Origin of the sequence: Saliniferula longa (assembly GCF_050789285.1) — a bacterium.
Taxonomy (GTDB): Bacteria; Pseudomonadota; Alphaproteobacteria; order Rhodobacterales; family Rhodobacteraceae; genus CAVPWP01.
Map to the genome: position 1 here is coordinate 110876 of NZ_JBOUVX010000002.1, position 443809 is coordinate 554684.

The 443809-nt window shown below is 66.3% G+C and carries 421 protein-coding genes and 4 tRNA genes (2 of these 425 cut by a window edge); 219 read left to right on the forward strand and 206 right to left on the reverse strand.

Annotated elements, in window-relative coordinates; genetic code table 11:
- Positions 1-858, forward strand: the 3' end of a protein-coding gene (locus tag ACRDNQ_RS07100; protein ID WP_431827956.1) for a calcium-binding protein. The gene continues 858 nt to the left of window position 1, outside the view; only the last 858 of its 1716 coding nucleotides appear in the window; its start codon lies beyond the left edge, outside the window; it ends in the stop codon at positions 856-858.
- A gap of 4 nt (positions 859-862) precedes the next feature.
- Here the strand turns inward: ACRDNQ_RS07100 and ACRDNQ_RS07105 are convergent, their stop codons facing one another.
- Positions 863-1948: a LacI family DNA-binding transcriptional regulator gene (locus tag ACRDNQ_RS07105; protein WP_431827957.1), complete on the reverse strand. Its 1086-nt coding sequence runs from the start codon at positions 1946-1948 to the stop codon at positions 863-865.
- A gap of 131 nt (positions 1949-2079) precedes the next feature.
- Between ACRDNQ_RS07105 and ACRDNQ_RS07110 the strand changes: the two genes are divergently transcribed.
- Positions 2080-2155 (forward strand) — tRNA-Arg (locus ACRDNQ_RS07110).
- 2 nt (positions 2156-2157) lie between these two features.
- On the opposite strand, the gene ACRDNQ_RS07115 is transcribed toward ACRDNQ_RS07110, so the two are convergent.
- Positions 2158-2766, reverse strand: a complete 609-nt coding sequence (locus ACRDNQ_RS07115) for a flavin reductase family protein (protein ID WP_431827958.1) — start codon at positions 2764-2766, stop codon at positions 2158-2160.
- Between the two features lie 74 nt (positions 2767-2840).
- On the opposite strand from ACRDNQ_RS07115, the gene ACRDNQ_RS07120 reads away from it, so the two are divergent.
- Positions 2841-3323 (forward strand): GNAT family N-acetyltransferase, encoded by a 483-nt coding sequence (locus ACRDNQ_RS07120; protein WP_431827959.1) that lies wholly within the window; start codon positions 2841-2843, stop codon positions 3321-3323.
- Between the two features lie 6 nt (positions 3324-3329).
- On the opposite strand, the gene ACRDNQ_RS07125 is transcribed toward ACRDNQ_RS07120, so the two are convergent.
- Together ACRDNQ_RS07125 and ACRDNQ_RS07130 are read right to left on the reverse strand one after the other, a co-directional pair.
- Positions 3330-4034, reverse strand: a complete 705-nt coding sequence (locus ACRDNQ_RS07125) for a winged helix-turn-helix domain-containing protein (protein ID WP_431827960.1) — start codon at positions 4032-4034, stop codon at positions 3330-3332.
- Positions 4006-4302 carry a hypothetical protein gene (locus tag ACRDNQ_RS07130; RefSeq protein WP_431827961.1) on the reverse strand — a complete coding sequence of 99 codons (297 nt, stop codon included), beginning with the start codon at positions 4300-4302 and terminating at the stop codon, positions 4006-4008. The genes ACRDNQ_RS07125 and ACRDNQ_RS07130 overlap by 29 nt, the downstream gene beginning before the upstream one ends.
- Before the next feature lie 170 nt (positions 4303-4472).
- Here ACRDNQ_RS07130 and ACRDNQ_RS07135 point away from each other — a divergent pair, with 170 nt between their 5' ends.
- The 5 genes from ACRDNQ_RS07135 to ACRDNQ_RS07155 all read left to right on the forward strand — a co-directional run bounded on the left by ACRDNQ_RS07135 (position 4473) and on the right by ACRDNQ_RS07155 (position 10675).
- Entirely contained in the window at positions 4473-4955 is a 483-nt protein-coding gene (locus ACRDNQ_RS07135) for a hypothetical protein (RefSeq protein WP_431827962.1), read from the forward strand.
- A 166-nt stretch (positions 4956-5121) separates the two neighbouring features.
- Positions 5122-5757, forward strand: a complete 636-nt coding sequence (locus ACRDNQ_RS07140; RefSeq protein WP_431827963.1) for a ribonuclease HII — start codon at positions 5122-5124, stop codon at positions 5755-5757.
- Between the two features lie 90 nt (positions 5758-5847).
- Positions 5848-6945, forward strand: a complete 1098-nt coding sequence (locus tag ACRDNQ_RS07145) for a site-specific DNA-methyltransferase (protein ID WP_431827964.1) — start codon at positions 5848-5850, stop codon at positions 6943-6945.
- A gap of 132 nt (positions 6946-7077) precedes the next feature.
- A complete protein-coding gene (gene rnr, locus ACRDNQ_RS07150) occupies positions 7078-9315 on the forward strand; it encodes a ribonuclease R (protein WP_431827965.1) in 2238 nt (745 codons plus the stop codon).
- 97 nt (positions 9316-9412) lie between these two features.
- The gene (locus ACRDNQ_RS07155; protein ID WP_431827966.1) at positions 9413-10675 is read left to right on the forward strand and encodes a lytic murein transglycosylase; all 1263 of its coding nucleotides are present in this window, start codon (positions 9413-9415) and stop codon (positions 10673-10675) included.
- A 171-nt stretch (positions 10676-10846) separates the two neighbouring features.
- On the opposite strand, the gene ACRDNQ_RS07160 is transcribed toward ACRDNQ_RS07155, so the two are convergent.
- On the reverse strand, positions 10847-13777 hold the full coding sequence (locus tag ACRDNQ_RS07160) for an error-prone DNA polymerase (protein WP_431827967.1): 2931 nt from the start codon (positions 13775-13777) through the stop codon (positions 10847-10849).
- A gap of 76 nt (positions 13778-13853) precedes the next feature.
- Between ACRDNQ_RS07160 and ACRDNQ_RS07165 the strand changes: the two genes are divergently transcribed.
- Positions 13854-15509, forward strand: coding sequence for a Y-family DNA polymerase (locus ACRDNQ_RS07165; RefSeq protein WP_431827968.1), 1656 nt, complete (start codon positions 13854-13856; stop codon positions 15507-15509).
- 249 nt (positions 15510-15758) lie between these two features.
- Positions 15759-16106, forward strand: coding sequence for a DUF2794 domain-containing protein (locus tag ACRDNQ_RS07170; protein WP_431827969.1), 348 nt, complete (start codon positions 15759-15761; stop codon positions 16104-16106).
- Positions 16107-16141: 35 nt separating this feature from the next.
- Here ACRDNQ_RS07170 and ACRDNQ_RS07175 read toward each other — a convergent pair whose 3' ends face one another.
- From ACRDNQ_RS07175 to ACRDNQ_RS07200, 6 genes are all read right to left on the reverse strand, one after another.
- The gene (locus ACRDNQ_RS07175; RefSeq protein WP_431827970.1) at positions 16142-16966 is read right to left on the reverse strand and encodes a C40 family peptidase; all 825 of its coding nucleotides are present in this window, start codon (positions 16964-16966) and stop codon (positions 16142-16144) included.
- On the reverse strand, positions 16963-18363 hold the full coding sequence (locus ACRDNQ_RS07180) for a leucyl aminopeptidase family protein (RefSeq protein ID WP_431827971.1): 1401 nt from the start codon (positions 18361-18363) through the stop codon (positions 16963-16965). The genes ACRDNQ_RS07175 and ACRDNQ_RS07180 overlap by 4 nt, the downstream gene beginning before the upstream one ends.
- A gap of 41 nt (positions 18364-18404) precedes the next feature.
- Positions 18405-18785 (reverse strand): hypothetical protein, encoded by a 381-nt coding sequence (locus tag ACRDNQ_RS07185; protein ID WP_431827972.1) that lies wholly within the window; start codon positions 18783-18785, stop codon positions 18405-18407.
- 202 nt (positions 18786-18987) lie between these two features.
- Positions 18988-19194, reverse strand: a complete 207-nt coding sequence (locus ACRDNQ_RS07190) for a hypothetical protein (RefSeq protein WP_431827973.1) — start codon at positions 19192-19194, stop codon at positions 18988-18990.
- 61 nt (positions 19195-19255) lie between these two features.
- Complete coding sequence (locus ACRDNQ_RS07195; protein ID WP_431827974.1) at positions 19256-19444, reverse strand: hypothetical protein; 189 nt, start codon at positions 19442-19444, stop codon at positions 19256-19258.
- 476 nt (positions 19445-19920) lie between these two features.
- Positions 19921-20943 (reverse strand): aspartate-semialdehyde dehydrogenase, encoded by a 1023-nt coding sequence (locus ACRDNQ_RS07200; protein WP_431827975.1) that lies wholly within the window; start codon positions 20941-20943, stop codon positions 19921-19923.
- Positions 20944-21136: 193 nt separating this feature from the next.
- Here ACRDNQ_RS07200 and ACRDNQ_RS07205 point away from each other — a divergent pair, with 193 nt between their 5' ends.
- Positions 21137-22393, forward strand: coding sequence for a Coenzyme F420 hydrogenase/dehydrogenase, beta subunit C-terminal domain (locus tag ACRDNQ_RS07205; RefSeq protein ID WP_431827976.1), 1257 nt, complete (start codon positions 21137-21139; stop codon positions 22391-22393).
- On the opposite strand, the gene ACRDNQ_RS07210 is transcribed toward ACRDNQ_RS07205, so the two are convergent.
- On the reverse strand, positions 22378-23400 hold the full coding sequence (locus ACRDNQ_RS07210; RefSeq protein ID WP_431827977.1) for an NAD-dependent epimerase/dehydratase family protein: 1023 nt from the start codon (positions 23398-23400) through the stop codon (positions 22378-22380). The two genes, ACRDNQ_RS07205 and ACRDNQ_RS07210, sit on opposite strands and share 16 nt — an antisense overlap.
- Before the next feature lie 276 nt (positions 23401-23676).
- Between ACRDNQ_RS07210 and ACRDNQ_RS07215 the strand changes: the two genes are divergently transcribed.
- Positions 23677-25089: a mannose-1-phosphate guanylyltransferase/mannose-6-phosphate isomerase gene (locus tag ACRDNQ_RS07215; RefSeq protein ID WP_431827978.1), complete on the forward strand. Its 1413-nt coding sequence runs from the start codon at positions 23677-23679 to the stop codon at positions 25087-25089.
- Positions 25090-25127: 38 nt separating this feature from the next.
- On the opposite strand, the gene ACRDNQ_RS07220 is transcribed toward ACRDNQ_RS07215, so the two are convergent.
- From ACRDNQ_RS07220 to ACRDNQ_RS07265, 10 genes are all read right to left on the reverse strand, one after another.
- Positions 25128-27617, reverse strand: a complete 2490-nt coding sequence (locus ACRDNQ_RS07220) for a hypothetical protein (RefSeq protein ID WP_431827979.1) — start codon at positions 27615-27617, stop codon at positions 25128-25130.
- On the reverse strand, positions 27618-29528 hold the full coding sequence (locus ACRDNQ_RS07225) for a hypothetical protein (RefSeq protein WP_431827980.1): 1911 nt from the start codon (positions 29526-29528) through the stop codon (positions 27618-27620).
- Positions 29529-29580: 52 nt separating this feature from the next.
- Positions 29581-29841 (reverse strand): spike base protein, RCAP_Rcc01079 family, encoded by a 261-nt coding sequence (locus tag ACRDNQ_RS07230; protein WP_431827981.1) that lies wholly within the window; start codon positions 29839-29841, stop codon positions 29581-29583.
- A gap of 207 nt (positions 29842-30048) precedes the next feature.
- Entirely contained in the window at positions 30049-30999 is a 951-nt protein-coding gene (locus tag ACRDNQ_RS07235; protein WP_431827982.1) for a glycosyltransferase family 2 protein, read from the reverse strand.
- Positions 30996-31991 (reverse strand): glycosyltransferase family 2 protein, encoded by a 996-nt coding sequence (locus ACRDNQ_RS07240; protein ID WP_431827983.1) that lies wholly within the window; start codon positions 31989-31991, stop codon positions 30996-30998. The genes ACRDNQ_RS07235 and ACRDNQ_RS07240 overlap by 4 nt, the downstream gene beginning before the upstream one ends.
- Positions 31988-33505, reverse strand: a complete 1518-nt coding sequence (locus ACRDNQ_RS07245) for a hypothetical protein (RefSeq protein ID WP_431827984.1) — start codon at positions 33503-33505, stop codon at positions 31988-31990. The genes ACRDNQ_RS07240 and ACRDNQ_RS07245 overlap by 4 nt, the downstream gene beginning before the upstream one ends.
- The gene (locus tag ACRDNQ_RS07250; protein ID WP_431827985.1) at positions 33502-34311 is read right to left on the reverse strand and encodes a WecB/TagA/CpsF family glycosyltransferase; all 810 of its coding nucleotides are present in this window, start codon (positions 34309-34311) and stop codon (positions 33502-33504) included. The genes ACRDNQ_RS07245 and ACRDNQ_RS07250 overlap by 4 nt, the downstream gene beginning before the upstream one ends.
- Positions 34312-34402: 91 nt before the next feature.
- A complete protein-coding gene (locus ACRDNQ_RS07255; protein WP_431827986.1) occupies positions 34403-35521 on the reverse strand; it encodes a glycosyltransferase in 1119 nt (372 codons plus the stop codon).
- Between the two features lie 15 nt (positions 35522-35536).
- Entirely contained in the window at positions 35537-37066 is a 1530-nt protein-coding gene (xrtD, locus tag ACRDNQ_RS07260; RefSeq protein WP_431827987.1) for a VPLPA-CTERM-specific exosortase XrtD, read from the reverse strand.
- A gap of 280 nt (positions 37067-37346) precedes the next feature.
- Positions 37347-38288: a sulfotransferase family protein gene (locus ACRDNQ_RS07265; protein ID WP_431827988.1), complete on the reverse strand. Its 942-nt coding sequence runs from the start codon at positions 38286-38288 to the stop codon at positions 37347-37349.
- Between the two features lie 153 nt (positions 38289-38441).
- Here ACRDNQ_RS07265 and ACRDNQ_RS07270 point away from each other — a divergent pair, with 153 nt between their 5' ends.
- Together ACRDNQ_RS07270 and ACRDNQ_RS07275 are read left to right on the forward strand one after the other, a co-directional pair.
- Positions 38442-38696, forward strand: coding sequence for a hypothetical protein (locus ACRDNQ_RS07270; protein ID WP_431827989.1), 255 nt, complete (start codon positions 38442-38444; stop codon positions 38694-38696).
- 116 nt (positions 38697-38812) lie between these two features.
- Positions 38813-40105 carry a glycosyltransferase family 4 protein gene (locus tag ACRDNQ_RS07275; RefSeq protein WP_431827990.1) on the forward strand — a complete coding sequence of 431 codons (1293 nt, stop codon included), beginning with the start codon at positions 38813-38815 and terminating at the stop codon, positions 40103-40105.
- On the opposite strand, the gene ACRDNQ_RS07280 is transcribed toward ACRDNQ_RS07275, so the two are convergent.
- The gene (locus tag ACRDNQ_RS07280; RefSeq protein ID WP_431827991.1) at positions 40020-40892 is read right to left on the reverse strand and encodes a polysaccharide pyruvyl transferase family protein; all 873 of its coding nucleotides are present in this window, start codon (positions 40890-40892) and stop codon (positions 40020-40022) included. The two genes, ACRDNQ_RS07275 and ACRDNQ_RS07280, sit on opposite strands and share 86 nt — an antisense overlap.
- A 340-nt stretch (positions 40893-41232) precedes the next feature.
- On the opposite strand from ACRDNQ_RS07280, the gene ACRDNQ_RS07285 reads away from it, so the two are divergent.
- The 3 genes from ACRDNQ_RS07285 (at position 41233) to ACRDNQ_RS07295 (ending at position 42764) form a co-directional block, all read left to right on the forward strand.
- The gene (locus ACRDNQ_RS07285; protein WP_431827992.1) at positions 41233-41580 is read left to right on the forward strand and encodes a hypothetical protein; all 348 of its coding nucleotides are present in this window, start codon (positions 41233-41235) and stop codon (positions 41578-41580) included.
- A 145-nt stretch (positions 41581-41725) separates the two neighbouring features.
- Positions 41726-42628 carry a hypothetical protein gene (locus tag ACRDNQ_RS07290; RefSeq protein ID WP_431829124.1) on the forward strand — a complete coding sequence of 301 codons (903 nt, stop codon included), beginning with the start codon at positions 41726-41728 and terminating at the stop codon, positions 42626-42628.
- A complete protein-coding gene (locus tag ACRDNQ_RS07295; RefSeq protein WP_431829085.1) occupies positions 42525-42764 on the forward strand; it encodes an antibiotic biosynthesis monooxygenase family protein in 240 nt (79 codons plus the stop codon). The genes ACRDNQ_RS07290 and ACRDNQ_RS07295 overlap by 104 nt, the downstream gene beginning before the upstream one ends.
- Positions 42765-43225: 461 nt before the next feature.
- Here the strand turns inward: ACRDNQ_RS07295 and gyrB are convergent, their stop codons facing one another.
- The 9 genes from gyrB to mutM form a co-directional block, all read right to left on the reverse strand.
- A complete protein-coding gene (gene gyrB, locus ACRDNQ_RS07300) occupies positions 43226-45643 on the reverse strand; it encodes a DNA topoisomerase (ATP-hydrolyzing) subunit B (protein WP_431827993.1) in 2418 nt (805 codons plus the stop codon).
- Between the two features lie 79 nt (positions 45644-45722).
- Positions 45723-46343, reverse strand: coding sequence for a LysE family translocator (locus ACRDNQ_RS07305; protein ID WP_431827994.1), 621 nt, complete (start codon positions 46341-46343; stop codon positions 45723-45725).
- A 39-nt stretch (positions 46344-46382) separates the two neighbouring features.
- A complete protein-coding gene (locus ACRDNQ_RS07310) occupies positions 46383-47132 on the reverse strand; it encodes an HpcH/HpaI aldolase family protein (RefSeq protein ID WP_431827995.1) in 750 nt (249 codons plus the stop codon).
- Between the two features lie 32 nt (positions 47133-47164).
- A complete protein-coding gene (gene recF / locus ACRDNQ_RS07315) occupies positions 47165-48271 on the reverse strand; it encodes a DNA replication/repair protein RecF (protein WP_431827996.1) in 1107 nt (368 codons plus the stop codon).
- Between the two features lie 37 nt (positions 48272-48308).
- Entirely contained in the window at positions 48309-49427 is a 1119-nt protein-coding gene (dnaN, locus tag ACRDNQ_RS07320) for a DNA polymerase III subunit beta (protein WP_431827997.1), read from the reverse strand.
- Positions 49428-49652: 225 nt separating this feature from the next.
- A complete protein-coding gene (dnaA, locus tag ACRDNQ_RS07325) occupies positions 49653-51035 on the reverse strand; it encodes a chromosomal replication initiator protein DnaA (RefSeq protein ID WP_431827998.1) in 1383 nt (460 codons plus the stop codon).
- A 657-nt stretch (positions 51036-51692) separates the two neighbouring features.
- Complete coding sequence (gene rpsT, locus ACRDNQ_RS07330; RefSeq protein ID WP_431827999.1) at positions 51693-51956, reverse strand: 30S ribosomal protein S20; 264 nt, start codon at positions 51954-51956, stop codon at positions 51693-51695.
- 164 nt (positions 51957-52120) lie between these two features.
- The gene (locus ACRDNQ_RS07335) at positions 52121-52897 is read right to left on the reverse strand and encodes an enoyl-CoA hydratase (RefSeq protein ID WP_431828000.1); all 777 of its coding nucleotides are present in this window, start codon (positions 52895-52897) and stop codon (positions 52121-52123) included.
- Positions 52898-52960: 63 nt separating this feature from the next.
- A complete protein-coding gene (mutM, locus tag ACRDNQ_RS07340) occupies positions 52961-53812 on the reverse strand; it encodes a bifunctional DNA-formamidopyrimidine glycosylase/DNA-(apurinic or apyrimidinic site) lyase (RefSeq protein WP_431828001.1) in 852 nt (283 codons plus the stop codon).
- An 86-nt stretch (positions 53813-53898) separates the two neighbouring features.
- On the opposite strand from mutM, the gene ubiE reads away from it, so the two are divergent.
- Both ubiE and ubiB read left to right on the forward strand, forming a co-directional pair.
- Entirely contained in the window at positions 53899-54642 is a 744-nt protein-coding gene (gene ubiE, locus ACRDNQ_RS07345) for a bifunctional demethylmenaquinone methyltransferase/2-methoxy-6-polyprenyl-1,4-benzoquinol methylase UbiE (RefSeq protein WP_431828002.1), read from the forward strand.
- A 1-nt stretch (position 54643) separates the two neighbouring features.
- On the forward strand, positions 54644-56173 hold the full coding sequence (gene ubiB, locus ACRDNQ_RS07350) for a 2-polyprenylphenol 6-hydroxylase (RefSeq protein WP_431828003.1): 1530 nt from the start codon (positions 54644-54646) through the stop codon (positions 56171-56173).
- Between the two features lie 4 nt (positions 56174-56177).
- Here ubiB and ACRDNQ_RS07355 read toward each other — a convergent pair whose 3' ends face one another.
- On the reverse strand, positions 56178-56846 hold the full coding sequence (locus ACRDNQ_RS07355) for a flagellar hook capping FlgD N-terminal domain-containing protein (protein ID WP_431828004.1): 669 nt from the start codon (positions 56844-56846) through the stop codon (positions 56178-56180).
- 8 nt (positions 56847-56854) lie between these two features.
- Positions 56855-57409 carry a flagellar hook-length control protein FliK gene (locus tag ACRDNQ_RS07360; protein ID WP_431828005.1) on the reverse strand — a complete coding sequence of 185 codons (555 nt, stop codon included), beginning with the start codon at positions 57407-57409 and terminating at the stop codon, positions 56855-56857.
- Positions 57410-58974: 1565 nt separating this feature from the next.
- Between ACRDNQ_RS07360 and ACRDNQ_RS07365 the strand changes: the two genes are divergently transcribed.
- From ACRDNQ_RS07365 to ACRDNQ_RS07390, 6 genes are all read left to right on the forward strand, one after another.
- Positions 58975-59292 (forward strand): rod-binding protein, encoded by a 318-nt coding sequence (locus tag ACRDNQ_RS07365; RefSeq protein ID WP_431828006.1) that lies wholly within the window; start codon positions 58975-58977, stop codon positions 59290-59292.
- On the forward strand, positions 59279-59623 hold the full coding sequence (locus ACRDNQ_RS07370; protein WP_431828007.1) for a flagellar biosynthesis protein FlgN: 345 nt from the start codon (positions 59279-59281) through the stop codon (positions 59621-59623). Before ACRDNQ_RS07365 ends, ACRDNQ_RS07370 begins: the two co-directional genes overlap by 14 nt.
- A gap of 202 nt (positions 59624-59825) precedes the next feature.
- Complete coding sequence (locus ACRDNQ_RS07375; protein WP_431828008.1) at positions 59826-61361, forward strand: flagellin N-terminal helical domain-containing protein; 1536 nt, start codon at positions 59826-59828, stop codon at positions 61359-61361.
- 96 nt (positions 61362-61457) lie between these two features.
- Positions 61458-61829: a flagellar biosynthesis regulator FlaF gene (gene flaF / locus ACRDNQ_RS07380; protein WP_431828009.1), complete on the forward strand. Its 372-nt coding sequence runs from the start codon at positions 61458-61460 to the stop codon at positions 61827-61829.
- Positions 61826-62230 (forward strand): flagellar biosynthesis repressor FlbT, encoded by a 405-nt coding sequence (gene flbT, locus ACRDNQ_RS07385; RefSeq protein WP_431828010.1) that lies wholly within the window; start codon positions 61826-61828, stop codon positions 62228-62230. Before flaF ends, flbT begins: the two co-directional genes overlap by 4 nt.
- Before the next feature lie 56 nt (positions 62231-62286).
- Entirely contained in the window at positions 62287-63120 is an 834-nt protein-coding gene (locus ACRDNQ_RS07390; RefSeq protein WP_431828011.1) for a DUF1217 domain-containing protein, read from the forward strand.
- A gap of 248 nt (positions 63121-63368) precedes the next feature.
- Here the strand turns inward: ACRDNQ_RS07390 and ACRDNQ_RS07395 are convergent, their stop codons facing one another.
- A complete protein-coding gene (locus ACRDNQ_RS07395; RefSeq protein ID WP_431828012.1) occupies positions 63369-64718 on the reverse strand; it encodes a FliI/YscN family ATPase in 1350 nt (449 codons plus the stop codon).
- A gap of 83 nt (positions 64719-64801) precedes the next feature.
- Here ACRDNQ_RS07395 and ACRDNQ_RS07400 point away from each other — a divergent pair, with 83 nt between their 5' ends.
- From ACRDNQ_RS07400 to ACRDNQ_RS07440, 9 genes are read left to right on the forward strand one after another with little or no spacing between them, the layout of a single operon-like run.
- Positions 64802-65191, forward strand: coding sequence for a FlgB family protein (locus tag ACRDNQ_RS07400; protein ID WP_431828013.1), 390 nt, complete (start codon positions 64802-64804; stop codon positions 65189-65191).
- A gap of 26 nt (positions 65192-65217) precedes the next feature.
- A complete protein-coding gene (flgC, locus tag ACRDNQ_RS07405; RefSeq protein WP_431828014.1) occupies positions 65218-65610 on the forward strand; it encodes a flagellar basal body rod protein FlgC in 393 nt (130 codons plus the stop codon).
- Between the two features lie 11 nt (positions 65611-65621).
- On the forward strand, positions 65622-65912 hold the full coding sequence (fliE, locus tag ACRDNQ_RS07410; RefSeq protein WP_431828015.1) for a flagellar hook-basal body complex protein FliE: 291 nt from the start codon (positions 65622-65624) through the stop codon (positions 65910-65912).
- Positions 65913-65915: 3 nt separating this feature from the next.
- Positions 65916-66182, forward strand: a complete 267-nt coding sequence (locus ACRDNQ_RS07415; protein WP_431828016.1) for a flagellar biosynthetic protein FliQ — start codon at positions 65916-65918, stop codon at positions 66180-66182.
- A gap of 3 nt (positions 66183-66185) precedes the next feature.
- Positions 66186-66908, forward strand: coding sequence for a flagellar hook-basal body complex protein (locus ACRDNQ_RS07420; RefSeq protein ID WP_431828017.1), 723 nt, complete (start codon positions 66186-66188; stop codon positions 66906-66908).
- A 12-nt stretch (positions 66909-66920) separates the two neighbouring features.
- Positions 66921-67706 carry a flagellar basal-body rod protein FlgG gene (gene flgG / locus ACRDNQ_RS07425; RefSeq protein WP_431828018.1) on the forward strand — a complete coding sequence of 262 codons (786 nt, stop codon included), beginning with the start codon at positions 66921-66923 and terminating at the stop codon, positions 67704-67706.
- Positions 67703-68149 carry a flagellar basal body P-ring formation chaperone FlgA gene (gene flgA, locus ACRDNQ_RS07430; protein ID WP_431828019.1) on the forward strand — a complete coding sequence of 149 codons (447 nt, stop codon included), beginning with the start codon at positions 67703-67705 and terminating at the stop codon, positions 68147-68149. The genes flgG and flgA overlap by 4 nt, the downstream gene beginning before the upstream one ends.
- Positions 68150-68157: 8 nt before the next feature.
- Positions 68158-68892, forward strand: coding sequence for a flagellar basal body L-ring protein FlgH (gene flgH / locus ACRDNQ_RS07435; RefSeq protein ID WP_431828020.1), 735 nt, complete (start codon positions 68158-68160; stop codon positions 68890-68892).
- Between the two features lie 7 nt (positions 68893-68899).
- Positions 68900-69424: a flagellar basal body-associated FliL family protein gene (locus ACRDNQ_RS07440; RefSeq protein ID WP_431828021.1), complete on the forward strand. Its 525-nt coding sequence runs from the start codon at positions 68900-68902 to the stop codon at positions 69422-69424.
- Between the two features lie 20 nt (positions 69425-69444).
- Here the strand turns inward: ACRDNQ_RS07440 and ACRDNQ_RS07445 are convergent, their stop codons facing one another.
- The 9 genes from ACRDNQ_RS07445 to ACRDNQ_RS07485 form a co-directional block, all read right to left on the reverse strand.
- Positions 69445-69816, reverse strand: coding sequence for a hypothetical protein (locus ACRDNQ_RS07445; protein ID WP_431828022.1), 372 nt, complete (start codon positions 69814-69816; stop codon positions 69445-69447).
- Positions 69813-70907 carry an EscU/YscU/HrcU family type III secretion system export apparatus switch protein gene (locus tag ACRDNQ_RS07450; protein ID WP_431828023.1) on the reverse strand — a complete coding sequence of 365 codons (1095 nt, stop codon included), beginning with the start codon at positions 70905-70907 and terminating at the stop codon, positions 69813-69815. Before ACRDNQ_RS07450 ends, ACRDNQ_RS07445 begins: the two co-directional genes overlap by 4 nt.
- Complete coding sequence (locus tag ACRDNQ_RS07455) at positions 70907-71683, reverse strand: flagellar biosynthetic protein FliR (protein ID WP_431828024.1); 777 nt, start codon at positions 71681-71683, stop codon at positions 70907-70909. Before ACRDNQ_RS07455 ends, ACRDNQ_RS07450 begins: the two co-directional genes overlap by 1 nt.
- Positions 71680-73776 (reverse strand): flagellar biosynthesis protein FlhA, encoded by a 2097-nt coding sequence (flhA, locus tag ACRDNQ_RS07460; RefSeq protein ID WP_431828025.1) that lies wholly within the window; start codon positions 73774-73776, stop codon positions 71680-71682. The genes ACRDNQ_RS07455 and flhA overlap by 4 nt, the downstream gene beginning before the upstream one ends.
- Before the next feature lie 185 nt (positions 73777-73961).
- On the reverse strand, positions 73962-76397 hold the full coding sequence (locus ACRDNQ_RS07465; RefSeq protein WP_431828026.1) for a hypothetical protein: 2436 nt from the start codon (positions 76395-76397) through the stop codon (positions 73962-73964).
- Positions 76394-77263, reverse strand: a complete 870-nt coding sequence (gene motA, locus ACRDNQ_RS07470) for a flagellar motor stator protein MotA (RefSeq protein WP_431828027.1) — start codon at positions 77261-77263, stop codon at positions 76394-76396. Before motA ends, ACRDNQ_RS07465 begins: the two co-directional genes overlap by 4 nt.
- A 70-nt stretch (positions 77264-77333) precedes the next feature.
- Positions 77334-77879 (reverse strand): MotE family protein, encoded by a 546-nt coding sequence (locus ACRDNQ_RS07475; RefSeq protein WP_431828028.1) that lies wholly within the window; start codon positions 77877-77879, stop codon positions 77334-77336.
- 89 nt (positions 77880-77968) lie between these two features.
- Positions 77969-78409: a hypothetical protein gene (locus tag ACRDNQ_RS07480; protein ID WP_431828029.1), complete on the reverse strand. Its 441-nt coding sequence runs from the start codon at positions 78407-78409 to the stop codon at positions 77969-77971.
- Between the two features lie 10 nt (positions 78410-78419).
- The gene (locus ACRDNQ_RS07485) at positions 78420-78896 is read right to left on the reverse strand and encodes a flagellar basal body-associated FliL family protein (protein ID WP_431828030.1); all 477 of its coding nucleotides are present in this window, start codon (positions 78894-78896) and stop codon (positions 78420-78422) included.
- Positions 78897-79025: 129 nt separating this feature from the next.
- Between ACRDNQ_RS07485 and fliF the strand changes: the two genes are divergently transcribed.
- From fliF to fliP, 4 genes are read left to right on the forward strand one after another with little or no spacing between them, the layout of a single operon-like run.
- Positions 79026-80654, forward strand: coding sequence for a flagellar basal-body MS-ring/collar protein FliF (gene fliF / locus ACRDNQ_RS07490; protein ID WP_431828031.1), 1629 nt, complete (start codon positions 79026-79028; stop codon positions 80652-80654).
- The gene (locus tag ACRDNQ_RS07495; protein ID WP_431828032.1) at positions 80654-81253 is read left to right on the forward strand and encodes a FliH/SctL family protein; all 600 of its coding nucleotides are present in this window, start codon (positions 80654-80656) and stop codon (positions 81251-81253) included. Before fliF ends, ACRDNQ_RS07495 begins: the two co-directional genes overlap by 1 nt.
- Positions 81246-81536, forward strand: a complete 291-nt coding sequence (locus ACRDNQ_RS07500) for a FliM/FliN family flagellar motor switch protein (RefSeq protein WP_431828033.1) — start codon at positions 81246-81248, stop codon at positions 81534-81536. The genes ACRDNQ_RS07495 and ACRDNQ_RS07500 overlap by 8 nt, the downstream gene beginning before the upstream one ends.
- 38 nt (positions 81537-81574) lie before the next feature.
- On the forward strand, positions 81575-82312 hold the full coding sequence (gene fliP, locus ACRDNQ_RS07505) for a flagellar type III secretion system pore protein FliP (RefSeq protein ID WP_431828034.1): 738 nt from the start codon (positions 81575-81577) through the stop codon (positions 82310-82312).
- A gap of 314 nt (positions 82313-82626) precedes the next feature.
- Here the strand turns inward: fliP and ACRDNQ_RS07510 are convergent, their stop codons facing one another.
- The 5 genes from ACRDNQ_RS07510 to ACRDNQ_RS07530 form a co-directional block, all read right to left on the reverse strand.
- Positions 82627-83730: a flagellar basal body P-ring protein FlgI gene (locus ACRDNQ_RS07510; RefSeq protein ID WP_431828035.1), complete on the reverse strand. Its 1104-nt coding sequence runs from the start codon at positions 83728-83730 to the stop codon at positions 82627-82629.
- Positions 83727-84734 carry a flagellin gene (locus tag ACRDNQ_RS07515; protein ID WP_431828036.1) on the reverse strand — a complete coding sequence of 336 codons (1008 nt, stop codon included), beginning with the start codon at positions 84732-84734 and terminating at the stop codon, positions 83727-83729. The genes ACRDNQ_RS07510 and ACRDNQ_RS07515 overlap by 4 nt, the downstream gene beginning before the upstream one ends.
- Positions 84735-84737: 3 nt before the next feature.
- The gene (gene flgK, locus ACRDNQ_RS07520) at positions 84738-86195 is read right to left on the reverse strand and encodes a flagellar hook-associated protein FlgK (RefSeq protein ID WP_431828037.1); all 1458 of its coding nucleotides are present in this window, start codon (positions 86193-86195) and stop codon (positions 84738-84740) included.
- 21 nt (positions 86196-86216) lie between these two features.
- The gene (locus ACRDNQ_RS07525) at positions 86217-87521 is read right to left on the reverse strand and encodes a flagellar hook protein FlgE (RefSeq protein ID WP_431828038.1); all 1305 of its coding nucleotides are present in this window, start codon (positions 87519-87521) and stop codon (positions 86217-86219) included.
- 97 nt (positions 87522-87618) lie between these two features.
- Positions 87619-88467 (reverse strand): flagellar motor protein MotB, encoded by an 849-nt coding sequence (locus ACRDNQ_RS07530; protein WP_431828039.1) that lies wholly within the window; start codon positions 88465-88467, stop codon positions 87619-87621.
- A 146-nt stretch (positions 88468-88613) separates the two neighbouring features.
- Here ACRDNQ_RS07530 and ACRDNQ_RS07535 point away from each other — a divergent pair, with 146 nt between their 5' ends.
- Entirely contained in the window at positions 88614-90857 is a 2244-nt protein-coding gene (locus tag ACRDNQ_RS07535) for a glycosyltransferase family 2 protein (RefSeq protein ID WP_431828040.1), read from the forward strand.
- Between the two features lie 10 nt (positions 90858-90867).
- Here ACRDNQ_RS07535 and ACRDNQ_RS07540 read toward each other — a convergent pair whose 3' ends face one another.
- Positions 90868-91479, reverse strand: coding sequence for a TetR/AcrR family transcriptional regulator (locus ACRDNQ_RS07540; RefSeq protein ID WP_431828041.1), 612 nt, complete (start codon positions 91477-91479; stop codon positions 90868-90870).
- 88 nt (positions 91480-91567) lie between these two features.
- Here ACRDNQ_RS07540 and ACRDNQ_RS07545 point away from each other — a divergent pair, with 88 nt between their 5' ends.
- From ACRDNQ_RS07545 to ACRDNQ_RS07570, 6 genes are all read left to right on the forward strand, one after another.
- A complete protein-coding gene (locus ACRDNQ_RS07545; protein WP_431828042.1) occupies positions 91568-92710 on the forward strand; it encodes an efflux RND transporter periplasmic adaptor subunit in 1143 nt (380 codons plus the stop codon).
- Between the two features lie 16 nt (positions 92711-92726).
- Positions 92727-95858: an efflux RND transporter permease subunit gene (locus tag ACRDNQ_RS07550; protein ID WP_431828043.1), complete on the forward strand. Its 3132-nt coding sequence runs from the start codon at positions 92727-92729 to the stop codon at positions 95856-95858.
- A gap of 112 nt (positions 95859-95970) precedes the next feature.
- Positions 95971-97299, forward strand: coding sequence for a UDP-glucose dehydrogenase family protein (locus ACRDNQ_RS07555; protein WP_431828044.1), 1329 nt, complete (start codon positions 95971-95973; stop codon positions 97297-97299).
- Positions 97300-97386: 87 nt separating this feature from the next.
- Positions 97387-97953, forward strand: coding sequence for a dTDP-4-dehydrorhamnose 3,5-epimerase (rfbC, locus tag ACRDNQ_RS07560; protein ID WP_431828045.1), 567 nt, complete (start codon positions 97387-97389; stop codon positions 97951-97953).
- Positions 97950-98990, forward strand: a complete 1041-nt coding sequence (rfbB, locus tag ACRDNQ_RS07565) for a dTDP-glucose 4,6-dehydratase (protein WP_431828046.1) — start codon at positions 97950-97952, stop codon at positions 98988-98990. Before rfbC ends, rfbB begins: the two co-directional genes overlap by 4 nt.
- Positions 98987-100354, forward strand: coding sequence for a phosphohexomutase domain-containing protein (locus tag ACRDNQ_RS07570; RefSeq protein WP_431828047.1), 1368 nt, complete (start codon positions 98987-98989; stop codon positions 100352-100354). The genes rfbB and ACRDNQ_RS07570 overlap by 4 nt, the downstream gene beginning before the upstream one ends.
- 64 nt (positions 100355-100418) lie before the next feature.
- Here ACRDNQ_RS07570 and ACRDNQ_RS07575 read toward each other — a convergent pair whose 3' ends face one another.
- The 3 genes from ACRDNQ_RS07575 to ACRDNQ_RS07585 form a co-directional block, all read right to left on the reverse strand.
- Complete coding sequence (locus tag ACRDNQ_RS07575; protein WP_431828048.1) at positions 100419-103448, reverse strand: right-handed parallel beta-helix repeat-containing protein; 3030 nt, start codon at positions 103446-103448, stop codon at positions 100419-100421.
- 614 nt (positions 103449-104062) lie between these two features.
- Complete coding sequence (gene galE, locus ACRDNQ_RS07580; RefSeq protein WP_431828049.1) at positions 104063-105046, reverse strand: UDP-glucose 4-epimerase GalE; 984 nt, start codon at positions 105044-105046, stop codon at positions 104063-104065.
- Between the two features lie 197 nt (positions 105047-105243).
- A complete protein-coding gene (locus ACRDNQ_RS07585; protein WP_431828050.1) occupies positions 105244-106452 on the reverse strand; it encodes a glycosyltransferase family 4 protein in 1209 nt (402 codons plus the stop codon).
- Between the two features lie 418 nt (positions 106453-106870).
- On the opposite strand from ACRDNQ_RS07585, the gene ACRDNQ_RS07590 reads away from it, so the two are divergent.
- A complete protein-coding gene (locus ACRDNQ_RS07590) occupies positions 106871-107716 on the forward strand; it encodes a sulfotransferase family 2 domain-containing protein (RefSeq protein ID WP_431828051.1) in 846 nt (281 codons plus the stop codon).
- A 3-nt stretch (positions 107717-107719) separates the two neighbouring features.
- A complete protein-coding gene (locus ACRDNQ_RS07595) occupies positions 107720-109081 on the forward strand; it encodes an oligosaccharide flippase family protein (protein ID WP_431828052.1) in 1362 nt (453 codons plus the stop codon).
- A 3-nt stretch (positions 109082-109084) separates the two neighbouring features.
- Here ACRDNQ_RS07595 and ACRDNQ_RS07600 read toward each other — a convergent pair whose 3' ends face one another.
- Positions 109085-110041 (reverse strand): glycosyltransferase family 2 protein, encoded by a 957-nt coding sequence (locus ACRDNQ_RS07600; RefSeq protein ID WP_431828053.1) that lies wholly within the window; start codon positions 110039-110041, stop codon positions 109085-109087.
- A gap of 466 nt (positions 110042-110507) precedes the next feature.
- Here ACRDNQ_RS07600 and ACRDNQ_RS07605 point away from each other — a divergent pair, with 466 nt between their 5' ends.
- The gene (locus tag ACRDNQ_RS07605) at positions 110508-111215 is read left to right on the forward strand and encodes a VPLPA-CTERM sorting domain-containing protein (protein WP_431828054.1); all 708 of its coding nucleotides are present in this window, start codon (positions 110508-110510) and stop codon (positions 111213-111215) included.
- A 399-nt stretch (positions 111216-111614) separates the two neighbouring features.
- On the opposite strand, the gene ACRDNQ_RS07610 is transcribed toward ACRDNQ_RS07605, so the two are convergent.
- Positions 111615-111701: transfer RNA gene (locus ACRDNQ_RS07610), tRNA-Leu, on the reverse strand.
- Between the two features lie 129 nt (positions 111702-111830).
- Here ACRDNQ_RS07610 and ACRDNQ_RS07615 point away from each other — a divergent pair.
- Positions 111831-112814, forward strand: a complete 984-nt coding sequence (locus ACRDNQ_RS07615) for a complex I NDUFA9 subunit family protein (RefSeq protein ID WP_431828055.1) — start codon at positions 111831-111833, stop codon at positions 112812-112814.
- On the opposite strand, the gene ACRDNQ_RS07620 is transcribed toward ACRDNQ_RS07615, so the two are convergent.
- Positions 112811-113614, reverse strand: a complete 804-nt coding sequence (locus ACRDNQ_RS07620; RefSeq protein WP_431828056.1) for an undecaprenyl-diphosphate phosphatase — start codon at positions 113612-113614, stop codon at positions 112811-112813. The genes ACRDNQ_RS07615 and ACRDNQ_RS07620 overlap by 4 nt on opposite strands.
- 220 nt (positions 113615-113834) lie before the next feature.
- On the opposite strand from ACRDNQ_RS07620, the gene ACRDNQ_RS07625 reads away from it, so the two are divergent.
- The 8 genes from ACRDNQ_RS07625 (at position 113835) to ACRDNQ_RS07660 (ending at position 124296) form a co-directional block, all read left to right on the forward strand.
- Positions 113835-115268, forward strand: a complete 1434-nt coding sequence (locus tag ACRDNQ_RS07625) for an NAD(P)-dependent oxidoreductase (RefSeq protein ID WP_431828057.1) — start codon at positions 113835-113837, stop codon at positions 115266-115268.
- Positions 115265-115714 carry a GFA family protein gene (locus tag ACRDNQ_RS07630; RefSeq protein WP_431828058.1) on the forward strand — a complete coding sequence of 150 codons (450 nt, stop codon included), beginning with the start codon at positions 115265-115267 and terminating at the stop codon, positions 115712-115714. Before ACRDNQ_RS07625 ends, ACRDNQ_RS07630 begins: the two co-directional genes overlap by 4 nt.
- Before the next feature lies 1 nt (position 115715).
- On the forward strand, positions 115716-120254 hold the full coding sequence (gltB, locus tag ACRDNQ_RS07635; protein ID WP_431828059.1) for a glutamate synthase large subunit: 4539 nt from the start codon (positions 115716-115718) through the stop codon (positions 120252-120254).
- Positions 120255-120353: 99 nt separating this feature from the next.
- Entirely contained in the window at positions 120354-121091 is a 738-nt protein-coding gene (gene mtgA, locus ACRDNQ_RS07640; RefSeq protein WP_431828060.1) for a monofunctional biosynthetic peptidoglycan transglycosylase, read from the forward strand.
- A gap of 52 nt (positions 121092-121143) precedes the next feature.
- Positions 121144-121809 (forward strand): FtsZ-binding protein FzlA, encoded by a 666-nt coding sequence (gene fzlA, locus ACRDNQ_RS07645; RefSeq protein ID WP_431828061.1) that lies wholly within the window; start codon positions 121144-121146, stop codon positions 121807-121809.
- Between the two features lie 75 nt (positions 121810-121884).
- On the forward strand, positions 121885-122922 hold the full coding sequence (gene queG / locus ACRDNQ_RS07650; RefSeq protein ID WP_431828062.1) for a tRNA epoxyqueuosine(34) reductase QueG: 1038 nt from the start codon (positions 121885-121887) through the stop codon (positions 122920-122922).
- Between the two features lie 46 nt (positions 122923-122968).
- Positions 122969-123157, forward strand: a complete 189-nt coding sequence (locus tag ACRDNQ_RS07655) for a hypothetical protein (protein WP_431828063.1) — start codon at positions 122969-122971, stop codon at positions 123155-123157.
- 227 nt (positions 123158-123384) lie between these two features.
- Positions 123385-124296 carry a DMT family transporter gene (locus ACRDNQ_RS07660; RefSeq protein WP_431828064.1) on the forward strand — a complete coding sequence of 304 codons (912 nt, stop codon included), beginning with the start codon at positions 123385-123387 and terminating at the stop codon, positions 124294-124296.
- A 15-nt stretch (positions 124297-124311) separates the two neighbouring features.
- Here ACRDNQ_RS07660 and ACRDNQ_RS07665 read toward each other — a convergent pair whose 3' ends face one another.
- Entirely contained in the window at positions 124312-125181 is an 870-nt protein-coding gene (locus ACRDNQ_RS07665; RefSeq protein ID WP_431828065.1) for a branched-chain amino acid aminotransferase, read from the reverse strand.
- A gap of 166 nt (positions 125182-125347) precedes the next feature.
- Between ACRDNQ_RS07665 and ACRDNQ_RS07670 the strand changes: the two genes are divergently transcribed.
- The 9 genes from ACRDNQ_RS07670 (at position 125348) to ACRDNQ_RS07710 (ending at position 132065) form a co-directional block, all read left to right on the forward strand.
- Positions 125348-125851 (forward strand): MarR family winged helix-turn-helix transcriptional regulator, encoded by a 504-nt coding sequence (locus ACRDNQ_RS07670; protein ID WP_431829086.1) that lies wholly within the window; start codon positions 125348-125350, stop codon positions 125849-125851.
- Positions 125848-126561: a response regulator gene (locus ACRDNQ_RS07675; protein WP_431828066.1), complete on the forward strand. Its 714-nt coding sequence runs from the start codon at positions 125848-125850 to the stop codon at positions 126559-126561. Before ACRDNQ_RS07670 ends, ACRDNQ_RS07675 begins: the two co-directional genes overlap by 4 nt.
- Before the next feature lie 109 nt (positions 126562-126670).
- Complete coding sequence (locus tag ACRDNQ_RS07680; protein WP_431828067.1) at positions 126671-128104, forward strand: aldehyde dehydrogenase family protein; 1434 nt, start codon at positions 126671-126673, stop codon at positions 128102-128104.
- A 98-nt stretch (positions 128105-128202) separates the two neighbouring features.
- Positions 128203-128814 carry a ribonuclease D gene (locus ACRDNQ_RS07685; protein WP_431828068.1) on the forward strand — a complete coding sequence of 204 codons (612 nt, stop codon included), beginning with the start codon at positions 128203-128205 and terminating at the stop codon, positions 128812-128814.
- A 71-nt stretch (positions 128815-128885) separates the two neighbouring features.
- A complete protein-coding gene (locus tag ACRDNQ_RS07690) occupies positions 128886-129494 on the forward strand; it encodes a hypothetical protein (RefSeq protein ID WP_431828069.1) in 609 nt (202 codons plus the stop codon).
- A 24-nt stretch (positions 129495-129518) separates the two neighbouring features.
- Entirely contained in the window at positions 129519-130013 is a 495-nt protein-coding gene (locus ACRDNQ_RS07695) for an LptA/OstA family protein (protein WP_431828070.1), read from the forward strand.
- A complete protein-coding gene (gene lptB, locus ACRDNQ_RS07700; RefSeq protein ID WP_431828071.1) occupies positions 130013-130771 on the forward strand; it encodes an LPS export ABC transporter ATP-binding protein in 759 nt (252 codons plus the stop codon). The genes ACRDNQ_RS07695 and lptB overlap by 1 nt, the downstream gene beginning before the upstream one ends.
- Before the next feature lie 213 nt (positions 130772-130984).
- On the forward strand, positions 130985-131557 hold the full coding sequence (hpf, locus tag ACRDNQ_RS07705) for a ribosome hibernation-promoting factor, HPF/YfiA family (protein WP_431828072.1): 573 nt from the start codon (positions 130985-130987) through the stop codon (positions 131555-131557).
- A gap of 43 nt (positions 131558-131600) precedes the next feature.
- Positions 131601-132065, forward strand: coding sequence for a PTS sugar transporter subunit IIA (locus ACRDNQ_RS07710; RefSeq protein WP_431828073.1), 465 nt, complete (start codon positions 131601-131603; stop codon positions 132063-132065).
- A gap of 2 nt (positions 132066-132067) precedes the next feature.
- Here the strand turns inward: ACRDNQ_RS07710 and ACRDNQ_RS07715 are convergent, their stop codons facing one another.
- From ACRDNQ_RS07715 to cysQ, 7 genes are read right to left on the reverse strand one after another with little or no spacing between them, the layout of a single operon-like run.
- Entirely contained in the window at positions 132068-133489 is a 1422-nt protein-coding gene (locus ACRDNQ_RS07715) for a nodulation protein NodH (RefSeq protein WP_431828074.1), read from the reverse strand.
- A gap of 1 nt (position 133490) precedes the next feature.
- Entirely contained in the window at positions 133491-135188 is a 1698-nt protein-coding gene (locus ACRDNQ_RS07720; RefSeq protein ID WP_431828075.1) for a DUF5927 domain-containing protein, read from the reverse strand.
- Positions 135185-136195: a glycosyltransferase family 2 protein gene (locus tag ACRDNQ_RS07725; RefSeq protein ID WP_431828076.1), complete on the reverse strand. Its 1011-nt coding sequence runs from the start codon at positions 136193-136195 to the stop codon at positions 135185-135187. Before ACRDNQ_RS07725 ends, ACRDNQ_RS07720 begins: the two co-directional genes overlap by 4 nt.
- A gap of 39 nt (positions 136196-136234) precedes the next feature.
- On the reverse strand, positions 136235-137479 hold the full coding sequence (locus tag ACRDNQ_RS07730; RefSeq protein WP_431828077.1) for a glycosyltransferase family 4 protein: 1245 nt from the start codon (positions 137477-137479) through the stop codon (positions 136235-136237).
- A gap of 46 nt (positions 137480-137525) precedes the next feature.
- A complete protein-coding gene (galU, locus tag ACRDNQ_RS07735) occupies positions 137526-138419 on the reverse strand; it encodes a UTP--glucose-1-phosphate uridylyltransferase GalU (RefSeq protein WP_431828078.1) in 894 nt (297 codons plus the stop codon).
- Positions 138420-138473: 54 nt separating this feature from the next.
- On the reverse strand, positions 138474-139772 hold the full coding sequence (locus tag ACRDNQ_RS07740; RefSeq protein ID WP_431828079.1) for a glycosyltransferase family 2 protein: 1299 nt from the start codon (positions 139770-139772) through the stop codon (positions 138474-138476).
- Positions 139769-140569, reverse strand: a complete 801-nt coding sequence (cysQ, locus tag ACRDNQ_RS07745; RefSeq protein WP_431828080.1) for a 3'(2'),5'-bisphosphate nucleotidase CysQ — start codon at positions 140567-140569, stop codon at positions 139769-139771. The genes ACRDNQ_RS07740 and cysQ overlap by 4 nt, the downstream gene beginning before the upstream one ends.
- A 125-nt stretch (positions 140570-140694) precedes the next feature.
- On the opposite strand from cysQ, the gene ACRDNQ_RS07750 reads away from it, so the two are divergent.
- Positions 140695-141516 carry an ABC transporter permease gene (locus tag ACRDNQ_RS07750; RefSeq protein WP_431828081.1) on the forward strand — a complete coding sequence of 274 codons (822 nt, stop codon included), beginning with the start codon at positions 140695-140697 and terminating at the stop codon, positions 141514-141516.
- Positions 141517-141544: 28 nt separating this feature from the next.
- Here the strand turns inward: ACRDNQ_RS07750 and ACRDNQ_RS07755 are convergent, their stop codons facing one another.
- The gene (locus ACRDNQ_RS07755) at positions 141545-142132 is read right to left on the reverse strand and encodes an alpha-ketoglutarate-dependent dioxygenase AlkB family protein (protein WP_431829087.1); all 588 of its coding nucleotides are present in this window, start codon (positions 142130-142132) and stop codon (positions 141545-141547) included.
- Between the two features lie 227 nt (positions 142133-142359).
- Here ACRDNQ_RS07755 and dnaK point away from each other — a divergent pair, with 227 nt between their 5' ends.
- The 3 genes from dnaK (at position 142360) to radC (ending at position 146316) form a co-directional block, all read left to right on the forward strand.
- A complete protein-coding gene (gene dnaK, locus ACRDNQ_RS07760) occupies positions 142360-144276 on the forward strand; it encodes a molecular chaperone DnaK (RefSeq protein ID WP_431828082.1) in 1917 nt (638 codons plus the stop codon).
- Positions 144277-144349: 73 nt separating this feature from the next.
- The gene (gene dnaJ / locus ACRDNQ_RS07765) at positions 144350-145501 is read left to right on the forward strand and encodes a molecular chaperone DnaJ (protein ID WP_431828083.1); all 1152 of its coding nucleotides are present in this window, start codon (positions 144350-144352) and stop codon (positions 145499-145501) included.
- A gap of 53 nt (positions 145502-145554) precedes the next feature.
- A complete protein-coding gene (gene radC / locus ACRDNQ_RS07770; protein ID WP_431828084.1) occupies positions 145555-146316 on the forward strand; it encodes a RadC family protein in 762 nt (253 codons plus the stop codon).
- Here radC and ACRDNQ_RS07775 read toward each other — a convergent pair.
- Positions 146307-147782, reverse strand: a complete 1476-nt coding sequence (locus ACRDNQ_RS07775; RefSeq protein ID WP_431828085.1) for an OmpA family protein — start codon at positions 147780-147782, stop codon at positions 146307-146309. The genes radC and ACRDNQ_RS07775 overlap by 10 nt on opposite strands.
- Before the next feature lie 7 nt (positions 147783-147789).
- A complete protein-coding gene (gene secA / locus ACRDNQ_RS07780) occupies positions 147790-150498 on the reverse strand; it encodes a preprotein translocase subunit SecA (protein ID WP_431828086.1) in 2709 nt (902 codons plus the stop codon).
- Between the two features lie 176 nt (positions 150499-150674).
- Here secA and ACRDNQ_RS07785 point away from each other — a divergent pair, with 176 nt between their 5' ends.
- The 6 genes from ACRDNQ_RS07785 (at position 150675) to ACRDNQ_RS07810 (ending at position 155949) form a co-directional block, all read left to right on the forward strand.
- On the forward strand, positions 150675-151541 hold the full coding sequence (locus ACRDNQ_RS07785; protein ID WP_431828087.1) for a peptidylprolyl isomerase: 867 nt from the start codon (positions 150675-150677) through the stop codon (positions 151539-151541).
- A gap of 8 nt (positions 151542-151549) precedes the next feature.
- Complete coding sequence (argJ, locus tag ACRDNQ_RS07790) at positions 151550-152779, forward strand: bifunctional glutamate N-acetyltransferase/amino-acid acetyltransferase ArgJ (RefSeq protein ID WP_431828088.1); 1230 nt, start codon at positions 151550-151552, stop codon at positions 152777-152779.
- Entirely contained in the window at positions 152776-153174 is a 399-nt protein-coding gene (gene mutT / locus ACRDNQ_RS07795) for an 8-oxo-dGTP diphosphatase MutT (protein WP_431828089.1), read from the forward strand. The genes argJ and mutT overlap by 4 nt, the downstream gene beginning before the upstream one ends.
- 216 nt (positions 153175-153390) lie before the next feature.
- Positions 153391-154443: a DUF475 domain-containing protein gene (locus ACRDNQ_RS07800; RefSeq protein WP_431828090.1), complete on the forward strand. Its 1053-nt coding sequence runs from the start codon at positions 153391-153393 to the stop codon at positions 154441-154443.
- Between the two features lie 22 nt (positions 154444-154465).
- Complete coding sequence (locus tag ACRDNQ_RS07805; RefSeq protein ID WP_431828091.1) at positions 154466-155365, forward strand: NAD-dependent epimerase/dehydratase family protein; 900 nt, start codon at positions 154466-154468, stop codon at positions 155363-155365.
- Between the two features lie 86 nt (positions 155366-155451).
- The gene (locus tag ACRDNQ_RS07810; RefSeq protein ID WP_431828092.1) at positions 155452-155949 is read left to right on the forward strand and encodes a hypothetical protein; all 498 of its coding nucleotides are present in this window, start codon (positions 155452-155454) and stop codon (positions 155947-155949) included.
- Positions 155950-156004: 55 nt separating this feature from the next.
- Here the strand turns inward: ACRDNQ_RS07810 and infB are convergent, their stop codons facing one another.
- From infB to pip, 7 genes are all read right to left on the reverse strand, one after another.
- Positions 156005-158512, reverse strand: a complete 2508-nt coding sequence (infB, locus tag ACRDNQ_RS07815; RefSeq protein ID WP_431828093.1) for a translation initiation factor IF-2 — start codon at positions 158510-158512, stop codon at positions 156005-156007.
- A complete protein-coding gene (locus ACRDNQ_RS07820) occupies positions 158509-159141 on the reverse strand; it encodes an RNA-binding protein (protein WP_431828094.1) in 633 nt (210 codons plus the stop codon). The genes infB and ACRDNQ_RS07820 overlap by 4 nt, the downstream gene beginning before the upstream one ends.
- Before the next feature lie 22 nt (positions 159142-159163).
- The gene (nusA, locus tag ACRDNQ_RS07825; RefSeq protein ID WP_431828095.1) at positions 159164-160771 is read right to left on the reverse strand and encodes a transcription termination factor NusA; all 1608 of its coding nucleotides are present in this window, start codon (positions 160769-160771) and stop codon (positions 159164-159166) included.
- Between the two features lie 3 nt (positions 160772-160774).
- A complete protein-coding gene (gene rimP / locus ACRDNQ_RS07830) occupies positions 160775-161359 on the reverse strand; it encodes a ribosome maturation factor RimP (protein WP_431828096.1) in 585 nt (194 codons plus the stop codon).
- Positions 161360-161566: 207 nt separating this feature from the next.
- Positions 161567-162199 (reverse strand): CAP domain-containing protein, encoded by a 633-nt coding sequence (locus ACRDNQ_RS07835; RefSeq protein WP_431828097.1) that lies wholly within the window; start codon positions 162197-162199, stop codon positions 161567-161569.
- Positions 162200-162318: 119 nt separating this feature from the next.
- Positions 162319-163797, reverse strand: coding sequence for an ABC transporter substrate-binding protein (locus ACRDNQ_RS07840; protein WP_431828098.1), 1479 nt, complete (start codon positions 163795-163797; stop codon positions 162319-162321).
- Between the two features lie 10 nt (positions 163798-163807).
- The gene (gene pip / locus ACRDNQ_RS07845) at positions 163808-164782 is read right to left on the reverse strand and encodes a prolyl aminopeptidase (protein ID WP_431828099.1); all 975 of its coding nucleotides are present in this window, start codon (positions 164780-164782) and stop codon (positions 163808-163810) included.
- A gap of 71 nt (positions 164783-164853) precedes the next feature.
- Between pip and ubiG the strand changes: the two genes are divergently transcribed.
- Complete coding sequence (gene ubiG, locus ACRDNQ_RS07850; RefSeq protein WP_431828100.1) at positions 164854-165594, forward strand: bifunctional 2-polyprenyl-6-hydroxyphenol methylase/3-demethylubiquinol 3-O-methyltransferase UbiG; 741 nt, start codon at positions 164854-164856, stop codon at positions 165592-165594.
- On the opposite strand, the gene ACRDNQ_RS07855 is transcribed toward ubiG, so the two are convergent.
- From ACRDNQ_RS07855 to ACRDNQ_RS07870, 4 genes are read right to left on the reverse strand one after another with little or no spacing between them, the layout of a single operon-like run.
- Entirely contained in the window at positions 165569-166033 is a 465-nt protein-coding gene (locus ACRDNQ_RS07855; RefSeq protein ID WP_431828101.1) for a MarR family winged helix-turn-helix transcriptional regulator, read from the reverse strand. The two genes, ubiG and ACRDNQ_RS07855, sit on opposite strands and share 26 nt — an antisense overlap.
- Positions 166030-166863: a carbon-nitrogen hydrolase family protein gene (locus ACRDNQ_RS07860; RefSeq protein WP_431828102.1), complete on the reverse strand. Its 834-nt coding sequence runs from the start codon at positions 166861-166863 to the stop codon at positions 166030-166032. Before ACRDNQ_RS07860 ends, ACRDNQ_RS07855 begins: the two co-directional genes overlap by 4 nt.
- A gap of 3 nt (positions 166864-166866) precedes the next feature.
- Positions 166867-167127 carry a glutaredoxin 3 gene (gene grxC, locus ACRDNQ_RS07865; protein ID WP_431829088.1) on the reverse strand — a complete coding sequence of 87 codons (261 nt, stop codon included), beginning with the start codon at positions 167125-167127 and terminating at the stop codon, positions 166867-166869.
- 34 nt (positions 167128-167161) lie between these two features.
- Positions 167162-167866: a double zinc ribbon domain-containing protein gene (locus ACRDNQ_RS07870; RefSeq protein ID WP_431828103.1), complete on the reverse strand. Its 705-nt coding sequence runs from the start codon at positions 167864-167866 to the stop codon at positions 167162-167164.
- Positions 167867-167924: 58 nt separating this feature from the next.
- On the opposite strand from ACRDNQ_RS07870, the gene ACRDNQ_RS07875 reads away from it, so the two are divergent.
- Together ACRDNQ_RS07875 and hemH are read left to right on the forward strand one after the other, a co-directional pair.
- On the forward strand, positions 167925-168782 hold the full coding sequence (locus ACRDNQ_RS07875) for a methyltransferase domain-containing protein (protein ID WP_431828104.1): 858 nt from the start codon (positions 167925-167927) through the stop codon (positions 168780-168782).
- Positions 168783-168844: 62 nt separating this feature from the next.
- Entirely contained in the window at positions 168845-169936 is a 1092-nt protein-coding gene (gene hemH / locus ACRDNQ_RS07880; RefSeq protein WP_431828105.1) for a ferrochelatase, read from the forward strand.
- A gap of 37 nt (positions 169937-169973) precedes the next feature.
- On the opposite strand, the gene ACRDNQ_RS07885 is transcribed toward hemH, so the two are convergent.
- Complete coding sequence (locus ACRDNQ_RS07885; RefSeq protein WP_431828106.1) at positions 169974-170567, reverse strand: L,D-transpeptidase; 594 nt, start codon at positions 170565-170567, stop codon at positions 169974-169976.
- A gap of 166 nt (positions 170568-170733) precedes the next feature.
- Here ACRDNQ_RS07885 and dalA point away from each other — a divergent pair, with 166 nt between their 5' ends.
- Complete coding sequence (gene dalA / locus ACRDNQ_RS07890) at positions 170734-171267, forward strand: divisome-associated lipoprotein DalA (RefSeq protein WP_431828107.1); 534 nt, start codon at positions 170734-170736, stop codon at positions 171265-171267.
- Positions 171268-171301: 34 nt separating this feature from the next.
- Here dalA and ACRDNQ_RS07895 read toward each other — a convergent pair whose 3' ends face one another.
- The 9 genes from ACRDNQ_RS07895 to hslO form a co-directional block, all read right to left on the reverse strand.
- Positions 171302-171796 (reverse strand): L,D-transpeptidase family protein, encoded by a 495-nt coding sequence (locus ACRDNQ_RS07895; RefSeq protein ID WP_431828108.1) that lies wholly within the window; start codon positions 171794-171796, stop codon positions 171302-171304.
- Between the two features lie 87 nt (positions 171797-171883).
- Positions 171884-172672, reverse strand: coding sequence for an ion transporter (locus ACRDNQ_RS07900; RefSeq protein WP_431828109.1), 789 nt, complete (start codon positions 172670-172672; stop codon positions 171884-171886).
- Positions 172673-172677: 5 nt separating this feature from the next.
- A complete protein-coding gene (locus ACRDNQ_RS07905; protein WP_431828110.1) occupies positions 172678-173928 on the reverse strand; it encodes a class I SAM-dependent RNA methyltransferase in 1251 nt (416 codons plus the stop codon).
- 3 nt (positions 173929-173931) lie between these two features.
- The gene (locus ACRDNQ_RS07910; RefSeq protein WP_431828111.1) at positions 173932-174354 is read right to left on the reverse strand and encodes a VOC family protein; all 423 of its coding nucleotides are present in this window, start codon (positions 174352-174354) and stop codon (positions 173932-173934) included.
- A gap of 63 nt (positions 174355-174417) precedes the next feature.
- Positions 174418-176244, reverse strand: coding sequence for an ABC transporter ATP-binding protein (locus ACRDNQ_RS07915; RefSeq protein ID WP_431828112.1), 1827 nt, complete (start codon positions 176242-176244; stop codon positions 174418-174420).
- Entirely contained in the window at positions 176241-178100 is a 1860-nt protein-coding gene (locus tag ACRDNQ_RS07920) for an ABC transporter ATP-binding protein (RefSeq protein WP_431828113.1), read from the reverse strand. The genes ACRDNQ_RS07915 and ACRDNQ_RS07920 overlap by 4 nt, the downstream gene beginning before the upstream one ends.
- A gap of 170 nt (positions 178101-178270) precedes the next feature.
- Complete coding sequence (locus ACRDNQ_RS07925; RefSeq protein WP_431828114.1) at positions 178271-179437, reverse strand: CCA tRNA nucleotidyltransferase; 1167 nt, start codon at positions 179435-179437, stop codon at positions 178271-178273.
- Positions 179434-180027 carry a CoA pyrophosphatase gene (locus ACRDNQ_RS07930; protein ID WP_431828115.1) on the reverse strand — a complete coding sequence of 198 codons (594 nt, stop codon included), beginning with the start codon at positions 180025-180027 and terminating at the stop codon, positions 179434-179436. The genes ACRDNQ_RS07925 and ACRDNQ_RS07930 overlap by 4 nt, the downstream gene beginning before the upstream one ends.
- Positions 180017-181015: an Hsp33 family molecular chaperone HslO gene (gene hslO, locus ACRDNQ_RS07935; RefSeq protein ID WP_431828116.1), complete on the reverse strand. Its 999-nt coding sequence runs from the start codon at positions 181013-181015 to the stop codon at positions 180017-180019. The genes ACRDNQ_RS07930 and hslO overlap by 11 nt, the downstream gene beginning before the upstream one ends.
- A gap of 97 nt (positions 181016-181112) precedes the next feature.
- Here hslO and ACRDNQ_RS07940 point away from each other — a divergent pair, with 97 nt between their 5' ends.
- On the forward strand, positions 181113-181559 hold the full coding sequence (locus ACRDNQ_RS07940; RefSeq protein ID WP_431828117.1) for an NUDIX domain-containing protein: 447 nt from the start codon (positions 181113-181115) through the stop codon (positions 181557-181559).
- Here the strand turns inward: ACRDNQ_RS07940 and ACRDNQ_RS07945 are convergent.
- Entirely contained in the window at positions 181533-182849 is a 1317-nt protein-coding gene (locus ACRDNQ_RS07945) for a PP2C family protein-serine/threonine phosphatase (RefSeq protein WP_431828118.1), read from the reverse strand. The genes ACRDNQ_RS07940 and ACRDNQ_RS07945 overlap by 27 nt on opposite strands.
- 160 nt (positions 182850-183009) lie before the next feature.
- On the opposite strand from ACRDNQ_RS07945, the gene ACRDNQ_RS07950 reads away from it, so the two are divergent.
- The gene (locus ACRDNQ_RS07950; RefSeq protein ID WP_431828119.1) at positions 183010-183333 is read left to right on the forward strand and encodes an Hpt domain-containing protein; all 324 of its coding nucleotides are present in this window, start codon (positions 183010-183012) and stop codon (positions 183331-183333) included.
- Between the two features lie 85 nt (positions 183334-183418).
- On the forward strand, positions 183419-184645 hold the full coding sequence (locus ACRDNQ_RS07955; RefSeq protein ID WP_431828120.1) for an argininosuccinate synthase: 1227 nt from the start codon (positions 183419-183421) through the stop codon (positions 184643-184645).
- On the opposite strand, the gene ACRDNQ_RS07960 is transcribed toward ACRDNQ_RS07955, so the two are convergent.
- Positions 184642-185364, reverse strand: a complete 723-nt coding sequence (locus ACRDNQ_RS07960; protein WP_431828121.1) for a sulfotransferase-like domain-containing protein — start codon at positions 185362-185364, stop codon at positions 184642-184644. The two genes, ACRDNQ_RS07955 and ACRDNQ_RS07960, sit on opposite strands and share 4 nt — an antisense overlap.
- An 82-nt stretch (positions 185365-185446) precedes the next feature.
- The gene (locus ACRDNQ_RS07965; RefSeq protein WP_431828122.1) at positions 185447-186367 is read right to left on the reverse strand and encodes a D-amino acid aminotransferase; all 921 of its coding nucleotides are present in this window, start codon (positions 186365-186367) and stop codon (positions 185447-185449) included.
- Positions 186368-186501: 134 nt separating this feature from the next.
- Here ACRDNQ_RS07965 and msrA point away from each other — a divergent pair, with 134 nt between their 5' ends.
- Positions 186502-187185 carry a peptide-methionine (S)-S-oxide reductase MsrA gene (gene msrA / locus ACRDNQ_RS07970; RefSeq protein WP_431828123.1) on the forward strand — a complete coding sequence of 228 codons (684 nt, stop codon included), beginning with the start codon at positions 186502-186504 and terminating at the stop codon, positions 187183-187185.
- Here msrA and ACRDNQ_RS07975 read toward each other — a convergent pair.
- Both ACRDNQ_RS07975 and ACRDNQ_RS07980 read right to left on the reverse strand, forming a co-directional pair.
- Entirely contained in the window at positions 187182-188063 is an 882-nt protein-coding gene (locus ACRDNQ_RS07975; protein WP_431828124.1) for a PfkB family carbohydrate kinase, read from the reverse strand. The two genes, msrA and ACRDNQ_RS07975, sit on opposite strands and share 4 nt — an antisense overlap.
- A complete protein-coding gene (locus tag ACRDNQ_RS07980) occupies positions 188060-190324 on the reverse strand; it encodes an NADP-dependent malic enzyme (protein WP_431828125.1) in 2265 nt (754 codons plus the stop codon). The genes ACRDNQ_RS07975 and ACRDNQ_RS07980 overlap by 4 nt, the downstream gene beginning before the upstream one ends.
- Before the next feature lie 170 nt (positions 190325-190494).
- Here ACRDNQ_RS07980 and mutS point away from each other — a divergent pair, with 170 nt between their 5' ends.
- Positions 190495-193152 (forward strand): DNA mismatch repair protein MutS, encoded by a 2658-nt coding sequence (gene mutS, locus ACRDNQ_RS07985; protein WP_431829089.1) that lies wholly within the window; start codon positions 190495-190497, stop codon positions 193150-193152.
- Here the strand turns inward: mutS and ACRDNQ_RS07990 are convergent.
- Together ACRDNQ_RS07990 and hrcA are read right to left on the reverse strand one after the other, a co-directional pair.
- On the reverse strand, positions 193130-193720 hold the full coding sequence (locus tag ACRDNQ_RS07990; protein ID WP_431828126.1) for a nucleotide exchange factor GrpE: 591 nt from the start codon (positions 193718-193720) through the stop codon (positions 193130-193132). The two genes, mutS and ACRDNQ_RS07990, sit on opposite strands and share 23 nt — an antisense overlap.
- 10 nt (positions 193721-193730) lie before the next feature.
- Positions 193731-194795, reverse strand: a complete 1065-nt coding sequence (hrcA, locus tag ACRDNQ_RS07995) for a heat-inducible transcriptional repressor HrcA (protein ID WP_431828127.1) — start codon at positions 194793-194795, stop codon at positions 193731-193733.
- Positions 194796-194914: 119 nt separating this feature from the next.
- Here hrcA and rph point away from each other — a divergent pair, with 119 nt between their 5' ends.
- From rph to hemW, 3 genes are read left to right on the forward strand one after another with little or no spacing between them, the layout of a single operon-like run.
- Complete coding sequence (gene rph, locus ACRDNQ_RS08000) at positions 194915-195625, forward strand: ribonuclease PH (protein WP_431828128.1); 711 nt, start codon at positions 194915-194917, stop codon at positions 195623-195625.
- The gene (gene rdgB, locus ACRDNQ_RS08005) at positions 195625-196230 is read left to right on the forward strand and encodes an RdgB/HAM1 family non-canonical purine NTP pyrophosphatase (protein ID WP_431828129.1); all 606 of its coding nucleotides are present in this window, start codon (positions 195625-195627) and stop codon (positions 196228-196230) included. The genes rph and rdgB overlap by 1 nt, the downstream gene beginning before the upstream one ends.
- Positions 196220-197371, forward strand: a complete 1152-nt coding sequence (hemW, locus tag ACRDNQ_RS08010; protein WP_431828130.1) for a radical SAM family heme chaperone HemW — start codon at positions 196220-196222, stop codon at positions 197369-197371. The genes rdgB and hemW overlap by 11 nt, the downstream gene beginning before the upstream one ends.
- Here the strand turns inward: hemW and ACRDNQ_RS08015 are convergent.
- The 7 genes from ACRDNQ_RS08015 to ACRDNQ_RS08045 form a co-directional block, all read right to left on the reverse strand.
- Positions 197368-198270, reverse strand: coding sequence for a ParB/RepB/Spo0J family partition protein (locus ACRDNQ_RS08015; RefSeq protein ID WP_431828131.1), 903 nt, complete (start codon positions 198268-198270; stop codon positions 197368-197370). The two genes, hemW and ACRDNQ_RS08015, sit on opposite strands and share 4 nt — an antisense overlap.
- A 9-nt stretch (positions 198271-198279) precedes the next feature.
- Positions 198280-199089 carry a ParA family protein gene (locus tag ACRDNQ_RS08020; protein WP_431828132.1) on the reverse strand — a complete coding sequence of 270 codons (810 nt, stop codon included), beginning with the start codon at positions 199087-199089 and terminating at the stop codon, positions 198280-198282.
- Complete coding sequence (gene rsmG, locus ACRDNQ_RS08025) at positions 199082-199708, reverse strand: 16S rRNA (guanine(527)-N(7))-methyltransferase RsmG (RefSeq protein WP_431828133.1); 627 nt, start codon at positions 199706-199708, stop codon at positions 199082-199084. Before rsmG ends, ACRDNQ_RS08020 begins: the two co-directional genes overlap by 8 nt.
- Entirely contained in the window at positions 199705-201570 is a 1866-nt protein-coding gene (mnmG, locus tag ACRDNQ_RS08030) for a tRNA uridine-5-carboxymethylaminomethyl(34) synthesis enzyme MnmG (RefSeq protein ID WP_431828134.1), read from the reverse strand. The genes rsmG and mnmG overlap by 4 nt, the downstream gene beginning before the upstream one ends.
- 11 nt (positions 201571-201581) lie before the next feature.
- The gene (gene mnmE / locus ACRDNQ_RS08035; protein WP_431828135.1) at positions 201582-202871 is read right to left on the reverse strand and encodes a tRNA uridine-5-carboxymethylaminomethyl(34) synthesis GTPase MnmE; all 1290 of its coding nucleotides are present in this window, start codon (positions 202869-202871) and stop codon (positions 201582-201584) included.
- Between the two features lie 29 nt (positions 202872-202900).
- The gene (gene rho / locus ACRDNQ_RS08040) at positions 202901-204172 is read right to left on the reverse strand and encodes a transcription termination factor Rho (RefSeq protein ID WP_431828136.1); all 1272 of its coding nucleotides are present in this window, start codon (positions 204170-204172) and stop codon (positions 202901-202903) included.
- A gap of 130 nt (positions 204173-204302) precedes the next feature.
- On the reverse strand, positions 204303-204755 hold the full coding sequence (locus tag ACRDNQ_RS08045) for a CopD family protein (protein WP_431828137.1): 453 nt from the start codon (positions 204753-204755) through the stop codon (positions 204303-204305).
- Between the two features lie 391 nt (positions 204756-205146).
- On the opposite strand from ACRDNQ_RS08045, the gene ACRDNQ_RS08050 reads away from it, so the two are divergent.
- From ACRDNQ_RS08050 to dnaQ, 4 genes are read left to right on the forward strand one after another with little or no spacing between them, the layout of a single operon-like run.
- Positions 205147-205746, forward strand: a complete 600-nt coding sequence (locus ACRDNQ_RS08050; protein WP_431828138.1) for a Maf family protein — start codon at positions 205147-205149, stop codon at positions 205744-205746.
- Positions 205743-206579: a shikimate dehydrogenase gene (locus ACRDNQ_RS08055; RefSeq protein ID WP_431828139.1), complete on the forward strand. Its 837-nt coding sequence runs from the start codon at positions 205743-205745 to the stop codon at positions 206577-206579. Before ACRDNQ_RS08050 ends, ACRDNQ_RS08055 begins: the two co-directional genes overlap by 4 nt.
- Complete coding sequence (gene coaE, locus ACRDNQ_RS08060) at positions 206576-207175, forward strand: dephospho-CoA kinase (protein WP_431828140.1); 600 nt, start codon at positions 206576-206578, stop codon at positions 207173-207175. The genes ACRDNQ_RS08055 and coaE overlap by 4 nt, the downstream gene beginning before the upstream one ends.
- On the forward strand, positions 207168-207854 hold the full coding sequence (gene dnaQ, locus ACRDNQ_RS08065) for a DNA polymerase III subunit epsilon (protein ID WP_431828141.1): 687 nt from the start codon (positions 207168-207170) through the stop codon (positions 207852-207854). The genes coaE and dnaQ overlap by 8 nt, the downstream gene beginning before the upstream one ends.
- Here dnaQ and secB read toward each other — a convergent pair.
- Together secB and ACRDNQ_RS08075 are read right to left on the reverse strand one after the other, a co-directional pair.
- Positions 207847-208350 (reverse strand): protein-export chaperone SecB, encoded by a 504-nt coding sequence (gene secB / locus ACRDNQ_RS08070; protein ID WP_431828142.1) that lies wholly within the window; start codon positions 208348-208350, stop codon positions 207847-207849. The genes dnaQ and secB overlap by 8 nt on opposite strands.
- Positions 208351-208410: 60 nt before the next feature.
- Complete coding sequence (locus ACRDNQ_RS08075) at positions 208411-208887, reverse strand: FxsA family protein (protein WP_431828143.1); 477 nt, start codon at positions 208885-208887, stop codon at positions 208411-208413.
- A 105-nt stretch (positions 208888-208992) separates the two neighbouring features.
- On the opposite strand from ACRDNQ_RS08075, the gene ACRDNQ_RS08080 reads away from it, so the two are divergent.
- The 3 genes from ACRDNQ_RS08080 to ACRDNQ_RS08090 are packed head-to-tail and all read left to right on the forward strand — an operon-like array spanning position 208993 to position 211299.
- Positions 208993-209661: a Tim44/TimA family putative adaptor protein gene (locus ACRDNQ_RS08080; protein ID WP_431828144.1), complete on the forward strand. Its 669-nt coding sequence runs from the start codon at positions 208993-208995 to the stop codon at positions 209659-209661.
- A 1-nt stretch (position 209662) separates the two neighbouring features.
- On the forward strand, positions 209663-210694 hold the full coding sequence (gene mltA, locus ACRDNQ_RS08085) for a murein transglycosylase A (RefSeq protein ID WP_431828145.1): 1032 nt from the start codon (positions 209663-209665) through the stop codon (positions 210692-210694).
- The gene (locus tag ACRDNQ_RS08090) at positions 210694-211299 is read left to right on the forward strand and encodes a Smr/MutS family protein (protein ID WP_431828146.1); all 606 of its coding nucleotides are present in this window, start codon (positions 210694-210696) and stop codon (positions 211297-211299) included. The genes mltA and ACRDNQ_RS08090 overlap by 1 nt, the downstream gene beginning before the upstream one ends.
- Here ACRDNQ_RS08090 and ACRDNQ_RS08095 read toward each other — a convergent pair.
- Genes ACRDNQ_RS08095 through hslV form a run of 3 tightly spaced genes read right to left on the reverse strand, consistent with a single transcriptional unit; the run spans position 211264 to position 214418 of the window.
- Positions 211264-212508, reverse strand: coding sequence for an MFS transporter (locus tag ACRDNQ_RS08095; RefSeq protein ID WP_431828147.1), 1245 nt, complete (start codon positions 212506-212508; stop codon positions 211264-211266). The two genes, ACRDNQ_RS08090 and ACRDNQ_RS08095, sit on opposite strands and share 36 nt — an antisense overlap.
- Before the next feature lie 48 nt (positions 212509-212556).
- On the reverse strand, positions 212557-213864 hold the full coding sequence (gene hslU / locus ACRDNQ_RS08100) for an ATP-dependent protease ATPase subunit HslU (protein WP_431828148.1): 1308 nt from the start codon (positions 213862-213864) through the stop codon (positions 212557-212559).
- Positions 213861-214418: an ATP-dependent protease subunit HslV gene (gene hslV, locus ACRDNQ_RS08105; RefSeq protein WP_431828149.1), complete on the reverse strand. Its 558-nt coding sequence runs from the start codon at positions 214416-214418 to the stop codon at positions 213861-213863. The genes hslU and hslV overlap by 4 nt, the downstream gene beginning before the upstream one ends.
- 100 nt (positions 214419-214518) lie before the next feature.
- Between hslV and ACRDNQ_RS08110 the strand changes: the two genes are divergently transcribed.
- Entirely contained in the window at positions 214519-215436 is a 918-nt protein-coding gene (locus tag ACRDNQ_RS08110) for a hypothetical protein (protein WP_431828150.1), read from the forward strand.
- A gap of 33 nt (positions 215437-215469) precedes the next feature.
- Here ACRDNQ_RS08110 and trxA (ACRDNQ_RS08115) read toward each other — a convergent pair whose 3' ends face one another.
- The 8 genes from trxA (ACRDNQ_RS08115) to regB all read right to left on the reverse strand — a co-directional run bounded on the left by trxA (ACRDNQ_RS08115) (position 215470) and on the right by regB (position 227442).
- A complete protein-coding gene (trxA, locus tag ACRDNQ_RS08115) occupies positions 215470-215790 on the reverse strand; it encodes a thioredoxin (protein ID WP_431828151.1) in 321 nt (106 codons plus the stop codon).
- Positions 215791-215863: 73 nt separating this feature from the next.
- Positions 215864-219217 carry a double-strand break repair helicase AddA gene (gene addA / locus ACRDNQ_RS08120; RefSeq protein WP_431828152.1) on the reverse strand — a complete coding sequence of 1118 codons (3354 nt, stop codon included), beginning with the start codon at positions 219215-219217 and terminating at the stop codon, positions 215864-215866.
- Entirely contained in the window at positions 219214-222162 is a 2949-nt protein-coding gene (addB, locus tag ACRDNQ_RS08125; protein WP_431828153.1) for a double-strand break repair protein AddB, read from the reverse strand. The genes addA and addB overlap by 4 nt, the downstream gene beginning before the upstream one ends.
- Positions 222155-222808: a nucleotidyltransferase family protein gene (locus ACRDNQ_RS08130; protein ID WP_431828154.1), complete on the reverse strand. Its 654-nt coding sequence runs from the start codon at positions 222806-222808 to the stop codon at positions 222155-222157. Before ACRDNQ_RS08130 ends, addB begins: the two co-directional genes overlap by 8 nt.
- A 26-nt stretch (positions 222809-222834) precedes the next feature.
- Entirely contained in the window at positions 222835-223833 is a 999-nt protein-coding gene (locus ACRDNQ_RS08135) for an aminoglycoside phosphotransferase family protein (RefSeq protein WP_431828155.1), read from the reverse strand.
- The gene (tsaE, locus tag ACRDNQ_RS08140; RefSeq protein WP_431828156.1) at positions 223826-224326 is read right to left on the reverse strand and encodes a tRNA (adenosine(37)-N6)-threonylcarbamoyltransferase complex ATPase subunit type 1 TsaE; all 501 of its coding nucleotides are present in this window, start codon (positions 224324-224326) and stop codon (positions 223826-223828) included. Before tsaE ends, ACRDNQ_RS08135 begins: the two co-directional genes overlap by 8 nt.
- Before the next feature lie 42 nt (positions 224327-224368).
- Positions 224369-225943 carry a PAS domain-containing protein gene (locus ACRDNQ_RS08145; protein ID WP_431828157.1) on the reverse strand — a complete coding sequence of 525 codons (1575 nt, stop codon included), beginning with the start codon at positions 225941-225943 and terminating at the stop codon, positions 224369-224371.
- Positions 225944-226041: 98 nt separating this feature from the next.
- Positions 226042-227442: a sensor histidine kinase RegB gene (regB, locus tag ACRDNQ_RS08150; RefSeq protein WP_431828158.1), complete on the reverse strand. Its 1401-nt coding sequence runs from the start codon at positions 227440-227442 to the stop codon at positions 226042-226044.
- Positions 227443-227540: 98 nt separating this feature from the next.
- On the opposite strand from regB, the gene ACRDNQ_RS08155 reads away from it, so the two are divergent.
- The 3 genes from ACRDNQ_RS08155 (at position 227541) to ACRDNQ_RS08165 (ending at position 229143) form a co-directional block, all read left to right on the forward strand.
- On the forward strand, positions 227541-228161 hold the full coding sequence (locus ACRDNQ_RS08155) for an SCO family protein (protein ID WP_431828159.1): 621 nt from the start codon (positions 227541-227543) through the stop codon (positions 228159-228161).
- A gap of 71 nt (positions 228162-228232) precedes the next feature.
- Complete coding sequence (locus ACRDNQ_RS08160; RefSeq protein ID WP_431828160.1) at positions 228233-228787, forward strand: ActR/PrrA/RegA family redox response regulator transcription factor; 555 nt, start codon at positions 228233-228235, stop codon at positions 228785-228787.
- A complete protein-coding gene (locus tag ACRDNQ_RS08165; protein ID WP_431828161.1) occupies positions 228784-229143 on the forward strand; it encodes a hypothetical protein in 360 nt (119 codons plus the stop codon). Before ACRDNQ_RS08160 ends, ACRDNQ_RS08165 begins: the two co-directional genes overlap by 4 nt.
- A 3-nt stretch (positions 229144-229146) precedes the next feature.
- Here ACRDNQ_RS08165 and ACRDNQ_RS08170 read toward each other — a convergent pair whose 3' ends face one another.
- Positions 229147-230010: a LysR family transcriptional regulator gene (locus tag ACRDNQ_RS08170; protein ID WP_431828162.1), complete on the reverse strand. Its 864-nt coding sequence runs from the start codon at positions 230008-230010 to the stop codon at positions 229147-229149.
- Positions 230011-230108: 98 nt separating this feature from the next.
- On the opposite strand from ACRDNQ_RS08170, the gene ACRDNQ_RS08175 reads away from it, so the two are divergent.
- The gene (locus tag ACRDNQ_RS08175; RefSeq protein WP_431828163.1) at positions 230109-230297 is read left to right on the forward strand and encodes a hypothetical protein; all 189 of its coding nucleotides are present in this window, start codon (positions 230109-230111) and stop codon (positions 230295-230297) included.
- 76 nt (positions 230298-230373) lie between these two features.
- Here ACRDNQ_RS08175 and ACRDNQ_RS08180 read toward each other — a convergent pair whose 3' ends face one another.
- The gene (locus tag ACRDNQ_RS08180; protein ID WP_431829090.1) at positions 230374-230937 is read right to left on the reverse strand and encodes an HD domain-containing protein; all 564 of its coding nucleotides are present in this window, start codon (positions 230935-230937) and stop codon (positions 230374-230376) included.
- A gap of 166 nt (positions 230938-231103) precedes the next feature.
- Here ACRDNQ_RS08180 and ahcY point away from each other — a divergent pair, with 166 nt between their 5' ends.
- The 3 genes from ahcY (at position 231104) to ACRDNQ_RS08195 (ending at position 233766) form a co-directional block, all read left to right on the forward strand.
- Positions 231104-232498 carry an adenosylhomocysteinase gene (gene ahcY / locus ACRDNQ_RS08185; protein ID WP_431828164.1) on the forward strand — a complete coding sequence of 465 codons (1395 nt, stop codon included), beginning with the start codon at positions 231104-231106 and terminating at the stop codon, positions 232496-232498.
- 64 nt (positions 232499-232562) lie between these two features.
- Positions 232563-233357 (forward strand): transporter, encoded by a 795-nt coding sequence (locus ACRDNQ_RS08190; RefSeq protein WP_431828165.1) that lies wholly within the window; start codon positions 232563-232565, stop codon positions 233355-233357.
- 67 nt (positions 233358-233424) lie between these two features.
- Entirely contained in the window at positions 233425-233766 is a 342-nt protein-coding gene (locus tag ACRDNQ_RS08195; protein WP_431829091.1) for a DUF2853 family protein, read from the forward strand.
- Between the two features lie 192 nt (positions 233767-233958).
- On the opposite strand, the gene ACRDNQ_RS08200 is transcribed toward ACRDNQ_RS08195, so the two are convergent.
- The 4 genes from ACRDNQ_RS08200 to tsaD are packed head-to-tail and all read right to left on the reverse strand — an operon-like array spanning position 233959 to position 236695.
- Positions 233959-234378, reverse strand: coding sequence for an EVE domain-containing protein (locus ACRDNQ_RS08200; RefSeq protein ID WP_431828166.1), 420 nt, complete (start codon positions 234376-234378; stop codon positions 233959-233961).
- Positions 234378-234650 (reverse strand): YciI family protein, encoded by a 273-nt coding sequence (locus tag ACRDNQ_RS08205; RefSeq protein WP_431828167.1) that lies wholly within the window; start codon positions 234648-234650, stop codon positions 234378-234380. The genes ACRDNQ_RS08200 and ACRDNQ_RS08205 overlap by 1 nt, the downstream gene beginning before the upstream one ends.
- Before the next feature lie 3 nt (positions 234651-234653).
- Positions 234654-235613, reverse strand: a complete 960-nt coding sequence (locus ACRDNQ_RS08210) for an NAD(P)H-dependent glycerol-3-phosphate dehydrogenase (RefSeq protein ID WP_431828168.1) — start codon at positions 235611-235613, stop codon at positions 234654-234656.
- On the reverse strand, positions 235610-236695 hold the full coding sequence (gene tsaD, locus ACRDNQ_RS08215) for a tRNA (adenosine(37)-N6)-threonylcarbamoyltransferase complex transferase subunit TsaD (RefSeq protein WP_431828169.1): 1086 nt from the start codon (positions 236693-236695) through the stop codon (positions 235610-235612). Before tsaD ends, ACRDNQ_RS08210 begins: the two co-directional genes overlap by 4 nt.
- A gap of 69 nt (positions 236696-236764) precedes the next feature.
- Here tsaD and ACRDNQ_RS08220 point away from each other — a divergent pair, with 69 nt between their 5' ends.
- The 4 genes from ACRDNQ_RS08220 to ACRDNQ_RS08235 all read left to right on the forward strand — a co-directional run bounded on the left by ACRDNQ_RS08220 (position 236765) and on the right by ACRDNQ_RS08235 (position 240648).
- A complete protein-coding gene (locus ACRDNQ_RS08220) occupies positions 236765-237487 on the forward strand; it encodes a uroporphyrinogen-III synthase (protein ID WP_431828170.1) in 723 nt (240 codons plus the stop codon).
- 604 nt (positions 237488-238091) lie between these two features.
- On the forward strand, positions 238092-239024 hold the full coding sequence (locus ACRDNQ_RS08225) for a COG4223 family protein (RefSeq protein ID WP_431828171.1): 933 nt from the start codon (positions 238092-238094) through the stop codon (positions 239022-239024).
- A gap of 12 nt (positions 239025-239036) precedes the next feature.
- Positions 239037-240530: a heme biosynthesis protein HemY gene (locus ACRDNQ_RS08230; RefSeq protein WP_431828172.1), complete on the forward strand. Its 1494-nt coding sequence runs from the start codon at positions 239037-239039 to the stop codon at positions 240528-240530.
- 42 nt (positions 240531-240572) lie between these two features.
- Positions 240573-240648: transfer RNA gene (locus ACRDNQ_RS08235), tRNA-Thr, on the forward strand.
- A gap of 291 nt (positions 240649-240939) precedes the next feature.
- On the opposite strand, the gene ACRDNQ_RS08240 is transcribed toward ACRDNQ_RS08235, so the two are convergent.
- Positions 240940-241095 (reverse strand): hypothetical protein, encoded by a 156-nt coding sequence (locus ACRDNQ_RS08240; RefSeq protein WP_431828173.1) that lies wholly within the window; start codon positions 241093-241095, stop codon positions 240940-240942.
- Between the two features lie 394 nt (positions 241096-241489).
- On the opposite strand from ACRDNQ_RS08240, the gene ACRDNQ_RS08245 reads away from it, so the two are divergent.
- Positions 241490-242407, forward strand: a complete 918-nt coding sequence (locus ACRDNQ_RS08245) for a hypothetical protein (RefSeq protein ID WP_431828174.1) — start codon at positions 241490-241492, stop codon at positions 242405-242407.
- A 223-nt stretch (positions 242408-242630) separates the two neighbouring features.
- Positions 242631-246398, forward strand: coding sequence for a beta strand repeat-containing protein (locus ACRDNQ_RS08250; protein ID WP_431828175.1), 3768 nt, complete (start codon positions 242631-242633; stop codon positions 246396-246398).
- Between the two features lie 133 nt (positions 246399-246531).
- Here ACRDNQ_RS08250 and idi read toward each other — a convergent pair whose 3' ends face one another.
- From idi to ACRDNQ_RS08280, 6 genes are all read right to left on the reverse strand, one after another.
- Positions 246532-247062 (reverse strand): isopentenyl-diphosphate Delta-isomerase, encoded by a 531-nt coding sequence (gene idi, locus ACRDNQ_RS08255; RefSeq protein ID WP_431828176.1) that lies wholly within the window; start codon positions 247060-247062, stop codon positions 246532-246534.
- Positions 247059-248267 (reverse strand): geranylgeranyl diphosphate reductase, encoded by a 1209-nt coding sequence (locus ACRDNQ_RS08260; protein ID WP_431828177.1) that lies wholly within the window; start codon positions 248265-248267, stop codon positions 247059-247061. The genes idi and ACRDNQ_RS08260 overlap by 4 nt, the downstream gene beginning before the upstream one ends.
- A gap of 2 nt (positions 248268-248269) precedes the next feature.
- Positions 248270-249553, reverse strand: a complete 1284-nt coding sequence (locus ACRDNQ_RS08265) for a BCD family MFS transporter (RefSeq protein ID WP_431828178.1) — start codon at positions 249551-249553, stop codon at positions 248270-248272.
- A complete protein-coding gene (chlG, locus tag ACRDNQ_RS08270) occupies positions 249550-250473 on the reverse strand; it encodes a chlorophyll synthase ChlG (RefSeq protein ID WP_431828179.1) in 924 nt (307 codons plus the stop codon). The genes ACRDNQ_RS08265 and chlG overlap by 4 nt, the downstream gene beginning before the upstream one ends.
- Before the next feature lie 171 nt (positions 250474-250644).
- Positions 250645-252057, reverse strand: a complete 1413-nt coding sequence (gene ppsR, locus ACRDNQ_RS08275; protein ID WP_431828180.1) for a transcriptional regulator PpsR — start codon at positions 252055-252057, stop codon at positions 250645-250647.
- Positions 252058-252095: 38 nt separating this feature from the next.
- Positions 252096-253076 carry a cobalamin B12-binding domain-containing protein gene (locus ACRDNQ_RS08280; protein ID WP_431828181.1) on the reverse strand — a complete coding sequence of 327 codons (981 nt, stop codon included), beginning with the start codon at positions 253074-253076 and terminating at the stop codon, positions 252096-252098.
- A 138-nt stretch (positions 253077-253214) separates the two neighbouring features.
- On the opposite strand from ACRDNQ_RS08280, the gene bchF reads away from it, so the two are divergent.
- The 15 genes from bchF (at position 253215) to ACRDNQ_RS08355 (ending at position 269341) form a co-directional block, all read left to right on the forward strand.
- Entirely contained in the window at positions 253215-253754 is a 540-nt protein-coding gene (gene bchF, locus ACRDNQ_RS08285) for a 2-vinyl bacteriochlorophyllide hydratase (protein ID WP_431828182.1), read from the forward strand.
- On the forward strand, positions 253751-255037 hold the full coding sequence (locus tag ACRDNQ_RS08290) for a ferredoxin:protochlorophyllide reductase (ATP-dependent) subunit N (RefSeq protein WP_431828183.1): 1287 nt from the start codon (positions 253751-253753) through the stop codon (positions 255035-255037). The genes bchF and ACRDNQ_RS08290 overlap by 4 nt, the downstream gene beginning before the upstream one ends.
- Positions 255034-256629 carry a ferredoxin:protochlorophyllide reductase (ATP-dependent) subunit B gene (gene bchB, locus ACRDNQ_RS08295; RefSeq protein WP_431828184.1) on the forward strand — a complete coding sequence of 532 codons (1596 nt, stop codon included), beginning with the start codon at positions 255034-255036 and terminating at the stop codon, positions 256627-256629. Before ACRDNQ_RS08290 ends, bchB begins: the two co-directional genes overlap by 4 nt.
- Positions 256619-260170 (forward strand): magnesium chelatase subunit H, encoded by a 3552-nt coding sequence (locus ACRDNQ_RS08300; protein WP_431828185.1) that lies wholly within the window; start codon positions 256619-256621, stop codon positions 260168-260170. The genes bchB and ACRDNQ_RS08300 overlap by 11 nt, the downstream gene beginning before the upstream one ends.
- Positions 260171-260405: 235 nt before the next feature.
- Positions 260406-261224: a ferredoxin:protochlorophyllide reductase (ATP-dependent) iron-sulfur ATP-binding protein gene (gene bchL, locus ACRDNQ_RS08305; RefSeq protein WP_431829092.1), complete on the forward strand. Its 819-nt coding sequence runs from the start codon at positions 260406-260408 to the stop codon at positions 261222-261224.
- Positions 261224-261898: a magnesium protoporphyrin IX methyltransferase gene (bchM, locus tag ACRDNQ_RS08310; RefSeq protein ID WP_431828186.1), complete on the forward strand. Its 675-nt coding sequence runs from the start codon at positions 261224-261226 to the stop codon at positions 261896-261898. The genes bchL and bchM overlap by 1 nt, the downstream gene beginning before the upstream one ends.
- On the forward strand, positions 261895-263334 hold the full coding sequence (locus ACRDNQ_RS08315; RefSeq protein ID WP_431828187.1) for a PucC family protein: 1440 nt from the start codon (positions 261895-261897) through the stop codon (positions 263332-263334). Before bchM ends, ACRDNQ_RS08315 begins: the two co-directional genes overlap by 4 nt.
- An 18-nt stretch (positions 263335-263352) precedes the next feature.
- On the forward strand, positions 263353-264108 hold the full coding sequence (puhA, locus tag ACRDNQ_RS08320) for a photosynthetic reaction center subunit H (RefSeq protein WP_431828188.1): 756 nt from the start codon (positions 263353-263355) through the stop codon (positions 264106-264108).
- Between the two features lie 65 nt (positions 264109-264173).
- Positions 264174-264806: a photosynthetic complex putative assembly protein PuhB gene (gene puhB, locus ACRDNQ_RS08325; protein ID WP_431828189.1), complete on the forward strand. Its 633-nt coding sequence runs from the start codon at positions 264174-264176 to the stop codon at positions 264804-264806.
- A gap of 18 nt (positions 264807-264824) precedes the next feature.
- On the forward strand, positions 264825-265304 hold the full coding sequence (gene puhC / locus ACRDNQ_RS08330) for a photosynthetic complex assembly protein PuhC (RefSeq protein WP_431828190.1): 480 nt from the start codon (positions 264825-264827) through the stop codon (positions 265302-265304).
- A gap of 20 nt (positions 265305-265324) precedes the next feature.
- Positions 265325-265621 carry a hypothetical protein gene (locus tag ACRDNQ_RS08335; protein ID WP_431828191.1) on the forward strand — a complete coding sequence of 99 codons (297 nt, stop codon included), beginning with the start codon at positions 265325-265327 and terminating at the stop codon, positions 265619-265621.
- Positions 265618-266745, forward strand: coding sequence for a magnesium-protoporphyrin IX monomethyl ester (oxidative) cyclase (gene acsF, locus ACRDNQ_RS08340; protein ID WP_431828192.1), 1128 nt, complete (start codon positions 265618-265620; stop codon positions 266743-266745). Before ACRDNQ_RS08335 ends, acsF begins: the two co-directional genes overlap by 4 nt.
- Before the next feature lie 66 nt (positions 266746-266811).
- Complete coding sequence (gene puhE / locus ACRDNQ_RS08345) at positions 266812-267627, forward strand: putative photosynthetic complex assembly protein PuhE (RefSeq protein WP_431828193.1); 816 nt, start codon at positions 266812-266814, stop codon at positions 267625-267627.
- On the forward strand, positions 267617-268831 hold the full coding sequence (hemA, locus tag ACRDNQ_RS08350) for a 5-aminolevulinate synthase (protein WP_431828194.1): 1215 nt from the start codon (positions 267617-267619) through the stop codon (positions 268829-268831). Before puhE ends, hemA begins: the two co-directional genes overlap by 11 nt.
- A gap of 75 nt (positions 268832-268906) precedes the next feature.
- Complete coding sequence (locus tag ACRDNQ_RS08355; protein WP_431828195.1) at positions 268907-269341, forward strand: c-type cytochrome; 435 nt, start codon at positions 268907-268909, stop codon at positions 269339-269341.
- Positions 269342-269417: 76 nt separating this feature from the next.
- Here ACRDNQ_RS08355 and bchO read toward each other — a convergent pair whose 3' ends face one another.
- From bchO to crtA, 4 genes are read right to left on the reverse strand one after another with little or no spacing between them, the layout of a single operon-like run.
- Entirely contained in the window at positions 269418-270308 is an 891-nt protein-coding gene (gene bchO, locus ACRDNQ_RS08360; RefSeq protein WP_431828196.1) for an alpha/beta fold hydrolase BchO, read from the reverse strand.
- Positions 270309-270312: 4 nt separating this feature from the next.
- The gene (locus ACRDNQ_RS08365; protein WP_431828197.1) at positions 270313-272010 is read right to left on the reverse strand and encodes a magnesium chelatase subunit D; all 1698 of its coding nucleotides are present in this window, start codon (positions 272008-272010) and stop codon (positions 270313-270315) included.
- Positions 272007-273032: a magnesium chelatase ATPase subunit I gene (gene bchI, locus ACRDNQ_RS08370; protein WP_431828198.1), complete on the reverse strand. Its 1026-nt coding sequence runs from the start codon at positions 273030-273032 to the stop codon at positions 272007-272009. Before bchI ends, ACRDNQ_RS08365 begins: the two co-directional genes overlap by 4 nt.
- Entirely contained in the window at positions 273029-273772 is a 744-nt protein-coding gene (gene crtA, locus ACRDNQ_RS08375; RefSeq protein WP_431828199.1) for a spheroidene monooxygenase, read from the reverse strand. The genes bchI and crtA overlap by 4 nt, the downstream gene beginning before the upstream one ends.
- Positions 273773-273902: 130 nt before the next feature.
- Here crtA and ACRDNQ_RS08380 point away from each other — a divergent pair, with 130 nt between their 5' ends.
- From ACRDNQ_RS08380 to tspO, 3 genes are read left to right on the forward strand one after another with little or no spacing between them, the layout of a single operon-like run.
- Positions 273903-275432 carry a phytoene desaturase gene (locus ACRDNQ_RS08380; RefSeq protein ID WP_431829093.1) on the forward strand — a complete coding sequence of 510 codons (1530 nt, stop codon included), beginning with the start codon at positions 273903-273905 and terminating at the stop codon, positions 275430-275432.
- Positions 275429-276457, forward strand: coding sequence for a 15-cis-phytoene synthase (gene crtB, locus ACRDNQ_RS08385; RefSeq protein WP_431828200.1), 1029 nt, complete (start codon positions 275429-275431; stop codon positions 276455-276457). The genes ACRDNQ_RS08380 and crtB overlap by 4 nt, the downstream gene beginning before the upstream one ends.
- A gap of 20 nt (positions 276458-276477) precedes the next feature.
- Positions 276478-276951 (forward strand): tryptophan-rich sensory protein TspO, encoded by a 474-nt coding sequence (gene tspO / locus ACRDNQ_RS08390; RefSeq protein WP_431828201.1) that lies wholly within the window; start codon positions 276478-276480, stop codon positions 276949-276951.
- Between the two features lie 42 nt (positions 276952-276993).
- On the opposite strand, the gene crtC is transcribed toward tspO, so the two are convergent.
- Both crtC and crtD read right to left on the reverse strand, forming a co-directional pair.
- Positions 276994-277866: a carotenoid 1,2-hydratase gene (gene crtC, locus ACRDNQ_RS08395; protein WP_431829094.1), complete on the reverse strand. Its 873-nt coding sequence runs from the start codon at positions 277864-277866 to the stop codon at positions 276994-276996.
- On the reverse strand, positions 277821-279389 hold the full coding sequence (crtD, locus tag ACRDNQ_RS08400) for a 1-hydroxycarotenoid 3,4-desaturase CrtD (protein WP_431828202.1): 1569 nt from the start codon (positions 279387-279389) through the stop codon (positions 277821-277823). Before crtD ends, crtC begins: the two co-directional genes overlap by 46 nt.
- A gap of 120 nt (positions 279390-279509) precedes the next feature.
- Here crtD and ACRDNQ_RS08405 point away from each other — a divergent pair, with 120 nt between their 5' ends.
- The 13 genes from ACRDNQ_RS08405 (at position 279510) to dxs (ACRDNQ_RS08465) (ending at position 291613) form a co-directional block, all read left to right on the forward strand.
- The gene (locus ACRDNQ_RS08405) at positions 279510-280412 is read left to right on the forward strand and encodes a polyprenyl synthetase family protein (protein ID WP_431828203.1); all 903 of its coding nucleotides are present in this window, start codon (positions 279510-279512) and stop codon (positions 280410-280412) included.
- Positions 280405-281550 (forward strand): methyltransferase, encoded by a 1146-nt coding sequence (locus ACRDNQ_RS08410; RefSeq protein WP_431828204.1) that lies wholly within the window; start codon positions 280405-280407, stop codon positions 281548-281550. Before ACRDNQ_RS08405 ends, ACRDNQ_RS08410 begins: the two co-directional genes overlap by 8 nt.
- A 120-nt stretch (positions 281551-281670) precedes the next feature.
- Entirely contained in the window at positions 281671-282612 is a 942-nt protein-coding gene (bchC, locus tag ACRDNQ_RS08415) for a chlorophyll synthesis pathway protein BchC (protein ID WP_431828205.1), read from the forward strand.
- Positions 282594-283610 (forward strand): chlorophyllide a reductase iron protein subunit X, encoded by a 1017-nt coding sequence (locus tag ACRDNQ_RS08420; protein ID WP_431828206.1) that lies wholly within the window; start codon positions 282594-282596, stop codon positions 283608-283610. The genes bchC and ACRDNQ_RS08420 overlap by 19 nt, the downstream gene beginning before the upstream one ends.
- On the forward strand, positions 283597-285174 hold the full coding sequence (bchY, locus tag ACRDNQ_RS08425) for a chlorophyllide a reductase subunit Y (protein WP_431828207.1): 1578 nt from the start codon (positions 283597-283599) through the stop codon (positions 285172-285174). Before ACRDNQ_RS08420 ends, bchY begins: the two co-directional genes overlap by 14 nt.
- The gene (bchZ, locus tag ACRDNQ_RS08430) at positions 285174-286643 is read left to right on the forward strand and encodes a chlorophyllide a reductase subunit Z (protein ID WP_431828208.1); all 1470 of its coding nucleotides are present in this window, start codon (positions 285174-285176) and stop codon (positions 286641-286643) included. Before bchY ends, bchZ begins: the two co-directional genes overlap by 1 nt.
- Positions 286640-286879, forward strand: coding sequence for a cytochrome PufQ (gene pufQ / locus ACRDNQ_RS08435; RefSeq protein ID WP_431828209.1), 240 nt, complete (start codon positions 286640-286642; stop codon positions 286877-286879). Before bchZ ends, pufQ begins: the two co-directional genes overlap by 4 nt.
- A 119-nt stretch (positions 286880-286998) precedes the next feature.
- Positions 286999-287148 carry a light-harvesting antenna LH1, beta subunit gene (gene pufB, locus ACRDNQ_RS08440; protein WP_431828210.1) on the forward strand — a complete coding sequence of 50 codons (150 nt, stop codon included), beginning with the start codon at positions 286999-287001 and terminating at the stop codon, positions 287146-287148.
- A gap of 13 nt (positions 287149-287161) precedes the next feature.
- Complete coding sequence (gene pufA / locus ACRDNQ_RS08445) at positions 287162-287335, forward strand: light-harvesting antenna LH1, alpha subunit (protein ID WP_431828211.1); 174 nt, start codon at positions 287162-287164, stop codon at positions 287333-287335.
- Between the two features lie 141 nt (positions 287336-287476).
- Positions 287477-288325 carry a photosynthetic reaction center subunit L gene (gene pufL, locus ACRDNQ_RS08450; protein ID WP_431828212.1) on the forward strand — a complete coding sequence of 283 codons (849 nt, stop codon included), beginning with the start codon at positions 287477-287479 and terminating at the stop codon, positions 288323-288325.
- Positions 288318-289301, forward strand: a complete 984-nt coding sequence (gene pufM / locus ACRDNQ_RS08455; protein ID WP_431828213.1) for a photosynthetic reaction center subunit M — start codon at positions 288318-288320, stop codon at positions 289299-289301. Before pufL ends, pufM begins: the two co-directional genes overlap by 8 nt.
- A 3-nt stretch (positions 289302-289304) precedes the next feature.
- Positions 289305-289523, forward strand: coding sequence for an RC-LH1 core complex protein PufX (gene pufX, locus ACRDNQ_RS08460; protein ID WP_431828214.1), 219 nt, complete (start codon positions 289305-289307; stop codon positions 289521-289523).
- Positions 289524-289699: 176 nt separating this feature from the next.
- Complete coding sequence (gene dxs, locus ACRDNQ_RS08465; RefSeq protein ID WP_431828215.1) at positions 289700-291613, forward strand: 1-deoxy-D-xylulose-5-phosphate synthase; 1914 nt, start codon at positions 289700-289702, stop codon at positions 291611-291613.
- Here dxs (ACRDNQ_RS08465) and ACRDNQ_RS08470 read toward each other — a convergent pair.
- Positions 291610-292986, reverse strand: a complete 1377-nt coding sequence (locus ACRDNQ_RS08470) for a sensor histidine kinase (protein ID WP_431828216.1) — start codon at positions 292984-292986, stop codon at positions 291610-291612. The genes dxs (ACRDNQ_RS08465) and ACRDNQ_RS08470 overlap by 4 nt on opposite strands.
- A complete protein-coding gene (locus ACRDNQ_RS08475) occupies positions 292983-293642 on the reverse strand; it encodes a response regulator (RefSeq protein WP_431828217.1) in 660 nt (219 codons plus the stop codon). The genes ACRDNQ_RS08470 and ACRDNQ_RS08475 overlap by 4 nt, the downstream gene beginning before the upstream one ends.
- A 111-nt stretch (positions 293643-293753) precedes the next feature.
- Between ACRDNQ_RS08475 and ACRDNQ_RS08480 the strand changes: the two genes are divergently transcribed.
- From ACRDNQ_RS08480 to ACRDNQ_RS08495, 4 genes are all read left to right on the forward strand, one after another.
- A complete protein-coding gene (locus tag ACRDNQ_RS08480; protein WP_431828218.1) occupies positions 293754-294026 on the forward strand; it encodes a lipid-A-disaccharide synthase N-terminal domain-containing protein in 273 nt (90 codons plus the stop codon).
- Positions 294026-295597 (forward strand): ArnT family glycosyltransferase, encoded by a 1572-nt coding sequence (locus ACRDNQ_RS08485; protein WP_431828219.1) that lies wholly within the window; start codon positions 294026-294028, stop codon positions 295595-295597. The genes ACRDNQ_RS08480 and ACRDNQ_RS08485 overlap by 1 nt, the downstream gene beginning before the upstream one ends.
- Positions 295594-296394 (forward strand): glycosyltransferase family 2 protein, encoded by an 801-nt coding sequence (locus tag ACRDNQ_RS08490; protein WP_431828220.1) that lies wholly within the window; start codon positions 295594-295596, stop codon positions 296392-296394. The genes ACRDNQ_RS08485 and ACRDNQ_RS08490 overlap by 4 nt, the downstream gene beginning before the upstream one ends.
- 92 nt (positions 296395-296486) lie before the next feature.
- Entirely contained in the window at positions 296487-296714 is a 228-nt protein-coding gene (locus tag ACRDNQ_RS08495; protein WP_431828221.1) for a hypothetical protein, read from the forward strand.
- Here the strand turns inward: ACRDNQ_RS08495 and ACRDNQ_RS08500 are convergent.
- Positions 296699-298156, reverse strand: coding sequence for a ferredoxin reductase family protein (locus ACRDNQ_RS08500; RefSeq protein ID WP_431828222.1), 1458 nt, complete (start codon positions 298154-298156; stop codon positions 296699-296701). The genes ACRDNQ_RS08495 and ACRDNQ_RS08500 overlap by 16 nt on opposite strands.
- A gap of 169 nt (positions 298157-298325) precedes the next feature.
- Here ACRDNQ_RS08500 and ACRDNQ_RS08505 point away from each other — a divergent pair, with 169 nt between their 5' ends.
- The 3 genes from ACRDNQ_RS08505 (at position 298326) to ACRDNQ_RS08515 (ending at position 300186) form a co-directional block, all read left to right on the forward strand.
- On the forward strand, positions 298326-299258 hold the full coding sequence (locus tag ACRDNQ_RS08505; protein ID WP_431828223.1) for a VOC family protein: 933 nt from the start codon (positions 298326-298328) through the stop codon (positions 299256-299258).
- 1 nt (position 299259) lies between these two features.
- Entirely contained in the window at positions 299260-299865 is a 606-nt protein-coding gene (locus ACRDNQ_RS08510; RefSeq protein WP_431828224.1) for an alpha/beta hydrolase, read from the forward strand.
- A 141-nt stretch (positions 299866-300006) separates the two neighbouring features.
- Complete coding sequence (locus ACRDNQ_RS08515; protein WP_431828225.1) at positions 300007-300186, forward strand: hypothetical protein; 180 nt, start codon at positions 300007-300009, stop codon at positions 300184-300186.
- On the opposite strand, the gene ACRDNQ_RS08520 is transcribed toward ACRDNQ_RS08515, so the two are convergent.
- The 3 genes from ACRDNQ_RS08520 to ACRDNQ_RS08530 all read right to left on the reverse strand — a co-directional run bounded on the left by ACRDNQ_RS08520 (position 300164) and on the right by ACRDNQ_RS08530 (position 302550).
- On the reverse strand, positions 300164-300811 hold the full coding sequence (locus ACRDNQ_RS08520; RefSeq protein ID WP_431828226.1) for a pseudouridine synthase: 648 nt from the start codon (positions 300809-300811) through the stop codon (positions 300164-300166). The two genes, ACRDNQ_RS08515 and ACRDNQ_RS08520, sit on opposite strands and share 23 nt — an antisense overlap.
- On the reverse strand, positions 300808-301266 hold the full coding sequence (locus ACRDNQ_RS08525) for a GAF domain-containing protein (RefSeq protein ID WP_431829095.1): 459 nt from the start codon (positions 301264-301266) through the stop codon (positions 300808-300810). The genes ACRDNQ_RS08520 and ACRDNQ_RS08525 overlap by 4 nt, the downstream gene beginning before the upstream one ends.
- Before the next feature lie 105 nt (positions 301267-301371).
- On the reverse strand, positions 301372-302550 hold the full coding sequence (locus ACRDNQ_RS08530; protein ID WP_431828227.1) for a thiolase family protein: 1179 nt from the start codon (positions 302548-302550) through the stop codon (positions 301372-301374).
- 92 nt (positions 302551-302642) lie between these two features.
- On the opposite strand from ACRDNQ_RS08530, the gene ACRDNQ_RS08535 reads away from it, so the two are divergent.
- The 3 genes from ACRDNQ_RS08535 to ACRDNQ_RS08545 all read left to right on the forward strand — a co-directional run bounded on the left by ACRDNQ_RS08535 (position 302643) and on the right by ACRDNQ_RS08545 (position 305276).
- Complete coding sequence (locus ACRDNQ_RS08535) at positions 302643-302993, forward strand: STAS domain-containing protein (protein WP_431828228.1); 351 nt, start codon at positions 302643-302645, stop codon at positions 302991-302993.
- A complete protein-coding gene (locus tag ACRDNQ_RS08540) occupies positions 302983-303435 on the forward strand; it encodes an ATP-binding protein (protein ID WP_431828229.1) in 453 nt (150 codons plus the stop codon). The genes ACRDNQ_RS08535 and ACRDNQ_RS08540 overlap by 11 nt, the downstream gene beginning before the upstream one ends.
- 260 nt (positions 303436-303695) lie before the next feature.
- Positions 303696-305276, forward strand: a complete 1581-nt coding sequence (locus ACRDNQ_RS08545; RefSeq protein ID WP_431828230.1) for a gamma-glutamyltransferase family protein — start codon at positions 303696-303698, stop codon at positions 305274-305276.
- A 9-nt stretch (positions 305277-305285) separates the two neighbouring features.
- Here the strand turns inward: ACRDNQ_RS08545 and hspQ are convergent, their stop codons facing one another.
- Positions 305286-305612 (reverse strand): heat shock protein HspQ, encoded by a 327-nt coding sequence (gene hspQ / locus ACRDNQ_RS08550; protein WP_431828231.1) that lies wholly within the window; start codon positions 305610-305612, stop codon positions 305286-305288.
- Between the two features lie 82 nt (positions 305613-305694).
- On the opposite strand from hspQ, the gene ACRDNQ_RS08555 reads away from it, so the two are divergent.
- Both ACRDNQ_RS08555 and ACRDNQ_RS08560 read left to right on the forward strand, forming a co-directional pair.
- On the forward strand, positions 305695-306579 hold the full coding sequence (locus ACRDNQ_RS08555; protein ID WP_431828232.1) for an AEC family transporter: 885 nt from the start codon (positions 305695-305697) through the stop codon (positions 306577-306579).
- A 79-nt stretch (positions 306580-306658) separates the two neighbouring features.
- A complete protein-coding gene (locus ACRDNQ_RS08560; protein ID WP_431828233.1) occupies positions 306659-307243 on the forward strand; it encodes a transglycosylase SLT domain-containing protein in 585 nt (194 codons plus the stop codon).
- A gap of 5 nt (positions 307244-307248) precedes the next feature.
- On the opposite strand, the gene ACRDNQ_RS08565 is transcribed toward ACRDNQ_RS08560, so the two are convergent.
- The 4 genes from ACRDNQ_RS08565 to ACRDNQ_RS08580 all read right to left on the reverse strand — a co-directional run bounded on the left by ACRDNQ_RS08565 (position 307249) and on the right by ACRDNQ_RS08580 (position 313393).
- Complete coding sequence (locus tag ACRDNQ_RS08565) at positions 307249-307860, reverse strand: LolA family protein (protein ID WP_431828234.1); 612 nt, start codon at positions 307858-307860, stop codon at positions 307249-307251.
- Positions 307861-307946: 86 nt separating this feature from the next.
- Entirely contained in the window at positions 307947-310751 is a 2805-nt protein-coding gene (locus tag ACRDNQ_RS08570) for a DNA translocase FtsK (protein ID WP_431828235.1), read from the reverse strand.
- A gap of 2 nt (positions 310752-310753) precedes the next feature.
- Positions 310754-311947, reverse strand: coding sequence for an aminotransferase class I/II-fold pyridoxal phosphate-dependent enzyme (locus tag ACRDNQ_RS08575; protein ID WP_431828236.1), 1194 nt, complete (start codon positions 311945-311947; stop codon positions 310754-310756).
- Positions 311948-312061: 114 nt separating this feature from the next.
- Positions 312062-313393, reverse strand: coding sequence for an amidase (locus tag ACRDNQ_RS08580; protein ID WP_431828237.1), 1332 nt, complete (start codon positions 313391-313393; stop codon positions 312062-312064).
- A gap of 81 nt (positions 313394-313474) precedes the next feature.
- Here ACRDNQ_RS08580 and ACRDNQ_RS08585 point away from each other — a divergent pair, with 81 nt between their 5' ends.
- From ACRDNQ_RS08585 to dxs (ACRDNQ_RS08605), 5 genes are all read left to right on the forward strand, one after another.
- Positions 313475-314701, forward strand: a complete 1227-nt coding sequence (locus tag ACRDNQ_RS08585) for an FAD-dependent monooxygenase (RefSeq protein WP_431828238.1) — start codon at positions 313475-313477, stop codon at positions 314699-314701.
- 89 nt (positions 314702-314790) lie between these two features.
- Entirely contained in the window at positions 314791-315726 is a 936-nt protein-coding gene (locus ACRDNQ_RS08590) for a histone deacetylase family protein (RefSeq protein WP_431828239.1), read from the forward strand.
- The gene (locus ACRDNQ_RS08595) at positions 315723-315965 is read left to right on the forward strand and encodes an exodeoxyribonuclease VII small subunit (protein ID WP_431828240.1); all 243 of its coding nucleotides are present in this window, start codon (positions 315723-315725) and stop codon (positions 315963-315965) included. Before ACRDNQ_RS08590 ends, ACRDNQ_RS08595 begins: the two co-directional genes overlap by 4 nt.
- A gap of 1 nt (position 315966) precedes the next feature.
- Positions 315967-316833 (forward strand): farnesyl diphosphate synthase, encoded by an 867-nt coding sequence (locus ACRDNQ_RS08600; protein ID WP_431828241.1) that lies wholly within the window; start codon positions 315967-315969, stop codon positions 316831-316833.
- Positions 316834-316865: 32 nt separating this feature from the next.
- A complete protein-coding gene (dxs, locus tag ACRDNQ_RS08605; protein ID WP_431828242.1) occupies positions 316866-318794 on the forward strand; it encodes a 1-deoxy-D-xylulose-5-phosphate synthase in 1929 nt (642 codons plus the stop codon).
- Here the strand turns inward: dxs (ACRDNQ_RS08605) and ACRDNQ_RS08610 are convergent.
- Positions 318791-319657, reverse strand: a complete 867-nt coding sequence (locus tag ACRDNQ_RS08610) for an SDR family oxidoreductase (RefSeq protein ID WP_431829096.1) — start codon at positions 319655-319657, stop codon at positions 318791-318793. The two genes, dxs (ACRDNQ_RS08605) and ACRDNQ_RS08610, sit on opposite strands and share 4 nt — an antisense overlap.
- Before the next feature lie 101 nt (positions 319658-319758).
- Between ACRDNQ_RS08610 and ade the strand changes: the two genes are divergently transcribed.
- The 5 genes from ade to ACRDNQ_RS08635 all read left to right on the forward strand — a co-directional run bounded on the left by ade (position 319759) and on the right by ACRDNQ_RS08635 (position 324872).
- Complete coding sequence (gene ade, locus ACRDNQ_RS08615; protein WP_431828243.1) at positions 319759-321558, forward strand: adenine deaminase; 1800 nt, start codon at positions 319759-319761, stop codon at positions 321556-321558.
- The gene (locus ACRDNQ_RS08620; RefSeq protein ID WP_431828244.1) at positions 321555-323039 is read left to right on the forward strand and encodes an AMP nucleosidase; all 1485 of its coding nucleotides are present in this window, start codon (positions 321555-321557) and stop codon (positions 323037-323039) included. The genes ade and ACRDNQ_RS08620 overlap by 4 nt, the downstream gene beginning before the upstream one ends.
- A 134-nt stretch (positions 323040-323173) precedes the next feature.
- Entirely contained in the window at positions 323174-323461 is a 288-nt protein-coding gene (locus ACRDNQ_RS08625; RefSeq protein WP_431828245.1) for an HU family DNA-binding protein, read from the forward strand.
- Between the two features lie 77 nt (positions 323462-323538).
- Positions 323539-324465, forward strand: coding sequence for a DMT family transporter (locus ACRDNQ_RS08630; RefSeq protein ID WP_431828246.1), 927 nt, complete (start codon positions 323539-323541; stop codon positions 324463-324465).
- Positions 324466-324635: 170 nt separating this feature from the next.
- A complete protein-coding gene (locus ACRDNQ_RS08635) occupies positions 324636-324872 on the forward strand; it encodes a hypothetical protein (protein ID WP_431828247.1) in 237 nt (78 codons plus the stop codon).
- Here the strand turns inward: ACRDNQ_RS08635 and ACRDNQ_RS08640 are convergent.
- From ACRDNQ_RS08640 to ACRDNQ_RS08650, 3 genes are read right to left on the reverse strand one after another with little or no spacing between them, the layout of a single operon-like run.
- Complete coding sequence (locus ACRDNQ_RS08640) at positions 324869-325618, reverse strand: metallophosphoesterase family protein (protein WP_431828248.1); 750 nt, start codon at positions 325616-325618, stop codon at positions 324869-324871. The genes ACRDNQ_RS08635 and ACRDNQ_RS08640 overlap by 4 nt on opposite strands.
- 27 nt (positions 325619-325645) lie before the next feature.
- Positions 325646-327241: a phosphoglycerate dehydrogenase gene (serA, locus tag ACRDNQ_RS08645; protein WP_431828249.1), complete on the reverse strand. Its 1596-nt coding sequence runs from the start codon at positions 327239-327241 to the stop codon at positions 325646-325648.
- A 42-nt stretch (positions 327242-327283) separates the two neighbouring features.
- Complete coding sequence (locus ACRDNQ_RS08650) at positions 327284-328438, reverse strand: phosphoserine transaminase (RefSeq protein WP_431828250.1); 1155 nt, start codon at positions 328436-328438, stop codon at positions 327284-327286.
- Between the two features lie 157 nt (positions 328439-328595).
- Here ACRDNQ_RS08650 and serB point away from each other — a divergent pair, with 157 nt between their 5' ends.
- Positions 328596-329474, forward strand: coding sequence for a phosphoserine phosphatase SerB (gene serB / locus ACRDNQ_RS08655; RefSeq protein ID WP_431828251.1), 879 nt, complete (start codon positions 328596-328598; stop codon positions 329472-329474).
- Here the strand turns inward: serB and ACRDNQ_RS08660 are convergent.
- Positions 329471-330484 carry an asparaginase gene (locus tag ACRDNQ_RS08660; RefSeq protein WP_431828252.1) on the reverse strand — a complete coding sequence of 338 codons (1014 nt, stop codon included), beginning with the start codon at positions 330482-330484 and terminating at the stop codon, positions 329471-329473. The two genes, serB and ACRDNQ_RS08660, sit on opposite strands and share 4 nt — an antisense overlap.
- A gap of 167 nt (positions 330485-330651) precedes the next feature.
- On the opposite strand from ACRDNQ_RS08660, the gene ACRDNQ_RS08665 reads away from it, so the two are divergent.
- Positions 330652-331179 carry an invasion associated locus B family protein gene (locus ACRDNQ_RS08665; protein ID WP_431828253.1) on the forward strand — a complete coding sequence of 176 codons (528 nt, stop codon included), beginning with the start codon at positions 330652-330654 and terminating at the stop codon, positions 331177-331179.
- Between the two features lie 91 nt (positions 331180-331270).
- The gene (gene rlmN, locus ACRDNQ_RS08670) at positions 331271-332464 is read left to right on the forward strand and encodes a dual-specificity RNA methyltransferase RlmN (RefSeq protein WP_431828254.1); all 1194 of its coding nucleotides are present in this window, start codon (positions 331271-331273) and stop codon (positions 332462-332464) included.
- Positions 332465-332500: 36 nt separating this feature from the next.
- On the opposite strand, the gene ACRDNQ_RS08675 is transcribed toward rlmN, so the two are convergent.
- Positions 332501-333343: a hypothetical protein gene (locus tag ACRDNQ_RS08675; RefSeq protein WP_431828255.1), complete on the reverse strand. Its 843-nt coding sequence runs from the start codon at positions 333341-333343 to the stop codon at positions 332501-332503.
- A gap of 212 nt (positions 333344-333555) precedes the next feature.
- Positions 333556-334398, reverse strand: coding sequence for an LOG family protein (locus ACRDNQ_RS08680; protein WP_431828256.1), 843 nt, complete (start codon positions 334396-334398; stop codon positions 333556-333558).
- Between the two features lie 95 nt (positions 334399-334493).
- Between ACRDNQ_RS08680 and dapD the strand changes: the two genes are divergently transcribed.
- The 4 genes from dapD to ACRDNQ_RS08700 all read left to right on the forward strand — a co-directional run bounded on the left by dapD (position 334494) and on the right by ACRDNQ_RS08700 (position 337401).
- Positions 334494-335333 (forward strand): 2,3,4,5-tetrahydropyridine-2,6-dicarboxylate N-succinyltransferase, encoded by an 840-nt coding sequence (gene dapD / locus ACRDNQ_RS08685; RefSeq protein ID WP_431828257.1) that lies wholly within the window; start codon positions 334494-334496, stop codon positions 335331-335333.
- 93 nt (positions 335334-335426) lie between these two features.
- A complete protein-coding gene (locus ACRDNQ_RS08690) occupies positions 335427-336383 on the forward strand; it encodes a hypothetical protein (RefSeq protein WP_431828258.1) in 957 nt (318 codons plus the stop codon).
- A gap of 41 nt (positions 336384-336424) precedes the next feature.
- Positions 336425-336748 carry a hypothetical protein gene (locus tag ACRDNQ_RS08695; RefSeq protein WP_431828259.1) on the forward strand — a complete coding sequence of 108 codons (324 nt, stop codon included), beginning with the start codon at positions 336425-336427 and terminating at the stop codon, positions 336746-336748.
- A complete protein-coding gene (locus ACRDNQ_RS08700; protein ID WP_431828260.1) occupies positions 336748-337401 on the forward strand; it encodes an HAD hydrolase-like protein in 654 nt (217 codons plus the stop codon). Before ACRDNQ_RS08695 ends, ACRDNQ_RS08700 begins: the two co-directional genes overlap by 1 nt.
- Here ACRDNQ_RS08700 and ACRDNQ_RS08705 read toward each other — a convergent pair.
- Positions 337387-338934, reverse strand: coding sequence for a Hint domain-containing protein (locus ACRDNQ_RS08705; protein ID WP_431828261.1), 1548 nt, complete (start codon positions 338932-338934; stop codon positions 337387-337389). The two genes, ACRDNQ_RS08700 and ACRDNQ_RS08705, sit on opposite strands and share 15 nt — an antisense overlap.
- Positions 338935-339117: 183 nt before the next feature.
- Here ACRDNQ_RS08705 and dapE point away from each other — a divergent pair, with 183 nt between their 5' ends.
- The gene (gene dapE / locus ACRDNQ_RS08710; protein ID WP_431828262.1) at positions 339118-340275 is read left to right on the forward strand and encodes a succinyl-diaminopimelate desuccinylase; all 1158 of its coding nucleotides are present in this window, start codon (positions 339118-339120) and stop codon (positions 340273-340275) included.
- Here the strand turns inward: dapE and ACRDNQ_RS08715 are convergent.
- Entirely contained in the window at positions 340272-341405 is a 1134-nt protein-coding gene (locus ACRDNQ_RS08715; protein WP_431828263.1) for an alkane 1-monooxygenase, read from the reverse strand. The two genes, dapE and ACRDNQ_RS08715, sit on opposite strands and share 4 nt — an antisense overlap.
- 56 nt (positions 341406-341461) lie before the next feature.
- Positions 341462-342520, reverse strand: a complete 1059-nt coding sequence (mutY, locus tag ACRDNQ_RS08720) for an A/G-specific adenine glycosylase (protein WP_431828264.1) — start codon at positions 342518-342520, stop codon at positions 341462-341464.
- Positions 342521-342640: 120 nt separating this feature from the next.
- Here mutY and ACRDNQ_RS08725 point away from each other — a divergent pair, with 120 nt between their 5' ends.
- From ACRDNQ_RS08725 to ACRDNQ_RS08735, 3 genes are read left to right on the forward strand one after another with little or no spacing between them, the layout of a single operon-like run.
- A complete protein-coding gene (locus tag ACRDNQ_RS08725) occupies positions 342641-343144 on the forward strand; it encodes a DUF721 domain-containing protein (protein WP_431828265.1) in 504 nt (167 codons plus the stop codon).
- Between the two features lie 4 nt (positions 343145-343148).
- Positions 343149-343811, forward strand: coding sequence for a DsbA family protein (locus tag ACRDNQ_RS08730; RefSeq protein WP_431828266.1), 663 nt, complete (start codon positions 343149-343151; stop codon positions 343809-343811).
- Positions 343808-344968 (forward strand): CaiB/BaiF CoA transferase family protein, encoded by a 1161-nt coding sequence (locus tag ACRDNQ_RS08735; protein WP_431829097.1) that lies wholly within the window; start codon positions 343808-343810, stop codon positions 344966-344968. The genes ACRDNQ_RS08730 and ACRDNQ_RS08735 overlap by 4 nt, the downstream gene beginning before the upstream one ends.
- Here ACRDNQ_RS08735 and lpxK read toward each other — a convergent pair.
- The 6 genes from lpxK to ACRDNQ_RS08765 all read right to left on the reverse strand — a co-directional run bounded on the left by lpxK (position 344937) and on the right by ACRDNQ_RS08765 (position 351188).
- Entirely contained in the window at positions 344937-345929 is a 993-nt protein-coding gene (gene lpxK / locus ACRDNQ_RS08740; RefSeq protein ID WP_431828267.1) for a tetraacyldisaccharide 4'-kinase, read from the reverse strand. The genes ACRDNQ_RS08735 and lpxK overlap by 32 nt on opposite strands.
- On the reverse strand, positions 345926-347194 hold the full coding sequence (locus ACRDNQ_RS08745) for a 3-deoxy-D-manno-octulosonic acid transferase (protein ID WP_431828268.1): 1269 nt from the start codon (positions 347192-347194) through the stop codon (positions 345926-345928). Before ACRDNQ_RS08745 ends, lpxK begins: the two co-directional genes overlap by 4 nt.
- A gap of 7 nt (positions 347195-347201) precedes the next feature.
- Positions 347202-347447: a DUF4170 domain-containing protein gene (locus ACRDNQ_RS08750; RefSeq protein ID WP_431828269.1), complete on the reverse strand. Its 246-nt coding sequence runs from the start codon at positions 347445-347447 to the stop codon at positions 347202-347204.
- A 53-nt stretch (positions 347448-347500) separates the two neighbouring features.
- On the reverse strand, positions 347501-348277 hold the full coding sequence (locus ACRDNQ_RS08755; protein WP_431828270.1) for a 3'(2'),5'-bisphosphate nucleotidase CysQ: 777 nt from the start codon (positions 348275-348277) through the stop codon (positions 347501-347503).
- Entirely contained in the window at positions 348264-349610 is a 1347-nt protein-coding gene (locus ACRDNQ_RS08760) for a TldD/PmbA family protein (RefSeq protein WP_431828271.1), read from the reverse strand. The genes ACRDNQ_RS08755 and ACRDNQ_RS08760 overlap by 14 nt, the downstream gene beginning before the upstream one ends.
- An 87-nt stretch (positions 349611-349697) precedes the next feature.
- Positions 349698-351188 (reverse strand): DUF2125 domain-containing protein, encoded by a 1491-nt coding sequence (locus ACRDNQ_RS08765; RefSeq protein ID WP_431828272.1) that lies wholly within the window; start codon positions 351186-351188, stop codon positions 349698-349700.
- A 122-nt stretch (positions 351189-351310) separates the two neighbouring features.
- Between ACRDNQ_RS08765 and ACRDNQ_RS08770 the strand changes: the two genes are divergently transcribed.
- The 14 genes from ACRDNQ_RS08770 (at position 351311) to ACRDNQ_RS08835 (ending at position 364168) form a co-directional block, all read left to right on the forward strand.
- Positions 351311-352063: an SDR family oxidoreductase gene (locus ACRDNQ_RS08770; protein WP_431828273.1), complete on the forward strand. Its 753-nt coding sequence runs from the start codon at positions 351311-351313 to the stop codon at positions 352061-352063.
- A complete protein-coding gene (locus ACRDNQ_RS08775; RefSeq protein WP_431828274.1) occupies positions 352060-352674 on the forward strand; it encodes an enoyl-CoA hydratase/isomerase family protein in 615 nt (204 codons plus the stop codon). The genes ACRDNQ_RS08770 and ACRDNQ_RS08775 overlap by 4 nt, the downstream gene beginning before the upstream one ends.
- Positions 352675-352821: 147 nt before the next feature.
- On the forward strand, positions 352822-353595 hold the full coding sequence (locus ACRDNQ_RS08780; RefSeq protein WP_431828275.1) for a hypothetical protein: 774 nt from the start codon (positions 352822-352824) through the stop codon (positions 353593-353595).
- Positions 353596-353879: 284 nt separating this feature from the next.
- Positions 353880-354098 carry a Flp family type IVb pilin gene (locus ACRDNQ_RS08785; RefSeq protein WP_431828276.1) on the forward strand — a complete coding sequence of 73 codons (219 nt, stop codon included), beginning with the start codon at positions 353880-353882 and terminating at the stop codon, positions 354096-354098.
- 84 nt (positions 354099-354182) lie between these two features.
- Entirely contained in the window at positions 354183-355001 is an 819-nt protein-coding gene (gene cpaB / locus ACRDNQ_RS08790) for a Flp pilus assembly protein CpaB (protein ID WP_431828277.1), read from the forward strand.
- 32 nt (positions 355002-355033) lie between these two features.
- Positions 355034-356605: a TadE/TadG family type IV pilus assembly protein gene (locus ACRDNQ_RS08795; RefSeq protein WP_431828278.1), complete on the forward strand. Its 1572-nt coding sequence runs from the start codon at positions 355034-355036 to the stop codon at positions 356603-356605.
- Between the two features lie 2 nt (positions 356606-356607).
- Positions 356608-357120: a TadE/TadG family type IV pilus assembly protein gene (locus ACRDNQ_RS08800; RefSeq protein ID WP_431828279.1), complete on the forward strand. Its 513-nt coding sequence runs from the start codon at positions 356608-356610 to the stop codon at positions 357118-357120.
- A complete protein-coding gene (locus ACRDNQ_RS08805) occupies positions 357117-357806 on the forward strand; it encodes a TadE/TadG family type IV pilus assembly protein (protein WP_431828280.1) in 690 nt (229 codons plus the stop codon). Before ACRDNQ_RS08800 ends, ACRDNQ_RS08805 begins: the two co-directional genes overlap by 4 nt.
- A gap of 44 nt (positions 357807-357850) precedes the next feature.
- A complete protein-coding gene (locus ACRDNQ_RS08810) occupies positions 357851-359059 on the forward strand; it encodes an AAA family ATPase (RefSeq protein ID WP_431828281.1) in 1209 nt (402 codons plus the stop codon).
- Between the two features lie 68 nt (positions 359060-359127).
- On the forward strand, positions 359128-360528 hold the full coding sequence (locus tag ACRDNQ_RS08815) for a CpaF family protein (protein WP_431828282.1): 1401 nt from the start codon (positions 359128-359130) through the stop codon (positions 360526-360528).
- On the forward strand, positions 360521-361534 hold the full coding sequence (locus ACRDNQ_RS08820; RefSeq protein WP_431828283.1) for a type II secretion system F family protein: 1014 nt from the start codon (positions 360521-360523) through the stop codon (positions 361532-361534). The genes ACRDNQ_RS08815 and ACRDNQ_RS08820 overlap by 8 nt, the downstream gene beginning before the upstream one ends.
- An 18-nt stretch (positions 361535-361552) precedes the next feature.
- On the forward strand, positions 361553-362536 hold the full coding sequence (locus ACRDNQ_RS08825; protein ID WP_431828284.1) for a type II secretion system F family protein: 984 nt from the start codon (positions 361553-361555) through the stop codon (positions 362534-362536).
- Positions 362537-362770: 234 nt separating this feature from the next.
- Complete coding sequence (locus tag ACRDNQ_RS08830; RefSeq protein ID WP_431828285.1) at positions 362771-363697, forward strand: helix-turn-helix transcriptional regulator; 927 nt, start codon at positions 362771-362773, stop codon at positions 363695-363697.
- Positions 363698-363706: 9 nt separating this feature from the next.
- A complete protein-coding gene (locus ACRDNQ_RS08835) occupies positions 363707-364168 on the forward strand; it encodes a prepilin peptidase (RefSeq protein WP_431828286.1) in 462 nt (153 codons plus the stop codon).
- A 458-nt stretch (positions 364169-364626) separates the two neighbouring features.
- On the opposite strand, the gene ACRDNQ_RS08840 is transcribed toward ACRDNQ_RS08835, so the two are convergent.
- The gene (locus ACRDNQ_RS08840) at positions 364627-364932 is read right to left on the reverse strand and encodes an HNH endonuclease (RefSeq protein ID WP_431828287.1); all 306 of its coding nucleotides are present in this window, start codon (positions 364930-364932) and stop codon (positions 364627-364629) included.
- Here ACRDNQ_RS08840 and ACRDNQ_RS08845 point away from each other — a divergent pair.
- Entirely contained in the window at positions 364931-366148 is a 1218-nt protein-coding gene (locus ACRDNQ_RS08845; RefSeq protein WP_431828288.1) for a TIGR03862 family flavoprotein, read from the forward strand. The genes ACRDNQ_RS08840 and ACRDNQ_RS08845 overlap by 2 nt on opposite strands.
- Here ACRDNQ_RS08845 and ACRDNQ_RS08850 read toward each other — a convergent pair.
- From ACRDNQ_RS08850 to ACRDNQ_RS08870, 5 genes are all read right to left on the reverse strand, one after another.
- Positions 366145-366744 carry a glutathione S-transferase family protein gene (locus tag ACRDNQ_RS08850; protein ID WP_431828289.1) on the reverse strand — a complete coding sequence of 200 codons (600 nt, stop codon included), beginning with the start codon at positions 366742-366744 and terminating at the stop codon, positions 366145-366147. The two genes, ACRDNQ_RS08845 and ACRDNQ_RS08850, sit on opposite strands and share 4 nt — an antisense overlap.
- Positions 366741-367760, reverse strand: a complete 1020-nt coding sequence (locus ACRDNQ_RS08855; protein WP_431828290.1) for a DNA polymerase III subunit delta — start codon at positions 367758-367760, stop codon at positions 366741-366743. The genes ACRDNQ_RS08850 and ACRDNQ_RS08855 overlap by 4 nt, the downstream gene beginning before the upstream one ends.
- Positions 367757-368248 (reverse strand): LPS assembly lipoprotein LptE, encoded by a 492-nt coding sequence (gene lptE / locus ACRDNQ_RS08860; RefSeq protein ID WP_431828291.1) that lies wholly within the window; start codon positions 368246-368248, stop codon positions 367757-367759. The genes ACRDNQ_RS08855 and lptE overlap by 4 nt, the downstream gene beginning before the upstream one ends.
- Positions 368235-370853 carry a leucine--tRNA ligase gene (gene leuS / locus ACRDNQ_RS08865; protein ID WP_431828292.1) on the reverse strand — a complete coding sequence of 873 codons (2619 nt, stop codon included), beginning with the start codon at positions 370851-370853 and terminating at the stop codon, positions 368235-368237. The genes lptE and leuS overlap by 14 nt, the downstream gene beginning before the upstream one ends.
- Before the next feature lie 105 nt (positions 370854-370958).
- Complete coding sequence (locus ACRDNQ_RS08870; protein WP_431828293.1) at positions 370959-371468, reverse strand: DUF3576 domain-containing protein; 510 nt, start codon at positions 371466-371468, stop codon at positions 370959-370961.
- A 306-nt stretch (positions 371469-371774) separates the two neighbouring features.
- On the opposite strand from ACRDNQ_RS08870, the gene ACRDNQ_RS08875 reads away from it, so the two are divergent.
- Both ACRDNQ_RS08875 and ACRDNQ_RS08880 read left to right on the forward strand, forming a co-directional pair.
- Positions 371775-372803 carry a porin gene (locus tag ACRDNQ_RS08875; RefSeq protein ID WP_431828294.1) on the forward strand — a complete coding sequence of 343 codons (1029 nt, stop codon included), beginning with the start codon at positions 371775-371777 and terminating at the stop codon, positions 372801-372803.
- Between the two features lie 95 nt (positions 372804-372898).
- Complete coding sequence (locus ACRDNQ_RS08880; RefSeq protein WP_431828295.1) at positions 372899-373552, forward strand: YggS family pyridoxal phosphate-dependent enzyme; 654 nt, start codon at positions 372899-372901, stop codon at positions 373550-373552.
- Here the strand turns inward: ACRDNQ_RS08880 and ACRDNQ_RS08885 are convergent.
- Both ACRDNQ_RS08885 and ribA read right to left on the reverse strand, forming a co-directional pair.
- Positions 373549-374061 carry a L,D-transpeptidase family protein gene (locus tag ACRDNQ_RS08885; protein ID WP_431828296.1) on the reverse strand — a complete coding sequence of 171 codons (513 nt, stop codon included), beginning with the start codon at positions 374059-374061 and terminating at the stop codon, positions 373549-373551. The genes ACRDNQ_RS08880 and ACRDNQ_RS08885 overlap by 4 nt on opposite strands.
- Positions 374058-375155 carry a GTP cyclohydrolase II gene (gene ribA, locus ACRDNQ_RS08890; protein ID WP_431828297.1) on the reverse strand — a complete coding sequence of 366 codons (1098 nt, stop codon included), beginning with the start codon at positions 375153-375155 and terminating at the stop codon, positions 374058-374060. Before ribA ends, ACRDNQ_RS08885 begins: the two co-directional genes overlap by 4 nt.
- 142 nt (positions 375156-375297) lie before the next feature.
- Between ribA and ACRDNQ_RS08895 the strand changes: the two genes are divergently transcribed.
- Together ACRDNQ_RS08895 and ACRDNQ_RS08900 are read left to right on the forward strand one after the other, a co-directional pair.
- Complete coding sequence (locus tag ACRDNQ_RS08895; protein WP_431828298.1) at positions 375298-375987, forward strand: response regulator transcription factor; 690 nt, start codon at positions 375298-375300, stop codon at positions 375985-375987.
- A 205-nt stretch (positions 375988-376192) separates the two neighbouring features.
- The gene (locus ACRDNQ_RS08900) at positions 376193-376981 is read left to right on the forward strand and encodes an exodeoxyribonuclease III (protein ID WP_431828299.1); all 789 of its coding nucleotides are present in this window, start codon (positions 376193-376195) and stop codon (positions 376979-376981) included.
- Between the two features lie 34 nt (positions 376982-377015).
- On the opposite strand, the gene ACRDNQ_RS08905 is transcribed toward ACRDNQ_RS08900, so the two are convergent.
- Positions 377016-377663 carry an SGNH/GDSL hydrolase family protein gene (locus ACRDNQ_RS08905; RefSeq protein WP_431828300.1) on the reverse strand — a complete coding sequence of 216 codons (648 nt, stop codon included), beginning with the start codon at positions 377661-377663 and terminating at the stop codon, positions 377016-377018.
- A gap of 124 nt (positions 377664-377787) precedes the next feature.
- Between ACRDNQ_RS08905 and trxA (ACRDNQ_RS08910) the strand changes: the two genes are divergently transcribed.
- From trxA (ACRDNQ_RS08910) to ACRDNQ_RS08925, 4 genes are all read left to right on the forward strand, one after another.
- Positions 377788-378672, forward strand: a complete 885-nt coding sequence (gene trxA, locus ACRDNQ_RS08910; RefSeq protein WP_431828301.1) for a thioredoxin — start codon at positions 377788-377790, stop codon at positions 378670-378672.
- Positions 378673-378698: 26 nt separating this feature from the next.
- A complete protein-coding gene (locus ACRDNQ_RS08915) occupies positions 378699-379343 on the forward strand; it encodes an LON peptidase substrate-binding domain-containing protein (protein WP_431828302.1) in 645 nt (214 codons plus the stop codon).
- A gap of 32 nt (positions 379344-379375) precedes the next feature.
- Positions 379376-379528, forward strand: coding sequence for a Trm112 family protein (locus ACRDNQ_RS08920; RefSeq protein ID WP_431829098.1), 153 nt, complete (start codon positions 379376-379378; stop codon positions 379526-379528).
- A gap of 158 nt (positions 379529-379686) precedes the next feature.
- Entirely contained in the window at positions 379687-381744 is a 2058-nt protein-coding gene (locus ACRDNQ_RS08925) for a PhoX family protein (RefSeq protein WP_431828303.1), read from the forward strand.
- A 102-nt stretch (positions 381745-381846) separates the two neighbouring features.
- Here ACRDNQ_RS08925 and pnp read toward each other — a convergent pair whose 3' ends face one another.
- From pnp to ACRDNQ_RS08940, 3 genes are all read right to left on the reverse strand, one after another.
- Positions 381847-383979, reverse strand: a complete 2133-nt coding sequence (gene pnp, locus ACRDNQ_RS08930; protein ID WP_431828304.1) for a polyribonucleotide nucleotidyltransferase — start codon at positions 383977-383979, stop codon at positions 381847-381849.
- 192 nt (positions 383980-384171) lie between these two features.
- Entirely contained in the window at positions 384172-384441 is a 270-nt protein-coding gene (gene rpsO / locus ACRDNQ_RS08935) for a 30S ribosomal protein S15 (RefSeq protein ID WP_431828305.1), read from the reverse strand.
- A 153-nt stretch (positions 384442-384594) separates the two neighbouring features.
- Positions 384595-384975 carry a DUF5665 domain-containing protein gene (locus ACRDNQ_RS08940; protein ID WP_431828306.1) on the reverse strand — a complete coding sequence of 127 codons (381 nt, stop codon included), beginning with the start codon at positions 384973-384975 and terminating at the stop codon, positions 384595-384597.
- 153 nt (positions 384976-385128) lie between these two features.
- Here ACRDNQ_RS08940 and ACRDNQ_RS08945 point away from each other — a divergent pair, with 153 nt between their 5' ends.
- Positions 385129-386163 (forward strand): hypothetical protein, encoded by a 1035-nt coding sequence (locus ACRDNQ_RS08945; RefSeq protein ID WP_431828307.1) that lies wholly within the window; start codon positions 385129-385131, stop codon positions 386161-386163.
- Positions 386164-386179: 16 nt separating this feature from the next.
- Here ACRDNQ_RS08945 and ACRDNQ_RS08950 read toward each other — a convergent pair whose 3' ends face one another.
- From ACRDNQ_RS08950 to rbfA, 4 genes are all read right to left on the reverse strand, one after another.
- Entirely contained in the window at positions 386180-386701 is a 522-nt protein-coding gene (locus tag ACRDNQ_RS08950) for a DUF1643 domain-containing protein (protein WP_431828308.1), read from the reverse strand.
- Positions 386698-387603, reverse strand: coding sequence for a tRNA pseudouridine(55) synthase TruB (gene truB, locus ACRDNQ_RS08955; RefSeq protein WP_431828309.1), 906 nt, complete (start codon positions 387601-387603; stop codon positions 386698-386700). Before truB ends, ACRDNQ_RS08950 begins: the two co-directional genes overlap by 4 nt.
- Before the next feature lie 80 nt (positions 387604-387683).
- Complete coding sequence (locus tag ACRDNQ_RS08960) at positions 387684-388430, reverse strand: phosphodiester glycosidase family protein (RefSeq protein ID WP_431829099.1); 747 nt, start codon at positions 388428-388430, stop codon at positions 387684-387686.
- On the reverse strand, positions 388420-388812 hold the full coding sequence (gene rbfA, locus ACRDNQ_RS08965) for a 30S ribosome-binding factor RbfA (RefSeq protein ID WP_431828310.1): 393 nt from the start codon (positions 388810-388812) through the stop codon (positions 388420-388422). Before rbfA ends, ACRDNQ_RS08960 begins: the two co-directional genes overlap by 11 nt.
- Positions 388813-388913: 101 nt before the next feature.
- Here rbfA and dapB point away from each other — a divergent pair, with 101 nt between their 5' ends.
- Positions 388914-389726, forward strand: coding sequence for a 4-hydroxy-tetrahydrodipicolinate reductase (gene dapB, locus ACRDNQ_RS08970; protein ID WP_431828311.1), 813 nt, complete (start codon positions 388914-388916; stop codon positions 389724-389726).
- Positions 389727-389774: 48 nt separating this feature from the next.
- On the forward strand, positions 389775-390137 hold the full coding sequence (locus ACRDNQ_RS08975; protein ID WP_431828312.1) for a dihydrodipicolinate reductase: 363 nt from the start codon (positions 389775-389777) through the stop codon (positions 390135-390137).
- 3 nt (positions 390138-390140) lie between these two features.
- Here the strand turns inward: ACRDNQ_RS08975 and ACRDNQ_RS08980 are convergent, their stop codons facing one another.
- Complete coding sequence (locus ACRDNQ_RS08980) at positions 390141-390332, reverse strand: DUF1674 domain-containing protein (protein WP_431828313.1); 192 nt, start codon at positions 390330-390332, stop codon at positions 390141-390143.
- 75 nt (positions 390333-390407) lie between these two features.
- On the opposite strand from ACRDNQ_RS08980, the gene ACRDNQ_RS08985 reads away from it, so the two are divergent.
- From ACRDNQ_RS08985 to ACRDNQ_RS09025, 9 genes are all read left to right on the forward strand, one after another.
- Positions 390408-391706 carry an RsmB/NOP family class I SAM-dependent RNA methyltransferase gene (locus tag ACRDNQ_RS08985; protein WP_431828314.1) on the forward strand — a complete coding sequence of 433 codons (1299 nt, stop codon included), beginning with the start codon at positions 390408-390410 and terminating at the stop codon, positions 391704-391706.
- 104 nt (positions 391707-391810) lie between these two features.
- Complete coding sequence (locus ACRDNQ_RS08990; protein WP_431828315.1) at positions 391811-393517, forward strand: heparinase II/III family protein; 1707 nt, start codon at positions 391811-391813, stop codon at positions 393515-393517.
- Positions 393518-393547: 30 nt separating this feature from the next.
- Positions 393548-395137 carry a bifunctional phosphoribosylaminoimidazolecarboxamide formyltransferase/IMP cyclohydrolase gene (gene purH, locus ACRDNQ_RS08995; protein WP_431828316.1) on the forward strand — a complete coding sequence of 530 codons (1590 nt, stop codon included), beginning with the start codon at positions 393548-393550 and terminating at the stop codon, positions 395135-395137.
- Positions 395138-395147: 10 nt separating this feature from the next.
- Entirely contained in the window at positions 395148-395645 is a 498-nt protein-coding gene (gene lspA, locus ACRDNQ_RS09000; protein WP_431829100.1) for a signal peptidase II, read from the forward strand.
- Between the two features lie 53 nt (positions 395646-395698).
- Positions 395699-396223: a DUF3035 domain-containing protein gene (locus ACRDNQ_RS09005; protein WP_431828317.1), complete on the forward strand. Its 525-nt coding sequence runs from the start codon at positions 395699-395701 to the stop codon at positions 396221-396223.
- Positions 396224-396306: 83 nt separating this feature from the next.
- Entirely contained in the window at positions 396307-397704 is a 1398-nt protein-coding gene (locus tag ACRDNQ_RS09010; protein WP_431828318.1) for a M16 family metallopeptidase, read from the forward strand.
- Entirely contained in the window at positions 397701-399011 is a 1311-nt protein-coding gene (locus ACRDNQ_RS09015; RefSeq protein ID WP_431828319.1) for a M16 family metallopeptidase, read from the forward strand. Before ACRDNQ_RS09010 ends, ACRDNQ_RS09015 begins: the two co-directional genes overlap by 4 nt.
- A gap of 38 nt (positions 399012-399049) precedes the next feature.
- Entirely contained in the window at positions 399050-400879 is a 1830-nt protein-coding gene (mutL, locus tag ACRDNQ_RS09020) for a DNA mismatch repair endonuclease MutL (protein WP_431828320.1), read from the forward strand.
- Positions 400876-402051 carry a DNA recombination protein RmuC gene (locus tag ACRDNQ_RS09025; RefSeq protein WP_431828321.1) on the forward strand — a complete coding sequence of 392 codons (1176 nt, stop codon included), beginning with the start codon at positions 400876-400878 and terminating at the stop codon, positions 402049-402051. Before mutL ends, ACRDNQ_RS09025 begins: the two co-directional genes overlap by 4 nt.
- Positions 402052-402097: 46 nt before the next feature.
- On the opposite strand, the gene ACRDNQ_RS09030 is transcribed toward ACRDNQ_RS09025, so the two are convergent.
- From ACRDNQ_RS09030 to ACRDNQ_RS09080, 11 genes are all read right to left on the reverse strand, one after another.
- Positions 402098-402964: a hypothetical protein gene (locus ACRDNQ_RS09030; RefSeq protein WP_431828322.1), complete on the reverse strand. Its 867-nt coding sequence runs from the start codon at positions 402962-402964 to the stop codon at positions 402098-402100.
- Between the two features lie 86 nt (positions 402965-403050).
- Entirely contained in the window at positions 403051-404259 is a 1209-nt protein-coding gene (locus ACRDNQ_RS09035) for a GIY-YIG nuclease family protein (RefSeq protein WP_431828323.1), read from the reverse strand.
- Positions 404259-406334, reverse strand: coding sequence for a DEAD/DEAH box helicase (locus ACRDNQ_RS09040; RefSeq protein ID WP_431828324.1), 2076 nt, complete (start codon positions 406332-406334; stop codon positions 404259-404261). The genes ACRDNQ_RS09035 and ACRDNQ_RS09040 overlap by 1 nt, the downstream gene beginning before the upstream one ends.
- Positions 406331-409006, reverse strand: a complete 2676-nt coding sequence (locus ACRDNQ_RS09045; protein WP_431828325.1) for a class I SAM-dependent DNA methyltransferase — start codon at positions 409004-409006, stop codon at positions 406331-406333. Before ACRDNQ_RS09045 ends, ACRDNQ_RS09040 begins: the two co-directional genes overlap by 4 nt.
- 128 nt (positions 409007-409134) lie before the next feature.
- Entirely contained in the window at positions 409135-409707 is a 573-nt protein-coding gene (locus ACRDNQ_RS09050) for a TIR domain-containing protein (protein WP_431828326.1), read from the reverse strand.
- A 1-nt stretch (position 409708) separates the two neighbouring features.
- Positions 409709-410338, reverse strand: a complete 630-nt coding sequence (locus ACRDNQ_RS09055; RefSeq protein WP_431828327.1) for a TIR domain-containing protein — start codon at positions 410336-410338, stop codon at positions 409709-409711.
- A gap of 3 nt (positions 410339-410341) precedes the next feature.
- A complete protein-coding gene (locus ACRDNQ_RS09060; protein ID WP_431828328.1) occupies positions 410342-410776 on the reverse strand; it encodes a hypothetical protein in 435 nt (144 codons plus the stop codon).
- Positions 410777-410780: 4 nt separating this feature from the next.
- On the reverse strand, positions 410781-410972 hold the full coding sequence (locus ACRDNQ_RS09065) for a YjzC family protein (RefSeq protein WP_431828329.1): 192 nt from the start codon (positions 410970-410972) through the stop codon (positions 410781-410783).
- Positions 410973-411084: 112 nt separating this feature from the next.
- The gene (locus ACRDNQ_RS09070) at positions 411085-412536 is read right to left on the reverse strand and encodes a transposase (protein ID WP_431828330.1); all 1452 of its coding nucleotides are present in this window, start codon (positions 412534-412536) and stop codon (positions 411085-411087) included.
- 495 nt (positions 412537-413031) lie between these two features.
- Entirely contained in the window at positions 413032-413679 is a 648-nt protein-coding gene (locus ACRDNQ_RS09075; protein WP_431828331.1) for a ChrR family anti-sigma-E factor, read from the reverse strand.
- A gap of 8 nt (positions 413680-413687) precedes the next feature.
- Positions 413688-414233 carry a sigma-70 family RNA polymerase sigma factor gene (locus tag ACRDNQ_RS09080; protein WP_431829101.1) on the reverse strand — a complete coding sequence of 182 codons (546 nt, stop codon included), beginning with the start codon at positions 414231-414233 and terminating at the stop codon, positions 413688-413690.
- A gap of 231 nt (positions 414234-414464) precedes the next feature.
- Between ACRDNQ_RS09080 and ACRDNQ_RS09085 the strand changes: the two genes are divergently transcribed.
- The 6 genes from ACRDNQ_RS09085 to ACRDNQ_RS09110 all read left to right on the forward strand — a co-directional run bounded on the left by ACRDNQ_RS09085 (position 414465) and on the right by ACRDNQ_RS09110 (position 419454).
- Positions 414465-415766, forward strand: coding sequence for an NAD(P)/FAD-dependent oxidoreductase (locus ACRDNQ_RS09085; protein ID WP_431828332.1), 1302 nt, complete (start codon positions 414465-414467; stop codon positions 415764-415766).
- A complete protein-coding gene (locus ACRDNQ_RS09090; RefSeq protein WP_431828333.1) occupies positions 415763-416527 on the forward strand; it encodes a DUF1365 domain-containing protein in 765 nt (254 codons plus the stop codon). The genes ACRDNQ_RS09085 and ACRDNQ_RS09090 overlap by 4 nt, the downstream gene beginning before the upstream one ends.
- Positions 416524-417777 carry an MFS transporter gene (locus tag ACRDNQ_RS09095; RefSeq protein ID WP_431828334.1) on the forward strand — a complete coding sequence of 418 codons (1254 nt, stop codon included), beginning with the start codon at positions 416524-416526 and terminating at the stop codon, positions 417775-417777. Before ACRDNQ_RS09090 ends, ACRDNQ_RS09095 begins: the two co-directional genes overlap by 4 nt.
- Positions 417774-418337 (forward strand): DUF3833 family protein, encoded by a 564-nt coding sequence (locus ACRDNQ_RS09100; RefSeq protein WP_431828335.1) that lies wholly within the window; start codon positions 417774-417776, stop codon positions 418335-418337. Before ACRDNQ_RS09095 ends, ACRDNQ_RS09100 begins: the two co-directional genes overlap by 4 nt.
- Positions 418334-419074 carry an SDR family NAD(P)-dependent oxidoreductase gene (locus ACRDNQ_RS09105; RefSeq protein ID WP_431828336.1) on the forward strand — a complete coding sequence of 247 codons (741 nt, stop codon included), beginning with the start codon at positions 418334-418336 and terminating at the stop codon, positions 419072-419074. The genes ACRDNQ_RS09100 and ACRDNQ_RS09105 overlap by 4 nt, the downstream gene beginning before the upstream one ends.
- 65 nt (positions 419075-419139) lie before the next feature.
- Positions 419140-419454: a DUF3775 domain-containing protein gene (locus ACRDNQ_RS09110; RefSeq protein WP_431828337.1), complete on the forward strand. Its 315-nt coding sequence runs from the start codon at positions 419140-419142 to the stop codon at positions 419452-419454.
- A gap of 10 nt (positions 419455-419464) precedes the next feature.
- Here the strand turns inward: ACRDNQ_RS09110 and ACRDNQ_RS09115 are convergent, their stop codons facing one another.
- Together ACRDNQ_RS09115 and ACRDNQ_RS09120 are read right to left on the reverse strand one after the other, a co-directional pair.
- Positions 419465-420595, reverse strand: a complete 1131-nt coding sequence (locus ACRDNQ_RS09115) for a saccharopine dehydrogenase family protein (protein ID WP_431828338.1) — start codon at positions 420593-420595, stop codon at positions 419465-419467.
- Positions 420596-420609: 14 nt separating this feature from the next.
- Positions 420610-421665: a saccharopine dehydrogenase gene (locus ACRDNQ_RS09120; RefSeq protein ID WP_431828339.1), complete on the reverse strand. Its 1056-nt coding sequence runs from the start codon at positions 421663-421665 to the stop codon at positions 420610-420612.
- 438 nt (positions 421666-422103) lie between these two features.
- On the opposite strand from ACRDNQ_RS09120, the gene ACRDNQ_RS09125 reads away from it, so the two are divergent.
- Positions 422104-422355, forward strand: coding sequence for a hypothetical protein (locus ACRDNQ_RS09125; RefSeq protein WP_431828340.1), 252 nt, complete (start codon positions 422104-422106; stop codon positions 422353-422355).
- Between the two features lie 225 nt (positions 422356-422580).
- On the opposite strand, the gene ACRDNQ_RS09130 is transcribed toward ACRDNQ_RS09125, so the two are convergent.
- The 12 genes from ACRDNQ_RS09130 to ACRDNQ_RS09185 all read right to left on the reverse strand — a co-directional run bounded on the left by ACRDNQ_RS09130 (position 422581) and on the right by ACRDNQ_RS09185 (position 436452).
- Complete coding sequence (locus tag ACRDNQ_RS09130; RefSeq protein ID WP_431828341.1) at positions 422581-422871, reverse strand: hypothetical protein; 291 nt, start codon at positions 422869-422871, stop codon at positions 422581-422583.
- A gap of 288 nt (positions 422872-423159) precedes the next feature.
- Complete coding sequence (locus tag ACRDNQ_RS09135) at positions 423160-423732, reverse strand: class I SAM-dependent methyltransferase (RefSeq protein WP_431828342.1); 573 nt, start codon at positions 423730-423732, stop codon at positions 423160-423162.
- 110 nt (positions 423733-423842) lie between these two features.
- The gene (rpoC, locus tag ACRDNQ_RS09140) at positions 423843-428090 is read right to left on the reverse strand and encodes a DNA-directed RNA polymerase subunit beta' (protein WP_431828343.1); all 4248 of its coding nucleotides are present in this window, start codon (positions 428088-428090) and stop codon (positions 423843-423845) included.
- A 46-nt stretch (positions 428091-428136) separates the two neighbouring features.
- A complete protein-coding gene (gene rpoB, locus ACRDNQ_RS09145) occupies positions 428137-432270 on the reverse strand; it encodes a DNA-directed RNA polymerase subunit beta (RefSeq protein WP_431828344.1) in 4134 nt (1377 codons plus the stop codon).
- Between the two features lie 254 nt (positions 432271-432524).
- Positions 432525-432908 (reverse strand): 50S ribosomal protein L7/L12, encoded by a 384-nt coding sequence (gene rplL / locus ACRDNQ_RS09150; protein WP_431828345.1) that lies wholly within the window; start codon positions 432906-432908, stop codon positions 432525-432527.
- 69 nt (positions 432909-432977) lie between these two features.
- Positions 432978-433496 (reverse strand): 50S ribosomal protein L10, encoded by a 519-nt coding sequence (gene rplJ / locus ACRDNQ_RS09155; RefSeq protein WP_431828346.1) that lies wholly within the window; start codon positions 433494-433496, stop codon positions 432978-432980.
- Positions 433497-433876: 380 nt separating this feature from the next.
- On the reverse strand, positions 433877-434578 hold the full coding sequence (rplA, locus tag ACRDNQ_RS09160) for a 50S ribosomal protein L1 (protein ID WP_431828347.1): 702 nt from the start codon (positions 434576-434578) through the stop codon (positions 433877-433879).
- Positions 434579-434582: 4 nt separating this feature from the next.
- On the reverse strand, positions 434583-435035 hold the full coding sequence (gene rplK, locus ACRDNQ_RS09165; RefSeq protein WP_431828348.1) for a 50S ribosomal protein L11: 453 nt from the start codon (positions 435033-435035) through the stop codon (positions 434583-434585).
- A 104-nt stretch (positions 435036-435139) separates the two neighbouring features.
- Positions 435140-435673: a transcription termination/antitermination protein NusG gene (gene nusG, locus ACRDNQ_RS09170; protein ID WP_431828349.1), complete on the reverse strand. Its 534-nt coding sequence runs from the start codon at positions 435671-435673 to the stop codon at positions 435140-435142.
- 174 nt (positions 435674-435847) lie between these two features.
- On the reverse strand, positions 435848-436045 hold the full coding sequence (gene secE / locus ACRDNQ_RS09175; RefSeq protein WP_431828350.1) for a preprotein translocase subunit SecE: 198 nt from the start codon (positions 436043-436045) through the stop codon (positions 435848-435850).
- Between the two features lie 127 nt (positions 436046-436172).
- The gene (gene ykgO / locus ACRDNQ_RS09180) at positions 436173-436298 is read right to left on the reverse strand and encodes a type B 50S ribosomal protein L36 (protein WP_431828351.1); all 126 of its coding nucleotides are present in this window, start codon (positions 436296-436298) and stop codon (positions 436173-436175) included.
- 79 nt (positions 436299-436377) lie between these two features.
- Positions 436378-436452, reverse strand: a tRNA-Val gene (locus ACRDNQ_RS09185).
- A gap of 162 nt (positions 436453-436614) precedes the next feature.
- Between ACRDNQ_RS09185 and ACRDNQ_RS09190 the strand changes: the two genes are divergently transcribed.
- Entirely contained in the window at positions 436615-437472 is an 858-nt protein-coding gene (locus ACRDNQ_RS09190) for an N-formylglutamate amidohydrolase (protein WP_431828352.1), read from the forward strand.
- Between the two features lie 4 nt (positions 437473-437476).
- On the opposite strand, the gene ACRDNQ_RS09195 is transcribed toward ACRDNQ_RS09190, so the two are convergent.
- The gene (locus tag ACRDNQ_RS09195; protein WP_431828353.1) at positions 437477-438730 is read right to left on the reverse strand and encodes a DNA polymerase IV; all 1254 of its coding nucleotides are present in this window, start codon (positions 438728-438730) and stop codon (positions 437477-437479) included.
- A gap of 179 nt (positions 438731-438909) precedes the next feature.
- Between ACRDNQ_RS09195 and ACRDNQ_RS09200 the strand changes: the two genes are divergently transcribed.
- Both ACRDNQ_RS09200 and ACRDNQ_RS09205 read left to right on the forward strand, forming a co-directional pair.
- Positions 438910-439797, forward strand: coding sequence for an SPFH domain-containing protein (locus ACRDNQ_RS09200; RefSeq protein ID WP_431828354.1), 888 nt, complete (start codon positions 438910-438912; stop codon positions 439795-439797).
- Positions 439797-440081: an NfeD family protein gene (locus ACRDNQ_RS09205; RefSeq protein WP_431828355.1), complete on the forward strand. Its 285-nt coding sequence runs from the start codon at positions 439797-439799 to the stop codon at positions 440079-440081. Before ACRDNQ_RS09200 ends, ACRDNQ_RS09205 begins: the two co-directional genes overlap by 1 nt.
- On the opposite strand, the gene ACRDNQ_RS09210 is transcribed toward ACRDNQ_RS09205, so the two are convergent.
- On the reverse strand, positions 440068-440943 hold the full coding sequence (locus tag ACRDNQ_RS09210) for a bile acid:sodium symporter family protein (protein WP_431828356.1): 876 nt from the start codon (positions 440941-440943) through the stop codon (positions 440068-440070). The two genes, ACRDNQ_RS09205 and ACRDNQ_RS09210, sit on opposite strands and share 14 nt — an antisense overlap.
- Positions 440940-441629 (reverse strand): orotidine-5'-phosphate decarboxylase, encoded by a 690-nt coding sequence (gene pyrF, locus ACRDNQ_RS09215; protein ID WP_431828357.1) that lies wholly within the window; start codon positions 441627-441629, stop codon positions 440940-440942. The genes ACRDNQ_RS09210 and pyrF overlap by 4 nt, the downstream gene beginning before the upstream one ends.
- Positions 441630-441837: 208 nt before the next feature.
- Between pyrF and clpB the strand changes: the two genes are divergently transcribed.
- Positions 441838-443809: the 5' portion of an ATP-dependent chaperone ClpB gene (gene clpB / locus ACRDNQ_RS09220; protein WP_431828358.1), read on the forward strand. Its footprint extends 644 nt past the window's final position; only the first 1972 of its 2616 coding nucleotides appear in the window; the start codon lies at positions 441838-441840; its stop codon lies off the right edge, out of view.

The following is a 443809-nucleotide window of genomic DNA, read 5'->3' on the forward strand; positions in this document are numbered from 1 at the left end:
GGCGGGGCCGATGATGGCATCAGCACCTTCCTTCTGTTGCCGGGCGGGACGCTCCAGCACCTTGGCGTCTTTGCCGATACAACCGCCACTTCGCTTCAGAACGTCACCGCGCTTTCGGCCTTCGTTCGCGAAAGCGAACTTGTAGTCCTGGCCTCCGGGGAAGGCGAAAGCGGCATCACCGAATTGCTGCTCGACCTGTCCGATGACGGGCCCATGCGCCTGGCCGGCCCATCGGGGGGCAGCCTTGGCGGAACCGCGCTTGACGATATCCTGGTCGGAGGCTTCGCCGCAGATACCCTCTCGGGCGGCGCGGGCGACGACCTTCTGTTCGACGGGGCCGGCGCGGACCTGCTTTCCGGGGGGACCGGCGCCGACGTCTTCGTGTTCGCCCTCGACGGCGCGACCGACCGGATCGCGGATTTCAACGCCGCGCAGGACCGGATCGACCTGTCGCGGATCCCGATGCTTTATGACCCGGGCGAGTTTTCGATCATCTCGACCGCGACGGGTGCCGAATTCCGGATCAGGGGCGAACTTCTAATCGCGCAGTCCTCAACCGGCACGCCGATCCTGGTCGAGGATGCGCGCGCGGCCCTCGTCGTCTCGGTGAACCGGCCGCAAATCCTTCCCGCCACCCCGCTGCCGACACCCGGCCCCGATACGCTGATCGGCGGCGACGCCGACGACATCCTGTCGGGCGGCCCGGGTGACGACCTGATCGAGGGTCGCGGCGGCAACGACATCTTGTTGGGCGACCAGCCGATGAGCCCCGAGATTCTCGCCCGGTACCGCGTCCTTTGGGAAAGTCACTGGCCCGACGATTTCGGGCCGAACGGCCCCGACCTGCAGGTGTTCTAGCCGATCATTCCTGCGGAATCGGCCAGACGTGCCGGCGCCCCAGGGTGTCGCCAATCTGGATCCTGGGCGTCAGTTCGATGGTCACGCCGGGTTCGGCCCCCTCGCCCGACACGCGGTCGGCGATGATTTGCGCCGCCGCGCGGCCGATCTCGACCCGACCGGCATCCATCGTGGCAAGCCGCCGGGGCAATCCATCCAGAAGTTCGACGCCATTGAACCCGGCCAGTCCGAGTTGTCCCGGCACATCGATCCCGTTGTCCAGGCAGTAAAGCAGCCCGCCCGCCCCGATCATGTCGTTCGAATAGTAAAGGAAGTCGAGGTCGGGGGTCCGCTTCAGGATCGCCTCGGTCATCTCGCGCCCCTTCAGAAGCGACGATCCACCGGAATAGAATTCCTTGTCGCGGATCTCGAGCCCGTGCTTGGCCAGAGCTTCGGTAAAGCCCTCGAACCGCTTTCGCGCACGATGGTCAAGCGGCATCTTGGTGCCGAGAAAGCCGATATTGCGATAGCCCGCCTTCCAGATCGCGTTGGCCATCTCGCGGCCTGCGCGCCGGTGGCTGATGCCCACCATGGAATCGATCGGTCGCCCGTCGGTGTCCATGATCTCGACCACCGGAATCCCGGCGGCCTCGAGCATCGTCTGGCTTGCTTCAGAGTGTTCGAGCCCCGCGATGATGATTCCCGAGGGCCGCCAGGACAGCATCTCGAACAGCACCTTCTCCTCGCGTTCGGGGTCGTAGTTCGTGACACCCACCACCGGCTGAAGGGGCGTTTCGTCCAGAACTTCCGAAATGCCCGTCAGGACCTCGGGAAAGACCATGTTCGACAGGCTGGGAATGATCACGGCGACAAGGTTCACCCGGTTCGACGCAAGCGCCCCCGCGATCTGGTTCGGGACGTAGCCCAGCGACTTCGCGGCCTCAAGCACCTTGACCCGCGTCGCGTCCGACACGTCGCCGCGATTGCGCAGGACCCGGCTTACCGTCATTTCGGACACGCCCGAAGCTTCGGACACATCGCGCAGCGTCAGCGGGCGCCTGGGCTTTTCATGAGCCTTCTTGGGGGCCTTCTCGGGAGCCTTCTGGGTCATCCGCGCATCCTTCGCAGCAGTCGACGCCATGCTATCGCTAACGGGCCGGAAGACAAGCGCCGCGTCAGGCCCGCGCGCGCGGACCTTTGCCCTTGATCCGCTGCGCCTTTCCCCCGAGAAAAGGGGCCGAGGGCCCCGTAGCTCAGAGGATAGAGCGATCGCCTCCTAAGCGATAGGTCACAGGTTCGAATCCTGTCGGGGCCGCCACTTCAGTCTTCGCCCGGGCGGGTCAGGCTGAACACCGCGGTCACGCGCGCATAGTCACGATATCCCAGCCGCGCCAAGGGCTGATAGCGCAGCACGTCGAAGTGCCCGTCGACCAGGCAGTCCTCCCGGATGTGCACGCCCACGACCTCGCCCAGGACCAGAAGGTTGTTCTTGCCCTCAAGGCGGACGATCTGCGTCATCCGGCATTCAAGGCTGGCGGGTGCGGCGGCCACGCGTGAGCAGGCGATGACCCGGCATTCGGCACGCTCGATCCCGGCTTTCTCGAACTCGTCGACCTCGCGCGGCCAGGGCCCCGAAGTGACGTTCATCACCTCGCGCATGGCGTACGGGACGATGTTGACGCAGAAGACGCCCGTCTCCCGCACGTTGGCCACGCTGTCCTTGGTGTCGCCCCGGTCCGCCTTGGCCGATCCCGAGGCGAACATGACCTGCGGCGGAACGTGGGCCACCGCATTGAAATAGGAATAGGGCGCAAGGTTTTCGCTTCCGTCGGCGCCTCGGGTCGAAACCCAGCCGATCGGCCGCGGCGACACGATGGCCTTGAAGGGATCGTGCGGCAGGCCGTGGCCGTCACCCGGTAGATAGAACATCGCGCCCCCGTTCCGTTTGTCCGTGACCTAGCCCCGTGCTAGGGGCGTTTCCAGAAAAAACCGTGAGGGGGCGGGTGAGCTACAGCTTGCGTCAGGAGACGCCGGACGACTGGTGGGAGGTCGAGGCGCTTTACGATCTCTGCTTCGCGCCGGGGCGCGAGGCGCTGTCGTCCTATCGCCTGCGCGATGGTGTCCCGCCTGTGGCCGCGCTGTGCCTGACCGCGCGCGACAACGGCACGCTCGCCGGGGCGATCCGCTATTGGCCGGTGCGCGTGGGCGGCGCGCCCGCGCTGCTGCTTGGGCCCGTTGCCGTTCACCCGACCCGGCAGGGCGAAGGCCTGGGCGCGCTGCTGATCGAGGAAAGCCTTGCCGCTGCGACCGGCTGGGACCGGGTCATGCTTGTCGGCGACGAGCCCTATTACGGGCGCTTCGGCTTTCACCGGCTCGATCAGGTCGAGATGCCGCCACCGACCAACCCCGCCCGCGTGCTTGGCCGGGCGCTGACGCCCGGCGCCTGGGACGGGGTGACCGGCAAGGTGACCAAGTGGGACGGCTGAGCGCCGTCAGGTCATCTCGATGACGGTCTTGTCGATCGCCAGCACATAGCCGCGCTTCGCCACCGTCTTGACCAGCAACTCGGCCACAAGCTGATTTCCAAGCGCATCGCGCAGACGCTTGATTCGGGTTGCGCCTGCCGCTTCGTCGCAATCCGAGGCGTCGCGGCCCGAAATCACCGCCTCGATCTCGGCCCCGGTCAGGATGTCGTCGTCCATCCGCGCTTCGGCCAGCACGGCCAGCGTTTCGATCGCAGCCCCGGTCAGCTGAAACGTCATGCCGTTCATCAGGATCGTATTCTCGGCCCGGTTGATGACAAGCGATGCGACCTCGATGCCGCGTCGTTCGATTTCACTCATGCGACGGTTCAAGGTCACGATCGTCACTACGAAGACAAGGCAGGCGACCAGAAGGCCGGTCGCGAAGAGAAGCAGAACGAAGAACACGGCACGATAGCCGGCAAGCACCTCGGAGAACGAAGTGCCCGACTGCGCGAGTATCTCAAGAAGCTTGATCTCGGCCCGCGAGGTCAGATCGTCGTTTTCCACGAAGATCCGTTCGACCCGCGCGTTGAACGCGTCGGCGTCGGGAAGCGTCAGGAACAGGAACAAGGCGGCAATCGCGAGAATCGCGACCACGGCGAGGATGCCGAAGGTCAGGACGCGCGTGCTTGCCGTGCGGCTTTCAGAAGCGGAGGTAGTACTCGCCGGCACTCTCTTTCCTTTGTTCCAGTCCTTCGGCCCCGAAGATGGAGACCACGTTCAGAAGCTGCCAGCCACCCGCGGCGATCCGGCGGCGGATTTCCTCGCTGGCGGCACCGGTGCCGCTGCAGGCGGCATCGGGCAACTCGATCACGCCGTACTGCAACTGGAGGGGATCGTCACGCTTCGCCTTGTAATCGGCGAAGCAGGCGGCCTGGGCCGCGCCCGTCCCGATGAGGGCAAGCGCAAGCGAGACGGCGAAGAGGGGGCGGTGTGTCATGCCCCGCAGGATGGCTGCGGCGCCCGCGATATTCAATAACTCCTGACGCGCGCCGGGCGTTATCGGATAACCGCGCGCCGATATTGTTTAGCCCGCCCCCTTCCGCACACCGTCATCTCATCGCCGCGGGCACCGTCCGCGACAATCCGATCCCGGAAGGAGCCCGCACCATGAAAGCCTTTCTCATCTCGATCCTCGCCGCCGGCCTGTTCGCCACGACACCGGCCGCCCCCGCACGCGCCGAGGCGCAAGATCTGGCCGGCGTCGTCGCGGGCGTTGTGGCCCTTGGTCTTATCGCCCGCGCCATCAACCAGCGCAACGAAGCCGCCAGGGCCGCCGCGCCCGAGGTCGCTCGGGACAATACGCTGACGAGGGACGCCTGGCGTCCCTGGACCACCGAGGCACGCAACGAGACGGGGCGGTCGCAGGCGCGGCTTCTTCCCGAGGCCTGCCTGGTCCGCGTGAACGGCGGCGGGCCGGACCAGTTCGCCTACGAGCGCCAGTGCCTGACGCGCACCTACGCGCACAGGAACGCGCTGCCCGCGCACTGCGAATGGAAGACCCGGACCGACCGCGGCTGGCGCAGCGTCTATGGCGAACGCTGCCTCGCCCGCGAGGGATACCGGGCCGAAGACAGGTGGGCGCGGCGCTAAGCGCGCAGACCATCGAGCAGCCGGCGCGGGCGCAACGCATCTCCACCGCGCCGGTGGGGCCGGGGGATCAACCCCCGGCCCGACAAGATCAGGGTGACGGGGCCCGGGGCTTATCCCCGGCCCGATTTGTCTTGCGATGCTCGGGGCCTTGGGTATCCATCCCCTGATGTCGCAGGTGCCTGACTTCCAGCTTGAAGCCGATCTCCTCGCCGGCGGTTGCCTGTCGGTCGCGGGCGTGGACGAGGTTGGACGGGGTCCACTGGCCGGCCCCGTAACGGCCGCCGCGGTTCGGCTGGATCCTGCCCGCATCCCGGGGGGCTTGCAGGACTCAAAGCGCCTGACCGCCGCGCGGCGCGAGGCCCTGTTCACGGCGCTTCTGGACTGCGCCGATGTCTCGGTCGCCCACGCCAGCATCGACGAGATCGACCGCCTCAATATCCTGCGCGCTGCGCATCTTGCCATGGAACGGGCGGTGGCCGGCCTGCCAGAGACCCCGGCTCACGTGCTGGTCGACGGCAATATGATCCCGCGCGGCCTGACCTGCGCCGCCACCGCGGTGGTGAAGGGAGACGCACGCTGCCTCTCGATCGCCGCGGCCTCGATCGTGGCCAAGGTGACGCGCGACCGGATCATGGTGGATTTGGCGCAACAGTTCCCCGGCTACGGCTGGGAACGCAACATGGGCTATCCCAGCGCCCACCACCGCGCCGCGCTGAAGACCCTGGGGGTAACCCCATATCATCGTCGCTCCTTCGCGCCGGTCCACAACATCTTGTATCAAGAGAAATCAATAAGTGACTGATTCAAAAAAGAATTTGACGCCGATTCGGGCATGACTCATCTTTGGTCCCAACAAGACGCGCCATATAAAGGCGCGGGGACAGAGGCAGAGATGACGTCGAAGACCGCACGGGGGGGCGACACGCTCCCGCTGAACCAGATTCTTGCCGGCGATTGCGTCGCGGCGATGAATGGCTTGCCCGAGGCATCGGTCGATCTGATCTTCGCCGACCCGCCCTACAACCTGCAACTGCGGGGCGAGCTTCATCGCCCCGACAACTCGCGCGTCGACGCCGTCGACGATGCCTGGGACCAGTTCGGGTCGTTCGAGGCCTATGACACGTTCACCCGCGCCTGGCTGACGGCCGCGCGGCGGGTGCTCAAGCCCGATGGGGCGATCTGGGTGATCGGGTCCTACCACAACATCTTCCGCGTCGGCGCGGCGCTTCAGGATGCGGGGTTCTGGGTGCTAAACGACGTGGTCTGGCGCAAGTCGAACCCGATGCCGAACTTCCGCGGCAAGCGCCTGACCAACGCGCACGAGACGATGATCTGGGCGTCCCGTTCGGAGGGTGCGAAGTACACGTTCAATTACGATGCGCTGAAGTCGCTCAACGACGGGGTGCAGATGCGCTCGGACTGGGTACTACCGATCTGCACCGGCCACGAGCGGCTGAAGGACGAAAACGGCGACAAGGCCCACCCGACGCAAAAGCCCGAGGCCCTGCTGCACCGCATCCTTGTGGCCAGCACAAACCCGGGCGATGTCGTGCTCGATCCCTTCTTCGGCACCGGGACCACGGGCGCGGTCGCCAAGATGCTGGGCCGCGATTTCATCGGCATCGAGCGCGAAGAGACCTATCGCAAGGTCGCCGAGGCCCGTATCGCAAGGGTCAGGAAGCTGGACCGCGACGCGCTGGTGGTCACGTCCTCGAAGCGCGCCGAGCCGCGGATCCCCTTCGGACAGCTTGTCGAACGCGGCCTTCTGCGGCCGGGCGAGGTTCTGGTCAGCCCGCGCGGCAAGACCGCGAAAGTGCGCGCCGACGGCACGCTGGTGTCCGCGGATTCCGCAGGCTCGATCCATCAGGTCGGCGCCGCTCTGGAAGGCGCGCCGTCGTGCAACGGCTGGACCTACTGGCACTTCACCAAGGAAGGCCAGCGCATCCCGATCGACGTGCTGCGCCAGCAGATCCGGTCCGAGATTTCCTGAACCAGTTACCGCCGGTGCCTGTGGCCTGACCACGGCACAACTTCGCCCCGCCGCCACCCGCGGCGGGGCTTTTTTCGCAGGCAGTGCGAAATCCGTCATGACCCCTCCCCGCGGGCGTGCTAGCCAAGATGCATGAGCCGGCTGCCCACCAAGGACGAAATTCTCGACTGGATCTCGGACCATCCGGGCCAGACCTCAAAGCGCGATATCGCAAAGGCTTTCGGCATCAAGGGGGCGGCGCGCATCGACCTCAAGCGCGTCCTGAAGGAGCTAGAAGCGGACGGGCATCTGGAGAAACGGCGCAAGACCTATCGCGACCCCGACCGCCTGCCGCCGGTCTCGGTTCTGCTGGTCACGCCCGACGCCGATGGCGACCTCTTCGCGCGCCCGCTGGAATGGCAGGGCGACGGGCCCGAGCCCCGCGTCCTGATCCTTCCACGCGCCGGCGACCCTGCCCTGGGCGAGGGCGACCGCATCCTTGCGCGTCTGGCCGAGGTCAAGGCCGAAAGCCACGCCTACGAGGCGCGGATGATCCGCCGCGTCGGGACGAACCCGCTGAAGGTGCTTGGCATCTTCCGAAAGACCGCCGAGGGCGGGCGCATCGTGCCCATCGACAAGGGCGCAGACCGCGAATGGATGGTCCCCGGCGGCGAAACCCATGGTGCGAAGGACGGCGAACTGGTCGAGGCCGAAAGCATCGGCCCGAAGAACCGTCTTGGCCTGCCGAAGGCCCGCGTCGTCACGCGTCTGGGCGACCCGTCCGCGCCCAAGGCGGTGTCGCTGATCGCGATCCACCAGCATGGCATTCCCGACGATTTCCCCGACGCCGCCATCGCCGAAGCCGACCGCCAGACACCCGCAGGCCTTTCCGGCCGGACCGACCTGCGCGAGATGCCGCTTGTAACCATCGACCCTTCGGACGCCCGCGACCACGACGATGCCTGCTGGGCCCAGCCTGACGACGACCCCAAGAACGCCGGCGGCCATGTGATCTGGGTCGCCATCGCCGACGTCGCCCACTACGTCCGCCCGCAGTCGGCCCTTGACCGCGAGGCGTGGAAGCGCGGCAACTCGACCTATTTCCCCGACCGCGTGGTGCCGATGCTGCCCGACCGGCTGTCAGGCGATCTCTGCTCGCTTCACGAAGGCGTGCCGCGCGCCTGCATCGCAGTGCGCATGCGGATCGACGCAGGCGGCACGCTGATCGACCACCGCTTCGAACGCGCCCTGATGCGATCGGTCGCCTCGCTCAACTATCAGGAAGTCCAGGCCGCCCGCGACGGCGCCCCGAACGACCGCTGCGCACCCTTGATGGACGACGTGATCGCGCCGCTTTACGCCGCATACGAGGCCCTGACACGGGCCCGGGCACTGCGACAGCCGCTTGACCTCGACCTGCCCGAGCGAAAGATCGAACTCGATGACGAGGGCCGCGTCACGTCGGTGGCCTTCCGCGAGCGGCTGGATGCGCACCGCCTGATCGAGGAATTCATGATCCTCGCCAACGTCGCGGCGGCCCGGACGCTCGAGAAGACGCGCCGCCCGCTCCTGTATCGGGTGCACGAGGAACCCGCGCCCGAAAAACTCGACGCCCTGCGCGAAGTGGCCCAGGCCTCGGGTCTGACGCTGGCCAAGGGGCAGGTGCTGAAGACGGCGCACCTCAACCGGCTTCTGGCGCAGGCCGAGGGCACCGATTTCGACGAACTCATCAACATCTCGACGCTGCGCGCCATGACGCAGGCCTATTACAGCCCGTTGAACCTGGGACATTTCGGCCTTGCGCTGCGGTCCTATGCGCACTTCACCTCGCCCATCCGTCGCTATTCCGACCTGATCGTTCACCGCGCGCTGATCACGGCGCACGGCTGGGGCGACGACGGGCTGTCGCCCGAGGACATCGAGCGGCTCGAGGACACCGCCACCCATATCTCCGAAACCGAGCGGCGGTCGATGCTGGCGGAACGCGACACGACCGATCGCTACCTTGCGGCGTTCCTGTCCGAACGCATAGGCACCGAAATGACGGGCCGCATCTCGGGCATCCAGCGCTTCGGCGCCTTCGTGAAACTGGACGAGACCGGGGCTGACGGCCTTGTCCCGATCCGTGCGCTGGGGCGCGAATTCTTCCATTTCGACCGCGACAGCCAGACGCTGATGGGGGCCGACACAGGCACCGTGATCGGCCTGGGTCAACGCGTGACAGTGCGCCTGGCCGAGGCCGTGCCGGTGACCGGCGGCCTTGTCCTCGATCTGGTCGAGCTTGAAGGGCGCGGCCTGCCCTCGGGCCAGGCCGCCCGCACCCGGCGCGGGCGTCCGGCGCGGAGACCCCTCGCGGCGGCGTCGCGCAAGGTCACGCGCCGCCGCCGCTAGCGCGCTTTCGCCGAGCGCCCGGTCTTGCGCTTTGCGGTGCGATGGAATCGGGCTATCCTGCCGACGAGCAGAACAAGAACACGTCAACAGGTGCCCCATGCGGAAATGGACCGGGATTCTGGCAGCGGCTTGCCTGTGCGCGGCCGAGGCCGCCATGGCTGTCGCACCCCAGACGTCGCCGCGGCCGACGCCCCGCGCGGGCGGGGAAGGAACAGCCGTGGAAACGCAGGCCGCGACATCGAACCTTGGCTTCCAGCGCTGGATCGACGGGTTTCACGCCCGCGCCGTGGCCCAGGGGATTGGCCCGGACGTGCTTGACGCGTCCCTGTCGGGCATCCGCTACAACGCAGACGTCATCCAGCGCGACCGAAACCAGTCCGAATTCACCAAGCAGATCTGGGAGTATCTCGACAGCGCGGTGTCGGACACCCGGGTGGCCAACGGCCGCACGGCACGCGACGCCAACGCCCCACTTCTGGCCGAGATCGAAGCCCGCTACGGCGTCGAGCGCGAGGTCGTGGTCGCGATCTGGGGGCTTGAAAGCGCGTATGGCACCTTCCGGGGCACCACCCCGATTATCGAGGCGCTGGCGACCCTGTCCTATGACGGGCGGCGCGGCGCGTTCTTCGAGGAACAGTTGATCGCGGCGTTGCGCATCGTGCAGGCGGGCGACGTGGCGCCCCGCGCCATGACCGGAAGCTGGGCCGGCGCCATGGGTCACACGCAGTTCATGCCCACCTCGTATCTGGCCTATGCGCAGGATTTCCATGGCGACGGCCGGCGCGACATCTGGTCGGACGACCCCTCGGACGCGCTTGCCTCGACCGCGGGCTATCTTCGGCACTTTGGCTGGACCACGGGGCAGCCCTGGGGCGTCGAGGTGGTTCTGCCGCCGAGCTTCGACTTCGCGCTTGCCGGCGAGCGGATCAAGAAGGCGCCTGCGGACTGGGCCGCGCTTGGCGTGCGCGACACCTCGGGTGCGGTGGTGCCGGATCATGGCCGGGCCTCGATCCTGCTGCCGGCAGGGGCGCGCGGCGCGGCCTTCATGATCTTCGACAATTTCCACGTGATCGAACGCTACAACACCGCCGACGCCTATGTGATCGCCGTGGGACACCTGAGCGACCGCATCGCCGGCGGCCCGCCGATCCGGGCCCGCTGGCCGCGCGAGGACCGCGCCCTGCGCCTTGCCGAGCGCAAGGACATGCAGGAGCGCCTGACCCGCGCGGGCTTCGACACCGAGGGGGTCGACGGGATCATCGGCCCCCGCACCATCGCCGCGATCCGCGAATTCCAGAAGTCGGTGGGCCTGACCCCCGACGGCTACGCCTCGTACGAGGTGCTCAAGCGGCTGCCCTAACGGGCCGCCGCGTGCCCGCGTCGCGGGCAGCCTCCGGCAGAGGTATTTGCGGCCAGAAGAAGATCCCTTCGGCGTCACACCCCGCCGGGACCGTTCACCGGCGGGGTGCTTCTCCTGGCGCGGTCATCGGCGCCTCCGCCTGTACCGCGCACACAGGAGAGCGGATTGTGGTTAAGAAACCCTTGCCGCTTCTTCTGGCGGAAAAATACCTCCGCCGGAGGCAAGAAGATTCTGCCCCGCGCCGCCGGGCGTGAGCTTCGGTCGCAGGAAGGCCATGGGATGCTTGCGAAGGGTCAGGCGCAGGGCCACGTAATCCTCGACCACTTCTTCACCTTCCGTCATCGCAGGCAGACAAGCGGCGGGTTCGACGATCCCCTCGCCGTCGAGATCGCCTCCGAAAAGGGGGAGCGGCTCTGCCCCGCCCAGCGCCTTCGCCTCCCACAAGGCGTCGCGGCGGGAAAGCCCCAGCGCGGCGAAGGCATCGGCCTCGGCCAGAACCCGGATCAGCCGCGGCTCGACGCCGGCCCGGCGCCAGACATCGGCCACGCCGCGATAGCCGTTGCCGCGCGCCGCGGCGATCCAGCCCGCCTCTTCCTCGCGCATCGCCCTGATCTGGCGGAAGCCCAGCCGCAGGGCCAGGCCGCCGCGATCATCGCGTTCCATCACGTTGTCCCAGTAGCTTGCGTTGATGTCGACGGGCCGCACCTCGACCCCGTGCTCGCGGGCATCGCGAACGATCTGTGCCGGGGCATAAAAGCCCATGGGCTGCGAGTTCAGAAGCGCGCAGGCGAAGATGCCGGGATGGTGCCGCTTGAGCCAGGCCGAGGCATAGACGAGAAGCGCGAAGGAGGCGGCGTGGCTTTCGGGGAAGCCGTAGCTTCCGAAGCCCTCGATCTGGGCAAAGCAGCGGGCGGCGAAGTCTTCGTCGTATCCGTTCCGCCGCATGCCGGCCATGAAGCGGTCGTGGAATTCGCTGACCGACCCGTGCTTCTTGAAGGTGGCAAGCGACCGGCGCAGGCGGTCGGCCTCTTCCGGGGTGAAGCCCGCGCCGACGATGGCGATCTGCATCGCCTGTTCCTGGAACAGCGGCACGCCCAGGGTCTTGCCCAGCACCTGCCCCAGCGCGTCCGAGGGGAAGCTCACCGCCTCTTCGCCGTTGCGGCGGCGGAGATAGGGGTGGACCATGTCGCCCTGGATCGGGCCGGGGCGGATGATCGCCACCTCGATCACGAGGTCGTAGAAGCTGCGCGGCCGCATGCGGGGCAGGAAGTTCATCTGCGCCCGGCTTTCGACCTGGAAGACCCCCAGGCTGTCGGCCTTGCAGAGCATGTCGTAGACGGCCGGGTCCTCGGGCGGCAGCGTCGCCAGCGTATAGTCGACCCGGTGGTGCCTGGCGATCAGGTCGAAGGCCTTGCGGATGCAGGTCAGCATGCCCAGCGCCAGCACGTCGACCTTGAGGATGCCGAGGCTGTCGATGTCGTCCTTGTCCCAGGGGATGACGGTGCGGTCCTCCATCGTGGCGTTCTCGATGGGGACAAGCTCGTCCAGGCGGCCTTCGGTCATGATGAACCCGCCGACATGCTGGGACAGGTGCCGGGGGAATCCCTGGACCTCGAAGATCAGCTCCATCGTCTGTTTCAGGCGACGGTCCTCGGGGTCGAGGCCGATCTCGCGCAGGCGGTGATCCTCGAGACCGGCGGTCGAGAAGAAGCCCCAGAGCTGCGACGAGATCGCGCTGATCGTGTCCTCGGTCAGGCCCATGGCGCGGCCCACCTCGCGCACCGCCCGCTTGCCGCGATAGTGGATGACGGTGGCGCAAAGCCCCGCGCGGTGGCGGCCATATCGTTTGTAGATGTGCTGGATCACCTCTTCGCGCCGCTCGTGCTCGAAGTCGACGTCGATGTCGGGGGGCTCGTTCCGGGCCTCGGAGACGAAGCGTTCGAAGACCATCGTGCCGATCTCGGGCGAGACCGAGGTGACGCCAAGGCAGTAGCAGGTGACCGAGTTCGCCGCCGAGCCGCGACCCTGACAGAGGATGCCGCGCGCGCGGGCGAACTGTACGACGTCATGGACGGTCAGGAAGTAGGGCTCGTACCCCAGCTTGCCGATCAGGGCGAGTTCGTGTTCGAGCAGCGCCAGCACCCGTTCGGGCGCGCCCGAGGGGTACCGCCATCTGAGACCTTCCAGGGACAGGCGGCGCAGGCGCTGGGCGGCGCTTTCGCCGGGGGCAACCTCGGAGGGGTATTCATAGCGCAACTCGTCGAGCGAGAAGGTACAGCGCGCGGCGACCTCACCCGCGCGGTCGACGGCGTCCTCGTGCCCGGCAAGAAGACGGCGCATCTCGGCCTCCGAGCGCAGGCGGCGTTCGGCGTTGGTCAGGGCCGCGCGACCAAGATCGTCGACCCGCACGCCCTGCCGGATCGCGGTCAGCACGTCGGTCAGGCGCCGGCGGGACCCGTGGTGCATCATCGGCGCGGCGCTGGCGACGGTGGCGACACCCAGGCCTTCGGCCAGCGCGCCCAGCCGGGCGAAGCGCGCGGGATCCTGCCCGTCGTAGCGGGGGGCCAGAAGAAGGTGGCAGGCGGGGCCGAACCGGCGGATCAGGCGGCGGGCGCTGTCGGCCCAGCGGTCGCGGTGGCCGGGGTGGATCAGAAGCTCGATCCCTTCGCCCCACTCGATCAGATCGTCGAGGCGCAGCGCGCAGGCCCCCTTTTCGGCCCGCAGCCGCCCGGTCGAGATCAGCCGGCAGAGTCGCCCCCAGGCAGCGCGGTCGCGCGGCAGGGCGGTGACGGTGAAACCGTCGGTCAGCACGATCCGGGCGGCGGGGACAAGGCGCGGGGCGACGTCCACCTCGGCGCTGGGGGGCTTCGGGATATGGGCGGGGCGCGGCGGGCCGATGAGCCCGGCCTCGGCGCGCAGGCGCACCTGCCGCGCGATCTCGCGCGCCTCGGTATGGGCGCGCACGATCCCGGCGACCGAGTTCTCGTCGGCGATGGCGATGGCGGGCAGGCCCAGAAGGGCAGCACGGCGCATGTATTCCTCGGGGTGCGAGCCCCCGGTGAGGAAGGTGAAGTTCGAGGTGATGTTGAGTTCGGCGAACATGCAGGGGGCGACTCGACTCGGCAGGGGTCGAAATCTACAATAGAACGAAACAAGAACAAAGCTGCCTGTTCCCCTCATGCCGAACCGTCGCATCCTTTCCCTGTGGTTCCCGCGCCTGGCGGCCGAGCGCCATCTGCGGATCGAACCCGCACTGGCGGGGGCGCCCTTCGCCGTGGTCGCGGACCAGCAGAACTTGCAGGTGCTGATATCGCTGTCGGCGGCGGCCTCGGCGGCCGGGCTTCAGTCGGGTCAGCCGCTTCGCGACGCGCAGGCGATGTGTCCGGACCTGATCACGCGGCGCTCCAACCCGCAGATGGAAGCGGCCTTCCTGACCGTGATCCGGCGCTGGGCGGGCAAGATCTCGCCCTGGGTGGCGGAAGAGCCGCCGGATGCTCTGGTCGTCGACCTGACAGGCTGCGCGCATCTGTTCGGCGGCGAACAGGCGCTGCTGGCCGAGATCGGCGCGGATTGCGCGGGGCTGGGGCTGACGATGCATGCCGGGGTCGCCGACACGGTGGGGGCGGCCTGGGCGCTGGCGCGGTACGCCGGTCAGCCCGTGCAGGCCACGCGCAGCGGCGACGCCATCGACCAGGAAGCCTGGGCGACCCGGTCGCGCGCTGCGCGGCGCCGGCAGTGGGATCGCGGTGGGCCGGCCTCTGAGGCCGTCACGCCCATCGGCCGGCAGACGGTCATCGCGCCGCCGGGACAGACGCGGCAGGTGCTGGCCGGGATGCCGGTGGCAGGACTGCGGATCGACGCCCAGACGGTGGCTGAGTTGTCCCGGCTTGGCCTCCGGCGGATCGGCGATCTGGCGGGGCAACCCCGGGCGGCGCTGGCGCGGCGCTTCGGCCGGGCGCTGGTGCAGCGCCTCGACCAGGCACTGGGGGTCGAGCCGGAACCCGTCTCGCCCGCGCGGCCCCCCGATCATTTCGCGGTCCGGCTGACCCTGCCCGATCCCATTGGGCGGGCCGAGGACATTGCCGCGGCCCTTGACCGTCTGCTGCCCGCGCTGGGCGAAAGGCTGGCGGCGAAGGGACGGGGCGCGCGGCGGATTCGGATGGACTGCTTTCGCAGCGACCACACGACGCAATCGGTCGAGGTCGGGCTGGCCCGCCCCTCGGCCCAGCCCGACCGCATCCGGCCGCTTCTGATGCTGAAGCTGGGCGAGATCGACGCGGGCTTCGGGATCGACTGCGTACGGGTCGAGGCGGTCCAGACCGAGCCGGTGCACGCGCGCCAGCACAAGGGGCATCTGGATGCCGCCGAAGCGGTGCGGGCACGGCTGTCGGCGAACACGGCGGTCGACGACCTGATCGGCAAGCTGGGGGCGCGGGTGGGACTCGAGGCGATCACCCGTCTGCATCCGGCGGAAAGCCATATCCCCGAGAAGACGTCGAAGGTGCTGGCCGCCGCCTGGTCGGAACCGGCCACCGACTGGCCCCCCCCCCCTGCGCGGCGGCCGCTTCTGCTGTGGCGGCCCGAGCTGGTGGCGGCCGACGACGCGCCCGAGGTCCCGCTGGAATTCCGCTGGCGGCGACAGGCATTCCGGACGGTCGCGGCGGCCGGACCCGAACGGATCGCACCGGAATGGTGGCTGGACGATCCGGACTGGCGGACGGGGGTGCGCGATTACTGGCGGGTCGTCACCGACGACGGGGCCGAGCTTTGGCTTTACTACGCCCATGGTGGCGCGCTGTCGTCGGGCTGGTTCTGTCAGGGACAGTTCGCCTGACAGCGGCGGCGCTGCCTGCCGGTCCTTCGAAGCGAGTTCCTGGGGGAAGGAGGGCGAAAGACCCCGATGCCGCAGGCTGGGTGGGGGCTGTTGATCCGCGGCACCGGGGGTTTAGCGTCTTTCGCTAGGTCCCAATCTCCCTTCCGAACCCGGCACAAAAAAGGAGGGGTCCGCGCAGGCCAAAGGTAATTTTGCGGCATTTCCGTGACCACGCTTGATTTCAAGACCGGGTGGGCACAACATCTTGTCATGACGATCCAGTCGCCCACACCCTTTCCCTCCACACGCGCGATCTCCGATCAGGTCGCCTTCGATCGGGCCGAACTTGGGGTGATCCTGGCCCTTTATGGCAGGATGGTCGCCTCGGGCGAGTGGCGCGACTACGGCATGTCCTTCCTGCGCGAGGCTGCCATCTTCTCGGTGTTCCGCCGAACAGCCGAGCACCCGATCTATCGCATCGAGAAACGTCCGAGGCTTCGCAACAGGCAAGGCATGTACGCGGTCATCGGCATGGACGGACAAGTCCTGAAACGCGGCCACGACCTGAAGACGGTGCTGCGCGTCCTCGATCGCAAGCTGATCCGCCCCGTGGACTGAGCCTGCCAGCCGGGCCCGCCGCCCAAACGCACCGACTATAGCCGCCGATGCGCCGTCACCGGGCCGCCGCCCTGTGCCGCGATCCGGGCAATCGCCGCCTCCAGGGGTTCGTAGGACACCGCCATGTGATGGGCATTGGCATGAATCAGGGTTTCGGCGTCCACGGCCATCGCGACATGGCCTTCCCAGAAAAGCAGGTCGCCGCGCCGCGCAGGAACGCCCGCGCCGACCGGCGCGCCCAGCGACATCTGCATGTCGCTGTCCCCCGGACAGGGACTCCCGCAGGCCAGATGCGCCACCTGCACCAGGCCCGAACAGTCGATCCCGAAGCTGCTGTTGCCGCCCCAGAGATAGGGGGTGCCGAACAGAAGCTGCGCGATGGTCACGGGATCGCGAAACGGACGGTCGATGGGCCGAAGATGCGGCTTCGGGATGAAGGCGCCGTCGGTCGTCTCGAAGAAGACGCGATCCTCATGCGCGATCCGAAACCTTGCGCCAAAGCTCAGGGCCGCCAGATCGCGCGCCTTGATGTCTGGCGCCGCATAAAGATGCGAGGCCCGCACCGCCACGACATGCGTCGCGGCCAGATCCGCCCCCAGGTCGGCATCGGCGACATATCCGACATAGCCGTCCTTCGCCGCCCGGCCGAAGGACCACCCGTCGCGGGACTCGAGCACCAGGAACCGGTCGCCCAGCAAGAGCTGCCGTTCGCGCGCGCCTTCGGGCGCACGACACAGATCGGTGAGGGGCGCCGTGACTGTGTGCCAGCTTCCGGACACGAACCGATCGGCCTCGACCCGCCCCTCCCACCCGGTTTCCGCGACACGGCCGTTCGAGGGCGTCAGACGACGGTCGCTCACCTCGCGCCGACCTCGGGAAGAATTCGGGGCAGCGCCCCCAGAATCGCACGCGCGCCCTGCCCGACGCCACCCTTCGGACGCCCGGGCGCACTGGTGGGCTGCCAGCCGTAGATGTCGAAATGGACATAGCGCGGGGCGGCGGTCACGAAGCGTCGCAGGAACAGGGCCGCGGTGATCGACCCCGCGAACCCGCCTTTCGGCGCATTGTCGAGGTCGGCGATTCCGGGCTCGATCATGGTCTCGTAGGGATCCCAGAAGGGCAGGCGCCAGACCGGATCGCGGGCCGCCTGACCGGCCTCGGACAGGGCGGCGGCGATCTGGTCGGAGTCGGTGAAGAAAGGTGCGATGTCGGGTCCGACGGCAACCCGCGCGGCGCCGGTCAGCGTCGCCATCGACACGACCAGATCGGGCGTCTCTTCGTCGGCAAAGGTCAGTGCGTCGGCCAGCACCAGCCGCCCCTCGGCGTCGGTGTTGTTGATCTCGACGGTCAGCCCCTTGCGCGAGCGCAGGATGTCGCCGGGCCGGAAGGACGCGCCCGAAACCGCGTTCTCGACCGCCGGGATCAGGACCCGCAGGCGAAGCGGCACCTTCAGCGACAGGATCAGGTCGGCCAGACCAAGAACGGTCGCCGCCCCCCCCATGTCCTTCTTCATCAGACCCATCGACTCGCCAGGCTTGAGGTTCAGCCCACCGGTGTCAAAGCACACGCCCTTGCCCACCAGCGTGACGCTTGGCCCCGAGTCACCCCAGCGCAGGTCGATCAGCCGCGGTGCGCGCGGACTTGCCGCGCCGACGGCGTGGATCAGCGGAAAGTCCAGGTCGATCAGGGCGTCGCCCACGGTCTGAACGAACGATCCGCCATGGCGCTGGGCAAGGGTCTGCGCCGCTTGCGCCAGATCCGCCGGGCCCATGTCGTTTGCCGGGGTGTTGATGAGGTCGCGCGTCAGGACTTCGGCAGCGGCAAGCGCCTCGATCCTCGCGGCGTCGATGCCCGCGGGCGCGACCAGCATCGCTTTCGGAATCGAAAGGTCACGGTAGCGAACGAAACGATAGCCTTCGAGCAGCCAGCCGAGACACTCGGCGGCAAGGTCGTCGGCCCCCAAGGCATGCTCAAGCGTCCAGGCCCCTTCCGGCAGCGCTGAACGCGCTTTCGCCAGCGCATAGCGATTCCGCACCCGGTCGCGCGCCGTCCCAAGGCCCACGGCGGCAGAGGCCGGCCGGCCGTCGCGGCCCGGAAACACAATCGACGCGCCATGACCGCCTGTGAACCCCTGTGTCTCGACCCAGGCGGCAGCCTCGGGCGACAGACCTGTTCGCCAGGCGGCAAGACCGTCCTTGTCCACCAGGGAAAGCGGCTTTGCGGGCGTTTCGGGCGGGGCGAAAGCGGTCTGGGTCATGTCCCCGAGCCTAGCCGATCGCACGGAGCCTGCAAGCGCAGTCAGAGCGAGATGCCGTGGGCGTCCCAGACCGTGACAAGCGATGTCTCGCCGACCCGGATCAGGCGCGCGACACAGGCCGCAAGCGCCGTGCTATCGTGCGAGGTCGAAAGCGAGGCAACGGCCCCGGCAGCGTCACGGACCGAGGCAAGCCCGGTCTGATCCGCGATGGCGACAAGGCTGCGCGCGCCCTTGCCCACGCGGTCGAGAGCGCCGGCATCATAGGCCGCCTCGATCCTTGAAAGTCGCACGGCGATCTCTTCCATGGCGCGCGAGATCACCCTATCGGCACCCGCATCGCCAAGATCCGCGACAAGCGCCTGAAGACGCGAATTGTCGAAGCGCACGACCTCGACGTGATAAAGGCGAGTGACCTTGATCATGTTTCGAACCCCAGAACCTCAATCCCGAGGCGAGGTCTAGAAAGAAGCATTCAAGAAAGGATTGAGGCGTCAGATCGAAATCGGAAAAGTCTTTCGAAAAAGCCCACGGATGAAGGGCGGCGTCGGAATTGAAGGGGCCGGAAATGGCAGGGCGCGACCCCGGGTAAAGGCCGCGCCCCACTGATCGCTGAAGGGATGGCGATCAGGCTGCCATTCGGGATTCCTGGGCGATGGCGAAGACATTGATGTCCGCCGACCGGCTCGATTTGAAAACCGTCACCGGAACTTCCCGGCGCTTCTGGGTGCGGTATTCGGCCAGGGAAAAGAGATTGTCGGCGCGCTTGGGAAGCGAGGCGAGGGCCTCGAGGCGGCGCTGGCGGGCAACTTCAAGCAGATTGCGTTCGGTCATTTCGGGTCTCCTGGTAGTCGTGTGGGGGGTGTCTGAAGTTCGGTCCGAAGGTGTCCGCGGGTCACGCGGCGCTCAGATCCTCGGGATTCGGGTGCAAGCGGGCGACGTAGTAGACGCCGGTCGCAAGGCGCAGACAGCGCGAGCGCTTGCGGAAGTCGTCAAGGCGAACGATCTCGGCCTGGCGGGATCCCTGCACGGAGGCGGCAGAGACGGCAGGGCGGGCGGGGAACGGCAGCACGTTGTTTTTCATCGGTTTTCCCTTCGGGTTATGGGGGCATACCCGCGGAGAACAGCCTCCGCGGACATATTGCCTTCAACGCCAATCGGGCAGATCGATCGTGCGGCGCTTCAGGCAACCCGGACTGGGCGAACTTGCGAAAGGACCACACCTGGCCAGAGAGGCGGAACGCGGGGTCGGCGACATGCCGAAGGCCCTTGCCCGGATGGCGGTCTGGAAATTCGGCTTGACCCGTTTTTTCCGCGCCGTCGTCTCTCTGGCGCCATAATTCAATTCATTGACCATGATTCTGGCTAAAACATTCACGAAATGTGTCTGAATTTTGAAATTTCATCAAAAAGTCCCCTTTGGGGCCCATTCATGTCGCCCGGGCTTCATGAAGTAGCCACAAATCACGAACAATCGCCGTCCGACTTCCGAACAAAAAGAAAAGGCGCGCTGCGAACGAATCGCGGCGCGCCTACGCTTTTCGGGAAAAGACCGGTCTGTCAGCCGCGCTTCAGAACCTCGCGGCCGTAAAGCTCGGCGATCTGCACGGCATTGAGCGCGGCGCCCTTGCGCAGATTGTCACTGACGCACCACAGGCTCAGCCCGTTCTCGACGGTCGAATCCTGCCGGATGCGACTGATGAAGGTGGCGTAATCGCCGACGCATTCGATCGGCGTGACATAGCCGCCGGGTTCACGCTTGTCGACGACCAGCACGCCAGGCGCTTCGCGCAGGATGTCGCGGGCCTCGTCCTCGTCCAGGAAGTCCTCGAACTCGATGTTGATCGCCTCGGAGTGTCCGACGAAGACCGGCACCCGCACGCAGGTCGCGGTGACCCTGACGGAGGGGTCGAGGATCTTCTTGGTCTCGGCGACCATCTTCCATTCCTCCTTGGTCGACCCGTCTTCCATGAAGACGTCGATCTGGGGAATGACGTTGAAGGCGATCTGCTTCTGGAACTTCTGCGGTGCCACTTCCTGACCGGGCACGTACATGCCCTTGGTCTGGTCCCACAGTTCGTCGATCCCGGCCTTGCCGGCGCCCGAGACCGACTGGTACGTCGATACTACGACCCGCTTGATGCGCGCGCGATCGTGCAGGGGCTTCAGCGCCACCACCATCTGCGCGGTCGAGCAGTTGGGGTTCGCGATGATCATCTTGTTGCGATACCCCGAAACCGCCTGCGGGTTCACTTCGGGCACGATCAGCGGGATGGCGGGGTCGTAGCGGTAAAGCGACGAGTTGTCGATCACAAGGCAACCCGCCCCGGCCGCGCGGGGCGCGTAGGTCTTGGTCGCCTCGGACCCGATCGCGAACAGCGCGATGTCCCAGCCTTCGAAATCGAAGTGCTCGATGTCGCGGGTCTTGAGTGTCTTGTCGCCATAGCTGACCTCGGTGCCCAGCGACCGGCGCGAGGCAAGCGCAGCGACCTCGTCCGCGGGAAACTGGCGTTCGGCCAGGATGTTCAGCATTTCGCGGCCCACATTGCCCGTGGCGCCTGCGACGACGACGCGATAGCCCATCAGGATCTCCTCTGAAAGTCGGGGTCTCTTACCAGTGACCCGTGCCGCGCGAAAGGGGGACGACACCTTGCCCAAAGTGGCGGGCCGCTTCGGTGGCGGCAGCACAGGAGGTGTCAACATGAATTGACAGCTTTCTGGACGAGGGCCGTCACTTCACCTAGACTTCCCTCAAACGCTGCGGACCCTGACCTCCATGCTCGATTCCCGACCGACCGACGACGGCCTTTGGGTTCCTCAACCGGGCGAGCCGGCGCCCCGGCGGCTTTGCACCGATTGCGGTCTGTCGCGCACCGACCGCGCGGGCGATTGCGGGCGGGCGTGCCAGTTCATCCGCCCGGATTATCCGGCGATGGAAGCGCAGGTGCATGGTCGCCCCCGTGATCCCGCCAAGGGCGACGAGCGGTTCTTCGGCCCCTATAGTGCGATGTACCGCGCGGCGCTGAAATCGCCCCGCGCCGGGGCGCAATGGACTGGCCTGACCACGCGCCTTGCCGAACGCCTGCTTGAAACCGGCGCCGTCGACGCGGTGCTGACGGTGATCCCCGATCCATCCGACCGATGGAAACCCGTGCCCGCGATCATCACCGATCCCGCAGCCATGGCCCAGGCGCGCGGCATGAGGATGGGCTATGCGCCGCTTCTGTCGCTTCTGGAACCCGCGCGGGCGGCCGGGCACCGGCGGATCGCCGTCGTCGGGATTCCCTGCCAAGTCTATGCCCTGCGCGCGATCGAGACACAGCTGGGGTTCGACGCGATCACCGTGATCGGAACGCCCTGTTCCGACAACACCACGACCGAGAACTTTCACCTGTTTCTGAGCCGTCTGACCGATCGCCCCGACGCGGTGACCTATCTGGAGTTTCGCGCCGACTACCATGTCGAGATGCGCTTCGACGACGGCACGCGGCGCGAGATCCCGTTCCTGCGCCTTCCGATTGCCGATCTTCCACCGGATTTCTTCCCGCTCACCTGCCGGACCTGCGTGGATTACACCAACAGTCTGGCCGACATTACCGTGGGCTACATGGCCGGCGAGGGCGAGCAATGGCTGATCGTGCGCAATGAACGCGGACGCGCGCTGCTGGACAGCCTTGGCGACGAGGTGCACCTGTCGGCCCCCGGTGACAAGGGCAAGCGCGCCGGGGCGGTGAAGGGCTTCATCGAGAATACCCGCCGGGCCGCCGGTGGTCTGCCGCTGCGCCGCATGCCAGATTTCCTGCGCGGACTTGTGGGTTGGCTTCAGCCCCGCACCGGGCCGCGCGGCCTGGAATTCGCGCGCACGCGGCTCGAGATGAAGGCGGCCGAAACCGTTCTGCACCTGCGACGATCGGAACCGCGCCGGATGCGGTGGATGATCCCGAAGCACGTCTGGGATCTGGTCGCGCCCTACGGGCTGGCCCCGGACGCGGGCGAGGCCCCGGCGCGCAAGGACCTTCAGCGGCCGAAATAGTCCCTGTACCAGTCGATGAACCGGGCGACGCCGTCGGAAATCGAGGTGGACGGTCGGAACCCCGTCAACTGCTCGAGTAGCCGCGTGTCGGCCCAGGTCGCCGGCACGTCTCCGGGCTGCATCGGCTGCATGTCCTTTGCAAGGCTGCGGCCGGTCGCGGCCTCGATCGCCTGGATGAACTCCATCAACCGAACGGGCGCCGCGTTGCCGATGTTGACGATCCTATAGGGCGCCACGGGCGACAGGCTGTCTGCGCTCGCGATTTCGCCGACCTGTTTCGGGCGCGAGGGAACTGCCTCGGCGAGTCGAACGATCGCCTCGACCAGATCGTCGATGAACGTGAAATCCCGCGCCATGTCGCCGTGATTGAACACCCGGATCGGACGCCCCTGGAAGGCCGCGTCGGCGAAAAGCATCGGCGCCATGTCGGGCCGCCCCCAAGGGCCGTAGACCGTGAAGAAGCGGAACATCGTCACAGGCAGGTCGTAAAGATGCGAATAGCTGTGGGCCATCGCCTCGGTCGCCTTCTTGGTGGCGGCATAGAAGGACATCTGCGTATCGGCCTTGTCCGTTTCGGCATAGGGCATCTGCGTGTTGGCGCCGTAGACCGACGAGGTCGAGGCCAGCAGAAGGTGACCTGGCGGATAGGCCCGCGCCGCTTCGAGCAGCCGGAAGGTGCCGACGATGTTCGCCTCGACATAGGTTTCAGGCGCGTCGATCGAATGGCGCACGCCGGCCTGTGCGGCCAGGTGCAGCACCACGTTGGGCCGATGGGACAAGAGGTGATGCAGCCGCCCCGGCTCTTCGATCCGGGCCTCGACGTGGGTGAAGCGGGGGTTTCCGGCGATCGTCGACAGCCGCGCGCGCTTCAAGGCAGGATCGTAGTAATCCGTCATCGCGTCGATGCCGGTCACCTTCCAGCCCTCGCTCAGAAGGCGCGAGGCGACGGCGTGGCCGATGAAGCCGGCAGAGCCGGTGACGAGGGCGGTTCGGGCGGACTGTATCATGCCAGGAAAGAGACGCCGAAAGGGCCAGACATTCAACGGGAAAGCCATGTGGTGGGCGCAAACCGGGCCGAAATCTGGTCATTGCAGGGAGCGGGTGCCATGAAGACATTGGCGCAGCGGTCGGTCATGCACTAACACTCGAACCGGATCACACTCCGGCCTTCGGCATCGGCTTCTTTCGTGACGACGGCAGGACGCAAATGCACGCTGAAGCGCTGGCGGCAACAAGGGAAATGACGTGGTGAAGACGGACCCAAACCCGACGAAGGCAGATGAATGATACATCCGGTCATACTGTGCGGCGGGTCGGGAACCCGACTCTGGCCAGCCTCGCGCAAGGCCTTTCCAAAGCAGTTTGCGCCGCTGATCGGCAAGGAAAGCCTGTACCAGGCGACGTTGCGCCGTTTCTCGGGACCGGACTATGCCTCTCCGCTGATCCTGACGGGCGACGACTTCCGCTTCATGGCGACCGAACAGGCACGCGCCATCGGTCTGGCGGATGCGCGGGTGATCGTCGAACCCGTCGGCCGGGATACCGGGCCGGCGATCCTGACGGCGGCACTTCTGCTGAGGGATGTCCCAGACGCGCTGATGCTGGTGGCCCCGTCCGATCATGTCATCGCGGACACCGGCGCGTTCCGCCGGGCAGTCACCAGGGGCGCCGGTGCCGCCGCCTCGGGCGCCCTCGTCACCTTCGGCGTGACGCCGGATCGGCCCGAGACCGGATATGGCTACCTCGAGTTGTCCGAGGCTCCCACCGGCGACGGTGCAATCCCGCTTGAAAGCTTCCGCGAGAAGCCCGACCTTGCAACCGCCGAGGCGATGCTGGCGGCCGGGAACTTCCTTTGGAACGCCGGCATCTTCCTGTTTCGTCCCACCGACGTGATCCGCGAGTTCGAGGCGCACGCGCCCGAGCTTCTTGGTCCCTGCGGCGATGCCATCGCGAAAGGGGCCGAGGACCTGGGGTTCTTTCGTCTCGATGCGGCGTCCTACGCCCGGTCGACGGCGATCTCGTTCGACTATGCCGTGATGGAGAAGGCCGCCAAGGTGGCTGCGGTGCCGCTCGACAGCGGCTGGTCCGACCTCGGCGCCTGGGATGCGCTTTGGAAGATCGCCCCCCCGGACGAAAGTGGCGTCGCCACAGAAGGCGCAGCGATCGCGATCGACTGCCGCGACAGCTATCTGCGATCAGAAGATCCCGCGATGCAACTGGTCGGTCTGGGCCTGGACGGGATCGTCGCGGTCGCCATGAATGACGCGGTTCTGGTGATTGCGAAGGATCGCGCACAAGACGTGAAAGCGGTGGTCGGCGCCCTACGTGCGGCCGGCGCCTCGCAGGCCGACGATTATCCCCGCTTCCATCGCCCCTGGGGCTGGTATGAGACGCTGTGCCTTGGCGGTCGGTTTCAGGTCAAGCGCATCATGGTCAAACCGGGAGGCGTGCTTTCACTGCAAAGCCACATGCATCGATCCGAGCATTGGGTGGTCGTCGAAGGAACCGCAGAGATAACGATTGGTGATGAGATCAGGCTCGTGACTGAAAACGAAAGCGTCTACATCCCCCTGGGCAAGAAACACAGAATGGCGAACCGTGGCCAGCTGCCGATGTACCTGATCGAAGTGCAGACCGGCGCCTACCTGGGCGAGGATGACATCGTCCGCTACGAGGACGTGTACAACCGGGGGTGAAGCTTCGGCGGCCGCGGGAATGGGCAGATCGCCCGACCTCACGGAACGGTAACCCTGAGACGGTTGCCCACCACCGCCACGCCCGAGGGCAGCGTCGCCCCGTTGTCGGTCAGGCTGTCCACGTCGATCAGGTCATACGTCCCCGCCGAAAGCCCCGTCGTGTCCACCGTGATCGTGCTGCCCGAGGCAAGGACCACCGTTGAAGTTACCGAAGTGGCCTTGGGCTGGCCCGTGACGCCCGCGCCCAGATCCTCAAGGCCATACTTGCCCGACCGGAACTCGCGCACCTGCGGCAGAACCCCGGAGACAGGGGCGAAGGCCAGCGTCCCGTTGACCGTCAGCGTGGCCGTGCCACTCTGCCCGTCGAAGCCCGCTTTCAGATCGCCCCCGGTCAGGGTCAGCGTGTCGCCTGTGGAAATCGTGAGACTTCCCCCGGAGTCGATCAGCAATTCCGACTTGCCCGAGAACGCGCCCCTGACATTGCTGACCGCCGCGCCGATGCCAAGCCGCCCGCCCGTGGCCGTCACGACCACATCCGCCGTGGACGCGCCCTTGATCCAGAATTGCGCCGCGCCAAGCAACTCGACCGAACCTTCCGAGGTTTCCTGCATGGACGTGCAGGAGATATACCCACCATAGAGACGGAACCCGCCGCCGTTCCCGAAGTCCAAGTCGGCAAAGCGCCAGGTCATAAAGCTGTAGGCGAGATTGCCGTTCAGGTCGCAGTCATCGCCGTCCACGGGATAATCGCCCCGCGTCCCGTTGATGAGCCAGCTATCCGGCGTGTCGGTGCGCCAGCCGTCCCCGTCCGGGTCGGGCGAGAACGTGGCCGAAACCCCCGCTGTGTGGCCGATGGTGCCCTTGCCTGTCAGACCTGCGACGTAGTTCCAGATCGGAATGGCCTGAAGGCAGCGGTCGGACAGCGTGCGGAGATAGTCGCAGGCATCGTCCGTGGTGTTCGTGCCAGCGGCGACGCCCTGCTTGGCGTCGGCCCACCGCCCAAGGGTCAGCGCGTTCTTGTTCGCCGCGCTTATCCCTGCTGCGTTCAGGTCGTTGCCGCCCCAATTGATGACCGTGCTTTCCAGCTTCCAGATATTCGGCATTTCGACGGTCGGATTGGCATATTTGGGGTCCAGCGTGACGCCACCCGCCCACGGCGTTTTCGTCCAGCGCGGATCGGCGAGGTTCGTCTCATGTGCGAGGTTGTTTGGGTCGATCAGATTCGCCGCGACCACGTTCTTGCAAGTCGCGAGACTTCCACCATTAGACGGTCCCGAAATGAAGTTCTTGCCGTCAATGCTTCCTGCCGCACCAGCTATACTGGTCACTTTTCGCGCACGGCCCATCACCGCAACTCGGTTGAAATACGAGATATTGCCATGATCCGGCTCTGGCTGACCGCCGTTGCCGATCAAATCGGCCATGTTGTTGTCGGCGCGGATCAGGAGGTTTGCGAACGTGCCGCATCTCCATTGGCCGGGGTCGAAACAGGCGCGCGTGTTGATGCACTCAAGGTTCGCCACATCTTGCAGGCCCGATGATCCATCATATTCGTCGTGGTTCAGATAACTTGGGGCGGGCCCGAACTCACCACTATTCCATGTTGTGCCGTCGGTATTGTAGGTGGGCGACCAAGAGTTGCGGTCATAAAAATTCCGCCACCGTAGCACATGATCCGTATCTGAGAGAAAGTGCGCCGAATGGCGATCCGCGCCCGCTTGATAGTCGGGAGAATTCCCTGTGGGCGGTGCCCAAATTACCCCATTGTCGGGGAATGTTTTCACACAGTCTATGAAGGAGCAGCCAAACAGGGTGAGGTGTTTGACCGGACCAATATCCGTAGAAAGGCCGTAGCCGGGAACCGTAAAGTTGCAATCCGCATATGTGATGAATTGCGCATCAGTGGTCCAAGTTTGCTGCGCGCAAAAATCAAGACCTTGCAAGACAACGTTTCGCGGATCAATTGCGCTGTTGCCAGTTCGCACTCCGGTTGCGGTCATTTGCGGTCGCGACCCTGAGTCGAAATCCCCAAGGAGAGTTGGGTGTAGCGGGCTTTCGGACTCGGCCATATTGCCGATCAAGCCAGTCGGAAACGACCCGCCGCGCTTGAACAGCGCCCACAATGACCGTACCGCCGTGTTGCTTCTGCTAAACCTGTTGCTGAACAGGGTCGCCCCGATATCGCTTGACCCAGCCACGGCCCAAGCCAGGGGCAGGTCTGACCGCTTGCCCCATCCTGCAGCGTTCGAAGCCCCGTTAAGCCAAGACGCCGTGATAGTCGCGGCCGAAACACCTTCCACCGCCGCTATCTCGGCCCGCGTGTAGCCGTCCACGCTATCGGCTGCGAAATACCAGACCTGCGTGGTTTCCCCGGGCTCGACGATCATCCGCGCGCCGTTCGTTGGGTCCACTTCAAGGGTGTAGAACTCGCCCTTGCCCCAGCCAAGGGGAATGTCTGGCGTGGCGGCACCCTGAAAGCCGGGGTGCGTCAGTGCCGTAGAAGTGGCGAGAAGCCGAAGTCTACCCATCTATGCTGCCTTCAATGCGACGATTGAAACGGCCCATTGAAACGAGCCGTCATTGTTGTCGTAATCTGCCGTGGCGGTGTGGGTCGTAGCTGTATCCGCGATGAAACCGGCGACCCCCGAACGGTGCGAGGCGTTAGCCTGCCGCACATCCGCCAGTTCGTTCCCCGCCATCGCCCCACCCCAGGTGATGCCGGTCGCCGTTCCACTGCGGCACAGCGTGACGGCGATTACCGCGTCGCCAACGGCACAGGCCGAACCCAGCGCCGCACCGAAGGGCGAGTTCACCTGCGTGCCGCCGGCTACCCCTTCGAGATGTCCGGTTGCCGTCGCCCCCGTAAGACGCAGGACATGAACCTGCCGGTCGAGCGACAGTCCCGCGCCGGTCACGCCGATCGTCAGGTCACTGGCCGCTGTCGTTGTAACCAGCCAAATGCCCGCAACGGCGGCGTCCGACACGCCGGTCCTGCCACCTTCGACCAGCGTGGCTGAGGCGCCGATGTTGGCCCCTGAAAGGACAAGCGTGGCCGGTCCAGTCGCCTGACTCGCAATGTCCGTGATCGCCACCACGAACGTGCCCGCATCCGGAAAGACGTTCGGCGTCGTTTGGGTCGCCACTCCGGAAAGGTCGATCGCCTGATTGTGGTTCGCAAGGTAGGCGAGTTCGAGGCCACCGGGTACGTTGTTCGTCACCGCGCGACCCGAGAACGCCGCAAGCGGGTTGCCGCGCTCATCGGTCAGGTTGGCACCAAAATAGCTGATCGTGTCTGCCTGATTGCCCGCGATCGTGGGCGCGATCGACAGCGTGACGGTGTTCGTGTCCACTGAAATGCCCGTGATTGAATGACCGGGCATGGTCCACTGGGAAAGGTCCGGGGCCCCGACGAGCATCTCGTCGAAAGCTAGGAGCACGGCATCGCCCGTTTCGTTCGTCTGAGCACTCAGGAGAGCTGGTGGAGAGAAGTCGATGTCGGTCAGCGGGACACGCCTGATGCCGGATGTTCCGCCGTTGGTGCGCTCGACCGCCACCAGGGCCAGCTCGGTAACACTGTCGTCGGTGACGTCGGAAAGATCGACTTCTCCGCCTTCGTACGAAAGTCTCGCCTTGAACTCCACGCCTTCACCGCCCGTTTGCTGGATCAACTGCGCCTCGGTGATGGCAAATCCCGCAGGACCGGTTGCGGCGAAAAGATCGACGACATCCGCCCCTGAGTAGCTGTAGCTCACGGGAATGATGTCCGGATTGCCGCCCGACCCTGCAACCTGGGCGCCAAGCGAAAGTGACGGGTTCACCGGCGATGCGCCTGAAACAGAGACGGGCTTGCCAGCCGACCAGGGCCCCGCACCAACGGCGTTGACCGCACGCAGCGCGACGACGCGTTCTCCTGCCGCAAGGCCGGAAGCAGAGAACCCCGTCGTCCCGCTCGAGGAAATCGCCTGGGCGCCGTCGATACTGTATTGAATGTCGATGACCGGCGATCCCCCGTCATCGGGCAATCCAAGAACAGTCACGCTGGCTTCGCCCGGCGCCCCGGTCGCAAGCAACCATGCCGACACCGCAAATACCTCGGGGACACCCGCGCCGACAATCACTGGAGAACCTGTCGTGCTGCCGGTGCCGGTCACATGGCTCCACGAGAACCGCGCCGTCAGCACCTCGCCGGCGGCAAGCACATAGGTCATGCCCTGCTGCGCGCCATCGACCAGAACCGAGACTTCGCCGCCCTCGAGCGGCGGAACCCCGCTTCCCTCGCCGTCCAGGGCATAGACGACCTCGCTCAACTGCTGACCCGCCGCGTAGGTGCCGACGATGGTGATGGAAGGCGTCGGCGCCACTGGGCCCGAAGGCGGTGCAAGGCCGCCTCCGTCCACGGTCAGGATCTGGCCGATGCTGTGGGAATGTCCATGTTTCATGAAATCTCCGGCTCAATCTGACGCGACGGGGTGAAGGAACGACGGACGGTGGTCAGTACATGGCCACGATGCCCGTCGCGGTCGTTCCCGTGGCCCAGACCCGCCTGCAGCGGATCGGGAAGGGCACACCGGCAACGACAGCGATCGTCGCGACGTCGCCTGCAACGGTGGTGACACGAACCGCGCCGCCACCGGAAACATTCAGGGCACGGCTTGCGAAGGGCATATCCTCGCTGTCACTCGGGGTGACGACCTTGAGATGGGCCGCAGGGCTTTCTAGGCCGGGGGTCGAGGAAGCGAATAGGTCAGGCATGCTGGCATCCCGTTTTTCGTTCAGGGGTTCGCTTCGCCAATCGAAGGCACAGGAAGGCGGCCATTCGGGACGACGCGGTTCCCAAGTCTCCGGGATAGACGTTAATCACCGGAAACCCGAGCGAACGCGCGGGAAATCAAGACGTTGGGGAAAACGTTACGCCTGGGTTACTCCAGCGCGCGGCATGCCGAAGCGCAGCGGTTCAGCCTATTTGTATTCAATGAGTTGCGCCGGCCGTCGTCGAATCTGGCGCCAGACCCAGGTCAGCACACCCTGGGTTTCGGCAAATTTCGCCAACATGAGGAACGCCGCGCTCGACCATCGCAAACCCCGGCCTCGAAGCCGGAGGATCTGCGCAGGCCAGAGAAGACCCAGCATCGCGGCCCAGGGCGTGATCAAGGCCCCGAGCGTCACGGTTGCCGGCAGCCCGAGCCCCCAGAAAAGGGTCCGTCGCAGCTTTTCGACGTTGTGTCGTTCGGGTCGGCCGCCATGCATCGCGACCCCCTCGGCATAGGTGAAGCCGGCCCGTCTGCACCGCTGCCACCACTGACTGAAGCGGGTCATGGCAGCGTCATGCCAGGACATTTCGGCCTCAAGCCGCCAGACACCCCAGCCGGCACCTCGCAATCGGACGCACAACTCGGGTTCTTCCCCGGCGATCATGTCCGGATTGAAGCCACCCACCTCGTTCAAGGCGTCCAGGCGCATCATCGCGATTCCGCCACAGGACTTGACTTCGCCCGGAGCGACGGCCCACTCCTCATCCGCGAGGCGGTTCCATATCGTCGCCTGTGGGTATCTTTCCCTAAGCCTTCCGGACACCACGGCTACCTTCGGGTGATCGCTCAGAAAGCCTTCCGCTGTCGCGATCCAACCGGGCCGCATCTCGCAGTCGCCATCGACGAACTGGACGAACCGAAGCCGGGTGTCTCCGTCAAGAACGGTCAGACCCGCATTCCTGGCCCGTGCCGCCGTAAACGGCAGCCTGGTGTCGAGCTCGACAACCTCGGCCCCCAGCTTGTGCGCCTCTGCCACGCTTTCATCGGTTGATCCTGAATCGACATAGACAAGTCGGGCGACCGTGCCGGCCAAAGACGTAAGGCAGGCAATCAGCCGTGCACCCTCGTTACGGCCGATGACGACCGCGGCGACGGTCACGCACCCCTCCGGTCAACCAGAAGCGGCCAGATCACCTTCCGGCAGTGGTCGGTGAGGAAATGCGAGGGGACGTTGGGCTCCTCCCCGCCCAGACGCCTGACGATCATGTTCACAAATCCCGCTGGAAGAACCAGCAGCGCAAGGACCAGGGCGCCGGCACGTCCCTTTGCGAGCGTGAAGTAGTGTCTCCAAGACCTGTACAGATAGTCGGGCTGGCGCGATCGACCCCGTTTTCCCCGGCCTGTAGCCACACCTTCGAAGTGGGTGACTACGGCTTCGGGCACGTAGAGCGTTTTCCAGCCACCGCGTGCCAGCCGCAGCATCAGTTCTACCTCTTCATAGTAAAGGAAGAACGTCGGGTCGAAGAAACCGACTTTCCTCAGCGCGTCGAAACGGAACATCACGGCCGCTCCACTGACCCAGTCGACCGGTCCGCCGGGATGATCCGGTGGCAGCGAAGGCCGCCGGCTCCCCAGCAGGCGGTCGAGAGGGCCGAAGTTGATCACGCGCACGATCTCGCCGACCATGGACGGGAACCGAAACGCACCCGATCTTGGCTGGCCAGTCTCATCCACCAGGGCCGCGCCGGCCGCGGCCGCGCCGGGCATGTCGTCCAGGGCGCAAGCAAGGATGGCAGCAGCGTCGTTCTCAAGTCGCGCATCGGGGTTCAACAGGAAGACCTTGCCAGGCGGCGTCTCGGCGCGCGCCAAGGCTTCCAGCACGACGTTGTTGCCACCTCCGAAGCCATGGTTCTCGGTCTCCAGGTAAAGCTGGACGCTGTCGCCCCAGCCACGTGCGCTGTGCGTCCGAACGAACACGGCGGCGTCGTCACCTGGCGACGCGTTGTCGACAAGGTGCACCGTCGCCCGGCGACCTCCGTGGTCCCGCGCACGCACGCTTTCCACAGCGGCAATCGCAAGATCGGCCGTTCGGTAGTTCACCACGATGACGGCGATTTCTTCGCTGGTCCTTGGCAACGGATGACCGGTCATGACACCGGGTCTTCGCGGCCATTCGGAAGCGTCTGCAGATTCCGCGCGTAATCATGCGTTGGGCGCCCATTCGATATGGGGCCGGACGCGGATTCCGGCCCGAACCTGCTGTAGCGGACCACCTGCATGTCGTCGGCGGTCCAACTGGCCTTGGCCTTTTCCACGATGCGTCCGTGCTCGACGCGTCCGATCAGGGCGCCCGCAATCATCCAGGTCAAGGGCGTCAAACCCGCGTTCGGAATAAGATCGATCAGATTGCCAGCAAGAACCACCGCCAAACCCGCTGTCGCGATAGTGATCTCGTATTGCCTCGATCGCCACCACAGCAGCAATGTACCCAGCGTCAGCAATCCGAACTCGCCGAGATAGCCCACCCAGCCGTTCGAACCGACCTTGATGACCCAGAGGCCATCCGTGAGCGAAAGGTTGCGCCCCGTCTCGTCGTCAAATATGCGGTTTCGCCCCCAGCTACCCCAGCCGAACAATGGTCGGTTTGACGCCTTCTCGAGCAGCTGATCCTCATTCACAAGGCGCGTTAGCAGCGAGGCCGCGCGTGAAGCGTCAATGGATTGGGCGAGTCCCATGACCCGATCGACGGGAACCAGATCGGCCCCACGCAACATGGGATATGTCAGAATGATTGCCGCAATTGCCGCCGCGACTGTAAGTTGCAATCGCGGTCCGAGAAAGAGGATGACTGGCGCAAGGATGATGGTGACGGCCAGTGACCCAAGCGACTTCGCCATGATGAGAACGAGGAGTACCCAGCATGCCGCCAGCAGATACTTGACCCGCGTCGTTCCCGCGCTGTCGCGAAAAAGAACGAGCGACGCCAGGATTGCACCTGACAGGAACAGGGCAAGCCAGAGCGCGTGATTGAGGAAGACGACAGGTCTGAACCCGTCTCCCCGCACATGCTGGACCCATGAGTGCTGAAAATACCCATAGACTTTCAGGTGAAGCTGCGGCGACATCCTGATCTCGTAGAGCGCAAGCAAAGAGTAGCCGACACCCGCGATGACAAGTGCGGCAAGCAAAATCCTGTGCACGTCCGGATGGCCGAGAAAGCGCCGCCCAAGCAGCAGCGGGACCAAGGCAAGGGCCGTGCCCAGAAGACCGGAAAGTGCGTCATAGGGCCTTAAACCCGGCAATGTCAGGGAGCCGACTTGAATGGCGTCGGCATTCGTCAAGACGGTGCCGACAACGCCGACAAAGATCCCCGCCAGGCAAAGATTGACCGGCCACAGGCGCGGCAGCCATCCCGGCAGGAACAGATCGGGCGTCCGATCCTGTTGTCTCCGCATCGCAATCGTCACCGCAACCATCGTAGCAAGGGCCGGCACTACGGCCTTGTTGAGCGCGGGCAGCATTGGCAGATCGAAGTTGGCCTTCTCTGGCAAAAGTAGGTAGCCGCCCAAGAGCGACCAGATGAGGGCTTCCGCCGGCCTGAGCTTGACGAACAGGAAGATGACGACAACGGGCCAGGTAAAGATCGCAAAAAGCGGCGGGATCATGCCTCGCCTCCCCGCTCGCCCGACTTGCGCGACAGCCGAAGCCGCATCGTCGCGATGGTGAGGCCGGGCAGAATGAGAAAACAGTCACGGTATCGCCGCCACAGACGGCCCGGGCTCTGCATCAGCCGCCAGAACCATTCTAGCGCAAGCTTGCGCACCCATAGGGGCGCGCGATTCTGCGCACCCGACAGAAAGTCGAGGCCGGCCCCGATCGACAGGGTGCCGATCTCGGGATGGGCTCGGGCGATACGACTTGCCAGGATTTCCTGCTTCGGTGCGCCAAGCGCCAGAAACACGACACGGGCGCCTGACCGGAAAAGGGTTTCGATCATCGCTTCGGCCTCTGTCCCCGCTGGGTCGAACCCCATAGGAGGAGAAAGCCGGGCGACGATCCTGAGGTCGGGGTAGCGGCGCGTCAAAGCCTTGGCCGCGGCGTCGAGCGACGCGTCGGTTGTCCCGAACAGACCAACCGGTACGCCAAGCCGCGAAGCCATTTCGACGACAGGCTCAACCAGTTCCGAACCCGGGGTGAGTTTCACGCGTTGTCCAGCCAGCCGCGCAAGCCAGACCACCGGGTTGCCGTCGGCCGTCACGTGGCTCATTCCGGCGTAGGACTCCGCAAAACCGGGCAATCGTCTGAACTTCACCAGATGGTCAAGATTGAGCGTTGCTACCGAGAACCCGCGCCCATCGAGTAGTCGCTGTTCGAGGTCCGCCAGAAGCACGGACGCCGACGGCGAGTTGAGGCGCACCGCGCAATCCTTCGACGGCGCACACCAGGACAGGGTGCGCCAATCGACTGTCATCTGCCCGGTGTCGTACACCGATCAGCCCCGACACCTGGAAAGGCGCGCGGCGCAAGGAGAGGAAAATGAGGACCCTGCCATTCCTGCGATCTCACCCGATATCTTCCAGAATGCGCTTTTGAAAATCCGGATACCAGAGGTCGATCTCTTCCGCGTCCCGGCTCCAGATCTCGCGCCAGTGCCGCATGGCCGTCAGAACACCCGCCACCTGGGGGAACTGCCACCTGCGGGATAGCCCGTCCTTCAGGAACTCGGACAGCAGCCGCCGCCACAGCATGACCCGATATCGGGACAGGAAATCATCCGGTCGTGACGCATTCCGTTTCAGGAAAACCGCCATGTTCATCAATTGGAAGGCGATCACCTTCTTGCGCTTGATCCGCCCGGAGGCCGCCTCGTAGTGGTGCAGTTTCGCGAGGTTCGCACGCAGGAGTGCCCCATGGCGCGCAATCCGATAGGAAACATCGAAATCCTCGAAGGCGGCGTAGTATCGAAGCGTGGTGTCAAATTGCTCGCGAAGCGCAATGTCTCGCCAGATGCTCATTCCCGAGCCTGGCATCAGCTTCGTTGCGGTCACATTCAGATGCGCGACAGAAGACGGCACACGCAGCTCGCGGGGCTCGTCGTAGTGAAGGAACAGGACGTCCGAGCCCTGAAACAGGATTTCGCGATTGATCCATCGGCCGACACGAGACCTGAGCACGACCTGCGCCAACCGGCCCTGCGTCCTTCGACCAGACTCCTTGCGGGCAAGGCCTGCATCGCGCGATGTGGTTTCGGCGACCGGATTGACCGCCACGTGCTGCGCGCTGACACCGGCGATTCCGCGTCCAGGATCCGCCTCGTAGACCGCCATCAGTTCCTCTGCACAGGTATCGTACAGGAAGGAATCGTCATCGATGAGGAACACGATGTCCGACGTAGCCCGTGAAATCGCAAGATTGCGCTGAGTTGCCGAGGACCGCACCGGACTCGTCACATAATCAAGCCGGATCTCGGGACGCCCCTCCAACAGGGCCTCGGCGCGCGCGCGGCCCTCTTCCCAGTTGTCGCTGGCGTCCACGATGACGATTTCCGTCGGCGGACGGGTCTGTTGCAGTACCAGCGACAGAGCGACCATCAGCACGTCGTGCCGATTGAGCGTCGCTATGCAGGTTGCCCAGGTCAGCCTGCCCGCGCTGCCCGACGAGATGTGGGATGTCTGCGTCACCTTTGCGAACTTCGATCAGCTTTCCGGGATGAAGCGGGGCAGCGGCGCCATGATCTCATGCAGAAGGCTCGTCAGCCTTGCTTCCGCGGTCGCGTCGCTTTCGCCCGGGCCGATCAGCGTGGTCAACCGGATCATCGCACCGTCTTTCCTTCCGGTCGTGATGCTGTCGACCATCAACCAGAATTTCGCTTCAATATCCCAGGCAATGCGGCGCTCGCGCTGCTGAAACCAGTAGTAGACCATCATCCGGGTCTGGCCCTTCTGAATGATCGCACGGTTCAGTTCGAAGGGCTTTCCGGAGCCAAAGGTCTCGGAAACGTCGCTACGCTCAAGCCAGGCGATCTCCCACCCGCCTCCCGGCAGGCACACCTCTGGCGAATGGACCCCCCCACGCGTCTGATCGGCGTACCAGGCCATGAACAGTTCCACCTCGGGACTTCCGTCACCGGTCGAGAAATAGACCGAGTGATAATCGTCCGCCTGCAGCGCCGCCTCGACCTCGGCCGACAGGGTCTGTGCCGGACGGGCCTGCGACCACTCGCCCATGGTCTTGGGAAAGATCGCGAAAGGCTCTCGCGAGACCGCCATCGCGCTCCGGTCGGGCACGGCCTGCCACGCAAGGGATGCGGACACCATCAGGACGGCCGCTGTGATTATCGCCGCCGAAGGATAGACGAAGCGGATGCGCATCGCCTGTGTCAGAAGGCCCTCGGTGTCGAGGTCTAGGGCATCGGCAAGCGACATCTTTTGCGGGTTCATCAGCAGCATCACGCGCGCCAGTCCGAAAAGAATCACGATGCAGGCTAGGAAGATCACCCAGCCCTCGAAGAAATGGCTGAAGCCATCGACCCATTCGATACCGTAGTTGTTCACGATGTAGCCGGCGATCGCGATACGGACCGAGTTCATGAGCACCGTTATCGGCGCGGCCGAGATCAGAAGCACCGCCTTGTGCCACATCGGCCCCTTGTAGAGGACGGCGAAGATGTAGCTGAAGCTCAGGATCGGAAAGAGATACCTCAGCCCCGAACAGGCTTCGGCGACATGCAGCTTGTAGACGCCCATGTCGATGATGTTGCCGTCCAGGAACACCGGCACCGACATCAGGCGAAGAAACCAGACCCCGAGTTCGGACGAGATGAACTGCAGCCACGTGGACATCTTGTAGTAAAGCGTGTCGGGCAGAGGCAGCATGTAGACCAGATGCAGAACGGGCGGCCAGAAATGCCACCCGGTCTTCGTGCCGAAACTGATCAGCAGGATCCCATAGACCCAGATGATCGTCGCATAGGCAACGATGTCCGAGATGTTCGCAAGCTTCCCTAGCGCGCCGACCGCGATTGCGCCCAGCATGACCGTCACGCCAAGCCAACGGTCGCGCTTTGGACCCGGCTCGACGGGCACGGTCTTGAGTTGGCGCAGGAACAGAAGGCCCGAAAGGATCGGAATCAAGGGCCCGTGGCTGTACTCAGGCAGTTGCCAGGCGCGAAGCAGCGCATCGAGGCCGTCGGCGAAAAAGACGCAAGCGCCCAGAACGGCGACCAAGAACCAGAATAGCCCCGCCGAAGAGACGGTGCCGAAAGACCACCCGGGAGCACGCGTTTCACCTGTTACCGACATCCACCTGATTCCCCAAGAGCGACTTAGGCCGTCGCAGTACAAGACAATAATGGCAAAACTATACCGGATTTCATGAACGGGGCGAGTCCCGCAGCCCCTGAGTTCGCGGTTTCGTGTTGCATGCAAGGACGTACCTAGGACCCAGGGCAGGGGCCATCGACAGACGCCAAGGCTTCGCACATCCAAGGACCGGCAATCAGGAAAGTCACTTCCGGTTCCGGATGATGATTTCATCTTGCTGAGCCCGAAGACGCTTCTCAAGCGAGTTCAGACCAAGCAGGCGCGCCATGTGATGGCCAAAGAACAGGGCGAATCCGAATCGGCGCATGTTGAAAAGCCACCGCTTCAGGCGATGCTCGGTCCACAAAACACCATGTTCGATCCGTCCCGGAGCCGGACGGGGATGTTCCGGGATGTAGCCGCGCGTCGCCATCAGCGGCCCGATCTCGACCTCGATCAGACCGACCTCACGCTGCGTTGACTTGCGCCTCCATTGCTGAGCCACCTTCGGATCAGGAGGATCGTAGGTCGAATTGAGGTGATATCCGAGCATCGATGCATCGAACGGCACGCCCAGGAAATCGCACACACGGGTGAGTTGTGTCTCGAGATCGGACATCAGATCCTCGAAACGGACGGTGATCACCCGTTCCTCCGGAACCGCAGCCCTATCCCAGGCCTCTTCGGTATCGCGCCAGCCCCTGCACGAAAAATAGCTGTTCCCCGCCCATCCCATAGCTACGGCAGAGCGCGCGACATCGCGCGGGTCGCGCAGAATGTGGATGAAACGGCTTTCCGGAAGAACCTTCGCGATCTTCGTGGCGTGCCGATGGACGTTCAGCGTGGCCACGTTCTTGCCGGACCTGACGAGCGCGGCAATCATCGCCGACAAGAGGTCGAGGCCGTCCGTTGAGTCGGGAAGGGCAAGTCCTGTCTGGCGGAAGGTCCTGTCCGCAACCAGCCGTTCCCGATCGTAGCTCCAACCACTAGGGTGGGTCGTATCGGGGTCAAGATAATCGAACAGGAAGTCCACCTCCCCGGGATTGTCGATGTCCGGGTGACTGTCCAGCATGAGGCGGAACAAGGTGGTTCCGGACCGCAGGGCACCGTAGACGAAGACGATGTCAGATCCTCCGGTTTCGCTCATGCCCGTCCCCTCGCATTGGCCGCGGCCATCCCATCTGTGCCAGGGTCTATCGAAGGACCTGTGGGCGGATGGCCGCTCAGGCCAAGAAGCCCCCAAAGCTGCCCGAACGGGAAGGCCGTGCCGGATGTCCGCACGCAAAAGCAAGATGGCATCATGAGGTTCAAGGGGCAGGCTTTCTTGCTGCGCGCGCTCGCGGTGTCGTTGACCAATGCATCACCCATCAAGGCCCGGTGGCGAGATGCCGCATTGAAGACCAACGCAGGTGCTGAACGCAACGCCGGCGGCGCGCCGGTCGGGTGCATCCGAACACAAAGGGCAAAAGGCGACTTCACGTTCTTCCATCGACTGACTCTTGCATCTTACCAAAGCGATCAAGCACTTATTGCCGAAACAGTGTTTCCTGCGTAGCACTGTGTGTCTTGTGCCCATCGGTTTCCCATGGTGCCCTGTCTCGCGTCGGATTTGTCGGTTCCCCGGTTCGCGATGTGGGTCCAGGCATTCCGCCCAAACCCGGATGAGAGAGAATGACCCCCCGAAAACCCTCCGTCCTCGTGATCGCGGAAGCGGCCAATCCGGAATGGGTCAGCGTGCCGCTGATCGGTTGGTCGCTCGGCACGGCGCTGCGCGAGGTGGCCGATGTCCATCTTGTGACCCAGATCCGCAATCGTGACGCCATTCTTCGCGCCGGGCTCGAGGAAGGCCGTGAGTTCACCGTGATCGATTCCGAGGCCGTCACCCGGCCGATGTGGCGTCTGGCGAACGCTCTTCGCATGGGGCAGGGCAAGGGCTGGACGATGATGACGGCCGCAAGCGCCCTTGCCTACCCTTACTTCGAGCACCTTGTGTGGAAGAGGTTCGGTCCGGACATCAGAGCCGGACGATTTGACATCGTTCACAGGGTCACGCCCCTCACGCCGACGACCGTGTCGTCCCTTTCGTGGAAATGCGCGGCTGCGGGTATCCCGTTCGTGGTCGGGCCGCTCAACGGCGGGGTTCCCTGGCCCCGGGACTTCGACGCCGAACGACGTCGCGAACGCGAGTGGCTGTCCTACGTGCGGGGCGCATACAAGTTGCTGCCGGGACGCTCCAGAATGCTCGAGGCCACGTCGGCGATCATCGTGGGTTCTCGCCATACCGAAAGCGAGATCCCGGCGCGCTATGCGGACAAGGTCTTCTATCTGCCCGAGAATGCGATCGATCCGGGGCGCTTCAATCGGCTGGCGGCACAGGATATCTCGGGGCCTCTCCGCGCGGTCTTCATCGGACGACTTGTCCCCTACAAGGGACCCGACATGCTTCTCGAAGCAGCGGCCGGGCTGATCCGAGACGGCAAGCTGATCCTTGACATCGTGGGCGACGGACCGATGCGAAGCGACCTCGAAGCGCTCGCCGGGCGCTTGTCGCTTGGGTCTGCCGTGACCTTCCACGGCATGGTGCCGCACGACAGGGTTCAGGACATCGCCGTAGGTTCCAACCTGCTGACCTTTCCTTCCATTCGCGAGTTCGGCGGTGGGGTGGTGCTCGAGGCGATGGCCCTTGGCGTCGTGCCGGTCGTGGTGGATTACGGAGGCCCTGGAGAGCTTGTCACCGACGAGACGGGCTACCGGATTCCGATCGGTGACAGGTCCGGCGTGATTGCCGGACTGCGAAGGACGCTCGAAGCAATCGTAGCCGATCCATCCGCGCTTCCCCGGATGGCGGGCGCCGCTCAGGATCGCGTCGCGACCTCGTTCACCTGGCCCGCGAAAGCTCGGCAAGTTGCAGGGATCTACGACGAAATCCTCGCGGCTGGGCGCGCCGAACCGCACCCCGACTGAGGGCGTGCACCTCATCCATGATCCTGTCCTGTGCCCGTTCCACGGCCCCTTCGGGCGAAAGATCGAAAATCAGATTGTCCAGAAGGCGCCAGTCAGACTTCATGAACCGCCGGCGCAGCGCGAACGGGGCCTGGCAGATCACGGGCAAGCGCGCGAAGCGGTCGGTGATGCCAAGGCTCTCGCTCCAGTCGCGCCACTTGAAGACATTTCCTTGTCCATCGCGATAGGACACCTCGAGGCGGACACCGGCCCAGGGAATGCGATAGGCATCGGCGATGATCGCGCCGTGCATCGCCTCGCAGACGACCGCCTCGCATCCGGTAAGTGCCTCGACGAAGGGCTCCACATCCAGCCGCGGCGAGATAATCCGGGCATTCAGGCGTCTGGCCGCCTCGGCAACCGTGTCGGGATGGGTCTTGAAATGCGGCACGAAGCCAATGCCTTTCCGGTCGCGGCTTGCAGGCAGCAAGCTGGGTAGAAGCACTGCCGGGTCCGAGATGAACTTCGCCCCGGTCAGTCGTGCGGTGCGCGGCCCGCGCACGAAACGAAAGTCCCATTCCGGCCCTGAAAGGTCCGGCAGTCTGATCCACGACCGTGCGCCGGAACCGAAAACGGTGATCCGCTTTGCCCGTGGCGGATAGCCGTCGACGAGGATCGTCCCGATCCCCATGAACGCGTGCTCGGGATCATCGTCGACGAAGCCGTCAAGAAGCTTCGGCCACAGCCAGGGGTTCAAGGCGTCGCCGACGTTTGGCTCAGATTTGTAATAGACCAGATTGAGTGACATGCGCCCGACCTCGTTTGTGTGCAGGTCGAGCGAGCCAGAAACTGGTTAAGGAAAAGAAAACATTTCCAGAGTCTTGCGAAAATCGATCGACTGCGATGGATCGCGTCAGTGCGGTGCGGGGCCGAAATCACCGGTCCGGACGCGCTCGATGCGGCGCAGGCGGGGGCTTGCCTCGATCGGCGCACCCGGTGGCGGCACCCCGGTCGGCGCAACCGAGCGCGGGCCGTCGGCGGACGTCCGGCGTAACTTTCATTTGTGATGATGGCCCGGGCGGTTTACGGCCTCCAGGTCGCAAGAATTTTCCGTCCGCCAAGAGCTGACATCGTCAAGGGAGCGAGCCATGGCGCAGATATTTCAGGCTGCAGCAATCGTCCCGGCCACGATCGGCACAGGTGCCGCGACGATGACGGTCATGAACCAGAACATCCCGGACTTCGCCGTTCCGGAAGGGGAATGGACCGCGACCCACCTCCTCGATGGAAGGTCATTTCACATCGTTGCCGTGGATTTGGACAGCGTCGAGGTCCTGCGGGATGAATTGATCTTCAGGGACGGAACGTTCCAATCTGTGAACTGTCCGGTCTACTGCGATTTCTGCTGGTCCGACTACGAGACGAAGGTTCGGGAAGACGTGATCCAATTCACGGCGCGAACGATCTGCCCAGACGCCCCCCGTACGGTCGTCTGACACGGCACCGTGACCGGTGACGACGTGCAGGTCGAAGGAACCTGGAGCACACGGCGCTGTTACTGGACCCACCAGATCAGGTTCACAGCGGAAGGAGCCCCCGCGCCGTCGGTCGACGTCAGCGCGTCGGGGTAAGGCCGCGTCCGTGAACCTGTCCCGATCGAGCGGGCGTGCCGTGATGCTGCGCTTGATGCTTCTCATCGCGGTCCTGCTGTTGGCAACCTGGGGCGCACATATGGTGCGAGAGGCGCTGCACCTTGAGATCAGGCCCGGCAACGAGCAGCAGGTTCATCACGCCATCATGCTCGGGACTGTCGCCAACATCGGGCTCTTGGCGCTGCCGTTCGTGCCGGGGGCCGAGATCGGACTGGCCATGCTGGCGGCGTTCGGCCCCGGCTTTGCGCCCCTCATCTATGTGGCAACGGTCGCGTCGATGACGCTGGCCTACACCGCGGGTCGCTTTCTGCCGGTCGGCGCATTGGAGCGTCTTCTGTCCCTGCTTCGGATGCGGCGTGCGGCCGACCTCGTTGCCCGCGCAGCACCCCTGTCTCGGGAAGATCGGCTGACGATGCTTCTCGATGGGCAACCCAAACGCGCGTTGACCCTCGGGCTGCGCTATCGCTACATCGCCCTCGCGCTGGCGGTGAACTCGCCCGGCAATTCCATCATCGGTGGGGGCGGCGGCATCATGATGATGGCGGGCCTGAACGGCATCTTCTCTCCGCTCGCCACGTTTCTGACCGTCGCGCTCACCGTCTCGCCTGTCCCGCTGGCCGTGATGTTCCTGAGACGCCGGATTTATTCCGCCCGGCAAAGGGCGGGGCGGCAATTGACCCTTGATCGTCCCACGAAAAACGCTGACGGTGAGTGCCTGATTAAAGGACCCAATGATGCTCCGACATATCGTACTGGTCACTTTCAAACCGGAAGCCTCGGCCGACCAGATCCGCGCGTGGCGCACCGCCGTGACCGACATGTGCGAGACGAGCGACGAAGTCCTTTCGTTTTCCCTTGGCGAGAATATCGGCAGCGGACCGAACCACCATGACGCGGCCCTTGTCGCCGACTTCGAGGATCTCGATACCTTTCGCCGATACGTCGGGGGCGAGAAACACAAGGCCTACGTGGAAAACCACGCGCGGCATGTGACCGCCAAACTGGCCGCGATCCAGCACGAGATGTGAAAGCCCCCGGGAAGAGCCAGCTTGCCAGAGTTGGGCTTCAGGCGGGAAGGCTCAGCCGACTGAAAAGTCTTCATTGCGGCGCTGATCTTCCCGCCGGGCTTTGCGGCTGCGTTCCAGCTTGCGGGGATCGCTTACCGCTCCCAATGAAATCAAGGCCCGGAAACCCTCGCAGTCGGCTCTCGATTTCCGCAAGCGCGCAGCCGCCGCGCTCAAGGCGGACATCGAGGATCGGCTTCCAGGCTTCCGGTTTTCGTCAGGGCGCGAACTCGTCCCGCCTTCGGACTTGGCGATCACTCTCGCGGATGGTGACGTCAACCGTCGCGAAGTGGCGGCTGATCGGGCTTCCGCCGATGGAGCGAAGGCGGAAGTGCTGTCCTGCCTTTAGAAACGTGGCCTGACGCGAAAACCGACCGGGAAGACTTTGACCGTCGCGAAACGCTTTGGGCGATCCTACAACACCCTCAGAAATCGAGGTTGGCCACGCTGAGTGCGTTCTGTTGAATGAACTCGCGCCGGGGCTCGACCACGTCGCCCATGAGCTTGGTGAAGATGTCGTCGGCTTCCGCCACATCGTCGACCCTGACCTGAAGAAGCGTTCGCGCCTCGGGGTCAAGCGTGGTCTCCCAAAGCTGGTCGGGGTTCATTTCGCCCAGCCCCTTGTAGCGCTGCAGGCTGAGGCCTTTCTCTCCCTCCTCGAGGATGGCGTCGAGAAGGCCAAGTGGCCCAAGGACGGCGGTCGAGCGATCCCGGCGGACAAGTTGCGCGGGCCGGGCATAGACTTCCTGCAATGCAGTGGTGAACTCGGCAAGCCGGCGGCCCTCGGCGGAACGGAAAAGCGGGCCGTCAAGCGTACGCACTTCCTCGACGCCGCGAACCGAGCGTGAAAGCCGGATCCCCTTGTCCTGCGTCGGTCGGCCTTGCCAGCCGCGCTCATACTCGACCGCGACTAGATCAAGCCGCGCCGCGACGGCATCCGCGACACCCTGGATATCGGCGTCGATGCGCCCGGGCAGGAAGGCGCTGGCAATCGCAGCCTGTTCAAGGATCGACTGGGGGTAATGCGTCGGGAAGGCCTGCAGCACCCGGCGGACCTGCCGGGCCTCTTCGACAACGCGGGCAAGGTCCTGGCCCAGGATTTCTTCCCCGTTGCCAAGGTGCAGGACCGCCCCCTCGACGCCCTGTTGGATCAGATAGTCGTCAAGCGCCGCCTGGTCCTTCAGATAGACCTCGGACTTGCCGCGGCTGACCTTGTAAAGCGGCGGCTGGGCGATGAAGAGATGGCCATGTTCGATGATCTCGGGCATCTGCCGGAAGAAGAAGGTCAGAAGCAGCGTGCGGATATGGGCACCATCGACGTCGGCGTCCGTCATGATGATGATCTTGTGATAGCGCAGCTTCGCGACGTCGAACTCGTCGCGCCCAATCCCCGTGCCCAGCGCGGTGATCAGCGTACCGATCTCCTGGCTTGACAGCATCCGGTCGAAGCGCGCGCGCTCGACGTTCAGGATCTTTCCACGCAGCGGCAACACCGCTTGGTCATGGCGCGACCGGCCCTGCTTGGCCGAGCCACCGGCGCTGTCGCCCTCGACCAGGAACAACTCGCGCAGCTCGGGGTTCTTCTCCTGGCAATCGGCCAGCTTGCCGGGAAGCGACGCCACGTCGAGCGCGGATTTCTTCCGCGTCATCTCGCGCGCTTTCCGTGCGGCCTCACGGGCCAGCGCGGCCTCGACGATCTTGCCCACGATCATCTTTGCGGGACCGGGGTTCTCTTCGAACCATTCGGTCAGCTTCTCGTTCATCAACCCTTCGACAGCCGGACGGACCTCGGACGAGACCAATTTGTCCTTGGTCTGCGAACTGAACTTGGGATCGGGAACCTTGACCGAAAGCACCCCGGTCAGCCCCTCGCGCGCATCGTCGCCCGAGAAGTTGATCTTCTCTTTCCGGGCAAGGCCCGATTGCCCCGCGTAGTGGTTCAGCGTCCGCGTAAGCGCGCCGCGGAAGCCGGCGACATGCGTGCCTCCGTCGCGCTGCGGGATGTTGTTGGTAAAGGGCAACATCATCTCGTTGTAGCCGTCGTTCCACCACATCGCGACCTCGACGGTGATCCCGTCGCGTTCGCCGGTGATGAAGATCGGCTCATCGATCAGCGGGTGCTTGTGCCGGTCGAGGTAGCGGACGAACTCGCGGACACCGCCGTCGTAATGCATCTCGACCGTCTGGGGTTCGGCGGCGCGCTCATCGGTCAGGACGATCTTCACGCCCGAATTCAGGAACGCCAGCTCGCGCAGACGGTTTTCCAGCGTCTTGAACGAATACTCGAGGTTCGAGAACGTGGTGAGCGACGCAAGAAACCGCACCTCGGTCCCGCGTCGGCCCCCGGCATCGCCCAACACCTTCAGATGTTCGACGGTGTCGCCCCGTTCGAAGCGGGCGAAATGCTCCTTGCCGTCGCGCCAGATGCGCAGCTCGAGCCAGTCCGACAACGCGTTCACGACCGATACGCCCACGCCGTGAAGCCCGCCGGACACCTTGTAGCTGTTCTGGTCGAACTTCCCGCCGGCGTGCAGCTGGGTCATGATGACCTCCGCCGCCGACACCCCTTCTTCCTGGTGCAAGTCGACCGGGATGCCGCGCCCGTTGTCGCGCACCGAGACGCTGTGATCGGCGTGAATTGTCACGCTGACCTCGTCGGCATAGCCGGCAAGCGCCTCGTCGATGCCGTTGTCGACGACCTCGTAGACCATGTGGTGCAGGCCCGAACCGTCGTCGGTGTCGCCGATGTACATGCCGGGCCGCTTGCGAACAGCCTCCAGGCCCTTGAGAACCTTGATGGAATCGGCGCCATAGGCGCTTGCGTCGCGGGCTGCATCCGCCATGCGGTGTGTCCTTCGTCCTGTCGCGGAACTTATAGTATTTGGCGCCGGGAATGTCACGCCCGCGCCACTACATTTGGTGTCAGGTCAAGGGGATGACAATCCCGACAAGGATCAACAGCACGCCTGACGTCACATTGATCCTGCGCAGCGCCGATGGAGACGTCAGAAGCGACCGCACCCGATGGACGAAACCCGCCAGCATGAGGTTGCCCAGCAGCGGGACGGTAAAGGAAACGGCCACGATGGCGGCGATGTCGGGACCCGTGACCCGCGTCAGATCGAAGAAGCCCGGCAGAACGCCCATGTAGAACAGGATCGCCTTCGGGTTGCCAAGGATCACGGCAAGCCCGGCCAGAAAACCGGCCCACATCCCTGGCCGTGTCAGACGGCTGTCCGAGGCGATCCTTCGGTCGGCATGGCGGATGAGAAGAACGCCCATCACAAGAAAGACCGCCGACGCCACCCACTTCAACACCGACATGAAGCCCGCGACGCTGGCAACAAGCCAGGACACACCCAGAATGGCGAGAAGCGGCCAGATCGTGTCACCGATCACGACGCCAAGCGCGAGGGGCCAGGCGGCTTGAAAGCCGCCCGACATCGCGCGCGCGGTCAGCGCCACCCAGACCGGCCCGGGCGTCAGGAACAGCACGAAGACGGCGCCAGCATAAAGCACAAGATCGGTCAGGGTGATCGTCATCGCGGCGGTTGAGCATGAAATGGGAAAAGGTGGAAGGGCCTAGCCGCACCAGCCCTGCGCATCTGCGGCGATCCCCCGAAGCCACAGGATGTCGAAGCCCGCGATCAGCCGGTTGCCCCGCCCGAAGGCGGCACGGGCCTGGGCCTCGGACAGGGCGACGGCACCCCTTGGAATGCCCGCGCGGTCCGCCGCCCGTTCGACTTTTTCGAGAGCGGCGATGAAATCCGGATGATCGAACTGTCCCTGAAGGCCCAGGCTGGTCGACAAGTCGAACTGCGCCGGGATGATGATGTCGATCCCCTCGACCGCGAGGATTGCGTCGATGTTATCGACGGCCTCGGCGGTTTCGATCAGAAGCATGCAGACCATCCGTCGCGCGGCTTCGGCAGGGTAGCCAAGCAAGGTCGTCCCAAAGCCAAGATGGGCGAGGAACGGCCCGAACCCGCGCGTGCCTTCCGGCGGATAGCGCAGGCTTGCCACCGCGCGGCGGGCGTCATCGGCGGTGCGCACCATCGGAAAGCAGATTCCTTCGGCACCCAGGTCGAGAACGCGCTTGACCGCGGTCTCGTCGATGGACGGCACCCGTACAAGGGGGGCGCAGGACGCTCCCAACACCGCGGCGATCATCGCATGCGCCTGCGCGTGGTCGATCGCGCCATGCTCCATGTCGATGATGACCGCATCCGCGCCACCGGCGGCCATGGCCTGCGTGACTGCCGGCGATGGGATCGTGCAGATATGCGCCGTCAGGCGCGCCTCGCCGGCGAGTTTCTGCTTGAACGTGGCCATCGCCTTGTCTCCCCTGTTTCCCGGACTTCAGCCTAGCAGGATCGGACGGCGGAAGTCGCATTCTCCTCGACGACCTCGAAGCGCTGCGCGCGATCGCGAAGGTCGTCGAAAAGCTCTGGTCCCGTGCCGGTCATCAGGGCCTGCGCGCCAAGCGCGCAGATCTCGTCGTAAAGCGCGGCGCGGCGTTCCGCGTCGAGATGGGCCGCGACCTCGTCCAGAAGGACGATTGGCGGCGCGCCGAAATCCTCGGCAAGGGCGCGGGCGTTCGACAGGATAAGCGAGATCAGCAACGCCTTCTGCTCGCCGGTCGAACACTGGGCAGCCGCGACCCCCTTCGCCGCAAAGACAGCCGCGAGGTCTGCACGATGCGGCCCGATCAAGGTGCGACCGGCGCGCATGTCGGCCGCCCGGTTGGCGGCCAGTGCCTCGGCCAGCGCCTCTCCGCCTTCCGGGGCGTCGGCGTCCTCCGGCGCCCGCATCACAAGTTCCGCTGCGGGGAAGGCGGTTTCAGCCGCCTCTTGCGCCGCGCGAAGCCGGTCGATCGCCGCCAGGCGCGCAAGGCGGATCGCCTCGCCCGCCACGCCCATCTGCGCCTCGAGCGCCGTATACCACGGCGCGTCGCGCACCATGTCCTTGAGCAGGCGGTTGCGTTCGCGCATCGCCTTTTCATAGTCGAGCACGGCCTCGGCATGCGAGGGCTCGAACGACAGCACGATCCGGTCGAGAAAGCGCCGACGCCCGTCCGCCCCTTCGATCCAAAGCCTGTCCATCGACGGCACAAGCCAGACGATCCGCGCGATCCGCCCCAGCGCGACCTGGGGCGCGGCCTTCCCGTCGATCCGCACCTGCCGCGCCCCGCCGGCCTCGGCGAAGGTCTCGACCTCGTGAACATGACCAAGCGAGGTCAGTTCGGCGCCGATCTTCCAGCCCAGCGCCCCGGGATGCCGGGCAAGTTCGTCGGTCGCAGCGCGGCGAAGACCCCGCCCGGGCGACAGAAGCGACACGGCCTCGAGGATGTTGGTCTTGCCCGCACCGTTTGGCCCGAAGACTGCGACGGGCCGCCCGTCAAGCTCGAGCCTGGTCTGCAGGTGCGAGCGGAAATGCGACAGCCGCAGGCGATCGAGGGTCAGTCCGGCCATGGTCCCTTTCCCGCGCCGGACCGCGCGCCTGGGCCGGTCAGACCCGCATCGGCATCACGACGTAGATGGCGGATTCGTCGTTTCCTTCGCGCATGAGCGTGGGATCGCCGGCCGAATTGAACAGGAACACGGCGTTCTCGCGGTCGACCTGACTTGCGATCTCGAGGAGGTACTTGGCGTTGAAGCCGATCTCCAGATGGTCGTCGCCATAGGCGACGGCCAGTTCCTCTTCGGCCGCGCCCGCATCGGGGGCGTTGACCGAAAGGACCAGCCGGTCCTCGTCAAGCGACAGCTTCACGGCGCGCGACCGCTCGGACGACACGGTCGCGACACGGTCCACCGCCTGCGCGAATTCGCTGGCGTCGACCTCGAGCCGCCGCGCGTTCCCAACCGGGATCACGCGCGAGTAATCGGGGAAGGTGCCATCGATCACCTTCGAGGTCAGCGTGATCCCCGGCGTCGCGAAGCGCACCTTGGTCTCGCTAACCGACACGGCGATGATTGCGTCATCGTCGTCGAGAAGCTTGCGCAGTTCCGTCACGGTCTTGCGCGGAACGATCACGCCGGGCATGCCCTCGGCCCCGGCGGGAAGATCGGCGTCGATGCGGGCAAGCCTGTGCCCGTCGGTCGCGACGCAGCGCAGGACCCGGTCGCCGCCCGCGTCGGCCACGTGCATGTAGACGCCGTTGAGGTAGTAGCGCGTTTCTTCGGTCGAGATGGCGAATTTCGACTTGTCGAACAGCCGACGCAGGACTGGCGCCGGGGTCGAGAAGTTCGAGGCATACTCGGCCGAGGCCATGACCGGGAAGTCCTCGCGCGGAAGCGTCGCGAGCGAGAAGTTCGATCGTCCCGCCTGCACGGTGAGCCGCCCCGAGGCCCCGTCATCGCTGAGCGAGACCAGCGCGCCATCGGGCAGTTTCCGGACGATTTCGTGCAAGGTCACCGCGGCGACGGTGGTGGCGCCGGCCCGTTCGACCTTGGCGGGGGCCATGTCGACCACCTCGATGTCGAGGTCGGTGGCGCGGAAGGACACCTGGTCGCCGTCAGCCTCGATGAGTACGTTGGCAAGGATCGGGATCGTGTTGCGCCGTTCCACCACGGACTGCGCCTGACCGACCGCCTTCAGAAGCGCGCCGCGTTCGATGCTGAACTTCATGTCCCTATTCCCTGAAAGATCCCGGGAGGCAGACCCTATCGGCCCGGCGCCGGGGTGCAAGTCTTTTCCGGACTGTCCGAAATTCGCGATTCGCGGTCAAGGCCCCGGACAGGGCGCCGGCGGGTGCGCCACGTGCCGGCCCTGCCGGGGCTCTGCCCCGGACCCCGAGGTATTTTTCGCCAGAAGAACCCAGGCGGGCGCCCCCATGACCTGACGGAGGCGGCCTCAGGCCTCGAGCGCGCGCCGGAGAAGTTCGAGATCCTCGGCGATCTGGCTGTCGGTGGTCTTGAGCTCTTCGATGCGGCGGACACCATGCATGACCGTGGTGTGGTCGCGCCCACCGAAGCGTCGGCCGATTTCCGGAAGGCTGCGCGAGGTCAACTGCTTGGACAGGTACATCGCGATCTGCCGGGGGCGCGCGAAGGTGCGCACCCGTTTCGGGCCGATCAGGTCGCTGAGCCGGATGTTGAAGTGGTCCGAGACCTTGCGCTGGATTTCCTCGACGGTGATCTTGCGATCCGACGCCCGAAGGATGTCCGCCAGGCAGTCCTGCGCAAGCTCGAGCGTGATCTCGCGGCCGACAAGTTCGCCGAACGCGAAGAGCCGCATGAGCGCGCCCTCGAGCACGCGTACGTTGGTCGAGATGCGGTGAGCCAGGAATTCGAGCACGCCGTCGGCGATCTCGAGCCCCCTGAACTGGTCCGAATACTGGTCGACTTTCTGCTGCAGGATGCCAAGCCGCAGTTCGTAGTTGGTCGGATGCAGGTCGGCCACGAGGCCCGACTGAAGACGGCTGACGATGCGGTCCTCGATGCCTGGAATCTCGGTCGGCGCGCGATCGGCCGAGATGATGATCTGCTTGTTCTGATCGACGAGGGCGTTGAAGGTGTGGAAGAACTCTTCCTGCGTGGCATCCTTGCCGGCGATGAACTGGACATCGTCGACCATGAGCACGTCGACCGAGCGGAAGAGCTGCTTGAAGCTCATCATGTCCTTGTCGCGAAGTGCCTGGACGAAGCGGTACATGAACTGCTCGGCCGATAGATAGACGACCTTGAGGTCGGGCGAGCGGCGCTGAAGCTCCCAGGCGATGGCGTGCATCAGGTGGGTCTTGCCGAGGCCGACGCCGCCGTAGAGGAAAAGCGGATTGAACGTCACCGTCCCGCCCTCGGCCACGCGCCGCGCGGCGGCATGCGCCAGTTCGTTCGGCTTTCCCACCACGAAGGTCTCGAAGGTGAACCGCGCGTCGAGGGGGGCGCCGGGCAGTTCGGCCTCGTCCCGGCTTGGACGGGCGGCCCGGGTTGCCGATCCCGACCGCCCGGGACGTTCGGCGGCGGGCGTGGTGGACGGCGCGGCGCGGGGTTTCTCGGACGGCACCGCGAACTCGAGGCGCGAGACGGCCGCGCCGGCCGAGCGGAGAAGTTCGAGAATCTGGTCGCCGAAATTGCGCGAAACCCAGTTGCCGATGAACTGGGTCGGGACGTGGAAGACCGCCACTCCGTCACGAAGCGCCGACAGTTCGAGCGGCTCTATCCAGTTGGTGTAGTTGTTCCTGCCGACCGTGCCCTGAAGTGACTCACGAATTGCGCCCCATGTTTCATTTGTCATTTTTCCACAGACCTGTCCGTCTCTTCTTTTTCTCGGACCGGCGAGATGCCAGCCCCAGGGCTGTCTTGGAAAGACAGACCCCGCGTCCCGCGCGACCGATCGATCGGGGCACAGGACACGGACAGGGCGGCCTCCACGTGGTGAAGACGCCGGTCGTGCCATCCGCGTTGTCCGCGCGTCCTGCGGAAACGTGACGACCGCCGTCCCAGGGCCGGACCCTCGGACGCTGGCGGTGCGCCACGCGCCGAAGCGCGGGCCAATGGACATGTTCGTCATGCGGCCAGACCCGGGCAGACTACCAGGTCAACCGAACGCCGTCAGGCCGATGCAGCTCGAATCCCCATTCGAACGCACACCGACGTGGACGATCGCGGCGTCAGCATTGCGCCGACATCGGAGATTTCAGCACTGCCGACACTTGGCACGCCGTCCGTCCGACCCCGCGCTCATCCCATGTCCCCCCAAGACGATGTGAATCGCAGCGCCAAGCTAGCAACGGGTTTCGCGCCGCTGCAACAGAACTTCACGCTTGACTCAACGATTGCCGAAGCGAATCCCGCGCCGTTGCAGAATGGCCCGGTTTCCGGTGGCACAAATGCAAAACGCGCCCCGAAAGAGGCGCGTCCGCGTTCGTTCGGCGATCGCCGCGAAAAGGCGTCAGCCGATGGCCTTCACGCGCGACGTCAGGCGCGAGACTTTCCGGGCAGCGGTGTTCTTGTGATAGACGCCTTTCGTGACGCCCCGCATCAGTTCGGGCTCGGCGGCACGAAGGGCGGCGGTGGCCGCGTCCTTGTCGCCAGAAGCGATCGCTTCTTCAACCTTGCGCAGGTAAGTGCGGATGCGCGAGCGGCGCGCCTTGTTCACGGCATAGCGCCGCTCGTTCTGGCGGGCGCGTTTCTTGGACTGAGGCGTGTTCGCCATGGTTCGGATCCCCTTCGGGCAGTTGACTCAATGATACGCGCCAAGTGCCCGGAACCGGGTTTCGGAACCGGTCTGATCCGGCCAAAGCGGGCCTCACGCGCATGTGTGGCGCGGCTTCTAGGGGAAATCGACGGGAAAGGAAAGCCCCCAGGAGCACAAGACGTCTAGCGGTCGCGAAACTGGGCTTCGCGTTTCTCGAGGAAGGCGGCCATGCCTTCGGTCTGGTCTTCCGTCGCGAACATCGCGTGAAACAGGCGCCGTTCGAACCGCAGCCCTTCCGACAGGGTAGTTTCGTAGGCCCGGTTCACCGCTTCCTTGACCGCCATGGTCGTCAGCGCCGACTTCTCGGAGATCTTCTGGGCCGCGGCCATGGCCTCTTCCATGAGCTTCTTCGCAGGCACGACGCGGCTGACAAGACCCGAGCGCTCGGCCTCCTGGGCGTCCATGAAGCGGCCTGTAAGGTGCATCTCCATCGATTTCGACTTGCCGACGAACTTCGTCAGCCGCTGGGTTCCCCCCAGCCCCGCTACGACACCCAGGTTGATTTCGGGCTGACCGAACTTCGCCGTGTCGGCGGCGATGATGAAGTCGCACATCATGGCCAGTTCGCAGCCGCCCCCCAGGGCATAGCCGGCGACGGCGGCGATGATCGGCTTGCGGATGCGGGCGAAGTCGTCACCGACGGTTCCGAACATGTCGGACATGAAGACCTCGGCAAAGGTCCTTTCCGCCATTTCATTGATATCGGCGCCGGCCGCGAAAGCCTTTTCCGACCCGGTGATGATGATGCAGCGGACCTTGTCGTTCCGCTCGGCCTCCTGCAGCGCATCGATGAGTTCCCCCAGAAGCTCGGCATTCAGCGCATTGAGTGCATCGGGTCGATTCAGCGTGATCAGCGCGACGTAGTCTTCGATCTCGACGTTGATCGTCCGGTAAGCCATGACAAACGGGTTCCCCTGTTCCGGTCGGCGCCAAGGCATAGCACCCGGGGGCGCGCGATCAAGCTATCTTTGGCAGGAGGGGCAGTAGAAGCTCGAGCGTCCGGACTGCACGATCCGGGCGATCGTGCCTGTGCACCCCGGCGTCGGGCAGGCGTGCCCCTCGCGGTCGTAGACCCGGAAGGCATGCTGGAAATAGCCAAGTTCGCCATTGGTCTGGCGATGGTCGCGCAGGGACGACCCGCCCGCCTCGATCGCTTCGGACAGAACGTCGCGGATGATCGGAACAAGGGCGCGCACCCGTGGCGCCGCGATGCGGCCGGCCTTCCGGCGTGGCGATATCCCGGCCCGGAACAGCGCCTCGGAGACGTAGATGTTGCCCAGGCCCGCGACGACCCGCTGGTCAAGAAGGGCGGCCTTGATGGGCGTGTTGCGGCCCCGCAGGCGCGCCACGAGGTAATCCTCGTGAAAGGCGTTGCCGAAGGGTTCCGGCCCAAGTCCTGCCAGAAGGGGATGGTCTTCGACCGTCTCGGTCGGCGCAAGGTCCATGGCGCCGAAGCGGCGGGCGTCGTTGAACGTGACGCGGGCGCCATTGACCATGTCGAGGACGACGTGGTCGTGCTTCTCGGGGGCCGGATGGTGATGGTGGAAGCGACCCTGCATCTGACCGGAAATCAGGATGCGTCCCGACATGCCAAGGTGAAGGATCAGCGTCTCGCCCGAGCCAAGATCGGCCAGGATGTACTTCGACCGGCGCCGCAGCCGGACGACGTGCTGGCCACTCAGCCGCTCGGCCATGCGGGGCGGAAAGGGCCAGCGCAGGTCGGGACGGCGCACCTGTGCGGATGCGATGTCCTGTCCTTCCATCACCGGCAACAGCCCGCGGCGGACCGTTTCGACCTCTGGCAGTTCGGGCACGTGCGGCGATCCCTTTCCCGTGGGCGGATTGTAACCCCCCGCGACCGGCCTATAAGAAGGATGAGGTTCAAGGACAGCAAGCCCAGATGAGCGAAAAGACCACGCATTTCGGCAACCGCACGGTGCCCGAGGACGAAAAAGCCGGCCTTGTGCATGGCGTCTTTTCAAGCGTGGCGTCGAAATACGACGTCATGAATGATGTGATGTCCGGGGGAATCCATCGCCTCTGGAAGGATGCGATGATGGACTGGCTTGCCCCGCGCGACGGGCAGCGGTTGCTGGATGTCGCCGGGGGCACCGGCGATATCGCCTTCCGCTTCCTCAAGCGTGCCCGGGGGGCAGAGGCGGTCGTGCTTGACCTGACCGAGGACATGCTCGAGGCCGGTCGGAGGCGGGCCGAAGCCGAACAGCTGTCAGAGCAGCTCGACTGGGTGGTGGGCGACGCGATGGCCCTGCCCTTCGAAGACGCGAGTTTCGACCGCTACACTATTTCCTTCGGCATCCGGAATGTGACGCGGATTGCCGACGCGCTGTCCGAGGCTTTCCGCGTGTTGAAACCGGGCGGCCGGATCATCGTGCTTGAGTTCAGCCAGTTGCCGAACAAGGGGATGCAGTGGGCTTATGACCGCTATTCGTTCAACGTCATCCCCGTGATGGGCCAGGTGATCGCAGGCGATCGCGACAGCTACCAGTATCTGGTCGAATCGATCCGCAAGTTTCCCGATCAGGAAAGTTTCGCAGAGATGATCCGCACGGCCGGGTTCGAGCAGGTGAAGTATCGCAACCTCTCGATGGGGATCGCTGCGCTGCACTCGGGGTGGAAGCTCTGACGTGAAGGGCCCCCACAACATCTGGCGGCTGGTCCGCACCGGTGCCACGCTCGAGCGGACCGGGGCGATGAAGATCGTCCTCGACGCCTTCCGCGCACCCCGCAGTCTTCGGATCGTGGCGCGGATTCTTGGCTGGCCGTTCAAGTGGCTGGGCTATCGTGGCGACCCGTCGCTGCCCCCGGCGACACGGGCGCTGACGGCCCTTGGGCCCGCCTACATCAAGTTCGGACAGGTCCTGTCGACCCGTCCCGACGTGGTGGGCGACGAGCTTGCGATGCAGCTGCGCGTGCTTCAGGACAAGCTTCCGCCGTTTCCCACGGAAAAGGCCAAGGCGATGATCGAGGCCGAGCTTGAAGTGCCGGTCGACCGCCTGTTCTCCGAGTTCAGCGAACCCGTGGCTGCGGCCTCCATTGCGCAGGTCCACAAGGCGCGGCTGGCCTCGGACGGAAAGCTCGTCGCGGTCAAGGTCCTGCGACCGAAGATCGAAAAGGCCTTCCGCAAGGACGTCGATGCCTTCTACCTCGCCGCCCGCATGATCGAGATCCTGGCCCCCGCGACGCGGCGCCTGCGGCCGACCGACGTGATCGCACATTTCGAGGGCGTCGTGATGGGCGAACTGGACCTTCGGCTCGAAACGTCTGCCGCGGCCGAGTTCGCGGCGCTGACGGCGCGGGATGACGGGTTCTCGGTCCCGCAGGTCGAATGGTTCCTTTGTTCGCGCCGGGTCATGACGCTGGACTGGGTCGAGGGGATCGCGCTAGGCGAGGTCGCCGAAATCGATGCGGCCGGGCATGATCGCGCCGTCTTGGGCGAGCGTGTGCTGACCCTCTTTCTCCGTCATGCGCTACGCGACGGCTATTTCCACGCGGACATGCATCAGGGAAACCTGAAGGTCGCGCCGAACGGCGATATCGTCGCACTCGACTTCGGAATCATGGGCCGGATCGACGAGTACACGCGCCGCGTCTATGCCGAGATCCTGTTCGGCTTCATCCGCAAGGATTATCGCCGCGTGGCCGAAGTGCATTTCGAAGCCGGCTACGTTCCCGCCGACCGCGATATCGACGAATTCGCGCGCGCGCTCCGGTCCGTGGGGGAACCGATCTTCGGGATGGACGCCACGCGCATCTCAATGGGACGGCTTCTCAACTATCTCTTCGAGGTGACCGAACGCTTCGGCATGGAAACGCGGACCGAGTTGATCCTGCTGCAACGGACGATGGTGGTCGTCGAAGGCGTCGCGCGCACGCTCAACCCGCACATTAACATCTGGAAAGTCGCCCATCCGATCGTCGAGGAATACATCCGCGAGAATGTCGGACCGCGCGCCTTCCTGCGCGACATGGCTCGGACCGTGCGGGTGCTGGCACGATTCGGGCCGAAGCTGCCCGAACTGACCGAAGCCCTGCTGGTGCGGCAGAACATGGCACCGCCCCCGCCCGAACCCGCCGCGCGCTGGCGGCCGGCCGCCTACATGGCAGCGGGAGCCGGGCTTGCGCTGGTGGCCATCGGTCTGATCGGGCGCCTCTAGACCGTCAGCTTCCTGCCAGGCGCAGCGACGTCACGCGGTCCGGCACGACCGTCGATCCGTCTTTCAGAACAAGCTCGGCTCGGCCGTCTTCACCGATCCGGGCCTCGCGCACCGTGCCGCGAATTTCGCCCGACCTTTCGCCTAGGAAAGTGTCGCCGGCCCGGCCTTCGACAGCAAAGGTGTAGAAGCCCGCAAGGAAGGGCTGCCCGGTTACCGAGAGGCCGTCCCACACAACGTCGCCCCCGTCCGGGTCGATCGGACGCCGGTCGACCGCGCGTCCGCTCTGGTCGCGCACCACAAGCTCGGCTTGATCTGCTGCGGGGATCCGGGGCGTGGCGACGGTGATCGGTGCGCCGTCGAAATACGCTGCCCCTCCCCCGCGGACGTCCTTTCCGACCCAGTCCGCGAACCGCGCAATGGCCGAACTGCCAAGACTCCGCGTCAGCCCCTCGAGAAGATCGTTGGTGCGCACCTGCTGCTCGACCCCCGAGAAGGTGGCAAGCTGGACGGCGAAGTCGCTCGACTCGATCGGATTGAGTGGGTCCTGATTCTGCATCTGGACGGTCAGCATCTTCAGGAATGTCTCGAAATCCGAGCTGAGCGCCGAGCGCGCGCCCTGCGCCTGCGTCGGGGATGTGGCAGCGGATGGCGTCGAAGTGGGGGCGATGTCCATGAAGTTTCCTAAAGCCTGAGATCAAGGGCGCCGGTCGCGGCACTCGGTGTCGGCCCCGGCGCGGCGGCGCGGGCAGAGGGCGCGACGCCACCGGCCTCGTCCGAGGGATCCGTGCGCGGGGCGGACCCGAAGCGCTGTTTCGCGCCACCCGCGTCGCCGCCGCCGAAGGTGAAGGAAAGGTTGGCGTATCCCTGCTGGCGAAGGTCGGCGGCCAGCATGTCGATGTGGCGGCGAAGAAGGTCCAGCGTCTCGGGGCGCTCGGCCATAATCTGAACGGTCATCTGGCCTTCGCCGCCATGAAGCGAAAGGCGGACCTTGCCCAGTTCTTCCGGGGATAGCGAGATCTCGACCGGGCCGTCTGCAAGTCGGCCCGCGATATCGGTAATCTGGTTGACCGCCGCGCGCGCAACCTCGGGGCGGGGCATTGGCGGATCGGCGAGGGGGCGACCATCACCTGCGCGCGGCTCGGGAGTGGGGATCTCGCGCAGCGATGCGGAACCGTCAGATCCCGGCATCTCGGCCGCCATCGGACGATCGCTCTGGATGTCGGTAGGGTCCGGCACGGTTGGCTGCGTCGCGCGCGGCTCCGGCGCTGCGGGGTCGGAACGTGCCGCGGGACCATCCGACGCGCCCCTGCGCGCGTTATCAACATCGCCGCTCTCTGCCACGTCGAGGGTCGACAAAGAGGGCGGGCCTTGCACGGCTTCCGTCGCAGGGTTCGGCGCGCTCACAGCCGCCGCGACCGCCGCATCTGCGCCCGCCGCGCCACCCGTTCCGCGAGGCGGCAGTGTCACGACAGGCTGCACCGCATCCGATGTCGGGGAATCGGGGCGCCCGGACCTTGCAGTATCCTCGGTCATCACGCGCCCGACAGCGGCAATCGACGGGCCTGTCCCGCCGGTCTGGCCCGCGGTCGGCACGCCGGTCTCGGCACCCCGCTCAAAGGGCGCAGTCGGACGGGCGATCCCGGCCGCGGTCCAGGCTTGATCCGGCGCTTCACTTTGCGGAGGGGGCCGCTCCGGAACTGCGGTGGCCTTGTCCCGCACCACCGGGAACGCCGTCGCCTTTGCCGTCAGTGGCACCGGCGGCAGCGGCTGCCGTGACCACACTGCGACATTCGGAACCTCTTGCGCCGACATTGGCCCGATCCAGGCTGACATCGCCGCACGAAGTTCGGAGGCGGGCGTCAGCCCCTTGGCGGGCAACAGGGTCTCGTCATCTGGACGCTCCGCACCCGAACCGGGCGATGGCGCCCCCGGGGCATCGGATCGTCCCGACGGCGCGGCGGACAGGCGCGACGCTGCCTCGCCCACACCGGCGGGCTGGAGAACGGTGCCTGCCGCGGCCCGCAAAGAATCCCACGACCCTGCATCACGCCCATCGCGCGCCGAAGGATCCGCCATTGTCGTTGCCCGACCAAGGAAATCCGCCCTGGCCCCATCATGCCGACCAGCACCATCGTCCGGCCTGGGGGCAGGTTCGGAGTTTCGAGTAGGCGTGTTCGACGTCGGCACATGGCCCTCCGGGTCAGGACCCGAAAGCGACGCCCGCACCTTGTCGCCCGATGGAAGGCCGGCCGGATCCTCGCCTCGCGCGCAGACTCCGCCGCCAAGGGCGGACACGCCGGATGATGAGGTCCTCGCGACAGCTGAGGCAACTGAAGGTAGGTCGGGACCTGCCGTGGTTTTTGGCCCCTCCGCGGCTAGCGCCGGGGCGACGGCCTGTTCCCCTGCCTGACCGAAATCCGTGGCCGGTACCTGGCCGGGGAGCGCACCCATTGCGGCACTGAAGGCTGCGGCCACAGCTTCGGCGGGAAGCCGAACCGGGGCGTCCGGCGCGGCGGCTTCGCCTGGGGTCGGCATCATCCACTGATCGAACCCCTCTGCGGCATCGCCCTGCGCCGAGTCCGCGCGCGAAGCAGCCTTCGCCATATCGGCACCAGGCATCGCAAGGCCAGAAGGACCACCGGCCTGACGGTCGCCGGGTGCGAGGATGGCGGTTGTCATCATGTCAGGCGGTCCTGTCCTTCTGAACGGGCGTCGGCCGTTTCTTGACCGATACTGGTTACGACATCTTTACCGCCAGGCGGGTATGCCCCCGGAAGTCCCTGCAATTCGAGGCAACGGTCATGGCGTCCACTCTCCTTTCCACGCTGTCTTCGCCGGCCCCACCGTCAGGCCGGTCCCACCCGCCGGCCCCTGTGCCACCGGACGACCAGCGCCTGCGTGCCCTCGCGCGCGAGCTTGAGGCGTCCTTTCTTGCCGTGATGCTCAAGTCGGCTGGCTTGGGCGAGCCGCGCGAGGCCTTTGGGGGCGGCGCCGGGGAAGATCAGTTCACCTCGATGCTGACCACGGAACACGCCCGCGCACTGGCCGAGCGTGGCGGCATCGGCCTTGCAGAAACGCTGTTCGAGGCCATGAAGGAGCAGCGCGATGGCAAGGCCTGATCCGATTGGCGCACTCGAAGACCTGCTCGAGCGGGAAAGACGGCTTATCCTGTCCGGGCGACTTGCCGATCTGGGGCGACATGCCGAGGCGAAAGCCCGGATCGTGGATGCTCTGTCACGCGAGGTGCGGGACCCGCGCCACCTCGACCGGCTGCGCGCGGCCGCCTCCCGGAACCAGGGCCTTCTCGATGCGGCTGCCGAGGGAATCCGCGAGGTACGGGATCGCCTGACCGACATGCGGCGGTCGGTGGGAAGCCTCGCGACCTATTCGAGCGACGGCGAACGGCATGTCGTCTCGACCACGCCCGGCCAGCTCGAACGGCGCGCCTGACGGGATCGTTCGAATTGCGGGAATCGACCGGGTCAAGGTTCAGCGAACGTTAGGAACTCCGACCCATGGTCTCGCTGCACCCGAAAGCGGAGTGGCGCGACGGCACAGGCCGGACCCGCACGCGTCAGAATGACGTCCTGCACGCCCCTAGGGGCACACCCAGCAACGCGGTGCAAAAGCACCGACAGACCAGGAGCCGAAAATGGCCAGCATTCTCACGAACACCAGCGCAATGGTCGCGCTGCAGAACCTTCGCTCGATCAACCAGAACCTTGTCGACACCCAAAGCCAGATCGCAACCGGCAAGAAAATCGCCACCGCAACAGACAACTCGGCAATCTGGGCCGTTTCGAAGGTCATCGAATCCGACGTAAGCGCGTTCAAGGCGATCTCGGACAGCCTCAACCTTGGCGATTCCACCATCGCCGTCGCCCGGTCGGCGGCTGAAACGATCACCGACCTTCTGACCGAACTCAAGGGCAACATCGTCGCCGCCCAGGAAGAGAATGTCGACCGGTCCAAGATCCAGTCCGACATCGACGCGAAGGTCCAGCAGATCCAGTCGATCGTCGACGCCGCGTCGTTCAACGGCCTCAGCCTGGTCGAGGGGACGGCGGACGTGAACATCCTGTCGTCGCTGGTGCGCGACAGTACAGGGACGGTGACGTCGTCGGACATCACCATCGCGCGGCGGGATCTGACGATGGATGCCGGATCGATCGGCGCGTCGTCGACCGACAACCTTGCCAATTCCGTCATCCAGAACGGTGCAACGGCTGTCGAATCCGCCGGCGTCACCATGGAGGTCACTCTTGGGGACGGAATCGTCGCCAGCGACAGCTTCACCATAGCCGTCGACGGGTTCGAAATCGACTACACCGCATCGGGCGCGGACGAAACGGTGATGGCCGAAGAGCTTGCCGGCTTCATCAATGCGCTTGGCCTCGAAGGGATCGAAGCCTCGAACACGGCCGGTGTGCTTGAGATCACGTCGACCCGATCGTTCGAGGGTTTCAACGTCACCATTTCCAACCTCAGCCTCACCGGCGGGTCCGTTGCGATCACCGACGACGGTTCGGGCGGACTGGCGACTGGGAACACCGCGACCGACTCGACAGGCTCGCAGCGCGCCGAAGAGGTCCGGTTCAGCGATACGGCCATCGTCAGTGAGGGCGACGGCTACGGCGTCACTGTTGGCACGAACACCTACAATTACATCGCCGGGCCAAACGAGGACTTCGGCGATATCGCGCGCGGCCTGAAGGCGGCGATCGACGGCGGCGGAGTTGCCGGCGTCTCGACCCGCGTCATCGAAAATGACGATGGCAGCTTCAGCCTGATGATCGACAACGACGGCTCGGGGCAGGCGTCGCTGAACCTGGCGCGAACCGCAACCGAGAATGGCGTGGCGTCCGGTGGCCTTTTCGGGCTGAAAAGCATCGACGTGACGACGAACGAAGGCGCTTCGGCCGCGCTCGAGAACATCGACACCTTCCTGAACACCGCGATCGACGCCGCGGCATCCTTCGGGTCCGACCAGGCGCGAATCGATCTGCAGTCGGGCTTCATCGACAAGCTCACCGACTCGCTTCGCGCGGGCATCGGATCGCTGGTGGATGCCGATCTCGAAGAGGCGTCCGCGCGCCTGCAGGCGCTTCAGGTGCAGCAGCAGCTTGGCATCCAGTCGCTCTCGATCGCGAACCAGGCGCCGCAGTCGATCCTCGCGCTCTTCCGGTAAGGGACTTGCCGGGGCGCCCGCCGGCGCCCCGGATCACCCCGCGTACCGGTCCGGCCGCAGCCCCCTCGACCATCGAGTCCAGGAAGGACATCTCACGTGAACGCTCTTCAGATGGCACGCTCCGCCTATGCCACATCCGCCCCGACACGACCGCCCCGCACCGTCGAATACGACGCCTTCGCCCGCATCACCGAGCGGCTGAGCCGGGCCGCGACCAGCGGGACACACTTCCCCGCGCTTGCGGTCGCACTGACCGACAATCTTCGCCTCTGGACGCTTCTTGCGGCCGATGTGGCGAACAGAGAGAACAGCCTTCCCGACAGCCTTCGGGCCCGAATCTTCTATCTCGCCGACTTCACCCGGACCCATACGCGCAAGGTCCTGAGAAACGCGGCCACCCCCGAGGCCCTCGTCGAGATCAACCTGGCCGTGATGCGCGGCCTTCGCGCGGGAGACGACGCCAGATGACCGGCCTTGTCCTGAAGCTCGCGCCCAAGGAACGGGTTCTGATCAACGGCGCGGTGATCGAGAACGGCGACCGCCGCAGTCGTCTGGCGATCGTCACGCCCAACGCCCATATCCTGCGTCTTCGGGATGCGATCCATCCCGAGGAGGTGACGACGCCGGTGCGGCGCGTCTGCTACATTGCCCAGCTTGTCCTGTCGGGTGACGCCGAGCCAGTCGAAGCGCGACCCCAGCTTCTGCGCGGGATCGAGCAGTTGAGTCAGGTGTTGACCGACTTCGACAGCAGAGACCATCTTGCCGCGGCCACCCAGGCGGTGATGGACGGGCAGCACTATCTGGCGCTGAAGGCGTTGCGAAGCCTCCTGCCGCGCGAAGAGCGTCTGCTGTCCGCCTGTGCGTCCTGACGGCCGACGTTTTGCCTGCGGGCGGACAGTGACGGCATCCTGACGGGAGTGGCGGAATGAGCTTTCAACCAGTGGTGCCTTTCGGCGGACTTGCCGGCTGGGCCTTTCTACAGCGCACCCAGGACACCCAACAGGCCGCCTTCGATCGCAGTCCCGCGCGGCAGCGCGATACCGACCGGTTCATCGAGCGGATTGGCAGCGTCACCAGCGCCGCGGAACTGGTTTCGGACCGAAGACTGCTTGCGGTCACGCTTGGGGCCTTCGGGCTTGACGACGACATCGACAACCGCTTCTTCATCCGAAAGGTTCTCGAGGATGGCCCAACGGCGCCCGATGCCCTGGCCAACCGTTTGGCGGACAAGCGCTATGCCGCTTTGGCAGACGCCTTTCGCTTTGATCTTGCGCCGCCGAACACCGTTCTGAGCGACTTCGGCCCGCGCATCGTGGCGGCCTATCGCGACCGGCAGTTCGAGATCGCGGTCGGCGCGCAATCGTCGGACATGCGTCTTGCCCTTGGGCTCGAGCGCGAGTTGTCGAACCTCACCGGGCGGTCGCTGTCGGAGGATGGCCTGTGGTTCACGGTCATGGCCACGCCGCCACTTCGAAAGGTGTTCGAGGCCGCGCTCAATCTTCCGGCGACGCTTGGCACGCTGGACATCGACCGACAGCTTGGCGTCTTCAAGGACCGCACCCGCGCCTTCTTCGGAGAGGAAAGCTTGCGCCAGTTCTCGGATCCCGACAAGCAGGCCACGCTTCTTCGGCGCTTCCTGCTTGCCTCCGAGTCGACCGCCGCGCCCACGGCCGCCGCTCCGGGCGCGACTGCGCTTGCACTTCTGCAGGCGACCCAGCCCCTTGCGATCGGTTCCCGGTTTGCGGGCCTGCTCGCCTGACAGGGACGGCAGAGTGGCAATGCGACCTGACGCGTGCCAACCGTGGATTCGGTCAATCCACCCGCGCATTTCCGAGGCGGGTGGGCCGGCTGCATCTATATAGGCATCTGGGAGCGGCAATCATGCAGATCGATTGGCGGCGATCCCTGAATTGAAAAGGGGCCGGCCAGGCGAGGGTGACGGCCGCGGGCAGCCACATTTTCAACGGGCGCAAAGCGACCGCGGGCACTCGGTCCGGTCCCCGTTGTCTATGGCGCCGCCGCAACTCCGGGCGCTTCGGAATTGCCATTACAGGCCTCGCGCAGCATCTTGAAGCTGGCTGCAATGCCGTCATGTGCCCTTTCGCCCACGAAAGCGTCGAGTCTGGGAAAGGCGTCGATGGCGTCGTCGATCACTCGGTCTGTCCCTGTCTCGTAAAGTCCGGCCTGTATCATCAGTTCGGCCCGCGCATATGCGCCAAGCTGGCCGCGCGCCCGCGTGATCAGGGCGTTCTCTTCCGGGGTGGCGGCCTTCGGCAGCGCGCGGGAAACCGACTTCAGGACATCGATGGGCGGAAACCGCCCGCGCTCGGCAATCGCACGGTCGAGCACGACATGCCCTTCAAGCACGCCGCGAAGCATGTCCGCCACCGGTTCGTCCATGTCCGCCCCCGCCACGAGGACCGAGAGAACCGCGGTGATATCGCCCATCCCGGGCGCCCCGGGCCCGGCCCGTTCGCAAAGCCCTGCAATTGCCTGTGCGACCGATGGCGGATAGCCCCGCAAGGCCCCGCTCTCTCCGGCGGCAAAGGCCACTTCGCGATGCGCTTCGGCAAATCGCGTGACCGAGTCGACCAGAAGCAGAACATGCGCACCCGCATCTCTGAAATGCTCGGCGATGGTCATTGCCGCGGGCAGGCAGCGTCGGCGGATGACCGGCGAGCGGTCAGAGGTCGCGGCGACGACGACGCTGCGCGCCATACCAGCGGGGCCAAGCACGTTATGGACGAAGTCGCGCACCTCGCGCCCACGTTCGCCGACAAGCGCGATGACGACGACGTCCGCCGCGACATCTTGCGCAAGCATGGCAAGCAAGCTTGACTTGCCGACACCCGATCCGGCGAAAAGTCCCACCCGCTGTCCACGGACAAGCGGCAGCATCGTGTTGAAGACCGCAAGACCCGTCTCAAGCCGCGTGCCGAACCCGCGCCGTTTCGACGGCGAGGGTGGGCCGGCCTGCAGCCAGCGCGGCGCATCGCCGGGCAGAAGCGCCGGCCCCTCGAGCGCCAGACCCGTCGGATCGATCATCCGGCCGATCCAGCTGTCGTCGGGCGAAAGCCTGCAAGGGCCCAGAAGCACCACGCGGTCCCCGTTCGCCAGCCCCTGCGGATCGCCATCGCCAAGCACGGTAAGATGATCGCCGGAAAAGCCGACGACTTCGCCCCCAAGGCACCGTCCGCCGCGAAGCCGAACTTCGACCAGATCGCCCAGGCGCGCGGATCCTGCCAGCCCGTCGACCTCGAATGTGCCGCGAGCGGCGGCAACGACTCGCCCGACGGGCCGAACCGGGGCGCAGTCGGCAATGCGGGCGCTGACATTGTGAAGTCCCGCAGCTTTCATCGGTCGTCCCCCGTTGTCTCGCAAACGGTTTCTAAAGGAATCATCGTTAAGCCGGGGTTTAACGGATCGTGGGAGAAACCCCGGTGTTTGAACGGCTTGAGATCTTGAGGATGGCGGGGGGGCTTGCGGCCCATTCTGCAGCCCGACAGTCGCTTGTCGCGCAGAATGTCGCCAATGCCGACACGCCCGGCTATCGCGCCCGGGACCTTGAAAGCTTTTCCGAGATCTACAGCACCGGATCGGGGGGCAGTCTGCGGCGCACCCGCGAGGGCCACCTCGATGTCGCTGACAGGCGCGGACCAGAAGGGCGAGAAATCGCTTCCGGCGGCCAGTCGTCACCCAATGGAAACTCGGTCTCGCTCGAGGACGAGATGATCCGCGCCGTCGAGGTCAAGCGCGGGCACGACGTGGCGCTTGCCGTCTATCGCAGCACGCTCGACCTGCTGCGCGCGCCGCTTGGGCGCGGTCGCTGACCGGGTTCGGGATCGGAGAGGGCAGAATGCCGGAATTGAGCGAGACTTTGGGACTTTCGGCAAGCGGCATGCGGGCGCAGTCCGACCGCTTGCGTCTACTGTCAGAAAACATCGCCAATGCCGATACGCCCGGCTATCGCCGGAAGTTGGCGAGCTTCGAGGAAGCCGTGGCCGGCGGTCGTGGAACAGGGCAGGTTCAGGCGGGGCCCGTCACCCTGGACCGGCGAGAGTTGCCCCGGGTCTTCGATCCGTCGCACCCGATGGCCGATGAAACCGGTCATTATCTGGGCTCGAATGTCGACATCGTGGTCGAAATCGCGGACGCGCGCGAAGCGCAGCGCAGCTATGAGGCGAACCTCAGAATGTTCGATCAGGCCCGCCAGATGACGCGCGGCCTGCTTGAACTGCTCCGCCGGTAGGAGGACCCAGAATGGACATCAGATCGACGCTTGCCGCACAAGGCTATGCGGCAACCCGCCCGGCCACCGCGCCGAAGCCGGAGCCAGGCGGGACCGTCGCGACCTTCGCAGACGCCGCGCGGAGTTTCGCCGCGACGGTCGCTGAAGGCGAAGCCACGGCGAAGGCCGCGCTGACAGGCGGGGCGGATTCCCTGGCACTGGTGCAGGCGCTGGCCGAAACGCAGCTGGCAGTGGATACCGCCGTCACGGTGCGCGACAGGGTGGTCGAGGCCTACCAGGAAATCCTGCGGATGCCGGTCTGATCGATGGACGAGATGGTCTTCTTCGACACGCTCCGCCAGGGACTTTGGGTCTCGGTCGTCATGTCGACCCCTATCCTCGTGGCGGCGCTGGTGGTTGGCCTGGTGATCGGCCTGTTCCAGGCCCTCACCTCCATCCAGGAAATGACGCTGACGTTTGTGCCGAAGCTTGCGGCGATGGTGGTCGTCTTCTGGGCGTCGATGTCCTTCATGACGACGACACTGACCGCCTTCTTCACCGGCGAACTCATCCCCTTGATGGCAAGGCTCTAGGTCATGGAAAACGCGCTTTACACCGCCTTGACCCGGCAATCGGGCCTTCTGCGCGAGATGGATCAGGTCGCCAACAACATTGCCAACATGTCCACCACCGGCTTCCGGCGCGAAGGGCTGATCTTCTCGGAATTCGTGCAGGGAACCGGGCCGGGCGAACCGTCGCTGTCGATGGCGGCCGCGCGGGTCCGCGACACGGACCTGCTTCAGGGCGCCCTGCGCCAGACCGCCTCTCCGTTCGACATGGCGATCGAAGGGCCCGGCTTTTTCCTGATCGAGACACCGGCCGGCGAACGGCTCACGCGCGCGGGCAACTTCTCGCCGTCGGCCGCGGGGGAACTGGTCACACCCGACGGCCATCGCCTTCTTGCCGAGGGCAGCGCGCCGGTCTTCGTCCCGCCCGACGCCTCGGTAATCGCCCTTGGCGCCGATGGCACCCTTTCCGCGGACGGGGCGCCGATTGCGCGGATCGGTCTTTGGGAGCCGGTCGATCCGATCGATCTCGGCCGTCAGGACGGGGTGCTTTTCGCGGCCGCCTCGGGGATCGCACAGGTCGAGGAAGGGCGCATCCTGCAAGGATTCCTCGAGGGATCGAACGTCAATCCGATCGCGGAAGTTGCCAGAATGATCGAGGTGCAGCGCAGCTATGAAATGGCGCAAAGCTTCCTCGACACGGAGGACGAGCGCATTCGCAACGTCCTGCGCACCATACCCGGACAGCAGTAAAGGAGGACCGCGATGCGCGCCCTTTCCATCGCCGCCACGGGCATGAGTGCCCAGCAGATGCGGGTCGAGGTGATCTCGAACAATCTCGCGAACATGAATACCACCGGCTACAACGCGCGCCGGGCGGAATTCGCAGACCTGCATTACCAGCAGGTCACCCGGGCGGGGGCGGTCAACGCCTCGGACGGCACGACCTTGCCGACCGGGGTTCAGGTGGGTCTCGGGGTGCGTCCGGCCTCGGTCTCGGTCACGTTGCAGCAAGGCTCGGTCGCCGCGACCGGCGGCGACCTCGACCTTGCGATCGAGGGTCAGGGATTCATCGAGGTCACGCTTCCCTCGGGGATCTCGGCCTTTACCCGGGACGGGGCGCTCAAGCGGTCCGCCGACGGCCTTGTCGTTACCTCCGAAGGTTATCCGGTGGTGCCCGACATCACGATCCCGGAGGATGCGCGATCGATCTCGATCAATGCCGATGGCGAGGTCTATGCCTATTTCAACGACCAGGTCGAAGCCGAATTGCTGGGGCAGTTCACCCTTGCAGGCTTTTCGAATCCCAAGGGCCTCGAGGCCATCGGATCGAACCTGTTCCTGGAAACCGGCGCATCCGGCCCTGCGCTGGTTGCCGACCCCGGAACCGACGGGCTCGGGACCCTTCGGCAGGGCTATCTCGAGCAAAGCTCGGTCGATCCGGTGCGCGAGATCACCGAACTGATCGAGGCGCAGCGCGGGTACGAATTGAACGCCAAGGTCATCACGGCAGCGGACCAGATGCTGTCGGCGACGACACAGATTCGATGATCGACCGCGTGCTTCTTCCCATGCTGGCCCTACTTGCTGTCGCGCCGGCGGCGGCAGCCGAGACGGTGTTGGCCGCGCGCACCATCCGGGCGCAGGCGCTGATCGGACCCGAGGACATCACGATCGTCGATGCGGTCGTTCCCGGCATGCTTCAGGCCGGCGATCCGATCATCGGCATGGAAGCCCGCGTCGTCCTTTACGCCGGACGTCCGATCCGTCCGGCCGACATCGGCCCGCCCGCGATTGTCGATCGCAACGGAATCGTCGTGCTCGTCTACAGGCAGGGTGGCCTGTCCATCGAGACCGAAGGCCGGGCGCTGGGCCGCGGCGGCGTCGGCGATCGACTTCGGGTCATGAACCTTTCTTCCCGCACGACCGTCACGGGCGAAGTGCGCGAGGACGGCACCGTTCTTGTCGGCGGCGCCGTGGCCGAAAATCCGTAGGAGTTCACATGAAGTTCCGCAGCCTGTCCGCCCTTCTGATCGCATCGACACTCGCCTCGGGCTGCAGCCGGCTTGGCGACGTCGGACGCGCGCCGGGCCTGACGCCGGTCGACGATTCGCTCGAGGTTCGGGCAATGGCGACGCCGGGATTTCCCGTGGCCCTCGATAGCTCGCAACGCGCCGACCGCGCATCGCTCTGGAGCGGCACGCGAAGCTCGCTGCTCGGCGATCGCCGCGCCAACCTGCGCGGCGACATCCTGACGGTCGTGGTCGAGATCGACGACAGTGCGGAAATCTCGAACAGCACGTCCCGGTCGCGCGCGGGGTCCGAAGGGATGGGGATCGACGCGCTGTTCGGCATTCCCCAGCGCCTGAACGACCGCTTGCCCGAGGGCGCCTCGATGGGGGATGCGGTCCGGCTCGATTCCACGTCCCGGTCGCGCGGCGACGGGTCGGTCAGCCGCAACGAGCAGCTTGAACTGCGGGTCGCCGCGACGGTGGTCGACGTGCTGAACAACGGCGTGCTCAAGATACAGGGAAGCCAGGAAGTCCGGGTAAACTTCGAAATCCGCGAACTCATCGTGACCGGATTTGTCCGCCCCGAGGATATCTCGCGGCAGAACGAGATCACCTATGACAAGATCGCCTCGGCGCGGATCTCTTACGGCGGGCGCGGTCAGATCTCGGACGTCCAGCAGCCCCGCTACGGGCAGCAGATCGCCGACATCGTTCTGCCGTTCTGACACGCGGATGGGCCACGTTCTTGCCGTCGTGATCGTGCTGCTGGGGCTTGGGGCCGGGATCGGCGCCGGCATGCTGCTTGCCCCACCAAAGGAAGAAGCCCGCGCCTGCGATGCGGTGCCAGAAGAAGACTGCACGCCCGAAGATGGCGCAGTGCCATCCGGGCCGCCTCCCGAACCCGGCGCCCTGCCGTCGCCGGCGCCGGGCGAGGCCTTCGACTATGTCCGGCTCAACAACCAGTTCGTGATCCCCGTCATCAGCGGTGACAGCGTCGCAGCCCTTGTCGTGATTTCGTTGACGCTTGAAGTGACGAGCGGCACGAATGCAGCCGTGTTCGACCGCGAACCGCGTCTGCGCGACGCCTTCCTGCAGGTGCTGTTCGATTTCGCCTATGCCGGGGGCTTCGACGGGCCCTTCACCCAAAGCAGCAACCTTGCCGCCCTTCGCCGCGGCCTGCGCGAGGCCGGGCAGACCGTCGTCGGCCCGGATGTTCGCGACGTCCTGATCGTCGACATCGTCCGCCAGGAAGTCTGAACCAGGGGCGACCGTCGGACTCAGCCCGGATGCCCCATGGGGGTCCTCCGCCTGCCTTGCGCCCCGATCAGTCTGTCGAGCGCGACCTTGCGGCCAAAGGCGCGGCGCACGGACGCGAGGCGCATCTCGCGCGCGGCCCGAAAGGACGCAAGTTCGCGTTGATGGGCTGCGATGCGTGCGTCGCACCAGGCGATCCAAGGCGGAAGCCGCGCGGCCGCCGCGGGATCGATGCCCTGGCCCAGCGCTTCCTGACGTACGCGTTCGCGGCGCAGACGGGCGATCTCGGCAATGATGCGACCCTCTTCCATGGTGATTTTCCGAAGCTCCAGAAGCTCTCCATCGAGCGCTGCCTGGGCGATCTGACCCAGCTCGCGGGGGACCGGCGGCCTCATCTCCGCCCGCCCCCGGCGCGGCGGCGCATGGCCTCGGCGAAACGGATCGCGGCCGCGACCGGACGATAGTGCTCGGGCAGGACTTCTTCTCCAAGACCGATGGTCGCGTGAAGGGCGCGGGCCGTCGGCGGGTCGCGGTGGATCGGCACGGCGGCCTGCGCCGCGGCCTCGCGGATGCGCCTTGCCACATCGTCGACCCCTTTCGCCACGCAGATCGGCGCGCGGCCGCTGCCGCGGTCCCAGCGCAAGGCGACGGCGTAGTGTTCGGGGTTCACGATCACCACATCCGCCGTGGGCACCTCGCCCAGCATCCGGTTCGTCGCGATATCGTAACCACGCTGGCGCCGCGCCTGCTTGAGGTAGGGGTCGCCCTCGGATTCCTTCAGTTCGTCGGTCAATTCCTTGCGCGACATGCGGTGGCGGCGGGCATGGTCGGCCACCTGCCAGACGTAGTCGACGCCCCCAAGAACAAGCGAGATCGCGACCACGATGCCCAGAAACGCCACCGACAGCTTTAACAGGCCGACCACGATCGCGGCCGGTTCGGACGTCGCCGTGGCAAGAATCGCCGGCAGACGGCTCCATAGGAAAAGCCCCAGAACGACGCTGTAGATCGCCAGTTTGACGAAGCTCTTGGCGAATTCGAACAGCCCACTGCGCCCGAACTTCTGCTTTGCCGTGTCGATCAGGGAAATCCGCGAAAGCTTCGGCATGACCTTCGTGGGGGCGACGACGAAGGCGCGCTGGGCAAGAATCGCCACCAGCGCAAGGCCCGCCGGCCCAAGAAACCAGACCATCGACGTTTTCAGGGTATGAGCAAGGACGCCACCGGCGAAGGCGGTACCTCCACCGACAAAGAGAGCCCGTGAAAGCGGGCCCGCCTGATCGAGCATCGTCGCCAGGAAGGCGGCCGCGGACGACAGCGCCTGCGGACCGGCCGCCAACGCGACGACGATGAAGCCACCATAGGCAGCCGTCGCCGTCAGATCCGCGGACGAGGGGACTTCGCCTTCGCGCCGGGCGTCGTCCAGCCGCTTCTGCGTGGCCTCGTACGGCTTGTCGTCGTCGGCCTCGGCGTTGTCCTGGGCCATCAGCCGCCACCTGACGGGTTCAGCACGAAAAGAAGCAGGCGCCGGTGCCATTCGGCAAGGATCAGGGGCGCACCGACCAGAAGAAGCCCCAACGCCCCAAGGGTGATTGCCGGAGCCCCGACAAAGGCCACCATGAGTTGCGGCATGGCACGGTTGATGACCCCAAGTGCAAGGTTGTAGATCAGCGAAGCGATCACGAAGGGCGCCGACAGAACAAAGGCGAGGGCGAAGGCCTGCGCCGTCCGTTCGACCCCCCAGGCGCCCAGCGCTTCGGGCGATGGAAGACGTCCGGCGGGAAAGAGGTCGTAGGACAGCACAAGGAACTCGGCCAGGCGCACGTGCAGTCCTGCCATCGTCGCCAACGCAAGGGCCGCGACGACGAGAAGGTGCGAAATCGCCGGTTGCGGCTCGACCGAGGCACCGGCGAACAACTGCGCAAGAGAGGTCGCCTGGGCCGCGATCGTGCCGGCCGTCTGAAGGGCCAGAATGAAAAGCCGCAGCGCGATGCCAAGGGCAAGGCCGGCCACGACTTCGGCCAGAAACACCTTGGGCGACAGGGCTGCGCCAGCCTCGATCGAGGTCACGTCGGGCGTCACCGCCGGCGCGACCACGGCCGTGAAGGCCAGGGTCAGGACAAGCCGGACGCGCGCCGGCACGATACGCTCGCCGAACGCCGGCAAGAGCGCCATGGCCGCACCGATGCGCAGGAACACGAGAAATCCGGCGACAAGCGCCGACTGCACGAGACCCAGCGCATCTGCCAGCGTGGCGATCATGCCGGAACGAGACCCAGAAGCGCCGGGCGCGGTTCGCCGCTCAGTTCCTCGTACGAGAGGACGGGATTTGTGATGCCCTTCGCAGCCAGCACGGTTCTCACGAAACGACGCCGCCTCAGGGTGGTGACGACCGCAGGAAAGGCGCCCGTCTCGCCAGCGGCAGACAGCCGTTCTGCGACGGACCCCGCGAGGCGGTTGAATTCCTCTGGCGGCAGGGCGACCTCGCTGCGGCCGGCCGGGCCTTCGACTTCGTAGGTGGCGAAGGTCGCCTCCCACTCGGGCGACAACTGGACAAGCGGCACCGTGCCATCCTCGCGCCGGAGTCCCGCGACGATCTGAAAGCTCAGGCGCTGGCGCACATGCTCGGCCACGGCTTCGGCGGGAAGACCGGGTGCGCGCACTTCGGCAATCGCCTCAAGGATCATGGGCAGGTTCCGGATCGAAATGCGTTCTTCCAACAGAAGCCGCAGGACGGCCAGAAGCAGGTCGACCGGCACCTTGTCGGGCACAAGTTCGTCGATAAGCCGGCGATTGGCCTCGGCGCGCCGCGCGTCCGACAGTGACGTGAGTTCATCCAGGAGGCGGCGCAAGGCCTTGAGCCCCATCAGGCGGGGAAAATTTCGCTTCACGACCTCGAGAAGGTGCGTCGCGAGAACCTCGACCGGGGTGACGACGGTGGTCCCCGACAAGGCCGCCGCTTCCGAGGCGCCACGGTCGATCCAGCGCGCAGCCGCGCCATAGACAGGCTCTTTCACATCCTCGCCGGGGATCTCGCGAAGCGATCCCGGGGCGGCCAGCGCAAGCATCCGCTGCGGCCTGAGGCGATCCCGCGCCTGCTCGACGCCCTGGATGCGGATGACGTAGGTGCCCGCGGGCAGACCGGGATCGTCGGTCAACCGCATTTCGGGCAGGATGACCCCGAAACTCGACGCCACGTGGCGGCGCATGTTGTCGATCCGGGCGTCCAGTCCCGTCGCGGGGTCAAGCACCATCGGAACCATGTCGGGCGCGAACTCGACGTGGATATCGTCCAGATCGAGAAGATCTCCGATCGACGGGGCGCGGGGCGCCGTCGACTCGATCGGCGGACCGGCCGTTTCCCTGGCGCGGGTTGCCGCGTCGCGCCGGGCCGCGACGACGGCCCAGGCGCCAAGCCCGACCGCGCCCGCGATGAACGGCAGGAAGGGCAGCCCCGGGACAAAGGCGAACAGGGCCATAAGGCCAGCCACCGCGGCAAGCGCCGAAGGATGGCGCCCGAGTTGCGAGACGATGGCAAGATCCGTCGATCCCGTCGCGCCCCCGCGCGCAAGCAGAAGTGCCGCGGCGATCGAGATGACCACAGCCGGGATCTGGGTGACAAGCCCGTCCCCGACGGTCAGGATCGCATAGGTTTCGAACGCGGTGCCCAGTGCCATGCCGTGCATGAGCACTCCGATCGCGAGGCCCACGACGAGATTGAGAAGCGTGATGAGCAGCCCCGCAATCGCATCGCCCTTCACGAATTTCGATGCGCCGTCGAGCGAGCCGAAGAAGGTCGTCTCGGCCTGGTCACGCTCGCGGCGGGCCTTGGCCTCGGCGTGATCGATGGCGCCCGCTGCCATGTCGCTGTCGATGGCGAGCTGCTTGCCAGGCATGCCGTCCAGGGCGAACCGCGCGCCGACCTCGGCCATGCGTGCCGCGCCCTTGGTGATGACGATGAAGTTGACGATCAGCAGGACGCAGAAGACGACAAGGCCAAGGACCACGCTGCCGCCCATCACGAACATCGCGAAGCCTTCGATCACGTCGCCGGCGGCCGACGTCCCGGTGTGGCCTTGGCCGATGATGAGCTTTGTGGACGAGACGTTAAGCGCAAGCCGCAGGACGAGAGAGGCCAGAAGCACCGTCGGGAAGGCCGAGAAATCAAGCGGTCGCTCGACGAACAGCGTGACCGTGAAGATCAGGATCGCAAGCGCGAACGAGGCCGCCAGTCCGATGTCGAGCATCCAGGCCGGAACCGGCAGGATCATCATGACGATCACGGCCATCAGGGCCATCGCCAGAAGGATCGTCGGCTTGAACAGCATGGCCGTCACCGGGGGCCACCAGACCATGCCTGACCAGAGACCGAGGCGCCGGATCGCGCCAAGGTCATGCCCATTCCCATGATCCCGAAAGTCGAAGCGTTCTGCATGGTGCCTTTTCGCGCCTCATCCTGGCGTGGCCGTTTCGGCTTAGCGGGCAAGACCTAAGAAAGGGTAATCGGGCAAGGGAGGGGCGGCGTCTCGGCAGGCGGCGCTTACCGCTGGGCTCGATCGAGAAGCGAGTCGATGCCTTGGCGAAGCCTCTGCGCCTCGAGAAGCAGGTCCTGTGGGGCGGATCGCACGGGGCCCACTGCCCCGTCACGTTCGCCAAGGGTGTCGGGCAAGGCCGCCCAGTCGCGCGCCCGCAGGGCTTCGGCCTCGCTCCGCTCGATGTCGCCGATCCGGGCAAAGGCGTCGGCCGCGGCGCGATGATCGCCCAGGGCGGACAGAGCCTCGGCCTCGAGAAGGGCTGCGCCCGGGGCATCCACACCCGCAACGAACTCAAGTGCTGTCGCCGGGTCCGCGGTCGTCAGGGAATGGCGCGCACGGGCCAACCTGACTTCCGGTGCGGCCTCGTCCGGCGTCGTCATGTGAAGCTCGGCCAGCGACGTGAAGCCAAGGTCGATAAGTCGCGCCCCGGCCGCCCGCCGCGCGGCCTCGTCAAGGTCGCCGGCCTGACCGAGATCGGCCAGCAACAGAGCAACGGCGATGAAGTCGATATCGCGCCCCCGCAGCGACGCTTGCAGAAGCACCGTGGACGATAGCTCCCGGATGTCGGCGGCGGGACCTTCGGCATCGACGATGGCCCTGCGCAACTCGGTCAGGCCGTCACGAAACCGACCGTTCGCGGCCAATCCCCGGATCTCGGCGGACCTGAGTTGCCACCCGATCGGCAGGTCGCGAAGCTCGAATGCGAAGGCGGCGGCATCGGCGATGGCGCGGTCTTCGACCGAGCCGCCGCTCGCCAACTCTTGTTCCAGCAGCGCAAGCGCGGCACGGGCCGCATCCATGGGATCCTCCGTCAACAAGGACTGCAGGGCGTCGCGTCCGCCGGCGGTGTCGTGATCGAGGGCCACCTCGGCAAGGCTCATGGCAGCGCCATGTTGCCCCGCGACGCGTGTGACCGCGCGAAGGACCGCGCCAGCCGCCTCGATCTCGCCGGCCGACTCGAGGGCCGCGGCCAGTTGGGGGGCAAGGTGCCGGCGCAGGTGCAGCGGAAGCCCTGCAAAGGTCGTGACGATCGCGCCGGTGGCCAGGATTTCGGGCGGGGTTTCGGGCGGGGTTTCGGGCGGGGTGTCAGGGGCGGCAAGAAACGACCACAGCGCCACCTGCGAGGCGCACCCCGCCTGTCCCGCAAGCGCGCCTCCCGGCGCGGGGGGGCGGCTGTCCATCAAGTCCGCCAGATCCCGCAGAATGGCGGCGTCAGGCACGTCGCCTGAGAAGGCGTCAAGCAGGTCGTGTGCCTCGGCACCAAAGGTCAGGAAGACGTAGTGACGGGCAAGCGCCCGCACGGCCCGGAGATCAGGCTGGTCGCCGGCATCAAGAATCCGGGCGCGGTATGACCCGATCTCTCGCCCGACATGGGCCTCGTCCCCCCAAAGCCCAACCGCGACTGCACTGTCGGGCAGGCAGGCCGGTTCGGCCTGGGGGATCAGGCGATCAAGACCGAGGGCCCCGAAGTCGCGATCGATGCCGGTGATGATGCGGATATTGCCGGTTCCCGTCCGGTCCCGGGGCGCGCGCGCTTCGTCCAGGGTTTCTTGCGCGGTGTCGTCCGGGGCTTCGCCAGGTCCTTCGCCCGCGACGGCCGTGGGTCCCGTGACCGAGGTCCCTGGCGTGGGACGTGCCGGGGCCGCGCCCGCCAGCATGTCGACTTCGACCAGACCCTGCGCGGAAGCGCGGCCAAGCTGGCGCGCGATCGCCTCAACCGCCAGCGCGTCGCGACCCCGCGTCTCCTGCCGCTGGGCGTCCTGCGCCGCTGGATGCGGCCCGCCTGAACCGATTTGCCGGTCCGCCGGACCTGGCTGGGGCGTGGCGGTCATCTCGTCGACACCGGTTTCAAGCCCTGACCCGGGGGACGCGGTCGTCGCCCCCGCGATATCAGGAAGCACCCCAGGGCCGAGGCGAAGCGCGAGGTCCAGTTCCGAAAGCCAGGCCAACGGCAGCACGGCGCCCGCCACGGCGGGTTCAGGGGTGATCTGCGCAAGAGGCGCCGGCACCCCGGCGGGCGGGCCAGACATGGCCGGGTCGGCCGCGATCGGGACCTCAAAGGGCGAATCGTCAGGAGGCGGACCATCACGGATGTCGATGACGAGGGCGCTCTGGCGATATTCGAAAGCGGTCGCGTGGCAGGCGCAGGCAAGATCGATCTCAAGCGGTGCGCCCGGTCCCTTCTGCCGCAGCGCACCGACCCGGTCGCGCCCGATCAGGCGAAAGACATCGCCCGTGTCGAGGGTCAGGTCTGCGTCGATGCCAAGCACATACCCTTGTCCGTTGCGGCCCATCCGCCAGGCCGGGCGCGCACCTGGAAACTCGATCACCAGGCGGGCATAGCCGGCGTGATCTCCGGACCTGACCGCAATGGTCTGAGCCGAGGCGGCGCTGACTCCGGAAAGCGCAAGGACGACAAGCAGCGGAAGCGCCCACCTCATGCCGCCTCCGACTTCACCGTCTTGAGCGCCTCTTCGAGGTCCGAAAAGCTGGGTCGAACATGGCTCGGGGCGTTCTGCCGGCCGACTTCGATGCAGATACCAACCGCGTGGTTGTGAAGATTGGCGACAAGGACCTCGCGGATGAGCTGATAGAAGTGGCCATCCTCTTCGGCGATGGCACGCAGCCGGTTCGCGAAGGGACCCACGATGCCATAGGCAAGAAAGACGCCAAGAAAGGTCCCGACAAGGGCGCCACCGATCAGTTTGCCAAGGATCTCGGGCGGCTGGTCGATCGATCCCATGGTCTTGATCACGCCAAGAACGGCGGCGACGATTCCCAGCGCCGGTAGGCCATCGGCCACGACCTGAAGGGCGTGGCTGGAATGAAGCGCATGGTGCTGGTTCGCCTCCATGCGCTTTTCAAGCACCTCTTCCACCTGGTGGGGATCGTTGTAATTCATCGAGGCCGACCGAAGCGTGTCGCAGATCAGGGCGATCGCCTCCTTGTCGGCCAGGATTCTTGGGTATCTGCCGAAGATCGACGACGCGTCAGGGGATTCGATATGTTCCTCGAGGGCGACCGGATTTTGCCGGGCAAGCCGGATCAGCTCGAACAGAAGGCAAAGCAGGTCACGGTAGTCCTGCGGCTTCCACATCGGCCCCTTGAAGACCTTGCCCAGGTCCTTGAGCGTATGCTTGATCGCGCCCTTGTCGTTCGCGATGAGGAACGCCCCGACCGCCGCACCGCCGATCATCATCAGTTCGAAGGGCAAGGCCTTCACGATGATCGTCATCTTGCCGCCTGCGGCAAGATACCCGCCGAAGACCATGCTGAAGACGACGACAATGCCGATGATCCCGAACATGTGCGGCCAACGTCCTTTCCATGGTTCAGGCCCTGTTCTTTCAGACGCGGGTTAAGAAAGATTTCCGGGCTCAGGGGGTTCTGGAAGGGGCGTCGGAGGCGGCTCCGTCGGGCGCCGAGCGAGGGACATCGGCATTGCGGCCAGCCAGGATGACGCTGATCGCGTAGGCACTGTCCGGCGTCAGACCCGAAAGGATGGCCGCCGCCGCATCCGGCCGCATGCGCCCAAGAAATCCGGCCGCGAAATCGGGCGCCATCTGCTGGAACAGCGGGGCCGCCTGCTGCGGCTTCATGTTCTCGTAGACGGTCGTCAGTTGCACTAGGTCGTTCTCGGCCGCGCTGTCGGCCAGTGCCATCGTCGCGCGAAGTGCCTCTTCGGCCGCCAGAAGTTCGGAAAGCGTCGCGCGCGCCCGCTCCTCGGCGAGTTGGGCAGCCGCAAGGCGCGTCGCGGCTACCCGCTCGCGCTCCGCGACATCGGCTTCACGTCCACGCAGATCGGCAAGAAGGGCGGCAAGCTCGTCCTCGATGGGCGCGCCACCGGGGGGTGGGGCGTCCTCGCGACGCGACACCGCGATCTCTTCAGCCAGTGCGATCGCGGGGCCCGAGACCACACGCACGGCCGCGGACCCAAGAAAGAGGCATGCAATGGCCAGGAGCGCCCCGCGCCCCGCCCTTCGGTTGCCGCGACCGGCGCGAGGGGGCGCCCTCATCTTGCCCCCTCCTTGATTCGGGCGCGCTGACTCAGGAAGAACGTCGACCGGCCGTCCGTCGTGGGGGCGGCGGCCTCGGCGGCGGTGCCGGGGCCGGGCTCGGGGGGCGTCGCTGGTCGCGCCCGGGGGGCGGACCCGGTCTGGGGTCCCTCGACCGGCAGGTCGTGCAGGGCCGCGACCAGAAGCTCCAGGCGCCGGGCGGCTTCTTCCGCGCGCGCGGTCAGTGCGTCGAGCGTCCCTGATGTCGTGGCGGCCGACGTCTGCGCCGCCCCCAGGGCCTTTGTCATGTCGTCGACCTGCACGGACAGAACAGCAATCGCGCCGCCGACGCCCCGTTCCAGATCGGTGAAGCGCCTCAGGCGGCGAGCAAGCACGAAGCAATAGACCCCGGCGCCGACCGCGCCGGCGATGAGCAGTATGTCGGCGATAGCGTCCATGACCGTCCTCTCAGCTGACGACGAATTCCATGATCAGAAGGTCCCGCACAGCCCCGTCACCGGTGACGATCTGCACCCGGCGCAGCATCTGTGCCCGCAGCCGGACAAGCGAGGACGGATCCTCGAGATCGCGCATCGCGACCGCGCGCAGATAGCCGTTCAGAACATCCACCACCCGGGGCATCAGACCCGCGACTTCTGCGGCCCGTGCGGGAACGACCTCGAGCTGGGCCTGAAAGCGGAGGTGACGGGCATCGCTCCCGCGCCCGATCGAGATGATCAGCGGATCCACGGGCACGAAGGCCACCTGAAGCGGTTCCACGGGCGCATCGTGCGTCGCGGAGGACGCGCCGAGAGGCAGAACCCCCGATGTCGCGGCGACATAGCCGCCCCCGGCCGCGATCGGAGCAAGGCCGAGACCGATCAAGACAGCCCGCCGCCCCGGGCGTTTCGCCGGTTTGTCAGTCGGGGTCGAACTGTCGCTCATGTCGCGCTCCGTGTTGCGGTCCACGGCGGTGATAGCCCGTTTGTGACTAACCGAATGTTAAGCGGCCCGCTGCTAGGAACGGCCCGGCGGCGGGACAGAACGTCTTGCCAGCGGACAAGGAGGCGTGGCTTGGACAGGGCCCTTTCGGTCTGGAACATGCTCGACATGCGGCGGCGCGTGATCGTCATCGGCGCGACGATCGCGATGTTCGCGGCGGTGCTGTTGCTTGGGCGGGCGGCTTCGTCGCCGAACATGGCGCTGCTCTATTCGGGACTCGAACCTACCGCCGCCGGCGAGGTCGTCGCCGCGCTCGAGGCGCAGGGCGTGGTCCACGAGGTCCGGGGCGCGGGGATCTTCGTCGACGCCTCGCAGCGCGACTCGCTTCGCCTGACCCTTGCGGGCGAGGGGCTGCCTGCGAACGGAACGGCCGGTTACGAGCTTCTCGATTCGCTTTCGGGATTCGGCACCACGTCGCAGATGTTCGACGCCGCCTACTGGCGCGCGAAGGAGGGCGAGCTTGCCCGCACCATCGTGGCCGCGCGGCACATCACCGCGGCGCGCGTACACATCGCCACCCCCGGCACACGACCGTTCGCGCGCGATGAACGGGTCACGGCCTCGGTCACGGTCACGACCGCCTCGGGGGCTTTGTCCGCCCCCCACGCGAAGGCCTTGCGATACCTCGTCGCTTCCGCCGTTCCGGGACTCGTTCCGGAAAATGTCTCGATCATCGACAGCGCGGGCGGCCTTGTGGCAAGCGGATCCGAGATTCCCGGCACGTCCGACGGTCTGCCCCTTGATCGTGCCGCGACCCTGCGGCGCAACGCCGAACGCCTGCTCGAAGCGCGCGTCGGCTATGGCAACGCCGTCGTCGAGGTCAGCGTCGAAACCGTGACCGAAAGCGAGGTCATATCGGAACGCCGCTTCGATCCAGACAGCCGGTTCGCCATCTCGACCGAGACCGAAGAACGGTCGGACTCGGCAACCGACACGGCCCAGGGCGCGGTGACGGTGGCCAGCAACCTGCCTGACGGCGATGCCGGTGGGAACGACCGGCAGTCGAACAGCACGTCGACCGAAACCCGCGAACGGGTGAATTTCGAGGTGTCCGAAACCCAGCGCGAGGTCAGTCGCGCCCCCGGCGACATCCGTCGGCTGACGGTCGCCGTCCTGGTCGACGGGGTGCGGGGGATCGACGACTCGGGCGGCGAGACCTGGGAACCGCGCTCGGAGGAGGAGCTTCAAAATCTGCGGGATCTGGTGGCGTCGGCCGTGGGATTCAGCACTGAGCGTGGCGATACGCTGACGATCAAATCGCTGGAGTTCGAACCGGTGGTCGAAGTGGGCTCGGTCGCGACCGGCGGCTTTCTGGATCGCGCCGCCGTCAATCCCATGACCCTGATCCAGACCGGGGTCCTGGCCGTGGTCGCCCTGGTTCTGGGCCTCTTCGTCCTGCGACCGATCCTTGCCGGCCGGCCGGCCGGGGCGCCCGCCGCCGACGCGCCGGGCGGGCGTCTGCCCCCCTTCCCGCTTCCGCCGATTTCGCCACCCGCGGCGCTTGACGGGGAAATCGACGACGGGTTCGACCTTCCCGGCAATCTGCCGGTCGTCGCCGGCTATGCAGGACCAGGGGACAGGCTGGCGGCCAAGGGGCCCGAGGATGCCGTGGCGCGCCTGCGCCGAATGATCGATGACCGTCAGGACGAGGCGGTCGAGCTGCTGCGCAGCTGGATGGACGACCCCGAGAGGCGTGCGTGATGGGCAGATTGCTGGCCCTCGAATCCTTCGCCCGCGCCCCGGCTGACGCCTTTCCCGAGGCGGTCTTTTCCGCGGCCGACATCGAGGCGGCGCGCCTTGACGGCTACGAGGCTGGATATCGCGCCGGTTGGGACGACGCGACCAGCGCCACCAGCCTCGAGCAGGATCGAATAGGCGAGGAATTCGCTCGCAACCTGCGCGACCTTGGCTTTACCTACCACGAGGCCCGCGCCCATGTGATCACGGGCGTCGACGAAGTTCTGCGAAGTTTCCTTCGCGTCTTCTTTCCCGCGTTCGTGGGTGAGGCCCTCGCCTCGCATGTGCAGGACGCGATCGCGGCCGAGATCGACCTTGCCGCCGGTCAGCCGATCCGCCTTCGGGTGTCCCCCGAGAACGCCGGGGCGCTTCGCCGGCTTCTGGTGTCGGTGTCGACCTTCCCCTGTGTGATCGAGGAAGAACCATCGCTCGCATCGGGACAGGTCTACTGCGCGCTGGGCGAGCGCAATTTCGAGGTCGATCTCCGCAGCGTCGTCGACGCGACACAGAAGGCCCTCGACGCTCTCAGCGACATCAATTCAAGGATGATTCACCATGGATGAAGCGGAGCCCCCGGCAACTGGCACGTCCGAAGGCACCATTCCCTTCAGCGAGGTGCCGATCGAGATCCGGATCTCGGTCGGGCACGCCCGCCCGAGGATCCGGGAACTGCTGGCGCTCACGCATGACTCCGTTCTGACGCTTGATCGCGGGGTGAACGATCCGGTCGAGCTTTACGTGGGCGACCTCCTCATCGCCCGGGGCGAGCTCGAGGAGATCGAAGGCGACGAGGACGGCGCCCTTGCCGTCCGGCTGATCGAAGTCATCGATCCGGGCGCGCGGTGAAGGCGGGCCGGATCAGGCGTTCGCACCGGCATCGCGTGATGCCGACGTTGCTGGTGCTTTCCGCCATCGTTCTGGCGGGCCTCTCTGCGTCGGCGCAAGCGCAGGAGGTGACGATCTCACTTGGTGGCGACGGCGGGCTCGCAGGTGGCCTGTCGGGGCGCGTGGTCCAGCTTCTTCTGCTTCTGACCGTGCTGAGCCTGGCGCCGGGCCTTGCCATCATGATCACGTGTTTTCCGTTCATCGTGACGGTCCTGGCCATCCTGCGCCAGGGCATCGGCCTTCAGCAGTCACCGCCGAACATGCTGATCGTCAGCCTGGCGCTTTTCCTGACCTACTACGTGATGGCGCCTGTGTTCGACGAGGCCTGGCGCATGGGTCTCGGGCCCCTGGTCGACGAACGTATCGGGGTCGAAGAGGCGTTTCGCCTGACACTCGCCCCGTTCCGCGGGTTCATGGCGGCGCGACTTGACCCCGAGACCTTCATGTCGCTTGCCCAGATCCGAGGAGACGAGGCAACCACCCCCGGCCCCGAGGCCGATCTGTCGTTGCTTGTGCCCGCCTTCATGCTGTCCGAGATCGAGCGCGCCTTTCAGATCGGTTTCCTGATCTTTCTGCCGTTCCTGATCATCGACCTCGTCGTCGCCGCGGTCCTGATGTCGATGGGGATGATGATGGTGCCGCCGGCAATCGTGTCGCTGCCCTTCAAACTGGCGTTCTTCGTCGTCGCGGATGGGTGGACACTGGTGGCCGGCGCGTTGGTCCGCAGTTACCTTTGATCTGTCGGCACCAAGGTAGCGCAGGCGTCGCAGAGCCCGCGCCGGGGGCAGGCACGGCGGCTTGTTCATGCCAGAAACCGTCCTTCGGCGGTCAGGCCGCGGGGCGCCGCAGAGCCCTTGGGGCGGCACCGTTGGAGGCCACCGCGCGGACAGACGCGGTTCGGTCGGCGAGTTCGCAGGTCCGCCGCACCAGGACGACACCCGCTGTCGGCATGCCGGGCGAAGACGGCTCCAGCCTTGCCCGCATCTTCGCGCGCGGATGCGTCAGTCAACCTTGCGGCCGTTAAACGCCTGCACAACGGCCTGCGGCGTGCTCAGCGCACGAGGAACTCGGCATGAAGCGCGCCAGCGGCCTTGATGGTGGTCAGGATGTCGATCATGTCCCGCGGGCTGACCCCCAGGGCGTTGAGCCCGGCGATGACTTCCGACAAGGACGTTCCCGACGGCACCTCGGCAAGCGCGATCCCCGGCTCTTCGTCGATGGTCGCCGTGCTGCGCGGAACGACGATGGTCTCGCCGGCCGAAAACGGGTTGGGCTGCACCACTAGGGGAGATTCCTCGACGGTCAGCGTGAGATTCCCCTGACTGACGGCGACTTGCGAAATGCGCACGTCGCGTCCCATGACAATGGTGCCCGACCGCTGGTCGACGACCACGCGGGCAGGAAGCTCGGGCTCGACAAGCAGGTTCTCGATTCGGGCCAGCGCCCGGGCCGGCGTCCCTGACCGGGTCGCGTCGATGCTGACGACGACGGTGCCCGAATCCGTCATCTCGGAGACAATACGCCCGAATTCACGATTGATCGCGGCCTCGATCCGCTGCGCCGTGGTGAAGTCTGCCGTGCGCAACGCAAGACGCACGGTCGACAGGTCGGACAACTCGAAGTCGATCTCGCGCTCGACGCGGGCACCGGACGGGATGACACCGGCCGTCGGAACACCGGTCGTCACGCGCGCCGCATCGCCTTCGGCGGTGGCGCCGCCTGCAACGACGGTCCCCTGCGCCACGGCGTAGATTTCCCCGTCGGCCGCGTTGAGCGGCGTCATGATCAGGGTACCGCCCAGCAGGCTTCCCGCGTCACCGATGGCCGAGACGGTCACGTCGACGCGGCTGCCCGCGCGCGAAAAGGGGGGCAAGGTCGCCGTGACCAGAACAGCGGCGACATTGCGCGGGCGAAAATCCTCGCCTGCGACGTTGACGCCAAGCCGTTCAAGGATGTTCGACATGATCTCTTCGGTGAAGGGCGAATTGCGCAGGCCGTCGCCGGTTCCGTTCAGCCCGACGACAAGGCCGTATCCGACAAGGTCGTTGCCACGCACGCCGTCGAACTCGACCAGATCCTTGATCCTTACCGGGTTGGCCTGCGCCATGCCGGAAATGACAAGGGAAAGGGCGATGACGGACAGCAGGCGGATCATCTCAGATACTCCGTGAGGGACAGCCGCGACAGGCGCGCGGTCAGCGTGTACAGCGCTTCGAGCTGCGCTTCGGCGGCCTTGAGGCGAGTGGCCGTCTCGAAAGGGTCGGCCGCGAGCATTTCGGTGCGCGCAAGCTCGAGCGCGGCCAGCCCGGACTGCGCCCGCGCCATGGCCTGATCGATCTGCTCTTCCCGGGTGCCGGTTCGGGCGCGCAGCTCGACGAGGCCGGTTTCCGCGTTCAGAAGCGCCTCGCCGGCCCGGGTCGCAAGGTCCGCCCGGTCCGCAGGCCGTCCGGCCAGGGCCCCGCGGTCAAGAACCGCGGCCATCGCAAAGGCGGCCAGGGTTCGCCGCAGGACAGGATCCGCCGCGGTGACGGGCTGGTCGACGGCATTGCCATCGGCAAGGGGCACGGCCGCGGCCGGCTGGGCCGAACCAAGATAGCCGGCGCTGTCAAAGTCGCCACCCGGATCGAACCAGGCCCGAACCACAGCCTCGACCCCGGCTGCCGTCGTCTCGGCCGCGACTGCCGGCATGAGCGCATCAAGCATCGCTTCGGCATCGGCCAGGGCAAGGCGATCGGTCGCGGCGCCCGCGAAGAGAGACCTGTCCGCGACCCGGGCGTTGAGCGCGGCGACCACCGCCGAAAAGCGGACCCGCGCGTCGGCCGCAGTGGCGTCGACCAGGGACGGCGCCTCACCCCCCAGCGTCAGAAGAAGGGGGCCCGCCAATTCGGTCATGTTGGTCTGGACGACTTCCAGTGCCGCCTGGGTGCCCTCGGCCGTCATGGCCGCCTCGCGCCCGGCAAGCGAATACGCGGACAGGCGCGCCATCGACGCCTCGATTGAGCCCAGCGCCCCGAAGTCGCCCGAGACGGCGGCCGTGGGATCGGCCGTCCGCCCCGTCGAAAGTTCGGCAGAGAGCCGCGCGAGGTCGCTGCGCAGGCGCAGATTGTCCTGCCGCTGCTGCAGGGCCTGGGCCAGATCGCCGATGGACAGATAGCTCATGGCCTAGATCCCAAGAAGCAGCTGGATGAGGTCGTCGACCGTCCGGATGACCTGGGCATTGGCGGCATAGGCCTGCTCGATCAGAAGCAGCTTCTGCATCTCCTGATCGGTGTCGACGCCGCCCGAAAGCTCGGTCAGGCGCAGGCTTTCAAGCTGCGCACGCCGGTAGGCCGACGTCGTGTCGGCGGCCCGCAGGTCGGATCCGATCAGCGAAGCAAGGTCCCCGGCAAGGCCGCTGGCGGTCCGCGCCGCCACAGTGAATGCGCCAGACGACGGGGTGCGGTCGGCCTGAAGCGCGGCCGACAGCGCCGAAAGGACGGCGTTACTGCCCGCCTCGCCCGGTGCGGCCGCGGCGATCCCGTCACGAATGCGCCAGAGCGCCCCACCCGAGGCCGGCAGGACCGCGGCGTTCACCGCAAGGCGCGCGGCCAGACCGACCTCGTTGGCAGGATCGAAAGCGGCCCCGGCATCGGTGAAAAGGCCGGCCGCGCCCGGGGCAAGCGTTGCATCGACGGCCGGGTCGGTGACCCGCTCGACCAGATCGCGGGCTACGGCATCGACGCGCGCCTGCGCAGTAACCGCCGCGTCGTCCCTGATGCGAAAGAGGGCATCCAGACGACCGCCGGCGAAGGGCGCGAAATTGCCCGAGGTCTGAATGAGCTGCCCGTTCACGGTCAGGCCGGACAGGGCGCCCGAGGTCTGCGTCATGTCGGCGACAATCGTCGCGGTGGGCGCGAACCCAAGCTTGGCAGGCCTTATGTCCAGAAGCGCGGCGCCGCCCTGGGTATAGATCGCGATGGTGCCGTTGTCGCGCGGCAGGACGCGCAGCGGCACGACGTCTGCCAGCCGGTCGACCAGTTGCTGACGCTGATCGAGAAGCGAGGACACATCGCGGCCCGCACCGCCGTTCCTGAGGATCAGCGCATTCACCTCGGCGATCCGGGCAAGGGTCGTGTTCGTGTCGGATATGGTGCGCGCGATCTCGGCGTCGGCATCCATCCGCAGGGCTTGGATACCGTCCGAAGTGCCGTTGAGACCACTCGCCAGATCGACCGCCGTTCGCGCGACCGCCTCGAGCCGCGCCTGAAGATCGGGGCGGCTCGACGCCTCGATCAGCGCGGCCTCGAAGGCGGCGAGGCGCGACGACAATGCGCCCTCGTCCCCCGGGATGCCGACAAGCGCCTGCAGGTCGGCGAAGAAGGCACTTTCGGTATCGGCCGAGGCCATGCCGGCATCCGCAAGCCTGCGGTCACGCAGGACGGTTTCGTCGATGATCCGCGTCACGCCGTCGACGGACACCCCGGATCCCGCGCCGCCGGTCAGTCTTGCCGACAGCGACAGCTCGCGCCGGCCGTACCCTTCGGTCATCGCGTTTGCCACGTTCGACGAGACAAGCTGTGTCGCGCGGGCCGATGCGGTCAGGCCCGACAGTGCGTTCGACAAAGAGCCCGAGATGCTCATGCCCTAGACCACCGCGTCCGATCAGCGCTTGATGTTGGTGGTTTCCTGCAACATCTCGTCGACGGTCTGGATCACCTTGGCGTTCGACGAATAGGCCCGTTGCGTCTGGATCAGCTGGGTCAGTTCGCCGGCGACGTCGGTGGCGGATTCCTCAAGCGCGAAGCCCACGATGTCGCCGGTCGGTCCGTCGGCCGCATCCCACAGGAAGAAGGTCCCGCTTTCGTTCGAGGTCCGGTAAATCTGGTTGTCCTCGGCGATCAGGCCGTTGGGGTTCGGCAGGTCGATCAGCGGGATCTGGTACACCACCCGCGTGATGCCGATGTCGAAGTTGGCCCGGACGAACCCGTTGGTGTCGACCTCGACCGAGACGAGGTTGCCCACCGGCGATCCGTCTTTCGAGATCGACGTGGGGGCAAAGCTGTCGGACAGCTGTGTCAGCCCGGACCCAGTGCCGACGGCGCCGATGTTGATCTCGATCGGTCCGCCCGCGACGTTCACCGTGAAAGCCCCCGACGCGGGATCGTAGGCCCCGCCGGATACCGTCGAGACCGAGGCGATCGTCCCCCCCGAGGCGCGCGTGTCGTCGAAGACGATGGTGTATTCGCCCACAACGGCGCCGCCCTGGGCGCTGTCGGTCAGGCTCATCGTCCAGGTGTTCGACGCCCCCGGACCCGCCGGCACCGTCGGCTCAAAGGTGATCCCGATCGCCTGAGATGTGCCAAGGTTGTCGAAGTATTCCACCGACAGGGGAAGGTCGTCCCCGGCGCTGCCGGGGGTGGTTTCGGTCGCCGGCAGGTTGACGCCAAGCGAGATGCGGGTAGTCGGTTCGCCGGCGAACTGGTTGACGTTCACGCGTATCGGCTCAAGGCCCGCGCTGGTGTCGCGCGGGAAGGTCGGAATGGTGCCGTCCGGATCGGCCGGCCAGCCCATGAGTACCACGCCCGAGCTTGTCTTGAGGTAGCCTTCGGCGTCGGTCCGGAACGACCCCGTCGTCGCCAGGAAAAACGGGAAATCCGAGGTGCGCCCGTCAAGCGCGCCTTCCGTCGTGACCGGCAGAAAGCCGCGGCCGCGCACCGCAAGGTCGGTCGGGTTGTTGGTCGTGGCCAGCGCCCCGGCCTGATCGATCAGGCGCTGTGTCGTCACACGGACGCCACCTGCCGAGTAGGTTCCCGATCCGCTTTCGATGACGAGAGACGAGAAATCCGCCTCGGCCCGCTTGTAGCCGTAGGTCGCCGAATTGGCGATGTTGTCGGCGATGGTGGCAAGGCGGCTTGCATTGGCGGCAAGCCCGGCAACCCCCGCGTTGAGCGAAGAGGAAATGGTCATGTGTGCGCCTTTCTGCTGCGTCGACCGTCTGTCGACAACAGCCATAGAGCGCTGGGCTTAACAGCGACCTAATCGGCAAGATCCGGCATGTTTCGGGTCAGATGCGGCTGCGAAGCAGAATGATCTCGATCCGGTTGTTGCGCTCGGACATCGGGTTCCTGGCAACGGGTTTGCGATCGGCGAACCCGGTGACCCGCTCGATTCGGTCCGGCGCGAGTCCGCGCGCGAGCATCATCTGGCGGACCCGGTCGGGGCGATCCTGCGATCGTTCCCACACCTGTCCGTTCCGCAGCACGATCGGCACGGCCGCGACGTGGCCCTCGACCGCGATGCCGTTCGGCAAAGGCGCGAAGACCTCGACCACGGCGCCGACGAGGATGTCCATGACCTCGGTCGGCTCGTCGGAGGGGGGCTCGAACAGCGATGCCTCGGGGGTGTCGAAGACCTCGACGATCAGGCCTTCGTCGGTGATGCGCGAAATCACGTGGCGGCGCAGAAGCTCGGTCACCATGCTTTCGCCGCCGCCGCCCATCAGCGCCGCCTCTACCGCGGCAAGGGTGGCGGCTTCTTCGCCTTCGGTCTGCGCCTCTTCCCCGGCGTCCACGCCGGTGTCGCCGCGCGCCTGCCGCGCCTCGGTCGGCTGAAGCTGCCCCGCGCCGGTGCCGTTGCGCGCCAGCGTCATCTCCGAGAACACGCTGTCCCCGCCGAAGGCCCCGTCGCCCCCGCCGGAGGCACGGATCATCGGGATCGTCGGGCTGAAGAAATCCGCGATCCCCTTTCGCTGGTTCTCGTTCGTCGCACCCAGAAGCCACATGAGCAGGAAGAACGCCATCATCGCGGTCACGAAATCCGCATAGGCCACCTTCCATGCTCCGCCATGGTGGCCACCACCGGCGACAATCTTCTTGCGCCGGATGATGACCGGCGCATTGGTTTGCGCAGGCATTGCATCCCCTCGATCTTTCTCACCCTCGCCCGGGCTATCACCGGCAGATGTAGCCGGGGTTAACGGGCGTTTCGGTCAGCGGCTTTGACATCCCCGAAAGCCTTGCCCAGTAATCCGGAAGGGATGGCGACAGCAAGGACCCGACCGTGACGCAGGACCGCACGCCAAGGCTGCTTGAACGGACGCTCCCGGGGCGGGAGATGGGCGCGGCGCGGCTGGTCTCGGCGCATCGCGACGGGGCCGCGCAGATCGTGCTGCACTTCGGGACGACGCCGCCCAGAACCGTGTTGCTCGATGGCGTCGATCAGTCTTCCCGGATCGAAAGCATCGCCGGGGGCTTTCGCCTGTGCGTCCCTGCGCAGGGGTCGGGTCCCTGCCGTGTCGCGGTCGACGGCGAGGCCGCAACACTGGTCCCCGCCGGAATAGAGACTGATCTTCTTTCAGGGCGCCGCGTTCTTCTGGGGGTGCGGCACGCGGAAAGCGCGAAGGTCGTTGCCGATTGGCTGCGATACCACCGGGTCACGCAGGGCGCGGAGGCGGCGCTGGTTCTCGACTGCGGCGACCCCGAAGGCCGCAGGGACTTCGCCGCGTCGGTGGCGGACGCACTTGAGGCAGATTCCGATCCTTCGACCGTTCTTCTGGTCACGGCCGATGCGCCGCTTGGGCGTGCAGACCTTCCACCAGCCTGGCACCCGTTCAACGCGCCCGCGGCCCCCGGACGGGCCCGGATGTCGCCCCCGCCGCCCGACCCGTTCCGGGCGCCGCTGGGCGAGACCGTGGTCTTCGAGGCACTGCGGCGGATCTTCCTTGATCGGGCGCTTGCGGTGCTGTGCCTCGACGTCTGCGACCTTGCGCTGCCGTCGCCGGAGGGCACTGCCTTCGATCGCGCCCTGGGCCTGGAAGATGGCTATCTGGGACTATCCGGTCGCGAGGTCTATCCCTGGCGCCTGCGGCAGGGAAGACACGCGGGGTTCGCCGACCACATCTGCACCCAGTTCGACGATAGCGCCCAGCGCCGCCGCTGGGCGGTGGCGCCGGAACGGGCGGCAGGCGCGGTCTGGCGGATGACCCGGCTGTCCGGCGTTCCCCTGCACGAGGGCGGGTCGGAGTTCGTGCGGTGCATCGCGCTGCGGCACCCGGGCATCCAGGTATCGGCCCTTGTCCCGAAATCGAGCCTTGTCGAAGATGCGCGGCTTCTGGTCTTGGCGCGCGACGCCTTCGGCGGCGACCCCGCCCGCGCGCCGAAGGCCGCGCCGCGCCGCCCCGGCGGCGGCCCGGGCCATGTGACGGTGGTAACCTGCATGAAGAACGAAGGGCCCTTCGTTCTTGAATGGCTGGCCTATCACCGGGCCATCGGGGTCGACCGCTTCCTGATCTATTCCAATGACTGCACCGATGGCACCGACCGTCTGCTGGACATCCTTGAGGCGCGCGGTCTGGTCGAGCATCGCGACAATCCCTATCGCACGACCGGCCAGCGGCCGCAGCACGCCGCGTTCCTGTCGGCCGAATCCGAGCCTCTCGTCACGTCAGCCGACTGGCTGGTGGCGATGGACGTGGACGAATTCATCAACATTCACGTGGGCGAGGGTCGGCTTGGCGACCTTTTCGCGGCGACGGGCGACGCCAACATGATCTCGATGACCTGGCGGCTTTTCGGCAACGCCGACATCGCGGGTTACGCCGACACGCCTGTGACGCGGCAGTTCATCCGATGCGCGCCCCTGAACGCGAACAAGCCGCACCAGTCCTGGGGCTTCAAGACGCTTTACCGCCACGAAGGCCTCTTTCGAAAGATCGGCGTGCACCGTCCAAAGGGCCTGATTCCGCAGCTGAAGGACCGGATCCGCTGGGTCAACGGATCGGGGGCGCCGATGCCCGAGGCCGCCTATCGCAACGCGTGGCGGTCCACGTCACGGACGGTGGGCTATGACCTTGTGACGCTCAATCACTATGCGGTCCGCTCGGCCGAAAGCTTTCTGGTCAAGCGCGATCGGGGGCGGGTCAATCACGTCGACCGCGACCAGGGGCTGCTCTACTGGTTCCGCATGAACAACAACGCCGAGACCGACCTGTCGATCCAGCGGGTGCTGCCGGCCATGGAGACCGAGCTTGCGCGCCTGAAGGCAGACCCCGAGATCGCGCGCGCGCATGACGCTTCGGTCGGACACCATCGCCAGCGGATCGCCGAATTGCTGGTCGACCCGGAAAACGCCGCCTTCTACGACGACCTCGTTGGCGACAGGATGCGTCGTCTGTCGCGCCTGCTGCCGCATTTCGGGGCTGGCGTCTTCTGGACGGGTCCGCAGTGCGTGCCGGAGGAGATCGCCAAGCGCGATCCGGCCGAGCCGTTCTTCTTCACTGCCCCGGCCGTCGGCAAGGGGCACTGATCCGGACGCCTCAGGCGGCGAGGACCCGCCGGGCGATATCGGCAAGAAGCGGCTCGACCTCGAGGTCGCCGCACATCTTTGCAATCTTGCCGTCGATGGTCAGGAACGACAGGCCATGCACGAAGCTCCACAGCGCGAAGGCGCGGCGCTCGACCGCGTCGCTTTCCTCGTCCTCACCCGTGCACCGGGCGACTTCGCGCTTCACAAGGCCAAAGACCTCTTCGCCCTTCTCCATCAGCGCGGGTTCGTCCGCGTGCTCGCCCGACAGGGCGAACATCAGACGGAACACCCCGGGCTCGGCCACCGCGAAGGTCACATAGACCCGGCCCAGGGCTGCGACCCGGTCCGGGCTGCCTTCGGGAATCCCCTCTAGCGCGGCAAACATCTGAAGGCGCTGCCGCTCCATGCCGTCAAGGGCGACGGCGTTCAGCATCTCGGTCTTGTCGCGAAAATGCTTGTAGGGCGCCGCGGTCGATACGCCGGCAAGCCGGCACGCGGCCGCGATCGACACATGGTCGGGGCCGTTCTCCTCGACAAGACGGCGCGTAGCCTCGACCAGAACGGCGCGCAGGTCGCCGTGGTGATAGCCGCGTTTGGAAAGCGTGGTTTCGGAAGTCGTCATCTTTCGTCTTGTCGCAGAGGAATTGGGGCTTGTCAAAGTAAGCACCTCTAACATATGTTAGCGCATCTAACTTTATAAGAGGCCGCCGATGTCTTCGCAGTCCGACGAACGCCGATTGGCCACGCGCCTGCTGGGTGGCACCGCGCGCAACGCCTTCACCCTTGCCGTGGTCGGCGTCTCGGTCGCCGTGACGGTGTTCGGTGCACAAGCCCTGTCCCAAAGGGCGGCCGCCGCTCCGACCCCGGTGGGCGCGCCGCCGATCCCGGTGGCGACCCGCGCCCTCGTCGTGGAAGACGGCTATACGGTCAGCAGAAGCTTCGTGGGCCAGGTCGAACCCGCCCGCAGCGTCGCCTTGTCCTTCGAGCTGCCGGGCAAGGTCGATGTCGTCGAGGTCGAGGAAGGGGAAACCGTGCGGCAGGGCGACGTCGTCGCGCGGCAGGACACCCGCCTGATCGAGGCGGACATCGCCCGCCTGACGGCAAGCCGAAGCGCCCTTCAGGCGCGGATGGAATTCGCGTCACGCACGCTCGATCGCAACAGCGAACTCAACACGCGCGGGTTCGCCAGCAGCGAACGTCTGGATTCCGCGATCGCCTCGCGCGACGAGCTTGCCGCCCGCATCGCCGAGGTCGACGCCGCCCTGCTTGAGGCTGAGATCCGTCGTGCAAAGGCGACGCTGACCGCCCCGATGGACGGGCGTGTGACGGTACGCCGGGTCGACGGTGGCGAATCCCTGTCCACCGGACAGCCGGTCCTGACCGTGGTCAGCACGGGCGCGCCGGTCGTTCGCGTGGGCCTGCCCCTTGACCTGATCGACCAGCTGGCGGCCGACGCAACGATCACGATCGGCGGGCGCGATCACGCCGCGCGGCTGCAAACGGTTCGTCCGGATATCGACCCGGTCACGCGAACGCGCACTGCGCTTTTCACCCTTGTCGATGCGGACGAGGCGGTCTTCGGACAGACGGCGCGCCTGATGCTGAGCCAGAGGGTCGAAGCGGCGGGAAGCTGGGTCCCGTTGCGCAGCCTGAAGGAAAACGCGGGCGGGATCTGGACCATCCTGACGCTTGGGGCGGACGGGCGGGTCCGTCTGGCGGCGGTGGAGGTCCTTCACGCCGACGGCGACCGCGTCTTCGTTCGCGGCAGTTTCCCCGAAGGGACGCTGGCCATCGACGAAGGCCCGCAGCGTGTCGCGCCCGGACAGGCCGTCAGGCCGATCGGCGATTCGTGACCGGAGGGATCGCGCCATGGAAACCCTGACCTTCCGCCAGCCCCGCCTTGTCGCGCTGATCATCCTTGTCCTCGTTTCGGCCGGGGTGTCGTCGTTCCTGTCGCTGGGCCGGCAGGAAGACCCGACGATCACCAACATCTTCGCCACCGTCACCACGCAGTTCCCCGGTGCCGACCCGGCCCGGGTCGAGGCCCTCGTGACCTCGGAAATCGAAGAGGAACTGCGCAAGATCGCCGAAGTCGACACGATTTCGTCCGTGTCGCGGACCGGGGTCTCGGTCGTATCGATCGAACTTCTCGAGACGCTGGACGAGACGACGATCCAGCAGGCCTGGGTGGAAGCCCGCGACGCGGTCGACGATGCGCGGCGGCGCTTCCCGCCGGGTGTGCTGGCGCCGGATTTCGACGCCGAAGGCATCGCGGCCTATTCCGCGGTGATCGCGGTTTCTGCCGAACACGATGGCGTCCCCGTCACGCTGCTTGCGCGTCATGCCGAACGGCTGGCCGACCGGCTGCGCAGCCTTGCCGACACCCGAGCGGTCGAAACTTTCGGCCTGCCCGAAGAGGAAATCCTCGTCGAGGTCGACGCCGATCTTGCGGCGGCGCTTGGGTTGACTGCGGGCGAGATCGCCGGTCGGATCGCCTCGGCCGACGGCAAGGTCCAGGCCGGCCGCCTGCAAGGCGACAGCGACCTGACCCTTGCCGTCAGCGGCGAGATCAAGACGCTGGAACGTCTGCGCGGCGTCGTCCTGCGCGAAAATGACGAGGGCACCGTGGTAACCCTCGCCGACGTCGCGACGATCACCCGCGGCGCGCGCGCGCCCGCCTCGGAACTGGCCATTGCCAACGGCCGGCCGGCTGTGCTGATCGCCACGCTTGCCCGCGACGGCGTGCAGATCGACCGCTGGATGGCGACGCTTCGCGCAGACCTTGCCGACGGCGCGGACGAAGTCCCCCTCGGCATGTCCGAAACGCTTCTGTTCGATCAAAGCGGCTACACGCTGGACCGCCTTGCCGACGTCGGCCTGAACATGGCGATCGGCGTCGCTCTGGTCGTGGCCGTGCTTTTGGTCACGTTGGGCTTGCGTGCCGCCATGATCGTGGCCATGGTCCTGCCGGTCGTGTCGCTCGCCACGCTTGGCACGATGAACATGATTGGCCTGCCCCTGCAACAGATGAGCGTGACGGGGCTGATCGTCGCACTGGGACTTCTGGTCGACGCAGCGATCGTGATGACCGACGAGGTGCGCCGCCGGCTGGGCGATGGCATGGCCCGACAGGAAGCCGTGGCTGACGCGGTGCGACGGCTTTCGGCACCGCTGATCGCCTCGACCGTGACGACGGCGTTGTCCTTCGCGCCGATGATCCTTCTGCCCGGCCCTGCGGGCGATTTCGTCGGCGCGATCGCCATCGCCGTAGTCCTGATGCTGTTCTGGTCGCTTGCCATCGCGCTGACCGTGACCCCGGCCCTTGCCGGCTGGCTTCTTCCGGCGGCAGGATCAGGTGGGCAGGGGATGCGCCTGCCCGCCATCGTGCGCGCGTTCGACGCGTCGCTGCGCTGGTCGCTTGCCCACCCCGTGAAGTCGATCGCACTGTCGCTGATCCTGCCGGTGATGGGCTTTCTGGCGCTGCCGACGCTGACGGCGCAGTTCTTTCCGGGGGTCGAGCGCAACCAGTTCTACATCGAGCTCGACATGCCGGCAGGAACCGCGATCGACGGCACGGCGGACGTCGCGGCCGGCATCGACGCCGACTTGCGCGCAAGGCCCGAGGTCGAAAGCATCTACTGGTCGGTGGGCCGATCCGGCCCCGCCTTCTACTACAACATCGTCGGCAACCGCAGCCGCGAACCCGGCTTCGCGCAGGCCATGGTGACGACCGCGTCCGACGAAGGCGCGGCGATGCTGGTGGCCGGACTGCAGGCCGAACTGGACGCCGCTTATCCCGAAGCGCAGATCATCGTGCGCGGCCTCGTGCAGGGGCCGCCGGTCGACGCCCCGGTCGAACTGCGCGTCGTCGGGCAGGACATCGAAACCCTGCGCGACCTTGGCGACGATCTGCGCGCGACGCTGTCGGGGGTAGAGACCGTGTCGCAGGTCCGCACGGGCGTCAACGGCGGCGCGCCGCAGTTCCGTTTCCAGATCGACGAGGTCGAAGCGCGGCTGCTTGGCTTCGACATCGCCGACATCGCGGCGCAACTCGATGCCGCCCTCGTGGGTGTGACGGGCGGCACGTTGGTCGAGGGGACCGAGCAACTTCCCGTCCGGGTTCGCCTGGGCGACGGGCTGCGCGGCGACATCCAGGCGATCGCGGATCTGCCGATCCTGCTTCCCGACGCGCCAGCGGTCTCGGCGGCCGGTGCATTCCCGGCGGTACCGCTGTCCCGGCTTGCCGCGGCTGCGGTCGAACCGGCCGAAAGCGTCATCACGCGGCGCAACGGCGAACGGGTCAACACCGTGCAGGCCTTTCTTGTCCCGGGCGTCCTGCCAGAAGAGGCTTTGTCCGACGCGCGCGCGATCCTTGACGCCAGGGGCTTCGAGCTGCCGCAGGGCTACCGCCTTGAAATCGGCGGGGATGCCGACGCGCGGTCAAGCACGGTCGGAAACCTCCTGGCGTCATTGGGGATCATCGTCACCCTGACCATCGCGACAGTCGTCCTCACCTTCAACAGCTTCCGACTGACCGCCGTCACCATGGCGGTGGCCGTCCTGTCGGCGGGTCTGTCCATCCTGTCGCTAGCCGTGATGCAGTATCCCTTCGGTATCGTCGCGATCATCGGGGTGATCGGGTCGATCGGCGTCTCGATCAACGCCGCGATCATCATCCTGACCGGCCTTCAGTCCGATCCGCAGGCCGCGGCGGGTGACCGGGCCGCCATGGTCAGGGTGGTCAGCGGGTCGTCGCGCCACATCGTGTCGACCACGGTCACGACCTTCGGCGGCTTCCTTCCGCTGATCCTTGGCGGAGGCGCCTTCTGGCCGCCCTTCGCCGTGGCCATCGCGGGCGGCGTCCTTCTTTCGACGGTCGTATCTTTCTACTTCACGCCGCCGGTCTTTGCGCTGGTTCATCGCCGTGTGCCGCCGCCGGCGGCCACCGAGGGCGAAGGGTCAGGTGACGCGGTGTCCGGGCTGCGTCTTGCGGCCGAATAGGCCGGGGGGCCGGACGCCGCGAGTGTCCATGGTCGCAACGCGCCGCCTTTCGTTGACAGGGTGGGTCTGATCGGTCAGCAAGGGCGCGGTTTTCAGGCGCTAGGATCGGTCGATGAAGATTGCAATGATCGGAACGGGGTATGTCGGCCTCGTGTCGGGGGTCTGCCTGTCGGACTTCGGCCATGAAGTGGTGTGCGTCGACAGCGACCCCCGCAAGGTCGAGATGCTCACGCGGGGCGAGGTTCCGATCTACGAACCGGGCCTCGACACCCTGATGGCGCGCAACGTGCAGGCTGGCCGTCTGTCGTTCACGGGCGATCTGGCGGCAGCCGTTCACGGGGCCGACGCCGTCTTCATCGCCGTGGGTACACCCACCCGGCGCGGCGACGGACACGCCGACCTGACCTACGTCTTCGAGGCCGCGCGGCAGGTGGCCGATGCGCTTGACGGGTATGCCGTCGTCGTGACCAAGTCGACCGTCCCGGTCGGCACCAACCGCAAGGTGGGCGAAATCATCGCCGCGACGAACCCGCAAGCCGAGTTCGACGTCGCCTCGAACCCCGAGTTCCTGCGGGAAGGCGCCGCCATCGACGACTTCATGCGGCCGGACCGCGTCGTCGTGGGCGTCGAGACCACGCGCGCGGCTGACGTAATGCGCGACATCTACCGCCCGCTTTCGCTGCGCGATGCGCCGATCGTGACGACCGACCTCGAGTCCGCCGAGATGATCAAGTACGCGGCGAACGCCTTTCTCGCGACCAAGATCACCTTCATCAACGAGATCGCGATGCTGTGCGAACGCACCGGCGCCGACGTCAAGCAGGTCGCCCGGGCGATCGGACTCGATGGCCGGATCGGGTCGAAGTTCCTGCATGCGGGCCCAGGCTACGGCGGATCGTGCTTTCCCAAGGATACCAGCGCGCTGGCGCGGATCGGCCAGGACAACGGGGTGCCGATGCGCATCACCGAAACCGTCATCGCCGTGAACGACCATGTCCGGCGGCGGATGATCGACAAGATCCTGGACCTCTGCGGGGGATCCGTGAACGGCAAGGCCATCGCCGTGCTGGGCGTCACCTTCAAGCCCAACACCGACGACATGCGCGAGGCGCCCAGCCTGACGATCGTTCCCGCGCTGATCGGGGCGGGCGCGCAGGTCCGCGTGGTCGATCCGCAGGGCCGCCGCGAGGGCGAGAAGCTCTTGCCCGGCGTGACCTGGCTGACCGACCCCTACGAGGCGGCAACGGGCGCCGACTGCGTCACCATCCTGACCGAGTGGAACGAGTTTCGCGGCCTCGACCTTGAACGCCTTGCGGGGGCGATGGCCGTGCCGCGCATGGCGGATCTGCGCAACATCTACGACCCGCGGGACGTCGCGGCCGCAGGCTTCGAGGCCTACGAAGGTGTCGGACGCGGTGGCTTTTCCGCGCCGGCAGCCTAGGGATCTGGCACCCGGTCCGGCTATGGCCGATGTTCCCGGATCGTGATAGCCCCGGCAACGGAACGATGGCCAGCTACGGACGGTATGATGCAAGTCGAACAGACCGCGCTTGACGGGGTGCTCATCCTGACCCCGCGCCGTTTCGGAGACGACCGGGGCTGGTTTTCCGAGGTCTGGAACCGGCGCGCCCTGACCAAGGCCGGGATCACCGCCGATTTCGTGCAGGACAATCACTCGATGAGCCGGGCGAAGGGAACGCTGCGCGGGCTGCACTATCAGGCGCCACCCAATCCGCAGGCAAAGCTTGTCCGCTGCGGCGTGGGCGCGATCTGGGACGTAGCCGTCGACGCCCGGCACGGCAGCCCGACCTACGGGCAGTGGGTCGGCGTGGAACTCAGCGCTGCCAATGGCCGCCAGCTTTTCGTCCCCGAAGGCTTCCTGCATGGCTTCTCGACCCTCTCAGAGGGCGCCGAGGTGCTTTACAAGTGCACCGACTACTACGCGCCCGCGGCGGATGGGACCGTTGCGTGGAACAGCGCGGCCCTTCAGATCGACTGGAAACTCGACCGCCAGCCCGAACTGTCGGCCAAGGACGCCGCCGCGCCCGATTTCGCCGAGTGGAACAGCCCGTTCGTCTGGGAGGGCGCGCGATGAAGATCCTCGTCACCGGCGGACTTGGCTTCATCGGCTCGGCCGTGGTGCGTCTTGCCATCGCGCGCGGGCACCAGATCGTCAACGTCGACGCCATGACCTATGCCGCCTGCGCCGCGAATGTGGCGCCCGTGACAAACAGCCCGGACTATGTCTTCGAGAAGGCCGATATCCGCGATTCCGCTGGAATCGAGACTGTTTTTGCCCGCCATGCACCCGACGCGGTCATGCACCTCGCCGCGGAAAGCCATGTCGACCGCTCGATCGACGGCCCGGGCATCTTCATCGAGACGAACGTGACCGGCACCTTCAACATGCTCCAGGCGGCACGCAGGCACTGGGACTCGGTGGGAAGGCCCGAGGGGTTCCGGTTCCATCACATCTCGACCGACGAGGTCTATGGATCACTTGGCCCCGAGGATCCGCAGTTCACCGAGGACACGCCCTACGATCCACGCTCGCCCTATTCGGCCTCGAAGGCCGCGTCGGACCATCTGGTGCGCGCCTGGGGCGAGACCTATGGCCTGCCGATCCTTGTCACCAACTGCTCGAACAACTACGGACCCTACCACTTCCCCGAGAAGCTGATCCCGAAGTCGATCATCGCCGCCCTCGAAGGCCGGCCGATCGAGGTTTACGGGGCCGGCGAAAACGTGCGCGACTGGCTGTATGTCGAGGACCACGCCGACGCCCTGCTTACCGTTCTGGACAGGGGACAGGTCGGGCGCACCTATAACATCGGCGGCGAGAACGAGGCGCGCAACATCGACCTGGTTCGCGCCTTGTGCCGGATGCTCGACGCGCGGCGGCCCGATGCCGCGCCGCACGAGCGGCTGATCTCTTTCGTGACCGACCGCCCCGGTCATGACCTGCGCTATGCCATCAATCCCGCACGGATGCGTGACGAGCTTGGTTGGCGACCGTCAGTCACAGTCGAAGAGGGCCTTGCGCGCACCGTCGATTGGTACCTTGCGAACGAGGACTGGTGGCGCCCGCTTCTTGACCGCGAGGGCGTCAGGAAAAGGCTTGGAACGGGATGAAGCTTGATTGCTTCAAGGCCTACGACGTGCGCGGGCGGCTGGGCGAAACCCTTGATCCGTCCATCGCGCGCCGGATCGGGCGCGCCTTCGCCGCTCGCCTTCAGCCTGGAACGGTGGTCGTGGGGCACGACGCCCGCGCAAGTTCGCCCTCGCTGAAAGCCTCGCTGATCGACGGACTGCGCGAACGCGGCGCCGACGTGGTGGATATCGGCCTGTGCGGCACCGAAGAGGTCTATTTCGCGACGGCCCATCTGGGTGCGGGCGGCGGTATCATGGTCACAGCGTCGCACAACCCGATCGATTACAACGGCATGAAGCTTGTCGGACCAGGAAGCCGCCCGATCGACCCGGCGACCGAACTGGCCGAGATCCGCGCCCTGGCCGAGGCCGATGCCTATGCCGACGCCCGCGTTCCGGGGAAGTTCAGCCATGGGAAGACCCGCGAGGCCTATGCCGCCCATGTGGCGGGAATGGCCGATGCCGGACGGATCCGGGGGCTGCGTGTGCTGGCCAACGCCGGAAACGGTACCGCCGGCGCGGCCTTTGACGCGATCCTGGCCAACCTGACCGCCCAAGGCGCGGACATCGTGGTCCAGCGGGTGTTCCATGACCCCGATCCGTCATTTCCCAATGGTATCCCCAACCCGCTACTGCCGGAAAATCGGGGCGTCACGGCCAAGGCGGTGCGCGACTTCGGGGCGGACCTTGGTCTGGCGTGGGACGGCGATTTCGACCGCTGCTTCTTCTTCGACGAGACCGGCGCCTTCATCGACGGTGAATACGTTGTCGCCTTGCTGGCACAAGCGGCCCTGGCCGACGAACCCGGCGCAACGATCGTCCATGATCCCCGCGTGATCTGGGCGACGACCGAAACCGTCGCAGCGGCGGGGGGAGAGGCGGTCGTCTCGAAGACAGGGCATGCCTATCTGAAGTCCCGGATGCGCGAGACCGGCGCCGTCTATGGTGGCGAGATGTCGGCCCATCACTATTTCCGCGACTTCTTCTTCTGCGACAGCGGCATGGTGCCTGCGGTGCGGATCATAGCGCTGATCGCTGCAGAAGGTCGGCCACTGTCGTCGCTGGTCGCCGATCTCAGGCGACGGTTCCCGTCCTCGGGCGAAATCAACTTCACGGTTCCCGACCCGATAGCCGCCGTAGAGGCGATGGTGGTGCGCCTTCGAGATGGGGCGATCTCGGTTGACCGACTTGATGGCGCAAGCCTCGATTTCGGAGACTGGCGGATGAACCTGCGGGCCTCGAACACCGAGCCCCTCCTGCGCCTCAACATCGAGACGCGCGGGGATGCAGAACTTCTGACGCGCAAGCTGGACGAGGTGCGCCAGATGATCGAGGGGCAGGTCTAGAACGGCCGACGCGGCCGGGTTGGCACGGCCGCGTCGAGTGTCGGGGGTTCAGACCCAGGGCAGATCAGGGAATGTCGGCCAGAACTTCGTCGTCCAGCGTCACTTCATCGGGCATCTGGTCGCCCAGCACCGGCTGCCCTTCGGTCAGGGCGGCCCAAAGCTCGGCGTTCGCCTGCGCGTCCATCTGGTCGCCAAGGACCGACAGGTTGAACTGCCCGGTGCCCGCGCCCTCCTGACCGACGCGCAGAATAACCTGGTCGCGACCATAGTCGAAGACCAGCCGTGCATCGCGCGCGGCCGAAAGCCCGGTCACGTCGATACCCGAGAATGCGCCGATCAGTTCATCGACCGAAATCAGCGTATGGTCACCCGCTTCGGCCGCAAGACCGCTGAGATCGAGCCGCAGCGTGCCTTCGCCAAGGTTGATGCCGGACGAGACGTTGACCGCCTGATCGAAATTCGCGCCGCTGCGGAACTCGCTGATGGTTCCCAGCTTGCCACCTTCAGCATCGAAGCTCAGAATTCCGCCTTGTTCGAGTCTCAATACAGCCGTGTCTCCGGCGACCCCTTCGAAGCCGACCTTCGCCGTTCCCCCGACGATCTCGATCATGCTGCCGTTCTCAAGATCGAAGCGGGCTCCGTCCGTTGCCAGAAGCGCCTGTCCGTTCGTGATCCGAAGGTCCATGCGACCGTCAATCGCGCCTTTGTTGGCGAACCGGCCGCCATTCAGATCAACGTCCAGAAGCGCGTCGCCATCGTAGCCGTTGATCCAGATCTGACCCGATTCGGCGATCACGAACTGGCCGCCCTTGCCTTCGGCGAGGATGTCGCCGCGGACATCGAGACGTCCGTGGTTCGCCGTCAGTCGCCCGCCGTCGCCGAAATCGAAGTCCTGGATCTTCGTGGTGCCGCCGTACATGACCCAGTTTCCGGCAAGGTCGACACTGTCGCCGGCGAAGGTGCCCGGAAGGTCCTGGGTGGACCAGTTCAGGCGGTTGTCCCAGCGTACGCCATCGGCGAGGTCATTTGGCACGAAACGCAGGGTGTCCTCCTCGAGACGAACGTCGGGCGTCAGCCCGAAGCCTGCCTGGAAGAACTCGATGATCATCTCGGCGTCGGAGACTCCGTCGAAGGCGCCCTGTGCCGACGCGCGCAGGTAGTCGGCAAGATCGGAAATCGAAGCGTTGGGCTTGTCGAGGAGCTGGGCGGTAAAGCGCTGGATCGTGGTGAGGTCCAGGACGTTCGCGTTGAGGCCATCGGTATTGGCGTCCTGGAAGCCGGGATCGCGGTTTGAGCCCCGCCAATTGTAGACGATCGTGTCGTTGTAATAGGCTTCGGTGCCGCCTTTGACCGCGTCTTCGCTACGGGTCTTCTCGGCAAGCTCATTCGGATCATCGGGGTTCGCAAGGTGCGCAACGATGTTGTCGACCCAGGTCGTCAGCGGGGCATAGTCGCCCATGCCGCCGGTAAGCTGGCCATTCGGCCCGCCATAGACGTTGAACCCAGCCGAAGTGACGACGTTGTCGGCGTAAAGCGAATAGTTGCCAATCTTGACGCCGTCGATTTCCTTGCCGCCACTCACGTAAACGGCCGCGTTGTTGTCGAGGAAGACGTTGTCCTCGATGTATGCGCCGCCACGGAACTGGGCCCCGAAGGATGCCGCGCGCATGGTGATGCTGTCCCGGAACGTCACATCCAACGTGTTCGACTGCATGTAGATGTTGTGGCTGTAGATGCTGGGGGGCTGCGGCCCATCCAGCGACATGCCCGGGTCATACCCCTCGACCCATGAGTTATGGTCCCACAAGGTGTTCTCGATCAGAATGCCTTTGGTTTCACTCGAAAAGATCCCGCTGATGCGGTTCGGGGATGCTTCCCAGGACCCGTCCCTGACGGACTCCTCGCGGACAACGTCGAAGATCTCGGAGTTGCGGATCGTGAACCCCTCGGACCTCATGACGGCTATCTCTTCTCCTCTGGATGTGATGTTTTCCATGAGGATGTTGCTGCTGGGATTGAAGGAGGCGCCGGCACCAAGCTCGATATTGCTGAATACGACGTTCGTCGCGCCTTCCTTGATGGCGGTCACCGTCTCCGTCAGGATCGGCTTTTCGCCTTCGCCATAGGACGTGATGTGAATCGGATGCAGCTCGGATTCGCCGGTGATTCCGGCGCGCAGGATGCCGCTGATTTTGTACTCGTAGCCGGCCTCAAGTCGCAGCCAGTGCGACGCGGGTTCCTTTGCCGACGCCTCGGCAAGTGTTCTCCAAAGGCTGTTGGCTGCATCTTCCGCCAACGCCATGCCTTCCGACGCGCCGTATTCGGGATTCGCGGCGAGCCAGGCACCGGTGATCTTGTCGACCGAAAGCCCCTCAAGCGCCGCGATGTCCGAAAGCGTCAGCGCATCATCGCTGCCCGAGACATAGACGTCGCGGTGATTGTCGCCCCATTCGACGATCAGTTCTCCATTCTCATCCGTCTCGAGCATGTAGAAGTCGCCCAGGCCCCAGCCACCCTGCACCGGTCCCTGCAGCACGTTCAGGTCGGCGCGGACGGTCTCGACGGTTCCGTCTGTCCTGGTGATCTCATACTGAAACGCTAGGTCGCCGGTATAGTCGGTACCGGTCAGCACCAAAGCCAGCGACTGGTCGGGGTTGACGGTCACGTTGCCTGCGGCAGGACCTTCGAGGACACGCACCGAGGCGATGTCGTCACCCGAAGGGCGCAGCGTGGTAACGCGACCCGAAAGCACGTCGGACGCGACTTCCGACACGACAACCTCGTTCCCCTGACCTCCGGACGATCCGCTCCCGGCACCACCGGGCTGGGTGGGCGCGACGACGTTGTCAGGATTGCCCTCGGGCGGCGGCGGGGTCGGATCGGGCGATGTCGTGACAGGCGGTGTGGGCGTGGGGTTTCCCTGCGTCCCGCCGCCCGTCGGGTCCCCCTTCGTCCCGGTATCGCCAGGCGTGACCTTGTCAGGTTTGGACGAGGTCGGCATCTTTCCCGAAGCGACGTCGCCGCCCTTGCCCCCGGCACCCGCCATCCCAAGCGCCGATCCGAAAAGGGCCAAAAGCATGATGAGGGGATTCATGATGTGGCGCTCCCCGATCCAAGGGTGGCCACCTGCGCGAGCATTTGGGTCATGGGTTCTCTTCCAGCGTTCTGCGTGGATGACTGAACTACTCGGAACCGGAACAACCTTAATGCGGCGTTAAACTGCGAGTTTGTGGCCAATCTTCGGCGGACCTGCGGCGGCGGGCGGACGATTGTACGTCGCCGTCGCCGCAATCGCAGCGGTGCTTTGACGTCATCTGCATTGGGGAAACAATGGCCGGCAGCTCGCCCTTGAAATTTGCGCAGGAAGCCGCCGCACTCCGGCGGAAATCGGCCATGAATCCGCCGGCGCCCGGCCGTCAAACGTGGTCTCGCGGAGAGATGCCTTGACTCGGGAAAAGACCGCTGGTGCCGAACGCGGCCCGCGCCCGATCCTGGCCCGGGGGTTCGGGGCCCGTGCCCTTACGACAGCGTGGCGGACCATCCGCAGGGAGCGAAAATCCTGTCAGGTCCTGCGAATCGGCAAAACGTAGGCTTTGCCAGGAAAGGGCGACCTCCCGCTCCCGCGCGAGGCATGGCCCCCGATGGCGAAAGCTTCCAGTCGCCCGGCATCACACCGCGACGGGCACCGCCTGCCGGATGGCGAAAACCTCAGTTTCCGTATCCGCGCGGGTTTGCCTTGTGCCAGGCCCAGGCCGTGGCAATGGTGTCCTCGATATAGGTATAGCGCGGCTCCCACCCCAGCTGGGTTTTCAGCTTCGTGGAGTCGGCAACAAGTCGGGGTGGATCGCCCGGGCGGCGGGGGCCCACCTTCTGCGGAATGGGACGGCCAACCACGCGTTCGCAGGCTGCGATGATCTCCCGAACCGACTGCCCCTGACCGGTGCCGATGTTGAAGACCTCGGCCGTCTTGGTGTCTGTGGACTCGATGGCCAGCCGATGGGCCGAGGCAAGATCGTCGGTATGCACATAATCGCGAATGCAGGTGCCATCCGGTGTCGGATAGTCCGTGCCGAAGATCGTGATCGCGGCGCGTTGACCAAGGGCGGCTTGCAGCACAAGCGGGATCAGATGGCTCTCGGGCTGGTGGTCCTCGCCGAAGCGGCCATCGGGATCGGCACCCGAAGCGTTGAAGTAGCGCAGAATTGTGAACCCCAGTCCATAGGCGCCGGCGAAGTCGCGGATCATCCATTCGACCGCAAGCTTGGTGCGGGCATAGGGCGAGAACGGGTCCTGGGGCGTCGTCTCGCTCATGGTGTCGGAGCCTGTCATGCCATAGGTCGCGCAGGTCGAGGAAAACAGCATCCGCCCGACGCCAGCGGCGCGCATGGCGTTGAGCAGGCTGCGTGTGCCGCAAATATTGTTGCCATAGTAGTAGTCGGGGTTCTCGACGGATTCGCCGACATAGGTCGCGGCCGCGAAGTGCATCACCGCCTCGGCACCGAAATCGGCAAGCACCGAGGCAAGCCTTTCGGTATCGGCAATGTCGCCTTCGATCAGCGGATGATCTCCCACCGCGCGGGCGTGCCCCTGGACGAGATTGTCATAAGCCAGTACCTCATGCCCGTGCGCCGCAAGGTGACGAAGGCAGGCGCTGCCGACATAGCCGGCGCCTCCGGTGATGAGGATCTTCATGGCACATCCTTTCGCGACTGGCCTTCCGGACTTCGGCAAACGGCGGACGGAGGCTTATCTGCCGTCGACATCGGCACCGCCGTGGGCGTAGCGGTCGCCGCAGGTCAAGACAGGGCCGCCCTCATCGTTCGCACGGGGCGCGGGACGATCCGCACCGTTGTGGGTGAAGTCGAAGCAGTCCAGGATCGGGACAAACCTCACCTGCGCGCCTCCAACTTTTCCCGATAGAGGTCGAGCAAGCCGTCAATACAGGTTTGAAAGTCGAACTTCTGCACCACATGCTTCCGGCCCGCTTCGGCCAGTCGTTCAGCAAGATCGGGGTCCCGCATGAGCTTTTCCAGCGCATCGGCCAGTCCGGTCGCGTCGTGAGGTTCGACCAGAAGCCCGGTTTCGCCGTCGCGGACCAAGTCTGGAATCCCCACAAGCCGCGTCGACACCGCCGGCAAGCCGCAGGCCATGGCTTCCATCAGCACCTGGGGAAGCCCGTCGACGTCATTGTCCGAGGCCCAGACGCAGGCAAGGCAGTAGACATCTCCGCTGCCAAGGAATGTCGGGATGTCCTCTTGCATCTGGGCCTTGCCGGTCAGGGTCACAAGCTCGGCAAGTCCGGCCGCCGCGATCCGTTCCCGCAAGGCAGCTTCGTCCGGCCCCGAGCCCCCGATGGTGCAGTGGAAATCGACGCCCCGATCCCGCAGGATCGCGCAGGCATCGATCAGGACGGCGAACCCCTTCTTTTCGACAAGGCGCCCCGACGACAGGATGTTGAAAGGCGCCCCCTCGGGCCGGGTGCGGCGGTTCGGCTTGAAATGCGACGTGTCGATGCCGCAGTAGGCGATGTGCATCTGCTCGGGCCGGGCGCCGTTATCGAGGTAGAATTGGCGGTGGAACTCGGAAATGCAGATGATGAACTCGGCCCGCCGGATCTTGTCGACAAGCGCGCAACGGTCCCGGAAAAGATCTGCGGCATGGCCGGTGAAACTGAACGATGTGCCGGTCAGCCATGCGCCATACATCGCCACCGTGCCGGCCGAATGAATCCACTGGGAATGGATGTGGCTGACGTCCTGCCCCCGAAGACCAGCCGCCCAATGGCAGGCGACGACCAGATGCCAGATGCCAACGACGCGGTTGCGGACCGATTCCCGCGGGCCGGTCAGCGCGTTCCAGAGGGCACCGAAGAACCGCCCGCGGAACCGGAAAGGGGCCGCAAGAAGGTCGATCGTCGTTCGGGCAAGCGGCAATGGATAGATATAGCGCGTGTTTGCCCCGATTGACTTGATTTCGATCGAACGAAAGTAATTCGTCTCGGATCGGCGAAGCGCGTGCAGGACGAAGGGTATGCCATTGCGGGCAAGGATGCGCAGCTCGTTGCCAACCCACGGATCCGTCGTGCCTTGAATGGACATGTAGTGAATCATGGAAACCGGCACTGCCTCGAACGCGCTGTGGTGCCATGTACGCGTTGAACAGAATCAGGGCAAGCGATCAACCCCGATTGGGTCCCAAAGGCCTTCCGTAGGGCCCGAAAGGGGCAACAGAGGTGCGGTATTCAGACTTTGTCGACCTTTGGGCGACGCAAGCGGCTGGGCGGCGATCACTTGCCGGGCCACAAGGGTGCCAACTTGCCGAGCTTCTGGCCCGCATGTGCACATTCCGATCGACACCCACGGCATTGTCGCAGATGCACGTCGCGGTCGTGTGCATATGTTGACGGCGGACATCGAGATGCGCGAGAGGGGCTGAGGTGCCGAACGGACATCTCTGGCCCATCTTCCGAAGGTTCGTTAGACCATCGGCGAACGGCTGTTTGCAGAAAGGACAGTCATGATCATCAGTCCGCGGCATGGCTTCGTGTTCGTCCATGTCCCGAAATGCGCTGGCACCTCGGTCAGGACGCAAATCGCCACCTGCGATCCCGATCATATCGCCTTGGCGAATCCTGGCACGCACCCGGTCCTTGGGCGCATCGACTATGGTCACATCCCCTTGACGCAGCTACGCGAGCATTTCCCGACGCACTACGACTATCTCGAGCGGTTCCCTGCCTTCGCAGTGATCCGCGATCCGCTGTCCCGGTTCGGGTCTTCGGTCCGGCAACTGCTGTGGCAGTACGAGCGGACCCCGATGACCATGATCCCTCCCGAGGTCCTGCGTACACGTGTGCTTGAAGTGATCGACCAAGTGGCGGACGAAGTCGACGCGCCATCCGCCCCGATGATCTTCTTCGCCCGGCAGCGGGATTTCGTCTTCGACGGCGCGCGCCGGATGGTCGATCATCTGGTCCCGATCGAACACGTTGCAGACCTTGTCGGCTACCTGTCGCGAAAGACGGGCACGCCCATGGATCCTGACCGCCGCAGCAACCAGAACGTCGATCTGAGGGCGAAATGGCTTGGCCCGTTGGCCTATGACGTGAACGACGCGCTGCGCCGCCGTCTGCCGCCGCAGTGGCACGACCGGATCAAGAGCACGGCTGTCAGACTTCTTGCGTCGCGCAAGAGCGCCGCCGAAACCAGCGGCATACTCGATCTTCCGGAAGTGCGAAGCTTCGTTTCCCGAACCTATGCCGACGACCTTGCCCTGTATCGACAGGCACGGACAGAAGCGCCTGCTCTGATCGCGGGTTTCAAGAGCGGGGACCTTCCGTCCGAAGCGAAGGCCGCCGGCTAGAGAATGCTTGGTCGACTGAAGAACCTTTTTTCCGGCGAAGGATTGGGCGCGCGCGCAAGTCGTGGGACGCTCATCACTATGCTGGGGATATTGGGTGCAAACCTGCTTCGCCTCACCTCGAACCTGGTCCTGACCCGGCTGCTGTTTCCCGAAGCGTTCGGCCTTATGGCGCTGGTGCAGGTGTTTCTGTCCGGTGCGAAAATGTTCTCGGACATCGGACTTCACACGTCCATTGTGCAGCACGCCCGTGGGGACGAACCGGCGTTCATTGACACAGCCTGGACGCTTCAGGTGCTTCGGGGTTTTCTGCTGTACTTCGGCGTCGTCCTGATTTCGCCTTACGTGGCGGCTTTCTATGATGAGCCGCTTCTTGGGGAAATCCTTCCTGTCGCCGGTCTTGGGCTAGTCATCGCGGGCTTCACTCCGTCGAAGATCATGGTCGCAAGCCGCCACCTGCAACTCGGCTGGCAGACCGCCCTGGGACTCAGCAATCAGGCCGTCACGATCCTGGTTTCCGTAGGTCTGGCGCTCTGGCTCCAGTCGGTCTGGGCGATCGTCTTGGGAAATCTCGTCGGCGGAGTGCTTCGGAACTTGGGTCTGCGGATCTACATGCCGGGCAGATCCGATCGGTTTGGCTGGGAATGGAGCGCGGCGAGGGAGCTTGTCGGCTTCGGCAAGTATATCTTCGTCAGCACGCTGGCCAGCTTCGTTGTGGTCAACGGTGACCGCGCCGTCCTGGGCAAGTTCGTGTCGCTCGAGATGTTGGGGGTCTATTCGATCGCCATGTCTCTCGCCGGACTTCCGATGACATACATGGACCGGCTTCGCGGCGCCGTGGTCTTTCCCCTCTACAGCCGCCGTCCGCCGCACGAACACCCCGAGGCCAGGCGCAAGATCTTTCGGGCGCGCTTCATGTTAACCGGTCTTGGGTTTCTGGGCTGTCTTCTGCTTGCGCTCTTCGGGGACATGCTGATCCGCCTGATGTATGATCCAAGGTATTACGCCGCAGGCGGCATCACTGTGGTCGCGGCGGTCAGTCTTCTTCCCATGATCATCGTCTCGACCTATGGAAACATCCTGCTGGCGAACGGGCGATCGGACCGTTTTGCCCTGCTTACCGTGCTGAATTCGGCACTTCGACTGACGGTGCTTTATGTCGGCGTCACACAGTACGGGGTACTTGGCGCGGCTGCCGCCGCCGCGTTTGCAACGTTGCTCCATTATCCGATCCTTGTGGCGCTGACCTGGCGATATCGCGCCTGGGACCCGGTTCACGACGCTGTCTTCGCCGTGATCGCGATCGCGATCGCTTTTCTTGCCTGGTCGATCAACGCGGACGCGATCCTCGCCGTCCCGCGATTCTAGGAGTCACAAGCCGGCTGAGAAATGGGGGACCTGGCGGGCTTCGATCTCGGCCACGGCGCGCGCCCTGCCCATGACCAAGGCGCGGCGCTGATAGGCGCGTATGAAGGCTCGCAACTCGGGATCGTCAAGTTGCCTTTCGCCTCGGAGCCAGGCGCCGAAGTAGCCCTGCAGCATGGCGACCCCGCCAAGAACATAGGGCGGTTCGAAGCTGCGAAAGACTGCGGTGGCGATGAAATACAGCGGGTCGGAGCCCATGAAATACTGCCCGAATCCGTGACGGCGGCGACCGGTATAGATCGAGGTCTGCGACGACCCCATCGGGCGAAGATGCTCGAAGCGCAGATCGGGTTCGTCCCACGACACCGCACGCCATCCCCTCTGCCGCGCCTTGTGGCAGTCGATGGCATCCCACATCACCTCGGGGATGAAGCCGCCGATATCCTCGAAGCAGGCGCGTCGGTAGAGTTTCGTCATGCCAACCGACATCTCGTCACCGCGGCGTTCGGAAACCAGTTTGCCGTTCTGGCGGACATAAGGCTTGCCGGAACAGGTCCCGATGCGCCGATCGGCTTCCATCCGCTCGATCAGGATCTCGAAGTACCGCGGCGGCAGATCCAGATCGAGGTCAAGCTTGCACAGGTACGGAAAACGGTTCTTGGGTATGGTGTCGTAGCCGGCATAGAAGGCCTCGATCACACCCGGGCCGACGGCGCGGTGTCCCCGGTCGCGCTTGGGCACGACGCGGATCCAGTCGTGACGCGTGGCATAGTCGGCAAGGATCGTCGGTGTCTCGTCGGTCGATCCGTCGTCGACGATCACCCAAAGCGCCGGCCGCAGGGTTTGCGAGATCACGCTGTCAAGGGTGTGGACCATGAAGGCCGCCTCGTTCCGACAGGGCGAAATCAGCACGTACTCGCGGCTCTCGGCGGGCCTATCAGCAGTCTTCGCAGTGTCTGGCATGGGATTCCGATCGGACGTTTGACGTCTCGATTACATCACATGGACGGGCGACCGCCAGTGTTGCGATTGGCCGTGCTCAGAACACGGGCGCCCTCGGCACCCCGGATTGGGGGCGGAAATACCCTTCGCAATGCCGACCGGGGCAGGGTGACGGCATAGCCAATCATCCAGATGCCGGAATGCGCTTGAAGACGAAACGACACCGGGCGGATGGTCTCTGACAAGGCTTTCATGCGGTGAACCGAAAGACAGAACCCCGCCCGGATTTTGGGAGGTCCTGTCCCGGAAACCGGGAAACGTATACATCTAGCCAGGGGACATTCGGTCGAAGGGCGCGAAACAGCGGTAGCGATCAGCCCTTGACATCAAGCGTCGTGGGCAGGTCCACTTGTCTGTTTCAGGTGACGCCTTTGGTCGAATCAGCTAGCGTTAACCCTTGTTAACGACTTGTTGGGTGGGGGATACGATGACTGGAATTTTCAAGCGCTTCCGTATGGGAGCGGCGCGTCTTGGTGCGGGTATCCTGCTAGCGATCTTGGCGGTAGCCCCGTCTGCGTCGCAAGCGACGACTTACTACGACTTCCGTTTCACTCTCAGGTATGTTGACGCCTTCTACGTCCGTGCGGCAGTTTCCGGCGATGGCCCTGATGGTTACGAACTACCTCCATTCTCTACGCTTGCAAAGTCGGATGATATCTGGGGGTTTTTGGACCCGTTTGCATACACGCCGGGTCAGGAATGGGATGTTCGGATCAAGGCTGCTGTTGCTAACGATGGCTCTGCAATCGTCGAATGCAGGAACTCGCCAATTGAGTGCAGCGGCTTCTATGGGTTTGAGGAGGTCTTTGGCAATGTGCCGGCCGCCCGTTTCTCAAGGGATGGCAGGATCTCGCTCTGCCTAGGTGTAGACTGCACCATAAACATGTTCGGAACTGTCTCGGTTGGCGGATTCTTTGATTACGGCTGTCAAGACGGCACCTGCTTCTATGGCGGCTTTCGTGAAAATGGTCGCTACCTCGAGCACCGGGACTACCAGCTGCTCTTTGAGGTAACGTCTGTTGAGCCCGTCCCTTTGCCTGCGTCTGCCCTTCTCCTTTTGGGCGCGACTGCCGGTCTTGGCGTGGTGGCGCGACGGTCGTCCAGGAAAGGCGCAACCCGGTGGGTTGCACAATAGGTCGTGAACCGCGAATTTCCGGACCAACATCGCGCGCCTCATGGGGTCTGATCCGCCGATGAGCGTAGGCAGCTATATAAGGTTGCCGTGACGTTCCTGCCGCGGAGCCGTGCCCTTGGGGTGTTCTAGAGGCTCGTCATCTGTGGTGCGAAGACGAGGGCGGGCGCACCTTGCCGCGCGAAGCCCGAGCCGGGTCGACGGCACCGCAAGCGACATGGCGGTTGAGCACGGGTCCGCGGACTGCGGACGGGGGTCGGGGGTCGGTTCATACCCCAGGCGCAACGACGAAGATGGACGCAACGCGAGCAGGCCCAGGCATCGCAAGGTCGATTCACGGGTGGACGACCCGCGCCCGTACTCGCGTAAACTAGTTTAGTGGAATATTTTTTCTGGATTAAGTGGTGCCCAGGAGAGGACTCGAACCTCCACGGCCGTTAAGCCACTGGTACCTGAAACCAGCGCGTCTACCAATTCCGCCACCTGGGCAGGTGTCGTGGAAGCGGCAGATATCTCCGCCCCGAGAGAGTGTCAACGGGTTTGATGCGGCGCGGTGTTGCCTTGTTCAGCGCGCGCGGGGAAGCTATGGACGAAGCTGACCAAAGACAGGATTTCCCAATGTCCCAGCTCGTGACCATTTTCGGCGGTTCAGGCTTTGTCGGGCGCTACATCGCCCGTCGCCTTGCGCGCGAGGGCTGGCGTGTCCGCGTCGCCGTGCGTCGACCGAACGAAGCCTTGTTCGTCAAGACCTATGGCGTCGTGGGGCAGGTCGAACCCGTTCTGGCGAACATCCGCGACGACACCAGCGTTGCCGCCGCGATCGCCGGTGCCGATGCCGTCGTCAACTGCGTGGGCATCCTGTCCGAGGATGGCCGGAACACGTTCGACGCCGTTCAGGCCGGCGGGGCCGAGCGTGTTGCCCGCCTGGCCGCCGAGGCGGGTATCTCGCGGTTCGTGCAGATCTCGGCCATCGGCGCCGACGCGGGAAGCGACAGCGCCTACGCGCGCTCGAAGGCGGAAGGCGAGGCAGCGGTCCTTCGCCACAGGCCGGACGCCGTGATCCTGCGGCCGTCCATCGTCTTCGGGGCCGAGGACGCCTTCTTCAACCGCTTTGCCGGGATGTCGGTGCTATCGCCCGTGCTGCCGATCGTCGGGCCCGCAACGAAGTTTCAGCCGGTCTACGTGGACGATGTCGCGCAGGCGGCCGTCATGGGCGTGCTGGGCACGGCCAAACCGGGCACCTACGAACTTGGCGGGCCCGAAGTCGCCACCTTCCGCGAGCTTATGGCCGACATGCTGGACATCGTGCGTCGCCGCAAGCTTGTGCTTGGCCTGCCGCTTTGGCTGGGGCGGGCGATGGGGGCGGCGTTCGATTTCCTCGGAGCCATCACTCTGGGCCTGATCAAGGGCCCGATCACCCGCGACCAGGCGCGCAACCTCGGACGCGACAATGTCGTGGCGGACGGCGCCCGCGGGTTCGCCGATCTTGGCATTGCGCCGACGGCGATGGAGGTGGTGCTGCCCGATTACCTGTGGCGCTTCCGCCCCTCGGGGCAATATGCCGAGATCAAGGATTCCGCCCGCCACCTGAAGCGGGGCTAGGCATAGGCGATCCAGAGCAGGACGGCCCCAAGGACCAACCGGTAGATCACATAGGGTGTGAAGCTGACCGTTCTGAGAAGGCGCATCATCAGGCTTAGCGCCAGAAGCGCCGCGAAGAACGCAAAGACCGCCGCGATTGCCCCGTCCCGCGCCACGTCCGCATTGGCGTCCGCGACAACCTCTGCGCCGAGAAGAACGCCCGAGGCCATGATCGTCGGAATCGACATCAGCATCGACAGCTTCGCCGCGTCGTGCCGGGCGTAGCCCAGATACCGCGCCGCCGAGATGGTGATGCCCGATCGCGACGTTCCCGGAATCAACGCCACCACCTGCCAAAGCCCCATCACCACGGCGTCCCGGATCGACCAGCGATCGGCCGTCTTTTCCACGGCGCCCTTCTGATCGGTCCAGTAAAGGACGATGCCGAAGATGATCATCGTCCAACCGATCACGGCGGTCGAACGCAGCAGATCGTCGATCCCGGTCAGATTGAAGATCAGACCGACGACGACCACGGGGATCGTCGCGACGGCAAGACACAGCGCAAGCCACGTCTCCTGGGAATTGATCTGCCAGCGCAGCAGCCCGGGAATGCCCCGCAGGGCCTTCTTCACGTCCGCCCAGAAATACAGCACCACCGCCGCAAGGGTGCCGACATGAACCGCGACGTCGATGGTCTGACCCTGATCCTGAAGGCCGGTGAGGCTGGGCAAGAGAATCAGGTGACCCGACGATGAAATGGGCAGAAACTCGGTAAGTCCCTGAACGACCGCGACAAGAAGAAGATGAAGAAGGGACATCGGGCATTCCGCCGCTGCGCTGCTGGCGCCACCCTAAACCTCTGATCCTGAATGGAAAGGGGAAGATTAGGTCACTATTTATGACCTATTACTTCGGCGCCGCGGCGAAACCCATGCCCCGTCGGTGTGGGGCATCATATTTTAGGTCAGTAGATTTGCCTTTTATTTTGTTCTGGCAGGCCGTAAACAGTCGCCCTGACGACGATGCGAGGATGGGACCATGGCCGAGAACCCGATGCTCAAGTTCGTGACCGTGCCGCGCGACATGCCGGAAAAGCGCGATGCCGCCGCGCGCCGGTCCGACTTCGACGAGATCTACGGCGAGTATGCGCGCGAGAAGGCGGAAGAGCAGGCGTCTCGCTGCAGCCAATGTGGCGTGCCCTATTGCCAGTCGCATTGTCCGCTGCACAACAACATCCCCGATTGGCTGCTGCTGACCGCCGAGGGGCGGCTGCGCGAGGCCTACGAGATCAGCCAGGCCACGAACACCTTCCCCGAGATCTGCGGCCGCATCTGCCCGCAGGACCGCCTGTGCGAAGGCAACTGCGTGATCGAGCAGTCGGGTCATGGCACCGTCACCATCGGATCGGTCGAGAAATACATCACCGACACCGCTTGGGAGGAAGGCTGGGTCCAGCCGATCCGCCCCGCCACCGAGCGTCCCGAAAGCGTCGGAATCATCGGCGCGGGGCCCGGCGGACTGGCCGCGGCCGATAGGCTTCGCCGGGCAGGCGTGCAGGTGACGGTTTACGACCGCTACGATCGCGGCGGCGGCCTGATGACCTATGGCATCCCGGGCTTCAAGCTTGAAAAGGATGTCGTGATGAAGCGGATGGACCAGCTTCAGGACGGCGGCGTCGAGTTCGTGCTGAACTGCAACGTGGGCGAAGACATCAGCTTCGACGCGATCCGCGGCAAGCACGATTCGGTGCTGATCGCCACGGGCGTCTACAAGTCGCGCGAGTTGCAGGCGCCCGGCAGCGGCGCGGACGGCATAGTGCGGGCCATCGACTATCTGACCGCCTCGAACCGCAAGGGATTCGGCGACGACGTTCCCGAATTCGATTCGGGCGAACTTGACGCGGACGGCAAGCGGGTCGTCGTGATCGGCGGCGGTGACACGGCCATGGACTGCGTGCGCACCGCGATCCGTCAGGGCGCCGAAAGCGTGAAATGCCTGTATCGCCGCGACCGCGCCAACATGCCGGGTTCGCAGCGCGAGGTCGCCAACGCCGAGGAAGAAGGCGTGGAATTTGTCTGGCTTTCGGCGCCCAGGGGCTTCCGCGGGGAAGAGGTCGACGGCGTGATCGTGTCGAGGATGCGCCTTGGCGCGCCCGACGCAACGGGCCGCCAGATGCCGGAAGAGATCGAGGACGCCGACTATGTCGAAGAGGCCGACATGGTCATCATGGCTCTGGGCTTCGAACCCGAAGACCTGCCCGCGCTCTGGGGGGTCGAGGGGCTGGAGGTCACCCGCTGGGGCACGATCAAGGCCGATTTCCGCACCCATGCGACAAGCCTTCCGGGCGTCTACGCCGCCGGCGACATCGTGCGCGGTGCAAGCCTTGTGGTCTGGGCGATCCGCGACGGGCGCGAGGCGGCCGACGCGATGCTAGACTACCTCAGCGCAAGCGCGAAGGTGGCCGCCGAATGAACGGCGAACGGACCGAGGGCGCCGGCTGCCTGTGCGGCGCGGTGCGAGTCACGGTCCGGAACCGACCGGCGGCCTATGGCATCTGCCATTGCCGGATGTGCCAGCGCTGGTCCGGCTTGGTGTTTGCCGCGGTCAACTGCCCGCCCGACCGTGTCGAGATCGCGGGGGCCGACCACATCGCGACCTATCAATCCTCGGACTGGGCGGAACGTGCGTGGTGCACACGCTGCGGATCGCACCTGTGGTACCGTGTAACCTCGAAGGGCGCCCATCAGGGCGACTACGAGATGCCGATCGGGTTGTTCGACAACCCCGACGGATTCATCCTCGAGCGTGAAATCTTCATCGACCGCAAATCTGACGCTTTCGACATTGCCGGGACCCACCCCCGCATGACCGAGGCCGAGGTCTTCGCCATCTATGGCGCCGACAGCAGTGGAGCCTGACATGACAAAGTATGACGCAGAATGGGTTGCCGCCGAAACGGCCCGCCGCGCCTGGATGGCCGAGCACTCGCTTTACCGCGACGAGGACGAACATGCCTCGTGCGGGGTGGGGCTTGTCGTGTCGATCGACGGCAAGAAAAGCCGCAAGGTGGTCGAACACGGGATCACCGCGCTGAAAGCGGTCTGGCACCGCGGCGCGGTCGACGCCGACGGCAAGACCGGCGACGGCGCCGGCATCCATGTCCAGATCCCGGTTCCCTTCTTCTACGATCAGATCAAGCGCACCGGGCACGAGCCGCGCAAGAACGAGATGATCGCCGTGGGCCAGGTCTTCCTGCCCCGCACCGACTTCGGCGCGCAGGAAACCTGCCGGACCATCGTCGAATCCGAAGTCCTGCGCATGGGCCATTACATCTACGGCTGGCGCCATGTTCCGGTCGATGTCAGTGTGCTGGGCGAAAAGGCCAACGCCACCCGGCCCGAGATCGAGCAGATCCTGATCTCGAACGCGAAAGGCGTGGACGAAGAGACCTTCGAACGCGAGCTTTACGTGATCCGCCGCCGCATCGAAAAGGCCGCCGCCACCGCCCATGTCGGCGGGCTCTACATCTGCTCGCTCTCGTGCCGGTCGATCATCTACAAGGGCATGATGCTGGCCGAGCAGGTCGCCGAGTTCTATCCCGACCTCAAGGACGATCGCTTCGAATCCGCATTCGCGATCTATCACCAGCGCTACTCCACCAACACCTTTCCCCAGTGGTGGCTGGCGCAGCCCTTCCGGATGCTGGCCCACAACGGCGAGATCAACACGCTCAAGGGCAATCTCAACTGGATGAAAAGCCACGAGATCCGCATGGCTTCGGCGACGTTCGGAGAGATGGCCGAGGATATCAAGCCGATCGTCGCCCCGGGCGCCAGCGACTCGGCCGCACTTGACGCGGTCTTCGAAGTGCTTGTGCGCGCCGGCCGCAACGCGCCGATGGCCAAGACGATGCTCGTGCCCGAAAGCTGGTCGAAGCAGGCGGTCGAACTGCCGCAGGCCTGGCGCGACATGTATTCCTACTGCAACTCGGTGATGGAGCCCTGGGACGGCCCCGCCGCCCTGGCCATGACCGACGGGCGCTGGGTCTGCGCCGGGCTTGACCGCAACGGCCTGCGCCCGATGCGCTACGTCGTGACCGGCGATGGCCTTGTCATCGCCGGGTCCGAAACCGGGATGGTGCCGATCGACGAGGCGACGATAAAGGAAAAGGGCGCGCTTGGCCCGGGCCAGCTTCTGGCCGTCGACATGGCCGAGGGCCGCCTTTACCACGACACCGAGATCAAGGACCGGCTCGCGGCTTCGCAGCCCTTCGGCGAGTGGGTCGGCAAGATCAACGAACTTGACGAAGCGCTGGGGAAGGTCAGCGAGAAGCCGCTGTTCACCGGGGCGGAACTGCGCCGGCGACAGATCGCGGCCGGCTATACCATGGAAGAGCTGGAGCAGATCCTTGCCCCCATGGCCGAGGACGGGAAAGAGGCGCTGGCCTCGATGGGCGACGATACGCCCAGCGCGGTCCTGTCCAAGCAATACCGCCCGCTGTCGCATTATTTCCGGCAGAACTTCAGCCAGGTCACGAACCCGCCGATCGACAGCCTGCGGGAATACCGGGTGATGAGCCTCAAGACCCGCTTCGGCAACCTCAAGAACGTGCTCGACGAGGACTCGAGCCAGACCGAGATCCTCGTTCTCGACAGCCCCTTCGTGGGCAACGCCCAGTTCGACGAGCTTGAACGGCAGTTCAACGCACCGATGACGCGGATCGACTGCACCTTCCCCGCAGGCAGCGGTCCGAACGGCCTGCGCGATGCGCTGCACCGCATTCGCGCGGAAGCCGAGGATGCCGTGCGCTCGGGCGCGGGCCATCTTGTGCTGACCGACCAGGATCAGGGACCCCAGAAGGTCGGAATGCCGATGATCCTTGCAACCAGCGCCGTGCATTCCTGGCTGACGAAGAAAGGCCTGCGCACCTTCTGTTCGCTCAACGTCCGCTCGGCCGAGTGCATCGACCCGCATTACTTCGCGGTCCTGATCGGCTGCGGCGCAACCATCGTGAACGCCTATCTTGCCGAAGATTCGATCGCCGACCGGATCGAGCGCGGGCTGATCGACGGAACCCTGACCGAAGCCGTCGCGCGGTACCGCAACGCCATCGACCAGGGCCTGCTCAAGATCATGTCGAAGATGGGCATCTCGGTCATCTCGTCCTATCGCGGCGGCCTGAACTTCGAGGCGGTGGGCCTGAGCCGTGCGATGGTCGCCGAGTATTTCCCCGGGATGCACAGCCGGATTTCCGGCATCGGGGTCACGGGCATCCAGACCAAGGCCGAGGAAGTGCATGCCAAGGGCTTCCTTGGCGGCGCCGACGTCCTGCCGATCGGGGGCTTCTACAAGGCGCGCCGCTCGGGCGAGACCCACGCGTGGGAGGCGACGTCGATGCACATGCTGCAGACGGCGGTCGCGCGCGGGTCCTTCGAGATGTGGAAGCAGTACTCGGCCAAGATGCGGGCGAACCCGCCGATCCACCTGCGCGACCTTCTCGACATCAAGCCGCTGGGCAAGCCCGTGCCGATCGAAGAGGTCGAATCGATCACCTCGATCCGCAAGCGCTTCGTGACCCCGGGCATGTCGCTGGGCGCCCTGTCGCCCGAAGCGCACAAGACGCTGAACGTCGCCATGAACCGGATCGGCGCCAAGTCGGATTCGGGCGAAGGCGGCGAGGATCCCGCGCATTTCCACCCCGAACCCAACGGCGACAATCCGTCCGCCAAGATCAAGCAGGTGGCCTCGGGCCGCTTCGGCGTGACGGCCGAATACCTCAACGCCTGCGAAGAGCTCGAGATCAAGGTGGCCCAGGGCGCCAAGCCCGGCGAAGGCGGCCAGCTTCCGGGCATGAAGGTGACCGAACTGATCGCGCGCCTGCGTCATTCGACGCCGGGTGTGACGCTCATCAGCCCGCCGCCGCACCACGACATCTACTCGATCGAGGACCTGGCGCAGCTGATCTACGACCTCAAGCAGATCAACCCGCGCGCCAAGGTGACGGTCAAGCTGGTGGCCGCCTCGGGCGTCGGCACGATCGCGGCGGGCGTCGCCAAGGCCAAGGCCGACATCATCCTGATCTCGGGCCACAACGGCGGCACCGGCGCCAGCCCCGCGACATCGATCAAATACGCGGGTCTTCCCTGGGAGATGGGTCTGACCGAGGCGCACCAGGTTCTTGCGATGAACAAGCTGCGCGACCGGGTGACACTGCGCACCGACGGCGGTCTGCGCACCGGGCGCGACATCGTCATGGCGGCGATGATGGGGGCCGAGGAATACGGCATCGGCACCGCCGCGCTGATCGCGATGGGCTGCATCATGGTGCGCCAGTGCCAGTCGAACACCTGCCCGGTGGGCGTCTGCACCCAGGATCCCCGCCTGCGCGAGAAGTTCACGGGAAGCGCGGACAAGGTGGTGAACCTCATCACCTTCTACGCCCAGGAAGTGCGCGAAATCCTCAGCCAGATCGGCGCGCGCTCGCTCGACGAAGTGATCGGACGTGCGGATCTGCTGACCCAGGTCAGCCGGGGGTCGGCGAATCTTGACGATCTCGACCTGAACCCGCTTCTGATCACGGTCGATGGATCGGGCGACATCGTCTATGACCGCTCGAAGACGCGCAACGTCGTGCCCGACACGCTTGACGCGCAGATCGTGACGGACGCCGCGCGCTTCCTCAACGATGGCGAGAAGATGCAGCTGCAATACGCGGTTCAGAATACGCTCCGGACCATCGGCACGCGCACATCGAGCCACATCGTCCAGCGATTCGGGATGCGCAATTCGCTTCAGCCCGATCACCTGACGGTCAAGCTTCAGGGATCGGCCGGGCAGTCGCTGGGCGCCTTCGCCGCGCCGGGCCTCAAGCTCGAGGTTTCGGGCGACGCCAACGACTATGTCGGCAAGGGACTGTCGGGCGGGACAATCGTGGTGCGCCCGCCGATGCACTCGCCGCTCGAGGCGGCGGCGAACACGATCATCGGCAACACCGTGCTTTACGGCGCGACGGACGGCTACCTCTTCGCCGCCGGTCGCGCGGGCGAACGCTTCGCGGTGCGGAACTCGGGCGCGAAGGTCGTGGTCGAAGGCTGCGGATCGAACGGGTGCGAATACATGACCGGCGGCGTCGCGGTCATCCTCGGCTCGATCGGCGCGAACTTCGGGGCCGGCATGACCGGGGGCATGGCCTACCTCTATGACCCCGAGGGCACCGCCGAGGCGATGATGAACCTCGAGACGATCGTGACCTGCCCGGTGACGGTCGACCATTGGGAGGCCCAGCTGAAGTCCCTGATCGAACGGCACCTGTCCGAAACCGGCAGCCGTCGGGCGGCCAGCATCCTCCAGGACTGGGACAGCGAGCGTCGGCATTTCCTGCAGATCTGCCCGAAGGAGATGATCGGCAAGCTTTCGCACCCGCTGGCCATCGCGCGGCAGGCGATCCCCGCAGAGTGATCTGCGCCCGGGTTCTTCTGGCCGAAAATACCTCTGCCGGAGGCACCGGCGCCGCAGGCGCCGGTTCCCCTGGGTCGGCTGCGGGGATATAAGCGCGCCGTGGCGAAGACGACCGCGAAACCCTCGAAGGCGCGCAGGAAGAAAGCCGCGGCGCCGATGCGCCCCCTGTCGCTTCGGCAGGGCCTGCGGTGGCTTGTGCGTGGGGTCCTGGCGGTTGCGGCGGTTTTCCTGGGCCTGATCGTCCTCTTCTCTGTCCTGCGTCCGCCGACAACCCCCTATATCCTGGCCGAGGGCTGGCGGCACGGCGGGGTCGAGCGGACCTGGGTGCCGTTCGAGGACATCGCCCCGATCATGGCGCGAACCACGGTGGCCGCGGAGGACGCGAACTTCTGCCTGCACTGGGGCTTCGACATGGCGGCGATCCGGACAGCGCTCGAGGCCGGGGCCGGGCGTGGGGCGTCGACGCTGAGCCAGCAGACCGTGAAGAACGTATTTCTGTGGCACGGCCGAAGCTGGCCCAGAAAGGCGCTCGAGGCGTTGATCACGCCCGTCGTCGAGCTGATCTGGACCAAGCGCCGCATCCTCGAGGTCTATCTCAACGTCGCCGAGTTCGACCAGGGCGTGTTCGGCGTGGACGCGGCAGCACGTCACTATTTTGGCGTTTCGGCCGCCGATCTTTCCCCGACGCAGGCCGCGCGGCTTGCGGCGGTGCTGCCGGACCCTAAGGGGCGGTCGGCCTCGCAGCCGTCGGCCTTCGTGCAGCGGCGGGCCTCGGCGATCCTTGATGGGGCCGAGACAATCCGCCGGGACGGCCGCGCGGCCTGCTTCGAGGATTGAACCCGGCAGCCTTTCACGGCATTGAGGGGCCAACCGGAGCCTGCGACACGCGATGAACCGTCTCTACCACGTCCCCCTCTCGCCCTTCTGCCGAAAGGTCCGCCTGAGCCTTGCCGAAAAGCGCATCGAGGTCGATCTCGTCGAGGAACGCTATTGGGAGCGCGACCTTGACTTCATGCGGCGCAACCCGGCCGGAAAAGTGCCGGTTCTGAAGATCGACGGCCGCACCCTGAGCGAAAGCGCGGCCATCTGCGAGTACCTCGAAGAGACCCATCCCGAGCCCTCCCTGATGCCGAAGGGCGCGGCCGAGCGTCACGAGGTGCGCCGGCTGGTCGCCTGGTTCGACGACAAGTTCCACCACGAGGTGACGTCGAAGCTGCTGTACGAGCGGGTGAACAAGAAGATCACCGGGCAGGGATACCCCGACAGCACCAACGTGAAGGCCGGCGCCAAGGCGATCAAGTATCACCTCGACTACATGGGCTGGCTGCTTGAACAGCGGCGGTGGCTTGCCGGGGACGCCATGAGCCTTGCCGACTTCGCCGCGGCTGCGCATCTGTCGTCGCTGGACTATATCTCGGACGTCGACTGGAACCGGAGCCCGCATGTCAAGGACTGGTACGCCAAGATCAAGTCGCGGCCTGCCTTCCGCAGCATTCTGGCCGACGCCGTTCCCGGCTTTCCGCCTCCGCAGCATTATGCGGATCTGGATTTCTGACCCGAGGTGCGGAAGGGGGCTCTGCCCCCGTCGCTGCGCGACTCCCCCGGAGTACTTCGAAAGAGAAGACGCGCTGTGAGCGAGGGGCTGAAGGCACGCCTTGAGGCTCAGGCCCTGGCGGAAGGCTTTGCCCGGATGCGGATCACGACGCCCGGAGCCGTCCCCGAAGTGCCCGCGCGCCTTGCGGCGTTTCTGGCAGCCGGTCGACACGGCCAGATGACCTGGCTGGCCGAGAGGGCGGACTGGCGGGGGAACCCGGCGGCTCTCTGGCCCGAGGCGAAATCGGTGATCATGCTGGCGGAGCCCTATACGCCCGCCGAAGATCCGCTGGCCACGCTTGAGAGGCGCGATCGTGCGACGATCTCGGTCTATGCCCGGAATCGTGACTATCACGACGTTCTGAAGAAGCGGCTGAAACGGCTTGCGCGCTGGCTGATCGCCGAGGCCGGGGGCGAGGTGAAGGTCTTCGTCGACACGGCCCCGGTGCCGGAGAAGGCGCTGGGCCAAGCAGCAGGCCTTGGCTGGCAGGGCAAGCACACCAACCTTGTCAGTCGCGAGTTGGGCAACTGGTTCTTCCTTGGGGCGATCTTCACGACGGTCGAGCTTCCGGTCGACGCGCCCGAGACCGATCACTGCGGGTCCTGCCGCGCCTGTCTGGACATCTGTCCCACCGATGCCTTTCCGGCGCCCTACCAGCTCGACGCGCGGCGCTGCATCTCGTACCTGACGATCGAGCACCGGGGACCGGTGGACATGGCGCTGCGGCCGCGGCTTGGAAACCGGATCTACGGCTGCGACGACTGCCTTGCCGTCTGCCCCTGGAACAAGTTCGCAGTGGCGGCGCAGGAAATCGCCTATTCCGCGCGCGAAGATCTGGCCGCCCCGCGACTGGACGAACTCGCGTCGCTTGACGATGCCGGGTTCAGGGCGCGCTTTGCCGGCAGCCCGATCAAGCGGATCGGTCGCGACCGCTTCGTTCGCAATGTTCTTTACGCCATCGGAAACTCGGGCGATCGGGCCCTTCTGGCGACGGCGGAGCGGTTGCGGGACGACCCCGATCCGACCGTGGCCGACGCGGCGCAGTGGGCGGTGGGACAAATGCGAACGATGTGATATGTTGGTGCTCCCTGGCAGGACGCCAGCAAGAACGGAGAGAGTCATGGGCAAGCACATCATCGACCATCCCCGCAGCCGCGACGGCAAGGCCATGCGCCGGTTCGCGCAGCTTGACGCCTTGATGCGGGCCGCGCCCCGCAAGCAGGCAGAGGTGTTGCGCCGGATGCCGAAAAAGCTGGACGGCGGCACGCGCCTGCGGCGCTACCTCTGGATCGAGCGCCACGCCGAATAACGACTCGCGATCGTTCGTGGCGCACCTGGCGCAGACGCCCGTGGAATAGTCCGCGCAGCAAGAAAGATGCCTGCGGACCGCGACCGTCCCGTCGCCGGCACCCTGTCCGACCTGGAGCGCCGGGACTTGAGGAAGCTGCGCGCTTGGTGCGGGCTTTCACAGGGCGCCTTCGGCGCGCATCGACGTCAGTGGTTTTCCCACCCGTCCGGATCGGCTAGTCGGAGGGCATGTCGCCCCTGCGCGGAATCCTTCTGATGATTGCGTCCGTGACCCTGTTCACGGTCATGTCCGCGATGATCAAGGCGGCCGTGCGGATCCCGCCGGGCGAAGCGGTCTTCTTCCGATCGGTCGTCACGATCCCCGCCATGCTGATCTGGTTCGGGCTGCGTGGCCAACTGCGCGAGGCGCTGGGCACGCGCAACGGGTGGGGTCACGCCCGGCGCGGCATCATCGGAACCGTCGCCATGGGCCTGGGGTTTGCGGGGCTGAAGTTCCTGCCCCTGCCCGAGGTCACGGCCCTGCAGTTCGCGACGCCGATCTTCACGCTGATCTTCGCGGCCTTCATGCTGGGCGAACGGTTCCGGCTGATCCGGGCGGCCGCGGTCCTTGCGGGTCTGGTCGGCGTAGTGATCATCCTCTGGCCGCGGCTGACCATCGAAGGCAACCAGGCCGAGTTGATCGGCGCGACGCTGGTGCTGGCCGCGGCCGGCTGTGCGGCGTTGGCGCAGATCTTCGTCAAGCGCATGACCGGGACCGAGGCGCCGACCGCCATCGTGTTCTACTTCGCCGTCACCGCGACCAGCCTGTCGCTTCTGACGCTGCCCTTCGGCTGGGTCCTGCCGCAGGGCATCGAATGGGTCTGGATGATCGGGGCCGGTGTCGTGGGTCTGGGCGGACAGATCCTGCTGACCGCAAGCTACCGTCATGCCGAAGTCAGCGTCCTTGCGCCCTTCACCTATGTCGCGATGATCTGGTCGCTTCTTTTCGGCTGGTTCTTCTTCGCCGAGGCGCCGACCCCTCAGATCCTTGGCGGGGCGGCGCTGGTCATCGCATCCGGCGTGGTGATCTTCCTGCGCGAACGGCAGCTTGGCCTCAGACGCGCCGCCGAGGCCAAGCTGCGGGCAAAGGGGATGCAGTAGGAACGCCGCCTGGGGTCAGCTGCGGACCAGCGTCTCGTAGGCGTCCGATATCCCGCGCGTCAGGGCGCCGACCTCGAAGGTGTAGGTGCCGATCTGGCCCACGGGCGTGACTTCGGCAGCGGTTCCCGTCAGCCAGCATTGCTGGAAGGTTTCAAGCTCTCCCGGCAGGATGTGGCGCTCGTGCACCTTGATCTGCCGCTCGCGCAGCATGGCGATGACCGTCTGCCGTGTCAGCCCGTTCAGGAAGCAGTCCGGCAGCGGGGTGTGGACCTCGCCGTCCTTCACGAAGAAGATATTCGCCCCGGTCGCTTCGGCGACATAGCCGCGGTAGTCCATCATCATTGCGTCCGAGCAGCCTTTCGACTCGGCCTCGTGCTTGGACATCGTGGCGATCATGTAAAGACCGGCGGCCTTGGCCTGGAAGGGGGCCGTGGCCGGATCGGGCCGGCGCCACTTGGCGATGTCCAGCTTCGCGCCTTTCATCTTGGCGTCGCCATAGTAGTTGCCCCAGGCCCAGGCCGCGACGGCCATGCGGACCGGGTTTCGACGCGAGGCGACACCCATGTCTTCGCCCGCGCCGCGCCAGGACACCGCGCGGACATAGGCGTCGGTCAGGCCGTTTGCCTTCAGCACGGCCTCCTTCGCGGCCTCGATCTCGTCGATCGTGTAGGGGATCTCGAAGTCGATCAGGTTGGCGGACTTTTTTAGCCGCTCGGAGTGTTCGCGGGACTTGAAGATGCGCCCGCCATAGCAACGCTCGCCCTCGAAAACCGACGAGGCATAGTGCACGGCGTGGGACAGGATGTGGATGTTCGCGTCGCGCCAGGGCACAAGCGCGCCATCCATCCAGATCATGCCGTCGCGGTCATCGTAAGATCCAGCCATCCTGCGTCCTTTCCCCGGGCTATCGCGCCCTTTTTGCGATTATTGCGCTGGTTAGGTCCGCTTCGGACATAAAGTTGCGCAAAATTCGCCGATCGCTAGCAGTTGAGTCTTGGAATGTCAACAACACTGACATAAACTCGCTCAGGAATTGAGCGGCGAGGGAACGATGGCCGAAGGTGGAGGAAGCGGCGGGGAAAGCCTGCTTTTCCTGACCGACGAACAGCTTCGCAAGGGCATCGAGGCGATGTTCTTCGCCTACAGGGGCTTCACCGCCGATCCCGACCGCATCCTGTCCGAATACGAATACGGGCGCGCCCATCATCGCGCGCTGCACTTCATCAACCGCAACCGCGGCACGACGGTGAACAACCTGCTGGCCATCCTGGGGGTGACGAAACAGTCGCTTAACCGGGTGCTCAGGGCCCTGATCGACGACGGTCTGGTGGAAAGCCGCATCGGGGCGCGCGACAAGCGCGAGCGGAACCTATTCCTGACGCCCGCCGGAGAGGAGCTTGAGCGGAAGCTGTCGGATGCCCAGCGCGACCGGATGCGGTCGGCCTACCGGACGGCCGGACCGGTGGCCGTGGCGGGCTTCCGGCAGGTTCTCGAGGCGATGATGGACCCCGAGATGCGGCGCCACTTCAACGCCCGGACGGACGGCGAGGCATGACCGATACCGACATCCATCTTCTGATCGTCGACGACGACGAGCGCATTCGCGGGCTTCTGCAGAAGTTCCTGATCCGCAGCGGCTTCTGGGTGACGGCCGCCCGCGACGCGGCCCATGCGCGGCGGCTTCTTCAGGGCCTCGACTTCGACCTGATCGTTCTTGACGTCATGATGCCCGGCGAGGATGGCATCAGCTTCACCCGATCGTTGCGGGAAGAGCGCGACGTTCCCATCCTTCTTCTGACCGCCAAGGGCGAGACAGAGAACCGCATCGCCGGGCTTGAGGCGGGGGCGGACGATTATCTTCCCAAGCCGTTCGAACCCAAGGAGCTTCTGCTGCGCATCAACGCGATCCTGCGCCGCGCCCCGCCCGCCGATGCCGCGGCGTCAAGGCCGAAGGTGCTGCATCTCGGGGCCGTGCGCTATGATGTCGAACGCGGCGAGCTTTGGCAGGGCGACCATCCGGTTCGCCTGACCGCGACCGAGGCGCAACTGATGCGGATCTTCGCCGCCCATCCGGGCGAGGCGCTGTCGCGCAACCGCCTTGTCGACGATCTTGGCCGTGGTAACGGCAAGGACGGGGAGCAGGCGCAGGAACGCGCTGTCGACGTCCAGATCACGCGGCTGCGCCGGAAGATCGAACGCGATCCGCGCCAGCCACGCTATCTGCAAACCGTGCGCGGCTCGGGGTACATGCTTGCGCCGGACTGACATCACGGCCGCGGCGCAGCCTGTGCCGCCGTCGTGATCCGTCGCGCGGGCCGGCTTGAAGTGCCGCGCGCTCGGTGACAGTGTCGGCGCCGAATCCGGAGGCACAGACATGATCGAAAGACGCGAATTCTACATCGACGGCGCATGGGTCGCCCCGACTGCATCGCGCGACTTCACCGTCATCAACCCATCGACCGAAGAGCCGGCCGCCGTCATCTCGCTGGGCGGCGAAGCCGACACCAACGCCGCGGTCGCAGCGGCGAACCGCGCTTTCGCCGACTGGTCGACGACCGCGCCGGACGAGCGCATCGCGATCGTGGAAAGGGCGCTGGAAATCTACCTGCGCCGCAAGGACGAGATGGGGGACCTCATCTCGCTGGAAATGGGCGCGCCACGCACGATGGCCCGGCGCAGCCAGGCCGACGAGTGCAACATCGTCGACGCCCTTGCCGCCGCGCGCGATTTCCACTGGCTGCGTCCGACCGACCCGAAGACGCCCGGTTCGATGATCGCGATGGAGGCGATCGGCACGATTGGCATGATCACCCCGTGGAACTGGCCGATCAGCCAGGTCACGCTGAAGGTCTTCCCGGCGTTGCTGGCGGGCTGCACGATGGTGCTGAAGCCGTCGGAATACGCCCCGCTCGACGCCATGCTGCTGGCCGACATCCTGCACGAGGCCGGCGTCCCGAAAGGCGTGTTCAACCTTGTGAACGGCGACGGCGAAGGCGTCGGCACGCAACTGTCGCGGCATCCGGGGATCGACATGATCTCGTTCACCGGATCGACCCGCGCCGGCATCGCCATCACCAAGGCCGCGGCCGATTCGCTGAAGCGGGTCAGTCTCGAACTTGGCGGAAAAGGCGCGAACATCGTTTTCGCGGACGCCGATGACCGGGCCGTCCAGCGCGGCGTGCGCCACTGCTTCAACAACACCGGGCAGTCCTGCAACGCGCCGACCCGGATGCTCGTGGAACGCTCGATCTACGATCGCGCGGTCGAAACCGCGCGCGAAGTGGCCGAAGCCACACGGGTGGGTCCCGCGCATGAGGAAGGCCCGCATATCGGCCCGCTGGTGAACGAGCGTCAATTCGACAGGGTGCAGGCGCTGATCCAGAAGGGCATCGACGAAGGTGCGCGCCTTGTCGCCGGCGGCGTCGGTCGTCCCGAGGGTCTCAACCGCGGCTTCTTCGTGCGCCCCACCGTCTTTGCCGACGTCGTGCCGGGCATGACCGTCGAACGGGAAGAGATCTTCGGCCCGGTCCTGTCGATGATCCCCTTCGACACCGAAGAAGAGGCGATCGCCATCGCGAACGACACGCCCTATGGCCTGACCAACTATGTGCAAAGCCAGAACGGCGCGCGGCGCAACCGGCTGGCGCGGCGGCTGCGGTCCGGCATGGTCGAGATGAACGGGAAAAGCCGCGGCGCGGGCGCACCCTTCGGTGGCGTCAAGGCCTCGGGCCTGGCGCGCGAAGGCGGCGTCTGGGGACTTGAAGAGTACCTCACGCCCAAGTCGATCTCGGACTGGGCGGCCGAATAGGGCCGTCCAATCCACGCCCGACATCGGCGTCGGTGGACCCGGGGCCCGTCCTGCGCTATCGGGACGGGGAAACCCCTTTTCTTGCGGCGGACGCGACCTTGACCAACCACCTTCACGCCACCGACCTTCCCGACGGGCTGGACCTTGGTCCTTCGGTCGCCATCGACTGCGAGACGATGGGCCTCAGACCGCACCGTGACCGGCTGTGCGTGGTGCAACTGTCGGGCGGCGACGGCCATGCCCATGTCGTCCGCATCGCCCCGGGTCAGACCCGCGCCCCGAATATCGAGCGACTGCTGGCCGATCCGTCGGTGCTGAAGCTGTTTCACTTCGGCCGCTTCGACATTGCCGCGCTCTACAATGCCTTCGGGGTGCTGGCCGCCCCCGTGTATTGCACGAAGATCGCGTCCAGGCTTGTGCGCACCTACACCGACAGGCACGGCCTCAAGTATCTTCTGGATGAACTGATCGGCGTCGATATCTCGAAGCAGCAGCAGATGAGCGACTGGGGCGCCGAAACGCTGACTCAGGCGCAGGTCGAATATGCGGCGTCAGACGTGCTTTACCTGCACCGCCTGAAGGACACGCTTGACGCGCGCCTTGCCCGCGAAGGCCGGACGGACCTGGCGCAGGCGTGTTTCGACTTCCTGCCGATGCGCGCCCGCCTTGACCTTGCGGGATGGCCGGAAGAGGACATCTTTTCACATTGATGTCGGTTGCGACGTCTGCGGCCGCGGCGCCGCTTGAATTGCCGGGCCTCCGGCCAGACATTGGCGTGAGAATGGCGATTTCCGACACCGCATATTCAAGGCTGGTCGCCTTGCTGAAAGTCGCGCTGCCGCTCACGGCACTGGCGATCCTGTCGACGTTGTTCCTTCTGGCGCGCACTCCCGACATCGAGCGAACGATCCCCTACGCCGATGTGGACATCGACGCCCTTGCGCGCGAGCCGCGCATTTCGGCCCCCGACTTTTCGGGAGTGGCGGCAGATGGGACCGGCCTTCAGGTCACGGCAACCACGGCCCGGCCCGATCCCGGCGACCCGGGGCTGTTTCACGCCGACGGCCTCGAGGCGCGGATCGACACGCCGGACGGCACCCGGATTCGGATGACCGCGGTCACCGGCCGGGTGGACACGACGGCCGGCACCGCCACCCTTGCCGGAGATGTGCTTGTCGAGACCTCGACCGGCTATGCCGTTCGGACGGAAGAATTCACGGCACGGCTTGACTCCACCCGCTCGGAAAGCGCGGGGGCGGTCGACGTCATGACGCCCTTCGGCCACCTCACCGCGGGGCTTTTCACGCTCACGCGTCTGCCCGGTGACGGGCAGGGCCATGTTCTGGTTTTCAGCGACGGCGTCGACCTGCTATACGATCCGCGGGATTGAGGACGGGCAATGCGGCAGCGGCGAATGATTGGGGTTTGGGCGGCGCTGGTCAGTCTGGCCCTCGCACACGCGGCGGTCGCCCAGTCCACAAGCATCGCCTTCAGCGACATGGCGATCGACCCGGACTCTCCGATCGAGCTGTCCGCCGACCAGCTGAGTGTCAGCCAACCCGACGGCACGGCGCGGTTCCAGGGCAACGTCGTCGTGGCCCAGGGTGATCTGCGGATCTCGGCCGGAGAGATGCTGATCGAATATGCCGAAGGCGCCGACGGACAGCGCACGCGCATCTCGCGGCTGCTGGCCAGCGGGGGTGTCACGGTCGTTGCCCCGGCGGCGGCGGCCGAGGCGGAGGAAGCCACCTATTCGATCGGGGATTCGACCGTGGTCCTGACCGGCAACGTCCTGCTGACGCAGGGGCCGAATGCGATCTCGGGCGAACGGCTGACCATCGACCTTGTCGCGGGCACCGGGCTTTTCGACGGACGGGTCCGCACGGTGATCCAGGCGGGCGGCAACTGATGGCCCGCCCCGAACTGACCGTCGCCGAAGGGGGCGCGGGCCTTCGGGTCAGCAACCTGCGCAAGAGCTATCGCAAGCGGCCGGTGATCCGCGACGTGAGCATGGCGCTGGACCGGGGCGAGGTTGTCGCCCTTCTCGGGCCGAACGGGTCGGGAAAGACGACCTGCTTCTACACGATCGCTGGCCTCGTCTCGGCCGAGGGCGGGACCGTCTCGATCGACGGCCGCGACGTGACCGGCATGCCCATGTACCGCCGCGCCAAGCTTGGCATCGGCTATCTTCCGCAAGAGGTCTCGATCTTCCGGGGGCTCAGCGTCGAGGACAACATCCTTGCGATCCTCGAGATTGCCGAGGAAGACCACACACGGCGGCGCGAAAGGCTTGAGGAACTGCTCTCGGATTTCTCCATCACCCATCTGCGGCGCGCGCCCGCGGTGGCCCTGTCGGGCGGCGAACGGCGGCGCGTCGAGATCGCGCGCTGCCTGGCCGCAAATCCGAAGTATCTTCTTCTCGACGAACCCTTCGCCGGTGTCGATCCGATCGCGGTGGGCGATATCCGGCACCTCGTGGGCGACCTCAAGACCCGCGGGATCGGCGTGCTGATCACCGATCACAACGTGCGCGAGACGCTCGAGATCGTGGACCGCGCCTATATCCTGCACGATGGGCGGGTGCTGATGAGCGGCACGAGCGACGAGGTCGTGCGTGACGAAAACGTGCGCCGTGTCTATCTTGGCCAGAACTTCCGGATCAGCTGAGCCCGGACCCAGCAGCGGCATTGACAGGGGGCCGCGATCTGCCGCCAAATAAAGGGGATGCATGCCGCGATTCACCCCGTTCGCATGGCGAGACAACGCCCGGCAAGACTGCGGTCCGACAGGCTTGGACCGGCATCATCCTCAACGGACACAGGAACGCAGGGCAGGCGATCGGCTCAGACGACGAAGCCGTTTCGCTCAGAGGGAGAGATCATGCGATACCAGATCAGCGGACGCCATATCGACATCGGCAGCGCGCTTCAGACCCACGTGAAGGACGAGCTTGGCGCCGTCGTCGCCAAATACGCCGAACGCCCGACAGAGGCGACCGTGGTGTTCTCAAAGGCCGCGCACGAGTTCGTCTGCGAAGCCACCGTGCATCTGTCCACGGGCCTGACCGCGCAGGCACGCGCGACCGCGACCGAGATCTATGCCGCCTTCGACAAATGCGCCGAGAAGATGGAAAAACAGTTGCGGCGATACAAGCGCCGGCTGAAGGATCATCATCGCGACAGGTCCGAGCCGGTTGAACTCCTTGCGGCGTCCTCCTATATCCTCGCGTCATCGGAAGACGCAGAGGAATCGGAGCCCGAAACGCTCCAGCCGATGATCATTGCCGAGATGGAGACGAACATCCCGTCTCTCAGCGTCGGCGAAGCGGTCATGCAGATGGAGCTGGCAGGGGCGCCGGTGCTGGTCTTTCGAAAAGAAGGAAACCCGTCGGGCGTGAACATCGTGTACCGACGTGACGACGGGAATATCGGGTGGATCGACCCGAAACTGTGAAACGGGCCGAAGTGTCCCGAAACGCCGGAGGCCGTAGCAGGCAATGGAGATTTCCAACCTACTCAGCCAGGACGCTGTCCGGCTGATAAGTTCGGTTTCGAGCAAGAAACGGCTTTTTCAGGAACTCGCCGAGATCGCCGCACCCTTGTGCGGCATCCGGGCGGCCGACGCCTGCGCCGCCCTGCAGGAACGGGAAAGCCTTGGCCCGACGGGCGTGGGCCACGGGGTGGCGCTGCCCCACGCGCGCCTTCCGGGCCTTGACCGGGTGCAGGGTGTCTTCGTGCGCCTCGAAAAGCCGGTGGACTTCGACGCGGTCGACAAGAAGCCTGTGGACCTGATCTTCGCCCTCTTCGCACCGGACGGGTCGGGCGTCGATCACCTCAAGGCACTTGCCGTCGTCTCGCGCACGATGCGTGAGCCAAGCCTGCTGGCCAAACTGCGCGCGAACAACGACCCGATCACGCTGCACGCCATTCTGACCGACAAGCAGGCCCACCAGGCGGCCTGAGGTCAGGCTATCCTGGCGTAGCCGAAGTGCACGAAGTCGCGCCGGTAGGCGGCGGCCACAGCGTTGTTGACGACGTCATCGAGGATCTCCTCAACCGGCACCGGTGACGCCGAGGGCGGCACATCCCCAAGGGGCGCGGGCGACAGACCAAGATCATCGGCCAGCCGGTCGAGCGACCGGGCCAGATCCTCGCGCCGCAGGACCAGGTCGGGGGGGGCGAAGCCACTGATCGCGGAAAGAAGCGAGGCCTGGCTGGCCCAGCTGGCGTGCGGCCGAAGCCCGGTCTGCCCGCCGAGATTGCCACGCACGAAATCGAGAAACGCAAGGAAGGCCGCGCGATGTGCCGCCCCGTCATAGCCGGGATCCGAAGGATCGTCCGGCAAGGGCACGCCCTGGTGGTGAACCAACGTGTCGCGCAGATCCTCGTAGCCCGGAACGCCCTTGGGCAGGATCACCCGCGAGAAGGCGTCGTGGATGCGCGTGGCGGGATGTTCGACCACGGTGATCCGCCGGTGGCCCGGGTTTCGCCGCATCCAGGCCCGCAGGTCCTGTTGACTCAGACCGGTCTGGGGCGCCGCACCCCCACCTACGGCCCGAAGCCAGCCGTCCACCTCGGCCTGTGCCACAAGCCCGACCGGCATGAACATGACCGGAACGCCATCCGCCACGCGGAAACCCGGCACGCCGGCGCCGCGCGGCGGCTCGAACCCCGGGATGCGATCGATGTCGAAAAGATCGATGCGTGCAAGTGCTGCGCGCATGACCTTGGGGTTCGTCACCTTCTCGGCAAGCGGAGCGGGATTCTGCGCCTTGCTTCGCGTCTTATGGGGGCGCGGAAGCGGCGGGACGCCCAGAAAGGCATGCAGTCCGGCGATGACCTCGGCATCCGCAAGGTCTGCGTAGTCAAGGTGAAAGGCCGTCTGACCAGTGACCTGAAGCGCACGCAAGACACGGCGGCGGAAGGCCCCCGATGCCTCGAGAAAGCGGCCGAATTCCTCGGCGTCGAAACGCGCCTTTGCCCGGCGCGCCGACGCCCGGTCGCCCAGCCACCATTGCCCGGTCGATTGCGCGATCTTCAACGACACATAGCTTTCGGCGGGGTTCCGCGTCAGGACAATCTTCGCGCAGCGGGGGTTGGACAGCACGGCCTCGATCGCGCGCTCGTCGTGGCCATCGAAGATGCGGAAGCCCCCGATGGCATCCGGAATTGCCGCCACCGCCGCCAGAAGCTTCGTCGGGTCTTCGTCCCGGGCGCGGCGGGCGATGCCAAGGGCCCCGTCCTGCCCCGGCGCCCCGACGAAGGCCGGATTGAAAAGCTCGCCATGGCAGGAAATGCCGGGATGCGCGGACAGGATTTCTTCCAGAAGGTTCGATCCGGTCCGCATCCCGGCGACGATAGCGAAGAGGTCGAAACGCGCCGTCATGTCACTGGACAAGATAGGGACGCCCGGCATGGCGCGAGGACGCCCCTTCGGCATTCATGGCCGCGTGGATGTCGCCGACAAGATGCGGGTTCATTCCCAGGTTGCGCAGGTCCTGAAGGAAGCCGTCAAGCCCGGTCAGATCGACGATGCGGGGCGCTTCGGCCAGATGCGGGGGGCCGCTGCCGTGGTCGTCGACGGCGGCATGAAGGACATCCATCGGCTGTTCCAGCATTTCGGCCAGCGAAAGGATGCGGATGCGGGCCCGGGCCCTCGGGCTGCGCAGGAGATGGGCAAACGCGGCCTCGCGGCGCTGAAGGCGCGCGGCCTCGGTCCGGATCGAGGCCGCACCGCGACCGGTCCGATACAACGCGACCGCCCATGTGCCGGTGACAAGGGTGATCCTGGCATTCGGGTCGTCGGCCAGGAATGGCGCGATCTCCTGCCGGTCCTCGGGACCGAACTGGAAGGCCTGCGCTTCCCCCCTGGTGTTCCAGATCAGGTTCCGAAGGAAGGCGGCGGGGTCGTAGTCGCGCAGCGTCGCATGATCGGACAGTGCCCCGGCATAAGTGCTCTGGCCGCCCGCGAATTCTGCCCTGTCCGGCGCGAAGAGGTGGCCGTGCACACGCGTTTCGGTCGCGTCCTCAAGCCAGTCCGCGAACCCTTCGACGATCGCGTCAAACCCCGAAAACACCGAATAGGGCGCGGCTGTCCGTTCGGCCGATCTCCTAGGGTCGGGAAACCGTCCTGGCATCACAAGGCCGGGGCGCCCGTGGATGCGACGGTGAATGGCCTGCGTGAAGACCCGGTCGATCTTCGCTGGGGTCGGCTCGATCGCGGGGCGGGGCGGCACGGCGTCGGAAAGGAACGCGGCGTAAAGCCTGTCTGCGCCCGGCCAGATCTTGCGCGCGACAAAGCACTCGGACCCGCGCAGCAGGCTCAGGTGATCGTCGAAGAAGATATGCGGCCGTCCCCTGAAATCGAACTTCGACAGCGTCAGCGAGCGGCTTTCGATCCTTGCGGAATGGCAGCGCACGACCGTCTGGAAATAGCTTTCATCGGGAATCCAGACATGCCGGAAAAAGCGTTCAAGCTCGGCACGTCGCGGCGATGCCAGAATGGCCTCAAGCGTGGACCTCGTCAGGCACCACCATTGCGATCCCAGATGCGGGACCACGCCGTCGGGCAGGGCGCGCCGGTAGCCCACCGCCCGCTGAAGCCGGACCCAGCCATCGAACAGCGCGCGCCGGCGCTTCCACGGGAACGGGAAGGTCAGCGTGAAACGCTCGACGTCAAGACCGCCGACGGTCCACGGCACTTCCTCGACGGTCACGCTTTCGATGAAATCGGTCGTCGGGTAGCGGGCCAGGTATTGGCGAAGCTCGTCCACGGGGCGAAGCGGCAGGCAGCTTCCGGATGCAAGGAACACATGCCCGATCGCCGGGAAGTCCCGCAGGGCAAGCTCGGCCGCGGTCTGCGCGGCGGCGACCAAAGACCATGTCCCCCATTCGCAGCGGAAGCGCGGACTGAAGCGCAGGTTCTCAAGCCCGGCAAGCCGCGACCGGAACTCTGCCAGATCGGCATCCGAGACGCAGCGATCGACGTGGATCACCACAGGGCAATCCCGTTCGGCCCAGTAACGCGCGGCCTGCGCGGCGCGGTCCAGCGCGTCGTGAACAAGCATGACGAAGCCGACGCTCATGCCCAGTTCCCCTTGGACATCAGCCCAAGCAGTTCAAGCTGGCGCCAGTTGACATAGCGTTCCGACCACTCGCACCACAGGCCCAGCCCCGGGCCCGCGCGGCGGCTGTAGGCGGCATATTCCCGGCTGCCGGCGAAATGTTCCTTCCGGCGCAGTTCCTCCTCGGCCCTGGCGGCGAACCCGCCCAGAAACTTGGCATGGAGCAGGCAGCCGCTTGCCCGTTCGCCACCGGCAGCGTCATAGACAAGGTTCAGACCGCGCGGCAGCAGCATGTGGGTCGAACTGGCATAGGTATACCGGCGGTTCCACCGAACCAGCGGGATCTTGTTCAGCGCTGGCGCCTCTTCCGGCGTGTCGGCGAAGAAGACCCGCGCCCGGGGTCCGCCCTGGATCCACAGGTGCCGGAAAAGCGGATGGCGTGAGACGACGTAGTTTCCCGGATCGAACCAGCAGGCCACCTCGAAGGGATTCTGTCCCTCGGCGCAATGGGCGGCATCGGGGTCGCCCTTGGGATACATGTCGAGCATCAGCGCGCCGAAGGATTTCACCCCCGAGGCGTCAAGCCAGTCGGTCAGCGCCAGGATCGGGCGGGTGTCGCAGAACGGGTAGACGAAGAACTCGTCCAGATCGACGGTCAGCGCCCAGCGATCGTGCGCATGCCTCCGCTTCAACCAGTTGAGCCAGTCCATCCCGAAGCGGGACCGTCGGTAGCTTGCCGTCGTGGTCCAAAGCGAAACGTCGGGCTGGTCGGCAAGCCATTCGCCCGACCCGTCGTCGGACCCATTGTCGACCATCAGGAAATGCCCGATCCCGAGGCGACGGTAGTAGTCAAGGAAGTATGGCAGCCGCTGGCGCTCGTTCCGAAGCGTGGCGAAGAGAAGGACATCGCGCCGGCCGATCGCCCCCGTACGGTCCCGCAGCGCCGTCAGGTCTGCAGATCGCCGCCAGGCACGATACCTCCAGCGCTGCCGTTGAAGGCGCAGCCGGTATGTCGTCGCAATGCCCAATCGGCACCTCCGGAACGGCCAAGGTCCGCGCCGGTGCCGCTAGCAGATCGTGGTTAAGGCTAGCTTGAAGTGGCTCTCCCAGGTTGGCGGATCGTATCTGTCGCGCCCTGTCCCCGGGGTGCCCTGCCCGGCCCCGTCGATCTTCGCCAGTCTCAGCACGGCGTTGCGCCATTGGTACAGATCGCCGGGGTCCGCGTAAACCGCCGCGTCGCCCAGCGTCTCGCGGTAGACCGGCAGGGGGGCACAGACGGGGGTCACGCCCAGCGCCGCGGCCTCTTGCGGGGGAAGGCCGAAGCCCTCGGCCAGGCTTGGGTGCAGAAGCCCCCGGGCGCCGGCAAGAAGTGCCACAAGCGGACCATCGGCAAGATCGCCGCGTTCCAGCACGGTCCGGCCCATGAAGGGAAGGGTGTCGAGCCGCCGGAACACCTCTTCGTTGCGCCAGCCACGCCGACCGACGATGACAAGTCGGGGAACCTCGTCCTCGGGCAGGGTCCGGTGAAGATCGGTCCAGAGATCCAGCAGCAAGGCATGGTTCTTGCGCGGCTCGATCGTCCCCAGGCAGACGAAATAGGGGCGGTCAGCCACTTCGGGCGGGCACTCCTGCCGCACCGCATCCGGGTCCAGCCCAAGTCCAAGCGGGGCAACGACCACCGGCGGGAGGCGTCCGAAGACCGCGAAGTGCCGCGCGACGTCGGCAGCCACGGCCCGCGACGGGACGACGACACGGTCGGCGTGAAGCGAGACGGCCTGCATCTTGTTGCGGAACGCCTCGACCGTTCCGGGGCGCTGATACTGCGGCAGGTCGAGCGGGATCGTGTCATGGACCAGAACGACCGAGCGGCCGTTGTCCACCGATGCGATGCCTGTCAGGACGTTCGTCTCCAGATTGCTGTGCCCCACGTTCAGATAGACCGTGCCCGCAGGAAGCCATTCGCCCAGCGCCCCGGAAAGGCCGGACGCCGAGGGCGTCGCAAGCGCGATCCGTCTTGCAGTCGCCTCAAGGGGCGAGAGGCGGCGCAGACCGGCGAGACGTTTCGCAAGGCGCCACGGACCTATCGCTGGGCGGCCTGTGCCAAGGTGAGTGGACAGTTCGCGCAGCGCGGCCGCGTCGAGGATCGCAAAGCGACGCCCGATCCGGACCAGACCGAAGACCGGGCCACCCGTCCACCCAAGAACCATGCGCAGATAAGCCTGCTCGACCCGGTCGATACCGGTCGGATGCGTCAGTTCCGCACGCCGGACAAGGCGCGTCACATCGAGACAAAGCGCTTTGGTGTCGGTCATCCCGCCGAGCTATCCCCGCGCCCGGCCGCTGCGCAAGCGTGGCCGTCTATTCGGCGACGCTTCGATAGGCGACGACGTCCTGAAGATAGCGCAGAAGGTCGTCGCGCAGATCGCTTCGGGCAAGGGCGAAGGCCACGGTGGCCTGCAGGAATCCCGCCTTCGAGCCGCAGTCGAAACGCGTTCCCCGGAAGCGAAGACCGTTGACGACGCGTCCGGCCACGATTTCCTCGGCGATCGCATCGGTCAGCTGGATCTCGCCGCCGGCCCCGGCCTTGCGACGGTTCAGCGTCTCGAGCACGCTTGGGGTGAGGATATAGCGCCCGATCACCGCAAGGGTCGACGGCGCTTCGGCCGGATCGGGTTTCTCGACCATGCCCTTCACCCGCACGAGGTTCGCCTTCTCCTCGGCGATGTCGAGCACACCATAGGACGCGGTCTGCGGCCTTGGAACCTCCATCGCCGCGACCATGCAGCCGCCGGTGTCCTGGTAGACGTCGATCATCTGCTTGAGACAGGGCGTCTCGGCGGAAATCACGTCATCCGGCAGGATGACCGCGAAGGGTTCGTCGCCGATCAGCCGGCGCGCGCACCAGACGGCGTGGCCCAGGCCCAGCGCAAGATGCTGACGGACATAGGCGATGGCCCCCGATTCCATGTTCGTGGATTCAAGCAGCTTCAAGAGCTCGGTTTTGCCCGATGCACGCAGCGCACTTTCAAGTTCCGGGGCATTGTCGAAATAGTTCTCAAGCGCCGACTTCCCGCGCGAGGTCACGAAGATGAATTCGGTGATCCCGGCGGCGCGCGCTTCGTCGATCGCATACTGGATGAGCGGTCGGTCGACCAAGGTCATGATCTCTTTCGGGATCGACTTCGTCGCCGGCAGGAACCGCGTTCCAAGCCCCGCGACGGGGAAAACAGCCTTCGTGACCTTGTTACCCATGAGCAATCCCTACGACAGCACGCACTAATACTAGGATGAGCCCTGACTGAAACGTCAAGGCACACCCGGGGTCTCCCCCTCAAGATGATGTCTTATCCAACGAAGTTGTGTCTGGAATGTGGCAGCTGGCACCGATCTGAGCGGCTTTACGCGCAGCCATTCGCGCTGGACACGGGACGCGAACGCCGCGATCTGGAAAAGGGGTTCGTGGCGCTCGGCGCGCCCGAAAATGCCCCCGGTCTGAAACCAGAACCCGTCGGAATCGAACCCGACGCGGTGATAGACGGCCGTCGGTCCAAGGGTGACAAGTGTTGCGATGTGCCCCGCGCCCGCCAGTTCGGCGGCCCGCGCCGAAAGGGCAGCCCGCTGCCACGGCCAGCCGGCAAGAAGATGCACCTCGGCACCGGGCGAGAGTCCCGGAAACGGGCGGAAATCCCCGGCCGTGCCAGCAGGCGGATGACAGGAGATCGGGCACGCCATGCCCTCGGCCAGACCGCGATCGAAGTCTGCCAGAAGCCGGGGAACCGCGTCCGGCTCGCACGAACCGCGCACGACATGAGTCAGCGCGCGCCGACGCTCGTCCTGGCGGACACTGTCGACGACGCGCATCAACTCGTCGGGATCGCCGTGCTTGCGCAGATAGATCGCCAGGCTGCGCCCGTTGTCGTGCAGCGAACGAGGGCAGCGCTCGGAGGTGCGGCGTGGCGAGGCCGCGAACCCGTGATGCACCTGCGCGTCTGGCGCATGGACGACCTGCGACCCGACCGCGGCGATCCTCAGCGCGAGGTCGGCATCCTCGAGGTAGAAACGATAGGCTTCGTCGAACCCCCCAAGATCCCGGAAGGTCGCCGTGCGGATCGCCATGTTCGTGCCGACCAACTTGGGAACGAAGCCGGGGGCCGGCGCCTGCCGGGGGTCTTCGCCAGGACCCGGGTCGCGGGTGAACCCGTGGCGGTCGATCCATGGCGCAAACGACTGGAAGCTGATCCCGTTGCGCCCACGCACCGCTCCGACGACGGCCGCCGCCCCGGAAGCGTCGAAAGACGCGGCAAGGTGCGACAGCCAGGTCGGCTCGGGCACCGCGTCGTCATCGATGAAGGCAAGGACCGTTCCCGCAGCCGTCGCGGCCCCAAGATTGCGGGCGCGTGCCAGGTTCTCGGTGTCGAACCGAAGGGACTTTATCGCGCCCGCCCCGGGATGCCCTGAAAGCGCCGAAAGCCCGGCCCCGTCGGCCACGACGATCACCTCGAACGACGGATGGTTCTGAAATCCCAGCGCGGTCACGCAACGGAGAAGATCGTGGGGCCGACCGTGGCTTGCGATGACCACGCTGATCGGCGCCGCATCAATCAATCGGCGGCCACCAGGGTGACGCCCGGCGCATGGGCAATGAAAAAGGGATTCTCGAACCCGGGCTTGCCGTAACGCAGCGGACTGTGATCGTCGAAGCGCACGACCTGCCCCCCCGCGGCGCGCAGGACCGCGTCGCCGGCAGCCGTGTCCCACTCCATCGTCCGGCCCAACCTCGGGTACAGGGCGGCTTCGCCTGTGGCGACAAGGCAGAACTTCAGCGAGGAACCGGCACTCTTGAAATCGGCCACATCGTAGCGTGCGATATAGGCGTCGGTCGCGGCATCGCGGTGGGATTTCGACGCCACGACGGCAAGGCCGCCCCGCCCCGGCGCCGAGACCGAGATCGGAGTCGCGGCGCCCACGGCATCGGGCAGGTGGGGGCCGTCCTCTTCGACCGCGCCGCCACGGCCATCGGTGTAGAACAGGCGGCCCTTAGCAGGGGCGTAGACCACGCCAAGAACAGGGACACCGTCCCGCACCAGCGCGATGTTTACGGTGAAATCGCCGCGCTTCTGGATGAACTCCTTGGTGCCATCCAGCGGATCGACGATGAAGAACTCGGACGCCCGAAGGCCGTGCGAGGCGGCCTTTTCCTCGGTCACCACCGGGATGTCGGGAAAGCCCCGCGTCAGCCCCTGCCAGATGACCGCATCGGCGGCGTGATCGGCCGCCGTCACCGGGCTGTCATCGGCCTTCGAATCCACTGCAAGGGCGTCGGTCTGATAGAACTCCATGATCCGGGCCCCCGCCTCGATGGCAAGGCGGCGCATGGTCGGGACAAGGGCATCGTCGGTCATCGGGGATTAGGAACCTTTGCGGTATATGAATTCCTGCGTCTTTGCCATATCGTTGCCGGCAAGGAAATCAAAACACGCCCCCGCCGCATCCGGCCGGGGGACAGAAGGTCGACGAGGCACGGCAGGTGTTCACTCCGCAGCGCAGCGAGACGATGGTCGGATCGGCGTTCACCACGCTCGAGTTGATCTACCACAACACGGTCCGCTCGGTCCGGAAGGGCCACGAGAACGCCTTCATCAGCCTGCTGAACAACATCGTGCAGTCGCTGATCCTGGTCGGCGTCTTCTATTTCATGTTCGACATCCTCGGAATGCGCGGCAGCGCGATTCGGGGCGACTTCCTGCTGTTCATCATGAGCGGGATCTTCCTGTTCATGACCCACACCAAGACGATGAGCGCGGTCGTATCCTCCGAGGGGCCGGCCTCGCCCATGATGAACCACCTGCCGATGAACACCGCCATCGCAATCGCCTCGGCCGCGGTGGGGGCGCTTTACATCCAGGTGCTGTCCGTCGTCGCGATCCTTGGCGTATATGCCGCCGGCTGGGGTCCGCTGGCGATCGAAGAACCCGCAGGCGCGTTCGGAATGCTCCTGCTTGCCTGGTTTTCGGGCCTTGCCGTGGGGCTGGTCTTTCTTGGCCTGAAGCCATGGTTTCCCGGCTTCGTCTCGATCGGCACCAGCATCTACGCCCGGGCCAACATGATCGCCTCGGGGAAGATGTTCGTGGCGAACGCCATGCCCGCCTACATGCTGGCGCTGTTCGACTGGAACCCGCTGTTTCATGTCATCGACCAGTCGCGCGGGTTCGCCTTCATCAACTACAACCCGCACTATTCGTCCTGGAGCTATGCCCTTTACGTGTCTCTCGCCCTGGCGATGATCGGCCTCATGGGCGAGTTCTACACGCGGCGCCACGCCTCGATCAGCTGGCAGGCGCGGCGCTGACAGGCGCGCGCTGGGCCGGGCACCGCCGTCAGTCGACCACACGCATCGTCAGGTTGATCCGCCCGCCGTCCCGAAGCAGGCCGGAACTTCCGAACCGGATGCGGTCGATCCCGTGAAAGGCCAGACGCGCGTCGCCGGACAGGATGGCGACATCTCCGGATCGCAGCCAGACCGATCGCGTCGGGGCGGCGCGCGTCGTGCCGCCGACCCGGAACAGCCCCTCGTCCCCCAGCGAGATCGACACCACCGGCCACCGGAAATCGCCTTCGTCCCGGTCCTGATGCAGGCCCATGCGCGCGCCTTCGCCGTACAGGTTCACCAGGCAGCAGTCGGGGTCGCGGTCCACGCCCGACCACGTCCGCCAGACATCGAGGGCAATGCCCGGGATCGGCGGCCAGTCGACGCCGGACGGGTGGCGCGCCTCATACCGATAGCCGCGCGCATCCGTCACCCAGCCCACCCGGCCGGCCGAGGTCATGCGCACACTCATCTTGCGCCCTCCGGGCGTCACCGGGGCCAGGAAGGGGGCCGCGCGGGCCACCTCGCGCAGGTCGGACAGAAGCTGCGTTTGCCGCGCCATGTCGAGGGCGCCGCGAACCACCCGCACCCCCTGCACGGCAAACGCGTCGGGTTGCCCGGCGGGCAGCGGCAGCAGAGGCGCGTCAGATGGTTCAAGTTTTGCCAAGTGCAGGCGCTCCGGTTGGCTTGCAGGGCTTCTGGACCCCCCCTATATACGGCCAGAAGCGTCGCCGGCACAGGTTCGGCGGCAGAACTCTGGGATCGGACGGGGGTGCCTGAGCGGGCCCCGGTCCATCAAATCGCCGAAGAAGAGGAACTGAACACATGGCCAAAGTTATCGGTATCGACCTTGGGACGACGAACAGCTGCGTCGCCATCATGGACGGCTCGCAGCCCCGGGTGATCGAGAACTCCGAAGGTGCGCGGACCACGCCGTCGATCGTCGCCTTCACCGACAGCGAACGCCTCGTCGGCCAGCCGGCCAAGCGCCAGGCGGTCACGAACCCCGAAAACACGATCTTTGCCGTCAAGCGCCTGATCGGCCGCCGCGTCGACGACGCGGAAGTGACGAAGGACAAGAAGATCGTCCCCTACAACATCATCGACGGCGGCAACGGCGACGCCTGGGTCGAGGCCCGGGGCGAACGCTACAGCCCCAGCCAGATCTCGGCCTTCATCCTGCAGAAGATGAAGGAAACCGCGGAAAGCTATCTGGGCGAGAAGGTCGACCAGGCGGTGATCACCGTCCCGGCCTATTTCAACGACGCACAGCGGCAGGCGACGAAGGACGCCGGCAAGATCGCCGGCCTCGAGGTACTGCGCATCATCAACGAACCGACCGCCGCGGCGCTGGCCTATGGCCTCGACAAGAAGGACTCAAAGACGATCGCCGTCTATGACCTTGGCGGTGGCACCTTCGACATCACCATCCTCGAGATCGACGACGGCCTCTTCGAGGTGAAGTCGACGAACGGCGACACCTTCCTTGGTGGCGAAGACTTCGACATGCGCATCGTGAACTACCTCGCCGAGGAGTTCCAGAAGGAGCATGGCGTCGACCTGACGAAGGACAAGATGGCGCTGCAGCGCCTGAAGGAAGCGGCCGAAAAGGCCAAGATCGAGCTGTCCTCGTCGTCGCAGACCGAAATCAACCAGCCGTTCATCTCGATGGATCCGAAGTCGGGCACGCCGCTTCACATGGTGATGAAGCTGACGCGTGCGAAACTGGAAAGCCTTGTGGGCGACCTGATCAAGCGATCGATCAAGCCGTGCCAGGCCGCGCTGAAGGACGCCGGACTTTCGACCAGCGACATCGACGAGGTCGTCCTTGTCGGCGGCATGACCCGCATGCCGAAGGTCGTCGAAGAAGTGACCAAGTTCTTCGGCAAGGAGCCGCACAAGGGCGTCAACCCGGACGAAGTCGTGGCCATGGGCGCCGCGGTCCAGGCCGGCGTACTGCAGGGCGACGTGAAGGATGTCGTTCTTCTGGACGTGACCCCGCTGTCGCTGGGGATCGAGACGCTGGGCGGCGTGTTCACCCGGCTCATCGACCGCAACACCACGATCCCGACCAAGAAGTCGCAGATCTTCTCGACCGCCGAGGACAACCAGAACGCGGTGACGATCCGGGTCTTCCAGGGCGAGCGCGAAATGGCGGCCGACAACAAGATGCTGGGTCAGTTCAACCTTGAAAACATCCCGCCCGCGCCGCGCGGCGTGCCGCAGATCGAGGTGACGTTCGACATCGACGCCAACGGCATCGTGTCGGTCTCGGCCAGGGACAAGGGCACCGGCAAGGAACAGAAGATCACGATCCAGGCGTCCGGCGGCCTGTCGGACGACGAGATCGAGAAGATGGTCAAGGACGCCGAGGCGAACGCCGAGGCGGACAAGAAGCGCAAGGAACTGGTCGAGGCCCGCAACCAGGCCGAAAGCCTGATTCATTCGACCGAGAAGTCGATCGAAGAGCATGGCGAAAAGGTCGACCCGACCACGGTCGAGGCGATCGAGCTGGCGATCGCGGCGCTGAAGGACACGCTTGAAGGGGAAGACGCCGGCAAGATCAAGTCCGGCATCCAGAACGTGACCGAGGCCGCGATGAGGCTGGGCGAGGCCATCTACAAGGCCGAACAGTCGAAGGCGGGCGGTGGCGATAACGATGACGACGCCCCGCGCGGCGTGGACGACGACATCGTGGATGCCGACTTCGAAGACCTCGACGACAACAAGCGCGCGTCCTGAGGATGCCGTGACCTCGTGTGAACCGGCCTGCTCCGTCGGGCCGGTTCATCCGTTCCGGACAAGGTGACAGCTTATGGCAAAGCGCGATTACTACGAGGTTCTCGGCGTCCCGAAAGGTGCCTCGGCCGAAGAGATCAAGAAGGCCTATCGCCAGAAGGCGAAAGAACTTCACCCCGACCGCAACGCCGACAAACCTGACGCCGAATCGCAGTTCAAGGAAGTGAACGAGGCCTACGACGTCCTGAAGGACGCCGACAAAAAGGCCGCCTACGACCGGTTCGGCCATGCCGCCTTCGAAGGTGGGATGGGCGGCGGACCCCGTGGTCCGCGTCCGGGCGGGGGCCCCTATGCGGGCGGCGATTTCGCTTCGGCCTTCTCGGATGTCTTCGACGACCTCTTTGGCGACATCATGGGTGGGCGGCGCGGCGGCCAGCGCGCCACGCGCGGCTCGGACCTGCGCTACAATCTGCGCATGACGCTGCAAGAGGCCTATTCCGGCCTTCAGAAGACGATCAACGTGCCGACGGCGATCGCCTGCGAGACCTGCGGCGGCACCGGGTCGGAAGCCGGGGCGGAACCCACCACCTGTCCAACCTGTTCCGGGATGGGCAAGGTGCGCGCGCAGCAGGGCTTCTTCACCGTCGAACGCACCTGCCCGACCTGTTCGGGGATGGGTCAGATCATCAAGAATCCCTGCCGCGCCTGCGGCGGCGCGGGACGCGTCGAGAAGGAGCGCGCCCTTTCGGTGAACATTCCGGCCGGCGTGGAGACGGGCACGCGGATCCGCCTTGCCGGCGAGGGCGAGGCCGGTCTGCGCGGCGGACCGCAAGGAGACCTCTACATCTTCATCGAAGTCGCGCCCCACCCCCTGTTCGAACGGGAGGGAACCGATCTTCACTGCCGCGTGCCGGTCAGCATGGCCTCGGCAGCGCTGGGCGGCGAGATCGAGGTGCCCACCATCGACGGCGGCCGCAGCCGGGTAAAGATCCCCGCCGGCAGCCAGTCGGGCAAGCAGATGCGGCTTCGTGCAAAGGGCATGCCGGCGCTGCGCGGCGGCGGTCATGGCGACATGTACATCGAACTTCAGGTCGAGACGCCGGTGAACCTGACGTCACGCCAGCGGGAGCTCCTGCGCGAGTTCGACAAGCTCAGCGAAGACAACAACCCCGAAACGTCGGGCTTCTTCCGAAAGGTCAAGACCTTCTGGGATGGCATGAAGGGCTAGGCAGGCCCGCCTGACTTAACCTTTCCTGAACCATTCGGGCGGAACCTGGCGGCATGCCGGTTTCGCCCGATCGCTTTTCCGAAGGTTCCCTGCCGCTGTTCGGCGGGGACGAGGCCGCGCCAGTGCCTCTGCCGGACCGCTTGCCGTCCTATATCAAGGATCACCGCAAGCGCCTGCGCAACAGGTTCCTTGACGGCGGCGCGGACGCTATGCCCGACTACGAACTTCTCGAGCTGATCCTGTTCGGCGCCGTCCCCCGGCAGGACATGAAGCCGCTGGCCCGCCAGTTGCTTGACGCCTTCGGTGATTTCAACGGCGTCATCTCGGCCCGGCGCGAGAGGCTGGAAAAGGTCGCCGGCGTCGGACCGGCCGTGGTGCTGCACCTGAAACTGGTCGAGGCCGCCGCACGCCGCCTGTCGCGGTCCCGCATGCTGCAACGTCCCGTCATCTCAAGCTGGGCCGCCGTGCTTGACTATTGCCACACGACGATGGCCCACCGCGAGACCGAGCAGTTCCGCATCCTGTTTCTGGACCGCAAGAACATCCTGATCGCCGACGAAGAGCAGGCCCAAGGCACCGTCGATCACGTGCCGGTCTATCCCCGCGAAGTGGTCAAACGGGCGCTGGAACTCAATGCCTCGGCGCTGATCCTTGTCCACAACCATCCGTCCGGCGATCCCACGCCTAGCCAGGCTGACATCGACATGACGGCGCGGGTGCGCGACGCCTGCGAGGTCATGGGCGTTACCCTGCACGACCACCTCATCGTCGGGAAGGACGCCGAAGTGTCGTTCCGCGGCCTCGGCTATCTCTGACGCACCCAGATCTCGACCCGGCGGTTCAGGTGCCGGCCCCAGTCGACATCGTCACAGGCGATGGGCGCCGCCTCGCCGTAGCCACGCACCTCCATCGCCCGGGCCGCGTCGCGCTCGGGCGGGGTCAGGGCGGCAAGGATCGCCTCGCGCACAGCCCGCGCCCGCTGGCGCGACAGGCGCAGGTTGGACGCGGCATCCCCCTGCCCGTCGCTGAAGCCCGCCACGATCAGATCCGTCCCGTCGAACGCGCCGCGGTCGATTGCATCCGCGACCAGCGCCACGTTCGACCGCGAATGGTCGTCAAGATCCGTCGAACCATCGCGGAACCGGAAGCTGACCGTCAGGCGCCCGAAGTCACGCAGATCGGCCACCATGCGCTGCACCTCGGCAATCCCGGCCGCCTCGGCGCCCGAAAGAACCGCGTTGGCCAGACGGTCACCCTGCGCGCGGAAGGGCACGATCTCGAGCGTCTGGTCGACGAAGCCGGCTTCGGTCACGGCCGCCTGCGCGCCGGGCGCGCGCGCGAAGGCGAAGAACTCGCGCCCGATCCGCGGCAGACGTCCGGCACGGGCGTGCAGATAGATGGGAAGAACCAGCGGATACTCTTCGGTCTTCAGCGTCTCGGGGGTGGCGGCCTTGGGAATGCCACAGGGCCCTTCCAGCGGAACGGCTCGGGTGCCCGCGCTTTGGCTGAGCGGCGCGAAGGCAAGTGCGAACGGATCGCGCGCTGCTACACCGGCTGGATCGGGCACGGCGACCGCCCCGGTCCAGTCGCCCGGAAAGCTTTCCGCCAGAAGATCTCGGGCGGGGCTGCCCGGAAGCGGCAGGGAAAGCACGATGGCAATCTCGTCTCCGCCAAGGGCGGACCAGTCACTGATCCGGCCCAGAAGCGCATCCGAGACATCGGCGAAGCTCAGTGCGGGCAGTCGGTTGTCGACCGCGACAAGGGGCACCAGCGCGTCAAGCGCGACCACTTCGGCCCCCGGTCCGCCCGATCGCGTCAATGCAAGATCCGCAATCGCGCCAAGACGACCTTCGTCCAGCGCCGCGGAGGCCACGGTGCTGACGGTGAATCGTCCCGCCGGCGCGTCGGCGCCCGGTTCGAACAGTTCAAAGACCATGGCGCCGGCATCCACATCAGGGGTCGACAGAACATAGCCCTCTGCCGCGGCGAAGGCCCTGATCAGTCCGGGAGCAAGGCGATCGGACAGGCCCGCAGGCGCGACAACCGCAATCTCGGCCAGATAGTCCGTCAGCCTTGGGCATCCCGGGCCTTCGCAGCTGACGCCCGACCCATCGACGGTCAGCGCCCCGAAGGCCGTGTCCACGCGATAGAATTCGCCATCGAAGCTCAGAAGCGTGCCCGCGATCTCGATCGATCCGTCGCGGGCGGTCAGCGTGACGTCCTGCCCCAGGGCCGGACCCCCGGCCAACGACACCACGAGGGCCGCAAGCGCGCGCCGCATGTCGCGGTCAGGTCAGTTGGCCGTGGCAGTGCTTGAACTTCTTGCCCGATCCGCAGGGGCAGGCGTCATTGCGCCCGGGGTTGCCCCAGGTGCTGGGATCGGAGTCGACGAAGCCGTCGATGGCGCCCCCGTCTGCGCCTGCGGCGACCGCCGCGGCCGGCTGGGCCGGGGCGGTCTGCTGCGCCGCCTGCTGTTGCCGCAGGATCTGCGCCATCATCGCCTGCTGTTCCTCGGCCGTCATGGGACGGATCTGGGACAGCCGTTGGCTTACATCCTCGCGAAGGGAATCGAGCATCCCCTCGAACAGCTGGAAGGACTCGGTCTTGTATTCGTTCAGTGGATCACGCTGGGCATAGCCGCGGAAACCCACGACGGACCGCAGGTGTTCAAGCTTCAGAAGGTGTTCGCGCCACTTGGTATCGATGATCTGCAAAAGCACCTGCTTCTCGATCGACCGCATGGTGTCGGGGCCGAAGGCTGCGGTCTTTTCGGCCATGAACGCGTCGGACGCACGGTAAAGCCGTTCGCGGATCTCGTCCTGGTCGACGCCTTCTTCCTCGGCCCAGGCCTCCGCGGCAATGTCCACGCCCAGCTTTTCGCGCGCGGCTTCGGTCATGCCTTCGGTGTTCCACTGGTCGGCATAGGTCTTGGGCGGCATGTAGGTGTCGACGAGATCGTCGATCACCTGGTGACGCATGTCCTCGACGATCTCGGAAAGATCGGCGGCCTCCATGATCTCCATGCGCTGGCCGAAGATCACCTTGCGCTGGTCGTTCATGACGTCGTCGAACTTGAGAAGCTGTTTGCGGATGTCGAAGTTCCGTCCCTCGACCTTCGACTGCGCCTTCTCGAGCGACTTGTTCACCCAGGGGTGAACGATCGCTTCGCCTTCCTTCATGCCCAGCGTCGACAGCACCTTGTCCAGACGGTCGGACCCGAAGATCCGCATCAGGTCGTCCTCGAGGCTGAGGAAGAAGGACGAACGCCCCGGGTCGCCCTGCCGGCCCGAGCGGCCGCGCAGCTGGTTGTCGATCCGGCGGCTTTCGTGGCGCTCGGTCGCCAGAACGTAAAGACCGCCCGCGGCCTTGACCGCGGCTTCCTCGTCGGCGTGCTCGGCTTCGATCCGGGCGCGCACCTCGTCGGGGTGCGCGTTCGGGTCGGCGGCCAGGGCTTCCAGCACCTTCATCTCGACGTTGCCGCCCAGCTTGATGTCGGTGCCACGGCCGGCCATGTTGGTGGCGATGGTCACGGCGCCAAGCTTGCCGGCGTCGGCCACGATCTGCGCTTCCTTCTCGTGCTGGCGCGCGTTCAGGACGTTGTGGGGGATCTTCTCTTTCTCGAGAAGGCGCGACAGGAATTCGGACTTCTCGATCGAGGTGGTGCCAACCAGAACCGGCTGGCCGCGTTCGTGCGCTTCCTTGATCTGCTGAACGATGGCGTCGTATTTCTCTTTCGCCGTGCGATAGACCTGATCGTGCTCGTCCGTGCGGGCGACAGGCCGGTTCGTCGGAACCTCGACCACGCCCAGACCATAGATCTCGGCGAATTCCTCGGCCTCGGTCGCGGCTGTGCCGGTCATGCCGGCAAGCTTGTCGTAAAGACGGAAGTAGTTCTGGAAGGTGACGCTCGCCAGCGTGACGTTCTCGGGCTGGATCGACACGCCCTCCTTCGCCTCGATCGCCTGGTGCAGGCCGTCCGACAGGCGGCGGCCGGCCATCATGCGGCCCGTGAATTCGTCGATCAGGACCACTTCGCCGTCGCGGACGATGTATTCCTTGTCCTTCGCGAACAGCTTGTGCGCCCTGAGGCCCTGGTTGATGTGGTGAACGATCGTCGTCGACTCGGGATCGTAAAGCGACTGTTCCTCGGGCAGGATCCCGGCTTCGTGCAGCCGGTTCTCGAGGAATTCGTTGCCCTCGTCCGTGAAGGTCACGTTGCGGGTCTTTTCGTCCAGCGTGAAATGCTCGTCCTGAAGCTCGGGGATGATCTTGTCGATGGTGCGGTAAAGCTCGCTGCGGTCCTGCGCCGGACCGGAAATGATCAGCGGCGTGCGCGCCTCGTCGATCAGGATCGAGTCGACCTCGTCGACGATGGCGAAGTAGTGCCCGCGCTGGCTCATCTGGCTCAGCTCGGATTTCATGTTGTCGCGCAGGTAGTCGAAGCCAAGCTCGTTGTTGGTCGCATAGGTGATGTCGGCGCCATAGGCCGCCCGCTTCTCGGATTCGGGCTGCTGCGGATAGACCACTCCGGTGGTCATGCCGAGTGCCGCAAAAACCTTGCCCATCCATTCGGCATCGCGCTTGGCGAGGTAATCGTTGACCGTGACGATGTGCACGCCGCGCCCCGTAAGGGCGTTCAGATAGGCCGGGAAGGTCGCGACCAGGGTCTTGCCTTCGCCGGTCTTCATCTCGGCGATATTGCCCTGATGCAGGAAGATCCCGCCCATCAACTGAACATCGAAGGCGCGAAGGCCCAGCGCCCGCCGCGCGCCTTCGCGGCAATTCGCGAAGGCCTCGGGAAGCAGGTCGTCCAGATCCTCGCCCTGGGCCACGCGGGCCTTCAGCTCTTCTGTCTTGGCGATCAGACCCTCGTCGCTGAGCGCCGCGAACTCGGGCTCGAGCTCGTTGATCTTCTTCACGATCGGGGCGGTCGATTTCACCTTGCGGTCGTTGGCGGTCCCAAAGACCTTTTTGGCGATCGTTCCGAATCCGAGCATGTGTTCAGCCTTGCGAATGCGTTCTGACAGGTTCGTGTGAGGGGATGCGCTTGCCCGTGCCTCTGGCCCGCCATAGAAGGGCAGGCGGGTTGCCCCGCGCTGTCACTGGCGATGTAAGGGGCCGCCCACTTGGTGTCAACGTCGCCTTCCCGCGCGGCAAGAAGAGAGGATCACCCATGTCTTACCGCACGCCGCTTTGGCTGACCCTTCCGCTGCTTGCAGCGCTGTCCGTTCCGGCCGTGGCTCAGGAAAGCGCCGAAGCCCCCGCCCCCGTTCCGGCCGACACCGTGATCGCGTCGGTGAACGGGACCGAGATCACGCTTGGACACATGCTTGTGCTGCGCGCGCGCCTGCCGCAAGAATATCAGCAACTCGAGCCGCAGGTCCTGTTCGACGGAATCCTCGACCAGTTGATCCAGCAGACCGTGATGGGCCAGAAGGCGGGCGAGCTTTCGGCGGTGAACCGTCTTCTGCTCGACAACGAAGAACGGGCGCTTCTGTCATCGCAGGTGATCGCCGAAACCGCGCGCGCCGCGACCACCGAGGAAGCGATCCAGGCCGCCTATGACGCGACCTTCGCCGAAGCGGGCGGCGAGACCGAGTACAATGCCGCGCACATCCTTGTCGAAACCGAGGACGAGGCGAAGGCCATCGTCGAGGAGCTTGCCGCCGGCGCCGACTTCGCGACGCTTGCGCAGGAACGGTCGGTCGGTCCGTCCGGCCCGAACGGCGGCGACCTCGGCTGGTTCGGCGCGGGCATGATGGTCGAGCCCTTCGAGGCGGCCGTCTTCGCGCTTCAGCCGGGCGAGATTTCCGCCCCTGTCCAGACGCAGTTCGGCTGGCACGTGATCCAGCTCAGGGAAACCCGGCAGACCGAAGCCCCGGCGCTGGAAGAGGTCCGCGACCAGATCGTCGAAGAGATCCAGCGCGCAGCCGTCGCCGCCGAGGTGGCCGGTCTTGAAGCCGAGGCCGACATCACGCGCCCCGCGCCGGGCGCCTTCGACCCGAACATCATCAACGACTACACGCCGATCTCGGAGTGATCCCCAGAATGGCCGGACCCCTGCCCGTATCGCCGCTGGCCCCTAAGGCCGGCTTTCCCGACCTGCCGGTCATTGACGGCGCCCGGTTCGCCGCGGCCGAAGCCGGCGTGCGCTACCGCGACCGACTTGACGTGATGCTGTGCGATCTGGTGCCGGGAACGGTCGTGGCGGGTACGTTCACGCGGTCGAAGACCCGCTCGGCCCCGGTCCTCGATTGTCAGGCGAAGCTTGGCGGCGACGACGGCGCTGGCGCCGCGATCCTTGTGAACTCGGGCAATTCCAATGCCTTCACCGGGATCGCCGGTGTCACGGCGGTCGAAGCGATCGCGGGCGGCGTCGCCCGGGCCCTGGGTGTGCCGGCCGCGCGGGTCTTCACTTCGTCGACCGGCGTCATCGGCGAACCGCTGCCCCACGACCGCATCACGTCGGCGCTGGACCGGCTGGTGGCGGGGCTCGATCCCGGCGGCATCGCCCGGGCCGCGCGGGCGATCATGACGACCGATACCTTTCCCAAGGGATCGTCGCGCGAGGTCAGGATCGGCGACCGCACCGTGAAGATCGCGGGCATCGCCAAGGGCTCGGGCATGATCGCCCCGGACATGGCGACGATGCTTGTCTATGTCTTCACCGATGCGAAGATCGGCTTCGATGATCTTCAGGCGCTCGTGTCACGGCACTGCGACGCGACCTTCAACTGCATCACGGTCGACAGCGACACCTCGACCTCGGACACGGTGCTGGTGGCGGCAACCCAGGCCTCGGGCGTCGACGTGGCCGGGAACACGGACTTCGACCGCGCCTTGTTCGAGGTAATGGACGACCTCGCGAAGCAGGTCGTCCGCGACGGCGAAGGTGCGACGAAGTTCGTCACCGTCGCCGTGAGCGGCGCTGCGGATTCCGACGACGCGCGCAAGGTGGCGTTCGCCATCGCGAATTCGCCGCTGGTAAAGACCGCGATCGCGGGCGAGGACCCGAACTGGGGGCGCGTCGTCATGGCGGTCGGCAAATCGGGGGCCGAGGCCGATCGTGATCGCCTGTCGATCCGGTTCGGCAACGTGCTGGTCGCCCGCAACGGGCAGGTCGATCCGTCCTATGTCGAGGCCGAGGCCGCCACCCACATGAAAGGCGACGAGGTCACGATCGGCGTCGACCTTGGCCTTGGTCAAGGCGAGGCGATGGTTTTCACGTGCGACCTGACGGACCGGTACATCGCGATCAACGCGGACTACCGGTCGTGAAGACGATCCTTGTCGCAGCCGTGGCGCTGATCGACCGGGACGGACGCGTGCTGCTGGCGCAGCGCCCCGAAGGCAAGTCGATGGCCGGTCTGTGGGAATTCCCCGGCGGCAAGGTCGAGCCCGGAGAAACACCCGAGGCCGCACTGATCCGCGAACTGCACGAGGAACTGGGGATCGAGACCTGGTCCTCGTGTCTGGCCCCGCTGACCTTCGCAAGCCACAGCTATCCCGACTTTCACCTCCTCATGCCGCTTTTCGCCTGCCGGAAATGGCAGGGCCAGCCGCAATCGAACGAAGGGCAAGCCCTGAAGTGGGTGCGCGCGACCGACCTGCGCAACTATCCCATGCCGCCCGCCGACCTTCCGCTGATCCCGATCCTGCGAGACTGGCTGTAGACCACGGCAGGGCGCTGGTCGGCACGGGGATTGATCCCGCTCCTGCGGCATGCGATGTCTTGCGCAGTTGCTCGGTGACCGGGCCCCTCTGGCGGAAGTGGCGGCGCTTCCGCGATGTCGGCACCGCGAACGGCACAAGCCGCCCGAGATTGCAGTCTCAATGATCCTCATCATCTTCGGCCTTTCGGGGTCCCTCAAGGCGTGGCGGGCCCGGCCGTGACCACCCCGCGCAGCATGTTCGACTACTTCCGCTGGGCCTTCATCGTGACGGCGGCGGGCCTTGGACTTGGCGTCGTCCTTGGCTGGCAGATGACCGGCACGCTTGCCGGGACCGCCAGCATTTTTCTGGTCGTCGCGGTTCTTGCCGTGCTCGAGATCTCGCTGTCTTTCGACAACGCGATCGTCAACGCCAACAAGTTGAAGACGATGAAGCCCGAGTGGCAAAGGCGGTTCCTGACCTGGGGCATCCTGATCGCGGTGTTCGGAATGCGCATCCTTTTTCCGCTGATCATCGTCGTCGTCGCGGCGAAGATCGGGCCGTGGCAGGCGCTGATCCTCGCCGCCGCGCAGCCCGGGGAATATGCGCGCATCATGCACGATGCGCACCTGCCCATCGCGGCCTTCGGCGGCACCTTCCTGATGATGGTGGGGCTGTCGTTCTTCTTCGATCACGAGAAGGACGTGCACTGGGTGCGCTGGCTTGAACACCGCATGGCCGACTATGCCACGATCCGCGGGATCGAGGTGGCGATCGTTCTGGTGCTGATCCTCGTCTTCTCGCGCCTTCTCGAACCGGCCGAAACGATCCTTTTCGTCAACGCCGCGATCTGGGGGCTGCTGACCTTTCTGCTGGTCGAGGTGCTGGGCGGCCTGCTCGACCGCAGCGAAGAGGCGCTGAGCGGCGCCGCGAAGGGCGGCGTCGGCGCCTTCCTCTATCTCGAGGTGCTGGACGCGTCCTTCTCGTTCGACGGGGTCATCGGCGCCTTCGCTCTCAGCCAGAACCTGTTCATCATCGCGATCGGCCTTGGCATCGGCGCGATGTACGTGCGGTCGATGACCATCATGCTGGTCGAAAAGGGCACGCTGGCGCGGTATCGTTACCTTGAACACGGCGCCTTCTACGCGATCCTCGCCCTGTCAGTGATCATGTACACGCAGGCGCTGGTCCATGTGCCCGAGGTCATCACCGGCCTATTCGGCGCTGCGGTGATCGGTCTGTCGCTCTGGTCGTCGGTTCGCTGGCTGCGGCAGACCGCGCCCGCCGAATGAAGCTTGCGAAGGGAGAAACGGCATGAGGGTTCTTTTCACCGGCGGCACCGGCAAGGCCGGGCGGCATGTGGTGCCCTATCTGATCAATCGCGGACATCGCGTGCTGAACGTCGATCTGCATCCGCTTGACCACGCCGGCGTCGACAACCGCATCGCCGACATCACCGAAGCGGGCCAGATGTTCGACGTGATGCAAAGTTACGCCGGCTTCGACGAGCTTGACCCCGGCACCGGGGTTCCGCGCTTCGACGCGGTCGTGCATTTCGCCGCGGTGCCGCGCATCCTGCTGAAGACCGACAACGAATGCTACCGCGTGAATGTGCTGGGCACCTATAACGTGATCGACGCCGCCCTGAAGGCGGGGGTGCGCAAGATCGTCTTCGCCTCGTCCGAGACGACCTATGGCGTCTGTTTCGCGGACGGCGAACGCAGGCCCGAGTATCTGCCCATCGACGAAGAGCATCCGACCGTCCCCGAGGACAGCTATGCCATGTCGAAGGTCGTGAACGAGGTGACGGCGCGAAGCTTCCAGCGCCGCTCGGGTGCGGACATCTACGGGCTTCGGATCAACAACGTGATCGAGCCGCACGAATATGCGCGGGACTTCCCGGCCTACATCGCCGACCCGGCGCTTCGGCGGCGCAACATCTTCGCCTATATCGACGCGCGCGATCTTGGCCAGATGGTCGACCGCTGCCTTGCCACCGACGGGCTTGGGTATCAGGTCTTCAACGTGGCGAACGACGATCATTCGGTCGACCTTACCTCGGCCGGCCTTGTCGAGCGGTTCTATCGCGGGGTTCCGGTCACGACCCCGGATCTGCCCGAGGGCTTCTATTCCAACGCGAAGGCCAAGCGCATGCTCGGCTTCCGGCCCGAGCACAGCTGGCGGATGCACGTCGACGGTTCGGCAACGCCCTGAAGGGCCGACAGTCCGGGTTTCCTGCGGGCGCGCAATCCGGCATTCTGACGGCGCGCAGAGCGCGCGCCCGGGGGATCAGGTTCATCATGGCTGACAGTCCAAAATCCTTCACCCGTGCGTCCGTGCGGCGGGTCAGCGCCCTGATGATGGCGCTTGTCGGGGTGCTGATATTCACCGTCCTTCTGGTCGAGGATGTGGGCCTCGTGCCGCAGGAGGCCACCGCGAGCCTGCCCTGGAAACTCATCACACAATATGCCGCAGCCATGGCGGTTGGCGGAGCGGTGGCCGGGGCGCTTCTGTCGGGGCTGTTCGGAAAGCGGGGCGTGGGAGGCTGGCTTCTGGCGGCCGTTGGCGGGATCGTCGCCTCGACCGTCGCGGGGCTTCTGGGAAGCGCGGTCGGCCTTCTGCCCAGCCTTCTGCGCGACGGGTTTGACATGGGCGATCTGATCGCCGTGGGTTTCGGCGCCGCCCTTGCGCCGATCGCGCTGATCGGCAACCCGCTGCGCCTGGCAGTCTGGGTGCTGCTGATCGCCCTGACCCATCTGTGGTGCCAGAGGATTCGTCACCAAAGCCAGGTGGCCTGAACGGAAACGGGCGGCCCCTTGGGACCGCCCGCTCTGGAAATGCTCGCTTCTCGGATCAGCCGAGCGACCGTTCGACTTCCTCGCGTTCGAAGATCTCGATCACGTCGTTCGGGCGGATGTCGTCGTAGTTCTCGAAGGCCATGCCGCATTCCTGGCCCGACTGGACCTCGGGCACTTCGTCCTTGAAGCGCTTGAGCGTCTTCAGCGTGCCTTCGTGGATCACCACGTTGTCGCGTAGAAGCCGGACGCCGGCCGACCGCCGGGCGACGCCCTCGGTCACAAGACAGCCCGCGACCTTGCCGACGTTCGAGACCTTGAAGACTTCGAGGATCTTCGCATAGCCGATGAAGTTCTCGCGCACCTCGGCCTTGAGAAGCCCCGAGGCAGCCGCCTTCACGTCGTCCACAAGATCGTAGATCACGCTGTAATAGCGGATCTCGACACCCTTCTGGTTCGCGGCGTTCCGCGCCGGCGCATTGGCGCGCACGTTGAAGCCGATGACCGGGGCGCCCGAGGCTTCGGCAAGACCCACGTCGGTTTCGGTGATGGCGCCGACGCCCGAGTGCAGCACGCGCACGCGCACCTCCTCGTTGCCGATCTTCTCCATCGCCTGGACGATCGCCTCGGCCGAACCCTGCACGTCGGCCTTCACGACGATCGGAAGCTCCGAGATGTTCTTGTCGTCCTTGGCGCGGGCCATGAGCTGTTCCAGCGTCGTCGCCGCACCGGCCGCCGCGCGCTTGTCCTTGGCAAGCTGCTCGCGATAGGCAGCGATCTCGCGCGCCTGGGCTTCGGTTTCGACCACGTTCAGAACGTCGCCGGCCTCTGGCGTGCCGTTCAGGCCAAGCACCTCGACCGGCTCGGACGGGCCGGCGGCTTCCACCCGCTCGCCCTTGTCGTTCACCAGTGCGCGAACCTTGCCCCACTTCTCGCCGACGACGAAGATATCGCCCTGGCGCAGCGTGCCGTTTTGGACAAGCACGGTGGCGACCGGGCCCCGGCCGACGTCAAGCTGGGCCTCGATCACCGCGCCCATGGCGGCGCGATCGGGGTTGGCTTTCAGTTCAAGCACTTCGGCCTGAAGCGCGATGGCCTCCAGGAGGTCGTCAAGGCCAAGTCCCGACAGGGCCGACACTTCGACATCCTGGACGTCGCCCGAAAACTCCTCGACCACGACTTCGTGCTGAAGAAGGTCGGTGCGCACCTTCTGCGGGTTGGCCGACGGCTTGTCGATCTTGTTGATCGCCACGATCATCGGGACCTTCGCCGCCTTGGCGTGGTTGATCGCCTCGACCGTCTGCGGCATCACCGCGTCGTCGGCGGCAACGACCAGCACGACGATGTCGGTCACCTGCGCGCCCCGCGCGCGCATCGACGTGAACGCGGCGTGGCCAGGGGTATCGAGGAAGGTCAGCGTGGCGCCGCTGTCGGTCGTCACCTGGTAGGCGCCGATATGCTGGGTGATCCCGCCTGCTTCGCCGGCGACGACCTTGGTCTTCCGGATCGCATCAAGAAGCGACGTCTTGCCGTGGTCGACGTGCCCCATGATCGTGACGACCGGAGGACGCGGCCGAAGATCATCCGGCTTGTCGTCGACCGAGTCGATGACCTGCTCCACGTCGGCGTCCGACACGCGCACGACCTTGTGGCCGAATTCCTCGATGATGAGTTCGGCGGTGTCGGCGTCGATGGTCTGGTTCTGGGTGGCCATGATGCCGCTCTGCATCAGGGCCTTGACCACGTCGGCAACACGTTCGGCCATGCGGTTGGCAAGCTCCGACACCATGATGGCCTCGGGAAGTTGAACCTCGCGCACGACCTTCTCGCGGTCCTGAAGCCCGCCCATCGCCTTCTGGCGGGCGCGCTCCTGCTTGCGCTTCATCGCGGCAAGCGATCGTTGGCGGCCGCCCTCGCCCCCGGCAAGCGCCTGGTTCAGGGTAAGTTTCCCGGCCCGGCGAACATCGTCGTCGCCGCGGGTCGGCTTGCCCTTGACCTCGCGCCGGTCGTCGCGTTCGCGGTCGACCTTGCGCGGGCTGGGCGCGGGGGCCGCACCGCGGGGGGCGGAACGGTCGGCAGCGGGGGCCTTCTCCGCCTCGACCGGGGCGGGCGCGGCGGCACGGGCTGCCTCGTCGGCTTCCTCCTGCCGCTTTCGTTCCTCTTCCTCGGCCTTCTGGCGGGCGCGCTCTTCGCGCTCGCGCTCTTCGCGTTCCTTCTGTTCGGCTTCGCTGCGGCGGCGTTCGCGTTCTTCGGCGCGCGCCTGCTCTTCGGCGGCGCGGCGTTCCTCATCCTCGGACTCGCGGGCCTTTGCGGCGGCAAGCGCCTTCATCCGCCGTTCAAGTTCGGCGTCAGAAATGCCTGCGGGCCTCTTGGACGGATCTCCCATCGCCGCGCCGGCGGTTCCGGTCGCGGATTTCTGGGCTCCGGGTTTCGGCACGACCACCCGCTTGCGCTTGGTCTCCACCACGACGTTCTTCGTCCGGCCGTGGCTGAAGCTTTGCTTCACCTGTCCGGAACGGCCGCCGCTGAGAAGGCCGAGTGTCTTCTTGCCGTCACTATCGCTCATTTGGTCTGTCTTACCTTTCCGGCGGGTATACCGCCGTCCAATTCGCGAACGCCCGAAAGCCGCAACGCGTCCTCCCGAACAAGATCGGTGAGTCCGCCCGCGGCAAGCGCCGCATGTATCACATGTTCCCGCCCGAAGGACAAACCCAATTCTGAGGCGGTCAGGACCTCGAAATGGGTGCCCTCTCCGGGCGGCGGGCGCAGCCGCGATTTCTCGCGCGCGGACCCGTCAGACGCCTGAAGAAGAAGGACCGCGTCCCCCTTCACCAGCCAGTCCAGCACCTTCTCGCGCCCCGCCACCGCCAGCCCGGCCTTGCGTGCCAGCGACAGCCGCTCGGAGAGCTGCGCCAGAAGCCGGCGTTCGACATCCTCAACCAGCGTCGGCGGCAGCGTGACCTGCTGGCGCGCGGCGCGCGAGAAGAGGTTCTTCTTCACGGCCGTGGCCAGCGCCTCGCGCCGGGCCGTGACCCAGATGCCGCGCCCGGGCAGCTTGCCCGCGACATCCGGGACGACCACGCCCTCCGGGCCGACGACGAACCGGATCAATCCAGCGGTTCCGCCGACCTCGCCGGTGACGATGCACCGCCGTTCGGTCGTCGTCCGGTCCTTTTCGCGCCCGCCCCGCGTCACGGGTGCCTCCCGGGGCCGAAAGTCAGGCCCCGGCCTCCTCTTCCTCGACTTCCTCTTCGCTGGCCAGCTCGTCGGGGTCGACCCAGCCAAGCTGGACGCGCGCCGTCATGATCATATGCTGCGCTTCTTCCAGCGAGACGTCGAACTTCTCGAGCAGGCCATCGTCCTTCACGCGCTCGCCGTTCACCGTGGTCCAGCCGCCGGCAAGTTCCCAGTCGGCGCAGGTGGCGAAGTCTTCCAGCGTCTTCACGCCATCCTCGGCCAGCACTTCCAGCATCTGGGGTGTCAGCCCTTCGAAATCAATCAGGCTCTGTTCGACGCCAAGCTCGGTCGCGCGTTCAAGCGCCTTGCGGTTCATCTCGTCGATGTGGTCGCGGGCGCGGGCCTGAAGCTCGTTCGCGGTGCTTTCGTCCACGCCGTCGATCACCAGAAGCTCGTCGATGTCGACATAGGCGACCTCTTCGAGGTTGGTAAAGCCTTCCGACACAAGGAGCTGGGCGAAGAACTCGTCAAGGTCGAGCGTGTCCATGAAAAGCCGGGTGCGCTCTTCGAACTCGGCCTGACGGCGGCGGCTTTCCTCTTCCTCGGTCATGATGTCGATGTCGAGCCCGGTCAGCTGGCTGGCCAGACGCACGTTCTGACCGCGCCGGCCGATGGCAAGCGACAGCTGCTCTTCGGGAACGACGACCTCGATCTTGCCGGCTTCTTCGTCAAGGACGACCTTGGTCACTTCGGCGGGTTGGAGCGCGTTCACAAGGAAGGTCGGCTGGTCCTCGTTCCAGGGGATGATGTCGATCTTTTCGCCCTGAAGCTCGTTCACCACGGCCTGAACGCGGCTGCCGCGCATGCCGACGCAGGCGCCGACCGGATCGATCGAGCTGTCGTAGCTGATCACCGCGATCTTGGCGCGGCTGCCCGGGTCCCGGGCCACGGCCTTGATCTCGATGATGCCGTCGTAGATCTCGGGAACTTCCATCTTGAAGAGTTCGGCCATGAACTCGGGCGCGGTGCGCGACAGGAAGATCTGCGGGCCGCGCGCCTCGCGACGGACGTCCTTGATGTAGCAACGGATGCGGTCGTTCGGGCGATAGCTTTCACGCCCGATCTTTTCGTTCCGGCGCAGGATGGCCTCGCCCGTGCCCACGTCGACGATGACGTTGCCATATTCCTCGCGCTTGACCTGCCCGTTGATGATGGTGCCGACGCGGTCCTTGAACTCTTCGTACTGGCGGTCGCGCTCGGCCTCGCGGACCTTCTGCAGGATGACCTGCTTGGCCGACTGTGCCGCGATCCGGCCCATGTCGACGGGCGGAACCTCGTCCACGATGGTGTCGCCGGGCTTGGGATCCTCGAGGTACTGCTTCGCCTGCTCAACCGTCAGCTGGGCCTGATAGTTCTCAAGCTCGTCCTCGGGGCCGATCACCGTGCGGACCCGGGTGAAAGTGGCCTTCCCGGTCTTGCGGTCGATCTTGACGCGGATGTCCATTTCCGAGCCGTAGCGGGACTTGGCCGCACGGGCGAGGCTTTCCTCCATCGCCTCGATGACGAGGCCGGGATCGATCATCTTCTCGCGCGCGACGGCCTCGGCCGTCTGCAGAAGCTCAAGCTGGTTGGCGGAGGTAATCGCCATGTCTCAGTCCTCCTCTTGGGACGTGTCGGTCTCTATCTCGTCGAATTGGCTTTCGTCCACGATGCCCGCAGCCTTTCTCTGGCGCAGCATCTCGCGGATGAGGTCGTCGGTCAGGACAAGCTTGGCGTCGCTCAGCCAGTCGAACTTCAGGCCGATCGTGACCTCTTCGCCCTGCTCCTCGATGCCGATCAGAACCTCGTCGCCCTCGACGCCCTGAAGGATCCCCTTGAAGCGGCGGCGGCCGTCGATGAGTTCGGTCGTCTCGATCCGCGCCTCGTGCCCCGACCAGGTGTCGAAATCCTTGAGCCGGGTCAACGGCCGGTCGATTCCGGGCGAGGACACCTCGAGCGTATAGGCGTCTTCCAGCGGGTCCTCGACATCGAGCGTCGCGCTGACCGCAGTAGAAATCCTTGCGCAGTCGTCGACCTCGATCCCACCGTCGGGGCGTTCGGCCATGATCTGCAGCGTCTTGGTCTTTCCGCCCATCAGACGAATGCGCACAAGCTCGAACCCCAGGCCTTCGATGACCGGGGTCACGATCTCGGCGAGGCGCCGGTCGATGCTGGCTTTTGCGATCAGGTCGGACATGGATTCAGACACAAAAAAACGGGCGCGCGGCCCGTGGAAAGTTTCCGGTGGAGCCTTGGGGGTGGAAGCCAAGACGCCGCTGTTGAAGGCCATATAGGCGGGTGGTCCGGGAATCGCAAGAGGAAAGGAACGGGCCGGGGGCGCCGCCCCCGGACCCCCGGGATATTTGGGCCAAGAAGAAACGGACTTGCCGCCCCTTCCCGACCGTCAGCCGACGAAATTCTGCGTCAACCAGAAGCGGCCGCAGTACTGGGCCTTCGGGTCGAAGGCGACAGCGGTGCTGATGCGCGTGACATTGCGGTCGAGAATGTTCTTGCGGTGCCCGGGCGAGTTCATCCACAGGTCGACCACGTGGCGCGCGAGGCTGGCATAGCTGTGCGCGGGAAGCGGGCGGCCATCATGGGTGGCGAACTGGCAGGCGCTCGAGTTGACGATGCGGAAGCGCATGTTGTCGATCTGGTAGCGGTGCACCATCCCGATGTTCTCGGCGCCGGTGCGGAACTTCACGCCCGAGGCCTTGACCCGCTGCGACAAGGACGCCTTGCCCGGAACCGTGCTGCGATGGCTGAGCGTCTGGGTCGAGGCCATCCAGACGCTGTGGCCCTTGGCGACGCTGGCAAGGCCGTTTCCGGCATCGGACAGCGCCGGCAGGCCCGCACGGCAGCGGTGGAAGTTGACTTCGGCCCGGACGGCGGCGTCGAGCAGGTTCTGGTCGATCCGTTCGGCAGGGACCACCGTCCCTTCGGCCTTGGCCGGGATCTTCCGGCTGCAGGCTTCGGCGGCGGTCGTGGCGATCGACAGGGCCAGGACGGCCATGGCGACTATGATTGATGCTCTCATCCCCAGATCCTAAGCAGACATTCCCCGAGGGTCGGAGTATCCGCAGGTTTTGGGCCACAATTGGGCAGGTGGCTGGCGACGTTAAGACATTTCTTGGAGAGTCGGCGGAATCCCGCGTGTCAGGCGAACCACCAGCGCTCCGCCACACGACCGTCGTCAAGGGTCGCGGTGCGGCCGATGATCGGACCATGGGCAAGACGCGACGTTCCGGCGAAGAGGAAATCGGCGTGCAACGGGACCGCAACGGTGCCCAGTGCCGCAACGAGGCGTTGCAGGTCGGCGAAGACGTCGGCCCGCGCCGCCGAAGAGGAGATGGCCCGGCCCCGTCGAAGCAGCGCGTCGAACTGGGTGCGGGTCTTCTCCCCCGCCACCCAGGGCAGATCGGGCGCGGGGCCCGTGGAGAAGGCCCAGTCTTCCGTCGGCCGCCCAGAGGCGGGATGAAAGGTCACGGCTTCCGGCGCGGTGGCGATTTCGAACCCCGCGCGTGAGACGGCCTCGGCCAGGACGTCGTCGCCGGCCGCGCGCCGTCCGAGCGCCAGCGGCAGGCCCGAGAGCCCGGCATCTTCCAGAAGGCGGCGGGCGCGGTCGGGGTCCCAGAGGTCGGGTCGCGCCTCGGCGTGGATGTTGACGGGCCCGACCGGGGTGTCCCATCCAGGGGCGCCATGGCCGGCAAGCAGACGGTCGGCCATGAGACCGCGCGGGAGGCCGTGCACAAGGGCCTGTCTCAGCGCGAAGGCGTCGCCCGCGGACAGGCCGCGCGGCGCGCGCGCGACGATCTGGCCGTTGCCGCGCACGGTGGCGACTTCGAAGCGCGGCATCCGGCGAAGGACTTCTGCCGCCTCGGGATCGAGGTCGTCGATCAGGTCGACCCGGCCGTGCAGCAGCGCCTCGATCCGCTCCTGTCGGGACGGCAGGGCCAGAAGCTCGACACTGTCGAACCAGCCGGCGTCGCCATCCTTCCAGTGGCCCGAGACCCGTTCCGCCAGAAGGCGACGGCCGGGTGCAAAGCTTTGAAGTCGATACAAGCCCGTGCCGAGTCCTGCCCGAAGGGCCGCCTGCGCGTTGCGCGCGGGATGCATGACCAGGTGCGGGTCCGACAGCAGGAAGGGGAAATCGACGCGGGCCGAGGCCAGTTCGATGCGGATCCGGTCCACGGACAGGCGGCGAATGGCAGTGACCTCCGTCAGGAGGCGCCCACCCGGGGTGGCCGGCCCGGAGCGAAGGTGACGCCGCAGGCTTGCCACGGCATCGTCGGCGGTGAAGGGTTGGCCGTCGTGGAAGCTGACGCCGCGACGCAGCTGGATGTCCCAGGCATGGGCGCCGTCGCGGCTTTCCCACTGGCTGGCAAGCTCGCCCCGCAGGGTGCCGTCTGCCGTGACCTCGGTCAGCGTCTCGAACAGAAGACCCGCGCCCGCCACCTTCATGAAGGGACCAAAGGGCCGCATTGCCGAGAAGCCGTCGCTTGGATGGGCGCCCGACAGGCCAAGACGCAGATGCCCGCCCCGGACCGGCGCAGCCGAGGCGCCCAGACCCGACGCGGCGAAGATCGCCGCAGCCGCGCCCGAGGTCAGAAGCCTGCGTCGGTTGAGCGCGTTCATCGTCCCGCCCTCAGATCACGTTCCGCAGGCGATCGGTGGTGCGGACAAGCTCGGCCGAGATGCCGGGCTCGGACAAGGCGTGCCCGGCGCGCGGCACAAGGACCAGGCGCGATCCGGGCCACGCCTCGTGCAGCCGGTAGGCGCCCGACGGCGGACAGATCATGTCGTAGCGGCCCTGCACGATGGTGCCGGGGATGTGGCGGATGCGCTCCATGTTCGAAAGGATCCAGCCGTCTTCCTCAAGAAAGCCGCCGTTGACGAAATAGTGGTTCTCGAGACGGGCGAAGGCACGGGCGTATTCCGACGGGCTGTCGCCGCCCGGTCCGTCGTTGGCGATCGAGGCAAGGGTGTTCTCCCAGCTGGCCCAGGCGCGTGCGAAGCGCGTCTCGATCGCGTGATCGCCCGAGAACAGGCGGCGCGCATAGGCGGCCAGCAGGTCGCCGCGCTCGTCCTCGGGGATGGGGCCGAGAAAACGCGCCCACATGTCGGGCCAGAACTGCCCAGCCCCGCCGCCGTAGAACCAGTCAAGCTCGGCCTGCGTCATCAGGAAAACGCCGCGCAGCACAAGGTGCGCGACGCGCGACGGATGGGTCTGCGCATAGACCAGTGCCAGCGTGGCGCCCCAGCTGCCGCCGAAGACAAGCCAGCGGTCGACGTCAAGGTCCTGGCGGATACGCTCGATGTCGCGGACAAGGTGCCAGGTGGTGTTGGCCTCGACGCTGGCATGGGGGCGCGAACGACCGCAGCCGCGCTGATCGAACAGGACGATGCGGTAATGCGACGGGTCAAAGTAGCGACGCATGGCCGGGCTGCAGCCGCCGCCGGGCCCCCCGTGCAGGACGATCACCGGCACCCCGTCGGGGTTTCCGCATTGCTCGACATAGACGCGGTGGCCGTCGCCGACGCTGAGCATCCGCTGATCGAAGGGCTCGATCGGCGGGTAGAGAAAATGTGACGCAGTGGTTTTGCCTGCTGCCTTGTCCATGATCGCTCTATATAACGCGGGGCCGCCTTGTTCCACGGGGCGGCGTGTAGATTCCTAAGCGCGAGACCGTGATGACCGCAACAACGATCGACCCCGCCGAGATCGACAAGTTCCAGGCCATGGCCGACGAATGGTGGAATCCCGAAGGCAAGTTCAAACCGCTCCACATGCTGAACCCATGCCGGCTGGACTATATCACATCGCAGATCGCTGCCGAATTCGATCGTGATCTTTCCGCGGCGCGGCCGTTCGAAGGGCTGCGCCTTCTCGACATCGGGTGCGGCGGCGGCCTTCTGAGCGAACCGATGGCGCGTCTTGGGGCCGACGTCGTGGGCGCGGATGCAGCGGCGCGCAACATTCCGGTGGCGCGGCTGCACGCCGAACGCTCGGGGCTGACGATCGACTACCGGCACACCTCGGCCGAGGCGCTGGCCGAGGCCGGCGAGCGCTTCGATGTCGTGCTGAACATGGAAGTCGTCGAACACGTGTCCGACCCGCAGGTCTATCTGACCGCCTGCCAGGAGCTTCTGAAGCCCGGCGGGTTGATGATCTGCTCGACCCTCAACCGCAATCCGAAAAGCTTCATCATGGCGATCGTGGGGGCGGAATACGTGATGCGCTGGCTGCCGAAGGGCACGCACGAGTGGAAGAAGTTCATCACCCCCGACGAACTTTACGACCTGATCGGCAAGGCCGGCCTCGATCCTGTCGACCGCAAGGGCTTTGTCTTCAACCCGGTCACATGGTCCTGGTCGATTTCGGCCCGGGACCTGTCGTGCAATTACGTCACGGCTTCGGTGAAGTCGGCCTGAGGTCTTCGTCGAAGCGCGCGCGGATCTCGCGCAGGACGGGAAGCGCCACGCGCACCTTGTCAGCCCCGATCGCATCGACCGATTCGGCGATGATCGGCGTGATCGCGGCCAGCGCCGCGTCGCGCGCCGCCCGGCCCGAAGGGCTGATGGACACGAACTTGCGCCGCGCGTCGTCCCAGTCGGGGCGGATATGGACATGTCCGGCCCAGGCCAGCTTGCCCAGCGTATTCGTCATCGCCCCCCGCGTGACATGGAACGATCGGGCAAGCTGCGCCGGGGTCTTTTCGCCGCCGCTACGGGCAAGATGATTGAGCACCGAGAAGTGGCTGAGTTCCATTCCCTTGGGCAGCGCGCGCGACAGCCGGTTCCGGACAAGCTGGTCGGCCATCACGAGTTCGCTGAACAGCGCGACGGCAAGGGGCTCGTTCGGGTCAGTCATCGGGGTCCGTGAAACTTTCGGTCGTGGCGCAGCGACGGCACGCGTCTGCGCGCATGTTCCACTTCGGCGGGGTCAAGTTCAACAAGCGTCACGCCCGGTTCGGTGCCGGCATCGGCCAGAACCTCGCCCCAGGGCGCAACGGCAAGGCTGTGACCATGGGTTCTGCGCGGTTTTCCGGCAGTCGCGGGATGGGTTCCGGTCTGGGCTGGCGCCAGGACATAGCACCCCGTCTCGATCGCGCGGGCACGCAATAGCACCTCCCAGTGCGCGGCGCCGGTCACCGGCGAAAACGCCGCCGGAACGCTCAGCACCGTCGCACCCGCCTGGGCAAGGCCGCGGTAGAGGTAGGGAAAACGCAGGTCATAGCAGACCGACAGGCCAAGGGTGAACGGACCGACTGCGGCGGTGACGGCGCGATCGCCCGGACGGAACCCCGCGCTTTCGCGATAAGTCTCCTCGGGCGTCACATCCACGTCGAACATATGGATCTTGTCGTAGCGCGCCGCGATCGCGCCGTCGGGCGCGATCAGGAACGACCGGTTGACGAAGCGGCCGTCGCCCCCGTCCTGTTTGAGCGCGAGCGAGCCGACCAGAAGCCAGATGTCCAGCGCCGCGGCCTGTTCGCGCAGGCCGGCAAGGGTGATATCCTTGTCCTCGGTCCGAAGCACATCGGCCTGGCGGTCACGGCTGGAGGAAACGCAGTTTGTGACCTCGGGCGTCAGAACGAAGGTCGCCCCTTTCGCGGCCGCCTCGGCGACAAGCGCCCGGGTCATCGGCAGGTTCGCCGCCGGATCGTCGCCCGATGTCAGCTGAACCAGACCCGCCCGCATCCGTCAGCCCGCGGCGAGCAGAGGGTCCAGCTTGCCTGCCCTCTCCATCGCGTAAAGATCGTCGCAGCCGCCGACATGGGTGCCCCCGACGAAGATCTGAGGCACGGTGTAACGCCCATTCGCGCGTTGCATCATCGCCTGACGCAGCGCCGGGTCGCGCGAGACGTCGAATTCGGTGAAGACGACGCCCTTCTGGGTCAGAAGGCGCTTGGCGGCATGGCAGAAGCCGCAGGACGGAGAGGTATAGATCTCGACGGTTTGCATGGGCATGGCCCCGGAAATGCGTGTTGACGCATATCTAGGGGGTCTTTGCCACGCGCGCCAGCACCAGCACCGAGACCTGCGTTGCGCCGGCGGCAAGGCAGGCAGTCGCGCAGGCCGAGAGGGTCGCCCCCGAAGTCATCACGTCGTCCACAAGAACGATATCCTGCCCGGTCAGGGGCCGGGCGGCGCGAATCGCAAGCTCGGTGTTGGCGAACCGGGCCTCGACCCCAAGACCATCCTGCACGGGCGTCTTGCGGACCCGCCGAAGGGCATCGGGCGTCGCCTGAAGGCTGGTCAGCGCGGAAAGCGCGCGTGCAAGTTCGGCCGCCTGGTTGTAGCGGCGCGAAAAAAGGCGCGTCCAGTGCACGGGAACCGGCACAAGGACGACGCCGGACGTCAGGATGTCGCGCCCTGCCTCGGCCAGCCAGCGCGCCGCCGGGCGCGCAAGATCGGTTCGGTCGCCATGCTTGAGGCGCAGCACGATGCGCCGGGCATTGCCGTCGTAAAGAAGGGCGGCGCGGCCCTTTGCCCAGGGTCGGGGCAGCCCGAGGCAATCGTCGCAGATCGCCGTACCATCGGCGCGATCCCCCAGAAGCGGCTGACCGCAGGCATCGCAGCACAGGCCCCTGATGAAGGGCGTGTCGGCCCAGCACGCCGGGCACAGACCGTGCGCGCCCTCGACTAGCGCGCCACAGCCGACGCATTGGTCGGGGTAAAGAAGGCGGATCGCGCCTTTCATCAGCACCGCAGAGCGCCTAGGTAGCGCCGAAAGCAACCCGCGGGACATCGTGCGAGACATGGCCGGGCCTCATCTTCTGTTCGATCGGGCGGCGCTTCGGCGGCAGCGAACCCGGGCCGCCCTGACCGGGCCGGACCTGTTCCTGCACGTGCACCTTGCCCTTCTCCTTGAGGAAAGGCTTGCCGAGGTTAACAGGTCGTTTACACGATCTGCGCTGGTGGCGCCCTTCCTGCAGCCCTTTTCGAAGCTGATGCCTTGGGCGGCGGCGATCGCGGACGACGAGCTGCTCGACCTGCAGCCCGAGGCGCACGACCTTGTCGTTCACGCCATGGCGCTGCACTGGGCCAACGATCCTGTCGGCCAGATCGTGCAGGCGCGGCGGGCGCTGACGCCCGACGGGCTGTTCCTTGGCGCCTGCCTTGGCGGCCGAACCCTGTCGGAGCTGCGCACCGCCCTGACCGAGGCCGAGGTGCGACTGACCGGGGGCCTGTCACCCCGCATCGCCCCGATGGGCGAGATCCGGGATCTGGGCGCGCTGATCCAGCGGGCCGGATTGGCCCTGCCGGTGGCCGACAGTCTGGCCCTGACGGTCGAATACCGCGACGCGCTTCACCTGATGCGTGACCTGCGCGCCATGGGCGAAGGCAACGCGCTGGCCGCGCGGCGTCGGGGTATCGCGCCCCGCGCGCTGTTTGCCGACGCCGCGCGGATCTATGCGGACCGCTTCGCCTTGCCCAACGGACGCATCCCCGCGACCTTCGAATTCGTGTTTCTCACCGGCTGGGCACCGGCCGACAGCCAGCCCAGGCCCCTGCGTCCCGGGTCGGCGGCGACGCGGCTGGCCGATGCGCTGGGCGTGGATGAACACCCGGCGGGGGATCCGGCGGACCCCGCGGGGAACGCGCCAAAAGTTTGACCTTTCGGCAAAAGCCGTTATTTCACCGCCAAACCTTCCAATTCCGATATGGACCGCGCAAGATGCTCGATGCGAACGCTCAGCGGAACGATGCCGCCTTGAAGACCGAGACTGTCACGCGTGCCTCCCACCTGCCGGTGGACCATCCGCCGCTGAAGCGGGCGAAGACCGGCGTGCTTCTGGCCAATCTTGGAACGCCGGACGGCTATGACTACTGGTCGATGCGACGCTATCTGAACGAGTTCCTCTCGGACCGTCGCGTCATCGACTACAGCCCCTGGATCTGGCAGCCGCTGCTGCAACTCATCATCCTGTCCAAGCGGCCGTTTTCGTCGGGCGCCGCCTACAAGTCGATCTGGAACGAAGAGGCCGGCGAAAGCCCGCTGATGACGATCACCAAGGCGCAGACGTCCAAGATCGCCGCCGCGATGAAAGCGCGTCACGGCGACGACGTCATGGTCGACTTCTGCATGCGTTACGGCAATCCCTCGACGCCGGCCAAGGTGCGCGAGATGACCGAGGCCGGCTGCCGCCGCATCCTGTTCTTCCCGCTTTATCCGCAATATGCCGGGGCGACCACCGCCACTGCGAACGACCAGTTCTTCCGGTCGCTTCTGGACCTGAAATGGCAGCCCCCGGTGCGCACCGTTCCGGCCTATTTCGACCGTCCATCCTATATCGACGCGCTCGCGCAGTCGGTCGAGCGCGCCTATGGCAAGATGGACCAGAAGCCCGACATCCTGGTCTGTTCGTACCACGGCGTGCCGAAGCGCTATTTGATGGAGGGCGACCCCTATCATTGCCAGTGCCAGAAGACGACGCGGCTTCTGAAGGAGCGGCTGGGCTGGGGCGACGACAAGATCATCACCACCTTCCAGTCGCGCTTCGGCCCTGAAGAGTGGCTCAAACCCTATACGGTCGAGGAAGTCGCCGCGCTGGCGAAAGCCGGAAAGAAGCGAATCGCGGTGATCGCGCCCGCGTTCTCGGCCGACTGCATCGAGACGCTCGAAGAGATCAACGAGGAGATCCGCGAAAGCTTCGAACATGCGGGCGGCGAGGACTTCACCTATATCCCCTGCCTGAACGACGACGACGCGCATATCGCGGCGCTGGCGGAAGCGATCGACGAAAACCTGAAGGGCTGGATCGATTGATCCAGCCCTTCGGTCTTGTCGTCCTGTCGGCCGGACGTCAGATCAGCAGGACCTGCGTGCCGACCTTCGCCATTTCGTAAAGCTCTTCGATGTGCTCGTTGTAAAGGCCGATGCAGCCGTTCGACGATCGCCGGCCGATCTTGCGCGTATCGTGGGTGCCGTGAATCCGGTAATAGGTCCAGCTCAGGTGAAGTGCGCGGGTGCCCAGCGGATTGTTCGGCCCCGGCGGAACGTAATCGGGCCATTCCGGGTTGCGCTGCCGCATCGCCGGCGTCGGCCGCCAGTCGGGCTCGGGGTCCTTCAGCGTGACCTGCGTGCGTCCCCGGCGCGTAAGATCCTCGCTCAGCGGGACGGAGGTCGGATAAAGCCGGTAGGTCATCCCGTCCGGCGACCAGTAGTGCAGCGCGCGCGACGAGATATCGACAAGGATCGCGCCGTTGGTGAGGCTGTCGAAATAGGGTTGCCAGTCCTGCGAGCGAAAGCTCGAGGCGTTGCGCATGACGGTTCCGGACAGTTGCCGCTCCATCTCGACGGTATTCGGCAGCTCCTGCCCAAAGGCAGGCGCCGCAGCCACGGCAAGACCTGCACCGATGAAGCCCCGCCGGCTCAACGTCGTCTTCGCGTCGCTCATCTCTTTCCTTCCCTCGATTCCCTCGAACAGTCAGCCTTCGATGCTATTCACTTCGGCGAGATTTCGCAATTCACGCCTGTGTCAGCATTGCATCGTGGCAACGGTTCCATTTGAACCGCCATCTGCAAGGCTGTAATGCTTCGCAAAATTCTGCCATCGAGGCCCCATGAAGACTGTTGTCGCCCTTCTTTCCGCCGCCCTTTTCCTGTCGGCCTGTGCTGCGCCCGAGGGCCCGCGCATCGGTCCCGACGGACAGCCGCTGCCGCAGGTCTACCGGATCACGGCACGGGAGGAGAATCGGATCCCGTTCCGGATGCTCGACTCGGTCAACGCGCTGCGGCAGGTGCAGGGCGCGCAGCCGCTTCGCCTGAACGCCGAGCTGAACGCGGCCGCCGCGACCCATTCGCGCGACATGTCGGTGCAGAACCGGCCGTGGCATTTCGGGTCCGACGGATCGTCGCCCATCGACCGGGTGTCGCGTGTCGGCTACAACGGCCGCTTCCTGGGCGAGAACATCTCGGAGACCTACGAGACCGAGCTGCAGACGCTCAGTGCCTGGATGTCGACCCCCGAGACGCGCGGGGTCATCATGGATCCCCGCGCAAGCGACATGGGCTTCGCCTGGTATCAGGAAGAAGGCGGCAAGATCTGGTGGACGCTGATCACGGGTCAAAGCGGCGCCGGACCGCTGGCCTTCTGATCCTCAGCCTCGACGTCCGGCGAACTTCGTTTGTTCAGTCCAGAATCGTGATCGGCGTGCCGGTGCGGACCATCGCGTAGATGTCCCGCATCTCCTTGTTGCTGACGGCGATGCAGCCGGCCGTCCAGTCGCGCGACCGCACCCGTTTCCCGTTCGGTTCACCGTGGATGAAGATGTCGCCGCCGGGGCTGACGCCCATGGACTGTGCGCGGGCCATATCCTCAGGGCTGGGATAGGAAATCCCCAGCGACAGGTGGTACGCGCTTTCGGGGTTGCGGCGGTCGATGTAGTAGTGGCCGACCGGTGTGCGCCCGTCGCCTTCGCGTTCCTTGTGGCCGCGCGGCTGGAAGCCAAGGTCGATGTCGAACACGCGCAGCGGCGTGTCGTGATGCATCAGGTACATCTTGCGGCTTTCCTTGGCGACGATGATCCGCGTCACTTCGGGGCCGTTGTAGGTGTAGGTCTTCGGCGCGCATCCCGCTAGGATCAGCACGCCGGCGAGGATGATCGCGCCGAGAGAGAATTTCATCTGCCTGCCCGTTCCGAATTACTTTCGGTTATGGCCAAATCATACCCGAGTTCTCGGAAGCAGAAAAGCAGGTTTGAGTAAACGAATCTAGGATCCTTCGCGCCGGCTCTGTGCATCCAGACGGGTCTCGATCGCGGTCAGGCGGGACAGGACCTCGTCGCGGTAGGCATCGGTGGCCGTGTTGGCCTCTTCGGCATGGGCGTCCTGCATCGAGTTGACGATGAGACCGACAAGAAGGTTCACCACCGCAAAGGTCGTGACCATGATGAAGGGCACGAAGAAAGCCCATGCGTAGGGATAGACCTCCATGACCGGGCGGACGATGCCCATCGACCAGCTTTCCAGCGTCATGATCTGGAACAGAGAATAGGCCGACCGGCCCAGCGTGCCGAACCAGTCGGGGAAACTGGCAGCGAACAGCTTCGTCGCCATCACCGCGCCGATGTAGAAGATCAGCGCCATCAGCAGAAAGACCGAACCCATGCCGGGCAGCGCGGTGATGAAGCCTTCGACCACTCGGCGCAGCCGTGGCGCGACCGAGATGACGCGCAACAGCCGCAGGATCCGCAGTGCCCGCAGCACGCTGAGGGTCTGGGCCCCGGGAACTAGCGCGACGCCGACGATCACGAAATCGAAGACATTCCAGCCCGACCGGAAGAAGGCCAGACGATGGGCCACCAGCTTGAGCGCGATCTCGATCACGAAGACCGCAAGGCAAGCCATGTCGAGCGCGCGTATCAACGGCCCCCATTCCGCCATCAGCGTCGGCGAGGTCTCCAGGCCAAGAAGCACGGCGTTGAACAGGATCACGCCAAGAATGGTGTTCCGCACGGCCGCTTGGTCGAGGAACGCCTGAAGGCGGGTCCGGAAAGTCATCGGGGTCAGGTCCTTTTCGGGCTTCGGACAGGCCGCGCGAAGGCGGCGGCCAGTTCGACATGGGCGCTCCAACGGAACTGGTCGATCACGTCGATCCATTCAAGTGCATATCCATCGTTTGCAAGGATTTGCGCGTCGCGGGCGAAGGTGACCGGATTGCACGACACCATCGCAAGGCGGGGCGGTCCGTCGGCGGCAAGCCGCCGGACCTGCGCCTCGGCCCCCGCGCGCGGCGGGTCAAGGACCGCGGCGTCGAAGCGGGCAAGCTCGGCCGGCTCAAGCGGGCGGCGGAAAAGGTCGCGCGTTTCAGTCGTTACACGGTGCAGCCCGGGCGCGTGCCGCCAGCCGCGGTCAAGGGCCGAAAGCATCGTGCCGTCGCCCTCGACGGCATGAACCTCGGCCCGCGCCGCCAGCGGCAGCGCGAAGGTGCCGAGACCGGCGAACAGGTCCGCGATCCGCCGGGCATCGCCCACCGCCTCGACGACCGAATCGCGAAGCGCCGCCTCACCGTCGGCGGTGGCCTGAAGAAAGGCTCCGGGCGGCGGCACGACCGTGGCCGGCCCGATGCGGATCGCGGGCGGACGCCGTTCGGCCAGAACCTCGCCGTTCCAGGTCACGCGGGCAAGGTCGTACGCCTCGGCGACGGCAAGCAGTTCGGACCAAAGCGCGGGGTCGATCGGCTTGGCCTCTTCGACGGCCACGTCGATGCCCGCGTCCGACGCAAGGACCTTCAACCGGACCTGCCCCTTGCGCGACGCGCCCAGCGCGGTCAGCGCCTCGAAGGCGGGCAATGCGGCAAGGATCGCGGGATCAAGCACCCGGCAGTCGGGAATCGCGACCACGGTATCGCTGGCGCGGCTGTGAAATCCCACAAGCGGGCCGGGCTTGGTGCGCAGGCCCGACAGCGTCGCCCGCCGCCGCGTCGAGGGCGGCGAGGTCTGCAGACGGCGGATCGGCGCCGGCAGGCCGCGCGCCTCCATCGCGGCGCGCACGATCCCGGTCTTCCAGTCGGCGACGAACCGGTCGCTGGCGTGCTGGATCACGCAGCCCCCGCACCGGCGATACTGCGCGCAGGGCGCACGCACCCGGTCGGGCGACGGCGTCAGGATGCGCGGGGCGGACAGTTGATCGCCGACGACCACGCCTTCGACCACCTCTCCGGGCAGGCACATGGGGACGAAGACCGGCCCGGGCGCGATCCCGTCGCCCTTGTGGCCCAGCCGGTCCACGGTCACGCGGATCGCGTCGCCCTCCATGGCCTAGGGCAGCGCGATCGCGGGGCTGAAGGCATAGCCTTCGGGGCTGAGGATCGTCGCCTCGCGCAGTCCGTGGGGCTTGTCGCGCGGCGGCTCGACCACGGTTCCGCCGACCGTCTCGGCCCGTGCCGCCGCCGCGTCCGGGTCGATTCCGAACAGGTAGAACTGCGCGCCCGTTCCGCGCGGCGCCGCCTCGGGCAGAAGACCGTGCAGCGGATGCGCGCCAAAGGTCGCGTCGGCATGAAGCTGGAACAGGCTGTCGCCATGCCGGACGATGGCGAAATCGCCCGACAGCCGATGCACCTCGAGCCCGAAGGTCACCGACAGGAATTCCGCAAGGCGGCGCACGTCCGGCGACAGAAGGTTCACGCCGAGGCCGGACAGGCTGCGTCCGAACTGATCTGCGGGAACGGTTTCGAAATCCATGCGGGTCTCCGGCGGTATGACAGAAACGCTGCCCTAAATCCCTGCGCTGCGCCAGTGCCTTCGCTATTCCGCCGCCTGCGCGGGTTCGGTTCCGATGAACCCGCCGGATTGCCGCTCCCAGAACCGGGCATAAAGGCCGCCTTGGGCCAGAAGCCCGGCATGGCTGCCCTCTTCGACGATTCGGCCATCCTGCATCACGACGATCCGGTCCATGCGCGCGATGGTCGACAGCCGGTGGGCGATCGCCAGCACCGTCTTTCCCTCCATCACGTTTTCAAGCGCGTGCTGAATCATCGCCTCGACCTCGGAATCAAGCGCGCTTGTGGCCTCGTCAAGCACAAGGATCGGCGCGTCCTTCAGGATCGCGCGGGCAAGGGCGATGCGCTGTCGCTGACCGCCCGACAGTTTCACACCGCGTTCGCCCAGATGCGCGTCATAACCCGTGCGGCCCTTGAAATCCTCGAGCTTGAGGATGAAGTCGTGGGCTTCGGCGCGCCTGGCGGCGTCGATCAATTCCTCTTCGGTCGCATCGGGGCGGCCATAAAGGATGTTGTCACGCGCCGAGCGATTGAACATCGCCGTTTCCTGCGTGACCATCGCGATCTGCCGGCGCAGGCTTTCCTGAGTGACGTCGCGCACGTCGTTGCCATCGATCAGAACGCGCCCGGCCTCGGCGTCGTAAAGCCGCAGCAAAAGCGCGACGAGCGTGGATTTGCCTGCCCCGGAGGCACCGACGATACCCACCTTCTCGCCCGGACGGATGGCCAGGCTGATGTGTTCGACACCTCCGCTGCGCCGCCCATAGGCGAAGGCCACATCATCGAAGACGATTTCGCCCCGCACCCGGTCAAGCCGGTGCGCGCCCGGCGCGTCCTGCAGGGTGTGCGGCGGGGTCAGGGTGCGGATGCCGTCCTCGATCTCGCCCAGGCTTGCGTAGATCGACATGAGGGTGAAACTGACCCAACCCGTCATCTGCGACAGCCGGAAGGCGATGGCGCTGGCGGCGGCGATGTCACCGGCCGAGGCCGCGCCCCGGGTCCAGAGCATCAGCGTGCCACCCACAAGGATCACCGGAACAAGGCCCGCGACCACCATCAGCGCAAAGCGGAACGACGCCGAGACGAGTCCGAAGGCATGGGCGCGCTCGCGGTACTGGTCCATGCTGCGCAGCGCGGCGCGGTCTTCGTGTTCGGCGTGGGCGAACAGCTTGACCGTCTTGATGTTGGTGATCGTATCGACGACCTGCCCCGTCACGTTGGCGCGGGCCGAGGCGCGGGCGGTGGACCGTTCACGGATACGCGGCATGTAGAACCGGATCAGCCCGATGTAGGCCAGAAGCCACAAGGACAGTCCCAGCGCCATCCACCCGTCGATCGCCAGAAGGAAGATCGCGGAGCCGACGACCGAGGCCAGCGCGAAAAGGACGGTGTTGATCACTTCGGTCGCGACATCGGTCACCGCGCGGGCGGTCTGCATCTGCTTCTGCGCGACGCGCCCGGCGAAGTCGTTGTCGAAGAACGTCACCGCCTGCCCAAGGGTGAAGCGGTGGATGCGCGACAGCACCTGCGGCATCAGGTTCGGCGCGACCCAGACCGACTGGGTACGCGCCGAGGCGCCGAACACCAGCGGGCGCAGGATGACGTAGAAGACCACGAAACCAACGAAAAGCCACAGGTTGTCCACGAAGAACGCCGCCGGAGACGAGGCAAGGGCAGCGTCGACGATCCAGCCCAGCATCAGGGCCGACACGACCTCGAACGTGCCCGCCAGCATCGAGACAAGCCCCGCGACCGACAGCATCGCCCAGGACCCGCCCAGCGCCCAGCGCAGAAAGGCGACAAGCGTCTGGGGCGGGGCCTCGCCCACGCGGACGAAAGGGTCGATCCTCATTCCGCGGCCTCGGCCGGGTCGCCGTCGTCCGACCCCAGGAAACCGCCCGACTGGCGCGACCAGAAGCGGGCGTAAAGACCGCCCAGCGCAAGAAGCTCGGCATGGCTGCCGTCTTCGACAACGCGGCCACCATCCAGGACGACGATGCGGTCCATGTGCTGGATCGTCGACAGGCGGTGCGCGATGGCCAGAACCGTCTTGCCCTCCATCATGCCGTAAAGCGTCTTCTGGATGGCGGCTTCGACTTCGGAATCCAGCGCGCTCGTGGCCTCGTCCAGAACAAGGATCGGCGCGTCCTTCAGGATCACCCGGGCCAGCGCGATGCGCTGGCGCTGTCCACCCGAAAGCTTCACGCCGCGCTCGCCCACCTGCGCGTCATAGCCGCGACGGCCCTCCTGATCCTCGAGTCCAAGGATGAAGTCATGGGCCTCCGCCCGCTTCGCGGCGGCGATCATCTCGTCCTCGGTGGCGTCGGGGCGTCCGTAAAGGATGTTCTCGCGCACCGACCGGTGGAGCAACGAGGAATCCTGCTGCACCACGCCGATATGGGCGCGCAGGCTGTCCTGCGTGTGCTCGCGGATCACCTGGCCATCCAGAAGGATGCGCCCTTTCTCGACGTCGTAGAACCTTAGCAGCAGCTTCACGAGGGTCGACTTTCCCGCACCCGAGCGCCCGACAAGCCCGACCTTCTCGCCCGGGGCGATGGTCAGCGAGATGTTGTCGAGCCCGCCCCGACCCCGGCCATAGTGGTGCGACAGGTTCTCGATCCGGATCTCGCCACGCGTCAGGGACAGCGGGTTCGCGCCTTCGGGATCGACAAGGTCGACCTGCTGGGCGATCGTCTCCATCCCCTCGGCCACGACGCCAAGGTTCTGAACAAGGTTGGTCGTCGCCCACATGATCCAGTAGGTCATGTTGTTGAGCCGCAGAACCAGCGCGGCCGCCGCCGCGACGACGCCGGCGGTGGCCGAGCCCTGCGCCCAAAGCCAGATCGCCAGGCCGGTGACCGACACGATCAGGAATCCGTTCAGCGTGGTCAGCGTCACGTCCATCGTGGTGATGATCCGCATCTCGCGCTGAAAGGCCGTCCGGGCATTTTCGATCGCTTCGCGCGCATAGGCGATCTCGCGGTCGTCGTGGGCGAACATCTTGACCGAATGGATGTTGGTATAGCTGTCGACCACGCGCCCGGTGATTGCGCTGCGCGCGTCCGAGCTGGCCGTCGCCGCCGGTCCCGCGCGCCGGATCGTCCAGCGCATGAGCAGAAGGTATCCGCCGATCCACAGGATCATGGGCAGCGCCAGGCGCGGATCGAAGCCCGACAGAAGCGCGATCGACCCGATCAGCGTGGTCACGGCAAAAGCCACCGCGTCGAGAAGCTGGAACACCGCCTCGCCCGCCGCCGGAGGCGTCTGCATGATGCGGTTTGCGATGCGGCCGGCAAAGTCGTTCTCGAACCAGCCCACGGACTGGCGCAGCACGTGGCGGTGCGCCCGCCAGCGGATGAGGGTGCCGAAGTTGGGCAGGATGGTGTTGTGCAGAAGCGCCACGTCAATGCCCGAGATCAGCGGACGTGCGATCAGCACGAAGAGCGCGGCAAAGACGAACTCGCGGCCGTGCTCTTGCCAGATCAGCTCGGGCTGGCCCTTGCCCAGAAGATCGACGATCCGGCTGACGTACCAGATCAGCAGCACCTCGACGCCGGCAACCGCCATCTTGAGGATCGCGGTCACCGCCAGCACGCCTTGGAACGGACGTGCGTATTCGCGCAGGAACGGCCAGAGCCGCTGCGGCGGGCTGTCGGTTTCACGGTAGTCGACGTAAGGGTCGACGAGGGTTTCGAAGAAGCGGAACATCCGGGGGCTCCCGAAGGACAGACGACGATGGAGAAAGCTGGGTGGGGCCTTGGCCGTCACCCACGCGCGTGCAGGCTGAGCTCAGGCGAAGCTGAAGCTGGTGCGTGCACGATCCATCGAAGGCCCTCCGTCAGGTCAGGGCCTGTCCTTATCGCGAAACGCCTGTCCTGTCACCCCCGTCCCGCAAGCGAAAGCAACGCCGCGCGGTCAAGCGTGAAGTCCGACGCGATGAAGGCCTGTTCCAGCCGGGCAAGCTCCTTTCCAAGGGCGGGGCCGGCGTAGGCAGGCATCAAATCGGCCGCGCGAAGCGGGAACCGGGCGTCGGCACCCCGGGCGATGGCGGCGGGCGTGCCCGCGTCAGGGGGGGCCCCGGTCAGCGCGGCCCGCACAAGCGCGGCGTCACGCGCTGCCTCCGCGCCGTGGCGATAGGCGGTCTCGGCCGGCGCAGCACCATCAAGCGCTGCGCCACGAATCGTGGCCCGACGACGTTCGTCTGCGTTCGACAGGCGCAGACGCTCGGCTGGATCATCGCCCCCCAGGACGGCAAGCCGCCGGACGGCGTCGGGTGCCAGATCGGTCTGGGCCTCGAAATGGACCAGCGGCGCGAGTGCGGTTGCGTCCGCGCCGGGCAGGACATGGGCGAGGATGCCCAGACGGTCCATCACGGCGACTTCGGGTGCCGGATCGGGGGCGGCAAGAAGCTTCATCATCTCGGCGCCCACCCGTTCGCGCGACAGCCGGTCAAGACCGTCCAGGGTCGCGGCGATGGCGGCAAGCGCGTCGGGGTCGAAGCCCTGCGTGGTGTCGGCATACCAGGCATGGAACCGGAAGAAGCGAAGGATCCGCAGGTAGTCCTCGCGGATGCGCGCGTCGGCAGACCCGATGAAGCGCAGGCGGCGGGCGTGCAGGTCGGTCAGGCCGCCAACGGGATCGACGATCTCGCCCTCGGGCGTGACGTAAAGCGCGTTCATGGTGAAGTCGCGGCGATGCGCGTCGCTCGACAGATCGGTGCCGAAGGCCACGGTTGCACGGCGGCCGTCGGTTTCGACGTCGCGGCGGAAGGTCGTGACCTCGAACGCCGTGCCGTCCGCGACCACCGTGACGGTGCCGTGGTCGATCCCGGTGGGAACGACGTGAAGTCCCGCGGCCCCGCACGCCGCCACCACCCGGTCGGGCGGGGCGTCGGTGGCGATGTCGATATCGGCCACAGGTTGACCAAGCAGCGCATTGCGCACGCAGCCACCGACGAACCACACACCAAGGCCAGCGTCACGCAATGCCGCGACGACGCGGCGGGTGGCTGGCGCGTCAAGCCAGGGGGCGGACAGTCGCGTCATCCGCCCAGCCTGTCGGCGAAAGCCCGCAGGATGCGCGCCGTCGCGCCCCAGATATAGTAGGGCCCCCAGGGCACGGCATAGTACAGCCGGCGCTGTCCACGCCACATCCGGCCCTCGATCACGTAGCTCGCCGGGTTCGCGACATGCGCCAGGGGAACCTCGAACACCTCGTCGACCTCCCCCGCTTCCGGGACGCCGGCGAAAGGCGAACGGATCAGGCCAAGGACGGGCGTTACCGAATACCCGGTCACGGTTTCGTGCGGCGGCATGGTGCCCAGCACCTCGACATGCGCGGGATCAAGCCCGACCTCCTCCTGCGCCTCGCGCAGGGCCGCCGCGGGCGCGTCCACATCGCCCGGGTCAAGCTTGCCTCCTGGAAAGGCGATCTGTCCGGGGTGATGGCGCAGGCCCGAGGCCCGCTTGGTCAGGATGACACGTTCGGCCGCCGTGACGGCCAGAAGGACCGCCGCCGGCGTCAGTCGCCGCCCGGCAGGCGGCGCGAAATCGCGGTTGAGGTCGAAGTCCGACGACGGCCGGCCCGCACGGGCCAGCGCCGCCGTGACCCGGTCCTTCAGCGGATCAGGCGTCATCCGACGGGCCGTGCACGGCCTCGAACCCTAGCGTCGCCGGGTCGAATTCGTAATGCGCGCCGCAGAACTGGCAATCGGCGGTGACGATGCCTTCATCGGTCGTCATCGTCGCGATGTCCTTGGCCGAATAGATCGACAGGCTGCGCCGCACCCGGTCGGGCGAGCAGGTGCACCCGAACTCTACCGGCTGGGCGTCGTAGACGCGGGGACCTTCCTCGTGGAACAGCCGCACCAGAAGGTCGGTCGGATGGACAACTGGCCCCACCAGTTCGAGCGGTTCGACGGTGTTGAGCAGCATGGTGGCGCGCGTCCAGCTCTCGCCCGCGTCGCCGTCCAGGAAATCCTCGGGCATCAGAAGCCCGTCTTCGCCGCTTCCCCCGTCCCGGGCCACAAGCTGCGACTTGGGCATGTGCTGTATCATGATGCCACCGGCCCGCCAGCCCGGGGCTGCGCCAGCGACCTGGCCATGGCCATAGCTCAGCGCGAAGCGCGTCGGCAGCTGTTCGGACTGCGCGAAATAGGCCTCGGCGCACGACGCAAGCGACCCGCCGGCGATCGGTGTGATGCCCTGATAGGGCACGGTGTCCGGCCCCTGGTCGATCAGGATGGCGAAGTATCCCCGCCCGATCTGCGAGAAGGGATCGCCGTCGGGGTCGAGCCGGGCTTCGTCATAGCTGGCGTAGGCCCGGATGCGCGCAGGCTGTCCGTCTTCGGTCGGGCCGAAGTAGTCGGTGGCGATCAGCCGTGCGGGGCCGTCGCTGCGGACCTGCAGCGAAAGCTTCCAGCGCAACTTGATGGTCTGGCCGATAAGCGCGGTAAGAAGCGTCGCCTCGGCCACCAGTGCCTCGATCGGACGGGGATAGTCGTGCTGGGCGAGCACCCGGTCGAGCACGCCGTCAAGACGCGCGACCCGGCCGCGGATGTCCGGTCGGTCAAGCTGGAAGGGCAGGACAGTGTCGTCCCAGGCAATGCGTGATCCTAGCGTCATGGTGTTTCCTTCGGCGGGTTTCCTTGGGGGTTTCCTCGGGGCCCGGCCCTTGGCATACCGCCAAGATATAGGCACAGCAACCGAAGGACCAACCCCCGTGATTCCCCGCTTGGGCGAAAGCCCGCGCCGCGACATCCGCTATCGCCTGCGCCCCGGCGCCTATGCGATCCTTGCGCGGGGCGGCGAGGTTCTTCTGACCCATCAGGCTGCGCCGATCCCGGAATACCAGCTGCCCGGCGGTGGCATCGATCCAGGGGAATCCCCGATCGCTTCGCTTCACCGCGAGGTCATGGAAGAAACCGGCTGGCGCATCGGACCGGTGCGGCGGCTGGGGGCCTACCGGCGTTTCACCTACATGCCGGAATACGATCTCTGGGCGGAAAAGCTGTGCCACATCTTTCTGGCCCGTCCGGCCTTTTGCCGTGGCGCCCCGACCGAGGCCGGGCATACCGCGATCTGGGCGCCGATCACGACGGCCGCCAGCCTTGTGGCCAGCGCGGGCGACCGGAAGTTCCTGTCAGACCTTGCCCGGCGCGGGATTTGAACGCTCGATAAGAACGGCGGACACGTCGTCGGCGAAGTCGGGACCGCCGGCATGGTCCGTCAGGTCCCAGACCATGGCTTCAAGGAACGCAGGCCCACGCAACATCGCGTTGCGTGCCGCGATGACCGCCAGACCGTCGTCATCCAGAGTGGCGCCGGCAAGGCCCGGGCATTCGGTGATGCCGTCCGAATGAACCAGAAGCCGGTCTCCGACACCAAGCACAAGTTCGATCGACCGGTACCGGGCGCCCTCGACAAGTCCGATCGGAAGACCGCCATTGCCCACGAATTCGGTCGCGCCGGTCCGACGCTGGACAAGCGGGGGCGGATGCCCAGCCTGCACCATGCGGACCCGGCCGCTGGCAAGGTCGAGTTCCCCGACGAGAAGCGTGAAGTATTGCCCGGTCTCGACGTCGTCGACGAGCATCCGGTTCAGCATCTCGCACAACTGGTCCGGCGGCCGCATGGCCGGCGCGCCGCCCGGATCCCGGGCAAGAGCGAGGTTGCGGTCTGGCGACTCGCCCGAGAAGTATCCCGCAAGCCGCGCCGTCATCAGTGCCGACGCGATGCCGTGCCCGGCCACATCGATTCCGAAGAAGCCGATGCGTCCCGTGCCTGCGGGAAAGACGCCGACAAGATCGCCGCCGATATGGCCCGCTGGCCGCAAGAGCAACGAGACGGTCGCCCCGTCGAATTCGTGAAAGCGCCGCGGCACGAGCGATTGCTGCAGCCGCCGCGCCTCTTGCAGGTCGCGGTCAAGATCGCGCTGGATCGTCTCAAGCTGTCCCAGCGTCGCGTTGAGCTGTCGGTTCCTTTCGGTCACGACGCCGTGCATGGCAAGGATCCTCTCGCCCGCGGTCAGGCGCGCCCGCAGTTCGGCGGCATTGACGGGCTTGGTCAGGAAGTCATCAGCCCCACGGCCAAGTCCATGCGCGATGTCCGCCTTGTCCCCGCGCGAGGTCAGGAGGATGAAATAGGGATAACTGTCGCCGGCCAGCGCACGGATCGCCTCGCAGAGGTCGAGGCCGCTTTTCCCGGGCATCATCCAGTCCGACAGGATCAGGTCCGGCAGCTTGCTGCGGCAAAGATCCAGCGCCGCCTCGGCCGATGCGGCTTCGGTCACCTCATAGCCCCATTGCCCAAGGAGCGATGCCAGGATCTTGCGCTGCACGCGGCTGTCATCGACCACGAGGACCCGCCGCATGGTGCCCGCGCCCGGCGTGATCGCGGGACCGGCCGCCGGCGCGGGCAGGTGGGCATGGCGGGAACTGGTGGCGGTCTTTGCGTGCATCATTCGGTGTCCGATGCTGCGATGCTCTGCCCGAGGCCCGTTAACGCGTGATGAACCCTAAAACTGTTCCGATTCCGCGATCTGGCCCCGCCTTTCGGTAAGCCGCGATTAAGGGCCGAAGGCTAAGGCTTGGCCAGGGGCGCTTTGTGTGAGGCCGGGCATGATCAACTGGGACCGCGTGAACGAACTGCGTCACGAGGTCGGCGACGACGATTTCGCCGAAGTCGTGACGATCTTCCTCGACGAGGTCGAGTCGGTGATGCACCGCATGCGCGGCGCGACCAGCCTGGAAAGCTACCGCGAGGACCTGCATTTCCTGAAGGGCAGCGCGCTGAACCTCGGCTTTCGTGCCCTGGGCGCGCTGTGCCACGAAGGGCAGGCGCCGACGGGCGGGGATCCGGCGGCGCTGGCCGCGCATCTTGCGGAAGTCCTGCGGATCTACGACCGCTCGAAAGCGGAATTCCTGGCCTCGGCCGAACCGTGAGGCAAGCGGCGGGCGGGGTCTGGCCGCTTGCCGCCGTTCCCAAAACCCAATAGAGCGCGGGCGATATCAACGCCGGAGGGGATCCATGTCCGCGCCGAAGAAAGTCGTCCTTGCCTATTCGGGGGGACTCGACACCTCGATCATCCTGAAATGGCTGCAGACCGAATACGGCTGCGAGGTCGTGACCTTCACCGCCGACCTTGGCCAGGGCGAGGAACTGGAGCCCGCGCGCGAAAAGGCCCTGCTGCTGGGGATCCGGCCCGAGAACATCTATATCGAGGATCTGCGCGAGGAATTCGTGCGCGACTTCGTCTTCCCGATGTTCCGGGCGAACGCGGTCTACGAGGGCCAGTATCTTCTTGGAACCTCGATCGCGCGGCCGCTCATTTCCAAGCGCCTGATCGAGATCGCGGCGATGACCGGCGCCGATGCCGTGGCCCACGGCGCCACCGGCAAGGGCAATGACCAGGTGCGGTTCGAGCTTTCGGCCTATGCCCTGAACCCCGAGATCAAGGTGATCGCGCCCTGGCGGCTGTGGGACCTGACCAGCCGGACGCGGCTGATCGATTTCGCCGAGAAGAACCAGATCCCGATTGCGAAGGACAAGCGCGGCGAGGCGCCGTTCAGCGTCGACGCGAACCTTCTGCACACCTCGTCCGAGGGCAAGGTGCTTGAGAACCCCGCCGAAGAGGCGCCGGACTATGTCTATCAGCGCACGGTCGACCCCGAAGCGGCCCCGGACACGGCGGACTACATCGAGATCACGTTCGAGAAAGGCGATGCCGTCGCGATCGACGGCACGCCGATGAGCCCGGCCGCGCTTTTGACCGCGCTGAACGAGGCGGGCCGCAAGCATGGCATCGGCCGGCTCGACTTCGTCGAGAACCGCTTTGTCGGCATGAAGTCGCGCGGCATCTACGAGACGCCCGGCGGCACGATCCTGCTTGAGGCGCATCGCGGGATCGAGCAGATCACCCTTGATTCGGGGGCGGGGCACCTGAAGGATTCGTTGATGCCGCGGTATGCCGAACTGATCTACAACGGCTTCTGGTTCAGCCCGGAGCGCGAAATGCTCCAGGCGTTGATCGACAAGAGCCAGGAGCATGTCACCGGCACGGTGCGGCTGAAGCTTTACAAGGGCTTTGCGCGCACGGTCGGTCGCTGGTCGGAGCACAGCCTGTATTCCGAGGCCCATGTGACCTTCGAGGAAGACGCTGGGGCCTACGACCAGAAGGACGCGGCAGGTTTCATCCAGCTGAACGCGCTTCGGCTCAAGCTGATCGCTGCGCGCAACCGGCGGCTGAAACGCTAGCCGGCCATCGCCGGGCCGGCCGGCATGGCGTGGCGACGAAGCACCTCGTAGTGGGGCAGCGCGCCGGCCACCAGGTCGGCGTCGCGGCCCGAGAGCGCGGGCAGTGGGCCTTCGGGACCGGCGAAGCCTGTGCTGCGATGAACCGCGCCGTACCAGTGCGGCGCCCAGGGTCCGTCGAAGGGCTTTGGGCCTGCCTCCCAGCGCAGCATCGCGGGATCGAAGGACAGACCGATCGCGTCACAGAGTCCGCGAAGCATCCCCTCGGGGTCGTCGCGGATCTCTGCGCTGTCGATGACGAGGCCGCCGATACGGTCGTAAAGCTCGGCCTGCTGGCGAAAGCCGATGTCGTCCAGCGTGACCTCGTCCCGCTTCGCGCCGTAGCTGGCGACCACGCGGGCCGGGTGGCGGATGAGATGGACGTTCACGCAGCCCGAGGCCCAGTCGAGCGGAAAGCCCTGAAGCATGTGGTGGGGCATGTGCTTCATGTAAAAGTGCGGCCTATCCCCAGGAATCGGGCCGAGGCAGCGGGCGGCCACCAAGGCGGGATCGGTTTCCCCGACCGCGAGGATCCGATCCTTCATTGGGTGGTCGATGCCGGAAGCGGCAAGATAGGCCGCGTAGAAGGGTTCGTCCCAGGCCGCGAAATCGGGACGGTTGCCGAAGGCATACATCATCGCGGTCGAGAGGTTCCGCGGGCCGGACCACATCGCAAGGCGCATCGGTGCTACCCTTTGCTGACAGGGCAGGCGGGGGGTTTCACACCCCCCGCACCCCCCGTGGGATATTTGGACCAAGAAGAACTCATGCGCCGACGAGCGCCTTGTAGAGATCGCGGATGCGCGCCGTGACGGGACCCATTTCCCCCGAGCCGATCACCCGGCCGTCGATGTTGCCGACCGGGGTCTGCGCGCCGAAGGTGCCGGTCAGGAAGACCTCGTCGGCGCCATAGGTATCGACGAGCGAAAAGTTGCGTTCGTGGACGGGAATGGCATTCGCGCGGCAAAGCTCGATCACCTTGCGGCGGGTAATGCCGTTCATGCAGTAGTCCCCGGTCGAGGTCCAGACTTCGCCCCGGCGCACGATGAAGAGGTTGCAGGCGTTCGTCGTGTTGACGAAGCCGTGGACATCCAGCATCAGCGCCTCGTCCGCGCCGGCCTTTTCGGCTGCGATGCAGGCAAGGATACAGTTGAGCTTCGAGTGGCTGTTGAGCTTGGGGTCCTGGCTCATCGGCAGGCCCCGGATGTGGGGAACGGTGGCAAGCCGGATTGGGCGCGGGATCTTTGGGCGCGAATGCTCCATGATGATCACGAAGGTCGGCCCCGAGCGCGAGAAACCAGGATGCTGGAATGGCCGTGTCTTCACCCCGCGGGTGACCATCAGGCGGGCATGGGCGTCCGACTGCATGTCATTGGCGCGGCGCGTGGCTTCGAGCGCCTCGACCACCTCGTCGCGGGTCCGCCCGATGTCGAGGTCGATGGCCTTCGCGGCCTCGAAAAGCCGGTCAAGATGGTCGTCGAGGAAGGCCCAGCGCCCGTTGTAGAGGCGCAGCCCTTCCCAGACGCCGTCGCCCAGCATGAAGCCGGAATCGTAGACGCTGACCAGCGCCTCGGCGCGCGGCTTCAGAACACCGTCGACGTGGATAAGGATCGAGGCGTTGCGCGGGTCGTCCTCGGCCTGGTGGGTCGAGACGGGCGCGTCGGCGGGGGTCGCGTGCTGGGTCATGGACAGTCCTCTTTCGGGTCGACGCTATCCGGGGCGGCGGGGTGAAACAACGGTCACCTGTGCGTGACCTCACGCGCCAGTGAGTTGAACCGAGGGCGGGGGGTGGGCAGGGTCGCGGACGAAGGAGACGCGACATGAACACTGCGATCGTTGCCGGGCTGGGGCGGCTGAAACCACTGGTGCTGGGGGTTGCCATCGCCCTTGGATACGCCGCGCACTGCGGACAGGCAGAGGCGGCCGGGACCGAGCGCGCCTATTTCGCGGGCGGATGCTTCTGGTGCGTCGAGGCCGATTTCGAAAAGGTGCAGGGCGTGCGCGAGGTGGTTTCGGGCTTCACCGGCGGAACCGTCGCCAACCCGACGTACAAACAGGTCGTGCGCGGCGGCACCGGGCACTTTGAGGCGGTCGAGATCACCTATGACCCGGGCAGGGTCAGCTACGAAGACCTGCTTCATGCCTTCTTCCGGTCGGTCGATCCGACGGACGCCGGTGGGCAGTTCTGCGACCGGGGCGACAGCTACCGCACCGCCATCTTCGTGTCGGGCAAGGCCGAGCGGACGGCAGCCGAGGCCGCGAAGGCGCGGGCAGAGGCCGAGTTGGGGCGCAAGGTCGTGACCCCGATCCTGGATGCCGGTCCCTTCTATGAAGCGGATGACTATCACCAGGACTACTACAAGCAGGACGATCTGATCCTGACGCGCTTCGGCCCACGCTCGAAGGAAGAGGCCTACAAGCTGTATCGCACCGCCTGCGGGCGCGATGGCCGGGTGCGAGAGCTTTGGGGCGATGCCGCGCCTTTTGCCGGTGCTTCCGGCTAGGCCTGCGTCAGAAGGAAGGCGGCCACTTCGTCGCCATCGGGAATCGCGTCGGCGGTTCCCCGTCGCGTGACCTTGAGCGCCGAGGCGGCCGCGGCGCGCGCCATCGCTTCGACCGTGGGAAGACCGGCGTCCAGCCCTGCGGCGAGGTAGCCGGCGAATGTGTCCCCTGCGCCCGTGGTATCGACGGCATCGACCGTCGGCGCAGGCACATGGACGGTTGCGCCGGTTCTTGTGTCACGCAGGTCGGCGCCTGCCGCACCGCGCGTGACGACGATCTCGGGGACGGGCAGGTCGCCCAGAGCGGTGCCAAGCGCGGCCTCGAGCTGCGCGGCCTCGACCGCGTTCAGGACCAGAAGCGAAACGTGGGGCAGGACCGCGACGACCGCGTCGGCGTCGAACGGTGCGGCGGAATAGATCACCCGCAGTCCCGCGCCCTGCCCCGCGCTGGCGGCTGCCGGCTGATAAAGGGTTTCGTTCTGCAACAACAGAACGTCGCCGGCACGGGCCGCGACGAGGGCCGCGACGACGTGATCGGCGGGCATGGCGGTATTCGCGCCCCCGAAGATGATGATGGCGTTCTCGCCATCCGAGGCGAGGGTGATGATCGCGTGGCCGGTCGGCACGTCCATCACGAGGATGTGGTCGGTCCCGACGCCATACCGGCCCATGCGGTCGACCGCCCAGCCGCCGTCCCGTCCGACGGCGCCGATGTGGTGGACGCGCGCGCCCGCACGGGCCGCTGCGACCGACTGGTTCGCACCCTTGCCGCCAAGGCCCGTGCGCACGTCGGTCGCGGCCAGCGTCTCGCCCGGTGCGGGGATGTGCGGCACATCGTAGAAATGGTCGATGTTGATCGAGCCGACGTTCCAGACCGTCATCGCGCCGCCCCGACTTCGCAGGCCGCGAGCTTGGCCATGTTGAGGATGTCGTTCACCGTCGCGACGCTGGAACAAATCTGGATCGGCTTGTCGACGCCGGTCAGGATCGGGCCGATCACGGTGGCCCCCGCCATCTCCTGCATGAGCTTGACCGAGATCGAGGCGGAATGCCGGGCCGGCACGACAAGGACGTTGGCGGGGCCGGTCAGGCGCTGGAACGGATACTGGGACTGAACCTTCGGGTTCAGGGCGACGTCCACGGTCATCTCGCCCTCGTACTCGAAGTCGACGCCGCGCTGGTCCAGCACCTTGGGCGCCTCGTGCATCTTGGTGGCCCTTTCGCTGACCGGATACCCGAAGGTCGAGAAGGACAGGAAGGCGACGCGCGGCTCGATGCCAAGCGTCCGTGCGACGGCCGCGGCCTTTTCGGCGATGTTGGCGAGGTCGATCTCGTCGGGCCATTCATGCACCAGCGTATCGGCGATGAAGACGATGCGGCCGCCGTGCAGAAGGGCGGTCACGCCGACCGCTCCGTGTTCCGGGCGCGCGTCGAAGACATGGTTGATCCGGTCAAGGATATGCGCCGATTTTCGCGTGGCCCCGGTGACAAGGGCGTCACCGTGCCCGTGCGCCAGCATCAGCGCCGAAAAGACATGCCGGTCGCGGGCGGCAAGGCGGTGGATGTCCTGCGCGTCGAAGCCCTTGCGCTGAAGGCGCTTGTAGAGAAACGCCTTGTAGGTCTCGAGGTGGTGCGTGTTGGCCGCGTTCAGAACCTCAAGTTCGGCGACGGCATCGCCAAGGCCGGCGGCCTCCAGCTTGTCCTTCACGTCGGCCTCGCGCCCCACGACCAGCGCCTTGCCAAGCCCGGCGCGCTGATAGGCCACGGCCGCCCGCAGAACGCGCGGATCGTCGCCTTCGGCGAAGATCATCCGGGCCTGCGCGGCACGGGCGCGGGCGTTGATCCCCTGAAGGATCGAGGCCGTCGGGTCCATTCGGGACTTCAACGCAAGCTCGTAGGCATCCATGTCGATGATCGGCCGTCGCGCGACCCCGGTGTCCATCCCGGCGCGGGCGACGGCGGGCGGAATACGGTGGATCAGGCGTGGGTCGAAGGGCGTGGGGATGATGTAGTCGCGGCCGAAGGTCAGCTTGCGGCCATAGGCCATGGCGACCTCGTCGGGCACGTCCTCACGCGCAAGTTCGGCCAAGGCACGGGCGCAGGCGATCTTCATCTCGTCGTTGATCGCGCGCGCATGGATGTCGAGCGCGCCGCGAAAGAGATAGGGAAAGCCAAGGACGTTGTTGACCTGGTTGGGGTAATCCGACCGTCCGGTGGCGACGATGGCATCGGGGCGCACTTCCTGCGCCTCTTCCGGCGTGATCTCGGGGTCGGGGTTCGCCATGGCGAAGATCACCGGGTCGGGCGCCATGGCCATCACCATGGCCGGCGTGACCGCGCCCTTGACCGACACCCCAAGAAAGACGTCGGCGCCCTTCATCGCTTCGTCCAGCGTGCGCAGGTCGGTCTTCACCGCATGGGCCGATTTCCACTGGTTCATGCCCTCGGTCCGGCCCTGATAGATGACCCCCTTGGTGTCGCAGACGATGCAGTTCTGGTGCCGGGCACCCATCGATTTCAGAAGCTCGATGCAGGCGATGCCGGCTGCCCCTGCCCCGTTCAGAACGATCTTCACGTCCTCGATCCGCTTGCCGGTCATGGCCAGCGCATTGATCAGCCCGGCCGCACAGATCACGGCGGTGCCGTGCTGGTCGTCGTGGAAGACGGGGATGTCCATCTCTTCCTTCAGGCGCTGCTCGATGATGAAGCATTCGGGCGCCTTGATGTCTTCCAGGTTGATCCCCCCGAAGGACGGACCCATCAGCCGGACCGCCTGACAGAAGGCATCCGCGTCCTGGGTATCAAGCTCGATATCGATCGAGTTGATGTCGGCGAAGCGCTTGAAGAGGACGGACTTGCCTTCCATCACCGGCTTCGAGGCAAGCGCGCCGAGGTTGCCAAGGCCAAGCACCGCAGACCCGTTCGAGATCACGGCAACAAGGTTGCCCTTGTTGGTATAGTCATAGGCGGTCTCGGGCTGGGCTGCGATTTCCTCGCAGGGGATGGCGACGCCGGGGCTGTAGGCCAGGCTCAGGTCGCGCTGGGTCGCCATCGGGACGGTCGCGCGGACTTCCCATTTTCCCGGCGTGGGCTCCATATGGAACTGAAGCGCATCCTCGCGGGTGATGCGGGCCTTTGTCATTGCGTCTCCTCCCCCTGCCTGTCGCGATTGCTTAAGGTGCGACGCGCAAGCCCGCAACCGGAGGTTTGGTCTTTCGCAGCCCCGGAGGGCTTTGTAAGCATGGACGGACACTGCCGTCGGGGGATGCCGTGACCGCTGCCAACGCTGCCGAAAACGCCGCGATGACGCCGATGATGGCGCAGTATCTCGACATCAAGGCCGAACATGCCGACGCGCTTCTGTTCTATCGCATGGGCGACTTCTACGAACTGTTCTTCGACGATGCGGTCGCGGCGGCTGCGGCGCTGGACATCGCGCTGACGAAACGCGGCAAGCATCTGGGCGAGGATATCCCGATGTGTGGCGTCCCGGTCCATTCGGCCGAAGGCTATCTTCTGACGTTGATCCGAAAGGGCTTCCGGGTGGCGGTCTGCGAACAGCTCGAAGACCCCGCCGAGGCGAAGAAGCGCGGGTCCAAGGCCGTGGTCCGGCGCGGTGTGGTCCGGCTTGTCACGCCCGGAACCCTGACCGAGGACAGCCTGCTTGAGGCGCGGCGCCACAACTACCTCGCCGCCCTGGCGGATATTCGCGGCGAGGCGGCGCTGGCCTGGACCGACATCTCGACAGGCGACTTCCGGGTGATGCCGCTGCCGCCCGTCGCGGTCGGCCCCGAGCTTGCCCGCCTGTCCCCGCGCGAGGTGCTTGTCGCGGATACGCCGGGGGCCACTTGGGCTGAAACAGTGACTGACCTTGGCGGGTCGGCCACCCGCCTTCCCCCCCTCGCCTTCGATAGCACGGGCGCCGCCGAGAAGCTCCAGAGGTTGTTCGGGGTCGCCACTCTTGATGCCTTTGGCGCCTTCTCACGACCCGAACTTTCGGCAATGGGCGCGCTGGTCGATTACCTCGATGCGACGCAAAAGGGGCGGCTTCCGCTTCTGCGGCCACCCGTCCGCGAGGCACAGGGCGCGAGCGTGCAGATCGACGCCGCCACCCGGCGCAGCCTTGAACTGACGCGCGGGCCGGATGGGCGACGCAAGGGGTCGGTCCTTGACTGCGTCGACCGGACGCTGACCGCGGGCGGGGGTCGTCTGCTCGAGCGGCGGATCGCAAGTCCATCGGCGCGCGTCGATGTCATCCAGCACAGGCTTGACGCCGTCTCGACGCTGCTTGAAGACACCGATCTGCGCGACGACCTGCGCGCGAGGCTGCGCGAGGTGCCTGACATCGACCGCGCCCTGTCGCGCCTGGCCCTGGATCGTGGCGGACCGCGTGACCTGGCTGCGGTGCGGCAGGGTCTGACGCAGGCCGCCGCGATGGCAGCCCTGCTGGGCGAGGCGGATCTTCCCGACGTGCTTTCCGAAGCCGCCGCAAGCCTGGTGGGCTTCGACGCCCTGATTGCCATGCTGGACGCGGCCCTAGTGGCCGAGCCGCCGCTTCTTGCCCGTGACGGCGGGTTCATCGCGGCCGGGTACGACGCGGATCTCGATGAGGCGCGAACGCTTCGCGACGAAGGCCGGGGCGTGATCGCGGCGCTGCAGGCGGACTACATCCGACTTGCCGAAGTTCCGTCGCTCAAGATCCGGCACAACAACGTGCTGGGCTACTTCATCGAGACAACGGCGACGCACGCGGGAAGAATGATGTCGCCCCCCCTGTCGGAAACCTTCATCCACAGGCAGACCACTGCGAATGCCGTTCGATTCACCACGCTTCAGCTGTCCGAGCTCGAGGCACGGATCCTGAACGCCGGATCGCGCGCCATCGAGATTGAAAAGCGTCTCTATTCAAGCCTGTCTGGGGAAATCCTGTCCATCGCCGACCGCATTCAGGCGGCCGCGCGCGCCGTGGCGGAAATCGACGTCGCCGCCGGCTTTGCCGAACTGGCCCTGCACCAGGGCTTCTGCCGCCCGGTGGTGGACGAGGGGCGCGCGTTCCGCATCGAAGCCGGGCGCCACCCCGTGGTCGAGGCAGCGCTGCGCGCCGAGGGCGGCTCGCCCTTCATCGCCAATGACTGCGACCTGTCGGACGGGGGCGACGGGGCGCATGTCTGGCTGGTGACGGGGCCCAACATGGCTGGCAAATCCACCTTCCTGCGGCAGAACGCGCTGATCGGCCTTCTGGCGCAGGCGGGGTCTTACGTTCCGGCGCGGTCAGCCCATATCGGCCGCGTCAGCCAGATCTTCAGCCGTGTCGGAGCGTCGGACGACCTGGCACGGGGCAGATCGACCTTCATGGTCGAGATGGTCGAAACCGCGGCGATCCTGAACCAGGCCGACGACCGCGCGCTTGTCATCCTTGACGAAATCGGACGCGGAACGGCGACCTATGACGGCCTTGCCATCGCCTGGGCCACGCTCGAGCATCTGCACGAGGTGAACGGGTGCCGCGCCCTTTTCGCCACCCATTACCACGAGATGACGGGACTGGCCGACCGGCTTAGCGGCGTGCGCAACGCCACCGTCGCGGTGAAAGAGTGGGAAGGCGAGGTCATCTTCCTGCACGAGGTGCGCCCGGGGACCGCCGACCGCAGCTATGGCGTGCAGGTGGCCCGTCTTGCAGGGCTGCCCGATCCAGTGATCGCACGGGCGCGACAGGTTCTGGACCTTCTCGAGAAGGGAGACCGCGAAGGGGCCAAGGCGCACGATGCCCTTCTGGACGATCTGCCGCTTTTCTCGACCTTGCAGCGGGGGCCGGCAACGGCACAGCCGCGGTGGTCCGCGGCGTCGGCCGTGGAAGACAGGTTGCGAAGCATCAGCCCCGACACGCTGACGCCGCTGGAGGCGCTGTCGCTGCTTTACGAGCTTCGCGGATTGCTTGCCGAGGGCGTCAGTTCGCCGGCATCGAGCTGACGCCAACCTGCGCCGGACGCAGCAGGCGTTCGTGAATCATGAAGCCTGCCGACATGACCTGAATGATCTCGCCCGCCTTGGTTCCGGGAACCGGGGCCTCGAACACGGCCTGATGCTGCTGCGGCTCGAAGGCGTCGCCGGGCTGCGGGGTGATCGGCTCGATCCCATGTTTCTTGAAGACGTTGACAAGCTCGCGCATCGTCAGTTCGACGCCCTCGATCAAGGCCTTGTCCTTTTCGCGCTGCTCGTCCGTCATGGAATCGAGGGCGCGCTGAAGATTGTCGTAGACCGGCAGCAGATCGCGGGCCAGCTTCGTGCCGCCGTACATCTCGGCCTCGCGACGGTCCCGTTCGCCGCGCTTGCGGGTGTTTTCGGCATCGGCAAGGGCGCGCATGAACCGGTCGCGAAGGTCGTCGCGTTCCGCACGAAGGGTCGCGATCTCGTCCTCGAGTGCAAGCGACTCGCCAAGCGGAACGCCATCCAAGTCCGCCCCGTCCTCGGCAAAACCTTCCGCCTGCGCCATCTGTTCCAGATCCTCGAGTTTCTGTTCTTTCTTCGCGTTCGCCATGTATCACCTGCTAGCCGCGGTCCGACAGCAACCTGCCGACCAACTGCGCCGTGTAATCGACAATCGGAACGATCCGGCCATAGTTCAACCGCGTCGGACCGATCACGCCGACAGCCCCGATGAGTCGCCGGTCCGCGTTCATATAAGGAGAGACGACCAAAGAGGAACCCGAAAGTGAGAAAAGCTTGTTCTCGGACCCGATGAAGATCCGCACGCCATCGGCGTCTTCCGCAAGCTCGAGGAAAGCAGCGATATCACGCTTGCGCTCGAGGTCGTCGAAAAGGGTGCGGATGCGTTCCAGATCGGCCTCGGGCACCGTGCCATCCAGAAGGTTCGACTGCCCGCGGACGACCAGACGTTCGGTCGGCTCGCCGGCATTGTCCCAGATCGCGATGCCGTTCTCGACAAGCTCGCGCGCCAGCCCGTCAAGCTCTTGCCGCCGCCTCGCGACCTCGGTCGCGATCGAACCCCGAAGCTCGCCCAGGGTCTTGCCTGCGGCGACGGCGTTCAGGAAGTTCGCGGCCTCGCGCATGGACGACGCCGTCTGGCCGATGGGCGGCGTGAAAAGGCGGTTTTCGACATGGCCGTCCTCGAACACAAGAACGACAAGCGCCCGATCCTGCGCGAGGCTGACGAATTCGATATGCGCGATGGGGGCTTCGCGCTTTGGCGCCAGGACAAGGCTTGCCCCGTGGGTGATCCCGCTCAGCGCCGCGCCGACCCGGTTCAGCATCGACGGGACGTCGGTGTCGTTGCTGCGGATCGTCGCGTCGATCTTCTGACGGTCGGTTTCGTTCAGATCCCCGACCTCGAGCAGGCCGTCGACGAACAACCGCAGTCCAAGTTCGGTGGGGATGCGCCCGGCCGAAATGTGCGGGCTGTCGAGAAGACCAAGGAATTCGAGATCCTGCATGACATTGCGCACGGTGGCCGCGCTCAGCCGTTCGCTCAGCGTGCGCGTCAAGGTTCGCGAACCCACGGGTTCGCCGGAATCAAGATACCCCTCGACCACGCGGCGAAAGACCTCGCGGCTTCGCGCGTTCATCTCGGCCAGAAGTTTCGTAGCCTCGGTCATTGCGTTAGTAACGTAGGGTCGACGCACTAAATGTGAACGCCCGCGCTTCGTCAATCGGGGTTGAATCTTCGCACACGGACTGCGTATCAGTCGCCTGCTCAGAAAACAGGAACCAAGCCATGCGCCCTTCTGGCCGCCAACCCGACGAAATGCGCCCGATCCTCATTGAAACGGGCGTGACGCGCCATGCCGAGGGCTCGTGCCTCATCAAGTGCGGGGACACGCATGTCCTGTGCACCGCCACGGTGGATGAACGTGTGCCGTCCTGGCTGAAGAACACGGGCCTTGGATGGGTAACGGCCGAATACGGGATGCTTCCACGCGCCACCCACACCCGGATGCGGCGCGAAGCCAAGGATGGGCAGTCCGGCCGAACTCAGGAAATTCAAAGGCTTATAGGACGCGCGCTGCGGGCGGGGGTTGATCGCGTGGCGCTGGGCGAACGCCAGATCACCATCGATTGCGACGTGATCCAGGCCGATGGCGGCACGCGCTGCGCTTCGATCACGGGGGGCTGGGTCGCGCTGCGGCTGGCCGTGAAGAAACTGATGGCCGCAGGCGTTGTGCTGAGCGACCCGCTGACCGACCACATCGCGGCGGTCAGCTGCGGCATCTACGCGGGTGTGCCGGTGCTTGACCTCGATTATCCCGAAGACAGCGAAGCGGGCGTGGACGGCAATTTCGTGGTCACGGGCAGCGGCCGCCTGGTCGAGGTGCAGATGTCGGCAGAAGGGTCGACCTTCTCGCACGACCAGCTGTCCAACCTGCTCGACCTGACCGCGAAGGGCGCGGCCGAACTGGTCGCCGCGCAGAAGGCTGCGGTGGCCTGATGCGGCGGCTGGACGACAGCCTTCTCATCGCGACCCACAACGCGGGGAAATTCGAGGAGCTCACGGCGCTTCTCGAACCGCTTGGCATCCGCACCGTTTTCGCGCGGGACCTTGGCCTTGCCGAGCCTGACGAGACCGGAACGACCTTCATCGAGAACGCGCGGATCAAGGCCCATGCTGCCGCGACGGCCACCGGCCTTCCGGCGCTGGCGGACGACAGCGGGATCGAGATCGACGCACTGGGCGGCGCACCGGGGGTCTATACGGCCGACTGGGCCGAAACCCCGGCCGGCCGCGACTTCGTTCTGGCGATGCACAAGGCGCACAAGCTTCTTGTCGAAAGCGGCGCGTCCGCACCCTGGACGGCGCGCTTCTGCTGCACGCTTGTGCTGGCCTGGCCGGATGAGGAAGACGCCGCGTTCGAAGGGAAGGTCGAAGGACAAGTCGTCTGGCCGATGCGCGGCACCCAGGGCCATGGCTATGATCCGATCTTCGTCCCCGATGGACATGACCAGACCTTCGCCGAGATGGACCGTTGGGAAAAGAACCGGATGAGCCACCGCGCCGTGGCGCTGGACAAGCTGGTGAAAGCACTTGGCGCCTGACCATTGGCAGAGGGCCGGCTTCGGCCTTTACCTGCACTGGCCCTTCTGCCAGGCCAAGTGCCCCTACTGCGATTTCAACAGCCATGTCGCCGAAAGAATCGACGAATCCCGCTGGAATGGTGCCTTTCTTTCCGAGATTCAGCGCATCGGCGCCGAGACCCAGGGGAGGGTTCTGAGCACCGTCTTTTTCGGCGGCGGCACACCCAGCCTCATGTCACCGGATCTTGTGGCGTCGATCCTCGAGGCGGTGCGGGCGATGTGGCCCATGTCGAACGACCCCGAGATCACGCTTGAGGCGAACCCGACCTCGGTCGAGGCGGGGCGCTTCCGCGGCTATGCGGAAGCCGGAGTGAACCGGGTCTCGATGGGGGTCCAATCGCTGCGCGACGACGACCTGCGCCGCCTTGGCCGCCTGCATTCCGTGGCCGAGGCGCGTGCCGCCTTCGACATTGCCCGCGCCAATTTCGACCGCATCAGTTTCGATCTGATCTATGCGCGCCAGGACCAGACCCTTGACGACTGGAAGGACGAACTGTCCGAGGCCCTGTCGATGGCGGCCGATCACCTGTCGCTTTATCAGCTGACGATCGAGGACGGCACCGCGTTCGGCGACCGGTTCCGCCGGGGGCGGCTGCGGGGACTGCCGGACGAGGATCTGGCGGCGGACATGTACGACCTGACGCAAGAGCTGTGCGAAGCCGCCGGCCTTCCGGCCTACGAGACGTCAAACCACGCCCGGCCGGGGGCGGAATCGCGGCACAACCTGATCTACTGGCGATCGGGGGATTACACAGGAATTGGTCCGGGAGCGCATGGCCGCCTCACGCTGGACGGTCGGCGCCTTGCGACGGAAGCCCTGCGCGCGCCGGGCGCATGGCTACAGGCCGTGGATCAACAGGGATCGGGCGAGCGTCCGCGCGAGGTCGTTCCACCCGAGGAACAGCTTGAGGAATTCGCCCTCATGGGTCTTCGCCTGAGCGAAGGAATTGACGCGGCGCCGCTACGCGCCGATCCAATTATTAATAATAATATCAATGACTTGATATCGGACGGCCTGCTTGAAGATCGTACGGGGCGGCTTACCGCAACCGCCCGGGGCCGTCCGCTTCTGAACGCCGTTCTGCGCGCGATCTTCGCTTAGTCCGGCCTGCCGGTTGCCGAAAGGCGGCCGCAAAGATCGTCAAGGTCATCAAGCGACCGATAGCTGACCGTCAGCCGCCCCGATCCTGTCGCCTCGTCGTGGTCTATCGACACCTTCATGCCCAGCGCAGCCGCAAGATCCGATTCGAGCACACGGGTATCCGCGTCTTTCGCCGGCGCCTGCGAGACGCGGCTTGTCGACGTCTTGGGCTTGGCGCGCTTTGCCAGCGCCTCGGCCTCGCGCACCGACAGGCCCTTGCGGACGATCTCGCGCGCCAGGCCGGACGGATCGTCGGCCGTCACCAGCGCGCGCGCGTGGCCTGCGGTCAGCGCACCGCTGCGCAGCATCTCGATGACGTCTTCCGGCAGGGTGAGTAGCCGCAGAAGGTTGGCGATGTGGCTGCGGCTTTTGCCCAGGGCCTGCGCCATTCTTTCCTGCGTATGGCCGAACCGGTCCATCAACTGGCGATAGCCCGCCGCCTCTTCGACCGGATTCAGATCAGCGCGCTGGATGTTCTCGATGATCGCGACCTCGAGCACTTCGGTATCGTCGAAGTCTCGGACGATCACCGGTAGCTCGTGCAGCTGCGCCCGCTGGGCGGCGCGCCAACGGCGCTCGCCGGCCACGATTTCGAACGTGCCCTCCCGGCGCGGGTTACGTCGAACGATCAGCGGCTGGATGACGCCCTTGGCGCGAATCGAGTCCGTCAGCTCGGCCAGCGCTTCTTCGGTGAAGCTTCGCCGAGGCTGGTCGGGGTTGGGCACGATCTTTTCGATCGGCACCAGCGTTTCAGCCGGACGCTGGCCCCCCGTATCCGTCGTATCGGCCGCAACATCCGCCATCAGCGCCGACAGTCCGCGGCCCAGACCGCGGCGTTCCAGTTTCTTCGGCTCAGCCATGACACCACCTCATGTCGTTACAGTCTCGCGACCATATACCATTTCTTGTGCCAGCGCACGATAGGCGATGCTTCCGCGGGACGTTGGATCGAACTCCATGACCGGCATCGCATAGGATGGCGCCTCGCTGAGGCGAACGTTGCGGGGCACCACGGTTTCGAACACCAGTTCGCCCAAGGTCGCGCGGGCATCCGCCTCGACCTGCTGGCTCAGCCGGTTCCGGCGGTCGGCCATCGTCAACAGCACGCCCTCGATCCTCAGGTCCGGGTTGGCCGAGGCGCGCACCTCGCGCAGGGTCAGCATCAGTTGCGACAGACCTTCCAGCGCGAAGAATTCGGCCTGAAGCGGAACAAGAACGGAATCGGCCGCGACCATCGCGTTCACCGTCAGAAGGCTAAGCGAAGGCGGGCAGTCCACCAGGATGTAATCAAGGCGGTAGTCCGCCATCCCCGGCTGCCGCAGGGCGCGGCGCAGCAGAAGGCTGCGTTTCTCGTTCGTGGCCATCTGGATATCCGCCGAACTGAGGTCCGTGGTCGCCGGGGCGATCAGAAGCCCCGGCACCTTCGTCTTGCGGATCACACGATCCAGTGGGGCGTCTTCCAGAAGAAGGTCATATGTTGTGTATTCCCGCTCGGACGGATCGATGCCCAGCCCCGTCGAGGCATTGCCCTGCGGGTCAAGGTCGACAAGAAGAACGCTGAAGCCCTCCTCGGCCAGGGCCGCCCCAAGATTGATGGCGGTCGTGGTCTTGCCCACGCCCCCTTTCTGGTTGGCGACCGCGATGATCTTGGGCCCGCCGGGCCGGGGGGTGTCAGACACGCCCGATGCCTCCGATTTTCAGGATGACGGAATCTGCGCCCGTCTTGCTGGGATATTCTTCGCAGTCGAAGGTGAAGGTTTCAAGCGTGGCTGCGACCTCGTCGCGATGGCGCGCGCCCTTCGGAAAAAGGCAGATCCCGCCGGGCGCAAGATGACGCTCGGCCATGCCCAGAAGATCGGCAAGCGGGGCAAGCGCCCGCGCCGACAGAACATCCGCCCCGCAAGGCTCGGCCGATTCGATCCGGGCGGCCAGGACGTCTGCCTGCGTCTCCGTCTGGCGGCACACGGCGCGCAGGAACTCGGCCTTGCGTTGGTCGGACTCCACCAGGCGGACCTTCAGCTCCGGTCGGGATTCGGTCGCCAGAATCGCAATAACGAGGCCGGGAAACCCTGCCCCCGACCCCAGATCGCACCAACGCCGCGCCGATTGAGGGGCGAGGCTCAGAAGCTGGGCCGAGTCCAGGAAATGGCGCGCCCAGGCCGCATCCAGCGTTCCGCGTGAGACAAGATTTATGTGCTTGCCCCACTTTTGCAGCAAATCGTGGTAGGTCGACAGGCGGGCGAGCGTTTCACGTGAAACATCCACCTGCGCGGCGAAGGCCGCTGCGCCGTCCGTCATGCCGACTTTCGCCGCGCCTGGCGAAGCTTTGCAAGGATCAGCGTCAGGGCCGCGGGCGTCATCCCCTCGACACGGCCCGCTTGGGCAAGCGTTGCCGGGCGGATGCGCGTCAACTTCTGCTTCAGCTCGTTCGACAGGCCCGACAGCGGCATGAAGTCGAAATCCTCGGGGATTGCCTCGGCCTCGTCCCGACGCATCGCCTCGACGTCGCGCTTCTGGCGGTCGGTATACTTGGCATAAAGCGCGTCGCGGGCGATCTGCTCGCGGATGTCAGGATCGATTTCGGACAACGACGCGTCCAGGGAAAGAAGCGACGAGAACTCGACATCGGGCAGGCCAAGCGCGTCAATGGCCGTGCGGCGCGGCCCATCGGGCGACAGGTTCACGCCCGCCCCCGCAAGTTCGCGCGCCGTCCAGGACATCGCCTCGAGTCTTCGGCGCGCGGCCGACAGTCGGCCCATCTTTGCGTCGAACGCGATCTTGCGAGATTCGCTCACACACCCCAGGGACAGACCAATGGGCGTCAGCCGCTGGTCGGCGTTGTCGGCGCGAAGCGACAGACGGAACTCCGCGCGCGAGGTGAACATGCGGTAGGGCTCGGTCACGCCCCGGGTGACAAGGTCATCGATCATTACGCCGATGTACGATTCCGATCGCTGGAAAATGGCCGGCTCACGACCCAAAATATTGAGGGCGGCATTGATGCCAGCCACGATACCTTGCGCGCCGGCCTCTTCGTACCCGGTCGTTCCATTGATCTGGCCCGCCAGGAAAAGGCCCGGGACATCGCGCGGTTCCAGCGTTCGCCGCAGGGCGCGTGGATCGACGTAATCGTATTCGATCGCGTAACCCGGCTGCAGGATGGCTGCGTGTTCAAGCCCGTGGATCGAATGAACGTAATCCTCCTGAACCTCGGCCGGAAGCGAGGTCGAGATGCCATTCGGGTAGACCGTGTGGTCGTCCAGCCCCTCTGGCTCGAGAAAGACCTGGTGCGACGGCTTGTCGGCAAACCGAACGACCTTGTCTTCGATCGACGGACAATATCGCGGCCCGACGCCGTCGATATGGCCGCCATACATGGCGGACCGCCCCAGGTTCTCGCGAATGATGTCGTGGGTGCGTTCGTTGGTGTGGGTGATCCCGCAGGCGATCTGCCGGGCCACCGGACCACGCGACAGGAACGAAAACATCGCGGGCTCCTCGTCGCCCGGCTGCATTTCCAGACGGTCCCAGTCGATCGTCCGACCATCAAGGCGCGGCGGCGTCCCCGTCTTCAGCCGCCCCAAGGGAAGGCCGAAGCTATCGATTCGCTCAGCCAGCCGCACCGCCGGGGCATCGCCCATCCGCCCGCCCGGGCGCCGCTCGTCCCCGATGTGGATGACGCCCCGCAGGAACGTTCCCGTGGTCAGCACCACCGCTCCAGCGCGAAGCGCCGATCCGTCCGCCAACTCGATCCCGGCGACGGCATTGCTCTCTATGAGAAAATCGACCGCCTCGCCCTCGATCACCTCGAGGCCCGGCGTTGCGGCCAAATGGCGCTGCACCGCCTGGCGATACAGCTTGCGATCCGCCTGCGCCCGCGGGCCCTGAACTGCTGGACCTTTGCGACGATTGAGAAGCCGGAACTGTATCCCGGCCTCGTCCGCGGCCCGTCCCATGATGCCGTCGAGGGCGTCGATTTCGCGGACAAGATGGCCCTTGCCAAGCCCCCCGATCGCGGGGTTGCAGGACATGACCCCTATGCCATCGCGCTTGAGCGTCACCAGAGCGACGCGCACGCCCATGCGGGCCGCTGCATCCGCAGCCTCGGCGCCGGCATGGCCGCCGCCGATCACGATGACGTCGAAATCGCGGTGTTTCACGTGAAACGCCCCTATTTGCCCAGGCAGAAGCTTGCGAAGATTTCGTCGAGGATATGCTCTACATCCACGCGTCCGACAAGTGAGTCGAGCGAACGAATTGCCGTGCGAAGCTCTTCCGCCGCAAGTTCCGACCGTTCCGGGCCATGAAGAAGTTCGTCCTTCGCCAACGTCAGCGCCCCGATTGCACGTTCAATGGCGACCCGGTGCCGCTCGCGCGTTGCCGTCGCCACGCCTGAGGCGCGCACCTCGAGCCGGGACACGATCATCTCGACCAGGCGGTCAAGGCCAACCCCCGTCAAGCCCGAGATCGCAAGCCCCCCCTGCCGCCCCAGATCTGCCTTGCCGACCGCAACGATATCGTCGCCGGTCGGGGCCAAAAGCGGATCCTCGTCGTTCGCCTCCTTGAGGATGACTCGCAGATCGGCCAGTTTCGCGCGCTCGATCGCGCGCTTCACGCCAAGTCCCTCGACGACATCCTGCGTTTCGCGCAAGCCTGCCGTATCAAGAACCGTGACCGGAAGACCGTGCAGGTCCATTCGAACCTCGATCACGTCGCGCGTGGTCCCCGCTATGTCCGAGGTGATGGCGGCCTCGCGCCCCGCCAAAGCGTTGAGCAAGGTCGACTTGCCCACATTCGGCGGGCCGACGATCGCCACCTCGAACCCCTCGCGGATGCGTTCGGCAACGGCGGCGCCATCGGCCTCGCGCTGAAGGGCGCTCATCACACGGCCGATCAAGGCGTCCACCTCGGGGGTGACGTCGACCGGCACATCTTCGTCCGCGAAATCGATCGTCGCCTCAAGAAGCGCGGCGGCGCGGATCAGATCGGTCCGCCACCCCTCGGCCGCCCGCCCCAGGGCGCCGGACAGGACGCGCAGGGCCTGCTGTCGTTGACCTTCGGTTTCGGCATCGATGAGGTCGGCCAGGCCTTCGACCTGGGCAAGATCCAGGCACTCGTTTTCCAGCGCACGGCGGGTGAACTCGCCAGGCTCGGCCAGTCTCAGCCCCTCCATGTCGCCCAGAACGCGCAATACGGCGCGAACCGTTGCAAGGCTTCCGTGAAGATGCAGTTCGACGACGTCTTCCCCGGTGAAGCTGTGGCCGGCCCGAAACGGCAGCACCAGCGCCTCGTCCAGGGCCATGCCGTCTGCGGCCGTCAGTCGGCGGAGCGCCGTTTGGCGGGCCGGCGGCAGGTCGCCCGCCAGGGCCGCGGCCGCCGTCCAGGACCGTGGCCCCGAGATACGAACGACCGCAACCCCGGCCTTACCACGCGCGCTGGCCAGGGCAAAGATCGTGTCCATGGGATTAACCCATTGATTTCAATAAATAATCAGGTATTCATCGAGTCGAAGAACTCGGAATTCGACTTCGTCTGCTTGAGCTTCGAGATCAGGAATTCGATCGCATCGGTCGTCCCCATCGGGTTCAGGATGCGACGGAGGACGTAGGTCTTCTGAAGATCGGATTTCTCGATGAGAAGATCTTCCTTCCGCGTGCCCGACTTCAGGATATCCATCGCCGGGAACACGCGCTTGTCCGCCACCTTACGGTCAAGAACGATCTCGGAGTTGCCGGTGCCCTTGAACTCTTCGAAGATCACCTCGTCCATGCGGCTTCCGGTGTCGATCAGCGCGGTCGCGATGATCGTGAGCGAGCCGCCTTCCTCAATGTTCCGCGCGGCCCCGAAGAAGCGCTTCGGGCGCTGCAGGGCGTTGGCGTCGACGCCGCCGGTCAGCACCTTGCCCGAAGACGGCACGACGGTGTTGAACGCGCGCCCCAGACGGGTGATCGAGTCGAGCAGAATGACGACGTCCCGCTTGTGTTCGACAAGACGCTTGGCCTTCTCGATTACCATCTCGGCGACGGCGACATGGCGGCTGGCCGGTTCATCGAAGGTCGAGGAAATCACCTCGCCCTTCACCGACCGCTGCATGTCGGTGACCTCTTCAGGACGTTCGTCGATCAGCAGAACGATCAGGTAGCACTCGGGGTGGTTGACCTCGATCGAGTGGGCGATGTTCTGAAGAAGCACCGTCTTGCCGGTGCGCGGCGGCGCCACGATCAGGCTTCGCTGCCCTTTGCCGATCGGCGCGACCAGATCGATGATGCGTGCCGACCGGTCTTTGATCGTCGGATCCTCGATCTCCATTTTCAGCCGCTCATCGGGATAAAGCGGCGTGAGGTTGTCGAAGCTAATCTTGTGGCGCGCCTTTTCAGGGTTCTCGAAGTTGATCTTCTCGACCTTGATCAGCCCGAAGTACCGCTCGTTGTCGTTCGGTGCCCGGATCACGCCTTCGACCGTATCTCCGGTCCGAAGGCTATACTGCCGGATCATGTCCGGAGAGACATAGATGTCGTCGGGTCCCGGAAGATAGTTCGCTTCCGGCGACCGCAGGAACCCGAAGCCGTCCTGCAGCACCTCGAGCACGCCATCGCCACCGATGTCCCAGCCTTCCTCGGCCTGTTCCTTGAGGATCGAGAACATCATGTCGCCCTTGCGCATGGTCGACGCGTTCTCGATTTCAAGCTCCTCGGCCATCGCAAGAAGTTCCTGCGGGCTCTTGGACTTGAGATCGGCAAGGTTCAGTCGTTCAGCGGTCATCTGGGAGATCCTGCGGGACCTGCGCGCAGGCATGGCGTGCGGCGCGGTCGATATCTGGTCGGGAAACGAGGCGGCCGGACGGCCACTCGGCGCCGACATAAGCCGTCAGCGCTGGTTAGTCAATCGCGCGTCAGAAAGGCCGTGCGATGACCGAGACGACGATCACGATCAGAAGAAGCGTCGGCACTTCGTTCATCATCCGGTACTGCCGTCCCGTTCGGGTGTTTGTCCCGGCCACGAAGTCCTTTCGGCGCGCTGCGCACCACATGTGAAACCACGTCATCGCCAGGATCGAAGCCGCCTTTGTCCAGGGCCAAACCGCACCCCAGTCGACGACACCGGGCGTCATCACCAGGGCAACCCCGAAAAGCCAGCTGGCAATCATGGAGGGATTCATGATCGCCTTGAGCAAGCGCCGCTCCATCGTCTGGAAAAGGGCATCCGTCTCACCGCCGGTTCCGACCTTTTCGACGTGATAGACGAAGAGACGAGGAAGATAGAACAGGCCCGCCATCCACGCGATCACCGCGATCACGTGAAGTGTTTTTGTCCAGGGATAGGCCGCGATCAGAAAGTCGGTCATGCCGCCCGCCTATCGAAAAAAGAAAAGATATGAAAGAAAAGATGATGTGTTTGTATAGGGCGGGGACAACTCGGATTTCTAAGTTGTCCACCGCGCTGTCCGCTGGGCGCGCGGCGCGGAAACCTGAGCGCCCGTTCCTCCACATCGTGCGCATTTCACAGGAAAACCAAAGCTTTACGCGGCGTTCACTGTGAAAAAGCAGGTGGATAACTCTGTCAGATCTCTCTGCTTGCCGAGGGGTCGGGATAACCGCCGAGCGAGTCGCCCACCGTGGATAAGTTTCACCGGCCGAAAGTGACGCGGACCGCTTTGGTCGATCTTCCCGCTTCCGCTTCTGGACCGCGCCGCCTATTCAGTTGGTCATCACCTGGTCATCCACAGGTCTGTCCCGATGTCCGACCCCCTTGTTCTTGCCTCCGGATCTGAAATCCGGGCTCAGATCCTGCGCCGCGCGGGCGTGGAGATCGAGGTGCGCCCAGCGCGGATCGACGAGGAAGCGCTTCTCCAGTCCCTTATGGCGGAAGGCGCCCCGCCCCGCGATATCGCCGACGCTCTGGCGGAGACCAAGGCGCGTCGCGTCGCCGACAAGCTGTCGGGACGTTGGGTCCTTGGGTGTGACCAGGTGCTCGATCTTGATGGCCGGATCCTGTCGAAACCGGCCGATGAAGACGAGGCACGCCACCACCTTTCACTTCTGTCGGGACGGACGCACAACCTTTTTTCCGCGGCCGTCCTGTTCGATGGCCCGACGCCGATCTGGCGGCATGTCGGCCAGACGCGATTGACCATGCGCAGCCTTTCCGACGCCTTTCTTGCCGCCTACGTCACCCGCAACTGGCACAGCATTCGCTCCAGCGTCGGGGGCTACAAGATCGAGGAAGAGGGAGTGCGTCTTTTTTCCCGCATCGACGGAGATCATTTCACGATCCTTGGTCTGCCGCTCATCGAACTCTTGTCGTTCCTCGTGCTTCGCGGAAAACTCGCGACATGAGCCATGACCGCATTCCTCTGGCCGGTGTCATCGGATCGCCGGTCTCGCATTCGCGCTCGCCGGCGCTGCACACGCATTGGCTGAAGCGCTACGGAATAGAGGGCTTCTACGTTCCGCTCGACGTGGCGGCGGCCGATCTGGAAGACGCCTTGCGCGCCCTTCCCAAGATGGGCTTCGTCGGCGCCAACGTGACGATCCCTCATAAGGAGCGGGTGATGAAGCTCGCCGATCTTGTCACCGACCGGGCTGCCGTCATGGGTGCCGCCAACACGCTGATCTTCCGCGCCGACGGCCGGATTCACGCCGACAACACCGACGGCTACGGCTTTATCGAGAATCTTCGCCAGGGTGCTCCTGGCTGGGATGCGAACGCCGGTCCGGCGGCCGTGATCGGGGCGGGCGGCGCGGCGCGTGCGGTCATCGCGTCGCTCATCGACGTGGGTGTGACAGAGATCCGCCTGACAAACCGCACCCGCGCCCGAAGCGATGCCCTTCGGCAGGAGTTCGGAACCAAGGTCAATGTCTACGACTGGGTTCAGGCCGGAAACGCCATCGACGGCGCGGCGACGGTCATCAATGCAAGCTCGCTGGGCATGGTCGGCAAGCCGGAATTCCGTGTCCCGCTTGACGCGCTGTCGCGGGATGCGGTCGTCACCGATCTTGTCTATGCCCCGCTCGAGACGACCCTTCTGAAGCACGCCGCGGACATCGGCTGCCGCACGGTGGATGGGCTCGGCATGTTGCTTTACCAGGCGGCCCCCGCCTTCGAACGCTGGTTCGGCGTGCGCCCGGAAGTCGATGCCGCGGCGCGGGCCGCGGTTCTGGGGGAATGACGCGACCGTTCGTTCTTGGTCTGACCGGCTCGATCGGAATGGGCAAGTCGACCACGGCCCGGATGTTCGCCGACGAAGGCATCCCGGTCTGGGATGCCGATGCCGCCGTCGCCCGGCTCTACGATTCCGGTGGCGCCGCGGTTCCAGTGATCGGCGCCTTGCGACCCCAGGCGGTTATCGACGGCCGGGTCGACCGCGCAGCCCTGAAGGCCTGGATCGCGTCAGACCCCGCAGCGCTTGGCCGGATCGAAAAGGCGGTGCACCCGCTTGTGGCCGCGGACCGCGCCGCGTTCCTTGCCACGGCCGCAGCGCCGATCGTCCTTCTCGATATTCCCCTTCTCTACGAGATCGGCGCTGATGCGATGGCGGATGCCGTCGTGGTTGTGTCCGCCCCGCCGGACATTCAGCGCGACCGCGTGCTGTCCCGCCCGGGAATGACGGTCGATCAATTCGATACGATCCTCGCGCGCCAGATGCCCGATGCGGAAAAACGCGCCCGTGCCGATTATGTGATCGCCACCACCGGGCTTGAGGACGCGCGATCCGGCGTGCAGTCTGTGCTTGAGGATGTGAAAAGAAAGCTCTCCCATGCGTGAGATCGTGCTTGATACCGAAACCACGGGGCTTGACCCCGAGTCGGGGGACCGTCTGGTCGAGATCGGCGGCGTCGAGCTGTTCAACCACATGCCGACGGGCCGGACCTATCACCAGTACATCAACCCCGAACGCGCCATGTCGGCCGAAGCATTCGCTGTCCACGGCCTTGGGGACGATTTCCTGCGCGACAAGCCGGTGTTCCGCGCCGTCGTCGACGAATTCCTTGCCTTCCTCGAGGATGCGACGCTGGTGATCCATAACGCCAGCTTCGACATGAAATTCATCAATGCCGAGCTTGGCTGGCTTGGGCGTCCAGGGATCCCCTTCGACCGTGCGATCGACACACTTGCCATCGCGCGAAAGAAATTCCCCGGTTCTCCGGCGTCGCTTGACGCTCTCTGCCGCCGCTTCGGCATCGATAACTCCGCCCGCACCCTGCACGGCGCATTGCTCGACAGTCAGATCCTCGCCGAGATCTATCTCGAGCTGATCGGTGGGCGGCAGCCCGGACTCGTTCTTTCAGCGACCGAAACGCGGGCCGAGATCTCGGTCGGAGCGGGGCGGCTTGGGCCACGGCCCCGCCCGCTCGCCCCGCGCCTGACGGAAGAGGAGGCCGCCGCCCACGCCCGCTTCGTCGGCGCACTTGGCGACGACGCCGTGTGGAAACGGTTCAGCTAAGCGTCTTCGGAGCGTCGCTGGCCTGCGCGGCCGCCTGACGCTGGGCAAGCGTCTGGCGATAAAGCTGAATGAAGTCGATCACTTCAAGGTTCAGGGGCGGGAAGCCGCCATCGCGGGTGACGTCGGCCACGATCCGGCGCACGAAGGGAAACATCATCCGCGGACATTCGATCAGCAGGAAGGGATGCATCTGTTCGTCCGGAACATTCTCGATCAGGAAAATGCCGACATACTCAAGCTCGAGCAGGAAGAGGGTTTCGCCCGTGGCCTTGTTCTTCGAGGTCACATTGTACTTCGACAGAACCTCGTACTGATTGTCGGCGGGCCGTTTCTTCGCGTCGAGCGCGACCTGAACCTGAATGTCGGGCGTGACTTCGCCCTCGACCGGTTTCCGGGCCAGGTTGTTTTCGAAGGACATGTCGCGAATGTACTGTCCCAGGATCCTCATGCGCACCTGCGGCGCCTGCGCCGCCGCGCCGTTGTCAGCCTCGGCCATTGTCTTGCTCCTCGGGCATCGTTTTGGTTCGGCGCTGTCTAGCAGAGGCCGCCGGGGGCCTCAATGCCGGGTCCAGCCGGACGGTCCGTCCGGGCGATGGGTCGGACGGATCTCGTGGTACTCGGTTTCGATCACCTCCGGATCGACCGGGCGACCGGGCCTCTGACCTGGGCCGAAGGAGACACCTTCGACCACGATCCGGGCCCGGACCCAGCGATAGACCGCAGCCCGGATCGCCGGAACGAGAAGCGCAAAACCCAGGGCGTCGGTGAAGAACCCCGGCGTCAGAAGAAGCGCGCCCGAAAACAGGATCATCGCGCCATGCGCCAACGGCTCGGTCGGATCGCTCAGGCGTTCGAAGGAGGCCCGCGCCTCGGACAGCACGCGCATCCCCTGGCTACGCACCAGAGCGGTGCCGATGATCGCCGTCAGAACCACGATCGCCAGCGTCGGCCAAAGGCCGATCAGACCGCCGACCTGAATGAAAAGCGCGATTTCGATCAGCGGGACCAGAAGGAACGGAAGAAACAACCACATGAAAGGTTTCCCTGTTGCAGGCGCGGTGGACTTGACCGGGTCGGTAACCTACATATGTGCGGTGCGCGCCCGAAACAAACCTGTCGCCCGTGACGCGAGGATCCGATGAGTTCTGCCATCATTCAACTGCTGGTTCTTGCTGGCATCGCCATCTTCCTGATCCTGCGACTGCGCAGCGTCCTGGGCACCCGTGAAGGCTTCGAGAAACCTCCCGTTCAGGTGCCCGGCCCGGCCGAGAAAAAGCGTAACGGACGGCCCGAGTTCGATGTGATCGAAGGCGGGCCCGACCGTGACATCATCGATCACGTCAAGGACGGGTCGGAGGCCGCGAAGGCCCTTGCAGCAATGAAGATGGCCGAACCCGGTTTCGGCGTCGGCGAGTTTCTGGAAGGCGCGCGCGGCGCCTACGAGATGATCCTCATGGCCTTCGAGGCCGGTGACATCGACGACGTGCGCGGCTTCCTTGCGCCCGACGTGGCCCAGACCTTCGATGAGGTCATCGCCCAGCGCAAGGCCGAAGGGCTGAGCATCCAGGCAAGCTTCATCGGCGTGCGCGAGGTGACGCTGACCAACGCGACCTTCGACCGCGACACCAGGATGGGCGAGGTCAGCGTGCGCTTCATCGGCGAACTCACCTCGGTCGTGCGCGACGAAACCGGGGCCATCGTCGAAGGCAACCCCAACGAGATCAAGCGCCAGCGCGACGTCTGGACCTTCGCGCGCGAGATGGGTGCCGACGACCCGAACTGGCACCTGGTCGCCACCGGGGAATGACGTGCGGCGCCTTGCGGTCGCAGCGGTCCTTGTCGCCGCCACGGCCGTGACCGGTCCGGCCCAGTCCGCGTCCACGCGGACGCTTCTCGACTGGCGCGACCTCGACGGCTGGACGGACGACGACCATGCCGCCGCCCTTTCGGTGTTTCTTGAAACCTGCGACGATATCGAGGGCGGCGACTGGGCCGCGATCTGCGCCCTTGCGGCCACCGGGCCCGAGCCGCGCGCCTTCTTCGAGTTGTTCTTTCGCCCCGTCCTGATCGAGGACGGCACGCCCGCACTTTTCACCGGATACTACGAGCCGGAGTTGACCGGCTCGCCTGTCCGGACGGATCGGTTCCGCTTTCCGATCTACCGCAGACCGCCCGAGATGGGCAGCGCCCCCTGGCTGACCCGCGCGCAGATCGAGGAAAGTGGAATCCTTCAGGGGCGCGGTCTTGAAATCGCCTGGCTCGACGATCCGGTCGACAAGTTCTTCCTTCAGGTCCAGGGGTCGGGCCGGATCCGGTTTCCCGACGGGCGCGGCATCCGCGTCGGCTTTGGCGGCAAGAACGGCCACCCCTACCGCTCCGTGGGTCAAGAGCTGGTGCGCCGCGGCCTGTTCCAGGCGCATCAGGTGTCGGCGGGGGTGATCCGCCGCTGGGTGCGTCAGAACCCGGACGCGGGACGCCTGCTGTTGCAGGCCAATCCGTCGTACGTGTTCTTTCGTGAAGTCAGCCGCGTTCCCGCCGACAAGGGGCCGCTGGGCGCGATGAACCGGTCGGTCACGGCGGGACGGACCATCGCCGTCGACCCAGACTTCGTGCCCTTGGGCGCGCCGGTGTGGATCGAAAAACGGGGCGCGCAGCCAATTCGGCGCCTGATGGTGGCGCAGGACACGGGGTCGGCGATCAAGGGGGCGCAACGTGCCGACATCTTCTACGGCACCGGAGACGCGGCCGGCGATGCCGCCGGCAGCATCCGGGATCCAGGCCGGATGGTCGTCCTGCTTCCGATCGAAACCGCGCTTGCCCAGGCCGGGTCCGGGGACTGATGTCCCGGCGCAAACCCCGCACCCTGGACGCGCGCGAACGTGCCCTGTGGGCCGAAGTCGTCAAATCCGCCGCACCGCTTCGGAAAGAAGCGCCAGGCCCGCTGCACGAACACGCGCCCGCGATTCCTGAACCCACGCCCGAGTTCACCCCCCCGCCTGCGACGCAGACGGGGCAACAGGGCGCTCCGGCGACGATCCCGTCCTTCCGCATCGGTGAACGCGCGCTTTCAGCCTTCGTTCCCCCCGGGCGCGAACCACACCTGCGCATGGACAAGCGTGTGCATGACCGGCTGAAGCGGGGAAAATTCCAGCCCGAAGCGCGCATCGATCTGCATGGCATGACGGTGGCCGATGCCCACGGCGCCCTGACGGCGTTCATCCTGCGCGCCCACGCCGACGGGCGCCGGCTGGTGCTGGTCATCACCGGCAAGGGTCAGGGCGGCGACCGGGGCGGGCCGATCCCGGAAGCCCGCGGCGTTCTTCGCCGGCAGGTCCCGCACTGGCTGGGACTTCCGCCGTTGGCGCCGATCATTCTTCAGGTCGTCGATGCGCACCAGAAGCACGGCGGCTCAGGCGCGTTCTATGTCTACCTCCGCCGGAGGTGACAGCAGCGGCCGCGCCCAGGCCATGCCAAGGCCGACCAGCAATGCGGCAAACACGAAATACCCCGCGATCCCCGGCATCTGCGTGGTAAACGCCAGGCCCGCGTCGATCAGCACCCCGGTCAGCGCGGGGCCGATGGCGGTGCCGAAGACCATGATCGCCACCGTCAGGGATTTGATCGCGCCAAGGTGGCGGGTGCCGTAGAACTCGGCCCAGAAGGCATTCGGCACGGTCGAGTTCGCCCCTTGCGACAGACCCATGAGCGCCATCGCGACGCCGGCGGCGACCAGGCTTTCGGTCAGCCCGAACAGCAAGAAACCAAGCGCCATGGGAAGCTGCGCCAGCGGCATCAGACGCCCCGTGCCGATCCGGTCGATCAAAGCCCCGGACAGCAGAAGTCCGACAACCCCCGACAGCGTGAAGACGGGGAACATCGCCGCGATCTGAAGGTGCGCCCAGCCCTTCGATTCGGCGATATGCACCTGCTGAAAGAAAAAGGCGGTGGCGAAGGCGGGCGGCGCCAGAAGCGCGGGCACGATCAGCCAGAACAGCCAGTGTCGCGTCATGTCGCGCCGTGTCCAGTGGCGCCCCTCCATCCCAAGCGAGGCCCCGCTTTCGGCGATCGACTGCGGCGTTCGCTCAAGCCGCAGCAGGGGCCCGATCACGGGGATCAGCACCGCGATGACGACCGCCGCCACCAGCCAGAGCGTGCGCCAGTCGTAAACCCCAAGAAGCGCCACGAAGAGAAGGGGAAGCAGCGCCTCGCCCGCCGCAACCCCCAGCGTCGCCACGGACAGCGCGCGCCCGCGCGAGGCGACGAACCAGCGCGCCATGGCGACGACGGCAATATGCGTGGACATGCCCTGCCCCAGGAAGCGCAGGAAGAAGATCGCCAGCGGCAGAAGCCAGACCACCGGAACCGCCGCCATGAACAGGCAGGCGGCCGACAGTCCCGCAAGGACGAAGGGTGCCAGCACCCGGACGCGGTGCCGGTCGGTCAGCGTTCCCAGCCAGATCATCAGCGCCGCCGACGCCGTGGTGCCCAGCGAATAGATTCCGCCCCAGGCACCATGCGACAACCCGAACTCGGCCCGGATCTCGCCCGCGAAGACCGAGATGAAGAAGGTCTGCCCAAAGCTTGACAGGAACGTCAGCAGGACCCCGACAGACAGGAACGGCGCATTGGCGCGCAGGAAGCGGGCGAAACTCATTCGCCTTCTCTCTGCGCCTTCCCGTGAAAAGAAAAGTCCCCTTGGCGGTCAGAGAACGTAGCGGCTCATGTCCGTGGATTTCAGAAGCTCGCCCAGGTTCGTATCGACGAAGGCCGCATCGACGACGACCGCCTCACCGGCGCGGTCGGGCGCGGTAAAGGACAGCTCTTCGAAGACCCGCTCCATCACCGTGTAAAGGCGCCGGGCGCCGATGTTCTCGATCGTCCGGTTCACGTCCGCCGCGATCTTCGCCAAAGCCGCGATCCCGTCTTCGGTGAAGGTCACGGCGACCTCTTCGGTGCCCATCAGCGCTGCATATTGCCGGGTCAGCGCGTTCTCGGTCTCGGTCAGGATGCGGACGAAATCCGCTTCGGTCAGGGCGCGAAGCTCGACCCTGATCGGCAACCGGCCCTGAAGCTCGGGCAGCAGGTCCGAAGGCTTCGCGATGTGGAACGCGCCAGAGGCGATGAACAGGATATGGTCGGTCTTCACCGGCCCGTACTTGGTGCTGACGGTCGTGCCTTCGATCAGCGGCAGCAGGTCCCGCTGCACGCCTTCACGGCTGACGTCGGCGCCGCGCGTCTCGGCCCGCGCCGTCACCTTGTCGATCTCGTCCAGAAAGACGATGCCGTTCTCTTCCGTGGCGGAAAGCGCGGTCTTCGTGACCGTCTCTTCGTCCAGCAGCTTGTCGGCCTCTTCGCGCAGAAGCACCTCATAACTGTCGGCCACGGTCATGCGCTTGCGGACGCGGCGACCGCCGAAGGCCTTTCCGAACAGGTCGCCAAGGTTCATCATCCCGCCCTGTCCCGGCGCCATGCCCGGCATCTCCATCATCGGGAAAGGCGTCGAGGTGTCGGCGACCTCAAGCTCGATCACCGTGTCGTCAAGGTCGCCGCGCCGCAGCTTTTCGCGGAACATCTCGCGCGTCTGGCTGCGCGCATCCGTGCCGGCGACGGCCTCGATCACGCGGGTCTCGGCGTTGGCCTGCGCCTTGGCCTTGACCTCGTCGCGCATCTGTTCGCGCGTCATGGTGATCGCGGCCTCGACCAGATCGCGCACGATCTGCTCGACGTCCCGGCCGACATAGCCGACCTCGGTGAACTTCGTCGCCTCGACCTTAAGGAAGGGAGCGCGGGCCAGCTTCGCCAGCCTCCGCGAGATTTCGGTCTTTCCGACCCCGGTGGGGCCGATCATCAGGATGTTCTTGGGATAGACCTCGTCGCGCAGGTCGTCGGGCAACTGCCGCCGCCGCCAACGGTTGCGCAGCGCCACGGCGACCGCGCGCTTGGCGTCGCGCTGGCCGATGATGAAGCGGTCCAGCTCGGACACGATTTCGCGGGGTGTGAGGTCGGTCATTTCGAGATCGTCTCCACCGTTAGGTTGCCGTTCGTGTAGACGCAGATGTCGGCGGCGATCGCCATCGCCTTGCGCGCCACGTCTTCTGCCGACAGGTCGCTGTCGATCAGGGCGCGTGCGGCCGCAAGGGCGTAGTTGCCTCCAGACCCGATTGCGGTCACGTCGTGTTCGGGTTCCAGCACGTCTCCTGCACCGGTCACCACGTAGAGCTCGGCCCCGTCGGTGACGATCAGCATCGCCTCGAGTTTCTGAAGGTACTTGTCCGTTCGCCAGTCCTTCGCCAGCTCGACGCAGGCGCGCTGCAACTGGCCCGGCGTTGACTCGAGCTTTGCCTCGAGCCGCTCGAGCAGCGTAAAGGCATCGGCCGTCGACCCCGCGAACCCTGCGACGACCTCGTGCCCGCCGGGGCGCAGGCGCCGCACTTTACGCGCACTGCCCTTGATCACGGTTTGCCCAAGGCTCACCTGGCCGTCGCCCGCGATCACCACGTGTCCGCCCTTGCGGACGCCGATGATCGTCGTGCCATGCCAGCCGGGAAAGTCGTTCTGGCTCATCTGTTGCTCCATCCGATGTCCGGCGGTATATGGACGCCGCGTCGTCGCGGGGCAAGCACCCGGCTTGTGGCGATGGCGCTTGCTGCCGATAAGGCGGGGGATGGGCACGCGCGGATCGCTTCGGATTCTCTACCCGCAGGGGCTTCACGTCCGAGCGCGCGATGGCCGCCACGCGATGACCAACCGCATCGTCCAGGCCTTCCGGGGTGCGGGCTTCGACGTGACCTTCGCCGAGGACACCCTGGTCGAACGCCTGCGCACCCGGGCGGCGGGGGCCCACAGCATCGTTCACGCGACCGACCCCGTCGATTCGCGCGGACTGGTCCTTCGGCGCGCCTATGTCGGGGCGTTCTGGCGGCTCGAGCCGACCGAAAAGCGGTGGGACTTCGACGTCGCGCGACAGGATTTCGACCCGGCAAGCGTCGACGGGGACGAGGCGCTGCGGTTCCTTCGCCGTTGGCGGGCCGAGCTTTTCGGCGCCGCAACAATGAACCGGACCGAAGGCGATCGGCTGTTCATTCCGTTGCAGGGCCGGCTTCTGGATCACCGGCGCTTTCAGACCATGTCGCCCCTTGCGATGGTCGAGGCCGTCTGCCGCGCCCGGCCCACCACGCCGGTCGTGGCCACCCTTCACCCGAAGTACGCCTATACCCCCGCCGAACGTGACGGCCTGGGTCGCCTCGCCCAGACGTTGCCGAACCTCAGCCTGTCCGAGGTGCGCAGCGACAGGGTCCTGCACCATTGCGCGGCCGTCGTCTGCCAGAACTCGGCCGTGGCCTTCACGGGCTATTTTCTTGGTGTGCCGGCGGTGCTTTTCGCCCGGATCGATTTCCACCACATCGCCGCGAAGGTGGAAGAGCTTGGGGTCGAGGGCGCGCTGAGCCGCCTTTCCGCGCCCGCCCCTGACACGGCGCGCTACCTTTGGTGGTTTCTCAAGAAGAACGCGATCGGCGCAGGAAGTGACGGGGCCGAAGAACAGATCCTTGCGGCCGCCCGTCGTGCCGGGTGGCAGGTCTAGGCCCGGCGACCGCGGCGCCAGGCCCTGCGCGCGTCAGACGGCGCTTTCGATCCAGTTCTGCAGCGCGGCCTTGGGCGCGGCGCCGATCTTGTTCGAGACGACCTGACCGTCCTTGAACAGGAACAAGGCCGGGATGCCCCGCACGCCCATCTGTGCGGGCGAGTTCGGGTTTTCGTCCACGTTGACCTTCACGATCTTCACGCGGCCCGCGAATTCGGCGCTGAGTTCTTCAAGCGCGGGACCGATCTGCTTGCAGGGGCCACACCATTCGGCCCAGAAATCGACGACCACGGGGATGTCCGACTGGCGGACCTCGGCGTCGAAGGTTGCGTCGGTGACGGCGACGGTGCCCATGGCAGTTCTCCTTGGAATCCCGGAACAGGGCGGGAAGGTATGAACCCGGTCCTGCGACGTCAAGATGCGGCCGTCAAGATATGGCGGTCCGCCGGAAGGCTTCCATCACCATCTCGTGCGGCAGCGGCATGAGCCGGCCGGTGGCCATCCACAGGATTGCCGTCTCGATCCGCCGGCCAGGATAGGCCCCGGCCAGAAGCGCGGCATAGGCGCCCATCTGCCGCAGCAGACCTTCCGGCGTGTCCTCGACCCGATCGGGGACCAGCCGGTTCGACTTGTAGTCGACGGCAAGCACCGTTTCAGGGGCCACCAGCAGCCGGTCGATCGTGCCGGCCACCGCCCGCCCGCCCAGGCCCTCGGGATGCCCGAAGATAGGAACCTCGGCCAGCGTTCCGTCGGCGAAGACGTGGGCAAGGGCGGGGTCGTCGATCAGGCGCAGCGCATGCGCAACAAGAACGTCGCCCTCGACCGACACAAGCGGCAGGCCCAATCCATCGAGGACGGCTTGGGCAAGGCTGGCCCGCATTCCGATGGGGCATCCGGGCAGGTGTTCGAGAAGGGCGTGCAGAATCGTGCCGCGCTCCATCGCGGCCGGGTCGCCTTCGACGCCTTCCCCGGGCAGGACCTTCGCGCCGCCCAGGTCCGACGGCGACAGCGGTCGTGCCGCGCGCTGGGCGGGCTCGGCGCGGCGCGTCATCCAGTCGTCGATCGAGCCGCCCGCGTCGGTGCCGGTCGGGGCACTGACCAACGGGCCCGCCGACCAGTCACCATGGGCCAGACGCAGGCCCTCGCCCGTGGGCATCGGGTGGGGGACGGCCCCGGCCTCGGTCAGGCCGCGCTCGATCTCGTCGTACCAGGTGGCGCCGTCGGGCTTGCGCTCGCCCGCGCCGCAGACCACCAGCCACCGCTCGGCCCGCGTCATCGCGACATACAGCAGCCGCCGCCGTTCGGCCTGATCGGCTTCGGCGGCCGTGCGCCGCGCCTTGGCGATGGCGGGGGGGCTTTCCGCCGATGACACGCGCCACAGCGCCGTGTCGCCGGCCATGACAAGTTCGCTGCGCCGCTCGCGGTCGGTCCGCAATGTGTCCGGCAGGATCACGATCGGCGACTCGAGCCCCTTCGCGCCATGAACCGTCATCACGCGCATCTGCGCGCCCGCGCCCTCGGCCTGCCGCTTCACCTCGACTTCGCCCGACTGCTGCCAGTCAAGAAAGCCGGTCAGGCTTGGAACTTCGGTCATCTCATAGCGCAGGGTCTGGTTCAGAAGTTCGTCCAGCCCGTCCTCGACTTCGGCGCCCATCCGCGCGATCAGCTTTTCGCGCCCACCCAGGCCAGTCAGGATCTCTTCCACAAGTTCGTAGGGGCGCTGGTAATCCGCCTTGTCCAGAAGCGGCTCGAGAAACGCGATCGTTTCGGGATGGCGGTCCCGCGCCTGTCGAAGCGCGACCCAGAGATAGCCGTCACGCCCATGCGCGAGGCGGAAAAGCGCATCTTCCGACCAGCCCAGAAGGGGCGAACGCAGTGCCTCGGCCAGTGCGAGGTCATCCTCGGGCAGGGCAAGGAACCGCAGCACGGAAAGCACGTCGCGCACCGCAAGTTCCGCCGAAAGCCGAAGCCGGTCGGCCCCGGCGATCGGCAGGCCCGCGGCCTTGCAGGCATGGATCAGCGCGTTGAAAAGTCCGCTTGTCCGGCGTTGCACAAGGACAAGGAAATCCCCCGCGTGAACCGGCCGCCGCGTGCCGTCCTTCTCGGGCAGGGTGCCGGTCGCGATGGTGTCGCGGATGAAGTCGGCGATGGCCCGGGCCAGCCGGACGTTGTGATGGTCCGCGCCCTGAAGGTCGATCGGGTTCCACCAATCGTCGGGGTCTTCGATGCTTTCCGGCGGCATCACCGGCCACAGATCGACCCGTCCGGGAAGCGCCGCGTTGAAGGCGCGATGGCGCTGGCCGTCCTGCCCGTCGTCGTCGAGGCGATAGGTGCGGTCGACGGCCGAAAGGACCGCCGCCGACGAGCGGAAGGAATATTGAAGTTGCAGCCGCTGAAGGCCGCCGTTCCCCCGTAGTCGATCGCGGAAAAGCCCGTGCATGTCCTCGAAGGCCTCGGGGCGCGCGCCCTGGAACGAATAGATCGACTGCTTCTTGTCACCGACCACGAAAAGCGTCCGTGGCGCATCGGGCCGCGAGCCCGCCCCTGCCGCGATCTCTTCGGCGAGGGCTGCGATGACGTCCCATTGCGCCGGGCTGGTGTCCTGCGCCTCGTCGACAAGAATGTGGTCGATCCCTCCGTCAAGCTTGTAAAGCACCCATGCCGCGGCTGGCGCATGTCGCAGAAGGGCGCGCGTCCGCGCGATTAAGTCGTCGAAATCAAGCCAGCCCCGGTCCGCCTTGGCGCGATCGTAGGCCGGCAGGAACGCGGCGGCGAAGTCGTGAACGACACGGGTCTTCTCGGCGGCGGCCAGAGCCAGGCGAAGGGGCCGGGCGGTGGCGATGCGGTCCATCAGGTCGTCAAGCGTCTGGGTCACGGACCCAAGGGCCAGCCGCGTGGCCTTGGTCGGAAAGGCCCCCGCCTTCGATCCGAAGGGCGCCTTTGCCCCCTCGCCGAAAAGAAGGACCCCTTCCAGAACCTGCAGATCGTCGACGGTCAGCGGCCGGCCGGCAAGCGGTGAAAGCCGTTCGCCCGCCTTCTGATCGGTCGGACTTCCCGCTGCCAGCACCGGGACAAGCGCCGACAGAAGCGCGGCATCGCCCGGCGCGAAGGCCGCGTGTTCGACGCGGGACAGGTCGAACCCGGGGGGCAGGTCGAAAAGGGCAAGGGCCTCGTCTCGGCCAAGGGGGCGCGCGAATCCGTCCCGGTTCGACAGGACCTCGCGCCCCAGATCCTCGAGCGTCTCGACCGACATCTGCTGCGCGATCGCGTCCAGCCTCCCGCGTGCCGGGCCTTCGGCCAGCGCTTCGAGGACCTCGGACAGAAGCGCGCGGGTCTGGGCGTCGTCGATCTCGGTGAACTGCGGCGACACGCCGGCCTCAAGCGGAAACCGCCGCAGGATCGAGGCGCAGAACGCGTGAATGGTCTGGATCTTCAGCCCGCCCGGCGTCTCGAGCGCGCGCGCGAACAGCGTCCGCGCCCGCCCAAGATCATCCAGCTCGGCCACGCCGATCTCGGCCAGGGCTCGCGTCAGCGCGGCATCGTCCAGCATCGCCCAGGCGCCCAGGCGCCCCAGAAGCCGGTTCTGCATCTCGGCCGCGGCCGCCTTGGTGTAGGTCAGGCAAAGGATGTTCTGAGGATCGACGCCTTCCAGCAGAAGCCGGGCCACCCGGTCGGTCAGCACCCGCGTCTTTCCCGACCCGGCGTTCGCGGCAAGCCAGGTCGACCGATCGGGCGCGGCCGCCTGATGCTGGCGCAGGGTCGCTTCGTTCGGCGGGGTCATCCGACATCCTCGCCCGCGGGGGGGTCGCTTTCGTCCCATTCGCCGAAGCGCGCAAGCTGGTCGAAGTCGCCGTCGAACGTCGTCGTCGCGACCGCCCGGCGCGAGGTGTAGCCCCGCGCACGGTCGCGGTAGGCCGTGACCAGATTTCGAAGCTCGGCACCGACGCGCCCGGTGCCATACTCGTCGGCTGGGGCGAATGCCCGGTCGCTGGCCGAGGGGCCAAGGGCGATGTAGCCGAGAATCGTCACTGTTTCGGCCGGAACGCCCTCGAATGCGCCGGATTCGGCCATCACCGCCTCGAGCGGAAGCTGGCGGTTGAAGAACCGCACCACCTTTTCCGCGGGCACGCCGCCGGTCTTGTAGTCATAGATCGCCAGCGTGCCGTCGTGCCGCCGGTCGATGCGGTCGGCCTTGCCCGTCAGGGCAAAGCCCAGATCGGCGAACACAAGCGTCCCTTCACGCTCGGGCGGAAAGGGAACGCCCTCCGCAAGCCGTCGCGCCTCTCCGTCAAGAAGGCGCGGCACGACCCGAAGGAACCGGCCCCGCCACAGACGGCGCGTCGCGGGCCAGGGAACAAGTTCGTCCAGGACGGCCTCCGCGATTGCCGATATCCGACCGGCAGCCTCGGGCGCTGTCGGGTCGAAGCGGCCGTCGCGGATCGCGATCAGCATTCGTTCCACGATTTCATGCATGACCGTTCCGCGCAGCGCCGCGTCCGGCGCGCGGGACAGCGCGTCAAGACGGCGCAGCCCCAGCACCCGACGGGCGTAGATCGCGTAAGGATCGCGCAAGAGCCTTTCGATCTCGGTGACGGACAGCTTGCGGGGGCGGGCTTCGACGGGGGGGCGAGGCGACGGGCGCGGCGCGGCCGGAACAGGCGCGGCGCGGTGTTCAAGGGCCACGGCCGACCGCACCCACCGCGCGCCGCGCGCCCGCATCCGGCCAAGGGCTTCCGGCCCGCCCTGGTCCGGAAGCCCCGACAAAAGGTTTGTCAGCCGGTTCAGCCAGCGCGACGGCACGGTTTCCGAATCGGCGTCCCGGCGCGCGCGGCTCAGCACCACCTCTTTCGCGGCGATCGCCTGCTGGAAGTCGTGGGCCGACAGCCCGATGTTGCGCTCTGGCAGCAAAAGCCCCACCTGCCGCCGCATCGCACGATTGAGCCAGGGGTCCGGCGCCGGATGCTCGGGCCAGACGCCATCGTTCAGGCCGCCAAGGATCACCAGATCGGCACCCTGCACCCGCGCCTCGAGCGTGCCCCAGATCATGATCCCGGCGTGCGGCGCCACCGGATCGCGCACCTCACGCGATTGCAGGACCGAGTCGAGAAGCGCGCGGTAGTCGGCGACCGTCATCTCGTCCTGTGCAGTGGCTGCGGCGCGCAGGTCGTCGATCGCGGCGCGCGCAGCCTCGCCCGGCTGTTTCTGCCAAAGCCCGCCCGAGCCACCCCCGCCCGGTCCGGCGGCAAGCGCTTCGGCCACCGCGACGTGGTGGTCGAGGAGGGCGCCAAGCGGGGCCGCCCGCAACTCCGCAAGTCCATCAAGGGCCGCGACGATCCAGTCCACCAAGGCGCGCGTCCTGTCGTCGCGATCTTCTGCCCAGTGACGCAGGATGCCCGCGTCCGGAAAGGCGGTCCACGTCTTCCTCAGGTGAAGCTCCAGTTCGCGCGTCAGCAACAGATGGCCGCCCCTCGACGCGGCTCCGGTGGCGACCAGTGGATGCTTGAGAAGGACGATCAGATCCTGCGAGGTCATGCGCCGTCCGATCAGGCCCGCCACATGGCGCAGAAGCCGTCCGGGCGCGGACAGGGCAAGCGGCCGACCGGCGCTGTCATCGGGTTCGATCCCCCAGCGTCCCAGCGCCGCCGTCACCTGTCGTGTCAGCGTCCGGTCGGGCGAAACCAGCGCCGCGGTCTGCCCATCCTCGGCTGCCTTGCGCAGGCAAAGTGCGATCGCCTGCGCCTCGATCCTGGGCGATGGCGCCTCGATCAGCGACAGCGCGTCCGTCGCGCGGCCAAGCGGGCCAAGACCGGGCCCGTCGCGCAGCCACTGGTCGGTCACCGGGGCTGGACGCAGCGCCAGAGAGACAAGGGCGTTGCGCAACGCATCGCCCGTCTCGGCGTTCCAGCGGGCGACTGCCCTGGGCGGCAGGCCGAGTCCCGACAGCAGGCGCGCGAACCGCGCCTGCGGGTGGTCTTCGGCCTCGGGGCCGAGGGCGGCCCAGACATCGTCCGGAAGGCAGAAGTCGAATCCAGGCAGAACCAGCGCCCCCTGCGGCAGCCGCGCCACCGCCTGCATCAGCATCGCGGTCGTGCCCCGCGACCCGGTCGAGCCCGCGACGATCACGGGGGTCTCTGGCGGGTTCAGCGCCCAGCGCGCGGCAAGCCCGGCCACGGTCGCGCGATTTCGCGCGGCGTCGTCCTGTGCGTCGCCGTCAGCCGTCTCCAGATAGTCACGCACGATCCGCAGAAAGGTCAGACTGCGTGTCCAGTGGCCGGACATATCGTCGACCGGAAGGGCAAGCACGGCGTCGGGCGACACGCCTTCGCCCAGCACCTCGTCGAAGAGGTCGGCCAGGCCATCGGCAAGGCTATGGACCGCGTGCCGCGGCGCAAGGTCGGGCTGGATGTCCAGAAGCGCGCCGATGAGGCGGGCAAGGTCAAGCTTGCGGCGAAGCGGTGCGCGGCGCGACGGCAGACCGGGGGTCGGGAACCGGTCGGGCAGGCGTGCGACAGGGGTGATGCGCGGCAGAAGGCCAGGACGCATCTGTGCGAAAAGCTCGGACAGGCGACGCCCCATGCGCTCGGTGTTCACGATGATCTCGACCCGGGCCAGAGCCTCGGGCGGGGCGTCGCGAAGCCGGTCGATGAGGCCCCGCGCCAGCGCCCGGGGGAAGTCGACGCCCGGCGGCATCCCGAAGACGCGCGGGGCCGGGGTGGGCTCAAACATCGGCCTCACCGCCGGGACCCTGCCCAAGAAGCGCCTCGGCCGCCTGAATGCCCGCGGGATGCCCGACGTCGCACCAGCGCCCGGGATAGACGACGCCGAAGAGCCGCCGTTCGGTGGCCAGCCGGTTCCACAGAAGGTTCAGCGAAAACACCTCGTCCGCGATCTCTCCAAGGCCGGCGGGGTCAAGGATCTGCGCCCCGGTATAGACGTATGGCCCCTTGCGCCGAAGCCGTCCGTCGTCAGCCAGATCGAAGTCGCCTGTCCCTTCGTGCGCGTGGCTCCGCCCCAAGGGAACGACAAGCAGCAGCGCGCCCATGCGCGCCGGGTCCCAGGCGCCTTCCAGAACGCGTAGGGGGTTCGGGCCGGACCAGACGCAATCGGGGTTCAGCGTCGCGACGGGACCATCGCCCAGCAGCGGCAGCGCGTGACGCAGCCCGCCCCCGGTATCCAGAATGCGCGGGGCCTCCGGCGACAGGCGCACGTCGGTGCCTGCAAGGTGACGCGCCATCGCCTCGGCCTTGTAGTGGGTATTGACCACCACCGGGGAATGGCCGGACTCGTGCGCAAGCGCCCGGGCGCGGTCCAGAAGAGTCACACCCGCGACCTCGATCAGGGGTTTCGGGCGCGCGGCTGTCAATGCGCCCATGCGGGTTCCGAAGCCCGCGCCAAAGATCATGACGGGACGCATGCGGCACGGATCTCGGCAAGAACGGTGGTATCGGGCGGACGGATCGCTGCGGCGACCTCGGCCTTGAGGCGGGCCAGATCGGGGTGTTCAAGGGCAAGGATCAGGTTGCCCCAGACCCGTGGCATCAGCGGCAGATACCCCGGCTTTCCGTCGCGGATCGCAAGGCGCGCGAACTGGGTCAGGATGCGCAGGTTGCGCTGCGCCGACAGGGTGGCAAAATCGGCGGCGAAGCGCGCCGGATCAAGGCCCGCCGCGGCAAGGAACCGCGCCGTCATCTCGGTTCGCGTCGCCGGGGCCACGTCGCGGCGGGCGTCGGTGAGCAGCGACACCAGGTCATAGGCCGGATGCCCCGCGACGGCGTCCTGGAAATCGAGGATTCCGGCCCGCTGCACACCCTTGCGTTCGGGCAGCCAGATCAGGTTCTCGGCGTGGAAATCGCGCAGGCAAAGCCGGCGGGGCACGGCATCGAGCGGGGCAAGAGACTCGGCCAAGGCACCCAGGATCGACTGGCCTGCGGTCTCGCTCACCCCGGGATACCAGCCGACCGCGGCTGCCGCCGTGGCGACCAGTTGCGGCGCGCGGAAGACCGGCAGATCGCCGGGCACCGGTGCCGTGGCCATGGCCGCAAGCGCGTCGATTGCGCTGGAATAGAGACGACTTTCGCCCGAACGGTCGCGGTCGAGCACCCGCGCGAAGACGGCGTCGCCCAGATCTTCGAGAAGCAGCAGGCCGGCGCCGTGATCTTCGGCAAGGATCGTGGGAGCAGTGAGGCCAAGCCCTTGGAGATGGCGCGCGATGCGGCAGAAGCGGGTCGTCCCGGCACCGTCCCCGCCCGCGTCCATCAGCACCGTCGTCCTGCCATCGGGCTGGCTGAGGCGTTCGTATCGGCGGGTCGAGGCATCGCCGGCAAGCGGCCGGCGCACCGCATCGGCCCAGCCCGCGCGGGAAACAAATCCCTCGATGGCGGTGGCGCGGTCAGTCATGCGCTGCGTCCATGGCGCGCTCGAAGGCCCGGCGCAGACGGTCCGAGCCGCCGCTGACCGTGACGAGGCGCGCGTTCTCCTCGGCTGCGGTAGCAAGCGTCAGTCGCAGCGCCGTGGGCGCAGCGGTCGGGTCAAGTCGGTCGGGCCATTCGACAAGGCAGATCGCGGTGTCGAAGGCCTCGGTCAGGCCAAGCTCCACGACCTCGTCCGGGCCGGACAGGCGATAGAGATCGGCGTGCCAGATTTCGGCCACGCCGTCGTCGTAGGTCTGGACAAGCGTATAGGTCGGCGAGGGGATATCCTCGGCTCGCCCCCCGCTTTCCAGCCGGGACGATATCAGCGCCCGGGCGAAGTGGGTCTTGCCCGCACCGATCGGCCCTTCGAGGAGGATCACGTCGCCGGGCCGCAGCTGTGGCGCAAGCCGCCGGGCAAGGGCGGCGGTCGCGTCAGGGCTGGACAGGACAAGGCGCGGATGCGTCGCTTCGGCAGGCATGCGCGCAGTCTGCCGCTGCCACGGCAGACCCGCAAGGCCGCATCACGCGGGACGCGAGGCCGCGATTGCCTTGCGCGGGGCCTCGGCCTCGGCGCCCTGCTGGAACCGGACCATGGTCGCACCGCTCGAGATCGGGGCGACCCGGCAGGTGACCGATCGGCCGTCCTTCAGGCGGATGTCGGCCGACCAGTCGGACCGGTCATGGGTGCGGGTGATGAAGTCGCGCAGGTCGCCCCAGACCGGGGTCGGGGCGGTCAGCTCCATCCAGCGGCGGGTGGCGTGCAGCACGTCGATATCGCTGAGCGACGTGTCTGGGTCGTCGCCCCAAAGACGGGCATAGGCGGCGTTCGCAAGGATCAGGATGCCGCCCCCCGAAAAGACCGCGATGGCGTCGTCCATGGCGTCAAGCGCCCCCTGACCGATCTCGAGCTCGGACCGGAAGCGGCGCGTCAGCGAGATCTCGGCCGAGATATCCTCGAACAGGAAGGCCACCGCGCCGTCCGGATGGGGTCGCCCGGTGACGCGGTAGGTCAGCCCATGCGGAAGCGACCACGTCTCGGCATAGCTTCCGTCGGCGGCAGCGGCCTCAAGCTCGACGAGGCGGCGTCGCCAGCCCTTGTAGTCCTTGGGTTCCGGGATCATGTGGCGTTCGCGCAGCTTGTCGAGAAAGCCGAACAGGGTCGGACGCCCGGTCAGGAAGTCGACCGGCAGACCGGTCAGGTCGGTCAGGGCCGGATTGAACAGCGCAAGCCGCCGCGCCCTGTCGAAGACGGCAAGGCCGATGGTCAGATGCGCAAAGGTCTTGGTCAGGGTCTGCATGAACTCGCGCAGCTGGTCCTCGGCCACGACGGTCGGGTTGGCGTCGACCGCGGTGAACAGAACGTCCTCGCCCAGCGGCGCAGCGTGGCACTCGAACCAGTCGATCCGGGTCAGTCCGGGCCGGGTCAGCGACACGCGCCGCGACGGCCGCATCTGTCCGGCCGCGAGGCGCGAGGTTTCGAACAATGCGGGCGGCGGCCAGATGCCGGCCACATCGGGCCCGTGCAGGCGTTCGACGGTGTCGAGATAGGCACGGTTGACCCAGATGATGCGTCCGTCCGGCGTCTGCCGCCAGATCAGGAAGTGCGTCTGTTCGGCGATGGCGCGCAGGGACTGAAGTTCGCGTTCCATCGCATCGAGGCTTTGGGCGTCGATCGTCACGGGCACATTCGGCGCGTCCGGATCGTACAGCGACAGGCGGATGAGCGTGCCGCGAAGTTCCGCGCAAAGGCGCAGCCCGCCGTCTTCGCCCGCCCGATGAACAGCGCCCTGTTCCGGCAGCGCCTCGAGCGCGGCTTCAAGGCCGGGAAAGCGCGGCGACAACAGCGACATCAGCCGCGTCCAGTCTGCGCCTTCGCCCGGCGCCGCGCCCAGAAGGCGCCGGGCGTCGGGTGTGGCATCGACAAGGCCGTCGTCGTCGAAAAGAAAGACGGTGCGATCGTCCGTCTGCGCCAGGATCGACCGGCGGTCCGCGCGGCCCCGAAGATCAAGCGCCGCCAGAAGGGCCAACGCCAGCGCCGCCGCCGCGAAGGCCGTTACCGCATGAAGGGCCACATCGAAGACTTGCGGAAGGATCACGATGCTCCCCTGACTGATCACCCCTGCCCTGCCGAAGTCTTCAGCGGTAATGGTTAATCAAAGGTAAAGTGCCGCGTGCCGGGCCACGACGCGCCCGGTCAGATCTGGATTGGCCGGTTCTGGCCCAGCGCGCGGCGGTCTGGCTGTTCGGCAGGCGACAGGACGCGCCGTGGCCAGACGCATTCCACGATCGCGCCCGACCGGTCCCCTGGTTGAGGGGGCGCCGAGAAGGGATCGCGCCCATTGGCGAAGGTCAGTTCCGCCCCGGACCGTTCCAGCAGGGTCTTGGCGATGAACAACCCCAGCCCCATGCCTTCATAGGCCGGGCGGCGTTCGTCCTTCGCGCTGTCTTCCCGGCGGCTGCGCACGAACGGATCGCCGATGCGGCCCAGCACTTGCGGCGGAAACCCCCGCCCATCGTCGACGATCCGCACGAGGATGCGCGAGCTGCTCCACCCGATGTCGATCCAGACGTTCGCTTCCGCAAAGTCGACGGCGTTCTGGACAAGGTTGCGCAGCCCGTGGATGACCTCGGGGCGCCGTTCGATCACCGGCTGGCGGGCGTCGCCGCCGTCGATCGGGGCGATGTCGTAGTGGATCTCCTTGCCGCGATCCTTGTGGGGGTCTGCGGCCTCGCGCACGACGGTGCCGATCGGTGCGTGACGCAGGTGCAGGTCGTCCTTGCCGGCCCGGCCCATCGACCGAAGGATGTCGCGGCAGCGGTCCGCCTGTTCGCGGATCAGGTCGACGTCGGCCAGAAGCTCGGGCTGGTCGGCCAGTTCCTCGCCCAGTTCCGAACTGGCCAGCTTGATCGTCGCCAGCGGCGTTCCAAGCTCGTGCGCGGCGGCGGCGACGACGCCGCCGAGGTCGGTCAGCTTCTGCTCACGCTCAAGCGCCATCTGCGTGGCCGCCAGCGCATCCGACATCGCATGAAGTTCGGCGGTGACGCGCTGGGCATAGGCCGCAAGGAACACGATGCCGATCACGATGGCGATCCAGAAGCCCAGCACGAAGTCCTCGGGCATCTGCATGACCTCGCCGCCTTGCGTCCGAAGCGGCAGGTTGTAGCGCGCCACAAAGCTGATCAGCGCGATCGCGACCGTGCCAAGAACCACGGTCGTTCGGGGGTTCAGCGCCGTGGCCGAGATCGTGACCGGCGCCAGGATCAGAAGCGCGAAGGGATTGTGCAGCCCGCCCGTGAGGAACAGCAGGAACGACAGCTGCGAGATGTCGAACAGCAGCATCATCGCCACCTCGTTCTCGCTTAGCCGCTTGTTCTCGGGATAGACGAAGATCGCCACGAGGTTGGCAGTGATCGCCGCGCCGATCGCCAGGAAGCACAGGCCAAGCTCGAGATCGAGGCCGAAGATCCGCTGCGCGGCGGTCAGTGTCACAAGCTGACCCGCCACGGCGATCCAGCGCAGCACGATCAGTGTGCGCAGCCGGACCCAGTTCGATCGGCGGTGTTCGCTGAACACAAGGGGTGTTGGATCGCTCATGGCCTCGCCTATCTCTGCGGTGCTCCCGCGCCGGTTTGTCCGCTTGCGCCGGGCGCGCCGTCGGTCCATGTCGCACTCGACCGCAGGGGAGACGCAGAATGATGAAACTCTATGCCGGGCTGGCCGTCGCCGCAATCGCTGCTGCCGTGGGTGGGACGCTTGCCTACACCATGCTGCGGGCGCCGGACGACCAGTTTGCCCAATGCCGGTCGTCCGCTGTCGCGGGCGGAACCGGCGACATTGGCGGGCCCTTCACGCTTGTCAATTCCGAAGGTCAAAGCGTGACCGACGCCGACATCATCACCGGTCCGACGCTGATCTACTTCGGCTATACCTTCTGCCCGGATGTTTGCCCCTTCGACGTTGCGCGAAACGCCCTTGCCGTGGACATCCTCGAAGAGATGGGGATTCCGGTCACGCCCGTCTTCATCTCGATCGACCCCGAGCGCGACACGCCCGAGGCCGTGGGCAACTTCGCCGCCAACATGCACCCGAACATGATCGGCCTCACCGGCACGGACGAGCAGGTCAAGGCCGCCAGCCAGGCCTTCAAGACCTACTACCGCAAGCAGGACGGAGACGACGAGTTCTACCTCGTCGATCATTCGACCTTCACCTACCTCATGCTGCCCGGCGTGGGCTTCGCCGAGTTCTACCGGCGCGACGCCTCGCCCGAGGAGATGGCCGAAAGCATTGCCTGCTTCGTCACTGCCTCGTGATGCAATTTGACGCAGGACCCCAGTCGCCCTATCGTCCCTTGCTGACAGCGAAAATCGCTGAAGGGGACCGCATGGCCGAGGACGCGCAAATCGACATCGTCGGGGACAAGTCCCTTCTGATCGTGGACGACGACGAGCCGTTTCTGAAACGGCTTGCGCGGGCGATGGAAAAGCGCGGATTCGACGTCGAAACCGCGGAAAGCGTGGCCGGCGGCAAGGCGGTCGCGACGGCGCGTCCCCCTGCCTACGCCGTCGTGGACCTTCGGCTTGAGGACGGCAACGGTCTTGACGTGGTCGAGACGATCCGCGAACGCCGCCCCGACAGCCGGGTGGTGGTTCTGACAGGCTATGGCGCGATCGCCACCGCAGTGGCGGCGGTCAAGATCGGCGCGACGGACTACCTGTCGAAGCCTGCCGACGCCAACGACATCACCGCCGCCCTTCTGTCGGACGGCGACGCCCTGCCGCCGCCGCCGGAGAACCCGATGTCGGCCGATCGCGTGCGGTGGGAGCACATCCAGCGCGTCTATGAACTGTGCGACCGCAACGTGTCCGAGACGGCGCGGCGGCTGAACATGCACCGCCGCACCTTGCAGCGCATCCTCGCCAAGCGCAGCCCCAAGTGATCAGGTCCACCGCAGGGGTCGCAGCGCTTGTGCTGCTTGCCGCCTGCGCGCCGTCGTCCGGGCCCTCGCCCGCGTCGAACCGGGCGGCAGCCGTCGGACTGGTGCCGGATGCGCTGGGGCTGCAGCCGAACGGCACGGCCCTGCGGATCGACTTCGGTCGGGCCGAGCCGGGGATGATCCCGGCGGTCTCGCGCCTTCTGGGCGAGGCGCCGGCCTTTCGTGGCGCGGTCGCCGGCTGTGCCCTGACCGCCGCCCGCTGGGACAACGGCCTGACGCTTTGGTTCGACCGCGGGTCGTTCGTCGGCTGGACCGAGGTCACGGGCGCCTCGGCGGGTCGGGTCTGCGCCGCGGCCTGAGGCTCAGGCCTCGGACTTCAGCCAGCGAATGAAGGTTCGCAGCGCAGGTTTCTTCGGCCCCGGCCGTGTCACGATCCAATAGCCGAAGTCGCCTTCCTTCGGCGGGGTATAGACGATGCGCAGACGCCCCGCCTTGAGGTCGGCCGAGGCAAGGGCGGTCAGCTCGACGAAAAGCCCCAGCCCTTCGCGGGCGGCAAGGTTCGCCAGTTCCTCGGTCGGCATCTCGGTCACGTCGAGCCGGTCGGGATCAAGTCCGAGGCTGCGCAGCCAGGCCATCTGTTCGGGCCAGCCGGCCTCGGTGATCCAGGGCATCTCCTGCATCTCTTCGATGGTCAGACGCTCACGGTTGCCCGCGAGCGACGGGGCGGCGACGATCACGTCCTGGGTCGGCAGGAACATCTCGGCCTCGGCCCCCGGCCAGCCGCCCTTGCCATAGCGGATGGCAAGGTCATAGCCGTCCCGGTTGAGGTCGCGCACCCGGTCGTCGGGGTCGAGCGTCAGGGCGATCTCGGGGTGCTGGCGCCAGAACTTGCCGAGCCGCGGCATCAGCCACTTCGATGCGAAGGATGGCGTGATCGTCAGCCGCAACGGGCGGTCCTCGTCCTCGGCGGTGATTTCCGTCAGCGCGGTGCTGATCGCCTTGAAGCTGTCGGTGAGCGTCTGCGCCAGCCGCGCGCCCTCGCCGGTCAGGGCCAGCCCGCGTCCGTCGCGAAAGGCTAGTGGCACGCCCAGACCGGCTTCGAGCGCGCGGACCTGCTGCGCCACCGCGGCATGGGTGACGTTCAGCTCACGCCCGGCGGCCGAAAAGCTACCGGTGCGGGCCGCGGCCTCGAAGGCGCGAAGGGCGGTCAGGGACGGCAGGCGCATATGTAACTTCTGCTAACAAGTCTGAAAGTTTTCTGACGTGCATATGGCGGATAACGCACCATATAGCAACGGCACACGATCTTCAGGAGGACTAGAAGATGTTTAACCTTATCGGAGAAGCCCTGCTGATCGCCGCCCGTATGGACCGTTCGTTCGAGCGCAGCCGGCACCGCCATGACGCCGCCCCCCAGGGTCACGAGACCCCGAGAGACGTGCATGGCCACACGCCGCGGGACACCGCCCCCAATCGGGGCCTGTCCAACCGCGCGAACGAGGTCCGCAAGTGACGCTCAGCAACCGGCCGCGCAGCGCTGCGAAAAGTTCGTAGCCCGCGCGGTCGGCAAGCGCCCGCCCACCCCTGCCTCAGATCAATTCCATCAGCGCCGCATGCCGCGCCAGATAGGCTTCCCGCACTTCCGCGGGCGGCCTCGGCGTGATCCGCCGACCAAGAACGATGGGTCCCGGCGGCTTGCCGAAAAAGCGATCCGCCTCGTCCCTTTCGAAACCTGCGATCTGCGTCGCCTCGAGCCATGCCGACACCTTGTCGGCCGCCTTGATCGCCTTCTTCACGTTCGCCGGGATCTCGGCCGGCAGGCCGAACCGCAGGTGCACGGCCGCCGACAGACGCGCGTCGAGCGCCCCGTATCCCGGCCCCACCGCCGCCTTTACTGGCGAGATCATGTCGCCGATGACATATTCCGGCGCATCGTGCAGTAGCGCCGCCAGACGCCAGCGCGGGGGCTGGCCGGGCGACATGGCCCCGAACAGCTCTTCCACAAGCAGCGAATGCTCGGCCACCGAATAGGGCCAGTCGCCCAAGGTCTGCCCGTTCCAGCGGGCGACGAAGGCAAGGCCGTGCGCGATGTCCTCGATCTCGACGTCGACCGGGGTCGGATCCAGCAGGTCAAGCCTGCGCCCCGAAAGCATCCGCTGCCATGCCCGTGCTGTTCGTGCCACGTTGGACCCCGGTGTCCCCTGCCTCGGGCCGGGCCTAGCCCAGCCAACCCCCTGTGCGCAACAGCGTGCCGTTGAACTTGCCGCCCTGCCCGGCTATGTCGCCCGTCGACAGTGATGATTTTCGCAGGAGCGGACAATGGCCCAGGACTACATCGTCAAGGATATCTCTCTGGCCGATTTCGGCCGCAAGGAGATCGCGATCGCCGAGACCGAGATGCCGGGCCTCATGGCGTTGCGCGCGGAATACGGGGCGGCGCAGCCGCTCAAGGGCGCGCGCATCGCCGGGTCGCTTCACATGACGATCCAGACTGCCGTCTTGATCGAGACGCTGACCGCCCTTGGCGCGGACGTGCGCTGGGCGTCGTGCAACATCTTCTCGACCCAGGACCACGCTGCAGCGGCGATCGCCGAAGGCGGCACGCCGGTCTTCGCCATCAAGGGCGAAACCCTCGTCGACTACTGGGCCTATACCGACAAGATCTTCCAGTTCCCGGACGGCGGGGCGAACATGATCCTTGACGATGGCGGCGACGCGACGCTGTACATCCTGATGGGCGCGCGCGTCGAGGAAGGCGAGGACGACCTGATCGCGGTGCCCACCAGCGAAGAGGAAGAGGCGCTGTTTGCCCAGATCCGCAAGCGGATCGCCGAAACCCCGGGCTGGTTCATCAAGCAGCGGCACATGATCAAGGGCGTTTCGGAAGAAACGACGACAGGCGTTCACCGCCTCTACAAGATGATGGAGAAGGGGCACCTGCCCTTCCCGGCGATCAACGTCAACGACAGCGTCACGAAGTCGAAGTTCGACAACAAGTACGGCTGCAAGGAATCGCTGGTCGACGGCATCCGCCGCGCGACCGACACGATGATGGCCGGAAAGGTCGCCGTGGTCTGCGGCTATGGCGACGTGGGCAAGGGGTCTGCCGCCAGCCTGCGCGGCGCGGGAGCACGGGTGAAGGTGACCGAGGTCGACCCGATCTGCGCGCTTCAGGCCGCCATGGACGGCTATGAAGTGACCCTTCTGGAAGACGAGGTGAAGACCGCCGACATCTTCATCACCACGACCGGCAACAAGGACGTCATCCGCATCGAGCATCTGCGCGAGATGAAGGACATGGCGATCGTCGGCAACATCGGCCACTTCGACAACGAGATCCAGGTCGCCAGCCTGAAGAACCACAAGTGGACGAACATCAAGGACCAGGTCGACATGATCGAGATGCCCTCGGGCAACCGGATCATCCTGCTGTCCGAGGGCCGGCTTCTGAACCTTGGCAACGCCACCGGCCACCCGTCCTTCGTGATGTCGGCCAGCTTCACCAACCAGGTCCTCGCCCAGATCGAGCTTTGGACGAAGGGCGGGGAGTACGAGAACAAGGTCTATATCCTGCCCAAGCACCTCGACGAGAAGGTCGCGATGCTGCATCTGGGTCGCGTCGGTGCAAAGCTGACCATGCTGCGTCCGGACCAGGCCGACTACATCGGCGTGGCGCCCGGGGGACCGTTCAAGCCGGAACACTACCGCTATTGACGCTGTCGTTGACCAGCCCTCACGGATAGGCGAAGCTTCGGCTGTCTTATCCGGAGGGCTGGCCATGTCGCGTTCGCTATTTGTGGCGCTTGCAGTGTCTTTCGCAGCGGCTGGGGGCGGCGCTTCCGCCCAAAGCGCGTCGGACCTTGCAAAGAAGCTTTCGAACCCTCTCGCCGCCCTGGTCAGCGTTCCCTTCCAGCTGAACTACGACGACAACATCGGCCCCGATGACGGCGGATCACGCTGGACCCTGAACCTCCAGCCCGTGTTCCCCTTTTCGATCGGCGAGGACTGGAACCTGATCTCGCGCACGATCCTTCCCGTCGTGTCGATCGACGGGATTCCCCCGGGTGCCGGTTCGGACCTTGGATTCGGAGATACCGTTCAAAGCTTCTTCTTCTCGCCCAAGGCGCCGACCGCCGGCGGCTGGATCTGGGGTGTCGGTCCGGTTCTGCTTCTGCCGACCTCGTCGGGGTCGAGCTTCGGACTGGGGGAATGGGGCGGGGGCGTCACCGGTGTCGCCTTGCGCCAGCAGGGCCCATGGACCTATGGCGCGTTGGGCAACCACATCGTCAATTTCACCGGCGACACCGATCTCAACCAGACCTTCCTTCAACCGTTCGTGTCCTACACCACGCCCACGGCATGGTCCTTCACCCTGAATTCGGAGTCGACCTACGATTGGGAAGCCGAGGACTGGTCCGTTCCCATCAACGCCCTTGTTTCGAAGATGGCGACGGTTGGCAGCCAACCCGTCAGTTTCGGGGCGGGTGCGCGGTATTGGGCGGACTCGACGCCGGGCGGACCCGAGGGCTGGGGCGCGCGGTTCGTCGTGACGCTTCTGTTTCCCAAGGGTTAGCAAAGTTGGTCAAATCCGCGTAGGGTTTGCCTGACCCTGCGTCATGGCCGGGCCAAGGGGGGCACGGATGGGGCGGCGGGACGATCTGATCGCGACTTACGCCGAAGATCTTCGCGAGAAATGCGGGATCGAGCCCGACATGGCGCTGCTTGACCGGGTGACGGCCGCCTGTGGCCCGTTGATCTATGATCCCGTCGCTGCGACGGTCGACCCGACGGACCGCGCCGACCTTGAAAGGATCGGGCGCAATTTCCTGATGCGCAAGCTTGGCCTCGACGAGGGACCGGACCTCATCGAGGCGATCGAGACCGTTCTGGAGATGTACGGCCCGTCCGAACCGGCCAAGAAGCGCGTGGTCGTCTATTACATGCTGGTCAAGCACTTCGGCCGGGACAGGGACTTTCCCTGACAGGGTTGCCCGCCGGAATTGAGCCAAGTTTTATGGGCTTTCCATTTGGCATGCGGCCCGCTTTTGCGGTAGGACTGACGACGGAAGGCCAGGATGGCCGGACCCTTTATCAGACGCGTGCGGTGAGCGTGGCACGTGGGGTGGTGGAGGGTTCCGGCAGGTCCGGAACCCTCCATTTTCATTCCATAGGGGTCACTCTGTCAGACCGCCAAGCGCGCAGATGATCCGCCACTCTTCGTCTGTCACGGGCTGCACCGACAGCCGCGAGTTGTTCACCAGCACCATCCCGGCCAGCCGTGGGTCGGCCTTGCACATCTCAAGCGTGACGGGCCGCGTCATGTCGCGAAGCGCGCGGATGTCCACGCATTCCCAGCGCGGGTCGTCGGTGGTGCTGTCGGGGTGCGCCTCGGCGCAGACCTCGACGATGCCGACCACGGCCTTGTCCGTCTGCGAGTGATAGAAGAACCCTTGGTCGCCCAGCGCCATCGCCCGCATGTTGTTGCGCGCCTGATAGTTGCGCACGCCGTTCCATTCCTCGCCGGCGGACCCTTTCGCCTTCTGGTCCTCCCAACTCCACGTGTCGGGTTCGGACTTGAAAAGCCAGAACGCCATCAGCCGATCACCCGCTTCCACGGACGGATCGTCACGCTGTCGAACAGCCCGGCCTTGCCGTAGGGATCGCCCGCGGCCCAGGCTTCGGCCGCGGCCATGTCGGGAAGGTCGAGAATGATCAGCGAGCCGACCATCTCGCCGGCGTCGTTCAGGAACGGGCCCGCCTGCGCGACGCAACCGGTCGCGTCGATATAGGCCAGATGGGCGGCGCGGTTTTCCTGCCGGATGGGCAGCGCGCCGGGCTTGTCGAGCGCGATCAGGGCGTAGAGCATCGTTCAGGTCTCCTTCTTGAGCGGGCGGGCCATGAGGGCGGCGGCAGCGTCATCGACCGTGATCCGCCCATCGACCACCGCCGCGACCATGTCGGTCAGCGGCATCTCGACCCCGGCGGCCTGCGCGCCAACCGAAACGGCGCGCGCCGTGGCGACGCCTTCGATGGTGATGCCGTCGGGAAGGCCCATGCCCCGGCCCAGCGCAAGGCCCGCGGTGAAGTTGCGCGATTTCTCGGAGGTGCAGGTCAGGATCAGGTCGCCAAGGCCCGACAGGCCGGCCAGCGTCTCGGCCCGGGCCCCTGCGGCCACTGCGAAGCGCGTCATCTCGGCGAAACCACGGGTCACGACGGCCGCGCGGGCGCTGTCGGCAAGGCCGGCGCCGATCGTGATGCCCGCCGCCAGCGCGACGACGTTCTTCAGCGCACCGCCAAGTTCGGCCCCGATGACGTCGTTGCTGAGGTAAAGACGCAGCGTCGGCGTCGAAAGCCGCGCCTGCAGATCCGCGCCGTCATCCGTCGTGGCAAGGGTCAGCGCGGTCGGCAGGCCGCGCGCGATATCGGCGGCAAAGCTGGGGCCAGTCAGCACTGCAAGCGGCGAAGAGGGGCAGAACCGGGCGACAAGCGCGCTTGGCCGCAGCCCCGAGGCAAGGTGGACTCCCTTGCAGCACAGAACCAGCCGGCGTCCATCGATGGCCGCGCCATGGGCCGAAAGGAACGCGTCAAGCAGTTGCGTCGGCACCGCCAGAAGCACGGTATCCGCGTCGATATCGGCAATTTCAGCCGTGATCGTGACTGTCTCGGGCAGCTCCGCCCCGGGAAGGTGGCGATCGTTGCGCCGGTCTGTGCGCAGCCGCGCCGCCTGGTCGTGATCGCGCGCCCAAAGCGTGACCGGCCCCAGCGCCCCCAGCGTGATCGACAAAGCCGTGCCGAAGGCGCCCGCGCCGAGAATGGCGACCCCGGTCATGCCTTCGCTCCCTTCCTGCCGCCGCCCAGAAGCGCGGGGCTTGTCGCATCAAGCGGCCAGCGCGGGCGGGTCGCGAAGTGGTGTTCGGGGGGGATACCGGCGCGGATGCGCTCGATCCCGGCCCAGGCGATCATCGCGGCGTTGTCGGTGCACAGCCTGAGCGGCGGCGCGACGAAGGGCAGGCCGGTTGCCTGGGCGACGGTGCGAAGGCCGTCCCGGATCGCGCCGTTCGCAGCGACGCCGCCGGCCACCGCGAAAGCCGTCAACCCCGGCCCGGCAGCGTCGATCGCCCGCCGCGACTTTTCACTCAGGACCTCGGCCACGGCCGTCTGGAAGCCGGCGCAAAGATCGGCGCGATCCCCTTCCGTCAGCCCGCCCTGGTCCGCGACAAGCGCGTCGCGCGCCCGCAGGATCGCGGTCTTGAGCCCGGAAAAGGACAGATCGCACCCCGGCCGGTCAAGCAGCGGACGCGGAAAGGCGAACCGCACCGGATCGCCCGTTGCGGCGCAGACTTCGACATGCGGCCCGCCGGGCTGGGGCAGGCCAAGGATGCGCGCGGTCTTGTCGAAAGCCTCGCCCGGGGCGTCGTCGATCGTTCCGCCAAGGCGAAGGAAGGCGTCGGCGCCCTCGACCCGAAGAAACTGGCAATGTCCGCCCGAAACGAGAAGCATGAGATAGGGAAACGCAAGGCCATCGGTCAGCCGCGGCGTCAGGGCATGACCGGCCAGGTGGTTCACCGGGAAAAGCGGCAGTCCCGCTCCGGCGGCAAGGCCGCGGGCGAACATCACGCCGGACAGAAGCCCGCCGATCAGCCCGGGCCCCGAGGTCACGGCGATCCCGTCAAGGTCCGAAAGGCGCGTGCCGGCGTCATTCAGCGCGCGCTCGGCCGCATGGTCGATCCGTTCGGCATGGGCACGGGCGGCGATTTCGGGCACGACCCCGCCGAAGGCCGCATGCAGATCGGCCTGGCCGGACACGACCGACGACAGGATTTCTGGGCCGCGATCGGAAAGGCGCACGACCGCGGCCGCCGTGTCGTCGCAGCTTGTCTCGATCCCCAGAAGCGTGATCATGTCGGACATCGGAGCCGATTGTTCCCTCGGTTTCGGGCAGGTAACACTGCGCATCCGCCCTTACAACAGGAGCGCCGCGTGCCCAAGGTGCCCCCCATTCTGCTTCTGACCCGTCCCGCCGCCCAGTCGGAGCGGTTCTTCGCCCAGTGCGAAGCGGCGCTTGGGCACCCCGTCGAGGCGATCGTCTCGCCCGTGATCGCCATCGTCGCGCGTGAGTTCGACCACGACGCCTCGGGCCTTGCCGGCGTGATCTTCACTTCGGAAAACGCGGTTGCCGCGCTGGGGGACGCACCCTGGCGGACCGGCCTGCGGGCGTGGTGCGTGGGGCGGCAGACCGCCGAGGCGGCCGCCGCCGCCGGCTTCGATGCCGTTTCCGCGGACGGTGACGCCGCCGATCTGGTGGCGCTGATCCTGGCGGACCGGCCAGAGGGCCCGCTTCTTCACCTGCGGGGCGCTCATGTCGCCGACGATACCGCTGCGCGGCTCACCGCTGGCGGCGTCCCGACAAAGGCCGTCGTGATCTATGACCAAGTCGCGCAACCGCTGACCCCTGCGGCGCGGCGCTGGCTGCGCGGGTCGGATCGGCCAGTGCTTCTCCCACTGTTTTCGCCCCGTTCGGCCCGCCTTGTTCGGGATGAGGCGCCCGAGATCGGTCCATCGGTGATTCCCCTTGCGATGAGTGCGCGGGTCGCCGCCGCCTGGGGCGCCGGCCCGCCCTTCGCGAAGATCGCCCGGGAACCGACCGCCAACGCCATGCTTTCCCTCGTTCGGGGCGAATTCGGGAATGACGCGGCTTGTTGACCCTTCGGGGCGGGGCTAGGTTACTTGGGACCCTGCCTGTCAGGCGAAGTTGACGGATCAGCTGGAAGAGGCGCCGCCCGTGGCACGTTCGAGAAAGCCCAAGTCACCCGAGACCCCGGCAAGCGGGGACGAAGAAATCGCCGCGGTCGCGCCCACTTTGCCCGAGACGGGCTCGGAACCCCCGGCTGACGCAAGCGAAGCCCCGGACCCCACGGACAATCTGTCAGAGGATGCGCCCGGCGCCGAGGCGCCTTTGCTTCTGACCGAGGATGTCGACGCGGCGGCAGACCCAGGAAAAGAGAGCAAAGCAGATACGGTGGCAGATGGTGACGCGCCGGCCGATCTTGCAGCCACTGACCGAGCAGGGGACGAAGCCGCCGTTGCCGACTCGACGATGGAGTCCGAGGCTCGTTCAGAGGCAGAGGCAGAGGCAGAGGCAGAGGCAGAGGCAGAGGCAGAGGCAGAGCCAGAGCCAGAGCCAGAGCATTCTGCCGCCATGACGGCTCCTCCACCGGCACCGGCGCCTCGCGGACCGGGCTTTCTTCCCCTGTTTCTTGGTGGTGTCGCGGCCGCCGCGCTGGGGTTTGGGCTTGCGCGCTATGGCATGCCTGACGGATGGCCGACCGCGAACCGCGGCCCGGCGACCGATGTCATCGCCGCGCTTGACGCGCAGACGGCCCGCGTCACCGCCCTGGAAGAACAGCTGACGGCACTGACCGGACAGGTCGCCGCTCTGGCGGAACGGCCCGCGTCAGAGGCCGCCGCGCCCCTCGATGTCGATGCCCTGCGCGCCCAGATCATCGCCGGTCTTCCCGCGTCGACCGACGCGGGCGCACTGGAGACGTTGCAGGGGCGGATCGACGATCTTGCTGCAAGGATCGAGGCGCTTGCCGCCGAGCCGGGTGTCACTGCCGCCCCGACGGACGACCAGATGGCGGACTTCCAGGCCCGCCTCGACGCCGCCGTGGCTGAGACGCGCGCCCAGATCGAGGCCGCCCAGGCCGAGGCCGCGCGGATCGAAGCCGAAGCGGCCGCCGCGGCGGAACGCGCCGCAGCCGCTGCGGCTTTGGAACAGATCGCGGCGGCGGTCGATACGGGTGCCGGGTTTGCCGACCCCCTCGCCATTGTCGCGGCGGCCGGCGCCGAGGTTCCTGCCGTCCTGTCGGCGGGTGCCGAAGGCGGAGTGCCCACGCTGCCGGTGCTTCAGGCCGATTTCCCCGATGCGGCCCGCGCCGCGCTTGATGCCTCGATCCGGGCAAGCGAGGCCGGCACGGCCATGGACCGCGCCATCGCCTTCCTGCGCACCCAGACTGGGGCACGGTCGCTTTCCCCGCGCGAGGGCGACGACCCCGACGCCGTGCTGTCGCGCGCCGAGGCCGCCCTGCGCGACGGTGATCTTGCCGCGACCCTATCCGAGCTGTCAGGCCTGCCCGAGGCCGGCCTCGCCGCCCTGGCCGACTGGAAGACCGCCGCCGAAACCCGGCAGGCCGCGCTGGACGCCCTGTCCGAGTTGCGCAGCCGTATCGAGACGAATTGAGGACGAACACCCATGCTCTGGTCCCTTCTGAAGATCGTCCTTTTCGTCTGCATCGTGGCCGGTCTCGCCCTTGGCGCGGCCCATCTGATGGAACTGGGCGCGGGGCTGCGCGTGTCGGTCGGCACGATGGAGTTCACGTTCGGCCCGCTGCAATCGATCATCGCGATCCTGCTTCTGCTTCTTGCCGCCTGGGTCGCCCTGCGCGTTGCCGGACTGGTAGTCGCCGTCTTCCGCTTCCTCAGCGGCGACGAAACCGCGATCACGCGCTGGTTCAGCCGCAACCGCGAGCGCAAGGGGTTCGAGGCCCTGGCCGACGGCATGATGGCCCTTGCCTCGGGCGAAGGGCGGGTGGCCATGACCAAGGCCGCCAAGGCCGAGAAATACCTTGGCCGGCCCGAACTGACCAATCTTCTGTCGGCCCAGGCCGCGGAACTGGCCGGCGACACCAGGAAGGCGACCGAGGTCTACAAGCGGCTTCTGACCGACGAGCGGACCCGGTTCGTTGGCGTGCGCGGGCTGATGAAGCAGAAACTGGCCGAAGGCGACACCGAGATGGCGCTGAAGCTTGCCCAGAAGGCCTTTGCATTGAAGCCGCGCCACGAGGAAACGCAGGACACCCTGCTGCGCCTTCAGGCCGACACCTCGGATTGGGAAGGCGCCCGCAAGACGCTTGCCGCCAAGCTCAAGCACGGCAGTCTGCCGCGCGACGTCTACAGGCGCCGCGATGCCGTCCTTGCCCTGTCAGAGGCCAAGGACATCCTTGACGAAAACGCCACCATCGAGGCGCGCGAGGCGGCGATCGAGGCAAATCGCCTGTCGCCGGATCTGATCCCCGCAGCGGCGATGGCGGCGCGTGCCCTTGTGGCCGAGGGCAAGCACCGCAACGCCTCGCGCGTTCTGAAGAAGGCATGGTCGGTGCATCCCCATCCCGACCTTGCCGCGGCCTTCGCCGAGATCGCGCCCAACGAAACCCCGAAGGCCCGTCTGAAGCGCTTCGAGGCGCTGACGAAGCTTGCGCCCGAGAACCCCGAAACGCGGATGCTTCTGGCCGAACTGAACATCGCGGCCGAGGATTTCCCCGCAGCCCGGCGTGCGCTGGGCCCGCTTGCCGAAACCGATCCAACGGCGCGGTCGCTGACCATCATGGCGGCGATCGAACGGGGCGAGGGCGCCGAGGATGCGGTCGTCAAGGGTTGGCTGGCCCGGGCGCTGAGCGCGCCGCGCGGACCCCAGTGGGTTTGCGACAGTTGCCATGCGATCCACGTGGCCTGGATGCCGGTCTGCGACAACTGTGGCGGCTTCGACACCCTGTCCTGGACCCGTCCGCCGAAGGAAAGCGGGCTGATGCCCGCGGGCGCCGAGATGCTGCCGCTGATCGTGGGCAAGGTCACACCACCTGCCGCGCCCGAGTCCGCCGAGGTAGCTGTCGTCGAGGAGGCGGTCGTCGTCGATGAGGCCGCGGCCGAGGCGGCGTCGAGTGACGAGACGCAAAAAACCCGAACTTAGGGCTACCACCCTGCGCGAAACCTTGGTAAGAGCCGCGCCGGCGCCGCTGTAGCTCAGCTGGTAGAGCACGTCATTCGTAATGATGGGGTCGGGGGTTCGAGTCCCTTCAGCGGCACCACTCACCAAGAGAAGAAGTAATTTGCTCAATGCGTTGAGCAAATTTCGTCGCGATGAGACCCCCCTCGCCCTCTTTCCGACGGTAATGCCGCTTTTGAAAAGCGCCAACGTGAACCGCGCCGGCACCAAACGCGCCCCTGCAAGGTGCCACAACGCGCCGACACCCGCGATTGCCGGCGGGACCAGCGGCAAGGCAGTGACCGCCGGATCGTCGGGGCTGCCCGATCAAAAGCACGTCGATGGGCCCGGCAGATACCAACCTTTAGCGCCCCTGCGTCGCCTATCGGACGTGTCACTGATCCGAGGCAAGTCCCGAGGTGACCGACACGGGTTCCGCAACCGCGACAGGCGCGTCCCATTCGGTCACGCCGATATGGACGCTGACGCCGAGGTCGACGATGGAGGCAAAGCTCTGCGCTCGGCCGTTGTCCGGGTCGAAGTCGCTCACCTCCACCGACAGGGCCCGATTGGTACAGTCGCGCCATTGCCGCCGAAGACACTCTCGCGTCCGGAAGGTCACCCGTTCGTCGTGCGTGGCGCCGTCCGAAAAGGCGATGGTCCGCTCGATGATCAGCCCCTCGGCGAACGCCGCAAACGGTGCCGCGGGAATGACAAGAGTGCTGAGGGCCCGTTGTATCAGGTAGTTCCTGAACCCAGTTGGCCGCGCGAGGACTGGATTGAATCAAGTGCTCTGCTGGCCGTGGCACGTCGGCGGGTCCTGCGCCGGGCCGCAGGGGCGGTCGATCGCGGGCAGGGCGGTGAATGGACGCCCATGCCAGCAATTTCTCTTCTGGGAATCTCCCGCGTGCTCTACCCATCACGTGGCAGCAGGGAGACATGAGATGGATTGGCTGAGGACGCTTCCGGGAGTGGTCTTCTGGTGGGGCTGGGGGATGGTGGCGCTGCTTGCCGCGGGCTCGCTCTACGCGACGTGGTGGGCGCGTCGGAACGCCAAGGTGATCGGCGCGCAGACCCCGCGGGATGTGTCGGACCTTTCCGAAGGTCTCCACCTGGCCTGGGGCAGAACCGTCGGACCCGAACTTGCGGCCCCACTGACCCGGCGTCCCTGCGTCTGGTGGAAGGCCGAGGTCTGGGAGTCGGTGCGCGAAGCGGACGCCTCGGGCAAGTATCGCCACGTCTGGCGACAGATCGCGCAGGAAGAATCCGACCGACCGCTTCTGTTCGGGGACGACAGGACCTGGGCGGCAGTCTGGGCCAACGGCGCAACCGTGATGTCCTCGGAATGGTCGGACTGGCGTGGCCAGAACTTCCCGCCCGAGGACCGTTCGCCTCCCCTCAATGCCTCCGGCGCGCCGGGTGGCGGCATCCGGCATGACGTGCAGGGCACCTTTGGCCCCCGCTTCCGTTATGTCGAGCAGACCATCGGGATCGACGTGCCGTTCTTCGCCCTGGGCGAGGTCACCCGATCCGACCCCGCGCTGTACCAACCGGACGACGAAGACGATGACGATGCCGACCCGGACGCGGGCTTCGGGGATGACGGCGGGTCCGGGGATCTCTGGCGGCCCGAGCCGTCGCGCCTGGGCCAGTTCCCCACGCCCGACGACGTGATCGCCGCCGACATGTCCCGCGCGACATGGTCCGTTACGGCGGCGCGCGGAAAGCCGTTCCTGCTGTCGACCGATCATCCCGACGCGATCAGCGCCGAGCAGGAGCTTGGCGCCAAGGGCGGCCTGATCATGGGCGGCCTCTTCGCGGCGACTGCAATGCTGCTGCTCTGGCTGCGCTACGCGTCCTGACCGGTGCGGGGGGGGGCGCCTCGGAAGGGTCCGATGCGATCACCACAAATGCTTCATGGATCACAATTTTGTTTACAGAAACACTTTTCTACTGAACATGAGACGTGATGCGAGGCTCTGACGCGAGCGTCATTCAACCGGTGCACGCCGGGGAACGAGCGAACTTCCGGGCTGGCAGGTTCTGCCATTCTGATGTGTTCGCAACTTCTTTCCTGGTGAATTCATGGCTTTCATTACCGGTAACGACAATCCCAACCTTCTGAATGGGACCACGTCCGACGACATCATCCTCGCGCTGGGCGGAAACGACACCGTCTTTGCCGGAACGGGCAACGACAGCGTCGATGGCGGCGACGGCAACGATGTTGTCTATGGCGGTGGCGGTGCAGACACGATTGTCGGTGGCACCGGCGCGGATCTGCTGTTCGGCGAAGCCGACAACGACAGCATCCTGGGCGACATCGGAAACGACACGGTCAATGGCGGCGGCGGCGAAGACATCCTGCGCGGCGGCGCCGGGAGCGACTCGATCGACGGCGGCGACGATGATGACGCGCTGTTCGGCGATGACGGGATCGACACGCTGGTCGGCGGACTTGGCGCCGACCGCCTGTTCGGAGGCACGGGCAACGACCTGCTGATCGGCGACGCGAACGACGAATATCTGTACGGTGGCATCGGCAGCGACATCATCGAGATCCGGTTCAGCGGTTCGGCCGCGTTTCAACCGGGCAGCATCATCTCCGGGATAGATGGCGCCACGGAAACGCCGGGTGCAGTCGACACGCTGAAACTGTCGCCCCTGACGACTGTCAGCGCCTACATCGATCTGCGCCTTGCCGAGATCGTGAGTATCGAGCGGTTGGAAATCGCTGACCCCTCTGGGGCCGTCGCCTTTTTCTACGCCGAGTTCAATGCCCAACAGTTCGGTAGCGGACTTTCGAATTCGCTGTTCGTAAACAGTGAGATCGGGAATGCCACAATCCTCATCAACATGAATGGTGCCACCAGCCTTCTGTTGAACGCCTGGACCTTTGGCCCATCGTGGGGCAACAGCACCCAAGTAATCGAAGTACGGGGCGGGGCTGGAAACGACTCCCTCGTTGGCTCATCACAGAAAGATCACCTGTTCGGAGAGGGCGGACACGACACGCTGCGCGGCGGTGGTGGACATGACGCGCTGCAAGGGGGGGGCGGCAACGACGTTCTGGATGGGGGAACGGGCAATGACCTTCTCCTTGGCGGAGACGGGAACGACAACTTGTCCGGTGGTGCCGGAAACGACCATCTTCGCGGCAACAATGGCGACGATATCCTTTCCGACACAGATACCGAGCACTCTTCAAGCGAGTTTTCTGGTGACGCGGGCACCGACACGTTGGTGATCGCGAACGCGGTTGGGGCGCAGTTTCAGGGGGCATTGGTCCGGTCGATCGAGCGGCTGCAATTCTCGCAGGCCATCGCCAATGACCGCATCGCGCAGTTCGAAGCGCAGCAGTTCGACGGCGGCTACGGAAGTTTCACCACCACGAACGGTCTTGCCGCCAACCTGCACGTCATCGGCGCCGCGTTCACGCAGACCTCGCGCGAGATCGTCCTGGTCACCATGACGTCGGCCAATCCCGACCGCACGGTCACCGAGTTTTCCGCCGCCGGCTTCACCTTCGAGACCTGGGGCGGACAGGGTGAGTACGTCCAGATCGACGGCACGCCCATGCGCGATCGCATCGAAGGGTCGAGCGGCGCCGACCTGCTGCGCGGGTTCGGGTCGAGGGATACGCTGATCGGGGGCGCCGGCGCCGACACGCTGGACGGCGGTGACAGTTCTGAGGACGTAGCAGACTATTCGGCGTCGAACGCCGGGGTGACGATGGCAGCGCCCGGCACGATCACCGGCGGCCATGCTACGGGTGACGTGCTGATCGGGATCGAGAACTTCATCGGCTCGAACTTCGACGATGTGCTGCGGTTGGGTGCGACCGGACGGGACCTTGTCGGAAATGCGGGCAACGACAACCTGATCGGAAACGATCTGGAAAACGACTTCATCGGAGGGGCAGGCGCCGACACCCTGAACGGTGGCGGGGGCCTCGATCTTGCGGACTACAGCGGTTCGGACGCGGGCGTCACGATGTCCGCGGTGGGCGTCATCACCGGCGGACACGCCACCGGCGACGTGCTGATCTCCATCGAGAATTTCATCGGAAGTGCCTTCAACGATGTTCTGCGCAGCGGGCCCGAGAACAACCTGGTCCTCGCCCTTGCCGGCGACGACCAGGTGTTCGGAGGCGGCGGAAACGACGTTCTCGCCGGCGGCGACGGCAATGACACCTTGTGGGGCGAGGACGGCAACGATGCCCTCGAAGCCAATGCGGGGATCGACGCGCTGTATGGCGGGTCGGGGGACGATTCCCTCAACATCGAAAGCGGTATCCCGATCGGTGCGGTCTATGACGGCGGCGCCGGCAACGACCGTCTCCTTGTTAAATTCAATGGCATATTTGCATATTTGCAGTTTGCCACCATCACCGGGATCGAGTCCCTTATCTACAATCCGCTGATCGATTCGGGGCTGAACATCACCTTCGAGGCCAGCCAGTTCGTGGGCAACCACGGCAATCTGACGGTGACCAGCGGACTTTCCGAAACCCTGCAGATCACGGGGGCGAATGCCGGCGCGTTCGTCGATAGCCTGTGGATCAACATGGAACGCACCTCGGGCCCGCCGGCTACCACCCCCTCGGTCACCAACTTCTCGGCGGCAGGTTTCACCTTCTCGAACTGGGGCGCCGAGGATGTCGTGCGGATCGAGGGCACGGCAGCCAACAACCTTATCACCGGGTCTTCGCAATACGACCAGTTGTTGGGCGGAGGGGGCAACGATACGCTTCGCGGCGGCGCCGGAAACGACAGGGTTGAGGGCGGCGCCGGAAACGATCTTCTTTTCGGCGGAAGCGGCAATGACAGTCTTCTGGGGGGCATCAACCAGGACACGCTTTATGGCGACGCCGGCAATGACACGCTGGATGGTGGCGAGAACTCGGACCGCTACTTTCTTTCCGACGCGCTCGACCTCCTGAACGACACTGGCACCGTCGGCTATGACGAGGCCTTCATCACTTCGGTCACCGGGGTGAATTTCAACGCCTTTGTCATGAAGGGGATCGAACGGGTCAACGGGTTCGACGGCAATGACACCCTCAACGCCCAAACCGCGTCGACGGCCTGGGTCCTGTCGGGCGAGAATGGTGACGACCTTCTCGCGGCGAGTCCGCATGGCGATACCTTGCTTGGGGGCGCCGGAAACGACGTTCTGCTCGGCGGAGACGGCAACGACCAGATGCTTGGCGGAACCGGGAACGACAGCTTCTACGGCGGGAACGGCGACGACACGTTCTTCATCGGCGAATCCGGCGACTTCGTGGGGAACGGCAACGCCGGATTCGACAAGGCGCAGATCAACAACGCCGCGGGCGTGTCGATCGCGATCGGCACCTGGCTTGGGGTCGAGCGGGTGAACGGCTTCACCGGCAACGACGCGATCGACGCGACCGGCTATGCCTGGACCCTGATCCTGGATGGCCGCGGGGGCAACGACACGCTGATCGGCGGCAGCGCGAATGATCTGTTCTACGCCGGCGATGGGAACGATTCCGTCTTCGGCGGCGCGGGCAACGATGCGTTGATCGGCGATGCCGGCAACGACAGCCTGAACGGCGGCGCCGGCGACGACTTCCTGCTGGGTCTTGGCGGCGCGGATGTCTTCGTCTTCGACGATGCCTGGGGCAAGGATGTGGTGAAAGACTTCACCGACGGGGTGGACCGGCTCAACTTCGCGCTGCATTCGGGCGTCAACGCGCTGTCGGACCTGGTCATCCAGCAGTCCGGCGCGAACACCCGGATCACGCTGGCGACACCGGGTGCGGACGTGCTGACGCTGGCCGATTTCGATGCGGCCGACCTGAGCGCGGCCGACTTCCAGTTCGCCTGAACGCGGTCAGGTCGATGCGTGGCGTCCGTGGCTGCGCGACCAACACTCGCCGTGTCGGCAGCGCGTCGCGAAGACCGGGGATGGCACGCCGGGCCGCCATCGGCGGACCTGATCCGGGGCGTCGGCGTCGCCGTCAGGCCCGAACCAGGGACCCGAAGATGCGCGCCTTGTGCTGCTCCATGTAGATTTGCAGCCAGGGTGTGAAGCGCTCGGGCCAGCGCCCGATCTCGGCGGCCAGGTCGTAGATGTCGATCCAGCGCACCTCGGCCACTTCCTCGGGGTTTGGCGCGACCTTCAGGTCAAGGGTCGCCTCGGCCAGGAAGATATCCACCAGCTCATGTTCGATCAGCCCGGCGCCCACGTCGGCGCGATACTCCACCCTGTCGCGATGCGACGGGAAAAGCCCGGTGATGCCCAACTCCTCACGCAGCCGCCGCACGGCGCAATCGACGGGCGTCTCGTCCCACAGCGGATGGGTGCAGCAGGTGTTCGCCCAAAGGCCCGGGGTGTGGTACTTGGTCGCCGCGCGCTTCTGGATCAGCACCTTGCCGCCGGCCATCACGAAGACCGACACGGCCTTGTGGCGCAGCCCGCGGCGATGCACCTCGAGCTTCTCGACGGGGGTCAGGCGGCCGTTCACCCAGGCGGGGATCAAGTCGGTCATACGTAGGCTTCCGGTACCAGCCGGGTCAGGTGGGCAAGGTTCTTCAGCCCGATCTTGAGGTGCGCCAGCGGACGCGCCTTCACGAGCTTCTTGTTCATATAGGCTTCGAACGTAAGCTTCTGCACGTCGACATCGTGACACAGGCTGACGAACCGCTCGCGCCGCTCGTCGGACCGGTAATAGGCGTCCTGCATCGAGCGCAGCACCTTGAAGACGGTCTTGTGCTCTTTCATGAAAAGCTTCCGCGCCAGGGCAAGGTCGCGCGCCCGCCCCGAGGCAAGCGCCGCCTGTGCCGCCGTCGCAGCCACGCGCCCGCCGACCATCGCGTAATAGATGCCTTCGCCCGAGGACGGCGCAACCACCCCTGCCGCGTCGCCCGCAAGCACCACGTCCCGCCCGTTGTCCCAGCGGTCCAGCGGTTTGAGGGGGATCGGCGCGCCTTCCTTGCGGATCGTCTCGCAGTCGGTCAGACCCGCGGCGGCGCGCAGGTCCGCGGTGGCCTTCTTCAGGTCGAAATCGGGATCTTCCGTTCCCATCCCGACCGAGGCCGACGCTCCGTGCGGGAAAACCCAGCCATAAAAGTCGGGGCTGATCGCGCCATCATAGACCACGTCGCAGCGCGTGGGATCATAGGCGCGAAGATCCAGCGCCTCGCCCGGGCGGGCATTGCGCTCGGGTGCCTTTATGATCTCGTGATAGGCGATGACGTAGGGGATGCTTTCGCCCCCCGGCACCTCGGTCCGCGCCACGTTCGACCGCGCTCCATCCGCGCCGATCACGATCTTGCCCGTCAGCCGCATCTCGTTGCCCGAGACCTTGTCGCGGAACACGACATGGGTGCCGGTCGCGTCGCGCTCGATCCGCTTGAAGGTGCCCGTATTGCGGTGCGCCCCTGCCTTCGCCGCACGCTTGCGCAGGAACTCGTCGAAATGTTCACGGTCGACCATGCCGACAAAGCCGTTCTCGATCGGGATGTCGACCATCCGGTGCGTGGGCGAGATCATGCGCGCGGTATTGATCCGGGCGACAAGCTGGCTGTCGGGGATGTCGAAGTCCTGGATCAGTCGGGGCGGAATGGCCCCACCGCAGGGCTTGATCCGGCCTGCCCTGTCAAGGAAGGCGACCTTCCGGCCGGCCCGCGCCAGATCCTCGGCGGCGGTGGCGCCGGATGGCCCCCCACCGATGACGACGACATCGTAGACCATGGTCATTCTCCCGGAACCAGATGGGGCGACGACCGCGCGGGGGCGCGGTCCATGATGCGCGCGGCCATGACGGCCGCCGCGACGAAAAGAAGGGCCTCGGCGACGAAGACCGTACCGAAGGCCGTGGCGTCATCGGTCAGGCCGCGCATCGCGTCGGCCGCTGTCGCGCCCAGAAGCCCGCCGAAACCCGCGGCCATCGCCTGCGCGGCGCCCCACAGGCCCATGCGCGTGCCTTCCCGCTTGTCGCGGCCTTCGCTGGCCAGCGCCATCATCGACCCGATGGCCGCGACCGCGAACATGCCGTTGAAAAGGCCAAGCAGCATGACCGCCGGCACCAGCAGCGGCGCGCCCGTCTGACCGATCATCGAGATCAGCGCCAGGACCGCGGCCGACCCCAGGCACCCCGCCATCACCCAGGCCCGCAGGCTTCCAAGGCGCAGGCCGGTGGCGGCGATGCCCACGATCAGCATCCCAAGAAACACGCCACCGTTCTGCGCGCCGGCAAGCTGGGTGGATTGTCCCGGCGTGAACCCGAAGACAAGCCCGGCATAGGGTTCCAGGATCAGTTCCTGCATGAAGAAGGCCGTCATCGACAGGAAGACGAAGACGGTGAAGTTGCGCGCCCGCCGTTCGGCCCAGATCTCGGCCAGCCCGTGGCGGAAGGACTGTGCCTCGGGTTCGGGCCGGGTCTCGATGCCGCGGGCGACGCCCCAGACCGCAAGACAGGTCAGGACGAAGGCGCCCGACGTCACCACGGCCACGATCCTGAGAAGCAGTTCGGGGCTGTAGGGCTCGAGGAAGCGGCCCACCAGCACCGCGGTCATCGCGATGCCGAAGATCATCATCAGCCAGGTGATGGTGGCCGCCGCGGCCCGCCGCCGCGGAGCCGTCGCGGTGGCCAGAAGCGCAAGAAGCGAAGTCCCCGAGGCGCCGACGCCCAGTCCGATCAGGGCATAGGCCAGGATCGACAGCGCAAGGCCCGCACCGAAGCGCCCGTCAAGAACCGGGATTGCCGTCGCCGCCAGCATCGCGCCAAGGCCAAGCGCCGCCATGCCGCCGACGATCCATCGGTTGCGGTGCCCGCCCCGGTCGGACAGGAACCCCCAGTTCGGCCGCGTGATCTGGATGCCATAATGCAGCGCCACAAGAAATCCGGGCAGCACGGCCGGCAACGCAAGCTCGACGACCATCAGCCGGTTCAGCGTCGATGTCGTCAGCACCACCACCGATCCCAGCGCCATCTGCACCAGGCCAAGCCGGACGATGGACAGCCACGACAGCGTCATCCGCCGGCCCCAAGCGTGCGAACCGCGAAGGCGGTGATCATCATCCCGGTCACGTAAAGCGACACTCCGGTGGCATTGTACCAGGGCGCCTTGCCCTTGGGGTCGCGGAACAGAACCCGCATCGCCGCGACCTGCAGGGCCAGCACCACCGCCACCGCCAGCGCGTGCCAGGGCCGGCCCCAGATCAGCAGCAGGCAGACCACGATCATCTGCGGAACGATCATCCCGATGCAGGCGATCTTCGCCGCGACTTCGGGCCCCAGAACCACCGGAAGAGAGCGCAGGCCCATCTGCCGGTCGCCCTCGAGCGCCTTGAAGTCGTTCAGCGTCATGATCCCGTGCGCGCCAAGCCCGTAAAGCAGCGCCACCGCCACCACGGGAAAGGACGGCGCACCCAGGCTCAGAACCGCGGCGCCGGTGAACCACGGCAACGTTTCGTAAGACAGGCCGACCAACCCGGGGCCCCACCAGCCCGAGCGCTTCAGGCGCACAGGCTCGGCCGAATAGGCCCAGGCGGCGAGCACGCCGACGACCGTCGCGCCGAATCCCCAGGGCCCAAGCTGCCAGCCCACCGCCAGGGCCACGCCCGTCATCGCCAGCGCGATCCACAGCCCCCAGCGGCCAGGAATGCGTCCCGACGGGATCGGCCTGTTCGGTTCGTTGATCGCGTCGACATGGCGGTCGCACCAGTCGTTCGCGGCCTGGCTCATCCCGCAGACGATCGGCCCTGCCAGGATCACGCCCAGCACCACCACGCCCCAGGCCGCGCCCGGCCAGACGCCGGCCGACACGACGCCGCAAAGATAGGCCCACATCGGCGGAAACCAGGTGATCGGCTTTATCAGCTCGAGCGCCGCAGACGGCTCGGGCCAGCGCCTTGTCATCGCCACGGGTGAATGTAAATTGTCGCTGACACTCATGTGTCAACTAAACACTACACCCACGAGTCGCGCAACACCTTGGTGATCGTTCGGGCGTGGCAGAATGTCCCGCGCCTGCCCGCATGTTCTTCTCTTTGAAAACACTCCGGGGGGGCGCCGCGAAGCGGCGGCGGGGGCAGCGCCCCCTCTTGACCGCCATGATGCCGCGGCTCAGTCGCCGCGGCTGAGCAGACCGTATTTGCGCAGCTTGACGTAAAGGCTTTGCCGCGACAGCCCCAGCATCTCGGCCGCGGCGACGCGGTTGTTCCGCGTCAGCTCCACCGCCGTCTCGATGCACATCTTCTCGACGACCTCGGTCGTCTCGTTGACGATGTCCTTCAGCGTTGCCGACCCCACAAGTTCCATCACGCTGCGCACACTGTCGTCATTCACGGCGACCCCAGGCTTGCGCAGCGCCTCGGCGCGGCCGGCATCACGGATCACGAACACGAGGACCGGGTGCATCCGGTCGTTGAGGTAGGTGGCCGAGATCTCGACCGCTGTCTGCGTGCCGTATTCGGACGCAAGCTTCGTCGCGAAGAGCCGCATCTTGCCGCTGCGCGTGGCGTTCTCGATCAGCACCTTGGTGTCGACCGCCCCGCGCACAAGATAATCGGACAACGGCTTGCCCTTGACCACGGTCAGGTGCGGCGCATCGGCCATGTTCAGGAAGGCCTCGTTCGCGGCCCGGATGATGCCGTCCTTGTCGGTAAAGACGATGGCGTCCACGCCTTCCTGGTAAAGGCCCGACAGGTTCTCGGTCAGCTCGTCCACCGGCTGCTCGGCTTCATCGGTCGGCTCGATCCGGCACATCAGCATCCGTTCACCCGCCGCACGGAACACCGTTGGCGTCACCGTCACCGGCCGCCGGCTGCGCCGCGTCGTCAGCTCAATCGGCGCGCTCTGATCGGCGACCGCGGATGCCGACAGCGAGGTCATGAACTCGCCCCGCCGGCGGCTTTCGAACTCCTGCGCGAAGGCCGCACCCTGAAGATCGTCGACCGTCGCGCCAAGAAGCATCGCCGCGGCCGTATTCAGCTCGGTCATGCGCCCGCTGCCGATCGACACGAAGGCAATGGCGTCCCGACTTGATTCGAGAAGCACCCGGAACCGCGTATCCGCCTTTCGCTGCACCTCGTAGTCACGCTCAAGCGCCATCTGCGCCTTGACAAGCTGCTGCTGCATCTCGGCGATCTGCCGCATGTCACGGCCCAGCATCAGGATCGCACCGTCCGGCCCGATCTCGTGCAGCGAGTATCGCACGGGGTATTCCCAGTTCGAGGCGTCGGAGTGGTTCAGCTCCATCGCCATGTCCGGACCCTTGCCGGACACGAACCGTGACAGCTGGGTCTCGAGCTTCTCGATGCTTTCGGGCGTCAGGAAATCGCGGATGTCCCGGCCTTCCCAATGGTCGATGCGGCCGCGCCCGGGATGGCCAGGGTTGACCATCACGCTCAGCACCTTGCCGACATCGGAAATCACCACGGCCAGGTCCGCGGCATTGGCGATGATGTCGCCAAGCACGTCGGGCCCGATCAGCGGGATCGCGCCGGAATTCCAATACTTGGTTCCACGGGAACTCACGGCACTTCCTCCTGACGGCGTGCCGGACGCCTCATCCTCTACGCCGTATTCGCGCGCAGACCGGCGCCTTGAAGATATGTCCTCAGCCCGCATTTCAGCAGGGCATCCTGCGCATCGGTTGCAACATGGTCTGCACCGGTCAGAGTCCTGATCTCGCCCTCGTCACCAACGGCACGCCCGCCGATCACCACAGGTGTGGCGGTCACGGTGGCGTCGCGAAGTTTTTCGACCAGTTTTCTGACAGATGCAAGGCGCTCGGGCCTTGAGACCGAAACAAGGATCGCATCGAAGCGATCCTGCGCAACACTCTGAACGATTTCGGCCTCGGTCTGGCCGACGATCATCTGCACCGAGACGCCGGCGCGCCGAAGCTGCTGGCCAAGGACCATTGCGCCCAAAGTATGGAATTCGTTCTCGAGAACGATGACGGCGACGCCGGGCGCGTCGGCGTCACGGATCGCGTCGCCTGGCCCCTGCGCGGCCATCTCGCGCAGGAGGCACTGCAGCCGTGCGGTGCCAATGGTTACGTCGGCGAAGCTGCGGCGGTTTTGATGCCAGTCCTCGCCAAGGCGGCGGGCGACCTCCGGAATGTACTGATCGATGACGTCGTGGCTGCGCACGCGCGTGTCGCGCATGGCCGCAAGAACGGTGCCGGCCAGATCGGCCTCGTCGCGCAGCACGGCATCCTGCAAGGCCCTCACGAACTGCTCGGACAGGCGTTCGGTCGCGACGCGCCGACGCTCGGCCAGCGTTGCGCCGCCCCTTGCTGCGCTGCTGGACCGCGATTGCGTCTCTGCCGGCCCGAGGTCGATCGTGCCAGGATTTTCGACGATTTCTCTGAGTTCTTCCAGTCGCTCGGACATCAGGGACTCCTGTCGCCGGCATGCGGTCGACTCGGCTGAAGTTACCTTGCGCGCAGTCTCGGACACCGGCCGAGGAATGTCAAAGAAAATTGACATATTTGCCGATGGCGACGCTTCTCCGTCAGAACGGCAATTCAAAAAATCTAGCCTAAACAATTATTTATATCCGCTCTGGTCGCGTCCAAACCGCCTGCGGCCACTCGCGGGATACAGCCTCATCAAGTGTAAGTTCTAATTGACACTCGGGATAAGGAGTCGCTAACCTGCCAGCACGAGACGAAAAGGGAGAGGTCGATGCCCCGTGACGGGTCAGGTTCGGAAAGGGCTCGAAAGCTCTACACCGACGAAGAGCGGGCCCGCCGCGATTCCACCGTCTGGACCCTGGTCCAGGGGATCCTTGCCCCGGTTCAGTTCCTGGTCTTCCTCGTCTCGCTGGGCCTTGTCGTCCGCTATCTCTGGACCGGTGCCGGGTACGAAGCCGCGACCTGGTCGATCGTGATCAAGACGGGTGTGCTCTACACCATCATGATTACCGGCTCGATCTGGGAGAAGGTGGTCTTCGGCAAGTGGCTTTTCGCCCCCGCCTTCTTCTGGGAAGACGTCTTCAGCTTCGTCGTGATCGCCCTGCACACCGCCTATATCTGGGCGCTGCTGACCGGATCTCTGGCGCCGCGTGCGTTGATGGTTCTCGCGCTGGCGGCCTATGCCGCCTACGTCGTGAACGCCGCGCAGTTCCTGTGGAAGCTGCGCATGGCCCGGCTTCAGGCCGAAGCCGAAGCTCGGTCTGAAGCGCAGTCCGAAGCGCGAACTTCGGGGATGGAGGCTGCGGCATGAACGACCTCGCGCCGCTTCCTGCCGGTCCGGGCTGCCGCAACGCCCCCGTCCTGAAAGAACGCGGCCAGCGCGAGGTCTTCTGCGGCCTGACCGGCATCATCTGGTTGCACCGCAAGATGCAGGACGCCTTCTTCCTGGTGGTGGGCAGCCGCACCTGCGCGCATCTTCTGCAGTCGGCCGCGGGCGTCATGATCTTCGCCGAACCCCGTTTCGGCACCGCGATCCTTGAAGAGAAGGACCTTGCCGGACTTGCCGATGCGCACGAGGAGCTCGACCGCGAGGTCGCCCGCCTGCTTGAGCGACGCCCGGACATCCGCCAGCTTTTCCTCGTGGGCTCGTGCCCGTCCGAGGTCATCAAGCTTGACCTCGCCCGCGCGGCCGAGCGGCTGACCAAGGTTCATGCCCCGCACGTGCGGGTGCTGAACTACTCCGGCTCGGGGATCGAGACGACCTTCACGCAGGGGGAAGACGCCTGCCTTGCCGCTATGGTTCCGGTTCTGCCCGAAACCGATGCGCGCCAGCTGCTGGTGGTCGGCGCCCTTCCCGACGTCGTCGAGGATCAGGCACTGAAGCTTCTTGCCGATCTTGGCGTCGGACCGGTTCGGGTTCTTCCCGCGCCGCGCGCCGACAGCGATCTTGCCGTGGGGCCCAACACGGTCTTTGCAGCCGTTCAGCCCTTCCTTGGCGACACCCACGCCGCGCTTGAACGCCGCGGCGCCCGGCACCTGCCGGCCCCCTTCCCCTTCGGCGACGAAGGCACGACGGCGTGGCTTCGGGCGGTGGCCGCCGAATTTGGCGTGGACGACGAAACTTTCGACCGCGTGACCGCGGCCCCCCGTGCCCGCGCGCGCCGGGCCATCGCGGCCCAGGCCGCCGAACTGCGCGAAAAGTCGGTGTTCTTCTTCCCCGACAGCCAGCTCGAAATTCCGCTCGCCCGGTTCCTGACCCGCGAATGCGGGATGACCGCGATCGAGGTTGGCACCCCCTTCCTTCACAAGGGTCTTGTCGGCCCCGACCTTGACCTCTTGCCCGAAGGCCCGGTGATCTCAGAAGGGCAGGACGTGGACCTGCAGCTTGACCGCGCCCGCACCGCCCGGCCTGACCTGACGGTGTGCGGCCTTGGCCTTGCCAACCCGCTCGAGGCCGAAGGGCTTGCCACCAAGTGGGCGATCGAACTGGTCTTCACCCCGGTGCATTTCTACGAACAGGCCGGTGATCTGGCGGGCCTTTTCTCGCGCCCGCTGCGCCGGCGCGCGAAGCTGAAGATGGGGGCCGGAGCATGAAGCTGACGGTCTGGACCTATGAGGGCCCGCCGCACGTCGGCGCGATGCGCGTGGCGACAGGCATGAAGGGGCTGCACTACGTCCTTCACGCCCCCCAGGGCGACACCTACGCCGACCTTCTGTTCACCATGATCGAGCGGCGCGATCACCGCCCGCCGGTCACCTACACGACCTTCCAGGCCCGCGACCTTGGCTCGGATACGGCGCATCTGTTCAAGGAAGCCTGCCGCGAGGCCTATGAACGTTTCAGGCCCGAAGCGATCATCGTCGGCGCATCCTGCACGGCCGAACTGATCCAGGACGATCCCGGCGGCCTTGCCGAGACGATGGGCTTGCCCGTGCCCGTCATTCCGCTGGAGCTTCCGTCCTACCAGCGGAAGGAGAACTTCGGCGCGGACGAGACGTTCTTCCAGATCTGCCGCCATCTGTGCCGTCCCCAGGAAAGGACCGCGCAGGTCACCGCAAACATTCTGGGCCCGACCGGCCTTGGCTTTCGCCACCGTGACGACATCGAGGAGATGTCGGCCCTGCTGCACGATCTCGGGATCGGGGTGAACGTCGTGGCCCCGATGGGATCGCGCCCGGGGGACATCGCACGCCTTCCCGCGGCGCATTTCAACGTGCTTCTCTACCCCGAGACGGGCGAGGCCGCCGCGCGGTTCCTCGAGCGCAGCTTCGACATGCCCTGGACGAAGACCGTCCCGATCGGCGTCGGAGCGACGCATGACTTCATCGCGGAAGTGCGTGCCCTGACCGGAGTGACCGGAGCCGCCGATTCATCGCGCCTGCGCTTGCCGTGGTACACGCGCTCGGTCGATTCGACCTATCTGACCGGCAAGCGGGTGTTCATCTTCGGCGATGCCACCCATGTGAAGGCCGCCGCCCGCATCGCCCGTGACGAGATGGGCTTCGAGGTCTGCGGGCTGGGCTGCTACAACCGCGAATTCGCCCGCGACATTCGCAGGCTGGCCGCCGATTTCGGGGTCGAGGCGCTGATCACCGACGATTATCTCGAGGTCGAGGGGGAAATCGAACGCCTGTCGCCCGAGATGATCCTTGGCACCCAGATGGAACGCCACATCGGCAAGCGCCTTGGCATCCCCTGCGCGGTGATTTCGGCCCCCGTCCATGTGCAGGACTTCCCCGCGCGCTATTCGCCGCAGGTCGGGTGGGAAGGCGCCAACGTCATCTTCGACACCTGGGTGCATCCGCTGGTCATGGGGCTGGAAGAGCATCTTCTGCACATGTTCCGCGAGGATTTCGAGTTTCACGACGCGGCCGGGCCCAGCCACCATGGCGGTCATGCGCCACGGGCGCTTTCCGAACAGATGACCGAGCCGGCGGCTGCGCCGGGGGCCTTGCCCCCGGACCCCCAGGATATTTCCGCCAAGAAGAACGACCCGGAGATTCCTGTCGTTCAGGCGGACGGCTCGGTGATCTGGCAGCCGGATGCCGAGCGCGAATTGAAGAAGATTCCGTTCTTCGTGCGCGGCAAGGCGCGGCGCAACACCGAGACCTTCGCCGCAGAGCGCGGTGTGACCCGGATCAGCGTCGAGACTTTGTACGAGGCGAAGGCCCACTATGCGCGATGACGGTCACATCAGCGGCTACCGCGTGGTGATCGTCACGCTCGATGCCCATTCGGCGGGGCCGGCGGCACGGGTGTCCGAACGGCTGGCCGACGACTTTCCGGGGCTGACGGTGACGGTCCATGCGGCGGCGGAGTGGGCCGAGAACCCCGCGGCGCTGGCGCGTGCGAAGGACGATGTGCGGCACGGCGACATTGTCGTGGCGAACCTTCTGTTCATCGAAGAGCACATCACCGCGATCCTGCCCGAGCTCAAGGCCCGGCGCGACGCCTGCGACGCCATGATCGGGGTCATCGCCGATCCGCAGGTCGTGCAGCTGACGCGGATGGGCGACCTCGACATGTCGAAGCCGGCCTCGGGCGCGATGCAGCTTCTCAAGAAGCTGCGCGGGTCGGGCAAGCCGTCGGCGTCGTCCGGCGAGAAGCAGATGAGGCTCCTGCGCCGGCTGCCCAAGATCCTGAAGTTCGTCCCGGGCAAGGCGCAGGACCTGCGCGCCTGGTTCCTGACGATGCAGTACTGGCTGGGCGGCTCGGACGACAACGTCGAGGCGATGATCCGCTTCCTGGTCGCCCGCTATTCCAGCGAACGCGCCTGGCGCGGAAAGCAGGCCGCGGCGCCGATCGACTATCCCGATGTCGGGCTGTACCACCCGGACCTGCCGGGCCACCGGATCGTCACTGATCTTGCCGATCTGCCCGGGCCCAAGGCGCCCGTGGCGACCGTGGGCCTGCTGATGCTGCGGTCCTATATCCTGGCCTCGGACACGGCGCATTACGATGCGGTGATCCGCGCCTTCGAGGCGAAGGGCATGCGCTGCATCCCGGCCTTTGCCGGCGGTCTCGACGGCCGTCCCGCGATCGAGGCCTATTTCAAGGGCCGGATCGACGCGATGGTGTCGCTGACCGGCTTCTCGCTGATCGGGGGGCCCGCCTACAACGACAGCGCGGCGGCGGTCACGGTTCTGACGGAGCTTGACGTTCCCTATCTTGCGGCCCACCCGCTCGAGTTCCAGACCCTGGGCCAGTGGGCGGCGTCCGAGGGCGGGCTGGGGCCGGTCGAGACGACGATGCTGATCGCCCTGCCCGAGATCGACGGCGCGACGAACCCCACCGTCTTTGCCGGCCGACATGGCGAGGATCGCTGCACCGGGTGTTCGCACAATTGCGCCCGGCACGAGCACAGCCGCGCGATGTCGCCCTGCCACGAGCGGATCGAAAGCCTGTCGGAAAAGACCCTGCGCCTTGCGCGGCTGCGCCGACAGGAGAACGCCGAAAAGAAGGTGGCGGTCGTCCTTTTCGGCTTTCCGCCCAACGCCGGAGCGGTCGGAACGGCGGCCTACCTTTCGGTCTTCGAAAGCCTGTTCAACACGCTGCACGCGATGAAGCGGCAAGGCTATGACCTTGAGCCGCCGGCCACGGTCGACGATCTGCGCGCGGCCATCCTGAAGGGGAACGCCGCCCAGTACGGACAGGAGGCCAACGTCGCGGCCTATGTCGACGCCGACACCATCGTGCGCACCACGCCGCCGCTGAAGGCGATCGAGGCGGTCTGGGGACCGGCCCCCGGCCGCATCCAGTCGGATGGCAAGGGTGTCTTCATTCTGGGGGCGCAATTCGCCAAGGTCTTCGTCGGAGTGCAGCCGACCTTCGGATACGAAGGCGACCCGATGCGCCTTCTGTTCGAGCGGGGCTTCGCGCCGACCCACGCCTTCGCGACGTTCTACCTGTGGGTCCGCAACACCTTTGGCGCGGACGTCGTGCTGCATTTCGGCATGCACGGCGCGCTTGAGTTCATGCCGGGCAAGCAGTCGGGAATGGGCGCCCGCGACTGGCCCGACCGCCTGATCGGCGAGATGCCGAACGTCTATCTTTATGCCTCGAACAACCCCTCGGAGGCGACGCTGGCCAAGCGCCGGTCGAACGCCGTGACGGTCACGCACCTGACGCCCCCGCTGGCCGCGTCGGGCCTCTACAAGGGGCTGCTCGAGCTCAAGGATAGTCTGACGCGGTGGCGGGGGCTGTCGCCAGGCGCGCCCGATGCGGGCGAGCTGGCCGCGCTGATCCGCGACCAGGCCGCGGCGGTCGACCTGGACGGCGCCGATCCGCAGCGGCTGTGGCTGATGCTTCTGGAAACCGAGGACGCGCTGATCCCGGACGGGCTTCATGTTGTCGGGCGGCCGATGGCCGAGGACGCGATCCGCGAGCATTTGAAGGTCATGGCCGACCAGGACGCCGACACGGCCGTACATGTCGCGCATCTGTTGCGCCAGCAGACCGAACTGCCGGCCCTGCTCAGGGCGTTGTCGGGCCGGTACATCGCGCCGGTTCCCGGCGGCGACCTGATCCGGTCGCCCGAGGTCCTGCCCACGGGCCGCAATATCCACGCCTTCGATCCGTTCCGGATGCCCACCGCCTTCGCGCTGGCTGACGGGGCAAGGCAGGCGCAGCTGCTGCTCGACACCCATTCCGCCATCCCGCGCACGGTCGCGCTGGTGTTGTGGGGATCCGACAACATCAAGTCCGATGGCGTGCCGATCGCGCAGGCCCTCGCGCTGATGGGGGCGAAGCCGCGCTTCGACGGCTATGGCCGGCTGTGCGGGGCCGACCTGATTCCGCTTGCCGAACTGGGTCGCCCGCGGATCGACGTGGTGATGACCTTGTCGGGGATCTTCCGCGATCTTCTGCCGCTTCAGACCCGCATGCTGGCCGAGGCGGCCTGGAAATGCGCGACCGCCGAGGACGAACCGGCCGAGCGGAATTTCATCCGGGCCCACGCGCTGAGCTATGCCCAGTCGATGGGCTGCGACATGGAAACCGCGGCCCTGCGGGTCTTTTCGAACGCCGAGGGCGCCTATGGATCGAACGTCAATGCGCTGGTCGACAGTTCGGCCTTCGGCGACGAGGACGAACTGGCGGACGCCTACGAGGCGCGCAAGTCCTTCGCCTATTCCCGCTTCGGCAAGGCCTCGGCGAACGCGGCGCTGCTGCAGCGGACGCTCAGGGACGTGGACGTCGCCTACCAGAACCTCGAGTCGGTCGAACTGGGGGTGACGACGGTCGACCATTACTTCGATACGCTGGGCGGCATCAGCCGGGCGGTGAAGCGCGCGAAGGGCGTGGAAGCCGCGATCTATATCGGCGACCAGACCCGTGGCGAGGCGAAGGTGCGCACGCTGAAGGACCAGGTCGCGCTTGAGACCAGGTCGCGCAGTCTCAACCCCAAATGGTTCGAGGGGATGCTGCGCCACGGCCACGAGGGCGTGCGCCAGATCGAGGCGCAGGTGACGAACACGATGGGCTGGTCGGCGACGACCGGCCAGGTCGAGCCCTGGGTCTATCAGCGGATCTCGGAGACCTTCGTTCTGGACGCCGAGATGAGGAAGCGCTTGTCGGCGCTGAACCCGCAGGCGTCGGCGCGGATGGCGAACCGCCTGCTCGAGGCGCATGACCGCAAGTACTGGCACCCCGACGCGCAGACATTGGCCGCCCTTCAGGACGCGGCCGACGAGCTTGAGGACCGTCTCGAAGGGATCGCGGCGGAATGAGGATCAGACCGGAGATATCGCGGGGCGCGCCGGGGGCTCTGCCCCCGGACCCCCGAGGTATTTCCGGCCAGAAGAAGGACATGACCGCATGAGTCCGCTTGACGCCAAGCATCCCCCCGCCGCCCGCGCCAACGCGCGCGAGCAGGCCGGGCTCGAGGCGCGGGGCCTTTCCGCGCCGCCGATCCTGAAGGGCGAGGACGGCGAGGGATCGCTTCAGGTCCATCTCGACCCGTCGATGAAGATCGACGGGGCCAAGGTCTTTGCCGTCTACGGCAAGGGCGGGATCGGCAAGTCGACGACGAGCTCGAACCTGTCGGTCGCCTTCTCGAAGCTGGGCAAGCGGGTCCTGCAGATCGGCTGCGATCCCAAGCACGATTCGACCTTCACCCTGACGGGCCATCTTCAGCAGACGGTCATCGACATCCTCAAGGAGGTCGATTTCCACGCCGAGGAGCTGCGCCCCGAGGATTTCGTGGCCGAAGGGTTCAACGGCGTGAAGTGCGTCGAGGCGGGAGGGCCACCCGCCGGCACGGGCTGCGGCGGCTATGTCGTGGGCCAGACCGTGAAGCTGCTGAAGCAGCATCACATGCTGGAAGACACCGACGTGGTGATCTTCGACGTCCTGGGCGACGTGGTCTGCGGCGGATTCGCAGCCCCCCTTCAGCACGCCGACCGGGCGGTCATCGTCACCGCGAACGACTTCGATTCGATCTATGCGATGAACCGGATCATCGCGGCGGTGCAGGCCAAGTCGAAGAACTACAACGTGCGCCTTGCCGGCTGCGTCGCCAACCGCTCGCGCGAGACCAACGAGGTCGACCGCTACTGCAAGGAGGTCGGCTTCAAGCGGATCGCGCACATGCCCGACATCGACGCGATCCGCAGGTCGCGGCTGAAGAAGAAGACGCTGTTCGAGATGCCCGACGACGAGGACATCGTGATGGCCCGCGCCGAATATGTCCGGCTGGCCGAGACGCTCTGGAACGGGACCGAGGGCCTGGCGCCCGAACCGCTCGAGGATCGGCGCATCTTCGAACTTCTGGGATTCGACTGATGATCGAAACGGCGACATACGGCGCCACCCGCGCCCGTGTCGAAGACTACTTCGACCGCACCGCCACCCGCACGTGGGAGCGGCTGACCTCGGACGCGCCGGTGTCGCGGATCCGGCAGACCGTGCGCGAAGGGCGCGATCGGATGCGCGCGATCATGCTGTCGCGGCTGCCCGAGGATCTTGCCGGCGCGCGCGTGCTCGACGCCGGCTGCGGCGCGGGCCAGATGACGGCCGAACTGGCCGCGCGCGGGGCCGACGTCGTGGCGGTGGACATCTCGCCGCAGCTTGTCGACATCGCGCGGGCGCGCCTGCCGCAGGACGTGGCGCATCGCGTGTCCTTCGCCTCGGGCGACATGCTGTCGCCGGACCTTGGCCGGTTCGACTTCGTCGTCGCGATGGACAGTCTGATCTACTACGCCGAGGGCGATCTGGCTTCGGCGCTGAACGGGCTTGCCGCACGGACCGAGGCGGCGGTGGTCTTTACCGTTGCGCCGCGGACGCCGTTCCTGATGGCCTTCTGGGGTTTGGGCAAGCTGTTTCCCCGCGCGGACCGGTCGCCGGTGATGATCCCGCACAGCGCTCCGAAGCTTGCCGCCCGCGTGGCGGGTCTGCATCCGGTCGCGCGGGTGTCGCGCGGTTTCTACATCTCGCAATGCCTCGAGGTGCGTCGATGATCATCCCGAAGTCAATCTTCAAGAACCTCTCGTCGGCCTGGCTGCCCTTTGCCGACGCGGCGTCGGACCAGTTGCCGCTTGGCCAGCTTCTGCGGCTTTCGCTGTTCCAGGTGTCGGTCGGCATGGCCACGGTCATGCTTCTGGGCACGCTGAACCGGGTGATGATCGTCGAACTTGGCGTGCCGGCCGCCGTCGTGGCGCTGATGATCGCGCTGCCGGTGCTGTCGGCGCCGTTCCGCGCGCTTCTGGGGTTCCGGTCGGACACCCACCGGTCGGCCATCGGCTGGAAACGCATTCCCTATCTGTGGTTCGGGTCGCTCTGGCAGATGGGTGGCCTTGCCGTGATGCCCTTCGCGCTTATCGTGCTGTCGGGCGAACAGACGCTTGGCCCCCCCTGGGCGGGCGAAGCGCTGGCCGCCGTCGCCTTCCTGATGACCGGGCTGGGGATGCACATGACGCAGACGGCGGGCCTTGCGCTGGCCGCCGACCGCGCGACGGACGAGACGCGGCCGCGGGTCGTGGCGCTGCTTTACGTGATGTTCCTGATCGGGATGGCGGCCTCGTCGATCATCGTCGGCTGGCTTCTGCGCGATTTCTCGCCCCTGCGGCTGGTCCAGGTTGTGCAGGGCACGGCCCTGGTCACGCTGCTTCTGAACCTGATCGCGCTTTGGAAGCAGGAGCATGTCCGCCCGATGTCGAAGGCGGAACGCGAGGCACCGCGGCCACTGTTCCGCGACGCCTGGAACGATTTCGCCAGCGGCGGGGATGCGGGGCGGCTTCTGGCCGTTGTCTTCCTTGGCACCATGGCCTTCAACATGCAGGACGTCCTGCTCGAGCCCTATGGCGGGCAGATCCTGGGCCTGTCGGTGTCGTCGACCACGCTTCTGACCGCCACCTGGGCCGCAGGCGCGCTTCTCGGCTTCGGTCTTGCCGCGCGCTGGCTGGCGCGGGGCGACAGCGCCTATCGCATGGGCGCCAAGGGCATCCTGATCGGCATCGCGGCGTTTTCCTGCGTGATCTTCTCGGATCCCGTGGGATCGCCCGCGCTGTTTTTCCTTGGCGCCACCGCCATCGGACTTGGCGGGGGGCTATTCTCGGTCTCGACGCTGACGGCGGCGATGACCATGCCGGCGGGCACCCTTGCCGGGCGCGGCCTGGCGCTGGGCGCCTGGGGTGCCGCGCAGGCCACCGCGGCCGGACTTGCCGTGGCCTTCGGCGGCGCCCTGCGCGACGGGGTCAATGCCCTGGCGCTTTCCGGGCGCCTCGGCGAGGCGCTGAACACTCCGGCGACCGGCTATTCGGTCGTCTATCACATTGAAATTCTTCTTCTCTTCGGAACGCTCGTCGCCCTTGGCCCGCTCGTGCGGCTGTCGTTCCTCAACCCCACGACCGACACCCGGGGCGGCAAGATCGGGCTTGCCGATTTCCCGACCTAACCAGCGGAGGACCATGCAATGGTTGGTGTGAACTTCTTCGGAAACTTCGATCTGGCAAGCCTGAGTATCTGGCTTTTCTGGATCTTTTTCGCCGGGCTGATCATCTATCTGCAGACCGAGAACATGCGTGAGGGCTACCCCCTCGAGGACGAGGACGGGAATCCGGCCGCGAACCAGGGCCCCTTCCCCGTCCCCAAGCCCAAGACCTTCCACCTGCGGGATGGCAAGGGCGATCTTGTGGTGCCCTCGACCGCGAACGAAGCGGCGCACCGGCGCACCGATCTGGCGATGGCCCGCACCGCGCGGAACGAGGGGTTTCCCCACGCGCCGACGGGCGATCCGATGGCCGATGGCGTCGGCCCGGCAAGCTGGACCCCGCGCGAGGACATCCCCGAGCTTGACGCCCACGGGCATGCCAAGATCGTGCCGATGTCGGGCCACGAGGACTTCTTCGTCTCGGCCGGCTATGACCCGCGCGGCCTGCCGGTGCTGAGCCGCGACGATCAGGTCGTGGCGCATGTCACCGACCTGTGGATCGATCCCAGCGAGCACGAGGTGCGCTACCTCGAGTTCGAACTCGAGTCCGAATACGGGCAGGGAAAGCGACTTGTCCCGATCACCATGGCCAAGATCAAGAGCCGCTGGGTCGAGGTTTCGTCGCTTAACCGCGGTCACTTCGCGGGCGTGCCCCGGACGGCCTCGGCCAGCCAGGTGACCAAGCTCGAGGAAGACAAGATCTGCGGCTGGTACGCCGGCGGCGCGCTTTACTCCTGATGCGGACGGCGGGCGCCCGGGACAACCCGGGCGTCCGAAAACACGGGAACCGAAAGGGCTGAACCATGCCTGACGAAGACGACATCCAGGTCGAGGCGGTCAACGGACTGCCTGAAAGACCGCCCGCGGGCGAACATATCCTCTGGCAGGGTCGGCCGGCGACATGGGCGCTCGCCCGGGATTCGCTGGCGATGTACTGGGTCGCGGGCTACTTCGCCCTGCTTGCCGTCTGGCGGGTGGGCGTGTCCTCGGTCGACATGGGCTTTGCCGGTGCGCTGCCGCTTGCGATTCCGTTCCTCATCCTCGGGCTGATCGCCTGCGGGCTGATCCTGTTCGTCAGCTGGATGCAGGCCCGCGCGACGGTCTACACGATCACCACCGCGCGGGTGGCCATGCGCGTCGGCGCGGCGCTGACCGTGACGCTGAACCTGCCGTTCCGGCGCATCGCCTCGGCCGACCTCGAGCTGCGCCGCGATGGCACCGGGACGATCGCGCTGACCACGCTTGGCGAGACGCGGCTGTCCTATCTGGTCCTCTGGCCGCATGTGCGCCCCTGGCGGATGAAGCAGACCCAGCCCGCCCTGCGGTCGGTTCCCGATGCCGAACGCGTGGCGCGCATTCTGGCCGAAGCGGCGGAAACCCGTGTGAGCGAACCGCAGATCGCTGCGCGCGCGCCCAGCCCCATGGCCGCGGAATAGGGAGAAGGAACCATGTCCATGGACCGCACCAACTCGGGTCTCTTCGTCGAGGCCGAAGGCGGCCGGAAGCCGCTTTACAAGACCGAAATGATCTCGACCCGGCTGGTCTACATGATGTTCTCGCTGGCGCTTCTGGCGCTGGTGATCGTCTCGGCGGCGGTCGTCTCCGGCCGGCCCCTGACCGGCCAGCCCAAGGACGCGCCGGTGGCGTTCCAGCGCACCCTGACGCTGACCGGAAACGGAAACGCCGTGCTTGCCACAAACGAGGTCGGCGAGACGATCCTGGACACGCCGCAGGGCGGCTTCATCTCGGTCGTGATCGACGGGCTCGAGCGTGCGCGCACCGTGCACAAGGTCGAGGGCAACCCGCCGGTGATCCTGACCCAATACGAAAACGGACGCCTGAACCTGACCGACCCGGCAACCGGATGGACGACCGAACTGGCGTCCTTCGGACCCGGCAACCTGGGCGTCTGGCACGACCTCGTGACGAGATAAAAAAGAAAGGGAACCAAAAGATGGGACTTCTGACACGGGACTACGAGACGGCGCCTTGCACGGTCGAGGTCAGCCACAAGTTCGACGCGCTGCACGCCCATGTCCGCTTCGACAACGGCGCGATCATCCATCCGGGTGACGAAGTGCTGGTGCAGGGGCCGCCGGTGATGGCGCCCTATGGCGAGGTGATCATCGAACAGCGCATCGCGCGCATCACCCGCGCAAGCGCCATCGAGCGTCTGTGGACCCGGATGACCGGGGACCTCGAGTTCATGGAGCTTTGCGAGTTTTCCTTCTCCGAGGAGGCCACGCTGTGAACGTCCAGAACATCCGCCACACCGCAGACGCCACCACCGCCGAGGAAGGCCTTGCCATCCAGGAGGCGCAGGCCGTCCACGACAGTGAAACCGCCACCGCGCTTGCCATGCAGGACACCCTGCTGACCCCGCGCTTCTACACCACCGACTTTGACGAGATGGACGCCATCGACGTCACCCCGGTGCGTGCGGACTGGGACGCGCTTCTGGCGCAGATGAAGTCCGACCCCAACAAGGGCCATTTCAAGAAGAACGAGGACTGGGACCACATCGACTGGGACGGCATGGAGCCGGAACTGAAAAAAGAGTTCATCGACTTCCTCGTGTCCTCCTGCACCGCCGAATTCTCGGGCTGCGTGCTTTACAAGGAAATGAAGCGGCGCGGCAACAACCCTGACATCTGCGAGCTGTTCAGCTACATGAGCCGGGACGAGGCGCGCCACGCCGGCTTCATCAACGATGCGCTGCGCGAAGCGGGCGTGGCGGTGAACCTGGGCTTCCTGACGAAGGCGAAGAAGTACACCTACTTCCGACCCAAGTTCATCTATTACGCGACCTACCTGTCCGAGAAGATCGGCTATGCGCGCTACATCACCATCTTCCGCCACCTCGAGGCGCATCCCGAGCACAGGTTCCACCCGATCTTCAAGTGGTTCCGCGAGTGGTGCAACGACGAGTTCAGCCATGGCGAGGCCTTCGCCCTGCTGATGAAGACCGACCCCAAGCTGACCAGCGGGGTCAATGTCCTCTGGATCAAGTTCTTCCTGACGGCGGTCTATTCGACGATGCATGTGCGGGACCACCAGCGGCCCGCGTTCCACAAGGCGCTGGGCGTCGATACCGACTGGTACGGGCAGGAAGTGTTCCGCAAGACGTCGGAAATCTCGAAGCAGGTCTTCCCGATCACGCTTGATATCGATCATCCGCGCTGGATGCCGGGCCTCAAGCGGCTGCAAAAGGCCTCGGCCGACATGGACCGGGCGAAGAAGCAGGGCGGCATCGGCGGGGCGATCGGCAAGGCATGGGCGGGAACCCGCGCGGCGCTGGCCTTCCTGTCGCTTTACACGATCCCCGCCGTCAAGCACCGGGTGCCCGTCTCGACCCGGCTGGAGCCGGCCTATTGAAACCTGGACCGGGGGCGCCGCCCCCGGACCCCCGAGGTATTTGACGCCAGAAGAAGGACCGGCCGAGTGTTCGAAACGCCCTGGATCGCCGCGATGACCGCGCTGTTCACCTGGTGGTTTTCCACCGGGGCGATCCTGTGGCTGGTCCGGCGCGCCGACAACCAGGGCACCCACGGGCACTTCTGGGCGGTCATGGTGGGGCTGCCCTTCCTTGGGGCGGGCCTCTACATGCTGGCCGAGAGCCTGCCGGCCGCGGGCGTCGGCGGGATCTATGCCGGCTTCTTCGCGGCGCTCCTGATCTGGGGCTGGATCGAACTGGCCTTCCTGACGGGCACCATCGCCGGTCCCGCGCCCCGCGACTGCCCGCCCGGCGTTGAGGGCTTCGAGCGGTTCCTGCGCGCCTGGGGCACGGTGGCCTATCACGAGATGCTGCTGACGGTGTCGCTGATCCTGATGGCCTATGCGTCGTGGGGGGCGGTCAACATGTTCGGGTTCTGGACCTTCGCGGTTCTCTACTTCGCGCGGATCTCGGCCAAGCTGAACCTGTTCCTGGGCGTGCCGAAGATCAACGTCGAATTCCTTCCCAGTCCGCTGTCGCACCTTCCAAGCCATTTCCGGCGCGCGCCGATGAACTGGCTTTTCCCGATCTCGATCACCGCGCTGACCTTCGCGGTGGCCTGCTGGCTTGAGCGGATCTACTCCGCCCAGACCGCGGCCGAGGCGGCGGGCTTCGCGCTTCTGGCGTCGCTCACCGGGCTGGCGCTGCTCGAGCACTGGCTGATGGTGCTGCCGCTGCCCGACGAAAAACTCTGGCGCTGGATGATCCCCGCGCACAAACCACAAACCGACAGACTGATACGAGAGGACCGCCATGGACTTTGACGCACTTTTCAAGGCCCAGCTCGACGCGTTGAAGCGGGAAGGCAACTACCGGATCTTCGCCGAGCTCGAGCGCAAGTGCGGGAAGTTCCCGCGGGCCGACAAGCATGGCCAGGACGGCAAGCGCGAGATCACCGTCTGGTGTTCGAACGACTACCTGGGCATGGGCCAGCACCCCGACGTGGTGCGGGCGATGGTCGAGACCGCCCAGGCCTGCGGCACGGGCGCGGGCGGGACGCGGAACATCTCGGGCACGAACCACCATCACCGGATCCTCGAAGAGGAACTGGCCGACCTGCACGGCAAGGAGGCGGCGCTTCTGTTCTCGTCGGGTTACGTGTCGAACTGGGCGGCGCTGTCCACGCTTGGCAGCCGTCTGCCGGGTGCCGTGATCCTGTCGGACGCGCTGAACCACGCCAGCATGATCGAGGGCATCCGCCACAGCCGCGCCGACAAGGTGATCTGGCGGCACAACGACCCCGAGGATCTTGACCGCAAGCTGGCCGCACTCCCGGCCGAGCGGCCGAAGATCGTGGCTTTCGAAAGCGTCTATTCGATGGATGGCGACATCGCGCCGATCCGCGAGATCGTGGAGGTCGCCGAGAGGCACGGCGCCATGACCTATATCGACGAGGTGCACGCGGTCGGCATGTACGGCCCGCGCGGCGGCGGCGTGGCGGAACGGGAAGGGCTGATGGACCGCATCACCCTGATCGAGGGAACGCTGGGCAAGGCTTTCGGCACGTTCGGCGGCTACGTCACGGGCTCGGCGGTGATGTGCGACTTCATTCGCAGCTTCTCGAGCGGGTTCATCTTCACGACAGCCCTGCCGCCCGCGGTGGCGGCGGCCGCGACGGCGTCGATCCGTCACCTGAAAGTCAGCCAGATGGAGCGCGCGCGCCAGCAGCGTCAGGTGCGGCATTTGCGCGAGGCGCTCGAGGCGCGTGGCATCCCGCACATGGACAACCCCAGCCACATCATCCCGGTGATGATCGGCGATCCGGTGAAATGCCGGATGATCTCGGACATGCTGATGGCCGATTGGGGCATCTACGTGCAGCCGATCAACTATCCCACCGTGCCGAAAGGAACCGAGCGGCTGCGCATCACGCCGTCGCCCTATCACAGCGATGCCGACATCGATCATCTGGTCACGGCGCTCGAGTCGCTGTGGAAGCGCTGTGCGATTGCGCGCCAGGTGGCTTGAAGAATCTGCGCTGGCGCGCTTTACCTGCGGTCGAGGTGCATTAGTCTCAACGTCGGAATGAAAAGGGAGACTTCCATGAAGTTCAGTTGGATCGTCGCGACCGCCGGTGTTCTTGCCGCTGGTGCGGCTGTTGCACAGGACGGCGACGCGGCCGCGGGCGAAAAGGCCTTCAGCCAGTGCCAGACCTGCCATGTCGTGGTGAACGAGGCGGGCGAAACGCTTGCCGGCCGGAACGCCAGGACAGGGCCGAACCTTTACGCCGTCTCGGGGCGCACGGCCGGCACGGTCGAGGGCTTCCGCTACTCGGCCTCGATGGTCGAGGCGGGCGAGAAGGGCCTTGTCTGGGACGAAGCGACCTTCGTTGCCTATGTTCAGGACCCGACGCCGTTCCTGCGTGAGTTCCTTGGCGACAACGGCGCCCGTGGCCAGATGGCCTTCAAGGTGCGCTCGGAAGAGGACGCCAAGAACCTTTACGCCTACCTCGCCTCGCTGGCTCCTGCGACGAACTGATCGGCGGGAAACCTGTCGGCATGGGCCGCCCTTCCGGGCGGCCCTTTGCTTTGTGCCTGCCGCATCCGCGTGTTCGTCAGGGGGTGGCAGATCGTTTCGGCACGGACATGAGACCAAGCGCGCGGGCGAAGGCTTCGATGCGTTCCGCCACCAGGTCGGGCGCTTCCTCGTGCATCAGGTGACCCAGCCCCGGCAGCAGGGCGACCTCGGCCTGCGGCAGCCTTGCCCCGGCCTTCGTCGAGATCTCGGGCGGCACGGTTCCGTCGTTCGCGCCTGCCAGAAGCAGAACCGGACACTCGATCGTTTCAAGCTGCGCAAGCAGGCTGTCGATGTTCCACTGGGCCATCATCGCGATCGTGCCGGCCACATGATCCCGATCGGCCGCGAGGCGGCGGTACAGCGTCAGCGTCCTGTCGTCGAAGCGTGACCCCGTGGTCGCCAGCAGTTCGCGCACGCGGGCTTCGGTGTTGGGAATGCGGGTCAGGATCGAGGCGGCGAACGGGTTGAGCGCCAGGGCCTTGGCCATGAGCGGAAAAAGCCACCCTGCGACGCCGTCGAACTTTCCCAGCGCGGCGTTCAGCCCTACCACCCCGCGCGGACGCAGGCGCCGCGCCAGCTCGAGCGCAAGGACCGCTCCGGCGGAATGCCCCACGATCAGATCGACCCGCCAGCCTTCGCTGGCCGCCAGCGCGGCAAGATCTTCGGCCATCTTCGGAAGCGACAGGCGGTGCCGCGCGCCGCATCGGCTGAAGCCCTGACCGGGAAGGTCGGGGGCGATGACGTGGAACGTCCCGCCAAGGCGGGGAAGAAGATCGCGCCAGCTTTGCGTCGCACCGCCCGCCCCGTGCAGCAGAAGAACCGTCGGACCTTCGCCAGTGTCCTGCAGGTGCCAGCGATGGGCGCGGGCCGTCACGAAGCGCGAATGTTCGCGGTTCGGCCAGTCCGCCCCGTCGCGCGCCCAGTCCATGGTCCTAGCCGTCAAGCGCGGACGAGACCGCCTTAGACAGGCGCTCGGCGCTGGCCCGCGGCAGGGCGAGGTAGGTGCCGCCCAGCGTCCCGGACAGGGCGCGAAGCGCCTCTTGCGGGCGATTTGCGGTGTCGACCACAAGGGACGACATGCCCAGGCCCCTGATCGACCGGGCCACGGCTTCGGCGTCCTCGCCCGCCTGCGCGCGGTCCGCCCTTCCATCAAGCGCGACGTTTCCGCGGCCATCGGTCAGAAGGACCAGCGATGGCGTCAAGCCATGACGCCTTGCGTGGATCGCGGTTTCCTGTGCCGCGCGCAGTCCGGCGGCCAGGGGGGTGCCGCCGCCGCCGGGCAGGGCGGTCAGCCGCCGCTTTGTCTGGACAAGCGACCGCGTAGGCGGCAGCAGCAATTCGGCCGCCGCGCCGCGAAAGGCCACGAGCGCGACGTGGTCGCGCCGGGCATAGGCCTCGGCCAGAAGAAGTTCGACCGCACCCTTGGCCTCGGCCAGACGCGCCATCGCCGACGACCCCGAGGCGTCGACCGCAAAGATCAGAAGGCGATCCGACCGGTCCTCGAACCGGCGCAGGCGGATGTCCGCGGGGCGGATGTGCAGCAGATGCCCATGCGGGGACGCGGCCCGGCGCATGGGTTGCCAGGGGGCCGCGGCCCGCAGCGTTGCGACGATGTCGATGCGCGATCGGCCATCGGGGTGGCCGGGACGCGACGGCAGGGGGCGCCCGCGCCGGTTGCCGCGCTTGCGGCTGCCCGACCCGGACCCCGTGCCGCCGCGCACCCGCGCGCGGTTCCCGGCCAGTTGCGCCAGAAGATCGGGCGGCAGTGCGACGCGCACGGCGTCGAGAAGAATGTCGTCAGGCAGGGCAGGATCGCGCGACCTGTCGCTGTCGTCATGGCTGTCGTCGGGCGTGTCCGGGTCCGCCTGATCGGCTTCGGGTGCGACTTCGGCCTCGTCCCGGTCGGGGAACGCAAGGGCACGATGGGCGAAGACGAGGTCCGCTGCCTGCGCGAGGTCGTCGCGCGACGGCGCCGCGCGGCCGTTCAACGCCGCAAGCGCGCGCGCAACCCTGACGGCAAAGAGCGGGGCGCGCAGGCTTCCGATGCCGAGGGTCGCAGCAAGGATCACCAGTTCATCGGCATTTTCCGCCGAAACAGTGACTGACCGTAGCCGATCCCGAGCGGACGTGATGTCGGCATCCGTCCAGCGCCGCGACGCGTCGATGACGGCAACCGGAAGGTCATCGAGGCAGACGAACAGGCCCAGCCGCTCTTGCAGGGCCGTGGGCAGCATCTCGTCGGCCTCGGCCCCTTCGTCAAGCGCGACAAGCGCGCACCTGCGGTCGTCAAGCGCCTGTCCAAGCCGCGCGGGCAGGCCCGAAGGGCTGCGCTCGGCCATCGCAAGGACAAGGACCGCGGGCGTGGCCAAAAGCCCGCGCTCGTGGACGACGCGACCCGCCGCAAGCGTCGCCGACAGATCGACGCCGCCGAATAGCTGACTGTCGGAAACCATGGGCTGGATGCGGCGGCGGGGCAGGGGAAGGGCGTCGAGGCGGTCAAGCAACGCTTCGCGCACCGGACCGGACCGCGCGCGCAGCCATAGTCCGCCCAGCGCGAGGGGGTCGACCGCCAGCACAGCAACCGCAGTGCAGGCCCGGTCCCATGCGGCAGAGGCGGACGCGCCGGTCATTCCGCGGCGGTCTGGAACTGGCCGAACATCTCGTCGACCACGCGCGCCACACGGGTGGTCGACCCCGCCTCGTCCAGTGGATCGCGCCGCAGGCGGTGACGCAGCGCCGGGGGGGCCACGCGGCGCAGGTGCGCGCGCGAGATCGCCGCGTCGCCGTCGAAGGCCGCAAGCGCCCGCGCCGCCTTCAGCAGTGTCAATTCGCCGCGAAGCCCGTCGGAGCCCAGCGTCACGCACAACTCGGCGCAGTCGCGCAGGGCCGCCTCGGGCGTATCCACCCGGGCGAGGCGGTCGCGCGCGGCAAGGATGCGCTTGCGCAGCTTCGTGTCGGCTGCGCGCCAGCGTTTCAGGAAGCCGTCGGTGTCGTCCTCATAGGCATTGCGGCGGCGGATGACCTCGATCCGGTCGTCGATGTCGGTGGGCGACGACACCTCGACCGACAGTCCGAAGCGGTCCAGAAGCTGCGGCCGAAGCTCGCCCTCTTCGGGGTTGCCCGAGCCCACCAGAACGAAGCGTGCCGGATGGCGGATTGACAGGCCTTCGCGTTCGACCACGTTCTCGCCCGATTGCGCGACGTCGAGCAGAAGGTCGACGATATGATCCTCAAGCAGGTTCACCTCGTCGATGTAGAGATATCCGCGGTTCGCCCGCGCAAGCAGCCCAGGCTCGAACGCCTTCTCGCCCCGTGTCAGCGCGCGTTCGATATCGAGCGCGCCGACCACCCGATCCTCGGTCGCCCCGAGCGGCAGGTCGACCACCGGCGTCGGTCGCTTCACGATCCGTTGTGAGCCTATTTCGGCCCACTCCGGGCATTGCCCGAGGCTGGCCGAGTTCACCGGGCAGCCTTCGACCTGTTCGATCTGCGGCAAAAGTGCCGCCAGCGCGCGCACGGCGGTCGACTTGCCGGTGCCCCGGTCGCCGAAGACAAGGACGCCGCCGATCCTTGGATCGATCGCGGTCAGAACCATGGCCAGCTTCATCTCGTCTTGGCCCACGATGGCCGAGAAGGGGAAGGGTTGGGTCATGCGGCCTGCCTTTCAAGCTGGGCAAGCGGGGGGCGTCCCTCCCACGTGCCGGTGTCGCCGAGGATGCGGAATCGGGCGTAAAGCTCTTCGCGGAACCATCCGCCCTCGCGGACGGCGCGGACGGCCCGAAGATGGGCGCCGTCGCGATGGGCGAAGCGTGCCATGGAGGTCACGTCAGGCCAGATCGAGAAGGTGACCTGCTGCAGCCACGGCACCTCGCCGATGCCGATCTTGAAGATCACGTCGGGGTCGGCGCCGATCATCCGTGACACGTCGGGCGAATGCCCCCAGAAGCGTGGTGCGATACGCGGCCTCAGCGTTGCGCGGGTCAGCACGGCCAGAGGGCCGTCGCCGGGCGGCCCGGTCACGTCGAAAGGCTCGACGCCCGACCACCGCCCCCGCGCCGAAGACGCGGTCAGGAACACGGTCCAGACTTCGGCGGCATGGTCGCGCCAGCGGCGATAAACCGGGGCTTCGTCCACCATGGCCCGCGCGGTCGTCTCGTCCGGCCAGGTGGCGAGAATCGCCCAGACGGATGTGTTGGGTATCGGCGTGAAGCCTTCGCCCACGCCCGATCCGCAAAGCTTCCAGAACCCGACCTCGGGCATCGCCCGAAACGAAAGCCGGGCCGCGCCCATCTGTCCGAAGGCCCAGAGCCGGGCCTGCGGCGAGGCAAAGCGATGCAGGCTGAGCGTCACGGTCTGAATCGGTCGGTTCCCCTTGTTCTGTAAACTGAACATGACAGAGTGCGTCGAAAAACAAAAGAGACAAAGCCTTGCGACACCTCGACGCAAATCGATGATTGTAAATCTGGCTAGACAGTCCTATCCTTGGAAGGAAGGTACGGTGGACACCGAAAGGGAACGGGCCATGGATCACGTCGCCTCGCGCGCCATCGTCATCGGGGCCGGTCTGGGCGGTCTCGCCGCGGCGATGCGTCTGGGCGCCAAGGGCTATGCCGTGACCCTTCTGGACCGGCTCGATACCGTGGGCGGGCGCGGCTCGTCGATCGCGGTCGATGGGCACCGCTTCGACCTTGGGCCGACCATCGTCACCGTGCCGCAGGTCTTCCGCACCCTTTGGGCCGCCTGCGGCCGCGATTTCGACGCCGACGTCGATCTGCGCCCGCTCGATCCGTTCTACGAGATCCGCTGGCCCGACGGGTCGCACTTCACCGCGCGCGGCGACACCGACGCCATGGTCGAAGAAGTCCGGCGCCTTTCCCCTGGCGACGTCGACGGCTACCTTCGGTTTCTCGACGACAGCCGCCGCCGCTATGTCGTGGGCTTCGAGGGCATGGTGGCCGAACCGATGCACCGGCTTTGGGACACCGTGAAGGTGCTGCCCGAGTTCGCGGTGCTGCGCGCCGACCGTTCGATCCTGGGTCTGGCGCGGGCGCGGGTGAAGGACGAGAGGCTGCGCATGGCGCTGTCGTTCCACCCGCTCTTCATCGGGGGCGACCCCATGCACGTCACGTCGATGTATGCCCTTGTCAGCCACCTGGAAAAGGAATTCGGCGTGCACTATGCGATCGGCGGCGTGCAGGCCATCGCCGACGCCATGGCGCGCGTCGTCACGGGGCAGGGCGGCCACCTTCGGCTGGAGTCCGAGGTCGACGAGATCCTTTTGACCGGCGGAAGGGCAAGGGGCGTTCGCCTGACGGACGGCAAGGTGATCGAAGCCGACATCGTCGTGTCGAACGCGGACGCCGGCCATACCTATTCCCGGCTCTTGCGCAATGCCGGGAAACGCCGCTGGACCGACCCGAAGCTTGACGCGCGCCGCTGGTCGATGGGCCTGTTCGTCTGGTACTTCGGCACACGCGGGACCCGCGACCTCTGGTCGGACGTCGGTCATCACACCATCCTGTCGGGCCCGCGCTACGAAGGGTTGCTGCGCGACATCTTCATCAAGGGCAAGCTTGCCGACGACATGAGCCTCTATCTGCACCGCCCCTCGGTGACGGATCCCACGGTCGCACCCGACGGCGGGGATACGTTTTATGCCCTGTCGCCGGTGCCCCATCTCGGGCACGGCGACCCGGTCGACTGGTCGGCCATGCGCGACCGCTACCGCGCCAAGGTGGCCGATGTTCTCGACCAGGCGATGCCGGGGTTCCAGGATCATCTGTCGGCCGAACTGATCTTCACCCCCGAGGATTTCCGCGACCGCTACCTGTCGCCCCACGGCTGCGGCTTCTCGATCGAGCCGCGCATCCTTCAATCGGCATGGTTCCGACCCCACAACGTCAGCGAAGAGGCGAAGGGCCTCTACCTTGTCGGCGCGGGCACCCATCCGGGCGCCGGCTTGCCGGGCGTCGTCTCCTCGGCCGAGGTTCTGGCGAAACTGGTTCCCGACGCGCCGCGCGTCGCGATCCCCGAACGACTGGCGGCCGAATGATCCATCCCCGCGACCTTGCCCATTGCCGCACCTCGATCCGCCACGGATCGCTGTCCTTCTACGCGGCGTCGAGGCTGCTGCCCGCGTCGGTGCGCGACCCGGCGCTGGCGCTTTATGCCTTCTGCCGACTGGCCGACGACGCCGTCGACCTGCACGAGGAAAAGACGGCCGCCGTCTTCCGCCTGCGCGATCGGCTGGACGCGATCTATGCCGGCCGTCCCAAGGACGCCCCCGAAGACCGGGCCTTCGCGTCCGTCATCGAGGAATTCGACATGCCCTTCGCCCTGCCCGAAGGCCTTCTGGAAGGGCTGGCCTGGGATGCGATGGGCCGGCGCTACGACACGCTCTCGGGCGTCTTCGACTATTCCGCGCGCGTCGCCGCCGCGGTCGGCGCCATGATGTGCGTGCTCATGCGCGTGCGCGACGCCGATGCCCTGGCGCGCGCCTGCGACCTTGGCGTTGCCATGCAGCTGACCAACATCGCCCGCGACGTGGGCGAGGATGCGCGCGCACGGCGCCTCTACCTGCCGCTGGACTGGTTCGCCGAAGCCGGGGTCGACCCCGAGGCCTTCCTTGCCGACCCCCTGCCCGACGATCGCATCCGCGCGATGACGCGCCGCCTCCTGTTCGAGGCGCGCAAGCTCTACGACCGGTCCGAGGCGGGCATCCCCGAACTGCCTCTCGCGGCCCGGCCCGGCATCTATGCCGCGCGCCATGTCTATGCCGGCATCGGCGGCGCGATCGCGCGCAACGGCTTCGATTCCGTCTCGTGGCGGGGGCGCACGAACCGGGCGCAGAAGGCCGGATGGCTGGGTCTGTCGCTTCTGCGCGCGGGCGCGACGACGCTTTTGCCGCGCTCGGCGGTGCTCTATGCCCGGCCCTTGTCAGAGACCGCCTTTCTCGTCGACGCCGCAGCCCGCACCGCGCCGCGGGCGCTGGGCTGGGGCGATGGGCGCGCCGGGACTCTCCTTGCCGTTTTCGCCGAGCTCGAGGCGCGCGATCGCGGGGGGATGGAAGGGGCCTGAGTCCGCCCTATCTTGACGGTATGGACTGGATCCTCTTCCTCATCTTCCTTGCCACCTGCCTTGCAGCGGGGTCGACCGGCGCGCTGTTCCAGCCCGGCGACTGGTACCGGTCCCTTGAAAAGCCGCGCTGGACCCCGCCCGATTGGGTCTTTCCGGTCGCCTGGTTCACGCTTTATCTCTGCATTGCCGGCGCCGCCGCCCGCGCGGCGCCCGTCGAAGGCAGCGCCTATGCGATGGCGACCTTCGCGCTTCAGATCGCGCTCAACACGCTCTGGACGCCGGTCTTCTTCGGACTGCGCAAGATGGGCGGCGGAATGCTGGTGATCGTTGCGCTCTGGATCTCGGTCGCCGTGACCATGGCCCTCTTCTTCCAGCTCGATACCCTCGCGGGCCTTCTCTTCGTGCCCTATCTCGGCTGGGTCTCGATCGCGGCCGCGCTCAACTACGCTGTCTGGCGCCGGAACGATCCTGCCCCGGTTGCATCTTCTGGCTGAAAATACCTTCGGGGGCGTGGGGGCAGACAGCCCCCACCGGCCCTAGACGTCAAAGTGCCACCCCGCCCGGCGCGGAACCCGCACCGCGAGCATCGGCTTCAGCAGCGGCGAGGCGAAGCGGCGCAAATCCAGCGCCTCGTGCACGCCCACGGTCTCTTCCCCGCCGATCCTCGTGCGCACCGCCGATCGCGAATAGAACGGCGCGTCGAGCATCGCCTTGACCTGCCGCGGCACGAAGCCCGCGTCGGCCCGCGTCTCGCGCATCACCATCCAGTTCGACCGCCGGAACCGCGTCAGGGGCGGCGGCGACACCGCTTCGGCGCGACCGTCCTCGGTGAAATGCACGGCCGCCGCCATGTCCGAGCCGTCGCGGCGCACCGCGTCGTAAAAGCAGGTCGCGCCGCCCGTCACCGGGAAGCGGCCCCAGGTCCAGTAGTCGAAATCGTCCTCAAGCGCGCGGGTCCCGAAGTTCGCGTCGAAATAGCCATGCCCGCGCCACTGCCAGCCGCGGTTGAGGTCGACCTCGATCGTCGCGGTGGGCGCGAAGGGCCGCCAGACATGGGTGCCGTTCGCCAGAAGCGGCAGTTCGACCGACGTCACGGCCGAGGGCGTCACCGTGATCCGCCCCCTTACCCGGCTGACCAGCGGCAGGGACGACACCTCGTCGATATCGATCTCGAGCCGCCCTTGCGTCCAGCGCAGCATGCTGGGGCCGACCTGAAAGACGCTGGGGGTCTGGCGCAGCGCCGCCTCGCCCCTGTCGGTCATCGTGAAGCGTCCGCCGGGGCCATAGGTCGCCACGTTGATGCAGACGTGGTTGTGCGGCCGCCTGCGCCCCGACCAGCGATACCAGGGCGAAAAGACCGAGCCTATGAAGGCGATGACCGAGACCGCGCGGCTGCCGTCATCGCTGATGCCGTCGACATACCACCAGGCGTAGCCGTCGCTCGGGACGTCGAGGTCGAAGCGAGGTCCGTCAAGATCGCCTCGGCCGCGTGCCGCCCGGAGAGCGTGGCCATCGGCACCCCCGCCCCCGGATGTGCCCCCCCGCCTGCCAGGTAAAGCCCCGGCACCGCCGTTCGCGCCGTGGGCCGCTGGAACGGCGCCCTCATCCCCGACGGGCTGCGGCCGTAAAGGGATCCGAGACTCGCGGGAAAAAGCGTCTCGAACCCCTGGGGCGTCGTCAGCGCGCCATCTGGCGGCGCCGGACTGAAGCGCAGCCCGAAACGGGCGAGTGCCTGGAAAGTGCGTGTCCGACATGTCTCGGTCTCCTCGGCAGAGGCGTGGGGCAGGGGCGGGGCATTCTCGATGATCTCGAAGCGTTCCAGGTCGGGCGGGACAAGTCCCATGCCGCGATCCTGGGCGCAGACGTAAAGCGTGGGGTCCTCGGGCGCGCGGCCGCGCGCGATCGGGCCGAACTCGGCCTGCGGATCGGCCCCGAAGAAGACATTGTGATGCGCAAGGTCGGGCCCTTGTGGCGTCGCGGCGAAGGTCCAGACCCGGGCCGACAGGCTGCGCGGGTTGACGCCGGTGTCGGCCACCGCGCCGCGAAGGCCGTCGCCCAGCAGGCCTGCGGCAAGCGCGCGGGGATCGCCGTTGAAAACCACGCGGTCGCAGCCGATCCGCTCGCCACCCTCAAGGTGCACGGCCCGCACCGCACCCGACTGCCGTTCGACCCGGACGGCCCGCGCGCCGAAGCGGAACCGCGCGCCCTGGCCTTCGGCCAGCGCCGCCATCGCCCGTGCCAGACGGTGCATGCCCCCCTCGACCCGCCAGACACCGCGTTCCTCGGCCGACCAGATCAGCGCCAGGACCGCGGGCGAGGAAAAGGGCGAACCGCCGACATAGGTGGCGTAGCGTCCAAAGAGCTGTCGAAGGCGGGGGTCGGTGAACTGCCGCTTCAGCACCGAGGCCAGGGACGAGAAGGGGGCCATCACCGGGATCAGCCCAGGGTGCTTCATCACATGCGCCGTCAACCCGCCGATCCGTGGCGTTGGCGACAGCATCATCGGCGCCTCGAAGGCATCGAAAAGCCGTGCCGCCCGTGTCGAGAAGCTGCGGAACTCGGCCTCGGCCCTGGCGCCCGCAAGGCCGTGCACGGCCTCTGCGCTGCGGTCGACGTCGTCGTACAGATCAAGAGTCGCGCCGTCCGGCCAGAAATGCCGCGCCAGAAGCGGCTCCTGGTGCAGCGTGACCGCGTCTTCAAGCCGCGCCCCGCAGTCGGCGAAAAGCGCGTCGAAGACATGCCGCATCGTCATCACGGTCGGCCCTGCGTCGACCGGCCCCGCGGGGCTGTCCACCGTCCGCATCTTGCCGCCGGGATAGCCCTGCGCCTCGACCACGGTGACGTCGCAGCCGGCGTGGGCCAGCCGCGCCGCGGCGGCGAGGCCACCCATTCCGGCGCCAATCACGACGATGCGGTCCGAAGTCGCTGTCATGTCGGGATTGTTGACTCGGGCCCAAGATATGTCCAGTATGATTTACAGTCTGTAATGTAATGTTGAATTTACAATGCGGCGTTGCAGGCCACCGCGTCCGCTCATCAGCAGGAGCCGCCGATGTCACTTACCCCCCGGATCGAAGCCGCGGTCGCACGGGCGATCACGCTGGGGCAAAGGACCCGGCCTGGGTTGACGGCACCGCCACGGCTGGCCTCGGCCCTCGACTACGCGGTGACGCCGGGCGGCGCACGCATCCGCCCCACCATTCTTCTGTCCGTCGCCATGGCGTGTGGGGACGATCAGCCAATGATGGCGGATACCGCCGCCGCGGCGCTGGAACTCATCCACTGCGCGAGCCTCGTCCATGACGACATGCCCTGCTTCGACGACGCCGACATCCGGCGTGGCAAGCCGTCGGTCCACCGCGCCTATTCCGAGCCGCTGGCGCTTCTGACCGGCGACAGCCTGATCATCCTTGCCTTCGATATCCTCGCCCGGGCAGGCGACGTCGATCCGGGGCGGGCGCTGAAGCTGATCCGCGTCTTGTCCGAACGCAGCGGAATGCCGAACGGCATCTGCGCCGGGCAGGGCTGGGAAAGCGAACCCAAGGTGGACCTGTCCGCCTATCACCGCGCCAAGACCGGGGCGCTGTTCATCGCGGCGACCCAGATGGGCGCGATCGCGGCCGGGCAGGACGCCGACCAATGGGAAGAGCTTGGCGCCCGCATCGGCGAGGCCTTCCAGGTTGCCGACGATCTGCGGGACGCCTTGTGTGACGAGGCGACGCTGGGCAAGCCTGCCCATCAGGACGAGGTTCACGCCCGTCCGAATGCGGTCAGCACCTTCGGTGTCGAGGGGGCAATCGGTCGTCTGAAAGACATCCTCGCCGGGGCGATCGCCTCGATCCCGTCTTGCCCGGGCGAGGCACAGCTGGCGCAGATGGTGCGCGCCACGGCCGAAAAGCTGACCCCCGTCCATGCCCCGGCCTCGCCGATGCGCCGGACGGTCCCCGGTGAGTGACGCGGGCATCGCCGAGGCCCCAACTCCGGCCTCGCGGCGCCGGTTCAGCCTGAATGGCTGGCGCAATCGCCTTGTGTCCTCGCGGGGCTTCCAGTCCTGGGCAAGCCGCTTTCCTCTGACCCGCGGCACCGCCCGGCGCGAGGGCGAGGCGATGTTCGACCTGGTCGCGGGCTTCGTTCACAGCCAGGTCCTGATGGCCTTGGTCGAGCTTGGCGTGCTCGACACGCTGCGCGACGGTCCGCAGACGCTGAAGGCGCTGGCCCACCGGCACCGTCTTGCTGACGAGCGGATGGAGATCCTTGCGCAAGCGGGCGCGGCGCTTGGGCTTCTGAACCGCAGGGGCGACCGGGTTTCGCTGACCCGCCGGGGCGCCGCGCTTCTGGGGGTGCCCGGGCTGGCGGCGATGATCCGGCATCACCGAGTCCTATACCGCGACCTCGAGAACCCGGTGGCCTTCCTGCGCGGCGAGACCAAGCCCGAGCTGGCCGGCTTCTGGCCCTATGTCTTCGGACCCGGCGCCGACGTCGACCCCGAGGCGGCGGAACGCTATTCCGACCTGATGACCGACAGCCAGGCGCTGGTCGCCGAAGAGACGCTGCGCGCGGTCTCGTTCCGCGGCACGAAATGCCTGATGGATGTGGGCGGCGGCACGGGCGTCTTCCTTGCTTCGGCCGCCCAGGCCAACCCGGACGTCAGCGGCGTGCTCTTCGATCTTCCCGAGGTGGCCGCCCAGGCCGCCCGCCGATTCGCGCGCGACGGGCTGTCGGACCGCCTGTCGGTCGTTCCGGGCAGCTTCCGAACCGATCCCCTTCCCGGCGGCGCCGACACGATCAGCCTTGTGCGGGTCCTTTACGATCATTCCGACACGACGGTCGCGGCGTTGCTTGCGGCGGTCTTCGCTGCGCTTCCACCGGGCGGACGCGTCGTCGTCTCCGAACCGATGTCGGGCGGCGCACGGCCTGATCGGGCGACCGACACCTACTTCGCCCTTTACACGCTGGCGATGGGAACGGGCCGCACCCGGTCCGCCGCGCGGATTTGCTCCCTGCTTGCTGCAGCCGGCTTCGCCGAGCCTCGAGCCTTGCGCACGGCGCGCCCCTTCGTGACCAGCGTCGTCACGGCTGTCAGGCCGGGGTGACGGAATTCATGTCTAAACAGATTGACAGATACAACTGTCAGGCTAAACTGACACACACGGGTGAGCTGCGGCATTGAGTCTCGGGCTTGTGCAGCCGCCGCCAAACCGGGGAGCGAAGTCTTGCAAACCACTGCCATCATCCTTTCAGGGCCGAAGGACATCGGTCTTGGGCAGCTGGCGCTGACCGCGCCCGGCGCCGGGGATCTGGTGGTGGAGATTTCGCATTCGGGCATTTCGACCGGAACCGAGAAGCTCTTCTGGTCGGGCACGATGCCGCCCTTCCCGGGCATGGGCTATCCGCTGGTTCCCGGCTACGAGGCCGCAGGCGAGGTGGTCGAGGCCGGCCCCGACACACCCTTCAAGGCGGGCGACCGCGTCTTCGTTCCCGGCGCCAACTGCTATGACGGCGCCTTCGGACTGTTCGGCGGCGCGACCCGCCGCCTTGTCACGGCGGCCGACCGCGTGACCAAGATCGACGCCGGCCTGGGCGCCGAAGGCGCGCTTCTGGCCCTTGCCGCCACGGCACGCCACGCCATGGCCGGCATGCACAAGGCGCCCCCCGACCTCATCGTCGGGCATGGAGTTCTGGGCCGGCTTCTGGCCCGCCTGACCATCGCCGCGGGCGCTCCGGCTCCGACGGTCTGGGAAATCGATCCCGACCGCACGACCGGCGCAATGGGATACGCGGTCGTCCACCCTGACGCGGACGATCGCCGCGATTACCGCGCGATCTACGACGCCTCCGGAAATGGCGAACTGCTGAACAAGCTGATCGGGCACATCCGCAAGGGCGGCGAGATCGTCCTTGCCGGCTTCTATACGCAGCCGATCAGCTTTGCCTTCCCGCCCGCCTTCATGAAAGAGGCGCGTCTGCGCATTGCCGCCGAATGGGACCGCGACGACCTGATCGCCACGCGCGCCCTGATCGACGCCGGCGCGCTGTCGCTGTCGGGCCTGATCACCCACACCCGGCCCGCCGCCGCGGCGGCCGAGGCCTATGACACCGCTTTCAACGACGCCGCCTGCCTCAAGATGATCCTCGAATGGGAGAACCAGTCGTGAAGGACGAAGTTCCGAACCTGAAGGACTACGACCGCCGCCTGGCCGACGAGGCGTCCGAGCCGACGCTCGAGGTTCCGCAGGGCGAGCCCACCAAGAAGACGCAGATCATCGCGATCTACGGAAAGGGCGGCATCGGCAAGTCGTTCACCCTGGCCAACCTCAGCCACATGATGGCCGAACAGGGCAAGCGCGTGCTGCTGATCGGCTGCGACCCGAAATCCGACACCACCAGCCTTCTGTTCGGCGGCAAGGCCTGCCCCACGATCATCGAGACGTCGACCCGCAAGAAGCTGGCGGGCGAAGAGGTCAAGATCGGCGACGTCTGCTTCAAGCGCGGCGGTGTCTTCGCGATGGAGCTGGGCGGCCCCGAAGTGGGTCGCGGCTGCGGCGGGCGCGGCATCATCCACGGCTTCGAACTGCTCGAGAAGCTGGGCTTCCATGACTGGGACTTCGACTATGTCCTGCTCGACTTCCTGGGCGACGTGGTCTGTGGCGGCTTCGGCCTGCCGATCGCGCGCGACATGGCGCAAAAGGTGATCCTTGTGGCGTCGAACGACCTTCAGTCGCTTTACGTCGCCAACAACGTCTGTTCGGCGGTGGAATACTTCCGCAAGCTGGGCGGAAATGTGGGCGTCGCCGGCCTTGTCATCAACAAGGACGACGGCACGGGCGAGGCGGCAGCCTTCGCAAAGGCCGTCGACATACCGATCCTTGCCTCGATCCCGCAGAACGACGACCTGCGCAAGAAGTCGGCGAACTACCAGATTGTCGGCACCTCCCAATCCGAATGGGGCGCGCTTTTCGCCGAGCTTGGGGACAACGTCGCCAGCGCCCCGCCGATGCGCCCCGCGGCGCTGGACCAGGACGGACTGCTGGCGCTGTTCGACAGCAAGGACACCGGCGGGGACTACGTGCTGGAGCCCGCCAGCGATGCCGACATGCGCGGCAAGAACGCCAAGCCGAAGGTCTCTCTCGAGGTGGTCTATGACGACGCGTGAGGGATACGAGGTCGGCTACGACGCGGCTGGACAGGTCCGCATCATCGAGGGAAGTGATCGCTCGGACGCGGACGCCGCACCGGTTCCGGTCGACGGCCTCGGCTGCCATTCCGGCGCCGAGATGGAAAAGGCCGCGCGTATGGCGGGGATGTCAGACATCCTTGACCAGTACGCGAAGGACTACCCGCAGGGACCCCACGACAAGCCGCAAAGCATGTGCCCGGCCTTCGGATCCCTTCGCGTGGGCCTTCGGATGCGCCGCACCGCGACCGTTCTGTCGGGCTCGGCCTGCTGCGTCTATGGCCTGACCTTCGTGTCGCATTTCTACGGTGCGCGGCGGTCGGTGGGCTACGTGCCCTTCAACTCGGAATCGCTCGTCACTGGGAAGCTCTTCGAGGATATCCGCGACGCCGTCCACGAGATGGCCGATCCCGACCGCTATGACGCGATCGTGGTCACGAACCTTTGCGTGCCGACGGCGTCGGGCGTTCCCTTGCGGCTTCTGCCGTCCGAGATCAACGGCGTGCGGATCGTGGGCATCGACGTGCCCGGCTTCGGCGTGCCGACCCACGCGGAAGCCAAGGACATCCTGGCCGGCGCGATGCTGAACTACGCCCGCGCCGAAATCGAGGCCGGGCCGGTGCAGGCCCCAGTGGGCGGCAAGTCGGCGCGTCCGACCGTGGCCCTTCTGGGCGAGATGTTCCCGGCCGATCCGATGATGATCGGGGCGATGCTCGATCCCATGGGCCTTGCCGCCGGCCCCGTGGTGCCTTGCCGCGAGTGGCGCGAGCTTTACGCCGCGCTCGACTGCGGCGTGGCCGCCGCCATCCATCCCTTCTACACCGCCGCCATGCGCGAATTCGATGCCGCCGGCCGACCGATCGTCGGGTCCGCCCCGGTCGGCCACGACGGCACGGCCGAGTGGCTGAAGAACATCGGGCAAGCGATGGGGGTCGCGCCCGACCGTATCGCCGAGGCGCAGAACCGCTTCCTTCCCGCGATCAGGGGCGCGCTGGCCGGATCGCCCATCAAGGGCACGATCACGCTTTCGGGCTATGAAGGGTCCGAGCTTCTCGTCGCGCGGCTGCTGATCGAAAGCGGGGCCGAGGTGCCGTACGTCGGGACCGCCTGCCCGAAGACGAAGCAATCCGAATGGGACCGCCAGTGGCTTGAGGCGCGCAGCGTCAAGGTCGTCTACCGCGCAAGCCTCGAAGATGATTGCGCCGCGATGGAGGCGATCCGGCCCGACCTCGCCATCGGCACGACGCCCGTCGTGCAGAAGGCCAAGGAACTGGCCGTGCCCGGCCTTTACTTCACCAACCTGATCTCGGCGCGGCCCCTGATGGGTCCGGCCGGCGCAGGCAGCCTTGCACAGGTCGTGAACGCCGCGATCGGCAACAAGGCCCGCATGGACCACATGAAAGCCTTCTTCGAAGGCGTGGGCGAAGGCGATACCGCCGGCGTCTGGGAAGGCGATCCGAACCTGCGACCCGACTTCCGGGCGCAGCATCAGAAGAAGCTCGACAAGCTGGCGCGCGCCGCCAAGGCCGAGGAGATGATCTGATGCTGATCCAGGATCATGATCGGGCCGGCGGCTACTGGGGGGCGGTCTATGCCTTCACCGCGGTGAAGGGCCTTCAGGTCGTGATCGACGGGCCGGTGGGGTGCGAGAACCTGCCGGTGACGTCCGTGCTGCACTACACCGACGCGCTGCCGCCGCACGAACTGCCGATCGTGACCACCGGCCTTGGCGAAGAAGAGCTTGGCCGCGACGGCACCGAAGGCGCGATGAAGCGGGCCTGGGGCACGCTCGATCCGGCGCTGCCGGCGGTCGTGGTGACGGGATCGATCGCCGAGATGATCGGCGGCGGCGTCACGCCGCAGGGCACCAACATCCAGCGTTTCCTGCCGCGCACAATCGACGAGGACCAGTGGGAATCGGCCGACAGGGCGATGACCTGGATCTTCACCGAATTCGGCATGACCAAGGGCCGGATGCCGCCAGAGAAGAAGCGCGAAGAGGGCGACAAGCCGCGCGTGAACATCCTGGGTCCGATGTACGGCACGTTCAACATGCCGTCCGACCTGCACGAGATCCGGCGCCTCGTCGAAGGTATCGGCGCCGAGGTCAACATGGTGATGCCGCTTGGCGCGCATCTGGCCGAGATGCGCAACCTCGTGAACGCCGACGTCAACATCGTGATGTACCGCGAATTCGGGCGCGGCCTGGCCGAGGTTCTGGGCAAGCCCTATCTGCAGGCGCCGATCGGCATCGACTCGACAACAAGGTTCCTGCGCAGTCTTGGAGAGCTTCTGGGCCTCGACCCCGAACCTTTCATCGCACGCGAGAAGCATTCGACCATCAAGCCCGTGTGGGACCTGTGGCGGTCGGTCACGCAGGACTTCTTCGCCACCGCCAGTTTCGGCATCGTCGCGAATGAGACCTATGCCCGCGGCATCCGCCTGTTTCTCGAGACCGACCTTGGTCTGCCGTGCTCCTTCGCCGTCGCGCGGGTTGCCGGAAAGAAGACCAACAACGAGGAAGTCCGCGCCCTTGTCGCCCAGACCCGGCCGCTGATCCTGATGGGCTCGATCAACGAGAAGATGTACCTGGCCGAACTCAAGTCCGGCCATGGCCCGGCGCCGACCTTCCTGCCGGCAAGTTTCCCCGGCGCCGCGATCCGCCGCGCCACGGGCACGCCCTTCATGGGCTACGCGGGGGCGACCTATCTGGTGCAAGAGGTCTGCAACGGCCTGTTCGACGCCCTGTTCCACATCCTGCCGCTTGGGTCCGAAATGGACAGTGCGGCCGCCACACCGACGACGCTGCGCCGCGATTTCCCCTGGGACGAGGACGCGCAGGCCGCGCTCGACCGGATCGTGGCCGAGCATCCGGTGCTTACCAGAATTTCCGCCGCCAAGGCGCTGAGGGACGCGGCCGAGAGGGCCGCGCTTGAAAGCGGGGCCGAGCGGGTCGTGAAGGAAACGGTCGAGGCGCTTCGTGCGCCGACCATGCAGGGAGGGTCGAGATGACCGATCAGACAACGGACGTGATGATGACCGAGACGGTCGAACGCATCGCGACGAAGCGCCCGACGACCGAGTTCTACGTCTACTTCGGGATCATCTTCCTGGCGACGCTTCCGCTTGCGTCGCTGACCTGGGCTCTTGCGGCGATAAAGAGCCGCAGCCTGACCGACAAGGGGCCCGTGGCCCGCGCCTGGAGCCAGGCGCGGATCATCACGCCCATGATCTTTTCGGCCCCCTGAGGGCCGCCACCGAATTCCCTTGCCCCGAAAGGGGCGGGGGATACCCGACGGGCAAGGCGCCTGGAGGGGACCCGGCCGCGGGGATCGCGGCGTCAGTCTAACGATCCGGAGGAGAGTTAATGGCTGATAGAACCGACCTGTCTTTCACAGGTCTCACCGACGAACAGGCGCAGGAACTGCACTCTGTCTACATGAGCGGGCTTTGGCTTTTCGTGGCCGTCGCCGTCGTCGCTCACTTGGCAGTGTTCATCTGGAAGCCGTGGTTCTGAGGAGGGAAGATAAATGAGCAAGTTCTACAAGATCTGGCTGATCTTCGATCCTCGCCGCGTGTTCGTCGCACAGGGCGTGTTCCTGTTCCTTCTCGCAGCGATGATTCATCTCGTCCTGCTGAGCACGGGGCCGGACGGCTACAACTGGTTCGCCATGGTTCAGGAGCGGACCGCCTCGGGCATGTAATGCCGGTGGCGTCCGTTCTGAGACGCATGACCAGTTCAACGACCGCTGCGGGCGGGGCGCGCGTTCCGCCCGCGGCTACCAACTGAACGACGGCTCTTGGGGGACACCTAGGTCAGGCCGCCATCAAACGGAGTAAGAAGTATGGCATTGCTCAGCTTCGAACGAAAATACCGCGTGCCAGGAGGCACGCTCGTCGGCGGCGACCTGTTCGACTTCTGGGTCGGTCCGTTCTTCGTGGGCTTCTTCGGAGTGACCACGATCTTCTTCGCCGGCCTCGGGACCATCCTCATCTTCTACGGAGCGACCCTTCAGGGGACGTGGAACCCGTGGCTCATCTCGATCAACCCGCCGCCGATCTCCTATGGGCTTGGGCCGGCGCCGCTCGATCAGGGCGGATTGTGGCAGATCATAACGATCTGCGCCCACGGGGCCTTCATCAGCTGGGCCCTGCGCGAGGTCGAGATCTGTCGCAAGCTTGGCATCGGCTATCACGTGCCCTTCGCCTTCGGCTTCGCGATCCTCGCCTACACGACGCTGGTCGTGATCCGTCCGGTGCTGATGGGCGCCTGGGGGCATGCCTTCCCCTATGGCATCTGGAGCCACCTCGACTGGGTCAGCTACACCGGCTATCTCTACGGCAACTTCCACTACAACCCGGCGCACATGATCGCGGTGACCTTCTTCTTCACCACGACGCTGGCGCTTGCGCTGCACGGGTCGCTGATCCTGTCGGCGGCCAACCCCGAGAAGGGCAAGGAAGTCCGTTCGCCCGAGCATGAAGACACTTTCTTCCGTGACTTCATCGGCTACTCGATCGGGCCCTTGGGCATTCACCGTCTGGGGCTTCTCCTGGCGCTGAACGCCGGTTTCTGGAGCGCGGTCTGCATCGTGATCTCGGGAACGGTCTGGTTCGACCAGTGGATCGCCTGGTGGGATTGGTACATCCAGCTGCCCTGGTGGGCCGACATTCCGGGAGGCGTCAATGGCTAACTATCAGAACATCTTCGCCCAGGTTCAGGTTCAGGGTCCGGCCGAGATGGGTGTGGTCGAGGCAGGCGTCGACCTGAAGGACCGCACCACGGGCACCGGCTTCTCGACCCTCTTCGGATGGCTCGGGAACGCCCAGCTCGGCCCGGTCTACCTTGGACCCTACGGCGTGCTCTCGCTGATGAGCGGGATCATCTGGTTCACCATGGTGGGCGCCTGGTACTGGTATCAGGTCGATTTCAACCCGGCCGTCTTCATGCGGGATCTGTTCTACCTCTCGCTCGAGCCGCCGGCGCCCGAATACGGCCTGTCCTTCCCGCCGCTGGCGGAAGGCGGCTACTACCTCATCGCCTCGTTCTTCCTTCTCGTGGCGGTGATGGCGTGGTGGGTCCGGTCCTGGGTCCTGGCCAACCAGTTGGGGATGGGCAAGCACGTCTGCTATGCCTTCGCCAGCGCGATCTGGCTTTTCCTGGTGCTCGGCCTGATCCGGCCGATCCTCATGGGAAGCTGGTCCGAGGCGGTGCCCTACGGCGTCTTCACCCACCTCGACTGGACCAACCTTTTCTCGCTGACCTACGGGAACCTCTTCTACAACCCGTTCCACGCGCTTTCGATCGTGTTCCTCTACGGTTCGACCCTGCTCTTCGCGATGCACGGGGCGACTATCCTTGCGGTCTCCCGCCTTGGCGGCGACCGGGAACTCGAGCAGATCTACGACCGCGGCACCGCGGCCGAGCGCGCGGGTCTGTTCTGGCGCTGGACCATGGGGTTCAACGCCACGATGGAAGGGATCCACCGCTGGGCCTGGTGGTTCGCGGTGCTGACGACGCTTACAGGCGGAATCGGCATCCTGCTGACGGGCACGGTCGTGGACAACTGGTTCGTCTGGGCACAGGAGCACGGCTACGGCGCAGCGGCGAACTATGTCCCGGCGCTGACACCGGAAGAGTTCCTTCCCTACCTGCCTGCGGAGAACTGAGCCATGGCTGACACGGACAAGTGGTACCTGAAGACCGAGAAGGCCCCGTCGCTGTACATGTGGGTGTTCCGCAACATGGCGATGGGGGCGGTCTGGGCGGCCCTGGTGCTGTTCGGGCTGATCGCCTTCATCCTGGTGATCCGGGCGATCAGCTTCATCCTGCCCGAGGACCCGTTCGCACTGCTTGATACGACAGGGCGGCTGATCACCGCCTTTGCATGAGCTGGCGCGGCGGGCGACGCCGCCGCATCGGCCCAAAGGGATCGGGCGTCTAGCCACGCCCGGTCTTCGGGGCCTCCACACCCCGGTTCCCTTCCTGTTGGCTACAGGAACCTGGCGTCGCTTGGGATACCCCCTCGCGACGCCTTTTTTCATCGCCCCTCCATGGGAGACACCGCATGACCCGTCCCGCCACTCCGACTCTCGACCGTGTCGCCGGACCCGCCGACCTGAAGGCGCTGAGCGACGACCAGCTTGAGCTGCTGGCACGGGACCTTCGCGCCGAAGTGATATCGGCCGTCAGCGAAACCGGCGGCCATCTCGGGTCGTCGCTTGGGGTGGTCGAACTGACCGTGGCGATCCATGCCGTGTTCAACACCCCGTTCGACAAGCTGATCTGGGACGTGGGTCACCAGTGCTATCCGCACAAGGTTCTGACCGGACGCCGCGACCGCATCCGCACGCTGCGCCAGAAGGACGGGCTGAGCGGATTCACCAAGCGGTCGGAATCCGACTACGACCCCTTCGGTGCGGCCCATTCCTCGACTTCGATCTCGGCCGCGCTGGGCTTCTCGGTGGCACGCGATATGGGGCAGCCCACGGGTGACGCCATCGCGGTGATCGGCGACGGCTCGATCAGTGCGGGCATGGCCTACGAGGCGCTGAACAACGCCGGCCACGAAGGCCGGCGGCTGTTCGTCATCCTCAACGACAACGAGATGTCCATCGCCCCGCCGGTGGGCGCGATGTCGAAGTACCTGTCGGGTCTTTACGCCAACACGCCCCTTGTCCAGATGGCCGAGGGCTTCGAGGCGGCGCTGCCCGGCCCCCTGCGCGATCACGCACGGCGCGCGCGCCAGCTTGTAACCGGCGCGGCAGGGGGACAGGGGACGCTGTTCGAAGAGCTTGGCTTCACCTATGTCGGCCCGATCGACGGGCACGACATGGGCCAGCTTCTGCCGGTCCTGCGCGCCGCAAGGGCGCGGGCGACCGGGCCGATGCTGATCCATGTGCTGACAAGGAAGGGCAAGGGCTATGCCCCGGCCGAAAGCTCGGCCGACAAGTATCACGGCGTGGCGAAGTTCGACGTCGTCTCGGGCGAACAGGCCAAGGGCAAGTCGAACGCGCCCAGCTATACTGCCGTCTTCGGCGCAGCACTGACCGCCGAGGCCGAGCGCGATCCCCGCGTCGTGGCGGTCACCGCGGCGATGCCGTCCGGAACCGGTCTCGACATCATGGCGCGACGCTTTCCGGCGCGGGTCTTCGACGTGGGCATCGCCGAACAGCACGGCGTGACCTTCGCCGCCGGCATGGCGGCTGCCGGTCTCAGGCCCTTCTGCGCGATCTATTCGACCTTCCTGCAGCGCGGCTACGATCAGGTCGTCCACGATGTCGCCCTGCAGGGCCTTCCGGTACGCTTCGCGATCGACCGCGCCGGGCTGGTGGGCGCCGACGGTGCGACCCACGCGGGGTCCTTCGACGTGGCGTATCTGGCCAACCTGCCCGGCTTCACCGTCATGGCCGCCGCCGACGAGGCGGAACTCATGCACATGGTCGCCACCGCCGCCGCGCACGACGAAGGCCCCATCTCGTTCCGCTATCCGCGCGGTGACGGCGTGGGCGTGGAGATGCCCGAAAGAGGCCGCGCCCTGCCGATCGGCAAGGGCCGCGTCCTGCGCGAAGGGACATCGGTCGCGATCCTGTCCTTTGGGGCGCATCTTGCCGAAAGCCTTGCCGCGGCCGAGGCGCTTGACGCGCGCGGAATCTCGGCAACCGTGGCGGACGCGCGTTTCGCCAAGCCGCTTGACACCGATCTCGTCGCCCAGTTGGCCCGCCACCACGAGGTCTTCCTGACCGTGGAACAGGGCGCGACCGGCGGCTTTGGCGCCCAGGTCCTGCATCATATGGCTGGTGCGGGGCTTCTTGATCGGGGATTGAAGGTGCGCACCATGACGCTTCCGGATCGTTTCATCGATCATGCGGGGCCGGCCGACATGTATGCCGATGCCGGTCTGACCGCGGCAGATATCGCCCGCACCGCGACCGAGGCGCTTGGCATCGCCGTGGCCGACTTCGGCAAGGCGCGGGCCTAGCGGGGCGGCGCCTCGACCGGAAGGCTGACGGCCGCCTCGAAGGCGAAGCGCGGGTTGCTGGCCGGCGACAGAAGCGTAAGCGTGCCACCCGCCTGACGCACGAGGCTGTCGACGATCTGAAGTCCAAGCCCCAGCCCCGAGGTCGCGGCCGCCCGCCGGCTGAAGCGTCGCGTCAACTGGCGCAGATCCGCGGCGGGAAGCGTGGCACCCTCGTTCATGATCTGAAGGGTTCCGTTTTCCGACAGGACCACCCGAATGGGTGATCCCGGCGGCGCGTGGCGCAAGGCGTTTTCGATCAGGTTCGCCGCCATGATCGAGAAGGCGTCAGGATCGACGCGTGACAGGACCGGCGCCTCGGGAAGCGTCAGGTCGATCCGGTCGTGTATCCCGATCTGTCCGCGAAACTGATCGAGCGTCACCTCCAGAACCCGGCGCAGGTCCTGTGCTGTGTCCGTGGTGCTGAGGCCGGCTTCGGCCCGCGCAAGCTGCAACAGCCGCTCGACCAGGCGCCCCATCCGCCTGAGCGCGTCTTCCAGATCGCCCAGCCGCGGATCGGCGGTGCCTTCCACCGTGGCGCGCAGGCGCTGCACCTGGGCCAGCGCCACCGCCAGCGGCGTGCGCAATTCATGCGCCGCGTTGGTGGCGAAGGCGCGTTCGGCGTCAAGCGCCTGACCAAGGCGGATCATCTGCCCGTTCAGCGTCGCGGCGATGGCGCGCAGTTCCGGCGGAAGGCCGGAAGCGTCGATCGGGTCGAGACGACCGATGCGTCGGATCGCGATCTCGCGGTTGAGCAGGTCAAGGGGCTGAAGCGCGCGCCGCGTCGTCCAGCCGACGATCAGGTAGGCCAGAGGCAGGATCGCAAGCATCGGCAGCAGGTAGGCCAGAAAGCTTTCGGTGAACACCTCGCGCCGTTCGACGCGGCCATCGCCCACACGGACGGCAAAGCCGCTGTCGTTGACCGCCGAGGTGAAGAACACGTGCGTACTCGTGAGGGTGTAACCCTCGGTCGCGGGGCCGACCGGCAGTTCCGCGGCCTGGGCCGCGGCAGACGCGCTCAGGACCTGACCGCCCGCGTCAATCAGCACCCAGACCACGTCCTCGCCCGACGCCGGCATCGGAAGGGATGACGACCCCGCGTCTGCGGGCAGGGCGCCGGGATCGCCGCGCGCGGCGGGCTGGCCTGACGCGACGTATTCCCGGGTCAGCGTCGGCAGCATCACCCCGGCAACCTCGCGCAATTCAAGGTTGAACAACTCGGTCTGCTCGATGCGCAGAACCAGGCCCATCGACACGACGGACAGCAACCAGACGACCACAAGGCCGCCGACCGCCCCAAAGGTCACCCGTTGCGAGATCGGGATGCCGTTCGTCATACCTCTCCCATCCGGTAGCCGAAGCCCCGCACGGTCACCACAGCACCGGTCCCGAGCTTGGCGCGCAGTCGGCTGACATGAGCCTCGATCGCGTTGCTTTCGACCTCGTCGCCATAGCCGTAAAGGTCCTCTTCCAGATCCGCCTTCGACACGATGATCCCCGGCCGCCTGCTCAGCCGGTCGAGGATGGACCATTCCTTGGGGGTCAGCGCGACCTCGTCGTCGCCCACACGCACCTGTCTGGTCGCCGGCGTGATCCGCAGGGCGCCGAAAACGCGCTCGGGCGCGCGGTGCTCGTCCTGTCGCCGCAGGATCGCCCCGACACGGGCGACCATTTCGTCAAGGTCGTAGGGCTTCACGAGGTAATCGTCGGCGCCGGCGTCCAGCCCTGCGATCCGCTCCATGATCCTGTCACGGGCCGTGGCGATGAGAACCGCGGTATCGATGCCTCGTGCGCGGATCTCGCGCAGCAGTGTGATTCCGTCGCCGTCGGGCAGGCGCAGATCAAGTAGGACCAGCGCGAAGGGTGTCGCAAGAACCGCCGCCCGCGCGTCGTCCAGCGTGCCGACATGGTCCGCGACATAGCCCGCCGCGTGCAGGTGCTCGACCGCCGCGCGCGCAAGGTTCGCTTCGTCCTCGACGACCAGCACTCTCATCGGCGTCCTTTCCCGCGATCGCGGTACGATATCGCCCCCGTCAGCGAACCGTAAGGTTCAACCGTCATCGGGCGCATAACCTCTTGTCGCGGAAAGGGCTGGTCTGCGCAAATGTCGGAAGGCACATTCTGGATCGGGATCGGATTTCTCGGCCAGCTTCTTTTCACCTCGCGGTTCCTCGTCCAGTGGATCGCAAGCGAACGGCGGCGCGAAAGCGTCATCCCGCTTGCGTTCTGGTGGCTGAGCCTTGCGGGCGGTCTGACCCTGCTTGCCTATGCGATCTGGCGCCTGGACCCGGTCTTCATCCTTGGGCAGGCCACTGGCCTTGTCGTCTATTCCCGCAACCTGATCCTGATCGGCCGAAGCCGGCGCGAGGCCGCCTGATGGGCAACGGAAAGGTTGTCGCCGGCGCGATCGCCGGCTTTCTCTTGGTGGCGGTCGCCGGGGTCCTCTTGCGCCCGGCCCTTCCGGTCGACGAGACGCGGTATCTTTCGGTGGCCTGGGAGATGTGGCTGGCGGGCGATTATCTGGTCCCGACCAAGAACTTCGCCCTTTACACCGACAAGCCGCCGCTTCTGTTCTGGCTGATCAATCTGGTCTGGCTGTTCACCGGCGTGTCGGAAATCGCGGCGCGCCTTGTGGGTCCGGCAGCGGCGGCGACGGCGATCGCACTTGTCGCAAGACTGGCCGCGCGCCTTTGGCCCGACGACCCCGACATTGGCGGCCGCGCCGCGCTTGCGCTTGCGGGTCTGCTGGTCTTCGCGCTGTCCGGCGGCCTGACCATGTTCGACGCGATGCTCGCCGTGGCGACGCTGGCGGGCATGCTGGCGCTGGTGCGCGCCGTCGAGACCGGGTTGCGCCGCTGGTGGGTGGCGCTTGGTCTTGCCATCGCCCTTGGGGTGATCACCAAGGGGCCAGTCATCCTTTTCCATCTGGGTCCCGCGGCCCTGCTCGCCCCCGTCTGGGGCAAGGCGCTGCGCGAGATGCCGCTGCGCGAGGGGCTGACAGGCGTCGGTATCGCGCTTCTGTCGGCGCTGGCGGCGGTGTCGCTTTGGGTCGGTCCGGCCGCGCTTCTGGGCGGCGAGGACTATCGCCGGGCCATCCTGTGGACGCAAAGCGCCGGACGCATGTCGCAGTCCTTCGCCCATGCCCGCCCGTGGTGGTTCTATCTTGCGGTGTTTCCGGCCCTGGCTTTCCCCTGGGTCTTCGCGCCCGCGCTTCTGCGCGGCCTCGCCCGCGCGGCCTGGTCCGAGGCGGGGCTTAGGCTTGCCGCCGTCTGGGTCCTTGGGGCGATGCTTCTGTTCAGCGCGATCAGCGGCAAGCAGATCCATTACATGGTCCCCGAGCTTGCGGCGATCGCGCTGATCGTCGCGCGGGTGTCGCGGGACGTTCCGCGCTTCACTCTGTTCTGGGCGGGCATCCCGCTGCTGGTCCTCGCCGGCCTCGCCATCGCCGTGGCCGCGGGGCTTCTGCCGTCCGAGGATGTCCTGCAGCTGTTCGATCCGCCCTCCCGGCTTCTGGCCTGGGGCCTTGTGATGATCGCGATCGTCTGGCTGGGCGTCCGGACGGGCGGGCTGCGCGGCGGGGCGGTTCTGACGCTGGGACTGGTGCTGTCGCTGAACCTTTTGACCGGCCTGTCGGCCGCGGCCACTCTCTACGAAACCGGCCGTGTCGCGCGGATGATCGCGCCGCACGAGGGCGCGGGCATCGCCCTCTACGGTCAGACCTACCACGCCGAGTTCAATTTCACCGGTCGGCTGACGCGGCCGGTCGCCACGCCCGACGACGAGGCCGAACTGCAGGCCTGGGCCCAGGCCCATCCGCAGGGCGTCATCATCGCCCGTCCCGATCGCCGCGCGCCCGGCTGGAGCCCACGCGAGACGCTTCTTTTCCGGAATTCGTCCTATGGCATCTGGAATGTCGCCGATGCCCCCTCACAGGAGGTTGAACCATGACCGACACACCCGACATCAGCGTCGTCATCCCCGCCCGGGACGAGATCGTCGCCCTGGGTCCGCTGATCGAAGACATCGGCAGCGTCCTGGCGGGGAAGTCCTTCGAGGTCATCGTGATCGACGACGGGTCGTCGGACGGAACGTGGTACAGGCTTGCCGCGCTGTCTTCGAAGTACCCTTGGCTTTCGTGGTACCGCAACCGGTCCTCGGTGGGGCAGTCGTCGGCCATCCGCCAGGCGGTGCGCGCCGCCCGGGGCGGTATCGTCGTCTCGCTCGATGGCGATGGCCAGAACCCGCCCGATCAGATTCCGCGCCTGCTTGCGCCTTTCGACAATGACGCATCCGGGTCGCTTGGACTGGTGCAGGGCGAACGCCAGGGCCGTCGCGACAGTCTGGCGAAGAAGTTGGGCTCGCGCGTGGCGAACGTGATCCGCGGGTCGCTGCTGCGCGATGGAGTCAGGGATTCGGGATGCGGGCTGAAGGCCTTCCGCCGCGAGGCCTATTTCGATCTTCCCTGGTTCGATCACATCCACCGCTTCATGCCGGCGATGATGCTGCGCGAAGGATGGCGCATCGAAACGGTGCCCGTGAGCCATCGTGAACGACAGGGCGGGCAGTCGAAATACGGAAACCTGTCGCGGGCGCTGGTCGGCATTCCCGACCTCGTCGGCGCGGCCTGGCTGATCCGCCGCGCGGGGCCGCCGCGCCATCGGCAGACACCGGTTCTTGGCTCCGATATGCTGGGCGCCGAGGACGAAGCCCCTGATCATCCGATGCAGGAGGCAGCCGCGCATTGACGTTCGGCAGTAAGGACGACGGGATGCCGCGGAAGCGGAAACGCCGGCCGGCAGCGCGGCGTGTCATTATTGAAGCCGTCGCGTTGGCGATCATGGCGGCGCCCGTCCTGGCGCAGTCCGCCACTCAGGCGCAGGCGGCCTGGGACCGAAGTTGCGCCCGCTGTCATCGTGACGCGGCCGCGGTCGTCGCGGCCCTGCCCGGTGCCACGTCGGACGACCGGCGCCAGTGGCTCGACCCGTTTCTTGCAACCCACCGCGCGCCCGATCCCGCGACCCGCGCCATCCTGGTCGACTGGCTGCTGGCTCAGAGGGCCGAGTAGGCGACGACCCCCGCGCAGATCGCTGCGAAAGTGGCAGCGAAGGCCAGAAGGCGTCGGCGATCCTTGGCCGAAGCGCCGCCGGCGGAATAGCTGAAGCGTTCGTAGTCGATCTGCCCAAGCGGCACCCCAAGGCGCCACAGCGCATCGGCCGCCGCCGTCATCATCGGCCCGGGGCCGCAGATCAGCGCCGTCGTCCGTGCAGATTCAAGACCCTGAAGCGCCTCGGCAAGATGCTCGGGACGAAGCGGCCCCTGGCCAAGGCCTGGCGTCGCCTCGGCCCCCTCGTCGACCAGCAGCACCGGCCTGAGCCCAAGGCGTTCACAGGACGGAAGATAAAGCTCGGGCGGTATCATCGCCGAGGGGCTGCGCGCCGCGTAGATAAGCCGGACCTTCCGTGTGCCGGCGCGCGAGGCCAGGTCCGTGAGGATTGACAGGATCGGTGCGATACCGACGCCGCCGGCAATCAGCACGACGGGCCCCGAACTGTCGTCGCCGACACCGAAGCGACCGTGGGGCGCGTCAAGCGCCACGCGCGTGCCCGGCGCAAGATCGCCGATCGCGGAGGTGAAGTCCCCCGCCTCCTGGATGATGAAGCGTATACGCGGATCGTCCGGCGCCGAAGCGATCGAGAAGGGATGATCCCACAGTGGAAGGCGCCGTCGACCCACCGCCATCCAGGCGAACTGGCCGGCGGCGAAGGCCAAGCCACCGCGTTGCGGCGGGGTCAGCAGAAGCTCCCAAAGCCCGTCCGCGATCGGCCGCGTCTCGGCCACGCTCCACAGCGCGTCGTCCGGCGTGGACAGGCGGCGCCCATAGACCCAAAGCGCGGGAAGCACGCAGGCCGCCGTCAGCGCCAGCCAGAAGGTCGTCGTCGATGTCCCGCCGCGCGCGTCGCCAAGGATATGCCAGGTCAGAAGCCCGACCAGAGCGACGGCGCCCAGGGCATGGGTAGCCCGGAAGGTTTCGTACCGCAGCGGCAGGCGATCGCGCAGCAGGGCGACGATGACGAGAAGCGCCAGCAGAAGAAGGGCAAGCCGGGCATCAAGCAAGGCGTCCGACGACCAGAACAGCTGGGCCCGACGCGCGACCCGTCCCGGCCTGTCCGGATCAGGCGGGCCCACAAGTGCGGCCACGTGGAGGGCCGAAAGAAACAGCGCGACCGGGGCCGCCCACTTGTGGAAGGCCATCGTGACGTCAATGCCCACGCCCCCGGACAGCCGCTCGAACCGGCCGCTCGACAGCATCTGAAGCAGAACCATCGCGGCCCCGGCCGTGCCCGCGGCGGCGGACAGGCGCATCAGCGGCAGGCCATGGCCGCTGCCGCCCGAAAGGGCCGCGACAAGGGGCAGAAGCACGACCGCCACATAGATCGCGCCAAGCCAGGGGGCGCCGATCGCCGTGGGGCGGCGGGAGTGCGGGCGCGGGGCGGATCGGTGGTTCATGCCCCTATCTTTTGCCGTGTTCCCGTCCTTCGACATTGAGCAAGGTCAAGCTGCCAGGGTGGCGAGGATGCCCATGTGCGCAAGCGCACAAGCGGGGCGCATGTTTAGGGGTTAATCGCGCTTGTGCACGTGCTATCTGAGGCTCAGCGATTTCCAGGAGAGCACTATCATGCTCAAGCAGATCAAGGGCCTTCACCATGTCACCTCGCTGGCCTCGGGCGCGGTCGAGAACAACGCCTTCTTCACCCACGGGCTGGGCCTGCGGCGCGTCAAGAAGACCGTCAATTTCGATGCGCCCGACGTCTATCACCTTTACTACGGCGACGAGACGGGTTCGCCGGGAACGGTGATGACCTACTTCCCCTTCCCGATGGCCGCACGCGGTCGCAAGGGCGCGGGCGAGGTCGGGACGACCGCCTTCTCGGTGCCCGCGGACAGCCTGCCGGCCTGGGCTGAACGACTGTCCGCCCTCGGGGTCGAGGGCATGGCCAGCGGCACGCGTTTCGGCGACCCGGTCCTTGCGTTCGAAGGGCCCGACGGCGACGGTTTCGCCCTTGTCGGCACGACGGATGACCCGCGCGCGCCCTGGACCGGCAACGGTGTCGGCGAAGACATGGCGATCCGTGGCTTTCACTCGGCCGCCATGCGGCTGCGCGACGCTGGCGCCACGGCCGAGCTTCTGCGTTTCATGGGCTATGACGAGATCGACCGCGATGGGGCGGTGACGCGTTTCGCCGTGGCCGGGGGCAACGGCGCCGATGTCATCGACATCGAGACGGTGTCGGGCGCCCCCCACGCGGGACAGGGCGCTGGGTCGGTGCATCACATCGCCTTCGCCGTCGAGAACCGCGCCCGGCAGCTTGAGGTCCGCGAGGCGCTGATGGACACCGGCTGGCAGGTCACGCCGGTGATCGACAGAGACTATTTCTGGGCGATCTACTTCCGCACGCCCGGCGGTGTGCTGTTCGAGGTGGCCACGAACGAACCCGGCTTCGACCGCGACGAGGACACCGCGCATCTGGGCGAGGCGCTGAAGCTTCCCGCGCAGCACGCCCACCTGCGCGAACGGCTCGAGCGTTATCTTGAACCCATCGGAGACTGACATGTCCTATGTCGCACGGCGGACGGACGGGCGCGACGGGGCGCCCCTGTTCCTGACCTTCCACGGGACCGGCGGGTCCGAGGACCAGTTCCACGGGCTTGCCGAGCAGCTTCTGCCGGGGGCGCATGTCGTGTCGCCCCGCGGCGACGTCTCCGAGATGGGCGCCGCGCGCTTCTTCCGCCGGACCGGCGAAGGCGTCTACGACATGGACGACCTGGCCCGGCGGACCAAGGCGATGGCCGCGTTCATCGCCGCCGAGAAGACGCGAACAGGGGCCGGGCGGGTCCTTGCCCTGGGCTATTCGAATGGCGCGAACATCCTTGCCGCGGTGGCCTTTCTGCACCCCGACCTTGTCGACGACCTCGTGCTGATGCACCCGCTCATCCCGTGGACGCCCGCGCCGCAGCCGGGCCTTTCGGGGCGGCGTGTCCATGTCACGGCGGGCGAGCGTGACCCGATCTGCCCGGCGCCGCTGACGCAGGCGCTTGTTGCCTACCTGTTGGCACAGAAGGCCGCGGTCTCCACTTTCTGGCATCCCGGCGGGCACGAGATCCGGCAGGAAGAACTTGGGTCGATCCAGCGGTTCCTGACGCCTTCGGCCCCCTGATCCGGCACGAAAAGACCCCGCCGCGACCCGCGGGCGGTCAAATTCACGCCACGACTCGGGTGCATCGTGCTATCGTTCACAGTGCTGCCAGTGGTGTGTGTCATGGTCTTTTTCGTGTTTGTGTTCGGGGTCCTTGCCGGCATGGCGATTGCCGCCCTGATCTGGATCGGCGCCTCGACCGCCGTCCTGGTCGTCGGTCTGGCGTTTCTTCTTCTGCTTTGCGGTCTTCTGAGTTCGACCCTTGCGCTGCTTGTCGCGGCGCCGGATGGCCGGGACGACGAAGCGACGGCGGGACCGGTCAGAACGGGCAGGGTGCGCTGAACCCGATCCCGGCGCCGCCATCCGGGTGCCGGATTCGCAACGCTTCGGCGTGAAGCATCAGGCGCGGGAATTCCCGCGCCGGGCCTGTCGCATAGAACGGATCGCCAAGGATCGGGTGCCCGATCTCGGTCATGTGGACGCGCAGTTGATGCGACCGCCCGGTGTGGGGGTAAAGGCGCACGCGGGTCGTCCCGTCTTCGACCCGGACCACGCGCCAGTCCGTCCGGGCGGCCCGACCGGTTTCGAAATCGACCTTCTGCCTGGGCCGGTTCGGCCAGTCGACGATCAGAGGCAGGTCGATGGTGCCGGCCCGATCCGCCACCTCGCCCCAGACGCGGGCGACGTAGGTCTTCCTGACGTGCCGTCGTTCGAACTGCAGGCCAAGATGGCGCTGGGCGCGGGGTGTCAGGGCGAAGATCATCACACCCGAGGTGTCCCGGTCGAGGCGGTGAACCAGAAGCGCCCCGGGGACGGCGGCCTGCACGCGCGTCAGCAGGCAGTCGGCAAGGTCCTCGCCCTTCCCCGGAACAGACAGCAGACCCTCTGGCTTGTTGACCACGAGGATCTCGTGGTCCTTGTGCAGGATCGTCAGCGGCGTCTTTGGCGGATCGTAGGCGCCGGTCATCCCAGCCGTCCGAAAGTGGCGGTCAGGATCGCTTCGAGGCCCCGCGCGTCGGTGTCGTCGAAGGCGGCGGGCAGGTCGCTGTCGATGTCGAGGACGCCGATCAGGCGGCCCTGGCGGTCATGGACCGGCAGGACGATCTCGGACCGTGTCGAAGACGAGCAGGCGATATGGCCCGGGAAAGCCTCGACATCGGGAACGATCTGGACCTGGCCCGTGCGCGCCGCCGCGCCGCAGACGCCACGGTCGAAGGGAATGACGAGACAGCCGTGTCCGCCCTGGTAGGGTCCGATCTTCAGCAGGCCCGGTTCGGTCACGCGATAGAAGCCGGTCCAGTCGAAGCGGTCATCGGCGTGGTGCACCTCGCACGCGACCGTGGCCATGAGGGACACGGCATCGGTTTCGCCTTCGGTCAGAGCGGCGACGGTGGCCGCAAGGGTGGTGTAGTCTGCGCGCATGGCCATCCTTGAAAGAAAGGGGGGCTGTCTGCCCCCTCTTGCCCCGGGTTCCGGGGCAATTCACCCCCGAAGGTATTTTTTCGCCAGAAGAAGACCGGGCAGGGTCTAGGGCCTTTCGATCGCGATGGCCATGCCTTCGCCCCCGCCGATGCAGATCGCGGCGACGCCGCGCCGCAGCCCGTGACGTTCAAGCGCGTTGAGAAGGGTCACGATGATGCGCGCGCCCGAGGCGCCGATCGGGTGGCCAAGGGCGCAGGCGCCGCCGTGGACGTTCATCCGGTCGTGCGGCACGTCGAGTTCGCGCATGAACGCCATGGGGACGACGGCGAAGGCCTCGTTCACTTCCCACAGGTCGACGTCGGCGACGCGCCAGCCCAGGCGATCGAGCAGCGTCCGTGCGGCCGGGACCGGCGCGGTGGGAAAGAGCGCCGGCGCCTGGGCATGGCTGGCGTGGCCGAGAATCCGGGCGCGGGGCTGAAGGCCCTGTGCCTCGATCGCGGCTGTCGAAGCAAGGACGAGCGCCGCCGCGCCATCCGAGATCGACGAGGAATTGGCCGCGGTGACCGTTCCGCCTTCGCGGAAGACCGGCCTGAGGTCGGGGATCCGTTCGGGCCGCGCCTTGGCCGGCTGCTCGTCGGCCGAGACCGTCACCCCCGCCTTGCGTCCGCCCAACGCAACAGGGGCGATTTCGGCCGCGAAGGCGCCCGAGGCCTGTGCGTCGCGCGCGCGGCGAAGCGAGGCCAGCGCATAGTCGTCCTGGGCGGCGCGGGTGAACTGGAACGCCTCGGCGCAATCCTCGGCGAAGGTGCCCATGAGCCGGCCCTTGTCGTAGGCGTCTTCGAGCCCGTCGAGGAACATGTGGTCGATGGCCTGGGCATGGCCGAGGCGCGCGCCGCCACGCATCTTCGGCAGCAGGTAGGGCGCGCGGGTCATGCTTTCCATGCCGCCGGCGACCACGATGCCGGCTTGCCCCAACGCGATCTGGTCGGCCGCCAGCGCCGCTGTCTTGAGCCCCGATCCGCACATCTTGTTGATGGTGGTGGCCGGCACCCCGTCGCCGAGGCCGGCCGCGAAACCGGCCTGCCGGGCCGGGGCCTGCCCCTGGCCGGCGGGCAGGACGCAGCCCATCAGAAGGTCCTCGACCAAAGCGGGGTCGACACCCGCGTTCGCCAGCGCGGCCGAGATCGCCACGCCGCCGAGGGCCGCCGCCTCGAGATCGGCGAAGTCGCCCTGAAATCCGCCGATGGGTGTGCGCGCCGCCCCCGTGATCCAGACCCCCGTCATGCGCTGTCCCTTCGATGCGATCGCCCCTGCTTACCGAATGCTAACGACTGGCGTCTAGCGTTGCCGCGATCGGATCGGCGAAGGGACCGGAGATGCAGTTGGATGCCATGCCGCGCGGGCGCGATCTTCTGGTGGCGGTGCGCGAAGACAGGATCGACGCCGCCGTCGCGGTGCAGTTCAAGGACGCGATGCGTCAGGTGACGGAGGGTGGCCCCGCACGGGTGGTGCTCGACCTGTCGCAGGTCGGCTTTCTCGACAGCAGCGGGCTGGGCGCCCTTGTCGCGGCCATGAAGGTGCTTGGTCCGTCCCGGCGGCTTGATCTGATGGCCCCGACGCCCGCGGTCCAGAAGGTCTTTCGCCTGACGCGCATGGATACCGTCTTTGCGATCTTCCCTGACGAGGACAGCGCCTTCGGGATCGGGGACCTTGCCCATGCCGGATGATCGGCCGGTCTTCCGCCAGTCGATCGACGCCACGCACGAAGAGGTGCGCAGCGCGCTTTCGGGCATGATCCGTGCGATGTCGCCGCTCGAGCTGTCGCAAGAGGAAAGCGGGTCGGTCGAACTTGTCGTGGCCGAGGCGCTGAACAACATCGTCGAACACGCCTACGTCGGGGTGAAGCCCGGGCGCATCGACATCTCGGTGGTCGCCGCGTGCGACGGGTTGCACTGCTGCCTGCGCGATTCGGGAAGCCCCATGCCGGATGGCCGGCCGCCGATCGGGGCCTATGCCGGCCCGGCCCCCGTGCTTGATGATCAGCCCGAGGGCGGATTCGGGTGGTTCCTGATCCGAAGCCTTGCACGCGAGCTCGACTATCGCCGGGCCGATGATCAGAACGTGCTAACCTTCCGGATCGCCGTCCGGGGGCACTCGGCAGCCGCGTGATCCAGTGTGAGCCCTCCGCACCCACTGCCCCGAAAATGCCTTATTGCGACCCAACGTCGGCCTGAAAGGTCGGCGATCTTGATCGGGTAGCTGCAAACGGCTTCCCTCGGCGCCGCGTGTTAACAGCCCCCACCCAGTGCGCGGCGCCGAGGTTTATCTCCCCGAGGAAAAGACAGGTCACGCCGGCACGTTGCGTTCGTCGATTGGCAACGGCGCGCCCCGGCGATAGCTTTCGTCGCAAGACGAAAGGGATCCCTGTCATGCGCGATTTCCACCTGCCCGGCCGATCGCCGGTTCTTGCCACTAACGCAATGGCGGCGACGTCCCACCCCCTGGCCACGCTGGTCGCGGTCGAGACGCTAAAGGCCGGTGGCAACGCCATGGACGCGGCCATTGCGGCGGCACTTCTTCAGGGCATCGCCGAGCCGCAGATGACCGGAATCGGCGGCGATTGCTTCGTTCTGTTCACCCCGCCGGGGGAAGAGCGCGTGCTGGCCATGAATGGCTCGGGCCGCGCGCCGGCTGCGCTGAACGCCGAGGCGATTCGGGCCGCCGGCCATTCCCGGATGCCCGAGGGCGGGGCAGTGCCCGTCACCATTCCCGGCGCCATCGACGCGTTCTGTCGCCTTCTTGACGACTGGGGCCGGCTTGGTCGGGACCGCGTCTTCGCCCCCGTCATCCGGTATGCCGAAGACGGGATCCCCATCGCCCCGCGCGTGGCCTTCGATCTGGCCGAAGACAGCGAGGTCCTTGTCGGACGTGCCCGCGACCTGTTCCTGAACGCCGGCCGCCCCTTCGCCGTGGGCGAGGTCTTTCGCGCCCCCGGCCAAGCCGAGGTCCTGCGGCGCGTGGCAGCGCACGGCGCGCCTGCCTTCTACGAGGGCGAGGTGGCCGACGACATGGTCGCGAGCCTGCGCGCCCACGGCGGCGTCCACACCGCCGAGGATTTCGCGGCGACGGCCTGCGACTATACCGAACCGGTCAGCGGCGACTATCGTGGGGTCGATCTGGTCGAACATCCACCGAACGGGCAGGGCGCGACGGCGATCCTGATGGCGAAGATCCTCTCGCATTTCGACCTGGCCGCGATGGACCCGTTCGGGCCCGCGCGCGCCCATCTCGAGGCCGAGGCCGCGAAACTGGCCTATGACGCCCGCAACCGCTTCATCGCCGACCCGGACCATACGACGCGGCTTGCCCACATGCTTGCGCCGGAAACCGCCGCGCGGCTAGCCGGGCTGATCAGCCCGACCCGCGTCATCGCCGACCCAAGAGCGGTGACCGAGACGGTGCACAAGGACACGATCTATCTGACGGTGGTCGATGCCGACGGGATGAAGGTGTCGCTGATCTACTCGATCTATTCGGGCTTCGGCTCGGGCGTGGCGTCCAAGAAGTTCGGCATCCTGTTCCAGAACCGTGGCGCGGGCTTCACGCTGGAACCGGGCCATCCCAACGAGGCCGGCGGCGGCAAGCGACCGATGCACACGATCATACCCGCCATGCTGCGGGAAGGCGGGCGGGTGACCCTGCCCTTCGGCGTGATGGGCGGCGGCTATCAGCCCAACGGCCACGCGCGGGTGCTTACGAACCTCGTCGATTACGGGCTTGACCTCCAGACGGCGATCGACGCGCCGCGCAGCTTCTGGAGTGACGGGCAGCTTGCGCTTGAACGCGGCTACCGACCCGAAGTGCGTCAGGCGCTGTCCGACCTTGGACACAAGGTCGTCACGCCCGAGACGCCCATCGGCGGCGCGCAGGCGATCCGGATCGACCATGACAGGGGTGTGCTTGAAGGGGCGTCGGACCCGCGCAAGGACGGGCTGGCGCTGGGCTACTAGGGCGCGGCGTCAGTTCAACTGGACCGACAGCGGATAGTGGCCATCCTGGAAATCGCCGAAGAGGTCGGGCAGGTCGGGATGATCGACCGGCTCGCCGGAATAGTCGGCGACAAGGTTCTGTTCCGAGACGTAGGCGACGTAGTAGCTTTGATCGTTCTCGGCCAGAAGATGGTAGAACGGCTGGTCTTTCGCGGGGCGGCTTTCCTCGGGAATTGCGTCGTACCACTCTTCGGTATTCGAGAAGATTGCGTCGACGTCGAAGACGACCCCCCGGAAGGGATGCTTCCGGTGACGGACCACCTGGCCCAATGAATACTTCGCACGCGTCTTCAGCATGGCATTACCCCCGTAGTGTCGTTAGTAGTCCCGCGACCGGGTTCATGTCCATGCGCGGGCCCGAATTTCCGGGAAACAGACTGTGAACCTTGGCCTTACAGTTCTTGAAGTCGTGGCGCCGGTCTTCCTTCTGGCCGGCATCGGCTTCGTCTGGGTGCGCCTCGGATTCGAGTATCGAATCCGATTCGTGACCCAGCTGTCGATGACCCTGGGCGTGCCCGCTCTGATCTTTACCGCGCTGATGACCACCGAAATCGCGCCCTCGGCCTTGTCGGCGGTGTCGCTGGCGGCGCTTCTTTCCTATGCGGCGATCACGCTGGCGATGTGGGTCGTCGTCCGCCTCTGGCGGCTCGAGGTGCGAACCTATCTCGCGCCGCTCGTTTATGGGAACACCGGAAACGTGGGGCTGCCGCTTGCGCTGTTCGCCTTTGGCGACCAGGGGCTTGGCTTCGCCGTCGTCATCTTCGCGATCATGGCGGTCTATTCCTTCACCTTCGGCATCTGGCTTGTCGCGGGCGGCGGATCGCCCCTGAAGGTGGTGCGCGAACCGATGGTGGCGGCCACGCTTCTGGGGCTTCTCTTCCTTTGGCAGGGATGGACGACGCCCACGTTCCTGACCAACACGCTGTCGCTGATCGGCCAGTTGGCGATCCCGCTTATGCTGATCACCCTTGGTGTCGCCGTGGCGCGGTTGGCGCCGACCCGGCTTGGGCCTGCGGCCGCGCTTTCGCTTCTCAAGGCGGGCGTCTGCATCGGGATCGGCTGGGTCATCGGACGCTGGTTCGACCTTGACCCGGTCCCTTTCGCTGTCCTCATGATGCAGCTTGCGACGCCGGTCGCCGTCACCTCGTACCTGATCGCCGAGAAGTACGGCGCCGATGCCGATGCGGTGGCCGGGCTTGTTGTCGTCTCGACCCTGCTGTCGGTCGCGGTTCTGCCGGGGCTCATCGCATTCGTGATCGCCTAGCGACGCTTTTGCCCGTTTTCCCCGCGCCTCAGTTGCGCTAGAGTGCCTCCAAGAAAAAGAATGTTCGAGCGAGAGGCAGATGAGCAGACCCCTGCGCGCTCTTATCCTTGTGCTGTTCGTGTCGGCTTGCGGCGCGCGATATGACTCGCCCCCGCGCAACCTCGACGACGCCTGCAGCATCGTGAGCCAGCGCCCGACCTACCTGCGCGACATGCAGCGGACCGAGCGCCGCTGGGGCGTGCCCGTTTCCGTGCAGATGGCTACCATCCACCAGGAAAGCAAGTTCGACGCCGATGCCCGGACGCCGTTCCGCTATGCCATGGGCATCATCCCGATGGGCCGCCAGTCGTCGGCCTTCGGCTATAGCCAGGCGCTGGACGGAACCTGGGAGGAATACCTGGCCGAATCCGGGAACCGCCGCGCCAAGCGCGACAACTTCCGCGACGCGACGGACTTCATGGGCTGGTACATGCACAAGACGAACGAGAGCCTGGGCATCTCGAAGGCCGACGCGCGCAACCAGTACCTGGCCTATCACGAAGGGCGTTCGGGTTATGCGCGCGGCAGCTACAACGCGAAGCCCTGGCTTCTGAGGGTGTCCGACAGCGTCGCCTCGCGGGCGCAGATGTACGACGCGCAGCTTCGGGCCTGCGGCAAGATCTAGCGCGGTCAGCGACTCCGCCGCTGCGTCTCGAGCGTGATGTTGAACAGCGAGGCGGCAAGATCGCCGCCAGCCTTCATGTCGCGCAGGATGATCGTGGTGCGCGCGCCCGACCCGTCGACCACGACCCATTGGCGCAGCTCGACCGGGTTGTCGGTGAAGTTCAGCTCGATCCGGCCATATTCGGGATGCTCGGGGTCCTGCGCCACGACCGTGGTCGCGGTGCCGTCGTAGGTATGGCCCACGACCATGTTCCGCCGCGCCAGATCGACGTTCTGTTCAAGGATGATCGACAGCGGCGTGCGGGCAAGCGGGTATTGCTCGGGCCGGCCAAGGTTCGACTTCGCGTCGAAGATCGCGACCTGCCCGCCGCCCGCCATGACCAGCGCCGCTTCCGGCGGATCGTATTCGAAGCGCGCGCGCCCGGGCCGCCTGATGAAGACGCGCCCGGTCGAGATCGTCCCGTCGGGGTTGATCTGGGTGAAGCCGGCCTCGACGGTCTGAAGGCCGTTCAGATAGGCCGAGATGCGGTTCAGCGGAATTTGCGCCGCCTGCGCCGGAAGGGCGGCCGCCGTCAGGGCAAGGGCCGTGCCGGTCATGAGAAACGTGCGTCGGTTCATTGTCTGCCTCTCTGGTGCACTCCGATATAGAGCCAGATCGGCGCGGCTGCCATTGCCATGCAATAACAGCCGCGTGTCATCGCCCGTCAGCCCTGTTCGGGCACCAGGATCTCGCGCTTGCCGACGTGGTTGGCGCGGCTGACGACGCCTTCCTCTTCCATCTGCTCGACCAGGCGTGCGGCCTTGTTATAGCCGATGGCCAGCTTGCGCTGGATATACGAGGTCGAGCACTTGCGGTCCTTGATGACGATGGCCACCGCCTGATCGTACAGCGCATCGTCGCCGTCGGAGGCGCCGCCCAGACCAAGGACAAGGTCGATGTCGCTTTCGCGGTCGTCGTCGGGTCCTTCCAGAACGCTGGTCACATATTCCGGCGCGCCGTAGGATTTCAGGTGGTTCACGATCTCCTCGACTTCTTCGTCGCTGACGAAGGGGCCGTGGACGCGGGTTATCCGGCTGCCGCCAGCCATGAAAAGCATGTCGCCCATGCCCAGAAGTTGCTCGGCGCCCTGTTCGCCAAGGATCGTTCGGCTATCGATCTTCGATGTCACCTGAAACGAGATCCGGGTGGGGAAGTTCGCCTTGATCGTGCCCGTAATGACGTCGACCGAGGGGCGCTGCGTCGCCATGATCAGGTGGATCCCCGAAGCCCGCGCCATCTGCGCCAGGCGCTGGATGCAGGCCTCGATCTCCTTGCCGGCGACCATCATCAGGTCGGCCATCTCGTCGACGATGACGACGATGTAGGGCAGGAGCTCGGGCGCGAATTCCTCGGTCTCGAACACCGGTTCGCCGGTCTCGTCGTCGAAGCCGGTCTGGACCGTCCGCTTGAACAGTTCGCCCTTCTCGAGCGCCTCGCGCACACGGCCATTGTAGCCTTCGATGTTGCGCACGCCCATCTTCGACATCTTGCGATAGCGGTCTTCCATCTCGCCCACGACCCATTTCAGGGCGACGACCGCCTTCTTGGGGTCCGTGACGACGGGCGACAGAAGATGCGGGATGCCGTCATAGACGCTGAGTTCCAGCATCTTGGGGTCGATCATGATCAGCCGGCATTCCTCGGGCGTGAGCTTGTAGAGAAGGCTCAGGATCATCGTGTTGATCGCAACCGACTTGCCCGAGCCGGTGGTCCCGGCGATCAGCAGGTGGGGCATCTTCGCCAGGTTCGCGACCACCGGATCGCCCGAGATGTCCTTGCCCAGGGCAAGCGGCAGGCGGTGGTTGGCGTCGCCATAGTCGCGGGCCGACAGAATTTCGCGCAGGACGACCTTCTCGCGCTTTTCGTTCGGAAGCTCGATCCCGATCACGGACCGGCCCGGCACGGTCGAGACACGGGCCGACAGCGCCGACATCGACCGCGCGATGTCGTCGGCAAGGCCGATCACGCGGCTGGCCTTGAGGCCGGGCGCGGGTTCAAGTTCGTACATGGTGACGACCGGGCCGGGACGGACGCTTACGATCTCGCCCTTCACGCCGTAGTCGTCGAGGACGTTCTCGAGCATGCGCGCGTTCTCTTCCAGCGCTTCGTCGGACAGCTGGTGGCGCTCGATCCGGTCGGGGCTTGCCAGCAGGCTGAGCGGCGGCGTCTCGTAGGCCGGCGCCTTGTCGTCAAAGCGCAGAGCGGGCTGCGCCTCGGCCCGCGCCTGGCGCGAGGGTTGCAGGGGCTTGCGCGCGGCGTGCTGCACGACGCTGCCTTCCGTGGGGATCAGCCGACCGGTCTCGAACATCGGCATCGCGCCGGGGCGGATCGGCTCGGGTTCGACAAGTTCGGGTTCGGGCAGTTCCACGTCGGCGAAAAGCGCCTCGTCGTCCGCGGCGAAGGGCGGCGTCGCAAGGGTCCGCGCGGTGTCGAGGATCATGGGCTTCGGCCCCCGGGGGTGGCGGGCGGCCGTCACCGGCGGTTCCGCGCGACCCACCGTGGCAACGGGTTCGCGGCTGCGATTACGGATGATGTCGGCGATACGCGCCTTGATCCGGTCGTCCTCGCCGGCGGCGTCCTCGCCCGCGCCGACGGGGGCGGCGGCGGCCTCGGCCTTGCGGGCGATCAGCGGCGACATGCGGGCCAGAAGGCCGGGTTTTGCCGGCGCGGTTTCGGCGGTGCCGGCCACCGGCGGCTCGCGCCGCAGGCGCAGGCCCTTGGGGGCGGCGAAGGGCGCGGCCTCGAAGGCCTGTTCCTCGGCCCGCGCGGCCCGTTCGGCGCGGCGTGCCCGGGCGTTGCCCGCCGAGGTCATCCCGGCTCGGATCGCCCAGACGACAAGCGCCACGAGACGGTCGTAAAGCATCACCGTCCCGCGCAGCAGGAACAGTCCGAAGCCGCGCATTTCGGCCATTGTCGCGCCCAGGACGAACAGAAGCATCGCCATCGCGCCGAAGAACATGAAGAACGACAGCACCTTCAGCCCCAGCGTCGCCTGCACCGGCACCACGCCCAGGATCGCCCCCAGCACCGTGTCACCGAAAAGCCCGCCAAGACCGAAGGAATGGCCCCAGTCGGCGCCGGGCACATGGGTCGAGGCATAGACCGACGCCAAAGCCACGGCGATTGGCGCGAAGATGATGCGCGACAGAAGCCGGTCTTCGCCGACATGTGCCAGAAGCCGCGCGCCCCACAGCGTGAAGATCGCGGCGATGGTCCAGCTTGCGTAGCCCACGATGACGAAAAGCGGCGAGGCGATCGACGCCCCGAACCGGCCCAGCAGGTTGCGCGCGGGTTCGTCGGTGGCCGACAGCCAGCTGGGATCGGTGGGCGAATACGAGGCAACCACCATCGCCGTCGCGATCCCGAGGCAGAGAAGCGCAAGCCCCAGAAGTTCGGTCGCGCGCCGCTCGAGGACGGCCTGCGTGTCGCGATCGAAAAGCGGGTCTCTCTGCCGTGCCTGATACGCCATGTCTACGTGTCCCTCGTATGGTAGAGGCAGTCGCGGATCGCGGTCAGTCCGCGCTGCATTTCTTCTTCTTCGGCGACCATCGCCACGCGGATATAGCCGTGGCCCGGGTTCACGCCGTCGACGTCGCGCGAAAGATAGGCGCCGGGCAGAACCCGAACGCCGGTCTGGCGCCAGAGCTTCAGGGCCGCGGCTTCGCCATCCTCGACCGGAAGCCACAGGAAGAACCCTGCGTCGGGCACCTCGATCTGGGGGTGCCCGGCGAAGACGTCTTGGGCGATCGCGTACTTGCGCCGATAAAGCGTCCGGCTTTCATCCACATGAGCTTCGTCCGCCCAGACCCGCTCGGCCGCGTGCTGAAGCGGCAGCGGCAGGGGCGCGCCGGCGTAGGCACGCAACTGGCGGATCGCGGCGATCGACCTTGGTCCGCCGGCGGCGAAGCCCGACCGCAGTCCGGGCAGGTTCGACCGCTTCGACAGCGAATGGAAGATCACCACGCGCTCGGGGTCGGCGCCCATGGCGCGGGCGACCTGAAGCGCGCCGGGCGGCGGGTCGTCGCGATAGACCTCGGAATAGCATTCGTCGGCGAAGATGCGGAAATCATGCTTCTCGGCCAGCGCAATCAGACGGCGCCAGTAGGCCCCGTCCGCGACCGCGCCCTGCGGGTTCGCGGGCGAGCAGAGAAAGGCGATCGCCACGCGGTCAAGGATTTCGGCCGGCAACGCGGCGTAGTCGGGAAGGTGTCCGGTCTCGGTCGTCGCCGGCACATAGACGGCCTCGGCCCCCAGGGTCAGGGCCGCCACGGCATAGACCTGATAGAAGGGGTTGGGCGTCAGGATCACGGGTTTGCGCCCGCGCACGGTTTCCGGGCACAGCGCGATGGCGGCGTTGAACAGCCCCTCGCGCGTGCCGTTGAGCACTGTCACGTCCGTTGCCGGGTCGACCGTGACCCCGTAGCGACGCTGCAGCCAGGCGGCGATGGCCGCCAGAAGCGCGGGCGTCCCCTCGTTCGGCGGATACTTCCCGAAGCCGTCGGCGTGGCTCGCGATCTCGTCCAGGATCCAGCGCGGGAAGGGATGGCGCGGCTCGCCGATGGTCATCTGGATGACGTCCCCGCCCGGCGCATGGGCGTCAAGCAACCTCCGCAGACGCGGAAAGGCATACTCCGGCAGGTGTGAAAACCGCTCAGGAAACGTCATTACTGCCTCGATGACGGGGTCGTGCCGCCCCGTTTGACTGGATTCTAACCCGAAGCGCGCGCGCCGGTCCAGATTCATGCCGCGATTGCCGGAGCTTGCGGGAATCTGTGGCTTTTAGGTCAACGCCCGCTCGATGGCCGCCGAAAGCCTGAGCAACCGCCTTTCGCTGTCCGGCGGTGTCTGGACAAGCAGGCCGCAGGACGGCGTTCCGGTGGGCAGCGTGACCCCCGGAAGTCCCATCAGGTTGCCGATGCGGGTATTGCGCAGGGTCAGCAGGTTGCGCTCGGTGAAATGGGCCGGGTCGGACAGCAGGCGTTCGGCGTTCGGCGGCAGGATCGCACAGGTCGGCAAGAGAACGGCGTCGTAGCCCGCCGTCGCGGCAAGATAGTCCGTCCGAAGCCGGTCGAGCCTGTGCCAGGCCGCGACGTAGTCTGCGCCAGAGAACACGGCCCCGCCGCGGAAGCGCTCGCGGATCGGGGCAAACATGACCTCGGGGTTCGCCTCTATGGTGTCCTTCCACGTCCCGTAGGCTTCGGTCGCGAAAAGGATCGGGGCAAGGTCCATGGCGTCGGCCACGGCCGGCACGTCGCCCGTCTCTATCGTTGCGCCCGCTGCGGACAGGCGGGCAAGCGCCGCTTCGAAGGCGGCTCCGGGGGCGTCCTCGACCGCGTCAAGCGCCACAGTGCGCAGCGCAAGCAGGCGCCGCCCCGCAGGATCGGCCCCGCCGAGGTCCGCTGGGGTGCGGCCTTCGAGGGCGGCAAGAAGCAGGGCCGCATCCTCGACCGTGCGGCACAGCGGACCCACGGTATCGAAGCGCGCGCACAGCGGCACGACGCCCTCCAGCGACAGGCGCCCGGGCGTGGTCTTCAGCCCGACAAGGTCGTTCCAGGCCGAGGGCACGCGCACCGACCCGCCCGTATCCGACCCGATGCCCGCAGCGGCAAGGCCGAAGGCGACCGAGGTCGCCGCGCCTGACGACGAGCCGCCCGAAACCGCATCCGCGTCGTTCACGCAGGGCGGCGAGGCGGTGACGGGGTTCAGGCCCAGGCCGGAAAAGGCAAGTTCCGTCATGTGGGTCTTGCCAAGGCAGACAAGACCTGCGGCGGTCGCGTTCGAAAGGACGCGGGCATCACGATCCGGCGTCCGTCCCGCAAGCAGTGCGGACCCGGCCTCGGTCGGGGTTCCGGCCGTGTCGAAGAGGTCCTTCCAGGACACCGGCACCCCATCGAGAACGGAGCGCCGCTGACCAAGCTTCGCGCGGCGCGCGGCTGCCTCGGCCTCGGACCGGGCGCGGTCGGGGGTGGTACGGGCATAGATGCGTGGCGCCACCGGATGGGCGGCGATCGCGTCGAGATGGGTCTCGGTCAGCGCGACGGGGTCGATCCGCCCCGCGCCGATGTCGCGGCCCAGCGACGCGGCGCTTCTTGAAAGCCAGTCCTGCGACATCTTCGTACCTCCGTCATCGGCGCGACCGTAACGTCGGGCGGGCACATGGACAATGCCGGCCGGGGGGGCATATTGGCACCCATGAGCGACAAGACCGATATCCTGATCGCGGGCGGCGGCCTTAACGGCACGGCGCTGGCGATTGCGCTGGGCCGGGCCGGACTTCGGGTGACTCTGGTCGATCCGCTGCCGGCCGAAACCCGAGGCGATCGGGCCTTCGACGGGCGGGGGTATGCGCTGGCGCTGTCCTCGCAGCGGCTGCTTGCGGCGATCGGCGTCTGGCGCGAGGTCGCCGCGCAAAGCCAGCCCATCCTGCACATCACCGTCAGCGACGGCCGCGCCGGCGAAGGGGCCTCGCCGCTTGCGCTCGAGTTCGATCACGCCGAGATCGAGGAAGCCCCGATGGGCCACATGGTCGAGGATCGGGTCCTGCGGCCCGCGCTGCTTGCGGCCCTGGCCGGCACCGAGGGCGTGACCCATCTTCCGGGGGTGTCCGTCGCCGATCATACCGCCACGGGGCCGGATGTCGCCGTCACCTTGTCGGATGGTCGCCGGATCACGGCGGAGCTTCTGGTTGCCTGCGATGGCAAGCAAAGCCCGACCGCGACGCGGGCCGGGATCGGGCGCATGGGCTGGGCCTACGGCCAGACCGCGCTGGTCTGCGCGGTCGAGCACGACAAGCCCCATAACGGCACCGCGCACCAGTTCTTCATGCCGCCCGGCCCGCTGGCCATCCTGCCCCTGCCCGGCAACAGGTCGTCCATCGTCTGGACCGAGCGGCACGCCACGGCCGGGGCCATCGCGGGGTTGGACGACGCCGGCTATCTCGCGGCGCTGCGGCCGCGCTTCGGCGACTTCCTGGGCGAGATCCGATTGGCCGGCGCACGGTTCACCTATCCGCTCTCGCTGTCGGTCGCCGAGCGTTTCGTCGGTGATCGGCTGGCGCTGGCAGGGGATGCCGCCCATGCCGTGCATCCCATCGCCGGCCAGGGGCTGAACGCGGGGCTGAAGGATGTGGCCGCTCTTGCCGAAGTGCTGGTCGAGGCGCGGCGGCGGGGCGAGGATATCGGGCGCGTCGACGTGCTTCGACGCTATGAGCGCTGGCGACGGTTCGACACGATGACCCTTGCCATCGCCACCGACGCCTTCAACCGGCTCTTCTCGAACGACAGTTCGATTCTGCGCTTGGGGCGCGACCTTGGGCTTGGTCTTGTCGGACGCCTGCCCGGGCTGCGACGCGGGTTCATCCGCGAGGCGGCCGGCCTGACCGGCGATCTGCCGCGGCTGAGCCGGGGATTGCCGCTTTGACCCACATGCGGGCCTGATCGGCACTGGAATGCAGGATCGCCTTCGGCGAAGGTATTTGCAGCCAGAAGAAGCAGCATCGGAGCACAGCCATGGCGACCGCGCTTTTCACGCATCCCGAGTTCGACGGGCATGTGACCCCGGACGGCCACCCCGAACGCGTGGCGCGGCTCGAGGCGGTGCGCGCCGCGCTGTCGGGACCGGGTTTCAAGGCGCTGGATCGTCGCGAGGCGCCGGTCTGCGACCGGGCCGAGCTTCTGCGCGTGCACCCCGAGGCCTATGTCGCGCAGATCGAGGCCGCGATCCCCGATGCGGGGTTCGTCGCGCTTGATGCCGACACGCATGTCTCGCCCGGATCGCTTCGCGCCGCGTTGCGCGCGGTGGGCGGCTGCGTCGCGGCGGTCGACGCCGTTCTGGCGGGCGAGGTCGCGAATGCCTTCGTCGCCTGCCGCCCGCCCGGCCACCACGCCGAGACGGCGACGCCGATGGGGTTCTGCCTGTTCGGCAATGCCGCCATAGCGGCGAAGCGGGCGCTGGATCATCACGGCCTGTCGCGCGTGGCGGTGGTCGATTTCGACGTGCATCACGGCAATGGCACGCAGGCGCTTCTTTGGTCGGAGAAACGAACGCTGTTTGTCTCGTCCCATCAGTTGCCGCTTTGGCCGGGGACCGGCGACGCGCACGAAACCGGGGCCTTCGACAACGTCATCAACCTGCCGCTCGCGCCGATGACGGGCGGGGTCGAGATGCGCCGCGCCTATGACCGCGAGGTCTGGCCCGCGCTTGACGACTTCGCGCCCGAGCTTGTCATCATCTCGGCAGGCTTCGACGCCCATGCTGCCGATCCCCTTGCGAACCTTGAATGGACCGAGGCCGATTTCGCCTGGTTGACGGAAGGGCTGTGCGATCTGGCCGATACCCACGCCGGGGGGCGCGTGGTCTCGACACTCGAGGGCGGCTATGATCTGAAGGCACTGGGCGCCAGTGTCGCGGCGCATATGCAGGTCTTGATGGAGCGGGGCGGATGAGCGGAAAGCCGGTTGGCGAGATGTCCTTCGAAGACGCCATGAAGGAACTGGAGGCGGTCGTCCGGCAGCTTGAGGATGGCGACGTCGACCTTGAGAAATCCATCGCGCTTTACGAACGGGGCGCCGTGCTGAAGGCCCATTGCGAGGCCAAGCTGAAGACCGCCGAAGAGAAGGTCGAGCTGATCATGAAGTCCGACCGGGGCGAACCTTCGGGGACCCGTCCGCTCGATTCCGACTGACGTGTTCGCCGAGCGCCTGAAGGAGGCCGCCGTCCTGACCGAGGCGCGGCTGATGGCGGCGATGGCCGACATGGGCGACCTGCCGGTCGTGGCCGCCATGCGCTATGCCGTTCAAGGGGGCAAGGGCCTGCGGGCCTTTCTTGTGGTCGAGGGCGCCCGGCTTCACGGCGTGCCGGCGGCCCGGGCGGCCCATGCGGCTGCCGCGATCGAGGCGCTTCACGCCTATTCGCTGGTGCATGACGATCTTCCCTGCATGGACGACGACGATCTGAGGCGCGGCCAGCCCACCGTTCACGTGACATGGGACGAGGCGACGGCGGTTCTTGCCGGCGACGCGCTTCAGACGCTGGCCTTCGCGCTTGTCTCGGATCCCGCCGTCGGGCCGTCCGAGGTGGCGGCAGATCTGGTGCGCAGCCTGGCACAGGCGGCGGGCGCGGCAGGCATGGTGGGCGGTCAGGCGCTGGACATCGCCGCCGAGACGGCGGGGCGGCCGCTGACCCTTGACGAGATCACGGCGCTTCAGGCCAAGAAGACCGGCGCGCTGATCGAATGGGCCGGATGTGCCGGGCCCCGGATGGCGCGGGCCGATGTGGCCCCGATGGCGGCCTATGCCAGGGCGCTGGGGCTGGCCTTCCAGATCGCCGACGACATCCTTGACGTCGAGGGCGACGTCGCGAAGGCGGGCAAGCGCCTGCAGAAGGATGCCGAGGCCGGAAAGGCCACCTTCGTGTCGCTGCTTGGCCTGGAGGGGGCGAAGGCACGTGCCCGCGACCTTGTGACCGAGGCAGAAACCGCCCTTGCGCCCTATGGTTCGGACGCGGAAAACTTGCGGGAGGCGGCGCGCTTCGTTATCTCGCGCGAATTCTGAGATCCGATCACCGACCCGGCAAGAAGGCAGGCATGTCCGACCGACCCAAGACCCCGATCCTTGACCGCGTGTCCACGCCCGCCGACATGAAACGGTTGAGCGACGCCGAGTTGCGCGCCCTGGCCGACGAGCTGCGTGCCGAGACGATCAGCGCGGTCAGCGTGACCGGCGGGCATCTGGGCGCGGGGCTTGGGGTCGTGGAACTGACCGTCGCGCTTCATGCCATCTTCGATGCGCCGCGCGACAAGATCATCTGGGACGTGGGCCACCAGTGCTATCCGCACAAGATCCTGACGGGGCGGCGCGACCGCATCCGCACGCTGCGCCAGAAGGACGGGCTGAGCGGGTTCACCAAGCGGTCCGAAAGCCCCTATGATCCCTTCGGGGCGGCGCATTCGTCGACCTCGATCTCGGCCGCTCTGGGTTTCGCGGCCGCCCGCGATCTGGGCGGCGTGCCCGAGCATGGGCTGGGCGACGCCATCGCGGTGATCGGCGACGGCGCGATGAGCGCGGGCATGGCCTATGAGGCGATGAACAACGCCGGCCACCTGAAGAAGCGCCTGATCGTGATCCTGAACGACAACGAGATGTCGATCGCCCCGCCCGTGGGGGCGATGTCGTCCTATCTGTCGCGGCTTTACGCCGGGGCGCCCTTCCAGGAGCTGAAGGCGGCGGCGAAGGGGGCGGTCAGCCTTCTGCCCGAGCCCTTCCAGGAGGGCGCGCGGCGGGCGAAGGATCTGCTGAAACATTCGGTGATCGGCGGAACCCTGTTCGAGGAGCTGGGCTTTTCCTATCTCGGGCCGATCGACGGCCACGACCTGGGCCAGCTTCTGCCTGTCCTGCGCACGGTCAAGGCGCGGGCCACGGGGCCGATCCTGATCCACGTCATCACCAGGAAGGGCAAGGGCTATGCCCCGGCCGAGGCGGCGCGCGACCGCGGCCACGGCGTGGCGAAGTTCGACGTGGTGACGGGCGAGCAGAAGAAGGCCCCATCCAATGCGCCGTCCTACACCAAGGTTTTCGCGCAGACCCTGATCGACGAGGCGTCACGCGACAGCCGGATCTGCGCCGTGACGGCAGCGATGCCGGACGGCACCGGCCTGAACCTTTTCGCCGAACGCTTCCCCGACCGGTGCTTCGACGTGGGCATCGCGGAACAGCACGCCGTGACCTTTTCGGCGGGGCTTGCGGCCGGGGGGCTTCGACCCTTTTGCGCGATCTATTCGACCTTCCTTCAGCGCGGATACGACCAGGTCGTGCATGACGTGGCGATCCAGCGTCTGCCGGTGCGCTTCGCGATCGACCGCGCCGGGCTGGTGGGTGCCGATGGCGCGACCCATGCCGGGGCCTTCGACATTGCCTTTCTTGCCAATCTGCCCGGCTTCACCGTGATGGCGGCGGCCGACGAGGCCGAACTGGTGCACATGGTCGCAACCGCCGCCGCCCATGACGACGGACCCATCGCGTTCCGCTTTCCGCGCGGCGAAGGCGTGGGTGTCGAGCTGCCGTCGCGGGGCGAGGTGCTGCCCATCGGCAAGGGGCGGATTATCACCGAAGGCAACCGCGTCGCGATCCTGTCCTTCGGCACCCGCCTGGCCGAGGTTCAGGCGGCTGCCGAGTCGCTCGCCCAGCGCGGGATCACGCCGACGATCGCGGATGCGCGTTTCGCCAAGCCGCTGGACCGCGGCCTGATCCTGCGTCTTGCCGCGGGACACGAGGCGCTGATCACGATCGAGGAGGGCGCGGTGGGCGGCTTCGGCAGCCATGTCGCGCAGCTTCTGTTCGAGGAAGGCGTGATGGATCACGGCCTGCGATTCCGGTCGATGGTCCTGCCCGATACCTTCATCGACCAGGCCAGCCCCGAGGACATGTATGCCATCGCCGGCATGAACGCCCCCGACATCGAGCGCAAGGTGCTCGAGGTGCTCGGCGTGGCCGATATCGCCAGCCGCCGGGCCTAAAGCCCCTCGTCCGCCTTCACCGCGCGAAGTCCGTCGCGGTAGGTCGGGTAGAGAAGCCGCACGCCCAGTTCGTACTTGATCCGGTCGTTCCGGACCTTTTTCGATTCGGCATAGAAACTGGCGGCCATCGGGCCAAGGTCGGCCGTCTCGAACGGCACTTCGGGCGGAAGCGGCATCCCGAGAAGTCGTGCCGCCTCGGCGATGACGTCCTGCGGCGGGGCAGGGTCGTCGTCGCAGACGTTGTAGGCGCGCACCGGGTTCGGGTGGGCGATCGAGGCCGCCAGAACCTGCGCGATGTCGTCGACGTGGATCCGGCTGAACACCTGTCCGGGTTTCACGATCCGCCGTGCGGTGCCGTTCCGGACCTTCTCGAAGGGGCCGCGTCCGGGGCCATAGATCCCGGCCAGGCGGAAGATATGCAGCGGCAGGCCGGTGTCCTGCGCCAGCGCGCGCCAGGCGGTTTCGGCCGACACCCGTCGGCGGCCGCGTTCGGTTGCGGGGTGAAGCGGGGTATCCTCGTCCACCCAGTCGCCGCCGTGGTCGCCGTAGACGCCGGTGGTCGACAGATAGCCCATCCACACGACGTGGCGGGCATGGGCGGCGATCGCCTCGCCCGCGGCGCGAAGCACGGGATCGCCGTCGGCGTCCGGCGCGGCCGAGACAAGAAGATGCGTCGCTGCCCGCAGCGCGGGCTCAAGCGGCGCCCCGGGCCAGATCAGAGGCTCGGCCCCCGTCGCGGCGATCTCGTCCGCCCTGTCGGGGGTGCGCGTCGTTCCGATCACGCGCCAGCCCTGCGCAAGAAGCCGCGCGGAAAGCGCGCGGGCCGAGTAGCCATGGCCGAAGGACAGAAGCGTGCCGGTCATGGGCAGGAGATAGCCCGCCCCGGCCCCGCGCGCCACATGAAGCTTTCGCGAAATCGCCGTCACGCCCTTGCGCACGCCCGCGACTTCGGAACAATTAGTGCATGTCGGAGACCGTCAGAACCTGGGCCGAAACGGCCCCCCGCCTTGTCGCCGTTGCGGCGGGCCGCGTTCCTGCGGATCTGGTGATCCGGGGCGCAAGCTGGGTGAACGTCCACTCGCGCGAGGTGCTTGCCCGCCACGACATCGCCATCGCCGAGGGGCGTTTCGCCTATTGCGGGCCCGACGCGGGACATTGCATCGGTCCGTCGACCGAAGTGGTCGAGGCCGATGGCCTTTTCGCCATCCCGGGCCTGTGCGACGGGCACATGCACATCGAGTCGGGCATGCTGACGCCCGCCGAGTTCGCCCGCGCCGTTATCCCGCACGGCACGACGACGATGTTCGTCGACCCGCACGAGATCGCGAACGTCCTTGGCCTGCGCGGTGTGCGGCTGATGCACGACGAGGCGCTGATGCAGCCGGTCAACATCTTCACCCAGATGCCGTCCTGCGCGCCGTCGGCCCCCGGCCTCGAGACGACGGGCTTCGCGATCACCGCCGCCGACGTCGCCGAGGCGATGACCTGGCCCGGCATCATCGGTCTGGGCGAGATGATGAACTTCCCCGGCGTCGTCGCGGGCGACGCGCAGATGCTGGCCGAGATCGCCGCGACCCAGGCCGCGGGCAAGACGGTGGGCGGGCACTATGCCTCGCCCGATCTTGGTACGGCCTTCCACGCCTATGCGGCGGGCGGGCCGGCGGACGATCACGAAGGCACCCAGGAAGCCGACGCCATCGCCCGCGTCCGTCAGGGCATGCGGGCGATGCTGCGGCTGGGGTCGGCTTGGTACGATGTCGAGGCGCAGATCACAGCGGTGACGCAGCGCGGCCTTGATCCGCGCAACTTCATCCTGTGCACGGACGACTGCCATTCCGGCACGCTGGTGCACGAGGGGCACATGAACCGCGTGGTGCGCCACGCCATCGCCTGCGGCTGCGATCCGCTGATCGCGCTTCAGATGGCGACGGTGAACACCGCGACGCACTTCGGCCTTGAGCGCGAGCTTGGGTCGATCGCGCCGGGGCGGCGGGCCGACGTGGTGCTGACCTCGGATCTGAAGACGCTGCCGATCCTTCAGGTCATCGCCCGCGGCCGGACCGTGGCGCTGAACGGCGAGATTCAGGTCGATTGTCCGCACCTTGACTGGCCGGCCGACACGCGCGCGACCGTGCACCTGGGCATGCCCAAGATCGAGACGGACTTCGAGATCCCCGCCCCAGAGGGGGCGAACACCGTCACGGCGAAGGTCATCGGGGTGGTCGAGAACCAGGCCCCGACGAAGGCGCTGACGGCGCGGCTTCCGGTCGTCGATGGCGTGGTCGAGGGCGACGGCGGCGTCTGTCAGATTGCGTTGGTCGAACGTCATCAGGGCACCGGCAAGGTGGTCAACGGCTTCGTGTCGGGCTTCGGGTATCAGGGACGGATGGCCATCGCCTCGACCGTGGCGCACGACAGCCACCACATGATCGTCGTCGGCACCAGCCGCGTCGACATGGCGGCGGCCGCGAACCGGCTGGCCAAGGTCGGCGGCGGCGTCACGGTCTGGAAGGACGGGCGCGAGATCGCGCTGGTCGAGCTTCCGGTGGCGGGCCTCATGTCCGACAGCCCAGCCGCCGAGGTCGCCGCCAAGGCGCAGGCAATGGTGCGGGCGATGGCCGACTGCGGCTGCACGCTGAACAACGCCTATATGCAACATTCGCTTCTGGCGCTGGTCGTCATCCCCGAGCTTCGGATTTCCGACCTTGGCCTTGTCGACGTCACGCGCTTCGAGCTGACCGATCTTTTCGAGGACAAGACATGAACGCCCCGGACACGTCGCTGCCGATCCTGACGCCGCCGGTGCCCGAGCCAGCGGAATTCACCGACGCCGCCGCGGCGGTTGCGCGCCTGCAAGAGCTTTATGGCGCGGCCACCGGGTTTCTGCGTGCCCGTTTCGGCGAGGTCCTGGCCAAGGGCATGCCCGGTGTGCGCTACCGCGCCTACTACCCCGAGATCCGGCTGACGACGTCAAGCTTCGCGGCCGTCGACAGCCGGCTGAGCTTCGGCCACGTCGCGCAGCCCGGGACCTATACGACCACGATCACCCGGCCGGACCTTTTCGAGAACTACCTGATCCAGCAGATCGGCCTTGTCATCGAGAACCACGGCGTTCCGGTCGTGATCGGCGCTTCGTCGACGCCGATGCCGGTACACTTCGCGATGGCGGGCGATGAAAGCGTGACGGTCCCGCACGAAGGCGCGCTGGACTATACGCTGCGCGACATCTTCGACGTGCCTGACCTGTCGACCACCCATGACGACATCGTCAACGGCTTCGGCTTCACCTATCCCGACGGCTCGCACCCGCTTGCGCCGTTCACGGCACAGCGTGTCGATTATTCCCTGGCGCGGCTCAGCCACTACACGGCGACGGCGGCGCATCATTTCCAGAACCATGTTCTGTTCACGAACTACCAGTTCTACGTGGACGAGTTCGAGGCCTATGCCCGCGCCGCACTGGCCGATCCCGACAGCGGCTATACCGCCTTCGTCGGGCCCGGCAACATCGAGATCACGGATCCCAAGGCGCCGCTTCCGCTGCCCACGAAGCTGCCCCAGATGCCCACCTATCACCTCAAGCGGCCGCGAGGGGCGGGCATCACGCTGGTCAACATCGGGGTCGGTCCGTCGAACGCGAAGACCGCAACCGACCATATCGCGGTGCTTCGGCCGCATGCCTGGCTGATGGTCGGGCACTGCGCGGGGCTGCGGAACTCGCAGCGGCTGGGCGATTATGTGCTGGCCCATGCCTATCTGCGCGAGGATCACGTTCTTGATGACGACCTGCCGGTCTGGGTGCCGATCCCGGCGCTGGCCGAGATCCAGATCGCGCTCGAGACGGCGGTGGCCAGCGTGTCGGATGTCGAAGGGTTCGACATCAAGCGGATCATGCGGACGGGGACCGTCGCGACCATCGACAACAGAAACTGGGAACTGCGCGACCAGTCGGGGCCGGTGCAGCGTCTGAGCCAGTCCCGCGCCATCGCGCTTGACATGGAAAGCGCCACGATCGCGGCCAACGGTTTCCGCTTCCGGGTGCCCTATGGCACCTTGCTGTGCGTCTCCGACAAGCCGCTGCATGGCGAGTTGAAGCTGCCCGGGATGGCGTCGGATTTCTACCGCACCCAGGTCACGCGGCACCTTCTGATCGGCATTCGGGCAATGGAGCGGCTGCGCGACATGCCACTTGAACGGATCCACTCGCGCAAGCTTCGATCCTTCGAAGAGACGGCTTTCCTCTAGGTCACAGGCGAAAATCGGCAAAAAACGCCGGATTTCCGCACGGGGAAGTCCACTAATTGTTGTATGAAGCCCCAATATCCAGTTAAAAAAGGCCACCGAGCCCACAAGCACAAGGGCCAACGAGGAGACAATACATGGCAAAACCGATGACCAAGACCCAGCTCGTCGCCGCTCTGGCCGAAGAAATGGGGTCGGACAAGAAGACCGCTGGCGCCGCGCTGGACGGGATCGTCGCGCTCATCACCAAGGAAGTCGGGGGCGGCGGTGCCGTGACGCTTCCGGGTGTCGGCAAGATCTACTGCCGCGAGCGTCCCGCGCGCATGGTCCGCAACCCCGCCACGGGCGAGCAGATCAAGAAGCCGGCGGACAAGGTCGTGAAGATGACCATCGCCAAGGCGCTGAAGGACAGCGTGAACGACTGATTGCACGGCGTCGTGCAAGCGGAATAGGGTCGCCGGGAGGCGGCCCTTCTGTTTTTTCGGACGGCGAGCGGATCTTCATGCGAACGAACCCATCCGGCGGGGGGCGCGACGGCGCCGGCCTGGACCTTGTCGCGCTGGGCATGGGCATGGCCTTCGCCCTGATGTGGTCGTCGGCCTTCACCTCTGCGCGGATCATCGTGGCCGACGCGCCGCCGCTGGCCTCGCTGTCGCTGCGGTTTCTCCTGTCGGGCGTGATCGGGATCGCCCTGGCCCTTGCCCTGGGCCAGAGCTGGCGCCTGACCCGTCAGCAATGGATCGCGACGCTGGTCTTCGGGCTGTGCCAGAACGCGCTTTATCTTGGGCTGAACTTCGTCGCCATGCAGACCGTCGAGGCCTCGCTTGCGTCGATCATCGCGTCGTCCCTGCCGCTTCTGGTGGGCCTTGCAAGCTGGCTGATTCTGGGCGAACGCCTGCGGCCGCTGGGCATTGCGGGGCTGGTCGCCGGCTTTCTGGGTGCAGCGCTGATCATGGGGACGCGGGTGAACGCGGGCGTCGACCTGATGGGCGTCGGGCTGTGCGGGGCGGGCGTGCTGGCGCTGACCTTCGCCACGCTTCTGCTGCGCGGCGCCTCGTCGGGGGGCAACGTCCTGATGATCGTGGGGCTTCAGATGCTGGTGGGCAGCGTCATCCTGGGCGTGGTCTCAGCCCTGACCGAAACCTGGCAGGTGACCTGGAGCGGCCGTCTTGTCGCGGCCTTCCTCTATACCACTTTCGTGCCCGGCCTGGCGGCGACCTGGATCTGGTTCACGCTGGTGAACCGCATCGGCGCGGTCCGGGCCGCGACGTTCCATTTCCTGAATCCATTCTTCGGCGTCGCCATCGCCGCGCTTGTTCTGGGCGAGTCACTGGGCCCTCTCGATCTGCTTGGGGTGGCGATCATCGGGGGCGGAATCCTGGCGGTGCAGGTCGCGCGGCGACCCCGCGAAGTCGTTGACGCCGACTGATGCCGTCCCTCGATCATCTTGCCCGGGCGCTGACCCGGCATAAGTGGAAGGGAATGGAGGACCCATGTCGCAAGCCCTGACGGACCTGATCTTCTGGATCGTCATCTTCATCGTCTTCTTCCTTGTCTTCCGCTGGCTGCAGCGGCGCCGGCGCAAGGACGACTGAACCGATGGCCGACGACCGCCACGGCAGCCGCTTCGGCCCGACGCGGGGCGAGCTGAAATTCCGCCTTGCGGTATCGGTCGCAGGCCTTGCGCTGATGGTCTTCGCGCTTTTCTATCGCGGCATCCCGACCGGGCCGGCCTTTGTCGAGGTCGTGGGCCTGGCCGGGCTGTTCTTCGGCGGCACGGCCATCTGGACGGCGCGGCGCCTTCTGCGGACCCCGCGCGACGGGACCGGCGACTAGCCGTATCCCGGCGGCGGTGGCAGGGCGACGCGCCCCTCGTCGGTCAGCACGAAGCAGTCGCGGCCTTCGAACACTGCCGCAGTCAGGCTGCGCCCGAACCCCGCGCCGGTATCAAGATCGATCCGGTTGCCATAGTGCTCGGGCGTCGCAACCGGTGTGTGGCCATGAACGACCAGTCTGCCGTGGTTGCGGTCATCCTCAAGAAAGGGGCTGCGGATCCAGATCAGGTCGTCCTCGACCTGATCGGGCAGGGGCACGCCAGGGCGAATACCAGCATGGACGAACAGCAACTGTGGCGTGACATGCATCAGGGGCAGGGCGTCGAGGAAGGCCAGGTGGTGCTCCGGCACCGCGTCGGCTGCGGCCGAGAAGGCGCCCTGTCGCGACGTCCAGCGCCGGGACCGCACCCCGTAGGAGGCAAGCGTTTCGGCACCGCCAAGTTTCGGGTCAAGCCAGGTGAGTTCGGGCCGCAGCCCGGGATCGCCCGTGGCGCCGAGGCGCACGAAGTTCACGAACATGCGGTCGTGATTGCCCTTGAGCACGATCCACGGCGCGCCCCCCAAGGTCCCGTCGATCAGAAGGTCGATGACCCCGCGGCTGTCGGGCCCGCGGTCGACAAGATCGCCCAGATGCACCACCGGCGCGCCCGGGTCGCGGACTGCCCTGCGGTCGGCCTCGATCCGGGCATGGGCAGCCCGAAGCATGTCGAGCTGCCCATGAATGTCGCCGATGGCGTAGATGCGCATCTTGCGCCCCTTGCAACTGGCCCCGCGTCAGGCCACCTCGAATTCCAGCGCGCGGACTTGCTGGAACAGCCCCGTCGACCGCAGCGCGTCCAGCACGGCATCGGGCACCGGATCGTCCACGTAAAGCAGCGCGATCGCATCCTTGCCCTTCTGCGATCGGCCAAGGGTGAAGTTGGCGATGTTGACGCCGTTCTTGCCCATGGTCTGGCCCAGCGCACCGATGATGCCCGGCACGTCCTCGTTCGTGGTATAGACCATGTGCTGGCCGATTTCGGCGTCGATCGTGATGCCCTTGATCTGGATGAAGCGCGGCTTGCCGTCCGAAAAGACCGTGCCCGCGATCGAGCGTTCGCGCGTGTCGGTCACCACGGTCAGCTTGATATAGGCGTCGAAGACGCCGGTCTGGTCCTGCGTCGTCGTCGAGATGTCGATGCCACGGTCCTTCGCGATGACCGGGGCCGACACCATGTTCACGTCGGGGTTCGACGCCTTCATGATCCCCGCGACGACCGCTGCGTTCAGCGCGTTTGTGTTCATCTCGCTGACCGCGCCGTCGTAAAGGATGTTGATGGCCTTCACCGGCTCGTCCGTGAGCTGGCCCACGAAGGCGCCCAGGTGCCCGGCCAGCTTTACCCAGGGACCCATGAGCTTTGCCTCTTCGGCGGTGACAGACGGCATGTTGAGCGCGTTCTGCACGGCGCCGGTCAGAAGGTAGTCGGCCATCTGCTCGGCCACCTGAAGGGCCACGTTCTCCTGCGCCTCGGTGGTCGAGGCGCCGAGATGCGGGGTCACGACCACGTTCGGCAGATTGAACAGGGGGCTGTCGGTCGCGGGCTCGACGGCGAAAACGTCGAAGGCGGCGCCCGCGACGTGGCCGGATTTCAACGCCTCGGCCAGCGCCGCCTCGTCGACCAGGCCGCCGCGTGCGCAGTTGATGATGCGCACGCCGGGCTTCAGCCTTGCGATCGCGTCTGCCGACAGGATGTTGCGCGTCTTTTCGGTCAGCGGCACGTGGAAGGTGATGAAGTCCGAGCGCGACAGCAACTCGTCCAGATCGACCTTGGTGACGCCCAGGTGATCGGCGCGTTCCTCGCTCAGGAAGGGATCGTAGGCGATCACCTTCATCTTCAGCCCCTGCGCGCGGTCGCAGACGATCGAGCCGATGTTGCCCGCGCCCACGACGCCCAGCGTCTTGTTGAAAAGCTCGACCCCCATGAAGCGGTTCTTCTCCCACAGACCGGCGTGGGTCGAGGCGTTGGCCTCGGGGATCTGGCGCGCGACCGCGAACATCATCGCGATGGCGTGCTCGGCGGTGGTGATCGAGTTGCCGAACGGCGTGTTCATGACGATCACGCCCTTCTTCGACGCCGCCGGAATGTCGACGTTGTCGACGCCGATCCCGGCGCGGCCGATGACCTTAAGGTTGGTCGCCGCCTCAAGCACCTTCGCGCTGACCTTGGTGGCCGAGCGGATCGCGAGGCCGTCGTACTGGCCGATCACCTCGAGCAGCTTGTCCTTGTCCTTGCCGACCGAGGGGTCAAAGGTCACGTCGATGCCGCGGTCGCGGAAGATCTGAACGGCGGTGTCCGACAGCTTGTCGGATACGAGAACTCTGGGCGCCATCTGGGGCTCCTGTGAAAAAGTGTCGTTCGTTGGGTCAGGCGGTCAGGCGGCGGCCTGGAGGGCGGCAAGCTCGGTCCGGTAGGCCCAGTCGATCCACGGCATCAGGGCCGCGATGTCGCCGGTCTCGACCGTCCCGCCGCACCAGATGCGCAGGCCCGGCGGTGCATCGCGATAGGCGCCGACGTCCAGGGCCACGCCTTCCGCCTCAAGCCGCTTCGCCACGGCCTTGGCGAAGGCCGCCCCGTCCGCGATGGACGGATCGGTGAAGCTGAGGCAGACGCTGGTCGTCGATCGCGTGGCCGGATCCTCGGCCAGAAAGCCGATCCAGTCGTTCGCGGCGACGAAGCGGTCGATCTCGGCGAAGTTGGCGTTGGCGCGGGCGATCAGGCCCGAAAGCCCGCCGACCGAGCGTGCCCAGTCCAGCGCGAAGAGGTAATCCTCGACCGCCAGCATCGAAGGCGTGTTGATCGTTTCGCCCGAGAAGATGCCCTCGATCAGCTTGCCGCCCTTCGTCAGGCGGAAGATCTTGGGCAGCGGCCAGGCCGGCGTGTAGCTTTCCAGACGTTCGACCGCGCGGGGGCTGAGAACGATCATGCCATGCGCAGCTTCACCGCCCAGAACCTTCTGCCAGGAGAAGGTCGTGACGTCGAGACGGTCCCACGGCAGGTCCATCGCGAAGGCGGCCGAGGTCGCGTCGCAGATCGTCAGACCGGCGCGATCGGCCGGAATCGTGACTGTTTCGGGAACCCGCACGCCCGAGGTGGTGCCGTTCCAGGTGAAGACCACGTCCTTGTCGAAATCGACCTGCGCGAAGTCGACGATCTGGCCGTAGGGGGCTTTCCGCACGGTCGCGTCGAGCTTGAGTTGCTTGACCGCGTCGGTCACCCAGCCTTCGCCGAAGCTTTCCCAGGCCAGCATTTCGACCGGGCGGGCGCCCAGCATCGTCCACATCGCCATTTCGACCGCGCCGGTGTCCGACGCGGGCACGATGCCCACGCGGTAGTCGTCGGGGATGCCCAGGATCTCGCGCGTGCCGTCGATGGCGGCCTTGAGCTTGGCCTTGCCCACAGCGGCACGGTGCGACCGCCCGAGGGGCGCATCGGCAAGCTTGTCCAGCGAAAATGTCGGGGGTTTGGCGCAGGGGCCGGAGGAGAACCGCGGATTGACCGGCCGCGATGCCGGGTAGGTCGTGCTCATATCTGATATCCTTACAGATATACGCCCCTCGTTGGGGAGGGGTGTCCCACCGCCGCAGATACGCCGCGCCCGGCCCTTTCGCAAGCGGGAAAACGCGGCTATTTGCCGGTGCGGGCGCGACAGAGGCGCCCGCCGTTCACTATCGGAAACGCGCCCCATGCATGTCGTCACGCTTTTGACCTCGCCCGCCGCACCGACGCTGGAACCGGCCTTGGTGGACAGCCTGCGCAACGCCTGGGGCGGAGGGGCGGCACAGTGGCTTGCCCCCGACGAGGCGGCCGAGTTTCCCGTGGCCCTTCGCCCGGCCAACCTGTGGGAGGTCTGGGCCGAGTTGCAGCAACTGCGCATCGATCTTGTCATCCAGCCTGCCGAACGTCGCAGGAAGCGGGCGCTTTTGGCCGATATGGACAGCACCATGATCGGGCAGGAATGCATCGACGAACTGGCCGACATGGCAGGCGTGGGCGACCGCGTGAAGGACATCACGGCCCGCGCGATGAACGGCGAGCTTGATTTCGAAGGGGCGCTGCGGGAACGGGTTGCCCTGCTCAAAGGCCTCGATTCCGCCGTGATAGAGACTGTCCTGCGCGAGCGGATCACCTTCACCCCGGGTGGGCGTGAACTGATCGCGACGATGAAGGCCGCCGGCGCACGGGCCGTGCTGGTGTCGGGTGGCTTCACCGCCTTCACCGCGCATGTGGCCGAAGCGCTGGGCTTCGACGAGCATCGCGCGAACACGCTGCTGGTCGATGGCCACCGTCTGAGCGGTCGCGTCGCCGAACCGATCCTTGGGCGCGAGGCGAAGGTCGCGGCCCTGCACGAAACGGCGGCGGCGCTGGGTGTCACCCCGGCCGATGTAATGGCGGTGGGCGACGGGGCGAACGACCTTGGCATGCTCAGGCTTGCAGGGGCGGGCGTCGCACTTCACGCCAAGCCCGTGGTCGCGGCCGAAGTGGACCGGCGGATCAACTTCGGCGACCTGACCGCGCTTCTGTATCTTCAGGGCTATGCGCGGGACGAATTCGTGCCGGCCTAGAGACGGCGCAGGTCTTTGGCGAAGGCCGGCGCGGTGGTGATCCGGCCGGCGTCGATTCCGCGACGGTTCAGGATCGGCGCATCCAACCGCTTCCGCGTCGCCGGGTGAAGCGGGTCGAGCACGCCAAACGCCACCAGGATCGCCGCAATGGCGCATTCTGCGGCACGCGTCGTCCCGTCCGCGATCTTCAGCGCCACGCCGATCCGGCGTTCCGGTATGATCGCCACGAACACGCCTTCGGCGCCCGTCTTGATCGCGGCGCGTCCGCCCATCGCGCGCATGAGGTCCGTGCAGGCGCGGCCTTCGCCGGCGATCAGGTCGGGATGGGCCACCATCGCCGCGATCAGGCGATGCCCGGCGCGGTCACGGGCGTCGCCGGTCCCGCGGGCGCCGGCAAGGCGCGCCATGGCGGTCGCCAAGCCCGCGACTGAAGTGGTGAAGTTCGGCGCCGAACAGCCGTCGATGGCCCAGCCGGGGCTGGGCGCGCCGGTCATGTCCTCGAAGGCGTCGCGGACCGCGACCTGAACCGGATGGTCGGCTTCGATGTACTCGGGTCCCGCCCCGAGGTGCCGGGCCAGCGTAAGAAAGCCCGTATGCTTGCCCGAGCAGTTGTTGTGCACCTGCCCCGGGGCATGCCCGCCGCAATAGCAGTGGCGATGTGCTTCGGGGTCTTCGGGCATCTGCGGACCGCAACGCAGGTCGGCCTCGGTCAATCCGAGCGCGCCAAGCCAGGCGGTCACCCGATCGGTATGGATCGCCGCCCCCGTGTGCGACGCGCAGGCCAGGGCCAGATTCTCGGTCGTCAGCCCCGCCGCATCGGCGGCCCCGCTTTCGACCAGCGGCAAGGCCTGCAACATCTTCGACGAAGATCGCGGCAGGACGATCGCGGCAGCGTCGCCCCAGGTGGCGAGCGGGCCGTCGTCCACATGCGCGATTACGACATGGCCGCGATGGCGCGACTCAAGGAAATCGCCGCGCCAGACGTCGCACAGGGGAACCGGATCAGACATGCGTGAGGACGCCTTTCCTTTAAGCGATTTTCCGCCGTTGGGGGTTTAACAGCAGCGCTTGAACGCGCTATTGTCGCCACAGAGTAGAAACATGCCGTGACACCGGCAAGCACCCGGAAGACAAAGGGGCGACGGGGTCGGGGCACGAGGCAAAGGCAGAACGCGACATGACATCTCTGACGCTCAAAGGCATCGGACTTGCCGTGGCGGTCCTCTGTGCGACCGGCGCGATGGCGCAGGAATCCACCAACCGCGTGGCCGCACAGACCGACTGGTCCGTCTTCACCGGCGACAGCCCCAAGGAATGCTGGGCGGTGAGCGCCCCCAAGGAAACCGTGAACACGCGCGACGGGCGAACCGTGTCGGTGCGGCGCGGCGACATCCTTCTGTTCGTGTCGTATCGCCCCGAGGCGAACGTGGTGGGCGAGGTGTCGTTCACCGGCGGCTATCCCTTTGCGGAAGGCTCGACCGTGACGCTCGAGATCGGGGAAAACAGCTTCGAGCTGTTCACCAACGGCGAATTCGCCTGGGGTGCGTCGGCCGGGGATGACGCGCGCATCGTCGCGGCGTTGAAGCGTGGCGCGCAGGCGGTTCTGACTGGGCGCTCGGCCCGGGGAACGCAGACGCGCGACACCTTCTCGCTCATGGGGGCGACCGCCATGATCGAGGACGCCGAGAAGCGCTGCGCCGGCTGATCCGATCCGGCGCCGCGGACCCGGGCGGATTGCCTTTGGCAAATGCCCGGCGATCGCCTATATCGGCGGATCGACAGAGGAGTCGGACCCGATGAGCGCGAACGCCCCGATCACCCAGGACGTGCTGACGATCCCCCGCAAGCTGCCCGCGGCCGCGGACGGACGGCAGAACCTTGTCGGCCTGACGCGCGAGGGTCTGCGCGAGGCATTGATTGCCGCCGGCACGCCCGAGAAACAGGCGAAGATGAGGGTGGGACAGATCTGGCAATGGATCTACCACTGGGGCGTGCGCGACTTCGACGCGATGACCAACCTGTCGAAGGACTGCCGCGCCCAGCTGGGACAGCGTTTCGTGATCGAGATCCCCGAGATCGTGTCACGCCAGGTCTCGGCCGACGGGACGCGCAAGTATCTGGTGCGGATCGCCGGGGGGCACGAGGTCGAGACGGTCTATATCCCCGAGGAAGACCGCGGGACGCTGTGCATCTCAAGCCAGGTGGGCTGCACGCTGACCTGTTCCTTCTGCCACACGGGCACCCAAAAGCTTGTGCGCAACCTGACCGCGGCGGAAATCGTCGGCCAGGTCATGGTCGCCCGCGACGACCTTGGCGAATGGCCCGAACCGGGCGTCGGCACGGGCGAGGCCGGGCCGCGGCTTCTGTCGAACATCGTTCTGATGGGCATGGGCGAGCCTCTGTACAACTTCGAGGCCGTGCGCGACGCGATGAAGATCGCCATGGACGGCGAAGGGATCGCCCTGTCGCGCCGCCGGATCACGCTGTCGACCAGCGGCGTCGTGCCCGAGATCGCGCGCACCGCCGAAGAGATCGGTTGCATGCTGGCGGTGTCCTTCCACGCCACCACGGACGACGTGCGCGACCGGCTTGTGCCGATCAACAAGAAGTGGCCCATCGCCGAGCTGCTTGACGCGCTGCGCGCCTATCCGAAGCTGTCGAACTCGGAACGGATCACCTTCGAATACGTGATGCTGAAGGGCGTGAACGACAGCGACGAGGATGCCCGGCGGCTTGTCAGGCTGATCAGCGGCATTCCCGCCAAGATCAACCTGATCCCCTTCAACGAGTGGCCCGGCGCCCCCTATGAGCGGTCGGATTGGGCGCGGATCGAGGCTTTTGCCGATATCGTCTACAAGGCCGGCTATGCCTCGCCGATCCGGACTCCGCGGGGCGAGGATATCATGGCGGCTTGCGGGCAGCTCAAGTCCGCGACCGAACGCGCCCGAAAGAGCCGCGCCCAGATCGAGGCCGAAGCCGGTCTGGGCTGACGCGGAAACGCGGGGCCCGAAGCCCCCGCGCACCTGTCACTTGCACTTCTGCTGACCCGGCGCGGTGGCCAGTCCCTTGCCCTTGCCGTTCGAATTCGACTTGCAGTCGTCGTCGGTACTGGCCTGAGCGTTGGGATCGGTGGCCGGATTGGTCGTGGTGCCGCTTCCCGAAGACACCGCGGCGGTGCCGCCTCCCGATCCGCCGGTGCCCGAAGCACCCGAACCGGAACTGGTCGTGACTGCCCCACCCTGGCTGGAGCCCGTGGACGAACTTCCGGTCGACGATCCGGTGGATGTCCCGCCCGAGGACCCGGTCGACCCGTTGTCCGAGGGCGCCCCCCCGGTGGACGACGTGCCGTTCCCGGTCGTGCCGGATGATGTCGTGCCGCTTCCCGTCGTGCTCGTCGACGACGTGCCGTTCCCGGACGAGCCGGTTGACGTCGTGCCGCTGTCCGCCATGCCGCTCTGGGCATTGCCGTACTGCGCCGAGCCGCCCTGTCCACCCGAGCCCGACCCGCCCTGATAGGCACCGCCCGAGGCGCCGCCTGACCCGCTGCCCGCCGCGCTGTCCGACCCGCTGTCGGTCCATCCCGCGCTTGGGGCTTGGTCATAGGTCACGTTGTCATCACCGTGGGCGGTCGCATCCTTCTTTGTCTTCGTCGTCGCATCGGACATGTCGACGCGGCCCTCGATGGCCTCGGCGGTGTCCTGCGCCACATCCATCGTGCCCTGCCAGACGCTGAACGCCGCGGCGAGCGCAAGCGACACCGCGACCGCACAGGCCATCACCCAGTCGACCGTGATCGCGCCGTCGGTGTCCCGGACGAAGGCCCTGGTGCGCGCCCCGGCCCGAAGTCCGGTTGCGGGGGGGCAGGTCATCCGGCGACCTCCCCGTGCGGTGCTTGGATATCTCATCATCACTCGAACCTTCCGCCGCGGGGCGCCGTCCTGGCCCTCCACACGGTCCTTTCAATGGTTAATGTCGTCCGCATCCTCTGCGGCTTCAGATACATTCATACGGATGAAAGGCGGCAGAAGTCGGAAGAAATAGAAACGAAAGCAGGCCTTCTTGTGGGCAAAGTCTTAACGATTCAGTGGCCGGGCACCCGCGTTCGCTTCGACCAGTCGCTCCAGCCGTCGATGATTTCGACAGCCTCTTCCGCGCTTTCGACATAGCGGAAAAGCTCAAGGTCCTCGCGCGCGATGGTGCCGGCATCGGCAAGCGCGGACCAGTCGATCAGCCGTTCCCAGAACTCGCGCCCGAAAAGCAGCACCGGAACCTGCCGCATCCGGCCGGTCTGGATCAGGGTCAGCGACTCGAACAGTTCATCCAGTGTGCCGAAGCCGCCGGGAAAGAACACCATGGCCTTCGCCCGCATGAGGAAATGCATCTTGCGGATGGCGAAGTAGTGGAAGTTGAAGCACAGGTCGGGCGTCACGTATTCGTTCGGCACCTGTTCGTGCGGCAACACCACGTTCAGCCCGATCGAGACGCCGCCGGCGTCGGCCGCCCCGCGGTTTCCCGCCTCCATCACACCGGGTCCGCCCCCGGTGACGATGACCCCTTCGCGATGGCCGTTGCGGGCCGACCGTTCCGTCATCAGCCGGGCGAAGCGGCGCGCCTCGTCATAGTATTTCGACAACTCGGCCAGCATCGGCGTCTTCGCCGTGTCCTTTCGGGCGGGTTCGGGGATGCGGGCCCCGCCGAACAGGACGATGGTCGAATCGATGCCGTATTCGGTCATCATCATCTCGGGCTTCAGAAGCTCAAGTTGAAGCCGCACCGGGCGCAGTTCGTCCCGGCACAGGAAGTCGGGGTCGTCGTAGGCAAGGCGATAGGCGGGCGATCGCGTTTGCGGCGTGTCAGGAACGACATGAACGGATTTCGCGTCTTCCTGCGCGTCGGGAAACGGTCTGTCGCGGTCGTCCATCATGCTGGTCTGTCCCTTTCGGTTGGATTGCGCCCCGTGCCGGCAGACACTATAGGCCGGGGAACCGCGTGTTTCAGTTGAATCAGAGGAAGCCGCCCGTGTCCAACAGCGTATCCAACAGCCAGCTTGAAGCCGCCATTGAAGCCGCATGGGAGGCGCGCGACCAGATCAGCCCCGCGACCACGGGCCAGACCCGCGACGCCATCGAACAGACGCTGGACGCGCTTGACCGCGGACGCCTGCGTGTGGCCGAGCGCCAGGAGGACGGACGCTGGCACGTCAACCAGTGGGCCAAGAAGGCCGTGCTTCTGGGGTTCCGGCTGCAGGACATGGAAAAGCAGTCGGGCGGCCCGCAGGGCGGCGACTGGTGGGACAAGGTCGATTCGAAGTTCAAGGGCTGGAAGAAGAAGGACTGGAAGGAAGCCGGCTTCCGCGCCGTTCCGACCTGCGTCGTGCGCCGGTCGGCCTATATCGCGCCCGGTGTCGTCCTGATGCCGTCCTTCGTGAACCTCGGCGCCTATGTGGACAGCGGCACCATGGTCGACACCTGGGCCACGGTCGGATCCTGTGCCCAGATCGGCAAGAACGTGCACCTGTCGGGCGGCGTAGGCATCGGCGGCGTGCTCGAGCCGATGCAGGCCGGCCCGACGATCATCGAGGACAACTGCTTCATCGGCGCGCGCTCCGAGGTCGTCGAGGGCGTGATCGTGCGCGAGGGGTCGGTCCTTGGCATGGGCGTCTTCATCGGCCAGTCGACCAAGATCGTCGACCGCGCCACGGGCGAAGTCATGTATGGTGAGGTTCCGCCCTATTCCGTGGTCGTGGCGGGGTCGATGCCGTCCACCGGCGGCGTCCACCTTTACTGCGCGGTGATCGTCAAGCGCGTGGACGAGAAGACCAGGTCGAAAACCGGGATCAACGAACTTCTGCGCGACTGAACAGACTGTTTCGGGATTCGTGCCTAACCGACCCTGAATCGTCTGGTCCGACACCCTGCAGGCCGCGTAGCCTTGCGGCGTTCGGTGAGTGTCATGAGTTTCGCGGTCGGTTTTCGCCCCCTTCAGGCCAGCCATGATCTGGTCCATCTGGCCAGGCAGGCCCCGCTGTCCACCTTGCGGCGGATCGCGGCCGGCGTGCCGACGGCCGATATGGCGCAGGACGACGCGTTGCGTGCCTTGGCCGCCCTTGTCCACCAGGACCGGTGTCGCCTGGTCGCGGGTCGCACGCTTCCCTTGCATGAAACGCTGCTTCTTGCCGCGACCCTTCCTGACGAGGATTTCGAGGCCTTCGTCCTGGCCACAATGATCCTGCTTGCCGACCGGCTTCAGGGCGGCGCCGGGCCAGATGACCTTTACTGGCACTGGGACGCCAATGCCGAACACTATCTGACCGCCGGCCCGGTCGAGAGGGCCGCTGTCCTTCGCGGCTTTCACGGGCTGGCCGAAGCCGGGCGTCTTCCCGCGGGAAGCATCCATCTGCAGGCCACAAGCGGGGTCGATCTTGGCCGCGTGCGGCCGGACCTGCGCGCAATCGCCGAAGGCGCGCCCGATAACGTGCTGTCCGCGATCGCAGCCGCCGACTATGGCGACCGCGCGGCTGAGCACCTGTCCGCCCTGCGCGACGTGATCGCTGCGCAAGGGTCGGTCCTGTTGCCGGGGCAGGCGTGGACGCCCTCCGAGGTGCTGGAACTCGCCTCCCACGATCCGGCGCATCCGGGCCATCTTGTGGCGACGGTGGTGCTGCTTGTCACGGCCCTGTCGCGGGGCGACGAGCAGGGCTGGTTCTCGTACAGGTGGGAACAGCAGGCTCTTGCCTACGAACGTCTGGAGCCGGCCGCCCGCTGGGCCGTCCTTTCGGGGATCCGCCATCTTTATGAAACCGACCCGGCCTTCCAGCCCTATCCGCAGGCGCTGTTCGACCCGACCGATCACCGGGCACGGCTTATCCCACTGCTGACGATCGCCGACCGGCCTCACGCGTCGCGATGAGGGCTTGCCGGGGGCGCCGATCTCTGAAACCTCTGGCGCCCATGACGAAACCGAAGAAAGCACCCGAGGTCTTTACGCTGCTTGTGCAGCTTGGCCGCAAGGCGGGCGACGGTCTGCCGGACAGGGCGACCGGGGCGGCGATGATCTGCTATGCCGCCGGCGTCGACGAGGCCGAGGCCGTGCGCGAGACCGTCGCAGTTCTGAAGGCGGCCGATCTTGCCCCGCTGGAGGTCAGCGGCTACGGCACGCTTGCCGAACGCGAAGCGCTGGGCCACGACATCCCCGACGAGGAACGGGCCCTGATGGACCGCGCGCTGGCCGAAAACGCCGTGATCGTGGCGCAGGTCTCGCCCGATTTCGACTGATGGCGGCGATCTTCCTTGATCTCGACGGCACGCTGACCGACCCCAAGCCCGGGATCACGGCGGCCGTGCGCCATGCCCTTCAGTCCCTCGGGTTGCACGCACCGTCGTCCGACGATCTTGCCTGGACCATCGGTCCGCCGCTGATCGACAGTTTCCGGCGGCTGGGCGCGTCCGACCCGCAGGCCGCGCTCGAACTTTACCGCGCCCATTACAACGCCGGCGGCCTTTACGACGCGACCGTGTTTCCAGGCATCCTGCCGTCCCTGTCCGCGATGCGCGACGCCGGGCACCGGCTTTACGTGGCGACCGCCAAGCCCCATGCCTATGCGCGCAAGATCACGGCGCATTTCGGCCTTGCCCCCTTCATGACCGCCGAATTCGGGCCCGAGCTTGACGGGACCCGCAACGACAAGGCCGAGCTTCTGGCCCATGCGCTGAATCTGACCGGCGAGGACCCCGGCGATGCCGTGATGGTCGGCGACCGCCACCATGACATCGACGCGGCGCGCGCCAACCGAATGGATGCGATCGCGGTTGCCTGGGGCTATGGGACAGGCGACGAGCATCGGCGGGCCCGCCTTCGGATCGACCGGCCCGAGGCGCTGGGCACGGCGGTGCTGGGCTTTCTCGCGCGCCGCTCAGGCGACCAGTAGCCGCGCCTCGAACGGGCGCAGGGCGGGCCGCGCGCTTGCGCCGTAGCCACCACCGGTGGCCGGGTCGAGATCGGGGAAAAGCGCGCAGATTTCCTCGACCGCGGCCTGATCGAAACAGTGACGGGTCTGCGGTCCCAGCAGGAAGCTTTCCGACAGAAGCCCGTCGGTCGTGACGACCTGATGGCGATCGAAGAGAAGGTGGAAGTAATCCACCCATCCCCCTTCCACGACCTGCACGTCGCGGCCGTCGACAAGGTCGCGCGCGGCGACCAGCACTTCGCGCGTTCCGAACAGAAGTTCGGCGACGGACCCCTGGGCAAGCACCCTGTGCAGCGGCGACACCATCAGTGGCCGGGTGGCGCCCAGCACGCCGGCCCCGATGCGCACCGGCGCGAAACGCCCGGTCGCCGGGACGCGGCGATGTCCGATCCAGCGGATCGGGCGGGGTCCCTCGTCGCGGGTCAGCACCATGTCGCCGACCGACAGATCCTCGACCGGCCGGGGACCGTGCGGGGTGTCAAGGCGCGTTCCCGCGGTAAAGCAGGGGATGGTCTGGATCGTGACGAACGCGCTGTCGCTGACCCCGGTCGACGTCTGCGCGGTGTAGGAAAACGATACCGTCTCAAGGTCGGAATCGGTCAGCACCTTGATCGTGCCGTCGGCGTTCACGGTGACCACCTGCCCCGTGGGAAGCGTGATCTGCTGGCCCGCCACGACGGGAAGGCCGTTGATATGCGTCAGCGTCAGGGTCGACCCGGACGGAGCGTCATCGTTGCCGAGGATGTCGAGCGTCTTTTCCTGGTTCACGAACATCGTGCGGCTGTCGTCGTTCGCGATAAAGGCCGTCTGCACCGACCCGGCCGCGATCAGCAGGTTCGAGTCGTAGGTATCGTCGCCGACATCGGCGATGCCGATCCGGATGGTGTTCGCCACGCCCGGATTGACCGACATCTTCAGCGTCAGGGTCGCGGTGAAGCCGTCCATCTCGGTGTTGTACTGGTCGGCGGTGTTGTCGAAGTAGAGCGAGGCGTTGTTTCCCGGGTTGATCGATCCGACCGAGCCGGAATCCGTGGCCACGCTCAGAGGCACCCGGACACCGTTGATTTCGACCACCACGATGTCGTTGTAGATCGACCCGACGAACTCGGGATACTCTTCGGATGCGAACAGGAACTGCATCGTGAGCGTATCGCCGGTCGGAATGAACGTGACGTTCAGGATCGAGGCGTCGAAGGTGTTTGCGCCAAGCACGTTCGACGGCCCGTTGTTGGCTGTCGTGGTGTTCGTTGCCGTGTTCGACTGGGTGGCGTTCACGGTCGTGAACGCCTGCGCTTGTCCTGTCGAAAGGATCACGCCGGTGTTCGAGGGGGTCGCCGTCGGAGAGATCGCATCCCCGCCCGTATAGATCGCCGAGGCCCGCGCATCCCCGGTGTAGGTCGCCGACACGATTGTCACGCCAGAGCCAAAGATGGTCTGAGCCATCTGCAGCGCCGTGGCGGCGGTGTTGTAGTTCAGTTCGACGCCTGCGACCATTGCCCTGCTCCTGCGACCTTCGCGGTGTCTCGATACGCTTGCACCACATTATGCGTTCTGCGGGGTTTCTTGGCCAAGGACTTCGACGTCTCCGCAGAACGGATCGGCGCGGCGTGGCCGCGCGGACTCATCCCCGGCGCGGGGGCGATTGCGGCGGCGGGGCCGGCGCGCTATCGAGGGGACATGTCCCCGACCGATCCCGTCGATCCCCTTGATCTGACCGCCCGTCTCATCCGCTGCCCGTCGGTCACGCCCGCCGACGCCGGCGCCCTGGCCGAGGTTCGGGCCGTGCTCGACGCGGCCGGGTTCGCCTGCACGCGCGTCGACCGGAACGGGACGCCCAACCTCTTCGCCCGCTGGGGCGCGAAGGGTCACCCGCGCACCTTCGGCTTCAACGGTCACACCGATGTCGTGCCCGTGGGCGACCCCGGGGACTGGCGCCACGATCCCTTCGGCGCCGAGATCGCCCAGGGCGCGATCTGGGGCCGTGGGGCCGCCGATATGAAGTCGGGCGTGGCCGCCTTCGTGGCCGCAGCGGCAGATTTCGTTCGTTCCACGCCGCCCGATGGGGCCGTGATCGTGACGATCACCGGCGACGAGGAAGGCGATGCGCAGGACGGCACGGTCGCGATTCTCGACTGGATGGCCACCCATGGCGAGGCGATGTCGGTCTGCCTTGTGGGTGAGCCGACCTGCCCCGAGCGCATGGGCGACACGATGAAGATCGGCCGGCGGGGGTCGATGACCGCTTTTCTCGTCGCGACCGGGGTCCAGGGCCATTCCGCCTATCCGCACCGGGCGAAAAACCCGGTTCACGCGCTTTCGCGCCTTGTAGACCGTCTGGCAACTCACGCGCTGGATGGCGGCACCGCGCATTTCGACCCGTCGACGCTGGCGGTCGTGACGTTCGACACCGGCAATCCGGCAACGAACGTCATTCCCGCGACCTGCCGCGCCACGGTGAACATCCGCTTCAACGACGCGCATACCTCGGCAAGCCTGACCGGTTGGCTGCGCACCGAAGCCAGCAGGGTCGAGGCGGAAACCGGCGTCACCATTGCGCTTGACGTGAAGGTGTCGGGCGAAAGCTTCCTGACGCCACCGGGGCCGCTCAGCGATCTGGTCGCGGATGCGGTCGCGGCCGAAACCGGCCTTCGGCCTGCGCTTTCGACCTCGGGCGGCACGTCGGACGCCCGCTTCGTCAAGGACCACTGCCCCGTGGTCGAGTTCGGCCTTGTCGGCCAGACCATGCACAAGGTCGACGAACATGTCGCCGTCGACCACATCCACCAGCTCAAGGCGATCTACGGGCGAATCCTGCGCGACTATTTCTCGGGCTAGCGCGGCATCGGGGTCTCACCCCGGATGTAGGGTGTCCAGTCGGTGACTTCAGGGTAGAAGGTCCGCCGCCATTCCCGGATGCGCGGGTGCATGACCTTTCGCCACAGCGGCGGGATCAGCGCGATGATCCCCATCAACGGATAGCCGTACGGCAATTGCGGCGCCTCGGTGGCGTCGTAGGTCTGAAGAAGCGGATAGCGCCGGTCGGGCTTGTAGTGGTGGTCGGAGTGGCGCTGAAGGTTGATCAGAAGCCAGTTCGATGCCCTGTGCGCGGCATTCCAGGAGTGGCGTGGGCGGACATGTTCGTATTTCCCGTCGCCCAGATGCTTTCGGGTCAGCCCGTAGTGTTCGATATAGTTGATCAGCTCAAGCTGCCAGACGCCCACACAGGCCTGAAGCACGAACAGCCCAAGCCCCGCCCAGCCGCCGACGATGACTGCAAGCGAAAGCATGGCAAGCTGCAGCGTGGCGTAACGCCAGAAGGGATTCGAGCGGTCCCACCACGGCAGGCCCTTGCGCGCCAGAAGCGCCGTCTCGGCAGCCCAGGCCGACCGATAGCCTTCGGGCAGCACGCGCAGGAAGAAGCGGTGGAACCCTTCGCCGAAGCGGGCCGTCACCGTGTCGCGCGGCGTGCCGACATACCGGTGGTGGACAAGCAGATGCTCGGACCGGAAGTGCCCGTAAAGCGACATGGCCATCAGGATGTCGCCAAGCCAGCGTTCAAGCCGCGTCTTCTGGTGCATCAGTTCGTGCGCATAGACGATCCCGACCGCCCCGTTCACGACGCCGAGTCCGATGAAAAGGGCGATCCGTTCCCACGTGGCCAGGGTTCCGGTCCAGGTGACCCAGGCCAGCGCGCCGAAAATCATCGCGAACTGGATCGGCGCCCAGATCAGCGTGATCGCGCGATACCACCGCAGGGCGTCGTCCGGCGTCTCGGGGTCGCGGTTCTGGGTGTTCAGCCCAAGAAAGTGGTCGAGAAAGGCGAACAGCCACCACGTCGCCACCGGAAGCAGAAAGACCGTCCAGCCGCCGTGCACCGCGCCGAGCGCCGCAAGCGGAACAAGGCCAAGCGAAAGCCAGAAGGGCAAGGCCTGTCCAATGCGCGGGATCTGGACGGACGAGGTCATCAAGGGGTCTCTGCGGGTCTTTCCTGGTGCCGATCATATGCCGGATGCGATTTCGCTCAACGGGTCTCGAATGCGCCCGACGCAAGGTCATGGGCCTTGCGCATCACCGTGGGCAGGTCGGACGGCCGGAAATCGGCCGGCGTGACGAACACACCCCGTTCCGGCGCGGCCGTCGCCGGAAGATCGGCGATCCGCAACGCAAGGCGCAGGTGGAAATGGGTGAAGGTATGCCGAACCTCAAGCCCCGTGTCGCGCCAGTCTGCCGCAAGCGGCGGGCTGTCGGCAGGCGCGTCGGACCAGTCGCTAGTCGGCCAGCCCAGCATGCCGCCCAGAAGCCCGCTGTCGGGCCTGCGTTCAAGCAGCCAGGCCCCGTCGGTACGCCGGCCAAGATAGGCGATTCCGTGGCGCAGCGGCTTGGCCGCCTTCGCCGTCTTCTGCGGAAGCGTGGCCGCGATGCCCGCCCGCCGGGCTTCGCAGGCATGGATTAGCGGGCAGATCCCGCAGGCCGGGCTGCGCGGGGTGCAGACGGTCGCGCCAAGGTCCATCATCGCCTGGGCGTAGTCTCCAGGCCTGTGCGCCGGGGTCAGGGCAGAGGCAAGCGCCTCCAGCCGGGGCTTTGCTTTCGGCATCGGCGTTTCGACGGCGAAAAGCCGGGCGACGACGCGTTCGACGTTGCCGTCCACCACGGTCTCGGGTCGGTCAAAGGCGATCGCGGCGATGGCAGCGGCCGTATAGGGCCCGATTCCCGGCAGCGTCAGAAGCGTGGCGCGATCTTCGGGAAATCGCCCACCATGATGGGCGACGACCTCGCGGGCGCATTTCAGAAGATTGCGGGCGCGCGCGTAATAGCCAAGCCCGGCCCACTCGCCCATCACGACCGCGTCGTTGGCTGCCGCCAGCGCCTCGACATCAGGCCACAGATGCGTGAATCGCCTGAAATAGTCACGTACCGCGGCAACGGTCGTCTGCTGCAGCATGATCTCGGACAGCCACACGCGATAGGGGTCGGGGCGCACTCCTGCCGCCCGGTCATGCGGCGAGACGCGCCAGGGCAGGACGCGGGCGTTGGCGTCGTACCAGGCCAGAAGGCCGTCGCTCAGCGAAGCGTCACGCAACTGTTATGCTGCCTCCTGATCCTTTGGACTGGTGCATGGCCATGCCATGATTAAGATAACGTCTGACAAAGGATTGGACAGGGCGTGAAAGGCAGCGACACCACTTCCCCTCCGCGCCGCATGCGCGGGTTCGAGCGGACCTCGAGCCTGGTCGCGCAGCGCATACGCGCCGCGGGCGAGACCCGGGGGTTCGCCGTGTCGCGCCTGCTGACGCACTGGCCCGAGGTCGTGGGCGAAGACATCGCCGCCGTCAGCCGTCCGGTTGAAGTCAGCTATGGCCGCGGGGGTTTCGGCGCGACGCTGACGCTGCTGACGACAGGCGCGCAGGCCCCGATGCTCGAGATGCAGGCCGACCGCATCCGCGAACGTGTCAACGCCTGCTACGGATACGCCGCGATTTCGCGCGTTCGGATCACCCAGACCGCGCCCACGGGCTTTGCCGAAGGACAGGCGGATTTCTCGCATGCGCCGAAGGCCCCGGCCGAGCCGGCCGCTCCGTCCGAGGCATCGGTCGCCAGGGCCCGCAAGGTGGCGGATGGCGTGACCGATCCCGGGCTGCGGGCGGCGCTGGAAAGACTTGGCGGGCATGTCCTGTCCGCCGTATCGACACCCAAGGAAGGTTGACGAGATGAACAGACGGTTTGCACTTCTTGCCGGCAGCGCGGCGCTTCTGGGCGGCGGCTATGCGGTTCTCGGCCGCGGCGGCGTAGAACCCGGAGTGACGTTCGGCAGCGCCGCCGCCCAGGAAGCCGCGCCCGACACCTCGCGCGTCGTCGAGATGACGCTTGGCGATCCGAACGCGCCGGTGACGGTCATCGAATACGCGTCGTTCACCTGCCCGCACTGCAAGGCTTTCCATGACGGCGCCTTCGGGGACCTGAAGGCCAACTATATCGATACGGGCAAGGTGCACTTCATCTACCGCGAAGTCTATTTCGACCGCTTCGGCCTTTGGGCGGCCATGGTCGCGCGGTGCGGCGGACCCGAGCGGTACTTCGGCATTTCGGACCTGCTTTACGAGCAGCAGCGCGACTGGCTGGCCGACGGCGATCCCGCGACCATCGCCGACAACCTTCGCAAGATCGGCCGCACCGCCGGTCTGACAGACGAACAGGTCGACGCCTGCCTGCAGGACCGCGGCATGGCCGAGGCGATGGTCGCCGTCTACCAGGAAAACGCCGAGCGCGACGGCGTCGATTCCACGCCAAGCTTCCTGATCAACGGCAAGAAGCACTCGAACATGAGCTACGCCGACTTCGCCGCGATCCTCGACGAGGAACTTGCTGGCTGATGAGGCCGCTCGAGGGGCTGAAGGTCGTCGAGCTTGCGCGCATTCTGGCCGGCCCCTGGGCCGGCCAGCTTCTTTGCGATCTGGGCGCCGACGTCATCAAGATCGAAAGCCCCGAAGGCGACGATACCCGTCAGTGGGGCCCGCCCTTCGTCGAACGGGCGGGCGAGCGCACGGCCGCCTACTTCCATGCCTGCAACCGCGGCAAGCGGTCCATCGCGCTTGATCTGCGCGACGCCGGGGACCGCGAGGTGGCGCTGGGCCTGATCGAACAGGCCGATGTGGTGATCGAGAACTTCAAGGTCGGCGGGCTGCGCAAGTACGGTCTTGATTTCCCGACGCTGCACGCCCGGTTTCCGCGCCTTGTCTATTGTTCGATCACCGGCTTCGGGCAGACCGGCCCCTACGCGCACCGCGCAGGCTATGATTTCATCATCCAGGGCATGTCCGGTCTGATGTCGATCACCGGCGAACCCGACGGCCCGCCGCAGAAGGTGGGCGTCGCCGTGACCGATATCTTCACCGGGGTCTATGCAAGCACCGCGATTCTGGCCGCATTGCGCCAGCGTGACCTCACAGGTCTGGGTCAGCAGGTCGATATGAGCCTCTTCGACGTGGCGACCGCGATCACGGCGAACCAGGCGATGAACTATCTGGCCACCGGCACCCCGCCGGGCAGGATGGGAAACGCGCACCCCAACCTGATGCCCTATCAGGCGTTCCCCTGCCGCGACGGCTGGATCATCATCGCGGTCGGCAACGACGGCCAGTTCCGGCGCTTCGCGGCGCTTCTGGGCGCCGCCCCGCTGGCCGATGACCCGGAATTCGCCACGAACCCCGCCCGGGTCCGAAATCGCGCGACGCTCGAGCCACGGCTGTCGGCCCTGACCACCGGATGGGAGAAGGCAAGGCTGCTGTCCGCCTGCGAGGAGGCCGGCGTGCCCGCGGGGCCGATCAACGACATGGCCGAGGTCTTTGCCGACCCGCAGATCGCGGCGCGCGGCATGGTGTCGACGGTCGATGGCATCCCGGCCGTCCGGGCCCCGATCCTGATGTCCGGGGCCGAGGTTCCGGCCGACCGCCCGTCCCCCCGCCTGAATGAACATGGCGACGGGATTCGTCACGAACTCAGGGGAAAAGGGCCATCAGGGCAGCGGTAAGCCCGTTGTCGCGGCTCAGCTTCAGCCGCACCGGAACCGACAGGATCTTGCCGCGCCAGTCCGGCGGCAGGCGCACGGCATCCTTTTCCGTCGTCACCAGTTGTGCCCCAAGATCCGCCGCCTCGCGCTCGAGCCGCGCCAGAAGCGGTGCGGACAGGCCCTGGTGATCATCAAGCGCCCGCGCCCCCGCAACCTCGGCGCCAAGGCCGCGCAGGGTGGCAAAGAACTTGGCGGGCCGCCCGATGCCGGCGAAGGCAAAGACGCGCATGCCGTTCCAATCCATCCCGGTTTCCAGCGGGACAAGCTCGCCCAGCGAGGACGGAACCCGAACCGAAGGGCCCCACAGCGCATCGAACCCGCGCTGCGCCTCGGAATCGCCGATCCGCAGCAGATGATCGGCCCGCGCAAGCCCCGCGCCCAGAGGTTCGCGCAGCGGCCCTGCCGGAAGGACCCGCCCGTTGCCGAAACCCACGGCGGCGTCGACCACGACAAGCGAGAAATCCTTCGCCACGGCCGGGTTCTGGAAACCGTCGTCCATCAGGATGCAATCCGCCCCCGCGCCCTCGGCGGCGCGCACGCCGGCGGCCCGGTCGCGCGCGACCCAGGTCGGTGCGAAGGCGGCCAGAAGGAGGGGTTCGTCGCCGACCGCCTCGGCGGTGTGGCGTGCCGGATCGACCGCGACAGGACCGGCAAGGCTTCCGCCATACCCGCGCGAGACGACATGCGGCCGATGCCCGGCCGCGACGAGGTGCTGGGCAAGGGCGATCGTCGTCGGGGTCTTGCCCGCGCCACCCGTGTTGATGTTGCCGATGCAGATCACAGGGACAGCCGCCCGGTGGGTGGCCGGCTGGGCCACGCGCCGCGCCGTCGCCGCGGCGTAAAGCATGCCCAGAGGGGCAAGCGCGCGCGCCTGCCAGCCCGGCCGGTCCGGCGGGCGTGACCAGAAGGCGGGTGGCCTCACGCCGCGATCCCTTCGCCCTCGAGCACGGACGCGATCGCTTCGATGACGCGGTCGGCGACGACAGCGCCATCCGAAGTCACCCGCCACGCCGCCTCGGCCAGGGCCGCCGTCTTGTCGGGCGCAAGAAGCTCGGCGATCACCGGCCCAAGGTCGGCCTCCGATGCGATCTGCCGTGATGCGCCGGCCAGCGACAGGCGCTCGAACCGCGCCTTGTGGATGCCGGGGTGCGGCCCGTGCACGATCGCCGAACCCAGCGCGGCCGGGTCGTAGGGACTTGGCCCTGTGCCCTCGGGGTCAAGCGTCGCGGCCAGGAAGCTGACCGGGGCGAGGCGGTACCAAAGGCCCATCTCACCTTCCGTATCGGCCACGAAGACCTGGGTTTCGGCATTGGGACGATCGCCGGCCGAGCGCAGGCCGACCTCCCAGCCTTCGGCTTCGAACCGGTCCGCCAAAGCCCGTCCACCGCCGGCCTCGTCGGGCACCGCCACCAGCAGCAGCCGGTGCGATAGGCGCGAGGCGTGGCGATGCGCGGCTTCCACCGCCACGAAGGTCGTATCGCCAAGCCCCGCGGCAAGCCAGACGGGCCGGCTGGCCAGACGGCGGGCAAGCGCGTCGCGTTCGGCTTCGTTGCAGGGCAGGGGGACTGGGGCTTCGCGCAGAAGGCCGCGGATCTCGATTCGTTCGGGATCGACACCGGTCAGACGAAGCTCGTCGGCGTCGCGGCGCGTTGCCGGGAAGATCCGCACGAAGTCCGCCATCCCGGTGTCACTGGCCCATCGGCGCCAGCGATGGGAGGACCGCTCCCATGGGGCGTTGACCCAGAAAAGGGGAACCCCGCGCGCCTTGGCCGCCTGGATCAGCGCGGTGTGAAGCGCGCCGCCGCAGATGATGCCGACGTCAGGCCGCCAGTGATCGAGGAATCTGGACGTCGCCAGGGCCGAGTCCCCCGGAGCAGGCTGGTGAAGGACCCCCGGCCCCAGGCGCATGTCGGCCAGGGGGCCCGGCGTCGTTGCCAGCAAACCGAAGCCTTCGCCCATCGCCTGCGAAAGACGCGGAACCAGTGACTCGATCGGAGCCACGTCGTCGGTCGTGGCGCCGTGGCACCAGATCAGGCGTCCGGCCGGCCTGTCGGGAACCTGCGGGAGGGCGACCTCGGCGTCGAGCGCTTGCGCCCGGGCGTCGTCCCCGACCGGGCCGCGCCACCGGAGGGTGCCGGCCAGCGCCGAGACCTTCCGCAGCAGCGTCAGGGCCGGGTTCGCGCCCATGCCCTGATCAATCCCCCAGTTCCTCGGTTGCCGAGGCAGGCGTCTCTTCGTCCCTCAGCCGATGAAGATGCGCGATGAAATAGCGGGTGTGGGCGTCGTCGACCGTGCGCTGCGCCTCGGCCTTCCAGGCGGCATAGGCGCTGGCATAGTCGGGGAAGATGCCGACGACATGGATGCCGTTGACGTCCTTGAAGACGGTCGTGGACGGGCTGACTAGCTCGCCCCCAAAAACGAGGTGCAGACGCTGGGACAAAAGACCCTCCGATCCTTGGATGTGCGCAGACCCTACGGCTTTGGCGCGGGCGGTCAAGCACCCGCCCGGTGCGCCATGAGAACGTCGTAGGCGCCGGGCGTGGCCGCGACGACCCCGTGATTGGCCGGCCTGTCGTTGTTGAAGGCCAGCGCCGCACCCGCGCGGTTCGTCACCCGGGCACCCGCTTCGGCGGCGATCAGCGCGCCGGCCGCGATGTCCCATTCCCAGCTGTCGCGGAAGGTTACCATCGCGTCGTACCGGCCCTGCGCCACAAGGCACAGGCGGTAGGCCAGCGAGGGCCGGAACGACCGGCGGACGGGCGGCTGGCCGACCGGCCAGTGGCGGGCGTCCATCGAGGCGGCGTTCGCCAGAAGCCGAATCTCGGGTCCTCCGGTCCAGCCCGAATGGGCGATCGCCTCGCCGTTCAGCGTGGCGCCCTTCCCCTTTTCGGCTGAAAAAAGGCGTCCGCGCAGCGGCAGGTGCACGACGGCGGTCACGGGCAGGCCGTTTTCGACGATCGCCAGCGAATGCGACCATGTCTTCTCGCCCGAGATGAAGGCCCGGGTGCCGTCGATGGGGTCCACGACGAAGACCCGACTGGCTTTCAGCCGGGCGGGATCATCCTCGGTCTCTTCGGAAAGCCAGCCATAGTCGGGGCGTGCGGCAAGCAGCCGCTCGCGCAGGTAGGTGTCGACCGCCAGGTCGGCTTCGGACACCGGATCGTCGGTCGATTTGTCCCAGACGCGATTGGTGCCCGACCAGAAGCCGCTGGCGATCTCGCCCGCCTGTCGCGCGGCGTCGGTCAGAAGGGCAAGGTCACTCTCCGGCAAGCGTCAGCCCCTCGACAAGGATCGACGGCACGACATGCGACAGATGCGATCGCGCGTCGTTCGCCGGGCGAATGCTGCGCAGCATCTCGCGCAGGTTTCCGGCGATCGTGCATTCGTTCACCGGATAGGCGATCTGGCCGTTCACGACCCAGAAGCCCGAGGCCCCGCGCGAGTAATCCCCGGTGGTCGGGTTGATCGACGAGCCGATCAGCGAGGTCACCAGAAGCCCCGTGCCCATGTCGGCAAGAAGGTCGTCGCGCGTCTGCGCACCCTGCGTCAGCGCGATGTTGGTGACCGACGGCGACGGCGGGGCAGAGGTGCCCCGACTAGCGTTGCCGGTGCTTTCAAGGCCCAGGCGTCGCGCCGTTGCAAGATCGAGCGTCCAGCTTGTCAGCCGACCGTCCGCGACAACGGCGCGCCGGGCCACGGGCAGCCCTTCGCCATCGAAGGGCCGCGAGCCGCCGATCCGCGGGCGCAGCGGGTCCTCGACCACGTCAAGGCCCGCGGGAAGGATCTGTTCGCCCATCGCGTCGCGCAGCCAGGACGATCCGCGCACGATGGCGCTGCCGTTCGCGGCGGCCAGAAGGTGGCCGACAAGCGACGCGGCGATGCGTTCGTCGAAAACCACCGGGAAGCGGCCCGATGGCGGCTTGCGCGCCCCGGCCCGGGCCGCGGTGCGTTCCCCGGCGATCCGACCGATCGTTTCGGGGTCGGGAAGGTCGGTCTGATAGGTGCGTGTTTCGCCGAAATAGTCACGTTCCATCGCCGTGCCGGACCCGGTGATCGCCACGCACGAGGTCGACCTTTGGGACCGCGCATATCCGCCCGAGAAACCGTTGGTGGCGGCCAGATGAACGCGCCGGCGGCCATAGCTCGCGCCTGCGCTTTGCGTCTGGCTGACGCCGGGAACGGCCAGCGCCGCCGCTTCCGCGCGGCGGGCGTCCTCCTGCAGGTCGGCGGGGCTGGGTTCGGGCGCCGGATCGTCGAGGTCAAGCCTGGCGAGGTCCCAATTCCGGGCCAGCTGCGACGGATCGGCCAACCCGGCCGAGCTGTCTTCGGGCGCCTCGCGCGCCATGGCGACGGCCTGCTCGGCCATCCGCGCGATCGCCGCATCGCCGACGTCGGACGAGGCCACGCAAGCCTGCCGCTTGCCGATCAGCACGCGCAGGCCGACTTCGACCCCTTCGCTGCGTTCGACGTTCTCAAGCCGCCCCTTCAGGACGTCGATCGACAGCGATGTGCCGTCGATTGCGATCGCGTCGGCCGTGTCGGCCCCTGCCTTTCGGGCGGCGTCGAGAAGCTGGACGGTCAGGAGGTCAAGGTCTGCCGGCATGGAAGGGGGCCTTTGCATCTGGTCCCCCCGGACCTAGTCTTGCCCGGCGCCCTTCGCAAGGCACCGGGTCATGTCGGGGGCCGCCGCTCAGCGCAGGGGTTGGCCGTTCGCGACGATGCCGCCATCCGGCGTCAGCTCGATCGTCGACACCAGCGTGTCCTCTCCCGCGCCGGGGCGGGCGAAGAGACCAAGCATCATCCGCATGCCCATCGCCTGCTCCTGCGGCAGAAGGCCCATCGCCACAAGCTTGTCCATCAGACCGTTGCCGCCGACAAGCTGAAGGTCGATCGCGCCGGCAGGCACCGGCGGCATGGCGCTGTTGTCGAAGGTCAGATCGCCGGTTCCGGTCAGCTCGGCGCCGGCGACATCCAGACGGAGTTCCCGGATGGTCAGGGCCTGAAGTTCGCCCGGGGGACCTTCCATCGGGGTTTCCGCAAGCGCCGGGTCGGTGATGTCCACCAGCCACTTGCCCTTGCCGGCAAGGTCAAGGACCAGCGCCGCCGGATCGCGCGGCAGCGTGCTCATCGGATCGAACATCGACCAGAGCGTGTCGCTGACCGTCAGCCCGTCGATCCGAAGAAGAAGCGCGAAATCCTGCGGTTCGGCCGAGACGGCGATCGGCATGTCGAACTTCCATGACGAGTTCGCCATCGCCAGCGAGGCATCTGGCAGGGGCATCTGCGAACTGGCCACATTCACCGTGACGTCGCTGTTCGTGCCCCCGTAGGACAGACCGTTCTCGCCCACCGACACGTCAAGCTGCCCCGACCCGGCCCCCGCGCTCAGCTCGAAGTCCTGGCCCTCGCCGCTGCCGGCGATCTGGTAGCTTGCGTTGCGGTAGCTAAGCGTTCCTTCCGATGTCAGGCCCTCGGCGATCATCTCGCCAAGTCCGGCCATGGCGGTGAACGACGACATCGTGCCCACCGATGTCGACACCATGTCGGTCATCGAGGCCAGCAAGCTGACCCGATCCCCGCTGCCTTCGGTGTCCACGGCGGAAAACGCGGCCGCTGCCCCGCCCGCCGACATGTCGCTTCGGATGCTCATCGGCGTGCCGTCGACGATTTCGTATTCGCCGGCCAGGTTCGTCAGGGTGACGTCAAGGTCCACCGGCACGGCTTCTCCGCCGGTCTCGAATCCCGTCGAGGTGAGCGAGATCTCGGGCGCTGTGTAGGTGTGCAGCGTCTGGCCCGGCTGGCCCGACACCACAAGATCAAGCCCGGTGTGGGACAGCGTCAGGGTCGCCGAGAAGTCGACGCCGTCTGAATCGGTGCCCGAGAACGTCATGGGCCAGTCTGCGGGAAGGTCGACGCTGACGGTGCCGTCCCCACGTTCGATGAAGGTGAAGTCGCCCAGCGTGCCCGAGACGGTCGCGTCGGCCTCGGACATCGCCATCGTGACGCCCGAGACCGTCAGCGTGTCGCCCGACTGCGATTCCGACGTCGCCGAAAGCTGATAGCCGTTTTGCGACGCGAAGGCCTGCCAGCCGGACCAGACCTGCGCGGCGGTCAGATCTGCAAGGGCGGGCGAGGCCGCAAGAACGGCGAAAACGGTCGGGAAAAGAAACGATTTTGACATGATGGATCTCGAACCAAGGGGAGTTGGCGCAGCTTCGGGCGTGCGCCACGGGGCGTCAAGCCGCCTTTCTCTGGCCGAGCCGGATTCCTTGGGCTAGGCACGGAGAGACGGAGGGGCACGCCATGGACATGACGGGACGGACGGTTCTGATCACGGGGGCAAGCCGCGGCATCGGCGCGGCGGCTGCGCGCGTCTTCGCGGATGCCGGCGCCAGTGTCGTTCTGACGGCCCGCAGCGCCGAGGCGCTTGCCGATCTCGCGGGTGAAATCGGCGAGGCCGCGCTTGCCGTTCCCTGCGATGTCAGCCGCTACTGGGAAGTCGCCGCCGCGGTCGAAGCGGCAGTGACGACGTTCGGTTCGCTTGACGTGCTGATCAACAACGCCGGAGTGATCGAACCGATCGCGCATCTTGTCGACTCGGACCCCGATGGCTGGGGGCAGTCCGTCGATATCAATCTGAAGGGCGCCTATCACGGGATGCGCGCGGCGATGCCGGTGATGATCGCGGCAGGCGGCGGGACCATCATCAACGTCTCGTCGGGTGCGGCGCGCGCGCCCGTCGAAGGCTGGAGCCATTACTGCGCGGCCAAGGCCGGCACCGCCATGCTGACCCGCTGCGGCGACGAGGAAGGCCGTGCATTGGGACTGCGCGTGCTTGGCCTGTCGCCGGGCACCGTGGCGACCGAGATGCAGCGCGAGATCGCGGAAAGCGGCATCAGTGCCGTCAGCCAGCTTGACTGGTCGGTTCACATCCCGCCCGAATGGCCGGCGCGGGCGCTTCTGTGGATGTGCTCGACCGCGGCCGACGACTACCTTGGCCAGGACGTCATGCTGCGGGACGAGGCGATCCGCCGTCGCGTGGGGCTTGTCCCATGATCGAGGTGACGCAGGATGGCGCGCTCTGGACCTTTCGGTTGAACCGCCCGGACAAGGCGAATGCGCTTACCCGCCAGATGCTGGCCGACCTTGCCTTGGCCGTGCCTGCGGCGCGCGAGCAGGCAAAGGCGGTGATCCTGACCGGGGCCGGCACCGTCTTCAGCGCCGGGGCCGATCTTGACGCGGCGCGCGCAGGGTTGGCGACCGATCCTGTCTGGGAAGAGCTGTCGGGCGCCATCGCGGATCTTCCATGCCTGACGATCGCCGCGCTGAACGGCACGGTGGCGGGCGGCGCCTTCGGCATGGTGCTGGCCTGCGACCTGCGGATCGCCGTGCCCGAGGCGCGGTTTTTCTATCCGGTGATGAAGCTGGGCTTCCTGCCCCAGCCCTCGGACCCCGCGCGTCTTGTCGCATTGGTCGGGCCGTCCCGGGCCAGACTGATCCTGATGGCCGGGGCACGGATCGGCGCGTCGGATGCGCTGACCTTCGGTCTGGTGGACGAGATCGTCGAGGGGGACCGGCTGCTGGCGCGGAGCAGGGAACTTGCCGCCGATGCCTTGGGCGCTGCGCCCGACCACGCCGCAGCGATCAAGCGGATGTGCCGCGACTGACGCGAAGCGGTCGACGCGTCACAGCATATGGTAACGAAGTCCACTTCTCCTACGACTATTCGGGCCTCGGAATATATCTGGAGGATTCGGGAAATCCGAGGTATAAACATTGCAAACGCGATGAAGTGGGCGTGGGGGCAGTCTGCAATGAAGACCTTTACGTTGCCCGGCTATGGGCGTCGCCGTGAAGGTGCCAGGTGGGTCGCGACGCTTGTCGTCGGCGCCGTGCTTGGCGCGCCGGCCGTGGCCGAGCCGGCCGATGAGCCGCTGACGATCGAGGACGGGGCGAAGGTGCTTGTCTGCGAGAAGGTCGGCTTCTTCGCGATCGTGCAGGACCACGATGGCCGGCTCAGCACGCCACAGTATCCGCAGTTGCACGTCCAGTATGCGGACGGCCTGTTCGCGATGACCGAGCCGGACGTGGATATTCAGGGTGTGAAGGTGGCCTATACCTCGTTTCTGAAATTCGAGGGCGCGCAGCACTGGGTCTTTTCCGGCCTCGACGGTACCACCCCGTTCGAGGACCGTTGCCGTGACATCACCAGCGACCTTGCCTTCGTCTTTCCCAAGATCGCCATCGCCGCCACCTGGGGCCTGCCCGAGATCGAGGCGCGCGTCGGGTTGTTCGACGCGATCATGGACGACATGAGCACGCGCCTTGAACTGGCGACGGCCGAGCGGGACGAGCTTGCCGTAACGAACGAGGCGCTGCAGGCCGACTACGAGTCCCTGACGCTGGAGGCCTGCGAATTCGCGGCGGCGGCCCTGCCCGTTCTCAAGGTTGTCCATGCGGCAAGCGCGACAGAGGCCGCAAGCGACATCGACGAGGTTCTTGGCGCCGCCACGCGGCTTGGCGACTGCCTGGAAGACTCGGTCATGGTCCGCTCGTCCGATGCAGAGGGCGCCCGGTTCGCCGAGTGACGGCCAGACCCTGACAGGACGCGGCCCACTGTCCTTTCCCCGGTCGGCATCGCTGCCCTGGCCGCGTGACCTTGCGTGATTCGTCCTGCGCCCGATGAGGGCCGTGGAGCGCCGAATCCGCTCGGTTTCACATCCTCAAGTTGAAAATCTGCGCGTTGGTGATGAGGCGGGGCCGTCGCCGGCCTCGTAGGATCAACGACAGGTCGAGGCCGTAGGGGGTCGGGGCCTGTCGCCGTCCGGCAATCGGATGGTGTGTGAAACCTGCTTAACGAAGGAGCGATTTTATGCGCAACGCAGTCATCAAGACCTGGAACCGTCTTCTGGGCAACGAAGAAGGCCTCACGCTGGTCGAATACGGTGTGGGTGCGATCCTGGCCGTCACCGTCGGGGCCGTGGCCCTGACCCAGCTTGGTGCCCAGATCAACAACGAACTGGGCCAGGCCGAAGGCGTCATGGAAGCCACCGGTGGCACCGTCGGGACCGCCGGCCTCGGCACCCAATAACCAGCAAGACGCGGCGCCTGCTCCCTTCGTGGGGGCGGGCGCCAGCTTCCCGGACCAGCCCTGACATCGGAAGGAACCCAAAAGATGCGCATCAAGTCCCTGATCGTTGCCCTCGTGGGGATCGGCGTCGCCGGCGGGTCGGTCTACATGGCGCGCGGCTATATCGCCGATGAAGTCGCCGCACAGAAGGCGCAGCAGGAAACCGGCATCGTCCGGGTCTATGCCGCCGCCCGCGAGATTCCCTATGGCGCGGCCATCGAAGGCCACATGGTCACGACCATCCCCTGGCCGAGAGAGGCCGTTCCGCAGGGGGCCTTTACCTCGAAAGAGTCACTGATCGCCGGTTCGCGGGAGGATGCCCGCCGCGCGAAAAGCGGTCTTGCCCAGGGCGAGATCATTCTTGCCTCGAAGGTGTCGAACTTCGGCGAGAAGGTGACCATCGTCCAGCGCCTGGGCGACAACACGCGCGCCATGGCCATTCAGGTGAGCGCGTCGACCGCCGTCGGCGGGTTCGTCACCCCGGGCGATTCCGTCGACATCCTGCTGACGCAGGGGTCGGGCGAGGAGCTTGGCACCTTCACCATCCTTCAGAACATCCGCGTGATCGGCGTCGACCAGACCGCCGACCAGCAGACCGACAGGCCGGTTGTCGCCCGCACCGTCACCGTCGAGGTGACGCCCGAACAGGGCCAGCGGCTGGCGCTTGCCGAGCGCGCCGGCACGCTCAGCCTGTCGCTTCGCTCGCTCGAGAACAGCGAAGACAAACCGCTCGACTCGGTGCGCCTGTCCGACCTTCTCCAGCAGACTTCGCCCGTCGAGGAAGAGGCGAAGCGCAACGTCGTCCGGGTGCGCCGGGGCGTCGAGGAAGCCCAGGAAGTTCCCGTCGAAGTCTCGATCAACTGAGAAACCAAGGATCGGTTCACAGGTCGCAAGCGATGACACGTCCTTCACCATACACCACGCGGATGCGGGCCTTCGCCAAGGCCGACGAAGGGGCGGTCCTCGTCTTCTTCGCGATCCTCTTCGCGGTGATGCTTGGGATGATCGCGCTGGCCTTCGACACGGGCCGCATGGCGGCCACCCAGTCCGAGCTTCAGTCCTATGCCGACAACGTGGCGCTTGCCGCCGCCGGTGAACTTGACGGCGAGGACGGGGCCATCGCCCGCGCCACCGCGGCCGCGGCCGAGTTGATCGACGACATCCAGACCTTCGGGGATGGCGGCGCGCTTCTGGGCGTGGCCGACTATACGCTCACGTTCCTGTCTGATCTGCCGGCGGACGACACGGCCGACACCTCGGGCTTCGTCACCACAAACTCGACCGCCGCGGCCTATGCTCGGGTCGTCATAACGCCCCGCCGGGTGGCGACGCCGATCGCCGCGGCCTTCTCTGCGATCACCGGCCAGCAGGCCATCGATGCCAACGTCGGGGCGACGGCGATTGCCGGGTTCACCGCCTATGTCTGCGACGTTCCCGTCCTGATGTTCTGCCTGCCCTCGCCGACGTTCAAGGCCGAGGACAACGTCGGCAGCACGATCCTTCTTCGTTCGGGCAGAAACGGAAGCCAGTGGGGCCCGGGCGACTTCGGCTTTCTCGATCCCAGCGACATCGGCGTCGATCAGCGTGGACCCTGCGCGGGCCTGAATGGTGTGCAGCTTGACACCTGCCTTATCGCGGCCTCGGGCAATCTGCTTCAGTGCGTCCGCACAAACGGTGTCGACATCGAGCCTGGGCAGAAGGTCGGCATCGAGAACGCGGTCTTCAACACGCGCTTCGACATCTACACCGGCACGATGAACAACAAGCGCAACAACCCGCACTATGCGCCGGCGCCGCACGTCATCTCGGGGTTCGAGGTTCCGACCAAGGGCAACCAGTGCATCGGCAACAACCCCAGCGCCGGCGACACCATGGCCTTTCCTGCCGACGACTGCTTCGGCAGCTCTTCGGGCTGCACAATCGGCAACGGCCGCTTCGGCGACGCCGACTGGTCCGACGGGCGCGCGACCTACTTCGCAACCAATTACGGCGTAAAGGACGCGACCGGAAATCTCGTGCGCGACGCCAATGGCAACGTCGTTCTGAACGCCAACGGTCAGCGCGTGCTCACGGCCCTTGGCTCAAACACGTCGCCCACACGCTATGAGGTCTACAAGGCCGAGATCGCGGCCGCGGGCACCGGCAACATCCTGACCAATCGGCGCGAAACCGGCCGCCCGCAGTGTTCGAAGGCGACGCCCAACCCAAACCCCGAGCGCCGGACCTTCGTGGCCGCGGGGATCAACTGCGACCCTGCGACCGGGGGCACCGCGATCGCCGGGGCGGCGAAGGACGTGAAGCCTGCCGAATTCGTCCGGGTCTTCCTGACACGCCCGGTCGGCAATTCGACCGTCTCTCCACCGGTCTTCGACCTCTGGGTCGAGGTGGTCGAGTCGGTGGGCGGACCGGGCGGCGGCCAGGAAGTCGAAGCGGGCATCTTCCGCGAACAAGTGCAGCTTTACCGGTAGTCATGCGCATCCGTCGTCATATCCCTTCCGCTTTGCGCCGCTTCGGCCGCGACGAGTCCGGGCTTGCGCTGGTGGAGTTCGCGATCTGCCTGCCGCTCATGATCCTGGTGTTCGGCATGATCATCGAAGGCAGCCGCCTGATGTGGTCTTTCCAGAACAGCATTTCCGGCGTCAGGGATGCCACGCGGTATCTTGCGCGGATCACGCCGGCCGATGTCTGCCAACCCGGCGGGACCACTTTTGACGACCAGGCGGACAGGCTGACAGCCATCATCCGCGACCGGATCGGAACGGGCGAGAGCATCCTTCCGCGCGGGGTCGATCTGGTCGACGTGACCGCGACGCTTGACTGCGTGGTCGGCGCCTACCGCATCAGCCCGGCCCCGGTTGCCCAGTTGACCGCGCGGGTCGAGATCACCCACCCCTTCGCCAGCCTCTTCGCGTTTGCAGGTGGCGGGGTCGAGGACTCGGTGATCGTCGATGTCAGCGATGAAGCAAGGATCTTCGGGCTATGAAACGGGGGATTCGCACGATCAACAGCGCTTCGGCCCGGCGGTTCGCGCGCGACGAATCCGGCACCACCCTGGTCGAACTGGCGCTTGTCATCGCGCTGTTCCTGCTGCTGTTCTTCGCGGTCCTGGATTTTGGCCGCATGGGGTCGGACTACGTCATGGCCGAAAAGGCGCTTCAGCGCGCGGTCCGCGTCGCGGCGACGCGCCCGGCCGCCTGCCCCGGAGTGCCCGAGACGCACCAGCCCGGTGCGTTCCTTCCCGGCACGACCCCCCCGCGCTATGGCACGCTTTGCCGCGCCGCGCCGGGCGTCGTCTGCGCCACCCCGGCCGAGATCACCTGTCAGGGCGATCTGTCGAACGCGACGGTCGCAGAAATCTGGTGGGGGGCCGATCGTGCGCCGGGCGGCGTTCCGGGCATCCGCGAGGTTCTGCCCTCGAACGCCGAGCCCCGCCACCTGGTGTTCCGCTACACCACAGACCCCGATCTGGGGTTCCTTGGCGGTCCCTTCGTGCCGATCGTGACCGTCGAACTGCGCGACCTCGACTTCCGCTACACCACCCCGCTGGGCCGGCTGGCCGGTATCGCGGGCGTGGCCAACGCGGGCACCCGTGGGGACAACGACATTCCGTTCCCCACCATCAGCGTCTCTCTCCCCGGCGAGGACCTTGCCCAAGGAGGCGACGGATGACCCGACACTTTCAATTGAAGCCCACCTTTTCAGGAGTTTCGACAATGGATCAAAGTCCCACGAGCCTGCTTTTGATTTCGAGCGACGACGCGGTCTCGCTCGACGTTCAGAGCGCCCTCGCAGACGACGGCATGATCAATGTCGTCACGAAATCGGGGACGCTTGCGCAGATGAACGGATCGGCGGCGTCGATTGCAAAGATGTACGACATCGTTGTCTTCACCACGGATCCCGACGACCCTGACGAGTTGAAGGCGATCGAGGATCTGTCGGCGAACCGTGCGTCGAACGCCGTCTTCTTCGCGCTGACCGACGACGACCTGCCTTTGTCGAAGGTGCGCAAGCTGTCGCGCTGCGGCGTCGACGACATCATGCCGAAGGGCGCGCTCAGGGAAGAACTGCGCCCCCAGATTGCCACATGGAAACAGCGGCGCGATGCGATGCTGCCGGCCGTCTGGGCCGGGCCGCAGAAGAAGGGGCGCATCATCACCGTCGCCCAGGCGCGCGGCGGGGTCGGATCGACCACTGTTGCCGTGAACCTTGCCGACCAGCTGCTTGAACCGACCGGCTTCCGCAAGAAGCACAACAAGCACAGCGTGGTCATCGTGGACCTCGACTTCCAGTTCGGGACAGTCGGCACGATGCTTGACGTCGATGCGAACGACGGGCTGATCCAGCTTGCCATGGACGGGTTCGTGCCGACGCGGGACTATGTCGAACAGTGCATCGTCACCGTCGACAGCGGGCTTGCGGTGCTTCCCGCGCCCTCGAAGTTCGGACCGCTCGAAGCGCTGAAGGTCGCGCAGGTCGAGGCGATCCTGACGGTTCTTCAGGAAAGCTACGACTATGTCGTGGTCGACTTGCCGCGGGCGCTGGTCAGCTGGCTCGAGCCGATCCTTGCGAAATCGGACGAGGTCATCCTGGTGACGGACGTGACCGTCCCCTCGGTGCGCGCCGCTCGGAAGCTGATGGACTTCTTCCTTGCCGAGCAGCCCGGCCTCACCATCGAGATCGTCGTGAACTTCGAGAAGAAGCCGGTGCTTCTGGCCAGCCATCACCGCGAAGCCGCAAAGCTTCTGGCACATGACTTCAGCTACTGGCTGCCCCGCAACGACCGGGCCGCGCGGGAAACGGTCGACCGCGGCTGCCCGCTGTCGCGCGCGGCGCCGCATTCGGACCTTGCCAAGAGCATGCGAAAACTCGCCAGGGCCACGATCCGCAAGTTCGAAAGCCCCCAGACCACCAGAGTCTGAGCGCCGCGACCTGCTTCAAGAAACAGCGACTGCCGCGCAGCGGTTTGAAAGACCAAAAGGGGCCAACAATGTTCCGAGAGTTCCAGACAGGTGAGACAGCGACCGCGCCGAACGTCGTTCGGTTCGGGCAGAACCGGCCGGCGCCGGTCGCTCCGGCACCCGAACCGCCGCGCGCCGTCGTGGACGCGGACCTTCAGTCCCGACTCGAACTCAAGAGCAAGCTGCACGACGTGCTGCTCGAGCGGTTGAACCTGGCGGTGCTGGACAAGATCCAGGAGGACGAACTTCGGCGCGAGGTGAGCGGCCTGGTCGCCGAAGTCCTGAAGGACCTCGGCCGTCCGATGCGAAGCGAGGATTTCCGCCAGATCGTCGACGAACTTCTCGACGAGGTGCTTGGACTAGGCCCGCTCGAGCCGCTTCTTGCCGACCCGACGATCAACGACATCCTCGTCAATTCGTTCGACAAGGTCTACGTCGAGCGTCGCGGCGTGCTCGAGCGGACGGCCGTCCGGTTCCGTGACGAACGGCATCTGCTGCGGATCATCGACAAGATCGTCTCGCGCATCGGGCGCCGGATCGACGAGAGCGTTCCCTGGGTCGACGCCCGTCTTGAGGATGGCAGCCGCGTCAACGCGATCATCCGGCCCTGCGCCATTGACGGGCCATCGGTTTCGATCCGGAAGTTTTCCCGCGTCCCGCTGACCATGCAGTCGATGATCGACATCGACACGCTGTCCGAAGACGCCGCGCGCCTTCTGCGCGGTCTTGTCGAGGCGCGCCTGAACATCCTCATCTCGGGCGGGACGGGCACCGGCAAGACGACGATGCTGAACGCCATGTCGTCCTACATCAGCAACCGCGAGCGGATCGTGACGATCGAGGACGCGGCCGAGCTTCAGCTTCAGCAGGAGCATGTCGTGCGCCTTGAAACGCGTCCTCCGAACCCGTCGGGCAACGGCGCGATCATCCAGCGCGACCTGGTGCGCAACGCGCTGCGGATGCGCCCCGACCGCATCATCGTGGGCGAGGTCCGGGGGCCGGAAGCCTTCGACATGCTTCAGGCCATGAACACCGGTCATGACGGATCGATGACCACGGTCCACGCCAACACGGCGCGCGATGCGCTGGGCCGGATCGAGCAGATGGTCACGATGGGCGGCTTCGAACTTCCGCACTCGGCCGTCCGCGGGCAGATTGCCTCGGCCATCCATTTCGTCGTTCAGCTTACCCGCCTCAGCGACGGACGCCGGCGCGTGACCAGCATATCCGAACTGACCGGCATGGAAGGCGACGTCATCACCATGCAGGACATCTTCGTCTTCAAGCGCACCGGGAAGGACGCAGACGGCCGCGTGAGGGGCTACTTCACGCCAACCGGAATCCGCCCCCAGTCGGCCGAACAGCTGATCGCCGCCGGCGTCGACATGAGCGGCATTTCGTTCGTGAAGAGGGCGCCGAAAGATGATTGACCTTCGCGATCTCGATCTGGATGCCCTGGGTCTGGGCGCGCTGAACCTTGGCGCGCTCGACGCGCGGTTCGTGATCTTCGTCGGCCTCTTCCTGGGAACGCTTCTGGCGTTCGAGGGTCTTCGCCAGCTCTTGTCGCGCGGCGAGAGGCAGGACGAGGCCAAGAGCCGGCGGATGAGGATGATCAAGGCCGGCGCGACCACCGAACAGATCCTTCAGGTTCTCAAGCCGCCAGCACGCAAGTCCGGGTTCGAGGCCGTTCCCCTTTTTGGAAGCGTGCCGCATGCCTTGCGGCAGGCGGGTCTTACCCTTCGCCCCGAAGCGTTTTTCGGGGCGATCGTCGCAGGGGCGGTGATCTTCGCAATTGCCGGGTCGCAGGTGATCAACCCGGCGATCGCGATTTCCCTTGCGGTCGGGCTGTTCCTGATCGTGCCGCCCCTCATCGTGCGGCACCTGAGGAACCGCCGCCTCAACGCCTTCGTGCACCAGTTGCCCGATGCGCTTGAACGCATGGCGCGCGGGCTGCGCGTGGGCCATCCCCTGAACACGACGCTTGCAAGTGTGGCCAACGAGATGTCCGATCCGATCGGGTCCGAATTCGGCATCGTCGTCGACCAGGTCGCCTATGGCGACGACCTGAGCGATGCGATGCGCGAACTTGCCGAGCGCATCGACGTCGAGGACATGCACTATCTCGCGGTCAGCGTCGGGATACAGCATGGCACCGGCGGGGATCTGGCCGCGATCCTCGACACGCTGTCCCGTGTCATCCGCGATCGCGCCACGATGCGTCAGAAGATCAAGGCCATCTCGGCGGAATCGCGGCTTTCGGCCATCTTCCTGTCCTGCATCCCGGTCTTCATCTTCTTCTTCATGTCGGTCACGACGCCGTCCTACTACAACGGTGTGTCCGACGACCCGCTGTACGTCCCCATGCTTGTCACCATTGGGGTCTTCATCGCGGTGAATGCCGTCTTGCTGCGCAAGCTTGTCCGTTTCCGGTTCTGACGAGGGTAGAGACATCCGATGTTCGATCTTCAATCCATTGGCATTTCGACCAACCTGCTGATCCTTGGCGCCGTCGGCGCGGGCGCGATGCTTGCCGTCGTCGGTGTGGCCCAGGTCATGTCCGACAAGAGCGTCGCGGCGACGCGCATCGCGCAGTACGGCCGGCCGCGGTCCACCGGACAGCGCCAGACGCTGGTCAAGGACGAACACTCGCGGGCCTCGGAATTCGCCGCCGGCATCCTTGCGGACGACGACCGCCAGCGGGTTCAGGTCCAGCGCGAACTTGCCCGCGCCGGTCTGCAGGGGCCGCATGCGGTGCGCAATTTCTTCCTGTTCCGTGCCGGTTCCGGACTGGTGCTGCCGGGCCTTTTCCTGCTGCTTCTGGCCTTGGCGCAGGCGGGCAGTCCGCTTCTGCCCGAAATGCTGACCGACTGGCTGAACGGACTTGGCAGCATGGCCACGCTGATCGGCCTCGCGTTGCTGTGCTATGTCGGCTACGTCCTGCCGGGCTACTGGCTTGACCGTCGCGTGGCCGAACGCAAGTGGCGGATCGAGGCCTCCTTCCCGAACGCACTCGACCTTCTGCAGATCTCGGTCGAGGCGGGCCTGGGCTTTGATGCTGCCATGATGCGCGTTGCGCAGGAGATCGCGCCGGTCGCCCCCGAACTTTCGGAAGAGTTCATGATCGCCCAGGCCGAGATCCAGGCCGGGCAGGAACGGTCGAAGGCACTGATGTCACTGGCCAACCGAACCGGGGTCGAGACGATCGCCTCCTTCGTCAGCGTCGTGCTCCAGTCGATCCAGTTCGGAACCCCGATGGGTGAGGCCTTGACCACCTATTCCCGGGAGATGCGAATTTTCCGCGAATTGCGTGCCCAGGAAAAGGCGAACAAGCTTCCGGTGCAGATGTCCGCGGTGCTTGCCTCGTTCATGTTGCCGTCGATCGTGATGATCACTCTAGGCCCGGTCGTGATTCGGTATATCCGCTATTTCGCCTCGTGACCTGTAGAATTAACGCTTCATTAACCGTAGATGAACGGAAAATGAATTCGAGTTAAGCCGAAAATGAACGGAAGTTTCGGCGCTTGCGGCTTAACCTGATACTTCCGACCATTGAACATGTTGGTTCATCAATCGGCCTGCTGGGTTGCGATTGGGGCACGGAAACCTTGATTTTTGCCCAGATTTTGCCTTTCCTTTGCCTTGGGTTCGAGGGGGTCGGCACAGTGTTCCGGCGTGTCTTGCCAATATCCGCCCCCTGCGTTCAAGAGTGTGTGGTGTTTGGATTTTGACATGTTCGGCGAGTATGGTCCGTATGCAGGCCCCGGTTTTTCCGATTCCGTTAATGGTGTGGAAATACTGGGTCCGGTTCTTCAATTCCTTGAATCGACAAATGAAAGAATTCCGCTTGATGGCGGCCTGGGGGCGATTCAGAGTTTTCTCGGTGCCGAGGCGATCGCGATTTCCCGAAACACCTTCAATTCCTCGGCGCCTCGCATCGTGGCGGTCTGCGATGGAAATGCGCAGCGGTGCAGCGCGCCGCTGGAACGCGCCTTCGTGGCCGAGCTTCTTGGCCCTTACCTTGACCGACTGAAGACGGGCGCAACGTGGTCGCTGTCGCGCCATCTCGCCGGGTCGGGCGGTGAGCCGCACCCCGCAGTCGCCGGGTGGATGCGCCGTCGTGGCTTGAAGGACATCGTCGTCGTCGTGCTGGAAAGCCGCAACGGCCATTCGGATTATCTCGAGATCCATCTGCGGCAGGAGGCCGGTCGGCCGTTCGAGGCGAAACTCGACATGCTCGGGCCGCTGCTGTCCCGTTTCTGGGCGAACCGGAAGCCCGGTCTGGTGACCGACTGTCTTGGCCGCCGCAAGCTTCAGCGCGTGTCGGGGGGCAACGCAATGTCGGCAGACGTTCCACTTCTTTCCGACCTCAATCCTGCGGGGCTGACCAGGTCGGAGTTCCGGGTCTGCACCATGGTGCGACGCGGTCTGACGGTCAGGGCCATCTCGGAAGAGCTGGCGCTGTCGGTGACGACGATCCGAACCCATTTGCGCAGCATCTATGCCAAGACCGGGGTTTCCGGGTTCAACGAACTGGCCCATCGCCTGATCGCAGCCGAGGGGCAGGCCGCGCGGGGTCAAGGCCATCGACTGATCGCCTGAGGACAGAGGATGACACCGTTCCTTCTGCTTCTGCCGATCCTGTTCGTCGCGGCCGTCTTCGATCTGCGTCACTACCGGATTCCGAACCTGTTGGTGTTACTTGCGCTTGCCCTGTTTCTTGCAACGGCGGTCATTCCGGGTTCGGACGAAGTGGCGGCCCGTCTGCTTCAGGGAGCCGTGACCTTCGCGATCTGTTTCATCCTGTTCGGCCTGCGTCTGATGGGCGGAGGGGACGCAAAGCTTTTGCCGGTGGTTCTGCTTTTCGTGCCTGCAGGCGACGTCGCCACCTATCTGTTCTGTCTGTCCTTCGGCCTGGCGCTGGGGATCGGTGGCCTGACGCTCTTGCGCAGGTGGGATGCCGTTCCGGCCGCGGGCTGGGCCGCGTTCGAGCGGCGCGAGGGTTTTCCCGTGGGCCTTGCCATCGCGATCTCGGCGGCTGCCTTCGCCGCAGTCCAGAGCTGGACGCCTTAGCCTGCGAGGCTCGTCAGGCCATCCGGCGATCGGAAGTCTGACGGCTGCAAGATCGGCGCCGCGCGTTGTTTCCATCGCCGCCACGGTGCGTTCACAGATCCGCCCCAGGCATCCCGTCTTCTGCGTCCGGCGCCCACGCCTCGATAAAAAGTGTAAAATCAAGATGTTAGTTCGCGTGACCAGCGCGCGGCCGAGGGTGCCGGGGGGAGGCTCGGTCGCGGGACAGGAAAGATGCCCAATTTCTGTAACATTCACTCAAACTAATGACAAATTAGGATAGCTTATATTGACTTGTTCGTAATGAGTTCCCGAGTACCCCGATCCGCTCTTGGTGGCGCATGTTGCGCCACCGGGCGGGTCGGACTGGGACCAGATCCGATCCTTCGGGCACCGGTCCGCAGACGACCCGACCGACCGCGTCGCCACCCCCAGCTCGACCGGACCGACCCATCGCCAGCCTAGCGCCGCCTTGCCTGTCTTCGCGGGCCGGCAGTGCGCGAGATGAACTCTGGCGGACGTTTCGCAACCCACACGGCGAAGGCAGCAAGTCGCGGGTGCGTCCGAAGGGCCTCGATCGTGCTGAATTGGCGCGCAAGTTCGGTCTCGGACAGGGTGGCGTGGATTTCCTTGTGGCAGATGTGATGCAACAGAACGGTCGGCCCACCCTTGCCGCCGCGCAGCTTTGGCGTCAGGTGATGCAGGCTTTGCGGAACGTCGGGCGGAATCGGCCGGCCGCAGAGCGGGCAAAGGGGATCGTCGGTCATGCCGGACAGCTTGGCCCAGGATGGCGAAAGGACAAGGTCTGTCGACGCGCTGATCGTCGGGGGCGGGCCGGCGGGACTGATGGCGGCGGACGTCCTGGGCGGGGCGGGCCGATCCATCCTTCTGGCCGAGGCCAAGCCCACGGTTGGCCGGAAGTTCCTGATGGCGGGCAAGAGCGGCCTGAACCTGACCTTCGACGTCCCCGCCACGCAACTTGTCGACGTCTACGGCCCGGCCGCGGTCAGACTGCGTCCGATGGTCGAGGCCTTCGATGCCGATGCCATCCGTGCCTGGGCGCGCGATCTGGGACAGGAGACATTCACCGGGTCCTCGGGCCGCGTCTTTCCAGTCGCCATGAAGGCTTCGCCGCTGCTCAGGGCATGGCTGGCCCGCCTTGATGGCCTTGGCGTCGAACTCCGCACGCGCTGGCGCTGGCATGGGTGGGAGGGCGACCTGCACCGCTTCGCGACCCCCGAGGGCGACATCGCCATTCGCGCCCGTGTCGCGATCCTTGCGCTGGGGGGCGCAAGCTGGGCGCGGCTTGGCTCGGATGGGGCGTGGGTCGGCGCGGTCGCGGCGCGGGGCGCGACGGTGGCGCCTTTTCGTCCGTCGAACGCGGGCCTGTCCGTCGCCTGGTCGCCCGAGATGGCGCGGCACCATGGAAGTCCGGTCAAGGGCGCGGCCCTGTCCGCCGGCGATCTGCGGACACGGGGCGAATTCGTGATCTCGCACCGCGGGCTTGAGGGCGGGGGACTCTATGCCGTCTTCGCCGCCGTCCGCGACGGGGCCGCGCTTCAGGCCGATCTGCTGCCCGATCTGTCGCAGGACGAGATCGCCGCGCGTCTTGCCCGCGCCTCGCCGCGGGACAGCCGCACGAACCGCCTGCGCAAGGCGCTTCGGCTTGATCCGGCGCGCCTGGCGCTTCTGAACGAATTCGGCCGTCCGCTGCCGCCGGACGCGGCGCTGCCGGCGCTTCTCAAGGCGCTGCCGATCCGTCACGCCGGACCGCGCCCGCTGGACGAGGCGATCTCGACCGCCGGGGGGCTGACCTGGGACAGTCTGGACGACGACCTGATGCTGAGCGCGGCGCCCGGTGTTTTCGCGGCGGGCGAGATGATCGATTGGGAGGCGCCGACCGGCGGCTACCTGCTGACCGCCTGTCTTGCGACCGGGCGCTGGGCGGGGCGTGCCGCCGCGCGTCGTCTGGCGACGGCCTAGCTTCCAGCCGCCGAGGCGCGCGCGAAGGCCGGGCGGGCGCGCATCCGGTCGATATAGTCCCGGAAACCCGGCGACTCGACCGGGAATTTCGCGCCGATGGCCCACCCGCCGCAGTGGGCGGCGATGATGTCGGCGATCGTCATCACCTCGCCCATCAGGAACGGCCCTTGGCCAAGCAGGGTCTCGAAGGCGCGGACAGACCGCTCGAACTCCCATTTCAGGCTGGGTTTGACCTCTGGGACGCGGTGCTCTTCGGGCAGCACGAAGCTGTGCCGCGCCGCCGTCCACAGGACGGCGTCCATCTCGTCCAGGACGAACTGCGTCCGGCCATCCTGCCGCGCGCGGTCGATCGTTCCGGCAGGAAAGGTCAGGGCGTGATGCTTGTCGGCAAGATAGGTCAGGATCGCCGTCGAATCGGTCAGCACCGCGTCGCCCTCGATCAGCACCGGTACTTTGCCCAGGGGGTTCAGGGCACGCACTGCCTCCGATCGCGGAAGCTCGGGCCTCAGGTCGTAGGGCTGCCCGATCTCTTCGAGCATCCACAGCACGCGCATTGTGCGGCTCTTGGTGTGTCCGACCACGGTGTAACGTGTCATTGGGTCATCCTTGCCAGCCGGGCGAGGGTGCGTTCCATCATGGGCAGCGGCGGCACGGGCGTCGTCGACCGAAGGGCAAGGTCGGTGTCGACCAGCATGCCAAGCGCCTGTTCCAGCCGTGCGACCCCCCAGCGTTCGGCCTGCCGCTGCATCCGGTCGCGATGCTTCCAATGCACCGGCGGCCGCGCCCGCGTGATGCCCGACGCCGCGCCCTTCGGATCTGCCGCCGCCGAATGCAGTGTGCGGAAGTGCCGTTCGGCGCCAATGCACAGGGTGACCGGCAGAACGCCCTGCGCCTCGAGCCGGCGCAGAAGCGGCCCGATCTCGGCCGCGCGCGCTTCGGCGACGGCATGAAGAAGGTCGTCCACCTCGGCCTCGGTCGAGGCGGGCGCACAGGCGGCGACCTCGACCGGCGTCAGCGCAGAGGTATCGCCCAGCTTGTAAAGCGACATCTTTTCAATGAATTGGCGAAAGTCGCCCGGATCAAGGTCGCGTGCCAGGTCGTTGATCGCGGCCATCGCGTCCGGACGGATGTCGGACAGGCCCGCCGCGCGCAGCGACGCCTCGATCTCGGCGCGTGACGGCGGATCGTCATAGATTGCCGCGGCAAGGGCGTTGGAGTGTCCCTCGAACAGCTTGCGCAGGGCCGAGCGCGGCGACAGCACCCCCGCCGTCACGACGATGGTCGCGTCCCCCTCGCGCCACTCGCCAAGGGTGGCGCCGATCACCTCGGCCAGGCCGTCGCCCGCATCTTCGACGAAGGCCACGCGCTGGCCGGGGAAGAACCCGCTTGATTTCACCGCGTCGGCCAGAAGTGCCCCGTCGCGCCGCAGGTCTGCGGCCGCGATCCGGTCAAGACGCATTTCCGCTTCGCCCGAGGGGCCGATCAGGCCAAGGATCACCTGCTGCCGCTTCAGCGCCACCCGCATCGCGTCCTCGCCATAAACAAGAATGCCGGCGCGGCGCGGGTCGGGCCGCGCGAAGAAGGCGGCGGCATCGCGGGACGAAAGCTTCATGCCGGCCAGTCCCGGCGCGAGAGGTAAAGGTCGTCGACGATCTGATCCGCAAGGATCGTCATCAGCCTGCGACGCGCGTCGGCCTGCGCCGAGGTCGTGGCCACGGTGGTCGAGGTGGCGGCGTAGGAGGTGAAATTCGAAGCCTGCCCAGAGGTCACAAGCCGGCCCGTCACGATCTCTGTCAGGCGATACTCCACCTCGCCCAGCACACTATAGCGCGTAATGGTCTGGTCCGGCAGGATGCCCATGCTTTCCTCGGCGACCACGATGTCGGCGGACAGGCGATAGCGCGGGGCCTCGGGGCGGCCCAGCCGGGCCTCGAGCGCGCGCACGAATTCGAAGGATTCGACTGCGGACGGCGCATCGACCGCGATTTGGCCCTGCAAGCCCTCGGCCGACCCGCCCGGGGCAAGCGCCGGCGAGAACCCGCAGGCGCCCAGCGCGAGAAGCGCGAACGACAGGACTGCGCGGCGATCAGATGACGACATTCACGATCCGGCCCGGGACGACGATCAGCTTCTTCGGCTGGGCACCGTCAAGCGCCCGCCGCACAGCTTCGTCGGCCAGCACCAGCTTTTCAACCTCGTCCTTGGGCATGTCCTTTGGCACGGTGATCTCGGACCGGCGCTTGCCGTTGACCTGAATGGGCAGGGTCACGCTGTCCTCGACCAGAAGCGCGGGGTCCGCCTTGGGCCAGGCCGCCTCGGCGATCAGTCCCGTGCCCCCCAGCATCTGCCACATCTCTTCGGAAAGGTGCGGGGTGAAGGGCGCCATCAGCTGCGCCATGGCGCGCATCGCCTCGCGCCGGGTCGCGGCGCCGGCTTCGGACCGCTGGATCGCGTTCGCGAAGGCGTAAAGGCGCGCGATGGCGGCGTTGTTGCCAAAGCTTTCGATGTCGCGCGTCACCCCGTCGATCGTCTTGTGCATGACGCGTCGCAGATCGAGGTCGGCCTCGGGGTTGTCGGGCGCGTCGCCGATTTCGGCCGCCATGCGCCAGATCCGGGCAAGGTGTCGATTCGCGGCCTCTGCCCCGGCGGCGGTCCATTCCACGTCACGCTCGGGCGGGCTGTCGGACAGCACGAACCAGCGCACCGTGTCCGCGCCATAGCGCGCGATGATCGCCATCGGGTCGACCACGTTCTTCTTGGACTTCGACATCTTGGCCGAAGGCACCACCTCGACCAGAAGATCGGCGCCCTTCGCCAGATCGAGGCGCGCCCCGTCCGACGCGCCCTGCGTCACCAGAAGGTCATGGCGCAGCGCGACGTGGCGCTTGCCGTCGACCGTCATCTCGATCACGTCCTCGGGCAGGTGATAGACGGGGCGGCCCTTCTCGTCGCGGGTCTGGTAGATCTCGTGCGTGACCATCCCTTGCGTGAACAGCGCATCGAACGGTTCGACGGCCGAGGCCGGCAGGTGACCGCAGATCTGCATCGCGCGGGCGAAGAAGCGCGAGTAAAGCAGGTGGAGGATCGCGTGTTCGATCCCGCCGATGTACTGGTCGACGTTCATCCAGTAGGCCACGTCCTCGGCCACGGTCGGCGTCGCCGCGCGGGGCGCGGTGAAGCGGGCGTAGTACCACGAGGAATCGACGAAGGTGTCCATCGTATCGGTTTCGCGCTTCGCCGCCTTGCCGCAGGCCGGGCAGGGCACGTCGCGCCAGGTGGGGTGGCGGTCAAGCGGGTTGCCCGGCTTGTCGAAGCTCACGTCGTCGGGCAGGCGCACGGGAAGGTTTTCCTTCCGCTCGGGCACCACGCCGCAGGCGTTGCAATGCACCACCGGAATCGGGCAGCCCCAATAGCGCTGGCGCGACAGGCCCCAGTCGCGCAGGCGGAAATTGGTGACGCCCTTGCCCCAGCCCTTCGCTTCGGCGAAGGCGATCGTGGCGTCGATCGCTTCCTGTCCCGTCGCCTCGTCGATGCCGGTGAAGTGGTCGACCCAGCGCACCCGTTGGTCCTTCGGCGGCACGAAGGCCGTGTCGGTAACGGGCGCCGGGGCGTCGAGCGCGAAGAAGGTGTCGATCACCGGCAGGCCGTACTTCCGGCAGAAGTCGAGGTCGCGCTGATCGTGCGCCGGGCAGCCGAAGATCGCCCCGGTGCCGTAATCCATCAGGATGAAGTTCGCGATCCAGACCGGCAGGTGCCAGTCGGGGTTCAGCGGATGACGCACGCGCAACCCGGTGTCGAAGCCCTTTTTCTCGGCCTTTTCCAGCTCCTCTTCCGAGGTGCCCATGCGCCGGCAGTCGGCAACGAAGGCGGCGACCTCGGGATTCTCGGCCTCAAGCTGCTTCGCCAGCGGATGGTCAGGCGAGATGCCGACGAACGAGGCCCCCAGAAGCGTGTCGGGCCGGGTGGTATAGACATCGATCGGGGCGACGCCGTCCTGCACCACGTCGAAGGCGAACTGCAGGCCGCGCGACTTGCCGATCCAGTTGCGCTGCATCAGCTTGACCTTGTCGGGCCACGAATCGAGGCCGTCGATGGCATCCAGCAGCTCTTCTGCGAAGTCCGAGATGCGGAAGAACCACTGCGTCAGTTCGCGCCGTTCGACCGCCGCGCCCGACCTCCAGCCCTTGCCGTCGATCACCTGCTCGTTCGCCAGAACGGTCATGTCGACCGGGTCCCAGTTGACCGTCGCGTTCTTGCGATAGACGAGGCCCTTCTCGAGGAAATCAAGGAACATCGCCTGCTGCTGGCCATAGTAGTCCGGGTCGCAGGTGGCGAATTCGCGCGACCAGTCGATGGACAGGCCAAGCGGCTTCATCTGCCCGCGCATCACGTCGATGTTGCCGTAGGTCCAGTCCTTCGGATGCCCGCCCGAGGCCATCGCGGCGTTTTCGGCCGGCATGCCGAACGCATCCCACCCCATGGGGTGCAAGACCGAGAACCCGTTGGCCTTCTTGTAGCGCGCGATCACGTCCCCCATCGTGTAGTTCCGCACATGGCCCACGTGGATGCGCCCCGACGGATAGGGGAACATTTCGAGCACGTAGTATTTCGGCTTCGCGGGGTCGCGGCGGGCCGTGAAGGTGCCCCCGGCCTCCCAGGCGGCCTGCCACTTCGGTTCGATCTTCGCTGGCTCGTAGCGCGACATGGCCTGCATTCCTTGGACTTCGTCGTCCCGCCGGCGGGCCCGGGGGCGTGACAGGGCGAACGGGGATCGGTCGGGCGAGGTGATACTTGTGCGGAAGCGCGGGGTCTAGAGCGCGTTGTCGCGGATGCGAAGCTCGCGCGCGCGGGTCAGGATCGCATCCTCGACCGCGCGGGTCGTGGCGGCGTCGACCGGCCCGTTGCGCGTGGCCAGCGCGACGTTCAGCGAACGCGCGTCAAGCGCGGGGTCGTCGATCAGGACGGTGGCACGGTAGGCGGTGCCGCTGCCGGGCGGCGTGCCGTAGCCCATCACGATCACGCCCGAGAAGGGGTCGACCGTTTCGATCGGCATGAAGTCAAGGATCTGAAGCGCCGCGTTCCAGATGTACTTGTTCACCTCGACCGTCGTGTTGGGATCGTTTTCGTTCGAGAACAGGTCGAAGATCGACGACTCCTGGACCACGCTTGCGCTGGTCGGGTTTGCGTCCGGATACAGGTTCTGCTCGGCGGCGCGCTGGGCCGCGCTTTGGCCGGTGCGTTCGGTCGGCGTCAGCCCGTCGCAGGCTGAAAGCGCCAGGACCGACAGGGCGATCAGAAGGGTTCCGGACTGAGATTTCACGACTTGGTCCCGCGTCGGAAAGGGCTGTGTCGTTAGTATCGAAGGCGATTCCCGGCGACAAGCGCTTTTGCCCCGCGCGGTGCCGTGCGGGGCCGTCCCGGACCATTTCCGGGACCGTCCCGGGGGCTGTCCGTGCGCCGTTTTGAGGTGACCCGGGGTCACTGTGGCAAAGCTGCACCAACGCCGGGGACGAATCCCGGGGCCCGCCCTGCTTCGCTTGCATTCAAGGTTCAAGAGGCAGAGATAGATGCCAATCAATTCGGGCTAGCCGGATTGAGGTGTAATTGAAACACGAGGGAAACAACTATGAAAAAGGTTCTCCTTGCCTCGACCGCACTGATCATGTCGGCTGGCTTCGCTGCTGCTGACGTGTCGGTTGGCGGTGACGGCCGGATGGGTGTGATCAAGGGCTTCCTGCCCGGCGCAGTCGAAACCGATCCGAACACGGGCGACATCATCGACTCCGTTGACAGCGAACTGACGTTCACGTCGCGGATCCGGATTTCGTTCGCGGCTTCGGGCGAAACCGATGGCGGCCTCGCCTTCGGTGGTAGCATCCGTGCCGACAACGCCACGGGCGGCGCTGCGGGCAACGACGGTTCGGTCTTCGTCGAAGGCGCCTTCGGCAAGCTGTCGATGGGTGACGTCGACGGTGCTGCGGCCGCTGCCGTCGGCTTCGTTTCGGGCGTTGGCCTCACCGGCCTCGGCGACCTGAACGAGATCATCTACGTCGCCAACGTCGGCCCCGACACTCCGGGCGCCCTCTACGAGTACAGCTTCGGTGACTTCGGGTTCTACCTGTCGGCCGACGCACCGGGCTCGTCGATCACGCTCGCGTCGGGCATCAACACCGACTTCGACGCGTGGGCGGCTGGTGCCAACTACTCGTTCGGCAACTTCACCTTCGGCCTCGGCTACGAAGACACGGATGCGGCGACGATCGAAGTCGGCGACCCGGATCTGAACGTCAACATCCAGACGACCGTGCCCGCCACGCACTGGGTGGTCGGTGGTACCGCCAGCTTCGGCGACTTCACCGGTAAGGCCCAGTACGGCTGGGGTGACGCGGAAACCGCTGGTGGCGATCTCGACATCGAGCAGTGGGCCGTTTCGGGTGACTACACCTTCGGCGCGACGACTCTGACCGCGTACTACCGCTGGTCGGAAATCAAGACCGCCGTGGAAGTCGAAGCCTACGGCATCGGCGCTGCCTACGACCTGGGCGGCGGTGCGTCGCTGGTCGGCGGCTGGGCGAATGGCGACCTGACGGACGTCGCCGCTGGCGAGTCGTACGACAACGACACCTACGACTTCGGTATCTCGTTCACGTTCTGATCGAACCTGAACGACCGACTTGGGAAGAGCGGGCCTTGTGCCCGCTCTTTTCTTTTGGGCGTGCCTGGCGCAGATAGCGGGAAAGGAGGCGCGCCATGTCATTGTCCGAAATCCGCACCCGTCTGACCGCCGCCGAGCGGCGCGCTGGCCGGCCCGAGGGGGCCGTCACACTGATCGCGGTGTCGAAGCAACAGCCGGATGCGCGCGTCGAGGCGGTGCTGAAGGACGGCCATCGCGTCTTTGGCGAGAACCGCGTGCAAGAGGCCGCGGGCAAGTGGCCCGCCTTCCGCGAACGCTATGACGGGATCGAACTGCACCTGATCGGCCCGCTTCAGACCAACAAGGCCCGGCAGGCGATGGAGCTTTGCGACGCCATCCATTCGCTTGACCGGCCGAAGCTGGCCGCGACCATCGCGCGGCTTGCGCAGGACATGGGCCGTTGTCCCGGGCTGTTCGTTCAGGTCAACACGGGCGAAGAGCCGCAGAAGGCGGGTGTCACCCCAGCCGAAGCCGACGCTTTCGTGGCCGAATGCCGGGCCATGGACCTGCCGGTCCGCGGGCTGATGTGCATCCCCCCCGTCGACGAGGAACCGACCCTGCACTTCGCGCTTCTGGCGAAGATCGCCGCCCGGAATGGCCTTCAGGGTCTGTCGATGGGGATGAGCGACGATTTCGAGCAGGCCGTCATGCAGGGCGCGACGCATGTCCGCGTCGGATCGGCGATCTTCGGGTCCCGCGCGGCGGTCTAGAGGCGCCCGGCAAGCGGCGGCACGATCAGCCGCGTGGCGTACCGGATGCGCGGGGCGATCCAGCGCAGGTCCTCGGGCGCAAGCCCGATGCAGCCCGCGGTCGGATGACCGGGCTTGCGCCAGCAATGCACGAAGATCGCCGAGCCCCGGCCGGGCTCTGCCTGCGGCCAGTTCCAGTCGGTGAGAATCACCAGATCGTACAGCCGGTCTGCGCGCCGCAGCGTTTCATGCCCGAAGGGGTGGGGGGCCCTGACCATCAGGTTGTAGTCGGGATCGTCCGAATCGTCCGACCACAGATCGCCGGGCCGGATCGGCAGCGCCCAGTCCGCGGGCCGCGCCATGCGGTCGGGCCGGTAAAGCATGCCGACGATGCGATGCACCCCCACGGGCGTCGCCCCGTCGCCTTCGCGCTTGCGACCGCTCAGGCCGCCACGGCCCACCGCACAAGGAAACCGGCGGCCAAGAAACCGAAGGCCGGACGGGGTCAGGACAAGATCAAGGGGTGTCACAGCAGGTGGCCCGACTTCTTCGCCTTGACGTCGAGATAGTCCTGGTTGAGCGGGTTCAGCCCGGCCTTGAGCGGCACACGCTCGGCCACGCGAATCCCGCAGCTTTCCATCATCGCGACCTTCGCCGGGTTGTTCGTCATCAGGCGCACGGCCCCGAACCCCATGCGGCGCAGGATGTCGGCGCCGATGCGGAAGTCGCGTTCGTCATCCTCGAAGCCAAGGCGGTGGTTCGCCTCGACCGTGTCGAACCCCTGATCCTGAAGGCTGTAGGCGCGCATCTTGTTGGCAAGACCGATGCCCCGCCCTTCCTGGTTGAGGTAAATCAGCACCCCCTCGCCTTCCTCGGCGATCCGCGCCAGGGCGGCGTGAAGTTGCGGCCCGCAGTCACACTTGAGCGATCCAAGCACATCGCCGGTGAAACAGGCCGAATGCAGCCGCGCCAGGACGGGCTTGGCGCGGTCGGGCGACCCGATCTCGGTCACGTAGTGTTCGTCGCCGCCGGTTTCGGGGCGGAACACGTGGACGCGCCCCGCCGCATGGACCGCCAAAGGAACGCGGCCGCTGACGACCGGATAGTGGCGGACCGGCGCCGAAAGAAGGCGCTCGGTCACCGCCATGGGCAGGACCGTCAGATCGCCGGTCGCCGCGTCGGCGGGCAGGTCCACAAGAACGGCCGCGGGCAGCAGGTGCGCGGCCTTCGCCAGCCGGATCGCAAGACGTGCGGCGGATGCGTCGCCCCCCCGCATCTCGCGGAAGGGGCCAAGAAGGGGATTGGCCAGGTCTGTCGCCGGATCGGCCACCGCCTGCACCCACGCGGCCTCGGCATCCGTCGGAAGCGACAGCCGCGCCAGATCGCCATCATAGGCGCGTGCCTTCAACGTAGCCGCGCGCCAGTCGGTGATCGCCAGCGTCGGCGTCCCGACCTGCCGAAGCGCGTCAAGCCGCGCGCCGTTCAGCCCCTCGGCCGCGACGGCGATGGTCGATCGGTCCCCCTCGCGCAGCACCACCGGAAGCCCGAGGCGCAGATCCCCCAGAGCACGGGCAACGCGCTCGGCATCGGTCGGTTCCAGAAGGGGGATCATGGGGTGGGTCATCGCCTTCCTCTAGCCCCTCTCCGGGCGTTTTGAAACAATTGCCGCGGTGGCGACACGACCGCGTGAGGTTTCTGCAGCAATTCTTGCCAGTGCCGTGTGCGCCCAACATCTGTGTCGCGCAACCTGTGTGAAGGAGGCAGCCATGCCTGCGAACGTGAAAAAGATCCTTCTGGTCGATGATGACGACGATCTGCGCGAGGCGCTGGGCGAGCAACTGGTGATGACCGAGGACTTCGACGTCTTCGAAGCCGCCAACGGCCACGAGGCGATGGAGAAGGTGCGCGCCGGCCTTTACGACCTGGTGATCCTCGACGTCGGCCTGCCCGACACCGACGGACGCGAGCTGTGCCGTCTGATGCGCAAGCAGGGCGTGAAATGCCCGGTCCTGATGCTGACCGGCCATGACAGCGATGCCGACACCATCCTGGGCCTCGATGCCGGGGCGAACGACTATGTCACCAAGCCCTTCAAGTTCCCGGTTCTTCTGGCGCGCATTCGCGCCCAGCTTCGCCAGCACGAGCAGTCCGAGGATGCGATCTTCCAGCTAGGGCCCTATACCTTCAAGCCCGCACAGAAGATGCTGGTGACCGAGGACGAAAAGAAGATCCGCCTGACCGAGAAAGAGACCAACATTCTCAAGTTCCTTTACCGGGCGACCGAGGGCGTCGTGGCGCGGGACGTGCTTCTGCACGAGGTCTGGGGCTACAATGCCGGCGTGACGACCCACACGCTTGAAACCCACATCTACCGGTTGCGCCAGAAAATCGAACCCGATCCGTCTAACGCGCGCCTTCTTGTGACCGAATCTGGCGGTTACCGTCTGGTAGCGTGATTGATCGAAATCAAGGTTCCCCTGGCCGCTTCGGGGTTATGAAGCGGCATTACCTCCCTGTTGGACTGGCCCGGGCTTCGCGCCCGGGCCTTTTTTCTTCGGCGCGGCGCTCATCGCGGATCTGCCGCGGTCCGGTTGCGGTCGTGCGGTTGCAGCCCGCGCCGCGGCCCCATAGGGTCGCGACGGCGTGGAAAGGACCCCTGACATGGCATTCACGATCGCGACCTGGAACATCAACTCCGTCCGTTTGCGCGAAGGGCTGGTCGCGCGGTTGATGCGCGAGGAGGCGCCAGACATCCTGTGCCTTCAGGAATGCAAGTCGCCGGTCGAGAAGATCCCGCTGGACGCGTTCCGGGCGCTTGGCTACGGCCATGTCGTCGCCCGCGGGCAGAAGGGCTACAACGGCGTCGCGATCCTGTCGAAGCTGCCAATCGACGACGCGGGCGAGATGGACTTCGCCGGCCTCGGCCACGCCCGCCATGTCGCGGCGCGACTTGAGAACGGGGTGACGATCCACAATGTCTATGTGCCCGCCGGCGGCGACGTGCCCGACCGCGACGTAAACGAGAAGTTCGGGCAGAAGCTCGACTACCTGTCCCACATGCGGGACTGGTTTCGAAACGACCGGCAAGACCGCGCCATCCTTGTAGGCGACCTGAACATCGCCCCGCGCGAAGACGATGTGTGGAATCACAAGCAGCTTCTGAAGATCGTCAGTCACACACCGATTGAGGTCGCCCACCTGGGCGACATGCAGGAGGCGGGCGGCTGGGTCGACGTCACCCGGCAGGACATCCCGCAGGGTCCGCTCTACAGCTGGTGGTCCTATCGCGCGCCCGACTGGGACGCCGCCGACAAGGGCCGCCGGTTGGATCATGTCTGGGCCACAGGCGACATCGCCCTGGCCGCGCACGGCTCGCGCATCCTGCGGGACGCCCGGGGGTGGGAGCAGCCATCCGACCACGCCCCGGTTTTCGCGACCTTCGATCTTTAGGTCCGGCGGCGCAGGCTGAGATCACGGGCCGACGTCACGCCATCAGCGCCTCGACCTTTCGGGCGACGGCCGCCCCCAGCGCGGCATGCGCCGCGTCATCGTAATGCACGCCGTCGATCGGACTGACGCTGACCACCTCGCCCGCGTCCAGAAAGCCTGCGCCCAGTGCCCCAGAAAGACTTCGGTAAAGTGGGGGCAGGGCCAGCGCCTTGGCGCGGCCACCGAAGAACATGCCGGCAAGACAGCCGGCTTCCTCGACCGGCGGCGGACAGATCACAAGCACCCGGAACCCGCCATGGCGGGCCTGCATCTCGGGCGAGACCGCGATGTTCAGAAGCGCGGCCATCCCCGCGCTCACCATTTCGGGCGTTGCGCCGAACATCGCCTTGACGTCGTTGGTCCCCAGCATCACCGCCAGAAGGTCGATCGGACCGTGGCTTTCCAGCGCGATGCGCAGCCCCGTGCGGCCGTCCATATGCGCCCCCATCAGCGGATCGGCGAACTGTGCCGTCCGGCCGGGAAGGCCCTCTTCGACAAGCGCCCAGTCCGGGCCAAGATGGCGTGCCGCAACGCAGGGCCAGCGCACGTCGGGGCCATGACGCCGGCGTGGTTCGTCCATGCGGCTGAAGGGCAGGGTGCCGTGGGTGTTGCTGTCGCCGAAGCACAGAAGTGTGCGCGTCATGTCATGGGTTCCTTGCGTGTGAACGCAAGGCTAGGCAACCGTGGCATCCGCCACAAGCGCTCTTGGACTTGCGGTCCGAAAGGGCCATATAGGCCGCAAGCTCAGTCTTCAGGATACCAAACCCATGCTGAACCCCGAACCCAAGCTCATTGCCGAGGGCTCTGACGCCACGTTCATGTCGGATGTGGTCGAGGCCTCGAAGACCGTTCCGGTCATCGTCGATTTCTGGGCGCCCTGGTGCGGCCCGTGCAAATCGCTGACTCCCGCGCTGGAAGGCGCCGTCACCGCGGCGCGTGGCAAGGTGCGACTGGTGAAGATCAACGTTGACGAAAACCAGCAGATCGCCGCGCAGCTTCGGGTGCAGTCGATCCCGACGGTCTATGCCTTCTGGCAGGGCCAGCCGGTCGACGGGTTCCAGGGCGCGCTGCCTGGATCCGAGGTCAAGACCTTCATCGACCGCGTCGCCGCGCTGGCCGGTGACGGCGGGCTTGCCGAAGCGCTTGAGGCGGCCGAGGCGATGCTGGCCGAAGGCGCCTTCGCGGACGCGGCGCAGACCTTCGCGGCGATCCTCGCGGAAGAGCCCGAAAGCGCCGCCGCCTTTGGCGGCCTCGTGCGCACCCACATCGCGGCAGGCCAGCTTGACGAGGCCGAGGCGTTGCTTGGAGCGGTCCCCCCCGCGCTGACGTCGGCGCCCGAGGTCGAAGCCGCGCGGGCCCAGCTTGAACTGGCGCGTCAGGCGCAGAACGCCGGTCCGATCGCGGACCTGACCGCGGCCGTCGACGCCGACCCCAACAATCACGAGGCGCGGTTCGAACTTGCGCGGGCGCTTTATGCCCGGGGCGACGTTCAGGGCGCGGTCGACCACCTTCTCGAGCTGTTCCGCCGCAACCGCGAATGGGACGACGGCGCAGCGAAAAAGCAGCTCTTCACGATCTTCGAGGCGCTCAAACCGCAGGATCCGATCGCGCTGGCCGCACGGCGGAAGCTGTCGTCAATGATATTTGCCTGATCGGCTGTCCGGGCTAGGTGACAGTCATGCTGAACGCAGCCGACCTGCCCGACACGGTCCCGGTTTTCCCCCTGCCGGGGGCGCTTTTGCTGCCCCGCGCGCGGCTTCCGCTGCATATCTTCGAGCCGCGCTATCTTGCCATGCTCGATGACACGATGAAGACATCTCACCGGTTGATCGGGATGATCCAGCCGCGCGAGGGCCCAAAGTCCGGGGCGCGGCGGCTTCACGCGATCGGCTGCGCGGGCCGGCTGACGGCGTTTTCGGAAACCGAGGACGGGCGCTACATGATCACGCTGTCCGGCGTCTCGCGCTTTCGGATCAAGTCCGAGGTCGAAGGCTTCACCCCCTATATCCGCTGCGAGGTGGACTGGTCCGGCTTCGAACGGGATCTTGGCGCGGCCGAGCAGGACGACAGCTTCGACCGCGCGCGGCTTCTGGCCGTTCTGTCCCGCTACTTCGAAGCGAACAACCTTTCGACGGACTGGAACAGCCTGAAAGAGGCCGAGGACGAATTGCTGATCAACTCGCTGTCGATGCTGTGTCCTTTCGACGCCGAGGACAAGCAGGCGCTGCTCGAGGCGCCGTCGTTGTCGACGCGCCGCGAGACGCTGGTGACCCTGATCGAATTCGCGCTGCGCGGCGGATCGAACGAAGAGCTGATGCAGTGACCGAAGACACCCCCAACGGCTTTGACCGTCGCATGCTCGAGGCGCTGGTCTGCCCGCAGACCCATGCCATGCTGAGCTATGACGCCGAGCGTCAGGAACTGATCAGCAAGGCCGCGCATCTGGCCTATCCGATTCGGAACGGCATCCCCATCATGCTGGCAAGCGAGGCGCGGCCTCTCGACTGACGGCCGTCGCAGCCCCACAGGGACGCGGGAATACATTCAATCGAAGGGTGTCACCGCGCTGTTACCGGCAGGCGCTAGACGCGGTGCATCGCGCAGCTTCCGGTCCAGTGTCCCAGGCCGCGCGAGCCACCGTCACGCGAACCGCCAGGGAGCCATCCATGAAGGACTTCGAGAACGATTACCCGGACCACAGATCCGCCCCCTATTACGAGCATGGGGACGAACCGCCCTGCAACCCGTCCGAAAATCGCAATTTCTACGATGTCATGGACACGCACCTCAAGCGTCGCGGCTTTCTCATGGGGGGACTCGCCACTATCGCGACGGGGCTTTTCGGCGCGGCGCTGACCACGCGGGGCGCGCTTGCGCAATCGGCGTCGGCTTCGTCGCTTCTCGGGTTCACGCCCGTGCCGGTCAGCTACGACGACACCGTGGTCGTGCCTGAGGGCTACAGGGTTCAGGTTCTCGGCGCCTGGGGCGAACCGATCGCGGGCGACATGCCGGCCTTCTCGCCCTCGAACAGCGGTGCCGAGCAGGGTCTGCAGATCGGCCAGCATCACGACGGGATGCATTTCTTCCCGATCGAAGGATCGTCCGAGGACGGGCTTCTCGTCGTCAACCACGAATACATCGAGCCGCGCTTCCTGCACGCCGGGAAATGGAAGGGACAGGCGATCGACGCCGATACGGTCGTCTATGATGCGAACGGGCTGCGCGACGACGACGAGGTTCTGAAAGAGATGAACGCCCACGGCGTGTCCATCTACAGGGTTGCGAAACAGCCGGACGGGGCCTGGGCCATCGTCGAGGATCCGCGCAACCGCCGCGTCACCACCCTGACCGAAATCGAGATCGGCGGACCGGTCCGGGGATCGGATTTCGTCAAGACGCGGTTCTCGCCCGATGGCACCCGGACGCGGGGCACCGTCAACAACTGCGCCCATGGCGTGACGCCCTGGAACACCTACATGGCGGCCGAAGAGAACTGGGCGGGTTACTTCACCAACACCGACTCGGTGGATCAGAAGCCCGACCTTCCCCGCGAACATGCCCGCTATGGCGTCTCGACCTCGCGCGAGGGCGATCGCTACGGTTGGCATCTGGCCGCGTCCGGCGCCGACGACTACGTGCGCTTCGATGCCTCGACCAAGGGCGCCTCGGCCGTCGAGGACTATCGCAACGAGCCCAACACCTACGGTTGGATGGTCGAGATCGACCCGTTTGATCCTGCCGCGACGCCGGTCAAGCGCACGTCGCTGGGCCGTTTCGCCCACGAGGGCGTGGTGTTCGCCCCGGCGGTCGAGGGCGCGCCGGTCGTGTGCTATTCGGGCGACGACGCCCGGTTCGAATACATCTACAAGTTCGTCTCTGACGGGGTCTTTGTCCCGGGCGAGACCGACGGCGCGATCCTTGACAGCGGCACGCTTTACGTGGCGCGGTTCGACGACGACGGCACCGGTGAATGGATCGCGCTTGCGCCGGGCCGGAATGGTCTGACGCCGGCCAACGGCTTCGACAGCCTTGCCCATATCCTGGTCAACACCCGCGCGGCGGCCGACTTCGTCGGCGCAACCAAGATGGACCGTCCCGAATGGGGCACCGTCGATCCGAATTCGGGCGAAGTGTACTTCACGCTGACCAACAACACCCGCCGCACCCAGGCGCAGGTGGATGCGGTGAACCCGCGCGCGGTCAACAACTTCGGTCAGATCGTCCGCTGGCGTTACCCAAACGGCGATCACACCCGCAATACCTTTGACTGGGATCTCTTCGTGATCGCGGGCAACGCCGCGCAGTCCGCCACCTTCGCCGGGAAAGCCCTGGATGACGCCTCGATCTTTGCCTGCCCCGACGGCATCTGGTGCGATCCAAGCTCGCGGCTCTGGATTCAGACCGACATGGGCGATATCGGTCCCGGCTATGACGGGCCGCTCAAGGACTTCGGGATGAACGGGATGCTTGCCGGCGACCCGACAACGGGCGAGATCCGGCGCTTCCTGACCGGTCCCTGGGGGCAGGAATGCACGGGCGTCGTCACGACGCCGGACCAGCGGACGATGTTCGTCAACTTCCAGCATCCCGGTGCCCATGCATCGGCCGAGGATTTCGCGGCCGGCAATATGGGCTCGACCTGGCCCGATGGTGACGCGGCGATCCCGCCACGATCCGCCACCATCGTGATCACCCGCGACGACGGCGGGATCATCGGCGCCTGACGGATGAGGCCCCGGACCTGAGACGCCCCGGGTCTGAAACGAAAGCGCCCCGCCGGAAGGCGGGGCGCGGTTTTCCTGAAGAAGGGGCGAAAGGCCGGCGGCCTATTCGGCCACTTCCTCTTTCGCCATTTCCTGACCCGTGGCCTGGTCGACCATCTTCATCGACAGCCGGACCTTGCCGCGGTCATCGAAGCCCAGAAGCTTGACCCAGACCTCCTGGCCTTCCTTCAGGACATCCGAGGGATGGTTCAGGCGGCGGTTCTCGATCTGGCTGACGTGAACAAGGCCGTCGCGCTTTCCGAAGAAGTTCACGAAGGCGCCGAAATCGACCAGCTTGACGACCTTGCCCTTGTAGATCTTGCCTTCCTCGGGCTCGGCGACGATCGACCAGATCATGTCATGGGCCTTCTGGATGGCATCCGCGTTCGAGCTTGCGATCTTGATGACGCCATCGTCGTTGATGTCGACCTTGGCGCCCGAGACCTCGACGATCTCGCGGATGACCTTGCCGCCCGACCCGATCACTTCGCGGATCTTGTCGGTCGGGATCGTCATCGTCTCGATCCGCGGGGCATGCACGCTGAAGGACGAGGTTTCCGACAGCGCCTTGTTCATTTCGCCCAGAATGTGCATCCGGCCGGCCTTGGCCTGCGCCAGCGCGGTCTTCATGATCTCGGGCGTGATGCCCGCGACCTTGATGTCCATCTGAAGCGAAGTGATGCCCTTCTCGGTGCCAGCCACCTTGAAGTCCATGTCGCCAAGGTGATCCTCGTCGCCCAGGATGTCGGTCAGAACCGCGTAGGACCCGTCGTCTTCCAGGACAAGGCCCATGGCGACGCCCGCAACGGCCGACTTCAGCGGCACGCCCGCATCCATCATCGACAGCGACGACCCGCAGACCGTGGCCATCGAAGACGAACCATTCGATTCAGTGATCTCGGACACCAGACGAATGGTGTAGGGGAAGTCCGTCGGTGCCGGCAGAACCGCCTGCAACGCCCGCCACGCCAGCTTGCCGTGGCCGATCTCGCGGCGGCCCGGAGGGCCGAAGCGCCCGACTTCGCCGACCGAGTAGGGCGGGAAGTTGTAGTGCAGCAGGAAGTTCGACTTGTAGGTGCCCTCAAGCGCGTCGATCATCTGCTCGTCGTCGCCGGTGCCAAGCGTGGTCACCACAAGGCCCTGCGTCTCGCCCCGGGTGAAAAGCGCCGAGCCGTGGGTGCGGGGCAGCAGGCCGGTTTCCGCCACGATCGGACGCACCTCGTCGGTGCGGCGTCCGTCGATGCGGCGGCCATGCTTGACGACATCGCCGCGCAGCACCGACGACTCAAGCTTCTTGATCGCGGAATCAAGGTTGCCGTCGGCCAGTTGCTCTTCGGTGAGCGAGGCCTTGATGGCGTCCTTCGCGGCCGCAACAGCCGTGACACGGGCCTGCTTGTCGGTGATGGCGTAGGCGGCGCGCATCTTCTCTTCGCCGGCGGCCTTCACCATCTCGTAAAGCGCCGAATAATCCGGCGGCGTGAAGGTGAACGGCTCTTTCGCCGCGTCTTCCGCCAGATCGATGATCAGGTCGATGACCGGCTGGATCTGCTGGTGCGCGAAGGTGACGGCACCCAGCATTTCGTCCTCGGACAGTTCGTAGGCTTCCGACTCGACCATCATCACGGCGTCCTTGGTGCCGGCGACGACAAGGTCGAGACGCTGATCAGGGTTGTTGCGCAGATGGTGCATGTCCTCGACCGTGGGGTTGAGCACATACTCGCCGTCCGTGAAGCCCACGCGGCAGCCGGCGATCGGCCCCATGAAGGGGGCGCCCGACAGCGTCAGCGCTGCCGAGGCGGCGATCATCGCGACGATGTCGGGGTCGTTGACAAGGTCGTGGCTCAGCACGGTGCAGATGACCAGCACCTCGTTCTTGAAGCCGGGGACGAAAAGCGGACGGATCGGCCGGTCGATCAGGCGCGAGGTCAGCGTCTCTTTCTCGGTCGGACGCGCTTCACGCTTGAAGAAGCCGCCCGGGATCTTCCCGGCGGCATAGTATTTCTCGTTGTAGTGAACGGTCAGAGGAAAGAAGTCCTGACCGGGCTTCTGTTCCTTCGCGAAGGTCACGTTGGCCATGACGGTGGTTTCGCCGTAGGTGGCGATGACGGTGCCGTCGGCCTGGCGGGCGATCTTGCCCGTTTCGAGGGTGAGGGTTTCTTCCCCCCACTGGATGGATTTCTTGACTACCTTGAACATCTTGTTTCCTGGTCTGGCGCCCGGGGCGGATCCCCTTCGGCCTGTTGCGTACGGGCCCCATTGCCCGTGGCCCTTTCGTTCATCCTGCCACCGACTTCGGGCCTGGCGCCGGTGGTATCGGATCCCTGCGGCCTGCCGCGCGTGGCGACCGGCCAAAAAGCGACCGCGCCCCGAAGGGCGCGGCGGGTAGCGTCAGCGGCGAAGGCCAAGGCGCTCGATCAGCGCCTGGTACCGTGCTTCGTCCTTGGCGCGGGTGAAGTCGAGAAGCTTGCGGCGCTGGGCCACGAGTTTCAGAAGACCACGTCGGGAATGGTTGTCCTTCTTGTGGGTCTTGAAGTGCTCGGTCAGCGTCGCGATGCGGCTCGACAGGATGGCCACCTGGACTTCCGGCGAACCGGTGTCGCCGTCCTTCGTGGCGAATTCCTTCATGATGCGCTGCTTTTCTTCAGCCGTGATCGACATCGTGGTCTCCTTTCGGGAAAGAGGAATGGCGCAAGCCGGGATGTCGTCCAGCAGGGCCCTTGGAGATTTCCCTTCGGCCGAAAGCGGCGAAGGATGCGCGCGTATAGGGGATCGGCGGGAAAAAGGAAAGAGCCTATTGCCCTGGCTCGTCGGTCACGGCTGGCCCTGGGGCATCGTGCCACTGTCCGGCGCCGGGGCCGGTTCGGCGGCCGCGGGAGCGATCCTGTCGCGCGGCAGATCCTCCTGGATGCGCGTGGCGATCTCGGCCGCCCATTCGCCGATCACCGGCACCCAGTCGATCCCCTGCAGCCACCAGACCAGTCCCGAAACCAGAAATGTCGCGCCGATCACGGTGCCAAGACCTGTCGCGAGTCCCGAGATGAAGCGCATCATGAGAAACCGCCACGGGCTGTTCGAGATGCGGACAAGGCGGTGCGCGTTCAACCGGGCGATTTCGTCCCGAAGCGCGGCGATCTCGTCGCTCATGTCGGGGGGCGTCGCCGAGGATTTGTCGGGTCTGTTCTGGGCGCTCATGCCTTGCTGTTTCGCTGAAGTGACGGGCAGATGCAATCGGTTCGCCATGGTCGACGATACCCCGATTTTGCCGCGAATTGTCCCGGTTATCTCCACCTTGTCGCAGTTCACTGGCGCTAGACTGGCCACGGGGAACGGACGGGGTGACCTGACATGCTGGCAGTGCTTCTGTTTGCGGGGCTCGCGGCCGCGGCGATCTTGCCGGCGGCATTCGATGGCCTCGTCGACGATGACGATCCCCTGAACGATGGCGCAGGCGCCACAGGCGGGAAGGCCGCGACCCTGCCGGGCGACGGCCCTGCCGACGACGGCGTGGATGACGGCGTGGAGGGCCACGCGCGCGACAACACCGGAAACGACCTTTCGGAGGATGAGGACGACGGGACGGATCACGAAATCCCGGTCGAGGCCCGCGACGCCGTTCTGGGCGACTTCGACGCCGCCCGCGACACCTGCACCATCACGACCGACACCTGGGACAGCGAATTCTCGCTGGCGGAAGATCCGTCGGGCAAGGGCGCCATGCTTTGCTTCACCAGTGCCTCGGGCGAAATGACGCGGCTGCACTTCCCCGACCTCGGCCGCGTTCCGGTCGAAGCGATCGCGTTGCGCATCGACGCGGGCGAGGGATCGGGTCCGACCGTGCTTCCCCTCGCCGAGGTCTTCGCCGCCGCCGACGAGATTTCGCCGGCCTCCCCCGCCGACGTCCCCGAAGACTTCCCCGGCACGGTCGACCCCTTCGCGCCGCTGGCCCCGATCGCCCCCGACCTTCCCGATGGGCTTCCTGTTCCGCTGAGCGGTGTGACGGCCCTGGCCCCCGTCGATCCCGATCTTCCGGACCTGCCACCCGATGATCCCAGCGACACCGGCATTCTTGCGCCAGAGCGCGACGACGCGTCGGGACAGGGGCCGGACGGCGACACGACGTCCGGTCACGAGCCATCGCTGATCCACGTCGACCCGAAGACCGGCCTGCCCATCGCCGTCCTGATCAACGACTTCGGCGCCCACGATCTTCTTGCGGTCACGCTGTCGCCGTCGGCCGCCAAGGCAGCCCTGGACATCACCGTCGCGCCGGACGAGGCGGGCACAGGGTCGGTCGTCCTCATTGACGGGCTGCCCGTCGCGACGCTGCCCGGTGCCGCGGGCGTGCAGCCCTCGCAGATCCGCGTCACGGTTTCTGCCTAGGACGGCCGCGTCCGGTTCAGACCGACGGACCCGCAGGCCATGGCTCGGGGCGCGCGGCATAGCTGACGTAAAGCGGGTGGCGTGGGTGACCTTGCCGGGTCAGTCCCAGCGCGTGAAGCTTCGCCCCCGTGGCCCGCATCAGCGCCTCGACCTCGGGGCCGCGATTCAGATGCTCGCCATGGGCGCCCCAGGCGCAGACGATCCTGTCGGCCCAGGCGCAGCCGCGCAGGATCGCCGCGTCGTTGTCGGCCCCCACGGGGTCGGGGTGGGCGCGCATCAGCTTTGGGTCGGTCTGGCGCAGCGCGAAGATGTTGCAGACCCGGAAGGCGCCGAAGCCCAGCGCACGGGCGCGCCGTTCGCAACGTTCGACCGTGGGGTCGTTCTGTGTCTCGGTCGCGGTCGACGGGTTCAGCATCACGAAAAGTGCCTTGCTCCCCGCCGGGTTCCAGACGCGGGTCAGTTCATAGCGGTAGGCTTCGCAATCGGAATAGACGGCAAGACTGTCGGCATCGCCCTTCCTGTGCGCCCGGCTGATCATTCAAGGATCACCCGCGTCGGATGCAGCTCGCCCCCGCGATAAGTGCCGATCGCCACCGCCCGACCCTTGCACGACGCCCAGGCCGTTTCGCCATAGTCGGCGTCCGACGCCACGACCGGCGCCGGGTTGCCATGGCGCAGGCGCGCGGCGGCTTCCGGGGTGCAGCGAACCTGAGGCAGATCGGACAGGGCGATCTCGAGCGGGTGCAGAAAGGCGTCGAGCGCCTCGGTGCCGGCGGCGGCCTCGATCGCGTCGAGCGTGATCGCGTCTTCCAGATCGAAGGGGCCCGACCACTGGCGGGTCAGGGCCTCGACATGGCCGTGACAGCCCAGGACCTCGCCCAGATCGCGGGCGATGCTGCGCACATAGCCGCCCTTGCCGCAGACCATCTCGAGCACGACGTGGTCGGGATCGGGACGGTCGATCAGAGTCAGGCTTTCCACGTAAAGGGGCCGCGCCTCGATCTGCGGATCGTCGCCTTCGCGGGCAAGCTTGTAGGCGCGTTCGCCGTCGATCTTCACCGCCGAAAACTTTGGCGGCACCTGCAGGATATCGCCGACGAAGCGGGGCAGCGCGGCCTCGATCTGGGCCGTGGTGGGCCGCAGGTCCGAGGCGGCGATCACCTCGCCCTCGGCGTCGTCGGTGTTCGTCGCCGCGCCCAGCCGGACCGTGAAGCGATAGGCCTTGAGCGCATCCGCGATGAAGGGGACGGTCTTCGTCGCCTCGCCGAAGGCCACGGCCAGAACCCCGGTCGCCGCCGGGTCCAGCGTGCCCGCGTGCCCGGCCTTCTGCGCGCCGAAGGCCCATCGGACCTTGTTGACGACCGCGGTCGAGGTCGGCCCGGCCGGCTTGTCGACCACCACCCAGCCGTTGATCGCTTTGCCTGATTTCCGGCGCGCCATGGTCCTGCCTTCGATGTCTGTTCGGGGGCCGCCGTGCTAGCCGCCGCGCCCGCCGCCGTCAATCCGGTGTCGCCCTGCCGTCAGTCGGCGGGCACGACCAGGCCAATGATCGGGCCCATCGGCAGCCCCACGTCGTTGCGCCCCAGCGCGGGCGCGTAAAGCCGCGAGACGTTGCCATCGAGGTAAAGCGCGTTGGGCGTGCCCATCTGGTCGCGGAAGAAGCGCGCGAAGGTGTGGAAGTTCACCGGACGGTCGCTGATTGCCGCGACCACGGTGCCGTCGGCCGTGACGCCCACGCCGTTGCGGACATAGCGCGACGATCCGCCCTCGATGAAGCGCGGATGAAGCGTGCCGTCGATCACCAGCATCGGCCCCGACTGGGTGGCGAAGCGGCAGTCCGGCCGGTCGGCGGCATAGGCGCGGCTTTCGATGACCTGTGCCCAACCGTCGCCGATGCAGAAGACCCCGTTGGGCAGCATCCCGAAGTTGCCGGGGCCTGCCGAGGTGATCACCCCGCGCGCCTCGCCCCGGGGATCGAGGTAATGCCCGACCGGCGATCGGTCGGTGTGGAACATGCCTGCGTTCATGGCAAAGCCAAGGTCGGCGCCTTCATCTGCAAGGGTGTCGCGCACCCGCTGGAAGCTGCCCAGGATCGCGCCGTCCGGATCGGTCAGAAACAGCCGCAGGTCATCCGAGGCAGGGTCGGCGGTGCAGACCGAGAAGGGCACGCCTTCGAACACGTCGCGCCGACAGTCGGCCGTGGCCGGCGCCGCGAAGGCGGCGAAGGTCAGGGCAAGAAGGGCGGATAGTGCCGGTCTAGTCGAGATCACGGCGCACGTTGGCCTGCGACAGCATGCGGCGGGTCTCGTCCATGCGGTCGAAGGTTTCGTCAAGCACGAAGCGGATGTCGGGCGCGTATTTCAGGGCAAGCCCCTTCGTCACGCTGCGACGGATTTCCGAGCGGTTGCGGTTGAGCACCGCAAGCGCCTCGTCCCGATGCTCGCCACCCAGCGGCAGCACATAGGCGGTGGCCGTCTTGAGGTCGGGCGAGGTCCGCACCTCGCCCACGGTGATCGACAGTGCGTTCAGTTCGGGGTCATGCACCTCGCCCCGCGACAGGACCTCGGACAGGCGCCGGCGGATCAGTTCGCCGACGCGCAACTGACGCTGCGAGGGGCCGGTGCCTTCATGAGATCTCGATTTCGCCATGCCGCCCATCTACGCCTTCGCATGCCCCGCTTCAAGGCGGGCTTTGCCAAGCCGGCGACATGGCGCTAGACGGGGTGGCGAAGCGAAACGGGAGACCACGGATGAGCGACCTGCCGGGCATCGTCGTCACGGGCGCCTCGGGGCGGATGGGGCAGATGTTGATCCGCCTCGTCGCCGAAAGCCCTGCCGCCCGCCTTGTCGGCGCGCTTGAACGGCCGGGCCATGACTGGATCGGCCGCGATGTCGGCGTCGCGATGGGAGGCGCGGCGCTGGGCGTGACGGTGGGCGACGATCCGCTCGAGGCCTTCGCGCAGGCGCAGGCGATCCTCGACTTCACGTCGCCCGAGGCCAGTGTCGAGTTCGCGATGCTCGCGGCACAGGCCCGGGCCGTGCACGTGATCGGAACAACGGGCTTCGACCAGGATCAGATCGCGAAGCTGCGTCTTGCCGCCCGGCATGCGGTGGTCATCCGCGCCGGCAACATGAGCCTCGGGGTGAACCTTCTCGTCGGGCTGACGCGCAAGGTCGCCGCCGCGCTGGGCGAGGATTTCGACATCGAAATCGTCGAGGCGCATCATCGCCACAAGGTCGACGCGCCATCGGGCACCGCGCTCATGCTGGGCGAGGCGGCGGCCGAAGGGCGCGGTGTCCGCCTTGCCCAGGTCGCGGATCGTGGCCGCGACGGCATCACCGGGGCGCGCACGCCCGGTCACATCGGCTTTGCGGCGATCCGCGGCGGCGACATCGTGGGCGAGCATGACGTGATCTTCGCCGGGCCGGGCGAGCGTATCCGGCTAAGCCATGTGGCCACCGACCGGGCGATCTTCGCGCGCGGCGCGCTGCGGGCCGCGCTTTGGGGCCTTGGTCGGCATCCCGGCGCCTACGACATGGCGGACGTTCTTGGCCTTGACTGATCCGCGCCGCTGACTTGTTCGTATCCTCCCCCAACAAGGGAAGGGAACATGATGCGCATCGTCCTGACGTCGTTTGTCCTGTCGCTGATGTTTGCCACGACCGCCCCTGCCGCGCAGGAATTCCAGACGGTCCGCGAACAGGACCGTTTCGTGAATCTCGTGTCGGGGCGCGAACTGACGCGCTTCGGCATCAAGCTGACGGTCACGCCGGATGGCGAGATCCGGGGCCGCGCCTTCGGGCGTCCGGTCAGCGGAAACTGGCAGTGGAGCGACGGCTATTTCTGCCGAACCCTCTTTTACGGGGACCGTGACCTTGGCCCGAACTGCCAGGAAGTGAAGGTGCAGGGCGAGACGATCCGCTTCACCTCGGATCGCGGGCAGGGGATCTATGCCGACCTGACGCTGGAATAGCGCCTAGAAGTCGACCGCGATCCCCTTCTTCTCCCAGTCGCCGAAGCGCACGGGTTCGGGGCCGTCACGTCCGCCAAGTTCGGCAGGAAGGTCCACCGGCTTCTGCGCCTTGCGCCGTTCTTCGGCTTCCTTCAGGGCGCGAAGGGCGGCGGGGGGAAGGTCGGCCGGGGCGTCGGCGCCTGTTTCGTCGGTCATCGCATCCGTCCTTGTCCGGGTCATGGCCCTGATATACGCCGGGGAACCCACCGCTCAACCCGGGAAGCAGCAGGAATGGCGAAACAGGGTCTTGGTGCGCGCCGCGCGGCGTGCGATCTGATGACGGCGGTCACCGCAGGGCACCAGGTGCTGAGCGAGGCGATGCCCGCCGTGCTCGAGCCCCTTGGGCCGCAGGACCGCGCCCGCGCGCAGCGGCTTGCCACCGAGGCGCTGCGCTGGGCCGGCCGGTCGGACCGTCTGATCGGCCCCTACATCCGCCAGCGCCCACCGGAAGAGGTGCTCAACATCCTTCGCCTGGCGGTGTGGGAGATGCTGGGCGACCGCGCGCCCTCGCACGCCGTGGTCGACAGCGCGGTCGAGATCACGCGCGCCCGGCCGGAAACCCGCCGCACGGCGGGCATGGTGAACGCGGTGCTGCGCAACATCCTGCGCGGAGACCCGGACTGGGACGCGCTTGCCGTGCCGCCGCTGCCCAAGTGGCTGCGCAAGCCGCTGCTGGCCGACTACGGAAAGGGCGCGGTCGAGGCGATCGAAGCCGCACATGCCCGGGGTGCGCCCCTTGACCTGACGGCGAAGGCGGGCCACGCCGAGGACGTCGCCAGGGCCACGGGTGGCACGCTTCTGCCCACGGGCAGCGTCCGGCTGGGCGCACAGGTCCAGGTCAGTGCGCTGCCAGGCTTTGCCGAAGGCCATTGGTGGGTGCAGGACGCGGCCGCGGCCCTTCCGGCAAGGGTTCTGGACCCGCGATCGGGCGAGCGCATTCTTGACCTTTGCGCCGCGCCGGGTGGCAAGACGCTCCAGCTGGCCGATGCGGGGGCAGTCGTCACCGCCCTGGACGTTTCGGGCGCGCGCCTTGCCCGTCTGCGCGAGAACCTTGCCCGCACCGGTCTTGCCGCCGAGGTGATCGAAGCGGACGCCCTGACCTGGGACGGGCCGGCCGATTTCGACGCGGTGCTTCTGGACGCGCCCTGTTCCGCAACCGGAACGATCCGACGCCACCCCGACCTGCCCTTCGCCAAGATCGGGGCTGACCTCTCTGCCCTCGTGTCGTTGCAGGCGCGTCTGATCGACCGCGCCCTGGACCTTGTGCGTCCGGGCGGGCGGGTCGTCTTCTGCACCTGTTCGCTTCTCAAGGACGAAGGCGAACGCCAGATCGAGGCGGCGCTCACCCGTCATCCCGGTCTACGCGTTGCTCCTGTCGCCGCCCCGGGGATCGGGTCGGATTGGCTGACGCCGGCCGGCGCCGTCCGTCTGCGGCCGGATTTCTGGCCCGAACTGGGCGGCATGGACGGCTTCTTCATCGCGCGTCTGGAAAAGCCGGGCCAAGGCGCGAAATCGGCCATGACACCGTGAGGCCGCTCACCTAAAGTGGCGGCCGGATACCCGTCACCCCGGGTCCGGAGGCAGGACGAACAGTGTCGCAGGGAGAAAGCTGGTCGGCGCGGCGAACGCGCGCGATGAACCGGTTGCACGCAAGGCTTGCAAGCCTGGCGCGGCCGGCCACGGGATTCGTGAGCCAACCGGAACCGCGCACCATCGGCAGCTATCCCCGCGGGCGGCAGCTGAGCGCCGGAAATTTCCTGTTCTCGGGCTATCTGGTCGAAGCGCCCGATACCGGCATCTGGGACCTGCCCATGCCCGACGCCGCCTTCGAGACCGAGCTTCACGGCTTCACCTGGCTTGACGATCTGGCAGCGGTCGGCGACACGGTCGCCTGCGCACGGGCGCGGGACTGGACCCATGGCTGGACCGCGCGGTTCGGCAACGGGCAGGGCCCGGGCTGGACGCCGGATCTGACCGGCCGCCGCCTGATCCGCCAGATCAACCACGCGATCCTTCTGCTGAACGGCAGCGACCGAGACGTGAGCGAGGCCTATTTCCGCTCGCTCGCGCGGCAGACGATCTTTCTCAGCCGCCGCTGGCGCGCCGCATCGCCCGGTTTGCCGCGGTTCGAGGCGCTGACAGGACTTGTCTATGCCGGCCTTGCCCTGACCGGGATGGACCGGCACGTGGGACATGCCATGCGGGCCTTGTCGCGCGAATGCGCGGCGCAAATCGACCGGAATGGCGGTCTGTCGACGCGAAACCCCGAAGAGCTGCTCGAGGTCTTCACCCTGCTCAACTGGGCCGCGGAAGCGCTGGCCGAGGCCGGGCGGATGCCCGGCCGGTCGCATATGGACGCGATCCAGGCGATCGCGCCGACGCTGCGCACCCTGCGCCATTCGGACGGAGGACTGGCGCGGTTCCATGGCGGCGGTCGAGGGCTTGAAGGCCGGCTCGAGCAGGCATTGGCCGCCTCAGGCGTGCGCGTGGCGCTGCACAACGGGCTTGCGATGGGCTTCGCGCGGCTGGCGCACGGCCGCACCAGCGTCATCGTCGATGCCGCGCCCCCCCCGAAGCCCGGCGCTTCGGCCAATGCCCATGCCTCGACGCTGGCCTTCGAACTGACCTCGGGGCGTCGCCCGGTCATCGTGAACTGCGGCTCGGGCGGGACCTTCGGGCAAAGCTGGCGCCGGGCGGGGCGGGCCACGGCCTCGCATTCGACCCTGGGGATCGAGGGGTATTCGTCGTCGCGCCTTGGTGTGGCCGGGATCGTGTCGGGCCGCCGGGCCGAGCTTCTGGTCGACGCACCGCGCGACGTGCGCTGTGAACGGGCCGAAGATCCGATCGGAACCATCCTTCGCATGGGCCACGACGGCTATGTGCGGACCCATGGCCTGACCCATGTGCGCAACCTTCAGCTGACCTTCAACGGCCGCGGTCTCACGGGGGAGGACGCGGTGGTTGCCATCGGCCCCGAGGGCGAGCGGCTGTTCGACCTTGCCTTCATGCGGTCGAAGTCGGCGGGCATCCCCTTCTCGGTCCGCTTTCACCTGCATCCCGACGTCGACGCGAAGCTCGACATGGGGGGCACCGCCGTGTCGCTTGCACTGAAAAGCGGCGAACTCTGGATCTTCCGCGCCGAAGGCGACGCCGCGATGTCCCTTGACCCCAGCGTCTATCTGGAGAAAAGCCGGCTCAGCCCGCGGGCGACGAAGCAGATCGTGCTGGCGGGCCGCGCCATGGACTATGCGACCAAGGTCAGCTGGTCGCTGGCCAAGGCGCAGGACACGCCGTCGCATGTGCGCGACTTCGAGATGGAAGACCGGTTCGCGCCAGAGTGACACCGGAAGGATCCAGGGGGCCGACAGAGAATGACCGATACCATGCCGATCCGCCGGGCGCTGATTTCGGTGTCCGACAAGACGGGGCTGGTCGAGCTTGCCTCGGCCCTCGCCGACATGGAGGTCGAGCTGATCTCGACCGGCGGCACCTCGGGAATGCTGCGCGACCGCGGGCTTGCGGTCCGCGACGTCGCCGATGTGACCGGCTTTCCCGAAATGATGGACGGGCGCGTCAAGACGCTGCACCCGGCGGTGCACGGTGGTCTTCTGGCCCTGCGCGACAATCCCGCGCACCTGCAGGCGATGAAGGCGCATGGCATCGCGCCGATCGACCTGCTGATCGTCAACCTCTATCCTTTCGAGGCGACCGTGGCCTCGGGCGCGGCCGAGGACGAGATCATCGAGAACATCGACATCGGCGGCCCGGCAATGATCCGCGCGGCAGCCAAGAACCACGGTGCCGTCACCGTGATCGTCGATCCGCAGGATTATCCGGCCCTGCTCGACGAGATGCGCGCCACCGGTGGCGGCACGCGGCTGGCCTTCCGCAAAGAGGCGGCGCAAACCGCCTATGCCCGGACGGCGGCCTACGACTCGGCGGTGTCGACCTGGATGGCTGAGGCACAGGGGATCACCGCGCCGCGCCGCCGCACCTTCGCGGGAAGCCTGGCCCAGACCCTGCGCTATGGCGAGAACCCGCACCAGTCGGCGGCCTTCTACACCGATGGTTCGAAGCGCCCCGGCGTGGCGACGGCGGTGCAGCACCAGGGCAAGGAACTCAGCTACAACAACATCAACGACACGAATGCCGCCTACGAATGCGTGGCCGAGTTCGCCCCGGCCGATGGCCCGGCCTGCGTGATCGTCAAGCACGCCAACCCCTGCGGCGTCGCCACCGGCGCCACCCCGGCCGAGGCGTTCGGGCGCGCGCTCGACTGCGACCGGACGTCGGCCTTCGGCGGAATCGTGGCGCTGAACGTGCCGCTTGACGCCCCCACGGCCGAGGCGATTGCCACCATCTTCACCGAGGTCGTGATTGCCCCCGACGCCGACGAGGCGGCGAAGGCCGTCTTCGCGGCAAAAAGGAACCTCCGCCTGCTGACCACGGGCGGCTTGCCCGACCCCACGGCGCCGGGCACGGTCTTCATGCCGGTCGCCGGTGGTTTCCTCGTCCAGTCGCGCGACAATGGCAGCGTATCGGCCGCCGACCTGAAGGTCGTCACCCGGCGCGCGCCGACCCAGGCCGAGCTTGCCGATCTTCTGTTCGCCTGGCGCGTGGCCAAGCATGTGAAGTCGAACGCCATCGTCTATGCGAAAGGTGGCGCCACCGTGGGCGTCGGGGCCGGTCAGATGAGCCGGGTCGATTCCACGCGCATCGCCGCGCGCAAGGCGCAGGACATGGCCGAGGCGCTGGACCTGCCTGGGTCGCCGGCCAAGGGGGCAGTCGTGGCCTCCGACGCCTTCTTCCCCTTCCCCGACGGCCTTCTGACGGCGGCCGAGGCCGGGGCGACGGCCGTGATCCAGCCGGGCGGGTCGATGCGCGACGACGAGGTGATCGCCGCGGCCGACGCCGCAGGCCTTGCCATGGTCTTTACCGGCATGCGGCATTTCCGGCACTGACGTGCAGCCCCTGCGTCTTCATATCGTCGCTCTCGCGGTCTTCCTGCTGGATCAGGTGACGAAGGTCATCGTGGTCCACGCGATGAACCTGCGCGAGGTCGGCTCGATCGACGTGCTGCCGCCGCTGTTGAACTTCCGGATGGGGTGGAACCGCGGGATCAACTTCGGGCTCTTTTCGGGCGGCGACGAGGTCATGCGCTGGATTCTGGTCGCCATCGCCCTTGGGATCGTCGCCTGGGTCTGGTGGTGGATGCGAAGCGAAGACCACGGGCCCCGGGCCGAAGTCGCGGCAGGGCTGCTGATCGGCGGAGCGCTGGGCAACGTGGTCGACCGGCTGCTTTACGGCGCGGTCGCGGATTTCCTGAACATGTCCTGCTGCGGGATCGAGAACCCCTACACGTTCAACGTCGCCGACATCGCGATCTTCGCGGGCGCGGTCGGCCTGATCTTCTTCACCGGCGGCGATCGCGACAAGGGCCGTGACGCGGCCAAGGACAAGAAGGCGTGACGGCGATGCGTTCCGACGCTAGAAGACGAAGCAAGGGCCTTTCAGGGATCAGGATGCGCCGTTACGCCTCAAAGCTGTGCCTCTCGCTTGCCGCCGCGCTGGCGCTGTCGGCCTGCGCGGGCGACGGCGATCCGCAGCTGATGAACCTGCGCAGCTCAAGCGACGGTCCGGACGAGTTCCTGATCGTCCCCAACAAGCCGCTCGTCATGCCCGAGGACATGGCCGCGCTTCCGACGCCCACGCCCGGCGGGCGCAACCTTGCCGGCGCAACCCCGCGCGAGGACATGATCGCGGCGCTTGGCGGCAACGCGGCGGCGGCGCCCGGCGGCTCTGGCGGACTTCTGTCCTATACGACCCGCTTCGGCGTCGACGGCGACATTCGCGCGTCCCTCGCCAGGGCCGACCTCGACTACCGTCGCCGGAACGATGGCCGTCTTCTGGAACGGGCCTTCAACGTCTCGGTCTATTACAAGGCCTATCAGCCGCTCGCGCTTGACCAGTATGCCGAGCTTGAACGCTTCCGCCGCGCGGGCGTGCGCACGCCGAACGCCCCTCCCAATCCCGCGGCTGCCCAGTAGGGCCGGGTAACAAGACCGTTCACCGGCTTGAACCGCGCCGCCCGAGGCGTAGGTATTCGGGGCGAAGCTGACAGGAGTTGACCATGGCCCGGTGGACCGCCGCCCTCACCGCCCTTTTCCTTGCGCTTGCCGGACCCCGCGTCGCGGCCGCCGCCGAGGTGTCGACCTTCACGCTTGGCAACGGGATGGAGGTGGTCGTCCTTGAAGATCACCGCGCGCCGGTCGTGGTGCACATGGTCTGGTATCGCGCAGGCGCCGCGGACGAGACGCCGGGGTCGTCCGGCATCGCGCATTTCCTCGAGCACCTGCTTTTCAAGTCGACCGACACGCTTGCCTCGGGCGAGTTGTCGCGGGTGGTGGCGGCCAACGGCGGCAGCGACAACGCCTTCACCTCGCACGACTACACCGCCTATTTCCAGCGCATCGCCGCAGACCGCCTTGACCTTGTCATGGGAATGGAAGCCGACCGCATGCGCAACATCCGGTTCCTGCCCGACGAGGTCGACACCGAACGCCAGGTCATCATCGAGGAGCGCAACCAGCGCACCGACAGCGATCCGGGCGCGATCCTGGCCGAACAGCGCAATGCGGCGCAGTACATGAACCATCCCTACGGCACCCCGATCATAGGCTGGCGCCACGAGATGGAGAACCTGTCGATCGCGGATGCGCGGGCCTTCTACGACCGCTTTTACTGGCCGAACAACGCGATCCTGATCGTCGCGGGCGACGTGACGCCGGACGAGGTGCGCCGTCTTGCCGAAAAGCATTACGGCGCGATCCCCGCGAATCCCGATCTTGCGCCGCGCGTCCGGGTTCAGGAGCCGCCGCAACTGGCCGAACGTCGGCTGACCTATGAGGATCCGCGCGTGGCGCAGCCCTATGTCCTGCGCACCTATCTTGCCCCCGAACGCGATGCTGGCGCGCAAGAGGACGCGGCCGCCCTGACCCTTCTGGCCGAGATCCTTGGCGGGTCGAACGCCACTTCGGTGTTGGGCCGCAAGTTGCAGTTCGAGACGCAGACCGCCGTCTATTCCGGCGCCTTCTACGGCGACGTGTCGCTCGACGATACGACCTTCGGGCTGATCGTGGTGCCCTCGGAGGGTGTCACGCTTGACGCCGCGGAAGCGGCGCTTGACCAGGCCGTGGCCGAGTTCATGGCCGAAGGCGTAGATCCCGACCAGCTTGAGCGCATCAAGATGCAGATCCGTGCCGCCATGGTCTATGGCGACGACGACCTGTCGTCGCTGGCCCGCCGCTATGGGATGGGGCTGACAAGCGGCCTGACCATCGAGGACATCGAGGCGTGGCCCGGCATCCTCAAGGCAGTCACGCCCGAGGATATCATGGCCGCTGCCGAACGGATCTTCGACCGCCGCAATGCCGTGACCGCCTGGCTGACCGCCCCTGAAGCGACACCGATCGAGGCCTCGGTCGAGGCCCCCGCCGAGAACCCGGCCGAAACGGAGGTCATCCAGTGATCCGCGCCCTGATCGTCGCCGCGACGCTTGTCGTCGCGGGTCCCGCCCTTGCCGCCGTCGAGATCCAGGAAGTCGAAAGCCCGGGCGGCATCACCGCCTGGCTGGTCGAAGAGCCGTCGATCCCGTTCGTGGCGCTTGAACTGCGGTTCCAGGGCGGCGCGGCGCTTGACCCCGAGGGCAAGCGGGGCGTCACGAACCTGATGATGGGGCTGCTCGAGGAGGGCGCAGGCGAGTTGGATGCGCGCGCCTTCGCGGCCGCCCGCGAAAGCCTTGCCGCCAGTTTCGAGTTCGACGCCTACGACGATTCGGTGTCGATCTCGGCGCGCTTCCTGACCGAGAACCGGGACGAGGCCGTTGCGCTTCTGCGCGAGGCCCTGATCGCGCCGCGCTTCGACGCCGATGCGATCGAAAGGGTGCGCGCGCAGGTGCTGTCGATCATCCGATCCGATGCGCAGGACCCCAACGCGATCGCCGCGCAGACGTTCGATGGGCTGGTCTTCGGCGATCATCCCTATGGCGCATCCCGCGACGGCACGCTGGACAGCGTCGCGGCCCTGACGCGCGACGATATCGTGGCCGCTCACGAAACCGTCTTGAACCGCGCGAACATCTTCGTGGGGGCCGCAGGCGACATCACGCCCGAGGAGCTGGCACAGCTTCTTGACGCGCTTCTGGGCGATCTGCCCCAGGGCGCGCCCCTCGAGGTGACGGATGCGCCCTACCTTCTGGAAGGCGGCAAGACGATCGTGCCTTTCGACACGCCGCAGTCGGTCGCCTTCTTCGGCCACCGCGGGATCAAGCGCGACGCCCCCGATTTCTTCGCGGCCTTCATCGCCAACGAGATCTTCGGCGGTCGCGGCCTGCAATCCCGCCTGTCCACGGAGGTGCGCGAAAAGCGCGGTCTGACCTACGGGATCGGCACCTTCCTGGCCGAACTCGACGGCGCACCGCTGTTGCTGGGTCAGAGCGCCACGGAAAACGCCCGCATGGGCGAGGCGATCGACGTGATCAAGGCCGAATGGGCCCGCGTCGCAGCCGAGGGCTTTACCGAAGAAGAGGTCGCCGAGGCGAAGACCTACCTGACCGGCGCCTATCCGCTGCGCTTCGATGGCAACGGCCCGATCGCGGGGATCCTGGTCGGCATGCAGATGGAAGGCTTGCCGATCGACTATATCGAGACCCGCAACGACAAGGTGAACGCCGTGACGGTCGCGGATGTGAATCGTGTCGCGGCCGGGCTTTACGATCCCGAGGCGCTGCACTTCGTGGTGGTGGGCCGCCCCGAAGGGATCGAGCCGTCGAACTGACCTGTCGAATCGCCGTCATGCATGCTAGTGCTAGTGGCATGCATGCGGCAGACCCCAACATAAGCCAGGCCCGACCGATCATTCGGCAGTTGGACGAGGCCGCGATCAACCGGATCGCGGCGGGCGAGGTGGTCGAACGTCCGGCCTCGGCGGTCAAGGAACTGGTCGAGAACGCGCTTGATGCCGGGGCCACCCGCATCGAGGTGGCCTATGCCGCGGGCGGCAAGAAGCTGATCCGCGTCGTCGATGACGGCCATGGGATGGCCGAGGCCGACCTGCCGCTGGCCGTCACCCGCCACGCCACCTCGAAGATCGACGGGACCGACCTGCTGAACATCCGCACCTTCGGCTTTCGCGGGGAGGCGCTGCCGTCGCTTGCCGCGGTGGGGCGGCTGAAGATCGCGTCGCGGGCCGAGGGGATGCCGGCAGCGGCGATCTTCGTGTCGGGCGGCGGCAAGCCCGAAGTGCGCCCCGACGCAGTTCCGCGGGGAACGCGGGTCGAATTGCGCGATCTCTTCTACGCCACGCCCGCACGACTGAAATTCCTGCAAAGCGACCGGGCCGAGGCACAGGCGATCGCCGATACGCTTCGGTCGCTGGCCATCGCCGAGCCGCAGGTGGCCTTCATCCTTCAGGAGGTTCCCGAAGACGGGCCGGCCCGGGTGATCGTCGACCTTCCGGCCGAGCGCGGGCCCTTTGCCGAAGCGCTGCGGCAGAGGCTAAAACGGCTGCTTGGCCGGGACTTCGTCGAGAACGCGATCGCCCTCGACGCCGAACGCGAGGGGCTTTCCCTGCGCGGGTTCGCGGCGCTGCCCACGTTCTCGCGCGGGACGGGCGCCGCCCAGCACCTTTTCGTCAACCGCCGCCCGGTGCGCGACAAGATGATGACCGGCGCCCTTCGCGGGGCCTATGCCGACGTCCTGCCGCGCGGCCGCTTCCCGGCGGTCGCCCTGTTTCTTGACTGCGATCCCCAGCTTGTCGACGTGAACGTCCACCCGGCGAAAGCCGAGGTGCGCTTTCGCGATCCCGGTGTCGCGCGGGGTCTCATCGTTTCGGGCCTGCGGCATGCGCTTGCAAGCGCGGGGCATCGCAGCGCCACGACCATCTCGGGCGCCGCGCTAGGCGCGTTTCGGGCCGCACCCGAGACGGCGCGCGTCTATCAGATGGATCGTCCCCGGCCCGTGACCCCGTCAGTCTACGCATCCCCCGGTTTCGCCGAGGATTTCGGCCTGTCCGCCCGCGTCGAGGAGGCCGAAACGCACCGTGTCCGGGACGATCGTGCGGACGCGCCCTTGGGCGCGGCCCGGGCGCAGGTCCACGAGAACTACATCATCGCCCAGACCCGCGACGGGATCGTCATCGTCGACCAGCACGCGGCCCATGAGCGCCTGGTCTATGAACGGCTCAAGGCGCTGCGGCGCGACGCGGGCAGGGTGGCGTCGCAGCCGCTTCTCGTGCCCGAGGTGGTCGACCTGCCGGAACCCGATGCCGCCCGTCTTCTGGCCCATGCCGGGTCTTTGGCCGAGCTTGGCCTTCGGATCGAACCCTTCGGGGGCGGCGCGGTCGCGGTGCAGGAAGTGCCGGCGATCCTTGGGCAGGTCGACGCCGCCGCCCTTTTGCGCGATGTCGTCGACGAGTTGTCCGAAGACGGCCAGAGCACCGCCATCGAGGCGCGGATCGACGCGGTGTTGTCGCGCATGGCCTGCCACGGATCGGTCCGGTCCGGGCGACAATTGCGCGCGGACGAAATGAACGCCCTTCTGCGCGAGATGGAGGCCACCCCGCTGTCGGGCCAGTGCAACCACGGTCGGCCGACCTGGATCGCACTGAAGCTGTCGGATATCGAAAAGCTCTTCGAACGCACATGATCCGGATCGGCGAGACAGAGCTGCAGTTCGACAACCCGCTGACGCTGGCGGCGCTGGGCGGGTTCGCCCTTGTGATCCTGATCCTGGTCTTCGTGATCGCCGCCTTCCGGCGCGCCGGACGGCAGGCCGTGATGTTCGGGCCGGTCCTTCAGCAGATGAGCGCGCTTGGCGCGGATGTGCAGCGACTTGGGGCCGGGCAGCAGCAGCTTGCCGGCGGCCTTACCCACGTCTCCGAAGCCCAGGCGGCATCGCAGGCGCAGATGCTGCGGCTGATGGAGACGCGTCTTGCCGAGGTGTCGACCCGGATGCAGGAGAACCTGCACGGCTCGGCCAACCGCACGGCCCGGTCGCTGGGCGAGCTGCAGGAACGGCTTGCCACGATCGACAAGGCGCAGGCCAACATCGAGAAGCTTTCGGGGGACGTTCTCAGCCTTCAGGATATCCTGTCGAACAAGCAGACGCGGGGCGCGTTCGGCGAGATCCAGCTGACCGACATCGTCTCGAAGGCGCTGCCGCCCGACGCCTACACGCTGCAGGCCACGCTCACGAACGGCAAGCGGGCGGATTGCCTGATCCACCTGCCCAACCCGCCCGGCCCGATCGTGATCGATTCGAAGTTCCCCCTTGAGGCCTATGAAGCGCTGCGCCGCGCCAAGTCCGACCGTGAAACGGCCGAGGCGGCCCGCGATCTGCGCCAGGCGGTGCGCAAGCACATTCGCGACATCGCCGAGCGCTATGTCATCGACGGCGAGACGGCGGACGGGGCGTTGATGTTCCTGCCGTCCGAGGCGGTCTATGCCGAGCTGCACGCGAATTTCCCCGACGTGGTGCGGGAGGGTTTCCAGGCGCGGGTCTGGATCGTGTCGCCCACGACCTGCATGGCGACGCTGAACACCATGCGCGCGATCCTGAAGGACGCGCGGATGCGCGAGCAGGCCGGGGCGATCCGCAAGACGCTGCACCAGTTGCACCGCGACGTCGAGATCGTCGTAGAACGCGTGCAGAAGCTCGACACGCATTTCACCCAGGCGCGTCAGGACATCGATGGAATCATGACCGCGGCCGAGCGCGCCGGCAAACGGGCGGGCCGGCTGGAAAGCTTTGAATTCGACGAGGTCGAGGTCGAGGCCGAGGACGCGCGCGGGCGGGTGCTCCCACTGTCGCGGGACTAGGGCCGGGGGCGCTGCCCCCAGCCGTTCTGATTCGTGTGGAGCCGAATCACCCCTCGTGGTCTTGTGACCCTTGCTGAGCGGCCGCGGCTTTCTTGAGCTGAGTGATCAGAAAGAAGATGTAATCGGCCAGGATGAGTGCGTTGATGCTGTGAACGGCGGTGTCATAGTCGATTATGCCATGAATGGCCGCATGCCGGTTGGGTACCGGGTCGTCTTTGAACCGGTTGAACGCTTCCGAAGTCTTCACCTTGGCATAGATATGAGCATTGAAGAGCTCAAAGAGCCGAAGAGGCGCGACATGGAAGAGGATGTAGCCAGCGGGGATCTCATTGACCAACTTTCGAAGCTCCTCCAAGCTCGCAGCATTGTCGCCGACCTTCTTGTCGAATGACGATCGAAACTCCGCCTCAACGGCAGGGAAAAGCGTGAGGACGGCGGATCGAAACAGGCCGGCGCGATGGCAAACAAGAGCATCCCGAAACGCCTTCTTCGCGCTTGGCAAAACATCCCACTCATCGATTATGGAGTGGAACTCTTTCTCAACGTTATCCCACTCCTTGTCATAGTATTGGATCGCGGTTTCCGCGAACAAGCCTGGCTCACTCTTGTTGAATCGACCCCAAGGTGTCGTTGCGTGAGGGAGCAGGCCTGATGGCTCCAATGCCTTCTTTGCGTCGTGAAGGTGGGCAAATCCATCGATTATGGGTTGCACCCTTGCGGTGACAGTGCTGATCGCCTCGCCGACGACCTTGATGGCCTCATCGACTCGCCGCCATATTTCGCTATAACCTGAGAACTTTTCGGCAAGTTTAGCCACAAGTTCTTCGTAGTCCTCCGCAGATTTCTTCTGATCTTCCGGAGAGGGTTCGGGTATATCGTCAAGGCTCCTGATTATGTTCGGAGGATTTTTCATCTCTTGCCAGCCTTTTGCAAGTGGTGAGGATTCTCTATCGGAGATAGGCCTGGCTTATCGATGAAGAATGTAGACCGAAAAATCATCTACAGTTTTTCGATGATGGTCTGGGATTCTGGATCATATCGAAAATCATGAAGGCGTCCCGATCGAATGAGCTCGGCCGCCTGTCCAACATGTTCAGGTAACACATAGAACCACTCTTTCGGCCGGATCTTCTTCCCGAATCGATCCACTACGAACAGTTCGGCCGGCTGGGCGGGCGCGAAGAACCGATGGAGAAGATCCTCGACCTTGTGCCGCGGTAGGTTCTTGAGCTCGTAGGTCGCCACGATCTCAACCGGCGCGAGGAGGAACGTTGGGTCGTTCCGGGCATCAGCCACCCGCCGACGCACGTCCTGGCTGGTGACTCCGATCTTGTGGAGGATCATCCGCTGCGACTTGATCTCCGGGTTCTCGGACAGGCTCCGGGCCACGTAGATCGTCCCCGAGAGCTCGAGCCGGTCAGCTTCCCATTCAGGATCCAGAGGACCGAGACCAAGGCGCTCGACCATGCGAGCCGTCTTGTCGTCGTTCAGGGACTTACGGAACGATGACATCAGCGGATCGCTTTCGGTGCCGTTCGAGAAGATGACCCGAAGGCGATGATCTCGAGCCCCACCCCGAACGCTCATCTCCGACTTCTCGGCAATAAGGGCGAGGAGACCACCACGGATGAAGAAGTCCCCCTCGAGGGGCTCAATCACAGCCCATTTCTTGACGGGGATCGCGCGTCGTTCTCCGGACTCGAGAGCGGCATGCAGCGCCTCGAACTTCGGGGCGAACTGATCGAAGTCCCTGCAGGGCGTGAACTCCGCCCGGTGGTCGGGAACATGCCGCTCTGCGGCCGGAGTCACATGGCGAAGGTTCACGACATCGGGCGCGACCTCGAGATCGTCGTCGCTGAAGATGTCGTCCAGGCTCTCGGGGATCGCCGCGGCATCGGGTTCGTCGCGCCAGGAGGTCGGCGCAGGCGGCTCCTCGGCCTCGAGAAGTCCGAAGCTGTCGGCCTCCCGCATCTCAGCTGTCGGAGTGCCCCGCACGGCTTCCCAGATGGTTCCCAGGCGCATCTCTTCGTGGTCGGCAGCATCGGCATCAGGAAGGCGTCCATGGCGCTCAAAGAAGGCGCTGACCTCCCGCATGATGGCGACACCGCGGTCCGCACCCGCGGATCCCGATCCAGGCCTCAGCTTGACCTCGAGGAGGCCGAACTCGTCGGGCTCGGAGAAGATCTCGTCGAGCGTCGGCCGGGGCATCACAGGACCCCTTCGCGCATCCGCTTGGCCTTCTGGGCTTTCAGCCAGGCCAGGGCCTCGGCCATGCGCTTCTCCAGCGCATCAGCTGCGTTGAGATTGGGCTCCCGGCCTTCCGATGCGCGGAAGGCCTTGATGCGCGGCCAGAGCGTTCGCGCCTCGTCCTCGGTCATCTCGACCCGCAGCGCCACCATGGCGGACTGCACGGTCGCCAGGAGCGTCGAGTCGAGCTTCTTCGAAGCGACCTCGAACCGCTCCTTGAAGGCGTTCACGCTGTCGATGAGCTCGATGTCGACCTCTTTGACGTTGATGAACTTCTTGACCATCTGCAGGAGCGTGTTCGGGGCTTCTGGGATTTTGTCCTCGTCGTCCTTTCCCTGCGTCTCGGGCTTCTGCCCCTCGAAGATCTTGCCAGGTTCGCCGAAGCCCCTCTCATACTCCTGCCGCGCGAGCGACAGGATGTTCATGTGAGCCGCCAGGTGCTGGCGGACGGACTCCGTCTCGTCTGGCGAGAGGTTCTCATACCGCCGTCCAATGATGTCGGTGAGAACCATCTGGGTCGCCACCTCTGGCGCCGCGTCAGGCGCCAGGACGCGCCTGTCCATTTGTTGGCACGCGGCCGCCATCAGGTCGTGCATGTCCTTCTCACAGATCTCCTTGGCGCGGTCTGTCGGCGGCTCGACGAGCCCCTTGATGCCGATCATCACATTGCCCTGGCCATCGATCTCCATGGGTTGGCGGATGTCGCCGTCCTCGCGCCGGTAGAACTTGAAGTTCGGGGCGAGCACCTGCTCCATGAGGAGCGATCCCGAGATTGCCTTCAGCATGTCGTTGACGGCGTCCGTCACCACCCCTGTTTCGACACCGGGTTCGGCCACCAGGTTCGTGAACATGGCCTTGGGCTTTCCCGGCGCGTCCCGCGTGGCGCGGCCGATGATCTGGACGATCTCCGTGAGCGACGACCGGTAGCCAATCGTCAGGGCGTGCTCGCACCACACCCAGTCGAAGCCCTCCTTTGCCATTCCGAGCGCGATGATGATGTCCACCTTCGCCCGGTCGGCTGCGTCATCGCGCTTTCCGTTAGGTCCCCGGATCTCGCGGCCGAGCGCGGTCTTCACGATGTCCCGCCCCGGGCCGTCATCGACGAGATCGGCAACCTTCAGGATCCGCCCATCCGGGGTCTCGATCAGGTCGAAGCCGGTCTCGGGATCCCGTGACTTGTATTCACCGATGAGCCCCATGATCAGGCCCACCTCGTTCTGCTTCGTGTCGAAGGCCTCGGTCGATCCGCGGTGAGGGATGTGGATGATGGTCTTCTGGGTCGTGTCGAGAACGCCCGGCAGGCCGTTCAGGTAGTTCCCCTTGTAGAACTGGTAGTTGATCGCCAGAGCCTTGAGATGCTCGTAGCCCTCGAGCTGCTCGTAGTAGCTGTACGTGATGGTCGAAAACCGCACCTCGTCCTCGGGGCGGAGAACCGGGTCGGCATCGCCGCGGAAGTAGCTCCCGGTCATCGCCATGACGTGGCACTTCTCCCGCGCGAGGAGCTGCCGAAGGTAGGTCCCGAGGCGGTTGTTGTCGGACGCGGAGACGTGGTGGAACTCGTCGATAGCGATGAAGCAGTCGTCGAAGGCTTCGACGCCCACGGTGTCGAGCGCCGCCTCGAACCCGAAGCGGAATGTGGCATGGGTGCAGACCAGGACCCTGGCGTCGGACTGAAGGAAAGCCGTGAAGGCGCGCACCTTCTGGGGATCGGCCTCTTCACCCGTAAGGCAGAGATTCCACCGGTCCTCGACCGTCCAGTCCGCCTCGAACCCGCCGCTCCGCAGATCGGTCGATCGGAACGACGCGCCGATTGAGGTCTCGGGCACACAGACGATCGTCTTGCCGAGCCCCTGATGCCGCATCTTGTCGAGAGCCACGAACATGAGCGCGCGGCTCTTGCCGGCGGCCGGCGGCGCCTTCAACAGGAGATACTGGGCCGCCCGCGCCGCGTAGACGCGCGCCTGCATCGGGCGCATGCCCATTGCGTTGGTGCCGCTCCCTGAGCTGCCATAGCTGACATGAACCATCGGGATCATGCGGCGGCCTCCTGCTTCATTCGGGCGGCGTAGAGCTTGAAGAGCTTTTCAAGCCGTTCGGTGTCGTTCCGGAAGGGCCGCCCGATATACATCGACTCGAGCAGATCGTCGTTCTCCTTGTGCGCCTGCCGGAGGTCGTCCGGCATCGTGTCAGGGTCATAGAGATCAGCGATCGTGGCCGGGTAATGACTCCACCTGGTCTTCATTATGCGACGGGCGGATGCTGAGAGCTGATCGAGCTGATCCTGCGTGAAATGAGGAACTGGGAATGTGTTCCACCCCATCGTGTTAGAATACCGAAAATCAGACTTCAGCTTCCCGCAAACTGTAGCGATCCAGACGAGGTGAAGACGCGAGGCAATCAGCGACAGGCACCAATCAGGTGCATCATAGAGCGCGAAAGCAAGATTTGAGACAATGGCGTTCTTCTCGAGGCGATCCACAGGCAGATATTCCCTTGCCTCAGACGAAACACTCGGAACAGCAATCGAATGGCTGCGAGCAACATCTTGGATCTGCAGAAATCGGTAGGGGGTCGCAGCATGAGGCCTTGTCGTTGGCGCCTTGCTGGCGAGTCGCATTTCTGCAACCTTCGCGAAACGATCGGCGAGAGAAGGCATCGAGAAGGCTTCGTCCTTCTGTGCGTGCTCGATCCACAAGCAATAACGTTCAATACCCTGAATCAACTCTTGTGATCCGACATATCGTCGCACAAACTTTTCCGCCTCTGGATGCTTTTCCAGAAGCTCGGCCTTTTCATGAGGTGCGAGAATAAGGTTTCCCCCATCAGTTGGCATGTTCCCCTTTTCCATGAGGGGAAGTGCGAACAATGGTGAAGACGCAGCAACAAAGATATTTGGCCCATCCAGAAGATATGCGTTGATGTTGGAGGCTATCTCTTCGATTTCCTCATGAAACAGCCGCTTTCTATCCCTTGAGGTGTTTCTCAGCCCAACAACCACGCAGATGACTGCTGCATTTGCAGAAGCGTTGTTTCGCCATTTGAACGAGCGGTGTGCAAACCCGATTTCGACTCCACCCACCAAGATGTGAGGCCATAGAGCGCCGACGGGCTGACCTTGGCAGATCGAATTCGTTGCAACGAGCGCGGATCGGGCAGCGCGCCCGCGGATGTAGTTTGCCGCCTTGAACATCCAGCACGAGACGAAATCGATGCGTTTATAGGCGTCGAGGGTTCCGCCAAGGACATGCTCCATGTCGGCGTTCTGTTCGTCGTTTCGGGAGTTGTCGCCAAGGAAGGGAGGATTGCCGACGATGAAGACCTGTTCATCCTCACCCGGCGGCGGGCAGACGGCATCCCAGTTCAATCGAAGAGCGTTTCCACAGGTGATACGGGCCGCCTCTTTCAGGGGGAGGGTGGCCGGCATCTGGCCGAACACCTCTCCGAACCGGGCATTGGCCTGGTATTCGGAGATGAAGAGGGCGAGTTTGGCCGTCTCGGCCGCGAAGTCTGTGAGCTCGATGCCGTAGAAGTTCGTGATCGGAATGGCCGACCACATCTGGACCTGGGTCGATCCCTCAAGCTGGGCGATGCGCTGCAGGATTTTCGTCTCCCGTGCCCGCAGCTCCCGGTAAGAAACGACGAGGAAGTTCCCCGAGCCGCAGGCCGGATCGAAGACCCGGATCCCGCCCATCCGGTCCCGGATGCGCGCGAGCGCCTTCGAGCGATCCCACGCCTTCTCGATCTCGGCATCGAGGTCATCGAGGAACAGGGGTCCGATCACCTTCATGATGTTCGGGACGGAGGTGTAGTGCATGCCGAGCTCGGCGCGCTGCTTCGGGTCGGCCACGGACTGGATCATGGACCCGAAGATGTCAGGGTTGATCTCGCGCCAGTTCAGGGCAGCCGCATCCTTGAGGTAGCGAAAGGCCGCCGGATCGAAGGCGGGCACGTCGATCTCTCCGGCGAAGAGGCCGCCGTTCACATACTCGAGCTCGGCCGTCCATGCCGGCAGGCCGACGCGCTGGCCCTTGGGCATGTTCATCGCCCGGAACGCCGCCAAGGTTGCCTCACGCGCCTCCTCGCCCTTGTTGCCCGCGTGGGAGAAGATGAGGCGGCTGAACTGGTTGTCCGGGAAGATTCCGACATCCTCGGCGAAGAGGCAGAAGATGAGCCGCATCATAAGCTGGTTCATCTCGTGGCGCCGGGTTTCGGTCGCCCAGTCCGGGTTCGCCTTGATGAGCGCGTCGTAGAGGCGGGCCAGCTTGCCCGTCGCCTTGACGTCGATCGGGTTCTCCTCGACGGCGCGGTAGCGCTCCTTGCCGGCAGCCGGGAGGAAGAAGCCGAAGTGATCGCCGATCTCGTCAAACCGGCAGTGGAGCGTGTCGCCGCTCGCCCGGTGCTCGGCCGCGACCATGTCGCCGTCCGTCGCGATCAGGATCGCCGGCTTTGCCGTCGCCGTGCGCTTGGATCCACGTAGGGCATCGAGAGTCACGTCCACCATGCCGCCAAGCGCAGGGGCGTAGTGGAACTTCCGCGCAACCAGGACGCCGCCGGGCAGATCGGACTTGTTGGTCGTGCCATTCCGGAGCTTCGAGACCGTCGCCTTGGCGTTGTCCGTCGCCTCCGCAAAGACGAAAGGGAACTCGCCCGCGTCGAACGGCGCCTTCGCAATGGCGTCGATGGCCTCAAAGATCTCGGTCGGGTTCACTTCTGGCTCCGGTTGATCTCAACCAAACAAAGGATGTGGAGACACCACTGCGCAAGAAGAAATCTTCTCATGCTGATACATGCCGTCCGACGTGGCGCCGCCACCGCATCGGGCAATGGATACGCCCGTCAGTGGATTCCGGATAAAGCAGCCGACATCCTGATGCGGGCACCATTGAATAGCTTGCCATAAACGTCGTTCTTGGAGAATGAAGTCATTCCGACATTGTCGATCTCGACAACGGGATAGAGCTCAAGATACTCCTGCGCTTTGAAGGTCTGGGAGCCCGCAACGAGAGGAAAGATATACGTACGGTGCTTCGACTGTGTATGGCCGTCAAAGAAACCGAGTTCCCAAGGGCACCATTTTGAGAGCGCGGCGTTTTCTGTGTGCAAATAGAACATGAGGGCGCACTGCCTCATCCGCCTGCGGAGAAGATCTGCGGTCTCCCGATTCACCTGTGAGCGATCAAGTTGCTGATCCTCTATCCAATCCACGTAAACGCTATATCCCTTCTCTTCCAAGATCTTCTTGGCGCCGAGCACAAGCTCTGAATCCATCTTTGAATGAGAGAGGAATATATCAAAGGAAGTTCTTGAGGTCGACGTGTGCTCTCTCAGGATCGCTGTTGCCGACTTTCCTATCCTGTTCGTTTCGCGCAAGGCCGCGGCGCGAGCCTCGTTCATTGTCAAGAAAGCCATTTCATGCCCCTACAGATTGTGCAGCATCTCTAACCCAAGTAGGAAAGTTTCGAGAACCGTCATCACGAATGTAACAGTACTTCCTTGCATAGTTGCTGAGTTGGTACACGCCCTCACCTGCGCGTGGGCTGATCCATGTTCTCGGCAAGTCGATGGCTTGGGTAAAGTCCTTATACTGAATCCACTGACCGTCCCCCCATTCCGCAAGAAGGATGCGTCCGTCGGCAACCTTGTACACGCCCATATAGTCGAGCGGATTCCCACCTTCTTCCGAAGTCCTTTGACTCTGATCCTTCAAATTGTGAATCTGAACGGTAAGCAGCCCGTTGCCCTTAATGATGCTGCGCGCAATCTCATATCTTACCCAACGCCGATAGCATGTCTCGCGCCCGGCGAGGACGCAAGTTACCGAGGTGTTCTTTATCCCCTCGCGGATTAACGACTTGAGTGCTTCATCCCCTGTCCGTCTTGAGGTCTCCCAGATACTCCCATCGAAAAAGCCTTCGGAGGCACGATCGGAATCGTGCTGAAACATCCAAGAGTTTCTGACCTGATTCACGCGAAAGATATCATTTTGGTAATGAAAAGAGAAGAAAACGCGACGCTTTATCGGAGTCGGAAAGAGACTCATTGATCATGTCCCGTGAAAGATGATGAGAGCGACGGCCGCAAGCGACAGGAACATTGCCACGTAGAACCAACTCACCGACCATGAAAGTGCCAGCCGAAAGACCGGTGCGATATCCTTCATGAAGGGCGCGGGCTCGAGGCTGTAAGCCTCAATCTCCTCGCCCTTCCGAACATGCTCATAGAGCCTCCGGTATGCCCGCTCCAGACGCAGGTACTGTGCATCCATCAGCCAAAACATGATCATCGGGATTATCGCGGCAATCGCATACAGGGGCGAAGGGTTGTCCGCCGTAGCCATTACCGCGACTGCCGCACTTCCAAAGGTCGCTGACAATGCTTTCAAGGTGAAGGAGTTCGAGCCCATGCGCGTGATTACGCCCTGAAGCATGGTCAGGTGCGCGATCCGAATGCTCTCATCTCGGGCTTCATGTTCGCTCAAGGTACTACTTCCCGCTCTTGCCACCGTGCTTTGTCGGGTCTGTAAGGATGTATTTCTGGCCGGACCTTTCCGTCGGCGGCAGGGGCTCACCCTTGGTCACCGTCCGTTCCACGCCAGTCTTGCCCCCGCGGGGCCCCACAATCTCATACTGCCCACTACGGGGCGCTTTCTCACCGGGCTTGTAGTCTTTCGTCATCTTGAATCTCCGCAATGCTCCAAACGAGGGAATCGGCTGAAATGAACCCTCAACTGAAATAGAACATAAAGCGAACGCTTTTCAAGATGAAGCTTCGATCAGCCCGACGGGTTCATCCAAAGCTGAGCAAATCCCGCATGTAAACCTTGCCCTTGGTGAGGCCGATCTTCTCCGCGGGCGTTCGACGTTCGGCCTTTGGAATGCCTGTGTCCTCGGATTCGACGAGCATGAAGTTGTGGTAGAACCGCAGGATGGTCGAGACTTTGTTGATCATCTCGGGTCGATAGAACGCGTGCTGATACCATGCCCCATCGCCAGATGACGGGCGCTTTCCCCGATCGAACGCCTTGATCCGGGTGCGGACCTGGTTGAAGTATTTGTCCACCGGCGCCATCGAGCTCCGGGTGAGGAGAATGGCGAGATCACCGAACGACATCGTTCCCCGATCGGTGAGGAGGTAGATGGTCTTGTCCGGTTCCTCCTTGCGGTGATACCGCCACTCGAAACCTTCATCCGCCAGGAACCGCCCGCGATCGCCGGTCGGCGCGAGGGCGAACTCCTTCATCAAGCGGGCGGCGATGAGGGGAGTGATCTCGTCTTTCGTCGGGTCATTCGCCCTGAGGCCATAGGCTGCCTTGGCGATCTGCATGAGCTGCGCAAGGTGCAGGGAGTCACGGTTCTTCAGGGATTCACCTACCAGCACACGCTGTTCGCGCTTGCTGTTCCCGAGCGCTTTCCGAAACCGGACGACCGCCACATTCACCCGGCCCGCCATGATGTCGCCCGCGAAGAGCATACAGGCCAGCGCGCCGAAACCGGTGTCGCCATCGATGCAGATGTGGAGCTTGTGAAAGTCCTGTCCGACCAGCTTCTTGACCAGCATCATGTGCGCGGTCTGGAAAGTCTCGGCACGGATCCGTGAGCCCTTGCCTGGCAGAGTGATGTGGTTCGGCGGCGGGCCCGGTGGGGTGGGCTGGTTGGTGGCGCCTCGGGTGATTGAGTCGACATACTCGGAATAGGTCCACGTTCGCGCGCAGTCCCTCCATGCCCTGGGGACGAAGAAGTCTCCATTGATGAGCATGGCCCGCTCGGTCTCCTGCGGGTCCAGGTCGGGGTCGTAATCTGTCGTTGAGGCCACGATGTAGCTCGTGCTCCTCTCGACCGTGGCAGCATGATAAACGGGCACGGTGTCCACCGAGCCATTCCGTTCCCAGTTGGCCAAAAGCATCTGGACATCGCAGGAGAGAACACGATGTCGATCGGCGAAAGCTTTTGCCAGGTTTTGCTCTTTGTATCCCGCCATTCGGCGGCATTGGTCGGCAAGGAAGTCGATGCGGTGATAGAGCCGATCGGCCGGAATGTCCGAGATCTCCCGGATCCGTCGAAGAGGGACGTTGTTAACCAAGAGCCGCATGATCTCACCGGTCTCGGTCGTCTCCTTGTGGCGCCGCGTGGGCGCGCCAATGGAGAACGTCTTCGCGCATGCCTTGCACTGGAATCGTGGGTCGCCCTTCGGCGTCGTTCCATGCGTGCGGTAGGCCGATGGCATCAAGCTTTTGGGCACGCCATGGCTCCCGCACGCTGGATTTGGGCAGTATTCCCTTTTTGTTCTCCTATGCGAGCGCATGAGCCGGGAGTATTCTTCCACGAGCGCCCTGTTTGATTTGATCGTGCTTTCTTTCTTGCAGGTGCGGCACTTATACGACCGTGCGTCGTTGAGGCGTTTGAGGCTCCCGGAAGAGGTGCCCGAACCTTGAGAGGCGAGAGTAGGAGGCACAGCGAACGACGCACAGAGCGGGTTCCGACAGGCGTTCACGGTAAAGCCGCCCACCGTCCGTGGCAGATAGTTGGGGGCCGGATCCGCTGCCGAAGAAAAGTTCGGGACGAGTCCGCCGCCCGTCAGGGTTGGTGAGCGCGCCATAGCAGCGCAAAACAACGCCCTGAGATGGCGGGCTGTCAACCTCTAATTGATTCGGGACCACACGAATCAGAACGGCTGGGGCGCTGCCCCCCGGACCCCCGGGATATTTTCACCAAGAAGAACCCCGGACGGGTCCGGCTACATGCCGATGAAGGGCTGCGCGATCCGGGGAATGAGCTTGTTGAAGCGAAGGCGCGCATCGGTCGCCGCAAGGCAGATGCAGTCTTCGCCGATGTCCGCGACCGGGGTGTGTTCGAGATCCTCGTCGGCGATCTCGATGTCGCCACGGGCGAAGCGGTCCTTGCCGTCGAGGAAGGCGCCCTGAAGCACCAGCGTGAGCTCCGTGCCCCGATGGCCGTGGTCGGGCACGGCCCGGCCTGCGGGAATATGCAGCAGGCGGACCGTCGCGTCGCGCGAGGTGTCGAGAAGGTACTGGCTGACCCCGCCGCCGAGCTTCTTCCAACGAACGCTGTCGAGATCGCCGCCGACATAGTCGCGAAGCGGCGCCGGGAACAGGCCCGCAGGGCGCGGCGCCGGCCGCTTGTGGTCCACCGGGGCGGCGGCGATCAGCGCCAGCGTCGCGGCAAGGCTGTCGTCCGAGACGGCGGCCGAGTCGCAGGTGTCGAGCACGGCGCCGCCGACACTGTCGAAGCTTTCCATCCGCGCACGGCAGTCGTCGCACATCGAGATGTGCGTGGCGACCACGAGGTTGAAGGCCTCGGGCAGGGCGCCGGCCGAGTAGGCCATGAGGAGCGCATCGCTCAGGTGGTGCTTTATCGTTGCCATGGGCGTACTCACTTCATTTCGTGGCGCAGTTTCTCAAGCGCCAGTCGTATGCGGGACTTGATCGTACCCAGGGGCAGGCCGGTCTGCTCGGCAATCTCGCTGTGGCTGAGATCGCCGAAATAGGCCTTGGTGATCAGATCCCTTTGTTTCTCGGGCAGCTGTGCCATGGCCCGGCTCAGCCGTTCGCTTTCCTGCTGGAGCGTCAGGACGTCTTCCTGGTCGGGCTCTGCCTCGGGGCCCCAGGTCAGATCCTCGGGCTCGGGGCGTCGCTGCTTGCGCAACACGTCGATCTTGCGGTTCCGGGCGATCGTGAATATCCACGTCGCAACGCTGGCCCGCGCCGGATCGAACAGATGCGCCTTGCGCCAGAGGGTCGCCATGACCTCCTGTGTACATTCCTCTGCAAGGGACTCGCTTGCCCCCGATTTCATCAGGAAGGCCTTCACGCGGGGCGCGAAGTGCCGGAACAGGTCGACGAACGCCGCCTGGTCCTGCGCATCCCGGATCCGGCGCACGTGCCAGACCCAATCACCTTCCGTCCTGTCGTCACCCATGTCGGTCTTTTCGGTTTCCGCGTCGGACCATCCGGCAGCGTGAACAGCATAGGCTGTCCGCGCCGTCGATGCATCCGTTTCGCCGAACTCCGACTTGGTGTGCAACATGGTTTTTCTACGCGCCTCGTCAGGCGGTGGATCACCGGAAAAATATCTTTGCTCAATTCAAATCCGTGCTCGCGCGCCGCGCGTAACATCCACAAGCGACCGATCTTTCCTGGAGACCGATGAATGCCCTTCGAAACGAGACGCCATGCGGCGAAAAGACTTGCCGTGATTGGCGCCGGTATCGCGGGAATGGGGGCGGCCCATCTTTTGTCGCGTGATCATTCCGTTGTGCTGTTCGAGGACGGGGATCGCCTTGGCGGGCACGCCCGCACAGTTCTGGCCGGGAAGAACGGCGACCAGCCGGTCGACACAGGCTTCATCGTCTTCAACTATGCCACGTATCCGCACCTGACCCGGCTTTTCGCCGAGCTCGACGTGCCGGTCGCCAAAAGCAACATGAGCTTCGGCGTCTCGATCGATGGGGGGCGCTTCGAATATGCCCTGAGATCGCTTGGAAGCCTTCTGGCGCGACGGCGCAACGCCGTTACCCCGGCCTTCTGGCGCATGATCCGGGACATCCTGCGATTCAACGCCGAGGCGCCGGGGCTGGCGTCGGATCCCGACATGACGATCGGCGATCTTCTGGCGCGGCTGGAAACCGGGCCGTGGTTCCGCGACTATTACATCCTGCCCTTCTCGGGGGCGATCTGGTCGACGCCGACGCAGGATATCCTGGGTTTTCCAGCGCAGTCGATGCTGCGCTTTTTCGAGAACCACGGGCTTCTCGACCCCAAGAAGAACCACCAGTGGTACACGGTCGACGGCGGGTCGGTGCAGTATGTGAACCGCCTTGGCGCGTCGCTTGATCGTCGCGGCGTGGACATCCGTCTGTCGGCGGGCGTGGTCGGGGTCCGGCGGACCGGCATGGGGGTCGAGGTCCGGACGCGCGGGGGCGAATGGGAAGGCTTCGACGAGGTGGTCTTCGCCACCCATTCCGATACGACGCTGTCGCTTCTGTCGGACGCCACCGGGGTCGAACGGACGGCGCTGTCGGCAATCCGCTATCAGCCGAACGAGGCCGTGCTTCACGCCGATACCGCGCTCATGCCGCGCAGGCGGGCAGCCTGGGCAAGCTGGGTCTACAGCGAAGAGCGCGGCACGCGGCCCGACCGGATCGGCGTGAACTACTGGATGAACTCGCTTCAGCCGATCCCGATGAACGACCCGATGTTCGTGACGCTCAACCCCACGCGGGCGATCCGCGAAGAACTGATCTATGACCAGGTGACCTTCGCGCACCCGGTCTACGACGTCGCCGCGCTTGCGGCGCAAAGCACCGTGCGCGCGATCAACGGTCAGAACCGGACCTGGTTCTGCGGGGCCTGGATGCGCAACGGGTTCCATGAGGACGGCATCGCCAGCGCCGTCGACGTGGTCGAGGCGATGGCCGCCCGGCCGGACCAGATCGTGCTGGCCGCCGAATGAGCACCGTCGTCGATCATATCGACGGCGAGACCTTCCACGGTCGGAAGGGCGGGGTGGACAACGCCTTCCGCTATTCGATCGACTACGTGATGCTCGATCCCGAAGTCCCGGTCGCGGGGCCGAGGCTGTTCTCGCGCAACCGGGGAAACCTCTTTTCGCTGCGCGACAGCGACCACGGCGGCGCACCGAAGATCGGATCGGGCGCGGTCTGGGTGCGCGAGGTCCTGCGGGACGCCGGCCTTGACCATGTGGCGAACGGCCGGATCCTTCTGCTTGCGCAGCCACGGGTTCTGGGACACGTCTTCAATCCGGTCAGCTTCTGGCTGGTCCACGATGCCGAGGGGATGCTTCGTGTCGTCGTGGCGGAGGTGTCGAACACCTTCGGCGACCGACATTCCTATCTGGTGCATCACGACGACCTGTCGCCCATTCACCGCGACCAGACGCTGGCGGCGCGCAAGATCTTCCACGTCTCTCCGTTCCAGCCGATCGAGGGGGGTTATGCCTTCCGCTTCGATATCCGCGACGACAAGATCGGCGTCTTCATCGACTATCGCTCGGCCAATGGCGGGCTCATCGCCACGCTGACGGGTGCCCGCCGTCCGCTGACGAACGGAGCGATCCTGCGTGCCGTCTTGCGACGACCTTTCGGATCGCGGCGCGTGCTGGGCCTGATCCACTGGCAGGCGCTGAAGCTTTGGTGGAAGGGCGCGCGCTTTCATTCGCGTCCGAAGCCTCCGACGCAGGAGGTCAGCCGATGATGGCCGTCGAGGCTGGCAGCCGTGGCGATCGGCTGGGCGCCTATGCGCTTTACGGCGGCCTCCTGTCGGCGGCGGGCCTGCCGATCTATCTTTATGCGCCGAAGCTCTATGCCGACACATTCGGGGTCAGCCTTGCCGCCCTTGGCGCCGTTCTGTTCGCGCTGCGGCTGGTCGATTTCGCACAGGATCCCTTCCTCGGCTGGCTGTCCGAGCGTCTGGGCCCCGCGCGCGGCGTGGCGGTCGCGGCGGCGGCGGGGCTGCTTGCGGTGTCGATGATCGCGCTTTTCGCCATTGCGCCGCCCATCGATCCGCTTTGGTGGTTCGCGCTGACGGTCACGGGGCTGTTCACCGCGTTCAGCTTTCTGACGATCAACTTCTATGCCCAGGGCGTATCCAAGGCGGGCGAGATCGCGGGCGGTCACACACGACTGGCCGCCTGGCGCGAAAGCGGGTCGCTTCTGGGTGTGTGCATCGCGGCCGTACTGCCGACGGCACTGGCGCCGGTGACAGGGCAGCCCTTCGCGATCTTCGCGGGCCTTTTCACGGCGGTTGCGGTGATCGCCTCGGTCGTCATGGCGCCCGAGTGGCGCGCGCCCGTCGATGCGCCGCCGCCCGCGCCGATGCGCCTGATCCTGGGCGACGGGATCGCTGTGCGCCTGCTGGCGCTGGCGCTTGTCAACGCGACGCCTCTGGCCGTGTCGTCGACGCTGTTCCTTTTCTTCGTCGAAAGCCGCCTTGGCGCGCCGGGATGGGAAGGGCCGCTTCTGGTCCTGTTCTTCCTGTCGGCGGCCTTCTCGGCGCCGGTCTGGTCGCGCCTGGCCCAGCGGTTCGGGACGCGTCGCACGCTTCTTGCGGCGATGGTTCTGTCGATCCTGGCCTTCCTCTTCGTCCTGACGCTTGGCCCGGGCGACGTTCTGGCCTTCGCGGTGATCTGCGTGATCACCGGGGCGACGATCGGGGCCGATCTGACCCTTTTGCCGGCCCTGTTCGCCCGGCGCATGGCCGAGATCGCCCCCAACGCGGGCCTGGGCTTTGGTCTGTGGTCGCTGGTGCAGAAGCTGACGCTGGCCTTCGCCGCTGTCCTGCTTCTGCCGATCCTTGAGGCGGCGGGCTTCGTGAGCGGAGCCGCAGCCAACCCCCCTGAGGCGCTCCGCACGCTGACCTACCTCTACGCTCTTGTGCCTTGCCTCCTGAAACTGATCGCGATCGTCCTTCTGATCGCGACCCCAATGAAAGAGACAGACGCATGAACACCTTCTTCGCCCTCATGCTTGGGGCGGGCGCGGTCATCGCCCTGATCTGGATGCGGTCGCGCTTTGCCGATTTTCGCGCCCAGACGCCGCAGGACTATGCCGACACCCCACGGGAATTCGACCTTCGGCAGCATCTGAAGGGCCCGATCCTGTGCGAAGGCGTGATCTACGGGCCCACCGGGCGCGTCACTTCGCGCTTCGTGGCCGATTTCGACGCCCGCTGGGACGGCAACAAGGGCGTCATGACCGAGGACTTCCGCTATGACAGCGGTCGTACCCAGTCGCGCGAATGGCGGTTGACGCTGGGCAACGACGGGTCGATCCGGGCCGAGGCCGACGATCTCGACGGGGTCGGGACCGGCATGCAGATGGGCTCGGCGGTGCAACTCAATTACCGGATCCGCCTGCCGAAAGAGGCCGGGGGCCATGTCCTTGATACCACCGACTGGATGTACCTGATGGAGAACGGCGCGATCATGAACCGCAGCCAGTTCCGAAAGTACGGCATCAAGGTGGCCGAGCTTGTCGCCACGATGCGCCCCAGGGACCTCAATTGAGACGTTTCGACGGAAAGCGGTACTGGTTGGTCGGCGCCTCCGAAGGATTGGGCCGGGCGCTGGCCCATCGCATGTCGTCGGCGGGGGCCGAGCTGTACCTCAGCGCGCGCAATGCCGATGCGCTGCAGGCCTTGGCGGACGAGCTGCCGGGCAAGGCCCATGCGGTTCCGGTGGACGTCGGCGACAGTGCAAGCGTGCGCGCGGCGGCGGCCGGGATCGGCGACATCGACGGGCTTGTCTTTCTGGCCGGGGTCTATTGGCCAATGCCCGCCCAGGCATGGAACCCCGACGAGGTCGAGGCGATGTGCGACATCAACTTCACCGGTGCCGCGCGTGCCGTCGGGGCGGTAATCGGGCAGATGGTCGGCCGCGACGAGGGCCACATCGTGCTGACTGGGTCCCTGTCCGGCTTTCGGGGGCTTCCGGGCGCGATCGGCTACAGCGCGTCGAAGGCGGGCCTGATGGCGCTTGCCGAATCCATGTATGCCGATCTTCGCGGCACCGGCGTGCAGGTGCAGGTCGCCAACCCCGGATTCATCCGCACCCGGCTGACGGACAAGAACGACTTCACGATGCCCTTCATCATGGAGCCCGACGCCGCCGCGCGCGTCATGTTCGAACACATGACCACCGACCGCTTTAAGACCAGCTTCCCGTTCCTGTTCTCGCTTCTCTTTCGCTTCAGCCAGTTCTGGCCGGATTGGCTGTATTACCGGGTGTTCCGCGGAAAGGCCTGATCGCGGGGCTTGCCCCCGGCGCCCGATCGCGCTTCTGTGGTGAGACGGCAGAAACGAGGGCGGCGATGCTTGACATCAGCAACGGCAAGGTGGTGCGCGTGATCTTTCTTGCGCGCGAGTATGGCCCCGACAGCTGGCATCTGCGCGACTACATCTCGGGCCTGAACGAGGACGAGCAGGTCAGCCTTGTCGCGATCATGTGGATCGGCCGCGACAGTTTCAGCCCCGACGAGGTGGACGAGGCGCTGGCCACGGCACGCGCCGAACGCACCGCCCCGACCGAGGATTACCTGAGTGGTATTCCCGAATTGCCGGACTATCTCGAGGCCGGGCTCGAGGCGCTGGGCATCGACGTCACCGACGCCGAAGACCGGATGTGACGCCCCGCCGTCAGGCGAGGTGATCCACCACCCGCATGTGCTGCGCCTGATGCGACGTGTCGTCAAGCCAGCGGTGGACAAGGCGCGGATCGGACGGCGCGGCATGGACGCCGGCAGGGATCTCGCGATTGAGCACTGCCTCGACCGCCAGCGCCACGGTGTTCGACACCAGTCGCGCCATTGCACTGCCGCGGATGTCGCCTTCGGCGTCCAGCACGTAGGTCTTGTGAAAGACCGGTCCCTTCGGTCCCTCGGCCTCGAGCGCCACGCACAGCACGACCCTGTCGGGTTCGCCCTCGGCATAGGCATTCTCTTTCCATAGCCGGTCGGACAGAGCACGCAGGTCGTCGTCGGGCATCGTGGGGATCGCCTCGAAGATGTCGGCCCAGGCGTCCGACCAGCCATTCAGGCGCAACGTGCCGCGCACGAAGTTGCGCAGGCGCCAGCCGGGATCGAAGCGATAATCCTCGATGAAGGGAAGCGAGTCGCGGTTCGGATAGACCTCGAAGGTTTCGGGGCGGGGAAGGGGCGCGGAATAGCCCGTGATCGCATCCCAGGGGTGCTTCACCGACAGTTCCGAATAGTCGCGGATCGACCGCGAGGGCGAGCGCAGCGCCTTCAGCACGCCTGCGGGCGACCAGCTGAACTTGTAGCGAAACGCGTTGGCGTGTTTCGGAACACCCCCACAATAGCTGAGGAACGAAATCGCATTGCCGGGGTCATAGGCCTTGCTTGCGCGATAGTCGGCGACCAGCCAATGCGCCATCAGGTGGTCGATCCCGGGATCGAGCCCGACCTCGTTCACCAGCACCGATCCGGCATCGCGCGCGGCCTCGTCCAGCGCGCGCATCTCGGGCGCGATGTAGGAGGACGACACGAAATGCGCCTTCGCGGCGATGCAGGCCCGGGCCAGCGGCACATGCCAGTCCGCGGGCAGAAGCGACACGACCACGTCCTGGGGCTTCAGCGTGGTCGTCAGCGCGTCGAGGTCGAAGGTCTCGATCCGGTCCGTCAGATCGCCCACCGCCGCCACGGCCTTGTCGCGGCTGCGGTTCCAGACGGTGACGTCGTGCCCGGCCTCGATCAGTCGCCGCAGTCCCGGAACGGCCGACAGGCCGGTGCCGCACCAATGGATCGTCATGGTCCTTCCTTCCTTCAAAGGGTCGCGATGTGACGGTCGAATTCGGCCTTCGCGCGGCCCCAGACGCCCGCCTCCAGATCGCCAAGCGCCAGAAGCGAGGGCAGGAGTTGCCCGGCGAAATCCAGAGACGATTCACGGGGAAGCATCGACGGCAGATTGTCAATCGCGGTGACGTCAAGCGGCGGATCGTCGTGCACGCGAAGCGCGGGCGCGTCCCATGTCGTCACGCGGTCATAGACCTTAATGGGCGAGAAGTCGCTGGTCGGATCGCAGGCGATGTCGCCGATCACGCGCAGCCTGCGCGCGGCCACGGGCGCGTCCCGGGGGACGAACACCGGCGTGCCGGGCCGGGCGAGGATGCAGTTGAGGAAGATCGTGTGCGACAGCACCTCGGGGAAAGGGCCGCCATGGGCGGTTTCCGCCATGTCCCACTTTGTCACCGGGATGCCGATTGCGGCGCAAAGGTCGCTTGCCCCGGTGCCGACGCGGCCAAGCGCGCCGATCACGATGGCATCGGGGCTGGCGGACAGGTGCGGCGCGATCTCGGCCCGAAGCTCGGTCAGCATTGCCTCGGACGTCGGATAGGCGCCGACAGGACCGGCGACGCCGCCTTGCCGTTGCGCGATCCAGCACTTGGCCGCGACAGCAGCGCCGGCGAAGCCGGCCCAGTATCCGAAGGCAGCAACCCGTCGACCGGTGTCGTCGACCAGGTATTCAAGGTCGTAAAGCCTGCCGCCGCCGGCCTTGAAGCGGCCCAGAAGCACGCGGCCCGCGGGCTGCCCCTTGAAGGCGTGGCCGAACATGATGTGGCGATGCCTGAGCGGCGTTCCGTCTTCGGGCAGTTCCTTCAGGCCGAAGATCAGCGCGTCCTCCGGCGCTTCGGGCCAACTGCCTTCGGGGGCGATGGCGCATCCCGCCGCGCGGAAACCGTCGATGCCAAGGATGCGCGCGCGGCTGTCCTCGACGGTCACGCGGATGCCCTGGGCGATGAGCGCCGCCGCCCCTTCGGGCGTCAGACCCACCCGTTCCTCGTGCGCGCGGCTTTCCGCCCTTACCCAAAGATGCGTCACCCGATCCTCCGTCGTCTTTCGCCCGCGTTTGCCACGGATCGATCCGCGCCGCAAACACGTGGATTCCCACCGACGTTAACTGAACGATCATTCAAAAATTAGTTGACGCATCTCTGGTGAATCGCACTATTGCTGCGCAAGCATGTCCCGAAAGAAGACGACAGTGGCCGCAACAGCCACACGGGAGGAGAAAGTGCCAAGCCTCGCCCGCGGCCCCGGGGATATGGTCTTGGTTCCTGCGCGTCTTGCGCGGAACCTTTTGCGGTACGCGGCGCACCCGTCTCATCGGGAAAGGGGATTCGTCATCTGGCAGACCTGGACCCGGGCCCAGACCCGGGCCGCGGTCCCCGACGAGGATGGGCGCAAGGGAAAGATCCGCGCGACGCCGGAACTCCGCGACCCGAAGGTGAACGAGATCCCGCAAAGGGCGGCCGCCGAATGACGTTGATCGGGCCGATCCTCTTCGCATTGGGCCTTTGCGTCTGCTGGGTGCTTGGGCGCCATGTCACGAAGGGCGACAGCCTTCTTGTTCCGCTTGCCTGCGCGCTTTTCGGGATCGCGGGGCTGATCACGGGCTTCCCCGACCTCTGGACCGACAGCTTCGTCTGGGCGCTTCTTGTCCTTGCGGCCTATGGTGCGGTTGGGTCGATCGTCTTTCGCGCCGGGCGCGCGGCTCGGGGAAAATCCTGATGAGCCTGGTCCGACGTCCCCCACGTCACCGCTGCCGTCGAAGACCGCCGGAGGGCCAAGGAAGTCACCGGCGTGGTTGAGAAGCTGTCCGGGAACTATCGGGGCCAGCCCCTTCTGGGCGGCAAACCTGAGGCGTGATCAGCCGGTGTGCTGGCGCTGGGCGAGTGTCTGTGCCGCCCGCAGGGCCTGTGCGCCCAGCGGATGATGGAACCTGCCTGAGACAGCTCAGAACAGCCGGCCGACCAGCCCGATCGCGGCGAAGGCCGAGGCCGACAGAAGCGCCGCCGGCACGAAGGACATGCCAAGCAGCATCGCAAGGCCGCCGACGATGCAGAACACGGCGAAGGCCGTGGTCAGAAGCCGGCCGATCCGGTCGTCGCCGTGGGTGTCCCCCGACGGTGCGAACCAGCGGATCAGCCGGGGATCGGCGTCCCGGCGGCGCGCCGCATCCTCGCGAAACAGGCGGTCGGCGTCACGGCGCGACAGGCCGATGTCGAAGTCGTCGGTACGGGACATGAACCACCACCATCCCCAAGGGCGTCATCGCACCTTTTCCCACGATTCGGGCTGGATCATGGCACGGAAAGGGCAGGAATCATCCACCGCACCCGCGCCATGCCTTGCCCGACAAGCAGGCCGACCTGCCAAAGCTTCGTGACTATCTAACCAAGCGTCTGTCGCTTGTTCGCCAGTCTTGGTCCTCCGTTTGTTACCCCTAACGGTGGACCAGTTCGGTGGGTGAGGCTGGATCGTGCCGCCGGGCAGTCTGCCCAACGACCGCAAGGTCATCGGCAGCCAGCGCGGCTACACCGGTTGAGCGGACCGCATGACCAGCCATTGCTGGCCAAATCGGGTGAACGCGCCGTTCTTCGCAAGACTTGCGACCAGCCGATCGACGGCAGTCTTGACGGGCAAAGCCCCGCCGTCGCGCCAAAGGTAGTCGTCCCCGGCGATGATCCCGTCAGCCCGCACCTTCATCTGCGCCAACTCGATGTCCCGATCCACGAAAGGCGCGTGGTGATTGCCGTCGATGTAGATCCAGTCGAGATAGCCGTCGTCGAACGTCGCGAGCGCCGCTTCGGATCTGGCGCGATGGATGACAACGCGCGGGTCGTCCGCGAATCTGGTGCGGACGGCTGCGTGCATCTCATCCATCTTGCCGGAGTTCTGTTCCCGGCCGAAGCCTGTTCGCGGGAACTCAGGCATGAATTCCCACGGGTCGACGAGGTGAAGCTCCCGTGGCGCCGCGATGTCGAGAATGCGGGCGCTGAAGTCTCCTGCCCACACCCCGACTTCGGCGCCGCGCCCGCCTTTCGGCAGAAGGGAAAGAAGCTTGCCGCGATTGATGTCGCGCCGTGAATCCCCTGCCTCAGTCATTTCCGACCACTGTCACAAAAGCCCGCATGCCGTCGATTGTGCATGCGTGCAGCGCCAAAAGAAAAGCCCCCTTGCGGGGGCTTTTCCATCGTTCTTGGCCGTGCCGCGGGTCAGTCGCGCGATTCCGGCGTGTCGACCAGATCGGCGTCCGCGAAGGGGTCCATCTCGTCGGCCATTTCCGCCACTGGCGCGGCCAGCGCGGCGGCGGCCTCGGCGGCCTGGCGGGCCTCCTCGATCACCTTCAGGTCACGCTCGGCGGCGATGCGGCGAATCCGCTGCGTCGCCCCGCCCGTGCCGGCCGGGATCAGGCGGCCGACGATCACGTTCTCCTTCAGGCCGACAAGCTTGTCACGCTTGCCCTGCACCGAAGCCTCGGTCAGCACGCGCGTCGTTTCCTGGAAGGAGGCCGCCGAGATGAACGACCGGGTCTGAAGCGAAGCCTTGGTGATCCCCAGAAGGATCGGCTCGCCCGTCGCCGGACGGTCGCCTTTGGCCAGCGCCTTATCGTTCTCGGCGTCGAGTTCGGCCTTGTCGACGTGTTCGCCCTTCAGAAGCGTGGTGTCCCCGCTGTCGAGGATTTCCCACTTCTGCAGCATCTGGCGGACGATGACCTCGATGTGCTTGTCGTTGATCTTCACGCCTTGCAGACGATAGACCTCCTGCACCTCGTTGATCATGTAGTCGGCCAGAGCCTCGACACCCATGATCGACAGGATGTCGTGCGGCGCCGGGTTGCCGTCCATGATGTAGTCACCCTTTTGCACGAAGTCGCCTTCCTGCACCGGGATGTGCTTGCCCTTGGGCACCATGTACTCGACCGGTTCAAGCGTCTCGTCCACGGGTTCGATCGTGATCCGGCGCTTGTTCTTGTAGTCGCGCCCGAACTTCACATAGCCGTCGACCTCGGCGATGATCGCGTGGTCCTTCGGACGGCGCGCCTCGAAGAGTTCGGCCACCCGCGGAAGACCGCCGGTGATGTCTTTCGTCTTGGCACCTTCGCGCGGGATCCGCGCGACGACGTCGCCGGCCTTCACCTGGGCGCCGTCTTCGACCGAAAGGATCGCGTCGACCGACATCGGGTAGGTCACCGGGTTGCCCTGCTCGTTGCGCACCGGTTCGCCGTCGTCGCCCACAAGGATCACTTCCGGCTTCAGGTCGCTGCCTTTCGGCGCCGACCGCCAGTCGGTCACGATCTTCTGGGTCATGCCCGTGGCATCGTCGGTCTCGTCGCGCACCGAGATGCCCGACACGAGGTCGACGAAACGCACCATCCCCGCCTTCTCGGCGATGATCGGCAACGTGTAGGGGTCCCACTCGAACAGCTTGTCGCCCCGCTTCACCATGGTGCCTTCCTTCGGGAAGACCTTGGTGCCGTAGCCAAGCTTGTGGCTGGCCCGCTCGACGCCGGTCTCGTCGATGATGACAAGCTGCATGTTGCGGCCCATCACGATCATCTCGCCCGACGCGTTCTCAAGCAGGTTGGCGTTCCGGAACTCGACCTTGCCGGGCTGGCTGGCCTCGAGGAACGACTGCTGGCCGCCCTGCGCGATGCCGCCGATGTGGAACGTCCGCATCGTCAGCTGGGTGCCGGGTTCGCCGATCGACTGCGCCGCGATGATGCCCACGGCCTCGCCGATGTTCACCATCGTGCCGCGCGCCAGGTCACGGCCATAGCACATGGCGCAGACGCCTTCCTCGGCCTCGCAGGTCAGCGGGCTGCGGATCCGGACGCTGGTGACCCCCGCGGCTTCCACCGCGTCGGCCTTGCGTTCGTCGATCAGTTCGCCCCGGGCGACGATCACCTCGTCGGTGCCCGGCGCAAGCACGTCGTCCGCCGCCACGCGGCCAAGGATGCGCTCGGCCAGCGGAGACACGACCTCGCCGTCGTTCACCGCCGCTTCGGCGGTGATCGCGTTCTCGGTGCCGCAGTCGTTCAGGCGAACGATGCAGTCCTGCGCCACGTCGACAAGACGACGGGTCAGGTAGCCCGAGTTCGCGGTCTTCAGCGCCGTGTCGGCCAGACCCTTGCGCGCGCCGTGGGTCGAGTTGAAGTACTCGAGCACGGTCAGGCCTTCCTTGAAGTTCGAGATGATCGGCGTCTCGATGATTTCGCCCGAAGGCTTGGCCATCAGGCCGCGCATCCCACCCAGCTGCTTCATCTGCGCCGGCGAGCCACGGGCGCCCGAGTGCGACATCATGTAGACGCTGTTCGGCTCCATCTCGGCGCCGGCATCGTCCTTCCGCATGGCCGAGATGTCCTGCATCATCGCAGCGGCGACTTCGTCCGAGCACTTCGACCAGGCGTCGACCACCTTGTTGTACTTCTCGCCCTGAGTGATCAGGCCGTCCATGTACTGCTGTTCGAACTCTTTCACCTGCTCGCGCGTGGTGTTCACGATGTCCCACTTCGTGGCCGGGATCACCATGTCGTCCTTGCCGAAGCTGATGCCGGCCTTGAACGCCTCGCGGAAGCCCAGACCCATGATCTGGTCGCAGAAGATGACCGATTCCTTCTGACCGCAATAGCGGTAGACGGTGTCGATGACCTGCTGCACTTCCTTCTTGCGCAGAAGCCGGTTCACAAGCTCGAACGGCGCCTTCGCGTTCAGCGGAAGAAGCGCGCCCAGCCGCACGCGGCCCGGCGTCGTCTCGTAGCGCTTCCAGACCTCGTTGCCTTCCTCGTCGATCTGCTTGACGCGCGCGATGATCTTCGTGTGCAGGTTGACTTCACCCGCGTTCAGCGCGTGCTCGACCTCCTCGGGCGTCGCGAACGCCATGCCTTCGCCCTTCATCCCCTCGCGCTGCATCGAGGTGTAGTACAGGCCAAGGATCATGTCCTGCGACGGCACGATGATGGGCGCGCCGTTCGCCGGCGACAGCACGTTGTTCGTCGACATCATCAGGACGCGGGCTTCCAGCTGCGCCTCAAGGCTCAGCGGGACGTGCACGGCCATCTGGTCGCCGTCGAAGTCGGCGTTGAAGGCCGAGCAGACCAGCGGATGAAGCTGGATCGCCTTGCCTTCGATCAGGATCGGTTCGAAGGCCTGGATGCCCAGACGGTGAAGGGTCGGCGCCCGGTTCAGCATGACCGGATGCTCGCGGATCACCTCGTCAAGGATGTCCCAGACCTCCGGGCGCTCCTTCTCGACCAACTTCTTGGCCTGCTTGACGGTCGACGACAGGCCCTTCGCCTCGAGCCGCGAATAGATGAACGGCTTGAACAGCTCGAGCGCCATCTTCTTCGGCAGGCCGCACTGGTGCAGCTTGAGTTCCGGGCCGGTCACGATGACCGAACGGCCCGAGAAGTCGACGCGCTTGCCCAGCAGGTTCTGGCGGAAGCGGCCCTGCTTGCCCTTCAGCATATCCGACAGCGACTTCAGCGGGCGCTTGTTGGCGCCGGTGATGACGCGGCCACGACGGCCGTTGTCGAACAGGGCGTCGACCGATTCCTGCAGCATCCGCTTTTCGTTGCGCACGATGATGTCGGGCGCGCGCAGCTCGATCAGCCGCTTCAGACGGTTGTTGCGGTTGATCACCCGGCGATAGAGATCGTTGAGGTCGGACGTGGCGAACCGGCCGCCGTCCAGCGGGACCAGCGGGCGCAGTTCCGGCGGGATGACCGGGATCACCGTCAGCACCATCCATTCCGGACGGTTGCCCGACTCGATGAAGCTTTCGATGATCTTCAGACGCTTGATGATTTTCTTGGGCTTCAGTTCGCCAGTGGCTTCCTTCAGCTCTTCGCGAAGCTGGGCGGCCTCGGCGTCAAGGTCGATCGCCGCTAGCATTTCCCGGATCGCTTCGGCGCCGATGTTCGCCGTGAAGGCGTCGGCACCGTACTGGTCCTGCGCGTCCAGGAATTCCTCTTCGGTCATCAACTGGCCATAGCTCAGGTCGGTCAGACCCGGCTCGATCACCACGTAGTTCTCGAAGTAGAGAATCCGCTCGAGATCGCGCAGCGTCATGTCGAGCATGAGGCCGATACGGCTGGGAAGCGACTTCAGGAACCAGATGTGCGCGACCGGCGCCGCCAGTTCGATGTGGCCCATCCGTTCGCGACGGACCTTCTGAAGCGTCACCTCGACACCGCACTTCTCGCAGACGACGCCGCGATACTTCATGCGCTTGTACTTGCCGCACAGGCATTCGTAGTCCTTGATCGGACCGAAGATGCGCGCGCAGAACAGGCCGTCACGCTCGGGCTTGAACGTGCGGTAGTTGATCGTCTCGGGTTTCTTGATCTCGCCGTAGGACCAGCTGAGAATGCGCTCGGGCGATGCGAGCGAGATCTTGATCTCGTCGAACTGCTTCGGCGCGGCCAGCGGGTTGAACGGGTTTGTGGTCAGTTCCTGGTTCATCTTGCGTCCTTAAATCTGAGGGTGGTGGAGGAGGGCGTGACCGCCCTCACTCGTCCTCCGCATCCAGGAGTTCCATGTTGAGGCCGAGGCCCCGGACTTCCTTGACCAGAACGTTGAACGACTCGGGCACGCCCGCTTCGAAGTTGTCCTCGCCCTTGACGATCGACTCGTAGACCTTGGTCCGGCCCGCGACGTCGTCCGACTTGACGGTGAGCATCTCCTGAAGGGTGTAGGCCGCGCCGTAGGCTTCGAGCGCCCAGACCTCCATCTCGCCGAAACGCTGGCCGCCGAACTGGGCCTTGCCGCCCAGAGGCTGCTGCGTGACAAGGCTGTAGGGACCTGTCGAGCGGGCGTGGATCTTGTCGTCCACCAGGTGGTGCAGCTTCAGAAGGTACTTGATGCCAACGGTGACCGGGCGGGCGAACTTCTCGCCCGTGCGGCCGTCGAAGAGATCCGACTGCCCCGATTCCGAGAAGCCCGCGCGAACCAGCGCGTCGTTGACGTCCGCCTCCTTCGCGCCGTCGAAGACCGGCGTCGCGATCGGCACCCCACGGGTCACGTTCGAGGCCGCTTCGACCAGCGTGTCCTCTCCCATGCCCTTCAGCCCCTCGTCGTAGACGTCGTCGCCATAGGCAAGGCGCATCGCCTCGCGCACCGGGGTCAGATCGCCCGAACGCCGGTATTCGCCCAGCGCCTCGTCGATCTTGATGCCCAGGCCGCGCGCGGCCCAGCCCATGTGCGTCTCGAGGATCTGGCCGACGTTCATGCGCGACGGCACGCCCAGCGGGTTCAGAACCAGGTCGACCGGCGTGCCGTCTCCGAGGAACGGCATGTCCTCGATCGGGACCACCTTCGACACGACGCCCTTGTTGCCGTGACGGCCGGCCATCTTGTCGCCGGGCTGAAGCTTGCGCTTCACCGCGACGAAGACCTTGACCATCTTCATCACGCCCGGAGGCAGGTCGTCGCCGCGGCGAACCTTCTCGACCTTGTCCTCGAAGCGGGCGTCGAGGGCACGCTTCTGCGCCTCGTACTGGGCATTCAAGGCTTCGACCTGCGCGGCCTCGGCTTCTTCGCCCAGGGCAAGTTGCCACCACTGGCCACGGCTCAGCGTTTCCAGAAGCTCTTCGGTCACCTCGGACCCGGGCTTGACGCCTTTGGGGCCTTTGACCGCGGTCTTGCCAAGGATCATCGACTTCAGGCGCGCGTAGATGTTGCGCTCGAGGATCGCCAGCTCGTCGTCCCGGTCACGGGCCAGACGTTCGACTTCCTCGCGCTCGATCTGAAGCGCGCGTTCGTCCTTGTCCACGCCGTGGCGGTTGAAGACCCGCACTTCCACGACCGTGCCGAAGTCGCCCGGCGGAAGCCGGAGCGACGTGTCGCGCACGTCCGACGCCTTTTCGCCGAAGATGGCGCGCAGAAGCTTTTCTTCCGGCGTCATCGGGCTTTCGCCCTTCGGCGTGATCTTGCCCACAAGGATATCGCCCGGCCCCACTTCGGCGCCGATATAGACGATGCCCGCCTCGTCGAGGTTGCGCAGGGCTTCCTCGCCGACGTTCGGGATGTCGCGGGTGATTTCCTCGGGCCCGAGCTTCGTGTCGCGGGCGGCGACTTCGTATTCCTCGATGTGGATCGAGGTGAAGACGTCGTCACGAACGATCCGCTCCGAGATCAGGATCGAGTCCTCGTAGTTGTAGCCGTTCCACGGCATGAAGGCGACGACCACGTTCTTGCCAAGCGCAAGCTCGCCCATGTCGGTCGAGGGGCCATCGGCGATGACCTCGCCCTTGCCGACCAGATCGCCCACCTTCACCAGCGGACGCTGGTTGATGCAGGTGTTCTGGTTCGACCGCTGGAACTTGCGCAGACGGTAGATATCGACGCCGGGATCGCCCGGCATCAGGTCTTCCGTCGCGCGCACCACGATCCGCTGTGCATCGACCTGGTCGATGATGCCAGCGCGCCGCGCCGTGATCGACGCGCCCGAGTCGATGGCCACCTTGGCCTCGATCCCGGTGCCGACGAAGGGCGCTTCGGCCTGCAGAAGCGGCACTGCCTGACGCTGCATGTTCGAGCCCATCAGCGCGCGGTTCGCGTCGTCGTTCTCGAGGAACGGGATGAGCGAGGCCGCCACCGACACAAGCTGCTTGGGCGACACGTCGATCAGATCGACCTGCTCGCGCGGGGCAAGCGTGTATTCGCCCGCCTGACGGGTCGAGACCAGGTCGTTCCTGAACCGCCCCTCGTCATCGAGCTGCGCGTTCGCCTGCGCCACGACATGCCGCATTTCTTCGGTCGCCGACATGTAGGTCACGTCGTCGGTGACCTGTCCGTCCTTCACACGGCGGTAGGGCGTCTCGATGAAGCCGTACTTGTTCACGCGGGCGAAGGTGGCGAGCGAGTTGATCAGGCCGATGTTCGGGCCTTCCGGCGTCTCGATCGGGCACATCCGGCCATAGTGGGTCGGGTGCACGTCGCGCACCTCGAAGCCGGCGCGTTCGCGTGTCAGACCGCCCGGCCCAAGGGCCGACAGGCGCCGCTTGTGGGTGACTTCCGACAGCGGGTTGGTCTGGTCCATGAACTGCGACAGCTGCGACGAACCGAAGAACTCGCGCACGGCGGCTGCCGCCGGCTTGGCGTTGATCAGGTCCTGCGGCATGACCGTGTCGATCTCGACCGAGGACATGCGCTCCTTGATCGCGCGTTCCATGCGAAGAAGGCCGACGCGATACTGGTTTTCCATCAATTCGCCGACCGAGCGCACCCGGCGGTTGCCGAGGTGGTCGATATCGTCGATCTCGCCCTTGCCGTCGCGCAGTTCTACCAGCGCCTTGATGCAGGCGACGATGTCGTCGCGCCGCAGCGTGCGCTGGGTGTCCGGCGCATCGAGGTCGAGGCGCATGTTCATCTTCACCCGGCCCACGGCCGAAAGGTCGTAGCGCTCGGAATCGAAGAACAGCTGGTCGAACAGGGCCGATGCGGCCTCGACCGTCGGCGGCTCGCCCGGGCGCATGACGCGGTAGATGTCCATGAGCGCGCCGTCGCGGCTCATGTTCTTGTCCTGCGCCATGGTGTTGCGGATGTAGGGGCCTACGGTGACGTTGTCGATGTCGAGAACCGGGATATCGGTGATGCCGGCATCCATGAGGTCCTTCAGCGTGCCGCCCGTGACGTCGCCGTCCTTGTTGACCTCCCAGGTCAGCTCATCCCCGGCCTCGACATAGATCGCGCCGGTTTCCTCGTTGATGATGTCCTTGGCGACGTAGCGGCCGACGATGTTGTCGAAGGGCACCAGAAGCTCGGTGACCTTGCCTTCGTCGATCAGCTTCTTGACGGTCCGCGGCGTGACCTTGTCTCCGGCCTTGGCGATGACCTCGCCCGTGGCGGCATCGACCAGATCATGTGTCGGGCGGGTGCCGCGCGCGCGTTCGGGGAAGAACTTGGTCACCCAGCCCTTGTTCTTCTTCAGCTTGAATTCGACGGTCTTGTAGTAGGCATCCATGATGCCTTCCTGGTCCATGCCAAGGGCATAGAGCAGCGTCGTCACCGGAAGCTTCCGGCGGCGGTCGATGCGCGCGAAGACGCTGTCCTTCGCGTCGAACTCGAAGTCCAGCCACGAGCCGCGGTAGGGGATGATGCGGCAGGCGAAGAGGAGCTTCCCGCTGGCGTGCGTCTTGCCCTTGTCGTGGTCGAAGAACACGCCCGGCGAACGGTGCATCTGGGAGACGATCACCCGCTCGGTCCCGTTGACGATGAACGTGCCGTTCGGCGTCATGAGCGGCATGTCGCCCATGAAGACGTCCTGTTCCTTGATATCCTTCACCGACTTGGCGCCGGTATCCTCGTCCACATCGAACACGATCAGGCGCAGCGTCACCTTCAGCGGCGCCGAATAGGTCATGTCGCGCTGCTGGCATTCGTCGACGTCGTACTTCGGCTTCTCAAGCTCGTAGCGCACGAACTCGAGCACGGCGGTCTCGTTGAAATCCTTGATCGGGAAGACCGACTGGAAGACGCCCTTGATCCCCTCGCCATCGGCGGGCTCGGCGCCGTCGCCCGAGTTCAGGAACAGGTCATAGCTGGATTTCTGGACCTCGATGAGGTTCGGCATTTCCAGCACTTCGCGGATCTTGCCGTAATATTTCCGGATGCGTTTCTGGCCTAGGAAGGTCGAAGCCATATGCGTCTATACCTCTTGCATCGCAGATGCATGCGCCGTCGGGGGCCGGCGATGCGCCCGTGAAAGGGTGTTCCGATCAATCCCTGGCGGCCTTCCCACAGGCCGCCGCCCGATCTGCGAACCTCACCTTAGAAAGGGTCCCGTATCCGCCGTGCGGAGCAGGGGCCCTTTCTGAGACAGGTTCGGCGGGACCCGGAGTCGCCCGGATCCCGCCTGTTCATGCTGCGGGATGCGACCTGCGCATCCCGTGTTCCTTAGACGATCTCGACCTCGGCGCCAGCGCCGGTAAGCTTCGCCTTGATGTCCTCGGCCTCGCCCTTGGCAACGCCTTCCTTGACCTTGCCGCCGGCTTCCACGAGGTCCTTGGCTTCCTTGAGGCCAAGGCCGGTGATCGCGCGGACTTCCTTGATCACGTTGATCTTCTGGGCGCCGGCGTTCTTCAGGACGACGTCGAATTCGGTCTTCTCTTCGGCGGCGGCACCACCGGCGTCACCACCGGCGGCGGGGCCCGCAACCATCACGGCGCCGCCCGCGGCGGGCTCGATGCCGTATTCGTCCTTGAGGATGTTTTTCAGTTCCTGGGCTTCGAGAAGCGTGAGACCCACGATCTCTTCGGCAAGTTTCTTCAGATCAGCCATTTCGGTTTTCCGTTCGTTAAGATGTGTTCCAACGCGCAAGGATCAACCCCACGCAGGACTCGACGGGGATCACGCGGCTTCCGCGCGCTCCTCGATGGTCGACAGGATGCTCGCGATGTTCGAAGCAGGCGCGCCGATCGCACCGGCGATGTTCGAGGCGGGCGCACCGATGCAGGACACGATCTGAGCGATGAGCTCTTCGCGCGACGGCATCGAGGCGACGGCTTTCACACCGGCCGGGTCAAGAGCGGTCTCGCCCATGGCGCCGCCGAGGATCACGAACTTGTCGTTGTCCTTGGCGAACTTGTCGGCGACCTTCGCGGCTGCGACAGGATCTTCCGAATAGGCGAGAACGGTCATGCCCGTCAGAAGGTCCGCCATGGCAACGCCAGGCTTGTCCTGAAGGGCGATCTTAGCGAGCTTGTTCTTGGCAACCCGAACGGACCCGCCAACGTCGCGCATGCGCGCACGCAGGTCCTGCATCTCGGCAACCGTGAGGCCTGCGTAGTGGGCAACCACGACGACGCCAGAGCTTTCGAAGATCTGGCCGAGTTCCTCGACCACTTTCTCTTTCTGGGCTCTATCCACAGTTTCACTCCAAGTATGGAGGATCTCGCGACCCTCCGGCTCAGCTTCTTGCCGGGCGGTCGCCCGACAAACGAGTCCTTACGGGTCCGTCGCAATCTCGCCCCCGGACGTCACGGCGGACGACCCGAAGAAAATTGTCTGTTCCCGTCTCAGGCAGGATTTATGGGCACACGGCCCACCCACCGTCTCGGACGAAATGCCAAGCCCCCCGAATCAACGGGCGACCTGACCGTGGCGTCTTAGGAGGTTTTCCGCACTGGGGCAAGGGCCCGGCCCGACACCCGCCGCGCCGCGGGCCGGCCCCCGCACCCGGCCCGGGTCAGAAACGCGAAAGGCGGGCCAGATGACCCGCCTTCCGGTGTTTCCGATCGCCCGGTTTCTCAGGCGTTGCCGGTCGCGCTCGAGACGTCGACGCTCACGCCCGGACCCATGGTCGAGGCAATCGACACCTTCTTCATGTAGGTGCCCTTCGCGCCCGACGGCTTGGCCTTCTGGACCGCGTCGACGAAGGCGCGCACGTTCTCGACCAGCTTGGCCTCGTCGAAGGACGCCTTGCCGACGCCGGCGTGGATCACGCCCGCCTTTTCGGTCTTGAACTGGACCTGACCGCCCTTGGCGGCCTGCACCGCATCGGCCACATCCATCGTCACCGTGCCGACCTTGGGGTTCGGCATCAGGTTGCGCGGGCCCAGGATCTTGCCCAGACGGCCCACGACCGGCATCATGTCCGGCGTCGCGATGCAACGGTCGAACTCGATCTTGCCGCCCAGGATCGTCTCCATCAGGTCTTCGGCGCCGACGATGTCGGCTCCGGCAGCCTTCGCCTCGTCGGCCTTCGCGCCACGGGCGAAGACGGCGACGCGCACGGTCTTGCCGGTGCCGTTCGGCAGCGTGACCGTGCCTCGGACCATCTGGTCGGCATGGCGCGGATCGACGCCAAGGTTCAGAGCGACTTCGACGGTCTCGTCGAACTTGGCGCTGGCATTCGCCTTCACCAGAGCGACGGCCGCCTCGACCGACAGGTTTTCCTTGCCGGCGAAGGCCTCGCGTGCGGCGCGGCTGCGTTTTCCGATTTTCGCCATGGCTTTACCCCTTCACCTCGATACCCATCGACCGTGCCGAGCCGAGGATGATCTGCATCGCGGCCTCGACGTCGTTGGCGCTGAGGTCCGGCATCTTGGCCTCGGCGATCTGACGCACCTGGGCCACCGTGACCGTGCCCGCGACTTCGCGGCCCGGCTTGGGCGAGCCCTTGGGGCGGTTGCGCTTGCCGACGGGCTTAAGGCCCGCGGCCTTCTTGAGGTAGTAGGACGCCGGCGGCGTCTTGATTTCCATCGAGAAGGACTTGTCGGCGTAATAGGTGATCACGGTGGGACAGGGCGCGCCTTCATCCATCTCCTGCGTCTTGGCGTTGAACGCCTTGCAGAACTCCATGATGTTGATGCCGCGCTGACCCAGCGCCGGACCGACCGGCGGAGAGGGGTTCGCTTTGCCGGCGGGGATCTGAAGCTTCAGCTTCCCCATCACTTTCTTGGCCATTGGCCGTCTCCTTTCAACACCTCTCCGACGCGTCGGAGGGGCTTTGGTTGCCGTGGTCCGGATCGACGGGCGCGCCCGTCGATCCTCCCACGCTCGGGCTCACGTCAGATCTGCTTGGAGACCTGCGTGAATTCCAGTTCGACCGGGGTTGCCCGGCCGAAGATCGACACCATCACCTTCAGGCGCTGGTTGTCGTCGTCCACTTCCTCGACCATGCCTTCGAAGTCCTCGAAGGGGCCGTCGTTGACCTTCACCTTCTCGCCGATCTCGAACGAGATCAGCGTGCGCGGGGCTTCCTCGCCCTCGGCGACGCGGCCGAGGATCGCCTCGACCTCGCCTTCGCGCATCGGCATCGGGCGGCCCTGCGGCCCAAGGAACCCGGTCACGCGGTTGATCGAGTTGATCAGGTGGTAGCCGGCGTCGGTCATCTCCATCCGCACCAGCACATAGCCGGGCATGAAGCGGCGCTCGGTCGTGACCTTCTTGCCGCGACGGATCTCGATCACCTCTTCCGTGGGAACCAGCACCTCTTCGATCTGGTCCTCGAGTCCGGCATCGGCGGCGGCCTGGCGAATCTGCTCGGCGACCTTCTTCTCGAAGTTCGAAAGCACGCTTACCGAGTACCAGCGCTTTGCCATCCGTCTGTCCGTCCTTGCAAGCCGGCCGCATGGGGCCGGAATTCATCTGATATCCGCGTCAATGGCGCCGTTTCAAAGATTCGAAGCCGGATTGTCGGGGAGTTGCGGCGCAATACGCGCAATTCCGTCGAAGTTCAAGAGGGCCGCAGCCCCGGCCGGCCGGCCGCGGATAGCCTAGCCGAAAAGCCCCAGGATCCCCTGAAGCCCCAGCCGGATCATCCAGTCGACGAGGAAGAAGAAGATCGCCGTCAGGATCGCCATGGTGAAGACCATGGCCGAGGTCAGCAGAACCTCTCGACGGTTCGGCCAGACCACTTTCGCGATTTCGGAGCGGACCTGCTGAACGAATTGAAGCGGATTGGTCGTGGCCATCTGCGGGTCCTCTCGGGCGGTCGTCTCGGGTCCTGACGGGCGAAATACGCATTTCGCCCGGCCTCTTCAAGCGGTCAGCAAAAAGCCGCCCCGCGGGGCGGCCCTGCCTGTTCCGCCCAGGGACGGATCAGCCCTGGCGGGCCTTGTAGCGCCGCTGCGTCTTGTTGATCACATAGACGCGCCCCTTGCGCCGGACCACGCGGCAGTCGCGATGGCGGCTCTTGAGCGAACGGAGCGAGTTCCTGACTTTCATCGGTCTCTTCCTCGGGTCGCGGCGCCTGCGCGCCTGCAGTTTCGGTCTCGTGCCGCGCGGGAAGCGCGGCGGTGGTCGGTGGTGGGCGGTACTGGGATCGAACCAGTGACCCCTACGATGTCAACGTAGTGCTCTACCGCTGAGCTAACCGCCCGTCGGCCGTCTCCGGCCATATTTCAACCAGCGTTCAAACGAACAAGACGCGAGGTTGCCCCCGCGCCGGTCGGTGGGTCTATAAAAGACCGCATCGGACACTGCAAGGGGTTTTGGCCGGCGCGAAGATCGCGCTATGTTATCGACGAGGGACGGAACGCCGATGACCAAGCACGCCTATCGCCTCGAGATGCCACAAAGCCGCACGACAAGCGTCGTGTTCGCGTCGCCGCACAGCGGCAGGGACTATTCCTGGGGCTTCCTGCGGCGCTCGGTCCTCGATGAGCGGGCGATTCGGTCGTCCGAGGACGCCTTCGTCGACCTTCTTCTGGAAGATGCGCCCGCGCTTGGCGCGCCGCTTCTTGCGGCGATGGCCCCTCGCGCCTTCATCGACGTCAACCGCAGCGCCGACGAGCTTGACCCCGCGCTCGTCGAGGGGGTGCGCAAGATCGCGCACAACCCGCGCGTCGCCTCGGGTCTGGGCGTCGTGCCGCGGGTCGTCGCCAACGGCCGGGCGATCTATCGCGGCAAGATCCCGCTGAAAGAGGCCGAGGCGCGCATCCGGCTTTACTGGCGGCCGTATCACGAGGCGCTCGAGGGGCTTCTGAAGGAAAACCTCGAGATCTTCGACGAGGCGATCCTGATCGACGTCCACTCGATGCCGCACGAGGCGCTCGAATCGATCGTTCACCCTGGCGGGCGCCCGGACATCGTTCTGGGCGACAGGTTCGGCGCCGCAGCGCATCCCGAAATCGTCGATCGGGTCGAACAGGCCTTCCTGTCCGCCGGTCTGAAGGTGGTGCGCAACGCGCCCTTCGCCGGGGCCTATGTCACCCAGCACTATGGCCGCCCCTCGCGCGCGCAGCACGTCGTTCAGGTCGAGATCGATCGTTCGCTCTACATGAACGAGCAGCACATCCGCCCGAACGGCAATTTCGGCGCGTTCCGCGCGCTGATGCAGCGGATCGTCGGCGATATCGTCACCATCGGCCAGAAACAGCTTCCTCTGGCGGCGGAATAGCGGCTCACCTCAGGCTTCTGCCCTTCACGATCGCGTCCGACCCGAAGCGCGCGCGGATCGCGTCTGCGGCGCGTTCGGCGCCGGCGCGCCTGACCGCCTGCGGGTCGAGAAGATCACCGGATATGTCGGCCTGCGCCTCGGGGCACAACTCGCTCAGCCCCACGCCGATCAGCCGGTAGGGCCCCGTGTCCGCCCGCTGGTCGAACAAGGCCCGGGCCGTGCGATAGAGGCGGTCCGCGATCTGTGTGGGGTCGGGCAGGCTGGTGCGGCGGGTCAGGATCGTGTGGTTCGCGCGCTTGAGCTTCAGCGTCACCACACGCCCCGCCACCCCCTTCGCCTTCGCCCGGTCCGCGACGTGTTCGGCCAGCCGCCAGATATGGCCGTCAAGGACGTCGGGATCGGCGGTGTCCTCGTCGAAGGTCGTCTCGTTCGAGATGCTCTTGACGGGCGCATGGGCCGAAACGCGACGATGGTCCTGCCCCCGGGCAAGGTGCCAAAGCCGTTCTCCCATCGCTCCGAAGCGGGCCTCGAGGTCGGGTTTCTCCCACCGCAGGAGGTCGGCGAACGTGCGGATTCCGGCGCGGTCAAGGGCGTCCTGGGTCTGTTGGCCCACGCCCCAGATCAGGCGCACCGGCCTGTCCTTCAGGAACGCCGCCGTCTCGGCCCGCCCGATGACCGAGAAGCCGCGCGGTTTCTCGAGGTCGCTTGCCACCTTGGCCAGGAACTTGTTGTGCGACAGCCCGATCGACCCGGTGATGCCAAGCTCGTCTTCCATGCGCTTGAGAAGCCGGGCAAGCATCACGGCGGGCGGGGCCTTGTGCAGGCGGGCCGTGCCGGTGAGGTCAAGAAAGGCCTCGTCGAGGGACAGCGGCTCGACGACCGGCGTCAGGTCGTCCATCATTGCCCGGATCTGCCGCGACACGGCGGCATAGACGTCCATCCGGCCCTTCACGACGACTGCCTCGGGGCACAGGGCAAGGGCCTTGAACATCGGCATGGCGGACCGCACGCCCCGGATCCGCGCGATGTAGCAGGCGGTCGAGACCACGCCCCGGCGCCCCCCGCCGACGATCACGGGTTTGTCCCGAAGCACGGGATTGTCCCGCTTCTCGACCGAGGCATAGAAGGCGTCGCAGTCCATGTGGGCGATGGACAGCTCGAAAAGCTCGGGGTGCGCGACGATGCGGGGCCGCCCGCAGGCCGGGCAGCGGCGGCCGGCGTCGAAGGTGGTCAGGCAGTCGCGGCACAGGGCGGGCATGCGGGCAGTATAGGCGAGGGCCAGAGCCCCGGGAAGCACGCCCGCACGCGGTGCCCCCGGGCCACATCTCGTGGGATTGTTTCCGGTTTGAACCGGCCCAACCCCGCTTTCGCCTTATTGTCGCCCTATGGGCATGGTGTAGGCTGCGCCGTGCGAGACTTTCATCCGAAGGAATTCCCATGGACCAGATCGCGACGGGCATAGGCGGCGGCGGATTTTTCACGCTTCTGCTGGCCGGCTTCATCATCCTTTCCGTCTTCATTGCGATACGGATCGTGCCGCAGTCGGAAAAGCACGTGGTCGAACGCTTCGGGCGGCTGAAGGCGGTGCTGGGACCGGGCATCAACTTCATCGTGCCCTTTCTCGACCGGGTCGCGCACAAGGTCTCGATCCTTGAACGCCAGTTGCCGACAGCCAGCCAGGACGCAATCACGCTCGACAACGTGCTGGTCAAGGTCGACACCAGCGTGTTCTACCGCATCCTCGAGCCTGAGAAGACGGTTTACCGGATCCGCGATGTCGATGGCGCCATCGCGACGACGGTGGCGGGGATCGTGCGCGCCGAGATCGGCAAGATGGAGCTTGATCAGGTGCAGTCGAACCGGTCGGCGCTTATCACCACCATCAAGGCCAGTGTCGAGGACGCGGTGGATGCCTGGGGCATCGAGGTGACCCGGGCCGAGATCCTGGACGTGAACCTTGACCAGGCCACGCGCGACGCGATGCTGCAGCAGCTGAACGCCGAACGCGAACGGCGCGCGCAGGTGACGCGGGCCGAAGGCCAGAAGCGCGCGGTCGAGCTGCAGGCCGACGGCGATCTTTACGCCGCCGAGCAGGAAGCGAAGGCCAAGCGAATCCTCGCCGAGGCCGAGGCCTATTCGACGGCGGTCATCGCCGAGGCGATCAAGGAAAGCGGATTGGAGGCGGCGCAGTATCAGGTCGCGCTCAAGCAGGTGGATGCGCTCAATGCGCTGGGCGCCGGGCAGGGCAAGCAGACCATCGTGTTGCCGGCCGCCGCGCTCGAGGCCTTCGGCGACGCCTTCAAGCTGCTGAAGGGGCGCGGGTGATGTGGGGCCTGTGGTGGGTCTGGCTCTCGGGCGCCGTTGTTCTTGGCCTGATCGAGATCGTCGTTCCCGGTTACGTCTTCTTCGGCTTCGCTCTGGGCGCGGCGGTGACGGGCATCGTCCTGCTGGTCGGGGGGCCGGTCGCCGCGGCGCTGGCGGGGTCGGTTCCGGGGCTTCTTCTGTTCTTCGCGGTCGTATCCCTTCTGTGCTGGCTTGGACTCAGGCGCTGGCTGGGGGTGCGCAAGGGTCAGATCAAGATCATCGACCGCGACATCAACGAGGACTGATCGGCCGGAGGCGCGCGTAAAGCAGCACGGCCGGGATCACCACGATGTAGCTCAGGACGCCATAGACGGCCGAGGGCATCAGGAATTCGTTTCCGACCACGACCCCGCCGCCCACCAGCCCGCCGACGGTTACGCCAAGCGTCCCGTTCTGCACCGCTGTTTCGATTGCGATGGCCCGCGCTTCCCGCTCGGTCAGGCGCAGAAGCCGCGCCAGCGCATAGCCAAGCACAAGCAGGCTCAGCATCAATGCAAGGCACAGTGGCGCAAGGACCGCAAAGCGCTCTGCAAGCAGCGCCCAGTTCGCCGCCACGGCCCCGACGACGATCAGGGTGAAGATCACCGCGGCAAGGCGAAATGCCGCGGGTTCGGTCCGGGCCACGAAGGCCGGAGCGGACAGGCGCACCCCGAAGCCAAGCAGGACGGGCAGCGCGGCGGCCAGAAGCATCGTCATCACCAGCCGCGTCACCGAGAAGTCCGGTGGCGCTGTCTGAAGGAAATGACCTGCGACGAGCGCCGTCAGGGGTGGAAGCGTGAAGATCGACAGCAGCACCATCGTTCCCGTCAGCGTGACCGACAGGGCCACATCGCCCCCCGTCAGGCGGGTGAGCATGTTCGACACCGGTCCGCCGGGACAGACAGCAAGGATCATCATGCCCGTCGCCAGCGCCGGCTCGAGCGGAACCGGGGCGATCAGGGCGACCGTGACGCAGGGGATCAGAAGAAGCTGCGAGGCCGCGCCGGTGAAGAAGGCCCGCGGACGCTGCAGGATGCGGCGAAAGTCGTCGGGAACCAGGCCAAGCCCCAGCACGAACATCACGAGCGCAAGCCCGAGCGGCAGGAGGAGGTCGACGAAAAGGTTCACCCCAGCTCGTGCAAGATGGAGACCGCCGCCTCCCGTGGTTCGGACGCCTGCCAGACAGGTCTGCCCACGACGATGTGGTCGGCCCCCGCCGCGATCGCTGCCGCCGGGGTCATGATCCGCTTCTGGTCGCCGGGCGCCGCGCCGGCAGGCCGGACGCCGGGCGTGACGATCAGCCGTCCGGCCGCCTCGGGAAGGGCGCGGATGGCCGCGGCTTCCTGCGGCGAGGCGATGACCCCGTCCGCCCCGGCCGCGAAGGCCCGCGCCGCGCGCTCGACCACAAGCTCGGGCACGCTTCCCGCCCGGACCTGGCAGGCATCGAGGTCGGAACGGTCGAGCGAGGTCAGAATCGTCACCGCAAGGATCTTCGTCTCGCGTCCCGCCGCGCCCGCCTTCGCAGCGGCCACGACATGGGGATCCCCGTGCACCGTCAGGAAGTCGAGGTCGAAGCGCGCGAGGCCCCGCACCGCCGCTTCGATCGTCGCGCCGATGTCGAACAGCTTCATGTCAAGAAAGATGCGCTTGCCGTGATCGTCCTTGAGCTCACGCGCAAGGGCCAGACCGCCGCCCGTCAGCATGCCCAGCCCGATCTTGTAGAAGGACACGGCATCGCCAAGCCGCTGCGCCAGCTCAAGCCCGGCGAGCGCGTCAGGCACGTCGAGTGCCACGATCAGCCGATCGTCCGCCATCCTCGTCCCCCTTCAAGCCTTACTCGTCCGGTGTCGCCGCTGTGCGGTGCAGCGTCAAGGGCGCTGCGGTGCGTGCGATGGCAGCCGGATTCCGCCGGGCCTGGGCTTGAGCCGCGCCGACGGGCTTCCCATATCGGCTGCGAGGCCCAAAGAGGCGTGCCGCGAAGCGGGCGCCGCCAGACAGGGCGCTTACGGAAGGAGAGACGTGATGAACTTGGAGAAGTTCACCGAACGGTCGCGCGGGTTCCTGCAAGCCGCACAGACCATCGCGATGCGGGAAAGCCACCAGCGGCTTGCGCCCGAACATCTGCTGAAAGCACTTCTGGACGATGACCAGGGGCTCGCCGCCAACCTGATCAAGCGCGCGGGCGGATCGCCCCAGCGCGTGGCCGAGACCGTCGACCTTGCGCTGTCGAAGATGCCGAAGGTCACCGGCGACGCCGGCCAGACCTATATGGATCAGGCCACCGCGAAGGTCCTGGACGAGGCCGAGAAGATCGCCACCAAGGCCGGCGACAGCTTTGTCCCGGTCGAGCGTATCCTGACCGCGCTTGCCGTCGTGCAGTCGAAGGCGAAAGAGGCACTGGATGCCGGCGCCGTCACTGCCATGGCGCTGAATTCGGCGATCAACGACATCCGCAAGGGCCGGACCGCCGACACCGCGTCGGCCGAGGAAGGCTATGACGCGCTGAAGAAATATGCGCGTGACCTCACCGCGGCCGCCGCCGAGGGCAAGATCGACCCGATCATCGGCCGCGACGAGGAAATCCGCCGCACCATGCAGGTGCTCAGCCGGCGCACCAAGAACAACCCCGTTCTGATCGGCGATCCCGGCGTCGGCAAGACCGCCATCGCCGAAGGGCTTGCGCTGCGCATCGTGGACGGCGACGTGCCGGAATCGCTGCGCAACAAGAAGCTTCTGGCACTTGACATGGGCTCGCTCATCGCGGGCGCGAAGTATCGCGGGGAATTCGAGGAACGGTTGAAGGCGATCCTCAAGGAAATCGAGGCCGCCGCCGGCGAGGTCATCCTGTTCATCGACGAGATGCACACGCTTGTCGGCGCGGGCAAGGCGGACGGGGCGATGGACGCCTCGAACCTGCTCAAGCCGGCGCTTGCGCGGGGCGAACTGCACTGCGTGGGTGCGACCACGCTGGACGAGTACCGCAAGTACGTCGAAAAGGACGCGGCCCTTGCGCGGCGTTTCCAGCCCGTCCTGGTCGAAGAGCCGACGGTCGAGGACACGATCTCGATCCTGCGCGGCATCAAGGAGAAGTACGAACTGCACCACGGTGTGCGCATCTCGGACTCGGCGCTCGTCGCCGCGGCGACGCTCAGCCATCGCTACATCACCGACCGGTTCCTGCCCGACAAGGCGATCGACCTTATGGACGAGGCGGCAAGCCGCCTTCGGATGGAAGTCGACTCCAAACCCGAAGAGCTTGACGCCTTGGACCGGCAGATCCTGCAGATGCAGATCGAGGCCGAGGCGCTGAAGAAGGAAGACGACAAGGCGTCGAAGGACCGTCTTGAAAAGCTCGAGAAGGAGCTTTCCGACCTCCAGCAGCGCTCGGCCGAGATGACGGCCAAGTGGCAGACCGAGCGTGACCGCCTCGAATCCGCGCGCGACATCAAGGAAAAGCTTGACCGGGCGCGGGCGGATCTTGATGTGGCCAAGCGCGCGGGTGACCTCGCGAAGGCGGGCGAGCTGTCCTACGGCGTGATCCCGCAGCTTGAGCGGCAACTGGCCCAGTCCGAAGAACAGGACGAGGACGTGATGGTCGAAGAGGCCGTCTTCCCCGAGCAGATCGCCCAGGTGGTGGAACGCTGGACCGGCATCCCGACCTCGAAGATGCTCGAGGGCGAGCGTGAGAAGCTTCTCAAGATGGAAGAGGAGCTGGGCAAGCGCGTGATCGGGCAACGACAGGCCGTGACCGCCGTGTCGAACGCGGTTCGCCGGGCACGCGCCGGCCTTCAGGACGAGAACCGGCCGCTGGGGTCGTTCCTGTTCCTCGGGCCCACGGGCGTCGGCAAGACCGAGCTGACCAAGGCGCTGGCCGAATACCTGTTCGACGACGACAGCGCGATGGTGCGCATCGACATGTCCGAGTTCATGGAGAAGCATTCGGTCGCCCGCCTGATCGGCGCGCCTCCGGGCTATGTCGGCTATGACGAGGGCG

What these genes read in the sequence shown, in the direction of transcription:
- ACRDNQ_RS07165 (WP_431827968.1), top strand. Translation starts at nt 13,854, where the DNA reads ATGCCGAACCGTCGCATCCTTTCCCTGTGGTTCCCGCGCCTGGCGGCC.
- bchF (WP_431828182.1), top strand. Translation starts at nt 253,215, where the DNA reads ATGCCCCGTGACGGGTCAGGTTCGGAAAGGGCTCGAAAGCTCTACACC.
- rpoC (WP_431828343.1), bottom strand. Translation starts at nt 428,090, where the DNA reads ATGAACCAGGAACTGACCACAAACCCGTTCAACCCGCTGGCCGCGCCG.
- ACRDNQ_RS09065 (WP_431828329.1), bottom strand. Translation starts at nt 410,972, where the DNA reads ATGACGAAAGACTACAAGCCCGGTGAGAAAGCGCCCCGTAGTGGGCAG.
- ACRDNQ_RS07130 (WP_431827961.1), bottom strand. Translation starts at nt 4,302, where the DNA reads ATGACACACCGCCCCCTCTTCGCCGTCTCGCTTGCGCTTGCCCTCATC.
- ACRDNQ_RS08335 (WP_431828191.1), top strand. Translation starts at nt 265,325, where the DNA reads ATGGGACTTCTGACACGGGACTACGAGACGGCGCCTTGCACGGTCGAG.
- ACRDNQ_RS08560 (WP_431828233.1), top strand. Translation starts at nt 306,659, where the DNA reads ATGAGCAGACCCCTGCGCGCTCTTATCCTTGTGCTGTTCGTGTCGGCT.
- secA (WP_431828086.1), bottom strand. Translation starts at nt 150,498, where the DNA reads ATGCTCGGATTCGGAACGATCGCCAAAAAGGTCTTTGGGACCGCCAAC.
- ACRDNQ_RS08405 (WP_431828203.1), top strand. Translation starts at nt 279,510, where the DNA reads ATGTCACTTACCCCCCGGATCGAAGCCGCGGTCGCACGGGCGATCACG.
- ACRDNQ_RS08650 (WP_431828250.1), bottom strand. Translation starts at nt 328,438, where the DNA reads ATGAGCACGACCTACCCGGCATCGCGGCCGGTCAATCCGCGGTTCTCC.
- ACRDNQ_RS09190 (WP_431828352.1), top strand. Translation starts at nt 436,615, where the DNA reads ATGACCAAGCACGCCTATCGCCTCGAGATGCCACAAAGCCGCACGACA.
- ACRDNQ_RS07445 (WP_431828022.1), bottom strand. Translation starts at nt 69,816, where the DNA reads ATGAGGCCGCCGGTCCCCCGCGAGCTGGGTCAGATCGCCCAGGCAGCG.
- ACRDNQ_RS07285 (WP_431827992.1), top strand. Translation starts at nt 41,233, where the DNA reads ATGGCGCAGATATTTCAGGCTGCAGCAATCGTCCCGGCCACGATCGGC.
- serB (WP_431828251.1), top strand. Translation starts at nt 328,596, where the DNA reads ATGCATGTCGTCACGCTTTTGACCTCGCCCGCCGCACCGACGCTGGAA.
- ACRDNQ_RS08690 (WP_431828258.1), top strand. Translation starts at nt 335,427, where the DNA reads ATGAGTTTCGCGGTCGGTTTTCGCCCCCTTCAGGCCAGCCATGATCTG.
- ACRDNQ_RS08200 (WP_431828166.1), bottom strand. Translation starts at nt 234,378, where the DNA reads ATGGCGTTCTGGCTTTTCAAGTCCGAACCCGACACGTGGAGTTGGGAG.
- ACRDNQ_RS08365 (WP_431828197.1), bottom strand. Translation starts at nt 272,010, where the DNA reads ATGACCGGCGCGTCCGCCTCTGCCGCATGGGACCGGGCCTGCACTGCG.
- ACRDNQ_RS08505 (WP_431828223.1), top strand. Translation starts at nt 298,326, where the DNA reads ATGCTCAAGCAGATCAAGGGCCTTCACCATGTCACCTCGCTGGCCTCG.
- msrA (WP_431828123.1), top strand. Translation starts at nt 186,502, where the DNA reads ATGAACACTGCGATCGTTGCCGGGCTGGGGCGGCTGAAACCACTGGTG.
- pip (WP_431828099.1), bottom strand. Translation starts at nt 164,782, where the DNA reads ATGGACAAGGCAGCAGGCAAAACCACTGCGTCACATTTTCTCTACCCG.
- ACRDNQ_RS07375 (WP_431828008.1), top strand. Translation starts at nt 59,826, where the DNA reads ATGGCCAGCATTCTCACGAACACCAGCGCAATGGTCGCGCTGCAGAAC.
- ACRDNQ_RS07975 (WP_431828124.1), bottom strand. Translation starts at nt 188,063, where the DNA reads ATGACGGTCTGGAACGTCGGCTCGATCAACATCGACCATTTCTACGAT.
- ACRDNQ_RS07545 (WP_431828042.1), top strand. Translation starts at nt 91,568, where the DNA reads ATGTCTTCGCAGTCCGACGAACGCCGATTGGCCACGCGCCTGCTGGGT.
- ACRDNQ_RS08815 (WP_431828282.1), top strand. Translation starts at nt 359,128, where the DNA reads ATGTTCCGAGAGTTCCAGACAGGTGAGACAGCGACCGCGCCGAACGTC.
- ACRDNQ_RS08135 (WP_431828155.1), bottom strand. Translation starts at nt 223,833, where the DNA reads ATGACTGACCGCGCCACCGCCATCGAGGGATTTGTTTCCCGCGCGGGC.
- rplL (WP_431828345.1), bottom strand. Translation starts at nt 432,908, where the DNA reads ATGGCTGATCTGAAGAAACTTGCCGAAGAGATCGTGGGTCTCACGCTT.
- hslU (WP_431828148.1), bottom strand. Translation starts at nt 213,864, where the DNA reads ATGACCGACCTCACACCCCGCGAAATCGTGTCCGAGCTGGACCGCTTC.
- rplA (WP_431828347.1), bottom strand. Translation starts at nt 434,578, where the DNA reads ATGGCGAAAATCGGAAAACGCAGCCGCGCCGCACGCGAGGCCTTCGCC.
- tspO (WP_431828201.1), top strand. Translation starts at nt 276,478, where the DNA reads ATGGACTGGATCCTCTTCCTCATCTTCCTTGCCACCTGCCTTGCAGCG.
- bchI (WP_431828198.1), bottom strand. Translation starts at nt 273,032, where the DNA reads ATGACCCAACCCTTCCCCTTCTCGGCCATCGTGGGCCAAGACGAGATG.
- ACRDNQ_RS09035 (WP_431828323.1), bottom strand. Translation starts at nt 404,259, where the DNA reads ATGCCCCGGCCGACGCTCGACGAGATCTTCTCCGAGCCCGACGAGTTC.
- ACRDNQ_RS08610 (WP_431829096.1), bottom strand. Translation starts at nt 319,657, where the DNA reads ATGACCGGCACGCTTCTGTCCTTCGGCCATGGCTACTCGGCCCGCGCG.
- ACRDNQ_RS08950 (WP_431828308.1), bottom strand. Translation starts at nt 386,701, where the DNA reads ATGATCAGCCGGGCGCACAGGAAGGGCGATGCCGACAGTCTTGCCGTC.
- ACRDNQ_RS07305 (WP_431827994.1), bottom strand. Translation starts at nt 46,343, where the DNA reads ATGACGATCACCCTGACCGATCTTGTGCTTTATGCTGGCGCCGTCTTC.
- ACRDNQ_RS07510 (WP_431828035.1), bottom strand. Translation starts at nt 83,730, where the DNA reads ATGATCCGCCTGCTGTCCGTCATCGCCCTTTCCCTTGTCATTTCCGGC.
- hpf (WP_431828072.1), top strand. Translation starts at nt 130,985, where the DNA reads ATGCGATACCAGATCAGCGGACGCCATATCGACATCGGCAGCGCGCTT.
- ACRDNQ_RS08205 (WP_431828167.1), bottom strand. Translation starts at nt 234,650, where the DNA reads ATGCTCTACGCCCTGATCGCGCTCGACAAGCCCGGCGCGCTGCCCATC.
- ubiG (WP_431828100.1), top strand. Translation starts at nt 164,854, where the DNA reads ATGACCGCAACAACGATCGACCCCGCCGAGATCGACAAGTTCCAGGCC.
- tsaD (WP_431828169.1), bottom strand. Translation starts at nt 236,695, where the DNA reads ATGTCCGACATGATCACGCTTCTGGGGATCGAGACAAGCTGCGACGAC.
- ACRDNQ_RS08170 (WP_431828162.1), bottom strand. Translation starts at nt 230,010, where the DNA reads ATGCGCCTGCCGTCCCTGACCGCCCTTCGCGCCTTCGAGGCCGCGGCC.
- ACRDNQ_RS07840 (WP_431828098.1), bottom strand. Translation starts at nt 163,797, where the DNA reads ATGAACGCGCTCAACCGACGCAGGCTTCTGACCTCGGGCGCGGCTGCG.
- ACRDNQ_RS07225 (WP_431827980.1), bottom strand. Translation starts at nt 29,528, where the DNA reads ATGAAACATGGACATTCCCACAGCATCGGCCAGATCCTGACCGTGGAC.
- ACRDNQ_RS08585 (WP_431828238.1), top strand. Translation starts at nt 313,475, where the DNA reads ATGAGCGACAAGACCGATATCCTGATCGCGGGCGGCGGCCTTAACGGC.
- bchZ (WP_431828208.1), top strand. Translation starts at nt 285,174, where the DNA reads ATGCTGATCCAGGATCATGATCGGGCCGGCGGCTACTGGGGGGCGGTC.
- ACRDNQ_RS07805 (WP_431828091.1), top strand. Translation starts at nt 154,466, where the DNA reads ATGAGGGTTCTTTTCACCGGCGGCACCGGCAAGGCCGGGCGGCATGTG.
- dapE (WP_431828262.1), top strand. Translation starts at nt 339,118, where the DNA reads ATGTCCCCGACCGATCCCGTCGATCCCCTTGATCTGACCGCCCGTCTC.
- ACRDNQ_RS08515 (WP_431828225.1), top strand. Translation starts at nt 300,007, where the DNA reads ATGGCGATTGCCGCCCTGATCTGGATCGGCGCCTCGACCGCCGTCCTG.
- rbfA (WP_431828310.1), bottom strand. Translation starts at nt 388,812, where the DNA reads ATGGCGAAATCGAGATCTCATGAAGGCACCGGCCCCTCGCAGCGTCAG.
- ACRDNQ_RS08630 (WP_431828246.1), top strand. Translation starts at nt 323,539, where the DNA reads ATGCGAACGAACCCATCCGGCGGGGGGCGCGACGGCGCCGGCCTGGAC.
- ACRDNQ_RS08130 (WP_431828154.1), bottom strand. Translation starts at nt 222,808, where the DNA reads ATGGGCGCATTGACAGCCGCGCGCCCGAAACCCCTGATCGAGGTCGCG.
- hslO (WP_431828116.1), bottom strand. Translation starts at nt 181,015, where the DNA reads ATGACGCTAGGATCACGCATTGCCTGGGACGACACTGTCCTGCCCTTC.
- lptE (WP_431828291.1), bottom strand. Translation starts at nt 368,248, where the DNA reads ATGTCGTCATCTGATCGCCGCGCAGTCCTGTCGTTCGCGCTTCTCGCG.
- ACRDNQ_RS07915 (WP_431828112.1), bottom strand. Translation starts at nt 176,244, where the DNA reads ATGAGGATCGACCCTTTCGTCCGCGTGGGCGAGGCCCCGCCCCAGACG.
- chlG (WP_431828179.1), bottom strand. Translation starts at nt 250,473, where the DNA reads ATGAGTGTCAGCGACAATTTACATTCACCCGTGGCGATGACAAGGCGC.
- ahcY (WP_431828164.1), top strand. Translation starts at nt 231,104, where the DNA reads ATGGCCCAGGACTACATCGTCAAGGATATCTCTCTGGCCGATTTCGGC.
- ACRDNQ_RS08210 (WP_431828168.1), bottom strand. Translation starts at nt 235,613, where the DNA reads ATGACCGGGGTCGCCATTCTCGGCGCGGGCGCCTTCGGCACGGCTTTG.
- ACRDNQ_RS08730 (WP_431828266.1), top strand. Translation starts at nt 343,149, where the DNA reads ATGAACAGACGGTTTGCACTTCTTGCCGGCAGCGCGGCGCTTCTGGGC.
- ACRDNQ_RS07625 (WP_431828057.1), top strand. Translation starts at nt 113,835, where the DNA reads ATGGCCGAGAACCCGATGCTCAAGTTCGTGACCGTGCCGCGCGACATG.
- pnp (WP_431828304.1), bottom strand. Translation starts at nt 383,979, where the DNA reads ATGTTCAAGGTAGTCAAGAAATCCATCCAGTGGGGGGAAGAAACCCTC.
- ACRDNQ_RS08225 (WP_431828171.1), top strand. Translation starts at nt 238,092, where the DNA reads ATGCCTGACGGATGGCCGACCGCGAACCGCGGCCCGGCGACCGATGTC.
- ACRDNQ_RS08260 (WP_431828177.1), bottom strand. Translation starts at nt 248,267, where the DNA reads ATGGTCTACGATGTCGTCGTCATCGGTGGGGGGCCATCCGGCGCCACC.
- ACRDNQ_RS09130 (WP_431828341.1), bottom strand. Translation starts at nt 422,871, where the DNA reads ATGTCCCGTACCGACGACTTCGACATCGGCCTGTCGCGCCGTGACGCC.
- ACRDNQ_RS07990 (WP_431828126.1), bottom strand. Translation starts at nt 193,720, where the DNA reads ATGGCGAACGCGAAGAAAGAACAGAAACTCGAGGATCTGGAACAGATG.
- rph (WP_431828128.1), top strand. Translation starts at nt 194,915, where the DNA reads ATGCGCCCTTCTGGCCGCCAACCCGACGAAATGCGCCCGATCCTCATT.
- ACRDNQ_RS09050 (WP_431828326.1), bottom strand. Translation starts at nt 409,707, where the DNA reads ATGGCTTTCTTGACAATGAACGAGGCTCGCGCCGCGGCCTTGCGCGAA.
- lptB (WP_431828071.1), top strand. Translation starts at nt 130,013, where the DNA reads ATGGCCCGCCCCGAACTGACCGTCGCCGAAGGGGGCGCGGGCCTTCGG.
- hslV (WP_431828149.1), bottom strand. Translation starts at nt 214,418, where the DNA reads ATGAGCCAGAACGACTTTCCCGGCTGGCATGGCACGACGATCATCGGC.
- ACRDNQ_RS07715 (WP_431828074.1), bottom strand. Translation starts at nt 133,489, where the DNA reads ATGACGGCGCGTTTCGACCTCTTCGCTATCGTCGCCGGGATGCGGACC.
- ubiE (WP_431828002.1), top strand. Translation starts at nt 53,899, where the DNA reads ATGAGCGAAAAGACCACGCATTTCGGCAACCGCACGGTGCCCGAGGAC.
- ACRDNQ_RS07835 (WP_431828097.1), bottom strand. Translation starts at nt 162,199, where the DNA reads ATGAGAGCATCAATCATAGTCGCCATGGCCGTCCTGGCCCTGTCGATC.
- gltB (WP_431828059.1), top strand. Translation starts at nt 115,716, where the DNA reads ATGACAAAGTATGACGCAGAATGGGTTGCCGCCGAAACGGCCCGCCGC.
- ACRDNQ_RS07575 (WP_431828048.1), bottom strand. Translation starts at nt 103,448, where the DNA reads ATGAATCCCCTCATCATGCTTTTGGCCCTTTTCGGATCGGCGCTTGGG.
- ACRDNQ_RS07240 (WP_431827983.1), bottom strand. Translation starts at nt 31,991, where the DNA reads ATGACCGGTCATCCGTTGCCAAGGACCAGCGAAGAAATCGCCGTCATC.
- ACRDNQ_RS07230 (WP_431827981.1), bottom strand. Translation starts at nt 29,841, where the DNA reads ATGCCTGACCTATTCGCTTCCTCGACCCCCGGCCTAGAAAGCCCTGCG.
- ACRDNQ_RS08775 (WP_431828274.1), top strand. Translation starts at nt 352,060, where the DNA reads ATGATCGAGGTGACGCAGGATGGCGCGCTCTGGACCTTTCGGTTGAAC.
- ade (WP_431828243.1), top strand. Translation starts at nt 319,759, where the DNA reads ATGTCGGAGACCGTCAGAACCTGGGCCGAAACGGCCCCCCGCCTTGTC.
- ACRDNQ_RS07710 (WP_431828073.1), top strand. Translation starts at nt 131,601, where the DNA reads ATGGAGATTTCCAACCTACTCAGCCAGGACGCTGTCCGGCTGATAAGT.
- ACRDNQ_RS08975 (WP_431828312.1), top strand. Translation starts at nt 389,775, where the DNA reads ATGATGCGCATCGTCCTGACGTCGTTTGTCCTGTCGCTGATGTTTGCC.
- ACRDNQ_RS08805 (WP_431828280.1), top strand. Translation starts at nt 357,117, where the DNA reads ATGAAACGGGGGATTCGCACGATCAACAGCGCTTCGGCCCGGCGGTTC.
- rpsT (WP_431827999.1), bottom strand. Translation starts at nt 51,956, where the DNA reads ATGGCGAACACGCCTCAGTCCAAGAAACGCGCCCGCCAGAACGAGCGG.
- ACRDNQ_RS08680 (WP_431828256.1), bottom strand. Translation starts at nt 334,398, where the DNA reads ATGATGGACGACCGCGACAGACCGTTTCCCGACGCGCAGGAAGACGCG.
- mnmE (WP_431828135.1), bottom strand. Translation starts at nt 202,871, where the DNA reads ATGGACACGATCTTTGCCCTGGCCAGCGCGCGTGGTAAGGCCGGGGTT.
- ACRDNQ_RS08980 (WP_431828313.1), bottom strand. Translation starts at nt 390,332, where the DNA reads ATGACCGACGAAACAGGCGCCGACGCCCCGGCCGACCTTCCCCCCGCC.
- fliE (WP_431828015.1), top strand. Translation starts at nt 65,622, where the DNA reads ATGGACATCAGATCGACGCTTGCCGCACAAGGCTATGCGGCAACCCGC.
- ACRDNQ_RS07600 (WP_431828053.1), bottom strand. Translation starts at nt 110,041, where the DNA reads ATGCCAGACACTGCGAAGACTGCTGATAGGCCCGCCGAGAGCCGCGAG.
- ACRDNQ_RS08770 (WP_431828273.1), top strand. Translation starts at nt 351,311, where the DNA reads ATGGACATGACGGGACGGACGGTTCTGATCACGGGGGCAAGCCGCGGC.
- ACRDNQ_RS07355 (WP_431828004.1), bottom strand. Translation starts at nt 56,846, where the DNA reads ATGGACATCGCCCCCACTTCGACGCCATCCGCTGCCACATCCCCGACG.
- ACRDNQ_RS08700 (WP_431828260.1), top strand. Translation starts at nt 336,748, where the DNA reads ATGGCGGCGATCTTCCTTGATCTCGACGGCACGCTGACCGACCCCAAG.
- puhB (WP_431828189.1), top strand. Translation starts at nt 264,174, where the DNA reads ATGCCTGACGAAGACGACATCCAGGTCGAGGCGGTCAACGGACTGCCT.
- ACRDNQ_RS07265 (WP_431827988.1), bottom strand. Translation starts at nt 38,288, where the DNA reads ATGAGCGAAACCGGAGGATCTGACATCGTCTTCGTCTACGGTGCCCTG.
- ACRDNQ_RS07885 (WP_431828106.1), bottom strand. Translation starts at nt 170,567, where the DNA reads ATGAGCGACGCGAAGACGACGTTGAGCCGGCGGGGCTTCATCGGTGCA.
- ACRDNQ_RS07595 (WP_431828052.1), top strand. Translation starts at nt 107,720, where the DNA reads ATGCTTGGTCGACTGAAGAACCTTTTTTCCGGCGAAGGATTGGGCGCG.
- nusA (WP_431828095.1), bottom strand. Translation starts at nt 160,771, where the DNA reads ATGGCGATTACCTCCGCCAACCAGCTTGAGCTTCTGCAGACGGCCGAG.
- ACRDNQ_RS07785 (WP_431828087.1), top strand. Translation starts at nt 150,675, where the DNA reads ATGTCTTACCGCACGCCGCTTTGGCTGACCCTTCCGCTGCTTGCAGCG.
- galE (WP_431828049.1), bottom strand. Translation starts at nt 105,046, where the DNA reads ATGAAGATCCTCATCACCGGAGGCGCCGGCTATGTCGGCAGCGCCTGC.
- pufA (WP_431828211.1), top strand. Translation starts at nt 287,162, where the DNA reads ATGAGCAAGTTCTACAAGATCTGGCTGATCTTCGATCCTCGCCGCGTG.
- rpsO (WP_431828305.1), bottom strand. Translation starts at nt 384,441, where the DNA reads ATGTCGATCACGGCTGAAGAAAAGCAGCGCATCATGAAGGAATTCGCC.
- ACRDNQ_RS08725 (WP_431828265.1), top strand. Translation starts at nt 342,641, where the DNA reads ATGCGCGGGTTCGAGCGGACCTCGAGCCTGGTCGCGCAGCGCATACGC.
- ACRDNQ_RS08050 (WP_431828138.1), top strand. Translation starts at nt 205,147, where the DNA reads ATGTCCGACCCCCTTGTTCTTGCCTCCGGATCTGAAATCCGGGCTCAG.
- ACRDNQ_RS08660 (WP_431828252.1), bottom strand. Translation starts at nt 330,484, where the DNA reads ATGTCTGATCCGGTTCCCCTGTGCGACGTCTGGCGCGGCGATTTCCTT.
- purH (WP_431828316.1), top strand. Translation starts at nt 393,548, where the DNA reads ATGACCGATACCATGCCGATCCGCCGGGCGCTGATTTCGGTGTCCGAC.
- flgK (WP_431828037.1), bottom strand. Translation starts at nt 86,195, where the DNA reads ATGAGCATCTCGGGCTCTTTGTCGAACGCACTGTCGGGCCTGACCGCA.
- ACRDNQ_RS07500 (WP_431828033.1), top strand. Translation starts at nt 81,246, where the DNA reads ATGGATGAAGCGGAGCCCCCGGCAACTGGCACGTCCGAAGGCACCATT.
- hemA (WP_431828194.1), top strand. Translation starts at nt 267,617, where the DNA reads ATGGACTTTGACGCACTTTTCAAGGCCCAGCTCGACGCGTTGAAGCGG.
- ACRDNQ_RS07585 (WP_431828050.1), bottom strand. Translation starts at nt 106,452, where the DNA reads ATGTCCATTCAAGGCACGACGGATCCGTGGGTTGGCAACGAGCTGCGC.
- ACRDNQ_RS08090 (WP_431828146.1), top strand. Translation starts at nt 210,694, where the DNA reads ATGTCCCGGCGCAAACCCCGCACCCTGGACGCGCGCGAACGTGCCCTG.
- ACRDNQ_RS08835 (WP_431828286.1), top strand. Translation starts at nt 363,707, where the DNA reads ATGACACCGTTCCTTCTGCTTCTGCCGATCCTGTTCGTCGCGGCCGTC.
- ACRDNQ_RS07270 (WP_431827989.1), top strand. Translation starts at nt 38,442, where the DNA reads ATGAGGTTCAAGGGGCAGGCTTTCTTGCTGCGCGCGCTCGCGGTGTCG.
- ACRDNQ_RS08570 (WP_431828235.1), bottom strand. Translation starts at nt 310,751, where the DNA reads ATGGCGTATCAGGCACGGCAGAGAGACCCGCTTTTCGATCGCGACACG.
- ACRDNQ_RS08265 (WP_431828178.1), bottom strand. Translation starts at nt 249,553, where the DNA reads ATGACGCTGTCGTGGCTGTCCATCGTCCGGCTTGGCCTGGTGCAGATG.
- ACRDNQ_RS08845 (WP_431828288.1), top strand. Translation starts at nt 364,931, where the DNA reads ATGCCGGACAGCTTGGCCCAGGATGGCGAAAGGACAAGGTCTGTCGAC.
- grxC (WP_431829088.1), bottom strand. Translation starts at nt 167,127, where the DNA reads ATGCAAACCGTCGAGATCTATACCTCTCCGTCCTGCGGCTTCTGCCAT.
- ACRDNQ_RS08800 (WP_431828279.1), top strand. Translation starts at nt 356,608, where the DNA reads ATGCGCATCCGTCGTCATATCCCTTCCGCTTTGCGCCGCTTCGGCCGC.
- ACRDNQ_RS08420 (WP_431828206.1), top strand. Translation starts at nt 282,594, where the DNA reads ATGGGAGAACCAGTCGTGAAGGACGAAGTTCCGAACCTGAAGGACTAC.
- ACRDNQ_RS07860 (WP_431828102.1), bottom strand. Translation starts at nt 166,863, where the DNA reads ATGCGGGCGGGTCTGGTTCAGCTGACATCGGGCGACGATCCGGCGGCG.
- ACRDNQ_RS09200 (WP_431828354.1), top strand. Translation starts at nt 438,910, where the DNA reads ATGGACCAGATCGCGACGGGCATAGGCGGCGGCGGATTTTTCACGCTT.
- ACRDNQ_RS07895 (WP_431828108.1), bottom strand. Translation starts at nt 171,796, where the DNA reads ATGAAATTCTCTCTCGGCGCGATCATCCTCGCCGGCGTGCTGATCCTA.
- ACRDNQ_RS07210 (WP_431827977.1), bottom strand. Translation starts at nt 23,400, where the DNA reads ATGATACAGTCCGCCCGAACCGCCCTCGTCACCGGCTCTGCCGGCTTC.
- pufL (WP_431828212.1), top strand. Translation starts at nt 287,477, where the DNA reads ATGGCATTGCTCAGCTTCGAACGAAAATACCGCGTGCCAGGAGGCACG.
- ACRDNQ_RS07620 (WP_431828056.1), bottom strand. Translation starts at nt 113,614, where the DNA reads ATGTCCCTTCTTCATCTTCTTCTTGTCGCGGTCGTTCAGGGACTTACC.
- flgG (WP_431828018.1), top strand. Translation starts at nt 66,921, where the DNA reads ATGCGCGCCCTTTCCATCGCCGCCACGGGCATGAGTGCCCAGCAGATG.
- ACRDNQ_RS08175 (WP_431828163.1), top strand. Translation starts at nt 230,109, where the DNA reads ATGTTTAACCTTATCGGAGAAGCCCTGCTGATCGCCGCCCGTATGGAC.
- ACRDNQ_RS09005 (WP_431828317.1), top strand. Translation starts at nt 395,699, where the DNA reads ATGCGCCGTTACGCCTCAAAGCTGTGCCTCTCGCTTGCCGCCGCGCTG.
- ACRDNQ_RS07905 (WP_431828110.1), bottom strand. Translation starts at nt 173,928, where the DNA reads ATGGAGGGCGACGCGATCCGCGTGACCGTGGACCGGCTGGGCCACAAG.
- ACRDNQ_RS07515 (WP_431828036.1), bottom strand. Translation starts at nt 84,734, where the DNA reads ATGAGCTATCTGTCCATCGGCGATCTGGCCCAGGCCCTGCAGCAGCGG.
- ACRDNQ_RS09040 (WP_431828324.1), bottom strand. Translation starts at nt 406,334, where the DNA reads ATGATCCCGATGGTTCATGTCAGCTATGGCAGCTCAGGGAGCGGCACC.
- ACRDNQ_RS07195 (WP_431827974.1), bottom strand. Translation starts at nt 19,444, where the DNA reads ATGAAAAACAACGTGCTGCCGTTCCCCGCCCGCCCTGCCGTCTCTGCC.
- ACRDNQ_RS08300 (WP_431828185.1), top strand. Translation starts at nt 256,619, where the DNA reads ATGCGCGATGACGGTCACATCAGCGGCTACCGCGTGGTGATCGTCACG.
- ACRDNQ_RS07605 (WP_431828054.1), top strand. Translation starts at nt 110,508, where the DNA reads ATGACTGGAATTTTCAAGCGCTTCCGTATGGGAGCGGCGCGTCTTGGT.
- ACRDNQ_RS07455 (WP_431828024.1), bottom strand. Translation starts at nt 71,683, where the DNA reads ATGATCGCCACGCTGGCAGATGCGCTGGGTCTCGTGCAGTCGGCGCTT.
- ACRDNQ_RS07185 (WP_431827972.1), bottom strand. Translation starts at nt 18,785, where the DNA reads ATGATCAAGGTCACTCGCCTTTATCACGTCGAGGTCGTGCGCTTCGAC.
- ACRDNQ_RS07115 (WP_431827958.1), bottom strand. Translation starts at nt 2,766, where the DNA reads ATGTTCTATCTACCGGGTGACGGCCACGGCCTGCCGCACGATCCCTTC.
- ACRDNQ_RS08990 (WP_431828315.1), top strand. Translation starts at nt 391,811, where the DNA reads ATGAACCGGTTGCACGCAAGGCTTGCAAGCCTGGCGCGGCCGGCCACG.
- ACRDNQ_RS08940 (WP_431828306.1), bottom strand. Translation starts at nt 384,975, where the DNA reads ATGAGCGCCCAGAACAGACCCGACAAATCCTCGGCGACGCCCCCCGAC.
- ACRDNQ_RS07415 (WP_431828016.1), top strand. Translation starts at nt 65,916, where the DNA reads ATGGACGAGATGGTCTTCTTCGACACGCTCCGCCAGGGACTTTGGGTC.
- ACRDNQ_RS08920 (WP_431829098.1), top strand. Translation starts at nt 379,376, where the DNA reads ATGCTCGAGGCGCTGGTCTGCCCGCAGACCCATGCCATGCTGAGCTAT.
- ACRDNQ_RS08315 (WP_431828187.1), top strand. Translation starts at nt 261,895, where the DNA reads ATGATCATCCCGAAGTCAATCTTCAAGAACCTCTCGTCGGCCTGGCTG.
- ACRDNQ_RS07900 (WP_431828109.1), bottom strand. Translation starts at nt 172,672, where the DNA reads ATGACTTTCCGGACCCGCCTTCAGGCGTTCCTCGACCAAGCGGCCGTG.
- ACRDNQ_RS07660 (WP_431828064.1), top strand. Translation starts at nt 123,385, where the DNA reads ATGTCGCCCCTGCGCGGAATCCTTCTGATGATTGCGTCCGTGACCCTG.
- ACRDNQ_RS08760 (WP_431828271.1), bottom strand. Translation starts at nt 349,610, where the DNA reads ATGCCGGCAGACCTTGACCTCCTGACCGTCCAGCTTCTCGACGCCGCC.
- ACRDNQ_RS07670 (WP_431829086.1), top strand. Translation starts at nt 125,348, where the DNA reads ATGGCCGAAGGTGGAGGAAGCGGCGGGGAAAGCCTGCTTTTCCTGACC.
- ACRDNQ_RS07775 (WP_431828085.1), bottom strand. Translation starts at nt 147,782, where the DNA reads ATGCGGCGCGCGCTTGCGGCCCTCGTGGTGTCGTTGGCCGGGGGTCCG.
- leuS (WP_431828292.1), bottom strand. Translation starts at nt 370,853, where the DNA reads ATGTCGCGCTACGAGCCAGCGAAGATCGAACCGAAGTGGCAGGCCGCC.
- ACRDNQ_RS07450 (WP_431828023.1), bottom strand. Translation starts at nt 70,907, where the DNA reads ATGGCCCAGGACAACGCCGAGGCCGACGACGACAAGCCGTACGAGGCC.
- ACRDNQ_RS07960 (WP_431828121.1), bottom strand. Translation starts at nt 185,364, where the DNA reads ATGCGCCTTGCGATGTGGTCCGGCCCGCGGAACCTCTCGACCGCGATG.
- dxs (WP_431828215.1), top strand. Translation starts at nt 289,700, where the DNA reads ATGACCCGTCCCGCCACTCCGACTCTCGACCGTGTCGCCGGACCCGCC.
- ACRDNQ_RS07205 (WP_431827976.1), top strand. Translation starts at nt 21,137, where the DNA reads ATGCTCGATTCCCGACCGACCGACGACGGCCTTTGGGTTCCTCAACCG.
- ACRDNQ_RS07550 (WP_431828043.1), top strand. Translation starts at nt 92,727, where the DNA reads ATGGAAACCCTGACCTTCCGCCAGCCCCGCCTTGTCGCGCTGATCATC.
- nusG (WP_431828349.1), bottom strand. Translation starts at nt 435,673, where the DNA reads ATGGCAAAGCGCTGGTACTCGGTAAGCGTGCTTTCGAACTTCGAGAAG.
- ACRDNQ_RS08380 (WP_431829093.1), top strand. Translation starts at nt 273,903, where the DNA reads ATGGATCACGTCGCCTCGCGCGCCATCGTCATCGGGGCCGGTCTGGGC.
- flbT (WP_431828010.1), top strand. Translation starts at nt 61,826, where the DNA reads ATGACCGGCCTTGTCCTGAAGCTCGCGCCCAAGGAACGGGTTCTGATC.
- ACRDNQ_RS07680 (WP_431828067.1), top strand. Translation starts at nt 126,671, where the DNA reads ATGATCGAAAGACGCGAATTCTACATCGACGGCGCATGGGTCGCCCCG.
- ACRDNQ_RS07950 (WP_431828119.1), top strand. Translation starts at nt 183,010, where the DNA reads ATGATCAACTGGGACCGCGTGAACGAACTGCGTCACGAGGTCGGCGAC.
- ACRDNQ_RS07200 (WP_431827975.1), bottom strand. Translation starts at nt 20,943, where the DNA reads ATGGGCTATCGCGTCGTCGTCGCAGGCGCCACGGGCAATGTGGGCCGC.
- ACRDNQ_RS08180 (WP_431829090.1), bottom strand. Translation starts at nt 230,937, where the DNA reads ATGCTTTCGGGGCGCAGGCTTGACCTGCTGGATCCGACCCCGGTCGAC.
- hrcA (WP_431828127.1), bottom strand. Translation starts at nt 194,795, where the DNA reads ATGACCGAGGCTACGAAACTTCTGGCCGAGATGAACGCGCGAAGCCGC.
- ACRDNQ_RS07665 (WP_431828065.1), bottom strand. Translation starts at nt 125,181, where the DNA reads ATGGCTGGATCTTACGATGACCGCGACGGCATGATCTGGATGGATGGC.
- ACRDNQ_RS08095 (WP_431828147.1), bottom strand. Translation starts at nt 212,508, where the DNA reads ATGAGTTTCGCCCGCTTCCTGCGCGCCAATGCGCCGTTCCTGTCTGTC.
- ACRDNQ_RS08160 (WP_431828160.1), top strand. Translation starts at nt 228,233, where the DNA reads ATGGCCGAGGACGCGCAAATCGACATCGTCGGGGACAAGTCCCTTCTG.
- ACRDNQ_RS08075 (WP_431828143.1), bottom strand. Translation starts at nt 208,887, where the DNA reads ATGTGGTTGTTTCTTCCGTTCCTTCTGGTCCCGCTGATCGAAATCGCG.
- ACRDNQ_RS08475 (WP_431828217.1), bottom strand. Translation starts at nt 293,642, where the DNA reads ATGAGAGTGCTGGTCGTCGAGGACGAAGCGAACCTTGCGCGCGCGGCG.
- ACRDNQ_RS08705 (WP_431828261.1), bottom strand. Translation starts at nt 338,934, where the DNA reads ATGGTCGCAGGCGTCGAACTGAACTACAACACCGCCGCCACGGCGCTG.
- bchB (WP_431828184.1), top strand. Translation starts at nt 255,034, where the DNA reads ATGAAGCTGACGGTCTGGACCTATGAGGGCCCGCCGCACGTCGGCGCG.
- ACRDNQ_RS09110 (WP_431828337.1), top strand. Translation starts at nt 419,140, where the DNA reads ATGCTTGACATCAGCAACGGCAAGGTGGTGCGCGTGATCTTTCTTGCG.
- ykgO (WP_431828351.1), bottom strand. Translation starts at nt 436,298, where the DNA reads ATGAAAGTCAGGAACTCGCTCCGTTCGCTCAAGAGCCGCCATCGCGAC.
- dapB (WP_431828311.1), top strand. Translation starts at nt 388,914, where the DNA reads ATGAGCGACCTGCCGGGCATCGTCGTCACGGGCGCCTCGGGGCGGATG.
- ACRDNQ_RS09125 (WP_431828340.1), top strand. Translation starts at nt 422,104, where the DNA reads ATGACGTTGATCGGGCCGATCCTCTTCGCATTGGGCCTTTGCGTCTGC.
- ACRDNQ_RS07485 (WP_431828030.1), bottom strand. Translation starts at nt 78,896, where the DNA reads ATGAGCGACAGTTCGACCCCGACTGACAAACCGGCGAAACGCCCGGGG.
- ACRDNQ_RS07480 (WP_431828029.1), bottom strand. Translation starts at nt 78,409, where the DNA reads ATGGACGCTATCGCCGACATACTGCTCATCGCCGGCGCGGTCGGCGCC.
- ACRDNQ_RS08195 (WP_431829091.1), top strand. Translation starts at nt 233,425, where the DNA reads ATGGGGCGGCGGGACGATCTGATCGCGACTTACGCCGAAGATCTTCGC.
- crtA (WP_431828199.1), bottom strand. Translation starts at nt 273,772, where the DNA reads ATGTTCAGTTTACAGAACAAGGGGAACCGACCGATTCAGACCGTGACG.
- ACRDNQ_RS07540 (WP_431828041.1), bottom strand. Translation starts at nt 91,479, where the DNA reads ATGACGACTTCCGAAACCACGCTTTCCAAACGCGGCTATCACCACGGC.
- ACRDNQ_RS08620 (WP_431828244.1), top strand. Translation starts at nt 321,555, where the DNA reads ATGAACGCCCCGGACACGTCGCTGCCGATCCTGACGCCGCCGGTGCCC.
- ACRDNQ_RS08820 (WP_431828283.1), top strand. Translation starts at nt 360,521, where the DNA reads ATGATTGACCTTCGCGATCTCGATCTGGATGCCCTGGGTCTGGGCGCG.
- ACRDNQ_RS08080 (WP_431828144.1), top strand. Translation starts at nt 208,993, where the DNA reads ATGAGTTCTGCCATCATTCAACTGCTGGTTCTTGCTGGCATCGCCATC.
- ACRDNQ_RS07945 (WP_431828118.1), bottom strand. Translation starts at nt 182,849, where the DNA reads ATGCACGCAAAGACCGCCACCAGTTCCCGCCATGCCCACCTGCCCGCG.
- ACRDNQ_RS07140 (WP_431827963.1), top strand. Translation starts at nt 5,122, where the DNA reads ATGTCGCAGGTGCCTGACTTCCAGCTTGAAGCCGATCTCCTCGCCGGC.
- ACRDNQ_RS07570 (WP_431828047.1), top strand. Translation starts at nt 98,987, where the DNA reads ATGAAGCTTGATTGCTTCAAGGCCTACGACGTGCGCGGGCGGCTGGGC.
- gyrB (WP_431827993.1), bottom strand. Translation starts at nt 45,643, where the DNA reads ATGGCGGATGCAGCCCGCGACGCAAGCGCCTATGGCGCCGATTCCATC.
- ACRDNQ_RS07630 (WP_431828058.1), top strand. Translation starts at nt 115,265, where the DNA reads ATGAACGGCGAACGGACCGAGGGCGCCGGCTGCCTGTGCGGCGCGGTG.
- ACRDNQ_RS07465 (WP_431828026.1), bottom strand. Translation starts at nt 76,397, where the DNA reads ATGAGGTGGGCGCTTCCGCTGCTTGTCGTCCTTGCGCTTTCCGGAGTC.
- bchY (WP_431828207.1), top strand. Translation starts at nt 283,597, where the DNA reads ATGACGACGCGTGAGGGATACGAGGTCGGCTACGACGCGGCTGGACAG.
- ACRDNQ_RS07250 (WP_431827985.1), bottom strand. Translation starts at nt 34,311, where the DNA reads ATGACAGTCGATTGGCGCACCCTGTCCTGGTGTGCGCCGTCGAAGGAT.
- ACRDNQ_RS08780 (WP_431828275.1), top strand. Translation starts at nt 352,822, where the DNA reads ATGAAGACCTTTACGTTGCCCGGCTATGGGCGTCGCCGTGAAGGTGCC.
- ACRDNQ_RS07335 (WP_431828000.1), bottom strand. Translation starts at nt 52,897, where the DNA reads ATGGCTTACCGGACGATCAACGTCGAGATCGAAGACTACGTCGCGCTG.
- ACRDNQ_RS09055 (WP_431828327.1), bottom strand. Translation starts at nt 410,338, where the DNA reads ATGAGTCTCTTTCCGACTCCGATAAAGCGTCGCGTTTTCTTCTCTTTT.
- ACRDNQ_RS07955 (WP_431828120.1), top strand. Translation starts at nt 183,419, where the DNA reads ATGTCCGCGCCGAAGAAAGTCGTCCTTGCCTATTCGGGGGGACTCGAC.
- ACRDNQ_RS08765 (WP_431828272.1), bottom strand. Translation starts at nt 351,188, where the DNA reads ATGTCAAAATCGTTTCTTTTCCCGACCGTTTTCGCCGTTCTTGCGGCC.
- ACRDNQ_RS07590 (WP_431828051.1), top strand. Translation starts at nt 106,871, where the DNA reads ATGATCATCAGTCCGCGGCATGGCTTCGTGTTCGTCCATGTCCCGAAA.
- trxA (WP_431828151.1), bottom strand. Translation starts at nt 215,790, where the DNA reads ATGGGCACCGTCGCCGTCACCGACGCAACCTTCGACGCCGAGGTCCGC.
- ACRDNQ_RS07690 (WP_431828069.1), top strand. Translation starts at nt 128,886, where the DNA reads ATGGCGATTTCCGACACCGCATATTCAAGGCTGGTCGCCTTGCTGAAA.
- pufM (WP_431828213.1), top strand. Translation starts at nt 288,318, where the DNA reads ATGGCTAACTATCAGAACATCTTCGCCCAGGTTCAGGTTCAGGGTCCG.
- ACRDNQ_RS07170 (WP_431827969.1), top strand. Translation starts at nt 15,759, where the DNA reads ATGACGATCCAGTCGCCCACACCCTTTCCCTCCACACGCGCGATCTCC.
- ACRDNQ_RS07875 (WP_431828104.1), top strand. Translation starts at nt 167,925, where the DNA reads ATGGCCGGGCCTCATCTTCTGTTCGATCGGGCGGCGCTTCGGCGGCAG.
- rfbC (WP_431828045.1), top strand. Translation starts at nt 97,387, where the DNA reads ATGCAAGTCGAACAGACCGCGCTTGACGGGGTGCTCATCCTGACCCCG.
- ACRDNQ_RS09085 (WP_431828332.1), top strand. Translation starts at nt 414,465, where the DNA reads ATGCCCTTCGAAACGAGACGCCATGCGGCGAAAAGACTTGCCGTGATT.
- ACRDNQ_RS07655 (WP_431828063.1), top strand. Translation starts at nt 122,969, where the DNA reads ATGGGCAAGCACATCATCGACCATCCCCGCAGCCGCGACGGCAAGGCC.
- ACRDNQ_RS08900 (WP_431828299.1), top strand. Translation starts at nt 376,193, where the DNA reads ATGGCATTCACGATCGCGACCTGGAACATCAACTCCGTCCGTTTGCGC.
- ACRDNQ_RS08635 (WP_431828247.1), top strand. Translation starts at nt 324,636, where the DNA reads ATGGCCGACGACCGCCACGGCAGCCGCTTCGGCCCGACGCGGGGCGAG.
- ACRDNQ_RS08875 (WP_431828294.1), top strand. Translation starts at nt 371,775, where the DNA reads ATGAAAAAGGTTCTCCTTGCCTCGACCGCACTGATCATGTCGGCTGGC.
- ACRDNQ_RS09010 (WP_431828318.1), top strand. Translation starts at nt 396,307, where the DNA reads ATGGCCCGGTGGACCGCCGCCCTCACCGCCCTTTTCCTTGCGCTTGCC.
- rplK (WP_431828348.1), bottom strand. Translation starts at nt 435,035, where the DNA reads ATGGCCAAGAAAGTGATGGGGAAGCTGAAGCTTCAGATCCCCGCCGGC.
- rimP (WP_431828096.1), bottom strand. Translation starts at nt 161,359, where the DNA reads ATGTCCGACCTGATCGCAAAAGCCAGCATCGACCGGCGCCTCGCCGAG.
- dalA (WP_431828107.1), top strand. Translation starts at nt 170,734, where the DNA reads ATGAAGACTGTTGTCGCCCTTCTTTCCGCCGCCCTTTTCCTGTCGGCC.
- flgC (WP_431828014.1), top strand. Translation starts at nt 65,218, where the DNA reads ATGCCGGAATTGAGCGAGACTTTGGGACTTTCGGCAAGCGGCATGCGG.
- dxs (WP_431828242.1), top strand. Translation starts at nt 316,866, where the DNA reads ATGTCCGACCGACCCAAGACCCCGATCCTTGACCGCGTGTCCACGCCC.
- ACRDNQ_RS09095 (WP_431828334.1), top strand. Translation starts at nt 416,524, where the DNA reads ATGATGGCCGTCGAGGCTGGCAGCCGTGGCGATCGGCTGGGCGCCTAT.
- ACRDNQ_RS07965 (WP_431828122.1), bottom strand. Translation starts at nt 186,367, where the DNA reads ATGACCCAGCACGCGACCCCCGCCGACGCGCCCGTCTCGACCCACCAG.
- ACRDNQ_RS08695 (WP_431828259.1), top strand. Translation starts at nt 336,425, where the DNA reads ATGACGAAACCGAAGAAAGCACCCGAGGTCTTTACGCTGCTTGTGCAG.
- ACRDNQ_RS07215 (WP_431827978.1), top strand. Translation starts at nt 23,677, where the DNA reads ATGATACATCCGGTCATACTGTGCGGCGGGTCGGGAACCCGACTCTGG.
- ACRDNQ_RS07135 (WP_431827962.1), top strand. Translation starts at nt 4,473, where the DNA reads ATGAAAGCCTTTCTCATCTCGATCCTCGCCGCCGGCCTGTTCGCCACG.
- ACRDNQ_RS07980 (WP_431828125.1), bottom strand. Translation starts at nt 190,324, where the DNA reads ATGACAAAGGCCCGCATCACCCGCGAGGATGCGCTTCAGTTCCATATG.
- rpoB (WP_431828344.1), bottom strand. Translation starts at nt 432,270, where the DNA reads ATGGCTTCGACCTTCCTAGGCCAGAAACGCATCCGGAAATATTACGGC.
- bchL (WP_431829092.1), top strand. Translation starts at nt 260,406, where the DNA reads ATGAAGATCGACGGGGCCAAGGTCTTTGCCGTCTACGGCAAGGGCGGG.
- ACRDNQ_RS08110 (WP_431828150.1), top strand. Translation starts at nt 214,519, where the DNA reads ATGGGCACGCGCGGATCGCTTCGGATTCTCTACCCGCAGGGGCTTCAC.
- ACRDNQ_RS08155 (WP_431828159.1), top strand. Translation starts at nt 227,541, where the DNA reads ATGATGAAACTCTATGCCGGGCTGGCCGTCGCCGCAATCGCTGCTGCC.
- cpaB (WP_431828277.1), top strand. Translation starts at nt 354,183, where the DNA reads ATGCGCATCAAGTCCCTGATCGTTGCCCTCGTGGGGATCGGCGTCGCC.
- ACRDNQ_RS08850 (WP_431828289.1), bottom strand. Translation starts at nt 366,744, where the DNA reads ATGACACGTTACACCGTGGTCGGACACACCAAGAGCCGCACAATGCGC.
- ACRDNQ_RS07810 (WP_431828092.1), top strand. Translation starts at nt 155,452, where the DNA reads ATGGCTGACAGTCCAAAATCCTTCACCCGTGCGTCCGTGCGGCGGGTC.
- ACRDNQ_RS07370 (WP_431828007.1), top strand. Translation starts at nt 59,279, where the DNA reads ATGGCAAGGCCTGATCCGATTGGCGCACTCGAAGACCTGCTCGAGCGG.
- ACRDNQ_RS08840 (WP_431828287.1), bottom strand. Translation starts at nt 364,932, where the DNA reads ATGACCGACGATCCCCTTTGCCCGCTCTGCGGCCGGCCGATTCCGCCC.
- ACRDNQ_RS08045 (WP_431828137.1), bottom strand. Translation starts at nt 204,755, where the DNA reads ATGACCGACTTTCTGATCGCGGCCTATCCCTGGACAAAAACACTTCAC.
- ACRDNQ_RS08665 (WP_431828253.1), top strand. Translation starts at nt 330,652, where the DNA reads ATGACATCTCTGACGCTCAAAGGCATCGGACTTGCCGTGGCGGTCCTC.
- motA (WP_431828027.1), bottom strand. Translation starts at nt 77,263, where the DNA reads ATGTTCGGGATCATCGGCATTGTCGTCGTCTTCAGCATGGTCTTCGGC.
- ACRDNQ_RS07555 (WP_431828044.1), top strand. Translation starts at nt 95,971, where the DNA reads ATGAAGATTGCAATGATCGGAACGGGGTATGTCGGCCTCGTGTCGGGG.
- ACRDNQ_RS07925 (WP_431828114.1), bottom strand. Translation starts at nt 179,437, where the DNA reads ATGACGCGACTGTCCGCCCCCTGGCTTGACGCGCCAGCCACCCGCCGC.
- ACRDNQ_RS08545 (WP_431828230.1), top strand. Translation starts at nt 303,696, where the DNA reads ATGCGCGATTTCCACCTGCCCGGCCGATCGCCGGTTCTTGCCACTAAC.
- serA (WP_431828249.1), bottom strand. Translation starts at nt 327,241, where the DNA reads ATGGCGCCCAGAGTTCTCGTATCCGACAAGCTGTCGGACACCGCCGTT.
- idi (WP_431828176.1), bottom strand. Translation starts at nt 247,062, where the DNA reads ATGACCGACTTGATCCCCGCCTGGGTGAACGGCCGCCTGACCCCCGTC.
- flgH (WP_431828020.1), top strand. Translation starts at nt 68,158, where the DNA reads ATGAAGTTCCGCAGCCTGTCCGCCCTTCTGATCGCATCGACACTCGCC.
- dnaQ (WP_431828141.1), top strand. Translation starts at nt 207,168, where the DNA reads ATGCGTGAGATCGTGCTTGATACCGAAACCACGGGGCTTGACCCCGAG.
- flgA (WP_431828019.1), top strand. Translation starts at nt 67,703, where the DNA reads ATGATCGACCGCGTGCTTCTTCCCATGCTGGCCCTACTTGCTGTCGCG.
- ACRDNQ_RS08675 (WP_431828255.1), bottom strand. Translation starts at nt 333,343, where the DNA reads ATGACCTGCCCCCCCGCAACCGGACTTCGGGCCGGGGCGCGCACCAGG.
- ACRDNQ_RS09100 (WP_431828335.1), top strand. Translation starts at nt 417,774, where the DNA reads ATGAACACCTTCTTCGCCCTCATGCTTGGGGCGGGCGCGGTCATCGCC.
- ACRDNQ_RS08905 (WP_431828300.1), bottom strand. Translation starts at nt 377,663, where the DNA reads ATGACGCGCACACTTCTGTGCTTCGGCGACAGCAACACCCACGGCACC.
- flhA (WP_431828025.1), bottom strand. Translation starts at nt 73,776, where the DNA reads ATGGTCTGGTGGCCCCCGGTGACGGCCATGCTGTTCAAGCCGACGATC.
- addB (WP_431828153.1), bottom strand. Translation starts at nt 222,162, where the DNA reads ATGTTTGAGCCCACCCCGGCCCCGCGCGTCTTCGGGATGCCGCCGGGC.
- hemH (WP_431828105.1), top strand. Translation starts at nt 168,845, where the DNA reads ATGCTCGATGCGAACGCTCAGCGGAACGATGCCGCCTTGAAGACCGAG.
- ACRDNQ_RS07525 (WP_431828038.1), bottom strand. Translation starts at nt 87,521, where the DNA reads ATGACCATTTCCTCTTCGCTCAACGCGGGGGTTGCCGGGCTTGCCGCC.
- ACRDNQ_RS07395 (WP_431828012.1), bottom strand. Translation starts at nt 64,718, where the DNA reads ATGAAAGCTGCGGGACTTCACAATGTCAGCGCCCGCATTGCCGACTGC.
- ACRDNQ_RS08530 (WP_431828227.1), bottom strand. Translation starts at nt 302,550, where the DNA reads ATGACGGGGGTCTGGATCACGGGGGCGGCGCGCACACCCATCGGCGGA.
- ACRDNQ_RS09205 (WP_431828355.1), top strand. Translation starts at nt 439,797, where the DNA reads ATGTGGGGCCTGTGGTGGGTCTGGCTCTCGGGCGCCGTTGTTCTTGGC.
- ACRDNQ_RS08825 (WP_431828284.1), top strand. Translation starts at nt 361,553, where the DNA reads ATGTTCGATCTTCAATCCATTGGCATTTCGACCAACCTGCTGATCCTT.
- ACRDNQ_RS08745 (WP_431828268.1), bottom strand. Translation starts at nt 347,194, where the DNA reads ATGGGCGCGAACCCGGCCCTGACGCTGCTGCGGAAGGTCTCGGCGCTG.
- dnaN (WP_431827997.1), bottom strand. Translation starts at nt 49,427, where the DNA reads ATGAAGTTCAGCATCGAACGCGGCGCGCTTCTGAAGGCGGTCGGTCAG.
- ACRDNQ_RS08055 (WP_431828139.1), top strand. Translation starts at nt 205,743, where the DNA reads ATGAGCCATGACCGCATTCCTCTGGCCGGTGTCATCGGATCGCCGGTC.
- ACRDNQ_RS07245 (WP_431827984.1), bottom strand. Translation starts at nt 33,505, where the DNA reads ATGATCCCGCCGCTTTTTGCGATCTTTACCTGGCCCGTTGTCGTCATC.
- ACRDNQ_RS07730 (WP_431828077.1), bottom strand. Translation starts at nt 137,479, where the DNA reads ATGACCGACACCAAAGCGCTTTGTCTCGATGTGACGCGCCTTGTCCGG.
- secE (WP_431828350.1), bottom strand. Translation starts at nt 436,045, where the DNA reads ATGGCCACGACCAATCCGCTTCAATTCGTTCAGCAGGTCCGCTCCGAA.
- ribA (WP_431828297.1), bottom strand. Translation starts at nt 375,155, where the DNA reads ATGACCCACCCCATGATCCCCCTTCTGGAACCGACCGATGCCGAGCGC.
- ACRDNQ_RS07675 (WP_431828066.1), top strand. Translation starts at nt 125,848, where the DNA reads ATGACCGATACCGACATCCATCTTCTGATCGTCGACGACGACGAGCGC.
- ACRDNQ_RS07280 (WP_431827991.1), bottom strand. Translation starts at nt 40,892, where the DNA reads ATGTCACTCAATCTGGTCTATTACAAATCTGAGCCAAACGTCGGCGAC.
- ACRDNQ_RS08525 (WP_431829095.1), bottom strand. Translation starts at nt 301,266, where the DNA reads ATGCGCGCAGACTACACCACCCTTGCGGCCACCGTCGCCGCTCTGACC.
- ACRDNQ_RS07310 (WP_431827995.1), bottom strand. Translation starts at nt 47,132, where the DNA reads ATGGCCACGTTCAAGCAGAAACTCGCCGGCGAGGCGCGCCTGACGGCG.
- secB (WP_431828142.1), bottom strand. Translation starts at nt 208,350, where the DNA reads ATGGCCGAGGCTGACAACGGCGCGGCGGCGCAGGCGCCGCAGGTGCGC.
- ACRDNQ_RS09115 (WP_431828338.1), bottom strand. Translation starts at nt 420,595, where the DNA reads ATGACGATCCATTGGTGCGGCACCGGCCTGTCGGCCGTTCCGGGACTG.
- ACRDNQ_RS09090 (WP_431828333.1), top strand. Translation starts at nt 415,763, where the DNA reads ATGAGCACCGTCGTCGATCATATCGACGGCGAGACCTTCCACGGTCGG.
- ACRDNQ_RS07145 (WP_431827964.1), top strand. Translation starts at nt 5,848, where the DNA reads ATGACGTCGAAGACCGCACGGGGGGGCGACACGCTCCCGCTGAACCAG.
- ACRDNQ_RS07275 (WP_431827990.1), top strand. Translation starts at nt 38,813, where the DNA reads ATGACCCCCCGAAAACCCTCCGTCCTCGTGATCGCGGAAGCGGCCAAT.
- ACRDNQ_RS08355 (WP_431828195.1), top strand. Translation starts at nt 268,907, where the DNA reads ATGAAGTTCAGTTGGATCGTCGCGACCGCCGGTGTTCTTGCCGCTGGT.
- ACRDNQ_RS09135 (WP_431828342.1), bottom strand. Translation starts at nt 423,732, where the DNA reads ATGACTGAGGCAGGGGATTCACGGCGCGACATCAATCGCGGCAAGCTT.
- ACRDNQ_RS08580 (WP_431828237.1), bottom strand. Translation starts at nt 313,393, where the DNA reads ATGTCGCAGGACTGGCTTTCAAGAAGCGCCGCGTCGCTGGGCCGCGAC.
- ACRDNQ_RS08510 (WP_431828224.1), top strand. Translation starts at nt 299,260, where the DNA reads ATGTCCTATGTCGCACGGCGGACGGACGGGCGCGACGGGGCGCCCCTG.
- puhA (WP_431828188.1), top strand. Translation starts at nt 263,353, where the DNA reads ATGGTTGGTGTGAACTTCTTCGGAAACTTCGATCTGGCAAGCCTGAGT.
- ACRDNQ_RS09025 (WP_431828321.1), top strand. Translation starts at nt 400,876, where the DNA reads ATGATCCGGATCGGCGAGACAGAGCTGCAGTTCGACAACCCGCTGACG.
- ACRDNQ_RS08190 (WP_431828165.1), top strand. Translation starts at nt 232,563, where the DNA reads ATGTCGCGTTCGCTATTTGTGGCGCTTGCAGTGTCTTTCGCAGCGGCT.
- coaE (WP_431828140.1), top strand. Translation starts at nt 206,576, where the DNA reads ATGACGCGACCGTTCGTTCTTGGTCTGACCGGCTCGATCGGAATGGGC.
- ACRDNQ_RS08925 (WP_431828303.1), top strand. Translation starts at nt 379,687, where the DNA reads ATGAAGGACTTCGAGAACGATTACCCGGACCACAGATCCGCCCCCTAT.
- ACRDNQ_RS08640 (WP_431828248.1), bottom strand. Translation starts at nt 325,618, where the DNA reads ATGCGCATCTACGCCATCGGCGACATTCATGGGCAGCTCGACATGCTT.
- ACRDNQ_RS07910 (WP_431828111.1), bottom strand. Translation starts at nt 174,354, where the DNA reads ATGGATTTCGAAACCGTTCCCGCAGATCAGTTCGGACGCAGCCTGTCC.
- regB (WP_431828158.1), bottom strand. Translation starts at nt 227,442, where the DNA reads ATGAGCGATCCAACACCCCTTGTGTTCAGCGAACACCGCCGATCGAAC.
- crtB (WP_431828200.1), top strand. Translation starts at nt 275,429, where the DNA reads ATGATCCATCCCCGCGACCTTGCCCATTGCCGCACCTCGATCCGCCAC.
- ACRDNQ_RS08985 (WP_431828314.1), top strand. Translation starts at nt 390,408, where the DNA reads ATGGCGAAACAGGGTCTTGGTGCGCGCCGCGCGGCGTGCGATCTGATG.
- ACRDNQ_RS08915 (WP_431828302.1), top strand. Translation starts at nt 378,699, where the DNA reads ATGCTGAACGCAGCCGACCTGCCCGACACGGTCCCGGTTTTCCCCCTG.
- trxA (WP_431828301.1), top strand. Translation starts at nt 377,788, where the DNA reads ATGCTGAACCCCGAACCCAAGCTCATTGCCGAGGGCTCTGACGCCACG.
- rdgB (WP_431828129.1), top strand. Translation starts at nt 195,625, where the DNA reads ATGCGGCGGCTGGACGACAGCCTTCTCATCGCGACCCACAACGCGGGG.
- ACRDNQ_RS08520 (WP_431828226.1), bottom strand. Translation starts at nt 300,811, where the DNA reads ATGACCGGCGCCTACGATCCGCCAAAGACGCCGCTGACGATCCTGCAC.
- ACRDNQ_RS08470 (WP_431828216.1), bottom strand. Translation starts at nt 292,986, where the DNA reads ATGACGAACGGCATCCCGATCTCGCAACGGGTGACCTTTGGGGCGGTC.
- ACRDNQ_RS09030 (WP_431828322.1), bottom strand. Translation starts at nt 402,964, where the DNA reads ATGAAAAATCCTCCGAACATAATCAGGAGCCTTGACGATATACCCGAA.
- pyrF (WP_431828357.1), bottom strand. Translation starts at nt 441,629, where the DNA reads ATGGCGGACGATCGGCTGATCGTGGCACTCGACGTGCCTGACGCGCTC.
- radC (WP_431828084.1), top strand. Translation starts at nt 145,555, where the DNA reads ATGCCGGTTTCGCCCGATCGCTTTTCCGAAGGTTCCCTGCCGCTGTTC.
- ACRDNQ_RS07615 (WP_431828055.1), top strand. Translation starts at nt 111,831, where the DNA reads ATGTCCCAGCTCGTGACCATTTTCGGCGGTTCAGGCTTTGTCGGGCGC.
- ACRDNQ_RS07220 (WP_431827979.1), bottom strand. Translation starts at nt 27,617, where the DNA reads ATGGGTAGACTTCGGCTTCTCGCCACTTCTACGGCACTGACGCACCCC.
- fliP (WP_431828034.1), top strand. Translation starts at nt 81,575, where the DNA reads ATGCCGACGTTGCTGGTGCTTTCCGCCATCGTTCTGGCGGGCCTCTCT.
- crtD (WP_431828202.1), bottom strand. Translation starts at nt 279,389, where the DNA reads ATGACAGCGACTTCGGACCGCATCGTCGTGATTGGCGCCGGAATGGGT.
- ACRDNQ_RS08485 (WP_431828219.1), top strand. Translation starts at nt 294,026, where the DNA reads ATGGGCAACGGAAAGGTTGTCGCCGGCGCGATCGCCGGCTTTCTCTTG.
- mutS (WP_431829089.1), top strand. Translation starts at nt 190,495, where the DNA reads ATGATGGCGCAGTATCTCGACATCAAGGCCGAACATGCCGACGCGCTT.
- infB (WP_431828093.1), bottom strand. Translation starts at nt 158,512, where the DNA reads ATGAGCGATAGTGACGGCAAGAAGACACTCGGCCTTCTCAGCGGCGGC.
- ACRDNQ_RS07440 (WP_431828021.1), top strand. Translation starts at nt 68,900, where the DNA reads ATGGGCCACGTTCTTGCCGTCGTGATCGTGCTGCTGGGGCTTGGGGCC.
- ACRDNQ_RS08945 (WP_431828307.1), top strand. Translation starts at nt 385,129, where the DNA reads ATGCTGGCAGTGCTTCTGTTTGCGGGGCTCGCGGCCGCGGCGATCTTG.
- dnaA (WP_431827998.1), bottom strand. Translation starts at nt 51,035, where the DNA reads ATGACAAATGAAACATGGGGCGCAATTCGTGAGTCACTTCAGGGCACG.
- rfbB (WP_431828046.1), top strand. Translation starts at nt 97,950, where the DNA reads ATGAAGATCCTCGTCACCGGCGGACTTGGCTTCATCGGCTCGGCCGTG.
- ACRDNQ_RS08245 (WP_431828174.1), top strand. Translation starts at nt 241,490, where the DNA reads ATGGATTGGCTGAGGACGCTTCCGGGAGTGGTCTTCTGGTGGGGCTGG.
- dnaK (WP_431828082.1), top strand. Translation starts at nt 142,360, where the DNA reads ATGGCCAAAGTTATCGGTATCGACCTTGGGACGACGAACAGCTGCGTC.
- ACRDNQ_RS08715 (WP_431828263.1), bottom strand. Translation starts at nt 341,405, where the DNA reads ATGACCTCGTCCGTCCAGATCCCGCGCATTGGACAGGCCTTGCCCTTC.
- ACRDNQ_RS07870 (WP_431828103.1), bottom strand. Translation starts at nt 167,866, where the DNA reads ATGAAAGGCGCGATCCGCCTTCTTTACCCCGACCAATGCGTCGGCTGT.
- puhC (WP_431828190.1), top strand. Translation starts at nt 264,825, where the DNA reads ATGGACCGCACCAACTCGGGTCTCTTCGTCGAGGCCGAAGGCGGCCGG.
- hspQ (WP_431828231.1), bottom strand. Translation starts at nt 305,612, where the DNA reads ATGCTGAAGACGCGTGCGAAGTATTCATTGGGCCAGGTGGTCCGTCAC.
- ACRDNQ_RS07495 (WP_431828032.1), top strand. Translation starts at nt 80,654, where the DNA reads ATGGGCAGATTGCTGGCCCTCGAATCCTTCGCCCGCGCCCCGGCTGAC.
- mutL (WP_431828320.1), top strand. Translation starts at nt 399,050, where the DNA reads ATGCATGCGGCAGACCCCAACATAAGCCAGGCCCGACCGATCATTCGG.
- ACRDNQ_RS08540 (WP_431828229.1), top strand. Translation starts at nt 302,983, where the DNA reads ATGCCGGATGATCGGCCGGTCTTCCGCCAGTCGATCGACGCCACGCAC.
- ACRDNQ_RS07190 (WP_431827973.1), bottom strand. Translation starts at nt 19,194, where the DNA reads ATGACCGAACGCAATCTGCTTGAAGTTGCCCGCCAGCGCCGCCTCGAG.
- ACRDNQ_RS07695 (WP_431828070.1), top strand. Translation starts at nt 129,519, where the DNA reads ATGATTGGGGTTTGGGCGGCGCTGGTCAGTCTGGCCCTCGCACACGCG.
- ACRDNQ_RS07855 (WP_431828101.1), bottom strand. Translation starts at nt 166,033, where the DNA reads ATGACTGACCCGAACGAGCCCCTTGCCGTCGCGCTGTTCAGCGAACTC.
- rlmN (WP_431828254.1), top strand. Translation starts at nt 331,271, where the DNA reads ATGAGCGCGAACGCCCCGATCACCCAGGACGTGCTGACGATCCCCCGC.
- recF (WP_431827996.1), bottom strand. Translation starts at nt 48,271, where the DNA reads ATGGCCGGACTGACCCTCGATCGCCTGCGGCTGTCGCATTTCCGCTCG.
- ACRDNQ_RS08480 (WP_431828218.1), top strand. Translation starts at nt 293,754, where the DNA reads ATGTCGGAAGGCACATTCTGGATCGGGATCGGATTTCTCGGCCAGCTT.
- ACRDNQ_RS08500 (WP_431828222.1), bottom strand. Translation starts at nt 298,156, where the DNA reads ATGAACCACCGATCCGCCCCGCGCCCGCACTCCCGCCGCCCCACGGCG.
- ACRDNQ_RS07160 (WP_431827967.1), bottom strand. Translation starts at nt 13,777, where the DNA reads ATGTTCGCCGAACTCAACATCACCTCGAACTTCACCTTCCTCACCGGG.
- ACRDNQ_RS08575 (WP_431828236.1), bottom strand. Translation starts at nt 311,947, where the DNA reads ATGACGTTTCCTGAGCGGTTTTCACACCTGCCGGAGTATGCCTTTCCG.
- ACRDNQ_RS08810 (WP_431828281.1), top strand. Translation starts at nt 357,851, where the DNA reads ATGGATCAAAGTCCCACGAGCCTGCTTTTGATTTCGAGCGACGACGCG.
- ACRDNQ_RS07720 (WP_431828075.1), bottom strand. Translation starts at nt 135,188, where the DNA reads ATGAGCGTCGGCTTCGTCATGCTTGTTCACGACGCGCTGGACCGCGCC.
- argJ (WP_431828088.1), top strand. Translation starts at nt 151,550, where the DNA reads ATGGCCGGACCCCTGCCCGTATCGCCGCTGGCCCCTAAGGCCGGCTTT.
- galU (WP_431828078.1), bottom strand. Translation starts at nt 138,419, where the DNA reads ATGGGTAACAAGGTCACGAAGGCTGTTTTCCCCGTCGCGGGGCTTGGA.
- rsmG (WP_431828133.1), bottom strand. Translation starts at nt 199,708, where the DNA reads ATGACGGACGGCGCAGCGGCCTTCGCCGCGCAGGTGGATGTTTCACGT.
- ACRDNQ_RS08290 (WP_431828183.1), top strand. Translation starts at nt 253,751, where the DNA reads ATGAACGACCTCGCGCCGCTTCCTGCCGGTCCGGGCTGCCGCAACGCC.
- fzlA (WP_431828061.1), top strand. Translation starts at nt 121,144, where the DNA reads ATGAACCGTCTCTACCACGTCCCCCTCTCGCCCTTCTGCCGAAAGGTC.
- ACRDNQ_RS09075 (WP_431828331.1), bottom strand. Translation starts at nt 413,679, where the DNA reads ATGGCAACGATAAAGCACCACCTGAGCGATGCGCTCCTCATGGCCTAC.
- ACRDNQ_RS08785 (WP_431828276.1), top strand. Translation starts at nt 353,880, where the DNA reads ATGCGCAACGCAGTCATCAAGACCTGGAACCGTCTTCTGGGCAACGAA.
- ACRDNQ_RS07930 (WP_431828115.1), bottom strand. Translation starts at nt 180,027, where the DNA reads ATGACGCCTGATCCGCTGAAGGACCGGGTCACGGCGGCGCTGGCCCGT.
- ACRDNQ_RS08015 (WP_431828131.1), bottom strand. Translation starts at nt 198,270, where the DNA reads ATGGCTGAGCCGAAGAAACTGGAACGCCGCGGTCTGGGCCGCGGACTG.
- pufQ (WP_431828209.1), top strand. Translation starts at nt 286,640, where the DNA reads ATGACCGATCAGACAACGGACGTGATGATGACCGAGACGGTCGAACGC.
- ACRDNQ_RS09080 (WP_431829101.1), bottom strand. Translation starts at nt 414,233, where the DNA reads ATGGGTGACGACAGGACGGAAGGTGATTGGGTCTGGCACGTGCGCCGG.
- ACRDNQ_RS08590 (WP_431828239.1), top strand. Translation starts at nt 314,791, where the DNA reads ATGGCGACCGCGCTTTTCACGCATCCCGAGTTCGACGGGCATGTGACC.
- ACRDNQ_RS08595 (WP_431828240.1), top strand. Translation starts at nt 315,723, where the DNA reads ATGAGCGGAAAGCCGGTTGGCGAGATGTCCTTCGAAGACGCCATGAAG.
- addA (WP_431828152.1), bottom strand. Translation starts at nt 219,217, where the DNA reads ATGACCCCGCCGAACGAAGCGACCCTGCGCCAGCATCAGGCGGCCGCG.
- cysQ (WP_431828080.1), bottom strand. Translation starts at nt 140,569, where the DNA reads ATGACCGACGATGCCCTTGTCCCGACCATGCGCCGCCTTGCCATCGAG.
- ACRDNQ_RS08230 (WP_431828172.1), top strand. Translation starts at nt 239,037, where the DNA reads ATGCTCTGGTCCCTTCTGAAGATCGTCCTTTTCGTCTGCATCGTGGCC.
- ACRDNQ_RS07365 (WP_431828006.1), top strand. Translation starts at nt 58,975, where the DNA reads ATGGCGTCCACTCTCCTTTCCACGCTGTCTTCGCCGGCCCCACCGTCA.
- ACRDNQ_RS07390 (WP_431828011.1), top strand. Translation starts at nt 62,287, where the DNA reads ATGAGCTTTCAACCAGTGGTGCCTTTCGGCGGACTTGCCGGCTGGGCC.
- pufB (WP_431828210.1), top strand. Translation starts at nt 286,999, where the DNA reads ATGGCTGATAGAACCGACCTGTCTTTCACAGGTCTCACCGACGAACAG.
- tsaE (WP_431828156.1), bottom strand. Translation starts at nt 224,326, where the DNA reads ATGCCTGCCGAAGCGACGCATCCGCGCCTTGTCCTGTCCAGCCCTGAC.
- ACRDNQ_RS08625 (WP_431828245.1), top strand. Translation starts at nt 323,174, where the DNA reads ATGGCAAAACCGATGACCAAGACCCAGCTCGTCGCCGCTCTGGCCGAA.
- pufX (WP_431828214.1), top strand. Translation starts at nt 289,305, where the DNA reads ATGGCTGACACGGACAAGTGGTACCTGAAGACCGAGAAGGCCCCGTCG.
- ACRDNQ_RS07920 (WP_431828113.1), bottom strand. Translation starts at nt 178,100, where the DNA reads ATGTTCCGCTTCTTCGAAACCCTCGTCGACCCTTACGTCGACTACCGT.
- rho (WP_431828136.1), bottom strand. Translation starts at nt 204,172, where the DNA reads ATGACCGCTGAACGACTGAACCTTGCCGATCTCAAGTCCAAGAGCCCG.
- ACRDNQ_RS08895 (WP_431828298.1), top strand. Translation starts at nt 375,298, where the DNA reads ATGCCTGCGAACGTGAAAAAGATCCTTCTGGTCGATGATGACGACGAT.
- ACRDNQ_RS07420 (WP_431828017.1), top strand. Translation starts at nt 66,186, where the DNA reads ATGGAAAACGCGCTTTACACCGCCTTGACCCGGCAATCGGGCCTTCTG.
- ACRDNQ_RS08880 (WP_431828295.1), top strand. Translation starts at nt 372,899, where the DNA reads ATGTCATTGTCCGAAATCCGCACCCGTCTGACCGCCGCCGAGCGGCGC.
- ACRDNQ_RS07155 (WP_431827966.1), top strand. Translation starts at nt 9,413, where the DNA reads ATGCGGAAATGGACCGGGATTCTGGCAGCGGCTTGCCTGTGCGCGGCC.
- dnaJ (WP_431828083.1), top strand. Translation starts at nt 144,350, where the DNA reads ATGGCAAAGCGCGATTACTACGAGGTTCTCGGCGTCCCGAAAGGTGCC.
- bchM (WP_431828186.1), top strand. Translation starts at nt 261,224, where the DNA reads ATGATCGAAACGGCGACATACGGCGCCACCCGCGCCCGTGTCGAAGAC.
- ACRDNQ_RS08565 (WP_431828234.1), bottom strand. Translation starts at nt 307,860, where the DNA reads ATGAACCGACGCACGTTTCTCATGACCGGCACGGCCCTTGCCCTGACG.
- ACRDNQ_RS07530 (WP_431828039.1), bottom strand. Translation starts at nt 88,467, where the DNA reads ATGCCTGCGCAAACCAATGCGCCGGTCATCATCCGGCGCAAGAAGATT.
- ACRDNQ_RS08495 (WP_431828221.1), top strand. Translation starts at nt 296,487, where the DNA reads ATGGCGGCGCCCGTCCTGGCGCAGTCCGCCACTCAGGCGCAGGCGGCC.
- ACRDNQ_RS08490 (WP_431828220.1), top strand. Translation starts at nt 295,594, where the DNA reads ATGACCGACACACCCGACATCAGCGTCGTCATCCCCGCCCGGGACGAG.
- ACRDNQ_RS07105 (WP_431827957.1), bottom strand. Translation starts at nt 1,948, where the DNA reads ATGACCCAGAAGGCTCCCGAGAAGGCCCCCAAGAAGGCTCATGAAAAG.
- truB (WP_431828309.1), bottom strand. Translation starts at nt 387,603, where the DNA reads ATGGCGCGCCGGAAATCAGGCAAAGCGATCAACGGCTGGGTGGTGGTC.
- ACRDNQ_RS08795 (WP_431828278.1), top strand. Translation starts at nt 355,034, where the DNA reads ATGACACGTCCTTCACCATACACCACGCGGATGCGGGCCTTCGCCAAG.
- bchO (WP_431828196.1), bottom strand. Translation starts at nt 270,308, where the DNA reads ATGGACTGGGCGCGCGACGGGGCGGACTGGCCGAACCGCGAACATTCG.
- ACRDNQ_RS09195 (WP_431828353.1), bottom strand. Translation starts at nt 438,730, where the DNA reads ATGCCCGCCCTGTGCCGCGACTGCCTGACCACCTTCGACGCCGGCCGC.
- ACRDNQ_RS07180 (WP_431827971.1), bottom strand. Translation starts at nt 18,363, where the DNA reads ATGACCCAGACCGCTTTCGCCCCGCCCGAAACGCCCGCAAAGCCGCTT.
- ACRDNQ_RS08250 (WP_431828175.1), top strand. Translation starts at nt 242,631, where the DNA reads ATGGCTTTCATTACCGGTAACGACAATCCCAACCTTCTGAATGGGACC.
- ACRDNQ_RS08535 (WP_431828228.1), top strand. Translation starts at nt 302,643, where the DNA reads ATGCAGTTGGATGCCATGCCGCGCGGGCGCGATCTTCTGGTGGCGGTG.
- ACRDNQ_RS08855 (WP_431828290.1), bottom strand. Translation starts at nt 367,760, where the DNA reads ATGAAGCTTTCGTCCCGCGATGCCGCCGCCTTCTTCGCGCGGCCCGAC.
- rnr (WP_431827965.1), top strand. Translation starts at nt 7,078, where the DNA reads ATGAGCCGGCTGCCCACCAAGGACGAAATTCTCGACTGGATCTCGGAC.